The 441,071-nt window shown below is 66.4% G+C and carries 431 protein-coding genes, 2 tRNA genes and 3 pseudogenes (2 of these 436 only partly in view); 195 read left to right on the top strand and 241 right to left on the bottom strand.

Annotated elements, in window-relative coordinates; all coding sequences use genetic code 11:
* Positions 1-1,242 carry the 5' portion of a methyl-accepting chemotaxis protein gene (locus tag QFZ42_RS27985; RefSeq protein ID WP_307704083.1) on the bottom strand. 33 nt of this gene lie to the left of the window's left edge, so only the first 1,242 of its 1,275 coding nucleotides appear in the window; it begins with the start codon at positions 1,240-1,242; its stop codon lies off the left edge, out of view.
* Positions 1,243-1,385: 143 nt separating this feature from the next.
* Entirely contained in the window at positions 1,386-1,973 is a 588-nt protein-coding gene (locus tag QFZ42_RS27980; RefSeq protein ID WP_307704082.1) for a hypothetical protein, read from the bottom strand.
* Positions 1,974-2,280: 307 nt separating this feature from the next.
* Between QFZ42_RS27980 and QFZ42_RS27975 the strand changes: the two genes are divergently transcribed.
* The 5 genes from QFZ42_RS27975 to QFZ42_RS27955 all read left to right on the top strand — a co-directional run bounded on the left by QFZ42_RS27975 (position 2,281) and on the right by QFZ42_RS27955 (position 7,928).
* Positions 2,281-2,523, top strand: a complete 243-nt coding sequence (locus QFZ42_RS27975) for a helix-turn-helix domain-containing protein (RefSeq protein WP_307704081.1) — start codon at positions 2,281-2,283, stop codon at positions 2,521-2,523.
* 372 nt (positions 2,524-2,895) lie between these two features.
* Positions 2,896-3,744, top strand: coding sequence for a DNA adenine methylase (locus QFZ42_RS27970; protein ID WP_307704080.1), 849 nt, complete (start codon positions 2,896-2,898; stop codon positions 3,742-3,744).
* A 34-nt stretch (positions 3,745-3,778) separates the two neighbouring features.
* A complete protein-coding gene (locus tag QFZ42_RS27965) occupies positions 3,779-5,038 on the top strand; it encodes a metallophosphoesterase family protein (protein WP_307704079.1) in 1,260 nt (419 codons plus the stop codon).
* A complete protein-coding gene (locus tag QFZ42_RS27960; RefSeq protein ID WP_307704078.1) occupies positions 5,035-6,948 on the top strand; it encodes an ORC-CDC6 family AAA ATPase in 1,914 nt (637 codons plus the stop codon). Before QFZ42_RS27965 ends, QFZ42_RS27960 begins: the two co-directional genes overlap by 4 nt.
* Positions 6,936-7,928: a hypothetical protein gene (locus tag QFZ42_RS27955; protein WP_307704077.1), complete on the top strand. Its 993-nt coding sequence runs from the start codon at positions 6,936-6,938 to the stop codon at positions 7,926-7,928. The genes QFZ42_RS27960 and QFZ42_RS27955 overlap by 13 nt, the downstream gene beginning before the upstream one ends.
* Before the next feature lie 504 nt (positions 7,929-8,432).
* On the opposite strand, the gene QFZ42_RS27950 is transcribed toward QFZ42_RS27955, so the two are convergent.
* A tRNA-Arg gene (locus QFZ42_RS27950) sits at positions 8,433-8,507 on the bottom strand.
* 43 nt (positions 8,508-8,550) lie between these two features.
* Positions 8,551-9,219 carry a TetR family transcriptional regulator gene (locus QFZ42_RS27945; RefSeq protein WP_307704076.1) on the bottom strand — a complete coding sequence of 223 codons (669 nt, stop codon included), beginning with the start codon at positions 9,217-9,219 and terminating at the stop codon, positions 8,551-8,553.
* A 176-nt stretch (positions 9,220-9,395) separates the two neighbouring features.
* On the opposite strand from QFZ42_RS27945, the gene QFZ42_RS27940 reads away from it, so the two are divergent.
* From QFZ42_RS27940 to QFZ42_RS27925, 4 genes are all read left to right on the top strand, one after another.
* On the top strand, positions 9,396-10,691 hold the full coding sequence (locus tag QFZ42_RS27940; protein WP_307704075.1) for an efflux RND transporter periplasmic adaptor subunit: 1,296 nt from the start codon (positions 9,396-9,398) through the stop codon (positions 10,689-10,691).
* A gap of 16 nt (positions 10,692-10,707) precedes the next feature.
* A complete protein-coding gene (locus tag QFZ42_RS27935; RefSeq protein WP_307704074.1) occupies positions 10,708-13,872 on the top strand; it encodes an efflux RND transporter permease subunit in 3,165 nt (1,054 codons plus the stop codon).
* Entirely contained in the window at positions 13,865-15,280 is a 1,416-nt protein-coding gene (locus QFZ42_RS27930) for an efflux transporter outer membrane subunit (RefSeq protein ID WP_307704073.1), read from the top strand. Before QFZ42_RS27935 ends, QFZ42_RS27930 begins: the two co-directional genes overlap by 8 nt.
* A gap of 206 nt (positions 15,281-15,486) precedes the next feature.
* Positions 15,487-16,101 (top strand): c-type cytochrome, encoded by a 615-nt coding sequence (locus QFZ42_RS27925; protein ID WP_307704072.1) that lies wholly within the window; start codon positions 15,487-15,489, stop codon positions 16,099-16,101.
* A gap of 68 nt (positions 16,102-16,169) precedes the next feature.
* Here QFZ42_RS27925 and QFZ42_RS27920 read toward each other — a convergent pair whose 3' ends face one another.
* Genes QFZ42_RS27920 through QFZ42_RS27910 form a run of 3 tightly spaced genes read right to left on the bottom strand, consistent with a single transcriptional unit; the run spans position 16,170 to position 18,223 of the window.
* Positions 16,170-16,718, bottom strand: coding sequence for a DUF2946 family protein (locus QFZ42_RS27920; protein WP_307704071.1), 549 nt, complete (start codon positions 16,716-16,718; stop codon positions 16,170-16,172).
* 35 nt (positions 16,719-16,753) lie between these two features.
* Positions 16,754-17,734 (bottom strand): YheT family hydrolase, encoded by a 981-nt coding sequence (locus QFZ42_RS27915; protein WP_307704326.1) that lies wholly within the window; start codon positions 17,732-17,734, stop codon positions 16,754-16,756.
* Between the two features lie 36 nt (positions 17,735-17,770).
* Positions 17,771-18,223: a YybH family protein gene (locus tag QFZ42_RS27910; RefSeq protein ID WP_307704070.1), complete on the bottom strand. Its 453-nt coding sequence runs from the start codon at positions 18,221-18,223 to the stop codon at positions 17,771-17,773.
* A 217-nt stretch (positions 18,224-18,440) separates the two neighbouring features.
* Here QFZ42_RS27910 and rutA point away from each other — a divergent pair, with 217 nt between their 5' ends.
* The 6 genes from rutA to rutF are packed head-to-tail and all read left to right on the top strand — an operon-like array spanning position 18,441 to position 22,738.
* Positions 18,441-19,553: a pyrimidine utilization protein A gene (rutA, locus tag QFZ42_RS27905; RefSeq protein WP_307704069.1), complete on the top strand. Its 1,113-nt coding sequence runs from the start codon at positions 18,441-18,443 to the stop codon at positions 19,551-19,553.
* Between the two features lie 12 nt (positions 19,554-19,565).
* Positions 19,566-20,363, top strand: coding sequence for a pyrimidine utilization protein B (gene rutB / locus QFZ42_RS27900; RefSeq protein WP_307704068.1), 798 nt, complete (start codon positions 19,566-19,568; stop codon positions 20,361-20,363).
* A 24-nt stretch (positions 20,364-20,387) separates the two neighbouring features.
* Positions 20,388-20,780, top strand: coding sequence for a pyrimidine utilization protein C (gene rutC, locus QFZ42_RS27895; protein WP_307704067.1), 393 nt, complete (start codon positions 20,388-20,390; stop codon positions 20,778-20,780).
* A 5-nt stretch (positions 20,781-20,785) separates the two neighbouring features.
* A complete protein-coding gene (gene rutD, locus QFZ42_RS27890) occupies positions 20,786-21,586 on the top strand; it encodes a pyrimidine utilization protein D (protein WP_307704325.1) in 801 nt (266 codons plus the stop codon).
* Positions 21,583-22,182, top strand: a complete 600-nt coding sequence (locus QFZ42_RS27885; RefSeq protein ID WP_307704066.1) for a malonic semialdehyde reductase — start codon at positions 21,583-21,585, stop codon at positions 22,180-22,182. Before rutD ends, QFZ42_RS27885 begins: the two co-directional genes overlap by 4 nt.
* Before the next feature lie 22 nt (positions 22,183-22,204).
* On the top strand, positions 22,205-22,738 hold the full coding sequence (rutF, locus tag QFZ42_RS27880; RefSeq protein ID WP_307704065.1) for an NADH-dependent FMN reductase RutF: 534 nt from the start codon (positions 22,205-22,207) through the stop codon (positions 22,736-22,738).
* A gap of 170 nt (positions 22,739-22,908) precedes the next feature.
* Here rutF and rutR read toward each other — a convergent pair whose 3' ends face one another.
* Positions 22,909-23,640 (bottom strand): HTH-type transcriptional regulator RutR, encoded by a 732-nt coding sequence (gene rutR / locus QFZ42_RS27875; protein WP_307704064.1) that lies wholly within the window; start codon positions 23,638-23,640, stop codon positions 22,909-22,911.
* Positions 23,641-23,838: 198 nt separating this feature from the next.
* On the opposite strand from rutR, the gene QFZ42_RS27870 reads away from it, so the two are divergent.
* The 7 genes from QFZ42_RS27870 to QFZ42_RS27840 all read left to right on the top strand — a co-directional run bounded on the left by QFZ42_RS27870 (position 23,839) and on the right by QFZ42_RS27840 (position 30,712).
* Positions 23,839-24,843, top strand: a complete 1,005-nt coding sequence (locus QFZ42_RS27870) for an isopenicillin N synthase family dioxygenase (RefSeq protein ID WP_307704063.1) — start codon at positions 23,839-23,841, stop codon at positions 24,841-24,843.
* Positions 24,844-24,845: 2 nt separating this feature from the next.
* On the top strand, positions 24,846-25,232 hold the full coding sequence (locus QFZ42_RS27865) for a VOC family protein (RefSeq protein WP_307704062.1): 387 nt from the start codon (positions 24,846-24,848) through the stop codon (positions 25,230-25,232).
* Positions 25,233-25,296: 64 nt separating this feature from the next.
* Positions 25,297-26,400, top strand: coding sequence for a BMP family ABC transporter substrate-binding protein (locus QFZ42_RS27860; RefSeq protein WP_307704061.1), 1,104 nt, complete (start codon positions 25,297-25,299; stop codon positions 26,398-26,400).
* A gap of 23 nt (positions 26,401-26,423) precedes the next feature.
* Positions 26,424-27,956 carry an ABC transporter ATP-binding protein gene (locus tag QFZ42_RS27855; protein WP_307704060.1) on the top strand — a complete coding sequence of 511 codons (1,533 nt, stop codon included), beginning with the start codon at positions 26,424-26,426 and terminating at the stop codon, positions 27,954-27,956.
* Positions 27,949-29,100, top strand: coding sequence for an ABC transporter permease (locus QFZ42_RS27850; protein ID WP_307704059.1), 1,152 nt, complete (start codon positions 27,949-27,951; stop codon positions 29,098-29,100). Before QFZ42_RS27855 ends, QFZ42_RS27850 begins: the two co-directional genes overlap by 8 nt.
* Positions 29,097-30,029, top strand: coding sequence for an ABC transporter permease (locus tag QFZ42_RS27845; RefSeq protein ID WP_307704058.1), 933 nt, complete (start codon positions 29,097-29,099; stop codon positions 30,027-30,029). Before QFZ42_RS27850 ends, QFZ42_RS27845 begins: the two co-directional genes overlap by 4 nt.
* The gene (locus QFZ42_RS27840) at positions 30,026-30,712 is read left to right on the top strand and encodes a cysteine hydrolase family protein (protein ID WP_307704057.1); all 687 of its coding nucleotides are present in this window, start codon (positions 30,026-30,028) and stop codon (positions 30,710-30,712) included. Before QFZ42_RS27845 ends, QFZ42_RS27840 begins: the two co-directional genes overlap by 4 nt.
* Here the strand turns inward: QFZ42_RS27840 and QFZ42_RS27835 are convergent.
* A complete protein-coding gene (locus tag QFZ42_RS27835) occupies positions 30,709-31,467 on the bottom strand; it encodes a hypothetical protein (RefSeq protein ID WP_307704056.1) in 759 nt (252 codons plus the stop codon). The two genes, QFZ42_RS27840 and QFZ42_RS27835, sit on opposite strands and share 4 nt — an antisense overlap.
* Before the next feature lie 46 nt (positions 31,468-31,513).
* Between QFZ42_RS27835 and QFZ42_RS27830 the strand changes: the two genes are divergently transcribed.
* From QFZ42_RS27830 to QFZ42_RS27820, 3 genes are read left to right on the top strand one after another with little or no spacing between them, the layout of a single operon-like run.
* A complete protein-coding gene (locus tag QFZ42_RS27830; protein ID WP_373423372.1) occupies positions 31,514-32,113 on the top strand; it encodes a LemA family protein in 600 nt (199 codons plus the stop codon).
* Between the two features lie 12 nt (positions 32,114-32,125).
* The gene (locus tag QFZ42_RS27825) at positions 32,126-33,055 is read left to right on the top strand and encodes a TPM domain-containing protein (protein ID WP_307704055.1); all 930 of its coding nucleotides are present in this window, start codon (positions 32,126-32,128) and stop codon (positions 33,053-33,055) included.
* A gap of 2 nt (positions 33,056-33,057) precedes the next feature.
* Positions 33,058-33,582, top strand: coding sequence for a TPM domain-containing protein (locus QFZ42_RS27820; protein WP_307704054.1), 525 nt, complete (start codon positions 33,058-33,060; stop codon positions 33,580-33,582).
* A 122-nt stretch (positions 33,583-33,704) separates the two neighbouring features.
* Here QFZ42_RS27820 and pdeM read toward each other — a convergent pair whose 3' ends face one another.
* Positions 33,705-34,388 carry a ligase-associated DNA damage response endonuclease PdeM gene (pdeM, locus tag QFZ42_RS27815; RefSeq protein WP_307704053.1) on the bottom strand — a complete coding sequence of 228 codons (684 nt, stop codon included), beginning with the start codon at positions 34,386-34,388 and terminating at the stop codon, positions 33,705-33,707.
* Positions 34,389-34,467: 79 nt separating this feature from the next.
* On the opposite strand from pdeM, the gene trxC reads away from it, so the two are divergent.
* Positions 34,468-34,917, top strand: a complete 450-nt coding sequence (trxC, locus tag QFZ42_RS27810) for a thioredoxin TrxC (protein ID WP_307704052.1) — start codon at positions 34,468-34,470, stop codon at positions 34,915-34,917.
* Between the two features lie 10 nt (positions 34,918-34,927).
* On the opposite strand, the gene QFZ42_RS27805 is transcribed toward trxC, so the two are convergent.
* The 20 genes from QFZ42_RS27805 to QFZ42_RS27710 form a co-directional block, all read right to left on the bottom strand.
* A complete protein-coding gene (locus QFZ42_RS27805) occupies positions 34,928-37,705 on the bottom strand; it encodes a ligase-associated DNA damage response DEXH box helicase (RefSeq protein WP_307704051.1) in 2,778 nt (925 codons plus the stop codon).
* The gene (locus tag QFZ42_RS27800; RefSeq protein WP_307704050.1) at positions 37,702-39,357 is read right to left on the bottom strand and encodes an ATP-dependent DNA ligase; all 1,656 of its coding nucleotides are present in this window, start codon (positions 39,355-39,357) and stop codon (positions 37,702-37,704) included. The genes QFZ42_RS27805 and QFZ42_RS27800 overlap by 4 nt, the downstream gene beginning before the upstream one ends.
* Positions 39,354-40,478 (bottom strand): ligase-associated DNA damage response exonuclease, encoded by a 1,125-nt coding sequence (locus QFZ42_RS27795; RefSeq protein WP_307704049.1) that lies wholly within the window; start codon positions 40,476-40,478, stop codon positions 39,354-39,356. The genes QFZ42_RS27800 and QFZ42_RS27795 overlap by 4 nt, the downstream gene beginning before the upstream one ends.
* Positions 40,479-40,549: 71 nt before the next feature.
* Complete coding sequence (locus QFZ42_RS27790; protein ID WP_307704048.1) at positions 40,550-41,074, bottom strand: DUF3617 domain-containing protein; 525 nt, start codon at positions 41,072-41,074, stop codon at positions 40,550-40,552.
* A gap of 89 nt (positions 41,075-41,163) precedes the next feature.
* On the bottom strand, positions 41,164-41,856 hold the full coding sequence (locus QFZ42_RS27785) for a phosphatase PAP2 family protein (RefSeq protein WP_307704047.1): 693 nt from the start codon (positions 41,854-41,856) through the stop codon (positions 41,164-41,166).
* Positions 41,857-41,908: 52 nt separating this feature from the next.
* Entirely contained in the window at positions 41,909-43,075 is a 1,167-nt protein-coding gene (locus QFZ42_RS27780; RefSeq protein WP_307704046.1) for a Gfo/Idh/MocA family protein, read from the bottom strand.
* Positions 43,076-43,224: 149 nt separating this feature from the next.
* The gene (locus QFZ42_RS27775; protein ID WP_307704045.1) at positions 43,225-44,187 is read right to left on the bottom strand and encodes a substrate-binding domain-containing protein; all 963 of its coding nucleotides are present in this window, start codon (positions 44,185-44,187) and stop codon (positions 43,225-43,227) included.
* Between the two features lie 47 nt (positions 44,188-44,234).
* Positions 44,235-45,260: an ABC transporter permease gene (locus QFZ42_RS27770; RefSeq protein WP_307704044.1), complete on the bottom strand. Its 1,026-nt coding sequence runs from the start codon at positions 45,258-45,260 to the stop codon at positions 44,235-44,237.
* Positions 45,223-46,839 (bottom strand): sugar ABC transporter ATP-binding protein, encoded by a 1,617-nt coding sequence (locus QFZ42_RS27765; protein WP_307704043.1) that lies wholly within the window; start codon positions 46,837-46,839, stop codon positions 45,223-45,225. Before QFZ42_RS27765 ends, QFZ42_RS27770 begins: the two co-directional genes overlap by 38 nt.
* On the bottom strand, positions 46,836-48,005 hold the full coding sequence (locus tag QFZ42_RS27760; RefSeq protein WP_307704323.1) for an ROK family protein: 1,170 nt from the start codon (positions 48,003-48,005) through the stop codon (positions 46,836-46,838). Before QFZ42_RS27760 ends, QFZ42_RS27765 begins: the two co-directional genes overlap by 4 nt.
* 256 nt (positions 48,006-48,261) lie before the next feature.
* Positions 48,262-48,681: a F0F1 ATP synthase subunit epsilon gene (locus tag QFZ42_RS27755; protein WP_307704042.1), complete on the bottom strand. Its 420-nt coding sequence runs from the start codon at positions 48,679-48,681 to the stop codon at positions 48,262-48,264.
* A gap of 18 nt (positions 48,682-48,699) precedes the next feature.
* Complete coding sequence (atpD, locus tag QFZ42_RS27750; protein ID WP_307704041.1) at positions 48,700-50,100, bottom strand: F0F1 ATP synthase subunit beta; 1,401 nt, start codon at positions 50,098-50,100, stop codon at positions 48,700-48,702.
* A 127-nt stretch (positions 50,101-50,227) separates the two neighbouring features.
* The gene (locus QFZ42_RS27745; RefSeq protein WP_307704040.1) at positions 50,228-50,602 is read right to left on the bottom strand and encodes a hypothetical protein; all 375 of its coding nucleotides are present in this window, start codon (positions 50,600-50,602) and stop codon (positions 50,228-50,230) included.
* 86 nt (positions 50,603-50,688) lie between these two features.
* Complete coding sequence (atpG, locus tag QFZ42_RS27740; RefSeq protein ID WP_307704039.1) at positions 50,689-51,564, bottom strand: F0F1 ATP synthase subunit gamma; 876 nt, start codon at positions 51,562-51,564, stop codon at positions 50,689-50,691.
* 115 nt (positions 51,565-51,679) lie between these two features.
* Positions 51,680-53,233 carry a F0F1 ATP synthase subunit alpha gene (gene atpA, locus QFZ42_RS27735; RefSeq protein WP_307704038.1) on the bottom strand — a complete coding sequence of 518 codons (1,554 nt, stop codon included), beginning with the start codon at positions 53,231-53,233 and terminating at the stop codon, positions 51,680-51,682.
* Positions 53,234-53,282: 49 nt separating this feature from the next.
* Positions 53,283-53,813, bottom strand: coding sequence for a F0F1 ATP synthase subunit delta (locus QFZ42_RS27730; RefSeq protein WP_307704037.1), 531 nt, complete (start codon positions 53,811-53,813; stop codon positions 53,283-53,285).
* Between the two features lie 7 nt (positions 53,814-53,820).
* Complete coding sequence (locus QFZ42_RS27725; RefSeq protein WP_307704036.1) at positions 53,821-54,291, bottom strand: F0F1 ATP synthase subunit B; 471 nt, start codon at positions 54,289-54,291, stop codon at positions 53,821-53,823.
* Between the two features lie 34 nt (positions 54,292-54,325).
* On the bottom strand, positions 54,326-54,583 hold the full coding sequence (gene atpE / locus QFZ42_RS27720) for a F0F1 ATP synthase subunit C (protein ID WP_124958928.1): 258 nt from the start codon (positions 54,581-54,583) through the stop codon (positions 54,326-54,328).
* A gap of 49 nt (positions 54,584-54,632) precedes the next feature.
* On the bottom strand, positions 54,633-55,511 hold the full coding sequence (atpB, locus tag QFZ42_RS27715) for a F0F1 ATP synthase subunit A (protein WP_307704035.1): 879 nt from the start codon (positions 55,509-55,511) through the stop codon (positions 54,633-54,635).
* Between the two features lie 25 nt (positions 55,512-55,536).
* Positions 55,537-56,100, bottom strand: coding sequence for an ATP synthase subunit I (locus QFZ42_RS27710; protein WP_307704034.1), 564 nt, complete (start codon positions 56,098-56,100; stop codon positions 55,537-55,539).
* A 66-nt stretch (positions 56,101-56,166) separates the two neighbouring features.
* Here QFZ42_RS27710 and QFZ42_RS27705 point away from each other — a divergent pair, with 66 nt between their 5' ends.
* From QFZ42_RS27705 to QFZ42_RS27645, 13 genes are all read left to right on the top strand, one after another.
* Positions 56,167-57,081: a D-amino acid aminotransferase gene (locus tag QFZ42_RS27705; RefSeq protein ID WP_307704033.1), complete on the top strand. Its 915-nt coding sequence runs from the start codon at positions 56,167-56,169 to the stop codon at positions 57,079-57,081.
* Entirely contained in the window at positions 57,078-57,386 is a 309-nt protein-coding gene (locus QFZ42_RS27700) for a YbeD family protein (protein WP_307704032.1), read from the top strand. The genes QFZ42_RS27705 and QFZ42_RS27700 overlap by 4 nt, the downstream gene beginning before the upstream one ends.
* A gap of 11 nt (positions 57,387-57,397) precedes the next feature.
* Entirely contained in the window at positions 57,398-58,099 is a 702-nt protein-coding gene (gene lipB, locus QFZ42_RS27695; RefSeq protein ID WP_307704031.1) for a lipoyl(octanoyl) transferase LipB, read from the top strand.
* A gap of 7 nt (positions 58,100-58,106) precedes the next feature.
* Positions 58,107-59,126 (top strand): lipoyl synthase, encoded by a 1,020-nt coding sequence (gene lipA, locus QFZ42_RS27690; protein WP_307704030.1) that lies wholly within the window; start codon positions 58,107-58,109, stop codon positions 59,124-59,126.
* Positions 59,127-59,161: 35 nt separating this feature from the next.
* Positions 59,162-60,586: a glycosyltransferase family 4 protein gene (locus QFZ42_RS27685; RefSeq protein ID WP_307704029.1), complete on the top strand. Its 1,425-nt coding sequence runs from the start codon at positions 59,162-59,164 to the stop codon at positions 60,584-60,586.
* On the top strand, positions 60,583-61,359 hold the full coding sequence (locus QFZ42_RS27680; RefSeq protein WP_307704028.1) for a hypothetical protein: 777 nt from the start codon (positions 60,583-60,585) through the stop codon (positions 61,357-61,359). The genes QFZ42_RS27685 and QFZ42_RS27680 overlap by 4 nt, the downstream gene beginning before the upstream one ends.
* Positions 61,360-61,416: 57 nt before the next feature.
* The gene (locus tag QFZ42_RS27675) at positions 61,417-62,373 is read left to right on the top strand and encodes a Gfo/Idh/MocA family oxidoreductase (protein WP_307704027.1); all 957 of its coding nucleotides are present in this window, start codon (positions 61,417-61,419) and stop codon (positions 62,371-62,373) included.
* A 38-nt stretch (positions 62,374-62,411) separates the two neighbouring features.
* Entirely contained in the window at positions 62,412-63,524 is a 1,113-nt protein-coding gene (locus QFZ42_RS27670) for a DegT/DnrJ/EryC1/StrS family aminotransferase (RefSeq protein ID WP_307704026.1), read from the top strand.
* A complete protein-coding gene (locus QFZ42_RS27665; protein ID WP_307704025.1) occupies positions 63,521-65,059 on the top strand; it encodes a class I adenylate-forming enzyme family protein in 1,539 nt (512 codons plus the stop codon). The genes QFZ42_RS27670 and QFZ42_RS27665 overlap by 4 nt, the downstream gene beginning before the upstream one ends.
* A complete protein-coding gene (locus QFZ42_RS27660; protein WP_307704024.1) occupies positions 65,040-66,173 on the top strand; it encodes an SLC13 family permease in 1,134 nt (377 codons plus the stop codon). Before QFZ42_RS27665 ends, QFZ42_RS27660 begins: the two co-directional genes overlap by 20 nt.
* Positions 66,174-66,210: 37 nt before the next feature.
* The gene (locus tag QFZ42_RS27655) at positions 66,211-66,927 is read left to right on the top strand and encodes an AraC family transcriptional regulator (RefSeq protein ID WP_307704023.1); all 717 of its coding nucleotides are present in this window, start codon (positions 66,211-66,213) and stop codon (positions 66,925-66,927) included.
* A gap of 75 nt (positions 66,928-67,002) precedes the next feature.
* Positions 67,003-67,854, top strand: a complete 852-nt coding sequence (locus QFZ42_RS27650) for a DMT family transporter (RefSeq protein ID WP_307704022.1) — start codon at positions 67,003-67,005, stop codon at positions 67,852-67,854.
* Positions 67,855-67,928: 74 nt separating this feature from the next.
* Positions 67,929-68,252, top strand: a complete 324-nt coding sequence (locus QFZ42_RS27645) for a hypothetical protein (protein WP_307704021.1) — start codon at positions 67,929-67,931, stop codon at positions 68,250-68,252.
* A 7-nt stretch (positions 68,253-68,259) separates the two neighbouring features.
* On the opposite strand, the gene QFZ42_RS27640 is transcribed toward QFZ42_RS27645, so the two are convergent.
* The 11 genes from QFZ42_RS27640 to QFZ42_RS27590 all read right to left on the bottom strand — a co-directional run bounded on the left by QFZ42_RS27640 (position 68,260) and on the right by QFZ42_RS27590 (position 77,447).
* On the bottom strand, positions 68,260-69,303 hold the full coding sequence (locus QFZ42_RS27640; protein WP_307704020.1) for an NADP-dependent oxidoreductase: 1,044 nt from the start codon (positions 69,301-69,303) through the stop codon (positions 68,260-68,262).
* Positions 69,304-69,404: 101 nt separating this feature from the next.
* Complete coding sequence (locus tag QFZ42_RS27635; RefSeq protein ID WP_307704019.1) at positions 69,405-70,799, bottom strand: HAMP domain-containing sensor histidine kinase; 1,395 nt, start codon at positions 70,797-70,799, stop codon at positions 69,405-69,407.
* Positions 70,796-71,500: a response regulator transcription factor gene (locus QFZ42_RS27630; RefSeq protein ID WP_307704322.1), complete on the bottom strand. Its 705-nt coding sequence runs from the start codon at positions 71,498-71,500 to the stop codon at positions 70,796-70,798. Before QFZ42_RS27630 ends, QFZ42_RS27635 begins: the two co-directional genes overlap by 4 nt.
* 115 nt (positions 71,501-71,615) lie before the next feature.
* Positions 71,616-72,008 (bottom strand): DUF4260 domain-containing protein, encoded by a 393-nt coding sequence (locus QFZ42_RS27625; RefSeq protein WP_307704018.1) that lies wholly within the window; start codon positions 72,006-72,008, stop codon positions 71,616-71,618.
* Positions 72,009-72,102: 94 nt separating this feature from the next.
* A complete protein-coding gene (locus QFZ42_RS27620) occupies positions 72,103-72,570 on the bottom strand; it encodes a Spy/CpxP family protein refolding chaperone (protein ID WP_307704017.1) in 468 nt (155 codons plus the stop codon).
* A gap of 42 nt (positions 72,571-72,612) precedes the next feature.
* Entirely contained in the window at positions 72,613-72,984 is a 372-nt protein-coding gene (locus QFZ42_RS27615; RefSeq protein ID WP_307704016.1) for a DUF4148 domain-containing protein, read from the bottom strand.
* Positions 72,985-73,120: 136 nt separating this feature from the next.
* A complete protein-coding gene (ptsP, locus tag QFZ42_RS27610) occupies positions 73,121-74,917 on the bottom strand; it encodes a phosphoenolpyruvate--protein phosphotransferase (protein WP_307704015.1) in 1,797 nt (598 codons plus the stop codon).
* A complete protein-coding gene (locus tag QFZ42_RS27605) occupies positions 74,914-75,183 on the bottom strand; it encodes an HPr family phosphocarrier protein (RefSeq protein WP_307704014.1) in 270 nt (89 codons plus the stop codon). Before QFZ42_RS27605 ends, ptsP begins: the two co-directional genes overlap by 4 nt.
* Positions 75,152-75,607, bottom strand: coding sequence for a PTS sugar transporter subunit IIA (locus QFZ42_RS27600; protein ID WP_307704013.1), 456 nt, complete (start codon positions 75,605-75,607; stop codon positions 75,152-75,154). The genes QFZ42_RS27605 and QFZ42_RS27600 overlap by 32 nt, the downstream gene beginning before the upstream one ends.
* Complete coding sequence (locus QFZ42_RS27595; protein ID WP_307704321.1) at positions 75,604-76,887, bottom strand: MFS transporter; 1,284 nt, start codon at positions 76,885-76,887, stop codon at positions 75,604-75,606. Before QFZ42_RS27595 ends, QFZ42_RS27600 begins: the two co-directional genes overlap by 4 nt.
* 14 nt (positions 76,888-76,901) lie before the next feature.
* Positions 76,902-77,447, bottom strand: coding sequence for a hypothetical protein (locus tag QFZ42_RS27590; protein WP_307704012.1), 546 nt, complete (start codon positions 77,445-77,447; stop codon positions 76,902-76,904).
* 89 nt (positions 77,448-77,536) lie between these two features.
* Between QFZ42_RS27590 and QFZ42_RS27585 the strand changes: the two genes are divergently transcribed.
* Positions 77,537-78,034, top strand: a complete 498-nt coding sequence (locus QFZ42_RS27585; protein WP_307704011.1) for a TlpA disulfide reductase family protein — start codon at positions 77,537-77,539, stop codon at positions 78,032-78,034.
* Between the two features lie 176 nt (positions 78,035-78,210).
* On the opposite strand, the gene QFZ42_RS27580 is transcribed toward QFZ42_RS27585, so the two are convergent.
* Positions 78,211-78,657 (bottom strand): c-type cytochrome, encoded by a 447-nt coding sequence (locus tag QFZ42_RS27580; protein ID WP_307704010.1) that lies wholly within the window; start codon positions 78,655-78,657, stop codon positions 78,211-78,213.
* A gap of 157 nt (positions 78,658-78,814) precedes the next feature.
* Between QFZ42_RS27580 and QFZ42_RS27575 the strand changes: the two genes are divergently transcribed.
* Both QFZ42_RS27575 and QFZ42_RS27570 read left to right on the top strand, forming a co-directional pair.
* Positions 78,815-79,528 carry a cytochrome b/b6 domain-containing protein gene (locus QFZ42_RS27575; RefSeq protein ID WP_307704009.1) on the top strand — a complete coding sequence of 238 codons (714 nt, stop codon included), beginning with the start codon at positions 78,815-78,817 and terminating at the stop codon, positions 79,526-79,528.
* Positions 79,525-80,112, top strand: coding sequence for a GNAT family N-acetyltransferase (locus QFZ42_RS27570; RefSeq protein ID WP_307704008.1), 588 nt, complete (start codon positions 79,525-79,527; stop codon positions 80,110-80,112). The genes QFZ42_RS27575 and QFZ42_RS27570 overlap by 4 nt, the downstream gene beginning before the upstream one ends.
* A gap of 6 nt (positions 80,113-80,118) precedes the next feature.
* Here QFZ42_RS27570 and QFZ42_RS27565 read toward each other — a convergent pair whose 3' ends face one another.
* The 23 genes from QFZ42_RS27565 to QFZ42_RS27455 form a co-directional block, all read right to left on the bottom strand.
* The gene (locus tag QFZ42_RS27565) at positions 80,119-80,625 is read right to left on the bottom strand and encodes a peroxiredoxin (protein WP_307704007.1); all 507 of its coding nucleotides are present in this window, start codon (positions 80,623-80,625) and stop codon (positions 80,119-80,121) included.
* Between the two features lie 80 nt (positions 80,626-80,705).
* Entirely contained in the window at positions 80,706-80,975 is a 270-nt protein-coding gene (rpsQ, locus tag QFZ42_RS27560) for a 30S ribosomal protein S17 (RefSeq protein WP_307704006.1), read from the bottom strand.
* A 9-nt stretch (positions 80,976-80,984) separates the two neighbouring features.
* On the bottom strand, positions 80,985-81,194 hold the full coding sequence (gene rpmC, locus QFZ42_RS27555; protein WP_041946241.1) for a 50S ribosomal protein L29: 210 nt from the start codon (positions 81,192-81,194) through the stop codon (positions 80,985-80,987).
* A 55-nt stretch (positions 81,195-81,249) separates the two neighbouring features.
* Positions 81,250-81,666, bottom strand: coding sequence for a 50S ribosomal protein L16 (gene rplP, locus QFZ42_RS27550; RefSeq protein WP_021012789.1), 417 nt, complete (start codon positions 81,664-81,666; stop codon positions 81,250-81,252).
* A gap of 28 nt (positions 81,667-81,694) precedes the next feature.
* Complete coding sequence (gene rpsC, locus QFZ42_RS27545; RefSeq protein WP_307704005.1) at positions 81,695-82,618, bottom strand: 30S ribosomal protein S3; 924 nt, start codon at positions 82,616-82,618, stop codon at positions 81,695-81,697.
* A gap of 17 nt (positions 82,619-82,635) precedes the next feature.
* The gene (rplV, locus tag QFZ42_RS27540; RefSeq protein ID WP_007838134.1) at positions 82,636-82,968 is read right to left on the bottom strand and encodes a 50S ribosomal protein L22; all 333 of its coding nucleotides are present in this window, start codon (positions 82,966-82,968) and stop codon (positions 82,636-82,638) included.
* 9 nt (positions 82,969-82,977) lie between these two features.
* Positions 82,978-83,256 (bottom strand): 30S ribosomal protein S19, encoded by a 279-nt coding sequence (rpsS, locus tag QFZ42_RS27535; protein ID WP_007838132.1) that lies wholly within the window; start codon positions 83,254-83,256, stop codon positions 82,978-82,980.
* 10 nt (positions 83,257-83,266) lie between these two features.
* Positions 83,267-84,091: a 50S ribosomal protein L2 gene (rplB, locus tag QFZ42_RS27530; protein ID WP_307704004.1), complete on the bottom strand. Its 825-nt coding sequence runs from the start codon at positions 84,089-84,091 to the stop codon at positions 83,267-83,269.
* 2 nt (positions 84,092-84,093) lie between these two features.
* Positions 84,094-84,429 (bottom strand): 50S ribosomal protein L23, encoded by a 336-nt coding sequence (gene rplW, locus QFZ42_RS27525; RefSeq protein ID WP_007838129.1) that lies wholly within the window; start codon positions 84,427-84,429, stop codon positions 84,094-84,096.
* Entirely contained in the window at positions 84,426-85,046 is a 621-nt protein-coding gene (gene rplD / locus QFZ42_RS27520; protein ID WP_013543942.1) for a 50S ribosomal protein L4, read from the bottom strand. Before rplD ends, rplW begins: the two co-directional genes overlap by 4 nt.
* Positions 85,046-85,726: a 50S ribosomal protein L3 gene (gene rplC / locus QFZ42_RS27515; RefSeq protein ID WP_307704003.1), complete on the bottom strand. Its 681-nt coding sequence runs from the start codon at positions 85,724-85,726 to the stop codon at positions 85,046-85,048. Before rplC ends, rplD begins: the two co-directional genes overlap by 1 nt.
* A 255-nt stretch (positions 85,727-85,981) precedes the next feature.
* Positions 85,982-86,518: a hypothetical protein gene (locus tag QFZ42_RS27510; protein WP_307704002.1), complete on the bottom strand. Its 537-nt coding sequence runs from the start codon at positions 86,516-86,518 to the stop codon at positions 85,982-85,984.
* 14 nt (positions 86,519-86,532) lie between these two features.
* Complete coding sequence (locus tag QFZ42_RS27505) at positions 86,533-87,984, bottom strand: hypothetical protein (protein WP_307704001.1); 1,452 nt, start codon at positions 87,982-87,984, stop codon at positions 86,533-86,535.
* Between the two features lie 307 nt (positions 87,985-88,291).
* The gene (gene rpsJ / locus QFZ42_RS27500) at positions 88,292-88,606 is read right to left on the bottom strand and encodes a 30S ribosomal protein S10 (protein WP_007838118.1); all 315 of its coding nucleotides are present in this window, start codon (positions 88,604-88,606) and stop codon (positions 88,292-88,294) included.
* Positions 88,607-88,627: 21 nt separating this feature from the next.
* On the bottom strand, positions 88,628-89,821 hold the full coding sequence (gene tuf / locus QFZ42_RS27495; RefSeq protein ID WP_013539103.1) for an elongation factor Tu: 1,194 nt from the start codon (positions 89,819-89,821) through the stop codon (positions 88,628-88,630).
* A gap of 141 nt (positions 89,822-89,962) precedes the next feature.
* Positions 89,963-92,062, bottom strand: coding sequence for an elongation factor G (gene fusA / locus QFZ42_RS27490; protein WP_307704000.1), 2,100 nt, complete (start codon positions 92,060-92,062; stop codon positions 89,963-89,965).
* Positions 92,063-92,158: 96 nt separating this feature from the next.
* Entirely contained in the window at positions 92,159-92,632 is a 474-nt protein-coding gene (gene rpsG, locus QFZ42_RS27485; protein ID WP_007829591.1) for a 30S ribosomal protein S7, read from the bottom strand.
* 149 nt (positions 92,633-92,781) lie between these two features.
* Positions 92,782-93,159, bottom strand: coding sequence for a 30S ribosomal protein S12 (gene rpsL / locus QFZ42_RS27480; RefSeq protein WP_013543948.1), 378 nt, complete (start codon positions 93,157-93,159; stop codon positions 92,782-92,784).
* A 173-nt stretch (positions 93,160-93,332) separates the two neighbouring features.
* Positions 93,333-94,502, bottom strand: coding sequence for a D-alanyl-D-alanine carboxypeptidase family protein (locus tag QFZ42_RS27475; protein WP_307703999.1), 1,170 nt, complete (start codon positions 94,500-94,502; stop codon positions 93,333-93,335).
* 42 nt (positions 94,503-94,544) lie between these two features.
* Positions 94,545-95,177: an alpha/beta hydrolase gene (locus tag QFZ42_RS27470; RefSeq protein WP_307703998.1), complete on the bottom strand. Its 633-nt coding sequence runs from the start codon at positions 95,175-95,177 to the stop codon at positions 94,545-94,547.
* A gap of 72 nt (positions 95,178-95,249) precedes the next feature.
* Positions 95,250-95,603: a (2Fe-2S) ferredoxin domain-containing protein gene (locus QFZ42_RS27465; RefSeq protein ID WP_307703997.1), complete on the bottom strand. Its 354-nt coding sequence runs from the start codon at positions 95,601-95,603 to the stop codon at positions 95,250-95,252.
* Positions 95,604-95,634: 31 nt separating this feature from the next.
* A complete protein-coding gene (locus QFZ42_RS27460; RefSeq protein ID WP_307703996.1) occupies positions 95,635-96,753 on the bottom strand; it encodes a VanZ family protein in 1,119 nt (372 codons plus the stop codon).
* A gap of 15 nt (positions 96,754-96,768) precedes the next feature.
* A complete protein-coding gene (locus tag QFZ42_RS27455; RefSeq protein ID WP_307703995.1) occupies positions 96,769-97,197 on the bottom strand; it encodes a CopD family protein in 429 nt (142 codons plus the stop codon).
* Positions 97,198-97,566: 369 nt separating this feature from the next.
* Here QFZ42_RS27455 and hemB point away from each other — a divergent pair, with 369 nt between their 5' ends.
* Both hemB and QFZ42_RS27445 read left to right on the top strand, forming a co-directional pair.
* A complete protein-coding gene (gene hemB / locus QFZ42_RS27450) occupies positions 97,567-98,556 on the top strand; it encodes a porphobilinogen synthase (RefSeq protein WP_307704320.1) in 990 nt (329 codons plus the stop codon).
* A 65-nt stretch (positions 98,557-98,621) separates the two neighbouring features.
* Positions 98,622-99,782: a magnesium transporter CorA family protein gene (locus QFZ42_RS27445; RefSeq protein WP_307703994.1), complete on the top strand. Its 1,161-nt coding sequence runs from the start codon at positions 98,622-98,624 to the stop codon at positions 99,780-99,782.
* An 86-nt stretch (positions 99,783-99,868) separates the two neighbouring features.
* Here QFZ42_RS27445 and QFZ42_RS27440 read toward each other — a convergent pair whose 3' ends face one another.
* Positions 99,869-100,237, bottom strand: a complete 369-nt coding sequence (locus QFZ42_RS27440; protein ID WP_307703993.1) for a DUF4148 domain-containing protein — start codon at positions 100,235-100,237, stop codon at positions 99,869-99,871.
* Positions 100,238-100,459: 222 nt separating this feature from the next.
* On the opposite strand from QFZ42_RS27440, the gene QFZ42_RS27435 reads away from it, so the two are divergent.
* Positions 100,460-101,365, top strand: a complete 906-nt coding sequence (locus tag QFZ42_RS27435) for a LysR family transcriptional regulator (protein WP_307703992.1) — start codon at positions 100,460-100,462, stop codon at positions 101,363-101,365.
* A 67-nt stretch (positions 101,366-101,432) separates the two neighbouring features.
* Here QFZ42_RS27435 and QFZ42_RS27430 read toward each other — a convergent pair whose 3' ends face one another.
* On the bottom strand, positions 101,433-102,116 hold the full coding sequence (locus QFZ42_RS27430; protein WP_307703991.1) for a dienelactone hydrolase family protein: 684 nt from the start codon (positions 102,114-102,116) through the stop codon (positions 101,433-101,435).
* A 100-nt stretch (positions 102,117-102,216) separates the two neighbouring features.
* A complete protein-coding gene (locus tag QFZ42_RS27425; RefSeq protein ID WP_307704319.1) occupies positions 102,217-102,828 on the bottom strand; it encodes a 2-hydroxychromene-2-carboxylate isomerase in 612 nt (203 codons plus the stop codon).
* Positions 102,829-102,901: 73 nt separating this feature from the next.
* Between QFZ42_RS27425 and QFZ42_RS27420 the strand changes: the two genes are divergently transcribed.
* Positions 102,902-103,648 (top strand): SDR family oxidoreductase, encoded by a 747-nt coding sequence (locus QFZ42_RS27420; protein WP_307703990.1) that lies wholly within the window; start codon positions 102,902-102,904, stop codon positions 103,646-103,648.
* A gap of 2 nt (positions 103,649-103,650) precedes the next feature.
* Positions 103,651-104,304 carry a MarC family protein gene (locus tag QFZ42_RS27415; RefSeq protein WP_307703989.1) on the top strand — a complete coding sequence of 218 codons (654 nt, stop codon included), beginning with the start codon at positions 103,651-103,653 and terminating at the stop codon, positions 104,302-104,304.
* A gap of 10 nt (positions 104,305-104,314) precedes the next feature.
* Here the strand turns inward: QFZ42_RS27415 and QFZ42_RS27410 are convergent, their stop codons facing one another.
* The 10 genes from QFZ42_RS27410 to purT form a co-directional block, all read right to left on the bottom strand.
* On the bottom strand, positions 104,315-104,776 hold the full coding sequence (locus QFZ42_RS27410) for an EVE domain-containing protein (protein WP_307704318.1): 462 nt from the start codon (positions 104,774-104,776) through the stop codon (positions 104,315-104,317).
* An 8-nt stretch (positions 104,777-104,784) separates the two neighbouring features.
* On the bottom strand, positions 104,785-105,954 hold the full coding sequence (locus QFZ42_RS27405) for an ABC transporter substrate-binding protein (RefSeq protein ID WP_307703988.1): 1,170 nt from the start codon (positions 105,952-105,954) through the stop codon (positions 104,785-104,787).
* Between the two features lie 44 nt (positions 105,955-105,998).
* Positions 105,999-107,879, bottom strand: a complete 1,881-nt coding sequence (locus QFZ42_RS27400; RefSeq protein WP_307703987.1) for an AMP-dependent synthetase/ligase — start codon at positions 107,877-107,879, stop codon at positions 105,999-106,001.
* Between the two features lie 80 nt (positions 107,880-107,959).
* Positions 107,960-108,733: an ABC transporter ATP-binding protein gene (locus QFZ42_RS27395; protein WP_307703986.1), complete on the bottom strand. Its 774-nt coding sequence runs from the start codon at positions 108,731-108,733 to the stop codon at positions 107,960-107,962.
* Between the two features lie 310 nt (positions 108,734-109,043).
* A complete protein-coding gene (locus QFZ42_RS27390; protein WP_307703985.1) occupies positions 109,044-109,862 on the bottom strand; it encodes an ABC transporter ATP-binding protein in 819 nt (272 codons plus the stop codon).
* The gene (locus tag QFZ42_RS27385) at positions 109,859-110,935 is read right to left on the bottom strand and encodes a branched-chain amino acid ABC transporter permease (RefSeq protein WP_307703984.1); all 1,077 of its coding nucleotides are present in this window, start codon (positions 110,933-110,935) and stop codon (positions 109,859-109,861) included. The genes QFZ42_RS27390 and QFZ42_RS27385 overlap by 4 nt, the downstream gene beginning before the upstream one ends.
* 6 nt (positions 110,936-110,941) lie before the next feature.
* A complete protein-coding gene (locus tag QFZ42_RS27380) occupies positions 110,942-111,817 on the bottom strand; it encodes a branched-chain amino acid ABC transporter permease (RefSeq protein ID WP_307703983.1) in 876 nt (291 codons plus the stop codon).
* 14 nt (positions 111,818-111,831) lie between these two features.
* The gene (locus tag QFZ42_RS27375) at positions 111,832-112,659 is read right to left on the bottom strand and encodes a helix-turn-helix transcriptional regulator (RefSeq protein WP_307703982.1); all 828 of its coding nucleotides are present in this window, start codon (positions 112,657-112,659) and stop codon (positions 111,832-111,834) included.
* A gap of 110 nt (positions 112,660-112,769) precedes the next feature.
* Positions 112,770-113,714, bottom strand: coding sequence for an alpha/beta hydrolase (locus QFZ42_RS27370; RefSeq protein WP_307703981.1), 945 nt, complete (start codon positions 113,712-113,714; stop codon positions 112,770-112,772).
* A gap of 108 nt (positions 113,715-113,822) precedes the next feature.
* A complete protein-coding gene (purT, locus tag QFZ42_RS27365) occupies positions 113,823-115,025 on the bottom strand; it encodes a formate-dependent phosphoribosylglycinamide formyltransferase (RefSeq protein WP_307703980.1) in 1,203 nt (400 codons plus the stop codon).
* A gap of 183 nt (positions 115,026-115,208) precedes the next feature.
* Between purT and QFZ42_RS27360 the strand changes: the two genes are divergently transcribed.
* Genes QFZ42_RS27360 through QFZ42_RS27350 form a run of 3 tightly spaced genes read left to right on the top strand, consistent with a single transcriptional unit; the run spans position 115,209 to position 118,277 of the window.
* Positions 115,209-116,057 (top strand): 3-hydroxybutyryl-CoA dehydrogenase, encoded by an 849-nt coding sequence (locus QFZ42_RS27360; protein ID WP_307703979.1) that lies wholly within the window; start codon positions 115,209-115,211, stop codon positions 116,055-116,057.
* A 36-nt stretch (positions 116,058-116,093) separates the two neighbouring features.
* Positions 116,094-116,918, top strand: coding sequence for a crotonase/enoyl-CoA hydratase family protein (locus QFZ42_RS27355; RefSeq protein WP_307703978.1), 825 nt, complete (start codon positions 116,094-116,096; stop codon positions 116,916-116,918).
* A 30-nt stretch (positions 116,919-116,948) separates the two neighbouring features.
* Positions 116,949-118,277 (top strand): serine hydrolase domain-containing protein, encoded by a 1,329-nt coding sequence (locus QFZ42_RS27350; RefSeq protein ID WP_307703977.1) that lies wholly within the window; start codon positions 116,949-116,951, stop codon positions 118,275-118,277.
* A gap of 15 nt (positions 118,278-118,292) precedes the next feature.
* Here QFZ42_RS27350 and QFZ42_RS27345 read toward each other — a convergent pair whose 3' ends face one another.
* Entirely contained in the window at positions 118,293-119,063 is a 771-nt protein-coding gene (locus QFZ42_RS27345) for a type III pantothenate kinase (RefSeq protein WP_307703976.1), read from the bottom strand.
* A 126-nt stretch (positions 119,064-119,189) separates the two neighbouring features.
* On the opposite strand from QFZ42_RS27345, the gene lysM reads away from it, so the two are divergent.
* A complete protein-coding gene (gene lysM, locus QFZ42_RS27340; RefSeq protein ID WP_307703975.1) occupies positions 119,190-119,651 on the top strand; it encodes a peptidoglycan-binding protein LysM in 462 nt (153 codons plus the stop codon).
* Between the two features lie 194 nt (positions 119,652-119,845).
* On the opposite strand, the gene QFZ42_RS27335 is transcribed toward lysM, so the two are convergent.
* Entirely contained in the window at positions 119,846-120,259 is a 414-nt protein-coding gene (locus tag QFZ42_RS27335) for a rhodanese-like domain-containing protein (protein WP_307703974.1), read from the bottom strand.
* 217 nt (positions 120,260-120,476) lie between these two features.
* On the opposite strand from QFZ42_RS27335, the gene QFZ42_RS27330 reads away from it, so the two are divergent.
* From QFZ42_RS27330 to QFZ42_RS27320, 3 genes are all read left to right on the top strand, one after another.
* Positions 120,477-121,586: a TRAP transporter substrate-binding protein gene (locus QFZ42_RS27330; protein ID WP_307703973.1), complete on the top strand. Its 1,110-nt coding sequence runs from the start codon at positions 120,477-120,479 to the stop codon at positions 121,584-121,586.
* Positions 121,587-121,660: 74 nt separating this feature from the next.
* Positions 121,661-122,329, top strand: a complete 669-nt coding sequence (locus QFZ42_RS27325; protein ID WP_307703972.1) for a TRAP transporter small permease subunit — start codon at positions 121,661-121,663, stop codon at positions 122,327-122,329.
* A 61-nt stretch (positions 122,330-122,390) separates the two neighbouring features.
* Complete coding sequence (locus tag QFZ42_RS27320; RefSeq protein ID WP_307703971.1) at positions 122,391-124,325, top strand: TRAP transporter large permease; 1,935 nt, start codon at positions 122,391-122,393, stop codon at positions 124,323-124,325.
* Between the two features lie 16 nt (positions 124,326-124,341).
* Here QFZ42_RS27320 and QFZ42_RS27315 read toward each other — a convergent pair whose 3' ends face one another.
* Positions 124,342-126,405: a PEP/pyruvate-binding domain-containing protein gene (locus QFZ42_RS27315; protein WP_307703970.1), complete on the bottom strand. Its 2,064-nt coding sequence runs from the start codon at positions 126,403-126,405 to the stop codon at positions 124,342-124,344.
* Positions 126,406-126,543: 138 nt separating this feature from the next.
* On the opposite strand from QFZ42_RS27315, the gene QFZ42_RS27310 reads away from it, so the two are divergent.
* A complete protein-coding gene (locus tag QFZ42_RS27310; protein ID WP_307703969.1) occupies positions 126,544-128,559 on the top strand; it encodes a DUF6600 domain-containing protein in 2,016 nt (671 codons plus the stop codon).
* A 97-nt stretch (positions 128,560-128,656) separates the two neighbouring features.
* Complete coding sequence (gene gorA, locus QFZ42_RS27305) at positions 128,657-130,015, top strand: glutathione-disulfide reductase (RefSeq protein WP_307703968.1); 1,359 nt, start codon at positions 128,657-128,659, stop codon at positions 130,013-130,015.
* Here gorA and QFZ42_RS27300 read toward each other — a convergent pair.
* Positions 130,012-130,923, bottom strand: a complete 912-nt coding sequence (locus QFZ42_RS27300; protein ID WP_307703967.1) for a ketopantoate reductase family protein — start codon at positions 130,921-130,923, stop codon at positions 130,012-130,014. The genes gorA and QFZ42_RS27300 overlap by 4 nt on opposite strands.
* Before the next feature lie 107 nt (positions 130,924-131,030).
* Here QFZ42_RS27300 and QFZ42_RS27295 point away from each other — a divergent pair, with 107 nt between their 5' ends.
* From QFZ42_RS27295 to QFZ42_RS27280, 4 genes are all read left to right on the top strand, one after another.
* Positions 131,031-132,062, top strand: a complete 1,032-nt coding sequence (locus tag QFZ42_RS27295) for a hypothetical protein (RefSeq protein ID WP_307703966.1) — start codon at positions 131,031-131,033, stop codon at positions 132,060-132,062.
* A gap of 14 nt (positions 132,063-132,076) precedes the next feature.
* Positions 132,077-132,964 (top strand): hypothetical protein, encoded by an 888-nt coding sequence (locus QFZ42_RS27290; protein ID WP_307703965.1) that lies wholly within the window; start codon positions 132,077-132,079, stop codon positions 132,962-132,964.
* A gap of 31 nt (positions 132,965-132,995) precedes the next feature.
* On the top strand, positions 132,996-134,513 hold the full coding sequence (locus tag QFZ42_RS27285; protein ID WP_307703964.1) for an AMP nucleosidase: 1,518 nt from the start codon (positions 132,996-132,998) through the stop codon (positions 134,511-134,513).
* Positions 134,514-134,612: 99 nt separating this feature from the next.
* Positions 134,613-135,623 (top strand): Bug family tripartite tricarboxylate transporter substrate binding protein, encoded by a 1,011-nt coding sequence (locus QFZ42_RS27280; RefSeq protein ID WP_307703963.1) that lies wholly within the window; start codon positions 134,613-134,615, stop codon positions 135,621-135,623.
* A gap of 9 nt (positions 135,624-135,632) precedes the next feature.
* Here the strand turns inward: QFZ42_RS27280 and QFZ42_RS27275 are convergent, their stop codons facing one another.
* Positions 135,633-136,343: an ArsR/SmtB family transcription factor gene (locus QFZ42_RS27275; RefSeq protein ID WP_307703962.1), complete on the bottom strand. Its 711-nt coding sequence runs from the start codon at positions 136,341-136,343 to the stop codon at positions 135,633-135,635.
* A gap of 112 nt (positions 136,344-136,455) precedes the next feature.
* On the opposite strand from QFZ42_RS27275, the gene QFZ42_RS27270 reads away from it, so the two are divergent.
* Positions 136,456-137,598 (top strand): cytochrome P450, encoded by a 1,143-nt coding sequence (locus QFZ42_RS27270; RefSeq protein WP_373423416.1) that lies wholly within the window; start codon positions 136,456-136,458, stop codon positions 137,596-137,598.
* A gap of 19 nt (positions 137,599-137,617) precedes the next feature.
* Here the strand turns inward: QFZ42_RS27270 and QFZ42_RS27265 are convergent, their stop codons facing one another.
* Both QFZ42_RS27265 and QFZ42_RS27260 read right to left on the bottom strand, forming a co-directional pair.
* A complete protein-coding gene (locus QFZ42_RS27265) occupies positions 137,618-138,607 on the bottom strand; it encodes a pyridoxamine 5'-phosphate oxidase family protein (protein WP_307703960.1) in 990 nt (329 codons plus the stop codon).
* Positions 138,604-139,269: a glutathione S-transferase family protein gene (locus tag QFZ42_RS27260; protein WP_307703959.1), complete on the bottom strand. Its 666-nt coding sequence runs from the start codon at positions 139,267-139,269 to the stop codon at positions 138,604-138,606. The genes QFZ42_RS27265 and QFZ42_RS27260 overlap by 4 nt, the downstream gene beginning before the upstream one ends.
* Before the next feature lie 111 nt (positions 139,270-139,380).
* Between QFZ42_RS27260 and QFZ42_RS27255 the strand changes: the two genes are divergently transcribed.
* From QFZ42_RS27255 to QFZ42_RS27225, 7 genes are all read left to right on the top strand, one after another.
* The gene (locus QFZ42_RS27255; RefSeq protein ID WP_307703958.1) at positions 139,381-140,271 is read left to right on the top strand and encodes a LysR family transcriptional regulator; all 891 of its coding nucleotides are present in this window, start codon (positions 139,381-139,383) and stop codon (positions 140,269-140,271) included.
* Positions 140,272-140,323: 52 nt separating this feature from the next.
* Positions 140,324-141,271, top strand: coding sequence for an ATP-binding cassette domain-containing protein (locus QFZ42_RS27250; RefSeq protein ID WP_307703957.1), 948 nt, complete (start codon positions 140,324-140,326; stop codon positions 141,269-141,271).
* A 2-nt stretch (positions 141,272-141,273) separates the two neighbouring features.
* The gene (locus QFZ42_RS27245; RefSeq protein ID WP_307703956.1) at positions 141,274-142,128 is read left to right on the top strand and encodes an ABC transporter permease; all 855 of its coding nucleotides are present in this window, start codon (positions 141,274-141,276) and stop codon (positions 142,126-142,128) included.
* Between the two features lie 674 nt (positions 142,129-142,802).
* Positions 142,803-143,258 (top strand): MarR family winged helix-turn-helix transcriptional regulator, encoded by a 456-nt coding sequence (locus tag QFZ42_RS27240; protein WP_307703955.1) that lies wholly within the window; start codon positions 142,803-142,805, stop codon positions 143,256-143,258.
* 85 nt (positions 143,259-143,343) lie between these two features.
* The gene (locus QFZ42_RS27235; protein WP_126750043.1) at positions 143,344-143,769 is read left to right on the top strand and encodes an organic hydroperoxide resistance protein; all 426 of its coding nucleotides are present in this window, start codon (positions 143,344-143,346) and stop codon (positions 143,767-143,769) included.
* 173 nt (positions 143,770-143,942) lie between these two features.
* On the top strand, positions 143,943-145,058 hold the full coding sequence (locus QFZ42_RS27230; protein ID WP_307703954.1) for a DUF2855 family protein: 1,116 nt from the start codon (positions 143,943-143,945) through the stop codon (positions 145,056-145,058).
* A 34-nt stretch (positions 145,059-145,092) separates the two neighbouring features.
* On the top strand, positions 145,093-146,127 hold the full coding sequence (locus tag QFZ42_RS27225; RefSeq protein ID WP_307703953.1) for a serine/threonine protein kinase: 1,035 nt from the start codon (positions 145,093-145,095) through the stop codon (positions 146,125-146,127).
* Positions 146,128-146,173: 46 nt separating this feature from the next.
* Here the strand turns inward: QFZ42_RS27225 and QFZ42_RS27220 are convergent, their stop codons facing one another.
* Positions 146,174-147,511 (bottom strand): UDP-glucose dehydrogenase family protein, encoded by a 1,338-nt coding sequence (locus tag QFZ42_RS27220; protein ID WP_307703952.1) that lies wholly within the window; start codon positions 147,509-147,511, stop codon positions 146,174-146,176.
* Positions 147,512-147,607: 96 nt separating this feature from the next.
* On the opposite strand from QFZ42_RS27220, the gene QFZ42_RS27215 reads away from it, so the two are divergent.
* From QFZ42_RS27215 to QFZ42_RS27200, 4 genes are read left to right on the top strand one after another with little or no spacing between them, the layout of a single operon-like run.
* On the top strand, positions 147,608-148,633 hold the full coding sequence (locus QFZ42_RS27215) for a glycosyltransferase (RefSeq protein ID WP_307703951.1): 1,026 nt from the start codon (positions 147,608-147,610) through the stop codon (positions 148,631-148,633).
* A gap of 35 nt (positions 148,634-148,668) precedes the next feature.
* Positions 148,669-149,691 carry a hypothetical protein gene (locus QFZ42_RS27210; RefSeq protein WP_307703950.1) on the top strand — a complete coding sequence of 341 codons (1,023 nt, stop codon included), beginning with the start codon at positions 148,669-148,671 and terminating at the stop codon, positions 149,689-149,691.
* A complete protein-coding gene (locus QFZ42_RS27205) occupies positions 149,681-150,454 on the top strand; it encodes a hypothetical protein (RefSeq protein WP_307703949.1) in 774 nt (257 codons plus the stop codon). Before QFZ42_RS27210 ends, QFZ42_RS27205 begins: the two co-directional genes overlap by 11 nt.
* An 8-nt stretch (positions 150,455-150,462) precedes the next feature.
* Positions 150,463-151,578, top strand: a complete 1,116-nt coding sequence (locus tag QFZ42_RS27200; RefSeq protein WP_307703948.1) for a hypothetical protein — start codon at positions 150,463-150,465, stop codon at positions 151,576-151,578.
* Positions 151,579-151,609: 31 nt separating this feature from the next.
* On the opposite strand, the gene QFZ42_RS27195 is transcribed toward QFZ42_RS27200, so the two are convergent.
* The 4 genes from QFZ42_RS27195 to QFZ42_RS27180 all read right to left on the bottom strand — a co-directional run bounded on the left by QFZ42_RS27195 (position 151,610) and on the right by QFZ42_RS27180 (position 156,342).
* Positions 151,610-152,146, bottom strand: a complete 537-nt coding sequence (locus QFZ42_RS27195) for a hypothetical protein (protein ID WP_307703947.1) — start codon at positions 152,144-152,146, stop codon at positions 151,610-151,612.
* Positions 152,143-154,179 carry a molecular chaperone HtpG gene (gene htpG / locus QFZ42_RS27190; protein WP_307703946.1) on the bottom strand — a complete coding sequence of 679 codons (2,037 nt, stop codon included), beginning with the start codon at positions 154,177-154,179 and terminating at the stop codon, positions 152,143-152,145. The genes QFZ42_RS27195 and htpG overlap by 4 nt, the downstream gene beginning before the upstream one ends.
* A gap of 143 nt (positions 154,180-154,322) precedes the next feature.
* Positions 154,323-155,363, bottom strand: a complete 1,041-nt coding sequence (locus tag QFZ42_RS27185) for an ABC transporter substrate-binding protein (protein ID WP_307703945.1) — start codon at positions 155,361-155,363, stop codon at positions 154,323-154,325.
* Between the two features lie 61 nt (positions 155,364-155,424).
* Positions 155,425-156,342, bottom strand: coding sequence for a LysR substrate-binding domain-containing protein (locus QFZ42_RS27180; protein WP_307703944.1), 918 nt, complete (start codon positions 156,340-156,342; stop codon positions 155,425-155,427).
* A gap of 99 nt (positions 156,343-156,441) precedes the next feature.
* Between QFZ42_RS27180 and QFZ42_RS27175 the strand changes: the two genes are divergently transcribed.
* Positions 156,442-157,452 carry a zinc-dependent alcohol dehydrogenase family protein gene (locus tag QFZ42_RS27175; protein WP_307703943.1) on the top strand — a complete coding sequence of 337 codons (1,011 nt, stop codon included), beginning with the start codon at positions 156,442-156,444 and terminating at the stop codon, positions 157,450-157,452.
* Positions 157,453-157,626: 174 nt separating this feature from the next.
* The gene (gene aqpZ, locus QFZ42_RS27170; protein WP_307703942.1) at positions 157,627-158,331 is read left to right on the top strand and encodes an aquaporin Z; all 705 of its coding nucleotides are present in this window, start codon (positions 157,627-157,629) and stop codon (positions 158,329-158,331) included.
* 6 nt (positions 158,332-158,337) lie between these two features.
* Here aqpZ and QFZ42_RS27165 read toward each other — a convergent pair whose 3' ends face one another.
* The 5 genes from QFZ42_RS27165 to QFZ42_RS27145 all read right to left on the bottom strand — a co-directional run bounded on the left by QFZ42_RS27165 (position 158,338) and on the right by QFZ42_RS27145 (position 162,918).
* Positions 158,338-158,676, bottom strand: coding sequence for a hypothetical protein (locus QFZ42_RS27165; protein ID WP_307703941.1), 339 nt, complete (start codon positions 158,674-158,676; stop codon positions 158,338-158,340).
* 122 nt (positions 158,677-158,798) lie between these two features.
* Positions 158,799-160,202: a sensor histidine kinase gene (locus tag QFZ42_RS27160; protein ID WP_307703940.1), complete on the bottom strand. Its 1,404-nt coding sequence runs from the start codon at positions 160,200-160,202 to the stop codon at positions 158,799-158,801.
* Positions 160,199-160,855, bottom strand: a complete 657-nt coding sequence (locus QFZ42_RS27155; protein ID WP_307703939.1) for a response regulator transcription factor — start codon at positions 160,853-160,855, stop codon at positions 160,199-160,201. The genes QFZ42_RS27160 and QFZ42_RS27155 overlap by 4 nt, the downstream gene beginning before the upstream one ends.
* A gap of 121 nt (positions 160,856-160,976) precedes the next feature.
* A complete protein-coding gene (locus QFZ42_RS27150) occupies positions 160,977-162,080 on the bottom strand; it encodes a winged helix DNA-binding domain-containing protein (RefSeq protein ID WP_307703938.1) in 1,104 nt (367 codons plus the stop codon).
* A gap of 13 nt (positions 162,081-162,093) precedes the next feature.
* Entirely contained in the window at positions 162,094-162,918 is an 825-nt protein-coding gene (locus QFZ42_RS27145) for a pseudouridine synthase (protein WP_307704317.1), read from the bottom strand.
* A gap of 145 nt (positions 162,919-163,063) precedes the next feature.
* On the opposite strand from QFZ42_RS27145, the gene QFZ42_RS27140 reads away from it, so the two are divergent.
* From QFZ42_RS27140 to QFZ42_RS27125, 4 genes are all read left to right on the top strand, one after another.
* Positions 163,064-164,203: an MGDG synthase family glycosyltransferase gene (locus tag QFZ42_RS27140; RefSeq protein WP_307703937.1), complete on the top strand. Its 1,140-nt coding sequence runs from the start codon at positions 163,064-163,066 to the stop codon at positions 164,201-164,203.
* A complete protein-coding gene (locus QFZ42_RS27135) occupies positions 164,200-164,691 on the top strand; it encodes a hypothetical protein (RefSeq protein WP_307703936.1) in 492 nt (163 codons plus the stop codon). Before QFZ42_RS27140 ends, QFZ42_RS27135 begins: the two co-directional genes overlap by 4 nt.
* Positions 164,688-165,251 carry a dual specificity protein phosphatase family protein gene (locus QFZ42_RS27130; RefSeq protein WP_307703935.1) on the top strand — a complete coding sequence of 188 codons (564 nt, stop codon included), beginning with the start codon at positions 164,688-164,690 and terminating at the stop codon, positions 165,249-165,251. Before QFZ42_RS27135 ends, QFZ42_RS27130 begins: the two co-directional genes overlap by 4 nt.
* Positions 165,252-165,349: 98 nt before the next feature.
* On the top strand, positions 165,350-166,480 hold the full coding sequence (locus QFZ42_RS27125; protein ID WP_307703934.1) for a zinc-binding dehydrogenase: 1,131 nt from the start codon (positions 165,350-165,352) through the stop codon (positions 166,478-166,480).
* A 181-nt stretch (positions 166,481-166,661) separates the two neighbouring features.
* On the opposite strand, the gene kdpE is transcribed toward QFZ42_RS27125, so the two are convergent.
* Genes kdpE through QFZ42_RS27090 form a run of 7 tightly spaced genes read right to left on the bottom strand, consistent with a single transcriptional unit; the run spans position 166,662 to position 174,886 of the window.
* On the bottom strand, positions 166,662-167,354 hold the full coding sequence (gene kdpE, locus QFZ42_RS27120; protein ID WP_307703933.1) for a two-component system response regulator KdpE: 693 nt from the start codon (positions 167,352-167,354) through the stop codon (positions 166,662-166,664).
* A 4-nt stretch (positions 167,355-167,358) separates the two neighbouring features.
* Positions 167,359-170,112, bottom strand: coding sequence for a DUF4118 domain-containing protein (locus tag QFZ42_RS27115; RefSeq protein ID WP_307703932.1), 2,754 nt, complete (start codon positions 170,110-170,112; stop codon positions 167,359-167,361).
* Between the two features lie 16 nt (positions 170,113-170,128).
* Positions 170,129-170,710 (bottom strand): potassium-transporting ATPase subunit KdpC, encoded by a 582-nt coding sequence (gene kdpC / locus QFZ42_RS27110; RefSeq protein ID WP_307703931.1) that lies wholly within the window; start codon positions 170,708-170,710, stop codon positions 170,129-170,131.
* Positions 170,711-170,723: 13 nt separating this feature from the next.
* A complete protein-coding gene (kdpB, locus tag QFZ42_RS27105; RefSeq protein ID WP_307703930.1) occupies positions 170,724-172,907 on the bottom strand; it encodes a potassium-transporting ATPase subunit KdpB in 2,184 nt (727 codons plus the stop codon).
* A gap of 11 nt (positions 172,908-172,918) precedes the next feature.
* Positions 172,919-174,649: a potassium-transporting ATPase subunit KdpA gene (gene kdpA / locus QFZ42_RS27100; protein WP_307703929.1), complete on the bottom strand. Its 1,731-nt coding sequence runs from the start codon at positions 174,647-174,649 to the stop codon at positions 172,919-172,921.
* A 1-nt stretch (position 174,650) separates the two neighbouring features.
* Complete coding sequence (locus QFZ42_RS27095; protein ID WP_307703928.1) at positions 174,651-174,749, bottom strand: potassium-transporting ATPase subunit F; 99 nt, start codon at positions 174,747-174,749, stop codon at positions 174,651-174,653.
* Positions 174,746-174,886 (bottom strand): hypothetical protein, encoded by a 141-nt coding sequence (locus QFZ42_RS27090; RefSeq protein WP_307703927.1) that lies wholly within the window; start codon positions 174,884-174,886, stop codon positions 174,746-174,748. Before QFZ42_RS27090 ends, QFZ42_RS27095 begins: the two co-directional genes overlap by 4 nt.
* Before the next feature lie 177 nt (positions 174,887-175,063).
* On the opposite strand from QFZ42_RS27090, the gene QFZ42_RS27085 reads away from it, so the two are divergent.
* Positions 175,064-175,732 (top strand): helix-turn-helix transcriptional regulator, encoded by a 669-nt coding sequence (locus QFZ42_RS27085; RefSeq protein WP_307703926.1) that lies wholly within the window; start codon positions 175,064-175,066, stop codon positions 175,730-175,732.
* Between the two features lie 47 nt (positions 175,733-175,779).
* On the top strand, positions 175,780-176,361 hold the full coding sequence (locus tag QFZ42_RS27080; protein WP_307703925.1) for a superoxide dismutase: 582 nt from the start codon (positions 175,780-175,782) through the stop codon (positions 176,359-176,361).
* A 27-nt stretch (positions 176,362-176,388) separates the two neighbouring features.
* Here the strand turns inward: QFZ42_RS27080 and QFZ42_RS27075 are convergent, their stop codons facing one another.
* Positions 176,389-176,766, bottom strand: a complete 378-nt coding sequence (locus QFZ42_RS27075) for a VOC family protein (RefSeq protein ID WP_307703924.1) — start codon at positions 176,764-176,766, stop codon at positions 176,389-176,391.
* A gap of 251 nt (positions 176,767-177,017) precedes the next feature.
* Here QFZ42_RS27075 and QFZ42_RS27070 point away from each other — a divergent pair, with 251 nt between their 5' ends.
* Together QFZ42_RS27070 and QFZ42_RS27065 are read left to right on the top strand one after the other, a co-directional pair.
* Complete coding sequence (locus QFZ42_RS27070) at positions 177,018-178,007, top strand: tripartite tricarboxylate transporter substrate binding protein (protein ID WP_307703923.1); 990 nt, start codon at positions 177,018-177,020, stop codon at positions 178,005-178,007.
* 60 nt (positions 178,008-178,067) lie between these two features.
* The gene (locus tag QFZ42_RS27065) at positions 178,068-179,108 is read left to right on the top strand and encodes an MBL fold metallo-hydrolase (protein WP_307703922.1); all 1,041 of its coding nucleotides are present in this window, start codon (positions 178,068-178,070) and stop codon (positions 179,106-179,108) included.
* A 130-nt stretch (positions 179,109-179,238) separates the two neighbouring features.
* Here QFZ42_RS27065 and QFZ42_RS27060 read toward each other — a convergent pair whose 3' ends face one another.
* Together QFZ42_RS27060 and QFZ42_RS27055 are read right to left on the bottom strand one after the other, a co-directional pair.
* Positions 179,239-179,496, bottom strand: coding sequence for a hypothetical protein (locus tag QFZ42_RS27060; RefSeq protein ID WP_307703921.1), 258 nt, complete (start codon positions 179,494-179,496; stop codon positions 179,239-179,241).
* Between the two features lie 23 nt (positions 179,497-179,519).
* On the bottom strand, positions 179,520-180,284 hold the full coding sequence (locus tag QFZ42_RS27055) for an SDR family NAD(P)-dependent oxidoreductase (protein ID WP_307703920.1): 765 nt from the start codon (positions 180,282-180,284) through the stop codon (positions 179,520-179,522).
* A 205-nt stretch (positions 180,285-180,489) separates the two neighbouring features.
* Between QFZ42_RS27055 and QFZ42_RS27050 the strand changes: the two genes are divergently transcribed.
* On the top strand, positions 180,490-181,089 hold the full coding sequence (locus QFZ42_RS27050) for a nucleotidyltransferase domain-containing protein (RefSeq protein ID WP_307703919.1): 600 nt from the start codon (positions 180,490-180,492) through the stop codon (positions 181,087-181,089).
* A complete protein-coding gene (locus tag QFZ42_RS27045) occupies positions 181,058-181,525 on the top strand; it encodes a hypothetical protein (RefSeq protein ID WP_307704335.1) in 468 nt (155 codons plus the stop codon). Before QFZ42_RS27050 ends, QFZ42_RS27045 begins: the two co-directional genes overlap by 32 nt.
* Before the next feature lie 18 nt (positions 181,526-181,543).
* Here QFZ42_RS27045 and QFZ42_RS27040 read toward each other — a convergent pair whose 3' ends face one another.
* Both QFZ42_RS27040 and QFZ42_RS27035 read right to left on the bottom strand, forming a co-directional pair.
* Positions 181,544-182,014, bottom strand: coding sequence for a hypothetical protein (locus QFZ42_RS27040; RefSeq protein WP_307703918.1), 471 nt, complete (start codon positions 182,012-182,014; stop codon positions 181,544-181,546).
* The gene (locus QFZ42_RS27035; RefSeq protein ID WP_307703917.1) at positions 182,011-182,781 is read right to left on the bottom strand and encodes a Crp/Fnr family transcriptional regulator; all 771 of its coding nucleotides are present in this window, start codon (positions 182,779-182,781) and stop codon (positions 182,011-182,013) included. Before QFZ42_RS27035 ends, QFZ42_RS27040 begins: the two co-directional genes overlap by 4 nt.
* An 84-nt stretch (positions 182,782-182,865) precedes the next feature.
* Between QFZ42_RS27035 and QFZ42_RS27030 the strand changes: the two genes are divergently transcribed.
* The 7 genes from QFZ42_RS27030 to QFZ42_RS27000 all read left to right on the top strand — a co-directional run bounded on the left by QFZ42_RS27030 (position 182,866) and on the right by QFZ42_RS27000 (position 191,733).
* On the top strand, positions 182,866-184,821 hold the full coding sequence (locus QFZ42_RS27030) for an AMP-dependent synthetase/ligase (RefSeq protein ID WP_307703916.1): 1,956 nt from the start codon (positions 182,866-182,868) through the stop codon (positions 184,819-184,821).
* Positions 184,818-185,603, top strand: a complete 786-nt coding sequence (locus QFZ42_RS27025; protein WP_307703915.1) for an ABC transporter ATP-binding protein — start codon at positions 184,818-184,820, stop codon at positions 185,601-185,603. The genes QFZ42_RS27030 and QFZ42_RS27025 overlap by 4 nt, the downstream gene beginning before the upstream one ends.
* Before the next feature lie 165 nt (positions 185,604-185,768).
* Positions 185,769-186,698, top strand: a complete 930-nt coding sequence (locus tag QFZ42_RS27020) for a branched-chain amino acid ABC transporter permease (protein ID WP_307703914.1) — start codon at positions 185,769-185,771, stop codon at positions 186,696-186,698.
* Positions 186,699-186,787: 89 nt separating this feature from the next.
* The gene (locus QFZ42_RS27015) at positions 186,788-187,852 is read left to right on the top strand and encodes a branched-chain amino acid ABC transporter permease (RefSeq protein ID WP_307703913.1); all 1,065 of its coding nucleotides are present in this window, start codon (positions 186,788-186,790) and stop codon (positions 187,850-187,852) included.
* 51 nt (positions 187,853-187,903) lie between these two features.
* Positions 187,904-189,235, top strand: a complete 1,332-nt coding sequence (locus QFZ42_RS27010; protein WP_307703912.1) for an ABC transporter substrate-binding protein — start codon at positions 187,904-187,906, stop codon at positions 189,233-189,235.
* 90 nt (positions 189,236-189,325) lie between these two features.
* Positions 189,326-190,141 carry an ABC transporter ATP-binding protein gene (locus tag QFZ42_RS27005; RefSeq protein WP_307703911.1) on the top strand — a complete coding sequence of 272 codons (816 nt, stop codon included), beginning with the start codon at positions 189,326-189,328 and terminating at the stop codon, positions 190,139-190,141.
* A 344-nt stretch (positions 190,142-190,485) separates the two neighbouring features.
* Positions 190,486-191,733, top strand: a complete 1,248-nt coding sequence (locus tag QFZ42_RS27000; RefSeq protein ID WP_307703910.1) for a phenylacetate--CoA ligase family protein — start codon at positions 190,486-190,488, stop codon at positions 191,731-191,733.
* Here QFZ42_RS27000 and QFZ42_RS26995 read toward each other — a convergent pair.
* The 3 genes from QFZ42_RS26995 to QFZ42_RS26985 form a co-directional block, all read right to left on the bottom strand.
* Positions 191,724-192,761, bottom strand: a complete 1,038-nt coding sequence (locus QFZ42_RS26995; RefSeq protein WP_307703909.1) for a hypothetical protein — start codon at positions 192,759-192,761, stop codon at positions 191,724-191,726. The two genes, QFZ42_RS27000 and QFZ42_RS26995, sit on opposite strands and share 10 nt — an antisense overlap.
* A gap of 181 nt (positions 192,762-192,942) precedes the next feature.
* Positions 192,943-193,512, bottom strand: coding sequence for a type 1 glutamine amidotransferase domain-containing protein (locus tag QFZ42_RS26990; protein ID WP_307703908.1), 570 nt, complete (start codon positions 193,510-193,512; stop codon positions 192,943-192,945).
* Positions 193,513-193,705: 193 nt separating this feature from the next.
* On the bottom strand, positions 193,706-194,896 hold the full coding sequence (locus tag QFZ42_RS26985) for a M48 family metalloprotease (protein WP_307703907.1): 1,191 nt from the start codon (positions 194,894-194,896) through the stop codon (positions 193,706-193,708).
* A gap of 203 nt (positions 194,897-195,099) precedes the next feature.
* On the opposite strand from QFZ42_RS26985, the gene QFZ42_RS26980 reads away from it, so the two are divergent.
* The gene (locus QFZ42_RS26980) at positions 195,100-196,074 is read left to right on the top strand and encodes a tripartite tricarboxylate transporter substrate-binding protein (protein ID WP_307703906.1); all 975 of its coding nucleotides are present in this window, start codon (positions 195,100-195,102) and stop codon (positions 196,072-196,074) included.
* A 79-nt stretch (positions 196,075-196,153) separates the two neighbouring features.
* Here QFZ42_RS26980 and QFZ42_RS26975 read toward each other — a convergent pair whose 3' ends face one another.
* On the bottom strand, positions 196,154-198,271 hold the full coding sequence (locus tag QFZ42_RS26975; protein ID WP_307703905.1) for a PQQ-dependent dehydrogenase, methanol/ethanol family: 2,118 nt from the start codon (positions 198,269-198,271) through the stop codon (positions 196,154-196,156).
* Between the two features lie 152 nt (positions 198,272-198,423).
* Between QFZ42_RS26975 and QFZ42_RS26970 the strand changes: the two genes are divergently transcribed.
* Positions 198,424-199,704: a helix-turn-helix domain-containing protein gene (locus tag QFZ42_RS26970; RefSeq protein ID WP_307703904.1), complete on the top strand. Its 1,281-nt coding sequence runs from the start codon at positions 198,424-198,426 to the stop codon at positions 199,702-199,704.
* A 38-nt stretch (positions 199,705-199,742) separates the two neighbouring features.
* On the opposite strand, the gene QFZ42_RS26965 is transcribed toward QFZ42_RS26970, so the two are convergent.
* The 5 genes from QFZ42_RS26965 to xylF all read right to left on the bottom strand — a co-directional run bounded on the left by QFZ42_RS26965 (position 199,743) and on the right by xylF (position 207,016).
* A complete protein-coding gene (locus QFZ42_RS26965) occupies positions 199,743-202,205 on the bottom strand; it encodes a membrane-bound PQQ-dependent dehydrogenase, glucose/quinate/shikimate family (protein ID WP_307703903.1) in 2,463 nt (820 codons plus the stop codon).
* Positions 202,206-202,344: 139 nt separating this feature from the next.
* Positions 202,345-203,505, bottom strand: a complete 1,161-nt coding sequence (locus QFZ42_RS26960) for an ROK family transcriptional regulator (protein ID WP_307703902.1) — start codon at positions 203,503-203,505, stop codon at positions 202,345-202,347.
* A gap of 46 nt (positions 203,506-203,551) precedes the next feature.
* A complete protein-coding gene (locus QFZ42_RS26955; RefSeq protein ID WP_307703901.1) occupies positions 203,552-204,328 on the bottom strand; it encodes an ATP-binding cassette domain-containing protein in 777 nt (258 codons plus the stop codon).
* Positions 204,329-204,691: 363 nt separating this feature from the next.
* Positions 204,692-205,882: a sugar ABC transporter permease gene (locus QFZ42_RS26950; RefSeq protein ID WP_307703900.1), complete on the bottom strand. Its 1,191-nt coding sequence runs from the start codon at positions 205,880-205,882 to the stop codon at positions 204,692-204,694.
* A 111-nt stretch (positions 205,883-205,993) separates the two neighbouring features.
* A complete protein-coding gene (gene xylF / locus QFZ42_RS26945) occupies positions 205,994-207,016 on the bottom strand; it encodes a D-xylose ABC transporter substrate-binding protein (RefSeq protein WP_307703899.1) in 1,023 nt (340 codons plus the stop codon).
* 240 nt (positions 207,017-207,256) lie between these two features.
* Between xylF and QFZ42_RS26940 the strand changes: the two genes are divergently transcribed.
* The 3 genes from QFZ42_RS26940 to QFZ42_RS26930 all read left to right on the top strand — a co-directional run bounded on the left by QFZ42_RS26940 (position 207,257) and on the right by QFZ42_RS26930 (position 209,549).
* Positions 207,257-207,688: a VOC family protein gene (locus tag QFZ42_RS26940; RefSeq protein WP_307703898.1), complete on the top strand. Its 432-nt coding sequence runs from the start codon at positions 207,257-207,259 to the stop codon at positions 207,686-207,688.
* Positions 207,689-207,699: 11 nt separating this feature from the next.
* On the top strand, positions 207,700-208,611 hold the full coding sequence (locus QFZ42_RS26935) for an amino acid ABC transporter substrate-binding protein (RefSeq protein WP_307703897.1): 912 nt from the start codon (positions 207,700-207,702) through the stop codon (positions 208,609-208,611).
* Positions 208,612-208,682: 71 nt separating this feature from the next.
* A complete protein-coding gene (locus QFZ42_RS26930) occupies positions 208,683-209,549 on the top strand; it encodes a LysR family transcriptional regulator (RefSeq protein ID WP_307703896.1) in 867 nt (288 codons plus the stop codon).
* Here QFZ42_RS26930 and QFZ42_RS26925 read toward each other — a convergent pair.
* The 5 genes and pseudogenes from QFZ42_RS26925 to QFZ42_RS26905 form a co-directional block, all read right to left on the bottom strand.
* Entirely contained in the window at positions 209,543-212,119 is a 2,577-nt protein-coding gene (locus tag QFZ42_RS26925; protein WP_307703895.1) for a sulfite reductase flavoprotein subunit alpha, read from the bottom strand. The two genes, QFZ42_RS26930 and QFZ42_RS26925, sit on opposite strands and share 7 nt — an antisense overlap.
* A gap of 46 nt (positions 212,120-212,165) precedes the next feature.
* Positions 212,166-214,302: pseudogene (locus tag QFZ42_RS26920) on the bottom strand (TonB-dependent siderophore receptor).
* A 138-nt stretch (positions 214,303-214,440) separates the two neighbouring features.
* Positions 214,441-214,779, bottom strand: coding sequence for a hypothetical protein (locus QFZ42_RS26915; RefSeq protein ID WP_307703893.1), 339 nt, complete (start codon positions 214,777-214,779; stop codon positions 214,441-214,443).
* Positions 214,780-214,822: 43 nt separating this feature from the next.
* Positions 214,823-215,731 (bottom strand): NAD(P)-dependent oxidoreductase, encoded by a 909-nt coding sequence (locus QFZ42_RS26910; RefSeq protein ID WP_307703892.1) that lies wholly within the window; start codon positions 215,729-215,731, stop codon positions 214,823-214,825.
* A gap of 3 nt (positions 215,732-215,734) precedes the next feature.
* Positions 215,735-216,496 carry an SDR family oxidoreductase gene (locus QFZ42_RS26905; protein WP_307703891.1) on the bottom strand — a complete coding sequence of 254 codons (762 nt, stop codon included), beginning with the start codon at positions 216,494-216,496 and terminating at the stop codon, positions 215,735-215,737.
* A gap of 174 nt (positions 216,497-216,670) precedes the next feature.
* Between QFZ42_RS26905 and QFZ42_RS26900 the strand changes: the two genes are divergently transcribed.
* Together QFZ42_RS26900 and QFZ42_RS26895 are read left to right on the top strand one after the other, a co-directional pair.
* On the top strand, positions 216,671-217,624 hold the full coding sequence (locus QFZ42_RS26900) for a 2-hydroxyacid dehydrogenase (RefSeq protein ID WP_307703890.1): 954 nt from the start codon (positions 216,671-216,673) through the stop codon (positions 217,622-217,624).
* A 19-nt stretch (positions 217,625-217,643) separates the two neighbouring features.
* Positions 217,644-218,720 (top strand): L-idonate 5-dehydrogenase, encoded by a 1,077-nt coding sequence (locus QFZ42_RS26895; protein ID WP_307703889.1) that lies wholly within the window; start codon positions 217,644-217,646, stop codon positions 218,718-218,720.
* A 10-nt stretch (positions 218,721-218,730) separates the two neighbouring features.
* On the opposite strand, the gene QFZ42_RS26890 is transcribed toward QFZ42_RS26895, so the two are convergent.
* Positions 218,731-219,741, bottom strand: a complete 1,011-nt coding sequence (locus QFZ42_RS26890) for a LacI family DNA-binding transcriptional regulator (RefSeq protein WP_307704316.1) — start codon at positions 219,739-219,741, stop codon at positions 218,731-218,733.
* Between the two features lie 222 nt (positions 219,742-219,963).
* On the opposite strand from QFZ42_RS26890, the gene QFZ42_RS26885 reads away from it, so the two are divergent.
* The 3 genes from QFZ42_RS26885 to QFZ42_RS26875 all read left to right on the top strand — a co-directional run bounded on the left by QFZ42_RS26885 (position 219,964) and on the right by QFZ42_RS26875 (position 222,458).
* A complete protein-coding gene (locus QFZ42_RS26885) occupies positions 219,964-220,986 on the top strand; it encodes a thiamine pyrophosphate-dependent dehydrogenase E1 component subunit alpha (RefSeq protein ID WP_307703888.1) in 1,023 nt (340 codons plus the stop codon).
* 89 nt (positions 220,987-221,075) lie between these two features.
* Positions 221,076-222,023 (top strand): alpha-ketoacid dehydrogenase subunit beta, encoded by a 948-nt coding sequence (locus QFZ42_RS26880; RefSeq protein ID WP_307704315.1) that lies wholly within the window; start codon positions 221,076-221,078, stop codon positions 222,021-222,023.
* A gap of 12 nt (positions 222,024-222,035) precedes the next feature.
* Entirely contained in the window at positions 222,036-222,458 is a 423-nt protein-coding gene (locus tag QFZ42_RS26875) for a MarR family winged helix-turn-helix transcriptional regulator (protein ID WP_307703887.1), read from the top strand.
* Between the two features lie 3 nt (positions 222,459-222,461).
* On the opposite strand, the gene QFZ42_RS26870 is transcribed toward QFZ42_RS26875, so the two are convergent.
* Positions 222,462-223,226: an SDR family oxidoreductase gene (locus QFZ42_RS26870; RefSeq protein ID WP_307703886.1), complete on the bottom strand. Its 765-nt coding sequence runs from the start codon at positions 223,224-223,226 to the stop codon at positions 222,462-222,464.
* 113 nt (positions 223,227-223,339) lie between these two features.
* Between QFZ42_RS26870 and QFZ42_RS26865 the strand changes: the two genes are divergently transcribed.
* Both QFZ42_RS26865 and QFZ42_RS26860 read left to right on the top strand, forming a co-directional pair.
* Positions 223,340-224,266: a LysR family transcriptional regulator gene (locus tag QFZ42_RS26865; RefSeq protein WP_307703885.1), complete on the top strand. Its 927-nt coding sequence runs from the start codon at positions 223,340-223,342 to the stop codon at positions 224,264-224,266.
* A 63-nt stretch (positions 224,267-224,329) separates the two neighbouring features.
* A complete protein-coding gene (locus QFZ42_RS26860; protein WP_307703884.1) occupies positions 224,330-225,355 on the top strand; it encodes a Bug family tripartite tricarboxylate transporter substrate binding protein in 1,026 nt (341 codons plus the stop codon).
* A 59-nt stretch (positions 225,356-225,414) separates the two neighbouring features.
* Here QFZ42_RS26860 and QFZ42_RS26855 read toward each other — a convergent pair whose 3' ends face one another.
* Entirely contained in the window at positions 225,415-225,738 is a 324-nt protein-coding gene (locus QFZ42_RS26855; protein ID WP_307703883.1) for a DUF1840 domain-containing protein, read from the bottom strand.
* 12 nt (positions 225,739-225,750) lie between these two features.
* Positions 225,751-227,019 (bottom strand): SAM-dependent methyltransferase, encoded by a 1,269-nt coding sequence (locus tag QFZ42_RS26850; protein ID WP_307703882.1) that lies wholly within the window; start codon positions 227,017-227,019, stop codon positions 225,751-225,753.
* Positions 227,020-227,176: 157 nt separating this feature from the next.
* On the opposite strand from QFZ42_RS26850, the gene QFZ42_RS26845 reads away from it, so the two are divergent.
* From QFZ42_RS26845 to QFZ42_RS26820, 6 genes are all read left to right on the top strand, one after another.
* Positions 227,177-229,525, top strand: coding sequence for a bifunctional salicylyl-CoA 5-hydroxylase/oxidoreductase (locus QFZ42_RS26845; protein WP_373423415.1), 2,349 nt, complete (start codon positions 227,177-227,179; stop codon positions 229,523-229,525).
* Positions 229,526-229,611: 86 nt separating this feature from the next.
* A complete protein-coding gene (locus QFZ42_RS26840) occupies positions 229,612-230,088 on the top strand; it encodes a MarR family winged helix-turn-helix transcriptional regulator (protein WP_215248450.1) in 477 nt (158 codons plus the stop codon).
* Positions 230,085-230,939 carry an enoyl-CoA hydratase family protein gene (locus QFZ42_RS26835; RefSeq protein ID WP_307703880.1) on the top strand — a complete coding sequence of 285 codons (855 nt, stop codon included), beginning with the start codon at positions 230,085-230,087 and terminating at the stop codon, positions 230,937-230,939. Before QFZ42_RS26840 ends, QFZ42_RS26835 begins: the two co-directional genes overlap by 4 nt.
* A gap of 4 nt (positions 230,940-230,943) precedes the next feature.
* Positions 230,944-232,137, top strand: coding sequence for an acyl-CoA dehydrogenase family protein (locus QFZ42_RS26830; RefSeq protein ID WP_307703879.1), 1,194 nt, complete (start codon positions 230,944-230,946; stop codon positions 232,135-232,137).
* 5 nt (positions 232,138-232,142) lie between these two features.
* The gene (locus QFZ42_RS26825; RefSeq protein WP_307703878.1) at positions 232,143-233,774 is read left to right on the top strand and encodes an AMP-binding protein; all 1,632 of its coding nucleotides are present in this window, start codon (positions 232,143-232,145) and stop codon (positions 233,772-233,774) included.
* Complete coding sequence (locus QFZ42_RS26820) at positions 233,771-234,169, top strand: RidA family protein (RefSeq protein WP_307703877.1); 399 nt, start codon at positions 233,771-233,773, stop codon at positions 234,167-234,169. Before QFZ42_RS26825 ends, QFZ42_RS26820 begins: the two co-directional genes overlap by 4 nt.
* 106 nt (positions 234,170-234,275) lie before the next feature.
* On the opposite strand, the gene QFZ42_RS26815 is transcribed toward QFZ42_RS26820, so the two are convergent.
* The 18 genes from QFZ42_RS26815 to rplN all read right to left on the bottom strand — a co-directional run bounded on the left by QFZ42_RS26815 (position 234,276) and on the right by rplN (position 243,192).
* Positions 234,276-234,352 (bottom strand) — tRNA-Met (locus QFZ42_RS26815).
* An 18-nt stretch (positions 234,353-234,370) separates the two neighbouring features.
* Positions 234,371-234,769 carry a 50S ribosomal protein L17 gene (gene rplQ, locus QFZ42_RS26810; protein ID WP_307703876.1) on the bottom strand — a complete coding sequence of 133 codons (399 nt, stop codon included), beginning with the start codon at positions 234,767-234,769 and terminating at the stop codon, positions 234,371-234,373.
* A gap of 85 nt (positions 234,770-234,854) precedes the next feature.
* Positions 234,855-235,844 carry a DNA-directed RNA polymerase subunit alpha gene (locus QFZ42_RS26805; RefSeq protein ID WP_093059385.1) on the bottom strand — a complete coding sequence of 330 codons (990 nt, stop codon included), beginning with the start codon at positions 235,842-235,844 and terminating at the stop codon, positions 234,855-234,857.
* 128 nt (positions 235,845-235,972) lie between these two features.
* Complete coding sequence (gene rpsD / locus QFZ42_RS26800; RefSeq protein WP_013544104.1) at positions 235,973-236,596, bottom strand: 30S ribosomal protein S4; 624 nt, start codon at positions 236,594-236,596, stop codon at positions 235,973-235,975.
* Between the two features lie 129 nt (positions 236,597-236,725).
* Entirely contained in the window at positions 236,726-237,130 is a 405-nt protein-coding gene (rpsK, locus tag QFZ42_RS26795) for a 30S ribosomal protein S11 (RefSeq protein ID WP_009124825.1), read from the bottom strand.
* Between the two features lie 12 nt (positions 237,131-237,142).
* Positions 237,143-237,508: a 30S ribosomal protein S13 gene (gene rpsM, locus QFZ42_RS26790; RefSeq protein WP_013544105.1), complete on the bottom strand. Its 366-nt coding sequence runs from the start codon at positions 237,506-237,508 to the stop codon at positions 237,143-237,145.
* A gap of 23 nt (positions 237,509-237,531) precedes the next feature.
* Positions 237,532-237,645: a 50S ribosomal protein L36 gene (gene rpmJ, locus QFZ42_RS26785; RefSeq protein WP_013544106.1), complete on the bottom strand. Its 114-nt coding sequence runs from the start codon at positions 237,643-237,645 to the stop codon at positions 237,532-237,534.
* 72 nt (positions 237,646-237,717) lie between these two features.
* The gene (gene secY / locus QFZ42_RS26780) at positions 237,718-239,031 is read right to left on the bottom strand and encodes a preprotein translocase subunit SecY (protein WP_307703875.1); all 1,314 of its coding nucleotides are present in this window, start codon (positions 239,029-239,031) and stop codon (positions 237,718-237,720) included.
* A 26-nt stretch (positions 239,032-239,057) separates the two neighbouring features.
* Positions 239,058-239,489: a 50S ribosomal protein L15 gene (gene rplO, locus QFZ42_RS26775; protein WP_013544108.1), complete on the bottom strand. Its 432-nt coding sequence runs from the start codon at positions 239,487-239,489 to the stop codon at positions 239,058-239,060.
* A gap of 11 nt (positions 239,490-239,500) precedes the next feature.
* Positions 239,501-239,686 (bottom strand): 50S ribosomal protein L30, encoded by a 186-nt coding sequence (gene rpmD / locus QFZ42_RS26770; protein WP_009124818.1) that lies wholly within the window; start codon positions 239,684-239,686, stop codon positions 239,501-239,503.
* A 35-nt stretch (positions 239,687-239,721) separates the two neighbouring features.
* Complete coding sequence (rpsE, locus tag QFZ42_RS26765; RefSeq protein WP_028258414.1) at positions 239,722-240,240, bottom strand: 30S ribosomal protein S5; 519 nt, start codon at positions 240,238-240,240, stop codon at positions 239,722-239,724.
* Positions 240,241-240,258: 18 nt separating this feature from the next.
* Complete coding sequence (gene rplR / locus QFZ42_RS26760) at positions 240,259-240,624, bottom strand: 50S ribosomal protein L18 (protein WP_307704314.1); 366 nt, start codon at positions 240,622-240,624, stop codon at positions 240,259-240,261.
* A gap of 14 nt (positions 240,625-240,638) precedes the next feature.
* A complete protein-coding gene (gene rplF / locus QFZ42_RS26755) occupies positions 240,639-241,172 on the bottom strand; it encodes a 50S ribosomal protein L6 (RefSeq protein WP_009124809.1) in 534 nt (177 codons plus the stop codon).
* 24 nt (positions 241,173-241,196) lie between these two features.
* Positions 241,197-241,592, bottom strand: coding sequence for a 30S ribosomal protein S8 (gene rpsH / locus QFZ42_RS26750; protein WP_307703874.1), 396 nt, complete (start codon positions 241,590-241,592; stop codon positions 241,197-241,199).
* Between the two features lie 20 nt (positions 241,593-241,612).
* The gene (gene rpsN, locus QFZ42_RS26745; protein WP_015867798.1) at positions 241,613-241,918 is read right to left on the bottom strand and encodes a 30S ribosomal protein S14; all 306 of its coding nucleotides are present in this window, start codon (positions 241,916-241,918) and stop codon (positions 241,613-241,615) included.
* Positions 241,919-241,926: 8 nt separating this feature from the next.
* Positions 241,927-242,466 carry a 50S ribosomal protein L5 gene (gene rplE / locus QFZ42_RS26740; RefSeq protein WP_013544114.1) on the bottom strand — a complete coding sequence of 180 codons (540 nt, stop codon included), beginning with the start codon at positions 242,464-242,466 and terminating at the stop codon, positions 241,927-241,929.
* An 11-nt stretch (positions 242,467-242,477) separates the two neighbouring features.
* Positions 242,478-242,810, bottom strand: a complete 333-nt coding sequence (rplX, locus tag QFZ42_RS26735; protein WP_307703873.1) for a 50S ribosomal protein L24 — start codon at positions 242,808-242,810, stop codon at positions 242,478-242,480.
* Between the two features lie 13 nt (positions 242,811-242,823).
* Positions 242,824-243,192 carry a 50S ribosomal protein L14 gene (gene rplN, locus QFZ42_RS26730; RefSeq protein ID WP_009124801.1) on the bottom strand — a complete coding sequence of 123 codons (369 nt, stop codon included), beginning with the start codon at positions 243,190-243,192 and terminating at the stop codon, positions 242,824-242,826.
* Between the two features lie 293 nt (positions 243,193-243,485).
* Between rplN and QFZ42_RS26725 the strand changes: the two genes are divergently transcribed.
* Positions 243,486-244,604, top strand: coding sequence for an esterase-like activity of phytase family protein (locus tag QFZ42_RS26725; RefSeq protein ID WP_307704313.1), 1,119 nt, complete (start codon positions 243,486-243,488; stop codon positions 244,602-244,604).
* Positions 244,601-245,458: a pyrroline-5-carboxylate reductase gene (proC, locus tag QFZ42_RS26720; protein WP_307703872.1), complete on the top strand. Its 858-nt coding sequence runs from the start codon at positions 244,601-244,603 to the stop codon at positions 245,456-245,458. The genes QFZ42_RS26725 and proC overlap by 4 nt, the downstream gene beginning before the upstream one ends.
* Before the next feature lie 22 nt (positions 245,459-245,480).
* Here proC and ubiA read toward each other — a convergent pair whose 3' ends face one another.
* The 4 genes from ubiA to recG all read right to left on the bottom strand — a co-directional run bounded on the left by ubiA (position 245,481) and on the right by recG (position 250,377).
* A complete protein-coding gene (gene ubiA, locus QFZ42_RS26715; protein WP_307703871.1) occupies positions 245,481-246,341 on the bottom strand; it encodes a 4-hydroxybenzoate octaprenyltransferase in 861 nt (286 codons plus the stop codon).
* Between the two features lie 61 nt (positions 246,342-246,402).
* On the bottom strand, positions 246,403-246,981 hold the full coding sequence (locus tag QFZ42_RS26710; protein ID WP_307703870.1) for a Dps family protein: 579 nt from the start codon (positions 246,979-246,981) through the stop codon (positions 246,403-246,405).
* 136 nt (positions 246,982-247,117) lie between these two features.
* On the bottom strand, positions 247,118-248,083 hold the full coding sequence (locus tag QFZ42_RS26705; protein ID WP_307703869.1) for a LysR substrate-binding domain-containing protein: 966 nt from the start codon (positions 248,081-248,083) through the stop codon (positions 247,118-247,120).
* A gap of 101 nt (positions 248,084-248,184) precedes the next feature.
* On the bottom strand, positions 248,185-250,377 hold the full coding sequence (gene recG / locus QFZ42_RS26700; RefSeq protein WP_307703868.1) for an ATP-dependent DNA helicase RecG: 2,193 nt from the start codon (positions 250,375-250,377) through the stop codon (positions 248,185-248,187).
* A gap of 83 nt (positions 250,378-250,460) precedes the next feature.
* Here recG and queA point away from each other — a divergent pair, with 83 nt between their 5' ends.
* Both queA and tgt read left to right on the top strand, forming a co-directional pair.
* A complete protein-coding gene (queA, locus tag QFZ42_RS26695; RefSeq protein WP_307703867.1) occupies positions 250,461-251,507 on the top strand; it encodes a tRNA preQ1(34) S-adenosylmethionine ribosyltransferase-isomerase QueA in 1,047 nt (348 codons plus the stop codon).
* A gap of 11 nt (positions 251,508-251,518) precedes the next feature.
* A complete protein-coding gene (tgt, locus tag QFZ42_RS26690; protein ID WP_307704312.1) occupies positions 251,519-252,691 on the top strand; it encodes a tRNA guanosine(34) transglycosylase Tgt in 1,173 nt (390 codons plus the stop codon).
* A 24-nt stretch (positions 252,692-252,715) separates the two neighbouring features.
* Here tgt and QFZ42_RS26685 read toward each other — a convergent pair whose 3' ends face one another.
* The gene (locus QFZ42_RS26685; RefSeq protein WP_307703866.1) at positions 252,716-253,099 is read right to left on the bottom strand and encodes a hypothetical protein; all 384 of its coding nucleotides are present in this window, start codon (positions 253,097-253,099) and stop codon (positions 252,716-252,718) included.
* 126 nt (positions 253,100-253,225) lie between these two features.
* On the opposite strand from QFZ42_RS26685, the gene QFZ42_RS26680 reads away from it, so the two are divergent.
* Positions 253,226-254,014 (top strand): SDR family NAD(P)-dependent oxidoreductase, encoded by a 789-nt coding sequence (locus QFZ42_RS26680; protein ID WP_307703865.1) that lies wholly within the window; start codon positions 253,226-253,228, stop codon positions 254,012-254,014.
* Between the two features lie 68 nt (positions 254,015-254,082).
* On the opposite strand, the gene QFZ42_RS26675 is transcribed toward QFZ42_RS26680, so the two are convergent.
* From QFZ42_RS26675 to QFZ42_RS26650, 6 genes are all read right to left on the bottom strand, one after another.
* The gene (locus tag QFZ42_RS26675) at positions 254,083-254,463 is read right to left on the bottom strand and encodes a DUF3597 domain-containing protein (RefSeq protein ID WP_307703864.1); all 381 of its coding nucleotides are present in this window, start codon (positions 254,461-254,463) and stop codon (positions 254,083-254,085) included.
* 91 nt (positions 254,464-254,554) lie between these two features.
* The gene (locus QFZ42_RS26670; RefSeq protein ID WP_307703863.1) at positions 254,555-255,664 is read right to left on the bottom strand and encodes a serine endopeptidase; all 1,110 of its coding nucleotides are present in this window, start codon (positions 255,662-255,664) and stop codon (positions 254,555-254,557) included.
* A gap of 51 nt (positions 255,665-255,715) precedes the next feature.
* Positions 255,716-256,507: a DUF2145 domain-containing protein gene (locus QFZ42_RS26665; RefSeq protein WP_307703862.1), complete on the bottom strand. Its 792-nt coding sequence runs from the start codon at positions 256,505-256,507 to the stop codon at positions 255,716-255,718.
* Positions 256,504-256,971 (bottom strand): hypothetical protein, encoded by a 468-nt coding sequence (locus tag QFZ42_RS26660; protein WP_307704311.1) that lies wholly within the window; start codon positions 256,969-256,971, stop codon positions 256,504-256,506. The genes QFZ42_RS26665 and QFZ42_RS26660 overlap by 4 nt, the downstream gene beginning before the upstream one ends.
* A gap of 232 nt (positions 256,972-257,203) precedes the next feature.
* Positions 257,204-259,162, bottom strand: a complete 1,959-nt coding sequence (locus QFZ42_RS26655) for an MFS transporter (protein ID WP_307703861.1) — start codon at positions 259,160-259,162, stop codon at positions 257,204-257,206.
* A 152-nt stretch (positions 259,163-259,314) separates the two neighbouring features.
* A complete protein-coding gene (locus tag QFZ42_RS26650; RefSeq protein WP_307703860.1) occupies positions 259,315-260,169 on the bottom strand; it encodes a hypothetical protein in 855 nt (284 codons plus the stop codon).
* A gap of 141 nt (positions 260,170-260,310) precedes the next feature.
* On the opposite strand from QFZ42_RS26650, the gene QFZ42_RS26645 reads away from it, so the two are divergent.
* Positions 260,311-261,045: a helix-turn-helix domain-containing protein gene (locus QFZ42_RS26645; RefSeq protein ID WP_145739284.1), complete on the top strand. Its 735-nt coding sequence runs from the start codon at positions 260,311-260,313 to the stop codon at positions 261,043-261,045.
* A 12-nt stretch (positions 261,046-261,057) separates the two neighbouring features.
* Here the strand turns inward: QFZ42_RS26645 and pyrF are convergent, their stop codons facing one another.
* The 6 genes from pyrF to QFZ42_RS26615 form a co-directional block, all read right to left on the bottom strand.
* Positions 261,058-261,882 (bottom strand): orotidine-5'-phosphate decarboxylase, encoded by an 825-nt coding sequence (pyrF, locus tag QFZ42_RS26640; protein WP_307703859.1) that lies wholly within the window; start codon positions 261,880-261,882, stop codon positions 261,058-261,060.
* 34 nt (positions 261,883-261,916) lie between these two features.
* A complete protein-coding gene (locus QFZ42_RS26635) occupies positions 261,917-262,717 on the bottom strand; it encodes a uracil-DNA glycosylase family protein (protein WP_307703858.1) in 801 nt (266 codons plus the stop codon).
* A gap of 61 nt (positions 262,718-262,778) precedes the next feature.
* Positions 262,779-263,321 (bottom strand): ribosomal protein S18-alanine N-acetyltransferase, encoded by a 543-nt coding sequence (gene rimI / locus QFZ42_RS26630; protein ID WP_307703857.1) that lies wholly within the window; start codon positions 263,319-263,321, stop codon positions 262,779-262,781.
* Complete coding sequence (tsaB, locus tag QFZ42_RS26625; RefSeq protein ID WP_307703856.1) at positions 263,318-264,034, bottom strand: tRNA (adenosine(37)-N6)-threonylcarbamoyltransferase complex dimerization subunit type 1 TsaB; 717 nt, start codon at positions 264,032-264,034, stop codon at positions 263,318-263,320. The genes rimI and tsaB overlap by 4 nt, the downstream gene beginning before the upstream one ends.
* Complete coding sequence (locus QFZ42_RS26620) at positions 264,027-265,046, bottom strand: DMT family transporter (protein WP_307703855.1); 1,020 nt, start codon at positions 265,044-265,046, stop codon at positions 264,027-264,029. Before QFZ42_RS26620 ends, tsaB begins: the two co-directional genes overlap by 8 nt.
* 75 nt (positions 265,047-265,121) lie before the next feature.
* Positions 265,122-265,886, bottom strand: a complete 765-nt coding sequence (locus QFZ42_RS26615) for a DeoR/GlpR family DNA-binding transcription regulator (protein ID WP_307703854.1) — start codon at positions 265,884-265,886, stop codon at positions 265,122-265,124.
* Positions 265,887-265,966: 80 nt separating this feature from the next.
* Here QFZ42_RS26615 and QFZ42_RS26610 point away from each other — a divergent pair, with 80 nt between their 5' ends.
* The 3 genes from QFZ42_RS26610 (at position 265,967) to QFZ42_RS26600 (ending at position 269,733) form a co-directional block, all read left to right on the top strand.
* Positions 265,967-266,554: a GDP-mannose pyrophosphatase gene (locus QFZ42_RS26610; protein WP_307703853.1), complete on the top strand. Its 588-nt coding sequence runs from the start codon at positions 265,967-265,969 to the stop codon at positions 266,552-266,554.
* A 7-nt stretch (positions 266,555-266,561) separates the two neighbouring features.
* Positions 266,562-267,992, top strand: a complete 1,431-nt coding sequence (dacB, locus tag QFZ42_RS26605) for a D-alanyl-D-alanine carboxypeptidase/D-alanyl-D-alanine endopeptidase (protein WP_307703852.1) — start codon at positions 266,562-266,564, stop codon at positions 267,990-267,992.
* Positions 267,993-268,164: 172 nt separating this feature from the next.
* The gene (locus QFZ42_RS26600; protein WP_373423414.1) at positions 268,165-269,733 is read left to right on the top strand and encodes an alpha/beta hydrolase family protein; all 1,569 of its coding nucleotides are present in this window, start codon (positions 268,165-268,167) and stop codon (positions 269,731-269,733) included.
* A 21-nt stretch (positions 269,734-269,754) separates the two neighbouring features.
* Here QFZ42_RS26600 and QFZ42_RS26595 read toward each other — a convergent pair whose 3' ends face one another.
* From QFZ42_RS26595 to purE, 3 genes are read right to left on the bottom strand one after another with little or no spacing between them, the layout of a single operon-like run.
* Positions 269,755-270,756 carry an L-threonylcarbamoyladenylate synthase gene (locus tag QFZ42_RS26595; protein WP_307703850.1) on the bottom strand — a complete coding sequence of 334 codons (1,002 nt, stop codon included), beginning with the start codon at positions 270,754-270,756 and terminating at the stop codon, positions 269,755-269,757.
* Complete coding sequence (locus QFZ42_RS26590) at positions 270,753-271,946, bottom strand: 5-(carboxyamino)imidazole ribonucleotide synthase (protein ID WP_307703849.1); 1,194 nt, start codon at positions 271,944-271,946, stop codon at positions 270,753-270,755. The genes QFZ42_RS26595 and QFZ42_RS26590 overlap by 4 nt, the downstream gene beginning before the upstream one ends.
* Complete coding sequence (gene purE / locus QFZ42_RS26585) at positions 271,943-272,506, bottom strand: 5-(carboxyamino)imidazole ribonucleotide mutase (protein WP_307703848.1); 564 nt, start codon at positions 272,504-272,506, stop codon at positions 271,943-271,945. Before purE ends, QFZ42_RS26590 begins: the two co-directional genes overlap by 4 nt.
* A 36-nt stretch (positions 272,507-272,542) precedes the next feature.
* On the opposite strand from purE, the gene QFZ42_RS26580 reads away from it, so the two are divergent.
* From QFZ42_RS26580 to QFZ42_RS26565, 4 genes are all read left to right on the top strand, one after another.
* Positions 272,543-273,463 carry a tetratricopeptide repeat protein gene (locus tag QFZ42_RS26580; protein ID WP_307703847.1) on the top strand — a complete coding sequence of 307 codons (921 nt, stop codon included), beginning with the start codon at positions 272,543-272,545 and terminating at the stop codon, positions 273,461-273,463.
* A 125-nt stretch (positions 273,464-273,588) separates the two neighbouring features.
* A complete protein-coding gene (locus QFZ42_RS26575; protein WP_157616350.1) occupies positions 273,589-273,897 on the top strand; it encodes a helix-turn-helix domain-containing protein in 309 nt (102 codons plus the stop codon).
* Between the two features lie 41 nt (positions 273,898-273,938).
* The gene (locus QFZ42_RS26570; RefSeq protein WP_307704310.1) at positions 273,939-275,294 is read left to right on the top strand and encodes a type II toxin-antitoxin system HipA family toxin; all 1,356 of its coding nucleotides are present in this window, start codon (positions 273,939-273,941) and stop codon (positions 275,292-275,294) included.
* Between the two features lie 64 nt (positions 275,295-275,358).
* Complete coding sequence (locus tag QFZ42_RS26565) at positions 275,359-275,811, top strand: META domain-containing protein (protein WP_307703846.1); 453 nt, start codon at positions 275,359-275,361, stop codon at positions 275,809-275,811.
* Positions 275,812-275,848: 37 nt separating this feature from the next.
* On the opposite strand, the gene QFZ42_RS26560 is transcribed toward QFZ42_RS26565, so the two are convergent.
* The 3 genes from QFZ42_RS26560 to QFZ42_RS26550 form a co-directional block, all read right to left on the bottom strand.
* Positions 275,849-276,754: a phosphoribosylaminoimidazolesuccinocarboxamide synthase gene (locus tag QFZ42_RS26560; protein ID WP_307703845.1), complete on the bottom strand. Its 906-nt coding sequence runs from the start codon at positions 276,752-276,754 to the stop codon at positions 275,849-275,851.
* A 97-nt stretch (positions 276,755-276,851) separates the two neighbouring features.
* Positions 276,852-277,916 carry a class II fructose-bisphosphate aldolase gene (gene fba / locus QFZ42_RS26555; RefSeq protein WP_307703844.1) on the bottom strand — a complete coding sequence of 355 codons (1,065 nt, stop codon included), beginning with the start codon at positions 277,914-277,916 and terminating at the stop codon, positions 276,852-276,854.
* A gap of 135 nt (positions 277,917-278,051) precedes the next feature.
* Positions 278,052-278,579 carry an Lrp/AsnC family transcriptional regulator gene (locus QFZ42_RS26550; protein ID WP_307703843.1) on the bottom strand — a complete coding sequence of 176 codons (528 nt, stop codon included), beginning with the start codon at positions 278,577-278,579 and terminating at the stop codon, positions 278,052-278,054.
* Between the two features lie 149 nt (positions 278,580-278,728).
* On the opposite strand from QFZ42_RS26550, the gene QFZ42_RS26545 reads away from it, so the two are divergent.
* Positions 278,729-279,745 (top strand): 1-aminocyclopropane-1-carboxylate deaminase, encoded by a 1,017-nt coding sequence (locus tag QFZ42_RS26545; RefSeq protein ID WP_307703842.1) that lies wholly within the window; start codon positions 278,729-278,731, stop codon positions 279,743-279,745.
* Between the two features lie 105 nt (positions 279,746-279,850).
* Here the strand turns inward: QFZ42_RS26545 and pyk are convergent, their stop codons facing one another.
* The 3 genes from pyk to QFZ42_RS26530 form a co-directional block, all read right to left on the bottom strand.
* Positions 279,851-281,299: a pyruvate kinase gene (gene pyk / locus QFZ42_RS26540; protein ID WP_307703841.1), complete on the bottom strand. Its 1,449-nt coding sequence runs from the start codon at positions 281,297-281,299 to the stop codon at positions 279,851-279,853.
* Positions 281,300-281,383: 84 nt separating this feature from the next.
* A complete protein-coding gene (locus tag QFZ42_RS26535) occupies positions 281,384-282,577 on the bottom strand; it encodes a phosphoglycerate kinase (protein ID WP_307703840.1) in 1,194 nt (397 codons plus the stop codon).
* 90 nt (positions 282,578-282,667) lie between these two features.
* The gene (locus QFZ42_RS26530; RefSeq protein WP_307703839.1) at positions 282,668-283,573 is read right to left on the bottom strand and encodes a LysR family transcriptional regulator; all 906 of its coding nucleotides are present in this window, start codon (positions 283,571-283,573) and stop codon (positions 282,668-282,670) included.
* A gap of 88 nt (positions 283,574-283,661) precedes the next feature.
* Between QFZ42_RS26530 and QFZ42_RS26525 the strand changes: the two genes are divergently transcribed.
* The 6 genes from QFZ42_RS26525 (at position 283,662) to QFZ42_RS26500 (ending at position 289,198) form a co-directional block, all read left to right on the top strand.
* Positions 283,662-284,222 (top strand): VOC family protein, encoded by a 561-nt coding sequence (locus tag QFZ42_RS26525; RefSeq protein ID WP_307703838.1) that lies wholly within the window; start codon positions 283,662-283,664, stop codon positions 284,220-284,222.
* On the top strand, positions 284,215-285,336 hold the full coding sequence (locus QFZ42_RS26520) for an alpha/beta hydrolase family protein (protein WP_307703837.1): 1,122 nt from the start codon (positions 284,215-284,217) through the stop codon (positions 285,334-285,336). Before QFZ42_RS26525 ends, QFZ42_RS26520 begins: the two co-directional genes overlap by 8 nt.
* Positions 285,337-285,343: 7 nt before the next feature.
* The gene (locus tag QFZ42_RS26515; protein ID WP_307703836.1) at positions 285,344-286,993 is read left to right on the top strand and encodes an FAD-dependent monooxygenase; all 1,650 of its coding nucleotides are present in this window, start codon (positions 285,344-285,346) and stop codon (positions 286,991-286,993) included.
* Positions 286,990-287,196: a DUF2783 domain-containing protein gene (locus QFZ42_RS26510; protein WP_307703835.1), complete on the top strand. Its 207-nt coding sequence runs from the start codon at positions 286,990-286,992 to the stop codon at positions 287,194-287,196. Before QFZ42_RS26515 ends, QFZ42_RS26510 begins: the two co-directional genes overlap by 4 nt.
* Positions 287,193-288,152 carry an MBL fold metallo-hydrolase gene (locus tag QFZ42_RS26505; RefSeq protein WP_307703834.1) on the top strand — a complete coding sequence of 320 codons (960 nt, stop codon included), beginning with the start codon at positions 287,193-287,195 and terminating at the stop codon, positions 288,150-288,152. The genes QFZ42_RS26510 and QFZ42_RS26505 overlap by 4 nt, the downstream gene beginning before the upstream one ends.
* Before the next feature lie 74 nt (positions 288,153-288,226).
* The gene (locus tag QFZ42_RS26500; RefSeq protein WP_307703833.1) at positions 288,227-289,198 is read left to right on the top strand and encodes a Bug family tripartite tricarboxylate transporter substrate binding protein; all 972 of its coding nucleotides are present in this window, start codon (positions 288,227-288,229) and stop codon (positions 289,196-289,198) included.
* Positions 289,199-289,214: 16 nt separating this feature from the next.
* Here the strand turns inward: QFZ42_RS26500 and QFZ42_RS26495 are convergent, their stop codons facing one another.
* Genes QFZ42_RS26495 through def form a run of 5 tightly spaced genes read right to left on the bottom strand, consistent with a single transcriptional unit; the run spans position 289,215 to position 292,267 of the window.
* Positions 289,215-289,553, bottom strand: a complete 339-nt coding sequence (locus QFZ42_RS26495; protein ID WP_307703832.1) for an AzlD domain-containing protein — start codon at positions 289,551-289,553, stop codon at positions 289,215-289,217.
* Positions 289,550-290,290 carry an AzlC family ABC transporter permease gene (locus QFZ42_RS26490; protein ID WP_307703831.1) on the bottom strand — a complete coding sequence of 247 codons (741 nt, stop codon included), beginning with the start codon at positions 290,288-290,290 and terminating at the stop codon, positions 289,550-289,552. The genes QFZ42_RS26495 and QFZ42_RS26490 overlap by 4 nt, the downstream gene beginning before the upstream one ends.
* Entirely contained in the window at positions 290,290-291,246 is a 957-nt protein-coding gene (fmt, locus tag QFZ42_RS26485) for a methionyl-tRNA formyltransferase (protein WP_307703830.1), read from the bottom strand. The genes QFZ42_RS26490 and fmt overlap by 1 nt, the downstream gene beginning before the upstream one ends.
* Positions 291,243-291,743 (bottom strand): hypothetical protein, encoded by a 501-nt coding sequence (locus QFZ42_RS26480; RefSeq protein WP_307704309.1) that lies wholly within the window; start codon positions 291,741-291,743, stop codon positions 291,243-291,245. Before QFZ42_RS26480 ends, fmt begins: the two co-directional genes overlap by 4 nt.
* 2 nt (positions 291,744-291,745) lie before the next feature.
* A complete protein-coding gene (def, locus tag QFZ42_RS26475) occupies positions 291,746-292,267 on the bottom strand; it encodes a peptide deformylase (protein ID WP_307703829.1) in 522 nt (173 codons plus the stop codon).
* 160 nt (positions 292,268-292,427) lie between these two features.
* On the opposite strand from def, the gene QFZ42_RS26470 reads away from it, so the two are divergent.
* From QFZ42_RS26470 to QFZ42_RS26460, 3 genes are all read left to right on the top strand, one after another.
* Entirely contained in the window at positions 292,428-293,642 is a 1,215-nt protein-coding gene (locus QFZ42_RS26470) for a LysM peptidoglycan-binding domain-containing protein (RefSeq protein WP_307703828.1), read from the top strand.
* 30 nt (positions 293,643-293,672) lie between these two features.
* Positions 293,673-294,836, top strand: coding sequence for a DNA-processing protein DprA (gene dprA / locus QFZ42_RS26465; protein WP_307703827.1), 1,164 nt, complete (start codon positions 293,673-293,675; stop codon positions 294,834-294,836).
* 80 nt (positions 294,837-294,916) lie between these two features.
* A complete protein-coding gene (locus QFZ42_RS26460; RefSeq protein ID WP_307703826.1) occupies positions 294,917-295,435 on the top strand; it encodes a DUF494 family protein in 519 nt (172 codons plus the stop codon).
* A 7-nt stretch (positions 295,436-295,442) separates the two neighbouring features.
* Here the strand turns inward: QFZ42_RS26460 and QFZ42_RS26455 are convergent, their stop codons facing one another.
* The 5 genes and pseudogenes from QFZ42_RS26455 to QFZ42_RS26435 form a co-directional block, all read right to left on the bottom strand.
* Positions 295,443-297,845, bottom strand: a complete 2,403-nt coding sequence (locus QFZ42_RS26455; protein WP_307703825.1) for a DUF1631 family protein — start codon at positions 297,843-297,845, stop codon at positions 295,443-295,445.
* A 138-nt stretch (positions 297,846-297,983) separates the two neighbouring features.
* The gene (gene secF, locus QFZ42_RS26450) at positions 297,984-298,943 is read right to left on the bottom strand and encodes a protein translocase subunit SecF (RefSeq protein WP_307703824.1); all 960 of its coding nucleotides are present in this window, start codon (positions 298,941-298,943) and stop codon (positions 297,984-297,986) included.
* Positions 298,944-298,961: 18 nt separating this feature from the next.
* Entirely contained in the window at positions 298,962-300,845 is a 1,884-nt protein-coding gene (secD, locus tag QFZ42_RS26445; protein WP_307703823.1) for a protein translocase subunit SecD, read from the bottom strand.
* Positions 300,846-300,926: 81 nt separating this feature from the next.
* A complete protein-coding gene (gene yajC, locus QFZ42_RS26440; RefSeq protein ID WP_307703822.1) occupies positions 300,927-301,259 on the bottom strand; it encodes a preprotein translocase subunit YajC in 333 nt (110 codons plus the stop codon).
* Between the two features lie 257 nt (positions 301,260-301,516).
* A pseudogene (locus QFZ42_RS26435) lies at positions 301,517-305,126 on the bottom strand (indolepyruvate ferredoxin oxidoreductase family protein).
* Between the two features lie 187 nt (positions 305,127-305,313).
* Here QFZ42_RS26435 and QFZ42_RS26430 point away from each other — a divergent pair.
* The 12 genes from QFZ42_RS26430 (at position 305,314) to QFZ42_RS26375 (ending at position 316,562) form a co-directional block, all read left to right on the top strand.
* Positions 305,314-305,790, top strand: coding sequence for an Lrp/AsnC family transcriptional regulator (locus QFZ42_RS26430; protein WP_307703821.1), 477 nt, complete (start codon positions 305,314-305,316; stop codon positions 305,788-305,790).
* A 72-nt stretch (positions 305,791-305,862) separates the two neighbouring features.
* Positions 305,863-306,621 (top strand): basic amino acid ABC transporter substrate-binding protein, encoded by a 759-nt coding sequence (locus QFZ42_RS26425; protein ID WP_307703820.1) that lies wholly within the window; start codon positions 305,863-305,865, stop codon positions 306,619-306,621.
* A gap of 35 nt (positions 306,622-306,656) precedes the next feature.
* Complete coding sequence (locus QFZ42_RS26420) at positions 306,657-307,427, top strand: amino acid ABC transporter permease (protein WP_307703819.1); 771 nt, start codon at positions 306,657-306,659, stop codon at positions 307,425-307,427.
* 32 nt (positions 307,428-307,459) lie between these two features.
* Complete coding sequence (locus QFZ42_RS26415; protein WP_307703818.1) at positions 307,460-309,088, top strand: MFS transporter; 1,629 nt, start codon at positions 307,460-307,462, stop codon at positions 309,086-309,088.
* Between the two features lie 147 nt (positions 309,089-309,235).
* Positions 309,236-310,057: a creatininase family protein gene (locus QFZ42_RS26410; protein ID WP_307703817.1), complete on the top strand. Its 822-nt coding sequence runs from the start codon at positions 309,236-309,238 to the stop codon at positions 310,055-310,057.
* Positions 310,054-310,842, top strand: a complete 789-nt coding sequence (locus QFZ42_RS26405) for an ABC transporter ATP-binding protein (protein ID WP_373423371.1) — start codon at positions 310,054-310,056, stop codon at positions 310,840-310,842. Before QFZ42_RS26410 ends, QFZ42_RS26405 begins: the two co-directional genes overlap by 4 nt.
* Positions 310,826-311,716, top strand: coding sequence for an ABC transporter permease (locus tag QFZ42_RS26400; RefSeq protein ID WP_307703816.1), 891 nt, complete (start codon positions 310,826-310,828; stop codon positions 311,714-311,716). Before QFZ42_RS26405 ends, QFZ42_RS26400 begins: the two co-directional genes overlap by 17 nt.
* Before the next feature lie 4 nt (positions 311,717-311,720).
* Complete coding sequence (locus tag QFZ42_RS26395; protein ID WP_373423413.1) at positions 311,721-313,085, top strand: FAD-binding oxidoreductase; 1,365 nt, start codon at positions 311,721-311,723, stop codon at positions 313,083-313,085.
* Between the two features lie 56 nt (positions 313,086-313,141).
* Positions 313,142-314,185 carry an ABC transporter substrate-binding protein gene (locus tag QFZ42_RS26390; RefSeq protein WP_307703814.1) on the top strand — a complete coding sequence of 348 codons (1,044 nt, stop codon included), beginning with the start codon at positions 313,142-313,144 and terminating at the stop codon, positions 314,183-314,185.
* 156 nt (positions 314,186-314,341) lie between these two features.
* Positions 314,342-314,932 (top strand): NAD(P)H-dependent oxidoreductase, encoded by a 591-nt coding sequence (locus tag QFZ42_RS26385; RefSeq protein ID WP_307703813.1) that lies wholly within the window; start codon positions 314,342-314,344, stop codon positions 314,930-314,932.
* 17 nt (positions 314,933-314,949) lie between these two features.
* Positions 314,950-315,912 (top strand): PDR/VanB family oxidoreductase, encoded by a 963-nt coding sequence (locus QFZ42_RS26380; protein ID WP_307703812.1) that lies wholly within the window; start codon positions 314,950-314,952, stop codon positions 315,910-315,912.
* Complete coding sequence (locus tag QFZ42_RS26375; protein WP_307703811.1) at positions 315,909-316,562, top strand: TetR family transcriptional regulator C-terminal domain-containing protein; 654 nt, start codon at positions 315,909-315,911, stop codon at positions 316,560-316,562. Before QFZ42_RS26380 ends, QFZ42_RS26375 begins: the two co-directional genes overlap by 4 nt.
* Here QFZ42_RS26375 and QFZ42_RS26370 read toward each other — a convergent pair.
* The 9 genes from QFZ42_RS26370 to QFZ42_RS26330 form a co-directional block, all read right to left on the bottom strand.
* Positions 316,555-317,034, bottom strand: a complete 480-nt coding sequence (locus tag QFZ42_RS26370) for a RidA family protein (protein ID WP_307703810.1) — start codon at positions 317,032-317,034, stop codon at positions 316,555-316,557. The two genes, QFZ42_RS26375 and QFZ42_RS26370, sit on opposite strands and share 8 nt — an antisense overlap.
* Positions 317,031-318,227: an amidohydrolase family protein gene (locus QFZ42_RS26365; RefSeq protein ID WP_307703809.1), complete on the bottom strand. Its 1,197-nt coding sequence runs from the start codon at positions 318,225-318,227 to the stop codon at positions 317,031-317,033. Before QFZ42_RS26365 ends, QFZ42_RS26370 begins: the two co-directional genes overlap by 4 nt.
* Positions 318,224-319,042: a 2-oxo-tetronate isomerase gene (otnI, locus tag QFZ42_RS26360; RefSeq protein WP_307703808.1), complete on the bottom strand. Its 819-nt coding sequence runs from the start codon at positions 319,040-319,042 to the stop codon at positions 318,224-318,226. Before otnI ends, QFZ42_RS26365 begins: the two co-directional genes overlap by 4 nt.
* 19 nt (positions 319,043-319,061) lie before the next feature.
* Complete coding sequence (locus QFZ42_RS26355; protein ID WP_307703807.1) at positions 319,062-319,727, bottom strand: class II aldolase/adducin family protein; 666 nt, start codon at positions 319,725-319,727, stop codon at positions 319,062-319,064.
* 352 nt (positions 319,728-320,079) lie between these two features.
* On the bottom strand, positions 320,080-321,351 hold the full coding sequence (otnK, locus tag QFZ42_RS26350) for a 3-oxo-tetronate kinase (RefSeq protein ID WP_307703806.1): 1,272 nt from the start codon (positions 321,349-321,351) through the stop codon (positions 320,080-320,082).
* 3 nt (positions 321,352-321,354) lie between these two features.
* Entirely contained in the window at positions 321,355-322,374 is a 1,020-nt protein-coding gene (gene denD / locus QFZ42_RS26345; RefSeq protein WP_307703805.1) for a D-erythronate dehydrogenase, read from the bottom strand.
* A 19-nt stretch (positions 322,375-322,393) separates the two neighbouring features.
* Positions 322,394-323,320, bottom strand: a complete 927-nt coding sequence (ltnD, locus tag QFZ42_RS26340) for an L-threonate dehydrogenase (protein WP_307703804.1) — start codon at positions 323,318-323,320, stop codon at positions 322,394-322,396.
* A 15-nt stretch (positions 323,321-323,335) separates the two neighbouring features.
* A complete protein-coding gene (locus QFZ42_RS26335) occupies positions 323,336-324,658 on the bottom strand; it encodes an MFS transporter (RefSeq protein ID WP_307703803.1) in 1,323 nt (440 codons plus the stop codon).
* 167 nt (positions 324,659-324,825) lie between these two features.
* Entirely contained in the window at positions 324,826-325,602 is a 777-nt protein-coding gene (locus QFZ42_RS26330) for a FadR/GntR family transcriptional regulator (protein ID WP_307703802.1), read from the bottom strand.
* Positions 325,603-325,886: 284 nt separating this feature from the next.
* On the opposite strand from QFZ42_RS26330, the gene QFZ42_RS26325 reads away from it, so the two are divergent.
* The 5 genes from QFZ42_RS26325 to QFZ42_RS26305 all read left to right on the top strand — a co-directional run bounded on the left by QFZ42_RS26325 (position 325,887) and on the right by QFZ42_RS26305 (position 339,218).
* Positions 325,887-335,474 (top strand): two-partner secretion domain-containing protein, encoded by a 9,588-nt coding sequence (locus tag QFZ42_RS26325; RefSeq protein WP_307703801.1) that lies wholly within the window; start codon positions 325,887-325,889, stop codon positions 335,472-335,474.
* 3 nt (positions 335,475-335,477) lie between these two features.
* Positions 335,478-335,909 (top strand): hypothetical protein, encoded by a 432-nt coding sequence (locus tag QFZ42_RS26320; RefSeq protein ID WP_307703800.1) that lies wholly within the window; start codon positions 335,478-335,480, stop codon positions 335,907-335,909.
* 121 nt (positions 335,910-336,030) lie between these two features.
* Positions 336,031-336,450, top strand: a complete 420-nt coding sequence (locus QFZ42_RS26315) for a barstar family protein (RefSeq protein WP_307703799.1) — start codon at positions 336,031-336,033, stop codon at positions 336,448-336,450.
* A gap of 256 nt (positions 336,451-336,706) precedes the next feature.
* Entirely contained in the window at positions 336,707-338,401 is a 1,695-nt protein-coding gene (locus QFZ42_RS26310) for a ShlB/FhaC/HecB family hemolysin secretion/activation protein (RefSeq protein ID WP_307704307.1), read from the top strand.
* A 91-nt stretch (positions 338,402-338,492) separates the two neighbouring features.
* Complete coding sequence (locus tag QFZ42_RS26305; RefSeq protein ID WP_307703798.1) at positions 338,493-339,218, top strand: hypothetical protein; 726 nt, start codon at positions 338,493-338,495, stop codon at positions 339,216-339,218.
* 15 nt (positions 339,219-339,233) lie between these two features.
* On the opposite strand, the gene mdeB is transcribed toward QFZ42_RS26305, so the two are convergent.
* A complete protein-coding gene (gene mdeB, locus QFZ42_RS26300) occupies positions 339,234-341,894 on the bottom strand; it encodes an alpha-ketoglutarate dehydrogenase (protein WP_307703797.1) in 2,661 nt (886 codons plus the stop codon).
* A gap of 105 nt (positions 341,895-341,999) precedes the next feature.
* Here mdeB and QFZ42_RS26295 point away from each other — a divergent pair, with 105 nt between their 5' ends.
* Positions 342,000-342,464, top strand: coding sequence for an Lrp/AsnC family transcriptional regulator (locus QFZ42_RS26295; RefSeq protein ID WP_307703796.1), 465 nt, complete (start codon positions 342,000-342,002; stop codon positions 342,462-342,464).
* Positions 342,465-342,519: 55 nt separating this feature from the next.
* Here the strand turns inward: QFZ42_RS26295 and QFZ42_RS26290 are convergent, their stop codons facing one another.
* Together QFZ42_RS26290 and mltA are read right to left on the bottom strand one after the other, a co-directional pair.
* Complete coding sequence (locus tag QFZ42_RS26290) at positions 342,520-344,787, bottom strand: PhoX family protein (protein ID WP_307703795.1); 2,268 nt, start codon at positions 344,785-344,787, stop codon at positions 342,520-342,522.
* A gap of 88 nt (positions 344,788-344,875) precedes the next feature.
* Positions 344,876-346,027, bottom strand: a complete 1,152-nt coding sequence (gene mltA, locus QFZ42_RS26285) for a murein transglycosylase A (RefSeq protein ID WP_307703794.1) — start codon at positions 346,025-346,027, stop codon at positions 344,876-344,878.
* On the opposite strand from mltA, the gene QFZ42_RS26280 reads away from it, so the two are divergent.
* From QFZ42_RS26280 to QFZ42_RS26270, 3 genes are all read left to right on the top strand, one after another.
* Entirely contained in the window at positions 346,026-346,187 is a 162-nt protein-coding gene (locus tag QFZ42_RS26280) for a hypothetical protein (protein WP_307703793.1), read from the top strand. The genes mltA and QFZ42_RS26280 overlap by 2 nt on opposite strands.
* A 197-nt stretch (positions 346,188-346,384) precedes the next feature.
* Entirely contained in the window at positions 346,385-347,044 is a 660-nt protein-coding gene (locus tag QFZ42_RS26275; protein WP_307703792.1) for an OmpA family protein, read from the top strand.
* Positions 347,045-347,152: 108 nt separating this feature from the next.
* Positions 347,153-347,716 carry an OmpA family protein gene (locus tag QFZ42_RS26270; protein ID WP_307703791.1) on the top strand — a complete coding sequence of 188 codons (564 nt, stop codon included), beginning with the start codon at positions 347,153-347,155 and terminating at the stop codon, positions 347,714-347,716.
* A gap of 15 nt (positions 347,717-347,731) precedes the next feature.
* On the opposite strand, the gene QFZ42_RS26265 is transcribed toward QFZ42_RS26270, so the two are convergent.
* From QFZ42_RS26265 to QFZ42_RS26250, 4 genes are read right to left on the bottom strand one after another with little or no spacing between them, the layout of a single operon-like run.
* Complete coding sequence (locus tag QFZ42_RS26265) at positions 347,732-348,358, bottom strand: response regulator transcription factor (protein WP_307703790.1); 627 nt, start codon at positions 348,356-348,358, stop codon at positions 347,732-347,734.
* A 40-nt stretch (positions 348,359-348,398) separates the two neighbouring features.
* Positions 348,399-350,447, bottom strand: a complete 2,049-nt coding sequence (locus tag QFZ42_RS26260; protein WP_307703789.1) for a two-component system sensor histidine kinase NtrB — start codon at positions 350,445-350,447, stop codon at positions 348,399-348,401.
* Positions 350,448-351,263, bottom strand: coding sequence for a carbon-nitrogen hydrolase family protein (locus QFZ42_RS26255; RefSeq protein ID WP_307703788.1), 816 nt, complete (start codon positions 351,261-351,263; stop codon positions 350,448-350,450).
* The gene (locus QFZ42_RS26250; protein WP_307703787.1) at positions 351,260-355,456 is read right to left on the bottom strand and encodes a YhdP family protein; all 4,197 of its coding nucleotides are present in this window, start codon (positions 355,454-355,456) and stop codon (positions 351,260-351,262) included. The genes QFZ42_RS26255 and QFZ42_RS26250 overlap by 4 nt, the downstream gene beginning before the upstream one ends.
* A gap of 25 nt (positions 355,457-355,481) precedes the next feature.
* Here QFZ42_RS26250 and glnE point away from each other — a divergent pair, with 25 nt between their 5' ends.
* Together glnE and QFZ42_RS26240 are read left to right on the top strand one after the other, a co-directional pair.
* A complete protein-coding gene (gene glnE, locus QFZ42_RS26245; RefSeq protein ID WP_307703786.1) occupies positions 355,482-358,274 on the top strand; it encodes a bifunctional [glutamate--ammonia ligase]-adenylyl-L-tyrosine phosphorylase/[glutamate--ammonia-ligase] adenylyltransferase in 2,793 nt (930 codons plus the stop codon).
* Complete coding sequence (locus tag QFZ42_RS26240; RefSeq protein WP_307703785.1) at positions 358,267-359,445, top strand: septal ring lytic transglycosylase RlpA family protein; 1,179 nt, start codon at positions 358,267-358,269, stop codon at positions 359,443-359,445. Before glnE ends, QFZ42_RS26240 begins: the two co-directional genes overlap by 8 nt.
* 22 nt (positions 359,446-359,467) lie before the next feature.
* On the opposite strand, the gene QFZ42_RS26235 is transcribed toward QFZ42_RS26240, so the two are convergent.
* The 3 genes from QFZ42_RS26235 to QFZ42_RS26225 all read right to left on the bottom strand — a co-directional run bounded on the left by QFZ42_RS26235 (position 359,468) and on the right by QFZ42_RS26225 (position 361,840).
* Positions 359,468-359,935, bottom strand: a complete 468-nt coding sequence (locus QFZ42_RS26235; protein WP_307703784.1) for a carboxymuconolactone decarboxylase family protein — start codon at positions 359,933-359,935, stop codon at positions 359,468-359,470.
* 89 nt (positions 359,936-360,024) lie between these two features.
* On the bottom strand, positions 360,025-360,906 hold the full coding sequence (locus QFZ42_RS26230; RefSeq protein ID WP_307703783.1) for an RNA polymerase sigma-70 factor: 882 nt from the start codon (positions 360,904-360,906) through the stop codon (positions 360,025-360,027).
* Between the two features lie 76 nt (positions 360,907-360,982).
* Entirely contained in the window at positions 360,983-361,840 is an 858-nt protein-coding gene (locus tag QFZ42_RS26225) for a ferritin-like domain-containing protein (protein WP_307703782.1), read from the bottom strand.
* Between the two features lie 128 nt (positions 361,841-361,968).
* On the opposite strand from QFZ42_RS26225, the gene QFZ42_RS26220 reads away from it, so the two are divergent.
* Positions 361,969-362,619 carry a glutathione peroxidase gene (locus tag QFZ42_RS26220; RefSeq protein WP_307703781.1) on the top strand — a complete coding sequence of 217 codons (651 nt, stop codon included), beginning with the start codon at positions 361,969-361,971 and terminating at the stop codon, positions 362,617-362,619.
* 334 nt (positions 362,620-362,953) lie between these two features.
* Here QFZ42_RS26220 and QFZ42_RS26215 read toward each other — a convergent pair whose 3' ends face one another.
* Positions 362,954-363,565, bottom strand: a complete 612-nt coding sequence (locus QFZ42_RS26215) for a glutathione S-transferase N-terminal domain-containing protein (RefSeq protein WP_307703780.1) — start codon at positions 363,563-363,565, stop codon at positions 362,954-362,956.
* Between the two features lie 119 nt (positions 363,566-363,684).
* Here QFZ42_RS26215 and purB point away from each other — a divergent pair, with 119 nt between their 5' ends.
* Positions 363,685-365,064: an adenylosuccinate lyase gene (gene purB / locus QFZ42_RS26210; RefSeq protein ID WP_307703779.1), complete on the top strand. Its 1,380-nt coding sequence runs from the start codon at positions 363,685-363,687 to the stop codon at positions 365,062-365,064.
* A gap of 32 nt (positions 365,065-365,096) precedes the next feature.
* Positions 365,097-365,657, top strand: a complete 561-nt coding sequence (locus QFZ42_RS26205; RefSeq protein ID WP_307703778.1) for a YaeQ family protein — start codon at positions 365,097-365,099, stop codon at positions 365,655-365,657.
* A gap of 1 nt (position 365,658) precedes the next feature.
* On the opposite strand, the gene QFZ42_RS26200 is transcribed toward QFZ42_RS26205, so the two are convergent.
* Both QFZ42_RS26200 and QFZ42_RS26195 read right to left on the bottom strand, forming a co-directional pair.
* Positions 365,659-365,964, bottom strand: a complete 306-nt coding sequence (locus QFZ42_RS26200; RefSeq protein ID WP_307703777.1) for a putative signal transducing protein — start codon at positions 365,962-365,964, stop codon at positions 365,659-365,661.
* A gap of 15 nt (positions 365,965-365,979) precedes the next feature.
* Complete coding sequence (locus tag QFZ42_RS26195) at positions 365,980-366,444, bottom strand: DUF3717 domain-containing protein (protein WP_307703776.1); 465 nt, start codon at positions 366,442-366,444, stop codon at positions 365,980-365,982.
* Between the two features lie 483 nt (positions 366,445-366,927).
* On the opposite strand from QFZ42_RS26195, the gene QFZ42_RS26190 reads away from it, so the two are divergent.
* The 3 genes from QFZ42_RS26190 to QFZ42_RS26180 all read left to right on the top strand — a co-directional run bounded on the left by QFZ42_RS26190 (position 366,928) and on the right by QFZ42_RS26180 (position 368,668).
* Positions 366,928-367,674: a TerC family protein gene (locus QFZ42_RS26190; protein WP_307703775.1), complete on the top strand. Its 747-nt coding sequence runs from the start codon at positions 366,928-366,930 to the stop codon at positions 367,672-367,674.
* A gap of 77 nt (positions 367,675-367,751) precedes the next feature.
* Positions 367,752-368,216 (top strand): hypothetical protein, encoded by a 465-nt coding sequence (locus QFZ42_RS26185; RefSeq protein WP_281148807.1) that lies wholly within the window; start codon positions 367,752-367,754, stop codon positions 368,214-368,216.
* 98 nt (positions 368,217-368,314) lie between these two features.
* Positions 368,315-368,668 carry a phage holin family protein gene (locus QFZ42_RS26180; protein ID WP_307703774.1) on the top strand — a complete coding sequence of 118 codons (354 nt, stop codon included), beginning with the start codon at positions 368,315-368,317 and terminating at the stop codon, positions 368,666-368,668.
* A gap of 12 nt (positions 368,669-368,680) precedes the next feature.
* Here QFZ42_RS26180 and QFZ42_RS26175 read toward each other — a convergent pair whose 3' ends face one another.
* On the bottom strand, positions 368,681-370,153 hold the full coding sequence (locus tag QFZ42_RS26175; RefSeq protein ID WP_307703773.1) for a M48 family metalloprotease: 1,473 nt from the start codon (positions 370,151-370,153) through the stop codon (positions 368,681-368,683).
* 158 nt (positions 370,154-370,311) lie between these two features.
* On the opposite strand from QFZ42_RS26175, the gene moaC reads away from it, so the two are divergent.
* Complete coding sequence (gene moaC / locus QFZ42_RS26170) at positions 370,312-370,794, top strand: cyclic pyranopterin monophosphate synthase MoaC (RefSeq protein ID WP_307703772.1); 483 nt, start codon at positions 370,312-370,314, stop codon at positions 370,792-370,794.
* On the opposite strand, the gene QFZ42_RS26165 is transcribed toward moaC, so the two are convergent.
* Positions 370,795-372,519, bottom strand: a complete 1,725-nt coding sequence (locus QFZ42_RS26165; RefSeq protein WP_307703771.1) for a PglL family O-oligosaccharyltransferase — start codon at positions 372,517-372,519, stop codon at positions 370,795-370,797.
* A gap of 156 nt (positions 372,520-372,675) precedes the next feature.
* Between QFZ42_RS26165 and QFZ42_RS26160 the strand changes: the two genes are divergently transcribed.
* Genes QFZ42_RS26160 through QFZ42_RS26135 form a run of 6 tightly spaced genes read left to right on the top strand, consistent with a single transcriptional unit; the run spans position 372,676 to position 380,260 of the window.
* Positions 372,676-373,143 carry a type IV pilin protein gene (locus tag QFZ42_RS26160; protein WP_307703770.1) on the top strand — a complete coding sequence of 156 codons (468 nt, stop codon included), beginning with the start codon at positions 372,676-372,678 and terminating at the stop codon, positions 373,141-373,143.
* On the top strand, positions 373,143-373,742 hold the full coding sequence (locus tag QFZ42_RS26155) for a GspH/FimT family pseudopilin (protein ID WP_307703769.1): 600 nt from the start codon (positions 373,143-373,145) through the stop codon (positions 373,740-373,742). The genes QFZ42_RS26160 and QFZ42_RS26155 overlap by 1 nt, the downstream gene beginning before the upstream one ends.
* Positions 373,742-374,173 (top strand): type IV pilus modification protein PilV, encoded by a 432-nt coding sequence (gene pilV / locus QFZ42_RS26150; protein ID WP_307703768.1) that lies wholly within the window; start codon positions 373,742-373,744, stop codon positions 374,171-374,173. Before QFZ42_RS26155 ends, pilV begins: the two co-directional genes overlap by 1 nt.
* Positions 374,170-375,408 carry a PilW family protein gene (locus tag QFZ42_RS26145; protein ID WP_307703767.1) on the top strand — a complete coding sequence of 413 codons (1,239 nt, stop codon included), beginning with the start codon at positions 374,170-374,172 and terminating at the stop codon, positions 375,406-375,408. The genes pilV and QFZ42_RS26145 overlap by 4 nt, the downstream gene beginning before the upstream one ends.
* Positions 375,405-376,049: a pilus assembly PilX family protein gene (locus QFZ42_RS26140; RefSeq protein ID WP_307703766.1), complete on the top strand. Its 645-nt coding sequence runs from the start codon at positions 375,405-375,407 to the stop codon at positions 376,047-376,049. The genes QFZ42_RS26145 and QFZ42_RS26140 overlap by 4 nt, the downstream gene beginning before the upstream one ends.
* 14 nt (positions 376,050-376,063) lie before the next feature.
* Positions 376,064-380,260, top strand: coding sequence for a PilC/PilY family type IV pilus protein (locus QFZ42_RS26135; RefSeq protein WP_307703765.1), 4,197 nt, complete (start codon positions 376,064-376,066; stop codon positions 380,258-380,260).
* Positions 380,261-380,624: 364 nt separating this feature from the next.
* Here QFZ42_RS26135 and QFZ42_RS26130 read toward each other — a convergent pair.
* From QFZ42_RS26130 to sucC, 10 genes are all read right to left on the bottom strand, one after another.
* A protein-coding gene (locus tag QFZ42_RS26130) for an IS3 family transposase (protein WP_307703764.1) occupies positions 380,625-381,868 on the bottom strand; the annotation gives its coding sequence in 2 pieces (ribosomal slippage) (positions 380,625-381,571 and positions 381,571-381,868; 1,245 coding nt in all).
* 495 nt (positions 381,869-382,363) lie between these two features.
* Positions 382,364-383,128, bottom strand: a complete 765-nt coding sequence (gene tfpZ, locus QFZ42_RS26125) for a TfpX/TfpZ family type IV pilin accessory protein (protein WP_307703763.1) — start codon at positions 383,126-383,128, stop codon at positions 382,364-382,366.
* Positions 383,129-383,220: 92 nt separating this feature from the next.
* Positions 383,221-383,733 (bottom strand): pilin, encoded by a 513-nt coding sequence (locus tag QFZ42_RS26120; protein WP_307703762.1) that lies wholly within the window; start codon positions 383,731-383,733, stop codon positions 383,221-383,223.
* 201 nt (positions 383,734-383,934) lie between these two features.
* Complete coding sequence (locus tag QFZ42_RS26115; RefSeq protein ID WP_307704306.1) at positions 383,935-384,738, bottom strand: 3',5'-cyclic-nucleotide phosphodiesterase; 804 nt, start codon at positions 384,736-384,738, stop codon at positions 383,935-383,937.
* Positions 384,739-384,767: 29 nt separating this feature from the next.
* The gene (locus QFZ42_RS26110) at positions 384,768-387,029 is read right to left on the bottom strand and encodes a CHASE2 domain-containing protein (protein ID WP_307703761.1); all 2,262 of its coding nucleotides are present in this window, start codon (positions 387,027-387,029) and stop codon (positions 384,768-384,770) included.
* Between the two features lie 27 nt (positions 387,030-387,056).
* Complete coding sequence (locus tag QFZ42_RS26105) at positions 387,057-387,707, bottom strand: FHA domain-containing protein (protein WP_307703760.1); 651 nt, start codon at positions 387,705-387,707, stop codon at positions 387,057-387,059.
* 72 nt (positions 387,708-387,779) lie between these two features.
* On the bottom strand, positions 387,780-388,586 hold the full coding sequence (locus QFZ42_RS26100) for a Stp1/IreP family PP2C-type Ser/Thr phosphatase (RefSeq protein WP_307703759.1): 807 nt from the start codon (positions 388,584-388,586) through the stop codon (positions 387,780-387,782).
* A gap of 28 nt (positions 388,587-388,614) precedes the next feature.
* The gene (locus QFZ42_RS26095; protein ID WP_307703758.1) at positions 388,615-389,301 is read right to left on the bottom strand and encodes a TerC family protein; all 687 of its coding nucleotides are present in this window, start codon (positions 389,299-389,301) and stop codon (positions 388,615-388,617) included.
* 99 nt (positions 389,302-389,400) lie between these two features.
* Complete coding sequence (gene sucD / locus QFZ42_RS26090) at positions 389,401-390,294, bottom strand: succinate--CoA ligase subunit alpha (RefSeq protein ID WP_307703757.1); 894 nt, start codon at positions 390,292-390,294, stop codon at positions 389,401-389,403.
* 10 nt (positions 390,295-390,304) lie between these two features.
* A complete protein-coding gene (sucC, locus tag QFZ42_RS26085; protein ID WP_307703756.1) occupies positions 390,305-391,471 on the bottom strand; it encodes an ADP-forming succinate--CoA ligase subunit beta in 1,167 nt (388 codons plus the stop codon).
* 206 nt (positions 391,472-391,677) lie between these two features.
* Here sucC and argC point away from each other — a divergent pair, with 206 nt between their 5' ends.
* Positions 391,678-392,601, top strand: a complete 924-nt coding sequence (gene argC / locus QFZ42_RS26080) for an N-acetyl-gamma-glutamyl-phosphate reductase (protein WP_307703755.1) — start codon at positions 391,678-391,680, stop codon at positions 392,599-392,601.
* A gap of 27 nt (positions 392,602-392,628) precedes the next feature.
* On the opposite strand, the gene QFZ42_RS26075 is transcribed toward argC, so the two are convergent.
* Positions 392,629-393,357, bottom strand: a complete 729-nt coding sequence (locus QFZ42_RS26075; protein WP_307703754.1) for a hypothetical protein — start codon at positions 393,355-393,357, stop codon at positions 392,629-392,631.
* 116 nt (positions 393,358-393,473) lie between these two features.
* Here QFZ42_RS26075 and yiaA point away from each other — a divergent pair, with 116 nt between their 5' ends.
* Entirely contained in the window at positions 393,474-393,911 is a 438-nt protein-coding gene (yiaA, locus tag QFZ42_RS26070) for an inner membrane protein YiaA (protein ID WP_307703753.1), read from the top strand.
* A gap of 10 nt (positions 393,912-393,921) precedes the next feature.
* Here the strand turns inward: yiaA and QFZ42_RS26065 are convergent, their stop codons facing one another.
* From QFZ42_RS26065 to recA, 3 genes are read right to left on the bottom strand one after another with little or no spacing between them, the layout of a single operon-like run.
* Entirely contained in the window at positions 393,922-394,362 is a 441-nt protein-coding gene (locus QFZ42_RS26065; protein ID WP_307703752.1) for an SRPBCC family protein, read from the bottom strand.
* The gene (gene recX / locus QFZ42_RS26060; RefSeq protein ID WP_307703751.1) at positions 394,334-394,804 is read right to left on the bottom strand and encodes a recombination regulator RecX; all 471 of its coding nucleotides are present in this window, start codon (positions 394,802-394,804) and stop codon (positions 394,334-394,336) included. The genes QFZ42_RS26065 and recX overlap by 29 nt, the downstream gene beginning before the upstream one ends.
* 54 nt (positions 394,805-394,858) lie before the next feature.
* Positions 394,859-395,974: a recombinase RecA gene (recA, locus tag QFZ42_RS26055; protein ID WP_307703750.1), complete on the bottom strand. Its 1,116-nt coding sequence runs from the start codon at positions 395,972-395,974 to the stop codon at positions 394,859-394,861.
* Positions 395,975-396,120: 146 nt separating this feature from the next.
* On the opposite strand from recA, the gene QFZ42_RS26050 reads away from it, so the two are divergent.
* The 3 genes from QFZ42_RS26050 to QFZ42_RS26040 all read left to right on the top strand — a co-directional run bounded on the left by QFZ42_RS26050 (position 396,121) and on the right by QFZ42_RS26040 (position 398,826).
* Entirely contained in the window at positions 396,121-396,606 is a 486-nt protein-coding gene (locus tag QFZ42_RS26050; protein WP_307703749.1) for a MarR family winged helix-turn-helix transcriptional regulator, read from the top strand.
* Between the two features lie 64 nt (positions 396,607-396,670).
* On the top strand, positions 396,671-397,345 hold the full coding sequence (locus tag QFZ42_RS26045) for a response regulator (protein ID WP_157616436.1): 675 nt from the start codon (positions 396,671-396,673) through the stop codon (positions 397,343-397,345).
* A gap of 38 nt (positions 397,346-397,383) precedes the next feature.
* Positions 397,384-398,826 (top strand): sensor histidine kinase, encoded by a 1,443-nt coding sequence (locus QFZ42_RS26040; protein ID WP_307703748.1) that lies wholly within the window; start codon positions 397,384-397,386, stop codon positions 398,824-398,826.
* 23 nt (positions 398,827-398,849) lie between these two features.
* Here the strand turns inward: QFZ42_RS26040 and QFZ42_RS26035 are convergent, their stop codons facing one another.
* From QFZ42_RS26035 to QFZ42_RS26025, 3 genes are read right to left on the bottom strand one after another with little or no spacing between them, the layout of a single operon-like run.
* Entirely contained in the window at positions 398,850-399,047 is a 198-nt protein-coding gene (locus tag QFZ42_RS26035; protein WP_307703747.1) for a sporulation protein, read from the bottom strand.
* 8 nt (positions 399,048-399,055) lie between these two features.
* Positions 399,056-399,880, bottom strand: coding sequence for a biotin--[acetyl-CoA-carboxylase] ligase (locus QFZ42_RS26030; protein WP_307703746.1), 825 nt, complete (start codon positions 399,878-399,880; stop codon positions 399,056-399,058).
* A gap of 2 nt (positions 399,881-399,882) precedes the next feature.
* A complete protein-coding gene (locus tag QFZ42_RS26025) occupies positions 399,883-400,515 on the bottom strand; it encodes an SET domain-containing protein (RefSeq protein ID WP_307703745.1) in 633 nt (210 codons plus the stop codon).
* An 85-nt stretch (positions 400,516-400,600) separates the two neighbouring features.
* Between QFZ42_RS26025 and QFZ42_RS26020 the strand changes: the two genes are divergently transcribed.
* On the top strand, positions 400,601-403,555 hold the full coding sequence (locus tag QFZ42_RS26020; RefSeq protein WP_307703744.1) for a DNA topoisomerase III: 2,955 nt from the start codon (positions 400,601-400,603) through the stop codon (positions 403,553-403,555).
* 157 nt (positions 403,556-403,712) lie between these two features.
* Entirely contained in the window at positions 403,713-403,895 is a 183-nt protein-coding gene (locus QFZ42_RS26015; RefSeq protein WP_307703743.1) for a hypothetical protein, read from the top strand.
* A gap of 20 nt (positions 403,896-403,915) precedes the next feature.
* Here QFZ42_RS26015 and QFZ42_RS26010 read toward each other — a convergent pair whose 3' ends face one another.
* A complete protein-coding gene (locus QFZ42_RS26010; protein ID WP_307703742.1) occupies positions 403,916-404,803 on the bottom strand; it encodes a gamma-glutamyl-gamma-aminobutyrate hydrolase family protein in 888 nt (295 codons plus the stop codon).
* 127 nt (positions 404,804-404,930) lie between these two features.
* Between QFZ42_RS26010 and QFZ42_RS26005 the strand changes: the two genes are divergently transcribed.
* From QFZ42_RS26005 to QFZ42_RS25970, 8 genes and pseudogenes are all read left to right on the top strand, one after another.
* The gene (locus QFZ42_RS26005; protein ID WP_307703741.1) at positions 404,931-405,986 is read left to right on the top strand and encodes a sugar phosphate isomerase/epimerase family protein; all 1,056 of its coding nucleotides are present in this window, start codon (positions 404,931-404,933) and stop codon (positions 405,984-405,986) included.
* Between the two features lie 420 nt (positions 405,987-406,406).
* Positions 406,407-406,673: a hypothetical protein gene (locus QFZ42_RS26000; RefSeq protein ID WP_307704305.1), complete on the top strand. Its 267-nt coding sequence runs from the start codon at positions 406,407-406,409 to the stop codon at positions 406,671-406,673.
* Between the two features lie 60 nt (positions 406,674-406,733).
* Positions 406,734-407,003, top strand: a complete 270-nt coding sequence (infA, locus tag QFZ42_RS25995; protein WP_013544282.1) for a translation initiation factor IF-1 — start codon at positions 406,734-406,736, stop codon at positions 407,001-407,003.
* Positions 407,004-407,106: 103 nt separating this feature from the next.
* On the top strand, positions 407,107-408,564 hold the full coding sequence (gene dbpA / locus QFZ42_RS25990; protein WP_307703740.1) for an ATP-dependent RNA helicase DbpA: 1,458 nt from the start codon (positions 407,107-407,109) through the stop codon (positions 408,562-408,564).
* Between the two features lie 96 nt (positions 408,565-408,660).
* Positions 408,661-408,831, top strand: coding sequence for a hypothetical protein (locus tag QFZ42_RS25985; RefSeq protein WP_175543319.1), 171 nt, complete (start codon positions 408,661-408,663; stop codon positions 408,829-408,831).
* Between the two features lie 87 nt (positions 408,832-408,918).
* Entirely contained in the window at positions 408,919-409,239 is a 321-nt protein-coding gene (locus QFZ42_RS25980; RefSeq protein WP_307703739.1) for a hypothetical protein, read from the top strand.
* A gap of 16 nt (positions 409,240-409,255) precedes the next feature.
* On the top strand, positions 409,256-410,290 hold the full coding sequence (locus tag QFZ42_RS25975; protein WP_307703738.1) for a MerR family transcriptional regulator: 1,035 nt from the start codon (positions 409,256-409,258) through the stop codon (positions 410,288-410,290).
* Between the two features lie 33 nt (positions 410,291-410,323).
* Positions 410,324-411,394: pseudogene (locus tag QFZ42_RS25970) on the top strand (acyltransferase family protein); the annotation flags it as partial.
* Positions 411,395-411,497: 103 nt separating this feature from the next.
* Here QFZ42_RS25970 and QFZ42_RS25965 read toward each other — a convergent pair.
* The 14 genes from QFZ42_RS25965 to QFZ42_RS25900 form a co-directional block, all read right to left on the bottom strand.
* Positions 411,498-412,430, bottom strand: coding sequence for a fatty acid desaturase family protein (locus tag QFZ42_RS25965; protein WP_307703737.1), 933 nt, complete (start codon positions 412,428-412,430; stop codon positions 411,498-411,500).
* 72 nt (positions 412,431-412,502) lie between these two features.
* On the bottom strand, positions 412,503-413,171 hold the full coding sequence (locus tag QFZ42_RS25960) for a GntR family transcriptional regulator (RefSeq protein ID WP_307703736.1): 669 nt from the start codon (positions 413,169-413,171) through the stop codon (positions 412,503-412,505).
* A gap of 29 nt (positions 413,172-413,200) precedes the next feature.
* On the bottom strand, positions 413,201-414,496 hold the full coding sequence (locus QFZ42_RS25955; RefSeq protein WP_307703735.1) for an NAD(P)/FAD-dependent oxidoreductase: 1,296 nt from the start codon (positions 414,494-414,496) through the stop codon (positions 413,201-413,203).
* Positions 414,493-414,741: a (2Fe-2S)-binding protein gene (locus QFZ42_RS25950; RefSeq protein ID WP_307703734.1), complete on the bottom strand. Its 249-nt coding sequence runs from the start codon at positions 414,739-414,741 to the stop codon at positions 414,493-414,495. The genes QFZ42_RS25955 and QFZ42_RS25950 overlap by 4 nt, the downstream gene beginning before the upstream one ends.
* Positions 414,738-415,841, bottom strand: a complete 1,104-nt coding sequence (locus tag QFZ42_RS25945; RefSeq protein ID WP_307703733.1) for an NAD(P)/FAD-dependent oxidoreductase — start codon at positions 415,839-415,841, stop codon at positions 414,738-414,740. The genes QFZ42_RS25950 and QFZ42_RS25945 overlap by 4 nt, the downstream gene beginning before the upstream one ends.
* Positions 415,842-415,852: 11 nt before the next feature.
* Positions 415,853-416,788 (bottom strand): 4-hydroxyproline epimerase, encoded by a 936-nt coding sequence (locus QFZ42_RS25940; protein WP_307703732.1) that lies wholly within the window; start codon positions 416,786-416,788, stop codon positions 415,853-415,855.
* 10 nt (positions 416,789-416,798) lie between these two features.
* Complete coding sequence (locus QFZ42_RS25935) at positions 416,799-417,941, bottom strand: branched-chain amino acid ABC transporter substrate-binding protein (protein ID WP_307703731.1); 1,143 nt, start codon at positions 417,939-417,941, stop codon at positions 416,799-416,801.
* A gap of 35 nt (positions 417,942-417,976) precedes the next feature.
* Complete coding sequence (locus QFZ42_RS25930) at positions 417,977-418,894, bottom strand: dihydrodipicolinate synthase family protein (protein ID WP_307703730.1); 918 nt, start codon at positions 418,892-418,894, stop codon at positions 417,977-417,979.
* A 133-nt stretch (positions 418,895-419,027) separates the two neighbouring features.
* Entirely contained in the window at positions 419,028-420,371 is a 1,344-nt protein-coding gene (locus QFZ42_RS25925) for a type II toxin-antitoxin system HipA family toxin (protein WP_307703729.1), read from the bottom strand.
* Entirely contained in the window at positions 420,371-420,895 is a 525-nt protein-coding gene (locus QFZ42_RS25920) for a helix-turn-helix domain-containing protein (protein WP_307703728.1), read from the bottom strand. Before QFZ42_RS25920 ends, QFZ42_RS25925 begins: the two co-directional genes overlap by 1 nt.
* Positions 420,896-421,012: 117 nt before the next feature.
* Positions 421,013-421,987 (bottom strand): tripartite tricarboxylate transporter substrate-binding protein, encoded by a 975-nt coding sequence (locus QFZ42_RS25915; RefSeq protein ID WP_373423369.1) that lies wholly within the window; start codon positions 421,985-421,987, stop codon positions 421,013-421,015.
* A gap of 38 nt (positions 421,988-422,025) precedes the next feature.
* Positions 422,026-423,231: a M20 aminoacylase family protein gene (locus QFZ42_RS25910; RefSeq protein WP_307703726.1), complete on the bottom strand. Its 1,206-nt coding sequence runs from the start codon at positions 423,229-423,231 to the stop codon at positions 422,026-422,028.
* A gap of 106 nt (positions 423,232-423,337) precedes the next feature.
* On the bottom strand, positions 423,338-424,201 hold the full coding sequence (locus QFZ42_RS25905; protein ID WP_307703725.1) for a pirin family protein: 864 nt from the start codon (positions 424,199-424,201) through the stop codon (positions 423,338-423,340).
* Between the two features lie 48 nt (positions 424,202-424,249).
* Positions 424,250-424,651: a DoxX family protein gene (locus QFZ42_RS25900; protein WP_307703724.1), complete on the bottom strand. Its 402-nt coding sequence runs from the start codon at positions 424,649-424,651 to the stop codon at positions 424,250-424,252.
* Positions 424,652-424,736: 85 nt separating this feature from the next.
* Between QFZ42_RS25900 and QFZ42_RS25895 the strand changes: the two genes are divergently transcribed.
* Both QFZ42_RS25895 and QFZ42_RS25890 read left to right on the top strand, forming a co-directional pair.
* The gene (locus QFZ42_RS25895; RefSeq protein WP_307703723.1) at positions 424,737-425,675 is read left to right on the top strand and encodes a LysR family transcriptional regulator; all 939 of its coding nucleotides are present in this window, start codon (positions 424,737-424,739) and stop codon (positions 425,673-425,675) included.
* A gap of 28 nt (positions 425,676-425,703) precedes the next feature.
* On the top strand, positions 425,704-426,180 hold the full coding sequence (locus QFZ42_RS25890) for an FKBP-type peptidyl-prolyl cis-trans isomerase (protein ID WP_307703722.1): 477 nt from the start codon (positions 425,704-425,706) through the stop codon (positions 426,178-426,180).
* A gap of 40 nt (positions 426,181-426,220) precedes the next feature.
* Here QFZ42_RS25890 and QFZ42_RS25885 read toward each other — a convergent pair whose 3' ends face one another.
* The gene (locus tag QFZ42_RS25885; protein WP_307703721.1) at positions 426,221-427,804 is read right to left on the bottom strand and encodes a CYTH and CHAD domain-containing protein; all 1,584 of its coding nucleotides are present in this window, start codon (positions 427,802-427,804) and stop codon (positions 426,221-426,223) included.
* Between the two features lie 177 nt (positions 427,805-427,981).
* On the opposite strand from QFZ42_RS25885, the gene QFZ42_RS25880 reads away from it, so the two are divergent.
* Together QFZ42_RS25880 and QFZ42_RS25875 are read left to right on the top strand one after the other, a co-directional pair.
* On the top strand, positions 427,982-428,404 hold the full coding sequence (locus tag QFZ42_RS25880; protein ID WP_307703720.1) for a VOC family protein: 423 nt from the start codon (positions 427,982-427,984) through the stop codon (positions 428,402-428,404).
* Positions 428,405-428,430: 26 nt separating this feature from the next.
* The gene (locus QFZ42_RS25875) at positions 428,431-429,645 is read left to right on the top strand and encodes a pirin family protein (protein ID WP_373423368.1); all 1,215 of its coding nucleotides are present in this window, start codon (positions 428,431-428,433) and stop codon (positions 429,643-429,645) included.
* Positions 429,646-429,683: 38 nt separating this feature from the next.
* Here QFZ42_RS25875 and QFZ42_RS25870 read toward each other — a convergent pair whose 3' ends face one another.
* On the bottom strand, positions 429,684-429,974 hold the full coding sequence (locus tag QFZ42_RS25870; protein WP_307703718.1) for a YciI family protein: 291 nt from the start codon (positions 429,972-429,974) through the stop codon (positions 429,684-429,686).
* 147 nt (positions 429,975-430,121) lie between these two features.
* Between QFZ42_RS25870 and QFZ42_RS25865 the strand changes: the two genes are divergently transcribed.
* Positions 430,122-431,201, top strand: coding sequence for a M4 family metallopeptidase (locus tag QFZ42_RS25865; protein ID WP_307703717.1), 1,080 nt, complete (start codon positions 430,122-430,124; stop codon positions 431,199-431,201).
* Positions 431,198-431,536, top strand: a complete 339-nt coding sequence (locus QFZ42_RS25860; protein ID WP_307703716.1) for a protealysin inhibitor emfourin — start codon at positions 431,198-431,200, stop codon at positions 431,534-431,536. Before QFZ42_RS25865 ends, QFZ42_RS25860 begins: the two co-directional genes overlap by 4 nt.
* A gap of 21 nt (positions 431,537-431,557) precedes the next feature.
* On the opposite strand, the gene QFZ42_RS25855 is transcribed toward QFZ42_RS25860, so the two are convergent.
* Entirely contained in the window at positions 431,558-432,886 is a 1,329-nt protein-coding gene (locus QFZ42_RS25855) for an Nramp family divalent metal transporter (protein WP_307703715.1), read from the bottom strand.
* A gap of 103 nt (positions 432,887-432,989) precedes the next feature.
* Here QFZ42_RS25855 and QFZ42_RS25850 point away from each other — a divergent pair, with 103 nt between their 5' ends.
* The 3 genes from QFZ42_RS25850 to QFZ42_RS25840 all read left to right on the top strand — a co-directional run bounded on the left by QFZ42_RS25850 (position 432,990) and on the right by QFZ42_RS25840 (position 434,587).
* Entirely contained in the window at positions 432,990-433,298 is a 309-nt protein-coding gene (locus tag QFZ42_RS25850) for a putative quinol monooxygenase (RefSeq protein ID WP_307703714.1), read from the top strand.
* Positions 433,299-433,374: 76 nt separating this feature from the next.
* Positions 433,375-433,971 carry a hypothetical protein gene (locus QFZ42_RS25845; protein ID WP_307703713.1) on the top strand — a complete coding sequence of 199 codons (597 nt, stop codon included), beginning with the start codon at positions 433,375-433,377 and terminating at the stop codon, positions 433,969-433,971.
* A gap of 19 nt (positions 433,972-433,990) precedes the next feature.
* The gene (locus QFZ42_RS25840; RefSeq protein WP_307703712.1) at positions 433,991-434,587 is read left to right on the top strand and encodes a hypothetical protein; all 597 of its coding nucleotides are present in this window, start codon (positions 433,991-433,993) and stop codon (positions 434,585-434,587) included.
* Positions 434,588-434,657: 70 nt separating this feature from the next.
* Here the strand turns inward: QFZ42_RS25840 and gap are convergent, their stop codons facing one another.
* Complete coding sequence (gene gap / locus QFZ42_RS25835; RefSeq protein WP_307703711.1) at positions 434,658-435,659, bottom strand: type I glyceraldehyde-3-phosphate dehydrogenase; 1,002 nt, start codon at positions 435,657-435,659, stop codon at positions 434,658-434,660.
* 68 nt (positions 435,660-435,727) lie between these two features.
* Positions 435,728-437,836, bottom strand: a complete 2,109-nt coding sequence (locus tag QFZ42_RS25830; protein ID WP_307703710.1) for a transketolase family protein — start codon at positions 437,834-437,836, stop codon at positions 435,728-435,730.
* A 135-nt stretch (positions 437,837-437,971) separates the two neighbouring features.
* Here QFZ42_RS25830 and speD point away from each other — a divergent pair, with 135 nt between their 5' ends.
* From speD to QFZ42_RS25815, 3 genes are read left to right on the top strand one after another with little or no spacing between them, the layout of a single operon-like run.
* Positions 437,972-438,352: an adenosylmethionine decarboxylase gene (gene speD / locus QFZ42_RS25825; RefSeq protein ID WP_307703709.1), complete on the top strand. Its 381-nt coding sequence runs from the start codon at positions 437,972-437,974 to the stop codon at positions 438,350-438,352.
* 26 nt (positions 438,353-438,378) lie between these two features.
* Entirely contained in the window at positions 438,379-439,089 is a 711-nt protein-coding gene (locus QFZ42_RS25820) for a nucleotidyltransferase family protein (protein WP_307704304.1), read from the top strand.
* Positions 439,086-440,483, top strand: a complete 1,398-nt coding sequence (locus QFZ42_RS25815) for an aminopeptidase P N-terminal domain-containing protein (RefSeq protein WP_307703708.1) — start codon at positions 439,086-439,088, stop codon at positions 440,481-440,483. The genes QFZ42_RS25820 and QFZ42_RS25815 overlap by 4 nt, the downstream gene beginning before the upstream one ends.
* Here QFZ42_RS25815 and QFZ42_RS25810 read toward each other — a convergent pair.
* Positions 440,425-441,071, bottom strand: the 3' portion of a protein-coding gene (locus QFZ42_RS25810) for a LysR family transcriptional regulator (protein WP_307703707.1). 328 nt of this gene lie beyond the right edge of the window; the window shows 647 of its 975 coding nt (coding positions 329-975); its start codon lies beyond the right edge, outside the window; its stop codon occupies positions 440,425-440,427. The genes QFZ42_RS25815 and QFZ42_RS25810 overlap by 59 nt on opposite strands.

Here is a 441,071-nt window from a genome sequence, read left to right as displayed (position 1 = left end):
CGTCCCCGTGAAGGCCACCGCCGGCTTGCGCTGCGGGACGGCCATGGCAGGCCGCGCCCGGACGGGCACCGGCACGGGCGCCGCCACGGCGGGGTTTTCGCCCTCGTCATCGAGCTTGAAGGTTGCCACGACCTGCGACAGGCTGCCGGCCTGCTCCTGCAGCGATTGGACGGCCGCCGCCGCTTCTTCGACCAAGGCCGCGTTCTGCTGCGTCACCTGGTCCATCTGCGCAATCGCCTGGTTCACCTGCTCGATCCCCTGAGCCTGCTCGTGACTCGCCGCGGTGATCTCCCCGATGATGTCGGTCACCCGCCGTACGCTGCCCACGATTTCTTTCATGGTCTTGCCGGCTTCGCCCACGAGCGCGCTGCCCACGTCGACCTTGCCCACGGAGTCGTCGATCAGACCCTTGATTTCTTTCGCCGCCGCGCCCGAGCGCTGCGCCAGGCTTCGCACTTCGGAAGCCACCACCGCGAAGCCGCGGCCCTGTTCGCCCGCCCGAGCGGCTTCGACGGCTGCGTTCAATGCCAGGATGTTGGTCTGGAACGCAATACCGTCGATCACGCCGATGATGTCGACAATCTTTTTCGAGGAAGCGTTGATCGAGGCCATGGTGTCGACCACCTGGCCCACGACATTGCCGCCCTTGACGGCTACTTCGGAGGCGGACAGGGCCAGCTGGTTGGCCTGGCGTGCGTTGTCGGCGTTCTGCTTCACCGTGCTCGTGAGTTCTTCCATCGAAGCCGCGGTCTGCTCCAGCGAACTCGCCTGTTCTTCGGTGCGCGAAGACAGGTCCTGGTTGCCGGCGGCGATTTGTCCGGAGGCCACCACGATCGAATCGGTCGATGCCTTGATGCGCGTCACCACGTCCGTCAGGGTGTCTTCCATCTCGCCCATGCCACGCAGCAGGCGTCCGAAATCGCCGCCGCGCTCGGTTTCGAATTCCTTGCTGAGGTCGCCCGCGGCCACGGTCTCCGCGATGAAGATGGCTTCGCCGAGCGGTTGCATGATGCCGCGCGCGAGCCAGACGATGCAGGCGGCGCCGGCCAGCAGCGCGGCGAGCCCAAGGCTTCCCATGAGGTTCTGTGCCGAATCGGCACGCCGTGCGAGTTCCGGGGCGATGCCGCCGCCGGCCGCGATGTCATGGAGGCATGCGATACCGACCGCGAGCCCCGCGGCCATCAACAGCCACACGATCCCGAACGCCACCCCCAGTTGGGCACTGATCTTCCAATTGCGCATGTGCTTTCCTTGACGGCCCGGCCACCGATGCGGAGACCAGGCTGTTAGGCATATCGGCAGCCATGCGCTGAAACTTGAGGGTCCGCATCTAGGCATAAACCCGGAGAAATGAGCAAACGCACTGATGCCGCGCCGCGGAAAAGCTACCGACTCGGGTTTCGATCATCCTGCGTACGAATCCGCTGGCCGCGGTCAATGCCTACATGGTGGATGCTGTCCAACTCGCAGCGCCGCCACAAACCCACACCCTCCAACGCATTGGTGATGTCAATCTTTGCCAGTCTGTAGAACCCCAGGACCAGCCCTTGCGCGAAGGCGGAGATCAGCGGCTCCGCGCGCCCGGCACTCCTCGTGCTGCCGCGGATCAGTTTGCCGCCAAGCTCCATGAGCTTCAGTGTGTGGGTAGATGCGGTAACGGTACTTTCCTTCGGCACCCGCAGACACCAAAGCCTGGAGCCGAGCGTCCACACCGAGTGATGCGGAACCTCGTCGAGCCGAGCCCCTTCGATCGCGACCTGCCTTGCGCGGATTGCATCGAAGTCGCGATGGTCTCGGCCATAGAAGAACTCAGCGAATTCATCGGCTTTCTTCTCCGCCCCGCGTTCGCCACGTGTCATGTTCTCCATCGCCCTGAGACCGGAGACATGCTCGACGAGAAAACCCAGCTCATCGCCCGACATCCGGCGACCGGACGCCATGCAGCGGTCATACCAGTCCGCCAACTGCGCCAAGGTCTTCCATTCCACGTAAGCCCTGTCGAAAGGTGTATCTGGAGAGAAGCAAGGGAGCCGCTTGAGCCAGCATTCCGGCCGCTTCACGGCAGCGGCCTTCCGATCTCCTCCCCTGAACCATCGACTCCGCCGCTTGCACTGCAGGCTGCCTGCACAAAGGCTGCGCCCACGAGAAACATCCCGTTTTTCATTTCGATCCAATCCCTGACTGATTTTTTTGCATCGCTCGGTCTTCGCCGTTGCGTGCTGGATCGTATCTCGAATAGTCGTGTTACGACTATTCCGTAACGGACTAGACGATGAACGCATGTCCGTTTCTCTTTATCACGCCGAATACGAGGCGCTGCGCAACCTGATGCGCGACGTTCGGGCGAAGGCTGGACTAACGCAGGTGCAGATGGCCGAAGCCCTGGGTGTCGGCCAGTCCTACGTATCCAAGCTTGAACGTGGCGAGAACTTCGTCGACGTGCTGCTGTTTGCTCGGTGGTGTTCGGCTTGTGGAGTCAAGCCGGGCAAAACCTTGGACAAGTTAGTAGGGACGCAGGTCTAGGGACCAACGATTCGATCGTGCGAGCACTACGGCGGTTATCTGGAAGAAGTTCCGGTACTTCGTTCTGCTGAGGCTACGGTGGGGCAGTGACCCGTATGCAGCGGTTGAAGTCATTCATACGAACACCCTGAGCGTCAGGTTTCGTGAGAAGCCGACGTCGAAGGAGTCGCTCCTCCGACTAAATCCTCGTCCTGCGAACGAGGTCAGCGAACTGCCTCCGCTCGCCGAACAAGGACTCTTATAGTCCTGCAGAAGCACCACCCTACGGCTCCAGCTTCTTCGCCTCAATGCATTGATCGACCTCAGGCAGCCTCTTCGCTAACTCGCGGGCAGCCAGGGTGGACTGTGATGCAAGACCCATAATGCGGGCTTATGCAACCAACGGCTATCTTTGAAGGTTCGGACGCCGCCTGCAAGGTGGAGCCGCTGCTTCGCTGGGCCGGCAGCAAGAAGAAGCTGCTTCCGGTGCTTCTCGCGGCTACCCCGAACGACTCTCAGCGCTACATCGAGCCTTTTGCGGGCTCAGCAGTCCTGTTCCTGCGCCTGGATGCAGGCAACGCGATTCTTGGTGACCTCAACCAGTCGTTGATTGAGACCTACCGCATCGTGCAGCGTTGTCCGCGTGCCGTCTGGGAGCGGGCTTCCATGCTTGGCAACAGCCACGACGATTACTACACGATTCGGGCGATCCCACGCGATCACTTAGATGCCTATGAACGAGCGGCGCAATTCGTGTACCTCAACCGGTACTGCTTCAACGGGGTGTATCGCACCAACCGCGCGGGCCAGTTCAACGTGGCGCGCGGCAAAGGTCATCTTTTCATGCCCGACCTTGAAACATTTCAAGCGTTCGCCAAAAGGCTCAGGGCGGCCGAGCTCCGGTGCAGCGACTTTGAAGAGATCCTGTCTGAGGCTGGGCGAGGAGACTTTGTGTACCTCGACCCGCCATATGCCCTGGGCAACAAGCGAGACCGTGGTGAGTACGGCTGCGATGCCTTTCGTGAGAAGGACGAGCGCCGTCTTATCGCATCGCTACGGGCCGCTGATCGCCGCGGCGCCAGGATCTTACTGTCGTACTCCCCAGCACCGACCGTGCTGCAAGGACTCAAAAAGTGGCGACGCCACGACTTGACCGTAGCGCGGAACGTTGCAGGATTCACGTCAGCGCGCAGGTTTGCCGACGAAGTCCTGCTCTCCAACTACGATTGGCAAAGCAGTTAGCATTTAGCAAGACCAATAACAAAGGGAGAGTGCCGTGGAGGACGCTATCGCGCACGAAGAAGGCACCATTGAGGCTGTTTTCGCGATCCTTGGTGATCCGCACTTCACCGAGGAGCACGGATCACATCTCAAGATCAAGCAGGGCGGCGAATTGGCCAGCACGAACCCGAGGGTCAATCCTTGGGCGGGACTCAATGAACTCGTCGCATCACAAATGCTGACGGCTGACGCGATTCTCTGCCCCGGCGACATTGCGTTTCAAAACAGCGCCATCACGTTGTCCGCCGGATGGAAGCACTTGGTCGACCTCGGCGCGCGGCTGAGCAGCGAGCACGTGATCTGCGCGACTGGTAATCACGACGTGACGTCCCGCAGCATGGCCGACACTCTGAAGAAGGCTGTGATCCGGAACCTCAAGGCCGGCAACGGCCCATTCGAGCAGCTCAAGGTCTTGCACCCGCCCTATCCTTCGGTAACACGCGGAGACACAGGCCACCTGCAGGGGCAAGACCACCGCGTGCGCTACTTCGGCGCCGGACTAGTCTTGGTGTCTTCCCAGAAGTATCAGGTGCTGATCGTGAACAGTTGCAGCGAGCACGGTCACGACGAATTCGAGCATGAGCGCGGTACCTTCCCGCCCTCGGCAGTCGAGGAGCTCAAGACCGCGTTGCAACAGTGCGATCTGAAGAAGATCAGCGTCGCCATCATGCATCACCCGCCGGAGTCACATACCCAAGACGGCAGTGGCGCGCACGACTTCGTGGACAACGGCCAGCAACTGCTAAAGCTGCTGGCCGACCAGGGCGACTGGCTGGTCGTCCACGGTCACAAACACGAGGCGCGGTTGGGCCAAGCGTCCGGCAGCGGACTACAGCCCATCGTCTTCGGAGCGGCGAGTCTGGCTATTCATATCGAGGCGATCAAGGGCACTGTCAGGAACCAGTTCTACCTGCTCAAGGTCCGCTTGCAGCCCCGCGGCCTCACAGGCAGGTTCCAGACTTGGGATTGGTCCACTGGCCGAGGTTGGGAGCCTGCCAAGCCGGAAGGGGATGGCATCTACGACGGCGCCGCCTTTGGCGCTCGCGAGCCTCAACGGGTGATCATGGACATCGTAGCGCTGACTGCTCTTCCCATGGACTGGAGCGACGTCATTCGCCTAGTGCCCGACGCCGATCTGCTACCGCCTGAAGCACGCAATCAGGTGCGTCAACGCCTTCGCGAGCGGCATGGCCTGCACATCCACGTCGACAGCAAGGACGGGCAGTGGACCAAGCTTGAAAAGGCCGCACCATGAGCCGTCAGACCTTCCTCGAGCCCTTCAACGCCAAGACGATGTCGTACGCCGAGGTGGCGAGGACATTCGTTCCCTCCACGAAATTCACCCAACTGGCAGGCGCCTGGAATTCGGTGCTTGTAGGCCCGCGGGGCGGCGGCAAGACGACGTTGCTCAAGATGCTTAGCGTTGAGGGGCAGGAAGCCTGGGCGGGCCCCGTGTCTGAACCGTACAAAAAGACGCTCGGCTACACCGGCATCTATGTTCCGTCGGACATCGCTTGGGGGACGATGCTTGAGTCGCTTCAGGAGGCGGGTCAGGACGAGCGGGTGGTCACTCTCTTTTCCCAAGCCGCCTTCGTCACCCACGTCCTATTGGCCGTTGCTGCCGGCATTGAGCGACACGTCTCGCGCCATCCCCCGCTCAGGCCCCAGCATGTTGCCCTCCCGGAGGGCGCGAGCAACCTGCCGACACAGGCAGAGCTGGAAAGGGTGATTGCATCGATCGCGGTAATGTGGCGGGTCAAGCCTGTGTCGCTTTCCTCGGCTAGCCTGGTCGACGCCTTGAGGTTGCGGCTACTCGACATCAAGCAGGACGCCCACCTGCTGGCGCAACTCGGCGGCACGGTTGGTCCGAGCCAAGACTATCTGGGTATGGACATGCTCGAATCTGCGTCACAAGCGCTGCAGGCTTTCGATGCGACGTATCAGCGGCCGGATCACCGCTGGTGCCTGCTGCTTGACGAATTCGAGGTGGCGCCCATGCACCTTCAGAAGACAGTGCTGGCTGCCATGCGCGCGAGCGGAGCACACAAGATCCTGCTAAAGGTCGCACTTGCCCCTTGCGGTCCTGATTTGCTTTATGAGCAGCAGTCAAACGCGCCACCAAGCCAGATCAACGATGTGCAGCAAGTCGAGCTTTGGTATGCAGACAAGGCCGAGGCCAGCGACTTTTGCCAGCAGGTGTTTCTATCACGCAGCAGTTCCTACCCCGCACTCCGCGACAAGACCCCGACCGAAGTCTTTGGCACATCGGCGTTTGCCGTGGTCGATGACAGCGGCGAGACCGAGCAGATTGGCCTGTTTGTTCCGGCCAGTAGCAAAGACAAGAAACAGATTTCAGATCAGTTCCAGTCACTGGCAGGCAAGGACACGTCTTTCGTTGAGTTTCTTCAGCGAAAGCAGATCGACCTGTCCCAGGAGTTGGGATTGCAGCCCCATGATCCCCACGGCAATACCCTGCGCAAGATCGCACCCCTCGTGGCGTTCCGCAACGCCTACCGAGGAAAAGGGGTCGGGCGCAAGCGCGGCGTGAAGCCGTTCAACACAGCCTATTCCGGCTGGGAATCCATATCGGCGATCAGCGAGGGCAACCCGCGCTGGTTGATTGGCCTAGTCACTCGCATCATGTCGCAAAGTGACCTGCGTCAGTTCCCAGTGCCGACACCGCAGCAGACTTCGGCTGTCCAGTGGAACTGCCAGCGCTACGCCGAGATGCTTCAGGCAGTCGCCAATGAGCAGTTCGGCTCGATCAAGACTTCGACGCCCATATACGAAGTGCTGTCCAAGATTGGCAAGTACTTCCACGACCGCCTGGTCACCACGAACTTCGTTGAAGACCCACCCATGTCTTTCGTTGTTGACGACCGCGTGAGCGACGACGTGGAGCACGCCCTGCGGATCGCCGTGAATCACGGGGCCATTGTGTGCTTTGAGGCTGCGGCGGACGTCGGCGGGTTTCGCACTCTGCGCGGCAAACGCTTCAGACTTACCTACTTGCTTGCACCGGTCTTCAAGCTGCCGATGCGCAAATCGAAGTCGGTGTCGTTGTCCACAATTCTTGAAGCCAAGCCGGAAGCGCCTGCGGAACAGGTGGTGCTGGTACCCGATCAGGGTGGCAAATGGACGCAGGAAGGTCTATGGGCCAATTAGCCATCCGCAACCTGACGCAGACGCGGATTGAGGGCAAGACGCTCTCTACGAGCGTGGGCAAGATTCCCTCGCTGGTAATCGTCGCGGCGGGTACCGGCTCGCGCCGCGGGCACCTCCTTAATCTGCTGAAGGAAGAGGCCTCCTTCAACTCGCGCGTCATCGCGGTTTGCAGCGACGCCGAGAGAGCGGATAGCAAGCCACTTCGACGCCTGCAGGTGGAACAGCTTGCCTGTCCCGCAGCATGCGAGGCAGTCCGGACCCTCCCTCGCGGCGATGATGGCGCCGCATCGATCCTTATCGACCTTTCCTGCCTGGCCCGGCAACACATCGGTGCACTCTTTTCCGCGATCAAGCACTTGGCAAAGCAAGGCCCAGTTGATCTCCAGATCGCCTACAGGCTGGCGCGCTTCGTGAAGCCGCCGCTACATTGGTCAACGGCCATCCGACGGATCGCACCGGTGAACAATGACTTCGCCGGATGGACCGCCGCGCCCGACATGCCGATCGAGCTGGTTATCGCACTGGGATACGAGAAGGGCAAGGCTATTGGGGCGGCCGAGTACCTGGAGCCCGGCGATACCTGGCTCTTCGTGCCGACGTCACCAGAGGGTAAGTACCTCAGAGAGGTTCAAATCCAGAACAAGGAGCTGCTTCAGGAGCGACAGACCAAGCTGTTGGAGTACGAGGTGCTTTCACCAGTCGATGCCTATCACTCGTTGCTGTCGCTGGTGCGGGGCATGAGGAGCGTGGCGCGTCCGATCTTGCTGCCGTTCGGCCCCAAGGTCTTCTTCGGGTTGTCGCTTCTCGTTGCGTTGGTGATTGAGGAGGCCGCCGTATGGTTCGTGGACGGAGAGAACACCAGCGGCACAGATATGGGCCAACCATCTCCTCACGCAGTCATCATGAGCTGTCGCGTCGAACCCATCAGTGCATCGGCAGCTACAACAGCGCAATCGGTTCATCTGTCCGGCAGCGTCTAGTCGCGAGCCCTACCGCACCGGGCCGGCGTCGATTCGCGACGCACCTGCCTCCCCCCGTTCTGGATGCGAAAAGTAACGGCACACTCGCGAAGAAAATAGGATTGCGAACAGTAGTCGGCGGTTTTTCCTATGAACGACCGGTTTCGGACCACGTCGCCGACGTTCGCCCGGAAGTATCGGATGTCCGGGTCAGTCTGAAGCCGACTTTGCGGCGGAATTAATGAGCTTTACTCAGACCGCTCGTCGAGATTCCTCTGCCGTCGTTGCGCCTCAAAGTCTCGAACTCGATGCGCCCTGGTGCTCGCCAGCGGGCACCGCGCCAGAAATGTAGAGGAGCTAGCCGTGTTTCCTGCACCCCAAATCGCCGAACTCGCACCCCTATCGGCACACCTAACTACCATAAGATTCAGAAAAATTTCCTCGGACCAATCGGACGACTGAACCGACTCCCCAGACAAGAAAACAAAAAAGCCGGACACTTTTGAAAGTGTCCGGCTTCATATCTGGTCCCGCCGCCAGGAATCGAACCTGGATCTCAGCCTTCGGAGGGCCGAATTCTATCCGTTGAAATACAGCGAGGAATCTGGGCTCCGGCAGAACCGGAGCCTCGCATTATCGCCCATCAGACGGCGATTTCTTCTGCTTCGTTCCTGATGCCCGCGGTCGAGTTCCGTCCAAAGCCCAGGCCGGCCAGGTAAACGCGGAATGTGCGCCGGCCGCTGAGCACCAGGTCGAAGGCCGTCGGGTCGAGCAGCCAGTTCTGAATGAGCCCACTGATGAGCGCGTGCAAGCCCTGCGCAGCCACATGTCCGGGCACCGGCAGCTTGATGTTGCCGCGGCGCGCGGCCAGGCGCAGGGCTTTTTCAAAATCGGTCACGCAGGCGTTGCGCGCATCCAGGTGCCGCTGCTGCACCGACGCCATGTCGTGCGTGTACTCGACCTTGTGGGTCGCCACGTCGAAAACGCGGCGCACCTGCGGGTCGGTGGCCATGAGGGTCAGCGCATGCACCATGCCCGCCTCGATCTCGGCCAGGGGGTCGTCGTTGCCCGCCGCCGCGGCGGCCCGGGGACCGGCCTCCAGCGGCAGGATGACGCGCTCCATCATGGCGTTGAAGATGTCCGCCTTGTCCTTGAAGTGCCAATAGATGGCGCCGCGCGTCGCGCCGGCCTGCTGTGCAATCTGTTGCAGCGAAGTCTGCGAAACACCTTGCGCCTGAAACAGCAACTCCGCAGCATCGAGCAACCGATGCCGCGTGGCCAATGCTTCTTCCTTCGTACGACGTGCCACCAAGTCTCCTGATTTGTAAAGCCAAGCCCTTTCCGCATCGTGGGGCCATTCAATGCTGTCACTATACATCCATGAATGTATGTAAACTACCGGGCTTCCCCGATGGCCCGGCTGTCTGTGCTGGTTTCCGGTTCGCTTCGCGAACAGGCCATCTCCCGTCTTTGCTTCAAAGGATTCGCATGCCTCTCCTGCATGTTTCGCGTCAATCGTCGTTCTCGCCGCGCCTCGCGATCGTGGCCGCTGCTGTGGTGTTGGTGCTCGCGGCCTGTTCCAAGGGCGATGCGCCCGCCGGACAGGGCGGCGCAGGCGGCGGCGCCCGGCCGGCGCCCGAAGTCGGCGTTGTGGTGGCCGCGCCAACCGACGTGGGCCTGGTCACCGAACTGCCGGGTCGGCTCGAGGCCTCGCGCGTGGCCCAGGTGCGGGCCCGCGCCTCGGGCATCCTGCTGAAGCGCGAATTCCGCGAAGGCAGCGACGTGAAGGCCGGCCAGTTGCTGTTCCGCATCGACCCGGCTCCGCTGGTCGCCGCCTCGCAGAATGCGCAGGCCACGCTGGCGCGCGCCGAGGCCAACGCCGTGCAGGCCAAGGCCCTGGCCGACCGCTACAAGCCGCTGGTCGAGGCCAATGCGGTCAGCAAGCAGGAATACGCGAATGCGGTGGCTGCGCAAAAGACGGCCGAGGCCGACGTGGCCGCTGGCCGCGCCGCCGTGCAAACCGCCAAGATCAATCTCGGCTACGCCGACGTGACCTCGCCCATTGCAGGCCGCATCGGCCGCGCACTGGTCACCGAGGGCGCGCTGGTGGGCCAGGGCGACGCCACCGAACTGGCTGTGGTGCAGCAGATCAACCCGATGTACGTGAACTTCACGCAGTCGGCGTCCGATGTGCTGAAGCTGCGCCGCGCACTGGCGGCCGGCCAGTACAAGCGGGCCAACGGCGAAGAGGCGGCGAGCGTGACCGTCGTGCTGGAAGACGGCACCGACTACGCGCTGCCCGGCAAGCTGCTGTTCTCCGACCTGACGGTGGATTCGACCACCGGCCAGGTGACGCTGCGCGCCGAAGTGCCCAACCCCAAGGGCGAGCTGCTGCCCGGCCTGTATGTGCGCGTGAAGCTCGAGCAGGCCCAGGCCACCAACGCGATCACGATTCCCCAGCAAGCCGTCACGCGCACCCAGCAGGGCGACACGGTGTCGGTGGTGAGCGCCGACGGCAAGATCAGCCAGCGCACGGTGAAGATCAGCGCCGCCAAGGACAACCAGTGGGTGGTGCTCGACGGCTTGAAGGCGGGCGAGCAGGTGATGGTCGACGGCTTCCAGAAGCTGCAGATGATGCCGCCCGGCACGCCCGTGAAGGCGGTGCCCTGGAAGAAGCCGGCGCCGAACGGCGCGGGGCAATCGGCACAACCGGCAGCGCCGGCGGCGTCTGCCGCGGCGGCGCCAGCCAGCGGTCCGGCGCCTGCCACGGCCGAGAAGAAGTAATCAGGAGCGCGCCCGCATGGCCAAATTCTTTATTGACCGCCCGATCTTCGCCTGGGTGATCGCACTGTTCGTCCTGGTGATGGGCGGTGTGGCAATTACCCAGCTGCCGATCTCGCAATATCCGCCGGTGGCACCGCCGGCCATCGTGATCAACGTCGCCTACCCCGGCGCCTCGGCCCAGACGCTCGAGGACAGCGTGCTGTCCGTCATCGAGCGCGAAATGAACGGTTCGCCCGGCCTGATCTACATGGAATCGGTGGCCCAGGCCGACGGCACCGGCACTATCACCGTCAGCTTCCAGGCCGGCACCAACCCCGACCTCGCGCAGGTGGATGTGCAGAACCGGCTCTCTCGTGCCACGCCGCGGCTGCCTGCCGCCGTGACGCAGCAGGGTGTGCGCGTGGACAAGTCGCGCAACAACTTCCTGATGTTCGTGATGCTGTCCTCGGACAACCCCCAGTTCGACCCGGTGGCGCTGGGCGACTACGCCGCGCGCAATGTGGTGCCCGAACTGCAGCGCGTGGTCGGCGTGGGCCAGGCCCAGCTGTTCGGCTCCGAAAACGCCATGCGCATCTGGATCGAACCGGCCAAGCTGCAGGGCTTCAACCTGTCGGCGACCGACGTCAACAACGCCATTCGCGCACAGAACGCCCAGGTGTCGTCCGGCACGCTCGGCGACCTGCCGAACATTCCGGGCCAGGCCATTGCGGCCACCGTGGTGGTGAACGGCCAACTCGCCAACGTCGACCAGTTCAAGAACATCGTGCTGCGCGCCAACCCCGACGGCTCGACCGTGCGGCTGAAGGACGTGGCACGGGTCGAACTCGGCGGCCAGTCGTATGCCACCTCGGCGCGCCTGAACGGCGTGCCGGCGGTCGGCATCGGCGTGCAGCCCTCGCCCAACGGCAACGCGCTGCAGTCGGCCAAGGCGATCCGCGCCAAGATGGCGGAGCTCCAGCGCTTCTTCCCGCAAGGCGTGAAATGGGACATTCCGTACGACAGCTCGCGCTTCGTGCAGATCTCCATCACCGAAGTGGTCAAGACGCTGCTCGAAGCCATTGCGCTGGTGTTCATCGTGATGTTCCTGTTCCTGCAGAACTGGCGCTACACGATCATCCCGACCATCGTGGTGCCGATTGCGCTGCTGGGCACGTTCGCGTCGCTGCTCGCACTGGGCTTCTCGATCAACGTGCTGACCATGTTCGGCATGGTGCTGGTGATCGGTATCGTGGTGGACGACGCCATTGTGGTGGTGGAGAACGTCGAGCGCATCATGAGCGAAGAGGGGCTGTCGCCGCTCGAAGCCACGCGCAAGGCCATGAAGCAGATCTCGGGCGCCATCATCGGCGTGACCGTGGTGCTGATCTCGGTGTTCGTGCCGCTGGCGTTCTTCGCGGGCTCCACCGGCAACATCTACCGCCAGTTCTCGGCGGTGATGGTGACCTCGATCGCCTTCTCGGCCTTCATGGCGCTGTCGCTCACGCCGGCGCTGTGCGCCACGCTGCTCAAGCCCGTGGAAGCGGGGCACCACCACGAGAAGCGCGGCTTCTTCGGCTGGTTCAACCGCGGCTTCACGCGCACGGCCAAGGGCTACGAGAGCGTCGTCGCGCGCATTCTGCGGCGTGCCGCGCGCTACCTGATCATCTACCTCGTGATCATCGGCGCGGTGGTGTTCACCTACATGCGCCTGCCGAGCTCGTTCCTGCCGGCGGAAGACCAGGGCAACATCATCGTGAACGTGCAGCTGCCGCCGGGCGCCACGCAAGAGCGTGCGCTGTCGGTCATGCAGCAGGTCGAAGGCTTCATCCTGAAGCAACCCGAAGTGCAGAGCATGGTGGGCGTGATGGGCTTCAGCTTCTCGGGCCAGGGCCAGAACGCAGGCCTCGCCTTCGTGACGCTCAAGGATTGGGACGAACGCAAGGACCCGGCCCATTCGGCCAGCGCCCTCGCGGGCCGCGCCTTCGGTGCGCTTTCGGGCATTCGCGACGCGTTCATCTATCCGCTGAGCCCGCCGCCCATTCCTGAACTGGGCAATGCCAGCGGTTTCAGCTTCCGCTTGCAAGACCGTTCGGGTGCCGGCCACGACGCGCTCATCAACGCACGCAACCAGCTCCTGGGCATGGCCGGGCAGAGCAAGATCCTGGCGCAGGTTCGCCCTGACGGCCTGGAAGACGCGCCGCAGCTGCAGATCGACATCGACCGCGACAAGGCCAGTGCGCTGGGCGTGACGTTCGACGCGATCAACGCCACGCTGTCGACGGGCCTGGGCTCGAGCTACATCAACGACTTTCCGAACCGCGGCCGCCTGCAGCGGGTGGTGGTGCAAGCCGATGCGCCGGCCCGGATGCAGCCCGACGACCTGCTGAAGCTGAACGCCAGCAACACGCAGGGCCAGCCGGTGCCGCTGTCGGCCTTCGCGACCACCAAGTGGGTCACGGGCGCCACGCAGACGGTGCGCTACAACGGCTATCCGGCGATCCGCATCAGCGGCGACGCCGCCCCGGGCTACAGCACGGGTGCCGCCATGGCCGAGATGGAAAAGCTCGCGGCGCAACTGCCGCAAGGCTTCGGCTTCGAGTGGACGGGCCAGTCGCGCGAAGAAAAGCTCGCGGGTTCGCAGGCGATCATCCTGTACGGCTTCGCGATCCTGGCGGTGTTCCTATGCCTGGCCGCGCTGTACGAGAGCTGGTCGATCCCGCTGTCGGTCATTCTGGTGGTGCCGCTCGGCGTGCTGGGCGTGCTGCTGGCAACGATGCTGCGCGCCTATTCGAACGACGTGTACTTCCAGGTGGGCCTGATCACCATCATCGGCCTCTCGGCGAAGAATGCGATTCTGATCATCGAGTTTGCGAAAGACCTGCAGGCGCAGGGCAAGGGCATCATCGAATCGGCACTGGCGGCCGCCCACCTGCGGTTCCGCCCGATCATCATGACCTCGCTGGCTTTCGGCCTGGGCGTGGTGCCGCTGGCCATCGCCTCGGGCGCGGGCTCGGCGAGCCAGCGCGCCATCGGCACCGGCGTGCTCGGCGGCATGGTCACGGGCACGATCCTGGCCGTGATCTTCGTGCCGGTGTTCTTCGTGGTGGTGCGCACGCTGTTCAAGGGCAGCGCGCGCCAGCATGAGGCCGACAAGCGGCATGCGGAGGCCGCCGGCATCACGGAGGAAAAGACACATGACTAAGAAACTGATTCCCACGGCCTTGGCCGCGGCCATGCTGCTGGCCGGCTGCTCGCTGATTCCGACCTACGAGCGCCCCGCGGCGCCGGTGCCCACCACCTTTCCGGGCGATCCGGCGCAGCCGGGCGGCCAGGCCGCGGCCGCCCTGCCCTGGCAGGACTTCTTCACCGACCCGCGGCTGGCCGGCCTGATCGAAACCGCGCTTGCCAACAACCGCGACCTGCGGGTGTCGGTGCTCAACATCGAGCAGGCGCGTGCGCAATTCCAGATCGAGCGCTCGGCCTTGTTCCCGGCGCTGGGCCTCAGCGGCAGCGGTTCGCGCTCGAGCCCCAACCCGTACCAGGCCTTCGACAGCAGCGCGGGCAGCGTGTCGTCGCAATACAGCGTGAACCTGGGCATCACGGCCTGGGAACTCGACTTCTTCGGACGCATCCGCAGCCTGAAGGACCAGGCGCTGGCGCAATACCTCGCCACCGACGAAACGCGCAAGGCCGCGCAGATCAGCCTGATCGCGGCCGTGGCCACCGGCTGGCTCACGCTGATTGCCGACGACGAACTGCTCGAGCTCACGCGCCAGACGATGGTCACGCGCGAAGAATCGGTACGCCTGACCAAGCTGCGCTTCGACAACGGCGTGTCGTCGGAGCTCGACTTTCAAGCGGCGAACTCGCTCGCCGAAACCGCGCGCGCTTCGTACGCGCAGCAGCTGCGCACGCGCCAGCAGGACGAGAACGCACTCGCCCTGCTGCTGGGTGCACCGGTACCGGTGCAAGCCACCGCCGGCGGCGCCAAGGGCTTGGACGGCATCAAGCCGATGCCGGACGTGCCCGCCGGCCTGCCCTCCGACCTGCTGGCCGAACGGCCCGACATCCGCTCGGCGGAGCAGCAGCTGATTGCCGCCAACGCCAACATCGGCGCGGCGCGGGCGAACTTCTTTCCGCGCGTCTCGCTGACCACCTCGCTCGGCACCGCGAGCAGCGAGTTCTCGGGCCTGTTCGACCGCGGCTCCAGGGCCTGGTCGTTCGCGCCGACAGTCACGCTGCCCATCTTCGATGCGGGCCGCAACAGGGCCACGCTCGATTCAGCCAACGCCGGGCGCGAGATTGCCGTGGCCCAGTACGAAAAGTCGATCCAGACCGCGTTCCGCGAAGTGGCCGACGCGCTGGCCGGCCGCGCCACGCTGGGCGAGCAGGTGCGTGCGCAGCGCGCGCAGGCCGAGGCCGAGGCGGTGCGCTTCAGGCTCTCCGACATGCGCTACCGCAACGGCATTGCCAGCGCGCTCGATCTGCTGGACGCACAACGCTCGTTGTACACGGCGCAGCAATCGGCCGTGACCACGCGGCTGTTGCAGCTGCAAAACCAGGTCACGCTCTACAAGACGCTGGGCGGCGGCTGGGCGAAGGCTGGTTGACGCCCCCCGAAGCGCCTTCGGCGCCTCCCCCCACTGGGGGGCGCACCCGGCGGCCCGGCAAAGCCGGTTCCGCGGGTGCGCTGGGCTGAGCTCGTTGCATTGAAGCATCGCGGAGCGGCCTTCCGTCCTTTGGGCGGAGGGCCTCTCTATAATCGCCGGTTGATTCGAAAAAGCCCCCCGACGAGCCCCCGTTATTGAGGACGCCAATGAGCGCAGACCCGCACTACCAGGCCACAGAAGACGCCCACACCGGCCCGATCAAGAACCCGAAGCAACTGCTGCTCGCGGTATTTTTCTCCTTCCTTGCCCCCATCCTGATCATCGTGGGCCTTGTGGCCTATGTGGTTTCGGGCAACAAGCCCGCCGGCACCGCCGAGGGCGACAACATGGCGCTCTACGGCGTGTCGCAGGATGCGCGCAACCGCGAAGTGGCCGAACGGCTCAAGAAGGTCGGCGCCATCGAGATTCGCGACGCCAACCGTCCGCTCGCAGCCGGCGACGCCGTTTTCAAGGCCCAGTGCGCCGCCTGCCACGGCGCTCCCGGCATTCCCGGCGCGCCTCATCTGAACGACGCCGCAGCCTGGGGCCCGCGCATCGGCCAGGGCTACGAAACGCTGCTCGACCATGCGCTGCATGGCAAGGGCGCGATGCCGCCCCAGGGTGGCGGCGACTTCGAAGACCTCGAAATCGGCCGCGCCGTGGTCTACATGGCCAATGCCGGCGGCGCCAAGTTCCCGGTGCCCGACCGTCCGGCCGCGGCAGCGGCCCCCGCGGATGGCGCCGCTTCGGCTGCCGCGCCGGCTGCGAGCGCAAGCAAGTAGACCGGGGCTCCGCCCCAACGACAAAGCCGGCCTCGCGCCGGCTTTTTCATGCGCCGCGTGGTGGCCGGTTACGGTTTGGATGGCGCCGCAGGCTGGCGCGCCGCCGGGCTCAGCACATGGCCGAAGCGCTGGGGCAGATCGCTGGAGCGCACCGGTTCGGGCGTCCACAGGCCTTGCTCGATGGCCTCAGCCGCCAGGCCCACGTCCTGCGTATGAACCAGCCCGAGCCCGATGGGAGCGACCAGGTAGAGGCGACCCTCCTCGTCGAGCAGGCACCCCGACACATCGGCCGCCTGCCCCGAATGGGCGGTGACGGCAAACCCCTTCTCATCGGCAATGCGCCAAACGAAAGGCGCAAGCTCGAGTTCGACATAAACGCGCTGCGGTCCGTTCTGGAAGAACCACTGGCCTTCGCCGTCGTGGTCGTAGTTGCGGTGGATGAAGTCGATCAGCTTGTCGTGCCGCAGCATCGAGCCCTTCGCGGCCGGGAACGGACCTTCGGCCTGCGTGCGGTCGTCGCGCATGTACCAGTTGCCGCGGGCGTCGAGGCCGAGCCAGCCGTAGCAGTGCGGCACGTTGGGCCACTTGGCGAGCGCCTGTTTAACGATGTCGTCCATGAAAGCTATTCTGCGCGCCCGGGCGGCCGTCAAGGCTAGGCGAATTGCCTGAGCCAGCTACCGACGCTCTCCGGCATGCCGCGCACATGGCCCGGCGGCGGGCCGAGCGGAAAACCCACATGGCCGCCGTGCGCGGGCTGCCACAGCGTGACGTGCGGGCCGACCTCGCCCGGCCCGGGCAGGCTGCGGGCCGGAATGAAGGGGTCGTTGAGCGCATTCACCACCAGCGTGGGCACACGGATCGCGCTCAGGTGCGGCTTGGACGAGCCCCGCGCCCAGTAGTCGTCGGTATTGCGAAAGCCGTGCAGCGGCGCGGTGAACACGTCGTCGAAGGTGTAGAGATCCCGCGCCGCCAGCAGCCGCTCGCGGTCGAACAGGCCTGGAAACTGCGCCAGCTTGGCCAGCGCCTTGGGCTTCATGGTGGCTAGGAACATGCGCGTATAGACCAGCCGGTTGAAGCCGCGGCCGATCGCCTCGCCGCCGGCCGCGAGATCCAGCGGCGCAGACACCGAAGCCACCGCACTCACCGAATCGAGGGCCGTATGGCCGGCTTCGCAGGCCCAGCGCAGCAGCGCATTGCCGCCCAGCGAAACGCCGGCAGCCAGCACCGGGCCGCCACCCCGTAGTGCCTGCTGTTCGCGCATGCGCCGCAGGATCCAGTCGATTTCTTCGTAGTCGCCCGAGTGGTAGGCGCGCGGCGCCAGGTTCAGTTCGCCGCTGCAGCCCCGGAAGTGCGGCACGGCAAAGGCCATGCCCTGCGCGGCTGCAAAGGCCGCGAACGCTTCCGCATAGTGGCTGCGCGACGAGCCCTCCAGCCCGTGGAACAGCACCAGCAGCGGCCGCGGGCCCGGCAAGGCGGCGTCGACGAAATCGACATCGATGAAGTCGCCGTCGGGCGTGTTCCAGCGTTCGCGGCGATACACCGGTGCCGTCCCGTCGAAGCGGCGCGCATACAGCGCCGCCCAGATGGTCTGCAGGTTGCCGCCGGGCAGCCAGGGCGGCGCCGCATAGCCCATCGCTGAAAGTGGGGAGGGGACGTCGGCGGGCATCGGTCAGTGCAGGGTCTGGGGCGGGTCGTTCGCCTCGGCGGGCTCCCGCGCGCTGCCGGGGCTCGCATGGTGCGCCACCATGCGCCAGCCTTCGGCGGTCTTGTGATAGACGTTGGTGGCCAGCACGAAGGCATGCTTCGGCCCCTCGGCCGTGAGCACCTCGATGCGCTCCAGCACGTTGTGCACCGCACTTGCGAGCGACTCGATCTTGCGCACCCGCGCCGGCATCGCGTGAATGGCGCCGTTGGAGAACATCTGCTCGAACGCCGCCCGGATCGCCGTGGCGCCGACCAGGCGGGGGCCGCCGGGATGCACGCAGAACACCTCGTCCTCGTCGGCCCAGCACGCCATCAGGGCATCGATGTCGCCGCGCTGCAGCGCTTCATAGAAGGCCGTTTCGATGTCGTCGGCAGTGCCGCCGATGGCCACGGCGGCACGGAGTGGGGTCTTGGGCATGGCGTGATTTTGCCGCGCGATCGGTGACGCGGGCGCTGCACCGCTTTGGCCTTGCCGCGCACCGCGCGGCGGCAATCCGGGCGTTCGCTTGCTCCGTTTTGGACCAAATGGTCAAAACAAAAGCTCTGCAAACAGCCAAGTCGTTGATTTGGAACGACTTCCTGACTTGGCACGCGCCATGCATAGGACCTTGCGACCCCGCAACAGGAGCTTCTGCATGAACGTTGGCATCTTCATTCCCATCGGCAACAACGGCTGGCTGCTGTCCGAGAACGCGCCGCAGTACAAGCCCAGTTTCGAGCTCAACAAAGAGATCACGCTGGCGGCCGAGCGCTACGGCGTGGACTTCGTGCTGTCCATGATCAAGCTGCGCGGCTTCGGCGGCAAGACCGAGTTCTGGGACCACAACCTCGAGTCGTTCACGCTCATGGCCGGGCTCGCGGCCGTCACCACGAAGATCAAGCTCTTTGCCACCGCGGCCTCGCTGGTGATGCCGCCGGCCATCGTCGCGCGCATGGCATCGACCATCGACTCGATCTCCAACGGCCGCTTTGGCCTCAACCTTGTCACCGGCTGGCAGCGGCCCGAGTATTCGCAGATGGGCATGTGGCCCGGCGACCAGTTCTTCGGCACGCGCTACCAGTACCTGTCCGAATACATCCAGGTGCTGCGCGACCTCTGGGGCACCGGTCAGTCGGATTTCAAGGGTGCGCACTTCCAGATGGAAGACTGCCGCCTGAGCCCGCGCCCGCAGGCCGACATGAAAGTGATCTGCGCGGGCCAGAGCGATGCGGGCATGGATTTTTCCGCGAAGTACGCCGACTACAACTTCTGCTTCGGCAAGGGCGTGAACACGCCCAAGGCCTTCGCTCCCGCGGCCGAGAAGCTCATCGAGGCCACGCAGAAGACCGGCCGCCGTGTCACCACTTACGTGCTGATGATGGTGATTGCCGGCGAAACCGACGAAGCCGCGCGCGCCAAGTGGGAGCACTACAAGGCCGGCGCCGACCACGACGCCATTGCCTGGCTGGGCCAGCAGGGCGCGGCCGACACCAGGTCGGGCGCCGACACCAACGTGCGCCAGATGAGCGATCCGACCTCGGCCGTCAACATCAACATGGGCACGCTGGTCGGCTCCTACGCCACCGTTGCGCGCCTCCTTGACGAAATGGCCGAGGTGCCGGGCACCGAAGGCGTGCTGCTGACCTTCGACGACTTCGTGCAGGGCATCGAAGCCTTCGGCGAACGCATCCAGCCGCTGATGAAGAGCCGCGCGCACGTGCAGAGCCCCGTGCCGTCGCAAGCCGAACCCGAGCGCCTCGTGGCCTGAAAGGAAACCCGCATGGCCACGCCCGCACGCAACACCACGCTCACCTCGACCACGCCCGTCGGCGCGCCGCGACCGCCCGGTGCACCCGCACCGAGGGTGCTGCCCGCCCGGCCGGAGCCGCTGGCGCTGCATGCCACCGATTCAGCGCTGATCGTGGTCGACATGCAGAACGCCTATGCATCCATCGGCGGCTATGTCGACTCGGCCGGCTTCGACATTTCCGGCGCGCAGGGGACCATTGCCAACATCGTGCGCACCATTGCGGCGGCGCGCGCGGCGGGCATGCTCGTGGTGTTTCTGCAGAACGGCTGGGACTCTGCCTACGTCGAAGCCGGCGGGCCGGGCTCGCCCAACTGGCACAAGTCGAACGCACTCAAGACCATGCGCGCCAAGCCCGAGCTCGCGGGCAAGTTCCTCGCCAAAGGCGGATGGGACTACGAGCTCATCGCCGAGATGAAGCCGCAGCCCGGCGACATCGTGGTGCCCAAGACGCGCTACAGCGGCTTCTTCAACAGCGCGCTCGACAGCACGCTGCGCGCGCGCGGCATCCGCCACCTGGTGTTCACCGGCATTGCGACCAACGTATGCGTCGAGTCCACGCTGCGCGATGCCTTTCACCTCGAGTACTTTGCGGTGATGCTCGAAGACGCGACGCACGAACTGGGCGGTGCGGCCATACAGAAAGCCTCGGTCTACAACGTCGAGACCTTCTTCGGCTGGGTTTCCACGGTGGACCAGTTCTGCGCAACGTTTGCACCGGAGCTCGCCGCCGCCCCATCCGTTCCGGCCGAAGCGGCCGCCATTGCCTGATCTTTATCAAAGGAGCCCGTCCTCATGCCCAAGCAAGCCATCATCCCGGCCGGAACCACCACGCCGATCGCGCCCTTCGTGCCCGGCACCATGGCCGACGGCATCGTCTACGTGTCGGGCACGCTGCCCTTCGACAAGGACAACAACGTGGTGCACGTGGGCGATGCCTCGGCGCAGACGCGCCATGTGCTCGAGACGATTCAGCGTGTGATCGCGACCGCCGGGGGCACCATGGACGACGTGACCTTCAACATGATCATGATCAAGGACTGGGCCGACTACGCGAAAGTCAACGCTGTGTACGCCGAGTTCTTTCCGGGCACCAAACCCGCGCGCTACTGCATCCAGTGCGGTTTGGTAAAGCCCGACGCGCTGGTCGAGATCGCCTCGATCGCCCACGTCGGCAACAAGGCCTGATGAGCATGCCGCTGCACTACGAAGTGCACGGGCCGGCCGACGGCGAGGCGGTGCTGCTGTCGTCGGGCCTCGGCGGTTCGGCCGCCTTCTGGCAGCCGCAGATCGGCGCGCTCGTCGCAGCGGGCCATCGCGTGATTGCATACGACCAGCGCGGAACAGGCCGCAGCCCCGCCGCGCTGAATGCGGGCTACGCCATTGCCGACATGGCGCGCGACGTGGTGCAGATTCTCGACGCCACGTCGACACCGCGCTGCCACCTGGTGGGCCACGCGCTCGGCGGGCTGGTCGGCCTCCAGCTTGCGCTCGACGAGCCCTCGCGCGTGGCCAGCCTGGTGCTTGTCAATGCGTGGTCGAAACCCAACCCGCATTCGGCGCGCTGCTTCGATGCGCGGCTTGCGCTGCTCGGCGCCTGCGGCCCGCGCGCGTATGTGGAAGCGCAGCCGATCTTCCTGTACCCCGCGGCCTGGTGCGCGGAACATGCGCAGCGCGTGGCCGACGAGGTCGATCATGCATTTGCGCACTTCCCCGGAGAAGCCAACATGCGCGCACGCATCGGCGCGCTGCGCACCTTCGACATCGACGCGCAGCTTGGCGACATCACCGCACCCACGCTGGTGGCCGCCGCCATGGACGACGCACTGGTGCCGTGGACCTGCTCCCAGCATCTGGCCGACGGCCTGCGCGACGTGACGCTCCACTTCATGCCGCACGGCGGCCACGCGCACAGCGTGACCGAAGCCGACGCCTTCAACCGCAGCCTGCTCGACTTCCTTTCCCGGATCAGCGCACCCGGCGTTCTCGCATGACCACCACCACTTCAGCACTCGACGACACCGCACTGGCACTTCTTTTCACCGAAGCGCGCAGCCACAACGGCTGGACCGCCGAGCCCGTGACCGACGCGCAGATCCGGCAGATCTATGCGCTCGCCCGCATGGGCCCGACCTCGGCCAACTGTTCGCCCGCACGCTTCGTGTTCGTTCGCACTCCGGAGGGCAAGCAGCGCCTGGCGCCTGCGCTTTCCAAGGGCAACCTGGACAAGACCATGGCGGCACCGGTCACGGTGATCGCGGCGTGGGACCGCAAGTTCTACGACAAACTGCCCGTGCTGTTTCCGCATACCGATGCGCGCAGCTGGTTCACCGGCAGCCCCGAGGCCGCGCATGAGACCGCCTTTCGCAACGCCAGCCTGCAGGCGGGCTACCTGCTGCTGGCCGCCCGCGCGGTGGGTCTCGATGCAGGCCCGATGTCGGGCTTCGACAAGGCGAAGGTGGATGCCGCGTTCTTCGAGTGCACCGACTGGAGCACCAACTTCCTGATCAACCTCGGCCATGGCGATCCGGGCAAGGTATTCGGCCGCCTGCCGCGGCTGGACTTCGAAGAAGCCTGCATCCTGGCCTGAAACCATTCCGGAAATCTCTCCCATGCTGCTGAACGCAATGGCTTCCAACCACGCCGCGCCGAGCGGCGCACTGCCCAAGGCGGACTACCGCAACGCGATGGCCCGGCTGGGCGCGGCGGTCAACATCATCACCACCGACGGAGCCGCGGGCCGCGCCGGCTTCACCGCTTCGGCCGTGTGCAGCGTGACCGACGAGCCGCCCATGCTGCTGGTGTGCCTGAACCGTTCGGCCTCGGTGTATCCCGCGTTCACGGCGAACGGCGTGCTCTGCGTGAATGTGCTGGCTGCGGGCCATCAGGCGCTTTCGGGCCTGTTTGGCGGCAAGACGCCGATGGACGAGCGCTTTGCCGCGGGCCGCTGGAGCCGCAAGGCCACGGGGTCGCCGGTGCTCGACGACGCGGCCGCATCTTTCGACTGCCGCGTGGTGCGGGCCACGAGTGCGGGTACACATGACGTGCTGTTCTGCGAGGCGTTGGCCATTGCCATGGGCGGGGCGGCGCAGAGCCTGATCTATTTCGATCGGCGCTATCACGAGATCGCGGCGGCGCCGCATTGACCTGGTCTTGTCCCCTCTCCCCGTCTTGTCCCCTCTCCCTCCGGGAGAGGGCTAGGGTGAGGGCAGCGGCGCTTGCAAACGCAGCGCATTTTCGAACGCCGCCGGCCCTCACCCCCGCCCTCTCCCGGAGGGAGAGGGAGCAAATCCGATCACCCCGGCTTGATAGCTCGCTAACGCGGCGCAATCCCCTGTAGCACGATGCGCTGCACGTTCTCCACCGTCTGCTCGAAGAACGCCGCATCTTCGAGCGTATGCCCCGTCAGCGCCTGCACCTGCACGCCGAAATCCGCATAGTGCTGCGTGACGGCCCAGAGCGCGAAGATCAGGTGATGCGGATCGATCGGCGCGAGCTTGCCGGACGCGATCCACGAACGGATGACTTCCGACTTTCGCTCCACCAGCGTGCGCAGTTCGCGGTCGAGCTCGTCGCGCAACAGCGGCGCACCCTGGATCATCTCGAGGCAGAAGAGGCGCGATGCATCCGGCCGGTCGCGCGAGACCACGAGCTTGCGGCGGATGTAGTCGCCGATGGCTTCGCCCGGGTCCTGCTCGGCGCTGAAGCCGCGCAGCGGTTCGAGCCACAGCGCGAGCAGGTCGCGCAGCACGTTGACGTACAGCTCCTCCTTGTTCGCAAAGTAATAGAGCAGGTTGCTCTTCGACACATCGGCGCGCGCCGCCACCTGGTCGATGGAAGTGCCGTGCAGCCCGAAGCGCGAGAACAGGCCCAGCGCGGCGCCGAGGATGGCGCTGCGCTTGTCCTCTATCTGTCGCAGCCTGCGGCTCACCGCCGAGGCGCTGCGCACCGTGGGTTTCGCGCGCTTGCGCACCGGGCTCTTCACAGCGCTCTTGGCCGGGGTCTTCTTTGTGCTGCTGGCTACGGCCAGCGCCTTGGTCTTCGGCATCTTCCCTCGCTTCTCGATTGACAGGCTCTTCTTTCAACGCGCACCACTGTAAGGCCGCGGTGCATCGCGTTGCACCGGGCGGGCCTTCCCGCACGCGAGGCGCGCACCATGCTGACGCGACAAAAGCGTTTTGTCCATTTGGTCCAACTGGCACAGACGTTGCATGGCGAAAGGCATGCCAAGCACGAGGACCGACACATGACCACACTGCTGTCCGTACCCATCATCGATCTCGCGCCTTACTTCGCCGGCACGGCTGAAGGCAAGGCTGAGGTCGCAAAGAAGGTCGACGAGGCCTGCCGCAGCATCGGCTTTCTCGTCGTCACCCACCACGGCATTCCCGCCGAACTGATCGCGCGCGTGTCGCAGCTCTCGCGCCGGTTCTTCGACATGCCGCTGGCCGAGAAGCGCAAGGTCGACCGGCCGCGCGAAGACGCGGTGCGCGGCTACAGCGCGGTCGGCGAGGAAGGGCTTTCGTACAGCCTGGAAGAGGCCGCGCCCGGCGACCTGAAGGAATCGTTTTCCATCGGCCCTTCGAACGTGCCGCAGGACGACTACCACCGCGGCCCCGCCGCCGGCCCGCACTTCGAGCCCAACAGCTGGCCGCCGATCGACGGCTTCCGCGAAGCGTATGAAAGCTACTTCGAGGCTATGAGCGATCTTTCGCGTTCGCTGATGCGCATCTTCGCGCTCGGGCTTGCGCTGCCCGAGACCTTCTTCGACGACAAGATCGACAAGCACATCAGCATGTTCCGCGTGCTGAGCTATCCGCCGCAGCGCGAGCAGCCGCTGCCGGGCCAACTGCGCGCGGGTGCGCACAGCGACTACGGCAGCCTCACCATCGTGCTGCCCGACGACAAGGGCCTGCAGGTGTTCAACAAGGCGGGCCAGTGGATCGACGTGCCGCAGGTGGAAGGCGGCCTGGTGGTCAACATTGCCGACCTGATGATGCAGTGGACCAACGACCAGTGGGTGTCGACCTTGCACCGCGTCGTCAACCCTCCGTTCGAAGTGGCAAGCACCAACCGCCGCCAGTCGCTGGTGTTCTTTCACCAGCCCAATTACGACGCGATGGTCGAGTGCCTGCCGAGTTGCCTCGCGCCGGGCGAGCAACCGAAGTACGCGCCCATTTCGTCGGGCGACCATTTGACCTCCAAGTTTGTGAAGCAGACGACCTTCGGCGGCACCAAGGCTGTGGCTTGAGCATGCCCCATCTCTCCTACGTCAACGTCTTCGCCAAAGACGTGGTCGCGCTCAGCGGCTTCTACCAGCGCGTGTTCGGCTTTGCCGAGATCGAGGCCATCCGCTCACCGATCTTCCGCGGACTCGACACCGGCAAGTCGAGCCTCGGCTTCAACGCGCTCGATGCCTACGAGCTGCTGCAGTTGTCCGAGTTCTCCGACACGCGCGGCGTGAAGTTCCTGCTGAACATCGATGTCGACAGCAAGGGCGATGTCGACCGCATGGTGCCCATCGCGCTCGGGGCCGGCGCCACGCTGGTGAAGCCGCCGTACGTCACCTACTACAACTGGTACCAGTCGGTGCTGCTCGATCCCGAGGGCAATGTGTTTCGCATCAACTTCATGATGTGACGCGCGCGGCACCTCTCCCCTTTTCCTTCTGCCACCTCCCATGCTTCCCACGAAAGGTCGCTCCATGCTGCGCACACCCTCTACCGGCTTCCTCGGCCTTGCACTGACGCTCGCGGCCGGCGGCGCGTTCTTCACGCTGCCCGCCGCGGCCGCCGACGGCTTCACGCTCAAGGACAAGCCGAAGATCGCAATGCTCTACTTCGGCCCGAAGAACGACGGTGGCTGGACGCAGGCCTTCGACGAAGCGCGCGTGAAGATCGAGAAGGAAATCGGCCAGAAGATCCAGTTCGTCGAGAACGTGCCCGAGGACGCATCGGCCATCAAGCCCGCGGCCGAGAAGTTCATCCAGCGCGGCGCCAACATCGTGATCGGCACGGCCTTCGGCTACTCGGACAGCTTCAAGGACCTGGCCGCCAAGTACCCTGACGTGGCCTTTCTCAACGGCTCGGGCACCACCAACGGCAGCAACCTCGAATCGTTCTACGGCCGCACCTACGAGAGCCAGTACCTCTGCGGGATGGCCGCGGGCGCGGCCTCCAAGACCGGCAAGCTCGGCTTCGTCGCGGCCAACCCCTTCGGCGTGGTGAACTGGACCATCAACGCCTTCGCGCTCGGTGCGCAGAAGATGAACCCCAATGCGACCGTCAACGTGATCTACACCGGCGCCTGGAACGACCCCGTGAAGGAGCGCGCCGCCGCGGCCGCGCTGATCGACCAGGGCGCCGACGTGATCGGCCAGCACGTCGACTCGCCCACGCCGCAGATCGTGGCGCAGGAGCGCGGCGTGTACGGCACCGGCCATCACCGCGACCTGCGCCAGTTCGCACCCAGGGCCACGCTGTGCTCGTCGGTGTGGGTGTGGGACCGTTTCCTTTCGCCCGAACTCAAGAAGATCATGGCCGGCAAATGGAAGCCCGGCCAGTACGGCGCCTTCATCGAGATGAAGGACGGCGGCACCGATATTGCGGGCTTCGGCCCTGCGGTGCCCAAGGACAAGGCCGCGCAGATCACCGCCGAGCGCGACGCGATCATCAAGGGCAAGCAGGTCTACGCCGGCCCGCTCGCCGACCGCGACGGCAAGGAGCGCGTGGCCAAGGGCGCGGTGCTGTCGGATGCGGACCTCTGGAAGATGGACTGGTTCGTCAAGGGCGTGGTCACGCAGAAGTAAAAAGAGAAGCAAGGCGATCCGACGTGCCCAACGCGCTCGAACTCACCGGCATCCGCAAGACCTTCGACGGTTTTGCGGCGCTGACCGACGCGCATTTTTCGGCGCGCTGGGGCGAGGTGCATGCGCTCCTGGGCGAAAACGGCGCGGGCAAGTCGTCGCTGATGAACATCGCGGCCGGGCTCTATGCGCCCGAAGCCGGCCAGCTGCTGGTCGACGACAACGTGGTGCGCTTTGCCGGACCGCGCGATGCGGCCAGGCACCGCATCGGCATGGTTCACCAGCATTTCAAGCTGGTGCGGCCGTTCACGGTGGCAGAGAACATCCTGCTCACCGCGCCGCCGCCGGCCGGATTTCAAAGCCACGGGGAACGCCTGCGCGAGATCTCGCGCGACATCCGCAACAAGGCATCGGAGCTGGGCTTCGAGATCGATCCCGCCAAGCGCATCGACACGCTCTCGATTGCCGAGCAGCAGCGCGTTGAAATTCTCAAGGTGCTGCTTGCGGGCGCGCGCATCCTGATTCTCGACGAACCCACCGCGGTGCTCACCGACCAGGAAGCGGCGCGCCTGCTGCAGACGGTGCGGGGCCTCGCACGCGCCGGTGCCGCCGTGGTGCTGGTCACGCACAAGATGGCCGACGTGAAGACCTATGCCGACCGAGTGACGGTGATGCGCGGCGGCCGCACCGTGGCGACGCTGTCGCCGGACACCGCCTCGGTGGCCGAACTCGTGAAGCTCACGGTGGGCGAATCGATTGCGACGCAAGGCTTTCAGTCGGCGAAGTCGCTGCGCGGCCCGGTACGGCTGTCGGTGCGCGGCCTGCGCTTGGCGGCATCGCCGCAGGGCCGCCGCGTCCTGGACGGCGTCGACCTCGAATTGCATGCGGGCGAAATCTACGGCCTGGCCGGTGTCGGCGGCAACGGACAGGGCGAACTGGCCGGCGCGATCATGGGCCTGCCCGATGCCGGCGGGCCGCTCGAAGGCGAGATGCGTCTCGAAGGCCACGGCGACCTCAAGGCCATGAGTGCACCAGCGCGCCGCAACATCGGCATTGCCGCAATACCGGCCGACCGCTACGGGCTGGCGCTCGCCGGCAGCCTCTCGGTGGCCGAGAACTACGCCATCGGCCGCGTACACACGGGCCGCTATGGCCCGGCATGGCACCTGCGGCGCGGCCGCATCGAGGAAGACACGCGGGAAGCGGTGCGCGCCTTCGATGTGCTGGGGGTGCGCTCGGTGGCGCAGAAGGCCGCGCTGCTCTCCGGCGGCAACGCGCAGAAGCTGGTGCTCGCACGAGAGTTCGGCAAGTCGCCCTCGCTGGTGCTCGCGCACAGCCCGAGCCGCGGGCTCGACGTGCGCGCGAGCGCCGAGGTGCACGCGCGCCTGCGCGCCGCGCGCGACGGCGGCGCCGCGGTGCTGCTGATCAGCGAAGACCTCGACGAAGTGCTGCAGCTGGCCGACCGCGTGGGCGTGATGACGCGCGGACGCATTGCCGGCGAGTTCGCGCAGCCGGCCGACCGGCAGGCGATTGGACAGGCGATGGTGGACCATGGTTGATGCGACGCTTGCCGCCATCGCGCAGCCGGCGCATACCGATGCGGATGCCGCTCACCGGGCGCTGCGCCAGCCGCTGGCGCAGCGGCGCTACGCGCTCGAGATCCGCCAGCACATGGGATGGCGCCTGCAGGCGCTGATCCTTGCGGCGGCACTGCTGGTGGGCCTGGCGATTTCCGCCGCCATTCTGGTGGCGGCCGGTGTTCCCGCGGACGAACTTGCCAACGAGTTCGTGATGCAGACTTTTTTCGACGGCCAGAACTTTCGCGCCGTGCTGTTCCAGGCCGCGCCGATGATCCTTGTCGGCCTGGCCGGCTCGCTGGCGTTTCGCGCGCGCTTCTGGAACCTGGGGCTCGAGGGCCAGATGGTCTGGGGCGCCATCGGCGCAACCGCCGTTTCGATGTGGCAGATCGGCCCCGAGCCGCTGCGCCTGCCGCTGATGTTCGCGGCCGCCATCGGCTGCGGACTGCTCTGGGTGCTGGGGCCGGCGTGGCTGAAGATCAGGCTCGGCGTGAACGAAATCATCTCCACGCTGATGCTCAACTACATGGCCGCCAACTTTCTGCTGCACCTGGTCTATGGCAGCTGGAAGGACCCGAAGGACAACTTTCCCTATTCGCCGCAGTTCCGCACCTTCGAACGGCTGCCCGAAATCGGCGCCGGCGTGAGCAGCGCGATCGTTCTGGCAGCCGTGGTCGCGCTCTTTGCATGGTGGCTGGTGGGCGTGAGCCGCGCCGGGCTGTACCTGCGCTTCGTCGATGCCAATCCGCGCGTGGCGCATGCCAACGGCGTGCCAGTGCGCCGCACCATCTACGGCGCGGTGCTGCTGTCGGGTGCGATGGCCGGGCTGGCAGGCTTTGCGGTGGCTTCCGGGCAGGAGGGGCGGCTCACGCAGGCCTTCTACCAAGGGTATGGCTTCTCGGGCATCCTCATTGCCTTTCTGGCGCGCAACAACCCGCTCGCCGCCGCCATGGTGGCGCTGCTGGTGGCGGCGCTGTTCGTCACCGGCCGCAGCCTGCAGGTGTTCTACCAGGTGCCGTTCTCGATGGTGCAGCTGATCCAGGCCATCATCGTGGTGTGCGTGGCGGCCAGCGACTTCTTCATTCGCCACCGGCTGCGGCGCGTGGGCGGGGAACAAGCGCAATGAGCGGAAGCATCGTTCTCAACTGGCTCGCAAGCACGCCCGACTTTGCGGTGCCCTATGCGCTTGCGGCGCTGGGCCTGATCATCAGCGAGCGCGCGGGCGTACTCTCGCTGGGCGCCGAAGGGCTGATGCTCGTGGGCGCGCTCGCGGGCATCGGCGCGCAGATCGCGCTGGGACAGCCGGCCGTGTCGCTGGTGCTTGCGATGCTCGCGGCCAGCGCGGTGTCGCTGCTGTTCGCGGTGATGGTGATCTGGCTGCGCGTGAACCAGGTGATTGCGGGGCTCGCGCTGGTGTTCTTCTGCCAGGGCCTCACGTCGCTGGTCGGCTCGCTGGCCGAATGGACCAACCATGCCACCGACGGCATCGGCTCGATGGCGCTCTGGCCGCTGTCGCTCTTGCCGGGCGCCGGCCGCCTGTTCGAGCAGAACGCGATGGTGTGGCTCACCTTGCCCATCTTCCTTGCGGTGGCCTGGTTTCTCTCGCGCACCTCGGCCGGGCTGCGGCTGCGCGCGGTGGGCGAGAACCCGCAGGCGGCCGATGCCGCCGGCATCCGCGTCACCTTGTGGCGGCTGGGCGCGGTGCTCGCGGGTTCGGCGCTGGTGGGCTTGGCCGGCGCGTACATCTCTGTGGTCAGCACCAAGCTCTGGATCGCGGGCATGACCGGCGGGCGCGGCTGGATCGCCGTCGGGCTGGTGATCTTCGCGCGCTGGTCGCCATGGAAGGCGCTGGTGGGCGCGTTGCTGTTCGGCTGCATCGAGGCGCTCATTCCGCAACTGGCCGCGGCCGGCGTGCAGTTGCCGCAGTACTTCGTGATGATGACGCCCTATGCGGTCACGCTGGGCGTGATGATCTGGGTCGCGCTGGCCCGCCGCGGCGGAGACGACGAGCCGGGCGCGCTCGGCCAGCCCTATGTTCGGGAGGAGCGGCGATGAAGGCCTGGGTCTACGGCGAAGCGCGCGAACTCGGCGCCGCGCAGTTTGCGGACTACCTCGATCCCGCCACCACGGCGGTGGTGTCCATCGACATGCACCGCGGACATCTCGACGACAGCCCCGACTGCCCTTGCCCCGCGCCGCGTGCGCGCGACGTGGTGGCGCCCATCGACAGTTTTCACGACGACGCCCGCGCGCTGGGCGTGCGCATCGTGCACATCAAGTCGGTGCTGCGGCCCGATGGCGTAGATGACATCCGCGGCATTCCGTCCGCGTGGCGGCGTACCTTTCCGCTGCACGTAGGCGCCATACCGAATGCCGACGCGCATGCCGTCGAAGGCTCGCGCTGGACCGAGTGGGTCACGCGCGTCGAGCCCGGCGACATGCGCGTGGAGAACAAGCGCCGGCTGTCGGCCTTCTACCCGACCGACCTCGACTTTCTGCTGCGCAACCAGCGCATCGAAACGGTGGTGCTCAACGGCGGCTTCACCGATTGCTGTGTGCTCAACACCGCGTTCGACGCCAACAACCACAACTACCGCGTGATCGTTCTGCGCGACCTGGTGCGCGGCACCGATGCGCATCTGGAGAGCGCCGCGCTCAGCATGGTGTCGCTGCACCTGGGGCTGGTGCTCGACTCGGCCGAACTGCTGCGTCAGTGGCGCGGCACGGCCGAAGCTTAGGCGGCAAGGCCGAGCCAGCGCCGCACCACGGGCAGCATCTCGCCCTGGGCCGCCTGCCACACCAGCTCCGGCGCGGCCACGTGCACGCCGGGCGGCGCAATGCGCAGGGCCATGTCGACCAGCTCGGCCACCTTGGAGGGGCGCACCGGCTGCTCGCTGCTCGGCACCATGAAGCGCATGATCGACAGCATCCAGGCGGCGAGCCTCTCGGCGAGATTGGCGAAGCTGGCATTCAGCGGCTTGCGCGCCGAGCGCACGAGAATCACGCGCTCGAAACCGCTGGCGACCACGGCGTGCTCGTCGAGGCTCGCGAGGCCGCGCTTGAGCGCCTCGGGCAGGCGGCCCTGGTCGTGCGGCTGCACGATGGCGAGCGTCCGCACGCCGGAGGCGCGCAGCCAGCGCGAGAGCTCGGGCAGGTCGAAAGGTTGCGGCACCCACAGCGCACGTTCGCGGCCGTGGTAGAGCCGGGGCGGGTCGAAGGCGATGACTGCGGTATCGGCCGCGGTCAGCGCCCATTGCGCAATCGGCAGCTCCGGACAGAGGCAGGTTTCGACGCCGCGCATTCCGTCGCGAATCGGTTCGCGCGACAGCACCCGGACCAGGGAAAAACGGTGGTTGCCCGCGAACCGGCGCAGCAGCTCCTGCCCCAGGGCACCCGTCGCGCCCGCGATCAGCAGCGTGCCGGCGGCTGCGGCCGTGGCGGGCAATGCCGCGCGGTTTGCGGCCTGCAGGGCGTGGAGAGGATCGAGGGCCATGGAGCCATCTATGCTAACTTCCGGCAATTCTGCGGAGGTAATGCAAATGATGATGAAACGCTGGCTCTTGATTCTTGCTGCGGTCCTGTCGCTGAGCGGCTGCGGCTACAACCAGTTCCAGTCGCTCGACGAGACGAGCAAATCGGCCTGGAGCGAGGTGCTCAACCAGTACCAGCGGCGCGCCGACCTCGTGCCCAACATCGTGGCCACCGTGAAGGGCGAAGCCAGCTTCGAGCAGGACACGCTCACCAAGGTGATCGAGGCGCGGGCCAAGGCCACGTCGATCCAGGTGACGCCCGAGACGCTGAACAACCCCGAGGCCTTCAACAAGTTCCAGCAGGCGCAGGGCGAGCTCTCGTCGGCGCTGTCGCGGCTCATGGTGGTGTCGGAGCGCTACCCGGAGCTGAAGGCCAACCAGGCCTTCCGCGACCTGCGCGTGACGCTGGAAGGCACCGAGAACCGCATCACCGTGGCGCGCAACCGCTACATCCAGACCGTGCAGGAGTACAACGTGCTGGCGCGCAGCTTCCCGACCAACATCACGGCCAAGATCTTCAGCTACGACCCGAAGCCGAACTTCTCGGTGCAGAACGAAGCTCAGATCTCGACGCCGCCGACGGTCGACTTCAACGCTCCCAAGAAGTAAGACAACCGCCCGATGGCCCTTGCCCTGATCCGCCGTGCGCTGGTTGCCCTCCTGCTGGCAGCGACCGCATGGGCCGGTCTTGCGGCAACGGCGATGGCGCAGGGCCTGCTGCCGGTTCCCGCGCTCACGGCGCGGGTGATCGACGAAACCGGTACGCTGGACGCCGCGCAACGCGCCGACCTCGAAGCCAAGCTGGCCGCTTTCGAGCAGCGCAAGGGCTCGCAGATGGTGGTGCTGATGGTGCCCACCACCCAGCCCGAAGACATTGCAAGCTACGCCAACCGCGTCGGCAATACCTGGAAGATCGGGCGCAAGGACGTCGGTGACGGCATCCTGGTGATCGTGGCCAAGAACGACCGCAAGATGCGCATCGAAGTGGCCAAGACGCTCGAAGGCGCGGTGCCCGACCTGGCGGCCATCCGCATCATCGACGAAGAGATGAAGCCGCGCTTTCGCAACAACGACTTTGCGGGCGGGCTGAACGCGGCCGTGGCCCGGCTCATCGGGCTGGTCGACGGCGAGGCGCTGCCCGCGCCCTCCAGCGGCAGCGACGAAGGCTCCAGTGGCATCGACTGGGAAAACCTTGCGATCTTCCTGTTCATCGGCGTCTTCGTCGGAGCGCCCATCGTGCGATCGATCGTCGGCAAGAAGCTCGGCTCGGTCGTGATGGGCGGCGGCATCGGTGTGATTGCATTCTTCATCACCACCAGCATCGTCATCGCGGTGCTGGCGGGGCTCGCGGCACTGATGGTGTCGCTGTTCTCGGCCGTGGCTGCGTCGGCTCCGGGGCGCCGGGGCGGTGGTGGCGGAGGCGGCGGTTTCGGAGGCTGGGGTGGCGGTGGCGGTGGCTGGAGCAGCGGCGGCGGGAGCAGCGGAGGTGGAGGCTTCAGCTCCGGCGGCGGCGGCGATTTCGGGGGCGGCGGCGCCTCGGGAGATTGGTAGGCATGGCATCGGCAACGCTTTTCTCCCGGCTCGGCCGCATCTGGCGCCACCAATGGATGGACGAGGCGGATGTGCGCCGCGTGCTGCCCGATGCCGCCATGGAACGCCTCGCCGCGCGGGTGGCCGCGAGCGAGCGGCGCCACAGCGGCGAGATCCGCATCTGCGTGGAGGCGGGCCTGCCCTTGTCCTATCTGCGACGGAATGCTTCGGCGCGCGCGCGTGCGGTCACGATGTTCGGCAAGCTGCGCGTGTGGGACACCGAGCACAACAACGGCGTGCTCATCTATCTGCTGTTGGCCGAGCATGCGATCGAGATCGTGGCCGACCGCGGCATCGATGCGCATGTCGACGATGCCGAGTGGGCCGCGATGGCGCAGCGCATGGGCGCGGCGTTCCGCGAAGGCCGCTTCGAGGACGGGCTCACGCAGGCGCTGGAAGAAATGTCGGCCTTGCTGGTCGAGCACTTTCCGCTGGCGGAGAACGAACCCGACACGAACGAGCTGCCCGACGCACCGGTCGTTCTCTGAGGTTTGCCTTTCTCCCTCCCCTTCCGGGGGAGGGCCGGGGTGGGGGCAAGCGGCGTTGGCATTGGGCACGCTCTGCCTGCCCCCATCCCAACCTTCCCCCAGCGGGGGAAGGAGCCGAACCCTCAATCCGATGCCGGCAACGCCCACACGGTCTCGCCGCCTAACGCGTAGAAACGCCTCCCCGCCGCCCGCTCCATCAACCAACCGCCAGTGAACTCGCCGAAGGCCGGCAGCACGGCCTGCTGGCCATCGCTCACGAAACACGGCAGCCGCACACTGTCGCGTCCCGGTCCATAGAGCCTGCACACCGGATGCAGGTGCCCGGCGAGCACGAAATGCGTGGCATGCGTCTGCGGATGGTGGCAGCAGGCGAAAGGGCCGAGCAGGTACGGCTCGTCGACCACATCAATGCCGAGAGCCACAGGTGGGTCACCCGCGCGGCTGTCGTGATTGCCGCGCACCAGCGTCATGCCGACGGCTTCGTGCGCGGCGCGCCAGTCGGCGAGCGCGGCCAGCACCTGCGGCGTGCGCGCCTGCGCCGCATGCAGGAAGTCACCAAGAAACACGATGCGTTGCGGTGCATGTGCCGCAATCAGCACATCGACCCGCGCCAGGTTCTGCTGCGTGGTGCCGCCCGGCACCGGCTGCCCCAGCGCGCGGTAGGTCGCGGCTTTGCCGATATGCAGATCGGCAATGAACAGCACACCGCCCGCCGGCCACCAGATGGCGCGTTCGGGCAGCAAATGCAGCAACTCGCCGGCCCATTGGACCGGCAGGGCCGATGCGGAAAGATGCGGAGAAGTCACGGGTAACAAGTGTCGCAAAAGCCGGTGAGCACCGGCGGCCGTCACTTGCAATTCACCCCGCGAACCCCAGTTCTTCGGAATGACCGAAACGCCTTCGCTGCACATCGTCTGTCCGCACTGCCACACGACCAACCGCGTGCGCGCGGCACAGCTGGGCAGTGCGCCCGACTGCGGCAGTTGCCATCGCCCGCTCTTCGCCGGCCATTCGACCGCGCTGCCGGACGAAAAAACCTTCGACCGCCACATCGCACGCAACGAAATTCCGGTGCTGGTGGACTTCTGGGCGCCCTGGTGCGGCCCGTGCCGCCAGATGGCTCCCGGCTACGAACAGGCCGCGGCCCAGCTCGAACCGCGGGTGCGGCTGGCAAAAGTCGACACCGAGGTAGTGTCGACGCTGGGCGCGCGCTTCAACATCCGCAGCATTCCGACACTGGCGCTGTTTCGCGGCGGCCGCGAGGTGGCGCGGCAAGCGGGTGCCATGGGCGCGGCGGACATCGTGCGCTGGGTCAAGGCGAACGGCGCGGGTTGAACTGAACGGCTCACAGCGGCGGCAAGGGTCTGGAGCGCCGCGACGGCGGCCTGCGCTGACGCTGTGGCGCGGGCGGCTTGCCCGGCCCTTCCTGCCCGAACGCCAGCGTGCCCTTCACGCGCTCGACGCCTCCGGCCGTGACCACGCCGCCCGCCGCTTTTTCAAGCTGCTCGACCATGCGCGCGATGCGATCGGCCACGTTCTCGTTCGACAACTTCTCGCGGAACAGTTCGACCATGAGCGGAAATGCGAACGGCGTCGGCCGCTCGAGCGGCTTCAGCACCAGCTGCTGGGTCGCCATGCGCCCGAGGCTGGCGCGCAGGCGGCCGATCTCGAGCTCCTGCGCGAGCAGCTCCTGCTCGGCCTGCAGCAGCAGCTTGTTGGCCGGGTCGTACTTGCGGAACACCTCCCAGAACAGCGACGACGAAGCCTGAAGCTGCCTGCTGCTGCGCTTCTCGCCGGGGTAGCCCTGGAAGATCAGGCCCGAGACGCGCGCAATTTCCCGAAAGCGGCGCTGCGCGAGTTCGCCCGCATTGAGCGAAGCCAGCACCTCGTGCAGCAGCTCGGCATGCGCATCGTCGCCTTGCGGCAGGCGCAGCACCTGCGGCAGCAGCGCTGACCAATCGACCGGCAGGGCACTCAGCAGTTCGAAACCGTAGTCGTTCACGGCAATGGAGAAGGTGCGCGCATCGTGCTGCGCCACGCGCCAAGCCAAGAGGCTGGCAAGCCCCATGTGCACATGCCGCCCCGCGAAGGGATAGAGAAACAGGTGCGAGCCTTCGCGCGTGGTGAGCGTTTCGGCCAGCAGGGTCTGCGGCGTAGGCAGGGCCGACCATTGCTGCTGGATTTCGAGCAGCGGCCGCACGCACTGCAGTTCGGGTGATTCATAGCGCCCCTCCCCAGCGAGCGCAAGCTGCTGCACCACGGCATCGGCCAGCGTGGTCGACAGCGGCATGCGCCCACCGTTCCAGCGCGGCACCGCGGCGCGCTTGCCGGTGGCGCGCCGCACCCAGGCCGTCATGTCGTGGATGCGCACGAGCTCAAGCAGCCGGCCGCCGAACAGAAAGCAGTCGCCGGGCTTCATGCGCGCGACGAAGCCTTCTTCCACGCTGCCGATCTTTGCGCCGCCCATGTACTGCACCGCCATGCTGGCGTCGCTCACGATGGTGCCGATGTTCATGCGGTGTCGCCGCGCGAGCCGCGCGTCCAGCACGCGCCAGACGCCTTGTGCATCGGGCACCGCGCGGCGGTAGTCCGGGTACGCGGCCAGCGAAGGGCCGCCCTGTGACACGAAGGACAGGCACCATTCCCAGCTCTCCCGCGACAGCTGCGCATAAGCAGCAGTGCCGCGCACTTCCGCATACAGGTCGTCGGGCACGAAGCCGCCGCCGAGCGCTACCGTGACGAGATGCTGCACCAGCACATCGAGCGGCTGCACCGGCGTGTGGCGCGCCTCGATGTGGCCGGCCGCGATGGCCGCGCGCGCGGCAGCGCCCTCGACCATCTCGATGCTGTGCGTGGGCACGAGCGTGATGCGCGACGGCCGGCCCGGCGCATGGCCCGAGCGACCCGCGCGCTGCAGCAGCCGCGCCACGCCCTTGGGCGAGCCGATCTGCAGCACGCGCTCGACCGGCAGGAAGTCAACGCCAAGATCGAGGCTGGATGTGCAGACCACCGCCTTGAGCTCCCCGCTCTTCAAGCCGAGCTCGACCCATTCGCGCACCGCGCGGTCGAGCGAGCCGTGATGCAGCGCGATGACGCCCGCCCATTCGGGCCGCGCCTCGAGCATCGCCTGGTACCAGATCTCGGCCTGCGAGCGCGTGTTGGTGAATACCAGCGTGGTGCTGCTGGCGGCGATCTCCTCGAGCACCTGCGGCAGCATCGTGAGGCCCAGGTGGCCGCCCCACGGAAAGCGCTCGGCGCGGCCGGGCAGCAACGAATCGACGACCAGTTTCTTGGGCACCGCGCCCTGCACCAGCACGCCTTCTTCCTGGCCGGCATGTCCGAGCAATGCACGCATGGCCTCCTGCAGGTTCCCCAGCGTGGCCGACATGCCCCACACTGCGAGCCCCGCATTCCAGCGCCTGAGCCGCGCGAGCGCCAGCTGCACCTGCACGCCGCGCTTGTTGCCGAGCAGTTCGTGCCATTCATCGACCACGACCATCTTGACGCGGCCCAGCACCTCGCTCGCATCGGCGCGCGCGAGCAGCAGCGACAGGCTCTCGGGCGTGGTGACGAGCACGGTGGGCAGCCGCTCGTTCTGTGCGCTGCGTTCGGCCGATGTGGTGTCGCCGCTGCGCGCGCCGGCGCTCCAGCGGTGCACGCCGGCGCCCTGAGTTTCCAGCGCATCGAGTGCCTGCTGCAGGGCGCGCAAGGTGTCGGCGGCCAACGCGCGCATGGGCGTGATCCACAGCACCGTGAGCGGCGGCGGCGTGGTCTTTCCGGTGCGTGAAGGCGGCGGTGCCGCAGTAGAGAACGCCTGCAGCGCGCCAAGCCACACCGCGTAGGTCTTGCCCGCGCCGGTGGTCGCATGCAGCAGGCCGGACTTTCCTTCGGCAATGGCCTTCCACATGTCGCGCTGGAATTTGAAAGGCTTCCAGCCGCGTGCGGCGAACCACGCGTCGAGCGCCGCCTTGACGGCGGCCTTGCTCCTTCCCCTTCCGGGGGAAGGCTGGGATGGGGGCTCGCGGCCTTCGAGAGGCGGCTGATCCTTGATGCGCCGCTTGCCCCCACCCCGGCCCTCCCCCGGGAGGGGAGGGAGAAATTCGGGGTCCGCCGGTTCGGTCATGGGGGTAACAACGCAGCGAGCGTCTGCAAGGTGTCGGCCTCCGCCACCGGCTTGTCCTCGCGCCAGCGCAGCATGCGCGGAAAGCGCACCGCGATACCGCTCTTGTGGCGCGTGCTGCGCGCGATGCCCTCGAAGCCGAGTTCGAACACCAGCGTCGGCTCCACGCTGCGCACCGGGCCGAAGCTCTCGACCGTGGTCTTGCGGACGATGGCGTCCACGCGCGCCATCTCCGCATCGGTCAGGCCCGAATAGGCCTTGGCAAAGGGCACGAGCTTGCGGCCGTCCTGTTCGGGCGGGCCGTCCCACACGGCGAAGGTGTAGTCGCTGTAGAGGCTCGCGCGCCGGCCGTGGCCGCGCTGCGCATAGATGAGCACGGCGTCGATGCTGAGCGGGTCGATCTTCCACTTCCACCACACGCCCACGTCCTTGGTACGGCCCACGCCGTACTGCGCGTCGCGGCGCTTGAGCATCATGCCCTCCACGCCCATGCTGCGCGCCGCTTCGCGCTGGCGCGCCAGGTCGCTCCACGCGATGCCGGTGAGCATCGGGCTCGGCAGCAGCGAGGGATGCTGCATGCGCGTGACGAGCTCGTCGAGCAGCGCGCGGCGTTCCCACTGCGGCAGCGCACGCAGGTCGCGCCCTTCCCATTCGAGGATGTCGTAGGCCAGCAGCACCACGGGAATGTCGCGCAGCAGCTTGGCGCCCAGGGTCTTGCGGCCGATGCGCTTCTGCAGTTCCGCAAAGGGCTGCACCCGGTCTTCGCGCCAGACGGCAATCTCGCCGTCGAGCACCGTGCCGTCGGGCAGCGCCTCGCCGAGCACGGCAAGTTCGGGGAAGCGCTCGGTCACCAGCTCTTCGCCGCGCGACCACAGCCAGACCGCACCCGCGCGCTTCACCAGCTGCGCGCGGATGCCGTCCCACTTCCATTCGACGATCCAGTCGGCCGGCGGGCCCAGGGCGGCATCGAATTGCTCGAGCGGCAGGTTGAACGCATGCGCGAGAAAGAACGGATACGGCTGTCCGCTGGTCTTCTGGACCTGTTCCGCGCCCGACTCCGGTGCGATCAGCGCGCGATAGTCTTCCGCGCGCGGGCGGCCGCCGATGTGGGTGTAGCCCATGAGCCGCTGCGCCACGCGCTTGGGGTCGATGCCGCCCACTGCCGCGAGCGCCTGCGTGACCTGCAGCTTCGACACGCCCACGCGAAACGCGCCGGTAATGAGCTTGAAGTACACCAGCCGCTCTTCGGCCGCGAGTTGGCGCCACTGTGCGCGCAGCCGCGCGGGCAGCTCATCGGGCGCCGTCTTGCCGGCTTCGCGCAGCGGCAGCAGATGTTCTTCGACCCAGCGCGCCAAGCCGAGGTCGTGCGCCTCGGTGGGCGGCGGCAACAGCAGCGCGATGGTCTCCGCGAGATCGCCGACCGCCTCGTAGCTTTCGTCGAACAGCCATTCGGGAAGGCCCGCCGCCTCCTGCGCGAGCAGGCGCAGCAGCTTGGTGGGCACCAGCTGGCGCGGCTTGCCGCCGGCCAGGAAGTACACGGCCCACGCCGCATCGGCAGGGTCGGCCTCGCGCAGGTAGCGCTGCAGCGCGGCCTGCTTGGCGAGACTCGAGGTGCTGGCGTCGAGCTCGCGGTAGAGCGCCGCAAAGTCCTTCATCGCGTTGTTGCTCCTTCCCCTTCCGGGGGAAGGCCGGGATGGGGGCCGACAGCGTCCGCATCGAGCGCCGCTTGCTCCCTCCCCAACTCTCCCCCGGAAGGGGAGGGAGTTTGCTCGTCATCTTCATCGCCGTATTCGGTCTTGAAGCCCTGCGCCTCCAGCCCGCTCTCGGTCAGCCAGCGCACCATCACCGCCACGCTGCCGTGGGTGACGAACACCCGGCTGGCGCCCGTGCCCGCAATCGCCTGCTGCAAGCCCGGCCAATCGGCGTGGTCCGACATGACGAAGCCGCGGTCCACGCCGCGGCGCCGGCGCGTGCCGCGCAACTGCATCCAACCGCTCGCGAAGGCATCGGCATAGTTGCCGAAGCGGCGCATCCATGGCGTGCCCTGCGCGGACGGCGGCGCAAGCACCAGCGCGCGCTTCAGCAGCGCCGCATCGACGCCCGGGTCGGTAACGCGCAGCGTCTCCGGCAGCGCCACGCCCGCGGCACGGTAGACGGCGTTGAGCGGCTCGACCGCGCCATGCACGACGATCGGGCCGATCGATGCATCCACGCCATGCAGGATGCGCTGCGCCTTGCCGAAGGCGTAGCAGAACAGCACCGACGCGCGGCCGGCCTCCGCGTTGGCGCGCCACCACGCATCGATCTCCCTGAACAGCACGGTCTGCGTAGGCCAGCGGTAGATCGGCAGGCCGAAGGTCGACTCGGTGATGAAGGTGTCGCACGGCACGGGCTCGAAGGGCGTGCAGGTGCCATCGGGCTCGGTCTTGTAGTCGCCAGACGCAACCCACACGCGCCCGCCGTGTTCAAGGCGAACCTGGGCCGAGCCCAGCACATGGCCGGCCGGATGCAGCGAGACGCGTACGCCGTGATGGTCGATGGCTTCGCCGTAGCCGAGCGTCTGCAGCGCGATGTCGCTGCCGAGGCGGGTGCGCAGCGTGCCGGCGCTGTCGGCATGCGCCAGGTAGTGCGCATGGCCCGCGCGCGCGTGGTCCGAATGGGCGTGCGTGATGACGGCGCGCGCCACCAGCCGCCAGGGGTCGATGTAGAAATCGCCCGGCGGGCAATACAGCCCCTCGGGGCGAGCGACGACGAGATCTTCTTCCTTCGCGGCCATGGCCCGCATCGTAGGCGCTGGCGCGCCGCCGCGTCGCCGAACGCGGGCCGCGAAGCGCTGTGGGCCGGCGCCTACTTCTTGCTCTTGTGCCCGCCCATCACGTCGAGCACGTTCATCTTCATGCCGTTGGACATGATCATGTCGCCCGGTTTCTGCCCGGCCTTGCAGGGGCCGACCCATCTGGCCTCGATGACGGCCGAGCCTTCGGTTCGGCCCATCAGTGGCGGGCTGTAGGTCGACTTGCTTTCCATGCGGTAGGCCGAGCTGAAGTCGCCGCTCATCACGGCATGCGAAGTGGCGGTGGTAGGGCCGATCCCGCAGACCGAATCGACGACCAGCTTGCCGCCTTCATTGCGCAGCTCCTGTTTCGTGCAGGTGTCCTTGCCCATGCCCTGGCCCATGTCGCGCAGCGCCTTGTCGCTGGCCGCGTCGATGCACTGCTGGATGGTTTGGCTCGCGCCCTTGGCGGCGGTGCCGTCGCCGGTGTGGATTTCCCACAGGCCGGGCTTGCGCGCGGGATAGTCGATGGCCAGGGCGGGCATGGCGGCCGCGCCGGCCCACATGAAGACGGCAATGGCGGATGGGCGAATCTTCATGGCGGGCTCCGCGTCGGATCGAAGGACGATAAAGGAACGATGCCCGGGTTGTACCGCATGCGCCGCGCGGACGGAATAGCGCAATCGGCCTACGCGGGCCGAGCCTGCGCGGCCCCCGCCGTGCCGCGTTCGCGCGACGTGAAGCCGAGCGCCAGGCCCAGCGCCAGTCCGCCGAGCACGTCGATCAGCACATGCTGCCGCACGGCCATCGTCGAATACACGATGGCCACGGCCCATGCCACGTTGAAAAGGCGCAGCCACGCCGGTGCGCCGACCTCGCGCAGCTGACGCGCGAGCACGATGCAGGTGAAGACCGAGAACGACACATGCAGCGACGGAAAAGCGTTGCCGGCCGAGTCGACCGCCTTCAGGAAGTGGAGGGAGCTGCCCGGGACGGCCTCGATGGTGAAGTTGGGTATTGCCGTGGGCATGAACCAGAACACCACGAGTGCAATCGCCGTCATCACCGCGCAGCCGAAAGAAAAGCTCCAGAGTTCGCGCCTGTCCTTCGCCAAGAGTATCGGCAGCGCGATGTAGCCCCACAGCGACAGGTAGACCGGCAGCAGCACCGGCCAGAATGCAATCAGCCGGTCGAAGGCGGTGAGCGGCAGCACCCAGGCCTCGCCGGCGTTCTTCATGATCCAGAAGTACAGCGGAAAGAACCCAAGCGTGGCGACCGTGTTGCCGACCAGCTTCACCGGCCACAGCGTCGTGCAGCGCAGCCACAGGGCGCGCAGCCATCGCGTCGACGAAAGTTTTTCGGAAGAAGAGAAGAAGGTCATGGGGGCCGGTGGCAATACGCCACGGCCTCGCGGATGCGAGGCCGGCACGCTACTACCAGGGCATCCACTTTAATTCGCTTTTCGCCGAAGCCACCGTGCGCTCGATGAAGCGAACGCCGCGCGCCCCGTCTTCCACGCGCGGATAGTCGGCTGCGATAGCGTCGGCCTGCCGGCCCGCAATGCGCGCGCGGATGTCCGCTGCAACGCCGCCGTAGATGTTGGCAAAGGCTTCGATGAAACCTTCTGGATGGCCCGCAGGCAGCCGGCTCGCGCGCTGCGCCGATTCGCAGAGCCACGGCGAGCCGCGCGTGAGGATGCGTTTGGGTCCGTCATGCGGCAAGTGCAGCAGCTCGCTCGGCCGTTCCTGGCGCCATTCGAGCGTGCCGAGCGCGCCGGAGATGCGCAGGCGCAGGTCGTTCTCCAGCCCGGTGTTGATCTGCGAGGCGATCAGCACGCCGCGCGCGCCGCCCTTGAAGCGCAGCAGCAGGCTGCCGTCGTCGTCGAGCATGCGGCCCGGCACCAAGGCGCTCAGGTCGGCGCACAGGCTTTCGATCTCCAGTCCGGTCACGCTGGCAACGAGGTTCTCCGCATGCGAGCCGATGTCGCCGATGGCGCCGGCCGCGCCGCTGCGCGCGGGGTCGGTGCGCCAGTCGGCCTGCTTGTTGCTGCCGCTGCCTTCGACATGGCTGGCGAGCCAGCCCTGGTTGTATTCGACCACCACCTTGCGCAGTTCGCCGAGCTGGCCCGAGCGGACCATCTCGCGCGCCTGCCGCACCATCGGGTAGCCGGTGTAGTTGTAGGTCACGCCGAACACCGTGCCCTGCCTGGCCACGGTGGCCACCAGCGCGTCGGCCTGCTCGCGCGTGTGCACCAGCGGCTTGTCGCACACCACGTGGAAGCCCGCCTCGGCAAACGCCTGTGCGACCGGAAAGTGCACGTGGTTGGGCGTGACGATCGAGACGAAGTCGATGCGCTCTTCCGGCGGGCGCTTGAGCTCGTCGGCCAGCAGCGATTGCCAGTCGCCGTGGTTGCGGTCTTCCGCCAGGCCGAGGTCGCGGCCGGAAGCGCGCGCCTTCTCGGGGCTCGACGACAGCGCGCCAGCCACGAGCTCGATCTGCCCGTCGAGCGCCATGGCCTTGCGGTGCACGGCGCCGATGAAGGCGTCGCGGCCGCCGCCGACCATGGCGCAGCGGAGCTTGCGAAGAGGTGTATCGGTCATCAATCTCCTCGATGTTCACGGGTAACTGTTCCCTCTCCCTCTGGGAGAGGGCCAGGGTGAGGGCATCGTCGTTCGCGAGCACATGGCTCCGGCCATCGCCGCTGACCCTCACCCCAACCCTCTCCCGAGGGGAGAGGGCGGAAGGCAGCTCAGAACGGCGAGTTGGGGTGGTAGAAATCTTTCGCGTTCTCCTTCGTGATCAGCACCGAAGGAATGATCGTCGTCGCCGGCAGCTTCTCGCCCTTCAGCCGTGCTTCGGCCGTGAGCTTGATCGCGTCGTAGATGAACTTGGGCGAGTAGCTCACGTCGGCGCCGATGCGCTTGTCCTTGCCGTCCATGACGGTCTTGACCATGCCCTTGGCACCCGCGCCGCCGAAGATGATCTTGATGTCGTCGCGCTTGGCCTGCTCGATGGCCTTGAGCACGCCCACGGCCATGTCGTCGTCGGCCGCCCAGATGGCGTCGATCTGCTTGAAGCGCGTGAGGTAGTCCTGCGTGACCTTGAAGGCGTCGTCGCGGTTCCAGTTGGCGTACTTGGCATCGAGCAGCTTGATGTCGGGGTGGTTCTTGAGCACCGCGTTGAAGGCATCCATGCGCTCGTTGTCCAGCGTGGTGGCAATACCGCGCAGCGCAACCACGTTGCCCTTGCCGCCGAGCTGCTTGGCGATGTATTCAGCCGGAATGCGGCCGAAGGCGGTGTTGTCGCCGGCCACATAGGCATCTTGCGCACTGGTGTCGGTCAGGCCGCGGTCGACCACGGTCACGTAGGCGCCCTTGGCCTTGACCTGCGCCACCGGCTTGGTGAGCGCGGCCGATTCGAACGGGAACACCACGAGCGCGTTGATCTTGGTCACCGTCGAAAGGTCTTGCAGCTGGTTTGCCTGCTCGGGCGCGTTGGCCGCGGTCTTGATCGTGATCTTCAGGTCCTTGTGTTCCTTCTCCAGATCCTTCTTCGCCTGGTTGGCCCAGTAGTTGATGCCGCCCATGAAGCTGTGCGTGGCCGCGGGAATCGAAACGCCGAGGTTGACCTGTTCCGCGGCGAGCGCGGGCAGGCTGGCGAACGCCGCGGCGGCAACGGCCGTGAGTGCGATGCGTCGTGTGAAGCTTGTCATGCTGGATGTCTCCTTGTGGTTGATGGAACGGAACACGAAAGATCTGGCTAGCGCCGGCCGCGCTGGAGGAACGCAACGATGATGATCACGAAACCCTGCACCGCGGCATTCAGGTACACGCTGATGATGCTGGTGAGGTTCAGGATGTTGCTGATGACCGAGAGCAGGATCGCGCCCACCACGGTGCCGGTGATGCTGCCCGCACCGCCCTTGAGCGCGGTGCCGCCGACGATCACCGCGGCAATCGCCTCGAGCTCCCACAACAGGCCGGTGGTGGGCGAAGCGGAACCGAGGCGCGGCACGTACAGCAGCGTGGCGATGCCCACGCACACGCCGAGCAGCACGTAGGTGAGGATCTTCACGCGGTCGACATCCACTGCCGCGTAGCGCGCCACCTGTTCGTTCGAGCCGATGGCCTGCACGTAGCGCCCGTAGGCTGTGCGGTTCAGGATGACGCCGCCGATGATGGCGACGACGACGAACACCCACACCGGCACCGGGATGCCCGCGAGGCTTGCGTAATACACCGGCGCATAAAGGTCCGACAGGTCGTTGTCGAGCGTGAGCGCGCCGCCGTCGGCGAAGTAGGTGAGATAGGCGCGAAAGATGCCGAGCGTGCCCAGCGTGACGATGAAGGGTTCGATGCGCCCCTTGGTGATGAGGAGGCCGTGCGCCAGGCCGAACAGCGCGCCGAGCACCACGGCGAGCACGGCGCCCATCACCACCGCCATCAGCGGGGAGCCTGACGCAGGCCCGGCCCAGTTGATGAACATGATCACGCTGCCCGCGATGAGCGCCGCCATCGAGCCCACCGACAGGTCGATGCCGCCCGAGATGATCACGAAGCACATGCCCACCGCAATGATGCCGATGAAGGCCGTGCGCGTGAGCACGTTCATGGCGTTGTCGACGGTGGCGAAGTCGCTGTTGAGCAGCGTGCCGGCGATGCACAGCAGCACAAGGCCGATCACCGGGCCGAGTCCGTGCAGGTGCTCGGTCCAGCGCGGCTTGCTCTCGCTGCGGTGGGGCGCGGCGTCAGGCTGCGGCGTGGGTGTCTGCTGTTCCGGTGGCATGAGCGATGAGCTCCTCTTCAGTCAAATGGTCGGCGTTGAGCGTGGCGACGAGCCGGCCCGCGCGCATCACCGCCACGCGGTGGCACAGGCCGATGAGTTCCATCAGCTCGGACGAAACGACGATCACCGCGAGCCCTTCGCGGGCGAGTCGCTGGATCAGGAAATAGATGTCGCGCTTGGCACCGATGTCGACACCGCGCGTGGGCTCGTCGAGCACCACCACTTTCGGCTTCGGCTGCAGCACCTTGGCGAGCGCGAGCTTCTGCTGGTTGCCGCCCGAGAGCGACGAGGCTTTTACGTCGAGCGAGCCGGTGCGGATGCCGTAGTCCTTCACGGCCTCGGCCAGCGCACCGCGTTCGGCGTCCGGCTGGAGCCAAGGCTGGGCATAGCGTTCGAGGGCCATCAGCGTGAGGTTCTGGCGCAGGCCGAAGTCCACGTGCAGGCCCTTGCCCTTGCGGTCTTCGCTGAGATACGTGAGTCCGTGTTTTGCGGCATCGCGCGGATTGCGCCAGCCCTTCCGGTCGGGCACCGGCCTGCCGAGCATCTCGACCTGGCCGCTCCCGGGCCTGAGGCCGAGCAAACCCTCGAACAATTCGGTGCGCCCCGCGCCGACCAGGCCCGCGAAGCCGAGGATCTCGCCGGGGCGCACCTCGAAACCGACGTCGTTTGCCCAGCCGGGCACGCTGAAGTTGCGCACGCGCATGGCCGGCGCATCGGCGGCCACCACCACGTCGCGCGGCGGGTACAGGTCGGCCAGTTCGCGGCCCACCATGAGGTTGGCCATCTGCTGGCGCGTGACCTCGGGCGTCGGCGCGCGTGCGACGAAGCGGCCGTCGCGCATCACGATCACTTCGTCGGTCACCTGCTCCACCTCGTCGAGCTTGTGCGAGATGTAGACGATGGTCACGCCATCGGCACGCAGCTGCGCAATGAGCTTGAAGAGCCGCTCGGTCTCGCCGGGCGTGAGCGTGGCGGTCGGCTCGTCCATGATGAGCAGGCGCGCGCGCCGCGCGATGGCCTTGGCAATCTCGACGAGCTGCTTCTCGGCCACGATGAGTCGTCGCACCTTGGTGCGCGGATCGACCTGCAGGCCGACGGCGGCGAGTGCTGCTGCGGCGTCACGCTCCATCGACGTGTCGTCGAGCAGCCAGCCCTTCAAGGAAGCGCCGGGCCGCCCCAAGCTTCCTTGCTCCCCTCGGGGGACGGACGCCGTGAAACGGCGGCCAAGGGGCGACATTTTCTTTTCATGACCGAGGAAGATGTTCTGCGCCACGCTCAGGTCTTCGGCGAGATTGAACTCCTGGTGGATCAGCACGATGCCCAGCGCCTCCGCGTCGCGCGAGCTCGCGAACCGCTGCGGCTGGCCGTTGATGCGCAGCGTGCCGCCGCTCAACTGCTCATACCCCGCAAGAATTTTCATCAGCGTGGACTTGCCCGCACCGTTCTCGCCGAGCAATCCGTACACATGGCCGGGCGCCAGCGAAAAGCTCACCCCGTGCAGCACCTGCACCGGACCGAAGGCCTTCACCACGCCGTCGAATTCGACCGCGACACTTCCCTTGGTTTGCTCAGCGGTCATGGCGCCACTCCGCGAACTTTCAATGTTTCGTGCATCGCGAGCACGCCGGCACCGACGAGGCCGCCCTGCGTGCCGAGCGGCGTGTACTGGATCTCGAGATGACGCGTGGAAAGCGCGAGCGAGCGCTGGTAGACGCTCTGCCGCACCGCCGCGAGAAACAGCGGTCCGATGCGCGTGATGCCGCCGCCGATGAACACATGCGACGGATTGAAGAAATTCACGACCGAGGCGAGCATCTGGCCGATGAGGTTGCCGGCGCGCTGGATGATGCCGTTGGCCGCCGTGTCGCCGGCGCGGCTTGCCTGGCCCACGTCGACCGCGTCGATGCGCCCGTGCACGCGCAGGCATTCGGCGAGCATGGCGCTTTCGCCGGCTTCGGCCGCCTGCATCGCCATGCGCGTGATGGCCGGGCCCGCGGCCATGGCTTCGACGCAGCCGACGTTGCCGCAATGGCAGCGCGGGCCCTCCTGGTCGACGCAGATGTGGCCCACGTCGCCAGCCGAACCGGCGGCGCCGCGATAGACCTCGCCGTGGCAGACGATGCCGCAGCCGATGCCGGTGCCGATCTTGATCACGAGAAAGTTGTTCAGCGAGCGCTTCAGCCGCCAGAGCTCGCCGAGCGCCATCAGGTTCACGTCGTTGTCGACGAAGACGGGTGCCGCATAGTCCTCGCGCAGGTAGTCCCGGATCGAGAAGCTGTCCCACGCGGGCATCAACGGCGGGTTCACGAGCTGGCCGATCTCGAAGTTGACCGGGCCGGGCACGCCGATGCCGATACCGAGCACGTCCTTTGCCCCGCTGTTGCAACGCGCGAGTAATTCGCGCATCAGCACGCGCACCCGCGCCAGCACGACCGCCGGGCCTTCGCGCACATCGGCGGGTTCATCGTGCTGCGCCAGCACGGTGAGATCGGGGCGCAGCACCGCAACGTCAAGACTGGTCGCGCCGATGTCGATGCCGATGAGCACGCCAAGGCCGGCATGCAGTTGGAGGTTCTCGGCGCGCCGCCCGCCCGAAGAGCGCTGGAGGCCGGCTTCGGCCAGCAGCCCTTGTTCGACCAGACCCGCAATCAGCGAATTCGCCTTGCTCTTGGAAAAGCCGAGCTGTTCGGCCATGGCATGGCGCGAGCCGCCGGCCGACCAGAACGTGGTCTCCAGCAAGCGCATTTCGTCCGCAGTGATGCCGCTCCAGCGTGTCACGCGTTGTTGTCTCCGTCTTGTTTGCCTACGGCCCCGGGGAGGTGCCGCCGAGCGAGTGAACGCGAATACTAGAGGCAGGTCTTCAGCCGGACAAGGCTGAACTTCGACCAATTTCAGATCAAAGAGGGATGCAAGGGCGCTGCTCCGGACGCAAAAAAGCCGCCCGGAGGCGGCTTCTTCTGGCGCGAGCCCGTCAGGCGGGCCGCTGCTTCTTCTTGTCGAATTACTTCTTCTGGCGGTACTTGCGCAGTGCCGCGATCTGGGCGGCCATGACAGCCAACTCGGATTGCGCCATGGCAATGTCGATGTCGCTCTTGGCGTTCTTGAGCGCTTCTTCGGCGGCCGCCTTGGCCTGGTTGGCCTTTTCGTCGTCGAGGTCCTTGCCGCGGATGGCGGTGTCGGACAGCACGGTGACGGTGTCGGGCTGCACTTCGAGAATGCCGCCCGCCACGAAGACGAACTCTTCGCCGCCGTCGGCCGTTTCGATGCGCACCGCACCCGGACGGATGCGCGTGATCAGCGGGGTGTGGCGCGGATAGATGCCGAGCTCGCCGGCTTCACCGGGCAGCGCGACGAACGTAGCCTCGCCCGAGAAGATCGACTCTTCCGCGCTGACCACGTCGACGTGAATGGTGTTTGCCATGTGAGTTCCTCAGCCGCTTTACGCGACCTTCTTGGCTTTCTCGAAAGCCTCGTCGATGGTGCCGACCATGTAGAACGACTGTTCCGGCAGGTGGTCGCACTCGCCGTTCACGATCATCTTGAAGCCGCGGATGGTTTCCGACAGCGGCACGTACTTGCCCGGCGAGCCCGTGAACACTTCGGCCACGTGGAACGGCTGCGACAGGAAACGCTGGATCTTGCGGGCGCGGGCCACGGCGAGCTTGTCGTCGGGAGCCAGTTCGTCCATGCCCAGAATCGCGATGATGTCGCGCAGTTCCTTGTAGCGCTGCAGCGTGCCTTGCACGGCGCGGGCCACGTTGTAGTGCTCTTCACCGACCACGTTCGGGTCGAGCTGGCGCGAGGTCGAGTCCAGCGGGTCCACGGCGGGGTAGATGCCGAGCGAAGCGATGTCGCGCGACAGCACCACGGTCGAGTCCAGGTGGGCGAAGGTGGTGGCGGGCGACGGGTCGGTCAAGTCGTCGGCCGGCACGTACACGGCCTGGATCGAGGTGATCGAGCCGACCTTGGTCGACGTGATGCGCTCTTGCAGGCGGCCCATTTCCTCGGCCAGCGTCGGCTGGTAGCCCACGGCGGAAGGCATGCGGCCCAGGAGAGCCGACACTTCGGTACCGGCCAGCGTGTAGCGGTAGATGTTGTCCACGAAGAACAGCACGTCGCGGCCTTCGTCGCGGAACGACTCGGCGATGGTCAGGCCGGTCAGCGCCACGCGCAGACGGTTGCCCGGGGGTTCATTCATCTGGCCGTAGACCATGGCGACCTTCGAGTCCTCGAGCTTCTCGAGGTTCACGACGCCGGAGTCGGCCATCTCGTGATAGAAGTCGTTGCCTTCGCGGGTACGTTCACCCACGCCGGCGAACACCGACAGACCCGAGTGAGCCTTGGCGATGTTGTTGATGAGTTCCATCATGTTCACGGTCTTGCCCACGCCGGCGCCGCCGAACAGGCCCACCTTGCCGCCCTTGGCGAACGGGCACACCAGGTCGATCACCTTGATGCCGGTTTCCAGCAGGTCTTGCGAAGGCGACAGTTCGTCGTATGCGGGGGCCTTGCGGTGGATGGATGCGGTGAGATCCTGGCTCACTTCGCCGCGCTCGTCGATCGGACGGCCGAGCACGTCCATGATACGGCCGAGCGTGGCCTTGCCGACGGGCACCGTGATGGGCGCGCCGGTGTTGGTGACGATCAGACCGCGGCGCAGGCCGTCGGACGAGCCGAGCGCAATGGTGCGCACCACGCCGTCGCCGAGCTGCTGCTGGACTTCGAGGGTCAGCCCGCCGCCTTCGAATTTCAAGGCGTCATACACCTTGGGCATCTGGTCACGCGGGAACTCCACGTCGACCACGGCGCCGATACATTGGACAATTTTTCCTTCAGCCATGGCGTTTCCTTCTGGATCTCAATAATGTTGCGACAGGTTCTTGCAGAAGCGTCCTTGTGCCATCGCGGGCCGCTTTTGCAAGAATGCCGGACGGGCCGGCACCCTTGAACTCAGATACTTCTTCCGATCAGCACTTCATGGCCGTCGCTTGTGCAGCGAAGGCGTCCGATGCGGCCTTGCAGGCTTGGCCCAGCGCAGCCTTGTCGGTGCCCATCGAAGCCCAGGTGGCCCTGGTCTGATCGAGGCCCGACTTCATCGCATCGGCGGCGGCGCCGCTTTGCGAAGCCGCGCAGGCCTGAACCTTGGCCAGGTAGTCGTTGCACTCTTTCGGCAGGTCCGCGGCCGATGCCGTTGGAGCGGCTGCGGCTGGTGCGGCAGGAGCAGGCGCTGCGGGAGCGGGCGCCGGCGCAGCGGCAGGTGCCGGTGCGGCAGGCGCCTCTTCCTTCTTGGAACAGGCAGTCAGCGCGGCGGCCATGGCCACCAGAACGAGAAGTTTTTTCATTGTTCAGAATCCCCTAGTAAAGGCCTTCGGTTATCGGGCCGCGTTGCGTGCCCCGAACGGCAATGTGGCCCGATACATCGCCTCGATCAAACACCGGCGGCCGCAGCGGCGCCGGACACGATTTCCGAAAGTTCTTTGGTGATGCCTGCCTGGCGGGTCTTGTTGTAGACGAGCTTGAGCTCGCTGATCACGTTGCCGGCGTTGTCCGTCGCAGCCTTCATCGCGACCATGCGGGCCGAGTGCTCGGACGCCATGTTCTCGGCCACGGCCTGATAGACCAGCGACTCCACATAGCGCACCAGCAGCTCGTCGATCACGCTTTCGGGATCGGGCTCGTAGATGTAGTCCCACGAATGCTGCCCCTCTTCGACCTTCAGCGACTCCGCCGCCAGCGGAAGCAGCTGTTCGACCAGCGGCTCCTGCTTGATGGTGTTGATGAACTTCGTGTAGCACAGGTACACCGCGGACAGCTTGCCTTCGGCATAGGCGTCGAGCAGCGTCTTGACCGGACCGATGAGCTTGTCCAGGTGGGGCGTGTCACCCAGGTGGGTGACGTGCGCGACCACGCGGGCGCCGATGCGGTTCAGAAAGCCCAGGCCCTTGCTGCCGATGGCCACCGTCTCGATGGCCGTGCCGGCCGCCTGCGCTTCGCGCAGCTTGATGGTGACGGCGCGCAGCAGATTGGTGTTCAAGCCGCCGCACAAACCCTTGTCGCTCGTCACGATGATGAAGCCGATGGCCTTGGCCTCGTTCGTCTTCATGAAGGTGTGAACGTACTCCGGGTTCGCCCGGCCCAGGTTGGCCGCGATGTTGCGAATCTTCTCGCTGTAGGGGCGAGCGGCGCGCATGCGCTCCTGCGCCTTGCGCATCTTGGAGACCGAGACCATTTCCATGGCCTTGGTGATCTTCTTGGTGTTTTCCACCGATTTGATCTTGCCGCGAATCTCTTTTCCTGCAGCCATTGTCAGCTCCTGCGCATCTTCGCGGGGCCGCCGTGGAACCGGCTTTGCCGGGCCACTGGCGGTGCCCCCGTGAGGGGGAGGCGGCCAAAGGCCGCTTCGGGGGTGGACCGATTCATCAGGCGAACGACTTCTTGAACGCGGTGATCGCGCCCGTCAGTTCGGCCTCGGCGTCCTTGTCGAGCGCCTTGGCTTGTTCGATCTTGTCGAGCAGGGGACCATGGCTGGTCTTCAGGAACTGGTGCAGGCCATGCTCGAAGGGCAGAACCTTCTTGATGTCCAGGTCGTCCATGAAACCCTTGTTCACGGCGAACAGCGTCGCGCCCATCAGCGAGATCGGCAGCGGGCTGTACTGGGCCTGCTTCAGCAGTTCGGTCACGCGGGCACCGCGGTCGAGCTGCTTGCGGGTGGCTTCGTCCAGGTCGGAGGCGAACTGCGCGAACGCAGCCAGCTCGCGGTACTGCGCGAGGTCGGTACGGATACCGCCCGACAGGCCCTTGATGATCTTGGTCTGGGCCGCCGAACCCACGCGCGACACCGAGATACCGGCGTTGATGGCGGGGCGGATACCTGCGTTGAACAGGTTGGTTTCCAGGAAGATCTGGCCGTCGGTGATCGAGATCACGTTGGTCGGCACGAAAGCGGACACGTCGCCGGCCTGCGTTTCGATGATCGGCAGTGCCGTGAGCGAGCCGGTCTTGCCCTTGACTTCACCCTTGGTGAAAGCTTCCACGTAGTCGGCGTTGACGCGCGCGGCGCGCTCGAGCAGACGGCTGTGGAGATAGAACACGTCGCCGGGGTAGGCTTCGCGGCCCGGCGGGCGGCGCAGCAGCAGCGACACCTGGCGGTACGCAACAGCCTGCTTGGAGAGGTCGTCATAGACGATCAGCGCGTCCTGGCCGCGATCGCGGAAGTACTCGCCCATCGTGCAGCCCGAATAAGCCGACACGTACTGCATGGCGGCCGATTCGGAGGCCGATGCGGCCACCACGATGGTGTAGTCCATGGCGCCCACTTGCTCGAGCGCGCGCACCACGTTCTTGATCGACGAAGCCTTCTGGCCGATCGCGACGTAGATACAGGTCACGCCCTGGCCCTTCTGGGCAATGATCGCGTCGATGGCCACGGCCGTCTTGCCGGTCTGGCGGTCGCCGATGATCAGCTCGCGCTGGCCACGGCCGATCGGCACCATCGAGTCGATGGACTTGAGGCCGGTTTGCAGCGGCTGGTCGACCGATTTACGGGCGATCACGCCCGGGGCGACCTTTTCGATCACGTCGGTCATCTTGGCGTTGATCGGACCCTTGCCGTCGATCGGCTGGCCCAGCGCGTTCACCACGCGGCCGATGAGCTCGGGGCCGACCGGCACTTCCAGAATGCGGCCGGTGCACTTGACCGTGTCGCCTTCTGAGATGTGCTCGTACTCGCCCAGAATCACGGCGCCGACCGAGTCGCGCTCGAGGTTCAGCGCCAAGCCGAACGACGGCGTGCCGTCGGCGCTCGGCGGGAATTCCAGCATTTCGCCTTGCATCGCGTCGGACAGGCCGTGCACACGCACGATGCCGTCGGTCACCGAAACCACGGTGCCTTCATTGCGGATGTTGGCACTGACGCCGAGACCCTCGATGCGGCTCTTGATCAGTTCGGAAATTTCTGCGGGATTGAGTTGCATGACTCTTTCCTTCTTTCTGTAAATGGGGCCAACTGGCTGCCGGCCGCCGTCAGGCGGTCAGCGCCGCTTTCATTTGTTCGAGGCGCGCCTTGACCGAGGTGTCGAGCACTTCGTCGCCGACCACGGCGCGGATGCCGCCGATCAGCGAGGGGTCGAGTTCGACCCGCGTCGTGAGCTTGCGCGCAAAGCGCCGCTCCAGCGCCGCGCCAACTTCCTGCAGCGCCGCGTCGTCGATCGGAAAAGCGCTGTAGATCACGGCATCGGCAGACCCGCTGCGCGCATTGCACAAGGCACGGAACTGGATTGCCACTTCGGGCAATGCCGCCAGCCGGCCGTTGTCGATCACGGCGCGCAGAAAGTTCTTGCCCGCATCGGGCAAGGGCTGCTTCGAAAGCCCGGTGATGAGCTCGAACACCTGCTCGGGCTGCACCTTCGGGTTGGCCGCAAACTCCAGGAGCTGCGGGTTGCCGGCGAGGGACGCCAGCTGGTCGAGCCAGCCGGCCGTGCCCTCGAGGTCGCCCGGGCATGCCTTGAACAGCGCTTCGGCGTAGGGACGGGCAATGGTCGCGAGTTCGGCCATGTCGTCCTCAGAGCTCGGTCTTCAGGCGGCTGAGCAAGTCGGCATGAACGCCGGCATTGACTTCCTTGCGGAGAATCTGCTCGGCACCCTTGACGGCCAGTGCGGCCACCTGCTCGCGCAGCGCTTCACGCGCACGCACGGACTGCTGGTCGGCCTCGTCGCGCGCGGCGGCCACGATCTTGTTGGCCTCCTCGGTGGCGCGGCTCTTGGCCTCTTCGATGATCTGCTGGGCACGGCGCTCGGCATCGGCCAGGCGGCTGGTGGTCTCGTTGCGAGACGCCACCAGTTCCTGCTCGACGCGCTGGTTGGCGGAAGCCAGTTCGGCCTTGGCCTTCTCGGCGGCCGCCAGGCCCGCAGCGATCTTTTGTGCTCGTTCGTCCAATGCCTTCGCGATCGGCGGCCACACGAATTTCATCGTGAACAGCACGAGCAGCAGGAAGACGATGGCCTGAACAAACAGGGTCGCGTTGATACTCACGGCAACACCTTTCTGGAGTGGCGTTGAACGGAAATTACTTCGGCAGAGCGGCGATGAACGGGTTGGCGAAGGCGAACAGCAGGGCAATTGCCACGCCGATCAGGAACGCAGCGTCGATCAGACCGGCCAAGATGAACATCTTGGTTTGCAGTTCGTTCATGAGTTCAGGCTGACGGGCCGACGACTCGAGGAACTTGCCACCCATCAGTGCGATACCGATGGAAGCACCGATCGCGCCGAGACCGACGATCAAACCACAAGCCAGAGCGACGAGACCGAGAACGTTTTCCATGATGACTCCTTAATACAGATTGAAAGCAAACGAAAAGAAAAAAGAAAACTCAATGCGCTTCATGAGCCTGGCCGAGATAGATCAGGGTCAGCATCATGAAAATGAATGCCTGAAGCGTGATCACCAGGATGTGGAAGATCGCCCAGACGGTACCGGCAATGATGTGCCCGATGGGCAGCAGCACTCCCGAGAACGAGGCCGCCATCGCGCCGCCCATGAGCGCGATCAGCATGAAAACGAGTTCGCCCGCATACATGTTGCCGAACAACCGCATGCCGTGCGAGACGGTCTTGGCCAGGTATTCGATGACCTGCATCAGCAGGTTGATCGGCCAGAGCACCGGGTGCGCGCCGAACGGCGCCGTGATGAGTTCGTGGCCCCAGCCGCCGAGACCCTTGATCTTGATGCTGTAGAACAGGCACAGCAGCAGCACCGAGGTCGACAGGCCGAGCGTGGTGGACAGGTCCGCCGTGGGGACGACGCGCATGTAGGCGTGGTGCGGATCGTGTCCGGCGGTCTCGAAGACCTTGGCCCAGATCGACGGCAGCAGGTCGACCGGCAGCATGTCCATGGCGTTCAAGAGGAAGATCCAGACGAACACGGTGAGCGCCAGCGGCGCAATGAACTTGCGGCTCTTGGCGTTGTGGATGTTCGACTTGGCCTGGTTGTCGACCATTTCGACCAGCATTTCGACAGCCGCCTGGAAGCGGCCCGGCACGCCGGGGGTCGCCTTGCGCGCGGCCAGCCACAGCACGAAACAGCCCAGGGCACCCACGACCAGCGCATAGAGCACGGAGTCGAGGTTGATGACATTGAAATCGACGATGGCCTTCTGGACCACGGGATTGAGGCTCCAGTCAACTTGCCAGTGCTGGAGGTGGTGAACGATGTATTCACTCGCGGTCGGGGCGTGTCCTTCGGCGGCCATCTTTCAGCGTCTCTTTTTTAAACAGTCAAATCCGGTTCAACAATCCGGGCCGCACCAGCAGGGCCACCCAGTACATCTTCATGGCGACCACCACGCCGGCCAGCAAGGCCAGCCAACTGATGCCCTCGATCAGCCACGGTGCCGCCGCCAGCAAGGCAACGGTCAGTCCGATCTTGATCAACTCCCACACAAAAAATCGCAGCATGACAGCAGATTGCGACACGGCACCCCGTGCCCGCCGCACACCCCGCACGAACAACGCCGCCGGGATCGCCACCGCCATCGCTCCGTAAAACGCCGACGCCGCGGCACCAAGCCGCTGCGTCCACATCCATGCCGCTCCGGCCACAAGAACTCCCATGGCCACCTGGGCCCCAATCACCCACCAGGGCGACATTTCGGGATTTTTCTCGCGAAGCCGCTGAGCCTCTTCGGCCGTCAGTGGCTTGAAGTCGGAGACTTCAGCATCGATCTCGGAGACAGGAGCGCTGGTTGTCATTGGAATGCCGCTCGCGTTGTCAGCCGTGAATTTAACAAAGCCATTGATTATAAGTAGAAACCCAGCCTGCCCGGCCACCCGAACTGTCACGTTCGCAAAACGAGGCTTCGCTGGCTGACCGGAACCCGACCGGGCGCGCCCAACCATAATTCCCGCATGCACCCTCTCACTGCCGCACTCCCCACCACGCTCTGCTATCTCGACGGCGAGTACACCGCCCTCCGCGACGCGAAGATCAGCGTGCTCGACCGAGGCTTCATTTTCGGCGACGGCATCTACGAAGTCGTCCCCGTCTACGGCGGCCAACCCTTCTGCTTCGAAGAGCACATGGCGCGGCTCGATCGTTCCCTGGCCGAGTTGCAGATTGCCAACCCGCTCACGCTCGCCCAGTGGCGCGACATCGTGTTGCGGCTGACCGAACCGGGCGGCGATGCCCCGCAAGCCGTGTACTTTCAGATTACCCGCGGTGTGGCGCCGCGCGATCATGCCATGACCCAGGGCGTGCGCCCGACGGTCTTCGTGATGGTGAATCCGCTGCCGCCGGTGCCGGATGCCGTGCGCGCCAAGGGCGTGGCCTGCGTGACCGCGGCCGACTTCCGCTGGGAGAAGGCGCACATCAAGAGCACCAGCCTTTTGGGCGCGGTGCTGGCGCGCCAGATCAGCGTCGAGGCCGGTGCGGCCGAGACCGTCATGTTCAGGGGCGAATGGCTCAGCGAGGCCTCCTCCAGCAACGTGTGGATCGCGAAGGATGGCCAACTCATCGGCCCGCCCAAGGACAACCTGGTGCTGACCGGCATCCGCTACGGACTGCTCGAACGCCTCTGCGCCGAACACGGCATTCCATTTGCACTGCGCCGCATTTCGAAGGGCGAGGTGTTCGGCGCGGACGAACTGCTGCTCTCTTCGGCCAGCAAGGAAGTGCTGCCCGTCGTGACGCTCGACGGCCACGCCATTGGGAACGGCCGCCCCGGCCCCATCTACCAAGCCTTGTACGCGGCTTACCAAGAGGCCAAGCAGCGCAACGCACAGACGCCACACAAGCCACAGACGCAAGGAGTGACCCCCGCATGACCAGCAGCACCGACACCGACACGAGCACTCCGATTCCCGATCCGCGCAAGGAATCGCTGATCGAGTACCCCTCGCAGTTTCCGATCAAGGTCATGGGCGCCAAGACCGACGGCCTCGTGCACGCGATCACGCAGATCGCCGAGCGCTTCGACCCGGCCTTCGACGCCACCACGGTCGAGCTGCGCGACAGCAAGGCCGGCAACTACCTGGGCGTGACGATCACCGTGACCGCCACCAGCCGCGAACAACTCGACGATCTGTATCGCGCGCTGTCGTCGCATCCCTCGGTCAAGGTCGTCCTTTAACCAAGGCTTCGATGACGGTCGCAGAGCAACCGACGATCACCGCCATCGCGCCGCGGTGGCTCGGCCGCGCCGACTATGCCGAGACCTTCGCGGCAATGAAGCAGTTCACGCTCGAGCGCGGGCCGGAAACGCCCGATGCGCTATGGATGTGCGAGCACGCACCCGTGTTCACGCAAGGCATCGCCGGCAAGCAGGACCACGTCCTGAACCCCGGCGGCATTCCCGTGGTGCAGACCGATCGCGGCGGCCAGGTCACCTTCCACGGCCCGGGCCAGGTGGTGGGCTATCCGCTGGTCGACCTGCGCCGTGCCGGCTACTACGTGAAGGAATATGTGTACCGCATCGAGGAATCGGTGCTGCGCACGCTGGCCCACTTCGGCGTCACCGGCCATCGCGTGGCGGGCGCGCCGGGCATCTACGTCCGGCTGGACGACCCGTTCTCCCATGCGGCGCTGACCGGCCCGCTGCCCGCCAGCGACCCGTTCCGAGGCCTCGGAAAGATCGCCGCGCTGGGCATCAAGGTGAGCCGCCACGCCACCTACCACGGCGTGGCGCTCAACGTGGAAATGGACCTCGAACCCTTCTCCCGGATCAACCCTTGCGGCTATGCCGGGCTGCAAACGGTCGATCTTTCTACAATCGGGGTCCAAACCACATGGGAAGACGCCGCCCGGGTCCTGAGCCAAAAGCTCACCACCTACCTGGCGCCCTAGCAATCCAATGAGCACCACCACCGAAGTCGTCCCTGCACCCGTCGTCAGGGAGGCACAAAGCGCCGAAAACTACAACCCGCTGGCCAAGCAGAAGGCCGCGGCCAAGCTCTCGCGCATTCCCGTCAAGGTGGTGCAGAGCGGCGAGGTGCTCAAGAAGCCCGAGTGGATCCGCGTGAAGGCCGGCAGCCCCACCACCCGCTTCTACGAAATCAAGCAGATCCTGCGCGAAAGCAACCTGCACACCGTCTGCGAAGAAGCCTCGTGCCCGAACATCGGCGAATGCTTCGGCAACGGCACCGCCACCTTCATGATCATGGGCGACAAGTGCACGCGCCGCTGCCCGTTCTGCGACGTGGGCCATGGCCGCCCCGATCCGCTCGATAAGGACGAGCCGCTCAACCTCGCCAAGACCATCGCCAAGCTGCGCCTGAAGTACGTGGTGATCACCAGCGTCGACCGCGACGACCTGCGCGACGGCGGCAGCCAGCATTTCGTCGATTGCATCAAGAACATCCGCGAGCTCTCGCCGATGACGCAGATCGAAATTCTCGTGCCCGACTTCCGCGGCCGCGACGACCGCGCCTTGGAAATTCTCAAGGCCGCGCCGCCGGACGTGATGAACCACAACCTCGAGACCGCGCCGCGCCTTTATAAAGAAGCGCGCCCGGGCAGCGACTACCAGTTCAGCCTCAACCTGCTCAAGAAGTTCAAGGCGCTGCACCCCAGCGTGCCGACCAAGAGCGGCATCATGGTGGGCCTGGGCGAAACCGACGAAGAGATCCTTCAGGTGATGCGCGACATGCGCGCCCACGGCATCGACATGCTGACCATCGGCCAGTACCTGTCGCCGTCGGGTTCGCACCTGCCGGTGCGCCGCTACGTGCACCCCGACACCTTCAAGATGTTCGAGGAAGAAGCCTACAAGATGGGCTTCAGCCATGCGGCGGTGGGCGCGATGGTGCGTTCGAGCTACCACGCGGATCAGCAGGCCGGACACGTTCTGGCGGGCACGCCAGCCAACGATTGAACACGTCCGCGCCCGCAGCGGAGGCAGACGCCCCCATGACCGGGCCCCCGCTGCGCATCCTGCTCGCGATGTGCTACCTCGTGCACCGCACGGGCGCCGAAATGTTCACCCGCGATCTCGCGCTGTGGCTGCGGCGGCGCGGCCATGCCGTGACCATTTTTGCAACGGCCTTCGGCGACATGGCCGACGAGTTGCGCCATGCGTCGATCGCGTGCATCACCGATGTGGCCGACATGGCCGCCCGGCCCGATGTGATCATCGGCAACACCCACCACGAGACGGTGCGTGCCCTGCTTCATTTTCATGACGTGCCCGTTCTCACGATCTGCCACGACCGCAGTGCGGAGCATGGCCGCCCTGCGCAGTTCTCGCAGGTCGTGCGCCATATCGCCGTCGACGAGAACTGCGCCGAGCGGTTGGTGCACGAGTTCGGCATCGAACGCGAGCGCATCGAACTCATCCAGAACGGGGTCGATCTTTCACGCTTCGTGCCGCGCGCGCCCCTGCCGGCCGCGGCTCGCTCGGCGCTGCTCTTCAGCAACTATGCCTCGCACGATGCGCAACTCGAAGAGGTTCGCGCCGCGTGCGCGGAGCGAGGCCTCACGCTCGACGTGATCGGCAGCGGCACCGGCAATCACCTGCCCGATCCTGCCGCCGCGCTGGGCCGCTACGACATCGTGTTCGGCAAGGGGCGCTGCGCCACGGAGGCGCTGGTCACCGGCAACGCCGTGGTGGTGCTCGATCCAAGTTCGGGCATGGGCGAGATGGTGACGGCCGGCACGGTCGCGCACGCGCGGCGCTGGAATTTCGGCCGGGCACTCATGACGCGGCCGATCACGCGGCAGAACGTAGTGGCCGAGCTCGACAAGTTCGATGCGGAGGATGCACGCGAGGCCGCAGCCTGGATGCGCGCGAACGGCGGCCTGGATACGACACTGGGCGCGCTCGAGGACTGCGCGAAGCGCATGAGGGATGCCCACCCGATTGTCGCGGTGCCCGCCGAGCAGCGTGCGCGCGAAATCGCGCACTACATGGACGACTGGATTCGGCGCGGAAGCGCCACGACGGCGCATCTTGGCCTGGCTTCACTGCATCAGCACATTGCGGGGCTGCAGCAGGCCTTCAACGATCAGCAGCGCGCGCATCAGGCTCAGATCGGGACCTGGCGTGCCGAAGTGCAGCGGCAGTCGGAACATGCCGCCGCACTGGCCGCGCAATTGCAGGCGGCCGAAGCCGCGCAGGCCGCGCAGTTTCAGTCGGCCAAAGCCGCATTGGCGGCGGCATCGACTGCGCATGCCGCACTCGGCGCGCGCCTGGCGGACGCCGAGCGGCAAGCGCTCGACGATGCCGCCGGCATGGACGCTCGGTTGCGCGAGGTTTATGCTAGCCGCTCCTGGCGCATCACCGCGCCGCTGCGGCAAATATCGACCTTCCTCCGGGCCAGAATCCATCGCACATGAAGCACCTGCTGATCGCCGCTCATCCGGGCCACGAGCTGCTGCTGTGGAAGTGGCTTCGGAATGAACGGCCCGATGTGGTGGTGCTCACCAACGGCGCAGGATCGAACGACGCGCAGCGGCTGGCCCCCACGATCGACAACCTTGCGCGGGCGGGCGCGAACTGGGCTTCTCACGTGGTGGAGCCCGTAGCCGATGCCGAGATCTACCAAGCCCTATTGGATGGCAACGCGCACATGTTCGCGCAATGGCTCGACCGACTGACGGCGCACGTGGTGTCGCAGGGCATCGAGTGCATCGTCGCCGACGAAGCGGAGGACTACAACCCCTCCCACGACCTGTGCCGCCTTCTGGCCAATCAGATTGCCGCCCACGCCACGGCGCGCGGCCATCCGGTTCTGTCTTTCAGCTACCCGACCGTCGGCCATCCCAGCCCGCCGGCGCGCCTCGCGGTCGAGAACCATCTCGTGGTCGAGCTCGATGCGCAGGAGCTGCAGGCCAAGCTGGCCGACATGCACGGCTACGCCCAGCGCTTCGGCGGACAACTGCAGCGGGAACTCGATGGGTTCATCGCGGAATTCGGCGCGCAAGCCTATGGCAGGGAATGCCTGTTCGCCGCCGGGCCTACGCGCTACGAGCAGGCCGAAGCCCCCGTGGCCAAGCCCTTCTTCGAGATCGCCGGCGAAGAGCGCGTCGCGGCCGGCGTCTACAAGCACGTCATTCGCGGTGCCCACCTGCAAGCCGTGGCCGACCGGCTTCGCGGCCAGCATCGCTGAAGCATCGATGCGTGCCGATTTGGCGTTTGCACGCTCGCGGCACCCGGCACGCCGTCGATGAGCTTCACAACGTCCGCAATCGACAAGCTTCCGGCAGCCCCTTGCGGCGATGACGCCGAGCCAGAGTCCGTTCTCGCCGCCGCCGATCTGGCTCATGCCCTCGTGGGCCTGGGTCGTTTCGGCAGCACCCACGCGCGCAAGCTCGGCAGCCTGCCGGGCTTCCGCCTGTGCGGCATGGTGGACAGTTCTCCGTCAGCCAAGCCCGTCGCCGATCTCGCCGCGCTGCCGCTGTTGTCCGGGATCGACGCGCTGCCGCCAGGCATCGAGTCGGCCACGGTCGCGACCAGCGACGGAACGCACGCCGAAGTCGCGATGGCGCTCATGCGACGCGGCTGCCACGTCCTGGTCGAAAAGCCGCTCTGTACCGACCGTCGAGACGGCATGCTGATGATCCGAACGGCGCAGCAATGCGGCGTCGTCCTGAGCACGGGCCACATCGAGCGCTTCAATCCGGCGTTCGATGCGGCCACGCTGGCATGGATACGCCGCGCAGCCCTGCGGCATCGGGGCAGCGCCCATCCGTTTCTGCGATTCCGCCGCTTCTCCTGCCGCGAAGCGAATGCGCTGGACAGCGTGCTGGATCTGATGGTGCACGATCTCGATCTGCTCGCCTGGCTCTGCGCCATTCCGGCGGACGCGCCGTTGCAGGTGGTCAGCCGGCAGATCGACGTGCGCAGTGCCCGTGTCCGGGTGCGCCTGGGCGGCCTTGCCGCGGAACTCGAGAGCGGCTATGACAGCATGGCGTCCTCCGCGCGGCTGCAGGTGTGCAATGGCGGGCGCCAACACGTGCTGGACTTGCGCGATCCCCGCAGGACGACGCCGGACAGCGACGACGCGCTGGCACGCCAGTACCAGGACTTTCGCCGCGCCGTGCAGGGCAACGGCAGGCGCATTGCCTCCGGCGCCGACGGCCTCGCCGCGGTAACCCGCGCGTCCCAGGTACAGCACGCGTGAAGATCCCGTTGTTCCGTTCGGCCGGATGTGCCGAGTCCATGGCCGAACGCCAGATCCAGGCGTGTGCCACGGTGTTGCGCAGCGGCGTCTACGTACTCGGTCCGCAGGTTCGCGCGTTGGAAGCCCGGCTGTCGGACCAGCTGCAACAGCGCGAGACGGTGGCCGTGAAATCAGGCTCCGACGCGCTGCTGCTGGCCTTCAAGAGCCTGGGTGTCGGCGGTGCGGCCGGAGGGCACCCGGAAGACGAAGTGCTGCTTCCCTCCTATACCTTCGCCGCCTGCGCCGAGGCGGTGATCGCTGCCGGTGCGCGGCCGGTGTTCGTCGACAGTGCCGACGACGACTTTCTCGCGCCGCTCGCGCACTTCCGGAATGCGAGAACGCCGCGCACCCGCGCCATTCTCGCGGTCGGACTCTTCGGCGATCCCACCGGTTTGCCCGAACTGGCCGCCTATTGCCGCGACGAGCAGTTGCACCTTGTCGAAGACGTGGCCCAGTGCCTGGGTGCCGGTGCTTGCGGCGCGGACGGACACACGCGGCCCGCCGGCAGCTGGGGCGACGTAGCGGCGATGAGCTTCTACCCAACCAAGACGCTGGGCGCCGCCGGGGACGCGGGAGCCTTGGCCTTCAGGAATCCGCGCCACGCCGAGAAGGCGCGACTGCTGCGCAACCACGGGTACCAGGACGGCTTGCACATTTGTCTGGGCCAGAACAGCCGCATGGACGAATTGCAGGCGTGCCTCCTTCAGGTGGCGTTGGACGATTTTCCTGCCGCCATCGCCCGGCGTCGCGCCATCGCTGCGCGCTATCTGGAGGCGTGGGCGGATTGCCCGATGCAGTTGCCGCGCAACGCGGCCGGCCACGCCTGGAACTATTTCGTCGTCGTCCTGCGCGGCCCGCGCGAGCGGAATGCACTGGCGGTCCAACTGGCGACAAAGGGAATCGACACGCGCGTTTACTATGAACAACCGTTGCATCTGCACGAGGCGCTGCGCCACTGGCAAGGCACGGGCTCGCTGCCGAGCAGCGAGCGGCTGGCCCGCTGTTCGCTGGCCCTGCCGCTTTACCCGATGCTCGGCGACGAGGAAATCGAATACATCATTCACGCCGTACGGCAAGCCGTCGGCGACGTCAACAGGCACAGCCAGACATGAACACGATGCAGGAGTTCGGCACTATCGCCCAGCGGGTTCGCGAGCACGCAGCACAGGCGCCCCGGCGCATTGCGCTGATCGACAACGAGCGAGTCCTGGACTACGGCGCACTCGATGCGCTGATGGACCGCATCGCCGCCAGCCTTCAGCAGGGCGGCCTCAAGCCCGGCGACGCCATCGCGGTCTGCGCGGCGTCTTCGGTGAACTATGCGGCAGTCTTCCTCGGTGCATTGCGCGCGGGTATCGCGGTCGCGCCGCTGGCGCCCGGGTCCACGCCGGCCAGCCTCGCGCGGATGATCGACGATGCCGAGGCGCGCGTTCTCTTCGTCGATACCGGCGCGGCCGAGGTCATCGGAGCGCCGGTAGAAGGATCCATCCCGCGCATTGCATTGGACGGCTCCAAGGCGGGCCGCAGCCTCGACGAATGGCTGGCACCCGTCGGCGCGCAGCCCGAAGCGGTCGAGGTGCAGCCTTCATCGCCCTTCAACATCATCTATTCCTCGGGTACTACCGGCGAGCCCAAGGGCATCGTGCAGGGCCACGGCATGCGCTGGGCCCATGTGCAGCGCGGCGCCAAGTACGGGTACGGCCCCGGCACCGTCACGCTGCTGTCGACACCGCTGTATTCGAACACCACGCTGGTGGTGTTCTTCCCCACCCTCGCCTTCGGCGGCTGCGTGGTGCTGATGCCGAAGTTCGACGCGCTCGGCTACCTGCAGCTGGCCGAGCAGCACCGCGTGACGCACACCATGCTGGTGCCGGTGCAATACCAGCGCCTGATGGCGCACCCGCGCTTCGACGCGCACGACCTCTCATCCTTCCGCTTCAAGTTCAGTACCAGCGCACCCTTCAACGCCGCGCTCAAGGCCGATGTGCTCGAGCGCTGGCCGGGCGGGCTGATCGAGTTCTACGGCATGACCGAAGGCGGCGGCACCTGCATTCTCGAAGCCCACCTGCACCCCGGCAAGCTGCATACGGTGGGCTGCCCGGCCGAGGGCAGCGACATCCGGCTGATCGACGAAGAAGCCCGGGAGATCCCTCGCGCCAACATCGAACAGGCCGGCGAGGTCGTGGGGCATTCGGCCGGCATGATGACCGGCTACCACCGCCAGCCCGCCAAGACGCGCGAGGCGGAATGGTTCGACGCGACGGGCAAGCGCTTCATCCGCACCGGCGACGTGGGGCGCTTCGATGCCGACGGCTTTCTGACGCTGTTCGACCGCAAGAAGGACATGATCATCAGCGGCGGCTTCAATATCTACCCGAGCGATCTGGAAGCGGTGCTGCGCGGCCATGCCGCGGTGGCCGACACGGCGGTGGTCGGCGTGCCTTCGGAGCAATGGGGCGAAACGCCCGTGGCCTTCGTGGTGCGCCGCGAGGGCGACGGCACCACCGAAGACGCTCTGCTGCAATGGGTCAACGCCCAGCTCGGCAAGACGCAGCGCCTGGCACACCTCCACTTCATCGACGAACTGCCGCGCAGCGCGATCGGCAAAGTACTCAAGCGCGAGTTGCGTGAGCTTGTCGGCCGCTGAAAACAAAGCGGCGGCGCCGGCCGAACATGGCGGCGGCGGCAACGGCCTGCTGTGGCTGCTGGCCGCCGTTGCGGTGCTGTTTGCCTTTGTGCGCCCGCGCGCGCCGATGGATTGGCTCAAGCTGGTCGACTGGCAGACCGTGGGCGCGTTGGCGGGCCTGCTCGCCATCACGCAAGGCGTGGAAAAAAGCGGCATGCTGCAGGCCGCCGCGCAGCGCCTGCTCGCGCGCACGCACAACCAGCGCAGCCTCGCGCTGCTGCTGACCGCGAGCGCGGCCTTTCTCTCGGCCCTCGTGACCAACGACGTGAGTCTGTTCCTGCTGGTGCCGCTCACGCGCGTGCTCGCCAACCAGGCGCATCTGCCGCTTGCGCGGCTCGTGGTGCTCGAGGCGCTGGCCGTGAATGCGGGCTCCGCGCTCACGCCCATCGGCAATCCGCAGAACCTCTATCTGTGGCACCGCTCGGGCGAAAGTTTCTTCGCCTTCATGGCAATGATGGGGCCGACCGTCGCGGTGATGCTGTTCTGGCTCTTCACGGCGGCCTGGCTGCTGGTGCCGCGCACGCCCATCGCTCTGAAGCCCGAGGCCGAGGCCACTCCAGTGCAGCCCCGGCTGCTGGCCTTGGCGGGTGTGCTGTTCGTCGGCTTCGTCATCGCGCTCGACCGGCATTGGCTGCTCGCGGGCCTGGGCGTGGTGTTCGGCGTATTCCTGGTGACGTATCCGCGCGTGCTGCGAGGCATCGACTGGGCCTTGCTTGCGATCATCGCGCTGATGTTCGTGGACCTGCGGCAACTGGCCGAGCTGCCTGCCGTCGTATCGCTGCTGAACCATTGGCCGATCACCGAGGGATGGCGCGCCTACCTCGCCGCCATCGTGGCCTCGCAATTCATCAGCAACGTGCCGGCCGCGATCCTGCTCGACGGCCATATGCGCGACCTGCCCGCGCTCGCGGCCGGCGTGAGCGTCGGCGGCTTCGGCTGCGTGCTGGGCTCGCTGGCCAACCTGATCGCGTTGCGGCTCGCCAGGCTGCCGAACGGGCTGCGCGAATTCCACCGCATCAGCATTCCGTTCCTGCTGGTGTGCGCGCTCTCCGCGCTGCTGCTGCGGCTCGCGTGACAGCCGCGGAACGCGAGAGGACAATTCGCTCCTGCCCATGCGAACGCCAGCAACGCCTCCCCACGATCAGCCGCTCGGGCTTTCGCTGCGCGACTACGGCGCCTCGCGCGGCAGCCATGCGCACGACCACTTCCAGGTGCTGATCGGCCTGGCCGGCGTGCTCGAACTCGAAGTGGAAGGCCGCGGCGCGCGTGTCGGCGCCGGCGATGCCCGGGTGGTGGCACCCGGCGACCGGCACGACTTCGAATCGCGCAGCGGCAGCCTATGCCTCGTGCTCGATACCCGCCAAGCCACCTGGGCGCGTTGCGCCGAGCGCCCGCCCGCAGATGCTTTGCGGCTGCAGGCACTGGCGCAGTACCTGGCGACCTGCACGCAGCATCCGCAAGCCTCCGTCATGGCACTGCAACACGGCCCCGCCCTGTTGCTCGAAACGTGGGGCGCGGCCGCACCGGCCAACGCGAGAAGCCGCCGCGTCATCGACTGGACCGCACTCGCCGCCTGGGCGGGTTCGCGCTGGCACGAAGCGCTGAGCGTTGCCGATCTCGCCAGCGTGGCGTGCTTGAGCCCCGGCCAGTTCGCAGAGCGCTGCCGCGACGAGCAGGGCGTGAGCGCGATGCAGTGGCTGCGCACGATGCGGCTCGCGCATGCGCGCGAACTGCGCCTGGCCGGCGTGGGCGTGGCGGAAACGGCGCGCCGCACGGGCTACCGTTCGCCCTCGGCGCTCACTGCGGCATTGCGCAGGCTGGGCCGTTGAGCTTGCCGCAAGGACCGTCGCCGCGCGACGATGCGCCGGTGTTGCGCGACGACCGCGCCGCTTAAGCTCGAAGCGATGTCGCCCACGCTTCTTGCCCTTGCCGCCATCGCCCTGTGGGCCACGCTCGCCTCGCTGGGCACCGCGCTCTCGCACCTGCCGCCCTTCCTGCTGACCGGCCTCGCGCTGATCATCGGCAGCATCCCGAGCTGGCCGCTCGTGCTGCGCGACCGCAGCGCCTGGAAAGTACCGCCGCGCACGCTGGGGCTGGGCATCTATGGCCTGTTCGGTTTTCACTTCCTGCTGTTCATCGCGCTGCGGCATGCCCCCCCGGTCGAGGCCAACCTGGTCAACTACCTGTGGCCGCTCTTCATGGTGGTGCTGGCGCCGGCGCTGCTGCCGGGCATGTCGCTGCGGCCGCTGCATGTGGTCGCGGCCTTGCTGGGCTTCGCGGGGGCCGCGATCGCGATTCTCGGCGCGCGCGACGGCTCCGCTGCCACGCCCGGTGCCTCGGCCGAGTACTGGGGCTTTCTGCCGGCGCTCGGCTCGGCGTTCATCTGGGCCAGCTACTCGCTCTGGACGAAGCGCGTGGCGGCGTTTCCGACCTCGGCCATCGGCTTGTTCGGCCTGGTCTCGGGCGTGCTGTCGCTGGCTTGCCATGCGCTGCTCGAGCCCTCGGCGGTGCTCTCCGCCAAAGACTGGCTGCTGGTCGCGCTGTGCGGCCTGGGCCCGCTCGGCGCGGCATTCTTCGTCTGGGACATGGCGCTCAAGCGCGGGGATGCGCGGCAGATCGGCATCCTGAGCTACCTCACGCCGCTGGGTTCCACCGCGCTGCTGCTGGCCGTGACCGGCCGGCCGCTCACCTGGAGCATCGCGCTCGCCGCGGGGCTGATCATCTCGGCCGCCGTCATGGGCACACGCGCGCGCTGAATACGTTCGCGTCCGACGGATCGGCGCCCGTTTTCTGGCTAGAGTGGAAGCTCCGGAATAAAAGGAGCCGACCCATGGACAACAAGAACAAGAATGAGGATTTCGAGATCACCCCCAAGCTGGTGTTCGACCTGAACCTGGCGCTGTACCTCGACCTGGTGGCCGCGCTCGAAGGCGCCGGCGCCATCACCTACCGCCAGATGGCCGCGCGGGTGCTCAACATCAGCATGGACGCCGGTGCCGACGGCGAAACGGATCTGTCGACGGTGCTGGAGAGCGTCGCCAAGGGCTTCGCGGGCCACGGCGACGGCCTCTCGATCGAAACCCTGAAGGCCGCCCGCGGCCTGCGCGAAGACGAGGCGATGGGCGACATCCCGATGCGCCCGAGCGAGCCCTGAGCCGGCGTCAGTCTTCGGCCACCTGCAGGATCAGCTTGCCGAAGTTCTCCCCGGCAAAGAGCTTGTTGAGCGATTCGGGAAAAGTGTCGAGACCCTTCACGACGTCTTCCTTGCTCTTCATGCGCCCGTCCTTCAGGTAGCCGGCCATCTCGGCGATGGCGATGTGGTACCGGTCGGCGTAGTCGAACACCACGATGCCTTCCATGCGGGCCCGGTTCACCAGCAGGCTCAGGTAGTTCCTGGGACCCGCGCCCGGCATGCTGTTGGCGTTGTTGTACTGGCTGATGGCGCCGCAGATGATGACCCGCGCCTTGCGCGCGAGCCGCGCCAGCACCGCGTCGAGGATCTCGCCGCCGACGTTGTCGAAGTAGATGTCCACGCCCTTCGGGCAATGCGCCTTGAGGCCTTCCCGCACCGCGCCGGCGCCAGCCTTGTAGTCGATGCAGGCGTCGAATCCCAGCTCCTTCACCACCCAGTCGCACTTGGCGGCGCCGCCCGCGATGCCGACGACGCGGCAGCCTTTGATCTTCGCCAATTGGCCCACCGTCTGCCCCACGGCGCCGGCCGCGCCGGAGACGACCACCGTTTCGCCGGGCTGGGGCTGGCCCACGTCCATCAGGCCGAAGTAGCCGGTCATGCCCGGCATACCGAGCACGTTGAGCCACTGGTTGATGGAGCCCACGCGCAGGTCGATCTTGACCAGCCCGTTGCGCTTGATCTGGGCTTCGGGGATCAGGATGTATTCCTGCACGCCCAGCGTGCCGTAGACGGTATCGCCCACGGCGAACTGCGGGTTCTTCGAGGCGATGACGCGGCCGACGCCGCCAGCGCGCATCACTTCGTCGATGGCCACGGGCGCGATGTAGCTCTTGGCATCGTTGAGCCAGCCGCGCATCGCGGGGTCGAGCGACAGCGACAGCGTCTTGACCAGCACACCGCCCTCGGCCGGCTCGCCGACGGGTTCGGTGGTGAACTTCCAGTTCTCGCGGGTGGCCGTGCCCTCGGGGCGTTGGGCGAGGCGGACCTGGTGGTTGGCGAGGGGGCTGCTCATGGTGTCTCCTTGTATGGCGGGCGCTGGCACGGAGGCGCATCGTAGCCTCGCACGGCGCCCCTGCTGGTAGCGCAGGCGACAGCGAAAACGCCGCGGCGAGCCTAGACCCGGACGACGATCTGCAGGCCTGGTTGCGCGTTGCGCACCGTCAATGTGCCGCCATGCGCCTCGGCAATCAGCCGGCACAGGTACATGCCGAGCCCAACGCCGCCCGTGGCACGCGCCCGCGCACCGTCGGTGCGATAGAAGGGCTCGGTCAGCCGATCGACCTGGGCTTCGTCGACACCGGGCCCATAGTCCCGCACCTCGAGTTCGACGCCCTGTGTCTTGCCGTCCACTGCGGCCCGCAGCGACACGCTCGGCGGCCGGGGCGCGCCGGTGCTGTAGCGCAAGGCGTTGTCCAGCAGGTTGCGCACCAGCAGGCGAATGCGCATGCGATCGACGGCATGCGGCGGCAGGCCTTCCGCCAAGTCGAGATGCACGTTCTGCGTGCCCGCCATCTCGGCCACGATTTCGCGCACCAGCACGGCCAAATCGACCGGCTCGCGCTGCAGCGCCACGTGCGGGCTTGCAAGGCGCTCGCTTTCGAGCAGGTCGCTGATCAGGTCGCGCATCTCGTTCAGATCACGCAGCAGCGCCTCGCGCTCGGCAGCGCCCTCGGGCGTGGCGGGCAGCAGCTCGGCATTGAGCCGGGCGCGCGTGAGCGGCGATCGCAGTTCATGGCTCAGAGCAAGCAGCAGGCCGCGCTTGGCGTCGAGCATGGCCTGGATGTCGTCGGCCATGGTGTTGATGCGCTCCGCGAGGTCGCCAAGGTCGTCGTTGCGGCGCACGGGAATGGGCTGCGTGAACTCGCCGCGGCCAAAGCGCTGCGCGCCCTCGCGGATGTCGATCAGCGGCCGCAGCAGCCGGCTCACATAGGCATAGCCCAGCACCACGAGCAGCAGCAGCGCGCCGAGCGTGGCCCAGGCCACGGCGCGCGGCGCGAGCTTCCAGAGCTTGGGCGCCCAGCCGAAGATCACGCGGTGGCCGTCGGCCGTGGGGCGGATGAACCATTTGTCGTTCCACGGCTCTTCGTCGCGGTCGTGCATCCAGCCACCGCGGCCGTTGCCGCCGCCGGGGTTGGAATCCCAGTTGACCGTGGGGCCCACGATGCGGATGGTGATGGGCAGCCGGGCCACCAGCGCCTGCGCGCGTGCAATATCGGGCGGTGTGCCGATCTCGGCGACGAGCCGGTCGGCATAGTCCACCAGCATTGGCTTGGCGGCTTCGGCCCATCCGGTGGAGAAGGATCTCTTCATGCCCCCCATGAACACCACGGCCATGACCAACGCCAGCAACACGAACATCATCACGAGCCGAATGCGCAGCGAGCGGCGCCAGCGGCGCTTGCCCTGAACCTTCTCGTGCCATTGCTCGTGCCATTGCCTGTGCAACTCCTCGCGGCGGCAGGCCATCTCGCGCCATGCCTTGCGCCAGCCTCCGCGACGAGATCTCATGCGGGCTCGCTGCGCGCGACGGCCAGCGCATAGCCGGCGTTTCGCAGCGTCTTGATGCAGTCCAGCGGCTCGAGCTTCTTGCGCAAGCGGCTCACCACGATGTCGACCGCCCGGGTGTAAAGCTCGGCTTCGTGGCCGCGCAGGCGATTCAGGATGTCGTCGCGGCTGAAGACTTTGCCGGGCTCGGCCGCCAGCAACGCGAGCAGTTCGAACTCGGTGCCGGTGAGCTCGATGCGCTCGCCATGGCGCAGCACCTGGCGCCGGTCGAGATCGATCGACAGGCCGTCGAACACGCGGTGCTGCGTGCCGTTGCCATTGCCGTTTGCCGGAGCCGGCGTGCTGCGCTGGCGCCGCAGGATGGTCTGCACGCGTGCGACTAACTCTCGCGGCTCGAAGGGCTTGGGCACGTAGTCGTCGGCCCCGAGCTCGAGGCCGACCACGCGGTCCATCACCTCGCCGCGCGCGGTGAGCATCACGATGGGAATGTCGCTCTCCTTGCGGATCTCGCGGCACAGCGCAAAGCCATCCATCTCGGGCAGCATCACGTCGAGGATCGCCGCGTCGTAGTGGCCGGCACGCAGCTTGGTGAGCCCCTCGCTCGGCCGCACGGCGCTTTCGAGCGTGCAGCCGAAGCGTGCGAAGTAGGTGGTCAGCGGCGCGGCGAGGTGTTCGTCGTCGTCGATCAGCAGGATGCGCGGCATGGCGGGATTGTGCCTCCTGGCGAACAATTGGCTGACGATCAGGCCCGCGGGCATCGCACCGCCGCTGTCATGGCCGTTCCGATCGGCGAGCGCGGTGTGCGCCATCGCCCGGTCCTCACCACGGATCGGCCCGCCCGATGCGGCCCAGGTGCGTGGCGCCAAATTCGGCGCCGTACTTGAGCCCGTAGCCGAGCGCCCGATCGAGGCCGATGTGCGCGCACCAGATCAAGCCGCCGGCCACCGCCCATGGCATTGCGGCAAGAGCGCCGAGTGCCAGCAGCGAAACCGCGCCAGTGTACGAATGCGCTGCGTTGTAGAGCGCCGCGCCCACGCGCGGCCCCGCGAGGTAACCCAGCATCGCGAGATCGGGCACGAGCAGCCAGAGCGCGAATACGCCCCAGCCCGCGCCGAACTGTGCATAGGCCGCCAGCGCCGCGCCCAGCACGACCACGCCTTCGAGCCGCAGCAGCGTGCGCACGCCGCCCGAGACCGCCTGTTCGCGGGACACCGCGGAACCGGTCTCTCCGGCCCACAGGCGCCGCGCCCTGGAAGGGGATTGGCGAAGCGACACGAAGTGCGCGAAGACCCGGGGTGAGTCCAACTCAGCCACGATGGCCCCAGCGGCGGCCGCCGCGGTCCATGAAGTCCCGCACCTTCTGTTGCTGCGCGGCATTCAGGCTGTCGTAGAAGTCGGCGGCAGCCGCGATGATTTCGGGGCTGCCGTTGCGCACGGCGGTGGTCTTCTCGTCGACGAGCCGCGTGGCGCCGGCCTGGTCGAGCTTGTTGCCCGCGAACAGCGCCTTGAATTGCGACCGTGGATCGCCCGAACCGCCCGCGCCGCGCATCGCTTCGCGCTGTGCCTGGAGTTTCTCCGCCAGCACGGTGAGCTTCTGCTTTTGCGAAGCATCGAGTTCCAGCTTGCTGCCGACACGCTCGACCATCTTGGTGCGGAATTCGGCGCTGTCACCGCCGCCCCAGCCGTGCCGATGGCCGGCGCAGCCCGCAATGCTGCCCGCCGCCACCGCGAGGCCGGCGAAACCGAAGAGAGTGCGTTTGATCCAGTATTTCATGATGTTCCTTGCGGCCCCAGGGATGCCCTGCAGGCGTGGGTCTTAGAGCTTGTTGCTGTTACCGGCCGCTGCGGCACGCGCGTCGAGCGGGTTCTGCAGCGTCGAGATGACCTTGCTGTTCACGCGCGAGCCCGAGGTCACGTTCTGGTCGGGTGCGGCGGCGGTGCGCATGGCTTCGAAGACAACGCCTGCGCGATCACGCGACACAGCCATGGTCTCCGCGCCGCGCGAACCGCGCACGACGTTCTGGTCCGGCGCGGAAGCGGTGCGCACGGCTTCGGCGCTTACTTCAGCGCGGCTCTTCGCCGAGGCGAGCGGCTGGACGCCTTCGTAGGATTCAGCCTTGGCGCCGGCTGCGGCGAGCAGGGCGAAGGAGCCGACGGCGACGATTTGGGTGAGGGAGAGAGCTTTCATGGTCAGGCCTTTCTGTTGTGGAAGAGGAGACCTGATGGTGCTTGCCGGGGTGCGGCAAGTCCTTTCGCCGCGGTTTCGGCGTGTTTCGTTATGTTTCGCCTCGCCCTTGCATTTGAGCGAATGGAAGCCGGAAGAGTTAACTTCCGGCGAGGACCGACGCCGGATCGTCCGACTCGAGCACGCTCTTCGCCCAGGCTTCGAGCTTGCCGGTGTCGGCGCGCAGCACTTCCTGCTTGACGGCGAGGATGCGCGAGGGATGCATCGAAAAGCTGCGCAGTCCGAGGCCGAGCAACAGGCGCGTGAAGGCCACGTCGCCGGCCATTTCGCCGCACACGGCCACGCCCTTGCCCTGGCGGCGGCATTCGGCAATGGTGTCGGCCACGAGCCTGAGCACCGCCGGATGGGCAGGGTCGTAGAGATGGGCGACCGCCTCGTCGGCGCGGTCGATGGCCAGCGTGTACTGGATCAGGTCGTTGGTGCCGATCGACAGGAAGTCGAAATACTTCAGGAAGATCTTGAGCGTGAGCGCCGCGGCGGGAATCTCGATCATTGCGCCGAGCTTGACCGCCCCGTACACGGCGCCGCGGTTGTCGAGTTCCGTGCGTGCGAAGTCGATCAGCGACAGCGTCTGCCGAATCTCGCTGGCGTGCGCGAGCATGGGGATCAGCAGGTGGATTTCACCGTGCGCGGCCGCTCGCAGGATGGCGCGCAATTGCGTGAGGAACATCGCCGGATCGGCCAGGCTCCACCGGATGGCGCGCAAGCCGAGCGCGGGGTTCAGGTGCTCCTGCTTGACGCCCGCCTTGCCGTCGAGCGGCTTGTCGGCGCCCACGTCGATGGTGCGGATGGTGACCGGCATGCCCTGCATGCCCTCCACCGCGCGCTTGTAGGCCTGGTACTGCTCTTCTTCGTCGGGCAGGCGGGTCTGGCGCTGCGACTCGCGGCCCATGAAAAGAAACTCGCTGCGGAACAGCCCCACGCCGACCGCCCCGGCCTTCATGGCGCCCACGGTGTCCTCGGGCATCTCGATGTTGGCGAGCAGCTCGACGCGTTGGCCATCGAGCGTCACCGCGGGCTTGTGGCGCAGGCGCGCCAGCCGGCCGCGCTCGAGATCGCCCTGGCGCTGCTTGAAGCCGTACTCGGCCAGGATGATCGGCGACGGATCGACGATCACCACGCCGGCGTCGCCGTCGATGATCACCCAGTCGTCCTGGCGCACCAGCTGGCTCGCGGTGCGCGCGCCCACCACGGCCGGAATGTCCATGCTGCGCGCGACAATGGCGGTGTGCGAAGTGCGCCCGCCCACGTCGGTCACGAAGCCGGCGAACACGCTCTTCTTGAACTGGAGCATGTCGGCCGGCGAAAGGTCGTGCGCAATCAGCACCAGCGGCGCGTCGATGCCGTCGCCCGCGGTGGGGTCGTCGTCATCTTCGGCCGCAGGGCGCTTGCGGCGCGGGGGGCTCGGCGCGAGCACCGCGGCCGTGCCCTTCATGCGGTGCAGCAGCCGCTCGACCACCTGCTCGAGGTCGGCCTTGCGCTCGCGCAGGTACTCGTCTTCCATCTCGTCGAACTGGCGCGCGATGATTTCGAGCTGCGTGGTCAGCGCCCACTCGGCGTTGTAGAGACGATCGGTGATCCAGTGCTTCACGCCGCCGGTGAGGGCTTCGTCCTGCAGCAGCATCTGGTGCACTTCGAGCAGGGCCGCAAGCTCGTGCGGCGCGTCGTTGGGCCCCATCTGCGCGACGTTGGTCTGCAGCTTGGCGAGTTCGTCGGCCACCGCGTTGCGCGCTGTGCGGACGCGATCGATCTCGGTGTCGATCTCTTCGGGCTTGATGAAGTAGTGCGCCACGTCGATGCGGCTCGACACCACCAGCACCGCGCGGCCGATGGCGATGCCACGGGCGACGGGGAGGCCGTGGACTGCGAAGGTCATTCGCCTTCGCCGAACTTGTCGTTCATCAGCTGGACGATGGCGTCCATGGCCTCTTCCTCCTGCGCGCCATCGGTCTCGAGCTCGACGGTGGAGCCGAGTCCGGCGGCGAGCATCATGACGCCCATGATGCTCTTGGCATTGATGCGGCGGTCGCCGCGCGAAAGCCACACCTCGCAAGGAAAGCTGCCTGCGAGTTTGGTGAGCTTGGCCGATGCGCGCGCATGCAAGCCCAGCTTATTGCTGATGGTCACGGATTTCTTGATCACTGTGCTTTCTCTTCGCCTGATTCTGGGGTGCGGCCACCGCCACCTGCATGACACCTGCCGTGCCGCCCGCGATGGCGCGCTGCACCAGCGTTTCGAGGGGCTCGTGGCGGTAGGTCACCGCACGCAGCAGCATCGGCAGGTTGACACCCGCCACCAGCCGCGAGCGGACACCGTCCACCAGCTTCTGGGCCACGTTGCAGGGCGTGGCGCCGAACACGTCGGCCAGCACCAGCACCTGCGAGCGCGGCGCAATGAGCTGCTGCTCGAGCGTGATGCGGGCCGCGGCCAGCGTTTCTTCGGGCGACACGTTGGGCAGCACGTCGAGCGCGACCACGGCCTGCTCGCAGTCGGGGAATACATGCAGCGCGCACCGCCGCAGCGCCTGCGCGAACGGTGAGTGGGCGATGATGAGAATGCTGTTCATGCGGGTCGGGGGACTACGCGCCGATTATGCGGGGGCGCCCAAAGGAAGTAGGTATACGACATAACGCAGCAGGCCAGGAAAACGGCCAACGCGGCACGGAACGACGCCACAGCATCGAGCCCGGCGCGGGCGAACAGGTCGATCAGCAAGCCGATGCCCCACTGGACGACGAATACACCCGCGAAGACCACCAGGTTGTAGGCCGACAGCGCGCGACCCGCGAGGGCGGTCGGCAAAGCCAGCGCCACGGCGGGCTGGGCCAGCGTGACGACCGTGGAAGCACACAGAAAACAGATCCACGCGATGGTTCCCGCCGCCGGACCAGCTATCAAAATAAGAGCGAGCACGAGCATCCCGAGCGGCATGCCCCAGCTCAGGAGCCTGGCAGCCCGGATGCCGCGCTGCGCGAGCCTTGGATTGGCCACGCCCCAGAGCCAGTAAGTCGCAAGCAGCGCGATGCTGATCCAGAACAGCGCGCCGGCCGCTTCTTGCGGTGTGTAGCCCGCCACGCGCGTGAGCCACGGCACGACCCAGAGCGTCTGCATCGCGACGAAGCCGCCATAGTTGAAAAAGCCGACGGGCGCGAGCTTGCGGAAGAAGGGGTCACGCCATACGGCCGCGTAGCCGCGCTCTTCGCGAGCACGCTCTTCTCGATCGCTCGCTTTGTGCATCTCTTCCTTGGCATCGGCCGCGCCGCCGTCGCGCCATGCAGGTGCCGCCCAGGCGATCAGCGCCATCGACACCAGCACTCCCGCGGCCAACAGCCAGAACAACGGTCGCCAGCCGAGGAGCGGCATCAGCCATTGCACCGGCAGGGTGGCGCCGACGAGGCCGAAGGAGCCCACCATCAGCATCCACGAGTTGCTGCGCAGCTGCATCGGCGGCGTCAACCAGCGCCGGTAGCCGGTGAGCGGCGCCATCAGGCAGGCGCTCACGCCGACACCGGTCAGCACGCGCGCGGCCAGCAGCACCGGAAAATTCGTCGCCACGGAAAACAGCAGGCAGCCGATGACTGCGACGGACAGGAAACAGACGATCACGCGCTTCGGACCATGCCGGTCGAGCCAGGTGCCCATGGGCAGCTGCGTGAACGCGAAACCCAGGAAGTAGCCGCCCGCCAGCAGGCCGAGATCGCGCGACTCGAGTTCGAACTCGGCCGTGAGCGTTGGCGAGAGCGTGGCCGTGATGGCGCGCACCAGCGTGGAGAAAAAGTAGGCGACGGCAAAGGCCAGGAAAACCGTGGCAACTCGCCGCCTTCCGGCGAGCAGGCTGCCGTTCATCGGGCGCGTCGCGCTCACGGGAGGCGCAGGCCGTCGAAGAAGGTTTTCGCCGCCTCGGGGGCCGAGGGCCGGCCGAGCACCGTGGCCTGGTAGAGCGCGACGCGGCCGTCCTTTTGCGATTGGGCGAACCAGAGGACCTGGATGGGCGCGGCGCCCTGTTGCGGCGGCTGCGCATCGAGCCGCACCGGCGCGGGCGCCGCAGTGGCGCGCTTCAGCGTGGCAGGGGCTTCCGTCACTTGCGCATTGCCCAGCTGGCCGCGCGTGGCAGCACGCCACGCGTTGAGCCAGGTCTCTGCCTGTTCGGGGCCGCTGGCGGAGGCATGGGCGATGGCGAAGGTCGCGCCACCGGTCTCGCAACCCGCCATGTCGACCTGCACCGACTCGGCGCCGAGCGGCAGGGCGCGGTTGGCGCGATCGGGCTTGCAGGGCAGCAACGCGACCAGGCCGGCATCGGCAATCGGCACCTCGCGCCAGTTGAAGGTGGGACTGCAGGCGGCAAGCGCGAGGGCGGCGGCAACTGCGAACAGCGCAGGCCAGGAGCGGAAAACGGTCGACGGCATCGGAGGCCGATTATCGAGCCGGCGGGCCACGCCCGAGCGCGATCCGCCCGGCGGAACTAAAATCGCGCAGCCCCTCTCTTCCTGTTGCCATGAAAAAATACATCGTCGCCGCCGCAGTCGTCCTTGCCTCGGCCGCCGGCGTGGGCGTGTACTTCGGCTCCGGCGCCACGGCGGCGCCTGCCTCGACCTTCGTGCTGCTCGACGGCAGCAAGAAAAGCACCGACGACCTGAGGGGCAAGGTCACCCTGGTCAACTTCTGGGCCACGAGCTGCGTGACCTGCGTGGCCGAAATGCCGAAGGTCATCGCGACCTATGACAAGTACAAGTCGAAGGGCTACGACACGCTGGCGGTGGCCATGAGCTACGACCCGCCCAGCTACGTCGTCAACTTTGCCGAAACCCGCAAGCTGCCGTTCAAGGTGGCGATCGATAACACCGGCAGCGTGGCACAGGCCTGGGGGGACGTGAAGCTCACGCCCACCACCTACCTGGTCAACAAGAAAGGCGAGATCGTGAAGCGCTATGTGGGCGAGCCCGATTTCGCGGAACTCCACAAGCTGATCGAGAAATTGCTCGCCGAAGCGTAGCCTTGGCTCGCCCCCAGGCTCCGCGCACTTCGTGTCGCTTCTCCCACCCCTACCGGGGGCAACACCAGAGACCCGGCAAAGCCGGTTCCTCGGTGTTTCTGGAAGGGGCAGGCGCGGCCGGCCTGGGCTGTTGGAAACCGGGCTCTAAGAAACGCCTTTTGTCTTTTTGCGGCGGCTTACTGGTTGCGGAAGCTGTCGTGGCAAGTCTTGCAGCTGCCGGCGGTGGTGCCGAACTGGGCCTTGAGTGCGTCGATGTTGCCCGCCTTGGCGGCGACCGCCAGCTTGCCGGTCTCGGCGATCATCTTGTCCTGGTGCTCCTTGAACTTGGCGGCTTCCTTCCAGACCTCGGGCTTGCTCTTGCCGCCCTCGGCACCGGCGGCGAAACCGGTCCAAGGCAGTTTGGCCATTTCGGCCACGATGTCTGCATTGGCAGTAGCGGCGGCTGCGTCGTAGGGGACGCGGCCATTGGCCATGGCGCCGACGCGGCTGAAATGCTGGCCCATCACGAACAACGCGCTCTGGCGGTACTTGATGGCGTCCTCGGGCTTGGCAAACTGGGCCGCGGCCGGCAGGGAAATCGCGGCGCAGGCAGCGGCCAGGGCGAACGAAGCAAGTCGAATCATCGGGGGTCCTTGTTGTGGGTTCGGCACCGCCGGAAGCGGCGCCGCGCCGAGTGTAGGGGCAGCATTGCCGCCGGCATAGCAACAACCCGATGCATGCGGCGGGCCGGACTTTGCTAATCTGCGCCTTCCGCAATTTTTTGCGCACTTTGCCTCTTCGATGACCGACTCTTCCGTGGCCGCCATGCGTGCCGCTGCGCCCGACACACCCGTGCGGGCGCGCATCTGGGATTTGCCGACGCGTGTTTTCCATTGGGCATTGAGCGTCGCCGTCATCGGCCTGATCGCCACAGGGCTGGGCGGCGTCATGGAATGGCACTTCCGCCTGGGCTACGCGGTGCTTGCCCTGCTGCTGTTCCGGCTGCTGTGGGGCTTCGTGGGCGGGCGCTGGTCGCGCTTCGCCTCGTTCTTCTATGGCCCGGGCTCCATCGTCGCGTACCTGCGCGGGCGGGCTCATCCCGATCATGTGATCGGCCACACACCGCTGGGTGCCCTGTCGGTATTCGCCGTGCTCACGGTACTCGCGGTGCAGGTGGCAACGGGCTTGGTGGCGGACGACGAAATTTCCGCTGCGGGGCCGCTCACGCGCTTTGTTTCCGGCGAAGTGGTGAGTCTGGCCACGGGTTGGCACAAGGCGCAGGGAAAAACGATCGTCATCGCCCTGGTGAGCCTGCACGTGCTGGCGGTGCTCTTCTATGTGCTGGTCAAGCGGCATCGCCTGGTGCGGCCCATGGTGTCGGGCGACAAGCTGATCGGGGCCGCCGGCCATCGCGTGGCGCCGAGCCGCGACGACGCCGCTTCGCGCGGTCTCGCGCTGGTCCTGTTTGCGGTGTGCGCCGGAGCGGCGTACTGGATTGCGTCGTTGCGCCTATGAGCTTTTCCGTTTCACGCCCCCTGCCGCTGGCCGACACGCCGGCCGTCGTGCTTCTGACGCCGGACGAAGCCCATGAACTCGATGCGGCGCGCGCGATCTTTCGCGACTACGCCTCGTCGCTGGGCATCGACCTGTGCTTCCAGAACTTCGAAGAGGAGGTGGCTGGGCTGCCGGGCGACTACGCCGAGCCGCGCGGTGCGCTGCTGCTTGCGCTGGTCGATCCGGCCCATATCAAGGAAGCCGCCGGGCAGCAGGCGCCGACCCTCGTGCGCCCCGACGGAACGCTGGCGCACGTGGCTGGCTGCTGCGCATTGCGCCCGCTCGACAATGCCGACTACGCGAACGCCGCCGAGATGAAGCGCCTGTATGTGCGGCCCGGCTTTCGCGGGTTGGGCGTCGGCCGGCAACTCGCCGAAGCCATTCTCGACGCCGCGCGCGGCGCGGGCTATGCCTGCGTGCTGCTCGACACGCTGGACGACATGGAGTCGGCCCGCGCGCTCTATGAAGACCTGGGCTTCGAGGAAGTGCCGCCCTACTATCACAACCCGATTCCGGGCGCGCACTACCTCAAGGCGGAGCTTTAGCCGGCCTCAGCCGCGCGCTTGCGCCAACAGCGTCTCGGCGTTGCTGACCTCGAACTTGCCTGGCGCCTCGACGTTGAGCGTCACCACCTTGCCGTCTTTCACGAGCATCGAATAGCGGTTGCTGCGCAGGCCCATGCCGCGGCCGGTCAGGTCGAGCGTGAGGCCGGTGGCCTTGGCGAAATCGGCGCTGCCGTCGGCCAGCATGCGCACCTTGGTGCCGGTCTTCTGGTCGCGCGCCCAGGCGCCCATCACGAAGGCGTCGTTCACGCTCACGCACCAGATCTCGTCCACGCCGGCGGCCTTGAAGTCGTCGAAGTGCTGCACATAGCCGGGCACATGCTTGGCCGAACAGGTCGGCGTGAAGGCACCCGGCAGCGCGAACAGCGCAATGGTCTTGCCAGCCGTGGCCTTGCTCACATCCACGGCGTTCGGACCGATGCTGCAACCCTCGCCCTCGACCTCTGAATATTCCTGCAGGGTGGCCGAAGGAAGGGTGTCGCCGACTTTGATCATGTCAATGCTCCTGAAAAAGAAAAACGGCCCACATTGTGGGCCGTTTTCGGTTGAGTCGCAGGCGACTCGGCTCGGGACGATCAGACCAGCGCGGCCTTTTCGACCAGACGGGTCACGACCCAGTTCTTGGTCTTCGAGATCGGACGGCTTTCCGTGATCTCGATGGTGTCGCCCAGCTTGTACTGGCCGTTTTCGTCATGCGCGTGGTACTTGCTCGTCTTGGCCACGATCTTGCCGTAGAGCTCGTGCTTCACACGGCGCTCGACCAGCACGGTCACGGTCTTGGCACGCTTGTCGCTGACCACCTTGCCGATCAAGGTGCGCTTGAGGGATTTTTTAGCTTCCGTCATGTTCACTCCTTACTTGGCGGCTTGGGTTTCTTGCTGCTTCTGCGCAAGAATGGTCTTGGCGCGCGCGATGTCGCGACGCGTCACGCGCAGCGTCGAAGTGTTCGACAGCTGTTGCGTGGCTTTCTGCATGCGAAGGCCGAAATGGGCCTTTTGCAGTTCCTTGACTTCGGTCTGCAGCGCTGCAACGTCTTTCGTGCGCAGGGTTGCAGCCTTGGTCACCTTGGCCGGAGCCACGGTTTCTTTTTTCTTACGTGTTGCCATGGATGTTCTCCTCTCAGGCGCCGAGCTGGCGAGCGACGAACGTCGTACGCAGCGGAAGCTTGGCGGCGGCCAGGCGGAACGCTTCGCGGGCGAGTTCTTCGGGCACGCCGACGATCTCGAACACGATCTTGCCAGGCTGGATTTCAGCGACGTAGTACTCGGGGTTGCCCTTGCCGTTACCCATCCGAACTTCGGCGGGCTTGGTCGAGATGGGCTTGTCCGGGAACACGCGGATCCAGATACGGCCACCGCGCTTCACGTGACGCGAAATCGCGCGGCGAGCGGCTTCGATCTGGCGCGCCGTGAGGCGACCGCGGTCGGTGCATTTGAGACCGAAGTCACCGAAGGCAACCGAGTTACCCCGGGTTGCGATGCCGGTGTTGCGGCCCTTTTGTTCCTTGCGGAACTTTCTGCGTGCAGGTTGCAGCATTTTTGTTACTCCGTAGTTCTAAGACCGATCACTCGGTCTTGGCACCGTCAGCTGCTGCAGCTGGCGCGGCTTTGCGGACGCGCTTAACGGCGGGTTTCGAGTCTGCACCCGGTGCTGCGGGAGCGGCACCGGTGGCTTCTGCGGGCTTGTCGCTGCCGTCGGCCGGGGCGGTGTTGCCACCGATCGGACCACGGGCACCGGCACGCGGGCCGGGACCACGACGGTCGCCACCCGGACGGTCGCCAGGGCGACCATCACGGCGGGGACCACGCGGGCGGCGCTCTTCGTCGGGACGCGGCGTTTCGACGGCCGGCAGGTCGTTGCGACCCAGCGTGTCGCCCTTGTAGACCCAGACCTTGACGCCGATGACGCCGTACGTGGTCTTGGCTTCCGAGGTGCCGTAGTCGATGTCGGCGCGCAGCGTGTGAAGCGGCACGCGACCTTCGCGGTACCACTCGCAACGAGCGATTTCGATGCCGTTCAGGCGGCCCGACGACATGATCTTGATGCCCAGGGCACCCAGGCGCATGGCGTTTTGCATGGCACGCTTCATGGCGCGGCGGAACATGATCCGCTTTTCGAGCTGCTGCGTGATGCTGTCGGCGATCAGCTGGGCATCGATTTCGGGCTTGCGCACTTCTTCGATGTTCACTGCCACCGGCACGCCGAGCTGCTTGCCCAGTTCGCGCTTGAGGTTCTCGATGTCTTCGCCCTTCTTGCCGATCACGACGCCCGGACGAGCCGAGTAGATCGTGATGCGTGCGTTCTTGGCGGGACGCTCGATCATGACGCGCGACACCGAAGCGTTCTTCAGCTTCTTCTTCAGGTATTCGCGCACCTTGATGTCTTCGGCCAGCATGCCCGCGAAATCGCGGTCGCTTGCGTACCAGCGGCTGGACCAGTTACGGGTAACCGCAAGGCGGAAGCCGGTCGGATGGATTTTCTGTCCCATATTTCTTCCAGGCGTTCTTAGTTGCCAACCGTCACGTACACATGGCACGTGGGCTTGCTGATGCGATTACCGCGACCCTTGGCTCGCGCGGTGAAGCGCTTGAGCGTTGCGCCCTGTTCGACGTAGATGGTCTTGACCTTCAGCTCGTCGATATCGGCGCCATCGTTGTGCTCGGCGTTGGCAATTGCCGACTCGAGCACCTTCTTGATGATCACAGCGGCTTTTTTCTGCGTGAATTGCAGAACATTGAGCGCTTGATCAACCTTCTTGCCGCGGATCAGGTCAGCGACCAGACGGCCCTTGTCGACCGAGAGGCGGACACCGCGGAGGACTGCACGTGTTTCAGACATGGTCGTTCCTTACTTCTTCTGGACTTTCTTGTCCGCGGGGTGCCCCTTGAACGTGCGGGTGAGCGCAAATTCGCCGAGCTTGTGGCCGACCATCTGGTCGGTGATGTAGACAGGCACGTGCTGCTTGCCGTTGTGCACGGCAATGGTCAGGCCGATGAACTCGGGCAGGACCATCGAGCGGCGCGACCAGGTCTTGATCGGCTTCTTGTCCTTCGTCGTCACAGCCTTGTCGGCCTTGGCCACGAGGTGATGGTCGACGAAAGGACCCTTTTTGAGAGAGCGAGTCATTGGCTATCCCTTACTTCTTGCGACGCGACACGATGAAGACCTGCGTGCGCTTGTTGTTACGGGTACGGTAGCCCTTGGTCAGATTGCCCCATGGGTCGACAGGATGGCGGCCTTCGCCAGTCTTGCCTTCGCCGCCACCGTGCGGGTGGTCGACCGGGTTCATCACGACGCCGCGAACGGTCGGGCGAATGCCCTTCCAGCGCTTGGCGCCTGCCTTGCCGAGTTGGCGCAGGCTGTGCTCTTCGTTGGCCACTTCGCCGATGGTTGCGCGGCATTCGATGTGAACGCGACGCACCTCACCCGAACGCATGCGGACCTGGGCGTAGACGCCTTCGCGAGCCAGCAGCGTGGCCGACGTGCCGGCCGAACGCGCGATCTGCGCGCCCTTGCCGGGTTGCAGTTCGATGCAGTGGATCGTCGAGCCGACCGGGATATTGCGGATCGGCAGGGTATTGCCGGCGCGGATCGGGGCTTCGGCGCCCGACAGCAGCGTTGCGCCCGCTTCAAGACCGCGCGGGGCGATGATGTAGCGGCGCTCGCCGTCGGCGTAGCAGACCAGAGCGATGTGGGCGGTACGGTTCGGGTCGTATTCGATGCGTTCGACCTTGGCCGGGATGCCGTCCTTGTTGCGCACGAAGTCGACAACGCGGTAGTGGTGCTTGGAACCACCGCCGCGGTGACGGATCGTGATGTGACCGTTGTTGTTACGGCCGGCCTTCTGGAACTGGGGTTCCAGCAGGGCTGCGTGAGGAGCACCCTTGTACAGGTGGTCACGCGAGATCTTCACCGCGCCGCGTTGGCCCGGCGAAGTGGGTTTCATCTTGATGACGGCCATGATTAAGCGCCTTCCCCGACGAGGTTGAGCTCTTGACCCGGCTTCAGCGTCACATAGGCCTTGCGAACGTTGTCGCGGCGGCCGATGGACTTGCCAAAGCGCTTGGTCTTGCCCTTGGTGTTGAGCACCGACACGCCCTGGACTTCGACCTTGAACATCAGTTCGACAGCGGCCTTGATCTCGGGCTTGGTGGCGTCTTGCAGCACCTTGAAAGTGACAGCGTTCGACTTCTCGCCGACCATCGTGGCCTTTTCGGACACGATCGGGGCGACCAGCACCGCCATCAGGCGGCCTTCTTCGAACGTACGTTCAGCGGCGGTAGGGTTCACGCGGCTCATGCGAACATCTCCTTGAGCTTGTCGACGGCACCCTTGGTGACCAGCACCTTCTTGTAGTGAACCAGCGACACCGGATCGGCGTAACGAGGTTCGACCACGAGGATGTTGACCAGATTGCGCGAGGCAAGATACAGGTTTTCGTCGACTTCTTCGGCAATCACGAGCACGGACTCGAGATTCATTGCCTTGAAACGGGCTGCCAGCGGCTTCGTCTTGGGCGAATCCACGGTCAGCGAATCCACCACGGCCAGACGGCCTTCGCGAGCGAGCTGCGAGAAGATGGCGGCCATGCCGGCGCGGTACATCTTCTTGTTGATCTTCTGCGAGAAGTTTTCGTCAGGCATGTTCGGGAAAATCCGGCCACCCCCGCGCCACAGCGGCGAGGACGTCATACCGGCACGGGCGCGGCCCGTTCCCTTTTGCTTGAAAGGCTTCTTGGTCGAGTGCTTGACCTGTTCGCGGTCCTTCTGGGCGCGCGTACCTTGGCGGGCGTTGGCCTGGAATGCAACGACGATCTGGTGAACCAGGTCTTCGTTGTAGTCGCGGCCGAACACGGTCTCGGGAGCGTCGTACTTCGACGCGGCCTGGCCTTGTTCGTTCAGGAGTTCGAGTTGCATTACTTCGCTCCTTCAGCCGCTTGCGGCTTGGCCTTGATGGCGGGACGCACGGTGACGAAGCCACCCTTCGAACCCGGGATCGCGCCCTTGATGAGCAACAGTTGACGCGCTTCGTCGATGCGGAAGACATCGAGGTTCTGCGTGGTCTTGGTGACGTCGCCCAGATGGCCCGTCATGCGCTTGCCGGGGAACACGCGACCGGGGTCTTGTGCCATGCCGATCGAGCCGGGAACGTTGTGCGAACGGCTGTTACCGTGCGACGCGCGTTGCGAGCTCATGTTGTGGCGCTTGATCGTGCCGGCGAAGCCCTTGCCGATCGAGGTGCCTTGCACGTCGACCTTCTGACCCACCGAGAACACGCTGCTCGCGGCAATGACGCCGCCAGCCTTGTGCTGACCTGCGGTATCGGCGGTCACGCGGAATTCGCGGATGATTTCGCCAGCTTCGACACCCGCCTTGGCGAGGTGGCCGGCTTGCGGCTTGGTCACGCGCGATGCTTTGCGCGAACCGAACGTCACTTGCAATGCGACGTAGCCGTCGGTCTCTTGCGACTTGATCTGGGTCACACGGTTGTTGGACACATCCACCACCGTGACAGGAACTGCGTCCCCGTCATCGGTGAAGAGACGCATCATCCCCACCTTGCGGCCCAGCAACCCGAGGGAGTTGCTCAGACTCATTTGTTTTCTCCAAAAAATGGAAGCTCCCTTCGCCGCTGCCACTTCAATTGGCGACAGCGTTTGGCCGATTTCCTGAGGTTTCCCAGAGGATGCCCGGCCTGCGAAAGAAGGTTGATAAATCTCCGCACTCACGGCATCCAGATAGACGCAACAAGGGCAGAGCCAGCGATTATAGCCCGCTATGCGGGCGCTGTGCAAGCAGCGTTATGGGCGCACTGCCAGGGACTTTCAGCTTCGTTTTTGGCCGCTTTTTGCCTATTTGACAGGCATCGTGATGATGCTGTCGCCGTCCGGCGTGGACTTCATCTCGCCGGAGGACTTCAGGGCCGGCGCCGCCGTGCCGGTCTGGACGGGGATGGAAACCGCACTCGAGGCGCCCCCCTGGTTGATGAACACATTGAGGTAGGCCAGGCCCTCGGCCTCGCTGACCACGACCACGGTGGCCGTGGTTCGCTTGCCCGCCGGCAGCGTCAGCGTGCTGTTTCCCTGGAGGGTCAAGCCGCTGTCGGCGCTCAAGCGGACCGTGGCGCCGTCGGTCTCGGTCACGCCGTCAAATTGCAGCACGACGGGCGTGGCCCGGCCCAGCTGCGGCGTGGCGTCCATGCGGTATCGCAGTTTGACGCCGGCGCCATTGGGCTTCTGGGGTGCCGTCGTCAGGGGAGCGGCATGGCGCTGCGATGCCTGATGCTTGGCAACATGTGGCGCAGGCTCGCCGCCCGCCCCAGCCGGCACCGACAAGGTCGCCAACGCGAGGCACACGATTGCCATCATCGAATTCGAGCGGATGTTCATGGCGGCCTTTCTTCCTACAGGATCGAGACGTTGAAGCATGTCTGCGCTCCGGAATTATTGAGGTCGGTCACCGCCAGAACGTGTTCGCCGGCCGGCAGGCTGACCGTGTTGCTGCTTCGGGCTATCAACCCGCCCCTATAGATATCGAAGTCCGGGCTGGACCCTGCCGGACCGCCGTCCACGACGATCTGGTAGCTGCGGCTGGCGGGCGCGGTGAAGCGGACATAAGAGAAGCTGCCGTGCTTGTTGTCGTCGCCCGCGGCATTGGAGACGCAAGCTTGTGTTGTGGCGCCTCCCACGGTCGCGGACCGGTACATCGGAAGTGTGATCGGAATTCCGCCGTCGTTCGTTTCCGCTCCCCCGAACGGATCGTTGCCGGCGCCATTGATGCTTTGCCCGGCCATCAGGCCGGCCAGTACAGAAGCGCTGCCCGGCGCCACCGCGTTGAAAGCGGCCGAGAAAGGATGGATCGAGGTAACCGCCACGCCGTTCCTGAACTGGCTCCCGGTCAGCGCATCGTGGATCGGCTTGAAACCGACCTGCTGATTGAGGTTCCAGAAAATCGATTGGATCGACGGCTCGCGGTACCAGCCCGGCGTGGTCGCCGGGCCCACGGAAAGATCGATATTGCTGCTGAACTGCGCCGAGGCCTGCCGGGCACCACCCGAATCGACATAATTGCGCCGTCCCAGCGCAATGCCCGACCAGGCGTTGCCCCAGCCTTCGGAGAAGGCGAGCCGGCGATCGAGAAGCTGGCCTTGGCTGTGCTCGCCGCCGGTCGAATCGTCGCGGCTGAAGGCAGACTGGTAGTAGTGCCCCCATTCGTGCGCGATGACCGGGGCGTCGTACTCGTCGGTGTCCACGTCTTCCTTGCCCAGCACGTAGATTTCACGGCCGCTGGCTCTGCTGATGAAGAACGTGGTGCCGATTTGCCCCGCCGCGATACTGCCGGATGAGGGCGCGTTGTTGGCGCTCCAGAACACCCGCAGCGCCGGAAATGCCGTTGCCGGCGCCACCGACACCACCTTCTGGATGGCGGTGTAGACCGTATCGAGGATGGCGAAAGGCGCCGCCACCCGATCCCCGGTGTAGCTCGAACCGCCCCAGCCCGAAGGCGCATGGACGTCGCGCACCAACGCCACCGTCCCCGACGAGAAAGCCTCGGTCTGCATGGCATACAGCGCACTGGAACGGGTGTTGTCGCGCACCGTCACATCCCAGCTCGCGCCCGGCGCGCTTCGCGCCAGTTGGGCCTTCACGCGCACCGCAACCGCCGTGTTGGCCGGAACGGGCACGGAGTAGGCGCCGTTGTCGTCGGTGGTTGCCGTGGCCAGCTGCGCGGAAGTGGCTCCATCGAGTACCTCCACCACGGCACCACGCACGGGCTTGGCAGCGGAACTGGCATAGACCAAGGTGCCGTTCGGATTCGGGACGGACTCATAAGTGGCCTTACCGCTCAGCGTCACTGAACCCGCCGGTGGGGTTGTCGGCGGAGTCGTTGTAGGCAAGAAGGGAAGGCCGCCTCCGCCTCCTCCTCCGCCCCCACCACCACAGCCGACCAGCAAGGCCGCCGCTGCGATACATGCCATCACGCCCGATGCAAAAGAGTTGCCGTGTCTCATGCTGTGCTGCCTTCGTTTCAGCTGACCAACGCCTCGGCCCATCGAGGCCGCCGCTTCGGCGAGGATGCCACATCCGCGCGGCAAAAAACAAAGCCCGCCTGCATTTCTGCAGCCGGGCTTCATCAGGAACGCGGCGCGAAGCCGCAGTTGCTTATTGCAGCTTGATTTCGACGTCCACGCCGGCCGGCAGGTCGAGCTTCATCAGCGCGTCCACGGTCTTGTCGGTCGGGTCGACGATGTCCATCAGGCGCTGGTGCGTGCGGATTTCGAGCTGGTCGCGCGAGGTCTTGTTGACGTGCGGCGAACGCAGGATGTCGAAACGCTTCATGCGGGTCGGCAGGGGCACGGGGCCCTTGACGATCGCGCCGGTGCGCTTGGCGGTATCAACGATTTCGGCTGCCGACTGGTCGATCAGCTTGTAGTCGAACGCCTTCAGGCGGATGCGGATTTTTTGCTTGGTAGCCATGATGATTCCTTTGCGTCCGGCTTAGATGTCGAGGATCTTTGCCACGACGCCCGAACCCACGGTGCGGCCGCCTTCGCGGATGGCGAAGCGCAGGCCTTCTTCCATCGCGATCGGGTTGATCAGCTTCACGGTGATGCTGACGTTGTCGCCAGGCATGACCATTTCCTTGTCCTTGGGCAGCTCGATCGCGCCGGTCACGTCCGTCGTGCGGAAGTAGAACTGCGGACGGTAGTTGTTGAAGAACGGCGTGTGACGGCCACCTTCGTCCTTGGACAGCACGTACACCTCGGCGGTGAAGTGCACGTGCGGCTTGATGGAGCCGGGCTTGCACAGCACTTGGCCGCGCTCGACTTCTTCGCGCTTGGTGCCGCGCAGCAGCACGCCGACGTTGTCGCCAGCTTGACCCTGGTCCAGCAGCTTGCGGAACATTTCCACGCCGGTGCAGGTGGTCTTGACGGTCGGGCGGATACCCACGATCTCGATTTCCTCGCCGACCTTGATGACGCCGCGCTCGACGGCGCCGGTCACGACGGTGCCGCGGCCGGAGATCGAGAACACGTCTTCGACAGGCATCAGGAAGGTGCCGTCCACGGCGCGCTCGGGCGTCGGGATGTAGGTGTCGAGGGCTTCGGCCAGCTTCATGATGGCTTCTTCACCGAGCTTGCCCTTGTCGCCTTCGAGGGCGAGCTTGGCCGAGCCGTGGATGATGGGGGTGTCGTCGCCAGGGAACTCGTACTTGTCGAGGAGCTCGCGCACTTCCATTTCGACGAGCTCGAGCAGTTCGGCGTCGTCGACCATGTCGCACTTGTTCAGGAAGACGATGATGTAGCCCACACCGACCTGGCGAGCCAGCAGGATGTGTTCACGGGTCTGGGGCATCGGGCCGTCGGCGGCCGAGCACACGAGAATGGCGCCGTCCATCTGGGCGGCACCGGTGATCATGTTCTTGACGTAGTCGGCGTGGCCGGGGCAGTCGACGTGTGCGTAGTGGCGGTTGGCCGTTTCGTACTCGACGTGGGCGGTGTTGATGGTGATGCCGCGGGCCTTTTCTTCGGGCGCCGCGTCGATCTGGTCGTAGGCCTTGGCTTCGCCGCCGAACTTGGCCGACAGCACCGTGGCGATCGCAGCCGTCAGCGTGGTCTTGCCGTGGTCGACGTGACCGATCGTGCCCACGTTCACGTGCGGCTTGGTGCGGGTGAATTTACCTTTTGCCATTTTTCAATCCTTGAAAGAGCATTCCCGTGCATTGGTTTTATGTCTGCACCCGATTGCTGGTTCGCCTCGCACGGGAACGCGGCGGCACCGGATCGCAGACAAAGAGAGCCACGCACTGCGTGGCCCTGCATTCTTCAAAACTTACTTGGCGCGAGCAGCCACGATGGCTTCCGCAACGTTACGGGGAGCTTCGGCGTAGTGCTTGAACTCCATCGTGTACGTGGCACGGCCTTGCGACATCGAGCGCAGCGTGGTCGAGTAGCCGAACATTTCCGACAGCGGCACTTCGGCCTTGATGGACTTGCCGCCACCGATCATGTCGTCCATGCCCTGCACCATGCCGCGGCGTGAGGACAGGTCGCCCATCACGTTGCCGGCGTAGTCTTCAGGCGTTTCGACTTCCACGGCCATCATCGGCTCGAGAATCACGGGGTTGGCCTTGCGGGCGCCTTCCTTGAAACCGAAGATCGCGGCCATCTTGAACGCCATTTCGTTCGAGTCCACGTCGTGGTACGAGCCGAAGTGCAGCGTGACCTTGACGTCCACGACGGGGTAGCCCGCCAGCACGCCCTGCGTCAGCGCTTCCACAACGCCCTTTTCCACCGCGGGGATGTATTCGCGAGGAACCACACCGCCCTTGATGGCGTCGACGAACTCGAAGCCCTTGCCGGCTTCCTGCGGCTCGAGCTTCAGGATGACGTGACCGTACTGGCCCTTGCCGCCCGACTGGCGAACGAACTTGCCTTCGGCATCTTCGACGGTCTTGCGGATCGTTTCGCGGTAAGCCACTTGCGGCTTGCCCACGTTGGCTTCCACGCCGAATTCGCGCTTCATGCGGTCCACGATGATTTCAAGGTGGAGCTCGCCCATGCCGGCGATGATGGTCTGGCCCGATTCTTCGTCGGTCTTGACGCGGAACGACGGATCTTCCTGAGCGAGGCGCTGCAGGGCGATGCCCATCTTTTCCTGGTCGGCCTTGGTCTTGGGCTCGACGGCCTGCGAGATCACCGATTCCGGGAACACCATGCGCTCGAGCGTCACGACGGCTGCCGGGTCGCACAGGGTTTCGCCCGTGGTGACTTCCTTCAGGCCCACGCAGGCGGCGATGTCACCGGCGCGGATTTCGTTGACTTCTTCGCGGTTGTTCGCGTGCATCTGCACGATACGGCCGATACGTTCCTTCTTGCCGCGCACCGGGTTGTAGACGCTGTCGCCCTTGGTCAGCACGCCTGAGTAGACGCGCACGAAGGTCAACTGGCCCACGAACGGGTCGGTCATCAGCTTGAATGCCAGCGCCGAGAACTTCTCGCTGTCGTCAGCCTTGCGGGTGACGGGGGCTTCGTCTTCGTCGGTGCCGTTGACCGGGGGAATGTCGGTCGGCGCGGGCATGTATTCGATGACGGCGTCGAGCATGGCCTGCACGCCCTTGTTCTTGAAGGCCGAACCGCACAGCATCGGCTGGATTTCGCCGGCGATGGTGCGCTGACGGATGGCCGCCTTGATTTCTTCCTCGGACAGCTCGCCGCCTTCGAGGTACTTGTTCATCAGCTCTTCGCTCGCTTCGGCAGCGGCTTCGACGAGCTTTTCGCGGTATTCGTTGCAGACGTCGGTCAGGTTCGCGGGGATTTCACCGTAGGTGAAGGTCACGCCCTTGTCTTCGTCCCAGATGATCGCCTTCATCTTCACGAGGTCGACGATGCCCTGGAAGTGCTCTTCGGCACCGATTGGGATCTGGATCACGACGGGGTTGGCCTTCAGGCGGTCCACCATCATCTGGCGCACGCGCAGGAAGTCGGCGCCGGTGCGGTCCATCTTGTTGACGAACGCGAGACGCGGAACCTTGTACTTGTTGGCCTGGCGCCAGACGGTTTCCGACTGGGGCTGCACGCCGCCGACCGCGTCGTACACCATGACGGCGCCGTCCAGCACGCGCATCGAGCGCTCGACTTCAATGGTGAAGTCCACGTGGCCGGGGGTGTCGATGATGTTGATGCGGTGTTCTTCGAACTTGCCGGCCATGCCCTTCCAGAAGCAGGTGGTGGCAGCCGAGGTGATCGTGATGCCGCGCTCTTGCTCTTGCTCCATCCAGTCCATCGTGGCGGCGCCATCGTGCACTTCACCGATCTTGTGGTTCACGCCGGTGTAGAACAGGATGCGCTCGGTCGTCGTGGTCTTGCCGGCGTCGATGTGCGCGGAGATACCGATGTTGCGGTAGCGCTCGATGGGGGTCTTGCGGGACATGATTTACTTTCGGGTTAAATGCGTTGAGCGCTGGGCCTTGAGTCCGGGCGACACCGCCCGACACTCAACACCCAACGCCCAAGCGAAGTTTGATTTTTAGAAGCGGAAGTGGCTGAAGGCGCGGTTGGCTTCTGCCATGCGGTGCACTTCATCGCGCTTCTTCATGGCGCCGCCACGGCCTTCCGTGGCTTCCATGAGTTCGTTGGCCAGACGCAGGGCCATCGACTTTTCGCCACGCTTGCGGGCGGCTTCCTTGATCCAGCGCATCGACAGCGCCAGACGGCGCACCGGGCGCACTTCGACCGGCACCTGGTAGTTCGCACCACCGACACGGCGCGACTTGACTTCGACCATCGGCTTCACGTTGTTGATGGCAACGGTGAACGCTTCGAGCGGGTCCTTGTCAGGGTTCTTCTTTTCGATGAAGTCGAGTGCACCGTAAATGATGCGCTCGGCAACAGCCTTCTTGCCGCCTTCCATGATCACGTTCATGAATTTCGACAGCTCGACATTGCCGTACTTGGGATCCGGCAGGATTTCACGTTTGGGGACTTCGCGACGACGTGGCATTTTTTAACCTCTTTGCTTCAGTTGGCACCGTTTCCGGCACCGCGAGAGCCAGTTCGGACTCTCACTTACTCGACCCGGGATTGGGTCACTTCGTTCGATGTGCCCGCCAAGGCAACCGAACACCGTTTGTTTTTCGACAAGAAGAAGGCTTAAGCCTTCTTGGGACGCTTCGCGCCGTACTTGGAACGCGACTGCTTGCGGTCTTTCACGCCTTGCAAGTCGAGCGAACCGCGCACGATGTGGTAGCGAACACCGGGCAAGTCCTTGACACGACCGCCGCGAACCAGCACGACGCTGTGTTCCTGCAGGTTGTGGCCTTCGCCGCCGATGTAGGAAATGACTTCGAAGCCATTGGTCAGACGGACCTTGGCAACTTTACGAAGCGCCGAGTTGGGCTTCTTTGGCGTCGTGGTGTAGACGCGGGTGCAGACACCGCGGCGTTGCGGCGAGTTCTGCATGGCAGGGCTCTTCGAATTGATCTTTTCGACCGTTCGACCCTGACGCACCAGTTGATTGATGGTTGGCATGAATGAATTAGTCCCAAAACAACCCGGCCTTGGCTGTGAAAACCGCCCTTGTCTTGACGTGACGCAAGGCAAGGAAGCCGGGAATAACGAAAACGTGAAACCCTTCGGAAAATTCCGAAAAGCCCACGAGTATAGCAGTCGGCCCCGCCGTCAGCAATTCCGGCGTGCCGACATCACTTGATCCAGAGCCGCACGGCGTCCCAGGCGCGGCCAAAAATGCCTGCCTGCTCGACGCCTTCCAGCGCCACCAGCGGCACGTCGGCCAAAGGCTGGTCGTCCAGGGTCACCTTGAGCGAACCCACGGGCTGGTATTTGGCGAACGGCGCCACCAGCGGCTCGGGGCGCGCCACCTGGGTCTTGATCTTGCTGGCGGTTCCTGCCGGTACCGCGACCACGATGGCCTCGGGCCGGCCCAGCTTGAGCGTATTGGCCTTGCCCTTCCAGACCGCAGGCGTGGCGGCCGGCTGGCCGGCGTCGAACAGGCGAACGGCGTCGTAGGCGGTGTAGCCCCAGTTCAAGAGCTTTTGCGACTCGTTGGCGCGCACCGTTTCGCCCGAAGTGCCCAGAACGATCGACAGCAGACGGCGGCCGCCGGTCAGGTTCGGGAAATCGCGCTTGGCGGTGGCGATCATGCAGTAGCCGGCGGCCTCGGTATGGCCGGTCTTCAGGCCGTCGACGGTCGGGTCGCGAAACAGCAACAGGTTGCGGTTGGTGTCATTGGTCGACGGCGTACCGGGGTAGCGGTACTTCTTGATGGCGTAGTACTTGGCTTCTTCCGGGAAGTCGCGCACCAGGCGCGTCGCCAGAATGCTCAGGTCGCGCGCCGTGGTGGTGTGACCGGGCGCCGTGAGTCCTTCGGGGTTCTTGTAGCTCGTGTTCTTCATGCCCAGCGCCTTGGCCTGGGCGTTCATGAGCTCGACGAAATGCTCCACGGTGCCGCCCACGCCTTCGGCCAGCGCCACGGTGGCGTCGTTGCCCGACTGGACGATCAAGCCCTTGATCAGGTCTTCGACCGGCACCTGCATCTTGGGGTCGATGAACATGCGCGAGCCGGGCATCTTCCAGGCGCGCTGGCTGACCGGCAGCGTCTGCGCCAGCGTGATCTTCTTGGCGCGCAGCGCGTCGAACACGATGTAGGCCGACATCAGCTTGGTGAGCGAGGCCGGCTCGACGGGGCTGTCGATGTCCTTCTGCGCGAGGATCTGGTTGGCCGTGACGTCGAGCAGCAGGTAGCTGCGCGCGGCAATTTCGGGCGGTGCCGGCACCTGGGCCGCGGCGATCACGCCAACCGAAGCGGCGGCGGTCAGCACCAGCGCGCGAAACGCGTCAAGAAAACGATTCATGGGAAAGATGGGGAGAAAACGAAAACAAAGCCCGCGGGGCTTTCATGCAGCGTCCGCGCGAAGATGGCGGACAACCAAGCTTTTGAGCAGCGGCAATTGTCCGTGAAAGAAATGGCCGCCCCCGGGGACAACCGTGACAGGAAGTGACTGCGACCGCGCCCAGTTCATGACGGCGGCCAGCGGCACGGTGTCATCGGCTTCGCCATGGACCACGAGCGTGCGCTCGTGCACCTCGGTCGGCAGCGTGGCCACGGAGAAACGAGAGGCCGCGGTTCCCACGAGCACGAGCTGCCGCACGTCGCGCGAAGCCCAGAGCTTTTCGGCCGCGCGGCTCGCGACAAAGGCGCCGAACGAAAAGCCGGCGATGGCCAGCGGGCCTTCGGGTGCGAGCTGGCGCACCACATCCAGCATGTCCTCGCACTCGCCGCGCCCTTCGTCATGCACGCCTTCGCTCGCGCCCACGCCGCGGAAGTTGAAACGCACCGCGGTCCAGCCGCAGGAGACGAAGGCACGCGCCAAGGTCTGCACCACCTTGTTGTCCATGGTGCCACCGAACAGCGGATGCGGATGGGCGATGACCGCAATGCCGCGCGAGGCCTCGGCCGGTAGATCGCGCTGGACCTCGATGACGCCGGCGGCGCCTTGGAGACGGATCTTTTCGGTCTGGGAATTCATGGTGCAAGAAATGGAACTGAGCGGATGCGATGCGCCGAGCGCACAGTACGAGCGCGGCAACCCCGATAAAGTTCAGCGGCCGACATCCGGAGGCAGCAACAGCCGCTCGACGACTTCGCCGTTCTTCAGATGCGACTCGACGATTTCGTCGATGTCGTCGGCATCCACAAAGGTGTACCAGACCGCTTCCGGGTAGACCACCGCCACGGGGCCTCCCGCGCAACGGTCGAGGCAGCCCGCCTTGTTGACCCGCACCTTGCCCGGCCCGGCCAGCCCGGCTTCCTTGACCTTTGCCTTGCAGCGGTCGAAGCCTTGCTGGGCGTTGTGCAGGGCGCAGCTGTCTTCTCCGTTCTTGCGCTCGTTGAGGCAAAAGAAGATGTGGCGGCCGTAGTAGCCGCGCGGCGCGGCAGGATTGGAACTGGGCATCAGGCGATTTTAGTGACGCCGGCCGCGCGCTTCAGGCCGCTGCCGGTTGGCCCCGGCGCGACAGCGCGGCCACCACGTAGGCAAGCACCGCGAACGGCCAGACCCATCCCAGCCACTGCGCCAAGCCATGGAAGCGGATGAAGCGCCCCTGCTCCCAGGTGGCCAGGGTCTGTGCGAAATACGCGCTCTCGGGCGCCTGGTTCAACAGGCTCAGCTGGATCACGAGCCCCACCAGCAGCAAGGCTGCGCACAGCCGGCGCGGCGCCCCCAGCAACAGCATGCCGGCAACAAGAGCCGTCGCAATGCCGACCTGTGCCGGCAAGCCCAGCCAGGCCCATGCGTGCTCGGGCCCATAGCTCAGCGCCGCCGACAGCGCCGAGGCGCCGATGCCCGCCAGCAGCGTGAGCGGCAGCAGCACGGCACGCCGGGCCACCGTGCGCGTCACCAGGAAGGCCAGCAGGCACGGCACCAGGGCTCCGAGCATCACGCACAGCAGTTCGACGGCAGGCACCAGCGGCTCGAGTTCGAACTGCCGCAGCGGCATCCAGTCGATGAAGGGCGTGTCGAGCAACCACTCCGACACGGCGACCTCCAGCCGCTCGAACACCTGGCCGAGCCCGAAGGTCACGGCCGCCGGAAACAGCAGTGCGAAAGGCCACAGTGCCAGCAGCACCAGCGCGCCGCGGGAATCTTCGACAAACCACTGCGAACGCGTGCGGCTCCAGCGGGCCACCGCCCCGAGGCGCTCCAGCCCCGCTGCCAGCATGGCCCCCAGAAGGGCGCCGGAGGTGTTCAGGCCCAGGTCCACGTTCGACGGAATACGGGCTGGAAGATAGCTCTGCAGCGTCTCCATGGCGAAAGCCAACAACGCGCCCGCGACGGTGGCTTGCAGCATGGCACGCCAGCCGCGGGCGCCCGGCCGCGCGCGCAGCACGGCCAGCGCACACAGGAAGCCGAAGGGAACATAGCCGGCGACATTGACCGCGAAATCGAAACCCGTCCAGTATTTGGGCCAGGACGCCGACAAGTAGGCCCAGGGCGCGATGCCCTGGTCCCGCCAGTCGGCGAACGGATACAGGCTGGCGTAGACGATCAGCGCCGCATAGGCGAGCGCAAGGGGCAGCGCGGCGGACTTATGCTGGGTCTCCACCGTCCGGTACCCGGCTCAGAACGGCTTGACGACCACCAGCACCACGATGCCGAGCAGCAGCAGAACCGGGAGTTCGTTGTACCAGCGGTACCAGCGGTGGCTGCGCTGCTGGCCCCCGGCCACGAAGCGGCGCAACAGCACGCCGCAGCCATGGTGATAACCGATGGCCGCCAGCACCAGGGCGAGCTTGGCGTGCATCCAGCCGTTGCCGGGGCCTCGCCCGATGCCGTAGCCCAGCCAAAGCCACAGGCCGAAGCCCAGCGCCGGAACGGCCAGGAAGGAGGTGAAACGCAACAGCTTGCGCGCCATGAGCAGCAGGCGCTCGCGCTCCGCGACGGACTCGGGCGGAACCATCGCCAAGTTGACGAAGATCCGGGGAAGATAGAACAACCCGGCGAACCAGCTGGCAATGAAGACGATGTGAAGCGATTTGACCCAGAGCATGGAGGCAGTTTAGTGGTCGACTGCGCCATCTCCCGGCCTTTGGCGAGCCACCCGGCCGGTCAGCAGGCAAAAAAAAAGCCCGACGTCTTCACGCCGGGCTGGGAAGCCCTTTTGCTGTCACACATCAAGGCACCCGCTCAGGGAGGAAAAGCGGGGAGCGGCAAGCCGCCCGCTTCAGAATTTAACAAAGACGAAACAAGGTTTCAAGCGACTTGACCACTTTCTTTGACATTTTTGTTGAAAAAAAGAGAACCTTCGAGCTACTAATTTGAATGGTTGTCGGACAACTTCCCGTGCAAGCCCCGTACCGCGAATTGTCACTTCAGGCACAATTTTCCGCTTATGACGCCCCCTCTCTCTCCCTTTGCCATGTATCCGGCCGGCCGGCCACGCCGTTTGCGGCGCGACACTTTCACCCGCAATCTGGTCAGGGAACACGCGTTGACGGCGCACGACCTGATCTACCCGGTGTTCGTGCAGGAGGGAGAGAAAAAGCGCGATGCCGTGTCTTCGATGCCCGGCGTGGACCGCCTGAGCCTCGACCTGCTGCTGCCGGTGGCCGAGCAGTGCGTGCAAGCCGGCATCCCGGTGATGGCGCTCTTTCCGGTGATCGACGCCAGCCTCAAGACGCCAGCGGGCGACGAGGCCTTCAACCCCGATGGACTGATTCCCCGCGTGGTCGCAGCCCTCAAGTCGCGCTTCCCGGAACTCGGCGTGATGACCGATGTGGCGCTCGACCCCTACACCAGCCATGGGCAGGACGGGCTGCTCGACAACACCGGCTACATCCTCAATGACGCCACGGTTGAAGTTCTTTCGAAGCAAGCGCTCACACAGTCACAAGCCGGCGTGGACATTGTGGCGCCCAGCGACATGATGGATGGGCGGATCGGCGCCATCCGCACCGCGCTGGAGGCGCGCGGCGACATTCACACGCGCATCATGGCCTACAGCGCCAAGTACGCCAGCGCCTTCTACGGCCCGTTCCGCGACGCGGTCGGTTCGGCCGCGACGCTCGGCAAGAGCAACAAGAAGGTGTACCAGATGGACCCGGGCAACAGCGACGAAGCGCTGCGCGAGGTGGCGCTCGACATCGCCGAGGGCGCCGACATGGTGATGGTCAAGCCCGGCATGCCGTACCTCGACATCGTCCGACGCGTGAAAGACGAGTTTCACGTGCCCACTTTCGCCTATCAGGTGAGCGGTGAATACGCGATGCTCAAGGCGGCCGCCCAGAACGGCTGGCTCGACCATGACGCGGTGGTGCTCGAAAGCCTGCTCGCTTTCAAGCGCGCCGGTGCCGATGGGGTGCTCACCTACTTTGCGCTCGACGCCGCCCGTTTGCTACAAAAACAATAGCGCAGTGCTTCGGACCTGCAGCGCGGGCCGAGCGACATCCCAACAAAGAGAGCGACAGGCCGGCCATGCGCATTTTCGAAATCAACCGCTCGCAAGTGAGCGAGCATCCGGCGCTGGCGCCGCTCACGGTGCCGGGCGCCTGCGGCGCGCAAGGCTACGTCTGGATTTCGCTCACGCGGGACGAGTTTCGCGCATCACTGGCGGAGGTTCAGCAGATCCTGCAGTCCCTCTGCCTGACCCAGCTGGTCGACCTGCACGTGGCCGACCTGCTCAACGACCAGTTGCCTTCGCACTACGACTTCACCTCGCAGTACGACGTGCTGGTGTTCCGGCGCCTCTCCGCGGGCCCCGGCCAAGCCGCCCTGGGCAATGGCAAGGGGACCACGGCTGGCGAACCGCCCCTTCCCACACCGTCGCGCCGCGGCCCTCCGGTGCTGCGCCGGGTCGACACCCGTCCGGTGGGTTTTGCACTGTTCGACCGCGTGCTGCTGTCGGTGCACCCCGAAGACGGCGCGGTGCGCGACGCCTTTGCCGCCCGCCTGCTCGCCGCCGGATCGCCGGACGACAAGGGCGCCCCGGCGCTCGACGTGCGCGCCACCTCGGCCCGCGTGCCCACCGGCACCGCCGACCTGATGCTGCGCGTCGTCAACCAGATCGTCGACGGCTACCTGGACATGCGCCGAGAGCTCACGCGCCAACTCGACCACTGGCAGACCGAGCTGATCGATCCGCGCAGCCGCTTCACCAACTGGGGCGCGCTGATGGAAGCGCGGCAGTCGCTGCATCACCTGGACGAAATCTGCGAAGACCAGCGCGCCGCCATCCAGGACTGGATCGATTCGCAGGAAACGCTGCCTTCTCCAAAGGGCGAAGTGGAACAACGCGAGCGGGAACTGATCATGGTGCGCAGCCGCGACGTGCTCGAGCACATCGAACGCGTGGTGCACCATGTGCATCGGCTCGAGCAGAACGCGGAAACCGCGGTGCAGATGCATTTCAGCGTGCAGGGGCACCGCGCCAACGACATCATGCGGGTGCTCACCGTGCTGACCGCCATCTTCCTGCCGCTCAATCTCATCGCCGGCATCTTCGGCATGAACTTCGAGTTCATTCCGCTCGTGCACAAGGCGGACGGCTTCTGGATCGCGATGACCGCAATGCTGGTCATTGCGCTGGTGCTGGTGCTGGTGTTCTGGCGCAAGCGCTACCTGGCCCGCACGCGCTGATCTCGGCCCATCCGCACCACAACGAAAAAGGGCCACGCTTTCGCGTGGCCCTTTTGCATCTCGGCAGCCCCGAAGGGCGGCTTCAATTACTTGGCGACGGCGCCCGAGCCTTGCTGGGCTTGAACGCGTGCGTCCATCGGGTGGGCCATCGTCGAGATGACCTTGCTGTTGACGCGCGAGCCGCCGGTCACGTTCTGGTCGGGAGCGTAGGCAGTGCGAACGGCTTCGGCTTCGACGAGCGCGCGGTCCTTCGACACGGCGACCGTTTCCGGGCCGCGCGAACCGCGGGTCACGTTCTGGTTCGGAGCCGATGCGGTGCGCACGGCTTCGGCGTTGACTTCGTCGCGGCTCTTGGTCGAGACGGCGGTGTTCACGCCATCGTAGGATTCGGCTTGGGCGCCGGTGGCGGCCAAAAGGGTCAGGGCAGCGGCGGCGAGGATGTGCGAGGTCTTCATTTTCAGTTCCTTGTTCGTTGGATGGTTCGTCCACCAGGCTCGCTGGTTGCTCACCTGTGCGGCGAGTTTCCAACTGAATGACCTCGGGAAAACACGTGGAACAGAGACACCGTGTTTCCTCTATTGAAACAATGACAGCCCAAAGGCAAGCAGCTGATTGAACGTGCTCGCTGGAAAATCGGCGCTTGCCGTTCCCGGAACAGAAACAATAGGCGCTTTGACATGGACAGTCTCGATCTGATCAGAACCTTCCGGGAGGTTGCTTCGCACGGCAGCTTCTCGCATGCGGCCAAGAAGCTCGACATGTCGAAAGCCACCGTCAGCAAGTATGTGGCCGAACTCGAAACGCGCTTCGGCGTGCGTCTTCTCAACCGTTCCACGCGTTCGGTGAGCCTGACGGACGCAGGGCAATTGCTGCTCGAGCGCAGCACCCCGGTGCTCGAGATGGTGGAACTCACCCAAGCCGAACTGCAGGAACGCGCCAGGCAGCCCGGCGGCCGCCTCCGCATTTCGGCGCCGCACGGCATGGGCAACGGCGAATTCCCCGGCCTGCTGGCCGACTTCATGCGCTACTACCCGGACGTGAGCATCAGCCTGCAGCTGACCAATCGCACGGTCGATCTTGCGGAAGAAGGCATCGACGTCGACATTCGCAGCGGACCGGTCGCGGATGCCAACCTGATCGTGCGCAAGCTCATGCTGATGGAGATGGTGGTCTGCGCCTCGCCGGTCTACTGGAAAAAGCACGGTGAACCCGCGCATCCACGCGACCTTGCCGGCCACGACGCGCTCACCCATTCCCTGCTGGGCGCCCAGCCCGTGTGGCGCTTCGACGAAGGCGGCCAGCCGCTCGATGTGCCGGTGAAAAGCCGCATGGACTGCACCGAGGGCGCGCCGTTGATCCGGGTCGCGATGCGCGGCTTCGGCGTGATCTACCTGCCCTCCATCCTCGTGCAGTCGCACATCGACAGCGGCGAACTGGTGCCGGTGCTGCAGGGCTATGCGCGCAAGGACATGTGGCTCTCGGCCGCCTATCTGCAGCGGCGCCACAACAGCGCCGCTCTGCGTGCGCTGCTCGACTTTCTCCAGACCCGCATCGGCACCGGGCCGCAATCTCGCAAGAAATAGAAAAACCCGGCCGGGGCCGGGTCTCGGGTGGCCGAGGCGCTTGCCTCGGCTGCGGCCGGCCGGCTATTCAGCCGACATGCCTGGCAAAGAACTCGAGCGTGCGTGCACGCGCCAGCTGGGCAGCCTCGGCGTTGTACGAGCCGCGCTGATCGCAGTTGAAGCCGTGACCCGACTCATAGACATGCACTTCCACCTCGGGGTGCGCCTTCTTGAAGGCTTCGATGGTGTCCAACGGAATCCAGTGATCCTGGTTACCGAAATGCGCCAGAACCGGCACCTTGGGCTGGCGCGCGGTTTCTTCCGGCGTGGTCATGCCGCCGCCGTAGTACGGCGCCGCGGCGGCAAGCCCGGGAAGCAGGCTCGCGGCGCGCCAGACCAAGAGGCCGCCCCAGCAAAAACCGACGATGCCCACCTTGCCGGCCTTGGCCGCATAGGCGATGGCGGCTTCGATGTCCTGCAGCACGCCGGGCGCGGGCAGCGCCTCGACCGCGGTCTTGAGCGCGAAGCCGGCCTTCATGTCCTCGTCGCTGTAGCCCATCTCGACGCCGGGCTTCACGCGATGAAAGGTCGAGGGCGATACCGCGAGATAGCCGTCCGCCGCATAGCCGTCGGCCACCGAACGGATGTGCGAGTTGACGCCGAAGATCTCCGGCACCACGACCACCGCGCCGCGCGGCTTGCCGGCCGGTTCGGCCACGTAGGCCGGAAAAACGAAGCCGTCCTTGGCGGTGAGATCGATGAATTGGCCCATGTTGCTTGCTCCTTGAATTGCGAATGCGTGACTGATGGATGAATGGATGAATGGATGAATGGATGAATGGATGAATGAATGAATGAACGAGCGAGTTGCGCTACCGCGGTTGCTGCAGTGCGCGCTCGACGAAGTCGAGCCGGTCCTGGCCCCAGAAAATCTCGCCGTCGATGACATAGCTCGGCGCGCCGAACACCTGGATGTCGATGGCTTCCTGCGTGTACGCCTCGTAGCGCTCCTGCACCGCTTGGCTCTGCGACTGCTCCGAGCGCTTGGCAGGCAGTCCGCATTCAGCGACCAGCGCTTCGAGCACGTTCGGGTCGCCAATGTTGCGCTCCTGCACCCACACTGCGGCAAACACCGCAGCGCACATGCGCATGGCGGCCTTGGCGCCGTCGTTGATGTCGACCGCGATGATGAGACGCGCCGCGTCGTCGCTCGCGACCGGAAAGAACTTGGGCTTGGGATTCAGCGGCAGGCCCAGATGCCGGGAGCAGCGTGTCAGGTCGACCAGCCGGTAGGCCTGCCGCTGCGGCGCGCGCTTGCCCAGCGGCAGTCCGCCGGAAACGGGAAACACGCTCCCCAGGTCGATCGGCCGCACCCGCACCGTGGCGTCGGCCGCTGCTGCAATCGCCTCGAACCGGGTATGACCCAGATAAGTCCATGGGCTCTGGGGCGCAAAGTAGTAGTCAATCGTCTTGCCGTTGCTCATGCGCTCGCCCTCGATGATGTAATCCAAGCCAACCGTTTTAACTGACACGCAGTTTTCCTGCAGGAGGTCGGATTTGGACCAGGTACTCTTGATCACGGGCGGCGGCCGCGGCATTGGCGCCGCCACCGCCTTGCTCGCGGCGCAGCGCGGCTACGCGGTGGCCGTCAACTATGCGAGCAACTCGCTCGCGGCGGACGAGGTGGTCCGCAGCATTCGCGCGAACGGCGGAACCGCCATGGCCGTGCAGGCCGACGTGGGCGACGAAGCCCAGGTCATCGCCATGTTCGAGAAGGTCGACGCCAAGCTCGGGCGCCTCACCGCGCTGGTCAACAACGCCGGCGTCGTCGACGTGCAGGCCCGTGTCGACGAAATGAGCGTGGCGCGCCTCGAGCGCATGTTCCGCATCAACGTGATCGGCAGTTTCATTTGCGCGCGCGAAGCGGTGCGGCGCATGAGCACGCGGCACGGCGGATCGGGCGGCGCCATCGTCAATGTTTCCAGCGGCGCCTCGCGGCTCGGCTCGCCCGGCCAGTACGTCGACTACGCGGCCAGCAAGGGCGCCATCGACACCTTCACCATCGGCCTGGCCAAGGAAGTGGGCGACGAAGGCATTCGTGTCAATGCCGTGCGTCCGGGCCTCATCGACACCGAAATCCACGCCTCCGGCGGCATGCCCGACCGCGCCTTCGAACTCGCGCCCACCGTGCCGATGAAGCGCACCGGCAGCCCGGAGGAAATCGCTGGCGCCATCCTGTGGCTGCTGTCGCCCGAGGCCAGCTACACCACCATGGCCCTGCTCGACGTGACCGGAGGACGGTGAGCATGAGCACCTCGATGGACCTGATCAAGCCGCTGGTCACGCTGGTGGCCATCGTCAACCCGCTGGCCATCGTGCCGTTCTTCATCCACTACACGCAGGGGTATTCCGATGCGCAGCGGCGGCACACGGTGCGCATGTCGGCCTTCAGCGCGTTCGTGGTGATTGCAGTCAGCGCGCTGATCGGGCTGCAGCTGCTGGCGTTCTTCGGCATCTCGATTGCCAGCTTTCAGGTGGGCGGAGGCCTGCTGCTGCTCATGAGCTCGCTGTCGATGCTCAATGCCAAGCCGGCGGAGAGCAAGACCAACGTCGAGGAGCTGCGCGCCACCGAAGTGAAGGCCTCCATGGGCGCGTCCATCGCGGTGGTGCCGCTCACCATTCCGCTGCTCACCGGGCCGGCCACCATTTCCACCGTGGTGATCTATGCCGACAAGACGCAGCACCTGTGGGAGCTTGGCCTGCTGGTCGGCTACGGCGTGGTGGTGGCGCTGGCGACCGCGCTGGCTTTTTCGCTCGCACAGCCGATTGCGCGCGTGCTCGGCAAGACCGGCATCAACATCATGACGCGGCTCATGGGCCTGATCCTTGCGGCGCTCGCGGTCGAGGTCATGGCCGACGGGCTCGGCAAGCTGTTCCCCATTCTTCAGCGCGTGGCCTGAAGGGTTCAGGTCAGGCCAGCATCTTCTCGATGATTTTCCAGTGTGCAGGCTCGACCGGCGTGATCGACAGACGGTTGCCCTTGCGCAGCACGACCAGCTCGGCCAGTTCGGGTTTGGCGCGCAGCTCGGGCAGCGCGAGCAGCCGGGTCTTGCGCACGGCCTGCACGTCGACCAGCAGCCAGCGCGGTTCCTCTTTCTTCGAGGCTGCGTCGTAGTACGGCGACTTCGCGTCGAACTGCGTCGGATCGGGCTTGATGCCCGAGGCCACGCGTGCGAGGCCCGCGATACCGGGCTCAGGGCAGCTCGAGTGGTAGAACAGCACGCCGTCTCCGACCTTCATGCCGTCCCGCATGAAATTGCGTGCCTGATAGTTGCGCACGCCGGTCCACGCCACGGTAGCGTTGGGCGCGGCGAGCGCATCGTCGATCGAGACCTCGTCGGGCTCGGATTTCATCAACCAGTAATTGGGCATCGTGCCCGTCATGGTGTCACATAGTCAGACACGACGACCCATTTCCCGTCCTTGATCTGGGACAAACGGGACTGGTCGTTGCCCAGGCGCTTGGTCGCGGTGTAGCTGCTCTTCGGGCTGCCGAACATGTCGGGCTCGAAGGTCATGCTGTCCATGGCCTTGATGAAGCTGTCGGTCGAGAGGCCGGGGCCGGCCTTTTGCGCCGCCTTGATGAACGAGTCGATGATCACGTAGCCGTACACCGAGAACACCGTCGGGTCTTCGTTGAACTTGGTCTTGTACTTGTTGGCCCAGAAGCGCAGCGGCTGCGACTGCTCGTCGGTGTAGGGGTTCTGCACCGTCATGGTGGCGTAGACGCCGTCCATCGCCTTGCCGCCGAGCTTGTGGATCAGGTCGGTATACGACGCGCTCGAACCCAGGAAAGTGGGGTTGAAGCCGGTCTTGCGCGCCTCGCCCACCGTGCCGATGGTTTCGCGGATGATGGTGCCGAGCACCACGAGGTCGCAGTTGGCGGCCTTCATCTTTGCGAGCTGCGAGCTGAAGTCGGTGGCGCCGCGCTTGAACGATGTCTTCTCGGCCAGCTCCATGCCCGCCGTCTTGAGGCCCGCCTCGGCGCCGCGCTGCACTTCGAGCCCGAACTCGTCGTCCTGGTAGATGGTGCAGACCTTCTTGGCGCCCTTGTCCTTGATCATCTTGGGCAGCGCCAGGCGGATCTGGTCGTAGTAGGTGGCCGCGAACGAGTACTTGAGCCGGTTCAGCGGCTCGTACATTTCGCGCGCCGCGGTAATGGGCATGAAGTTGACGATGTTCTTCTCGAACTGCACCGGCATCGCCGCCATGTTCTGCGCCGTGCCGATGTGGCCGGCCATGATGAAGATCTTTTCCTGGTTGACCAGTTTCTGCGCCGCGAGCACGGCCTTCTTCGGGTCGTAGCCCGAATCCTCGACGAAGAGCTTGAGCTTGCGGCCGTTGATGCTGCCCTGCTCGTTGAGTTCGTCCACGCGCAGCTGCATGCCGTTGCGCGACTGCTTGCCGAAGCCCGCGAGCGGCCCCGAAAGGTCCTGGATCGTGCCGATGCGGATCTCGTCCTTGCTCACGCCCTGTTGCTGCTGCGCGGACGCGAACGTTGCGGCAAGGCCCAGCACGGCCAGAGTCGTCACTGTCTTGAGCTTCGTCATTGCGTTGTCTCCTCGGGTTTGACAAAAACGGTTCGGCGCGGCCGTCAGCGGTACATCGCCTCGATGCGCCCGGCGTACTTGGCCTGTACCAATTTCCGCTTGAGCTTCATCGTCGGCGTGAGCTCTTCGTCTTCGGCGCTCAACTGCGTTTCGAGCAGGAAGAACTTCTTGATCTGCTCGACCCGCGCAAACTTGGCATTGACGCGGTCGACCTCGCCCTGGATCAGGTCCAGCACCTCTTGCGCACGCGTCAGGCTTTCGTAGTTGCTGAAAGGCACATCGTGGTCCTGCGCAAACTTCTCGACGTTCTCCTGGTCGATCATCACGATCACCGTCAGGTAGGGCTTCTTGTCGCCGATCACCACCGCATCGGTGATGTAGGGGCTGAACTTGAGTTCGTTCTCCAGCTCGCTCGGCGTGATGTTCTTTCCACCTGCCGTGATGATGATGTCCTTCATGCGGTCGGTGATGCGGAAATACCCTCCCGCGTCGACCGTTCCGACGTCGCCGGTGTGCAGCCAGCCGTCCGCGTCGATGGTTTCGGCCGTTTTCTCGGGCAGGTTGAGGTAGCCCATGAAGACATTGGGCCCGCGCACCAGGATTTCGCCGGTCTGCGGGTCGAGCCGCACCTCGTTGTAGCTGGTGGCCGGCCCGATCGAGCCCGGCATGATCCGCGACGGCGGCACGCCGGTGGAGGCGCCGCACGATTCGGTCATGCCCCACACCTCCAGCATGGGCACGCCCAGCGCGAGGTACCAGCGCACGAGGTCGGGCGAGATCGGCGCCGCGCCGGTCACGAGAAACCGCGCGCGGTGGATGCCGATGAGCTTGCGCACGTTGTCCAGCGCGAGCCAACGCGCCATGCGGAATTTGAGCCGCAGACCCGCGCCTATCGGCTGGCCCTGGAGCACGCGTTCGGCAATCTGCTGGCCGACGCCGATGCTCCAGCCGTAGGCGGCCTGCTGCAGCCGGCTCGCCTCCTTCAGCGCGATCATCACGCCGGAATAGAACTTCTCCCACACGCGCGGCACGGCCGTGAACACCGTGGGCGAAATCTCGCGCACGTTCTCGGGCACCGTCTCGGGGTTCTCGACGAAGTTGAGGATCGAGCCGGTGTACATCGCGAAGTACTCGCCGCCCATGCGCTCGGCGATGTGGCACAGCGGCAGGAAGCACATGCGCTCGTCGCCTTCGCCTTGCGCCAGCAGGGAGTTGTAGCCGCGCATGGTGTACACCAGTCCGCGGTGGCTGTGCATGGCACCCTTGGGCTTGCCGGTGGTGCCCGAGGTGTAGACGAGGATGGCCAGGTCTTCCGCTCGACATGCAGCAATGCGCTGCTCCATCACCTGAGGATGGGCCTGCAGGTACTCCCGGCCCAGCGCACGCAATGCGTCGAGGCTGATGACGCCCGGGTCGTCGAGCTCGCGCAGGCCTTCCATGTCGAACACGACGATCTTGCGCAACAGCGGCAGGCGCGCGCGCACTTCGAGCGCCTTGTCCAGCTGCTCGTCGTCCTCGACGAAGAGCACGGTGGTGCGCGAATCCTCGCAAAGGTAGTGAACCTGCGAGGCCGCGTCGGTGGGGTAGATGCCGTTCGACACACCGCCGCAGCTGAGCACGGCAATGTCGCAGAGCACCCATTCGATGACCGTGTTGGCGAGGATCGACGCGCACTCGCCCGGCCCGAAGCCGAGTGCCAGCAGGCCTCCGGCGATTTCGCGCACGGCGCCGGCGGTCTGCTTCCAGGTCCAGCTGCGCCAGATGCCGAATTCCTTCTGCCGCATCCAGACCTTGTCGCCGCGCAGTTCCACGGCCTTCCAGAACACGGCGGGAATGGTGTCGCCGGGCACGACGATGCCGGGCTTCGGCTGCAGGTGCGCCAAGTCCCAGAGGCCGGCGGGAGCGCGCAAGGCAGTTGTGGTCATTGATGCACCCTTGGCGCTACGCGCCTTCCCGCCAGGCGGGAGCGAGCTTGCTTGGGGCGGCCCGGCGCGGCGCTCATCGCTCATCTCCAGGTCTTCTTCTTTTTCCAGCGCCGCTCGCCGCGCACCCCGTCGTCCTTGACGCCGAGGTAGAACTCCTTGATGTCTTCTTTCTCGCGCAGGCGTTCGCAGGTGTCTTCCATCACGATGCGGCCGTTCTCGAGCACGTAGCCGTGGTCGGAGGCGTTGAGCGCCATGTTGGCGTTCTGCTCGACCAGCAAAATGGTGGTGCCGCGCTCGCGGTTGATGCGCACGACGATCTCGAAGATCTCTTTCGTCAGCTTGGGACTGAGGCCGAGGCTGGGCTCGTCGAGCAGGATGAGATGCGGCGCGGCCATGATGGCGCGCGATATGGCGAGCATCTGTTGCTGGCCGCCCGAGAGCAGACCGGCGTCCTGGATGGCACGCTCGCGCAGGATCGGAAAGTAGCTGTAGACGCTCTCCATGTCCCGCATCACCCCATCGCGGTCCTTGCGCGTGTAAGCGCCCATCAGCAGGTTGTCTTTTACCGACAGCAGCGGGAACACCTCGCGCCCCTCGGGCACGTGGCTCAGGCCCTGCTGCACGATATAGGCCGGATCTTTGGCGGTGATGTCCTTGCCCTGGAATTCGATGCTGCCTTTTCTAGGGTCGATGATTCCCGAGATGGTCTTGAGGATGGTTGTCTTGCCCGCGCCGTTGGAGCCCAGCACCGTCACGATCTCGCCTTGCCTGACCGTCAGGCTGACGCCTCGGATGGCCTTGATGGGGCCATAGGCGCTTTCCACGTTGAGCAGCTGGAGGACGACGTCGGTCACGTGCGGGCTCCTTCGCTGGGGGAGCGGCGTTGGGGCCCCTGCCCCGGGCGGGCCCCGACGCCGTGGACACGCTTGGGGTGTTTCCTCCACTCCCAAGCCCGGTGTGCGGTGCGGGGCGGGCGCCCCCTCTGTGCCGCCGAGGAGCGCAGTGTTTCGCGGATCAGGGCTCGCAGCTGTTTGAGCGAAGCGAGTTCTGCGAGACCCCGCGAAGCGCGAGCACCGCAGGGGAGCCGCGAAGCGGCCGGCATAGTGGGGGCGACCGCGCCGTGCCGCATACCGGGCGTTTCGAACGAAGCAGCGGACAAAGCGTTCACGCCGCCACCCTCCTCAAACTGCTCACATCGTCGACGGTCCCAAGATAGGCTTCGATGACCCGCGCATCCGCCTGCACCTCGCGCGGCGTGCCGGTGGCCAGCACCTCGCCCATGTTCATCGCGAGCACCCGGTCCGACACCTTCGACACCAGCGACATGTCGTGCTCGACCATCAGCACCGACACGCCCAGTTCATGCTGGATGTCCTGGATCCAGAACGCCATGTCGGCCGTCTCTTCGACATTGAGCCCCGACGAGGGCTCATCAAGCAGCAGCAGCTTGGGCTCGGTGCACAGCGCACGCGCGAGCTCCACCACCTTGCGCACGCCGTAGGGCAAACCGGCCACCATCGAATCGCGATGGTGCTGCAAGTCCAGCAGTTCGATCACCTGCTCCGCCTTCTCACGCGCCTGGATCTCGGCACGCCGCGTGGCCGGCGTGAAGAACACCTCGCTCCAGAACCCCGTCTGCCGGTGCGTGTGGCGGCCGATCAGCAGGTTGTGCAAGACCGTCGCGTGCTCGAAGAGCTCGATGTTCTGGAAGGTGCGTGCAATGCCCAGCGCGGCGATGGTGTGCGGTGCCTGCTGCGTCAAGGCCACAGGCCCGACTGCTTCGCCGTGCCACGTGATCTCGCCCATGGTCGGCGTGTAGATGCGGCTGATCAGGTTGAACACCGTCGTCTTGCCCGCGCCGTTCGGCCCGATCAGCGTGAACACTTCGCCGCGCCGCACATCGAAGCTCACCTTGTTGACCGCGAGCACACCACCGAAGCGCACGCTCAGGTCCTTCGCTGAAAGAAGGATGTCGCCACTCATCTCAACCGGTCCGACTTGGTGAACGACTTCTGCCGCTTGAACAAGCCCCGGCGGTAGAACGGAAAGAGCTGCAGCCAGGTTCGAATCTTGAGCCACCGGCCGTAAAGGCCCAGCGGCTCGAACAGCACGAAGGCGATCAGCACCATGCCGTACACCAGCCCCTGCAGCCCCGGCGCCTGGCCGACCACCGCCGGCAGCCAGTCCTTGCCCATCGAGATCAGCTGCGGCATCGCAATCAGGAAAATTGCGCCCAGGAACGCGCCATGCACCGAGCCCAGCCCGCCGATCACCACCATCAGCAGCAAGTCGATCGACTGCAGGATGTTGAACTGGTCCGGCGAGATGAAACTGAGCTTGTGCGCGTACAGCGCGCCGCCCAGACCCGCGAGCGCGGCCGAGATCGCAAACGACATCGTCTTGTAACGCGCCAGGTGAATGCCCATGCTCTGCGCCGATATTTCCGAATCGCGAATGGCGACGAAGGCACGGCCCGTCGGCGAGCGCAGCAGGTTCAGGATGCCGAGCGTGCTCAGCACCGCCACCACCAGGCACAGAAAGTAGAAGCCGTTGCCCGACCCCAGCGACCAGCCGAAGAGCTGGGGCGACTTGACATGCAGACCCGCATTGCCGCCGGTGACGCTCTCCCAGCGTGCGAATACTTCCTCGACGATGAAGCCGAACGACAGCGTGGCGATGCCGAGATAGATGCCCTTCACGCGCAAGGCCGGCAAGGCCACCACCACGCCCACCCCCGCCGACAGCGCTGCAGCCGCGAGCAGCGCCAGCGGAAACGGCACGCCCAGGTTGGTCAGCACGCCTTGCGTATAGGCGCCCGCGCCGAGAAACGCCGCATGGCCGATGGAAAACTGCCCGGTAAAGCCCGCCAGCAGCATCAGCCCGAGGCCGACGATGCCGTAGATCAGCACGAAGGTCAGCTGCGCGAGCCAGTACTCATCGATTACCCATGGCGCGACGAGGAGGAACGCGGCCAGCAAGCCGTACCAGAACACATGGCCGCCATGCCGCGCAAGGCGGATGTCCTGGTCGTAGCTGGTCTTGAAGATGAAGCGCATGAACGTTCAGACTTTCTTGCGCAGCTTCTCGCCGAACAGGCCGTTGGGCTTGATCATCAGCATCAGCAGCACCACGATGTACGGCGCCGTGTCCTTGAAGCCGTCCGGCAGATAGAAGCCCGCGAACGATTCGACGATGCCGATCACCAGCCCGCCGACGATGGCACCCGGCAGGCTGCCGAAGCCGCCCACCACCGCGGCCGGAAAGGCCTTGAGCCCGATGAAGCCCATGTTCGCGTGCACGAAGGTGATGGGCGCGAGCAGCATGCCCGCAATGGCGGCGACCGCAGCCGCGAGGCCCCACACCAGCCCGTTGAGCCGCTTCACCGGAATGCCCATGTAGTAGGCCGCAAGCTGGTTCTGCGACGAGGCCTGCATCGCGATGCCGAGCTTGCTGTAGCGGAACATCGCGAACAGCAGGGCACAGAGGATGGCGGTGGCGACGATGATCGCCAGCTGCTCGAGGTTGACCACCAGGCCGCCCAGCTTCCATATCTGGTCCTTGTAGGGCACCGGCAGCGTGTGAGTGTCGGTGCCGATGCCCGGCACCATGGTGATGAGTCCGCGCGCCACGTAGGCAATGCCGATGGTCAGCATCACGATCGAGAACTGCGGCTGGCCGAGGATCGGGCGGATCACCACCAGCTCGAGCAGCACGCCGAAGGCCGCCATCGCCACCACCGCGAGAACGGCCGCGAGCCAGAACGGCAGGCCGATCAGCGACATGCCGGCGAACGCGCCGAAGGCGCCGAGCATCATCAGGTCGCCCTGCGCGAAGCTCACGGTCTCGGTGGCCTTGTAGATCAGCACGAAGCCCAGCGCGATCAGCCCATAGATGCAACCTTGCGCAATGCCCGACAGCAGGAGTTGAAGAATCTGCATGGGCCTCCTTGCGCCTACTGCCTGAAGCCGCCGGCCACGTCGTGCAGCGCCAGGCGGCGCGAGCCGGCCAGGATGTCGCTCGGCTTCAGGCCATAGACCTGCCGGATCGAATGGCTGAAGTGCGTCGAATCGGGATAGCCGGTGTCCAGCGCGATGTCGGTCAGCGTGCCGGTCTGGCGCACGTAGCGCAGCAGGCTGCGCGCGCGCTTCCAGGCCCGGAAAGCGCGAAACGCCATGCCGGTTTCCTGCTTGAACAGGTGCAGGAAGCGCGAAAAGGACAGGTGCACCGAAGCCGCGCAGTCTTCGGCCGAGGCGGGCGCAGCCGGGTCGGCGTTGATGGCGTCGATGACCTTGCGAATGCGCGCGTCGAGCACACGCGGCACCAGTGCCTCGCCGAAGAACAGCCGGTCGAAATCGAAACCGTCGAAACTTTGGCGGCCCGAAATCGCCAGCAGGTGCGCGTGCGTATCGCGCATGCGCCGGACGAACTCCGGTGCATCGACAGGCCCGCAGTGCTGCAGAAAACCCGGCATGCGCGCGGGATCGACAGACTCCGATTCGATCAGCAGGTTGAGGATGAGCGAGTGCGCGCTTTCCACCCGGTGCGGCACCTGCGGCGGCACCACCAGCAGTTCGCCCGTCTGCCAGGCACCGCCGCCGACGCGCAAGCGGTTCGGCGGCGCCCCGGCCGGCGACACGTACACGCCGTGTCCGCCCAGCGTGCGTTCGGACGCGGCGCCGAGCAGCCCTGCGTAGAACACGCGCTGGCGCGTGAGCCACATCAGGCGTTCTCCGCGCGTCCCGGCGCCGCTGCCTGGCCGCGTCGTGTTCGATCGCTGCATGGTGTCTGTCTCCTGCATCGGACCGCCGCCAGCCGGGAAGCGGCCTTGCGTTCGCTGGATCGTAGCGGCGAGGGCCGGCTGCGCGGCGTCCATTTGCGCGGGGACTTTCCCTAGGCCGCTGCGAGCGCGCGGCGAAGCTCGGCGGTGCACAGCGCGATGGCCGTCGCGGCCTCGTCGAGCACCTTGCCCATGGTGATGAAGCCATGGATCTGGCGCTCGAAGCAGACGTGGGCGGCGCGGTTGCCGGCGGCGGTCAGGGCCTCGGCGTAAGCCAGGCCTTCGTCGCGCAACGGGTCGTAGCCGGCCGTCAGCACCAGCGCGGGCGGCAGGCCCGAAAGATCGGCGTGCAGCAGCGGCGACGCGCGCCAGTCGAGGTCGTGCCGCGCGTCGTCGATGTAGTGATCGTGGAAGTACGCCATCGTGTCGCGGGTCAGCAGGTAGCCCTGCCCATTGGCTTGGTGCGAGGGGTGGCCGCGGCGCATGTCCGTGGCGGGATAGATCAGCAGCTGAAAGGCGATGGGCAGGTCGCCGGCATCGCGCGCCGCAATGGCTGCCACCGCGGCGAGGTTGCCGCCCGCACTGTCGCCGCCTACCGCGAGGCGGCCCGCATCGAGCCCCAGCGCGGCAGCCCCGCGACGCACCCAACGGGTAGAGGCCAGCACGTCGTCGACGGCGGCGGGAAAACGGTGCTCCGGGCCCATGCGGTAGTCGACCGATGCGACTGCGCAGCCGGCGCCGTTGGCGAGCTCCCGGCACAGCACGTCGTGCGTGTCGAGGTCGCCGACGACCCAGCCGCCGCCGTGAAAGTAGACCAGCACCGGCAGCAGCGCATCGGCCGTGGACCCCAGCGAGCGGTAGAGGCGCACCGGGATGGTGCCGTGCGGCCCTTCGGCCCTCAGCTCGCGGACCTGGGCAACCGGCGGGGCGTCGGGTTGGGTGGCGGCGCGCCGGTCGCGATAGAACGCACGTGCGTCGGCCGGCGAAAGCGTGTGGGTCGGCGGAATGCCGCGCGCCTCGATGAAATCGAGCAAGGCGCGCGCCTGGGGGTGCAGCATGGTGTCTCCGGTGGGTCGGGCGGACGTTCTCCCGATCTCATCCGCACGATGCCCGCAGGCGTCCGGCGCCGCTTGCGAAAACTGGCTGTGCTTGGGCGGCGCCGTTCCTCAGGTCCTGCGCGGCTTCACGCGCGCGGCGGCTTCCTTGGCGAGCTTGCGGGCGGTGTCGGTGTCGGCCGCATGCACCAGCGCCACGCCCATGCGGCGCTTGGCGAAACTCTCGGGCTTTCCGAACAGACGAATGTCGCTGCCGGGCACCTGCAGCGCCTCGGCCACGCCGTCGAACGCGATGCCCGTCGCGTCCACGCCGCCATAGATCACCGCGCTGGCGCCCGGGCTCTTGAGCGACGTGTCGACCGGCAGGCCGAGGATGGCGCGCGCATGCAGTTCGAACTCGTTCTGCCATTGCGTGGCCATGGTCACCATGCCGGTGTCGTGCGGACGCGGGCTGACTTCGCTGAACCACACCTCGTCGCCCTTCACGAACAGCTCGACGCCGAAGAGACCCTGGCCGCCGAGGTCGGCCGTGACGGCCTGTGCGATCTGCTGCGCCTTCTGCAGCGCGGCCGGCGCCATGGGATGCGGCTGCCAGCTCTCCACGTAGTCGCCGCTCACCTGCACATGGCCGATCGGGTCGCAGAACTGCGTCTGCACGGCGCCGGCCTCATCCTTCGCACGCACGGTGAGCAGCGTGATCTCGTAGTCGAAGTCGATGAAGCCCTCGACGATCACGCGGCCGTGGCTCACGCGGCCGCCGGCCATGGCGTAGTCCCAGGCCTTCTGCACGTCGGCCGGGCCGTCGATCTTGCTTTGGCCCTTGCCGGAGCTGCTCATCACGGGCTTGACGATGCAGGGGTAGCCAATGCCTTCGTCGATGGCAGCCTGCAGTTCGGCCAGCGAGTCGCAGAATTTGTAGGGGCTGGTCGGCACGCCCAGCGTTTCGGCGGCCAGGCGGCGGATGCCTTCGCGGTCCATCGTGAGGCGGGCGGCGCGAGCCGTGGGAATCACACGCACCACGCCGGCGTCTTCGAGCTGCTGCAGCATCGGCGTGGCGATGGCCTCGATCTCGGGCACCACGAGCATGGGCTTCTCGGCCTCGATCAGCGCCTTGAGCTGCTCGGGGTCGCTCATGGTGATGGTGCGCGCGTGGTGCGCCACCTGCTGGCCGGGCGCGTTCTCGTAGCGGTCGACCGCGATGGTTTCGACGCCGAGGCGCTGCAGGGCGATCAGCACCTCCTTGCCGAGTTCGCCGGAGCCGAGCAGCATCACGCGGGTGGCGGAAGGGGAAAGAGGGGTGCCGAGGGTGGTCATGGTCGGAGTCGAAAAGAGAGAAGAAAAAGCAATCGCCGCACTGTAAGCCACCCGGCGGCGCCCGTGTCGCTCGCGGCAACAGCGGCTTGGCGGGGCTGCTTCACAATCGATCTCCTGCCGCGGCGGCGGCCCTCGCGCCACCCGCCCCTTCCCCAGTTTTCCTTTTATTCAAGGAGTTTTCTCATGACGATCCAGACCGTCGGCATCATCGGCGCCGGAACAATGGGCAATGGCATTGCGCAGGCCTGCGCGGTGTCCGGCGTGAACGTGGTGATGATCGACGTCGCCCAGGCGGCCGTCGACAAGGGCCTGGCCACCGTGTCGGGCAGCCTCGACCGGCTGATCAAGAAAGAAAAGCTCACGGCCGAGCAGAAGGCCGCGGCGCTCGCGCTGATCAAGGGCTCGACGAACTACGAGGACCTGAAGGGTGCGCAACTGGTGATCGAAGCCGCCACCGAGAACCACGCGCTCAAGCTCAAGATCCTCAAGCAGGTCGACGAGCTGGTGGCGCCCGAAGTCATCATCGCGTCGAACACCTCGTCGATCTCGATCACGCAGCTCGCGGCCGCCACCTCGCGCCCCGACCGCTTCATCGGCATGCACTTCTTCAACCCGGTGCCGATGATGGCGCTGGTGGAGCTGATCCGCGGCTATCTCACGAGCGACGCCACGCACGACGCCGTCAAGGCGCTGGCCGAGAAGCTCGGCAAGTCGCCGATCACCGTGAAGAACGCGCCCGGCTTCGTGGTCAACCGCATCCTGGTGCCGATGATCAACGAGGCCTTCTTCGTGCTGTCCGAAGGCATCGCCACCGCCGAAGACATCGACGCCGGCATGAAGCAGGGCTGCAACCAGCCCATCGGCCCGCTGGCACTGGCCGACATGATCGGCCTGGATGTGTGCCTGGCCGTGATGGAGGTGTACCTCGAGCAGTTCGGCGATTCCAAGTACCGCCCCTGCCCGCTCTTGAAGGAAATGGTCGCGGCCGGCCAGCTCGGACGCAAGACCGGACGCGGCGTGTACGCCTACTGAGCACGGCAAGAACAAAAAAACAAGGAGACAACCACCATGACCGCCGCCCCCATCACTCCGGCCGCTCCACCGGCCGAAGGCTGCATCGACACGCAGGTCATCGGCCACGTGCTGCTGATCGGCATCAACCGCCCCGCCAAGCGCAACGGCTGGACGCCGCCGATGTTCAAGCAGCTGGCCGAGGCCTACACCCGGCTCGACGACGACCCGGACCTGCGCGTGGGCGTGCTGCATGCCTTCGGCGACCACTTCACGGCGGGCCTGGACCTGCCCGCGGTCACCGAGTACATGAAGCGCGGCGAGAAGGCGATTCCGGCCGGGCTGGTGGAGCCGCACGACTTCGGCCTGCCCGGCTACCGCCGCCGCAGCAAGCCGATGGTGGCGGCGGTGAAAGGCATCTGCTTCACGGTCGGCATCGAACTGATGCTGGGCGCGGACATCGTGGTGGCGGCCGACAACTGCCGCTTCTCGCAGATGGAAGTACAGCGCGGCATCATGGCCACGGGCGGCGCCACGCTGCGCATGGCCGAACGCGCGGGCGTGGGCAATGCGATGCTGCACCTGCTCACGGCCGACGAGTTCGACAGTGCCGAGGCGTACCGCCTGAACTTCGTTCAGAAGGTGGTGCCGGCCGGGCAGGAGCTCGACGCAGCGCTGGCCATTGCGCAGCGCATTGCGGCGCAGGCGCCGCAGGCGGTGGTGGCCACCCGGCTCAACGTGATCAAGGCTGTGGAACACGGGCCGCTCGCGGCGGTGTCGGAATTCATCGAGACGCAGAAGCGCCTGGCGAACAGCGAAGACGCGGCCGAAGGCGTGCGCTCTTTTGTCGAACGCCGCCCCGCGCGTTTCAGCGGTCGTTGATGATCGATTCCAACGGAGCCTTGTAAACCCATGCCCCTCTTCAAACGCACGGCGCTTGCCGCCGCCTTCGCACTCCTTGCCGTGAACACCTCCAACGCACAGACGCCCGCGCCCGCCGCGCCACCCGACCCCGCGGCCACTTCGGTCGAGGCCATGGGCTGGATGAAGGGCTTTCCGCCGCCGCCCGATAAGCTGATCACCTTCGACAACCCGGCCGGCGGCGTGTTTCCGCGCACGCGCTGGAGCTTCTCGCACGCGCGCGAAACGGTGCCCACCGCCAACGTGTGGCGCGGCAGCGGCACGGCCAGCCCGTTGCCGGCGGCGCCGCGCAACGACATCGAGGCCGTCACGTTCAAGCCTCTGGGGAGTACGGGCGAGACCGTGACCTTCGCGCAAATGATCCCGCGCACCTACACCGACGGCATCCTGGTGATGCACCGCGGCCGTGTGGTCTACGAAAAATACTTCGGCGCGCTCACGCCCGAGCGGCCGCACATCGCGATGTCGGTCACCAAGTCCTTCGTCGGCACGCTCGCGGCCATCCTCGCTGACGAGGGCAAGCTCGATCCGTCCGCGCCGGTCACCAAATACCTCCCCGAGCTCAAGGACACGGCCTACGGCGACGCCACGGTGCGCCAGGTCATGGACATGACCATCGGCGTGCGCTATTCCGAAAACTACGCCGATCCGAAGGCCGAGGTCTGGGACTATGCGCGCGCCGGCGGCATGCTGGCCCAAGGCCCGAACTACGCCGGCCCGAAGTCGTTCTACGAATTCCTTGCCACGCTGCAGAAGGAAGGCGCGCATGACGCCGGCTTTGCCTACAAGACGGTGAATGCCGAGGTGCTCGCCTGGATCCTGCGCCGCGCCAGCAACCAGCCGCTCGCCGACCTGCTGAGCGAAAAGATCTGGCGCCGCATCGGCGCCGAACAGGACGCCTACTTCATGGTCGACCGCATCGGCACCGAATCGGGCGGCGGCGGGCTCAACACCGTGCTGCGCGACATCGCGCGCTTCGGCGAGACCATGCGCAACGGCGGCCGGGCACCGAACGGGCAGCAGGCCATTCCCAAGGCGGTGGTCGAAGACATTGCGCGCGGCGGCGATCCCGCCAAGTTCGCCAAGGCCGGCTACGCGCTGCTGCCGGGCTGGTCGTACCGCAACATGTGGTGGGTCACGAACAACCCGCACCGCGCCTACATGGCACGCGGCATCCACGGCCAGAGCATCTATGTCGATCCGAAGGCCGAGATGGTGATCGTGCGCTATGCCGCGCATCCGGTGGCGGGCAATGCGGGGAACGACCCGCTCACGCTGCCGGCGTTCCAGGCGGTGGCCGACGCGCTCATGCGCCCTTGAGCTCTCAGGCTGGCGTCAGCCTCGTGCTTGGGCAATCACAAGAAGCCCGTCCATGATCAGGCTCTCGACGAGCTCGAAGTCCCCGTTCATGACGGGCGCCATCTTCCAGCCCGCGCCACCGGTCATGTAGCAGGCCGGCTCGGCGCCGCAGTGCGAGCGCACGTGCTGCACCATGCGCTCCACGGCACCCGCAATGGCGTAGGTGCCGCCGCTGGTGAGCGCGTCGCTGGTGTTGGTGGGAAATTCGCGCACCTCGCCGGTGGGCACGTGCAGCCCGGCGGTGCCCGACTCCAGCGCGCGCAGCATGATGCCGTGGCCCGGCAGGATCAACCCGCCGAGGAACTTGCCGCTGGCGTCGATCGCTTCCACCGTGACGGCGGTGCCGATCAGCACCACCACCATCGGCCGCGCCGGCCCCGTGCCCAGCATGCGGTGCCGCGCGCCGATCATCGCCACCCAGCGGTCGGCCCCGAGGCGCGTCGGATGGTCGTAGCCGTTGACGATGCCCGCTTCGGCCACGCTCGACACCACCCAGCGCGGCGCGCATTCGAAGCGCTCTTCGATCTGCTCCTCGGCACGGCGGCGCACCGCATCGCCGGCCACCACGCAGCCGAGCATGGAACCGGGCGCGGGCAGGTTGGCCCACGGGCCGTCGGCCAGCCGTTCGATGTGGTCGAGAAACTCCGCCCCGTGCGCCACGAGAGCGGCCCCCGGATGCGCCGCATCGTAGAGAGCCCATTTGAGGCGGGTGTTGCCGATGTCGATCGCAAGGAAGGGGGATGCCATGGGCGGGATTATTGCGACTTTATGCCGCTTACCGCCGCTTGCACTTGCGGCGCGGGACTACGCGCCGCGGTCACGCGCCGCCGTTACAGTCGCGATTCCCCACAACCAAGGCAGAAGGAGTACCCCATGGGCTTGCTGAGTTTCATCAAGGAAGCAGGAGAAAAGCTGTTCGGCGGTTCATCGGCCCAGGCCGCCGAGCCGGACGCCAACACCAAGGCCGCGGCTGCCATCAAGACCTACATCGAGACGCAGAACCTCGGCCTCACAGGGCTGGAAGTGACCTATGCAGCCGCAACGGGCGTGGTCACGCTGGCCGGCCAGGCACCGTCGCAGGAAGCGAGCGAAAAGGCCGGGCTCGCCGCGGGCAACGTGGCCAATGTGACGAGCGTCGACAACAAGCTGGTCGCACCGGCGGCCCCGCCCGCCCAGTACCACGACGTGGTGAAGGGCGATACGCTCTCCGCCATTTCGAAGAAGTACTACGGCGATGCCAACAAGTACAACGCGATCTTCGAAGCCAACAAGCCGATGCTGAGCCACCCGGACAAGATCTACCCGGGGCAGAAGCTGCGCATTCCGGCGCTTTGAGCTGATTCACTCGCCGCTGAAAGGGCCCACTGGAGACGGTGGGCCTTTTGTCTTTTGGCGCTGCTGTTCAGGGCTTGTGCACAGGCCACCGGGTACTCCCCTCCGCGAATGTCCCCCGCCCTTCGGGCTCCTCCTTTATTTCGCTGCACGGAGCACCCGATGCCCTGGGCACCTGGGCACGCTGATGGTGAACCCTAGTTCTGCTTCCAAGGCAACCCGCGCTTGCGCCAGCCGCCGAGCACGCCCCGGTGCCCGTTGTCGTCCGGATTGCCTTCGAACCCCTCCAGAATGTTGTAGGCCTCCAGCCCCAGTTCGGTGGCGCGCCTCGCGGCAGCGATGGAGCGCACGCCGCTGCGGCACAGCAGCACCAGTTTCTTCTTGCCGTCCTCCCCCGCGGCACGGATGCCGCCGTCGAAGGCCGGATTGAGCGCCATGCCCGGCCACTGCTTCCAGGCCAGCGGCACGGCGCCGGGTACGTAGCCGACCCACTCGCGCTCGGCGTCGCTGCGCACGTCGACCAGCACCGCCTCGCCGCTCGCCATCCATTGCGCTGCCTGTTCGGGCGTCACGTCGCCCGCATAGCCCTTTTCCCCAACGGGTTCAGTCATGTCTTTGAATCCTTTCGATAGACAGGGCTGCTTCAGGGAAGCAGCCCTCTGTGGGTTGTCCCGGAGCCCCGCCGGATGGTGGAATTTTTCACCAGTTCGTGAAAACCCTGTTTGTCGCATATTCCAGCGCGCCAAAGATGCGGATGGGCCTGCCGAACATAACGCCAAGAAGGCGGGCAGGGTTTCTTCAGTCAGAACTTGTATGGAGAGAGACAACATGACAGAGAGCAAATCACCCCGCCGCCGCAGCCTTCTCAAGGGCGCGGCCGTGGCTGCGGGCGCCATGTCGGCGCCCATGGTCAGCATGGCCCAGACCACTTCGCTGCGCTTCCAGAGCACCTGGCCGGCCAAGGACATCTTCCACGAGTACGCCAGCGACTTCGCCAAAAAAGTCAACGACATGGCCGGCGGCCGCCTCAAGATCGAAGTGCTGCCCTCCGGCGCCGTGGTCCCCGCGTTCCAGCTGCTGGAGGCGGTGAACAAGGGCACGCTCGACGGCGGCCACGGCGTGGTGGCCTACCACTACGGCAAGAACTCGGCGCTCGCGCTGTGGGGGTCGGGCCCTGGCTTCGGCATGGACGCCAACACCGTGCTGGCCTGGCACAACTACGGTGGCGGCAAGGTGCTGCTCGATGAAATCTACAAGAGCCTGAACATGGAGGTGGTGTCGTACCTCTACGGCCCGATGCCGACGCAGCCGCTCGGCTGGTTCAAGAAGCCGATCGCCAAGGTCGAGGACATGAAGGGGCTCAAGTTCCGCACCGTGGGGCTGGCCGTGGACATGTTCACCGAGATGGGCACGGCCGTGAACCCGCTGCCCGGCGGCGAGATCGTGCCCGCGCTCGACCGCGGGCTGATCGATGCAGCCGAGTTCAACAACGCATCGAGCGACCGCACGCTCGGCTTCCCCGACGTGGTGAAGAACTGCATGCTGCAGAGCTTTCACCAGTCGGGCGAGCAGTTCGAGGTGCTGTTCAACAAGGGCAAGTACAGCGCGCTGTCGCAAGAGCTGCGCTCGATCATCGACTACGCCGTGCAGGCCGCGAGCGCCGACATGAGTTGGAAGGCGGTGCAGCGCAACTCGCAGGACTATGCCGACATGAAGAAAGCCGGCATCAAGTTCTACAAGACGCCCGATGCGGTGCTGCGCGCGCAGCTCGCTGCATGGGACAAGACGGTGGAGAAGAAGGCCGGAGAGAACCCGCTGTTCAAGAAGGTGCTCGACTCGCAGCGCGTGTTCGCCGAGCGTGCGCTGCAGTGGCAGAACGACTACGGCGTCGATTTCAAGATGGCCTACAACCACTACTTCGGCAAGAAGAAGAGCTGACCCTTCAGGGGGCAACACCGTGGCCCGGCAAAGCCGGTCCGCGGCGTTCCACGAACGGGCCCACCTAGAACGTCATGACCATTCAACGCTTCCTCCACGCCGTCGACCGGTTCAGCATGGTCGTGGGCAAGACCTTCTCTTGGCTCATCGTGGCACTGATGCTGCTGGTGTGCGGCGAGGTCTTCAAGCGCTATGCGCTCAATGCGCCCACCGCCTGGATCTTCGATGCCAACAACATGCTCTACGGCACGCTCTTCATGATGGGCGGCGCCTACACACTGTCGCAGGCCGGCCATGTGCGCGGCGACTTCTTCTACGGCAGCATGAAGCCGCGCACGCAGGCCGCGCTCGACCTCGTGCTGTTCGCCATCTTCTTTCTGCCGGGCGTGGTGGCGCTCACCTGGTCGGGCTGGACCTACTTCGGTGAATCGCTCGCGATGCGCGAGCAGACCTTCAATGCCGACCCGATCCCGGTGTACCCCTTCAAGTTCGTGATCCCAGTGGCCGGCGCCGTGCTGCTGGTGCAGGGCATCGCGGAGATGGTGCGCTGCGCGCTGTGCCTGAAAACCGGTGCATGGACGCCGCGCCTGAAGGACGCGGAAGAAATGGACGTGGTCGGAGACCAGCTCGCCGGCAGCAGCTATGTCGACGAAGCCGACAAGCGCGAGGTGATCGACAAGGCCAAGTCCATCGAGCAGGCCGCGCAGCAGCGCAAGAGCGACACGACCGGGGGTGCCGCATGAGCGCCGCGCCGGGCCGCCCCAAGCAAGCTCGCATCGCAGTGCGAAGCACGGAGGTTTCGGAATGAGCGAACCGGCACTCGGCATGCTGATGCTCGGCCTGATCGTGGTCGTGATCATGCTCGGCTTTCCCACCGCCTTCACGCTGATGGGCCTGGGCATGTTCTTCGGCTTCATCGCCTTCTACGATCCCGCCTCGCCCTGGCTCGACAACAAGGTCTTCGACCTGATGGTGCAGCGCGCCTTCGGGGCCATGACCAACGAGACGCTGCTGTCCATCCCGCTTTTCGTGTTGATGGGCTACGTGATGGAGCGCGGCGCACTGGTCGACAAGATGTTCCACAGCGTGCAGCTCGCGTTCCGCCGCGTGCCGGGATCGCTCGCGGTCACCACGCTGATCGTCTGCACTTTCTGGGGCATCGCGAGCGGCCTGGTCGGCGCGGTGGTGGTGCTGATGGGCGTCATTGCGATGCGGCCGATGCTCAATGCCGGCTACGACACGCGCCTTGCGGCCGGCGTCATCACCGCCGGCGGTACGCTCGGCATCCTGATTCCGCCGTCGGTGATGATCATCGTCTACGCGGCCGTGGCCGGGCAGTCGGTCGTCAAGCTCTATGCGGCGGCGATGTTCCCCGGCTTCTTCCTCGCTTTTCTGTACTTGGTCTACGTGATCGGCTGGGCCATGCTGCAGCCGAAGGTGGCTCCCAAGCTGCCACCCGACCAGCAGCGCGCGCCGGTCTCGGCCTGGGTTGCGCACCTCGCGGCCAGCTATTCGCCGCGCCTGCTGCCGGCACTCGCCGCGGCCGTGGCGTCGCCGGCGCGCGCGCTGCGCGGCACGGCCGAGGGCGTGCGCATCACGTGGTGGATGCTGCTGCGCGGGCTGCTGAGCGCGCTGGTGCCGGTGGCGCTCGCGGCCGCGACGCTGGGCTCTGTCTGGTGGTACGTGACGATCTATTCCCAGAAGGACAACAACGCACCGGCCGTGCAGCAGCAGTCGGCGCAAAAAGCCGAAGGCACCGCAGCGGCCGCGGCATTGCCCGAAGCCTCCGGCACCGGACTGGCCGAGCCGCCGACATCGGAACCGCCGGCGGAACCCGCATCGGAAGGCGGCCTGCAGGAGCCGGCCGGCGGCGTCGAAGAGCCGCCCGGCAGCGAAACCGCTGCGGCCCCATCGAACGCCGAGGGCGGCTTGCAACAGCTCGGCGAAGCCGTAGATGCGCCGAAGACCGCGGCAGTGCCCGAAGCCTTTTACACGGGCTTCCTGCTTGCCAGCCTCTTCACGCTCGCGCTGCTCGCCTGGTACTACTGGCGCATGGATGCGGAGCAGTTCGAGATCCTGCGCATGCTCGTGTCGTCGGTGATGCCGCTCGCCACGCTCACGCTGGTGGTGCTGGGCGTGATTCTGTTCGGCATCACGACCGCCACCGAGTCGGCCGCGGTCGGCGCGGCGGGGGCTTTTCTCATGGCCTGGCAGGCCGGCACGCTCAATTTCAAGAAGACCAAGGAGGCCGTGTTCCTCACGCTCAAGACCACCTCGATGGTCTGCTGGCTGTTCGTGGGTTCGGCGCTCTTTTCGGCGGTGTTCGCGCTGCTCGGCGGCCAACGCATCGTCGAGGAGTGGGTGCTCGGCATGAACCTCAGCCCGCTGCAATTTCTGCTGCTGTCGCAGGCGATCATCTTCGTGCTGGGCTGGCCGCTGGAGTGGACCGAGATCATCGTCATCTTCGTGCCCATCTTCCTGCCGCTGCTCGCGCACTTCCAGATCGATCCGCTGCTGTTCGGCGTGCTGGTGTTCGTCAACCTGCAGGCGGCGTTCCTCTCGCCGCCGGTGGCGATGTCGGCCTTCTATCTGAAAGGCGTATCGCCGCCGCACGTGACGATCAACCAGATCTTCGCGGGGATGATGCCGTACATGCTGATCGTGATCCTGTGCATGGTGTTCATGTACATCTGGCCGGGGTTGACGCTGTGGCTGCCGCAGTATCTTTACGGAGGTTGAGCTCCTTCTCCTCCGCTCAGCGGCGCCGCTCCACGTAGGGACGCGCCTGCAGCAGCACGATGCGGTCGCCCACGGTGGCCCATTCGATGTCCTGGTCGATGCCGCCGAAGGCCCGCTTCACGGCGGCGCCCACGCTTGCAAGACGCAGCACCAGTTCGTCTGTGAGCACGTTGCGGCCCACTTCGACCGGCACTTCCTTCACGCCGCCGTCCTTGTCGAGTTGCAGGGCGGTTTCTTCGGCCGACCGGCTCAGCACCTGGATGGCCTTCGACCAGCTCGAATACATCACCTGCTCCGCCACGCGCTGGCCCTCCACCACGCGGATGCCGATGCCGCGCTTGGCCGAGATGTAGGTCACGTACGGATGGCCGGCATCGAACGGGTCGCGCGTGATCATCACGCCGGCATTGGTCGAATCGATGGCGGTCTGAACGAACACGCCCATCAGCACCGACTCGGCGCCGAAGCCTGCGGCGCTGCGCGCCTCCCAGGCCTCGGGGTTGAAGACCGAGGCCCAGACCTTCTTCACCGCCAACTCGAGCGCGTCGCCCGTCTTGACGTTGGGCACCGTGGTGTAGAGCCCCGCGCCGCTGAAGCCGGGCAGGTCTTCCGAATTGGACGAGCTGCGCACGAACACGCCGCCGCCGCCCAGTTGCGACTGCCATGCGGCGCGCCATGCCGCCGCGGTGGCAGGCTCGACCGGCCATTGGACGATTTCGTCGCGCAGCTGCGCGAGCGCCTTCTGCCGCTGCTGCGGATCGCTCGCGAAACCGGGCTGCCGCTGCATGCGCGCAATGCGGTCCGCCAGGCCGTTCGCGCGCATGAAGCGGTCGTAGTGCGCAAAGGGAATGCAGAAGCCGTCGGGCACCGTGGTGGACGGAACGCGCGCAGCCAGCACGGCGCCGAGGTTGGCAGCCTTGGAACCGCACTGCGCGCTGTGGCGCGCGCGAAGAGACGCAAGTGGCAGCAAGCGGGTTTCGCGCAGGTCGGGCGGAGCGGCTTTCGCACCGCCAGGAATCGCGCCGATGCCCGCGGTGCGCACATTGCGCGGCGGCAGCGCCGCGATCTCGTCGGACGTGAGGCGGCGCACCTGATACCCCGAAGCCGCGACCTTGAGCGCCACCCACTGGCCCGCATGCTCGCGCAGCACGGACGCGGCATCGCGCACGTAGGCATTGGGAATGCCCCAGCCCTTGGCCAGCAGGTTGACGTGCGAAAGCGCGGTCGAGGGCCGCTCGGTCAGCACGCCGGCCACCGGCGGCAGGCTGATCGGCACCTGGCGCAGCACAGCAATGTCGTCGGGCAGCAGCGCGTTCAACCCGTTCGCGCCCGAAGCCTCGTCCACGATGCGCACCCGGCCCGTGGCCGTGCCGAGGTTCATCGGCATGTAGGGCTGCTCGCGGATCAGTGCTTCCTGGCTGACGAAGTCGATGCCTGTTTCCTTTGCGACCCGCTCGTGCAGCGTGGAATTGGTCTTGAACTTGACCGGCGCAAAGAAGCTGGCCTTCACCTGCGCATCGGCCTGCCGCAGCAGCGCAGGGGTGAGCCGGTCGCCCTCCCAGAATTCGTAGGTGAAGCTGCCGATGTTCTGCTGCCAGCTCAGCGTACCGAAAAGAAAGCGGCGGTCCGGCACGAGGTAGTTGCGGTCGATCTCGCGCTTGCCCGCGTGGGGCGCGAGCCCGATGTCGCGCACGAAGCGCACGTGGAGCTGGAAGCGCGGCGTGTCGATGTAATAGGTGCGCAAGGGCTTGGCCCGGCGGTCGACGGCGAACAGCACGTGGGCCAGTTGCATCGGCGTGCCGGCGTCGTACACCCGCGCCAGGGTGTCGAAATCGTCCCGGCTGCGCAGCGCCGGCAGGGATGCGGGCGCCGCCGGATGCGCGGCGGGTGGCATGGCCGCACCCTCGGGCACAGCCTTGTTCTGCTGCTGGTAATAGGAGGGCTTGCGCGCCAGCTGGGCGTCGGCAGGGTTGGCGATGAAACCCGCCACGCCGAACGCGAGCGCTGCGAACCAGCACGATTTGCTATTGTTTCGGTAGCGCACTTCGTTCAATACACCAGTGTTGTTGTCGTTTTTCATGCAGAGTCCCTCATTACAAGCGGTTGCCGAATGTGCGTGCACTTCACCAAGCAGAGGGCATGCGCTGACAGCGGCAGCGGATTCTCGCGCGTTACATGTGCATCGCCTTCGTCCGGCCCCGCGAACCAGAGACAAACCATGAACCGCACCGCCTTTTCCCTTCTTCACCGGCCTCTGCACCGATGGCTGCTCGGCCTCGCGCTGCTGTGCCTCGGCGCGGCGGCCGGCGCACAGCAGCAAGACCCCCCGGGCCGCGTGGCGCGCCTCAACCTCCAGCAAGGCACGGTGAGCTTCGCGCCGGCCGGCGAAGACAGCTGGTACGACGCGCAACCCAACCGACCCATCACCACCGGGGACCGGCTCTGGACCGATCGCAACGCGCGCGCCGAAGTCCACATCGGCTCGGCGGCACTGCGAATGGACGGGCAGACACATGTCGAGTTCTCCGAGCTCGACGACGACACCGTGCGCATCACCGCGAACCAGGGCCACCTGCAATTGCGCGTGCGCGACGATCTTTCGGGCCAACGCGTCGAGGTCGACACCGGCAACCTCGCGGTGGTGATCGACGCACCGGGCGAATACCGCATTGCGGCCGACCCGTCCGCCGGCACCACCTGGGTCGCGGTGGCCTCCGGCCGCGCCACGCTTCATGGCGAAAACGGCCAATCGCAAACACTGGACGCGCGGCAGCAACTCACCGTGTCCGGCCGCGACCTTGCCGCGTTGGGCGGTGCCCCCGCACAGAACGGCAGCTTCGACGCCTGGGTGGCCGAGCGCAACCGCATCGAGGATCAATCCGTTTCGGCGCGCTACGTCTCGCGCGAGGTGGTCGGCTACCAGCAGCTCGACACCTACGGCGACTGGCGGAGCGACCCCAGCTACGGCGACGTCTGGTACCCGCGCAACGTGGACGCCGACTGGGCGCCCTACCGCGACGGCCAGTGGGTGAACATCGCGCCCTGGGGCCTGACCTGGGTCGATGCCGCGCCTTGGGGCTTTGCGCCGTTCCACTACGGCCGCTGGGCCCGCGTGGGCCCGCGCTGGGCCTGGGTGCCGGGGCAGCCCACCGCACGGCCTGTGTATTCGCCCGCGCTGGTCGGCTTTGTGGGCGGCGGCAGTGGCGTGAATGCCACCTTGCAGATCGGCGATGGCCGCAGCGGCGTGGGCTGGTTTCCGCTCGCGCCCGGCGAACAATGGCGGCCCGGCTATAGCGCGAGCCCCCGCTACATCGATCGGGTCAACCGCATGGCCGCCTACCGGAACCGCCAGGCCGAGATGCGCAACGACTTCTACGCCAACCAGCGGATGCCGGGTGCCGTGACCGTGGTGCCGGCCGACCGCTTTGGCCGTGGCCCTTTCGGCCGGCGCGACCTGGTGCGCTTGCCCGATGACCGCTTCGCGCGCGTGCCGGTTGCGCCGGCTCCCGGCATTCCGATGCATGGCTTTGGCGGCGGCTTCGGCCGGCCCGCGGCGATGCAGCCGCCGCCGCAGCTGCGCGCCCGCCAGCAGCAGGAGTTCCAGTACGAGCAGGCGCGGCAAGTCCAGCAGATGCAGCAGGCGCAGAACATCCAGGCGATGCAGCAGCGCGCGGCGCAACAGCAGGCGGCACAGCAACAACAGCAGCAGCAAATGGAATGGCAGCGGCAGCAGGGGCAGCGCCAGCAACAGCAGGAGTGGCAACAACGCGGCGGCCAGGATCAGTGGCAGCAACAACGTCAACTTCAGCAGCAACAGCAACAACAGATGCAGCTTCAGCAGCAACAGGCACTGCGGCAACAGCAGGAGATGCAACAGCGCGCCGCCCAGGCACAAGCCCAGCAGCAACAGCAGCAAGCGCAGATTCAGCAGCAACAGCGCGCGGCACAACAGCAGGCCTTGGCACAGCAGCAGATGCTTCGCCAGCAACAGGAAATGCAGCAACGCGCCGTACAGGCGCAGCAGCAGGCCCAGGCGCAACAGCAAGCCCAGCAGAACGCCATGCGCCAAGCCCAGGAGGCCCAGGTGCGCGCGATGCAGCAGCAACGCGGCTTCGCGCCGCCACCGCCACCGCAGCAGCCCCAGCCCCAAGCCCAACCCCAACCTCAGCCGGGCCAGCGCGGCGGCGACGACCGGCGCAGGCTGATGACCTCGCCGGACTCGCAGCAGCGCTGAACGCCGAGAGCGCGGCAGCACGGCGCAGCCCGCAAGACCCGCGGCAAACGGTGCTCCCCGCCGACGGCTAAAGTCGCCGGCAAGGAGCACCGTTCACATGCGCACATTCGACTTCGACCTTTTCGTCATCGGCGGCGGCAGCGGCGGCGTACGGGCAGCGCGCATGGCGGCGCAGCACGGCGCGCGCGTAGGCCTGGCCGAAGCGGCGGACCTTGGCGGCACCTGCGTCAACGTGGGTTGCATTCCGAAAAAGCTCTACAGCTACGCCGCCGGCTATGCCGAATCGTTCGAGGAAGCCGCAGGCTACGGATGGAAGCTGCCGGAGGCACCGCAGTTCGACTGGGGCCGCCTCAAGACGCAGCGCGCCAAGGAGATCGAGCGGCTCAACGGCGTGTATGCCTCGCTGCTGAAGAATTCGGGCGTCAGGCTGATCACCGGCTGGGCGCAGCTGGTCGACGCCCACACGGTGGAAGTCGACGGCCAGCGCCACACGGCGCGCCACCTGCTCGTTGCCACCGGAGGCACGCCTTTCGTGCCGGAGATTCCGGGGCGCGAGCACATTGCCACCTCGGACGCGATGTTCGACCTGGATCCGTTTCCGAAGCGGCTGCTGGTGGTGGGCGGCGGCTATATCGCCTGCGAGTTCGCATCGATCTTCAACGGCCTGGGGTCCCAGGTGACGCAGCTGCATCGCCGCGCACACCTGCTCACCGGCTTCGACGACGACGTGCGGCAGTTCGTGGCAAACGAAATGGGCAAGGCCGGCATCGACGTGCGGCTCAACGTCGAAGCCGCGTCGATTGCGCGCGGCCCCGGCGGGCTGGTCGTCACCCTGGCTCGCGGCCAGCAGGTCGAGGCCGACACGGTGCTCTTTGCCACCGGCCGGGTGCCGAACACGCAGGGGCTCGGCCTGGAGGCGGCGGGCGTTGCTCTCGACAAGCGCGGCGCGATTGCGGTCGATGCGAACTACCGCAGCTCGGTACCGTCGATCTACGCGGTGGGCGACGTTTCCACCCGCGTGCACCTCACGCCGGTCGCGCTGGCCGAGGCCATGGTGGTGGTCGATGCGTTGTTCGGACAGGGCAAGCGCAAGCTCGACTACGAATACATTCCAACCGCCGTTTTCACCCACCCGAACATCGGCACCTGCGGCTACACCGAGATCGATGCGCGCACCAGATTCGGCAACGTGACGGTGTTCTCGAGCGAGTTCAAGTCGCTGCGCCACACGCTCTCCGGCCGCAGCGAGCGCACCTTCATGAAACTCGTCGTGGAGAAGTCCACCGATCGCGTGGTCGGCCTGCACATGGTGGGCGCCGATGCGGGCGAAATCGTGCAGGGCTTCGCGGTGGCGATGCGCGCGGGCGCGACCAAGGCGCTGTTCGACGGCACCGTGGGCATCCATCCCACGGCGGCCGAAGAATTCGTGACGATGCGCGAACCGATGCCGGGCTAGACAATCGACTTCTGCTGCCGCTTGCCTTCGAGCAGTTTCACCAGCACGAGCAGCACCCGGTTGGCGGGCGTGGGTACGCCAAGCACCTCGCCGCGCCGCACGACGAGCCCGTTGAGATGGTCGATTTCGCTCGGCTTGCCGCGTGCCAGGTCCTGCGCCGTCGATGAATATTGCGAGGGCATCGACTGCGCAATGCCACGCACGGCGGCGTCGGTGTCGCCGGGAATGACGACGCCTTCGGCTTTCGCGACGGCGAGGCATTCGGCGACCACGTCGCGGATGACATCGACCACGCCCTGACCCTTCACCAGCTCGCCATAGGGCAGTTGCGTGATGGCCGACAGCGCGTTGTAGGCGCAGTTCAGAACCAGCTTGGCCCAGAGCGAGCCGCGCACGTTGCCGGAAATTTGCGTGGGCACGCCGGCGGCGGCGAGATGCTGCGCCACCTGTTCGCTGGTACGCGAAGGCGCGATCACCAGTTCGCCTCGGCCGTGGTGCCTCACATGGCCCGGCCCCGCCATCTCGGTGGCCACGTAGACCACGGCAGCGGCCACCTCGTGGCGCGGCAGCACCGAGCGCACGCGCTCGTCGTTGTCGACGCCGTTCTGCAGCGTCAGCACCAGCGCATCGGCCGCAAGATGCGGCTCGATCTCGGCCGCAGCCAGTTCGGTGTCGGTGGACTTCACGCAGAACAGCACCAGGCCGGCGCCCCGCACCGCGCTCGCCTCGGTGCTTGCATCGAGCCTCACATGCGCATCGAAAGCCTGGGTCTCCAGCCGCAGCCCGTTCGCTCGGACGGCCTCCACATGCGACGGCCGGCCGATCAGCACCACCTCGTGGCCGGCGCGCGCCAGCATGGCGCCGTAGTAGCAGCCGACTGCGCCGGCGCCCATCACTGCGACCTTCATTGCTTCACCTTTCGCGGTTGTTCGGAGGAGGCCGTCGAGGTTAATCGGTTCGAGGCCGGGCACAATGCGCGACCCGCAGTTCTCCCAACCCCTCCTGGATTCCTGTCATGAGCGTTTCCGCCCTTCGCCTGCGCGAAAACCTGTCGGTCGCACTCCAGCGCAGCAAGGCGAGCGAGCACCGCACCGAGCAGCTCGGTGCGCCGGCCATCGACGGCGACGACCCGCCGGCGGTCTACGACTACCTGGGCGACATGCAACTGCGCTTCATGTTCATCGCGCCCGACCGCACCCTTGCGGTCGCCAAGCAGTCCGACCTGGAACGACTGAACCTGACGCCCGAGCTCGCCATGACGCAGGTCACCGTGAACACGCGCCGGGCGCGCGGCGCGCCCAAGCAGGGGCTGTTCGGCCTGGGGGTCTACCAGTTCACCGGCAGGGGCGACGCGGACACCGACGCGAGCTACCTGCTGGATCGCGGTTTCTGGCGCACCCAGTTGCAGGCTTTTCCCAAGGGCGTGGTCGTGGCCATACCCCGGCGCGGCAGCCTGTTCTTCGCGGATGCCGGCGACAGCGCCGCAATGGAAGAACTAACGCGCATGGCCGCCCGCCTGCACGATGCGGCCGGCGAACACCGGGTGTCGAGCTTTCTGTACCTCTTCAATACGGGCGGTTGGGACGTGTTGAGTGCGCTGCCGGCGGCGGCGCCGGCCACCGCGTCCGCGACGGGGCTTCAGGACAGGTCCTCCGACAGATCGACCCACCGCCAGTCCTCCCGCGAAGCCGAGAACAACCTCTACGACGAGCGGGAGGAGTCCCTCTCACTCGTCGCCGGCGGCCAGAAGATGCTCATCTACTGCCTCATCGCGAACTTCGTCCTGTCGGCTGCGGCGCGGGAAGGATCGATTCCGCCGCTGATCGCGTCGGCGCTGTACATCGCGGTGGCGGTGGTGAGCCTGTTCGGCATCGTGCGCATCTGCTCGGGGCTGGGCCAGGGCACCTCGGGGAAGATCCTGTTCATGGTGCTGGCCTTCGTGCCTCTGGTGAACCTGGTCGCCCTGCTCTACCTGAGCGCCAGGACCAACCGGTTGCTGCGCGACGCCGGCTGGCGCGTGGGCCTGCTCGGCGCCAAGGCCTCGTGATGAACGGCAACAGCATGTTCGCCATCCCTCCCGGCCAGCAGGCGGGCCTGTGGCTCAGCTATACCGTCGTGCTGCTGCTGTTGCCCGTGTGCGCGGTAATAGCCGGCGTGATCGTGGGTGTGTCCAACCGAGACCAATCGCCCGAGGACGGCAGCCTGGTGCGGCAATTCCTCCTGTTTCTCGCCATCTTCGCGGCCGCGACCTGGGGCATCACCCGCCTGCCGTCGATCCAGTCGCGCATCAACCCCGAGGTCAGGCTCCAGGAACAGCTGCACGCCAACCTCGCATACGAAGCAATCGAAAAGTATTCGCCGAGCGACACGGTCAAGGTGCAGGCGGCGCTGGCCAAGGATGTCGGCAACGGGGTGCGCGTCGCGGACGCCTTCGTGCGCATCCGGCCTTTGTTCGCCACGCTGGTTCGCGAGCGGCTGGGCTTCGCCGACCAGGCCACGGCCGTGATGTGGGCCCACGTCATGGGCGACGTGCTGCAGCAGATGAAGGCGGCCGATCCGCAGAAGTGCCTTCGCACCCTGAACCCGCGCGAGGGCGCGCCGCAACCGCTGTCGGAGCCGGTGCTGAGCGAGGCGAGCAACGCCGCCTTCATGAAGGCGGTGGCGGAGGTCTACGCTTCCGCCTCGGCAGGCATGCGCAACGACGGTACCCGCAAGGATCCGCGCATCGAACTGCAGGCGCTCCAGATGGAATACCGGCTCGTGATGGAGCAGATGAAAGGCGAGTTCGGCGACGACGCTGGCCGTAGCAAGGACCTCCAGTGGCGCGAAGCGCATCCGGCCATGTATTGCGACATGGTGCTGCGCAAGATGCAGCTGATATTGCAGCGCGAGCCGGCCATGGCGGGCACGTTGCTGCGCGAATACCTGCGCGGCGGCGACATCGGCTGATCGGGCGGCACCGGCATTGCACAATGCCGGCATGCCCCACATGCCCACTTTCGTTGCTCCCGCCCGCTTCACCGACGCCACCGCGGCCTTGGAGCAGGTCAAGTCCATCTACCAGGGCGGCCTTTCGCACCTGAGGGAATCGATGCTGCGCTTCGTCGCCGGCGAGGCATTGCCCGGGCGGGTGCGGGCCTGCTACCCCTTCGTGCGGGTGCACACGCACACAGTGTCGCGCCACACGCCGCCGGCCAATGCCGGCCTGAGCTACGGCTTTGTCGCCGGGCCGGGCCGCTACGAGACCACGCTGACGCGGCCCGACCTTTTCTCGCGCTACTACCTCGACCAGTTCCGGCTGCTGCTCGAAAACCACCAGGTCGAGATCGAAGTCGGCACCAGCACGCAGCCGATTCCGATCCATTTCTCGTTTGCCGAAAACGACCACATCGAAGGCACGATGAGCGACGAGCGGCGCGCCCTGATGCGTGACGTGTTCGACCTGCCCGACCTGGGCGTGATGGACGACGGCATTGCCAACGGCACCTACGAAGCACAGGCCGGCGAGGCGCAGCCGCTGTCGCTCTTCACGGCGGCGCGCGTGGACTACTCGCTGCACCGCCTGCGGCACTACACCGGCACCGCGCCCGAGTGGTTCCAGAACTTCGTGCTGTTCACCAACTACCAGTTCTACATCGACGAGTTCGTGCGGCTGGGCCACGAGGCCATGGCCGACGAGAAGAGCGAGTACATCGCCTTCATCGAGCCCGGCAACGTGATCACGCGCCGGCGCGGCCTGCCTGCGGGCGCAAGCACCAACTTTGCCAGCCTGCTCGACGGCAGCCAGGGCACCGCCCCGCCGCGCCTGCCGCAGATGCCGGGCTACCACCTGGTGCGCGAAGACTGCAGCGGCATCAGCATGGTGAATATCGGTGTGGGGCCCGCCAATGCCAAGACCATCACCGACCACATCGCGGTGCTGCGCCCCCATGCCTGGATGATGCTGGGCCACTGCGCGGGCCTGCGCAATGCGCAACAGCTCGGCGACTACGTGCTGGCCCACGCCTATGTGCGCGAGGACCACGTGCTGGACGAGGAGCTGCCGTTGTGGGTGCCGATTCCGGCCCTGTCGGAAATCCAGCTCGCACTGGAAAAAGCGGTGGCCGACGTTACGCGCTATACCGGCCCCGACCTGAAGAAGATCATGCGAACCGGCACCGTGGCGAGCACCGACAACCGCAACTGGGAGCTGCTGCCCGGCAACCAGCCGCAGCGCCGCTTCAGCCAGAGCCGCGCGGTGGCGCTCGACATGGAAAGCGCCACCATCGCCGCCAATGGCTTCCGTTTTCGGGTGCCCTACGGCACGCTGTTGTGCGTGAGCGACAAGCCGCTGCACGGCGAGATCAAGCTGCCGGGCATGGCCAACCACTTCTATCGCGAGCGGGTGGAGCAGCACCTTCGCATCGGCATGCGGGCGATCGACATCCTTCGCGAGCAAGGGTCGACCCGGCTGCACAGCCGCAAGCTCCGAAGCTTCGCGGAGGTCGCTTTTCAGTAATATTTAACACTCATTAGGGTTTTTACCTACGCCGACAGGTAGTTGACAGACTCATTTCGCAGACATCATTGGTTACTTCTGTAAACAAGTGGAAACGAAATGCCCAGTTCGTCGCCTGCGAGCCTGTCTCGCCGCAACTTCAATGCATGGATGGCGAGCGCAGCCGCCATCGCAGGCGCCGGTCAGGCCGCGCTGTGGCCCCGCTCGGCGGGTGCCGCCGAGCCGCAGCTCATTTCGAAGCTGCGCATCGTCATTCCCGCCAACGAAGGCGGCGGCTGGGACCAGACCGGCCGCGCACTCGGCGCGGCGCTGGTCGCCTCGGGTGCGGCGGGCGAGGTGGTCTACGAAAACATCGGCGGCAAGGGCGGCACCATCGGCCTCGCCAAGTACGTCGAGAAATACGATGCCGACCCCGACACGCTGCTGATGAGCGGCATGGTCATGGTGGGCGCGGTGGCACTGCAGAAGCCGCCCGTCACCATGGCGCAGGTCGCGCCCGTGGCGCGCCTCACCAGCGACTACGAAGTGGTGGCGGTCAAGGCCGATTCGCCCATCAAGACGCCCAAGGACCTGATCGCCCAACTGCGCGCCGATGCAGCCAAGACGGTCATCGCCGGCGGTTCGGCGGGCGGCGTCGACCACATGTACGCCGGCATGCTGGCGCGCGTGGCCGGCAATACCGCGGGCCTGGTCTACCAGCCCTACCCGGGCGGCGCGCAAGTGGTCGAGGCACTCGTCACGGGCAAGGCGGTGGCGGGCATCTCGGGCTTCAGCGAATTCAGCGAGAGCCTCGCCAGCGGCAAGCTGCGCGCGATTGGCGTGTCGTCGAAGCGGCCGTTCCTCGGCATTCCGTCGGTGCGCGAGCAGGGTGTGGATGCCGACCTCGCCAACTGGCGCGGCGTGCTCACCGGCAAGAAAGTGCCGGCCGAGCGCAAGGCCGTGCTGCTCGAGGCCGTGCACCGTGCCACCACCGCCGACGTCTGGAACAAGACCATCAAGCGCAACAACTGGGACTCGTTCTGGATGGCCGGCAAGGACTTCGAGAGCTTCCTCGAGCTCGACCTGGCCATGGCCGGGCCGATGATCTATTTGCTGAAGCTCAAGGCCTGACGCCGCGCTTCAGGCGAAGAGCTCCGGCATCTCGCGCAACGCCTTGGGCGTGAGCGCCAGTTCGCGGCTGTCTAGCGCCTGGCGCACCCATCCGCGGCGCAGCGACAGCTGAAGCCACGCCGCGCCGAGCGCACCGCCCAGATGCGGCCGGCGTTCGCTCCAGTCGAGGCATGCGCAGGCAAAGCGCCGCCGCGATCGGCGCACCGCATCGACCTCGACGCCCAGGCTCTCCAACGCCACCGCGCCATCGGGCGTGAGTTCGTACGAGCCACTCTGCAAGCCGCTGAGCCAGCCTTGCGCATGCAAACGGTCGTGCAGCGCAACGCCGGCGGTGCCGGCCATGTGGTCGTAACAGGTGCGTGCGGTGCGCAGCCGGCTCGGCGTGCTCGGCGCGAACGCCGCCGCGCACGGTGCGCCCGCCACCACCATCAGGCTTTCGAGCGCCGCGGCCACGTTGTCGCCGGCCAGGCGGAAGTAGCGGTGCTTGCCCTGCACCAGAAGTTCGACCAGCCGTTCATCCTTCAGCCGCGCCAAGTGCGCGCTCGCGGTGGATGCGGCGACCTCGGCCACCGCGGCCAGTTCGGTCGCCGTGCGCGCGTGCCCGTCCATCAGGCAGCTGAGCATGCGTGCACGTGCCGGCTCGGCAATGGCACCGGCCAGGCGGGCCAGCTGGAAATCCGCGCTCGTCGCGGATGCGGTGGAGGAAGACGTCGTGCGCATGCTGCCATCCTAAGGCGCCGCTGCAACCCACACTTCGCTGACCGACGAAGTGTGCCGGCGGTGGCAATTGCACACTGCGGCCATGAACCCAAGCCTCTCCTCCTCTTCAGACATGCCCGCCGATGCGGTCGCGGCCGTCACGCATGCCAATCCCTATCCTTTCTACGAAAAGCTTCGCGCTGGGGCGCCGCTCGCCTGGGACGAAAAGCTGCGCCTGTGGGTTGCCAGCCGCGCCGACGTCATCGAATCGCTGTTGTTGGCGCATGGCGCGCTGCGGGTACGGCCCGTCGCCGAGCCGGTGCCGCGCGCCATTGCGGGCAGTCCGGCTGGAGAGGTGTTCGGCCATCTGGTGCGAATGAACGACGGCGCGGCGCACACCGCGAACAAACCGGCATTGCAGCGCGCGTTGGCGGGGCTGGATCTTGCCGCAGCGCATTCGGCTGCGCTGCAGGTCGCGCGACGGGTGCCGGAGCAGCCGCTGTCGGACACCTTGTTCGCCATGCCCCTTCGGGCCGTGGCCCACCTGCTCGGCTTCGCGCCCGAGGCGCTGCCCCAAGTCGAAGGGTGGATGCGCGACTTCGTCGCCTGCCTCTCGCCGCTGTCGACCGAGGCGCAATTGCAGCGCGCCAGCAGCGCGGCCGGCGCATTGATGACGCGCTTCGAAGCGCTGGCCGCAAGCGCACCGCCCCCGCATGGAACACTGCTCGCGGCCGTGCTTGCAGAAAACACGTCGGACGCATCGCGTTCGCGCGCCTTGCTCGCCAACCTGGCCGGCCTGCTGTCGCAGACCTGCGATGCGACGGCCGGCCTGTTGGGCAACAGTCTTGCCGCCCTGGCGCGCGAGCCCGGGTTGCGCGAGGCTGCGCGTACACGCGATGGGCTGCACGCCCTCATCGAGGAAACGGCGCGGCACGACCCTTCGGTGCAGAACACCCGACGCTTCGTGGCAGCGCCCGTGACCGTTGCGGGCGTGCCGCTGAAAGCGGGCGATGCGGTGCTGCTGGTGCTGGCTTCGGCCAACCGCGATCCGGCGTTCAACCCCGATCCGAACCGGTTCATGCTGGTTCGCGCACGGCGGCGCATGCTCGGCTTCGGCCATGGGCTGCACGCCTGCCCGGGCCAGGCGCTGGCTTCCACGCTCGCCGCCGCCGGGCTCGAGGCGCTGCTCTCGCGCGGCCTCGGCTTCGATGCGTTGGGCGAGCGCGGCTGGCACTACCGGCCATCGGCCAACGCGCGCATTCCGGTTTTCGATTGAAGCGGGCGGCCTTCGATCTTCAAGACACGGCGCTGCCGGCTCGCTGAGCATTCGCCCAGCAGCCCGTCCGCGCCAAGTGCGGCGACAGCTCCGCGCCGCCCCATCGCAAAGGCAGCGCGCCCGGACGGCGCAGCACCTGTTCGACGCGCAGGCGCAGCAGGCGTTCGGCGCCTTCAAAGGCGGCCACCTCCGGGCCGTCCCAGATGATTTCGGCGCTGGCCGTCAGGTGCAGCAGTTCGCCGTTTTCGAAATCGATGAACAGCAGCCCCGCGCGCGGATGAACCGACAGGTTGCCCAGCGTGTTGAAGAAGCGGTTGCCGACGAAGTCGGGCACGGTGAGCACGCCGTCCTCGCCGACCCGAACGAAACCCGGCAGTCCGCCGCGGTGCGAGACGTCGACCCCCTGCGCGGCCGGATCGGCTTCGTCGCCGGCCGCCGCATGCTGCGGAAACGCCGAGGCGATGAAGAAGGTGTCGACGCGCCCGATGAGCGTGCGCGCCGCATCATCGAGGCCGCCGAGCCGCTGTGCCGCCGCGGCGGCGGTATTGTGCGGCGCAAACAACGGCTCGCGTGCCTGGATGTACTTGGGGCAATTGCCGAAGCTCTGCTGCACCTCGACTGTGAAGCCCTGGGCATCGAGCGACTCGACCCTCCCGTTCATGCGGTTGCGCCGCCGCGTGTGCGGCTCGATGCCGAGCAGGCCGAACGAGGCACCCTGCACCAGTTGCCCTGCCAGCGGATCGTCCGGCATCGGCAACGCATCGATGCGCAGGTGCAGCGGGTCCGGCGAGTGCGCGAAGCCGGGCGGCGCGGCCAGCACGCTGGCCCAGGGTTGCAGCTGCGCATCCAGGCTGCCGACGACGAGGAACGGCAGTTGCGCGAAGAAGTCGCGGTGCTGGTCCGGCATGAAGTCGCGAATCACGCGCGAGCCGGCCGCAGCCATCACTTCGCGCGAGCCCGCGAGGGCTTGCAATGCGCGTTCGCCGGCGTGGAACGGCGCGGCGATCATGCGGCCGCCGCAAGCCCGATGGGCGTGCGCACCATGGGCACAAAACCGGGCAGCGCCTCGATGCGCTCGAGCCAGCCGCGCAGCTGCGGATAGGGTTCAAGCGACACGCTGCCTTCGGGCGCGTGCGCCACGTAGGCGTAGTTCGCAAGGTCCGCCAGCGTGGCCGACGAGTCCGCAAGAAAGGCCCCGCGCTGCAGATGCGTCTCCATGACCGACAGGAGCAAATGGGAGCGCGACACTGTTTCCGCCGGGTCCACTGGCAGGCCGAACAGCGCCATCACTCGGGCCGCAGCCGGCCCGTAGGCCAGCGGCCCCGCCGCTATCGAGAACCACCGCTGTACGCGCGCCGCGCCGAGCGCATCGCGCGGCATCCATCGGGCCGGATCGGCCGCATAGCGCTCGTTGAGATACACCAGGATCGCGTTCGAATCGACCAGCGTGACCTCGCCGTCTTCGATCACGGGCACCTGGCCGAAGGGATTGCGCGCCAGGAACTCCGGCGTGCGCGTGGCCTTCTTGCGAAGGTCGAGGTCGACGAATTCGAAAGGCAGCTCGAGCATCGAGAGAAACAGCCGCACGCGGTGCACATGGCCCGAGATCGGCGTGCCATAGAGCTTGATGGGCTGCGCGGGACGCCGGGCGGCGGAGGTGCTTGCGTTCATTGGAATTCCTCTCGAATGGCTGTGGGATGCCTGCATTCTTTTCTATTCCGATAAATGAATGAATAGCCTTCAATGGATTTCACTGCTGCGTTTTCCGGTTTAATAGCCTTCATGGATCGCTTCAAAGCCATGCAGACCTTCGTGCAGATTGCCGAGCAGGGCAGCCTGACCCGTGCCGCCGAATCGCTGGGCAGTTCGTTGCCCGCGGTGGTGCGCTCGCTCGCCGCGCTGGAGGCGCACCTGGGCGTGCGCCTTTTTCATCGCACCACGCGCCGCCTCTCGCTCACCGAGGAAGGCCGCCACTACTTGCCCAGCGCGCGCGAAGTGCTGCTCGCGGCCGATGCCGCGGACCTCGCGCTCAGGGCCGAAGCACACGAGCCCGCGGGCCTGCTCACCGTCACCGCGCCCGTGCTCTTCGGCCACATGTATGTGGCGCCCGCCATCACGCGCTTCATGAAGCGCTACGAGAAGGTGCGCTGCAGCGTGCTGCTGTACGACCGCACGGTGAACCTGCTGGAGGAGAACATCGATGTCGGCATCCGCATCAGTCCGCTGGAAGATTCTTCGCTCGTGGCGCAGGCGCTCGGCACCATCCGCCGGGTGGTGGCGGCGAGTCCCGGCTACCTCGCGCAGCACGGCACGCCGCGGCATCCACGCGACCTCGCCGGCGCGCCCTGCGTGCGCGGCCGTATCGACGCGCCGCCGCAGTGGCAGTTCCATGAAGGCGGCAAGACCCTGAGCGTGACGCCGAGCAACCGTCTCGAATTCAACCACCTCGCACCCGCGATCGAAGCTTGCGCCGCGGGCATGGGCTTTGGCACCTTCTTCTCTTACCAGGTGCTGCCCCACGTGGCGCAAGGGCGATTGAAACTGGTGCTCGAAGATTACGAACCGCCGCCGAGGCCGGTCAGCGTGATCTACCCGAGCGCGCGCCTGCTGCCGGCGCGCACCCAGGCGTTCATCGACTGGATGAAGGCCGAGTTCACCGGGCTGCGGCTCTAGCGCCGCCGGCCTGCCCGAAGACAGCACGGCGCGGCTGGGCCAAAATGTTCGGGTGCCGACTTCTTCTTCACTTTCTTCGCCTCCCCTTTTTCGAGCCAGCCACCTGCGAAAGCGCTACGGTGACACCACGGTGGTCGACGATCTCTCGTTCGAGATCGCGCCGGGTGAATGCCTCGGCGTGATCGGCCCCAACGGCGCCGGCAAGACCACCACCATCCGCATGTGCCTGGGCCTCACCGCACCCGACGGCGGGGCGATCGACGCCCTCGGATTGCAGATGCCGCGCGATGCCCTGGCCATCAAGGCGCAGCTCGGCGTGGTGACGCAGTTCGACACGCTCGACCCCGACTTCAGCTGCGCGGAGAACCTCGTGGTCTATGGCCGCTACTTCGGCTTCAGCAAGGCGCAGGTGCGAGAGCGCGTGCCGCAGCTGCTGGAATTCGCGGCGCTGTCGCACAAGGCCGATGCCAAGCCCGGCGAGTTGTCGGGCGGCATGCGCCGGCGCCTTTCGCTCGCGCGTGCGTTGGTCAACGACCCTCGGCTGCTGCTGCTCGACGAGCCCACCACCGGGCTCGATCCGCAGGCCCGCCACCTGATGTGGGAGCGCCTGCAGTTGCTGCTGCAGCAAGGCAAGTCGATCCTCTTGACCACGCACTTCATGGACGAGGCCGAGCGCCTGTGCTCGCGCCTGCTGGTGCTCGACCACGGGCGCAAGATCGCCGAAGGCCGGCCGCGCGACCTGATCGAGGAGCACCTGGAGCCCGACGTGGTCGAGGTGTATGGCAACGGCGCGTTGTCCCTGGCCGAATCGCCCGAACTCAGGGCCATGGCCGCGCGCGTCGAGGTGAGCGGGGAGACGGTCTTCTTCTACACGCAGGATGCGCGGCGGCTTCTCGATGCGTTGACGCGGCACGGCGGCCTGCGAACCTTTCATCGGCCCGCGAACCTGGAGGACCTGTTCCTCAAGCTCACGGGCCGGCAAATTCGAGAGGATGGCTAGCCATGAACACCCCGTCGACGACAACAACAACGACGACAACTGGAGCCGGCACTCCGACGCCATCGCCTTCCGCATGGCGCGCCCCCGAACTCTCGCTGCGCTGGTGGCCGGTTTTCCTGCGCAACCTGCTCGTCTGGCGAAAGCTCGCGATCCCGAGCCTCATCGGCAACATCGCCGAGCCGCTGATCTGGCTCGTGGCTTTCGGCTACGGCATGGGAGCGCTGGTAGGGCAGGTATCGGTGGATGGCGTGAAGGTGCCTTACATCCTGTTCCTCGCGAGCGGGTCGATCTGCATGAGCGCGATGAACGCCGCGAGCTTCGAGGCGCTGTACTCGGCGTTCTCGCGCATGCATGTGCAGAAGACCTGGGACGGCATCATGAACGCGCCGGTCGGGCTCGACGATATCGTGTTGGCCGAGATGCTGTGGGCGGCGTTCAAGTCGATCTTCACCGTGACCGCGATCCTGTTCGTGATGCTCGGGCTGGGCATCAGCCACAGCCCGAAGCTCGTGGTGGCATGGATGGTGCTGATCGGCGCGGGAATCACTTTCTCTTCCATTGCGCTGATCTTCAATGCGCTGGCGAAGGGGTACGACTTCTTCACGTACTACTTCACGCTGTTCATGACGCCGATGATGTTCTTGAGCGGCGTGTTCTTTCCGCTGGAGCAGTTGCCTTCTGCTGTGCGGGCTGTGGCGGCTTGGCTGCCGTTGACCAATGCGGTGGCTTTGGTGCGGCCGCTGTTCATGGATCAGTGGCCGGCCGGTTGGTGGCTGCACGCGGCGGTGCTTGCTGTGTATGCGGTCGCGGCGTTCTGGATTGCGTTGGCGCTGACGCGTAAGCGGTTCAGGGGGTAGTTTTTTTCCGGGGCCGGGTCTCGCCCCGGCGGGCGACTCACTTTCTTTGCTTCGCCAAAGAAAGTAAGCAAAGAAAGGCGACCCCTACTGTCTGCGTCCCTTCGCTTCGCTACGGGAAACCTGCGGTGCTCGACTCCGGCGGGGGTCCGCAGAACTCGCTTCGCTCAAACAGCTGCGGCCCTGATCCCGCCTCCATCTGCGCTCCTCGGCGCATACAGAAGGGGTGGGGAGAAGGCAGGCCATCGCTGCGCTCGGCCGGGTGCAAGCTCAACAGCCCAACTCAATACAGACAGCTCAATACCAACCACCGCGGGCGCTACGCGCCTGCGGTGGCTTGGTGGCCGAGCGAAGCAAAGGCACGTGCGGTTCCCAAGCCCCTCTGTATGCGCCGAGGAGCGCAGGGTTTCGCGGATCAGGGCTCGCAGCTGTTTGAGCGAAGCGAGTTCTGCGAGACCCCGCGAAACCCGAGCACCGCAGGTTGCCCCGTAGCGAAGCGCAGGGGTCGCAGACAGTGGGGTCGCCTTTCTTTTGCCTACGTTTCTTTGGCGAAGCAAAGAAAAGTAGGTCGCCCGCCGGGGCGAGTCCCGGCCTCGGAACGCAAAAGAACCCTCCGCAAAAAACAAACAAAAATACTTATATTGCACACAATTCAATTGCTCGCTACAATTCACCCCATGCGCTCCAACACCGCCCCCGCCGACGAAATGCTCAAGCTGGACAACCAGCTCTGCTTCGCCGTCTATTCCGCCTCGTTGGCCATGACCCGCCTCTACAAGCCGGTCCTGGAAAAGCTGCAGCTCACCTATCCCCAATACCTGGTCATGCTCGCCCTCTGGGAGCAAGACGGCCCCACCGTCTCCGAGCTCGGCGAACGCCTCTCGCTCGACTCCGGCACGCTCACGCCGCTGCTCAAGCGGCTCGAAGCCAACGGCTACGTGGCCAGGGTGCGCGACACGGCCGACGAGCGCCGCGTGCACATCACACTCACTGCCACCGGCCGCAAGCTCAAGTCCCGCGCCGCCAACGTCCCCGAATGCCTGATGGCGGCCGCCCAGTGCTCGGTGCCCGAGCTGATTTCGCTCACCCAGCAGATCCAATCGCTGCGCGACCGCATCAAGAAGGCAGCCTGACGGACATCCCGGTTTTCTCCCGCTTCGATCCAAAAAGAGAGAGCGAAGCTTTTTTCACCCTCCCTCCATCATCAAAGGAATCACCATGACCACCAAGCTCGACAAGGTTCTCTACACCGCTGAAGCCCACACCGTCGGCGGCCGCGACGGCGCAGGCAAGTCCAGCGACGGCGCCATCGATGTCAAGTTGAGCTCGCCCGGTTCGGGCAAGCCCGGCACCAACCCCGAGCAGCTGTTCGCGGTCGGTTACGCCGCTTGCTTCATCGGCGCAATGAAGGCGGTCGGCCCGAAGATCGGCGTGAAGGTGCCTGAAGACGTGGCCATCGACTCGAAGGTTTCCCTCGGCCCGACGAACGGCGGCGCGGCCTACGGCATCTCGGTACAACTCGCCATCACGCTGCCCGGCCTCGACGCGGAACAGAAGCAGAAGCTGGTGGACACCGCCCACCAGGTGTGCCCGTACTCGAACGCCACCCGCGGCAACATCGACGTCGAACTGACGATCGCCTGATTCCGCGCTGAGTGACAAAAAAGGAGCGCTCCGGCCACAAGCCGGGGCGCTTTTTTCATGGCCGCGGTTGTCTCACGGGCGACGCTGCAAAGGGAAACGCGATAGCGCCTTTCATCAAGCTTCGCTAACGTGGCCGCACGCCCTGCAACTCACACCACCGTGGAGACCGCCCCATGAGCACCACCAGCCTCCTGGTCCGCAAGGACCAGCTCCCCACCACGCGCCTGCACACGGCCACCGACCAGCCGCTGGCCGACGGCCAGGTGCGCGTGCGCATCGATTCCTTTGCGCTCACCTCCAACAACATCACCTACGCCGCCTTCGGCGACGCGATGAGCTACTGGCAGTTCTTTCCCTCCGAGGAAGAAGGCTGGGGCAGCATTCCGGTGTGGGGCTTCGCGAGCGTCGTGCAGTCGCTGCACCCGGGCGTGGCGGTGGGCGAGCGGCTGTATGGCTACTGGCCGATGTCGTCGAGCGCGGTGCTCCGCCCCGACCGGCTCTCGGCCGGGCGCCTTACCGACGCGGCCCCGCACCGCGCCGACCTGCCCGCCGTCTACAACCAGTACTTCCGCTGCAACGCCGACCCGCTCTACACCACCGACACCGAAGACCTGCAGGCGCTGCTGCGGCCGCTGTTCATCACCTCGTGGCTGATCGACGACTTCATGGCCGACAACGATTTCTTCGGCGCCAACACCATGCTGCTGTCGAGCGCATCGAGCAAGACGGCCTACGGCACGGCCTTCCAGCTGCACCAGCGCAAAGGCATCGAGGTGATCGGCCTGACCTCTCCCGCCAACGTGGCCTTCTGCCAGAGCCTGGGCTGCTACGACCGCGTGGTGAGCTACGACGCGCTCGACGGCATCGCGGCCGATACACCCTGCGTGTACATCGACTTCGCCGGCAACGGCGGGCTGCGCAACGCCATCCACACGCGCTTCGCGAACCTCAAGTACAGCAGTTCGATCGGCGGTACGCACGTCGAGCAGCTCGCGTCCAAGGGCGCGGGCAAGGACCTGCCCGGCCCGCGCGCCACGCTGTTCTTCGCGCCCGCGCAGATCAAGAAGCGCACCAGCGAATGGGGCGCCGACGAATTCGGCCGCCGAATGGTGGCCGCGTGGCACCACTTCCTGGCGACCGTGACCGACCGGAGCAACCCCTGGCTGCATGCCGAACACCACCACGGCGGCGAGGCGGTGCAGGCCGCCTACGCGCAGGTGCTGGCCGGCAAGGGCGACCCGCGCATCGGCCATATCCTTTCGCTTTACAAACAACCGGGCGGCCTGTGACGGCGAACAGGGCGGGGGTAGCGACAATCGCTGCATGACCCCTTCCCCCGCAGCGCCCGCCAACACACATCCCTACGAGAGCCTCACGCCCGACGTGGTGCTCGACGCGCTCGCAACGCTCGGCCTGCACGGCGACGGCCGGCTCACCGGCCTGAACTCCTATGAAAACCGGGTCTACCAGGTGTACCTGGAAGACCGCAGTGCGGTCGTCGTCAAGTTCTACCGCCCCGAACGCTGGACCGAGGCCGAGATCCTCGAAGAGCACGGCTTCTCGCTCGAACTGGCCGCAGGCGAAGTGCCCGCCGTGCCGCCGCTGGCTTTCGATGGCGCCACGCTGCACCACCACGCCGGCTTCGCCTTCAGCGTGAGCCCCTACCGCGGCGGCCGCGCGCCCGAGCTCGACGACTTCGAGGTGCTCGAATGGGTCGGCCGGTTTCTCGCGCGCATCCACACGGTGGGCAGCGCCAAGCCTTTCGAAGCGCGGCCGGCGCTCGACCTGCAGACTTTCGGCGTCGCCTCGCGCGATTGGCTGCTGGCCAACAACAAGGTGCCGCTCGACGTGCAGCGCGAATGGGAGGCGGCCTGCACCCAGGCGCTGGACATGATTGCAGCCACGCCGCTGGCGGTGAATGCCCCCGCCTCCGGCTTTCAGCCGCGCAAGCTGCGGCTGCACGGCGACGTGCATCCCGGCAACATCCTCTGGACGCCGACCGACCGGCCTGGCGGCGGCCCGCATTTCGTCGACCTGGACGACGCGCGCACCGGCTTCGCGGTGCAAGACCTGTGGATGCTGCTGTCGGGCGACCGTGCACAGCGCACCTCGCAGCTGTCGGGCCTGCTCGACGGCTACGAGCAGTTCCGCGAGTTCGACCGGCGCGAACTCGCGTTGATCGAGCCGCTGCGCACGCTGCGGCTCATCCACTACAGCGCCTGGCTCGCCCGCCGCTGGGAGGACCCGATCTTCCCGATCAACTTTCCGTGGTTCGGCTCGAGCGACTACTGGAAGGGCCAGATCCTCGTGCTGCAGGACCAGTGCGAGCAGATGGCGGAAGAACCGCTCTACGCCTGAGCCACGCGCTGCAGCCATCGCGCGACCCGCACGCCGGGCCGGCGATTCAGCGCAGCACCGAACGGCCGCGGCCGATGCCATAGTAGGCAATGCCGGCGGCTTCGACCTCGGCGGCCTCGTAGAGGTTGCGGCCGTCGAAGATCGCGGGCGTCCGAAGCACGCTCGCGATGCGCACGAAATCGGGGCTGCGAAACGCGGGCCATTCGGTCACGAGGGCCAGCACGTCGGCGCCCTGCAGCGCCTCTTCGGCCGTATCGCACCATTGCACGCCAGGGCGTTCGCCCATGATCGCGCGCGCGTTCGGCATCGCCGCCGGATCGTGCACCCGCACACGCGCGCCGGCCGCACGCAGGCGCTCCAGCAACACCAGGCTGGGCGCTTCTCGCATGTCGTCGGTGTCGGGCTTGAAGGCCAGGCCCCAGAGCGCGATCGTCTTGTGCGCGATGCGGCCCTCGAAGTGGTGCGTCATCAGGTCGAACAGCCGGCTCTTCTGATCGTGGTTCGCAGCCTCCACGGCCGAGAGGATGCGCAGCACGTGCCCATCGCGATCGGCCGCGTGCCGCAGCGCCCGCACGTCCTTCGCGAGGCACGACCCGCCATAGCCCGCACCCGCCTGCAGAAAATCGGGGCCGATGCGCCGGTCCGAGCCGATGCCGCGGCGCACCATCTCGATGTCGGCGCCCGCATGCTCGGCCACGCGCGCCATCTCGTTCATGAAGCTGATGCGGGTCGCGAGCATGGCGTTGGCCGCGTACTTGGTGAGCTCGGCGGAGCGGCGGTCCATCACCAGCAATTGCCTCAGGTCGCGTACGAAGGGCTGGTAGATCCGGGTCAGCAGGTCGATGGCCGCGGCGTCGGCCGCACCGATCACGACGCGGTCCGGTTGCCGGCAATCGCGCACGGCCGAGCCTTCGCGCAGGAACTCGGGGTTCACGGCCACGGCGATGCGATGCGGCGCACCCCGCTGCGAAAGCTCCGCGTGCAGCACGGCTTCGACCTGCTCCGCGGTGCCGACCGGCGCGGTGGACTTGCAGACGACGACGGCGTCGCGGTCGCGGTGCTGTCCGATGCTGCGCGCCACGGCCATCACGTGCTGCAGATCGACATTGCCTTCGGCATCGGCCGGCGTGTTGACCACGATGAAGAGAACGTCTCCATGCAGGCTCGCGACGCGCGCGTCGGCCGTGAACTGCAACCTCCCGGCGCGGGTGCCGGCAGCCACCAGCGCCTCGAGCCCCGGCTCGTGCAGCGGCATCCGGCCCTGCTGCAGCCCTTCGACGCGAGTGGTATCCGCGTCCGCGCACAGCACGTCGTGCCCGGCTTCGGCCAGGCACGCGGCGAAGGCAAGGCCCACATAGCCGGCGCCGAAGATGCTCAGCCTCATGCGCGCGCGCCGGCCCCACGGCACTGGCCCCCGCGGCGGTTGTGAGATAAAAGCAGGATGCAAGTCTTCAAAACAATGTCCGGACGGGAAAATTCGATGATGCACGATCAAGTGGCCGCGCGCACCGCGCTGGTCCTGGAGACCAACAATCTGCGCGGCGGTGCGGGTGCCGAGGCCGCCGCCAGCAGCAGCCTGCAGCGCCTGGTCGCCCTGCTGGCGAAGCAGCAGCTGCCGCTCGCAGCGCTGGCGCAAGTGGTCATCACGCACGACGGCCTGAGCGCCGCATCGTGCGAGGCCGTCACGGCGCTGGCCGGCCGCCCGGTCGACTTCGTGCGCATCGACGCCGCCACCGGCTACTACGACGCCAAGAACGTCGGCTTCGCGGCCACCGATCCCGAGCGCTGCGACCACGTGGTGTTCGCCGATGCCGACTGCCTGCCCGCCGACGACTGGCTGCTGCAGATGCTCGCGCCGTTCACGCGCGCCGATGCGCCCGCCGCGGTGGCCGGCCGCACGAGCTACGCGGCCAACGTCGTCGGCACCGCGCTGACAACCATCGATTTCATGTACTTCCCCAACGCGGACCACGCAGGCGCCACGAGCAACTTCTACGCGAACAACGTGGCATTCCGTCGCGATGTGTTCGAGCAGCACAGCTACCAGGCACTCGACGGCGTGTACCGCGCGCACTGCCAGGTGCTGGGCATGCGGCTCAAGGCGGCGGGCATTCCCGTTCACTACGCGGCCGGTGCGCACACCGAGCATCGCCTGCCCGACACGCGCGCCGAGGCGCTGAAGCTCCGGTGGATGCGCGGGCAGGACACGTATTCGCTCACGCCGCATTTACTGCGCAGCTACGTTTCGGCGCGCTGGCAATGGCTGGCGAAGAGCGGGCCGATCGGGCCGCTGTGCGTGCTGTTCACGCGGCTGGGCTTCAGCGTGCGCGCGCTCAATCATCAGGATCTTCCACCGCTCTCCGGCATGCGCTGGGTGGCGGGCGTGGCGCTGATCGTGGGCTTCTCGGCCATCGACATGCTGGGCGCGTTCGCACGCGGCATCGGCCTGCACACGACCGGCCGTGAGAACGCCGACGCGCAGGCGCTTTCGTATCATCGGCCCTGACAACCATCGACAAGAACTACAACTACAACTACACCATGCGCACCCATTCACCGTTCTCCCTTCGCAGCATGGTCTCGGGCCTTGTGCTCGCCGGCCTCTGCGCCGCGGCCCACGCCACCGATTTCACCGGCCGCGGCGTCTTCAACTTCAAGTCCGACAGCGGTTGCCCGTTCACCGCGCTGGCAGGCCCCGCGAACGAATGCAACCGCCTGGCCCTGGACGATGCCGACACGCGTGCCGCGCTCGACAGCACCACGCACACGATCCGCTTTGCGAACCCGCGAACCTACGGCGAGAAGACCATCGTGGGCGACGTGCTGCTGCAGGGCTCGGGCCAGCCGCGCAATTCGCAAGGCAATGGCCCGCGCGTGCCGCTGACCTTTCATGCGCTGGTGAGCCGCTCGGGCAACGAATGGTCGGTGAGCAGCCACGCGCATTCGCCGATCGGCGGCGAGTTCGGCGACACCCGCATCGACCCGTACCAGGTCGTGGTGATCGAGGGAAGCACCGAGCGCGTGGTGCTCACGCCGGTGCAGATCAGCGAGACGCTCTCCAAGCCTTCGATCGCCGCGCGGCTTGCCAACGAATTCGTGCAGGTGCAGGACAACCGCGCGGGCGGCGCGAAGGATGCCGACATCACCATCGGGCTCGGCCTCCGCAAGGCCTCGAAATCGGTGGCGCGCGCACACTTCCGCGCGCCGTCGGCCAAGGGCAGCGAACTCTCCGAGGCCATGCGGCAAGGCAACTGGTCGCTCGAGCTCCAGGCCCTGAGCGGTCAGATTCCGCGCCAGGTGGTGCAGCGCGATCTGTTCCTCTACGGCCTCGGATCGCAGCCACTGCTGCAGCCGCTCATGCGGCGCGGCTTCCAGAAGAACGAGAAGCTCGTGCTCGGCGCCACGGGCGGCAAGGGCTATGTGCGCTATGACGGCCAGCAGCGCGAGTTTGCCGGCGCCGATGCGTCGGCACGCGCGTTCCTGCAGGACAGCTTCATCGGCCTCGTGCTGGGTTGGCAGCACCAGCAGCCGCAGCCCTCGGTGGCCAAGGCCGATGGACGCTGACGTTTCCCCGCCGGGCGCGGGGTTCGATTGCCTCGCGCCGCCACGGTGGCGGGGCTGGCCGGCGCTGCAGGCATGGCTGGTGCACCACATCAAGCGCGCCGCATTGCGGCAAATGCATGCGAGCCGCGCCGGCGAAATGCTGTTGCTGCGCCTGTACCTCGTCGGCGAGGAATCGTCCGAGCAGGCCTTGCAGCGCGAGCTGCGCACCTGCGCGCCCGACTGGCTCGCGCGCCAGCTCGACCAGCACTTGGCCGACGAGCAGCTGCACGCGCGGCTCTTCGCGGAAGCCATCGTCGAACGCGGCGGCGCCGCACAAGCGGCCACGCCCCTCGACGAAGCCTCCGAGGAAGCACCACGGCCCGACTGGCTGAGCCGGCGCAAGCTCGCGCGCTGGCAGCGTCTCATCCAGCGCCATGCACCGCACTTTTCGCACGGTGGCCTCGTACCGGCCTATGCGATCGGCCTCTCGGCCGAACAGATGGCCTCGCGCATCCTGCAGCGCCATTGCGCGCTGATCGGCCCGCGGCATGCGCTGCACCCGCTGCTCACGCGCGTGCTCGCAGACGAAGACCGCCACATCCGCCTGTGCAGCCACACGCTGCAGCGCTGCGTGGCGCCGCACGAAGAGGCGCGGCTCGCGCAGCTGATGCACGAGGTGCGCGACACCGAGCGCGGCTTCGGCGTCACCGGGGCGCTGGGCATGTACGCCGCCGGCTTGGCCTTGCGCCTGCGCCCCGGCAGCGCACGGCCGCTGGCTGCCTGAGCCGACCGATGCCGCCGCGCATCGTCTATCTCGCGACCGCGGACGCGCGCGGCCACCTGATGCGTGCGCAGCTGCTTGCGCATTCGCTGCGTGCCGCGGGCGCCAGCGTGCAGGTGCTCACCACCTCCGACGAAGGCGCGCGCTTCCTCGCCGGCTTCGGCATCGAGGCGCCCGTGCTCTCGCGCCACTACGCGGTGCAGTTCGACCGCGAGCAGAACATGCTGCGCCGCGAGACCGACCGCAATGTGGCGCACTACATGTTCCGGCCCGGCCGCATGCTGCGCGACATCTTCCGCTTGCGCGCATGGTTCCGCGAGGCCGACCTCGTGGTGAACGACTCTTTTCATCCCGCGCTGCTTTTCATGGGCTGGATGCCGGGTTGGCGAAACAAGGTGGTCCACGTCTACGGCGACAGCCTGCGACATGCGCTCGAAAGCAATTTCAGCGGCCGGATGCCGGGCTGGACGGCGAAGATGTTCGGCCGCATCGTGGCATGGCAGATCGACCGCAGCCGCGCGCGCATCGCACATGATTTTGCCTACGGGGCGCCGGAGCACGACGGCCGCGGCGGACATCGGCTCGCCACGCCGGTGGCTGTGGTGGGAGCCGACACGGAGCCGCACGACGACCTTGCGCCGCAAGCCGCGGTGTATCTCAATCCGCACTTCGAGGAGACTGCGCTGGCCGATGGCCTGGAGCGCGGACTGGCCGATGCCGGCGTGCCGGCGCACCTCGTCGGCGAAGGCTACGCGCACCGCACGGGCTGGCATGCGCAGGACGAGCACTGGATCGAGATGGCCGCACGCAGCGCCTTCATCGTCTCGGCACCGGGCATGGCGGCGCTGTCGATCACGGCGGTCTACCGCAAGCCGATCCTGCTGCTGCTGACCGACCAGCCCGAGCAGGCCATCAACGCGGAACGCGCCGCACAGCTGGGGCTGCAGCACCGCACCGTGGTGTGGCGCGGCCGCACCGAAGACTTCGCCCGTGAAGTAGCCACCGCCGCGGGCGAGTTGCTCGCCCTCGCCGACGGCGGCACGCATGCGATGGAAGGCCGCGAGGCCGCCGTCGCGCGCCTGCAGCACTGGACCGCGCTGCTCTCCCGCCTGGCAGCACGTCGCTGAAGGCGCTAGCGCCGCGCTTCGGCAACCGCCATCAAGGCGCGATGGGATTGGCGGGCGTGCCGAGTTCGCCGGCCTGCGCCACGGCGGCCGGCCGATAAGAAACCCGCGCCGCAGCGGGAGGCTGAAGCGGCACCGGGGCAAGCATGGGTCTTGTCGCCCCATCCTTGGTCACGACGACCGGCGCGGCGGATGCAACAGCCGCCGAGGTCACCGGCGCAGCGCCGCCCGCGGGTGCGTAGGCCGTCTTCGCCGCATTCGGGTCGTGCAGCACCACGCTCTTGCTGACGCCCACGCCGGTGCCGATCGGCCCCACGCCAGCGCCGACACCCACGCCGGCCGATCCGGCCACCACGCCCGAGTTGTTGACCGCGACGCCCGCCCCGAGCGGACCCCAGCCGGTATTGAGCCCGACCGAGAAATTGCCGTCCTTCGTGGCACCCAGCCCGATCGAGAGCCCGGGCACCAGCGGAATGCCGATGTGATAGTGCGAACAGCCGCCCATCAAAAGCAACAACAGCGCCGCCGAGGCGGCACCCGCTGCACGAGCGATGCGCGGCCGGGCACTCACACCAGCAGCGCGTTCACGCGCCTCACGTAGGCCGCGGGGTCGGCCGGCAGGCCGCCTTCGGCCAGGAGGGCCTGGTCGAAAAGAATGTTCGCAAGATCGTCGAAGTGCTCGGAGCCCTCGAGCTTCTTCACCAGCGCGTGCTCGGCGTTGACTTCGAGCACGGGCTTCAGGTCGGGCGCGGGCTGGCCGGCCTGCTTGAGCATGCGCGCGAGCTGCGTGCTCATGCCGCCGTCCTGCACCACCAGGCAGGCGGGCGAGTCGACCAGGCGCGTGGTCACGCGCACGTCCTCGGCCTTGTCCTTGAGCGCTTCCTTGAGCTTCTCGAGCAGCGGCTTGAAGGATTCGGCGGCTTCCTCGGCGGCCTTCTTCTCGGCCTCGTCCTGCAGCTTGCCCAGATCGACCGCGCCCTTGGCCACGCTCTGCAGCGGCGTGCCGTCGAACTCGGTGAGGTAGTTGAGCGCCCACTCGTCGACGCGGTCGGTCATGAGCAGCACCTCGATGCCCTTCTTCTTGAAGACCTCGAGTTGCGGGCTGTTCCTGGCGGCAGCCACGTTGTCGGCCGTGATGTAGTAAATCGCGTCCTGGCCTTCCTTCATGCGTGCCTTGTAGTCGGCGAAGCTCACGCTCACGGTGTCGCTGGTGGTCGAGGCGAAGCGCAGCAGCTTGGCAATGCGGTCGCGGTTGCCGAAGTCTTCGCCCAGGCCTTCCTTGAGCACCGCGCCGAACTCGGCGTAGAACTTGGCGTACTTGCCCGAGTCGTCGGCGGCCGCGGCGGCGGTTTCGGCGGCGGTGGGTGCGTTCTTGTCGACCACGTCCGTCACGGCTTCGGTCGGCTCGGGAGCCGGCACCGATTCGCCCGAACCCACGTCGATCTTGCCCTCGCCGCTTTCGGGACCGGTCTTCTGCTTCTTGGCCAGGTCTTCGAGCATGCCGAGCACGCGCTTGGTGCTGCCCTCGCGGATGGCCTTGACGTCGCGGCTTTCCTGCAGCAGCTCGCGGCTCACGTTGAGCGGCAGATCGGACGAGTCGATCACGCCCTTCACGAAGCGCAGGTAGCTCGGCAGCAGCGCCTCGGCGTCGTCCATGATGAAGACGCGCTTGACATACAGCTTGACGCCCGCGCTCTTGTCGCGGTTCCACAGGTCGAACGGCGCCTTCGACGGAATGTAGAGCAGCTGCGTGTACTCGGTGCTGCCCTCGACGCGGTTGTGGCTCCAGGCGAGCGGGGCCTCGTAGTCGTGGCTGATGCTCTTGTAGAACTCTTCGTACTGCTCGGCCGTGATGTCCTTCTTGGGGCGGCTCCAGAGGGCATTGGCCTTGTTGACCGTTTCCCACTCGCCGGTCTTGACCATGTCGCCGGGCTGGTCGTTCTCGCCTTCCTTCCACTCCTCCTTTTCCATGAGGATCGGGAGCGAGATGCGGTCGGAATACTTGCCGACGATCTGCTTGAGCTTCCAGGCGTTGAGGTATTCGTCGGCGTCGTCTCGCAGGTGCAGCGTGATGCGCGTGCCGCGTTCGGGGCGCGTGATGTCGGCGACCTCGAAGTCACCCGCGCCGCCGCTCGTCCAGCGCACGCCCTGGTCGGCCGGCAGGCCGGCGCGGCGCGATTCGACCGAGATCTTGTCGGCGACGATGAAGCCCGAATAGAAGCCCACGCCGAACTGCCCGATGAGCTGGGCGTCGGCCTTCTGGTCGCCGCTGAGCTTGCTCATGAAGTCCTTGGTACCACTCTTGGCGATGGTGCCGAGGTTGTCGATGGCTTCCTGGCGCGACAGGCCGATGCCCTTGTCGGTGATGGTGAGGGTGCGCGCGGCCTTGTCGAAACTCAGGCGCACGTCCAGCTCGGGCTGGTCCTCGTACAGCTCGGGACGGTCGATGGCTTCGAAACGCAGCTTGTCGCAGGCGTCCGACGCATTCGAAATCAGCTCGCGCAGGAAGATTTCCTTGTTGGAGTACAGCGCATGCGTGACGAGGTGCAGCAGTTGCGCGACTTCAGCCTGGAACGGGAGTTTCGTATTGGAAGAATCAGCCATGGGAAAAAGGAAATATCGAAACCAAAAAATTCTAAGCCGGGCGGCCTTGACCGCACGCCCGACCCGCCAACTCTGCGAGTTGGGGCTGGCGCCCCGAAAAACAATAGCCCCGTTCTTGCGGTGGCGTGAAGCCCCGGACGGGCTTACCTGGCCTGGGATTCCACTTCCCGGGTCCAGCGGTCGATCAGCCGCTTTCGCTCGGCGGCCTTGCCGTATTTCTCGAAGTCGTACTTGATGAGCTTGACGTCGCTCATCGACGGAATGCGCGCGTCGGGCTTGAAGGTCTTGTTGGCCGGAGACTGCAGGCTGCCGACCTGCCCGCCGATCGCCTGGCCGGCCGGGCTCATGAGCCAATCGTAGTAGCGCTTGGCATTCTCCTTGTTGCGGGCCCCCTTGACCAGCGCGATGCCGCCCACCTCGTAGCCCGTGCCCTCGCAGGGCGCGGCGGTCTTCACCGGAAATTTGTCGTACCGCCAGCGCTCGAAACCGAAGATGAAGCTCACGCCGATGGCCACCTCGCCCTTGGCGACATTGGGCGCCTGCGCCTGGCCGCTGCGGGTGTAGCTGGTGACGTTGCGGTGCAGCTTCTTGAGGTAGTCGAAGGCCGCGTCTTCTCCCAACTGCTGCACCAGGCCCGCGATGATGGTGTAGGCCGTGCCGCTCGAGGCCGGGTGCGAAATTTCGATCTCGCCCCTGTACTCGGGCTTGACGAGATCGGCCCAGCACTTGGGCTCATGCAGCTTCTTTTTCTTGAGCAGCTCGGTGTTGAAGCCGAAGCCGATGGCGCTGGTGTAGAAACCGCCGACCATGTTCTGCGACATGGCGTACTGGCGCACCGCCCAGTCGTGCAGGTCGTTGATGTAGGCCGGCCGATAGGCCTCGAGCAAGCCCTGCTCCGCGGCCTGCAGGAACGGGTCGCCGGTGCCGCCCCACCAGATGTCGGTCTTGGGGTTGGCCGCCTCGGCGCGCAGCTGGGCGCCGATTTCTCCGGTGCCCTTGTGCGCTTGCTGCACCTTGATGCCGGTCTCGCGCGTGAAGGCCGCGGCGGCCGCCTCGCACCAGCCCGCATCGGTGCTGCAGAGCGCGTTCACCGTGCCCTGCGCCGCGGCGCCCGCCGAGAAGAAAGCCAACGCACCCGCGCATGCGGCAAGGGCCGTGATGTTCCTGATGGCAGTGGGGCGCATGCGTTCTCCGGCAAATGAATGAATAAATGGCAACAAAGCGCAGGATAAGGGGCAAAGCCCCTCAGCGGGCCGCCAGCAGCGGCGGCAGATGCTCCGTCAACCAGTCGATCACCACCCGCGTCTTGTGCGGCAGGTAGCGGCTTTGGGAACGGATGACGTTGAGCTCGAAGCCGAAGGGCCGCGGCTCCTCGAACACCCGCACCAGCGTGCCGGCCGCGAGCGCATCCGCCGCGAGCCAGGCCGGCAACCGCGCAAGGCCCATGCCGCCTATCGCGCCTTCGAGCAGCACTTCGGCACTGTCGCAGCGCAGCCGCGAAGGCAAGAGCATTTCGACCAGGCGGCCCTCGGCATCGTGAAAGCGCCACGGAAAGGTCTGCCCGTCGCGTACATAGAGCACCGCCTCGTGCGGCGACGGCACAACAAGCTCGGCCACGCTCGCGGGCCGCCCGCGCTCGGCCAGGTACACAGGCGCAGCGCACAGCACCATCCACTGCATGCCGACCGGCCGTGCGATCAGGTCGGCGCTGTCGGCCAACTCGCCGCTGCGGACGGCCAGGTCCAGCCCCTCTTCGACCAGGTCCACACGCCGGTCATTGAAGGAGAGCTCGAGCGAAAGCCCCGCGTGCCGGCGCGCGAGCGCGAGCAGCAGCGGCCCGATCTTGAGGCGCCCGAGCATCGCCGGCACGCTGAGGCGCACCAGTCCGGCGGCGGTGCTGCGGGCGGCGTCGGTCATCGCCTCGGCGGCATCGAGTTCGGCCAGCACGCGCCGGCAGCGCTCGTAATAGCCATGGCCTTCTTCGGTGAGGCTCTGGCTGCGCGTGGTGCGCAGAAAGAGCCGCGTGCCCAGCCGCGCCTCGAGGCGGGCAATGCTCTTGGCCACCGCAGAGCGGGTGACATGCAGCCGCTCTGCCGCACGCGCGAAGCTGCCGGCTTCCACCGCGGCGACGAACTCTTCGATGCCTTGAAGACGTGGGCTCATTGGATATTTTCAGACGCCATGAAGTTGAAAATTATCCACCACTGGATAGCTCTACTCGCCAATAGCATGAAGGCTTCCTTGTTTTTGTGGAGTCTTTTCATGCACGAACCCCAAACGTTGCGCCGCTGGCAGCTATCGACCTTCGGCGCCGAGCACCTCGAACAGGTCGAGCAGCCGCTTCCCACGCCTGGGCCGGGCCAGATCCTCGTGCGGGTGGGCGCGGTGTCGCTCAACTACCGCGACCTTCTGATGATTCGCGACGGCATGGGCATGACGTTCGACATGCCTTTCACGCCCGCCTCCGACATGGCGGGCACCGTGGTCGCTGCGGGCGCGGGCGTGCGCCGGTTCTCCGTGGGCGACAGGGTCGTCAACACCTTCTGGGGCGGCTGGATGGACGGCCGGTGGCACGCCGACGCCGTGCTGGCCGGCGGACCCGGGCCGGGCGTGCTGGCCTCGCATGTCGTTCTCGATGCGGCCTGGGCCGTGGCCGCGCCCGCCACGCTGGACTTCGCCGAGGCCAGCACGCTGCCCTGCGCCGGCCTCACGGCCTGGTTCGCCCTGGCCGAGACCGGCGCGCTGCGGCCCGGCCAGACCGTGCTGATCCACGGCACCGGCGGCGTCGCGCTGTTCGGCTTGCAGATTGCGCGGCTGCATGGCGCGCGCACTATCGTGATCTCGGGCAGCGAGGACAAGGGCGTGCAGGCGCTGGCACTCGGCGCCACCCATGTGCTGATGCGGGACAGCGACTGGCCCGCCGAAGTGCGCCGGCTCACCGAGGGCCGCGGCGCCGACCACGTGCTCGAACTCGCGAGCGGACCGAATCTGGATCGATCGCTGCAGGCCGTCGCGCAAGGCGGGCGCGTGTCGATCATCGGCATGCTCGGCGGCGAGACGCTGAGCGCCTCGTTCTACGCCATGGTGCGCGGCCGCGCCACGGTGCAAGGCATCGGCGTGGGCCATCGAAGCGCGCTCGAAGACCTGGTGCGTGCCGTCGACGTGAACGCACTCAAGCCCGTGATTGCGGCGCGCTACGCGTTCGATGCATTGCCTGATGCGCTCGGGCATCTCGCGCGAGGCGCCTTCGGCAAGGTGGTTGTCACGCTCTGACGAGCTCCATTAGCTTCTTGCGCAACGCCTGTCAGAAACAAAAGATCGCTGATTTGTGAACAGGTTCCGTTAGATGCAACAACCTGCGTGACGCACGCATGTTCCGTTCCTAGAATCCGCCCGCGCATGGCCCCGGCCTGCGCATTTTTTCAACTTCAGGATGGATGGAACAGCATGGAACATAGCACTTACAAAAAGTGGTCAGCGGAGTTCATTGGTACTTTCTGGCTCACGCTGGGCGGCTGTGGAAGCGCTGTTCTCGCCGCGGCCTTTCCCGGCCTCGGCATCGGTTTTCTGGGTGTCTCGCTGGCGTTCGGCTTGACGGTGGTGACCGGGGCTTATGCGCTCGGCCCCATCTCGGGCGGCCACTTCAACCCGGCCGTGTCGATCGGCCTCGCCGCCGCAGGCCGCTTCAAGGCCTCGCAGCTCGCGGGCTACATCGTTGCGCAGGTGCTGGGCGCCATCGCAGCGGCCGGCGTGCTCTACCTGATTGCCACCGGCAAGCCCGGCGCCGACATCGGCGGCTTCGCCACCAACGGCTTCGGCGAGCATTCGCCCGGCAAGTACGGCATGACCGCCGCGCTGATCTGCGAAGTGGTGATGACCGCCGTGTTCCTGATCGTGATCCTCGGCTCCACCGCCAAGCGCGCCGCCGGCGGCTTCGCAGGCCTGTCCATCGGCCTGTGCCTCACGCTGATTCACCTGATCTCCATTCCGGTGACCAACACCTCGGTCAATCCGGCGCGCAGCACGGGCCCGGCGCTGTTCGGCCCGTCCTACGCGGTGTCGGAACTGTGGCTGTTCTGGCTCGCCCCCATCGCGGGCGCGATCATCGGCGCGGTGATTTACCGCGCGCTGCTCAGCAGCAACGACGACTGAAGCCGATCAACTGCCGCTGGCCGACTGCACCAGCGGCAGCGAGGTCGATTGACCGATCGATTCGGTTCCGGTCGCATGCGAGGCCGCGTACGCGCCGGCCTCGACATCGGACACCGGGATCGTCGAGTTCATGGCCGGCGCGCTGGTCGACTGGCCGATGGACTCGGTGCCGCCGGGTCGGGCGGCCGCCATCGCGCCCGCCTGCACGTCGGGGTTCTCGGACGAATTCATCTGCAACGGATGGTAGTCCGAGCCATCGGTGGTTTCGGCCGATGCATGGACGGTACCGAGCGCCGCAAATACGGCAAAGGAACCAAGGGCAAGAAGCTTGAAGGAAGTGCGCATGGTGTGCTCCTGATGGCGAGTTGTCTGTCTGTCGTCTCCGGCCGCGTGCCGCCCGCGAACTGCGTGTGGCAGGGCCTGGATGCACTCTAGGCAGCCGGACTGAGCAGGCCGTGAGCAACGAGTTAGCTCGGCGTGAGCGGCACCGACCCCGAAGGCAGGTGCACCCGCGCCAGCAGCCCCGGACCGCCCCCTTCCGCTTCAGCGCGGTTCCACAGCTCGATACGCAAGCCATGCCGTTCAGCGGCCGTGCGCGCGATGGCGAGGCCGAGTCCGCTGCCGCCGGCCGGTGCGCCCGGCACGCGAAAGAAGCGATCGAACACGCGGCCGATCGACGAGTCGGGAATGCCCGGCCCGTTGTCCAGCACGTCGACGACCGCGTGGCCGCCAACTTCGTGCAGCCGCACATCGACCACGCCGCCTTCGGGCGCATAGCGCAGCGCGTTGTCGATCAGGTTGTCGAACACGCTGCGCAGCTCGGCGGCCGGCGCCGACACCACGGGCGCGATCGATCCCTCGAAACCGATGTCGACGCGCCGCGCGTCGGCCAGCACCATCAATTGGCTCACGCTGTCGCGCAGCAAGGTCTCGATGTCGACCGGCTCGCCCGGCACGGGCCGGGCCGGCGCATCGTGCCGCGAGAGGCTCAGCAACTGCTCGATCAGGTGCTGCGCGCGCGTGACGCCGGCTTCGAGCTGGTTGAAACGCTCGGTGGCCTCGCCTGAGGGCACGTGCGCGCGCAGGTTCTCGATCTGCAGGCCGATCGCGGCCATGGGCGTGCGCAGCTCGTGCGCCGCGTCCTGCACGAAGCGGCGCTGCGTGGCGAAGGCATTGCGCACGCGCGACAGCAGCTGGTTGAACGCCTGGACCAGCGGCGCAATCTCGTCGGGCACGCGCGCCAGCGACAGATCGGTGAGGCTGCGCTCGTCCTGCGAGGCCACATCGCGCGCCACCGCGCGCAGCGAGCGCGAGGCTGCGGAGACGATGAGCCACAGGATCAGCAAGGCCAGCGGCAGCAGCAGCGCGATGGGCAGGCCTTCGAGCAGCGCGCGGCGCAGCGCCCGGTGCCGCCGGTAGTCTTCGTTCTGCAAGACCTGCACGCGCGGCTGGTCGGCACGCGGTCCGGGTTCGGCGGTGAACACGCGCCAGCGCGAAAGCGTGTGCGCGCCGGTGCTCGCATCGCTGAAACCCGGTCGCGGCTGCAAGGGCACCGCGGCCAGCGGCGGCCAGGAACTCGCAAGCAGCGTGCGGCCGTCGGCGCTCCATATCTGCACCACGAAGGCGCCGCGTGCGAAGGCGGCTTCGCCGTCGAGCGGGCGCGGAGCGCGGGGCGGATCGGTGCCCGCGTGGGAATCGGCCACGAGCCGCATCTGCTCGTCGAGCGCGTTGTGCACCAGGTCGCCATACGCCACGAAGGTGAACCACGCCGTGAGCGCCGCCGCCACCAGGTGCAGCGTGACGAGCCAGAACAGAAGTTGGGTGCGCAGCGAGCGCGGGCGCCATCGACGGCCGCCACGCGCAACCGTCATGCTGCCACGCGCCAGCCGAGCCCGCGCACGTTGCGGATCGATTCGGCGCCGAGCTTGCGGCGCATGCCGTGGATCAGCACGTCGATGGCGTTGCTGGTCACTTCCTCGCCCCAGCCGTAGATGCGGTTCTCGAGCTGCTCGCGCGAGAGGATGGCGCCGGGCCGCTCGAGCAGTGCGTGCAGCAGCGCAAACTCGCGCGCCGTGAGTGCCTCGCGCTCGCCGTTGGCCACCACCTCGCGCGTGGTGAGGTCGAGCTGCAATGTGCTGCCGCCGATCAGCGAATGCGCGGCGCCGTCGCGCCGGCGCACCACGGCCCGCATGCGCGCGAGCAGTTCGCGGAATTCGAAAGGCTTCCGCAGGTAGTCGTCCGCGCCCAGGTCGAGGCTGTGGATGCGGTCGTCGAGCCCGTCGCGTGCCGTGAGCACCAGCACGGGCGTGGCATCGCCGCGTTCGCGCGCGCGCCGCAGCACCTCGGTGCCGTCCTGGCGGGGCAGGCCCAGGTCGAGCAGCACGCAGGTGTAGCCGCCGTCGCCGAGCGCGCTTTGCGCCAGCTCGCCGTCGCGCACCCAGTCGGCCGACCAGCCCGCGCCCTCGAGCGCCTGCTTCAGGCTGCGCCCGATCATTTCGTCGTCTTCCACCAGCAGCACACGCATTGCGGCGACTCCTTGGGCAGCAAGGTAGCACGTGATCGGGATGATCGATAGTGGCCTGCGCCGCGGCGCAGCGTAGAGGCGAAGTCTTAGGCGGGGCTTAGATGCCGTGCAGGCACAAGGGTCACAGCACGCGAATGTCGTGCCGCTCGCCCTCGCCGTCCGCTGCAAAGGCCAGCAGCCGCATGGCCTCTTCCTGCACGCCAAACCGGTCGGCCTTCGGCCAGCGGGTGAAGGGCTCCAGCACCACCGTGGCGGTGTTCTTCGCGCGCTCGATCTTCCAGACGCCCGCGACGAACCCGTCGAGCAGCACCGTGCCGCGCACGATGCCGTTGACGGTGAACACGCGGGCGCGGTGTTCATCGCTCATCACGCGGCTTCGGTCGGCGTGCGAGAGCAGCAGGTTGTCCCACTCGGCGACGAGGCGCGGTGGCGCGGGCGTGTCGGGGCCGGGACGCGGCGCGCGCGGCAGGTCGAACAGTTCCTGGCCCTGATCGCCGATGAACACGCGCAGCTGCGGCCGCAGGCGCTCGGCCACGGCCTTCCAGCCCGTGAGGCCCGACCACGCGCCGGCATCGGCGAGCGTGGCGGGGCCGAAGGCCGCCAGGTAGCGCAGCAGCAGGTCGTCCTGGGTGGCGGCTACGGCATCGGAGGCCGATTCGCCAAGCCAATGTTCGAGGGGCTGGAGCTGTGCGCTCTGGTGCGAGTTCCAGCTGCCCGCGGGCGGCAGGTGCACCAGCGGCACGTTGTTGCGGATGAGTGCGGTGAGCGAGGCGGGTTTGCGGTCTTTCCAGCGCAATGCGAGAGCCTGCCCCAGTTCCGAACTGTTGAGCGGAGCTTCGTCCAGCAGCGCGCGCCCCGCCTTCACCACGGCCGCACGGTCGATGCCTTCGAGGGCCCGCCCGTGGCCGCTCGACAGTCCGCGCTGATGCACGGATTCGAGCAACGGCCGCCAGGCCAGCGCATCCGAGGCGGCCATCAGGTGCAGGGTCGCGCGCATCGTCGACATGCGCACGACGCGCCGCTTCTTCAGGGCCTCGGTCAGCTGTTCGCGGCGAAAGCCTTCGAGCCGGCTCCACAGGCCGATGTAGGGCGGGTTCGGTGCCTGCGCCTGCAGGCCCGCCAGTTTTTCGATCGCCTGCGTGACCGTCGCCTTGCGCCGCTCCAGCAGCATCTGCCGCGCCAGCGTGGCCCGGTTCAGTGCGCGCCGGCTCAGCACCACGGCCATCAGCGAAGACTCCTCAGAACTTCTCGTGCGGACCGAGGTAGCGCCACTGCCCGACGGGCAGGTTGCCGAGCATCACCTTGCCGATGCGCACGCGCTTCAACCCCACCACCTTGAGCCCGACCAGCTCGCACATGCGGCGGATCTGGCGCTTCTTGCCTTCGGTGAGCACGAAGCGCAGCTGCTCGGGGTTCTGCCATTCGACACGCGCCGGCTTGAGCGGCTGGCCATCGAGGCTCAAGCCGTGGCGCAGTTTGGCGAGCATCGCCGGCGGAAAGACCGCCTGCACATTGGTCGTGACGGGATCGTCGTCGTCCATGCGCACCAGCTGACCGGTGGGCGCGGGCTGGCCGAGGCCGTGATACGCCACGCGCACCAGGTATTCTTTCTCCATCACCGAGTCTTCGCCGATCAGCTGGCGCGCGATGCGGCCGTCCTGGGTCATCACCAGGAGGCCGATGGAATCGATGTCGAGCCGGCCGCACGGCGCCAGGCCGCGCAGCTGGCTCGGGTTGAAGAAGAAGCGCGCGTTGTCTTCGGCCCAGCGGTTCTGCGGCGTGAACAGCGAGACGGCCGGTTCGTGTCCGTCTTCCGCCTGCGCACTCACATAGCCGATGGGCTTGTTGATCAGGATGGTGACCTGGTTCGCCTGTTGGCCCTTGGCGGCCTTGTCGACCTCGACGCGGTCGGACGGCGTGACCTTCACGCCCATTTCGGCCGGCTTGCCGTTCACCTTCACCCAGCCGTTGGCGATCCACTCGTCGGCCTCGCGGCGCGAGCAGATGCCGAGCTCGGCCATGCGTTTGTTGAGGCGGATCGGTGCGGAAGAAGCGTCGGTCATGCGGTGGGCGCGGTCGGTTTGGGGGCGGGTCACGCCCGGAGGTCGGTGCGCAGCGGCATTTTCCCCCATGGGCGCCGTCCGCGGAATGTGTCGCGTGGCATGGGGATAATGCGCGCCAATGGCCAGCCGACGGCCCCGGACCCGCATGACAAAAATCCTGATCCTCAGTGTGAGCGCCGGCAACGGCCACGTGCGCGCAGCGCAAGCCCTCGAAGCCGCCGTTCAGTCGGCCCCGCCGCACACGGCCGTCCACATCGATGCCATGGCCCACGTGGCCGGCGGCTTCCGGAAGGTGTACACCGACTGGTACATCCAGCTCGTGAACCGCGCACCCGAACTGTGGTCGTACCTGCACCAGCGCGCCGACGCCACGCCGCACCATGCGCCCTCGCAGCGGCTGCGCCGCGGCATCGAGCGGCTGAGCACCGGCGCCCTGGTGCGCGAGATCGGCCGCGAGAAGCCCGACGCCGTGATCTGCACCCACTTCCTGCCGGCCGAACTGCTGATGCGCGAGCGCAACCGCGGCCGCATCGACTTTCCGGTGTGGCTGCAGATCACCGACTACGACCTGCACAACATGTGGCTGGTGCCGGGCATGGCGGGCTACCTGGCCGCGACCGAAGAAGTGGCCTTCAGGCTGCGGGCGCGCGGCATTCCGGCGGAGCGCATCCACGTGACGGGCATTCCGGTGATGCCGGCTTTCTCCGAGCCCGACGCACCGGCGCTCGCCCGCGATGCGTGCGCAGCGGCGCTCGGCCTCGACCCCGCACGGCCCGTGCTGCTGATGGCCTCGGGCGGCGCGGGCGTCGGGGACCTGCCGAGCATGGTCGAGCGCGTGCTTTCGCTGGGCGGCGACAGCGGCTTCCAGGTCATTGCCGTGGCGGGCCGCAATGCCGAGGCGCACGCCAGGCTCCAGGCGGTGGCCGCGCGCCACCCCGGCCGCGTGGTGGCCATCGGCTTCACGAACGAGATGCACAAGCTCATGGCCGCGGCCGACCTGGTGGTGACCAAGCCCGGCGGGCTCACGGTGTCGGAATGCCTGGCGCTCGGCAAGCCGATGCTGCTGATCTCGCCGATTCCGGGGCAGGAAGAGCACAACGCCGGCTTCCTCATGGAAGAAGGCGCGGCCTGGCTCGCCTACGACGCCATCGGCCTCGATTACAAGGTGGCGCGCCTGATGACCGATCCCGCCAAGCTGGCCGACATGGCCCGCCGCAGCCGAGCGCTCGGCAAGCCGCGTGCGGCGGCCGCGGTGCTGCAGCGCGTATTGAGCGAAGCGGCATGACCGGCGCCACGGAGAAAACCGGCGTGGCCCGCACCATCGGCTACCTGGCCTGGGTGGTCGTGATGGCTTTCTTTTTTGCCAATGCCGAGATCCAGATCGAAGGCGGCGCGGGCTGGGCCACCTCGCTGCCCACGTGGCGCATCGAGAACAACATCTGGCTCGACATCTTCTGGGGCGGACGCGCGATGACCGGCTATCACGCCTGGGTCTTCAGCTTCATGGCGCTGGTGTTCTTTGCGCCGCTGGCTTTCAACGGCCGCTGGACCTGGCGCGACGTCGGCCTGGCCGTTGCGGGGTTGATCGTGTTCTGGGTCTGCGAAGACTTCCTATGGTTCATCATCAACCCGGCCTTCGGCTGGGCACGCTTCAATCCGGTCGATGCGTTCTGGCACAAGCACTGGGTCTGGGGCGCGCCGGTCGACTATTGGGGCGGCCTGGCGGTGGCACTGCTGATCCTGGTGACGCGGCACTGGCGGCGGAAGACATGACGAGGAAGAAACACAAGGCAGCGGTCGAGGGCATCGCCGACCCGCGCCCCGGCCACTGGGCCGATCCTCTGGACACGCTGAAGGTCGAGAACCTGCACCGCCTCACGCCCACGCTGTATCGCAGCGCGCAGCCGCGCATCCCCGACGTGGCGGCGCTGAAGACGCTCGGCATCCGCACCATCGTGAGCCTGCGCTCGTTCAACGACGACAGGAAAGTGTTCGCGGGCAGCGGCATCCGCCTGGTGCGCGTGCCGATCAACACCTGGTCGATCGACGACGCCAAGGTGCTGCGCGCGCTGGTGGCCATTCGCGACGCCGAAAAGCAGGGCCCGGTGCTGATCCACTGCATGCACGGCGCCGACCGCACCGGCGTGGTCGCAGCGGCCTACCGCATGGCGGTGCAAGGCTGGGACAAGGAGAGCGCGCGGCTCGAGATGCTGCGCGGCGGCTACGGCTACCACACGCTGTGGCGCAACATTCCGCGCTATCTCGACCGCTTCGATCCGCAGAAGATGAGCCACGCGCTGGCCCACGCGCCGGTGATTCCCGTGGTGTCCTGAAGGCGCCTGCAGCTTTCGCAGGCCGCTCCTATACTGGCCGCCCCGTGGCCTTGGGCCACCTTCCAACGGGCCTTTTTCAAGGTCGCAAGGGGCTCTTCATGGCACTGCAACTGCGCTCTCTCATCCGCGCGAACGGCGAACTCGAACTCTCGCTGCACGACGAACCGGTGCCCGAGCCGCAGGCGCACGAAGTCGTGATCCGCGTCGAAGCCTCGCCGATGAACCCGTCGGACCTGGGCCTGCTGTTCGGCGCCGCGGACATGAGCACCGCCAAGGTCTCGGGCACGCCCGAACGGCCCATCGTCACGGCCACCGTGCCCGAGCGCGGCATGCCCATGATGGCCGGGCGGCTGGACCAGTCGATGCCGGTCGGCAACGAAGGCGCCGGCGTGGTGGTGAAAGCCGGCTCGTCTGCGGCCGCGCAGGCGCTGCTCGGCAAGACGGTGGCCGCGATCGGCGGCGCCATGTATTCGCAGTACCGCGCCGTGGCAGCCGCCCAGTGCCTCGAACTGCCAGCGGGCACCGCGCCGGCCGAGGGCGCATCGTGCTTCGTGAACCCGCTCACGTCGCTCGGCATGGTCGAGACGATGCGGCGCGAAGGCCACAAGGCGCTGGTGCACACAGCCGCCGCATCCAACCTGGGGCAGATGCTCAACAAGATCTGCCAGAAGGACGGCATCGACCTGGTCAACATCGTGCGCAAGCCCGAACAGGAAGCGCTGCTGCGCGGCATCGGTGCGAAGTACGTGTGCAGCACGAGCTCGCCCACCTTCCTCGAAGACCTGACGCAGGCCCTGGTCGAAACGGGCGCCACGCTGGCGTTCGACGCCACGGGCGGCGGCAAGCTCGCGGGGCAGATCCTCGGCTGCATGGAAGCGGCGCTGAACCGCACCGCGAAGGAATACAGCCGCTACGGCTCGACCACGCACAAGCAGGTGTACATCTACGGCGGCCTCGACCGCTCGCCGACGGAGTTCGTGCGCAACTTCGGCATGGCCTGGCGCATGGGCGGGTGGCTGCTGTTCCCGTTCCTGCAGAAGCTCGGGGATGAAGGTGTGCAGCGTTTGAAGGCGCGGGTCGTTGCTGAATTGAAGACGACGTTTGCGAGCCACTACACGCGGGAGGTTTCTTTGCTCGAGGCGCTGCAGCTCGATGCGATCGGCGTGTACGGGAAGCAGGCGACGGGAGAGAAGTTCTTGCTGAATCCGAACAAGGGCATGGCGACCTGATCTCTTCTTGTTCGGGATTCGGTGGTGAGGTGGATGCCGCTGCCCTCACCCCAACCCTCTCCCGGAGGGAGAGGGAGAAAACACACAGCCCGACGCCGGCATTCGGTCTTTTCCCCTCTCCCTCTGGGAGAGGGCTAGGGTGAGGGCTCTGTGCCCCCGACGAAAGCGCGGCGCCCACCCGCTAAACCACCAACCGATACCCCACCGCAGTCTCCGTCAACAGATGCCGCGGCTGCGCCGGATCCGCTTCCAATTTCTGCCGCAAATGCCCCATGTAGATGCGCAGGTAATGGCTCTGATCCGTGTGCGACGGGCCCCACACTTCGCGCAGCAGCTGGCGTTGCGTGAGCACGCGGCCGGCGTTGGCCACCAGCACGGAGAGCAGCCGGTACTCGGTCGGCGTCAGGTGCACCTCGGTACCGGCGCGGCGCACGATGCGGGCGGCGCGGTCCAGCTCGACCTCGCCGAAACGGAACACCGCTTCTGCCGTTTCGTCGCCGCCCGCCGCGCGCGGACGGCGCAGGTTGGCGCGCACGCGCGCCAGCAGCTCGCCGGTGCCGAAAGGCTTGGTCAGGTAATCGTCGGCGCCCGCATCGAGCGCGGCGATCTTGTCGGCCTCGTCGCTGCGCGCGGACAGCACGATGATCGGTACGGCCGACCAGCCGCGCACGTCGCGAATCAGCGAAACACCGTCACCGTCCGGCAGGCCGAGGTCGAGCACCAGCAGGTCGGGCTGGCGCGTGCCGGCCGCCGCAAGGCCGTCCCGCAGCGTGCCGGCTTCGTGCACCACCCAGCCCTCGGCCTCGAGTGCGCCACGCACGAAGCGGCGGATCTGAGGCTCGTCTTCAATGACGATGGCGGTGGGAGACGGCATGGGTTCAGAGTTGGGCTTCGGCAGGTTCGGGAGGTTCGCGGCGCGGCAGCTTCACTGTGAATTCTGCACCGCCACCTTCTGCATTGGCCGCGGCAATTTCGCCGCCGTGCGCACTCACCACCGCGCGGCAGATCGCGAGGCCCAGCCCCACGCCCGGCGTGGCCGACTCGGTTTCGCCGCGCGTGAACTTGTCGAACAGCTTCTGCTCGCGGCCCAGCAGTGCGGCGGGCAGGCCGGGACCGTGATCGCGCACAGTGAGCACCAGCACGCCGGGTTCGGCACGCGCGCCGACGACGATGGGCGGCGCGCCGTATTTGGTCGCGTTCTCCAGCAGATTGACAAGCACGCGCTCGATCAGCACCGCATCGAATTCGACCAGCGGCAGGTCCGCAGCGAGCGCGGTCTGCACGACGGTGCCGCCCAACGACGTGCGAGCCGCACGAATGGACGATCCCACCACTTCCTCGACCGATTGCCAGTCGCGCCGCAGGTTTACCGCGCCGCCCGCAATGCCGCTTTCGAGGCGCGCCATGTCGAGCAGGTTGTTGACCAGCGCATGCAGTTCGTGCGCCTGCGCGACGATGGCTCGCGCCGCTTCGGCGTGCGCTTCGGGCGGCTGCGTCTGCAACGATTCCGCCAACGCGATCAATGCGGTGAGCGGCGTGCGCACATCGTGCGAAATCGCGCCGAGCAGGGCGTTGCGCAGGCGCTCCGATTCCATTTCGACCACGGCCTGCTGCGCCACCTCGACATAGTGCACGCGCTCCAGCGCGATGGCGATCTGCCGCGCCAGCGTGTCGAGCTGCTGCGCCTGCTCGGGAATCAGCAGCCAGCGCGGCTGCGCCGGTGAGAGCGCGAGCACACCGCGCACGCGCATCGGCGCCTGCAACGGCACGTAGTGCCAACTCTGTGCCGCGAGCGTGGCGGTGGCCAGGCCGGCCGGCTGGCCATGGCGGAAGGCCCAGTCGGCCACGTGCGCATCGAAGCCTTCGGGCGGCGTCTTGGGAATCACGAGTTGGTCGTTCGCATCGGTCACCAGCACCAGCGCATGGCCGCCGAAGTGGCCCTGCACCGCGGCAGCGCCCAGCGAGACGACCTGCGTGCTTTCCAGTGCCGCCGAGAGTTCGCGCGTGAGCTCGAACAGCGAGCGCGCACGCCGTTCGCGGCTGGTCGATACCCCGGCCGCAAAACGCAGCCCCGCGGTGAGCTGCCCCACCAGCAGGCCGACGCCCAGCATGATCGCGAAGGTCAGCACGTACTGCACGTCGCTCACCGCAAACGAAAGCTGCGGCGGCACGAAGAAATAGTCGAAGGCCGCGACATTGAGCAGGGCCGCCAGCGCCGAGGGCCCGCGGCCGAAGCGCATCGCCACGCCGACCACGCCGAGCAGGAACAGCATCACGATGTTCGCGAGTTCGAGCACGCCGGCCAGCGGCGTACAGGCCAGCGTGAGCGCCACGCTGGTGGCCGTGGCCCAGGCATAGCCGGGCCAGTGGATGGGTGCCTTCTCATGATCGTCGTCGGCGCGCGGCGTGTTGAGCGGCGTGCGCCCCAGGCGGCGCGCGCTGTCGGCGCGGCCGACTTCCAGGATGTCGAGCGCGGGCGCGCGCTGCGCCAACGCGCGCGGCAGCGGCAGCGGCGCGGCGGGCCACCAGCGGCGCCAGCCGCTTCCCGGCTCCGAACGTCCCATCACCAGCGTCGCGCAGTTGAGCCTTCGGGCCTGCTCGGAGAGTTGCTCGGCCACGTCGGAGCCCGTGAGCACCGCGGTGGCCGCGCCCAGTTCCTCGGCCAGCTTGAGCACCGCGAGGATGCGGTCGCGCTCTCCGGCGGCCAGGCGCTGCAGCCGCGGCGTCTCCACGTAGGCCGCGTGCCAGCGCACGTTCAACTGGCCCGCGAGCCGCGCTGCGGTGCGCACCGTCTGCGCCGCGCCTTCGTGCGGACCGACGCACGCGAGGATCGCGCCCGAGGTGTTCCAGGCCTGCAGCGCGCCGCCGTTCCCATCTTTTCCATTGCGGCCGGCCACGCCAGATTGCTCGACCCGCCAGCCGCGCACATCGTCTTCCACATGCTCGGCGGTGCGGCGCAGCGCAATCTCGCGCAGCGCAATCAGGTTGCCCTTGCGAAAGAAATTCTGTGCCGCGCGTTCGGCCTGTTGCGGCAGGTACACCTTGCCGGCCGCGAGCCGCGCCGTGAGCTCGTCGGGCGTGACGTCGACCAGCACCACCTCGTCGGCCTCGTCGAGCACGGTGTCGGGTACCGTCTCATGCACGCGCACGCCGGTGATCGCCCCGACGGTGCCGTTGAGGCTCTCCAGGTGCTGCACGTTGAGGGCCGACCACACCTCGATGCCCGCGGCCAGCAGCTCCTGCACGTCCTGCCAGCGCTTGGCGTGGCGCGATCCGGGGGCGTTGGTGTGGGCCAGTTCGTCGACCAGCAGCACGGCGGGCTTGCGCGCCAGTGCCGCGTCGAGGTCGAACTCGGCCAGCGTACGGCCGCGGTAGTCCAGTTCGCGCAGCGGCAGCTTGTCGAGCCCCGCGAGCAGCGCGGCGGTTTCGCTGCGGCCATGGGTTTCGACCACGCCGATGAGCACGTCGCGCCCCGCGGTGCGCTCGCGCTGGGCGGCGCTCAACATCGCCCAGGTCTTGCCCACGCCCGCGCCGGCACCGAAGTAGATGCGCAGCTTGCCGCGAAGCGCACGCGCCTCGTCACTGCGCAGTTGCGCAAGCAGGGCGTCGGGGTCGGGGCGGGTGTCGAACATGGGAAGGCAGCGCAGGTTAGCGCATTGCGCCGCGCTCATCGAGCGAGAGATTCAGTGCCAACACGTTGACGCGCGGTTCGCCCACAAGACCCCAGAGCGGCGCCTGCGTATGGCTGGCGATCAGCGCGTTCACGTCTTCGACCGGGAGCCCGCGCACGCGTGCGACACGCGCGGCCTGGTAGCGGGCTGCAGCGGGGCTGATGTCGGGGTCGAGCCCGCTGGCCGAGGCGGTGACCAGGTCGACCGGCACCGGCCCGATGTTGCCCGGGTCGGCAGCGCGCAAGGCGGCCATGCGCGCCTGGACCGCGTCGACCAGCACCGGATTGAGCGGGCCGAGGTTCGAGCCACCCGAAGCACTCGCGTTGTAGGGCTGCGGCGCGGTGGCGGACGGCCGGCCCCAGAAGTGCCTCGGGTCGCTGAAGTTCTGGCCGATGAGCGTCGAGCCCACGGTGGCGCCGTTGCGTACGACGAGACTGCCCGCGGCCTGCGACGGAAACAGCGCCTTGGCGGCGCCGGTCACGGCCAATGGGTAGACCAAGCCGGTGAGCGCGCCCAGCAGCGCGAAGAGCACGAGCGCGGGACGAACGATGTTGTTCATGATGAAGAACTCCTCAGACGAGATGGACGGCCACCAGCAGCCAGTCGATCAACTTGATGCCGATGAAGGGCACCAGCAGGCCGCCCAGCCCATAGATGGCCAGGTTGCGTCGCAGCAGCGCGGCGGCGCCCACCGGCCGGTAGCGCACGCCCTTGAGTGCCAGCGGAATCAGGAACACGATGACCAGCGCATTGAAGACCACCGCCGACAGGATGGCCGACGACGGGCTTGCAAGCCGCATCACGTTGAGCGCGCCGAGCTGCGGATAGGTCGAGACAAAAATCGCCGGAATGATCGCGAAGTACTTCGCCACGTCGTTGGCAATCGAGAAGGTCGTGAGCGAGCCGCGCGTCATGAGCAGCGCCTTGCCGGTCTCCACCACCTCGAGCAGCTTGGTCGGGTTCGAATCCAGGTCGACCATGTTGCCGGCCTCCTTTGCCGCCTGCGTGCCGCTGCCCATGGCCACGGCCACGTCGGCCTGGGCGAGCGCGGGGGCGTCGTTGGTGCCGTCGCCGGTCATCGCGACCAAGCGGCCTTCGGACTGGTATTTGCGGATCAGCGCCAGCTTGTCCTCCGGCGTGGCCTCGGCCAGGAAGTCGTCCACGCCCGCCTCGGCCGCAATGGCCGCGGCGGTGAGCTTGTTGTCGCCGGTGATCATCACCGTCTTGATGCCCATGCGGCGCAGCTCGGCGAAGCGATCCTTGATGCCGGTCTTGACGATGTCCTTGAGTTCGACCACGCCAAGCACGCGGTTGCCTTCGGCCACGGCCAGCGGCGTGCTGCCGCGCCGCGCAGTTTCTTCGGCGGCGCGCAACACCTCCGCGGGCACGCTGCCGCCGAGCGACTCGACATGCCGGCGGATCGCATCGACGGCGCCCTTGCGCAGCAGCACGACGTCCGTACCCAGGCTGTTCGCCGCGGCCGGCAGGTCGACACCGCTCATGCGGGTCTGGGCGGTGAACTGAACGAAGCGTGCACCTTCTACCGCCGTGGCTTCGAGACCGTCTCGGCGCGCGAGTTCGACGATGCTGCGGCCCTCGGGCGTTTCATCGGCCAGCGATGCGAGCATGGCGGCGCGCGCCAGGCGGCCCTGGGGCACGCCCGGCGCGGGCAGGAAGGCACTGGCTTGGCGGTTGCCATGCGTGATGGTGCCGGTCTTGTCGAGCAGCAGCACATCGACGTCGCCGGCGGCTTCCACCGCGCGGCCCGAGGTGGCGATGACGTTGGCCTGCATCATGCGGCTCATGCCGGCCACGCCCACGGCCGAGAGCAGGCCGCCGATGGTGGTCGGAATCAGGCACACCAAGAGCGCCACCAGCGCGGTGAGCGACACCACGGTGCCCGCACCCGCGGCCTCCACGCTGAATACCGAGAACGGCAGCAGCGTGACGGTGACCATCAGGAATACCAGCGTGAGCGCCACCAGCAGGATGGTGAGCGCGATTTCGTTGGGCGTCTTGTGGCGCTTGGCCGCCTCGACCATGCCGATCATGCGGTCCAGGAACGATTCGCCCGGGTTCACCGAGATGCGCACCACCAGCCAGTCGGACAGCACGCGCGTGCCGCCTGTCACGGCGGAAAAGTCGCCGCCCGATTCGCGCACCACGGGCGCCGATTCGCCGGTGATGGCGCTCTCGTCCACCGAGGCCACGCCTTCGATCACCTCGCCGTCGAGCGGGATCACGTCGCCCGTTTCCACCAGCACCACATCGCCCTTGCGAAGGTTGGGCGCCTGCTCCGGAACCCACATGCGAGCCCCCACGCTTGCCACTGCGTGTGCTGCGCTGCCCCCCGAGGGGGCTGCTTCGCCTTGGGGCGGCCCGGCGGCGAAGCGGCCACCATGGTGCGGCTCCTGCAGCTTCTTGGCCCAGGTGTCCTTGCGAAGACCGCGCAGCGAGGCGGCTTGCGCCTTGCTGCGGCCCTCGGCCAGGGCTTCGGCAAAATTGGCGAACAGCACGGTGAACCACAGCCAGACGGTGATGGCCAGCACGAACGCGGGCTTCATGCCGGTGTCGCCCGGAAAGCTCAGCGAATGCACCCAGAGCAGCGTCGTGAGAACGCTGCCGATGTAGACGATGAACATCACCGGGTTGCGCCACTGCGTGCGCGGATCGAGCTTGGAAAAGGCGCCCCACAGCGCGGGCTTGACCAGCGCCGCGTCGAGCAGCGAGAGAGAAGTTTTCGTATTGGCAGTCATGGTGCGCTCCTTCATTTCCAGAGCACGAGGTGTTCGACCACGGGCCCGAGAGCCAATGACGGCACATAGTTGAGCAGACCGACCAGCAGCACGGTGCCGATCAGCAGCGAGACGAACAGGGGCCCATGCGTGGGCAGCGTGCCGCCGGTGACCGGCAGGCGCTTTTTTGCGGCCAGCGAGCCGGCAATGGCCAGCACCGGAACGACCATCGCGAAGCGGCCCAGCCACATGGCCAGCCCGAGCAGGCCGTTGTAGAACGGCGTATTGGCCGACAGCCCCGCGAAGGCGCTGCCGTTGTTGTTGGCGGCCGAACTCAGCGCGTAGAGAATTTCAGAGAACCCATGCGCACCGGGGTTCGCGATGCCGGCCTTGCCGGCGCCCGCGATCACCGCCACCGCGGTGCCGGCCAGCACCACGATGGGCGTGACCAGGATCGCGATGGAGATCAGCTTCATCTCGCGCACCTCGATCTTCTTGCCGAGATACTCGGGCGTGCGGCCGATCATCAGGCCCGCGATGAACACCGCGAGCATCGCGAAGATCAGCATGCCGTAGAGGCCGCTGCCGACGCCGCCGAACACCACCTCGCCCAGCTGCATCAGCACCAGCGGCACCATGCCGCCGAGCGGCGTGAAGGAGTCGTGCATGGCATTCACCGCGCCGCAGGATGCCGCGGTGGTCACGGCCGCAAAGAGCGCCGAGGCGTCGATGCCGAAGCGCACCTCCTTGCCTTCCATGTTGCCGCCGCTTTGCAGCGCGCTCGCCGCCTGGTCGACACCCAGGGACGCGAGCAGCGGATTGCCGGCGTGTTCGGCAGGAATGACGGCCACCACGGCAACGACGAACATCACCGTCATTGCCGCGAGCACGGCCCACCCTTGCCGCATGTCGCCGACCACGCGGCCGAATGCGAAGCACAGCGCCGCCGGAATCAGGAAGATCGCGATCATCTGCAGCAGGTTGCTGAGGGCGGTCGGGTTCTCGTAGGGATGCGCCGAGTTGGCGTTGAAGAAGCCGCCGCCGTTGGTGCCGATCATCTTGATGGCCTCCTGCGACGCGACAGGGCCCATGGCGAGCGTCTGTGTCTGCGGGCTCGCTGCGGCCTCGACCGTTTGCACGGTCTTGTAGGCGTCGAGATTCTGGATCACGCCCTCGCCCGCGAAGACCACCGCAAGCACGAACGACAACGGCACCAGCAGCCACAACGTGATGCGCGTGATGTCGGCCCAGAAGTTGCCGACCAGGCCACGGCTCTTGCCGTCGCCCCGGCGCGCAAAGCCGCGCACAAGCGCGAAGGCCACGGCAATGCCCGTGGCGGCCGAGAAGAAGTTCTGCACCGTGAGCCCGAGCATCTGCGTGAGGTAGCTCATGGTCGACTCACCGCCGTAGCCTTGCCAATTGGTATTGGAGACGAAGCTCACTGCGGTGTTGAAGGCCGAGTCGGCCGATACGGCGCCCATGCCGACGGGGTTGAGCGGCAGCCAGCCCTGCAGGCGCTGCAGCGCGTAGAGAAAGATAGCGCCAATGGCATTGAAGGCCAGCAGCGCGAGCGCATAGCGCAGCCAGTGCATCGATTGCCCGGGCGTCGTGCCCGCGAGCCTGTAGAGCGGCGCCTCGATGCGCTGCATCCAGCGCGGCAGGCGCCCATCGCACAACGCGGCAAGAAACTTGCCGACCGGCCATGCCAGCAGCAGCAGTGCCACGAGAAAGAGGGCCAGCAAGGACCAGGCGGAGGCGGTCATGTCAGAACTCCTCCGCGCAGATCAGCGCGAACACCAGGTAGGCGAACAGGACGAGGGCGATCAGCGCGCCGAAGCCGTAGAGCGCTTCGAGGCTGATCATGGCCGCTCTCCTTCGCCTGTGTTCAGCTCATTCGGCGCATTCATTGCGTCGGGCCCTTCGAGCCGGTTCAGCCCGAAGGCCATGGCGGCCAATGCGGCCCACAGCGCCAGCAAGGCGCCCATCCAGACGAAATCCATTCATTGCTCCTGCAGCGAAACCAAGGCATCGAGTCTCGGCAGGCGCCCGTAAAAACAGGGAACAGAGTCGGCGGGGCCGCATAAAGAAACCGTAAAGACGCCCCGTCTTTCGCACGGCCCTCGACAACGGAGGCGTTGCCATTCAATAATCAAAGCCAAGCCTGTGAAATAAAAAGGATGACCGCCCACCCCCTCGACCTGAAGCCCGCCTGGACGCCGCACCAGCCGGCGGACCGCATCCTGTCCACGCTCAAGACCCGCGGCGCGCTCGGCATTCCCGACATTGCCAAGGTGCTCGACGTGACGGTGGAGGCCGTGCGCCAGCAGATGGTCAAGCTGCAGTCCGACGGGCTGGTCGACGCCGAGAGCCGGCCCGCGGGCCGCGGCCGGCCGACGCAGATATGGCGGCTGACCGGTGCCGGGCACGCACGCTTTCCCGACACGCATGCCGAGATGACGGTGCAGATGATCAGCGCCGTGATCACCGTGTTCGGCGAGAAGGGCATGGACCAGCTCATCGGTGCGCGCGAGGAAGCCATGCGCGCCAACTACCGCGAGGCGATGCTGGGCGCGCGCAGCCTGAAGACGAAGCTCGAACGGCTCGCCGAGATCCGCAGCCGCGAAGGCTACATGGCCGAGTTCCGGCCCGAGGGCGATGGCTTTCTCTTCATCGAGAACCACTGCCCCATCTGCACCGCGGCGCGGGCCTGCACGGGCTTTTGCCGCAGCGAACTGCAGCTCTTCGAAGAAATGCTGGGAACCGACGCGAGCGTGAGCCGCGTCGAGCACGTGCTTGCGGGCGCGCGGCGCTGCGCCTACCAGGTGAGCCCGAAGAACGCGCCTTGAGGCACCCTGATTTCACCGTTTTCAAACCCGAAAGGAAAAACCCCACCATGGAACACACCCTCCCACCCCTGCCGTACGCCCTCGACGCGCTGGCACCCGAGTACTCGAAGGAAACCCTCGAGTACCACTACGGCAAGCACCACAACGCCTACGTGGTGAACCTGAACAACCTGCAAAAAGGCACCGAGTTCGAGTCGATGCCCCTCGAGGACATCGTCAAGAAGTCCAGCGGCGGCATCTACAACAACGCCGCCCAGATCTGGAATCACACCTTCTTCTGGAACTGCATGAAGCCCCAGGGCGGCGGCGCTCCCACCGGCGCGCTGGCCAAGGCCATCGATGCCAAGTGGGGCAGCTACGACGCCTTCAAGGAAGCGTTCGTGAAGTCGGCCGTGGGCAACTTCGGTTCGGGTTGGACCTGGCTCGTGAAAAAGGCCGACGGCTCGGTGGACATCGTGAACATGGGCGCCGCCGGTACGCCGCTGACCACCGGCGACACGCCGGTGCTGACGGTGGACGTGTGGGAGCACGCCTATTACATCGACTACCGCAACCTGCGCCCGAAGTTCGTCGAGACCTTCCTGGCCAAGCTGGTGAACTGGGACTTCGCGGCCAAGAACTTCGGCTGAACGCCGCTGTTCCCGCGGGCGGCATCCTCAGCCGTTGATGAGGTTGAGGATGTTGCCGTCCGGGTCCTTGAACCAGGCGACCTTCATGTCGCCCATGACGTGGATGTCGCCTTCGAGCCTTGCGCCGGGCATGTCGTAGTGCTCGAAGCGCACGCCCTTCGCCTTGAGCGCCGCCACGATGCGCTCGATGTCGCCATCGACCGGCCAGGTCACGGCCGTGGCCTGGTTGGTGCCCGCATAGGCCGAACGGTACACGTTGATGCGCGAGTTGCCGCTGCGGTAGACGATCACCTCGTCCCCTTCCGCATCGACCTCGGCCAGGCCCAGCGTGTCTTCGTAGAAGCGGCGGGCCGCGGCGAGGTCTTTCACCGCGAGGTTGGCCACCGCGTTGATGTTTCCGAGCATGCGAGTCTCCTGTGAAGCCCATCGTGCGGTGGACGCACGGCGGGCGAGCCAAAAATACTCAACCATTTGGTGAAGTATTCGGTGTCCGCGGGCCGCTGTCAATCCGTCGGAAAATACCCCGCGAGCCGATAAGGGCCTCATCGCGAATGAAGAATCCGCACGGCCCCGCTTCCGGCACACTGCACCCCCGGTGCAGTGGCTGCCATCCACGGCTGCAACCCCGAATCGTTCACACAAGAGACAAGCAACCCATGATCCGCAGACAACTCGGCACGCTGGCCCTCGCGCTCGCATTTCCCCTGGCTTTCACGGCGGCCACCGCGCACGCGCAAACCGCGGCCTACCCCGCCGCCAAGCCCATTCGCATGATCGTGCCCTTCCCGCCCGGCGGCGGCACGGACATCCTGGCGCGCCTGGTGGCCCAGAAGCTCACCGAAGCCAACCACTGGACCGTGGTGCCCGACAACCGCGGCGGTGCCGGCGGCACCATCGGCATTGCCGAGGCCGCGCGCGCCGCGCCCACGGGCTACGACATCGTGATGGGCCAGAAGGACAACATGGTCGTTGCGCCCTGGCTCTACAAGAACCTGAGCTACAACCCGGTGAAGGACCTCACCGCCGTGGCGCACGTGGCCTACACCCCGGTGGTGATCGTCACGCAGGCCAACTCGAAGTTCAAGTCGCTCGACGATGTAGTGAAAACCGCGCGCGCCGCGCCCGACACCGTCACCTACGGCTCGCCCGGCAATGGCACCACCATCCACCTGGCCGGCGAGATCTTCAACGGTGCCGCGCAAATCAAGATGCGCCACGTGCCCTACAAGGGCTCCAACGCCGCCATGATGGACGTGCTCGCGGGCAACGTCGACCTGATGGTGTCGTCGGTGCCTTCGGCGCTGGCGCAGATCAAGGCAGGCAAGCTGCGCCCGCTGGCCGTGACCTCGGCCAAGCGCAGCACCTCGCTGCCCGAAACGCCCACCGTGGCCGAGCTCGGCTACAAGGGCTTCGACGTGTCCACCTGGTACGGCCTCTTCGTGCCGGCCAAGACGCCGAAGGACGTGATCGCCACGTTGAATACGGAAGTGAACAAGCTTCTGGCCACGCCCGAAATGAAGGCCGCCATCATTGCCCAGGGCGCCGAGCCGCAGGCCATGACGCCCGAACAGTTCGAGACACTGCTGAAGACCGACTACGAAAAGTGGAAGGGCATCGTGCAAGCCTCGGGCGCGACCATCGAATAAGCGCCCTCGTCGCAGAATGGCGTCTCCACCACAGGCCGCACCGACGGCACGGAGACACCGATGGCACAGCGCACGAATTCCAAGACCGGCTTTCTGCTGAAGACAACCGCCCTGGCAGCGGTTGTCGCCCTGGCGCAGGGTTGCGCGCAGACCGCGGCACAGCGGCAAGCGCCGTCGAATGCCACCGTGGCCACGCATGTCGCGGTCGCCACGCGCGCCGCCGGCCCCGATCTGACGGCACTGCTGACCCTCTGCCAACCCGCGCCCGCCGCGCGGCCGCCGCAGGCCGAACTGGACAAGGGCCTGGCCGCGTTCATCGCCAGGCCCGCACCGCCGCCCGGCCAGGCTTTCGACAACCTGTATTTCGTGGGCGCCGACTGGGTCAGCGCCTGGGCCATCAAGACCTCGGACGGCATCATCCTGATCGATGCGCTCAACACGCAGGCCGAAGCCGCGGCGCTCATCGAGGGCGGCATGCGAAAGCTGGGTCTCGACCCGGCGCAGATCAAGTACGTGATCGTCACGCACGGCCACGGCGACCACTACGGCGGCGCGCCCTACCTGGCACAGAAGTACCGTGCGCGCGTGGTGATGAGCGAAGCCGACTGGACCATGACGGAGACAAGGCTCGAGTTCGCGACGCCGATCTGGGGCGCGCCGCCTAAACGCGGCGCAGGCGATGTTTCGGCAAAGGACGGCGACCGCATCACGCTAGGCGACACCAGCGTCACGCTCTACCTCACGCCCGGCCATACGATGGGCACCCTCTCTCCGGTGTTCGAGGTGACCTCGAACGGCCAGAAACACCGCGCCATGCTCTGGGGGGGCACGGGCTTCAACTTCGGCAAGGACGTGCCGCGGCTCGACGCCTACATCGGCGCCACGCAACGCATGGGCGCGATCGTGCAGACCCAGCGCATCGACGTGCTGTTGTCGAACCACTCGAACATCGACGGTTCGCAAGCCAAGCTGGCCGCGCTGCGGCAACAGCCCGCACCGGCGGCGAACCCCTTCGTGCTCGGCACGCCGACGGTCGAGCGGGCGCTCGCGGTCATGGGCGAATGCGCGCAGGCGCAGCGCGACAGGTTCTTGCTGCAGTAAGCGGGACTTGCTCCTTCCCCCTCCGAAGGCTGGGATGGGGGCGGCCCCGCATTCAGCGCTGCGCGGCAGTTGATGCCGCCGTGCCCCCACCCCGGCCCTCCCCCGGAAGGGGAGGGGAAATACCGCCGGCTCAGTCGGGCGTGAACTTCTTGTTGAAGATGTCCACGTCCGATGCCAGCTCGAACGTTGCCACCTGCCCCATCTTTCCATCGCTGAGGCGGCAGGCGGAGAACAGGCTGTAGCGGCCCTTGAAGTAGAACTCGTCCATCACGATCAGCGCGTACGGGTACGGCACGAACACCTGATGCTCGAAGATGACGCGGTGCACGTTCCTCGGCGAAGGAAAGAGCTTGTAGTCGTTGGTGTCGATCGACTTTGCAGTGGCCATGGTGTGCTCTCTTTTGTTCGGGCTCAGGCCGGGTCGCGCACGTCGGCCACGGGGTTGTGGCCGAAATCCGCGCGCGCCAGGTACTTGAGCACCTTGGCCGCCGCGGTCTCGGCGCTGTCGAGCACGCCTTCGTTCTTCAGCTTCTCGAAGCGGGCTCGGTCCGGAAACTTCTCGGCCGATGCGCCACGCAATTGCACCTGCATGTCGGTGTCGATCACGCCCGGTGCGAGCGAGACGATGCGCGCGCCGTTTGGCGCCTTGGCTTCCTCGAGCGCCACGGCGCGCGAGAAGTGGTCCATGCCCGCCTTGGCGGCGCAATATGGCGCCTGGCTGCCCATGGCGTTGCGGCCCAGGCCCGACGAAATGTTCAGCACCTTGCGTGCGCCGCGCCATTCGCGCGTGGCGCCAAGGAAGGCGGCCGTGAGCAGCATCGGCGCTTCAAGCCCGATGCGCAGGGCCTGCGACAGCTCGGCGCCAACGGCGCTCGCCAGCGGCGCCGGGTTGCCGACGGTGCCGGCGTTGTTGATCAAGGTCACGCTGTCGAAGCGCTGCGGGTCGATGGCCCCGAGCCAGGCCGAGACGCGCGCCGACGCCGCGAGCGGGTCGGACAGGTCTTGCTCCCATTGCGTGAGCTCGGCGCCGGCCGCTTTGGCCAGTTCGGCCAGCTGCGGGTCTTGCCGGCGCGAGATGCCGAGCACGATGTGGCCGGCTTGCAGCAGCTGTTCGGCCATGGCACGGCCCAGGCCGCGCGAAGCGCCGGTAATGAGGGTGAGATGAGATATGGGCATCGTGCGATGAAAGTGAAAAGGAAACTTGGCTGCCGTTGATCCGGGCAGAACCATTCGAGGATTGCGGCAAATATAGAAGATGCTCGTTATTCGCATCCTCGGACAAAAGGCGCGACCCACCTCGATGTAGATTCGACGTCGCCGTAGACTATTTGACGCCACCGTAGCCCAATCGACTACACTGACGTCAAACTACACCCTTCCGATGAACGAGTCCATCCTCGCAGAACTGTTCGGCGGCGTCGCGCGCTTTCGTGCGCTGCGTTCACTGTTCGCCGAACCCGGCCGCGGCTTCGGCCAGCGTGAGCTGGCTGCCGAAGCCGGCATCGACCCCGGCAACGTGGCACGGCTTCTCAAGCGCTGGGTAGCCGTGGGCCTGGTGCAGCGGCATCAGCAAGACGGCTTGCCACGCTACTACGCCAGTGCCGATCCGAGCCTGGCCGCTCTCGCCACGCTGATGCAACAAGACAGCCGGCTGATCCGCACGCTGCGCGACGCCCTGTCCCCCGTGGCCGGAGTCGAGGTGGCCGTGGTATTCGGTTCGGTCGCGGGCGAACGGACTCATGCCGGCAGCGACATCGATGTGCTTGTGCTCGGCACCGCATCCGAACTCAAGCTGAATGCTGCGCTCAAGCCTGCGGGGCGGAAGCTGGGACGACCGGTGCACGCCACAGCCTTTGCCATCGATTCATTCAGAAAACAGTTGCGCGCTGGTGAGAGCTTCGCACAGGCCGTCGCTCAAGGACCGCGCATGTCACTCATCGGAGACTTTGATGTTGAGATCCTTCAAGCAACTGGCCGCTGAGCCTGGGGCGCCGCTGATGTCCCAACCGGCGAACGCCCGCGACGTGGTGGCTTGGCTGCAGCAAGCCCAAGTGAAACTGCAGGACGCGCGCCAAACCGCGGTGTCTCCCGGCACGCGCATGGATGCAGCCTGGGATGCCGTGCTGCTGAGCAGCCTGGCGGTGGCCTGCGCCGAGGGCTGGCGCGTCACCAGTGATCGCGGCCACCACGTGGTGGCCTTTGAAGGCGCTGCGTGCGCTGTCGGCCTGGGTCAGGCGCGCTTCGATGCCCTGGATGCATTGCGCGACTGGCGCAATCGCAAATACCGCGCTGGATTCGTGAGCACTGTCGACGAGGCGAACGAAGCCGTGGCGTTGGCGGAACCTTATCTCACCGACGCAGCGGCCTGGTTCGCAGCCACCCACGCCGCATTGATGAAGCGGGGACTGGCCCCTTGAGTCCCGGGGTGATGGGCATCAGCCCACCCTGAACTGCTTCCTCAAGAACGCCCGGTGCCGCGCGATGTGCTGCAGCTGCGCGGGCGCGACGGTGCCGCCGAGGTCGACCTCGTCCGCACCGTTGAGCACCGCATTGGCATGCGTCATCGCGCGTGCGACGACTTCTTCTTCGCTGACGCCGAGCTGCGCCGCGAGGTCCAGCGCCACGCGCCGCATGGCGCGCTGCGAGAGCATCCACATCGCGCCGAAGCGGTCCCACGCCAGAGCCGCCTCTTCGGACTTCTCGCGGTCCGCAAGGATCTCGCTGAGCGGCTTGGCCAGTATCGCGTCGAGCGCGTCGATCTTCTCGGTCAGCGCCTCGTTGCGCGCGATGGCTTCCTGCAGCGTCGGCCCGTTGTCTTCGGTCTTCGCCTTAGGGACGTCGGGCGGTGGAATGAAGGCAGCTTCCGCATTCGCGGGCACCACCTGGAGCTGGTCTTTGAGGGTCATGAGGTTTCCGTTTCCGCCGAGGCGTTCTTCTTGTTCGACATTGCGGTCGCGCGCAGGCCCGGCAGGTCGAGCACGCGCAGGCCACCGTACTCCACCCGGATCAACCCCTGCGCCGAGAGGCCGTTGAGCGCCTCGTTCACACGCTGGCGCGAAAGGCCCACGAGGTAGGCCAGCTCCTGCTGCGTGATGCGCAGGACTTCGCCCACGCCCGGGTACAGCACCGGGTTGAACAGCGACACCAGGTTGCGCGCCACGCGTGCGTCGGGGTTGTTGAGCCGGTCGATCTCCAGCGCCGCGATGAACTGGCCGAGCCGCTCGTTGAGCTGGTTCATCACGAAGCGGTTGAAGCCGATGGAATGGTCCAGCAGCCAGTGAAAGCTGTCGATAGGCAAGCCCGCCACCACGCTGCGCCGCAGCGCCTGGATGTTGTAGCGGTAGGGTTCGCGCTTCATCACCGTGCCTTCGCCGAACCATCCGCCCGGCGGTATGCCGGCGTAAGTGACGGAGCCGCCGTCGGCATTGTCGTTGCTCATCTTGAGCAGGCCCTCGACCACGCCGAACCAGTACGTGGGCGAGCGGCCGACGCGGCAGACCAGGTCGCCGACCTCGGCCTCGCCGACCACCAGCGCGGCCTCGGCGCGGCGGCGCTCGGTGGGCGTGAGCGCGAGCAGCCACGGAATGCCTTCGAGCTCCACGGCATTGGGGGAACGCGCACGGTCCTTGATCGAAACGCCATGCAGGCTGTGGTTTGAATGGCCGTGAAGCATCGGGAAACTCCGGGGAGTAGTGTCCCTAGGATTGTCGTTGGAACGACAACCCAGCGTCAAAGTGGGGCCTACGATCCGCCCACTGTGCAAACCACCGCCCCCACCTTTCCCCGTCTGCTGCTCGCGCACGCCCAGGCTCGGCCCGAGTCGCCCGCCGTCCGCGAGAAAGACCTCGGCATCTGGCAAACCTGGAACTGGAGCGCCGTCGCCCAAGAGGTGCGCGAGATGGCCTCTGGCCTCGCGAGCCTGGGCTTCAAGCCCTTCGACAACCTGGCCATCGTGGGCGCCAACCGCCCGCACCTGTACATGGCGGTGCTCGCGGCGCAGAGCCTGCGCGGCGTGCCGGTGCCGCTCTACCAGGACGCGGTGGCCAGCGAAATGGTCTTCATGCTGCAGGACGCGGCGATCGATTTCGTGATCGTCGAAGACCAGGAGCAGGTCGACAAGCTGCTCGAATGCCGCGAGCTCCAGAAAGAGCAGCAGCACGGTATCCGCCACATCATCTACGACGATCCCAAGGGCCTGCGCCACTACGAGCAGCCCGGGCTCATGAGCTACGAGCAGCTGCGCGAACTGGGCCGCGCCTTCGACAAGGCCAATGCCGGCTACTACGACCGCGCGGTGGCGAGCGGCGAAGCCACCGATGTCGGCGTCATTCTGTATACCTCGGGCACCACCGGACGTCCGAAGGGCGTGTGCCAGACGCACGCGAGCTTCATCGCGGCGGGCCGCGGCGGCGTGGAGACCGACAAGCTCGGCCCCGGCGACAACATCATGAGCTACCTGCCGATGGCGTGGGTGGGCGACCACCTGTTCTCGGTGGCGCAATGGCTGGTGGGCGGCTTCACGCTCAACTGCCCCGAGTCGTCCGAGACGGTGATGAACGACATGCGCGAGATCGGCCCGAGCTACTACTTCGGCCCGCCGCGCACCTTCGAAGGCTTGCTCACCGCCGTGTCGATCCGCATGGAAGACGCGGCGGCGCCGAAGCGCTGGCTCTATGCGAAGTTCATGGCGCTCGCACAGCGCGTGGGTGCCGACATCCTCAACGGCGCCTCGGTGGGCACGGGCGACCGGCTGATGTACGGCCTCGGCAACCTGCTGATCTACGGGCCGCTGCGCAATGTGCTGGGCATGAGCCGCATCCGCGTGGCGTACACCGCGGGCGCGGCCATCGGGCCCGACCTGTTCCGCTTCTATCGCTCCATCGGCGTCAACCTCAAGCAGTTCTACGGCCAGACCGAGACCTGCGCCTACGTGTGCCTGCAGCAGGACGGCAAGGTCAAGCTGCAGACGGTGGGCACCGCCGCGCCGGGCATCGAACTGAAGATCGCGGACGACGGCGAAGTGCTGGTGCGCGGCGTGTCGGTGCTCAAGGAGTACTACAAGCGCCCCGACGCCACGGCCGAGGTGCTCGATGCCAACGGCTACTTCCACACCGGCGACGCGGGCGTACTCGACAGCGAAGGCCACCTGCGCATCATCGACCGCGCGAAGGACGTGGGCCGGCTCGTGAGCGGCGCGATCTTTGCGCCCAACTACATCGAGAACAAGCTCAAGTTCTTCCCGCAGATCAAGGAAGCCGTGTGCTTCGGCAACGGCCGGAGCGAGGTCTGCGCAGCCATCAACATCGACTTCGAAGCCGTGGGCAATTGGGCCGAGCGGCGCGGCCTCGCCTACGGCGGCTACGTCGACCTGGCCGGCAAGCCCGAGGTGCTGGCGCTGATTGCCGAATGCATCGGCAAGGTCAACGCCGACCTCGCGAGCGAAGACGGCATGGGCGAAACGCAGATTGCGCGCTTCCTCGTGCTGCACAAGGAGCTCGACCCCGACGACGACGAGCTCACACGCACACGCAAGGTGCGCCGCGGCTTCATCGCCGAGAAATACGCGGTGCTGCTCGATGCGCTCTACGGCGGCAAGAAAGAGCAGTACATCGAGACCCAGGTCAAGTTCGAGGACGGACGCACCGGCATGGTGAGCGCCACGCTGAAGATCGTCGAGGCCAAGACCTTCCCCATCGTGAAGGCGGCGGCATGAGCAGTAGAAAAGTCGGCGAGGTCATCCTCGACGTACAGAACATATCCTTGAGCTTCGGCGGCGTGAAGGCGCTGACGGACATCAGCTTCAACGTGCGCGAGCATGAAGTGCGGGCCATCATCGGTCCGAACGGCGCGGGCAAGAGCTCGATGCTCAACTGCATCAACGGCGTGTACTGGCCGCAGCAGGGCTCCATTACCTTCCGCGGCCAGACCTTCAAGCACATGAACTCGCGCCAGGTGGCCGAGATGGGCGTGGCGCGCACCTTCCAGAACCTCGCGCTCTTCAAGGGCATGAGCGTACTGGACAACATCATGACCGGGCGCAACCTCAAGATGAAGAGCGGCCTGCTCGCGCAGGCGCTGCGCTGGGGCCCGGCCGAGCGCGAAGAGCTGCGGCACCGCGAATTCGTCGAGCACATCATCGACTTTCTCGAGATCCAGGCGCACCGCAAGACGCCGGTGGGCCGCCTGCCCTACGGCCTGCAAAAGCGCGTCGACCTCGGCCGCGCGCTCGCGATGGAGCCGCAGGTGCTGCTGCTCGACGAGCCGATGGCCGGCATGAACGTGGAAGAGAAGCAGGACATGAGCCGCTTCATCCTCGACGTGAACGACGAGTTCGGCGCCACGATCGTGTTGATCGAGCACGACATGGGCGTGGTGATGGACATCTCCGACCGCGTGGTGGTGCTCGACTACGGCAAGAAGATCGGGGACGGCACGCCGGATGAAGTGCGCAACAACGAAGACGTGATCCGGGCTTATCTGGGCGTGGAGCACTGATCACCATGCATAAACCGACCCGGATGCATTGCTCCTTCCCCTCCCGGGGGAAGGCTGGGATGGGGGCACGACAGCCCTCGCTACACAACCGCGCCTCATCGAGCGCCGCGTGCCCCCACCCCAACCCTCCCCCGGAAGGGGAGGGAGAAAGACAAAGAAACTGACATGGGCTTTTTCCTCGAAACCCTCTTCGGCGGCCTGATGGTCGGCATGCTCTATTCGCTGATCGCCATCGGCTTCGTGCTGATCTACAAGGCCTCGGGCGTCTTCAACTTCGCGCAGGGCGCAATGGTGCTGTTCGCGGCACTGGCCATGGCGCGATTCTCCGAATGGTTCCCGCTGTGGTTCGGCTTCCAGAGCCTCATCCTCGCGAACATCCTGGCCTTCATCGCGGCCATGGCGGTGATGGTGGTGGTGGCCTGGCTGATCGAGCGGCTCGCGCTCAGCAAGCTGGTGAACCAGGAGGGCATCACGCTCCTGATGGCCACGCTGGGCATCGCCTACTTCCTCGACGGCGTGGGCCAGACGATTTTCGGCAACGACATCTACAAGATCGACGTCGGCATGCCCAAGGAGCCGCTGATGGTGCTCCAGGGCACCTTCCAGGGCGGACTGCTGCTGAGCCAGGAAGACCTGGTGGCCGCAGCGGTGTCGGCAGCGCTCGTGGTGGTGCTGGCCATCTTCTTCCAGAAGACCGCCACCGGCCGCGCGCTGCGGGCCGTGGCCGACGACCACCAGGCTGCGCAGTCCATCGGCATTCCGCTCAAGCGCATCTGGGTGATCGTGTGGTCGGTGGCCGGCTTCTCGGCGCTGGTGGCCGGGGTCATCTGGGGATCCAAGCTCGGCGTGCAGTTCTCGCTGTCGCTGGTGGCGCTGAAGGCGCTGCCGGTGGTGATCCTCGGCGGTCTCACCTCGATTCCGGGCGCCATCATCGGCGGCCTCTTGATCGGGGTGGGCGAGAAGCTTTCTGAAATCTATCTCGGCCCCATGCTCGGTGGCGGCATCGAGATCTGGTTCGCCTACGTTCTTGCCTTGGTCTTCTTGCTGGTTCGCCCGCAAGGGCTGTTCGGCGAGAAGATCATCGATCGGGTCTGAGATGAAAAGCCCCCACGCTCATCACTTCGTGTATCGCTGCCCCCCGAGGGGGAGCTCAATGCCCTTCGGGCGGCCGGACGGCCATTGATATGTTTTACAGAGAAAACGGCCAATTCAAGTCGAGCTACCGGGCCGACCAGCAGATCCTTCCGATCACGCAGGACCGCATCGCGATGCTGGTACTGCTGCTCGCGGCCTTCGTGGTGGTGCCGCTGGGCGTGTCCGACTACTGGATGCGCGCCATCCTCACGCCCTTCCTGATTCTTTCGCTCGCGGCCTTGGGCCTCAACATCCTGGTCGGCTACTGCGGGCAGATCTCATTGGGCACCGGCGCCTTCATGGCTGTGGGCGCGTACGCGGCCTACAACTTCCAGGTACGTATCGACGGCATGCCGCTCATTGCCTCGCTGCTGCTGGGCGGCCTGTGCGCCACGGTGATCGGCGTGCTGTTCGGCATTCCGAGCTTGCGCATCAAGGGCCTGTACCTTGCGGTGGCCACGCTGGCGGCGCAGTTCTTTACCGACTGGGCGTTTCTGCGCATTCAGTGGTTCACCAACAACTCGTCCTCGGGCTCGGTGAGCGTGGCGGGACTCAACGTGTTCGGCGTGCCAATCGAATCACCGGTGCAGAAGTATTTGTTCTGCCTCATCTTCGTGGTGGTGTTCGCGCTGCTGGCAAAGAACCTGGTGCGCAGCGCCATCGGCCGGGAGTGGATGGCCATGCGCGACATGGACGTGGCGGCGGCGGTGATCGGCATCCGCCCGGTGTACGCCAAGCTCACGGCCTTTGCGGTGAGCAGCTTCATCGTCGGCGTGGCCGGCGCGCTGTGGGGCTTCATTCACCTGGGTGCGTGGGAGCCGGCGGCGTTCAGCATCGACCGCTCGTTCCAGCTGCTGTTCATGGTGATCATCGGCGGGCTCGGTTCGATCATGGGCAGCTTCTTCGGCGCCGCCTTCATCGTGCTGCTGCCGCTCTTCCTGAACCAGCTGCCGGGGTGGCTGGGCTTCTCGATCTCCACGGCGCTGGCGTCGCACCTGGAAACCATGATCTTCGGCGCGCTGATCGTGTTCTTCCTGATCGTCGAGCCGCATGGCCTGGCGCGGCTGTGGTCCACGGCCAAGGAGAAATTGCGGCTCTGGCCCTTCCCACATTGATTTTTTGCGTTCGTAGAACCGGCACAGAGGTGCCCACATAAGGAGACAGGCATGAAACTGAAATCGCTCGCTCTGACCGCCGCCCTGGTGGCAAGCACCCTCGGCGCCCTGCTGGCGCCTTCGCTCGCGCAAGCGCAGGCCAAGGAACAGTTCTTCCCGCTGCTGGTGTACCGCACCGGGCCCTACGCGCCCAACGGCACGCCCTGGGCCAACGGCAAGCAGGACTACATCAAGTACGTCAACGCCACCGGCGGCATCAACGGCGTGAAGATCGCCTTCGAAGAGTGCGAGACCGGCTACGCCACCGACAAGGGCGTGGAATGCTACGAGCGCCTGAAGGGCCGTCCGGGCGTCGCGCTGTTCGACCCGCAGGCCACCGGCATCACCTTTGCGCTGACCGACAAGGTGCCGACCGACAAGATCCCGCTCATCACGCTGGGCTACGGCCTCTCCGCCTCGCAGGACGGCAGCGTGTTCAAGTGGAACTTCCCGCTGATGGGCAGCTACTGGACGGCGGCCGACATCCTCATCCAGCACATCGGCAAGAAGGAAGGCGGCATGGACAAACTCAAGGGCAAGAAGATCGCCCTTGTCTACCACGACTCGCCGTTCGGCAAGGAGCCGATCCCGCTCCTGCAGGAGCGCGCCAAGCAGAACGGCTTCGAGCTCTCGCTGATCCCGGTCACGGCGCCCGGCGTGGAGCAGAAGTCCGCCTGGCTGCAGGTGCGCCAGTCGCGTCCCGACTACGTGCTGCTGTGGGGCTGGGGCGTGATGAACTCCACCGCGCTGAAGGAGGCGGTGGCCACCGGCTACCCGCGCGAGAAGATGTACGGCGTGTGGTGGGCCGGCGCCGAACCTGATGTGAAGGACGTGGGCGCCAACGCCAAGGGCTACAACGCGCTGGCGCTCAACACCTCGGGCACGCAGCCCAAGGTGATCCAGGACATCCTGAAGCAGGTGCACGACAAGGGCCAGGGCACGGGGCCGAAGGACGAAGTGGGCTCGGTGCTCTACACGCGCGGCGTGATCATCCAGATGCTGGGTGTCGAAGCCGTGAAGCGCGCGCAGGAACGCTTCGGCAAGGGCAAGGTCATGACCGGCGAGCAAGTGCGCTGGGGCATGGAGAACCTCGCGCTCGACCAGAAGAAGCTCGACGCATTGGGTTTCTCGGGCGTGCTGCGTCCGCTGAGCACTTCATGCCAGGACCACATGGGTTCGAGCTGGGCGCGCGTGCATACCTGGGACGGCGCCAAGTGGGGCGACATGTCCGACTGGTACCAGGCCGACGAGCAGATCATCAAGCCAATGGTCAAGACCTCCGCAGAAAAGTACGCGGGCGAGAAGAAGCTGACGCGCCGCGATGCGGCGGACTGCAGTTCCTGATGACTTGACGGGCCGTGGCGGCTCGCGAGAGCCGCCATTCGAAAGCACAGCGTCTGTTCTGTTGTTCTTTCGAATGCTTCGGACCACACCATGAGCGAATCCAACAACATCCTTCTCAACGTCAACGGCATCGAGGTGATCTACAACCACGTGATCCTCGTGCTCAAGGGCGTGTCGCTCACCGTGCCCGAAGGCGGCATCGTGGCGCTGCTCGGCGGCAACGGCGCGGGCAAGACGACCACGCTGCGCGCCGTGAGCAACCTGCTCGCGGGCGAGCGCGGCGCGGTGACCAAGGGCACCATCGAGCTGCGCGGCGACCGCATCGAGGCGCTGTCGCCGGCCGAGCTGGTGAAGCGCGGCCTCATTCAGGTGATGGAGGGCCGACACTGCTTCGCGCACCTGACCATCGAAGAAAACCTGATGACCGGCGCCTACACGCGAACCGACGGCAAGGCCGCGGTGCAGCAGACGCTGGAGAAGGTGTACGCGTACTTCCCGCGCCTGAAGACACGGCGCACTTCGCAGGCGGCCTACACGTCGGGCGGCGAACAGCAGATGTGCGCCATCGGCCGCGCGCTGATGGCCAACCCGACGATGGTGCTGCTCGACGAGCCCTCGATGGGCCTCGCGCCGCAGATCGTCGAGGAGGTGTTCGAGATCGTGAAAGACCTCAACACCAAGGAACACGTCACCTTTCTGCTGGCCGAGCAGAACACCAACATGGCGCTGCGCTACGCCGACTACGGCTACATCCTGGAGAACGGCCGCATCGTGATGGATGGCGAGGCCAAGAGCCTGCGCGAGAACGAGGACGTGAAGGAGTTCTACCTCGGCGTCGGCGGTGCGGACCGCAAGAGTTTCCGCGACGTGAAGAGCTACAAGCGCCGCAAGAGGTGGCTGGCTTGAAACGTGGCTGCGTCGTTGTTCGGGGCGCGATCCCGCCGACGGGGTACCTTGCTCCGCGAATGTCCCCCGCCTTCGGCTCCTCCTTTATTTCGCTGCGCAAGGCACCCCATCAGCGGGACCGTTGGGCAGAGCGGTGGTTGATCCGCCGCACACCAGCAGCGTGCCCTGGTGCACAGGGCATCGGGGGCTCCCCGCAGCGAAATCAAGGAGGAGGCCGCAGGCCGGGGGACATTCGCGGAGGGGAGTACCCGGTGGCCTGGGCATACGCCCTGAAGGCTCCCGCATTGCATTGCGTCCACAGCCGGCGTGGTGAAAAACAGAACTGAAAGATAAAGGGTACGGACATGACCGACCACTACGACAAGCTAGAAATCCGTGACCCCGCCGAACGCGAGCGCGACCTGCTGGCCGCGCTGCCCAAGCAGGTTACGCAGGCGCAGACCGCTGCGCCCGCATTCGCAAAGATTCTCGACGGCGTGAAGCCAACGGACGTCACCACGCGCGAAGCACTTGCCAGGCTGCCCGTCACGCGCAAATCCGAACTGCTCGAGTTGCAGAAGCAGCACCGCGCCGACGATCCGTTCGGCGGCTTCTCCGCCATCGGCCGCGGCACCCGCATGCCGCGCGTGTTCGCCAGCCCCGGCACCATCTACGAACCCGAAGGCGAAGCGCGTGACTACTGGCGCACCGCGCGCGCGCTGCATGCAGCCGGCTTTCGCACCGGCGAGCTCATTCACAACAGCTTCAGCTACCACATGACACCGGCCGGCTCCATCATGGAGAGCGGCGCACGGGCACTGGGTTGCACTGTGTTCGCGGGCGGCACCGGCCAGACCGAGCAGCAGCTCGAAGCCATGGTCGACCTGAAGCCCGAAGGCTATGCGGGCACGCCGAGCTTCTTGAAGATACTGATCGAGAAGGCCGAGGAAAAAGGCCTGAAGCTCCCCACGCTCACCAAGGCGCTGGTTTCCGGCGAAGCCTTTCCACCCAGCCTGCACGACTGGATCGCCGCGCACGGCGTGAAGGGCACGCAGTGCTACGCCACTGCCGACCTCGGCCTCATCGCGTACGAAACCAGCGCGCGCGAAGGCCTGGTGATCGACGAAGGCGTGCTGGTCGAGATCGTGCGCCCCGGCACGGGCGACCCGGTGCCCGACGGCGAAGTGGGCGAGATCGTCGTGACCACCTTCAACCCCGACTATCCGCTGGTGCGCTTCGGCACCGGCGACCTCTCGGCCATGCTCGCGGGCACCTGCCCCACGGGCCGCACCAACAAGCGCATCAAGGGCTGGCTCGGCCGCGCCGACCAGACCACCAAGGTGCGCGGCATGTTCGTGCACCCTTCGCAGGTGGCGGATATCGTGCGCCGCTTTCCGGAGATCCTGCGCGCCCGCCTCGTGGTGTCGGGCGAGATGGGCGACGACCAGATGACCTTCAGGCTCGAATGCGCCGGGGCGCCCGCCGGGCTCGATGCGCGCATTGCCGATGCGGTGCGCGAAGTGACCAAGCTGCGCGGCACCATCGAGCTGGTGGCGCCGGGCACCTTGCCGAACGACGGCAAGGTGATCGAGGACGCGCGCAGCTACAAGTAGCGGCGGTAGAACCGGCGCGTGATGGCGCGCACCAACACCACCAGCACCGCCAGCAGTACCGGCACCACGAGGTAGACCGCTGCCATTGCAATGGCGAAATTCACGAGGTTGCCGCTGCTGCTGCGGCCCGAATAGCCCACGCTCGCCATCCATAGAAGCCCGCCGATCGCGAGAGCGATGCAGACAGCCTGCAGCAGAGCGACAGCCGAGACCGCCGCCGCCACGGCGCGGAAGGGATGCGCTTGCGCGGGCGCCGGTGCGGCACCGAGCCACGCGCCCCAGTACGCCAGCGCGTAGACCGCGAGCGGGACCCCGAACCAGCCGAGAAGAAGAAGCATCAGGTCCGAGTCCCTCGAGGTGTCGAACCAGCCGCTCGCGACGTGGCCGATCCACATCTGCAGCGAGACGAACATGGCGGCGATCACGAGTGCCACTGCGCGGCGCGTCGATTCGGCACCAGCGCCCGCCACTCCGGACGATTCTTCCTCGACGGCCGCGCCGCGCTCGCGCAGCGCCCACCAGGCGGCAAGCCACACGCTCGCAATGAGGACGAGCATCTGGATGACCGACTGGCCCAGCCTCGACATGGCCATGATCGAACGCAAGCCGTACACGTCGACATGCCCGTGCAGCGGGCCTCCCGGCATGAAGAGCACCTGCGCCCGGTAGAAAAGCGGCGTCAGCGCAAGGGCGTTGACGAGCGTCGCGGCAAGGAACACGGCGGCAAAGCGGCTGGCGGGGCTGCGAAGCCGCGCGATGCGGGCCGCGCCGCGCTCGTCGAGCGCCTTGCGCGCATGGCACCACGCCAGCGTGGCGGCCAGCAGCCACACCGCGGCGACACGGGACAACAGCGGAATCCATACGCCGGGCTGCGCGTACACGCTGCGCATCTGCTCGCTGTGCGGCGAGGTGGGCAGCAGCAGCACGGTCATGTTCACGATGAACTGGGCCGCAGCAATCGCCGCCGTGATCCATGCGAAATCTCGGGGCAGGCGCTGCGCGCGGTCGAACGATGGGGAGGCCGCCATAGGGAAAAATGCTTTCGCTTGCAGTGAGGCATCGCCCGGCACGGGCTGTGCGGGCGATGCGACGAAATGCGGCAAGCGTACCGGATCGCGGCGGCGATGCGGCGTGCGCTCAGTGTGCGAGCGCGGTTTCCGCTTCTTCGGACACGGGCGCGGAGAGAACTCGCCTCAAGCGATCCACCGATCAATGAATGGCGTCTTCGTAGACGAGTTCGAACAGCTTCGTCATCTCGCGATTGAATGCGGGCAGGTCATCGGGCTTGCGGCTCGTCACCAGGTTCTGGTCGACCACCACGTCCCTGTCGGCCCATTTCGCACCGGCGTTCTGCAGGTCGGCACGCAGCGAAGGCCACGACGTCATCTTCCGGTCCTTGACGCCACCGGCGTTGATGAGCGTCCACGGACCATGGCAGATCGCGGCAATGGGCTTGTCCGACTCGACGAAGGCGCGCACGAAGGCCACGGCCTTCTCGTCGATGCGCAGCGCATCGGGGTTGACGACGCCGCCGGGCAACAGCAGCGCATCGAAGTCAGCGGCGTTGGCGTCCTTCAGCGGCACGTCCACTTCGAAGGTGTCGGCGGGATCGAGGTGTTTCCAGCCGCGCACGCTGCCGTCGAGCGGCGAGACGATCTGCGTCTCTGCACCGGCGCTGTCGAGCGCCTTGCGCGGCTCGGTCATCTCGACCTGCTCGAAGCCGTCCGACACGAGAATGGCAACCTTCATTCCGTCGAGTGAAGATGAAGTGATGGGCATGGGTGAAGCACTCCTTGTTGGTGGGTTTGGGGTTTGCAACGGCAACAAGACTTCACCCTAAGACCCACACCCGGGGCGTGCATCGGCACCGACCGGGTCCGCCTGTCGGACAGTTCGACGGGCGGCAACCTTCTTTTACGACGCCGTGCCGAGCCCCGCGAGCCCGCGCAGCGGGCCCCGGGTTGGACTGCCGCTATTTGCGGCAGGTGGCCGGCAGGGCCTTGTCGGCCAAGTCGTCGCCGGCCGTGCATTTCCAGGTCACGCCGTCATCGGTGGCCGAGGGCTCCATGCGCAGCGTGCCCTTCGACTTCGGAAGTTCGACATCGACCACCATGGTGTCCGAATCGAGCGTCAAGGCCGAGCCGCCGGGCAAGGTTTCGGGAGCGCCGGCCGCCGAGAGGGAATCGGGAATCTCCTGCTTCTCCTTGTAGTAGCTGCCGAGCGCTTCGCGCACCGGCGCGGCTTCCGACCAGGCCTGCGAAACGGCCGCGCGCGACTCGTACTCCTTGTAGGCCGGAAGAGCCACCGCAGCCAGCACGCCGATGACGGCCACCACCACCAGCGCGCCCAAGGCGCCGCCGCCGGCACGGCCGGTGTAGGGCACGAAGATCGCGAGCAGATAGGCCACCGGATTGCGGCTCGGCAATTTCGCGGCCGGGTCGATCGCGCGTGCCACGCGCTTGGTGAGCCAGGGGTAGCCGGCGATCAGCTCATGGAACGAGGCCCAGAAGCCGCTGTTGCCGGCCGATTGGTTGGCGTAGCGCTGCAGATCGACGTTGCGCCATTGCTGCGCGCCGGCGGCCAATGCCACGAGCGCGCGGGGCGCGGAGTCGGCCTGCTCGCAGCAGGCGGCGCCGTGCAGGTCGCAGGTGTATTCCTGCGCCCGCGAATAGGCGGCGCCGAGCAGCGGGATCCAGAGCACCGGCGCGCGCCAGATGTGGCCCGTCAGGTGGCCGCGCCGGATATGTCCGAGCTCGTGGCCGATATAGAAGTTGATGCCGTCGGGCTGCGCTTCCATGGCGTCGACCACGTCGGACAGCAGCACGACGAAGTTGCGGCCGAAGAAACGGGTGGCAAAGGCATTGAACATGCCGTCGCCGTGCAGCAGGTAGGCATCGGGCTGGTCCTGGATGCCGAGATAGCCGCAGCAGGCCTGGAAGCGCGCATGCAGTTCGGGCAGCTGGGTGGGCGACAGCTTCACCGCCGTGCCCTTGATCCAGGCAATGACGGCCGATTGTGCGAACACGTAGCCGATGAAACCGAGCAGCACATAGACGAGCGCAATGCCGAAAGTGCCGAGCACCAGCGCCACCCAGACCAGGAGGCCGAGCACGAGCGTGATGTTGCCGAGCCAGCGCTCGCGCGGATAAACCCATGGATCCATTGAAAATTTCCTCCTCGATGCAGCATGAGGGCTGCGATGTTGTGGTTTTTTTCGCGCCTCCCCAGGCGCGAGATGCGAGCGCGAATCATGCCCGAGGAAAGGGCGGATTTCGGCACCGGCCTAAGGGCTATTCGCTATGGGTCAGGTCGTGGTCAGCCTATATGATCGCGGCCATTTTCAATTCACCCGTCTCCGGAGACATCATGAAGAAATTGCTCGCCCTTACGGCATTTGCCGCTGCCGCCGTCGGCGTTCACGCCCAGGATTTCCCCGCGGGCAAGACCGTCACCCTGGTGGTGCCGTTCTCGGCCGGCGGCCCGACCGACCGCGTGGCGCGCGACCTGGCCGAAGCCCTGCAGAAGACCCTCGGCACGACGATCGTGGTGGACAACACCGCGGGCGCCGGCAGCTCCATCGGCACCGCCAAGGTGGCCCGCGCGGCACCGGACGGCTACACGCTGCTGCTCAACCACATCGGCATGTCGACCATGCCGGCGCTCTACCGCAAGCTGCCGTTCAATGTCGAAAACGACTTCGAATACCTCGGCATGGTCAATGAAGTGCCGATGACGCTCATCGGCAAGCCGGGCCTGCCCGCCAACAACTACAAGGAACTGACGACCTGGATCGCTGCCAACAAGGGCAAGATCAACCTCGGCAATGCCGGCCTGGGCGCCGCGTCGCACCTGTGCGGCCTGCTGTTCCAGAGCGCGCTCAAGGTCGAGATGACGCCGGTTCCCTACAAGGGCACCGCGCCGGCCATCGCCGACCTGCTGGGCGGCCAGATCGACTTGCTGTGCGACCAGACCACCAACACCACGTCGCAGATCGAGGCCAAGAAGGTCAAGGCCTATGCCGTGACCACGACCAAGCGCCTGACCACCCCCGCCCTGAAAGACCTGCCGACGCTCGCCGAGTCGGGCCTGAAGGACTTCGAGGTCACGATCTGGCACGGCGTGTACGCGCCCAAGGGCACGCCCGCACCGGTGCTGAAGAAGCTCAACGACGCCATCAAGGCCGCCATGAAGGACCCGGGCTTCATCAAGCGCGAAGAAGCGCTGGGCGCCGTGATCACCACCGACAAGCGCGTCGAACCGGCCGAACACAAGAAGTTCGTTTCGGCTGAAATCGCCAAGTGGGGCCCGATCATCAAGGCCGCCGGCGTGTACGCCGACTGATCGTTTCGATTCTTCGGACAAGAAGAAAGCCGCCGGACCCTCGGGCCCGGCGGCTTTTTTCATGGTGCGGCTCCTTGCCTTACTTCGGCCGGATCGCGTCCGCCGTGCCCTGGATGAAGGCCTTGATGCTCTCGATGTCGTCGCTTGAGAGCTTGCCCGTGAAGTCGGGCATGCCGCGCGCCATGGCCGGCCCCTTGAGCACGAACTTGTCGAGGTTGTCGATGTACGCCGCGTCCATGTAGCCGAGGTTCGGAATGTTGCCGCCGCGGTCCACGCCCGGCACGCCGTGGCAGAACACGCAGTTGCTCACGTAGAGCATGGTGCCGGCCTGGACCTTGGCGGGGTCGTACTTCACGCCCTGCACCAGCGCGTCCATGCGGTACTGCACGAACTCGGGCATCTTGGCGGTGCCGCCGACCACGAAGGTGTAGACCGTGCCCGGGCCTTGCCTTTCGGTGGCGCGCTGCGCGAGGCCGTACACGCCGCCCCATCCCACCGCGACCGACACGTACTGCTTGCCGTCGACCATGTAGGTGGTGGGCGCGGCCACCACGCCGGTGCCGGTGGCCGTTTCCCACAGCTTCTCGCCGGTCTTCGCGTCGTAGGCGACCAGGCGGCCGTCGGCCGTGCCCTGGAACACGAGATTGCCCGCCGTGGTGAGCGTGCCGCCGTTCCACGGCGAGGCGTAGTCGACACGCCAGGCCTCCTTCTGCGCCACCGGGTCCCAGGCGACGAGGCGGCCGAAGGGCTTGCTCTTGGGGGGCTCGGCGTTGGCGAACATGCCGGTGTTCCAGCCCAGCGCGGCGTGCGGGCGGCCGGGGGCGTTCTGGTCGAACTTCCAGTCCTTGTCGTCCATCAGGTTGAGCGGCACGTTCTGCGCGGGCAGGTAGGCCAGGCCGGTCTGCGGGTTGAACGACATCGGGTGCCAGTTGTGCGCGCCGAAGGGGCCGGGAATGCTGTCGCCGGGCTTTTCGTTCTGGCGCGCGGCGGCGATCTCGATGGGCCGGCCGTTCTTGTCATAGCCGGTGGCCCAGTTCACGTCGACGAAATTCTTCGCCGAGATGAACTTGCCGTTGGTGCGGTCGATGACGAAGAAAAAGCCGTTCTTCGGCGCGTGCAGCAGCACCTTGCGCGCCTTGCCGCCCAGCGTGATGTTGGCCAGGATCATCGACTGCGTGGAGGTGTAGTCCCAGTTGTCGCCGGGCGTCTCCTGGTAGTGCCACACGTACTTGCCGGTGTCGGGGTTGAGCGCCACCACCGAGCCCAGGTACAGGTTGTCGCCGCCCTTGGGGCTGCGCGCCTTGTGCGCCCAGGGCGAGCCGTTGCCGGTGCCCACGTACATCAGGTTGAGCTCGGGGTCGAAGGCAAAACTGTCCCACGCGGTGCCGCCGCCGCCGGCCTCCCAGTATTTGCCGCTCGGGTCCCAGGTCTTGGCGGCGCGCGCCATCGACTCGTCCTCGAAGGGCTTGGCGGGGTCGCCGGGCACGACGAACCAGCGCCATTTCTGGTCGCCGCTCTTCGCGTCGTAGGCGGTGACGTAGCCGCGCACGCCGTACTCGGCGCCGCCATTGCCGATGATGACCTTGCCCTTGAAGACGCGCGGCGCGCCGGTGATGGTGTAGCTGCCCTTCTGCCCGTCGATGGTGTTCTTTTCCCAGACCTTCTTGCCCGTGCCGGCATCGAGCGCGATGAGGCGGCCGTCGTAGGCGGCCACGTAGACGCGGCCTTCGTACAGCGCCACGCCGCGGTTCACCACGTCGCAGCAGCCCCTGAAGCCCTTGGACTTGTCGACCTGCGGATCGAAGGTCCAGAGCCGCTGCCCGGTGCGCGTGTCGATGGCGTGCACCACGCTCCACGACGCGGTGACGTACATGACGCCGTCCACCACCAGCGGCGTGGCCTCGACGCCCCGTGTGGACTCGAGGTTGTAGGACCAGGCCAGGCCGAGCTGCTTCACGTTGCCGGCGTTCACCTGGTCGAGCTTGCTGAACCGCGACTCGGCGTAGTCGAGCCCGTAGCTCGGCCAGTCGGGCGTCTTCTGCGCCGCGTTGGCACGGATGAAGTCGCCGTTCACCCGCTTGGCGCCCGTGGGAACACGGTCTTGCGCAGTGCCGGGCGCTTGGGCCGAGGCTGTCGGTGCGCCCATGCACAGCAAGGCACCGGCGAGCACGAACAGCCCGGAGCAGATCTTTGTCATCGTGAGTCTCCTTTGTGCCGCAAGGATCGTTGGCAGCGCGCTCGCGTTCATCTTCGGGATTTCCCCAGTCCGGCGCTGTTCCATTGCGGAACACATTCGCAGGGGTCAGCGATTCCCCTCCGATTTCCCGACTTCGAGGAGCAGCGAACAGCATGGCTTTCGAAAGGCTGGGCACGGCCACCACGCCGCGCCAACTCTTTTCCAGCACGCCGGCGCAGCGCGTGGCGCTCGCGCGGCAGCAGTTTTTCGAAGAGGGCGTGCGGCCTTCGGGCCTCGTCGGCGAAGCGGTGATCCAGTCGTGGCTGCGCTGCACCCGCAACCACAGCGACCGGCAGCGCATCGTGCCGTTCGACGCGGTCACACCCAGCCGCCTGCATGCCACGCTGGGGCGCAACCGCGAGCTGCTCGAAGTGGCGCGGCAAGAACTCGCGAGCATGGAAGGCGCGCTCGCGGGCACCGATTGCCGCGTGATCCTGACCGACGGCGAAGGCGTGGTGGTGCACGTCACGCACCAGCCGGCCGCGGCGCACCAGCCGGTGCTGCGCAAGACGGCGCGCGTGGGGGTGAACATTTCCGAGCGCATGGTCGGCACCACGGCGCCGGGCATCGTGGCCACCACCGGGCAGGCCTGCACGGTGGACGGCGCGGAGCACTACTTCGACGTGCTGTCGCAGATGCAATGCGCCGCGGCACCCATTCGCGACGTGGCGGGCCGGCTCGCGGGCGTGCTCGACATCACGATGGAAGCGCGGCGTTTCGGTTTCGACGCCGCATCGATGGTGGCGCTCTACGCCACGACCATCGAGAACCGCCTGCTGCAGGCGCAGTCGCGCGACCACCTGATCCTGCGCTTCCAGGCCAGCCCCACCTTGCTGGGCACGCCCATGGAAGCACTGGCCGGGGTGGCGCCCGACGGCACCATCGCCTGGCTCAACGGCGCCGGCGCGCGGCTGATCGGCCGCCTGCCCGAGGAGGCCTGCGAGCGCGACGTCGAGTCGATGTTGGGCCACGATCTTGCGAGCCTGCTGCGCCTGCAACGGCGAGAGGCCGCGCAGCCGCTGCGCCTGGCGAGCGGCCTCGGCGTCTGGGTGCAGGCGCGGCTCAAGGCCGCGGACGGCGCGGACTTCAGGCACGCGGTGGCAATGGCCGGCGAAACCGGGGCGGCGCTCTCCATCGAGCCTGCAACCGCTCTTGGCGCGTCCGCGGCGGCTGGTGGCGCGGAACCGCTCGTGTCCGACCCCATGCAAGCGGAAGCGCCGCACGGTGAAACCCTGCGCGAGCACAGCCGCAAGCTGATCGAGGACGCACTCGCCGCGCAAGGCGGCAACGTGTCGCAGGCGGCCCGCCAACTGGGCGTGTCGCGCGGCACGCTGTACCGGCGGCTGCGCGGCTGGCGCGAAGAAGACAAGGGCAGGCCGCACGAGGTGGGTTGAGGCTTTCCCCTCTCGTCGGCGCTTGGTCGGTTGCTTCGTCAGCGCTTGGGCAGCGCGTAGGCGATCACGTGGTCGCCCGTGCGCGTGCCGAGCGACCCATGGCCGCCCGCGGCCACCAGCACGTACTGGCGCCCGTCGCCGCCGCTGTAGGTCATCGGCGTGGCCTGCCCGCCGGCCGGCAGCCGGCTGCGCCAAAGCTCCTTGCCGTTGGCGACGTCATAGGCGCGCACGTACTGGTCGAGCGTGCCCGAAAGAAAGGCCACGCCGCCGGCCGTCATGACCGGCCCGCCGAGATTGGGCACGCCCATGGCGAAGGGCAGCGGCAGGGGCGAGCTGTCGCGCACCGTGCCATTCTTGTGCTTCCACACCACCCGGCCGGTGCGCAGGTCGGCCCCGGCCACATGGCCCCAGGGCGGCGCCTGGCATGGCAGGCCGAACACCGACGTGAAGGCGCTGAGCTGCACCGCGAACGGCGCGCCGAAGTTCTCGTTGAGCGCGGGCAGGCTGTCGTTGGGGCGGTTCTTGCCCTGCACGTAGAGCGAGGTGTCGTCCTTGCGTGGAATGAGCTTCGACACGAACGCCAGCGAGGCCGGCGTGGTGAAGGCCAGCTGCCGCTGCGGATCGACTGCGATGCTGCCCCAGTTGAAGACACCGAAGTTGCCCGGGTAGATCAGCGAACCCTCGGTCGATGGCGGGGTGTAGCGGCCTTCGTACCGCAGCCGGTGGAACGCGATGCGGCAGGCCAGCTGGTCGAACACGGTGCCGCCCCACATGTCGGCCGGCGTGAGCGCGGGGGGATCGAACGACAGGTCCGACACCGGCTGCGTCAGCGAGGTGTGGTCGCCTTCGGCCGCGCCCTGCGGGGCGGGCCGTTCGTGAACCTTCACGACCGGTTTGCCGTCGCGGCGGTCGAGCACGAACAGCTCGCCCTGCTTGGTGGGCTGCACCAGCGCGGGCACCGTGTCGCTGCCGACGCGCAGGTCGACCAGACTGGGCTGCGAGGGCACGTCGTAGTCCCACAGGTCGTGGTGCACGGTCTGGAAACTCCAGCGCACGCGGCCGGTGGCAAGGTCGAGCGCCACCACCGACGACGAATAGCGCTCGGCCCCTTCGGTGCGCTTTCCGCCCCACTGGTCGGGCGGCTGGTTGCCGGTGGGCACGTAGACCATTCCCAGCGCTTCGTCGACGCTGGAAATGGACCAGCTGTTCGGCGAGTTCGCCGTGTACGTGCGGTCGGCCGCGATGGGCGCGGTGTCGTCGGGGTTGCCCGAGTCCCAGTTCCACACCAGCGCGCCGGTGTCGATGTCGAAGGCGCGGATCACGCCCGAGGTCTCTTTGGTCGACGCGTTGTCCAGCACCGTGCCGCCGACGATGACGAGCGAACGCGTCACGACCACCGGCGAGGTCGAGTAGTAGGCGCCGGGCCTCACGTTGGGCATGTTCTTCCAGAGGTCGATCTGGCCGCTGCCGCCGCCGAAGCGCATGCAGGGCTTGCCGCCTTCGGGGTTGAGCGCGATGACGCGGCCGTCGGCCGTGGGCATGAAGAGCTTGGCATCGCAGTCGCCGCCTCCGGCAGGTGCCGGCGCAGCGGGAGCTGCGGGTGAAGCAGTGGAAGCAATCGCGGGGCGGACCGCGCTGCCCGGGTCATACGAAAGGCCGCGGCAGGTCAGGTGCTGCAATGCCAGCGGGCGGCGGATCTCGGGCGTGTAGCGCCAGATCTGTTCGCCCGTGGTCGCATTGAGCGCCACCACCGACTGGTGCGGCGTGCAAAGAAAAAGCTTGTCGCCGATCTTCAAAGGCGTGACCTCGAAGGTGGTTTCCTCTGGGTCTCCGCTTTGGCCGCGCACGTCGCCGGTGCGAAAGTGCCACGCTTCCTGAAGCTGGCCCACATTGGCCGGCGTGATCTGGCCGAGTGCCGAGTAGCGCTGGCCCATGCCGTTGCCGCCATAGGCGGTCCAGTCTTCCTTCGGAGGCGCCGGGCCGGCCGGTGCCGCACTGGCAGGGGCTGCGGCCGCTGCCGTGGGCGCCGGCACGGTGCCTTCCACGCGCGTCGGATCGCGGGTCCACGAGACCGCCGCGGCGAGCAGGAAGGCCAGCAGCACCACGCCGAGGAAACCGCGCGCGGGCGCCACGCCGGCGGCGTTGCGGCGCGCGAGTGCGCGCGCCACCCAGGGCGTGAGCAGGAACACGCCGATCACGAAGAACACATCGCCGCGCGCCGCCAGCGGCCACCAGTCGAACCCGACTTCCCACAAGGCCCATGCCAGTGTGAGGGCCACCACCAGCGCATAGACCCACAGGCCCGCGCCGCTGCCGCGCGGCAGCAGCACCGCGGCAATGATGAGTCCGAGCCCCGCCGCCAGGTAGTACCACGAGCCCCCGAGCACGACGAGCCACGCGCCGGCAGCACCCAAGGCAAGCCCCGCCAGGCCGATGACGACGGCGGTGACGGTCAGCAGCGTGGAAGAAGGCGCACGAAGGCGCGCGGCGGCGTCAGGCATGGCTTGAAGCTCCTGGTTGTTGCTGGGTTCTTGGAGACTGCGAAGTCAGAACCTAGGCCAAGGCCACCGCGATGCGCGTAGGCGGTTTGCGCATGTCGCCGTGCAATGCCGGTGGCGTTGCCGCTTCGGAGCGAGTCTTTTAGTTCGAAGGTATTCGATCTTCGCGCGCGGCGCGGGCACGGCGCGTGCGCGCATCGGGCTGAAGCGGCCGCAGGTATTCATGCAGCGCCAGCGCCGCCGCGCCGACCGCGGCCGCAAGCTCGCCGTAGCGCGCAAGGCGCAGTTCGGGCGCAGGCATGCCGGCCGCGTCGGCCTGCCGCTTGACCACCTTGAAGGCCGCTTGCAACAGGCCGGGATGGTTGGTGCACGATTTGCCGCCGAGCACGATGGCGCGCGGATCGAAGGTGACCCACAGGTTCTGCAGCAGCACACCCAGGAAAGCCGCCGCATGCGCCATGCCGGGCCCTTCGCGCTCCAGCGCGCGCGAGCCGAAGAAGGCCTCGGCGCAGCCCCGGCGTCCACACGAGCACAGCGGCCCGTCGACCTGCAGGATGGTGTGGCCGATCTCTCCGGCCATGCCTTGCGCGCCGGTGAAGAGGCGGTCGTTCAGCACCACGCCGGCGCCCACGCCCACGTCGCAGCTGACGAAGATCAGCGGGTCCCCGCCCTCGCTGCCGAAGAATTCGTATTCGCCGAGCGCGCCGGCATCGGCATCGTTCTGCAGCTGCACGGTAACGCCCGGCAGGCCCGCCGCGGCAAAGGCTTTCTCGAGCGCGGGCAGCAGGGCCACATTGCGCCACCCGAGGTTGGGCGCGAAGCGGACCACGCCGGTGCAATCGTCCACTGCACCCGGCACGCCGACGCCGATGCTCGACAGGCGCAGCCCCAGGCCGTTCAGCTGCGATTGCGCCGCCGCGGCCATGCGCGCAACCTGCGCGCACACGCCGGCCGGCGTGCTGTCGGCGAGCGCATGCGTGTCGGCGTGGAGCACCTCGCCCTGCAGGGAGACGCAGACGAGGCGCACTGTCTCGACGGCGATTTCGACACCCATCAATGCGCGCATGCCGACGTTGATCTGCAGCGGCGTGGAGGGGCGCCCCAGCCCTTCGGCAACGGTGGCTCCCGCTTCGCTGAGCCAGCCCTCGTCGAGCAGCTCGCGCACCAGCAGGCTCACGGTCGATTTGGTGAGGCCGCTTTCGGTGGCGAGCCGTGCGCGCGACAGGCCCGGCCGCGCACGCAGCAATCGCAGCAGCACGCTGCGGTTCATGCGCTTGAGCAGCTGCTGGTCGCCGATGGTCATGAGCTGGCCTGCCATCCACGAAGCACGACCGCGCCTGCGCCTGTCTTCACCTGTGCGCCTGCTCTTTTCCCTCGGGGCGCTTGCCGGCGATGATCATGCCGAGCACTTCGTCTTCGGTGACGTCCGCGGTGCGGTAGGTGCCCACGAGCTTGCCGTTCTTCATGACGGCGACACGGTCGCTGAGCGAGAACACGTCGGGCATGTCGTGCGTGATCAGGAAGATGCCGACGCCGTCGGACTTGAGCTGCTTCACGAGCCCGCCGACCATCGCGGTTTCTTCGGGACCGAGCGCGGCGCAGGGCTCATCCATGATGAGGATGCGCGCGTTGAAGTACAGCGCGCGCGAAATCGCCACCACCTGCCGCTGGCCGCCCGAAAGCCGGCGCACCGGAATGCGGATGTTGGTGAAGTTCTTGTTCAAGCGCTGGAACACCTTGCGCGCCTGCACTTCCATGAAATGATCGTCGAGCGTGTTCCAGCGCGTCATCTTTTCGCGGCCGAGAAAGAGGTTGGACACCGAGTCGAGGTTGTCGGCCAGCGCGAGCGTCTGGTAGATGGTCTCGATGCCTTGCGCCTGGGCCTCGGCGGGTGTGCGGATGTGAACCTTCTCGCCCGCGATCAGCGTGTCGCCGGAGTCGATCGGGTAGGCGCCCGCCAGCATCTTCATGAGCGTGGACTTGCCCGCGCCGTTGTGGCCTAGCACCGCGACCACTTCGCCGGAGTAGAGGTTCACGCTGACGCCGTCCACGGCCTTCACGCCGCCGAAGGCTTTGCGGATGTCCTTCAGTTCGACCAGCGGTTTTGAAGTGTCGGCCGTGGTCATTTGAATTCCTTTTGCGGTTCGGCAAGGCGCGGTTTTTTTGCACTCGGGCCGCGCTTATTCAGAGCGCGTGCACAGGCCACCGGGTACTCCCCTCCGCGAATGTCCCCCGGGCTTCGCCCTCCTCCTTGATTTCGCTGCGGGGAGCACCCGATGCCCTGTGCACTGGGGCACGCTCTGGGTGAACCGCCGATCAACGACTGCTCTGAATAACGCTCACGTCGATGGGGTGCCTTGCGCAGCGAAATCAAGGAGGAGGCCGCAGGCCGGGGGACATTCGCGGAGCAAGGTACCCCGTCGGCGGGAGCGTGCCCTGAAGCAGACCCTGAACAACGCGCCACACGAATCGAGGAGCAGGAATTCATCCTAGTTCTCCCCGAACTTGCGGCGATACAGCACGTCGAACACGACAGCCACGATCAGCACCTGCCCGATGATGACCATGCGCTTGCCGATGGGCACGTCGAGCAGCAGCATGCCGCTGTCGAGCGACTGCATGATGAGCGCGCCCAGCACCGAGCCGAAGATCGAGCCGCTGCCGCCCGCGAGCGCCGTGCCGCCGATGACGGCGGCCGCAATCACGTACAGCTCCATGCCCGAGCCGAGCGAATTGGTGCCGGCGTTGAGCCGCGCGATCGACACGATGGCCGCCACCGTCACCAGCACCGCGAGCAGCGCGAACAGCATCAGCGTGACGCGCTTCACCGGAATGCCCACGAGCGCCGCGGCGTCGGGGTTGCCGCCCATCGCGAACACATAGCGGCCGAAGCGCGTGCGGTGCACGATGAACGACAGCACGATCGCGACCACGGCCCAGATCAGCACCGGGATCGGCAGGCCCTGCGGCGCGTCCTTCGAGGCGATCTGGTAGTTGTTCATGACCGCCGCGAAGACGAACACCACGGCCACCGGTACCGCCGTCAGCAGCACCTCGATCCACAGCGGCTCGTTGGGCATCTCGTGATGGGCGCGCGCGCGGCGCTTCTGCAGCATGCGGCCGAACAGCACCACCGCGACGAACGCTGCAATGGCCCAGGTCGCTGCCGTGCCGATGCCGCCGTCGTAGCCGCCGCCCAGGCGCTGGAAAAACTCGTCGTTCACGGGCTGCGTCTTGCCGTCGGCCACGAGGAAGGCGGCGCCGCGGAACGACATCAGTCCCCCCAGCGTGACGACGAACGACGGCACGCCGAGCATCGCCGTGAGCCAGCCCTGGTAGATGGACACCAGCAGCGCCACCGCGAGCCCCGCCAGGCAGGCCGTGGGCCACGACCAGCCGGAGGTGTATTGCAGGTAGGCGATCAGCACGCCGACGAAGCCCATGACCGAGCCGACCGACAGGTCGATGTGGCGCGCCACGATGACCAGCACCATCACCGTCGAGACGATGCCCACCACGGCCGTCTGCTGCGCCACGTTATAGAGGTTCTCGGGCGAAAGAAACACGCCGCCGGACATCACGTTGAAGACGATGCCCATCGCGATCAGCAGCACGCTCATCAACAGCAGCCGCAGGTCGACGCCGGTGCGCCGCCACCAGCCTGGTGTTTGGTTGCTCATTTCCATTGCCCTCTCGAAGGTACAGGTGCGCGCCGCCTCCGGCCGGGCCCGCAGGCCGGCCGGCGCAGTGCTGCGCGAATCATGGGCGAGCGCTTGTGCTCGCCGCTGTTGCTACTTGCACGCCGCAGGCGCGCTGGCGGCCTGCACGCCCTTGCAGAGCTCGTCCTTCTTGATCCAGCCGGCTTTCACCACCACGTCGAGGTTGTCGCGCGTGACCGGCACCGGTGTCAGCAGGCGCGACGACAGCGAGATCTTCTTCGGCCCGGAGTTCCAGGGCGCGGCCTTCTCGACCGGCTTGCCCTGCGACAGCGCAATGGCGGCGCTGGCAGCTTCGCGGCCAAGTTCGCGCGAGTCCTTGAAGATGGTCGCGGTCTGCGTGCCCAGCGCAATGCGGTTGAGCGCCGCGAAGTCGGCGTCCTGGCCCGACACCGGAATGCCGCGCAGGCCCTTGGCCGTGAGCGCGGCCACCGCGCCGCCGGCCGTGCCGTCGTTGGCCGCCACCACCGCGTCGACCTTGTTGCCGTTCTTGGTGAGGATCTGCTCCATGTTCTTCTGCGCGACCTCGGGCTTCCAGCCTTCGGTGTATTCGTCGCCGACGATCTTGATGTCGCCCTTCTTCACGGCCGCGTCCAGCACCTCTTGCTGGCCCGCGCGCAGGAAGTCGGCGTTCGGGTCGCTCGGCGAGCCCTTGATGATCACGTAGTTGCCCTTGGGCTTGACCTTGAAGACCTCGCGCGCTTCCATGCGGCCGACCTCGACGTTGTCGAAGGTGATGTAGAAAACACCGGGCGCTTCGATCAACCGGTCATACGCCACCACGGGCACCTTCTGGCGCGTGGCCTTGGTGACGGCGGGAAGAATCGCGTCCTTGTCCATCGCAAGCACGATGAGCGCCTTGGCGCCCTTGGACATCAGCCCCTCGATGTCGCCCAGCTGCTTTTCGGGCGAGCCGCCCGCGTCGGCGCTGATGTACTTGGCGCCGAGCTTCTCGAGCTGCGCCTTGATGGCCGCCTCGTCGGTCTTCCAGCGCTCTTCCTGGAAGTTGGACCAGCTCACGCCGACGACGGTCTGGGCCAGTGCGCTCACTGCCGTGAGGCCGAAGGCCATGGCGGCCAGGGTGTGCTTGAGTTGCATCGGTGTCTCCTGTGATGGTGGTGCCCAGCGGTGTAAGAAATTAGTTAGTTTGAAGGGCGAACTAACTATCCCATCGGGGCAAGGGGCTGAGTACCCGGGAATTCCCGAGGAATGCAGGCTTCCTCGGGGCGCGCGAATCATCGGAAAAAATCGTGCTCAGCGAGAAAATATATCGTTTTCGGTTATGAGATCCGCTGCTTAAAGTTCGGGCCATCTGAACTCACCGATGCGATTTCCACCATGACTGCACCCACCGAAAGAATTCCGTTCCACCTGGCTTTCCCCGTTCGCGACATCGCCGAAGCCCGCGCCTTCTACGGCGAGCTGCTCGGATGCCCCGAGGGCCGCAGCGCGCCCGAGTGGGTCGACTTCGACTTCCACGGCCACCAGATCGTGGCGCACCTGGCCCCCGACGAATGCGGCCACAAGGCCAGCAGCGCGGTAGACGGCCACGACGTGCCGGTGCGCCATTTCGGCGCCATCCTTCCGATGGACACATGGCAGGCACTGGCCGACAAGCTCGTCGCGCGGCAAACCAAATTCGTGATCGAGCCGTACATCCGGTTCAAGGGCGAGCCCGGCGAACAGGCGACGATGTTCTTTCTCGACCCGTCGGGCAATGCCATCGAGATGAAGTCGTTCGCGAATCTCGATTCGCTGTTCGCGGTCTGAAGGGGGCCTGCGTGAAAACACACTTTCTTGTTGCCGGCGCCACTGCCGCGGCACTTCTGCTGTCCTTCGGGAGCGCCTTTGCGCAAACCGATACCTTGAAGAAGATCAAGGAGTCCGGCGCCATCACCATGGGCGTGCGCGACGCCTCGGGCGCCATGTCCTTCACGCTCGGGCCGGGCAGCTACACGGGCTTTCATGTCGAGGTCTGCGAGCGTGTCGTCGCAGACATCAGGAAGGCACTGCAGCTCGAGAAGATCAGCGTGAAGTACCAGCTGGTCACGCCGCAGAACCGCATTCCCCTGGTGCAGAACGGAACGGTCGACATCGAGTGCGGCACCACGACGAACAACGCGGCGCGCCAGAAAGACGTGGCGTTCGCGCCGACCCTTTATGTGGAAGGTGTTCGCATCGCCGTCAAGGCGTCCTCCGGCATCGTGTCTTCGGCGCAGTTTGCCGGCAAGGCGGTGGCCGCGACCACGGGTACCACGTCTGTCCAACTCCTGAGAAAACTCAAGCGCGAGGGTGCAGGCGACATTTCGGAAGTGCTCGCCAAGGACAACAGCGAAGGCTTCCTGCTGCTCGAGTCGGGTCGCGTGGACGGCTTCGCGGCCGACGGCCAGATCCTCGCCACGCTGATTTCCAAGAGCAGGGAGCCGGCGCAGTACAAGCTGCTCGACCAGGTCCTGAGCGTCGAGCCGATCGCGATCATGCTTCCCAAGGGAGACGACGCGTTCAAGAAGCTGGTCGACCAGAGCGTGATGTCGCTGGCCAGGAGCGGAGAGGCCGCGCGCATTTACGACAAGTGGTTCATGCAACCCATTCCGCCTCACAACTCGAAGGTCGGTCTGCCGGCCAGTGCCTTGACGAAGGCGGCCTGGGCCAATCCCACCGACAAGCCGATGGAAGCGTACGAAGCGCGGTAGCGCGGCCACGCACGCATGATCGGCCGTGATGAGTCATTGATCCGGGCATCGATTCTTGAGATGCTCGGGTCATGATCAACGAGCTCAGAACCTTCATCACCGTCTGCCGCCACGGAACGTTCGCTGCCGCGGGCGATCGCATCGGCCTGACCCAGTCGGCGGTCAGCAGCCAGATCAAGCGGCTCGAGGAGGCCCTGGGCTTCGCACTCTTCGACCGGACCGGGCGGTCCGCCACCTTGAATGCGGCGGGCGAGACCACGCTGGTGCGCGCCGAAGAGATCTGCGCTCTGTACGCCAAGCTCGGCGAGCTTCCGGACGATGCCGCCAACGGCGGGCTGCTGCGCATCGGCGCCATTGCCTCGACGCAGTCGACGCTGGTCGCTCGGGCGCTTGCAAAGCTGCGCAACACACTTCCCCTGCTGCGCGTTCATGTGTCGCCCGGGGTGTCCATGCGGCTGATGGACGACCTGGACGCCGGCAAGATCGACGCGGCAGTGATCATCCGGCCTCCGTTCGGCATCCTTCCGGACCTCACGTGGCAATCGCTGGTGCACGAACCGTATGTGCTCATCGCGCCGAAGAAGGTCGCCGGAAAAGATTGGCGCGCGCTCATCCAGGAACAGCCGTTCCTGCGCTATGACCGTGCATCCTTCGGCGGACGCATGGTGGAGCGGTTTCTCCGCCGCGAAGGCATCGCGGTCAAGGACTCCATCGAAGTCGACGAGATACCCGGCCTCATCCACATGGCCTCCAAGGGGCTGGGCGTGGCGCTCGTCCCGCTGGTGGAGGCGCACCTTCCGCTGCCTGCCAGCGTTCGCGCGCTACCCCTTGGCGAGCTCACGTTCTATCGCGAAGTGGGCCTTCTGCAACGCAAGCCGCGAGCCAGTCCGCCGGTCGTCGCGCAGTTTGCGCAGTGCCTGCGGGAAGCGGCTCAGTAGACATCGCGCCGGTAGCGCCCTTGCGCGACCAGGTTGTCGTAGACGGACACACCCAGCACGTCGCGCAGAGCCTCGTCGACGCCCGGCGCCATGCCCTCGAGGCTGCCGCAGACGTAGATCACGGCGTGGCCGGCGACCCATCGGCGCAGCACCTCGGCGGCCTCGCGCAGGCGGTCCTGCACGTACAGGCGTTGCGCCTGGTCGCGCGAGAACACCAGGTCGACGCGCTCCAGCACCCCGGCCGCTTGCCATTGCGCAACTTCAGCGGCGCAGAAGGCGTCGTGCGCGGCCTGCCGCTCGCCGAACACCAGCCAGTTGCGCCCCTGCCCTCGCCGCGCCCGCTCGCGAAGGTGCGCGCGCAGGCCGGCGAAACCCGAGCCGTTGCCGATGAAGATGCATGGCGCTTCATCGTCGACCGGCGCAAAGCCGGGATTGGACAGCAGGCGAAGCTCGACCGATGCATCGAGGGGCGCCCACGCGGTCAGCCAGCCTGATGCGACACCCATTCCGCTTCCGTGGCGGGCCTGGCGCACCAGCAATTGCACGCAGCCGTCGGCCGTGATCGATGCGACCGAATAGCGTCGCGGCGCCAGCGGCTGCAACGCGTCCGCCAACGCCTGCGCAGTTGCAACCGGAGGCGGCGCGGCGGGAAGCATGCTGCGAGCCAAGGCACCTTCGAGCGTGCACTCATGCGCGCCCCAACGGACGAGCGTGCGTCCGTCGAGCCCGGTGCGGCGCAGGAAATCTTCGACGGCATGGACGGGATGGCGCGGCAGCAATTCAACGAGCGCGCCGGGCATCCAGTCCGCCGAACCTGGGTTCGTCAACTCGAGTTCGAACAGAGGATCGCCCTGGCTGCCTGCGTTGAGCAAGGTCCGGCGCACGAGGCGCCAGGGCTCGAAAGGAGCCGCCTGGGGTTCGTGCGCCTGCCAGGCGCCGGACTGCACCTCGAAGGCTTCGGCCAGCGACTGCTGCCAGCGCGCGATGGCGCCGGCATCGCCGTTGCTCACCTCGATCATCGGAAACAGCGCCTGCGCGCCATGGCCGCGCAGATCGTGGTCCAGGGCCCGGCCGAAGCCGCAGAAGTTGGCGTATTGCCTGTCGCCCAAAGCGAGCAAGCCGTAGTGCACATGCTGCAAGCCGGCGCCGGTCTGCCGCGCGAACTGGCGCGCAAAGGCACGCAGGCTGTCCGGCGGATCGCCGTCGCCGAAGGTGCTGGCCACCAGCAGCACCTTGCGGTAGTGCCGCAGTGCGTCCACGCTCAACCGGACCAGCGGCTGCAGCACCACGGCAATGCCGGCCGATTGCAGCACCGCCGCCGTCTGCAGCGCGATGCGCTCGGCCTGGCCGGTCTGGCTTGCAAAGGTGAGCAGCACTGGTTCGGCGCCCGGCCCGGCCGGTTGCGGATGTAGTACAGGGTTCAGCCGCGCGCGCTCGTCGCGCACGGCGCGTTTCGTGCGCCGGCGTCCGAGGTAGAGCATCCACCCCGTGATCGCGAACAGCGCCAGGCCCAGGCTGCTGAGCAGCATCACGATGCGGCCCGGCAGCCCCCAATAGGTGCCCATGTGCATCGGATAGATGCTGTTGACCAGCCGGCCCGCGAGCGGCTTGTCGGCATAGCGCTCATGCCGGGCGGTTTCGCCCGTGGCGGCGTCGAGATACAGGCGGTTGCGTGCGCGCTCGTGCTCGGGGTGCGTGCGCAGGTAGGTTGCTTCGAGCTGCGATGCATTGCGGGTCGGCAGGCGCAGCGTGACAAGGCTCCAGTCGCCGTTGGTTTCTTCGAGGAAGGATCGCCACACCCGCTGCAGGTCGGGCTTGGGCACTGCCGCGGCTTGGGCCGGCGGCGCGGCGCCGCTCTGCATGCGTTGCGTGCGAACCATGCGGCCCTCGCCGGCGGCGTTGTCGACGGTCGAGCGCACGGCATCGAAGGCCCAGTACATGCCCGTGAGGCTCGAGACCAGGTACACGAGCAACGCGACGGTGCCGAACACGGCATGCAGGTTCCAGAGAAACGCGCGGCCGGTGAGCGCGAAGTCCAGCTTCAGCCAGGCCTGCCAGGCGAGGGGCCGGCGCGGCCATCGCAGGTAGAGGCCCGACAGCGCAAGAATCAGCAGCCCCACGGCCAGGGTGCCGGTGACAGGCTTGCCCGCATCGCGAGGCAGCAGCAGCCAGCGGTGCAGGTGCTCGACGAACTCGAAGAAGGCATCGCCCTTCGGTACAGGCAGCAGCTCGGCGGTCCAGGGATCGGCCAGCCGCACCTCGCCCTGCCGCTGGCCTTCCGGCGGCGCGAAATTGACGCGCGCCGGCCGTCCGGGCTCGGCGAACACGGTGAGCGCAGCGATCCGGCGTGCCGGATGCGACGCCTGCAGGTGTTCCACCAGCGCCGCGGGCAGCAGCGCCGCCGCGCCGTTCGGATTGGCCATGTGGCGCAGTTCGGGATTGATCGCATCGACGATCTCGGCGCGAAATGACAGCACGGCACCGGTCAGCCCGATGAGCACGAGCACACTGCCGGCCGTGATGCCGATGAACCAGTGGGTCTGGAACCAGAACCGTCTCAGAAAAGCCATGGAGAAAAAGAAGGATGTGAAGGGCCGCCGTTGCCTTGCGGGCTGATCAAAGATCGACCTTGAGCGTCGCCTTGATGCTGCGCGGCGCGCCGACCGCCAGCCGCGTTCCGGCCGCCGCCCAGTACCGCTTGTCGGCGACGTTGTCGACATTGACCTGCCACAGCGTGCGCCTGCCGAACAGCTGCGTCACGTAGCGCGCGCCCAAACCGAAGAGGGTGTTGCCGCCGATGAAGGCCTGGTTCAAGTCGTCCACCGGACGGCGCCCCGTGTAATACGCGCCGGCGTTGACCGACAGGCCCGGCACCGCGGCGATGTCGTACGAGAGAAATGCGCTGGCTGTTTGCTTCGCCGTGTTCTCGGGCATCTTGCCGTTGTATTGCGCGTTGATGCCGCGAAACTCGGCGTCGAGCGACTGGGCCGACAGCTGCCAGGCGAGCTCGCGCGTCAGGCGACCCTGTGCAGAGACTTCAAGGCCGCGGTAACGCTGGCGCCCGTCGGCCACGAAGGTGTTGGCGCTGTTGGTGTAGGCGCCGGGCCGTTCGATGTCGAACAGGGCGCCCGACAGCAGCAGGCCGCCGTCGGTGAGCCAGCGCAGGCCGATTTCCTTCTGCTTGCTCACGCCGGGCGGCATGTGGGCGTTCTGGTTGGCGGTGCCGGCGGGTGCGATCTCGCCTTCCTCGACACCCTCTGCATAGGAGACATAGCCCATCAGTGCGGGCGTGAATTTGTAGCTCAGCGCGGCAAGCGGCGTGGTCTTGCGCACGTCGTAGGCGATGGACGGAATCGTGGCGCTTGCGCCCTGCGTGCTCTCGTAATGGGTGCGGCGTGCGCCGAGCACCAGTTGCCATTGCGGCGAGAAGGTGATGCGGTCGAGCGCATAGAGGCCCAGTTCTTCGCTCTCCTGGGCGCCGGTGGTGGGCCGGGTCGGGAGCGCCGTCAGCGGCAAGTAGCCGATGGAGACCGGGTTGTACAGGTTCTGCACCGTGCTTGCGCCGCCGTAGTTGCGCTGGAAGATCGGGTCCTGGGTTTTCTTGCTGCGCGCGGCGCCGAGCGTGAGTTCATGCTGCACGCTGCCGGTCGAGAAGGTGCCGAACAGTTCGGTGCGAAACAGGTCCGAGGTCTGCTTCAGGCTCTGGTCGTTGCCGGTGATGCGGCCGGTGCCGGTGCGCACGTTGTAGTTGCTGAAACTCGCAAGCCGGCGGTCGCGCTCGGCTTCGGAGTGGCCGGCTTCCACGGTCAGCGCCCAGTTGTCGCTGAGCGAGTAGTCGGCGCGCAGCTGGGTGTTGGTGACCTCGGCATCGAACACGGCCCATGGCGGCCCGAGCAGTTTGTCGGGGTTCGGGAGGGCGGGCAGCGCGATCACGCCGTTGACGGCCGCGAGCCTGGTGATGCCCGCCTGCTCCGTGATGCGCTTGCGGTAGTTCTCGACGTCGGCCTTGAGGGTGAGCCGGCTGTTGACGCGCCAGTCGAACGCCGCCGACACGAACCGGCGGTGGCCGTCCACGTCGTCGATGTTGGAGCCGATGCGCCCACCGGCTGCGTTGATGCGCACGCCGTGCTGCTTCTGGTCGCCGAACTGGCGCCCGAGGTCGACCAGCGCCTGCGCCGAGCCGCGGTCGTCGACCGTGAGGCCCACGGTGCTCACGGGCGTGCTGCCGGCGCGCTTGGTCACGAGGTTGACGATGCCGGCCGGTGTGGTGAAGCCGTAGTAGAGCGCCGATGCGCCCTTCAGCACCTCGACGCGCTCCTTGTTCTCCATGGGAATTTCGGAGATGTTGGGAATTGCAAGCGAGCCGTTGAGCCTGTAGTTCGTCCGGTTTTCGACCGCGATGCCGCGGATCACGAGCTGGTCGAAGGTGTCGCCGCCGTTCTGCTGGCGCGTCACTCCGGCCGTGTTGCGCAGCGCCTCGTAGATGCTGGCCGCGCCCTGCAGCTCCAGCACGTCGCGCGTGACGGTGTTGACCGTCGCGGGCACGTCCAAAAATGCTGGCGCCGCGGAAAGTGCCGGCTTCCACGGTATTGGCGACGAACCCGCGGGTCGAGCTGGACTCGACCGTGACGGTGTCGAGTTGCCCGCGCACGCCGGCGGTGTTGGAGGCTGCGGTGTCGGCGGTACCGGCGATTTGCGCGTGAGCAAGGGTCCCCGCGAGTGCGAGAGGCGTTGCCAGAAAAAACTTGTGCATCGGAAAGGCAAGGGCGAGCGCTGCGCCGGTCGACGCGCGCTGCAGCCGGGAAAGAATCGTTCGGACGGGTCCGCCATTCTACCGATGCATTTGAGAATCATTCGCAGGCTTGGAATCAAACCCCGCGAAAGATCCGCGTCAACTCGCGGCCAGCGGAAATTCCTCGGCGCTGAACACCGTGTGAAAAACCGTGCCGTCGAACATCTCGAACAGATGCTTCGACACCTCGCGGCTTTCATAGCGCACGGGTGAATCGAGCGCGCGCGCGATGTCTTCGCGGCTCGCATAGCGGGTCGACAGCACCATCGCCAATTCGGGATCGCTCACGTCGCTTTCGATCTGGCGCAGCACGCGCACTTCGAGCACGCCGGGAAAGCGGGTCCAGAGCGGCACCAGCTTGTCGTGCACGTGCCGGTCGAAAGCCTCTTCCATGCCTGCCTTGACCCGGCCCCGGAAAAACGCGCAGCGGATGAACATGATGTCTTCTTTCCTGGATTGAACTGTGGAGCCGATGCGCGCTTCAGTCGCGCGCGTAGCCGTTGAACTGCCGCATCATGGCCGCCGTGTCCTCGGCCCCGAGCCCGGCCGCCACGAAGGCGCGATGCAGCTCGGAGACGGCGCCCGCCAGCGGCAGCGGCAGCGGCAGGCGCTCGCCCTGTGCAAAGGCCTGCACCGCCTCGAGGTCCTTGAGCATGTTGTCGATGCGGCCGGTGGGCGTGAAGTCGCGCGCCGCCATCTTGGGGCCGAACTCGCGCAGGATCTGGCTGTCGGCCCGGCCGCCGGCCAGCGCGGCGTGCAGCTTCGACGCGTCGACGCCGCCCGCCTCCGCCAGGCGCACCGCCTCGGCCACGGCCTGGAAGCCAATGGCGCAGAGCAGCTGGTTGACCAGCTTGGTGGTCTGCCCCGCGCCGCTCTCGCCCATGCGGGTGTAGTTGGCGCACAGGCTGTCCATCACGGCGCGCGCGCGTGCCACGTCGTCCTCGCTGCCGCCGGCCATGACCGTCAGCTGGCCGAGCAGGGCCTTGGGCGCCCCGCCCGAGAGCGGCGCATCGACGAAGCCCATGCCCGTGCGCTCGCGCAGCGACTGCGCGAGCCGCCGCGTGGAGACCGGGTCGATGGACGACATGTCGATCAGCAGCCGGCGCGAGTCCGCGGGCTCGGCGGCGGCCACGCCGGTTTCGCCGAAGAGCGCGCGCTCCACCACGGCGGCCGAATTGAGGCTGGTGATGACGAAGTCGCTCGCCGCCGCGGCTGCGGCCGCGCTGCCGGCAGCCCGTGCGCCGTGCCGCGCCATCTCGGCGACGCGGGCGGAATCGAGATCGAACACGCACACCGCGTGCCCGCATTCGAGCAGGCGGCGCGCAATGGCCGAGCCCATGATGCCGACGCCGATCACGGCCACGCGCTGGCGTGCTGGCTGCGAAGTCATGGATCAGAGGCTGGCGGTGATGCCGCCGTCCACGTAGAGAATGTGGCCGTTGACGAAGCTCGACGCGTCCGACGCCAGGAAGATCGCCGCGCCGCCCAGCTCCTCGACGTCGCCCCAGCGCCCGGCGGGCGTGCGGCCGGAAAGCCACGCGGTAAAAGCTTCGTCGGCCACCAGCGTCTGCGTCAGCTCGGTCTTGAAATAGCCCGGCCCCAGGCCATTGACCTGGATGCCGTATTTGCCGAGGTCGATCGCCATGCCCTTGGTGAGCATCTTCACCGCGCCCTTGGTGGCGGCGTAGGGCGCAATGCCCGGACGGCCCAGCTCGCTTTGCACCGAGCAGACATTGATGATCTTGCCGCGCTTGCGCTCGATCATGCGCTGCGCGACGAAGCGGCCGACGAAGAACACGCTGTCGATGTTGGTGGTGGTGATCTTGTGCCAGGCATCGATCGGGAACTCCGCAAAGGCGCCGCGATGCTGCATGCCGGCGTTGTTGACCAGGATGTCGACGGGGCCGATATCGGCCTCGATGCGGGCCACGCCCGCCTCCACCGCGGCGGCATCGGTCACGTCGAAAGCCACGGCCTCGGCCGCCACGCCCCGGGCGCGCAAGGCGTCGCGCGCGGCTTCCAGCGCGCCGGCATCGCGTGCGTTGAGCACGATGCGCGCGCCGGCCGAACCCAGCGCCGCGGCCAGCGCAAAGCCGATGCCCTTGCTGGAGCCGGTGATGAGGGCGATGCGCCCGGACAGGTCGAACAGTTTCAAGCGGAGCTCCTTGAATGGATGGGCGCGGTGGCGCAAGGCGGCACTCAAATACGTTACCGGTATCTCATTGTTCCGTCAACCGGTGAAACCTTGCTTGCGGCTTCACCTGCGCAGCGGGTAAAGTTACCGGTATCAATCATGCGCGCAGCCGCGCCATCCCGCAGGAGCACCCGCTTGACCACCACCCCTACCGCCCCGCATGTGCTGATGCCCGGCCCCTATCCGGAATGGGACATGACGCCCATGGCGGCGAGCTACACGCTGCTTCGCTGGTGGGAGGCGCCGGACCGCCAAGCCTTCATCGCCGAGCATGCCCCGCACATCCGCGCCGTGGCCACGCGCGGCGAGTTGGGTGCCAGCACCGAACTCATCGCCTCGCTGCCCAAGTTGGAGCTGGTCGCCTGCTACGGCGTGGGCACCGACGGCATCGACCTCGCGGCCTGCCGCGCGCGCGGCATCCGCGTGACCAACACGCCCGACGTGCTCAACGGCGACGTGGCCGACCTGGCCGTGGGGCTCACGCTCGCGCTGCAGCGGCGCATTCCGGCCGGCGACCGCTTCGTGCGCAGCGGCGAGTGGGCCAAGGGCCCGATGCCGCTGGCCACGCGCGTCTTCGGCCAGCGCGTGGGCATTGCCGGCTTCGGGCGCATCGGCAGCACCATCGCGCGGCGGCTCTCGGGTTTCGATCTGGAGCTGGGCTACTTCAGCCGCACGGCGCGCGAAGACAGCCCGCTCCGCCATTTCGGCAGCCTCGCGGCCATGGCCGAGTGGTGCGATGTGCTCATCGTCATCCTGCCCGGCGGCGAAGCCACGCGCGGCATCGTCAATGCCGAGGTGCTGCGAGCGCTGGGCCCCAAGGGCTGGCTCGTGAATGTGTCGCGCGGCACCACGGTGGACGAAGGCGCTCTGCTGCAGGCGCTCGAGCAGCGCACCATCGCGGGTGCGGGGCTCGACGTGTTCCTGAACGAGCCGCGCATCGACGCGCGCTTTGCGGCGCTCGACAATGTGGTGCTGCATCCGCACCACGGCAGCGGCACCGAGCAGACGCGCCGCGCCATGGGCGAACTGGTTCGCCGCAACCTCGAGGCCCACTTCGGTGGCCAGCCCCTCGTCACCCCGGTCGCCTGACGGCCTGAAGGAGAACCCCATGCGTATGCGCTGTATGTGCCTCGTGATCCATGCCCCCGACGACCTGCGCCTGGAGGAACAGGACGCCGGAGACATCGGCCCGGGCCAGGTGCTGGTGAAGGTCGGCATGGGCGGGATCTGCGGCTCCGACCTGCACTACTTTCACAACGGCGGCTTCGGCACCGTTCGCATCAAGGAGCCGATGGTGCTGGGCCACGAAGTGGCCGGCACCGTGGTGGCCACGGCGCCCGGCGTCGACAGCGTGCGCATCGGCGACAAGGTGGCAATCAACCCGAGCCGCCCGTGCGGCGCCTGCAAGTTCTGTCTCGAAGGCCTGCCCAACCAGTGCCTGGACATGCGCTTCTACGGCAGTGCGATGCGCATGCCGCACGTGCAGGGCGCGTTCCGCAACATGCTGCTGTGCGAGGCCACGCAGTGCGTGAAGGTGGCCGACCATGTGCCGCTGCGCCTCGCGGCGCTGGCCGAGCCGTTCTCGGTCGGGCTGCATGGCGTGTCGCGCGCCGGCCCGCTGCTGGGCAAGCGCGTGCTGGTGTCGGGCTGCGGGCCCATCGGCGTGCTGGCCATCGCCGCCGCGCGTGCGCATGGCGCGGCCGAGATCGTCGCCACCGACGTGGTCGACGAACCGCTGGCCATTGCGCGCGCCATGGGCGCCGACCACACCCTCAACGTGGCGCAGGACAAGGCCTGGGTTTCGCGCTATTCGGCCGACAAGGGCACGTTCGACGTGATGCTCGAATGCTCCGGCAACGAGCGCGCGCTGCGCGACGGGCTCGAAGTGATGCGCCCGCGCGGCGTGGTGGTGCAGCTGGGGCTGGGCGGCGACGTGAGCATTCCGCAGAACATGGTGGTGGCGAAGGAGCTCAGCATCTGCGGCTCGTTCCGCTTCCATGCGGAGTTTGCGCTGGCGGTGCGGCTCATTAACGAAGGGCGGGTCGACCTGTCGCCGGTCGTGTCGCACACCTTTCCGATGCTGCAGGCGCGCGAGGCCTTCGAACTGGCGAGCGACCGGAAGCAGGCGATGAAGGTGCTGATCGACTTCGCCGACACCGGCGCGGAAACCGCCGCCGCGGCCTGAGCGCCCTTCCTCAGCTGCTTTCCCGCTGCTCGATGCGGAACGGGATCAGCACCGTTTCGGCGGGCGGCCGGACGCCTTCGCGGGTGCCGTCGATCACCCGCAGCAGCAGTTCGCCGGCGGCCCTGCCGATGCCCACGCAGTCCACGGCCACGGTCGTGAGGCGCGGGTGGCAGGCGCGGGCCACCTCGAAGTCGCCGAAGCCCGCGATCGCGATGCGGCCCGGCACGTCCCAGCCGCGTCGCCGGCATTCCATCAGCGCGCCGAAGGCCGAGAGGTCGGACACGCACATCACCGCGTCCACGTCTGGCCACTGCCGGATCAGCTGCACCACGGCCTCGCCGCCTTCCGCCATGGAGATGGGCGGCTGCCCGAAGCTGATGACGCGCCCGCCGGGCAAGCCCAGTTCGCGGATCGCCTCGGCGTAGCCGCGTTGCCGGTCGGCGCCGCGGGTGTCGCGGTTGGACGTGCCGCCGATGAAGGCGATGCGCCGGTAGCCCTGGCCGTGCAGGTGCCGCACCATTGCGGCGGCGGCCTGGGCGTTCGAGAAGCCGACCGTGTGCTCGATGGGGGTGGCGGGCAGGTCCCAGGTCTCGATCACCGGGATGCCGGCCGCTTGCAGCATGGCGCGCGCGGTCGGCGTGTGGGCGCCGCCCGTGAGGACCACGCCTTCGGGCCGGCGCGCGAGCATGGCGCGCAGCAGGCGCTCCTCGGTTTCCACGCGGTAGTCGGTGTAGCCCAGCAGCAGTTGGAGCCCGCGTGCTTCCAGCGCGGCGGCGATGCCTTGCGCCGTCTCGGAAAAATTGGAGTTGTTCAGCGACGGGATGAGCACCGCGACGAAGCCCGAGCGCTTGCTGGAGAAGGTGCGCGCGGTCTGGTCGATCACGTAGCCCATTTCTTCGCAGGCCTGGAGGATGCGCTGGCGCAGCGCCTCCGAGGTCGCTCGGTCGCTGCCGGTGCGGCGGTTGAGCGCACGCGACACCGTCATCTTCGAGACGCCGACACGTGCGGCCACGTCGGCCATCGTCGCCGGACGGGACAGGGGGACGGAGGCTTTGGTCGACGGCAAGGGGCTGGGTCTCTCTGGAGTGCGGGTCCGAGGATATGCGACGGCAGGGTGGAAAAGACGAGCTTAAGTTACCGATACCGCCATGGCGTCTCTCGGCGGGTAAGTCCGGTGTAGAAATTTCCTCTCGTTTGATACGATTTTTGCCAGATCGCTTGCTTCAAAAGCGTTGGAAACAAGATGGGCTCGAGCATTTCAACGGGCGCCGGAGAGGCGCTGTACCGCACCATGGTGCGCATCCGTGCGTTCGAAAACGCGGCCGAAGCGGCCAGCCAGGGTGGCGTGAGCGCCTACGGCCAAGAGGCGGCCGGTGCCGCCAAGGTGCGCGGGCCGCTGCATCTCTCGACCGGGCAGGAGGCGGTTCCCGCGGGCGTGTGCGCCCACTTGCGGACCACCGACTATCTCACCTCCACGCACCGCGGCCACGGCCACACGCTGGCCAAGGGCGCGGACCTCGCCCGCATGATGTGCGAGCTGTTCGGCAAGGCCACGGGCTTCAACGGTGGCAAGGGCGGCTCGATGCACATCGCGGACTTTTCGGTCGGCATGCTGGGCGCGAACGGCGTGGTGGCGGCGGGCCTGCCGATTGCTGTGGGCGCGGCGCATGCGCAGAAGCTGCTCAAGACGAAGGACGACATCACGGTCTGCTTCTTTGGCGACGGCGCGATCAACCGCGGCCCGTTTCTCGAGGCGCTGAACTGGGCGCGCGTGTACGAACTGCCTGTGCTCTTCGTCTGCGAGGACAACCGCTGGAGCGCCACCACCGCGAGCGGGCCGATGACGGCCGGCGACGGCGCGTCGGCGCGCGCCGCCTCGATGGACATCGCGGCCACGCAGGTCGACGGCAACGACGTGTTCGCGGTGCACGAAGCCGCCGCACGGTTGGTGCGCGAAGTACGCAGCGGCGGCGGGCCGCGCCTGCTGCATGCGCTGACGTACCGCGTGAAGGGCCATGTGTCGGTGGACGTCGCGGCCTACCGCGATGCGGCCGAACTCGCGGCCGCGCTCGAAACCGATCCGATCGCGCGGACGCGTGGGCACCTGCTCTCGGCCGGCGTCAGCGCGGCCACGCTCGATGCCATCGAGAACGCGGCGCGCGACGAGGTGGACACCGCGCTGGCCATTGCCGATGCGGCGCCGTGGCCCGATGCCGAGGCGGCCTTCACCGATGTGCAGACCACCGGAGCCGGCCAATGGCACTGAACAAGGCCCCCACGCTCGGCACTGGCGTGTCCTCGCTGCCCCCCGAGGGGGCGCAGCCCGCCTTGGGGCGGCCCGGCGGCGGCCTCGACATGAGCTATTCCGAAGCCGCCGTGCGCGCGATCCAGCGCGAGATGGAAGCCGATGCGCGCGTGGTGGTGCTCGGCGAAGACGTGGGCCGCGGCGGCATCTTCGGCCAGTACAAGGGCCTGCAGCAGGCCTTCGGCGCCGAGCGCGTGATCGACACGCCGATCAGCGAGGCCGCGATCATGGGCGCCGGCGTCGGCATGGCGCTCGCGGGCCTCCGGCCGGTGGTCGAGATGCGTGTGGTCGACTTCGCACTGTGCGGCATGGACGAACTGGTGAACCAGGCCGCCAAGAACCGCTTCATGTTCGGCGGACAGGGCCGCGTCCCGCTGGTGGCGCGCATGCCGGGCGGCATCTGGGATGCCTCGGCGGCGCAGCATTCGCAGTCGCTCGAGGCCTGGTTCGCGCACCTGCCGGGCGTGGTGGTGGTGAACCCCTCGACGCCGCAGGACAACTACAGCCTGCTGCGCGCCGCGCTGCAATGCGGCGATCCGGTGGTCTACATCGAGCACAAGACACTCTGGGGCCTGCGCGGCGAAGTGAACGAAGACATGGCCGTGCCGCTAGGCAAGGCGCGGCGCGTGCGCGACGGCAATGCGCTCACGCTGGTGAGCTGGAGCAAGCAGATGCAGGCGTGCGCCGCAGCTTGCGAGGCACTGGCGGCCGAAGGCATCACGGTCGACCTGATCGACCTGCGCACGCTCTGGCCCTGGGACCGCGAGACGGTGCTGGCCTCATGCGCACGCACCCAGCGGCTGCTGGTGGTGCACGAGGCGGTGCAGGTGGCCGGCTTCGGCGCCGAGATCGCGGCCAGTGCCGCCGAGGCCACAGGATGCCGCGTGGCGCGGCTCGGCGCGCCGCGCATTCCGGTCGGCTACGCGCCGGTGCTGGAGGCGCAGTCGCGCGTGGGCCCCGAAGCCATCGCGGCCGCGGCGAGAAAACTGCTGGGCTGAACCGCCGGCGCCATGGACCCGCTGTTCTTCAAGCTGGTGCGGGTGGTCAATCTCACGGCGCGGCCTTTTCATGAAAGGGTCGGCCGCGAGCACCACCTCACGCTCAATGAATGGCGGGCGATGGCCGTGCTTGGCGTGCAACCGGGGCTCACGGCCACGCAGATCGCCGAGCTCACCGGCCTGGACAAGATGGCGGTGAGCCGCGCCCTGGCGGGTCTGAAGCGGCACAAGCGCATGCAGCGCCATGACGACCCCACGGACAGGCGCCGCAGCCGGCTCTATCTCACGGCGGCAGGCAAGGCGCTGCACGAAACCGTCGGCGCGCTGGGCCGCCAGCGCGAGGCCGCGCTGTTCGAGGGCATCGAGCCCGGCGAACTCGCCCGCCTCGACGCGACCCTGGACAAGCTCATTGCCGCGGTGCAGCGCGCCGGCTAGCCATCAAGCCGCGAAGCCGCCGTCGATGTTGAGGCTGGCGCCCGTCACAAAGGCGGCTTCGGGGCTGGCAAGGTACGCGACCATGCCGGCGATTTCTTCGGGGCGCGCATGGCGGGCCACTGCCATCAGGCCGTGCATCGCAGCGGCGTTCGGGCCGTCGACCGGGTTCATGTCGGTGTTGACCGGGCCCGGCTGCACGTTGTTGACCGTGATGCCGCGCGGGCCGAGATCGCGCGCGAGGCCCTGCACGAGTCCCTTGAGCGCCGACTTGCTCATGGCATAGGCGCTGCCGCCGGGCCAGGGCATGCGCTCGGCGTTGGTGCTGCCGATGTTGATGATGCGGCCGCCTTCGCCCATGTGGCGCGAGGCCGCCTTGGCGGCGACGAACACAGCGCGCACGTTCACGTCGAGCGTCTTGTCGAAGTCCTCGAGCGAGAAGTCGTCGAGGCTGCCGCCGAGGAACACGCCGGCGTTGTTCACGAGGATGTCGATCTTGCCGAGCGTGCGGGCCGCTTCATCGACGCCCGCGGTGAGCGCGGCGGCATCGGCGCTGTCGATCTTCAGCGCCAGCGCGCGGCCGCCTTCGGCTTCGATGCTGCGCACGAGTTCGTCGGCCGGGGCGCTGGAACTGGCATAGCTGAACGCGACGGCCGCGCCGTCCTGCACCAGGCGGCGCACGATGGCGGCGCCGATGCCGCGGGAGCCGCCGGTGACGAAAGCAGCCTTGCCTGCGAGGACGGGAGAAGAATTCGATTTGCTGGGAGCCATGATGTTTCCTTTTGCTTGTGAGGGTGGAAGGTCTTCAGTGTGAAGATTCCATTACCTTTGCGGTAGTCATCAATTGGTGCAATCAAATTCAACCGATAGTTGAAAATGCGCCCATGGAACCGCTCAACCACCTGGACTCGTTCGTTCAAAGCGCGGAAAGCGGCAGCTTCTCGGCCGCCGCGCGGCGGCTCGGGCTCACGCCCGCGGCGGTCAGCAAGAACGTCGCCCGCCTGGAAACCCGGCTGGGTGTCCGGCTGTTTCAGCGCAGCACGCGCCGCCTGACGCTGACGGAGGCCGGCGAGCGCTTCCTGGGGCAGATCGGCGGTGCGCTCGCCACCTTGCAGGACGCGGTCGCCGGCATCTCGGAGGACGACGGCCAGCCCACCGGCACGCTCAAGGTCAGCATGGGACAAGCCTTCGGCCGCGAGCACGTGCTGCCGATGATGGGCGACTTTCTCGCCCGTCACCCGTCGATCCTGCCCGACTGGCACTTCGACAACCAGCAGGTGGACCTCGTGGGCGAAGGCTTCGACGCGGCCATCGGCGGCGGCATCGAGTTGTCGCCCGGCATGGTGGCGCGAGAGTTGGCGCGCATCCATGTGGTGGCGGTGGCCGCGCCCGGCTACCTCGCGGGCCGCGCGCTGCCGGCGCACCCGGCGGAACTGCCGCGATTCGATGCCCTGATGCGCCGTTCCTCACCCACGGGGCGGCTGCGCAGCTGGACGCTGCAGCATTCGGGCGGCGACCAGACCACGGTGGAGCTTCCGCGGCCGCGCGCGATCTTCAACGACCCCGAAGCCATTGCGCATGCCGCGCTGATGGGGCTGGGCGTGGCGATGCTGCCGATGCCGTTTGTCGAACGCGGCCTTCGCAGCGGCGAGCTGGTGCGCCTGCTGCCCGAGTGGCATTTCGATGCGGGCGCGGTCTGGCTCTACTACCCGAGCAAGAAGCTGCTGCCCGCGAAGACGCGCGTGTTCATCGACTTCGTGCTGGAGCGTTTTCGCCGCGAGCGCTTCGCACAGCGGATGCAGGTGGCATAACCGGCGCGCCACCGGGGTTTTTACCCGCGACGCGAGCGGCCGTTCACCTGTACAAACGCGCGCATGAACTCTTCTTCTTCAACTTTCAAGTCGAATCGCCGAACCGCGCTGGCGGCTTCCGCCGCCGCGGCCATCGTCCTCGCGGCAAGCCCTGCGTGGGCTCAGAACACCTGGCCGAACAAGCCGGTTCGCATCGTCGTGCCCTTTGCGGCCGGCGGCACCACCGACATCCTGGCGCGCGCCGTGGCGCCCGAACTCTCCAAGGCCTTCGGCCAGCAGTTCATTGTCGACAACCGCGCGGGCGCAGGCGGGAACGTGGGGGCGGAAATCGTGGCGCGCGCGCCGAACGATGGCTACACGCTGCTGATGGGCACCGTCGGCACGCATGGCATCAACCGCGCGCTCTACCCCAAGCTGCCGTTCGACCCGATCAAGGATTTCGAGCCGGTCACGCTGGTGGCGGCCGTGCCGAACGTCATGGAGATGAATGCCGACAAGGCCAAGGCGCTGAACATCCGCAACGTGCAGGACTTCATCAAGTACGCCAAGGCCAACCCGGGCAAGCTCAACATGGCGTCGAGCGGCAACGGCACGTCCATCCACCTGGCGGGCGAGCTCTTCAAGAGCATGACGGGCACCTTCATGGCGCACATTCCGTACAAGGGCTCGGGGCCGGCGCTGCTGGACATGGTGGGCGGCAACGCCGACGTGATGTTCGACAACCTGCCCTCGTCGATGGCGCAGATCAAGGGCGGCAAGCTCACGGCCCTGGCCGTGACCAGTTCGCAGCGCTCGCCGGCGCTGCCCGACATTCCGACCGTGGCGGAAGCGGGTGGTCCGGCGCTCAAGGGCTTCGAGGCAAGTTCGTGGTTCGGCCTGCTGGCGCCGGCCGGCACCTCGCCCGAGATCGTGAACCGCATTCAGCAGGAAGTGGCCAAGTCGCTCGGCACGCCCGCCATCAAGGAAAAGATGCTCGCCCAGGGAGCGATCCCGAGCGGCAACTCACCGGCCGATTTCACCAAGCTGATTGCCAGCGAGCACGTGAAATGGGCCAAGGTGGTGAAGGACTCCGGCGCGAAGGTGGACTGACGGGGGCGACACCGGCGGCCCGGCAAAGCCGGCGGATCCGCGATGTTTCCCGGGTCTGATCAGGTGCTCCAGGTCACGTCTTTTTCTTCGGCCAGCGAATCCCTGAGCATGTGAAGCAGCGGGGCTGCGCGCTGGTGCAGTCCCACATGCTGTTTCTCGGCGTCGTTGCCGTGGCCTTCGACGACATGGTCGTCGTGGTTGTGGGGATTGCTGGCTTCGCGTTTCAGCGCCGACTCGATCGCCGCAATGGCAGCGGGAATCTGCTCGACGGTGACGATGCCCTGAGGCGCAGCCGGCTTGCCGACGATGTCGAGCAGCTGGCGCGCATGCACCTCGAGCATCACGAAGTCAGGGGAAGCCCGCGACTGGAATTTGTACAGCATGTTTGTTTTTACTCACTTGTAGATGTAGTCACGGGCAAAAGGGTACACCGATTGCGAACCGCGCAACACACCATGCTCCACCCTGCCGTCCGGCTTGGTGGAGAGCATCTGGTGCAGTGAGATCCAGCCCTGCTCGAAGCTCATGGCGGAGCCCGCCAGATAAAGCCGGTAGGCCCGCAGAATGCGCTCGGCGTTGCCGCTTTGCCGGCCGCCGCTGCGCTCGAGCACCTCGCGCGCCGTGTCGAGCTGCGCCTCGAGCGCGTCGGACCAGGCCCAGAGCGTGCGCGCGTAGTGCGGGCGCAGGCTTTCGGTGTCGACCATCTCCAGGCCCGCAGCCGCCGTTTCGCGCAGCACATGGGTCACGTGCAGCAGTTCGCCGCCGGGGAAGATGTACTTCTCGATGAAATCGCCCATGCCGGCGCCGAGCTGGCGGTAGTCGAGCTGACCCGAAGTGATGCCGTGGTTCAGCACCAGGCCGCCGGGCTTCAGCAGCGAATGAATCTTGCGGAAGTAGGTCGGCATGTTGGCCGCGCCCACGTGCTCGAACATGCCGACCGATGCGATCTTGTCGAAAGGCGCATCGACGGAGAGTTCGCGGTAGTCGCGCAACTCGACGCGCACCCGGCCTTGCAGGCCTTTTTCCTCGATGAGTCCCTGCACATGCGCAAGCTGGTTCTTCGACAGGGTGATGCCGGTGGCGTCGACGCCGTAGTGCTCCGCCGCCCACATCAGCAGCCCGCCCCAGCCGGAGCCGATGTCCAGGAAACGCTCGCCGGGCTGCAGCAGCAGCTTGCGGCAGATGTGGTCGAGCTTGGCTTCCTGCGCCTGCGGCAGTGTCAGTTCGGGGGTTCGGAAGTAGGCGCACGAATAGACCCGGCGCGGATCGAGCCACAGCGCGTAGAAATCGTCGGAAACGTCGTAGTGGAACTGGATCTGCTCCGCATCCTTGTTCAATGAATGGGAGCCGCGGGACTTGGCCAGCCGCAGCAGGCGGGTCCACCAGGCGGTGTCGGTTTCGGCAGGGTTGCCGGGCAACATGCCGACCGTTGCGTCGATCAGGTCGCGCATTGCGCCTTCGATCTGGACCTTGCCTTCCACGTAGGCCTCGCCGATGGCGCCCACCTGCCGGGCCGCGAGCTTGGCCAGCGCCGACCACTCGCTGAACGCCAGGGTCACTCGGGACCCGGGCTTGGCAACTCTTCGTCCATCGGGCAATTCCAGCGCGATGGGCACGGGCAGCGACGCAAGCTGCGACTCGATCTTGGGTATCAAGCTTTGCATGGTGGAGCCATGGTATTGATTTTTTGAAGTTTTTGCATGACACCGCGCACGGCTGGCGCCCGGGCGGGTGGTAGTGAACCCGTTGACATCAGATTGTTTATGCTTAAACTATTCAATCATGAACAGCCTCACTGCCGGCGTTTCGGCCGCCCCCGCCATGGACCTCCAACGCATCCTGTGCATCGGCGGCGGCCCCGCGGGTTTGTATTTCGCGCTGCTGATGAAGGCGCGCAACCCGGCGCTCGAGATCACCGTGGTGGAGCGCAACCGCCCCTTCGACACCTTCGGCTGGGGCGTGGTGCTCAGCGACCAGACGCTCGCCAACCTGGCGGCGGCGGACAGCGGAACCGCGGCGCTCATCGGCCATGAGTTTCACCACTGGGACGACATCCAGGTGTTCTTCAAGGGCCGGCAGGTGCGCTCGGGAGGCCACGGCTTCTGCGGCATCGGCCGCAAGCGGCTCTTGAACATCCTGCAGGAGCGCTGCCTCGCGCTCGGCGTGAAGCTGGTGTTCGAGACCGACGCCACCGACGACCAGGCCATTGCCGCCCAGTACAACGCCGACCTGGTGATTGCCAGCGACGGCCTCAACAGCCGCATCCGCCAGCGCTATGCCGACGTGTTCAAGCCCGACGTCGACCTGCGCAACTGCCGCTTCGTGTGGCTGGGCACGCACCAGACCTTCGACGCCTTCACCTTTGCCTTCGAGCAGACCGAGCACGGCTGGTTCCAGGCGCATGCCTACCAGTTCGACGACAAGACCTCGACCTTCATTGTCGAGACGCCCGAGGCGGTGTGGAAGGCCCACGGCCTCGACCAGATGGAGCAGCCTGAGGCCATCGCCTTCTGCGAGAAGCTGTTCGCCAAGTACCTGGGCGGCCATCCGCTCATCAGCAACGCCACGCACCTGCGCGGTTCGGCCAACTGGATCCGCTTTCCGCGCGTGGTGTGCGAGCGCTGGACGCACCGCATCGATGTCGAGGGCCGCTCGGTGCCCGTGGTTCTGATGGGCGATGCGGCGCACACGGCGCACTTCTCGATCGGCTCGGGCACCAAGCTCGCGCTGGAAGATGCCATCGACTTAGCCGATGAATTCGCGCAGGGCGGCACCGTCGACCATGTGCTCGAAGGCTACGAGGCACGCCGCAGCGTCGAGGTGCTCAAGATCCAGAACGCCGCGCGCAACTCGACGGAATGGTTCGAGAACGTGCCGCGCTACACCGGCATGCAGATCGAGCAGTTCGCCTACTCGCTGCTCACGCGCTCGCAGCGCATCAGCCACGAGAACCTGCGCGTGCGCGACACCGAATGGCTCGGCGGCTACGAGCGATGGCTCGCCGGTGGCAAGGCCGTGGCGCCCATGTTGATGCCGTACAAGGTGCGCGGCCTCACGCTGAAGAACCGCATCCTGGTGTCGCCGATGGCCACCTACAGCGCGGTCGACGGCGTGCCGCAGGATTTCTTGCTGGTGCATCTGGGCGCGCGTGCGCTCGGCGGCGCCGCGATGGTGTTCGTCGAAATGACGAGCCCGACGCCCGAGGGCCGCATCACCCCTGCTTGCACCGGCCTGTACAACGACACGCAGCAGGCAGCGTTCAAGCGCATCGTCGACTTCGTGCACACGCAGTCGAGCGCGAAAATCGCCATGCAGCTCGGCCACAGCGGCCCCAAGGGCTCGACGCGTGTGGGCTGGGAAGGCACCGACGAGCCTCTGGAGAGCGGCAACTGGCCGCTGCTGTCCGCCAGCGAGGTCGCCTACGGCGAGCAGAATCAGATGCCGGCCGCAATGACGCGCGAGCAGATGGACGACATGCGCGACCGGTTCGTGGATTCCACGCGCCGCGCGGCCGAGTGCGGCTTCGACTGGCTCGAGCTGCACTGCGCACACGGCTACCTGCTGTCATCCTTCATCAGCCCGCTGACCAACCTGCGCACCGACGAGTTCGGCGGCGGCATCGAGGCGCGCTGCCGCTACCCGCTCGAAGTGTTCCGCGCGATGCGCGCCGCGTGGCCTGAGGACAAGCCGATGAGCGTGCGCATCTCGGCGCACGACTGGGCGCCCGGCGGCAACACCGACGCCGACGCAGTGGTTGTCGCTCGCCTCTTCAAGGAAGCCGGCGCCGATTTCATCGACGTGTCCTCCGGCCAGACCACACGCGCCGCCAAGCCGGTGTACGGCCGCATGTACCAGACGCCGTTCGCGGACCGCATCCGCAACGAGGTCGGCATTTCGACCATTGCAGTGGGCGCCATCACCGATGCGGACCAGGCGAACAGCATCATCGCGGCCGGACGCGCAGACCTCTGCGCCATCGCCCGTCCGCACCTTGCGGACCCCGCCTGGACACTGCACGAAGCCGCCAAGCTGCAAAGCCGCGATGTCGACTGGCCCAAGCAGTACCTGAGCGGGCGCGACCAGATGTACCGCGAGATCGCCAAGCAGCAGCAGATCGCTGCGGCCAACGCGGCACTCGCTGCTGCATCCAACGCCGAGGAGACGCACTGAAATGAAACCCCCACGCTCATCGCTTCGCGTATCGCTGCCCCCCGAGGGGGCGCGTCAGTGCCTTCGGGCGGCCGGGCGCCACTGACATGGACCTCGAAGCACGCGCGCACAGCGAACACCCCGAGGCCCTGCGCCTCTGGCTGCGGTTGCTCACCTGCACCCAGCTCATCGAGAAGCAGGTGCGCAACGAACTGCGATCGCAGTTCTCGACCACGCTGCCGCGCTTCGACCTGATGTCGCAGCTCGAACGCTCGCCCGACGGCCTCAAGATGAACGAGCTTTCGCGCCGCATGATGGTGACGGGCGGCAACGTCACCGGCATCACCGACCAGCTCGTGACGGAAGGCCTGGTGGAGCGCATCAACGTGGAAGGCGACCGCCGGGCGTGGCGCGTGCGGCTCACGGCCCGCGGCCGCAAGCTATTCAACGAGATGGCGCAGCAGCACGAAGACTGGATCGTCGACGCTTTCGCGGGCCTCAGTGCCAAGGAGATCGCGCAGCTTCACAAGCTGCTCGGCAAGGTCAAGCAACACTCACACAGCCAGATGGCGGAGGCCGAATGAAGCACTACATCGGCGCGGGCAATCCCATGCGCGCGCAATTCGAGGCCAAGGCTTCTTACGAGGCCAGGCACTTCGCATGGCGCTACGAGGCCGGTGTCGGCACCGTCACGCTGAACCGCCCCGAGCGCAAGAACCCGCTGACCTTCGACTCGTACGCCGAGCTGCGCGACCTGTTCCGGGCGCTGAACTACGCCACCGATGTGAAGGCCATCGTCGTGACCGGCGAAGGCGGCAACTTCTGCTCGGGCGGCGATGTGCACGAGATCATCGGTCCGCTCACGACCATGCGCATGCCCGAGTTGCTCGAGTTCACGCGCATGACGGGCGACCTGGTGAAGGCCATCCGGCATTGCCCGCAACCGATCGTCGGCGCGATCGACGGCGTGTGCGCCGGCGCGGGCGCGATGATCGCGCTGGCCTGCGACCTGCGCTATGGGTCTCCTTCGACACGCACGGCGTTCCTGTTCACCCGCGTGGGCCTTGCCGGCGCTGACATGGGTGCCTGTGCGCTGCTGCCGCGCGTGATCGGCCAGGGTCGCGCCTCGGAGCTGCTGTTCACCGGCCGCGCGATGACGGCGCAGGAAGGCCACGCCTGGGGCTTCTTCAATGCGCTGCACGAAAGCGATACGCTGCTCGAGGCAGCCACCCAGGTGGCGCGTGAACTGGCCGAAGGCCCGAGCTTCGCGCATGGCATGACCAAGACAATGCTCTCGCAGGAATGGTCGATGACCATCGACCAGGCCATCGAGGCCGAAGCGCAGGCACAGGCGATCTGCATGCAGACCGAAGACTTCAAGCGCGCCTACGAGGCTTTCGCCGCCAAGCGCAAGCCCGTGTTCGGCGGGGACTGATGCCGTGATGACGAAGATTCCCGCACCGCCATCGACGGCGCATCTCGCGCTGCCGTTCTTCGATGAGGCCCATCGCTCGCTAGCGCACGACCTGCTGCCCTGGTGCGCGGCACAAGAGATCGATGAGCACGACGATCGCGCGGCCTGCCGCGAATGGGTGCGCCGCCTCGGCGACGGCGGCTGGCTGCGCTATGCCGTGCCCGGCAGCGCGGGTGGTGCGCTCGATCGTCTCGATTCGCGCGCGCTCGTGCTGCTGCGCGAAACGCTCGGCTATCACTCGCCGCTGGCCGACTTCGCGTTTGCGATGCAGGGACTGGGCAGCGGCGCGATCACGCTCGCGGGCACGCCCGAGCAGCAGTCGCAATACCTCACGGCGGTCGGCAAGGGCGAGAAGATTGCCGCGTTTGCGCTGAGCGAACCCGATGCGGGCTCCGACGTGGCTGCGATGGCCATGCGGGCCGAACCCACGGCCGAGGGCTGGCGCCTGAACGGCGCGAAGACCTGGATCAGCAACGGCGGCATCGCCGACTTCTATTGCGTGTTCGCGAAGACCGATCCTACGGGCGGTACGCGCGGCATCACGGCGTTCATCGTCGATGCGAAGACACCGGGACTCGACACCTCCGAGCACATCGACGTGATGGCGCCGCACCCGCTGGCCACCCTGCGCTTCGAGAACTGCCTCGTGCCGCGCACCGCGCAACTCGGCGAACTCAACGGCGGCTTCAAGCTCGCGATGCGCACGCTCGACATCTTTCGCGCCTCGGTGGCAGCCGCCGCGCTCGGCATGGGACGCCGCGCACTCGCAGAGGCCATTGCCCATGCGAAGGGCCGGCGCATGTTCGGACAGACGCTCGCCGACTTCCAGCTTACCCAGGCCAAGCTGGGCGAGATGGCCGCATTGATCGACAGCGCGGCATTGCTCACCTACCGCGCCGCATGGATGCGCGACGACGCCGAGCAACGTGGCGCAGCCGCAGTGGGCGATGTGTCCGCTGCCGCGGCCATGGCCAAGATGTGCGCGACGGAGAACGCGAGCCGCGTGATCGACATGGCACTGCAGATGCACGGCGGCCTCGGCGTGAAGGTTGGCACGAAGATTGAAAGCCTCTACCGCGACATCCGCTCGCTGCGCATCTACGAAGGCGCGACGGAGGTCCAACAACTGATCATTGGCAAATCCGTTCTGCGGGGATAAATACCGTGTCTGCCCAAGTCGACCGCTTCGTTCACGACCGCCTGCCGCCCGCCGAGCAGTTGCCTGTCTTCCGCTACGACCTTCCGGAACTGCAGCTGCCCGATCAGCTGAACCTGGTCGAAGAGCTTCTGGACAAGGCGCCCGCCAAGGGCTTCGGCGACAAGCCGATGCTGCGCTCTCCCGGCGGCACGCTGACGTATTCGCAGGCGGCCGTCGAGGTCAACCGCATCGCGCAAGTGCTGACCGAAGATCTCGGGCTTGTGCCGGGCAACCGCGTGCTGCTGCGCGGCGGCAACTCGGTGGCCATGGCGTTGGCGTGGCTCGCCGTGGTCAAGGCCGGCTTGATCGCGGTGGCCACCATGCCGCTGCTGCGCGCCAAGGAACTCGGCGACATCATCGAGAAGGCGCGCCCGGTGGCGGCGCTGTGCGATGGCCGGCTGCTCGACGAGCTCGTGCTGGCGCAACGGGAACATCCGGTGCTCGCCACGGTGGTCGCTTTCAACAAGCCCGATGCGCCCGATTCGCTGTCGGCGCGCGCCGCAGGCAAGAACGGTGTGTTCGCCGCGTGCCCCACGGCATCGGACGACATTGCATTGCTCGCATTCACCTCGGGCACCACGGGCAAACCCAAGGCACCGGTCACCACGCACCGCGACGTGCTCGCGATGTGCGAAACCTGGCCGCGCCATGTGCTCCAGGCGCGCACCGACGACATCGTGATCGGCTCGCCGCCGCTGGCCTTCACCTTCGGGCTTGGCGGGCTGCTGGTGTTCCCGATGTGGGCCGGCGCTTCGGTGTACTTTGCCGATGCGCCGTTCACGCCCGAAGGGCTCGTGAAGCTCATCAACGAAGTCGGCGCGACCATCTGCTACACCGCGCCCACCTTCTATCGCCAGATGGCGCCTTTCGTTCGCCAGCACGGCGCTCCGAGCCTGCGCGTCTGCGTGAGCGCCGGCGAGGCGCTGCCCGATGCCACGCGGCAGCTGTGGAAGGAAGCCACCGGCATCGAGATGCTCGACGGCATCGGCGGCACCGAGGTGTTCCATATCTACATTTCCGCCGCGGGCGAGCAGGTGCGCCGCGGCGCCGTCGGCAAGGCGGTGCCCGGCTTCACCGCGAAGGTGGTGGACGACCAAGGCAACGAAGTGCCGCGCGGCACCGTCGGCAAGCTGGCGCTGCAAGGGCCGGTGGGCTGCCGCTATCTCGACGATCCGCGCCAGGCCGACTACGTGAAGAACGGCTGGAACTACCCCGGCGACTCGTTCGTGCAAGACGACGACGGCTACTTCTTCTACCAAGCGCGTGCCGACGACATGATCATCACGGCCGGCTACAACGTGGGCGGGCCCGAGGTGGAAGATGCGCTGCTCAAGCACCCGGCCGTGGCCGAGTGCGGCGTCATCGGTAAGCCTGATGCGGACCGCGGCATGATCGTGAAAGCCTTCTGCGTACTGAAGCCTGGCCACGAAGGCGACGACGCACTCGTCAAGGCGCTGCAGGACCACGTGAAGGCCACCATCGCGCCCTTCAAATACCCGCGGGAGATCGAGTTCGTGGCGGTGCTGCCGCGCACCGAAACCGGCAAGCTCCAGCGATTCAAACTGAGACAACTCGACGATCACACCACCACATCATGATGAACAAACTCTTGCAGCCAGCAGGCTGGCTACCTCCCAAAGGCTACGCGAACGGCGTGGCCGCGCGCGGCACCATGGTGTTCGTCGGCGGACAGATCGGCTGGAACGCGCAGCAGCAGTTCGAGTCGGACGATTTCATCGACCAGTGCGGCCTGGCACTGCGCAACATTGCCGAAGTGCTGCGCGAAGCCGGCGCTGGTCCCGAGCACATGGTGCGGATGACCTGGTACGTGACGGACCGCGACGAATACAGCCGCCGGCTGGCCGAGCTCGGGCCCGTGTACCGCGATGCCATGGGGCGCAATTTTCCGGCCATGACCTGCGTGCAGGTGGCGGCGCTGGTCGAGCACCGCGCGAAAGTGGAGATCGAGGTCACGGCGGTCATTCCGGACTGACGAGAACCGCCGATCCATGAAAAAGCCCTCTTCGCGAGGGCTTTTTTATTTGAATTCTTCGAGCCAAGAAAAAAGGCCCTTTGATTTCTCAAAGGGCCTTTTAAATTGGTTGCGCGAGCAAGATTTGAACTTGCGACCTTTGGGTTATGAGCCCAACGAGCTACCAGGCTGCTCCATCGCGCGGCAAGATGGAATTATACCTTATTCAGCAGCGCCTTGGTCGGCATCTGCTTCTTTAATTTCGGGACGGTCGACCAGTTCGACCAAGGCCATGGGTGCATTGTCGCCAACGCGGAAACCCATCTTCAGGATGCGGGTGTAGCCGCCCGGACGCGCTGCGAAGCGCGGGCCCAGATCGGCGAAGAGCTTGACGACGCTGTCGCGGCTGCGCAGGCGGTCGAAGGCCAGGCGCTTGTTGGCCAGCGTGGGCTTCTTGGCAAGCGTGATCATCGGTTCGATGACGCGGCGCAGTTCCTTGGCCTTGGGGACCGTGGTCTTGATGACTTCGTGCTCGATGAGCGAATTCATCATGTTCTGCAGCATCGCAAGGCGGTGCGAGCTGGTGCGGTTGAGTTTGCGGAGTCCGTGTCCGTGACGCATGGTGCTTTCCTTTACTTTATTAAACAGGCAGCCGTATCAGGTACTGCCCGGGCACGAGCCCTCATGGGCTCAATTCAAAACAAAATCAACGCTTGTCGAGACCGGCCGGTGGCCAGCTTTCGAGCTTCATACCCAAGGTCAGGCCGCGCGAGGCAAGCACTTCCTTGATTTCGTTGAGCGACTTGCGACCCAGGTTCGGGGTCTTGAGCAACTCGTTCTCGGTGCGCTGGATCAGGTCACCGATGTAGTAGATGTTTTCGGCCTTCAGGCAGTTGGCCGAACGCACCGTCAGTTCGAGCTCGTCGACAGGGCGCAGCAGGATCGGATCGAATTGCTGAGCACTGCGCGGTGCCGGTGCATCGAATGCAGCCAGTTCGCCGCCTTCGAGCTGCGCAAACACTGCGAGCTGTTCGACCAGGATTTTAGCCGAAGCGCGCACTGCGTCTTCAGCCGTGATCGCGCCGTTGGTTTCGATTTCGACCAGCAGCTTGTCCAGGTCGGTACGCTGTTCGACACGGGCGCTTTCGACCGTGTAGCTCACGCGCTTGACGGGCGAGAACGATGCATCAAGAACGATGCGGCCAATCGACTTGGTCGGCTCGTCGGCGTAACGGCGCATCGTGCCGGGCACGTAGCCGCGACCCTTTTCAACCTTGATCTGCATGTCGAGCTTGCCGCCTTGCGACAGGTGCGCGATCACGTGGTCGGGGTTGATGATCTCGACGTCGTGCGGGGTCTGGATGTCCGACGCCAGGACCGGGCCTTCGCCGTCCTTGCGCAGGCTCAGCGTGACTTCGTCGCGGTTGTGGAGCTTGAACACCACGCCCTTGAGATTCAGCAGGATGTTGACGACATCTTCCTGCACGCCGTCGATCGACGAGTACTCGTGCAGAACGCCGGCGATCGTGACTTCAGTGGCCGAATAACCGACCATCGACGACAGCAGAACGCGGCGCAGCGCGTTGCCGAGCGTGTGGCCGTAGCCGCGCTCGAAAGGCTCGAGCGTGACCTTGGCCTTGTTGGGCGCAAGTTGCTCGACCTGAATGGTCTTGGGTTTCAGCAGGGTGGTTTGCATGCAGACTTCCTCTCAATACCCCCGGCTCGTTACACCGGTAAGGCTGGTGAAGCACCCATCGGAAGTGCCTCCCGATGGGAACAAAAAAATCAAATTCGGGCCGCGAAGGGCGGCCCGTTATCGTCTGTTTAGCGCGAGTACAGTTCGACGATCAGCGATTCGTTGATGTCGGCTGCGAATTCGTCGCGATCGGGCACCTTCTTGAAGGTACCTTCGGCCTTGTCGGCGTTCACTTCGACCCAGGCCGGGATACCGACTTGTTGGGCGAGCTGGAGCGCTTCGGCAATGCGGGTCTGCTTCTTCGACTTGTCGCGCACGGCGATCACGTCGCCGGTCTTCACCAGGTACGACGGGATGTTGACCGACTGGCCATTCACCGTGATCGCCTTGTGCGACACGAGCTGGCGAGCTTCGGCGCGCGTCGAGCCGAACCCCATGCGGTAAACGACGTTGTCCAGGCGCGATTCGAGGATGAACAGCAGGTTGGCGCCGGTGTTGCCACGGCGACGATCGGCTTCCTCGAAGTAGCGGCGGAATTGCTTCTCGAGCACGCCGTACATGCGCTTGACCTTCTGCTTTTCACGCAGTTGCAGGCCGTAGTCGGACGTACGCTGACCCGAAGTGCGGCCGTGCTGGCCGGGCTTGGAGTCGAACTTGGCCTTGTCCTGGATCGAGCGGCGGGCGCTCTTCAGGAACAGGTCGGTGCCTTCGCGGCGGGAAAGTTTGGCCTTGGGGCCGAGGTAGCGTGCCACGTGGTTTCCTTTGTGTCATCTGCCGCAGTTGCCTGCGGGAGCCATCGGCGGAACGCGGATGGCGGTGGGCTTAGTTAAAAAACAAATGCGCAGCCGCTCAAGAGCCGGCTGCGCCTTGCGGACTGACGGTCAGATGCGGCGACGCTTCTGGGGACGGCAGCCGTTGTGCGGAACGGGCGTCACGTCGGCAATGGAATTGATCCGGATGCCGAGCGCAGCCAGTGCGCGCACCGACGATTCGCGACCGGGGCCGGGGCCCTTGATCTCGACGTCGAGGTTCTTGATGCCTTGTTCGACAGCAGCACGGCCGGCCACTTCGGAAGCGACCTGCGCAGCGAACGGGGTCGACTTGCGCGAGCCCTTGAAGCCCTGGCCACCCGACGAAGCCCACGACAGGGCGTTGCCCTGGCGATCGGTGATCGTGATGATGGTGTTGTTGAACGAGGCATGCACGTGGGCGATACCGTCCGCAACGTTCTTGCGAACCTTCTTGCGAACGCGCTGTGCGGCGTTGTTTGCAGGTGCTTTAGCCATGCTGGTCTATCCTTATTTCTTCAGGGACTGCGCAGCCTTGCGCGGACCCTTGCGGGTGCGGGCATTGGTGCGCGTGCGCTGGCCGCGCATCGGCAGGCCGCGACGGTGACGGAAGCCGCGATAGCAGCCGATGTCCATCAAACGCTTGATGTTCATCGTCGTCTCGCGACGCAGATCGCCTTCGATGGTGAACAAGGCGATCTGGTCGCGGATCTTTTCGAGATCGGCGTCAGTCAGGTCCTTGATCTTCTTCGAATATTCGATGCCGCTCGCTTCGCAGATTTGACGGGCGCGGGTGCGACCGATGCCGAAGATGGCGGTCAGGCCGATTTCAGCGTGCTTGTGCGGCGGAATGTTGATGCCAGCAATACGTGCCATGTGCGTCCTCTAATACTCTTCAATCAACCCTGGCGCTGCTTGTGGCGCGGGTCGGTGCAAATCACACGCACCACACCTTTACGGCGGATGACCTTGCAATTACGGCAGATGGTTTTGACCGAAGCCGAAACTCTCATTTCATTCTCCTAAAACTGTTTAACGTGGCGGTACACCGCCCTACCAAATTCTCAATACTGAAACTCACAGCCCTACGATGTCTTGAAGTTAGCCTTCTTCAGCAGCGATTCGTACTGCTGGGACATCATGTAGTTTTGCACCTGGGCCATGAAGTCCATCGTGACGACCACGATGATCAGCAGGGAGGTACCACCGAAGTAGAACGGTACGTTGTACTTCAGGATCAGGAACTCGGGCAGCAGGCAGACGAAGGTGATGTACACCGCGCCGGCCAACGTCAGGCGAACCAGAATCTTGTCGATATAGCGAGCGGTCTGGTCACCCGGACGAATGCCCGGAATGAATGCACCACTCTTCTTCAGGTTGTCGGCCGTTTCCTTGCTGTTGAACACGAGTGCCGTGTAGAAGAAGCAGAAGAAAACGATCGCGGCAGCGTACAGCAGCACATAGATCGGCTCGCCCGGACGCAGCGCGCCGGCAATGTCCTTGATCCAGCGGAAACCGCCTTCACCGGTGCTGAACCAGCCGACCACCGTTGCCGGCAGCAGGATGATCGACGAAGCGAAGATCGGCGGAATCACACCGGCCATGTTCAGCTTCAAGGGCAGGTGCGACGACTGGCCGCCATAGACCTTGTTGCCGACCTGGCGCCGCGCATAGTTCACGAGGATCTTGCGCTGACCGCGTTCGACGAACACCACGAAGTAGGTGACCAGCACCACGACCGCGATGATGAAGAGCGCAATGATCGGGTTCATCGCACCGGTCGTCACCAGCGAAGCCAGGCCGCCGATGGCGTTGGGCAGACCGGCGGCGATACCTGCAAAGATCAGGATCGAGATGCCGTTGCCCAGGCCGCGTTCGGTGATCTGCTCGCCGAGCCACATCAGGAACATCGAACCCGCCGTCAGGCTCACCATCGCGGTCAGGCGGAAGCCGAAACCGGGGGCGATCACCAGGCCGGCCGACGATTCGAGGGCCACCGCGATGCTGAACGACTGGAACAGTGCCAGGCCGAGCGCGCCATAGCGCGTGTACTGCGTGATCTTGCGGCGGCCAGCCTCGCCTTCCTTCTTCAATTGCTCGAAGGTCGGAATCACGTAGGTCATCAACTGCATGATGATCGACGCCGAGATGTACGGCATGATCCCCAACGCGAACACGGTGAAGCGCGACAGCGCCCCGCCCGAGAACATGTTGAACAGGCTCAGAATGCCGCCCTGCTGGCCCTGGAACAACGCCGCCAGCTGGTCCGGGTTGATGCCCGGCACAGGAATGTGCGCGCCGATCCGATAGACCACGAGCGCGAGCAGCAAAAAGACCAGCCGACGACGGAGGTCGCCGAACTTGCCCGTTTTTGCGATCGTTGCCGCGTTAGTTGCCACGAAGAACTTCTTTCAGTCCAGTGTGATCAGGCGATGCTGCCGCCGGCTGCTTCGATAGCGGCCTTGGCACCAGCGGTTGCGCCCACGCCCGTCAGCTTGACGGCCTTGGTGAGTTCACCGGTCTTGATGATCTTGACGACCTTGGCGAGCTGGCCCACGAGGCCGGCTTGCTTGAGCGCCAGAACATCTACTTCGGCCAGGCCGAGCTGCTCGAGGGCAGTCAGCGTGACTTCGGCGTTGAACTTCAGCAGGTGCGACTTGAAGCCACGCTTCGGCAGGCGACGCTGCAGCGGCATTTGACCGCCTTCGAAGCCGACCTTGTGGAAACCGCCTGCGCGCGACTTCTGGCCCTTGTGACCGCGACCTGCGGTCTTGCCGATACCGGAGCCGATACCGCGGCCGACACGGCGCTTGGCGTGCTTGGCGCCGGCTGCCGGCTTGATGCCATTGAGTTCCATATCAGTCTCTCTTACAGAACTTTGACCAGATAACTGATCTTGTTGATCATGCCGCGCACCGCCGGGGTGTCTTGCAGCTCGCTCACGCTATTGAGCTTGCGCAGGCCGAGGCCACGCACGGTCGCGCGATGCGATTCCTTGGTGCCAATCGGGCTCTTGACCAATTGCACCTTGAGGGTTTGTTGTTGCGTCGTCATTTGAATGCTTCCTTCAGCCTTGCGAGAGCTTGCGCTCAGGCGAAGATTTCTTCGACGGTCAGGCCGCGCTTGGCAGCCACTTCGGACGCGGTCGTCGAGTTCTTCAACCCGTCGAGCGTGGCGCGAACCATGTTGTAGGGGTTCGACGAACCATGGCTCTTGGCCACGATGTCGGTGATGCCCATGACTTCGAACACGGCGCGCATCGGGCCGCCGGCGATGATGCCGGTACCCTTCGGGGCCGGGATCATGACCACCGAGGCAGCGCCCCAATGGCCCGTCACGCGGTGATGCAGCGTGCCGTTCTTGATCGAGATCTTGGCCAGGTTGCGGCGGGCTTCTTCCATCGCCTTTTGCACGGCAGCAGGCACTTCCTTCGACTTGCCCTTGCCCATGCCGACGCGGCCTTCGCCGTCGCCCACGACCGTGAGTGCTGCGAAACCGAGGATACGACCACCCTTCACCACCTTGGTGACGCGGTTGATCGCGATCATCTTCTCGCGCAAACCGTCTTCAGGGCCTTCGTTCTGCGTTCTTGCTTGAATCTTTGCCATTTTGAATCTCGTGTCCGGTTAGAACTGCAGACCGGCTTCGCGAGCCGCCTCGGCCAGCGCCTTGACGCGGCCGTGGTACGCAAAACCTGCGCGGTCGAAGGCGACCTTCTCGACGCCGGCAGCCTTCGCCTTTTCAGCGATGCGCTTGCCGATGGCCGTTGCAGCGGCGGCATTGCCACCCTTGCCCGAGCCGCCGAGAGCCGAGCGCACTTCGGCTTCGGCCGTCGATGCGGTGGCAATCACCTTGGTGCCGTCGTCGGAGATGACGGTGGCATAGATGTGCAGATTGGTGCGGTTCACCGTCAGACGGGCCACGCCCTGCGTCGCGATGCGAATGCGGGTCTGGCGCGAGCGGCGAAGACGCTGTGCTTTTTTGGTCAACATCATTTTGCTGCCCCTTACTTCTTCTTGGTCTCTTTGATCACGATCTTCTCGTCCGAATAACGGATGCCCTTGCCCTTGTACGGCTCAGGCGGACGAACAGCGCGGATCTCAGCGGCGATTTGACCAACGCGCTGACGGTCAGCACCCTTGATCACGATTTCGGTCGGGGTCGCAGTGGCCACCGTGATGCCTTGCGGCATGTCGATGTTGACCGGGTGCGAATAACCGACTTGCAGGTTCAACTTGTTGTTGGACGCTGCGGCCTTGTAGCCGACGCCGACCAGGTTGAGCTTCTTCTCGAAGCCCTTGGTCACGCCCACCACCATGTTGTTCACCAGCTGACGGATCGTGCCGCTCATCGCGTTCGCTTCACGCGACTCGTTGGCGGGTTCGAAATTCAGCTTGCCGTCATTGCTGACGATCTTGACCAGTGCATTGCGTGCGAGGTTGAGCGTGCCGCCCGTACCCTTGACGCTGATCTGGTCTTCCTTGATCGACACATCCACGCCTGCGGGGATGGTGATCGGCATTTTTCCTACTCGGGACATTTCAGTTACTCCTCGATGTCTCGGTTAGGCGACGTAGCACAGCACTTCGCCACCGACACCGGTAGCGCGCGCCTTGCGGTCGGTCATCACGCCCTGGGGGGTCGTGACGATCGCGACGCCGAGGCCGTTCTGGACTTGCGGAATGGAAGCACTGCCCTTGTACACGCGCAGGCCGGGACGGCTCACGCGCTCGATGCGCTCGATGACCGGGCGGCCAGCGTAGTACTTCAGGGTAATGACGAGTTCGGACTTGCCGCCTTCGGTCTTGACCTCGAAACCGTCGATATAGCCCTCGTCCTTCAGGACTTGCGAGATCGCGATCTTCACCTTGGAAGACGGGATCGACACAGTGGGCTTCGCCACCATCTGCGCGTTACGGATACGCGTCAGCAGGTCGGCAATGGGATCACTCATGCTCATGTTGTTTGCTCCTGCCTGGCTTACCAGCTGGCCTTGGTGACACCGGGGATGTCGCCATTGAAAGCCAGTTCGCGGATCTTGGCGCGGGCCAGACCGAATTGACGGAAGGTGCCACGGGGGCGACCGGTGATTTCGCAACGGTTGCGCTGACGCGTGGGGTTCGCGTTGCGCGGGAGCTTTTGCAGGCCCAGGCGGGCAGCAGCGCGCTCTTCGTCGCTCTTCTTCAGGTCGTTGGAAATTGCCTTCAGTTCCGCGTGCTTCGCAGCGTACTTGGCGACCAGCTTGTCGCGCTTGAGTTCGCGTTGGATCAAAGATTGTTTAGCCACGGTTCGCCTCAGTTCTTGAACGGGAAACGGAAACCAGCGAGAAGCGCCTTGGCTTCTTCGTCGGTCTTAGCCGTCGTCGTGATGCTGATGTTGAGACCGCGCAGGGCATCGACCTTGTCGTATTCGATCTCAGGGAAAATGATCTGTTCCTTGACGCCGATGTTGTAGTTGCCACGGCCGTCGAACGCACGGCCGGAGATGCCGCGGAAGTCGCGAACACGCGGCAGCGCGATGGTCACGAAACGGTCCAGGAACTCATACATCTGCACGCCACGCAGCGTGACCATGCAGCCGATGGGCTGGTTTTCGCGGATCTTGAAACCGGCGATGGCCTTCTTCGACTTGGTGACCACGGGCTTCTGGCCGGCAATCTTGGTCAGGTCGGCGACAGCGTTGTCGAGAACCTTCTTGTCGGCGACAGCTTCACCCACGCCCATGTTGAGCGTGATCTTGGTGAGGCGGGGGACCTGCATCGGCGACTTGTAGCCGAACTTTTCCGTCAGGTCTTTCGCGATCTTTTCGCGATAGTGTTGTTGGAGACGTGCCATGTGAGTACCTCTTAGGCGAACTTGATTTCGTCGCCGCTGGACTTGAAGACGCGAACAGCCACGCGCTTGCCGTCAGCACCCTGGGTGATCTTGATGCCCACGCGATCGGCCTTGCCGGTCGCGGCATTGAAGATCGCCACGTTGGATTGGTGAATGGGCATGGTCTTCTCGACGATGCCGCCGGTCGTACCCTTGAGGGGGTTCGGCTTGGCGTGCTTCTTGACGATGTTCACACCGTCGACGACGAGGTGCGAATCGTCCTTGCGCAGCGAGACGACGCCGCGCTTGCCTTTGTCGCGCCCGGCCAACACGATGACCTGGTCGCCTTTGCGAATCTTGTTCATGGCGTTGTTGTCCTTACAGAACTTCGGGGGCCAGCGACACGATCTTCATGAACTTTTCGGTGCGCAGCTCGCGCGTCACCGGTCCGAAGATGCGGGTGCCGATGGGCTCCAGCTTGGCGTTGAGCAACACGGCTGCGTTGCCATCGAATTTAACGAGCGAACCGTCGGCGCGACGGATGCCCTTGGCGGTGCGGACCACCACTGCGCTGTAGATCTCGCCCTTCTTGACGCGACCACGCGGAGCGGCTTCCTTGATGCTGACCTTGATGACGTCGCCCACGCTGGCATAACGCCGCTTGGAGCCACCGAGCACCTTGATACACAGGACGGACTTCGCGCCTGTGTTGTCGGCCACTTCGAGCCGGGATTCAGTTTGGATCATTGCTAATAGTTCCCAACTTGTACCGATGCGCCTCCAGGAGGGAAACGCTGCGGTCAGTCTTGGGCCCGTCGTCCGCACCTCGAACCACTCGAGGCACTTCCGCTTTGGGCTGAAAGCTTCGCCTTTTTGAAGCGAAGCCTGCGATTGTGGCACGAAGGCGAAGGCACGTCAACTGCCTTCTGACTCCGAAATACACTGGAATTAGACTAGGCGGCGTGCGCACCCTTGTTTCAGGCTCCCGGGAGTCCACGCCGCCCGTGCCCCTACGGCGCCGCCAGTTGCTGCTGGCCGGCGTGGGCGCCGCCTTTGCAGGGCTGGGGGCCCTGGCTTTGGGTGGCTGCCAAAGTCCGGCGGTCCCGTCGCCGGGACCAGGACGGCTGCGCCGCTTGGCCGAGGCGCACTGGCCGCACCGGCTGAATATACAGGGCACGACGGCAGGCGGCCTCTCCGGCATCGACTACGACGCCCAAAGAAGCGAGTACTTGCTACTCAGCGACGACCGATCAGATCTGGCTCCGGCGCGTTTCTACGCCGCGCGCTGGCCCTCGCCATGGGCGCAGCCGCCGGAACCCATGGATGTGGTGCAGCTGCAACGCGCCGAAGGTGGCCCGTGGCCCGAGCGGCGCGGCGCAGAACCCGGAACCCCGGTTCCAGACCCCGAATCGCTGCGTCTGCGGCCAGGCACCGGAACCCTGCTCTGGGTGAGCGAAGGCGACGTGGGGCGCGGTTTCGGACCCGCACTCTACGAATCGGCACGCGATGGCCGCTTGCTGCGCGAATTCACCCTGCCGCCCATGTTCAACCCCGATCCGGCGCATCGCCGCGGTCCGCGCGACAACCTGGGCTTCGAGGGCCTGGCGCCGACGCCCGATGGCCGCCACGCCTGGCTCGCGATGGAAAACGCGTTGCTTCAGGACGGCCCGGTTCCCACCATGGGCGAGGTGGGCGGCCCCTGCCGGCTGACCCGGGTCGATCTGGAGACCGGCCGGGCCACGCGCCAGATTGCCTATGTTCCCGATGCGATTCCGCTGCGGCCGTTGATTCCCGGCAGCCATGCCGACAACGGGATCAGCGAGATCCTGATGCTCGACACCGACCGCATGCTGGTGCTCGAGCGCGCTTATGCGACCGGCGCCGGAAACTCGCTGCGCCTTTATGAAATCGATACCCGTGACGCCACCGATGTGCTGAATATCGACATGCTCGCCGCAAGCAACCATCGTCCCGCCCAGAAGACGCTGGTCGCCGACTTCGCCTCCCTCGGCCTTTCGCGCCTCGACAACACCGAAGGCATGTGCTGGGGGCCGACGCTGCCCGGCGGCCAGCGCCTGCTGGTGGTCGTGAGCGACGACAATTTCAACCCGCTGCAGACAACCCAGTTCGCGGCATTCGAATACACCGACCGACCATGACCATCGCAGTCACCTTCCTGCCCCGCACCGCGCCGGCGCCGCTCCCTCCGATCGCCTTCATCGGCGGCGGCAACATGGCCAGCGCCATCATCGGCGGCCTCATCAAGCAGGGCACGCCTGCCGACACTTTCGAGGTGGTCGAGCCCTTCGAGGAAGCCCGCAAGAAGCTGGCACAGTCTTTCGGCATCACGGCGCATGCGGAGGCCGGCGAAGCCCTTTCCCGCTGCGCGGTGGTGGTGTGGGCCGTCAAGCCGCAGACTTTCGCGGAGGCTGCCCGCCCGGTGCGGGCGCTGGCCGAAAACGCATTGCACCTGAGCGTTGCGGCAGGCATTCCCTCGACCAGCATTGCCCGCTGGCTGGGCAGCGACCGCGTGGTGCGCGCCATGCCCAACACGCCGGCGCTGGTCGGCCAGGGCATGACAGGCCTCTACGCGCGAGCCGCGGCCGATGCCGCCGACCGCGCACTGGTCGGACAGCTGCTGGCGCCGACCGGCGAACTGCTCTGGGTCGACGACGAAGCCGCGCTCGACGCGGTCACGGCCATGTCCGGCTCGGGCCCCGCCTATGTGTTCTATTTCATCGAGGCGATGACCGAAGCCGGCGTCGAGATGGGCCTGTCGCCCGACCAGGCCCTGCGGCTGGCGATCGGTACCTTTACCGGCGCCTCGGCGCTGGCGCACAGTGCCACCGAGCCGCCCTCGGTGCTGCGCGAACGCGTGACGTCGAAGGGCGGAACGACGTATGCGGCCCTCACATCGCTCGAAGGCGCCGACGTGAAGGCGAAGTTCAAGACCGCCATTCGCGCCGCGCAGCAACGCGCCGCCGAGTTGGGCGAGGAGTTCGGCAAGGCCTGAGCGGCATCGCCGGCCGCATCCGTTATCTCAGCGCGTACCCGGCCGCGACGCCGGCGAACACGGCAAAACCCAGCCAGTGGTTCAGCCGAAAGGCCTTGAAGCAGCCGTCGCGGCCGCGGCCGCGAATCAGCCGCCAATGCCAGACCGCCTGCGCCACGGCGACGCCGATGGCCGCAAAAAATGAGATGCCCAGCCCTCGGCTGGCGCCGGCCCAGGTCCAGACGGCCAGAAACACACCGTAGCTCGCCATCACCACCGCCACGTCGAAGCGGCCAAAGGTAATGGCCGAGGTCTTCATGCCGATCTTGAGATCGTCGTCGCGGTCGACCATCGCGTATTCGGTGTCGTAGGCCAGCACCCAGAACAGGTTGCCGGCCAGCAGCCAGCCGGCGAATGCCGGCACCTCGGATTGCACCGCGGCAAACGCCATCGGAATGCCGAAGCTGAAGGCAATGCCGAGCACCGCCTGCGGAACCGACACGAAGCGCTTGGCGAATGGATAGATCAGCGTGATGGCCAGCGCCGCGAATGAGCACAGGATAGTCAACCGATTGGTCGTGAGCACCAGCCCGAAAGCCAGCAGCGCCAGCACCGCGCCCAGCACCAGCGCCTCCTTCACCGACACCGCGCCGCTGGTCACCGGCCTCTGCGCGGTTCGTTTCACGTGGCGGTCGAAGTCGCGGTCGGCCACGTCGTTGACACAGCAGCCCGCGCTGCGCATCAGGATGGTGCCCAGCATGAACACGGTCAGCAGATGCCAGCCCGGCCAGCCCTCGGCGGCAAACCAGAGCGCGCCCAGTGTGGGCCAGAGCAGCAGTAGCCAGCCCGCGGGGCGGTTCCAGCGAATCAGGTCGAGATAGAGCGCAAAACGGCGGGCGAGCATGCGGCGGGCAAAAAAAGAGCGGCCATTGTGCCGCTCCCGGGTTCCGGATCCGCGCGTTCGTTCAGTCTTCGAGCAGCGAACGCAGCATCCAGGCGGTCTGGTCGTGCACCGTGCAGCGCGCGGTCAGCATGTCGGCCGTCGGGTCGTCCCCGGCTTCCTCGGCCACCGGGATGAATTCGCGCGCAATGCGCGACACGGTTTCGTGGCCCTTCACCAGGATGCGAACCATCTCCATCGCCTTCGGCGGGGTTGGGGGCACATCCGGCACGGTGGCGATCTTGCTGAACTCGGCGTAAGAGCCAGGGGCATAGTGGCCCAACGCGCGAATGCGCTCGGCAATGACGTCGGTCGAGCCCCACAGCTCGGTGTACTGCGTCATGAACATCGCATGCAGTGAATTGAAGTGCGGCCCCGTCACGTTCCAGTGAAAGTTGTGGGTCGTGAGGTAGAGCGTGTACGTGTCGGCCAACACGCGGCTCAGGCCTTCTGCGATGGCCGCGCGATCCTGGCGCTCGATGCCGATGTTGATGATCGGCGCATTGCGGCTGCCGGACTCGTGCGCCACCTTGGTTTCGCCCTTCTTGGGCACCTTGCCCGACGAAGAGGACGATGCCGACGTTTTCTTCGAAGCTTTTGCCATGGCGAGAAACTCTTTCTTCAAGTCTGAGGGATAGCGCGATTCTGAAAGCCGCCGGGCGGCTTCGCAACAGCGTCACTCTATCTCAGCGATGAACGAATTCGAATGGCCGCCACGTAGGCCGAATTCGCAAATTTCTCTATGACAGCCGCTTGACGCCCGGCAGCTCGCACGCATAGATCGCGTTGCGCAATGCGGCGATCGCCTCGTAGCGCGTGAAGGTGCGGCGCCAGGCCAGCACCACGCGCCGCGTGGGCGGGTCGCGGTCGTGCGCATCACGCACCGGCAGGTAGCGCACCATCTGCTCGGGCTCCTTGCGTCCCTTCACCTTGGGCTTGAGCGCTTCGGCTGGCACCGACAGGCGCGGCACCAGCGTCACACCCATGCCCGAAGCCACCATGTGCTTGATGGTCTCGAGCGACGAGCCCTCGAAGCTCTTGCGGATGCCTTCGGCATTGCTCGAGAAGCGCGCGAACTCGGGGCACACCTCGAGCACATGGTCGCGAAAGCAGTGGCCGGTGCCGAGCAGCAGCATGGTTTCGTTCTGCAGTTCGTCGGAAGTGATCGATTCGCGATCGGCGAACTTGTGCTTCGCCGGCAAGGCCGCCATGAAAGGCTCGTCGTACAGCGGTGCCACCGCAAGGCCCGTATCGGGAAACGGCTCGGCCATGACCGCGCAATCGATCTCGCCGGCGCGCAGCATCTCGAGCAGCTTGGCGGTGAAGTTCTCTTGAAGCACCAGCGGCATCTGCGGCGTGCGTGCAATCACCTGGCGCACGAGGTCGGGCAGCAGGTACGGCCCGATGGTGTAGATCACGCCCAGGTTCAGCGGGCCCGCCAACGGGTCCTTTCCGCGCTTGGCAATTTCCTTGATGCTGGCGGCTTGGTCGAGCACGCTTTGCGCCTGCTGCACGATCTGCTCGCCCAGCGGCGTGACCGTGACTTCGCCCGCGCTGCGCTCGAAGAGCTTGACCTCGAGTTCGTCCTCGAGCTTCTTGATGGCCACCGAAAGGGTCGGTTGGGAGACGTAGCAGGCCTCGGCCGCCTTGCCGAAGTGCCGTTCGCGGGCTACTGCGACGATGTATTTGAGTTCTGTGAGAGTCATAGCTTGCGTCAATTATGCGCAAGGGTTCGTGGCCCGGTATTGTCTGGGGTCGCCTTTCGCGCACCTGTGCCCCATCGGGGCCGCCGGAGCAGCAAACCGGTCTACGCCTTCAGGTACTCGGCCTTGGTGCCCAGCCACCGGTCGATGTGGCGCTGGGCCAGCTCGGGGTGCTTCTCGAGCATGACGGGCGCCAGTTCGCGCGCCCAGTCGAGCAGCATCACATCGGTGCTCAGGTCGGCAAAGCGCAGCAGCGGCGCACCCGATTGGCGCGCCCCCAGGAATTCGCCCGGCCCGCGGATCTCGAGGTCACGCCGGGCTATTTCGAAGCCGTCGCCGGTTTCGGCCATCGCCTTGAGCCGCGCGCGCGCGGCCTCGCCGACCCGGCCGCTGTCGCCCGGCGCATAGAGCAGCACGCAGGCCGAGGCCGCGGCGCCGCGGCCCACCCGGCCGCGCAGCTGGTGCAATTGCGAGAGGCCGAAGCGCTCGGCATGCTCGATCACCATCAGCGAGGCGTTCGGCACGTCCACGCCCACCTCGATCACCGTGGTGCTCACCAAGACCTGGATTTCGTTCGCGGTGAAGGCCGCCATCACGGCCTGCTTCTCGGCCGTCGGCATGCGCGAATGCAGCAGGCCGACGCGGATGGCATCGCCGAGCGTTTCGGCCAGTTCGTCGCGCGTCTCGGTGGCATTGCGCAGGTCGACGGCCTCGCTTTCCTCGATCAGCGGACACACCCAGTAGACCTGCCGGCCCGCGGCGATCTGTGCCTGGATGCGGTCGATCACCTCGTCGCGCCGGTGGTCGGCCACCAGCTTGGTGACGATGGGCGTGCGGCCCGGCGGCAACTCGTCGAGCGTGGAGACGTCGAGGTCGGCGTAGTAGCTCATCGCCAGCGTGCGCGGGATCGGCGTCGCGCTCATCATCAGCAAATGCGGCTCCAATCCGGCGCCGGGCCGCCCCAACCCGGATTGCCCCCCCTCGGGGGGGTGAGGCGAAGCCTCAGGAGGGCTGAAAGTACCGCCGCCGGCCTTGCCGCGCAGCGCGAGCCGCTGCGCCACGCCGAAGCGGTGCTGCTCGTCGATGATCGCGAGCGCGAGGTTCTTGAAACGCACCTTCTCGGAGATGACGGCATGCGTGCCGATGACCAGGGCCGCCTCGCCGCTCTCGACCGCGGCCGACATCGCGTCGCGCTCCTTCTTCTTCTGGCTGCCCGTGAGCCAGGCCACGCGCAGGCCGCGTTCGGCCAGCAGCGGATCGAGCCAGCCGACCAGCTTCCCGAAATGCTGGGCCGCGAGGATTTCGGTCGGCGCCATCAACGCGCATTGAAAGCCCGCGTCGATGCAACGCGCCGCCGCAAGCGCCGCCACCACGGTCTTGCCCGAGCCCACGTCGCCCTGCAACAGCCGGTGCATCGGAATCTCGCGGCCCAGGTCGCGCGTGATTTCCTCGCCCACGCGCTGCTGCGCACCGGTCAGGCCGAAGGGCAGCACCGCGAGCAATTGCGCGTGCAGCGAAGTCGGCTCCGGCTCGATCGAAGAAGGCAGCGCCGGTGCGCGCTGCGCCGCGCGTTCGAGCCGCGCCTGCAGCTGCGAAAGCTGCTGCGCCAGCAGTTCCTCGGCCTTGATGCGCTGCCAGGCCGGATGGCTGTGGTCTTCGAGCGTCGCCATCGCCACGTCGGGCGTGGGATAGTGCAAAAAGGTCAGCGAACTGCGCAGGTCCCAAGCGCCGCGCAGGCCGATCTGCACCGGAATCGTCTCGTCGAGCACCGCGCGCGCCAGGCCCGATCGCACTTCGCGCCGCAGCACCGGCTGTGCGAGGCCGGCCACGGTCGAGTACACGGGCGTGAGCGCCTCCGGCAGCGAGGTGCCCGCGGCCTTGACCGTGGGATGCATGATCTGCCGCCCCACGAAGCCGCCGCGCACCTCGCCTCGCACGCGGACCCTTGCACCGACCGCGAGCTGCTTCTGCTGCGACGGATAGAAGTTGAAGAAGCGCAGCTGGCAGGTGTCGCTGCCGTCGTCGATGGTCGCAATCAATTGGCGGCGCGGGCGGTACACCACCTCGCATTCAGTGACCACGCCCTCGACCTGCGCCATGTCGCCGTCGCGCGTGTCGGCGAGCTTCACGATGCGGGTCTCGTCCTCGTAGCGCATCGGGAGGTAGAGCGCAAAGTCGATATCGCGCACGAGCCCGAGCTTGCGCAAGGCGCGCTGCACGAGGCTCGGGCCCGCGCCCGGCGCAGCGGGAACGGCTGCGGTCTTTTCGGGCGGTGCGGACGGGGACTTGGCGGGCATGGGACAATTCTGCCCGGCTCCGGCCTCGTCTTTTTTTCTTTCCCATGCCTCCTTGGCACGGGCCCGTCCGGCCCTCAAGCACCATGCGCGCCTTCACGCTCTCCGATTTCGATTTCGACTTGCCACCCGAACTGGTGGCGCAGCACCCAGCCGCCGAACGCACCTCGTCCCGCCTGCTCGACGGAACAGGAGACGCACCGGTCGACCGCATCTTCAAGAGCCTGCCCTCGCTGCTGAGCGCAGGCGACCTCCTGGTCTTCAACGACACGCGCGTGGTCAAGGCGCGCCTGTTCGGCGAGAAGCCGACCGGCGGCAAGCTCGAACTGCTGGTCGAGCGCGTGTTGCAGGGCCACGAGGTGGTCGCGCACATGAAGGTCAGCAAGAAGCCGCCGGTCGGCACCACGCTGCAGATGGTGGGCGGCTTCCGCGCCACGTTGCTGGGCCGCTGGCCCGAGGAAGACGGCGCGCTGTTCCGCTTCGGCTTCGAGAGCGACTCCGGCGAAGACCCCTACGCGCTGATGGCCCGCTGCGGCCATGTGCCGCTGCCGCCCTACATCACGCACACCGACTCGGCCGACGACGAGAGCCGCTACCAGACCGTGTTCGCGCGCGTGCCCGGCGCGGTGGCCGCTCCCACGGCCGCGCTGCATTTCGACGAAGGCCTGCTGGCCGAGCTCGAAGCACGCGGCGTGCAGCGCGCCAACGTCACGCTGCACGTGGGCGCCGGCACCTTCCAGCCGGTGAAGACCGAGAACATCGCCGAGCACACGATGCACGCCGAGCGCTATGAAGTGCCCGAGACCACGCAGCGCGCCATTGCCGACTGCAAGGCGCGCGGCGGCCGGATCGTCGCGGTCGGCACGACCACCGTGCGCACGCTCGAATCGTGGGCCAAGAGCGGCGAGGCCACAGGCGACACGCGCATCTTCATCACGCCGGGTTTCGCGTTCGAGCATGTCGAGCTGCTGGTCACCAACTTCCATCTGCCGAAGAGCACGCTGATGATGCTGGTCTCGGCCTTTGCGGGCTACGAGCGCGTGATGGCGCTGTATGCCCACGCCATTGCCCATCGCTACCGCTTCTTCAGCTACGGTGACGCCATGCTGCTGGCACGACAACAACACGATTGAAGACGACGACCATGCTGAACTTCGAACTCCTGAAAGTCGACCCCGACAGCCACGCGCGCCGCGGCACGCTCACGCTCAACCACGGCGTCGTGCAAACGCCGATCTTCATGCCCGTGGGCACCTACGGCACCGTCAAGGGCGTGATGCCGCGCAGCCTCGAGGAGATGGGCGCGCAGATCATCCTGGGCAACACCTTCCACCTGTGGATGCGCCCCGGCCTCGACGTGATGGCCAGCTTCGGCGGGCTGCACCACTTCGAGAAGTGGAACAAGCCCATCCTCACCGACTCGGGCGGCTTCCAGGTGTGGTCGCTGGGCGCGATGCGCAAGATCAGCGAAGAGGGCGTCAAGTTCGCATCGCCCGTCAACGGCGACAAGCTGTTCCTCACGCCCGAGGTCTCGATGCAGATCCAGACCATCCTGAACAGCGACATCGTGATGCAGTTCGACGAGTGCACGCCCTACGACACCAAGGGCCACATCACGACCGAGGCCGAGGCGCGCATCTCGATGGAACTGAGCCTGCGCTGGGCCAAGCGCTGCCAGCACGAATTCGCGCGGCTAGAGAACCCGAACGCGCTGTTCGGCATCGTGCAGGGCGGCATGTTCGAGAACCTGCGCGAAGAGTCGCTCGCCGCGCTGGTCGACATGGACTTTCCCGGCTACGCCATCGGCGGCGTGAGCGTGGGCGAGCCCAAGGAAGAGATGCTGCACATCATGGGCCACACGCCGCACCGGCTGCCGGCCGAAAAGCCGCGCTACCTGATGGGCGTGGGCACGCCCGAAGACCTGGTGCAGGGCGTGGCCGACGGCGTTGACATGTTCGACTGCGTGATGCCCACGCGCAATGCGCGCAACGGCACGCTGTTCACCCGCTTCGGCGACCTGAAGATGCGCAACGCGCGCCACAAGAGCGACCCTCAGCCCATCGATCCGAGCTGCACCTGCCATGCGTGCGCGGGCATGTCGGGTGTGAGCTGGAACGACGGTGGGCGCGAAGGCTTCAGCCGCGCCTACCTGCATCACCTCGATCGCTGCGCCGAGATGCTCGGCCCGATGCTCGCCACCATCCACAACCTGCACTACTACCTGAACCTGATGCGCGAAATTCGCGAAGCCCTCGAGGCGGACAGCTTCACGGCTTTCAGGGCACGCTTCAAGGCCGACCGCGCGCGCGGCGTGTAGTGGCGCCTGGTCCGGCAGCGCCGTTTATTTCGCGGCCGCTGGCGCCTTGATGGCGAGCGGCGTGGTGTACGGCTCGATGCGCAGCAGTTCGTTCTTGAAGACCGCCACCTGCCGCAGCGGAGCCTGTACCAGCGCGCCGCCCGCGTCCTTCTGCGAGGCGTATTGCCAGAGCGTGAGCTGGCCCTTGGCCACCAGCAACTCGGCCAGGCGCTGCACGCCGGGCCCCTGGCCCGCGCCGAGTTGCGCCGCCTCGATTCCGACGACGATCTCGTCTTTGGGCGAGATCAGCTTGAAGAGCTGAACGGGCGCCTGCGCTTGCGCGCGGGCAGGCCGCACGATGGCCGCCAGGGGAAGAAGCACGAGGGCGGCCAGGCCGGCCGATGCGCGGCGTCGGTAAGAAATGTTCATGGGCGAGAAGCCTACCCACCGAGGCGTCCGTTGCCCACATGCCGGAAGCCATACGCCGGGTACACCGTAGGTATGCAGGAGTAAACCGGGTTCGCTTCGAGATATACATCCGCTACGCTCAACGCCATGACCACCGCTTCTTCTACACCCCCTGCCGCATACACCGCCCGCTATCCCTCGCTGGCCGGCCGCACCGTGTTCATCTCGGGCGGCGCCACCGGCATCGGCGAGGCGCTGGTGCGGGCATTCCACGCCCAAGGCGCGAAGGTCGGCTTCTGCGATCTCGACGCCGCCGCCGGCCGTACACTCGCGGCCCAGCTCCAGGGCGGCAACCCGGCGCTGTTCTGCGAATGCGACGTGACCGACACCGCGGCGCTCACCGCCGCGATTGCCGCGGTGCGCGCGCAATTCGGCCCGATCGGTGTGCTGCTGAACAACGCCGCCAACGACCGCCGCCATGAAATGGCGGAGGTGACCAGCGAAGATTTCGATCGCCTGGTGGCCGTCAACTTCAAGCATCAGTTCTTCGCCGCGCAGGCCGTGGCCGACGACATGCGCGCGCTGGGCGGCGGATCGATCATCAACTTCGGCTCGATCAGCTGGATGATCAAGGGCCGGGGCTATCCCGTCTACCAGGCCTGCAAGGCCGCCGCGCGCGGCCTCACGCGTTCACTGGCGCGCGACCTGGGCAAGGAGAACATCCGCGTCAATTCGATCGTGCCGGGCTGGGTCATGACCGAGCGGCAGATCAAGCTGTGGGTCAAGCCCGAGTCCGGCGCGGAGATCGATGCGGCGCAGTGCCTGCCGGGGCGCGTGATGGCCGAGGACATCGCCGCCATGGCGCTTTTCCTGGCCGCCGACGACTCGAGGATGTGTTCCGCACAAGATTTCGTGGTCGACGCAGGCTGGACCTGAAGCCCTGTCGCTGACGAGCCCAAGAAAAAGCCCGGCGTGCCGGGCTTTTTGCTTTGAGGGCGAACCGATCAGTCGCGCAGTTCAGCAGGAACCTTGCCGCCGTTGGCAGCCAGCTTGGTCATCACCTGGCGGTGCAGCCAGATGTTCATCTTGGCGCTGTCGCTGGTGTCGGCGCCGTAGCTGAGCTCCCCGGCGAGCTGCTTGCGCGCGTCGAGGCTGCTGTCCAGGCCGAGCAGCTTCATCAGGTCGACGATGGACGTGCGCCAGTTCAGGCTGCTCGCGCCGGGCATGCCGTCGAGCAGGGCCTCGACGTCCACCACGGTGATGGCGGGCGGCGGCGCCGCGGCGGCGGGTGCGCCCGCGGGCACCGGTGCCGCGGGAGCAGCAGGGGCGGTGGCGGCGTTCGCGGACGGGAAAATCTTGGAAAGAATGCTGCCGAAAATGCTCATGCGTGTGCTCCGTCAAATGTTGATAACTGAAAACCTGCGGCAACAGTTGTGTCGCCGCCGGACGTTGTAGCACGGCCCTGCGGCGCTCCCGCTACACGGCAGGCCGAAGCGGCGCGCCAGGTGTGAACGAATCCGCAGAGTCCGCGGCCGATGCGAGCGGCACCCGCGGCGCTGCGGAGGTACCGCAGGCATGGCAGAACTTCGAGAACGCGCTCTTGCGGGTTTCGCATTGGCCGCAGTGGTCGAACAGGCCGATGCCGCAATGCGGGCAGAAGTCGATCTCGTTGTTCTTCAGGTCCACCGGCCGCTCGCAGCCGGGGCACACGTTCTTGCCGAGCCGCGTGAGCGCGGTGTCGTAGCTGAGCTCCTCGCGCCGCACTTGGTCGGGTTGCTGCTCGGCCAGCTTCTGGCGCGCAAGGTAGCGATTCAGCGCGACGATGGCGTAGCGCCCCACGAGCACCGTGACCACGATGCCCACCACGTAGCGCACATAGCCGCCATAGCTCGGCATGTAGGGCACCAGCTCGACGAAGAAAGCGAACAGCGCAAAGAAGATGAAGCCCCAGACAAAAGGCCAGTAAGTGCCCTTGCGCTTCTTCACGAACAACCAGCCCGCCACCACCAGCAGGGGCAGCGTGAGCGCGAGCCTGTAGCCGAACACGCGCAGCTCGACACGGCGGTACTCGGTGTCCAGCTTCTCCTGGGCGGCGCGTTCCAGCACCGCCAGCGATTCGCGGGCGCGCTGCTCGCCCTGCCGCGCATCGAGCACGATCTGGCGCTGCGCATCGACCTTGCGCTGGACTTCGTCTTCCTTCTGCTTGAGCGCATCGAGCGCCTTGCTGCGCGAGATCAGCTCCGTGTCCTGGTCGGGTTGCGCGGTGGCGCGCCGCGTGGCAATCCAGTTGCCGAAGGTCTCGCGCGCATTGGCACTGGCCTGCTGCGCGGCGTTGAGCTGCAGGCGAATCTGCTCGAGCTCGCGCGTCGCGGCCAGTTCGGCCTCTTCCGACGCCTTGATCGTGCTGCGCAGCGGCTCGGCCGCGGGACGGTCGATGAAGTCGTCGAGCTGAAGCGCCCGCTCGACCTGCGGCAGGTCGTCCACCATGGCGCCGCCGAGCCCGACCAGAAAACTCGCGAACACCAGGGCCACCAGCCACAGGCCGCGGCGGAACCACTTTTCGGACAGACGCAATGACTTGCTCATTTCTTTTTCCTCTTTTTTTCTCTTTGCGAAGCGCGAACGCCCCGGTTGCACCTACAGCTTGAATGCCACCGGCGGCGCCCCCAGCCCCGCGCGCGGCAGCCATGAAAACACCGAATCGACCGTGACCGTTTCGATGCGGTCCGAAAAGCGCTTGTCGTTCGGGTGGTCGTCGAAAGCCACGTTGGCCGAACCCACGCGGCCGCCGAGGCGGGTGAGCGGACCGAGCCGCAATGTCGTCGGCTCGTAGCCCTTGAACTGCATCCAGGCCTGCGCCTGTCCGCGGTTCCCGATGGTGCCGGGTTCCATGGCCGCGGCCAGCGTCTCGACGGCCCACTGGTTCGACTGCTGGTACTTCTGGCCCCAGACGTAGCTCACGATGCTGTACGGCGCGACGTTCAGCCGCACGATGCGCGAAGGCGATTCGCGGAGAGCGGCCAGCAGCTGCGCCTGCACCTGAGGGGTCGGCACGGCCCAGGCCGCCTCGTAGCGCCACAGGTCGTCCAGGAAGAACTCGCCGAGTCCCTGCCGGTACACCGCGGCTTCCGCCGTGCCGCACTGGTTGAGCTTGTGCACCACGCGCCAGGGCCCCTCGTCGGTCTTGTAGGCGATGCCGAGGTGCGAATAGCGCAGCCCGTACTTGCTCAGGTCTTGCCCCGCCCGCGCCAGCAGCACGACGCGGGCGCCGCTCGCATCCAGCTGCTGCGACGTGCGCTCGGCCAGTTGCATGCCCTTGACGATCAGCGCGGCGGTCGGTTTGGCCTGCTCGCACGAGCGGCCTGCCTGTGCCTGCAGCGGCAATGCCAGCGCCACCACCAGCAGTGCCGGGACGAAGGCGCGCTTCATGACAGCCTCTCGTTGTGCAACAGCGCGCGGCCGACGGCGTTGGGCACGAAAGCCAGCACCTCGCCCGCGGCCGACAGCACGATGCCGGTGCCGATCACGCTGACCAGCACGCCTGTGCCGACCGACGCGGAGACGCCGTTGGCGGTGCGTCCCATCACCTTGACACTGGCGCGGGCGCCGTCCGAGGCGCGCTCCAGCAGGTAGACCGTGCCATCCACAGAGGCTTCGACCGCCACCACGGTGAGCACCGAGCCGCCCACCGAAAGCGCGGCGGGCATCGCGACCGCCGCCGTGGCCGAAGCTCCCACGACCGATGCAGCGCCGACCACCGAGGCCACCGGCAGCAGCGAGAGTGCGGCCGAAGCCTCGGACGCGTGGCCCTGGGCCTGCGCAGGAAAGGGGAGCGCGGCACCTGCGAATGCGGTGCAGGCAGCGACCAGAAGAGCAGCTACAGATTTTTTCATCATCGCGAACGATGAGGGGGCCTGGAACTGCCCGGCCCGCGTGGTGCGCTGAATCGAAACGGTGGTGGATGAGAAGGTCTGCATGAATGCCTCGCGATGTAGTGAAGGTGAGCGAATGATGGTTCGCTCCCGCACCAAGAGGCTCGAATGCCTCAACCAGTTCTGGTTTGAGGCGCTCCGGGTAGCACGAGAAGATACTTTTCTGACGTCTCGCGCGCCGGAGAGCCGCCTCTCAGGCGGCCAGCAATCCGCTCACGCGCTGCTGCAGCGCCTCGGGCTGCACCTCGACCGGCGGCACCGCATGGCCGACGTTGAGCCCCACGCGGCTGAAGAAACCGCGGCGGAAGGGCTTGGCCATGGCCACGTTCTGGCCGCCGCGCAATTCGATGCGGCTGAAGTACGAGCCCCAGAGGTTGGTCAGCGCCATCGGGATCACCGGCGGCTCGATGCCTTCGGCGCGCGCGCTTTCGATGATCTTCATCACGCCGCCCTTGAACGGCTGCAGGGTGCCGTCGCGCGTGATGGCCCCCTCGGGGAAGATCGCCAGCAGGTCGCCCTCGCGCAGCACGGCCAGCGCCTTGGCAAAGGCCGCCTCGTAGGCCGCCGGGTCTTCCTTCTGCGGCGCGATCGGAATCGCCTTGGCCAGCTTGAACAGCCAGCCGAGCACCGGTACCTTGAAGATCCGGTGGTCCATGATGAAGCGGATCGGGCGCGGGCTCGCGGCCATCAGCAATATCGCGTCGATGAAGCTCACGTGGTTGCACACCAGAACCGCCGCGCCTTCGGTGGGAATGTGCTCGTCGCCCTTGATCTCGAAACGGTAGACGAAGTGCGACAGCATCCATGCGATGAAGCGCAGCAGGTACTCGGGCACCAGCATGAAGATGTAGAACGCCACCACCGCATTGGCAATGCCCGTGAACAGGAAGATCTGCGGGATCGTGAAGCCGGCGCCGAGCAGTGCCCCCGCGAGCACTGAGCTGCCGATCATGAACAGCGCATTGAGAATGTTGTTGGCCGCGATGATGCGCGCGCGGTGCGTGGGCTGGCTGCGCAGCTGGATCAGCGCGTACATCGGTACGCTGTACAGGCCCGCGAACAGCGACAGCAGCCCGAGGTCGGCCATCACGCGCCAGTGCGCGGCCTGGCGCACGAAGGCGCCGAGGCCCATGACCGCAACCGGCGGCAGCGCGCGCGAGGCGAAGTACAGGTCGATGGCAAACACGCTCATGCCGATGGCGCCCAGCGGCACCAGGCCGATTTCCACCTGCCGGCGGCTCAGCGTCTCGCACAGCAGCGAACCGATGCCGATGCCCACCGAAAACACCACCAGCAGCAGCGACGCCACCTGCTCGTCGCCATGCAGCACTTCCTTCGCGAAGCTCGGAAACTGGCTCAGAAACACCGCACCGAAGAACCACATCCACGAAATGCCCAACAGCGAGCGGAACACCACGATGTTGCCGTGGGCGAGCTTGAGGTTGCGCCAGGTTTCGCTGAACGGGTTCCAGTTGATCACCAGCCCCGGGTCGGTGGCGGGCGCTTGCGGAATGGCCTGCGCCACGCCGCGCCCGACCAGTGCCAGCAGCACGCAGGCCACCGCCACCGTCGCGTGGCCGACCTGCGGCAACGCGACCAGCAGCCCACCCGCCACCTGCCCCAGCAGGATGGCGACGAAGGTGCCCATCTCGACCATGCCGTTGCCGCCCGTGAGCTCGCGCGCGTCGAGCACCTGCGGCAGGTAGGCGAACTTGACGGGGCCGAACAGCGTGGAGTGCAGCCCCATGAGGAACACGCAGCCCAGCAGCACCACCGCATCGGCGCGCACGAAGCCCCAGGCCGCGAGCAGCATGATCGCGATCTCGAGGTTCTTCACGAAGCGGATGATCTTCGTCTTGTCGAATTTGTCCGTGAGCTGCCCCGCAGTGGCGGAAAACAGCAGAAACGGCAGGATGAACAGCGCGCCGATGGCCAGGCCCGCCATGGCCGGCGGCATCCAGCTCAACTGCAGCTGGTAGGTCACCATGACCGTGAAGGCGAACTTGAAGAGGTTGTCGTTCGCCGCGCCCGCGAACTGCGTCCAGAAGAAGGGCGCGAAGCGCCGCTGCTTGAGAAGGGCGAACTGGTTGGCGTGCGCCTTCGCTTCGTGAGGCGCGATGGCGGCAGTCGCAGCAGCGGCGGGGGTTGTCATTCGGAACATCTCCTCTTGTTATCTACACACTGTCCCACGCTTCTTCGTGGAACACCGCGGAACCGGCTTTGCCGGACCGCTGGTGTTGCCCCCCGGTGGAGTTGGCGCAGCGACACGAAGTGCGCGAAGACCGGGGGCGAGCCTAGGTCATCTCAAGCCGCGGCGGCTGCGTCGGGATTGTGCCGCAGCAACGTCGCCCGCCAGCCCCTGTCGAGCTTCCTGAGCGCCGCCAGGACTGGCAGGCCGGCCAGCGATGCGGTCAGGTGCTTGAGGCTGTGGCCGGAAATCAGGTGACCGGAAGCCTCGTAGATCGGGCGGTCCGCCAGTTCGAAGGCCTTGGCCAGTGCATAGAAGAAGATCACCCAGCCGAGCTTGAGCCCGACGGCGCCGCGCATCGGCGTGGCCAGCGCGAGCGTGAGCACCAGCGCCATGCCGCCGAACTGCACGATCGCCCAGGGCAGGACGTTGCCGCTTTCCTGCACCACCTCGGCCGAAAGCAGTCCCGCGGCCAGCACGAACCAGGCGGCCGGCCAGCCGGCGCGCTGGCTCACGCGCTCGCAGACCGCGATGCCGATCAGCCCCGCAAAAGCCACGGCCATGCCGGCGCGGTCGGCGGCGAGCCGGGGGGCGTCGGGCATCAGGTGATAGAAGGCCGAACCGGCGGCGGTGGCGATCAGCCCGGCGAAGAAAAGCCAGGCGCAGTCGAGCGTGTTGTCCGGTGGATCGTTCGCCGGAGGTGCGAGGGGAAACTGGGCCAGCGCCTGTTGATGGGCCCGGTCGATCCGGTTGAGCCGGTACAGGCCCCAGAAGCCGATCAGCATGAACGGCAGGTTGCTGAGCACGTCCATCGCATTGGGCAGGCCGTGCCAGTGGCGGTCGTCGGCGAACACCGAAGCAATCGCCACGTCGGCCGCGGGCAGCGCGGGTCCGAAGAGGGCCACCAACGCGAGCAGCGCAAAAGTGAAGAACAGTCCGCGTTCGCGGCGGCTGAGGGTGGGCAGGAGCATGGCGGTCCTCGTTGGATGGGTGGTACGAGCCGCGGAATTTAGTTGCCAGCGCCTCTACAGGCATCGAGAATCGATACGAGGTATTAATTCACACCTTTCGGTATCCTTTTTCGATACCCCTCTCCGCATAAGCCACCTTTCATGAGCACCACCGTCGACCTTGTCCAAGCCCTCAAGAACGAACTCAAGAGCGCCCGCATGACCTACGCCGACCTGGCGCGCTCGCTCGACATGGCCGAATCCAGCGTCAAGCGCATGCTGGCCAAGAGCGACATGCCGCTGTCGCGGGTCGACGCGATCTGCCGTGCACTCAAGATCGACTTCGCCGAACTGGCCCGCCGCGTGGCCGACGCCCAGCCGCTGCTGAAGGAGCTCACGCAGGAACAGGAAAAGGCGGTGGTCAAGGACAAGAAGCTGCTGCTGGTGGCCATCAGCGTGCTGAGCCAGTGGACGCTGGAGCAGATCGTGGCTTCGTACCGCATCAGCGAAGCCGAGTGCATCGGCTGCCTGGCGCAGCTGGACCGCATCGGCATCATCGAACTGCGGCCGCTGAACCGCTACCGGCTGAAGCTGGCCAAGACCTTCCGCTGGCGGCCGCACGGCCCGGTGATGGAGTTCTTTCGCGAGAACGTGGTGCTCGACTACTACCGCGGCGGCTTCGACGGTCCGGCCGAGGGGCTGCTGCTGGTGCACGGCTCGATCAGCCGCTCGCTGGCCCCGGCATTCCTGGAGCGCCTGCAGCGCGTCGCGCAGGACTTCGCGCAGCAGCACCAGACGGACCAGAAGCTCTCGGCGAAGGACCGCGAGGGCTACACGCTGCTGCTGGGCATGCGGAACTGGGAGTTCGAAGCGTTCACCAGGCTCCGCCGCGCCTGACGGTCAGGGCTCTCAGGGCTTCGCTGCCTCGAGCGCGTCGCGTGTGATGCGCGCGGCGTTCTTCGCCGCGGCGGCAAAGTCGTCGCCCGATGAGGCGTAGATGATTGCGCGGGACGAGTTCACGATGATCGGCGCATCGGGGCGCCAGCCGGCGCGCACCGTGGCCACCGCATCGCCACCCTGTGCGCCGACGCCCGGAATCAGCAGCGGCACCGTCGGCGCGAGTTCGCGCACGCGCTCGATCTCCGCCGGGTAGGTGGCGCCCACCACGAGGCCGAGCTGGCCGTTGAGGTTCCATGGGCCCTGCGCGAGCTTGGCCACATGCTCGTAGAGGAAGGGCTGGCCGTCGATGTCCGCCAGCCGCTGGCCCTGCAGGTCGGAGCCGCCCGGGTTGCTGGTACGGCACAGCAAAAAGGCGCCCTTGCCTTCGTGCTTGAGGTACGGCGCCACCGAATCGAAGCCCATGAAGGGCGACAGCGTCACCGCATCGGCGCCATAGCGCTCGAAGGCCTCGATCGCGTACTGCTCGGCCGTGGAGCCGATGTCGCCGCGCTTGGCGTCCAGGATCACCGGCACATGGGGCGCGTTGCGGCGCATGTGCTCCATCAATTGTTCGAGCTGGGCTTCGGCGCGGTGGGCCGCGAAGTAGGCGATCTGCGGCTTGAAGGCGATGACCAGGTCGGCCGTCGCATCGACGATGCGCGCGCAGAAGTCATAGATGCGGCCCGCGTCGCCCTTGAGCTGCCCCGGGAACTTGGCTGGCTCCGGATCGAGCCCCACGCAGAGCAGCGAACCGTTTTTTTGCTGTGCGGTGGCCAGCTTGTCGAGGAAAGTCATGGGGCCCGATTTTACGGAACCCGCCCGCCGCCCATTAATTCGACGGCGTTTGCTGTTCAGCGGCCAGGCACAGGTCGGCCCAGGCGCGCGCCTTGTCGGCGGGGTTTCGCAGCAGGTACGCCGGGTGATAGGTCGCCACCACTGGCACGCCGCCGACCGAGGGCAGCGGCACGGCCCGGCCGCGCAGCTTGCCGAGCGGGTCGGCACTTTGCATCAGGCTTTGCGCGGCCAAGGGACCCATGGCGAGCACCAGGGTCGGCGCCAGCGCGGCGGCATGTTCCTCGAAAGCCTCGGCCATGGGACGCGGGCTGCCGGGCTGGCCGGCGGCCACGCCGCGGTGCGTGCGCATCAGGTGCACCGGCGTCTTGCCGTCGTGCAGCTTGAGCGCGCGCAGCATGTTGTCGAGCAGCTTGCCGGCGTCGCCCGCAAAGGGCTCGCCATGGCCGTCGGCTTCGGGTGGCATGTCGGCGACGACCAGCCAGCCGCCTTGCCCCGGCCCGGCTCCGGCCTCGGCGTAGAGGCGGCGGGGCGCTTCGACCAGCACGGCGGCGCCGTGGGCGAGCGGTGCGGCCGCGGGGCGTGCCATAGGAGGCTGCGCCGCAGTGGGCCGCGCGGCCGGCGCATGGGCGGGCGGCGCAACAGGCACCACGGGCGCCTCGGCAACGTACGGTTCGCGCTCGTCCACGGGCAGCGGCTCCGCAACAACCGCTTTTGCCTCTGCGGCAACGGGCGCCGCCTCGACCGCTTCGGGCATCGGCCACCAGACCTTCACACCCATCTCGTCGAGCATCGCGCGCCGGCGTGCGTCGAGCTTCAATGTCTGTACCGCGCTCATAAGAAAACCTCCGCGCGACGCGCTGCGTTGCGAGCTTGGTTGGGGCGACCCGGCGCGGCGCTCATCGCAAGGCTCCCCAGGCCGAGCCTGTTTCGTTCAATCTCAGGCTCATGACCACGGCGTCTTCGCGCTTGCCATCGTGCGCCGGGTAGTAGCCCTTGCGCACGCCCACGCTGCGGAAACCCTGGCGCACATAAATGTCGAGCGCGCGCTGGTTGCTTTGGCGCACCTCCAGCCAGAGCCACAGCGCGCCTTCGCCGCGCGACCAGCCGGTCAGCGCTTCAAGCATGAGCGGCGCCCAGCCCTGGCGCTGGAAAGCCGGTGCCACGGTGATATTGAGCAGGTGCACTTCGTCGACGCCCTTCATGGCGACGTAATAGCCGATCAGCGTTTCGCCAAGGCTGGTGACCGGCGTCGCCAGGTGCGGCAGCGAGGCCGGCGCGAGCAGGCATTGGCACTGGTAGCCGACGGCCATCGAGTCGATGAAGTTCGCCCGTGTCCAGGGATGGCTGTAGGCCGTCTGTTCCACCGCGCAGACAGCCTCGAGCCGCTCGATGGTGAGCGGTTCGAGTCGGGCTTCGACGGGCTGAAGAACGGCACTCATCGGTGGGACACCGGTGAAATCGCAACCGCGGCCGCCTTGATGGCGGCACGCTCTTCCGTGGTTTGCGCCACTTTATCGCGAACATACAGCGGCCAGGCATGTGCCGCATCGACAGTGCGTCCGGCGGCCAGCAGCGCAGGCGCCAGCCGGAGCATCGCGGTGGCGGTCGGCAGCGCCTCATGGCGCGCCGCGGCGGGCGCGAGGCGCGGGCCGTAGGCGGCAAAGGCGTTGCCTGCAAGCGACCAGCCGGCGGGCACTTCGAGTGCTTCGGGCGCGAGCAGCAGCGGCTCGTCGTCCGTGCCGCCCAGCGCGCCGCCGCCATCGAAGTCGTAGCGCGCGGCATAGAGCTGGTCCATGCGCGCATCGAGCACAGCGACCACTTGGCGGGCGCCGAAGGCATGGCGCGCTTCCTCGGCCACGGCCAGCAGCGTGTCGACGGGCAGCAGCCGCACGCCGGCGCCGAAAGCCAGGCCCTGCGCCACGGAACAGGCGGTGCGCAGGCCGGTGAAGGAACCCGGACCGCGGCCGAAGGCGATGGCGTCGAGCGCGGCCAGTTCGAGCCCGGCCTCGGCCAGCAACTGCAGGATGAGCGGGATCAGCGTGCTCGAGGCCTGGGCGCCGCCCGCTCCGTTGTGCGTGAACAGGCGCTCGCCGTGGCGCACCGCGAGCGACAGGTGCTCGGTGCTGGTGTCGAAAGCCAGGAGCTTATGCATCGCGGCGTCCCATGGCTGCGGCGACCGGAACCGCGGGCCTTGCGGCCGGGCGGCCCGCGGCGGCCTTCTGCACGCCGAACAGGATGCCGGCGGTGACCAGCAGCAGGCCGGCAATCAGGTTCCAGTAGAGCGGTTCGTCGAGCCAGATCACCGCGCCAAAGGCCGAGAGACCGGGCACCAATGCCGTGATCATGGTGCTGCGCACCGGCCCGAAGTACTGAATCATCTTCGTGAAGGTAATGCCCGAGATCACCACCGAGCCGACGCCCTGGAACAGCATCTGAAACGCTACCTCGCCCCAGGGCGCGGTACCGATGTGGCTCACGACCGCATCGCCCGCCACCAGCAGGCTGTAGACGGGCACATAGGTGAGCAGTGCAAAGACGGTGATGGCGATGGTGGCGCGCACCGCATCGAGCCCGTGGCGGCGCGCCACGACGCTGTAGCAGGCCCAGCAGAAGGCCGCGCCCATGAAGAGCAGATCGCCCTTCCAGACCTCGCCGCCCTCGAAGGCGTGCAGCAGGCTGCGCCCACCGACCACGAGATCGCCGGCAACGATCAGCGCAAGGCCGAACGCGCGGCCCGGCGTGATGCGATCGCGCAGCACCAGCGCGGCCAGCAGCGTGGTCCACAGCGGCAGGCTGCCCGGCATCAGCACCGCGGCATGGCCGGCGGGTGCGAAAAAGAAGCCGCTGTAGGCCAGCATGGCGTACGCCAGGCCGCCGAAGACGCCGGCGGTGGCGGTCACCTGCAGCGACAGCGGCGAAAGACCGAACAACGACGAGACGGTGCCGCCCTGTGGCTCGCGACGGCTCTTCATGACCAGCCAGGCGCCCCATGGAACCAGCACCAGGCTGGCGCCGCAAATGCGCGCCAGGGCCAGGTCGAAGGGCGTGAGCGAGCGTCCGGCCGAGGCTCGGGCGATCACGATGAAGGCGGTCCAGACCAGCACGGTGACCACGGCCGCACCGATGCCGAGCGTGCGGGGCGAGAAACGGATCGTGGCAGGCATCCCCCGATTATCGAGGGGCCGCCGCCGCTCCGCCGGCCAAGGGCGAATCGGGCAAATCTGGTGTGACGGCGCCCGTCAGCCGGCGTCGCTGCGCAAGATGGCCAACCCCGCCTTGCGCAGGGCCGCGAGCGCCGGGGCGGGCGCTTCCGGCGACACCAGGAGGCTCGTGGCGGCCGAAACAGGGTTGATTACCCAGGCTGAAGCGGCGCCGATTTTTTCCGACGAGGCCAGCACCACTGTCTCCGCGGCAGCCGCCATCAGCGCGCGCTTGATCGCGGCTTCCTCCACATCGCCGGTGGTCAGCCCCGCTTCGGCGTGCACGCCGGTCACGCCCAGAAAGCAGACGTCGGCATGGATGCGCGAGATGGCGTCCATGGCCGCGGCGCCCACCGCGACCATCGAATGCCTGAAAAGGCGCCCGCCGATCAGCACCATTTCCACATCGGCGTGGCCGACCAGCTCGACCGCCACCGACGGGCTGTGCGTCACCACCGTGGCGCGCAGGTTCTTCGGCAGGTGCCGCGCCATCTGGACGGCCGTGGTGCCGCCGTCGATGAACACCACTTGGCTTGGCCGCACCAGCCGTGCCGCGGCGCGGCCGATGGCGACTTTCTCCTCGGTCGCGAGCTGCAGGCGGCCCGCGAAATCAGCTTCGGCCCTGGCGAGCGGCAGCGCGCCGCCGTGCACGCGCTGCAGCAGCCCCTCGGCGGCCAGCTCCCGCAGGTCGCGGCGAATGGTGTCTTCCGACAGCGCCAGCGCCTCGCTGAGCGACTTGGCGACGACATTGCCGTCGCGCTGCAGGACCGAGAGGATGTGTTGCTTGCGCTGGCGGGTGAGCATCGCCCGATCGTATCCGGCCAAGCTGCGAGTTGCACGAATTTTCTTGTTTCTGCACGAATTTACGCATAAGCTTTGGCACCATGACCCTTCAAGACCGCGTCCGGGTGCACGAAGCCACCCTGCTTTCCGACAACTGGTACACGCTGAAGACCACCGCCTTCGACTGGCGCCGCAACGACGGCCAATGGCAGCGCATGCACCGTGAAACCTACGACCGCGGCAACGGCGCCACGCTGCTTCCGTACAACCTGGCTCAGCGCACGGTGCTGCTGACGCGGCAGTTCCGCTATCCGGCCTTCGTCAACGGCCACGACGACCTGCTGATCGAGGCGGCGGCCGGCCTGCTCGACAACGCGGCGCCCGAGGAGCGCATTCGCGCCGAAGTGGAAGAAGAGCTGGGCTACCGGCTCGGCGCGGTGCAGAAGATCTTCGAAGCCTTCATGAGCCCGGGCTCGGTGACCGAGAAGCTGCACTTCTTCATCGCCGAGTACGAGCCTTCGATGCGCGTGGGCGACGGCGGTGGTCTGGCCGACGAGGGCGAGGACATCGAGGTGCTCGAACTCGGCATCGACGAGGCGCTGGGGATGGTGGCCGACGGGCGCATCGCCGACGCCAAGACGGTGATGCTGCTGTATCACGCGCAGCTGCATGTTTTCCGGCCGGGATAATCGGCCGATGGTTCTTGCTCGTCTCTCCTTCCTTCGGCCCGTTTGCGCGCTGTCCCTTGCCACGCTGCTTGTCTCGGGTGCTTATGCGCAGCAAGCCTTTCCGGCCGACGTAGAGACGGCCCTCGCGCGCGCCAAGGTGCCGCGCGACTCGGTCACGATGCTGGTGGCCGACGCCGAGGGCCTGCGCCCCCCGCGCCTGGCTTGGCGCACGCAGGTGCCGGTGAACCCGGCGTCGATCATGAAGGTGGTCACCACCTATGCCGCGCTCGAACTGCTCGGTGCGGCCTACAGCTGGAACACGCCGGTCTACGTCGAAGGCACGGTGAGCAACGGCGTGCTCAACGGCAACCTCTACATCAAGGGCCAGGGCGACCCCAAGCTGGTGCTGGAAAGGGCCTGGCTGCTGCTGCGCCGCGTGCAGGGCCTGGGCATTACCACCGTGAGCGGCGACATCGTGCTCGACCGCAGCGCCTTCGAGAACACGGCCGAGAACGACCCGGCCGCCTTCGACGGCGAGCCGCTGCGGCCCTACAACGCCTCGCCCGATGCCTTGCTCGTCAACTTCAAGTCGGTCGGCATGACCTTCACGCCCGAGCGCGGCGGGCAGCTGGCGCGCATCAACTACGAGCCCCCGCTCGCCAGCGTGTCCATGCAATCCACCATTGCGCTGGCGCCCGGCGAATGCGGCGACTGGCGCACGGCGATCAGGCCCGACTTCAGCGACCCGAACCGCATCCGGTTCAATGGCGCGCTTCCGGCCGCGTGTGGCGAGAAGAGCTGGGCCGTGGCTTATGCCGACCCGCGAACCTATGGCCTGCGCGCCATCGGCGGCATGTGGGCCGAAATGGGCGGCCGCGTCGGCGGGCAGATGCGCGACGGCCGGGTGCCGGCGGGCCTCAAGCCGGCCTTCGAGTTCGGCTCGCCGCCGCTTTCGGAGGTGGTACGCGACATCAACAAGTACAGCAACAACGTGATGGCGCAGCAGGTGTTCCTCACACTGGGCCTCACGCAGAAGAACCGCGGCACCTTCGAGGCTTCGCGCAATGTGCTGGGCCAGTGGTGGCGCGACCGCATCGGCACGGGCGAAGCGCCGCCGGTGTTCGACAACGGCTCGGGCCTGTCGCGCGACGAACGCATCAGCGCCGCGGCGCTCGGCAAGATGCTGCAGGTGGCCTGGCGCTCGCCGGTCATGCCGGAACTGGTGTCCTCGCTGCCGGCCTCGGGCGTGGACGGCACGCTCAAGCGCCGCGCGCTGCGCTCGGGCGGCGCGGCGCACCTGAAGACCGGCTCGTTGCGCGACTCATCCGGCGTCGCCGGCTACGTGCACGGTGCGAGCGGCCGGCGCTACGTGCTGGTGGCCATTGCCAACGGCGAAAACGCGGGCGCGACGCGGGCCGCGTTCGACGCACTGGTCGACTGGGCTTCCCAGGACAACTAAGGCCTCTCCTCCTCTCGCTGCTCACCGGCGCGTTGTACTGAAAACTTCTGTAGGTGAAGGCCGCTTGCGCGCGGCTGGGGTGCTGCACAGAATCGGACGCCCGTTCGATTCGACATCCGTGCCACACAGGAGAGACGTCTTGAAGAAACCGCAACAACCTTTCCGCTCCTCGATGCATAAAAGGGCAGCGGCGTCAGCGGCACTCGCCGGCGCCGCGCTGCTGTTGGCGGCCTGCGGGGGAGGAGGCGGTGGGGGCGGAAGCGGCATCGGGGTGGGCTTTCCGCCGCCCACGGCGGACACGGGCCGGGGCTCGGTCGTGACGAACCCGCCCGAGCAGGCGTCGAAGCTGACGGTCGACCAGTTCAAGTCACTGCTCGAGGCCGATGGTTCGGGCCGGGCGCTGCTCCAGGTTGCAGGCACGCCCAAGTGCGGCATCGAGACGCGCTATCTCGAATACCGCACCATCGGCGCGAAGAACGAAGCCACCAACGCCACGGCCGCGGTCATGGTGCCGTCGGGCGCGGACGTGGCCTGCAACGGGGCGCGGCCCGTGGTTCTTTATGCCCACGGCACTACCGCCGCGCGCAACTACAACATCGCCAGGTGGACCGAGGCCGGTCAGCCCGCGGCCGGCGAAGGCCTCACCGTCGCCGCCATGTTCGCGGCGCAGGGCTACATCGTGGTGGCGCCCAACTACGCGGGCTACGACAAGTCGACGCTGCCCTATCACCCGTACCTCAACGGCGACCAGCAAGGCAAGGACATGGTCGATGCGCTCACCGCGGCGCGCAAGACGTTCGCTGGCATCAGCGCGACCGACGCAGGCTCGTTGCTGATCACCGGCTATTCGCAGGGCGGCTACGTGGCAATGGCGGCGCACCGCGAGATGCAGGCCACGGGCAAGGCGGTGACGGCCTCGGCACCGCTCTCGGCGCCTTCGGCCATCGGCCTGCTGGCGGACTACACCTTCCAGGGGTGGCCGGCGCTCGGCAGCACGCTCTTCGTACCGCTGCTCTCGGCCAGCTGGCAGCAGCAGTTCGGCGACGTGTACGGCAGCACCGGCGACATCTACGAATCGCAGTACGCCGCCGGCATCGACACCCTGCTGCCGAGCCTGACGCCCATCACCACGCTGTTCGCCAATGGCAAGCTGCCACAGCTCGCGCTGTTCCCCGCCGGTGCCACGCCGGGGCCGGTGAGCCCGGACCTGTCGATCTTCTATGGCGCGAACAACCTCATTCGCCAAAGCTACCTGACGCAGGCGGCGAGCGACATCCGGGCGAATCCCTGCTCAGGCAATGCGCTGCCCGCCACGGCCGCCTCGCTGAGCACGACCTCGCCGCTCGATTGCAGGCCGGCCGTCGGCTTTCGCAAGGCCGCACGCGCCAACGATCTGCGCAACTGGCTGCCGACCCGCCCCGTGCTCATGTGCGGCGGCGCCAACGACCCCACCGTGAACTTCCTGAGCACCCGCGCCACGGCCGGCTACTTCCGCGCCCGCGGCATGCCCGCCGCCGCGCTGACGGTGGTCGACCTGGAAGACACCGCCGCCACCGACGCCTATTCCGCCGCGCGCGCCGGCTTTGCGCAGGCCAAGAGCACTCTGGCGCAGAACAGCCCCGGCAGCGACGCCGACAAGGCGCGGGCGGTCACCCTGGCCTACCACGGTACGCTGGCGCCCCCGTTCTGCCTGGCTTCCGCCCGCGGTTTCTTCCAGGGCGTATTGGCCGCCGGCGGCTAACCGGCCGCCAACCCCTGGGGGTTAGCCCATTGCTGCGCGCTGGAGGCGGTCGCGCACGCCTTCCCACTCGGGCGTGTCCGGCGGCGTCTCGACCCAGATCAGCTTGACGCCCTGCGCATCGAACTCGCGCAGCACCGCGAACAACTGGTGCGCGCTCGCGAGCGCGTCGTCAGGCATGCGCCGCTGCAGCACGCGATGCGAGGGGCTGCGCACCTCGGCGCGCGACCACACTGCGATGTTCGCGGCCCCCGCGCCGAGCACGTCGAGGCCGGTCTGGATGCCCTTGGCGTCCATCAACCGCAGCTTGGCATTCGGCGCGTAGTGCGCCTCCAGCGTGCCTGGAGCGCGCGGGTCGGGCGTTTCGAGCACCTCGCGGCCGCTCAGGCGCTCGCCCAGCGCGGCCTCGATCTGCGCACGCGTGATCACGCCCGGGCGCAGCAGCACGGGCGCGCCACGGCTGCAATCGATGATGGTCGATTCGATGCCCACCTCGCAGGCGCCGCCGTCGATCACCGGCAGCGAATCGCCGAATTCGTCGAACACATGCTGGGCGGTGGTCGGGCTGACGCGGCCGAACCGGTTGGCACTGGGCCCCGCGAGGCCCGGTACGCCCTGCTCGGCGCAGGCTTCGAGCAGCGCCTGCGCCACCGGATGCGAAGGGCAGCGCAAACCGATGGTGTCCTGCCCGCCCGCCGCCGCGGCCGCCACGCCGGGCTGGCGCGTGACGATCAGCGTCAGCGGGCCGGGCCAGAAGGCCTGCACCAGCTTTTGCGCGAACGGCGGAAGCGGTTGCGCAAAACGCGACAGCGCCTCGGTTCCCTTGATGCCTGCCGCCACGTGAACGATCAGCGGATGGTCCGAAGGCCTCCCCTTGGCCTTGAAGATCCCGCCCACCGCCATGTCGCTGGTCGCATCGGCGCCCAGCCCGTAGACGGTTTCGGTCGGAAAAGCGACCAGCCCACCCGCGCGCAGCAGGCGCACGGCCTCGGCAATGGCCTGGGGAGATTGGCCGTCGAGAATCATGCGAAATCGGCCGCCGAAAGCGCCGGCAGGCCGAGCAGCGTGGCGGCCTGGGAGGCCGCGGCGCGCACGCTTTCGAGCGTGGCGCCGGTGAAAGTCAGGTGGCCCATCTTGCGGCCGCGGCGCGGGTCGACCTTGCCGTACAGGTGCAGGTGCGCGCCGGCTAACGCGAGCACATCGCTCCAGCGCGGCGTCACTGGCTTGTCGCCCCCCTCGGCGGTGAACCACAGGTCGCCCAGCAGGTTCAGCATGATCGCCGGACTGTGCTGGCGCGGCGGAGCGAGCGGCAGGCCGGCGAGGGTGCGCACCTGCAGTTCGAACTGCGACACGTCGCAGGCTTCCATCGTGTAGTGGCCGCTGTTGTGCGGCCGCGGCGCCATTTCGTTCACCACCAGCGAGCCGTCGGTCAACACGAAGAACTCGACGCACAGCACGCCCACGTAGTTCAGGCCGGTGGCAATGCTCTTTGCCGAGTTGATGGCGGCCTGCGCCACGGTCTTGGGCATGTTCTGGCCGTGCACCTCGGTCAGGGCGAGGATGCCGCCCCGGTGCAGGTTGCGCTGCGGCGGAAAGTGCACCAGCTGCCCGTCGCGGCCGCGCGCCACGATCACGGAGCATTCGAATTCGAGCGGCAGCAACTTTTCGAGCACGCACGGCACGCAGCCCGAGGCTTGCCAGGCATCGATCAGTTCGGCCCGCGTGGACACGCGCTGCTGGCCCTTGCCGTCGTAGCCGAGGCGGGCGGTCTTGAGAATGCCGGGCAGAAGCCCGTCATCACCGGCGGCGAGCTGCGCGGCGGTCTCGATGACGGCGTAGGGCGCGCAAGGCACGCCGCAGCGCGTGAAATGGGCCTTTTCGGCGATCCGGTCCTGCGCGATGGCGATGGCCGCCGCATCCGGCGCCACGGGCCGGGCGACCGACAGCTTGTCGAGCGACGGCGCGGGCACGTTCTCGAACTCCGTCGTCACCGCATCGGCGAGGCCCGCGAGACGCGCCAGGCCGTCGACATCGGCGTAGTCGGTATGGATGTGGTGATGGCTCACGCGGCCGGCCGGGCTGTCGGCGTCGGGGTCGAGCACGGCCGTGAAATAGCCCATGCGCTGGGCGGCGTGCGCGAACATGCGGCCCAGTTGGCCGCCGCCGAGCACGCCCAGCGTGGCGCCCGGAAGAATGGGAAGGTCGTTCTTGCTCACAGGGCACCCCCGCCTTGCGGCGAAAAAGGCGATACGACACCGGCACTAGCGCCGGCATCCGCCACTGGCGGCGGCGGCAATGTCATGGCTTCGGCCGCGGCGGTTTGGGCCGTGCGGAAGGCGTCGAGCCGGGCGCGCAGCGCCGGATCGTTCACCGCCAGCATCGCCACCGCGAACAGCGCCGCGTTGGCCGCTCCCGCATTGCCGATGGCAAAGGTCGCCACCGGAACGCCCTTGGGCATCTGCACGATGCTGTAGAGCGAATCGACCCCTTGCAGGTGGCGGCTGGCGACCGGCACGCCCAGCACCGGCACGGTGGTCTTGGAGGCCAGCATGCCCGGCAAGTGGGCCGCGCCGCCCGCCCCCGCGATGATCGCGGTGAGCCCGCGCCCGGCGGCGCTTTCGGCGTACGCGAACAGCGCATCGGGCATCCGGTGGGCCGAGACCACCTTCGCTTCGTGCAAGATTTCGAATTGCTGGAGAATCTCGACCGCGTGGCGCATCGTCTCCCAATCGGAGCTCGAGCCCATCACTACACCGACCTGAATGGTTTCGTTCATGGTTTCAATTTTACGTTTCACCCCCAGCTGGTTCCGATGATCGACATCACTCTCGAAAATTTTCAGGCCGAACTGGTCGAAGGCTCGGTCGCCACGCCGGTGCTGCTGGACATCTGGGCCGAATGGTGCGGACCGTGCAAGCAGCTCGGCCCGGTGCTCGAAAAGCTCGAAACCGAGTACGCCGGCCGCTTCACGCTGGCCAAGCTCGACGCCGACAAGGTGCCGCAGATTTCGTCGCAGTTGTCCGAAATGTTCGGCGTACGCAGCATTCCTTTCTGCGTAATGTTCAAGGACGGCCAGCCGGTCGACGGCTTCGTCGGTGCCATTCCGGCCGACAAGATCCGCGAATTCCTCGACAAGCACGTGCCTGGCGCCGAAGAAGTCGAGGCGGCCTCCGAGGAAGCCGCGGCCCAGGAAGCGCTGGCCGAAGGCGACACCGAAGGCGCGCTCGAGCGGCTGCAGCATGCGGTGGCCACCGATCCGGCCAACGACGACGCGCGCTTCGACTACATCAAGCTGCTGCTGCAACAAGGCCGCATCGACGACGCCAAGGTGGCGTTCGCACCGGTGATCGCCAAGACCACGCTGGTGCGCCGCTTCGATTCGCTGCAGCGCTGGATGGATGCCATCGATTTTGCAGCCCCGGCCTCGGGTGCCGCGCCCACGCTGGCCGAGTTCGATGCCAGGATTGCCGCCGGCAAGCGCGACTTCGACGCCCGCTTCGGCCGCGCCCGCCTGCTGATGGCCGAGCAGCGCTGGACCGATGCCATGGACGAGCTGCTCGACATATTGATGCGCGACAAGAGCTGGAACGAAGAACTCGCGCGCAAGACCTACATCGCGATCCTCGACCTGATCGAGCCGCCCAAGGTGAAAGTGGCCGACGGGCAGATTCCGCCGGACGATCCGGTGGTGGCCACCTACCGTCGCCGACTCAGCAGCGTTGTGTTGAGTTAAGTGAGTGGTTGCGCTCTTGGATGCGCAATTCGACCAAAAAGCGATCTAAGGGTCGCTTTTTTGTTGTTCAGCCCACCCTCAAAAAGATATCATTACTACTCAATCTCCGGTAAAAGCGTACGTTAATGATCCAACTTACTGAAGAACTCGAAAAAGCCCGCAAGGCGGCCGGCCTGAGCCAGGAAGCGTTGGCCACCCAAGCCGGCCTTTCGCGAATGACGGTGCAGCGCATCGAAAGCGGCCAGATCGACCCGCGGCTTTCGACCCTGCTCGAAATGGCGCGCGTGCTGGGGCTCGAACTCATGACGGTGCCCGCCGCGCTGCGCCCGCAACTCGAAGACTTCGTGCGGTCGGGCGGCCGGCTGCTCGGCCAGCCGGCGGGCGCCGGCGCGCCACCCTCCATCGCGCAGAGCCTGGCTGACGAGGGCCGGTGAGCATCCGCGCCGCGTTCAACACCGGCATTCGCTATTTGCGGATGTACCTGCACGCTCCCGGCGGCGGGCGGCGCGCCATCGGCTACCTCTCGCAGTACGGCGACATTCTTCGCGTGTCGTTCGACGAGGCCTACATCGCCGACCCGGCCCGACCCACGCTTTCGCTCGCTTACCGCGGTGCCGACGAGGCCGCGACCCGGGCCATCCTGGCTTCGGCCCGCGATGCCCGCGTGTCGCGCAGCGACGGCCACTGGCCGAGCTACTTCCAGAACCTGCTGCCCGAAGGCCACAACCGGGAGCGCCTGGCCTTGCAGCGCGGCTGCAGCGCGGACGACGAGTTCGAGCTGCTGGCCGCCGCCGGTCACGACCTGATGGGCGCGCTCGAGGTCGAGCCCGTACCCACGGCCGAAGGCATTCCCGATACGGTCAGGCACTGGCACACCGCGCTCGGGCTCGACGTGCTCGAGCCGGGGTTTGTCGAGCTGCCCGTGGAAGACGCAGCCGCCATTCCGGGCGTGGTGACCAAGTTCTCGGCCGTGCAAGACGGCCGGCGCTATGTGGTGCGGCGCCATGGCCTGCATAGCCCCGAAGCTCGGCTGCGCCTCGCGGGCCCCCAAGGGGGCGCACCCGCCTTGGGGCGGCCCGGCGGCGAGCTGGGCTCCTTCATTCTCAAGCTCCCGACCACTCGCCACCCCGACCTGGTCGCCAACGAATACACCGGCTACCGCTTGTGCGGGGCACTGGGCCTCGATTGCGCCGAAGCCAGCGTGATAGAGCGCACCGACGCCGACCTGCCCGAGCAAGTGCCGTTCGGACAGGTCCTGGCCGTGCGCCGCTTCGACCGCACGGCCGACGGCGGACGAATCCACATGGAAGAATTCGCCCAGGTACTCCAGTACGAACCGCGCCAGAAGTACGGCCGCGGCCTCAACGTCGACTGGCCCGCCATGCTGCGCGTGCTGGACCGGCTCTCGCCCAACCCCGTGGCCGACGTGCGCGAATGCGTGCGGCGCATCGTCGCCTTCATCCTGCTTGGCAACAGCGACGCCCATTTGAAGAACTGGGCGCTGCGCTATCTCGACGGCGTGGCGCCGGTGCTGGCACCGCTTTACGACCCGGTGTGCGTGGCGGCCTTTTTCGAAGGCGTGCCGGCCGCCGACTACGCGGTCAATCGCGCCATCGATGCCCGCCTTCGCGCGTTCGACTGGGCCGCGCTCGATGCGCTGCTGCGCGCGGCGGGTCTGCTGCGCCCCTCCCGGCTCATGGCCATCGCCCGCGACACCGTGCGCCAGGCAAAGGCCGAATGGCCCGTGCTGCTCGACGACGAGGCCACGCCAGCCAGCGTGCGGACCTGCGTTCGCGCACGTCTGGCAGGCGGCACGGCATTGGCGAGCTAGGCCGGCGTCGAATACGATGGCGGCGATTCAACTTGTTGCAATTGAGAAGAAGGAAAAACCGGCCATGCGTTTTCTCGCCCGCCACAGCGCCCGTCTCGCGCTTCCCGTTCTAGCGACCGTCATTCTGGGCGCAGCGCTGTCCGGTTGCGGCAGCGGCATCAGCCTCGACGAGCCGATCGAGGGGCCGGTGTGGCGCCTCGTGCAGCTGGGCAACGAGCCCGTGGCGCCCGGCAGCGATGCGCAAATCCAGTTCGACCGCAACAGCGGCCGCGTCAGCGGATCGGGCGGTTGCAACCGCGTGTCGGGTTCGTTCACGCGCAGCGGCATCACGCTGCGCATCGGCCAGTTGGCTTCAACCCGCATGGCCTGCACGGACCCGGTGCGCGGCGCCAACGAAGCGCAGTTCATTTCGGCGCTGCAGACCACCGCGAGCTATCGGCTCGCCGGGCCGGGACAACTCGCGCTGCTCGACGCGAGCGGGCGGACCGTGGCGACCTTGAACTCGGCGAGCCGCTGAGGTCGGCGGCCGGCGGGAGGGCCGCTTTTGCTTTTCCTCAGCCGGTGAGGCGTTCCAGCGCTTCGCGGTACTTGGCCGCGGTCTTCTCGATCACCTCGGCCGGCAGCCGCGGCGCCGGCGGCGTCTTGTCCCACGGCTTGCCGTTGATCTTGGTGGCTTCGAGCCAGTCGCGCACGAACTGCTTGTCGTAGCTCGGCGGATTGGCGCCGGCGGCCAGCGCGGCCTGGTAGCCCTCGACCGGCCAGTAGCGCGAACTGTCGGGCGTCAGCACTTCGTCCATCAGCACCAGCGTGCCGGCTTCGTCCAGGCCGAACTCGAACTTGGTGTCGGCAATGATCATTCCCTTGGTCAGCGCAATCTGCGCGGCCGTTTCGTAGATCTCCAGGCTGGTTTCGCGGATCTGCTGCGCCAGCTTGGGGCCGACGATCTCGACCACGCGGTCATAGCTGATGTTCTCGTCGTGCTCGCCGGCCGCGGCCTTGGCGGCGGGCGTGAAGATCGGGCGCGGCAGCTTGCTGGCGTTGGTGAGCCCTTCGGGCAGCGGCACGCCGCAGACAGAGCGGCTTTCCTGGTATTCCTTCCAGCCGCTGCCGGCCAGGTAGCCGCGCACTACCGCCTCGACCGGAATCGGCGTCAGGCGCTTGACCAGCATCGAGCGGCCCGTGACCTGCGGCACCTCGTCGGCCGTGACCACGCTTTCAGGAGCGTCGCCGGTCAGGTGGTTGGGGCACAGCTGGCCGAGCCGGTCGAACCACCACAGCGCCATTTGCGTCAGGATCTCGCCCTTGCCCGGAATCGGTTCGCCCATGATCACGTCGAAGGCGCTGAGCCGGTCGCTCGCGACCATCAGGATGCGGTCTTCGCCCACGGCGTAGTTGTCGCGCACCTTGCCGCGCGCAAGCAGGGGCAGGCTCTGGATGGAAGAGGTGTGGACGGTGGTCATGAGGCAGATGCGATGAGAAACGGATGACGTGGGAAACGGATTGTGCGCGCAGAAAAAAGCCACCGCGAACGGTGGCCTTCGAATCGCAAGGAAAGTTTCAGACCACTTCCTGGGCCAACTCGCCCTTGGCGTACTTGGCGGCAACGACCTGCAGCGTGTCGCCCTTGATCTTGGCGCCCTGGCCTTCGCAGCCGAACTCGATGTAGCGCTGCTTGCAGATCAGCTTGGCGGCTTCGCGCGCGGGCTTGAGCCATTCGCGGGCGTCGAACTTCTCGGGGTTCTCGGCCAGGAACTTGCGCACCGCGCCGGTCATGGCCAGGCGGATGTCGGTGTCGATGTTGATCTTGCGCACGCCGTGCTTGATGGCTTCCTGGATTTCCTTGACGGGAACGCCGTAGGTTTCCTTCATGTTGCCGCCGTACTGGCGAATGATCGCCAGCAGTTCCTGCGGCACGCTCGACGAGCCGTGCATCACCAGGTGGGTGTTGGGAATGCGGCGGTGGATTTCCTTGATGCGGTCGATCGCCAGGATGTCGCCGGTGGGCTCGCGCGTGAACTTGTAGGCGCCGTGGCTGGTGCCGATGGCAATGGCCAGCGCGTCGATCTGGGTGCGCTTGACGAAGTCGGCGGCCTGCTCGGGGTCGGTCAGCAGCTGCTCGCGCGTCATGGTGTCGTCGGTGCCGTGGCCGTCTTCCTTGTCGCCCTTCATGGTTTCGAGCGAGCCGAGGCAGCCGAGCTCGCCTTCGACCGTCACGCCCAGGCGGTGGGCCATGTCCGACACCTTCTTGGTGACGTCGACGTTGTAGTCGTAGCTGGCGATGGTCTTGCCGTCGGCCTCGAGCGAGCCGTCCATCATCACCGAGCTGAAGCCCAGGTCGATGGCGCCCTTGCAGACGTCCGGGTTCTGGCCGTGGTCCTGGTGCATCACGAGCGGAATGTTCGGGTACTGCTCGATCGCGGCCTGGATCAGGTGCTTGATGAAGGCTTCGCCGGCGTATTTGCGGGCACCGGCGCTGGCCTGCAGGATGACGGGCGCGCCGGCTTCCTTGGCGGCCTCCATGACGGCCTGGACCTGTTCGAGGTTGTTGACGTTGAAGGCCGGAATGCCGTAGCCGTTGGCGGCTGCGTGGTCCAGCAGTTCGCGCATCGAGACGAGTGCCATGGGAAATACCTCGCGGAAATAAGGGAAAAAGAAGGCGGAAAGACGAGAGAAAACTGCCGCAATTCTATCGAGCCCCCTTGTGGGACGGCACTGACAGGTACCCCAAGGGAATGACGCAAGCAGCGGCGGTCGCCCCTAGATCGGCAGCTGCGTGGTCGACAGCACCTGCTTGAGCACCACGAAAGTCCGGATCTGCCGCACGCCGGGCAAGTACAGCAGCTGCTCCGCATGCAGCCGGTTGAAGCTGTCGTTGTCACGCGTGCGCACGAGCATGAAGTAGTCGAACTCGCCCGTGACCACGTGGCATTCGAGGCAGCCGGACACCTTCTGCGCCGCCTTTTCGAAGTCGGCGAAGGAGTCGGGCGTGGAGCGGTCGAGCACCACGCCGATCATCACCAGCATGCCGAGTTCGAGTGCATCGGCATCGAGCAGCGCCACGATGCCCTTGATGAGCCCCGCGGCCTTGAGCCGCTCCACACGGCGCAGGCAGGCGGGCGCGCTGAGATTGACCTTGGCCGCCAAGGCCACGTTCGACACCGAGGCGTCGCGCTGCAGCGCGCGCAGGATGGCGCGGTCGGTGCGGTCGAGTTCCAGCGGCGCTTCGGCCACTTGCACGCCTCTCGCCCCTCGCGCCGGCGTCGTACGCAACTTTGTTGTGCTCATCTCTTCCTTTGCAAACCAAAACCCTTCGATCCGGCGATCTTGTCTTTTTTTCGCTCGCATTTCCACCAAAGTTTGCAACCACGTTTCGGCGCCTTCTTTCTACGATCGATGTCACTCCTCCTTCCAATTTCCTTCTCTGGAGCGCATCGATGAACCTGAAGAAATTTCCCCGCCACGCACTCACCTTCGGCCCCACGCCGATCCATCCGCTCAAGCGCTTGAGCGCCCACCTGGGCGGCGAGGTCGAGCTGTACGCCAAGCGCGAGGACTGCAACAGCGGCCTCGCCTTCGGCGGCAACAAGACGCGCAAGCTCGAATACCTGATTCCCGAGGCGCTCGAGGGCGGCTACGACACGCTGGTGTCGATCGGCGGCATCCAGTCGAACCAGACGCGGCAGGTGGCGGCCGTGGCCGCACACCTGGGCCTGAAGTGCGTGCTGGTGCAGGAGAACTGGGTCAACTATTCCGACGCGGTGTACGACCGCGTCGGTAACATCGAGATGTCCCGCATCCTGGGCGCCGACGTGCGGCTCGACGCGGCGGGCTTCGACATCGGCATCCGCAAGAGCTGGGAACAGGCGATGGCCGACGTGCGCAAGGCCGGCGGCAAGCCCTTTCCGATTCCGGCCGGCTGCTCGGAGCATCCGCGCGGCGGTCTGGGCTTCGTGGGCTTTGCCGAAGAAGTGCGGCAGCAGGAAGCCGAGCTGGGCTTCAAGTTCGACTACATCGTGACCTGCTCGGTCACGGGCAGCACGCAGGCCGGCATGGTGGTGGGCTTCGCGGCCGACGGCCGGGCCGACCGCGTGATCGGCATCGACGCCTCGGCCAAGCCGCAGCAGACCTTCGAGCAGATCGTGCGCATTGCCAAGGGCACGGCCGAACTGGTCGAACTGGGCCGCGACATCACCGAGAAAGACGTGGTGCTCGACCGCCGCTTCGGCGGCCCCGAATACGGCCTGCCGAACGAAGGCACGCTGGAAGCAATTCGCCTCTGCGCGCGGCTCGAAGGCATGCTGACGGACCCCGTGTACGAGGGCAAGTCGATGCACGGCATGATCGAGAAGGTGCGGCTGGGTGAATTCCCGCCGGGCTCGAAGGTGCTGTACGCGCACCTGGGCGGAGTGCCCGCCCTGAATGCCTACAGCTTCTTATTCCGTAACGGCTAGCTCCAGGAACACCGCGGAACCGCCTTTGCCGGGCCGCTGGTGTTGCCCCCGGCGAGGGGGGGGGTGGGCGTAGCGACACGAAGTGCGCGAAGACTGGGAGTGTGCCTAGCTGACTCGGCAGATCTTCAGCATGTTGGTGCCGCCCGGCGCGCCCATCGGCTCGCCGCAGGTGATGGCGTAGACGTCGCCGGTCTGCACGATGCCGCGCTTCTTCAGGTGGTCTTCGGCCTGCTGGAGCGCGGTGTCGCGGTCGCTCTCGGAGTCCATCAGCAGGGGGCGCACGTTGCGGTAGAGCGCCATCTTGCGCTGCGTGGCCAGGCGCGAGGTCAGCGCGTACATCGGAATGTGCGCGCGGTGGCGGCTCATCCACAGCGGGGTGGAGCCCGACTCGGTGAGCGCCACGATGGCCTTGGCGCCCAGATGGTGGGCGGTAAACAGTGCGCCCATCGCAATCGACTGGTCGATGCGGCTGTAGGTCTTGCCGCTGAAGTCGGCGTCGAGCGTCTTGTCTTCCGCGATTTCGGCGGCTTCGCAGATGCGGCTCATCTCCTGCACGGTTTCGAGCGGGTAGCGGCCCGAGGCGGTTTCGGCCGAGAGCATCACGGCATCGGTGCCGTCGAGCACGGCGTTGGCCACGTCGCTCACCTCGGCGCGGGTGGGCACGGGGTTGGTGATCATCGACTCCATCATCTGGGTCGCGGTGATCACCACCTTGTCCATGTCGCGCGCCATGCGGATCATTTTCTTCTGCAGCGCCGGCACGGCGGCGTTGCCCACCTCGACGGCCAGGTCGCCGCGGGCCACCATGATGCCGTCGCTCGCGCGCAGGATTTCCTCCAGCTTGGGAATGGCCTCGGCACGCTCGATCTTCGCGATGAGGCCCGGCTTGTGGCCGTATTCGGCCGCAGCCACGTTGCACAGCTGGCGCGCCATTTCCATGTCGGTGGCGTTCTTCGGAAAGCTCACCGCCACGTAGTCGGCCTGGAAGCTCATCGCGGTCTTGATGTCTTCCATGTCCTTGGCGGTGAGCGCCGGCGCCGTGAGGCCGCCGCCCTGCTTGTTGATGCCCTTGTTGTTGGAGAGCTCGCCGCCCAGCTTCACGGTGGTGTGCACCGCTTCGCCGCGCACCGCGTCGACCGTGAGCACGATGAGGCCGTCGTTCAGCAGCAGCCTGTCGCCGGGGCGCACGTCGCGCGGCAGGTCCTTGTAGTCGAGGCCGACCGCATCGGTATCGCCGGGCTCGGTGCGCGAAGCGTCGAGCACGAACTTGGCGCCGGGCTCGAGCCAGACCTTGCCCTGCGCGAACTTGCCGACACGGATCTTCGGGCCCTGCAGGTCGGCCATGATCGCCACTTCGCGGCCGATCTTGCGCGCCGCCTCCCGCACCATGGCGGCGCGGTCGATGTGGTCCTGCGCCGTGCCGTGGCTGAAGTTGAGCCGCACCACGCTGACCTTGTTCAGGATCATCTGCTCCAGCAGCTCGGGCGTATTGGACGCCGGGCCGAGCGTGGCGACGATCTTGGTGGCGTGGCGGGGAAGGCGGTCCGTGATCATTGAGCTTGTCTCCATTTTTGTATTCGCTACTGTATACACTTTACGCGTCCACAGGAAGTAGACGCGGCGGGCAGGCGCTGAAAATCAGCCCGCGGCACGCTTGGCGAGAATCTCGAACGCCGGAAGCGTCTTGCCTTCGAGCACCTCGAGGAAGGCGCCGCCGCCGGTCGAGATGTAGCCGACTTGCTTCTCGATACCGTACTTCGCGATGGCCGCGAGCGTGTCGCCGCCGCCGGCAATCGAGAACGCGCTGCTTTCGGCGATGGCCTGGGCGATGGCCTTGGTGCCGCCCGCGAAGGCGTCGAACTCGAACACGCCCACCGGGCCGTTCCAGACGATGGTGCCGGCTTCGCGCAGTTGCGCGGAAAGGATCGCGGCCGTCCGGGGGCCGATGTCGAGAATGAGGTCGTCGTCGGCCACGTCGCTCGCGCCCTTGACCGTGGCGGGTGCGTCGGCCGCGAAGGTCTTGGCCGTGACCACGTCCACCGGAATCGGCACATCGGCGCCGCGCGCGCGCATGGATTCGATCACCGCCTTGGCCTGGTCGATCAGGTCGGGCTCGGCCAGCGACTTGCCGATCTTGAGGCCGGCCGCGAGCATGAAGGTATTCGCGATGCCGCCGCCGACGATCAGCTGGTCGACGTTGGCCGACAGGCTCTTGAGGATGGTGAGCTTGGTGCTCACCTTGGAACCCGCGACGATGGCCACCAGCGGCCGCTTGGGCAGGGCCAGCGCCTTGGAGATGGCGTCGAGCTCGGCTGCGAGCAGCGGGCCGGCCGCGGCGATCTTGGCGAACTGCGCAATGCCGTAGGTGGTGGCTTCGGCGCGGTGGGCGGTGCCGAAGGCGTCGTTCACGTAGATGTCGGTGAGCGCGGCGAGCTTGCGCGCCAGCGCTTCGTCGTTCTTCTTCTCGCCCTTGTTGACGCGGCAGTTCTCGAGCAGCACGAGCTGGCCGGGCTTCACGTCGACGCCGTCGACCCAATTGGCCACCACCGGAACCTCGCGGCCCAGCAGCTCGCCCAGGCGCTTGGCCACGGGGGCGAGCGAGTCTTCGGGCTTGAACTCGCCCTCGGTCGGGCGGCCCAGGTGCGAGGTGACCATCACGGCGGCGCCGGCGTCGAGCGCCAGCTGGATGCAGGGCACCGAGGCGCGGATGCGCGTGTCTTCGGTGATGTTGCCTGCGTCGTCCTGCGGCACGTTGAGGTCGGCACGGATGAAGACGCGCTGGCCGGCGGCCTTGCCCTGCGCGCAGAGGTCGGTGAATCGAATGACGTTCATGGTCTGGATGTGGTGGTGGACAGGTCGCCTTGCATTGTAGGTTTCGGCCCGCGGCCGCTCTGCGCGCCTCTTGCGGCCTCCCGATGCTTTTCAGCCCTTTTGCTGCGCCTTGGCAAATCGCTCGAGGATCTCGACAAAGCTCGCGGCGGCAGGCGAAAGCGTGCGCCGCGCCGCGCTGTAGATGCACACCTCGCGATGGAAATCCGGTGACTCCAGCCGCACCATCTGCAGTCCGTGGGCACGCACCAGCGGCGCGGAATAGGTCGGGCAGACGGTGAGCCCCAGCCCCGAGGCGACCATGCCGAGCGCCGTGGTCATGTACGACACCTCCTGCGTGCCGGGGCGCAGCATGTAGTCGCGCTCCGTCGGGGCCAGTTCGGGCAGCACGCGCTGGCGGAAGTCGCGCGTGGGCGCGATGAAGGTGTACGGCTCGAGCTCATGCCAGCGCACCTTGCGGCGCTTCGCGAAGGCGTGGCCGGGCGGGCAGATCAGCCAGTGGCGGTCGCGAAACAGCGTGCGGCGTTCGATGGCGGCATCGACCGCCACGTCCTGCCCCACCGCGAGTTCCACGTCTCCGCTCATCACGCCCGCCAGCAGGTGCTCGGGAAGCGTGTCGGCCAGGCGCACCTCGACCTCGGGGTAGGCCTCGCGGTAGAGCGCGATCACGCGCGGCATCAGCGTGCAGGCCATGAGTTGCGGCGCTGCAAGACGCAACAGTCCTTTCTTCTTGTCACGCAAATCCGTGACGCCGGCGACCGCGCTCGTCAGATCGCCGAGCAGGCGGTGCACGGAAGGCAGGAACTCGCGCCCGGCTTCCGAGACCTGCACGCGCCGCGTGTGGCGGTCGAGCAGTTGCACGCCCATTTCGCGTTCGAGCTCGCGCACCAGCACGCTGAGCGCCGACTGCGTGAGATGCAGCTGCTGCGCCGCGGCGGTGAAGCTGCCCGTTTCGGCCACGGCAGCGAAGGCACGCAATTGGCGCAGTGTCAGATTCATATGAGTATTTCATCAATCGATGAATTAATTTCGATTGCATCATAAGACGCGGCATCGCCCAATCGCGGCTTACCGGAGACAAGAAGCCATGCCGACGAATGCCCATACGGCACCCCCACCCGCCCCGCCTGTACGGGGACTGCACCACTTCGCCTGGCGCTGCCGCGACAGCGAGGAGACCCGCCGCTTCTACGAAGACCTGCTGGGCCTGCCGCTCGCGCACGTGATCAAGAGCGACCACGTGCCGAGCACCGGCGAGTACTGCCCTTACGTGCACATCTTTTTCCAGATGCGCGACGGCTCGTACATCGCCTTCTTCGACCTGGGCGACGACGTCGCGGCACTGCCTTCGCCGAACACGCCCGCATGGGTGAACCACATCGCGCTGCGGGTCGACTCCGTGGATGACCTGCTCGCCGCGAAGGCGCGGCTCGAGAACGCAGGGGTCGAAGTGCTCGGCGTGACCGACCACCACATCATCGAATCGATCTACTTCTTCGACCCCAACGGCATTCGCGTGGAGCTGACCACGCCGACCGTGCCGCAGGCCGAGATGGCAGCGCATGCGTTGCAGGCCCGTTCGGACCTCGATGCATGGACCGTGCGCAAGGCCGAACTGCGCGCGGCGAAGGGAGCGGCCCATGGCTGATCTGCAACTCGCCGCCATCGACGTGAAGCCCGGCGCCGCGATGGAAAGCCAGTCCGGCCTGCAGATGCTGCGGCCGCGTATCTACGGCGCGTTCCGTGCGCCGCAGGGCCCGAAGAAGATCGCCGCCATCGTGATGCATCCGACCAGCAACTTCATGGGCCACTACCTGATCGGTCCGCTGGCCGAGCGCGGCATCTGCTGCATGGGCCTGAACTCGCGCTACGTGGGCAACGACACGGTGCTGCTGATGGAGCGCGCCATCCAGGACCTGGGGGCCGGCGTGCAGTACCTGCGCGCGGCCGGCTACGAGAAGGTGTTTCTCGTCGGAAATTCGGGCGGCGCGGCGCTCGCAAGCTTCTACCAGGCGCAGGCCGAGAAGCTCACCGCCACGCATTTTCCAGACGGCGAAGCGACACATCTGCATCCGAGCGACCTGCCGACGGTAGACGGCATTGCACTGTGCGCCGCGCACCTGGGCCGCAGGCGGCTGATGCGCGACTGGATCGATCCTTCGGTCACCGATGAACATGATCCGCTCTCGGTGGACCCCGAGCTCGACATGTACGACCCGCGCCACCCGGTGCCCTACGGCCCCGAATTTCTCGCCCGCTTCAGTGCGGCGCAGAAGGCGCGGCTGGACCGCATCGAGCAGTGGTGCATCGACCGGCTCGCAGTGCTTCGGAACACACCGGGCGCACCGCGCGACCAAGCCTTCGTCGTCTACCGCACGCATGCCGATCCGCGCTGCGTGGACTTGTCGATCGATGCCAACGATCGGCTGCCCGGCAGCGTGTGGGGAGATGCACGGCAGGTGAACTATTCGGCCAATGCGATGGGGCGCACCACCTCCCTGACGGCATTCCTCTCGCAATGGTCTTCGCGCTCGCAGGCCGACGGGCCCACCAACCTCGCGCGCACCACGGTGCCCAAGCTGCTGCTGACCTACACGGGCGATCAATCGACCTTCCCGAGCACGCGCGATGCGTGGATGGCCGCCGGAGGATCGCGCATCCGCAATGTCGACATCGTGGGTGGCAACCACTATCTCGCGGGGCAGCCCGAACTGGTTCCGAAGGCGGCCGATGCAATCGCCGAGTTCGCCCACGCGCTGTAGGCCGGACATGGAAAGCTTTGCATTTGCACCGGCCTATGAACTGCCAAGCTGGCCGTTCACGCCGCCGCCTGAACTGGGCAGCACGAAGATCGTGCGCCACCCCCTCGTGATCGTGGGCGCAGGCCCTTCCGGCCTCACGCTGGCCTGCGACCTGGCGCAACGCGGCGTGCGCGCCGTGCTGCTCGACGAGGATGACACCGTGGGCGTGCGCGGTGCCTCGTCGCGCGGCATCTGCTACGCGCAGAAGAGCCTCGAAATCTTCGAGCGCCTGGGCATTTACGAGCGCATTGCGGCGAAGGGCATCACCTGGTCGTTCGGGCGCACCTTCTCGGGCGAGCAGGAGGTCTACAACTTCAACCTGCAGGCGAACAGTGTCTCGAAGCAGCCGCCGTTCATCAACCTGCAGCAGTTCTATGTCGAATGGTTCCTCGTTGAGCGCATTCTCGAATTGGGCCTGACCGATGTGCGATGGAAGAACCGTGTGGCCGGCGTCGAGCAGCTGAGCGACGGCGTGCGCATTGACATCGAGACGCCCGCAGGCCGCTACACCATCGAGGCCGACCGGCTGATCGACGCCACCGGCGCCAACAGCCCCATTCGCACGCAGCTCGGCATCGATGCGCATTCGTCGCGCAGCACCGACCGCTGGTGCATCAGCGACGTGCGTTTCAAGCAGCCGCTGCCCACCGAGCGCTGGACCTGGGTCGACGCGCCGTTCAACGAAGGCCGCGGCGTGTGGCAGCACCTGATGGCCGACGGCGTGTGGCGCATCGACTATCAGATGCCGGAAGACTGCGACACAACCTACATCAGCCAGCCCGAGGTGGCGGGCGCGCGGCTGCGCGAGCAGCTCGGCCCCGGCGTGGAGTTCGAGTTCGTGTGGATCGGCCCGTACGGCTACCGCGACCACCTGCTCGACAGCTTCCGCCACGGCAACGTGTTCTTCATCGGCGATGCCGCGCATGTGGTGAGCCCGTTCGGTGCGCGCGGCGGCAACAGCGGCATCCAGGATGCGGCCAATCTCGGCTGGAAGCTGGCGCTGGTTGCGCAAGGCCAGGCGGGCGAAGCGCTGCTCGACAGCTACGACGCCGAACGGCAACCCGCCGCGCAGGAGAACCTGCGCGTGACGAGCCGCTCGGCGCGCTTTCTCGCGCCGCGCTCGCCGGCCGAACACACGCTGCGGCGCGCGGTGGTGGCGTTGGCGGCGCGCCATCCGTTTGCGCGGGCGCTGGTGAACACCGGCCGCATGTCGGTTGCGAACGACTATCCGCCCGCGCCGCAATTGCCCGACGGCGCGCGCACGGTGCAGAACCTGCCGCTGCGCTGGGCTGACGGACGCGAGACAACGCTGATGCAATTGCTCGCCGACGGCACGCAGTGCATCGGGCTGTGGCTCTCGCCGACGAGTCCCGAAGCCGAGGCAGCGATGAACGCCTGCGCCTCGCTGCCGCTGCGCCTGCTGGCTATCGGTGGCGACAGCGGCCTGCCGACGCTGCAAGCCGACGACCGGCTCACGAACCACCTGGGCATCGGCGAGGCGGGCAGCTTCGTGCTCCTGCGTCCGGATGCCTACCGCGCCGCGGCGCTGCCGCATGCCACGCCCAGGGCCATCGCCGCCGCATTGCGCACCGCCCTCGCCCTGGACGAAGCCCCATGAACACAGAGCCTCGCATCCCCGACCCCGACGGCTTCTATGCCGCCCTGCTCGCCGCGCACGAAGGCCTCCGCGAGGGGCAGAGCGCCGACTTCAACGCCCGCCTCGTGCTGCTGCTGGCCAACCAGTGCGGCGACCAGGCCGTGCTGCTGGCCTGCATCCGCGCCGCGGCCGAAGACCTCACGACAACGACTGAAGCCCGATGAACACCAGCTCCTTCGCCTCCGCTTCCGACACGCGTGAGCAGAAACCGACATTGCGCGAACTCGCGCCCAACGTGTACGGCTACATCAGCGATTTCGATCCGAACTGCGGCTTCGTCGTCGGCGACGAGCAGGTGGTGCTGATCGACACGCGCCCGACGCCGCGCATGGCGCGCGACTTTCTCGCGGCCATTCGCACGGTGACCGACAAGCCCATCAAGACCATCGTGCTCACGCACTACCACGCGGTGCGCGTGATGGGCGCGAGCGCATTCGACGAGGTGCAGGCCATCATCGCGAGCGACGGCACGCTCGACTGGATCCGCACGCGCGGGCAAGCCGATTTCGATTCGGAGGTCGGCCGCTTCCCGCGCCTGTTTGCGGGCGTGGAAGAAATCCCCGGGCTCACGTTGCCGACGATGAGCTTCGAGCGCGAGATGAGCCTGTGGCTTGGCGGCAGCCGTGAACTGCGCCTGATGGCGCTGGGCCGCGGCCACTCGAGCGGCGACACGGTCGCGTGGCTGCCCGGCTGCGGCGTGCTGTTCTCGGGCGACGTGGTGGAGAACCACTGCGGCGTGTATGCGGGCGACGCCTACATCGGCGACTGGGCCGGCACGCTCGACGCGGTGCGGACGTTGAAGCCGCGCGTGCTGGTGCCGGGCCGCGGGGCCGTGCTGCAGGACGAAGCCGCCTGCGCCGAAGCCATCGCGCAGACCCAGGCGTTTCTCGGCGCATTGCTCGACAGCGTGAGAGCCGGCATTGCCGCGGGCGAAACGCTCAAGGGCTGCTTCGCGCGAGCGGAGGCGGCGATGACGCCGCGCTTCGGTACATGGCCCGTGTTCCAGCACGTGCTTCCCTTCGACGTATCGCGCGCCTATGACGAACTGCGCGGCATCGAACACCCCGTGGTGTGGACGGCAGAGCGCGACCGCGAGCTCTGGCAGACGCTGCGGGGATGAACCAGCGGGCCTTCCTCCCTCCGCAGGCTTCGCCCCCCGGACTGATTCCTTCAACAAGCCACCGAGACAAAACGATGAAACGACTTCTTCCCTTGCTGGCCGCGGCCCTTGCGCTGACGGCCACCTTCGCCTCGGCACAGCCGGCCGCATACCCGAGCCAGCCCGTCAGATGGATCGTGCCCTACGTGGCCGGCGGCGGCACCGACAACCTCGCGCGCGCACTGGCCGATGCCATGCAGCCTTCTCTCGGGCAGCCGCTGATCATCGACAACCGGCCGGGCGCGTCCACCAACATCGGCGTCTCGGTGCTGATGCAGGCCAAGCCCGACGGCTACACGATCATGCAGGCCGAGAATGCCGCGCTGCTCTTCAACGAGCACATGTTCGCCAAGCTGCCCTACAAGCCCGCGAGCGACTTCACCTACATCGGCACCATCGGCCGATTTCCCGTGGCACTGGTGGTGCACCCCGACTTTCCCGCGAAGAACGTGGCCGAGTTCGTGCGCTACGTGAAGGCCAACCCCGAGGGGGTGAGCTACGCCTCGCCCGGCAACGGATCGCCGCACCACATGGCGATGGAACTCTTCAAGCAGAAGGCCGGTATCAGCATCATGCACGTGCCGTACAAGGGCGCCGCGCCTGCAATGACCGACCTGATGGGCGGCCAGGTGCCGACGATGATGCTCGACCTCGCCTCCGGCCTGCCGATCATCAAGGCGGGCAAGGTGCGCGTGCTCGCGATTGCGTTGCCGCAGCGTGCGGGTGCCTTGCCCGAGGTGCCGACCTTCGTCGAAGCAGGGTTCAGCGACGTCAATGCCTATGCCTTTCACGGCCTGATCGGCCCGGCGGGCATGCCGCCCGAGGCGGTCGCGCGCATCAACAGCGAGCTTCAAAAGGCGATGAGGGCACCGAAGGTCGTGAAGCTGTTTTCGGAGTTCGGCTTCGAGGCGCTGCCAGGCACGCCGCAGGAGTTCTACAAGCTCTCGCGCGCGGAGAGCGAGCGCTGGGGCAAGATCATCGCAGCCGCCGGCGTGAAGCTGGACTGAGAAGAAGGGTCAGTGGCTACCAGCCCAGCCCGAGATGCAGGGGCAGGTACACCGCCATGCCCGCCAGCATCGTGCCGAGCACGCCGCGCCGCCAGTAGTAGTAAGCGGCACCGACCACCGCGGCATACAGGCGCGCATCGTGCAGCGTGGTGATCAGGTGGCCCTGTGTCATCACGATCTCCGGTGCGATCACGCCTGCGAGCGCGGCAGCCGGCGCGTAGTGCAGCGCGCGGTGCGCCCACTCGGGCAAGCCCCAAGGCCGGTCGAGAATGAAGAAGAAGCAGCGCGTGAGTACGGTGACGCAAGCCAGCCCGGCGATGACCGCGAGCGTCCAGAAGTCGGTGGTGCCGCTCACTTGTTGTCCTCCGCATCGGGGTCGAGCCCGAACTGCTTCTCAAGCCAGAAACACAGCAGCACCGCGGCACCGATGGCCACGACGATGTTGAGCTTGAGCGGCAAGGCATAGGCGGCCACGGCGGTGACGCTGGCGATCAGCGCGGCCAGCACGCGCAGCGGCGTGGTCGCCATCGAGCAGACGATCGCCACCAGGCTCAGCACGCCGGCGAAGCCAAGGCCCCAGTTCTGCGGAATGAAGTTGGCCAGCGCGATGCCCAGGAGACTCATGCCCATCCAGGAGCACCAGGTCACGAAGTAGTTGCCGGTGAGGTAGGCCTCCTGGGCCTTCTGCTCATCGGCGCCGACCGGCGGCGAGGCATAGCGCCGCGTGAAGAGCGCGTAGCTGAGGTCGGCCGTGAGATAGCCGTGCGTCATGCGGCGCCAGCGCGGCATGTGCATGAGATACGGCCGCAGGTGCAGGCTGAAGACCACGAAGCGAAGGTTGACGCAAAAACCCGTGGCCAGGATCACCCAGGCCGGCGCGCCCGCGAACAGCAGCGGAATGGCCGCCAACTGCGAACTGCCGGCGTAGACCAGCAGCGTCATCGCCACCGACTCCAGCACGCTCATGTTCGACTTGACCATGGCCACGCCGGTCATCAGGCCCCAGGCGCCGATGCCCAGCGCGGCCGAGGACATGTCGCGGATGCCCGCGCGGAACTCGGGGCGGCGGCGAATGGCGGCGGAGAAGAACATCAGCCGAACAGCTGCCCGGGCTTCAGGTCGAAGCCGCGCAGGAAATCGGCCACGGCCAGGCGCTTGCCGCCGGGACGCTGGAGTTCGGTGACGCTGACGATCGAGCCAGCCGCGGCCACCGCAACGCCGGTATCGGTCACGGCGAGGATGGTGCCCGGCTCGGCCGAAACCTCGACGGCAGGCATCGCATGCGCGGTCCAGAGCTTGATGGTCTCGCCGTCCAACGGGCTGTTGGCGCCCGGAAAGGGATCGAAGGCGCGGATGCGCCGCACGACGGCCTCGGCGGGCTGGTTCCAATCGATCTGGGCTTCGTGCTTCTCGACCTTGTTGGCGTAGGTCACGCCTTCGGCAGGCTGCGGGGTGCGGGTCAGGGTGCCAATGTTGGCGAGCGCCTGGACGATCATGCAGCCGCCGAGTTCGGCCAGGCGGTCGTGCAGGCGGGCGGTGTTGTCATTGCCGATATCCACCGCTTCGCGCAGCAGCATGTCGCCCGTATCCAGCCCGGCGTCCATCTGCATGATGGTGATGCCGGTCTGCGCATCGCCGGCCTCGATGGCGCGGTGGATCGGTGCGGCGCCGCGCCAGCGCGGCAGCAGGCTGGCGTGGATGTTGAGGCAGCCGAACTGCGGCAGGTCGAGCACCCACTGCGGCAGGATGAGCCCGTAGGCCGCGACCACCATCACATCGGGCCTGGCGGCCAGAAGGGTCTCGCACGCGGCCGAAGCATCTTCCGGGTACTTGCCATCGAGCCGCAGGCTTCGCGGCTGCGCCACGGGCCAGTGGTTGGCAACGGCGAATTGCTTGACGGGGGAGGCCTGCAGCTTCATGCCGCGGCCGGCGGGGCGGTCGGGCTGGCTCAGCACCCCGACGATTTCATGGCCCGCGGCGGAAATGGCTTCGAGCGCGACGCGCGCAAACTCGGGCGTGCCCGCGAAAACGACCTTGAGCGGGGTCAATCCCGGATCCGATCGAGGTCGAGGTCATCCCCCGTGTGATAGCGGCGAACCACGCCGGTGGGGTCGATGTAGATATAGAGCATGCGGCGCTCGTTCACCGCCTTGTAGCGCCAGGTCCAGACCGCGCCGTCGAACGAGCTGACACGACTGATTTCAAAAGGCCGGCCATAGAAGGCGAGCACGTCGTTCTGACGCCACTGGTCGACCTTGATGTCATGGCCGAAGCGGGCTTCATTGAGCACCTGCGTCACGGAGACCACCTTGCCCGAGGCATCGACATCGATATCGGTCACCTCGAAGCCCGCCGGCATGCGCGAATATTGCAGGCGCTCGCCGCCACCGGTGAGGGGATAGCGGCCCGTGGGCGCGCCGAGGCGCTGCAGGGTTTCGGCGGCCGTGGTACCCGGAACGATGCGGGTCGGCTCGCTGGCGCAACCGGCCAGCAGCAGCAGCAGCCCGGCGGCAACGACGACAACGCTCGACCCGCGGGAGAACATTTTCAAGCCCGGCCTTCCTTGGCCTCTTCGCGCTGTTGCTTGAGCAGCTTGCTCTTGATGCGGTTGCGCTTGAGCGGCGACAGGTATTCGACGAACACCTTGCCCAGCAGGTGGTCCAGCTCGTGCTGGATGCATACCGCCAGCAAGCCGTCGGCCTCGATGGTGCGCAGTTCGCCGTTCTCGTCCAGCGCCTGCGCCTTCACCGACGTGGAGCGCATGACCCCGTCGTAGATGCCCGGCACCGACAGGCAGCCTTCTTCATTCAGCACCTTTTCGTCGCTGGCCCAGATGATTTCGGGGTTGATGAGCACCAGCGGTTCGTTGCGCTCCTCGGAAACGTCGATGACGACCAGGCGCTCGTGCACGTCGACCTGGGTGGCGGCCAGCCCGATGCCGTTGGCGTCGTACATGGTCTCCAGCATGTCGGCCACCAAGGCCTTGATGCGTGCGTCGACGCCCTGCACCGGCTTGGCGACCGTGTGGAGGCGCTTGTCGGGGTAACTCAGAATGATTCGTTTGGCCATGAAAAACGGGAAAAGTTGTGGCTATTTTCGCCAATTCCGCGACGCGATGAGCTCGGATCGCCTGAAAACGTTGCCCTTTAAAGGGCTTCGGGCGCAGAATTCGTAGCAAATTGTGAGATTCGTATGCGCATCGGTATCCCGAGCGCTCACCCATCCAGACATGAAAAAGCTCCGAATCCCTGTCCGCCAGCGCCCGCATCTTTTCGCCACGTTGGCAGCCCTTGCAGTGATCAGCAGCGGCACGACGGCTTGGGCGCAGAACTATCCCGTCACGCCGCAGCAACGCGCCACGGCACAGCAAACGGCCCAGAACGGCGTTCCGCTGAGCGAGCTGGCGCCCAGTGCGCCGGACGAATACACGGTCAAACCCGGCGACACGCTGTGGGCCATTTCCCGCCTCTACCTGCTGCGCCCCTGGCGCTGGCCGGAGCTGTGGGGCATGAACATCAGCGAAATCGCGAATCCACACCGCATCTATCCAGGCCAGGTGTTGTACCTGGACAAGACGGGCGGCCGCGCTCGGCTGACCCTGCGCCGCGGCGCGGGCGGCAGCGGCGACGGCGGCACCATCAAGCTCTCGCCGCGCACGCGCTTCGATTCGCTGGCCGGCATGGCGCTGCCCACGCTCAATCCGAGCGTGATCGAGCCCTTCCTCAGCGAGCCGATCGTGGTGGATGCCGATACGCTGCAGAATGCGCCGCGCATCGTTGCGGGCAACGACAGCCGGGTTCTGCTGTCGCGCGGCGACCGCGCCTATGCGCGCGGCAACGCCGATACGCCGCTGCTCGAAGCCCCGGGCCCGCTGCAGAACTTCCGCGTTTTCCGCAACGCCACCCCGCTCAAGGACCCTGGGACCGGTGAAATCCTCGGCTACGAGGCGCAGTACCTGGGCAAGGCCCAGCTCAAGCGTGGTGAATCGACAACAGTCGAGACCGAGAAGGACAAGGACGTCATCACCGTGGTGCCGGCCAGCGTCGACATCATCGCGTCGCGCGAAGAAATCCGCGCCGGCGACCGTCTGCTGCCGGAACCCCCGCGCCAGCTGCTGAGCTACGTGCCGCGCGCGCCTTCCGCGCAAGTCGAAGGCCGCATCATCTCGGTCTACGGCAATGCGGTGCAATTCGCGGCCCAGAACCAGGTGGTGGCCATCAACAAGGGCACGCGCGACGGCATCGACAGCGGCCACGTGCTGGCCATCCTGAAGAACGGCGAAACCATTCTCGACCGCACCGGCGAGCGCAAGGAAACGATCAAGCTTCCGAACGAACGCATCGGTCTGCTGATGGTGTTCCGTCCTTTTGAAAAGGTCTCGTACGCGCTGGTGCTCGAAATCACCGACACCCCGCGCGCGGGCGACTTCCTCGTCAATCCCTGACGCCTTCCCGCTTTCCTTTCCCGCTCTCGTTTGGAACGCGCAGAACTTGCAGGCTGGCTGCGGCTGTCACTGACGGCGGGGGTCGGCGATGGCGCTGCGCGTCGGCTTCTGGCGGCCTTCGGACTGCCCGAGGCCATTTTTGCCCAGCCGGGCGCGGCGCTCCGGCAGGTGGTGTCGCCCGCCCAGGCCGATGCCTTGCAGCAGCCGCCCAACGGCCTGCAGGCCCAGATCGACCTGACCTGGCAATGGCTGCAATCCGGCTCCGATGACGGCACCGCACGCCGCATCGTGACGCTGGGCGATGCGAGCTACCCCGCGTCGCTGCTCGAAATGGTCGACCCGCCGTTGATGCTCTACGTGCTCGGCGCGGCGGCCTTCGATCTGACGCAACTCGCGAACAGCATCGCCGTGGTGGGCAGCCGCAACCCCACGCCGCAGGGCGCCGCGAGCGCGCGCGCCTTTGCGCGGGCTTTGGGCGAGGCAGGCTTGCCCGTGGTGTCGGGGCTGGCGCTCGGCGTCGACGGCGCGGCACACCAAGGCGCGCTCGACGCGGCCGGCGATTCGCCGCGGCTTGCCACGGTGGCCGTGGTGGGAACCGGCCTCGACCGCGTCTACCCAGCCCGGCACCGCGACCTCGCGCACCGCATCACGCTGCAGGGATTGATCGTGAGCGAGTTGCCGCTCGGTACACCCCCGCTCACGCAAAACTTTCCGAAGCGCAACCGGCTCATCGCCGGCCTGGCGCGCGGCACGCTCGTGGTCGAGGCCGCGCTTGCATCCGGCTCACTGATCACCGCGCGGCTCACCTCGGAGCAAGGCAAGGAAGTGTTCGCCATTCCGGGTTCGATCCATTCGCCGCAATCGCGGGGCTGCCATGCGCTGATCCGCCAAGGCGCGAAGCTGGTCGAGTCGGTGAACGACATCCTCGAGGAGTTGCCCGGCCTGCGCGCGTCAAGTGCGAACGCGGGTCTTTTCGGCGATAGCGGTGCCGACAGCTCGTCGCCCTCATCATCGTCGGGCTCGGAAGATCCGCTGCTCGAGGCTCTGGGCTTCGATCCGGTGAACCTCGACGCCCTGGGCGCGCGCACCGGCTGGAGTGCGGCGGCACTGCAGGCCAGGATGCTGGAACTCGAACTCGACGGCCATGTGGCACGCCTGCCCGGCGGCCTCTTTCAAAGAACGGCCGCGGCCTAGTATTTTCCTCCCCTCAAAAAGGGACGAAGAAGTGACATGAAGCCCGGGAGCTCGCGACAAGCTTCGGCTATATTGGGCTCATGTTCGAAGTGCTCGTTTTTGTCTACGAAAACTATTGGCGCGGCGATGCCTGCCCCGAAGCCGGACAACTGGGCCGCAAGCTCAGCGCACACGGTTTCGAGGCAGAAGAAATCCGCGATGCGCTGCACTGGCTCGACGGCCTGAGCCTTGCCACGCAGGGCATGCAGCTCGAACAAAATGCCGACGACGATGCCGTTGCCACGGTCACGCTGCGAAGCGCGCCCGAACCGGCGCTGCCGCAATCGGCCGACTCGATGCGGGTCTATTCCATGGCCGAGCAGGAGCACCTGGGCGCCGATTGCCTCGGCTTCATCCGTTTTCTCGAATCGTCGGACGTGCTGTCTTGCGGGCTGCGGGAAATCATCATCGAGCGCGCCATGGCGGCGCCAGGCGATCCGGTCGCGCTCGACGAACTCAAGATCATCGTGCTGATGGTGCACTGGAGCACCGGCATCGAGCCGGACGCATTGGTGCTCGACGAACTCTGCGAAAGCCGCGACGGCCGCACAGCGCACTAGCTGTCGGCTAGTTCAGCAGGCGCTCAGGGTTCGCGTCGAGCTTGGCCAGCGCCTCGCGCGTGGCGCGCACCGTGAGCGTTTCTTCCTCGGCCGGCACGAGCAGTCCGGCTTGCAGGTAGCTGGCCAGCCGGCCGACCTGGATGAGAAAGCTGCGGCCGTCGGCCGAGGCGAACAGGTGGAGTTGCTTGCGGTCGCTGCGCCAGACGAATTGCACCTGGCTCACGCGGTCGTTGTGGTCGAGCATGAACCAGTTGCCCACCTGCAGCTCATGCGCCCACTCCAGCATGTCTTCGGCCGGAACGGCGCCGGCCGTGTCGGCCACCACCTCGATGGAGGCCGCATCCACGCCCAGCAGCAGTTCGATGCTGTTCGCATCGAGCGGCAGGCTGGACGCACTGCCGTCGTCGCTCACGAAATCCTCCAGATGCGCCAGGCGCTCTGCCATGGCTTCGATCTTGGCCGCGGGAATGGCTTCGGTCTTCGACAGGAAGGCATCGGACAGGGTCGCGCCGATGGTCTTGATCTGGTCTTCCTGCGGCTCGTCGATGATGCCGAGCAGGTTCATGCCCAGGCGCAGGCGCTGGAGCAGCTGAGGCAGGTCCTGGATCACGCGTGCGCGGTCGGCGCGGTTGGGCTTGGCGCTTGCGGCCCACACCAGTTCGGAGGCCACGCGCTTGAGCATGACTGTCTGCTCGCCCTGGGCGCCATAGCGCAGCGCGGCAATGGCCAGCACTTCGGCCCAGATCTTGAAGAGGAACTCGCGGATCTCGTCGCGCACCGGCATGTCATTGAGCATCTTGCGCAACTCGATGGTGTACTGGATCGCCATCGTTTCTTTTTGCTCGACCTGCTGCGCCACGCTCATGACACGCTGGGTGCTGTCGCTTTGCGTGAGATAGCGGCTCAGAAAGGCGACGAACTCGTCGAACACCAGCTTGAACACGCGCTGCCCGGTTTCGGGATACTGCTCGATCACCTGAACCACGCGCCGGATTTCGCCTTCGAGCGCACTGCCCGAAATGGCGGCCGCGTCGAAGCCCATGACGCAGGAGCCCATGCGGTCGATCAGCATGCGCGCCGGGTGCTGCAGCGTGCCGAAGAATTCGGGCTCGGCGATGGCCACGCGCAGCACGGGCATCTGCAGCCGCGCAAACCATACGCGCGCCGAGAAGGGAATGCGCTCCTCCGCGAGGATGGCCTGGAACATGAGCGCCACGATTTCGACCGTGGCCTTGTCGGCGGTGGTGGGTGCCCGTTTCTTGATCTCGGCGCTGCGCCGCCGCAGGTCGACCGAGGCCTGCTGGATCACGGTGGCCTCGTCGCCGGGGTTCTGCATGTACTGCGTGGCGGCCATCCGGTAGGCGGCTTCGGCGTCGGCGATCACGGCCGCAAAGGTATTTGAAGCGGCCCGCGAGGTGCCGCCACCACCGGCAGCACCACCACCGCCGCTGCCAGAGCCGGCGCCTGGCGCACGGCCGTCCATCCCCGTCGTCGATTGCGAAGACAGGGTCGACGACATGTCGGCCGCGCCGATGCGGGCGGCGACAAAGCGCTTGAGGCTGAGCAGCGCCGTCTGCGCGCGCTGGCGAGCGAGCAGCAACGGCGAGCCGCCGGTCGTTGCAAGCGGGGCCGACGGAGCGAATGCTCTCGTCTGGTGCGAGGCGGCGTCGAAGCCCTGGCGCTGCGCGGGGCCCGGGGCCTGGTGGGCCGCGCCACCGGCATGGGGAGACCCGGGCACCGTTGCCGGTCCGCTGGAAGCACCCGTGCGCCGCACGAAACTCTTGAGATCGATTTCCGGCATCACGCCCCGGGAAACCAGGAACGCGTTGGCATCTTCGTACGCCTTGACGACCACGCCGACCAGCTGCTGCTGCACGGTGTCCTGCACGCTGGCCCAGAGCGCGCGGCTCAAGCCGGCCGCGAGCCATTGGTCCACCAGCAGCTTGGCCAGTGTTTCGGGCCTGAGCACGTCGTTGGCGTCCAGTTCGCTGGTGCCCTCGAGGTGCTGGATGCGCAGCCGCAGGTCGCTGAGTTCGAAACTGGCCTTGTCGTGGATCACCTGCGCGAGGCGCGACGAAAGAATGTTGCTTTCCATCACGTCGTCGCCGATCAGTTCGAGCCGCAGCCCCCCGGTGGACGCCGTTCCGGCCGTCGCACCCGAGGCACTCACCGACTTGCGCCAGTTCGCCTGGGCGAGCGACACCCATTGCGAGGCCTGGCCCTGAAACGCCACGAAGTCGTCGCGGCTCTCCTGCATGGCGCGTGCGCTGCCGATTTCCGAAGCCTGCCTGGTCAGGCGGTCCCGGATGGCCTGCGCCAGGGGAACGATGATGCTCCCGGTCGCCAGCACGAAACGCTCGCGCGTCTCGCGTGCGAGCTGCAAGGAAGAGGCGGACCGCGCAATACTCATTGAAAGATCGGAAAGGCCGGTGAGGCTCTATTCGGCAACAGCCGAGAGCTTGCATCGGGAAAAGCAACTGCACAAGTGTGCATCAGCTTCCTTGCAGTTGCTGACTTCCCGCGGCACTTTCCTTCGATTTCGCTGCCGTCAGACCACGGCGCCGGCGTTCGGGTCGTCCTCGGAATCGCCGTCGCGTTTCGCCGGGGTGCCCTTGATCAGGTCTTCGCGCTTGATGCCGAGCCACATCGCGATAGCCGCCGCCACGAAGCATGACGAGTAGATGCCGAAGCAGATGCCGATGGTCAGCGCCAAGGCAAAGTAGTGCAGCGTCGGGCCGCCGAAGAAGAACATCGAGAGCACCACCAGCTGGGTCGAGCCGTGCGTGATGATGGTGCGGCTGATGGTCGAGGTGATCGCGTTGTCGATGATGCCGACCGTGCTCATCTTGCGGTAGCGCCGGAAGTTCTCGCGCACCCGGTCGAAGATCACGACGGACTCGTTGACCGAGTAGCCCAGCACCGCGAGCACCGCCGCCAGCACCGCCAGCGAGAACTCCCACTGGAAGAAGGCGAAGAATCCCAGGATGATGACCACGTCGTGCAGGTTGGCCAGCACGGTGGCCACCGCGAACTTCCATTCGAAGCGCACCGCCAGGTAGATCATGATGCCGACCACCACCATGCCGAGCGCCTTGAGCCCGTTGGTGGTGAGCTCGTCGCCCACCTGCGGCCCGACGACCTCGATGCCGCGCTGCGTGGCCGACGGGTCGACCGTCTTGAGCGCCTGCATGACCTGCGCACTTTGCTGGTCGGAGTTCATGCCCTTCTGCGCCGGCAGGCGGATCTGCACGTCGCGCGACGTGCCGTAGCTCTGCACCTGGACTTCAGGGTAGCCGAGCTTGCTGACGGCCTCTCGCACCTTGCCGATGTCGGCGGACTGCTGGTAGGCCACCTCCATCACGGTGCCGCCCGTGAACTCCACCGACAGGTGCAGCCCGCGGTGCAGCAGGAAGAACACCGCCAGTGCGAAGGTGGCGAAGGAAATGATGTTCAGCACCAGTGCATGGCGCATGAACGGGATGGTCTTGTGGATGCGGAAGAATTCCATGGCGCTTGTCCTTGACCTTTACTTGCCTTCAGCCACGGCGGTGCCGTCGGTCTTGGGCCGCCACACGGTGCCGATCGACACCGACTTGAGCTTCTTCTTGTTGCCGTACCAGAAGTTCACGAGGCCGCGCGAGAAGAACACGGCGGAGAACATCGAAGTCACGATGCCGATGCAGTGCACCACCGCGAAGCCGCGAACCGGGCCCGAACCGAAAGCCAGCAACGCGATGCCCGCGATCAGCGTGGTCACGTTGGAGTCGAGAATCGTGCCCCAGGCGCGGTCGTAGCCCGCATGGATGGCGGCTTGCGCCGACGCCCCATTGCGCAGCTCTTCGCGCACGCGCTCGTTGATCAGCACGTTCGAGTCGATGGCCACGCCGATGGCCAGCGCCATGGCCGCAATGCCGGGCAGCGTGAGCGTGGCCTGCAGCATCGAGAGAATGGCCACCAGCAGCATCAGGTTGACGGCCAGCGCGATCGACGAGAACAGGCCGAACAGCGCGTAGTAGGCGCACATGAACACCATGATGGCCAGGAAGCCATACATCACGCTCTTGAAGCCCTTTTCGATGTTGTCGGCGCCAAGAGTCGGACCGATGGTCCGTTCCTGGATGATTTCCATCGGCGCGGCCAGCGAACCGGCGCGCAGCAGCAGCGCGAGGTCGGCGGCTTCGGCCACCGTCATCGAACCCGAAATCTGGAAGCGGTTGCCGAGCTCGCCGTTGATCGACGGGGCCGTGAGCACTTCGCCCTTGCCCTTTTCGAAGATCAGCATCGCCATGCGCTTCTTGTAGTTCTCGCGGCTCACGTCGCGCATGATCCGGCCGCCCTTGGCGTCCATGGTCAGGTCGACCTTGGGCTGGTTGCTCTGCTGGTCGAAGCCGGGCTGCGCGTCGGTGAGGCTTTCGCCGGTGACCAGCACCTGCTTCTTCACGATCACCGGGCGGCCGTTGCGCTCGAGGAATTTCTCGGAGCCGAAGGGCACCGGTCCACCGCTCAGCTCGGCCGCGCGGCCTTCGGCGCTTTCATCGACCAGGCGCATTTCGAGCGTGGCGGTGCGGCCCAGGATGTCCTTGGCCTTGGCCGTGTCCTGCACGCCGGGCAGCTGCACCACGATGCGGTCGAGGCCCTGCTGCTGGATCACCGGCTCGGCCACGCCGAGTTCGTTGATCCGGTTGTGCAGGGTGGTGATGTTCTGCTTGAGCGCCGCGTCCTGGAGCCGGCGCGCGGCTTCGGGCTTGATGGTGGCCGTCAGGCGCCAGTTGCTGCCGTCTTGCGTCTCGGTCGTCGTGAGATCGGGGAACTGGTCCTGGATCAGTTGCTTGGCGGTTTGCAGCGCGGCCGCGTCGCGGAACGAAACCTCGACGGTCTGGCCGTTGCGGCTCACCGAGGTGCCGCGAATGCCCTTGTCGCGGAAGGTGGTGCGCAGGTCGCTCGCGAAGGACTCGGCCTTCTTGTCGATGGCGCCCTTCATGTCGACCTGGAGCAGGAAGTCGACGCCGCCGCGCAGGTCGAGGCCGAGGTACATCGGGAACGCATGCAGCGAGGTGAGCCAGGCCGGCGAGCGCGAAACCAGGTTCAGCGCCACCACATAGGGCGGATCCGACGGGTCGGGCACCAGCGCGCGCTGCAACGTATCGCGCGCCTTGAGCTGCTCGTCGGGCGTGGCGAAGCGCGCGCGCAGCGAGCCGCCCTCGAGCGTGAGCAGGTCGGGCGTGAGCCCGGCTGTTTTCAGCGCCTCCTCGACCCGGCCCTGGGTGGCTGAGTCGACCTTGACGGTCGACTTGGCCGCGGACACCTGCACTGCGGGCGCCTCGCCGAAGAAATTGGGCAGGGAATAGATCAACCCCACAAGCAGCACGATCACGATGATCGCGTACTTCCAGACCGGATAACGGTTCATGAGAAAGCGCTTTTAGAAACGGAGACGGCGTGACTTGAGGCCTGGCGCCACAAAGCGCAAGGGGCAGCCTCGCGTTGATTGCTACTTGACGGCGCCCTTGGGCAAGACCTGGACCACAGCGCTGCGCTGGATCTTGATCTCGATGCCGTTGGCGATCTCGAGGCCGAGGTACTGGTCGCCGATCGAGGTGATCTTGCCGAGCACGCCGCCGGCCGTGGCCACTTCGTCGCCCTTGGCCAGCGCTTCGATCATGGCGCGGGCTTCTTTCTGGCGCTTCATTTGCGGGCGGATCATCACGAAATACAGCACCACGAACATCAGCACCAGGGGCAGCATGCTGCCGAGCGAAGACAACATGTCGCCACCGCCGGAAGCAGCGGGCGCGGTTTGGGCGAAAGCAGAGGAAATGAACAAGAGAGTCTCCAGCAGAGAGAAGAGGAATGTCAGAAGCGCGGAACGGGCCCGCGGTTCCGCGGCCCCGTGGAAAAGGCCGCGAGTCAGCGCTTGAAGCGGCATCGGCCGCGCACAGCAGCGGGCATTGTATTCGTGGCAATGCCCCGCCCCGCGCGCTTATCCGGCGCGCCGGGCAGGGCTTTCCAGGGCTTGGGGCGCGCCTCTGGCGCTATGTTTTCGGGAGCACGGCGCAGCCGGAGGGCGGCTGCGCCCGAAAATCAGGCGGCCGCGCGCTGTGCCGATTGCGGGTTGCGCCACTTGGCGAGCAATTCGCTCCAGCGGGTGCGGGCCGCGGCCAGGTTTGCGCTCCTTCACATGGCCGTAGCCGCGAATCTGTTCGGGCAGGGCAGCGATCTCCAGCGCCAGCGCGTGGTTCTCGGCGCGCAGGCCGGAAATCACCTCTTCGATGCTCGCGCGGTATTCACCGATGAGCGCGCGTTCGGTCTTGCGCTCTTCGGTGCGCCCGAAGATGTCCAAAGCCGTGCCGCGCAGGCCCTTGAGCCGCGCCAGCAGCCTGAAGCCGGAGAGCATCCACGGGCCGAATTGCTGCTTCTGCAGCTCGCCCTTGGCGTTCTTCCTGGCGATGATGGGCGGCGCAAGGTGGTAGTTGAGCTTGAAGTCCTTGCCCATCTGGCCCTCGAACATGCCTTCGACCCGGTCCAGGAAGCTGCGGTCGGTATGCAGGCGCGCCACCTCGTACTCGTCCTTGTAGGCCATGAGCTTGAACAGGTAGCGGGCCACCGTTTCGGTCAGCGCGGTCTTGCCCAGCACCGACTCGGCCTGCCCCACCTTGCCCACGAACTGCCGGTATTCGTCGGCATAGGCCGCGTTCTGGTAGCCCGTGAGGAATTCGACCCGGCGCGCCACCAGGCTTTCGACGGTTTCTCGCTTCTTGAACTCCACTACTTGGCCCGGACGCAGGCGCTTTTGCAGTTCGGCCGGATTGGCGGCCGCCTGGCGGCCCCAGGCGAAAGCGGTCTTGTTGTTCTCGATTGCCACGGCGTTGAGTTCGATGGCGCGCATCAGCGACTCCAGCGCCAGCGGGATCCAGCCCTTTTGCCAGGCAAAGCCCAGCAGCATCGGATTGGCATAGAGGCTGTCGCCCATGAGCGCGACGGCGGCTGCGTCCGCGTCGAAGGTGCCGAGCGCGTCGGTGCCCACGGCGCGCGCAATCTGGGTCGCGCAGTCGTCCTGCGGATTGACCCAGTTGGCGTTGCGCACAAAGGCGGCCGTCGGCGTGCTGTGCGTGTTGAGCGCGACGTGCGTGCGCCCTTCGCGCATGCGCGCCAGCGTTTCGGCATTGACCGCCACCAGCGGATCGGCCGCCAGGATCAGGTCGGCCGCGGCGGTGCCGACGCGCGTGGTGCGAATCGCGTCCTGCGATTCGCCGATCAGCGCATGGCTCCAGGTGGCGCCGCCCTTTTGCGCGAGGCCGGCCGCGTCCTGCGTGACGATGCCCTTGCCCTCGATGTGCGCCGCCATGCCCAGCAGCTGGCCGATCGTGATGACACCCGTGCCGCCGACACCGGCGACCACGATGCCCCAGACCTGACCCTCTGCCAGCGCCGGCACCGCCGGTTCGGGCAACGGACCGAGCTCGAGCGGCGTGTCGGCCTTGTTCTTGGTTTTCTTCTTGAGCTGGCCGCCTTCGACCGTGACGAAGCTGGGGCAGAAGCCCTTCAAGCAGCTCATGTCCTTGTTGCAGCTGCTCTGGTTGATGGTGCGCTTGCGGCCGAATTCGGTTTCGAGCGGCTCGACCGACAGGCAGTTGCTCTTCACGCTGCAGTCGCCGCAGCCTTCGCAGACCAGGTCGTTGATGACCACGCGCTTGGCCGGATCGACGGCCGTGCCCCGCTTGCGGCGGCGGCGCTTCTCGGTGGCGCAGGTCTGGTCGTAAATGATGGCGGTGGTGCCGGCGATCCTGCGGAATTCGAGCTGGACCTCGTCGAGCAGATCGCGGTGCTTCACCGCCACATGGTCGCCGGGGATGTTCACGCCTTCGTATTTCTCGGGCTCGTCGGTCACGATGACGACCTTCTTGGCGCCCTCGGCGTGCAGGCTCTCGGCAATCTGCAGCACCGAGTGGCCCTCGGGCCGCTCGCCGACCTGCTGGCCGCCGGTCATGGCAACCGCGTCGTTGTAGAGGATCTTGTAGGTGATGTTCACACCGGCCGCGATGCTCTGGCGGATGGCGAGCAGGCCGCTGTGGAAATACGTGCCGTCGCCCAGGTTCGCGAAGATGTGCGGGTCGGTGGTGAAAGGCTGCTGGCCCACCCACGGCACCCCCTCGCCGCCCATCTGCGTGAAGCCGATGGTGGAGCGGTCCATCCAGGTCGCCATGAAGTGGCAGCCGATGCCGCCCATGGCGCGCGAGCCTTCGGGCACCACGGTGCTGGTGTTGTGCGGGCAGCCCGAGCAGAACCACGGCTGGCGGTCGGCGCCCTGCACGCCGCCCACCTTGAACACTTCCATCGAGCGCTCCTTGGCTTCGAGGATGGCCATCTGCGCATCGATGCGCGCGCGCATGTCGGCGCCGGCCTGCTCCAGGATGCCGAGCTTGCGCAGGCGCTGCGCAATGGCCTTGGCGATGAGCGCCGGATTCAGGTCGGCGTTGGCGCGCAGCAGCGTGTTGGCGGTGGGGTTGGGCATGGCCCATTCGCCGCCGGAGAAATCGCCGTCGAGCTCGTTGAACTTGCCGAGCACGTTGGGCCGCACGTCGGCGCGCCAGTTGTAGAGCTCTTCCTTCAGCTGGTATTCGATGACCTGGCGCTTCTCCTCGACCACGAGGATTTCCTGCAGGCCGGTGGCGAAGTCGCGCGTGAGCTGCGCTTCCAGCGGCCACACCACGCCCACCTTGTGCAGCCGGATGCCCAGCTGGCGGCAGGTGGCGTCGTCCAGGCCCAGGTCGATCAGTGCCTGGCGGGTGTCGTTGTAGGCCTTGCCGCTGGCCATGATGCCGAAGCGGTCGTTCGGGCCCTCGATCACGTTGTGGTTCAGCCGGTTGGCGCGGATGTAGGCCAGCGCGGCATACCACTTGTAGTGCATGAGGCGCGCTTCCTGCTCCAGCGCATGGTCGGGCCAGCGGATGTGCAGGCCACCGGGCGGCATCTGGAAATCGGTGGGAATGACGATTTCGACCCGGTCCGGATCGATCATGGCCGTGGAACTCGACTCGACGATTTCCTGGATCGTCTTCATGCCCGACCAGATGCCCGAGAACCGGCTCATCGCAAAGGCGTGAATGCCCAGGTCCAGGATTTCCTGCACGTTGGTCGGAAAGAACACCGGCGTGCCGCAGGCCTTGAAGATGTGGTCGCTCTGGTGCGCGGCCGTGCTGCTCTTGGAAATATGGTCGTCGCCGGCCACCGCGATCACGCCGCCCCATTCGGTGGTGCCGGCCATGTTGGCGTGCTTGAAGACGTCGGAGCAGCGGTCCACGCCCGGCCCCTTGCCGTACCAGATGCCGAAGACGCCGTCGAACTTGTTGGTGCTCGCGGGCGAGAAGCCGAGTTGCTGCGTGCCCCAGAGCGCGGTGGCGGCGAGCTCTTCGTTCACGCCCGGCTGGAAGACGATGTTCTGTTCCTTCAGGAACTTGGCGGCCTTCCACAGCGCTTGGTCGTAGCCGCCGAGCGGGGAGCCGCGGTAGCCGCTGATGAAGCCCGCGGTGTTCTTGCCCGCCTGCTTGTCGCGCAGGCGCTGCAGCATCGGCAGCTTGACCAGCGCCTGCACCCCGCTCATGAAGGCCCGGCCGTAGTCGAGGCTGTATTTGTCGTCGAGCGTGACGGTTTCGAGGGCCTTGCGGATGTGCTCGGGCAGCGGTGCGTTCATGTCTGTCTGTCTCCTGTTGGCAGGGCCTTGTGGGCCTGGCTGTCTGGCTTGTGCCTGTGGGTCTGTGCCCGGGTAGGGCGCGAGCCCATGATCACGCAAAGTGTATGCCGGGGTCCGCGACAGGTGTTTGCGTTCTATGCCCCCAAAAACCGCGTTCCAGAAAGAATCTTGCTTAAGATCGCCCACTATGGAAAGCATTGACAAGTTCGACCTTGCAATTCTGCAAGAACTGCAGGGCGACGGCCGCCTCACCAATGCCGAGCTCGCGCAGCGCGTGGGGCTCTCGGCGGCGCCCTGCTGGCGCCGGGTGCGCGCGCTGGAAGAAGCCGGCTTCATCAAGGGCTATCACGCCGAGATCGACCGCCACAAGATAGGGCTCGGCGTGCTCGCTTTCGTGCGCGTGGACACCGAACGCGTCACCAACGATGCCACCCAGAAACTGGAGGACGCGATCCGCACGCTGCCCGAAGTGGTGGCCTGCCACTACATCAGCGGCACCGGCACCTTCGAATTGCAGGTGGTGGCGCGAGACCTCGACAGTTTCTCGGCCTTCGCGCGCCAGCACCTCATGAACCTGCCGAACGTGAAAGACCTCCACACCAGCTTCTCGCTGGGCGAGGTGAAGGCCAGCAGTGCGTTGCCGCTCGGGCACCTGGCACGCTAGCTGCAACCTAGAATTCCCGCCCACCACAGACACAACCATGCCGCCCATCGGCGGACAAGAGGAAGAAGCTCCATGAACTCCATCCGCCGCGCCCTGGCGCTCGGCCTTGCTGCCGCCACGCTCGCCTTCGGCGCCCAGGCCCAGAACCGCGAACTCACCGTGGCGTCGAGCGCCACCTACGCCCCCTTCGCCTTCGAGAACAAGGACAAGCAGATCGTCGGCTTCGACATCGACATCATCAACGCCATCGCCAAACAGCAGGGCCTGAAGATCAAGGTGGTCAACACGCCGTTCACCGGCATCTTCGGCGCGCTGAACAACGGCGACGTCGACCTGGTGATCTCGGGCGTCACCATCAACGAGAAGCGCAAGCAGAGCTACGACTTCACGCCGCCCTACTTCGCGGCGCGCCAGCTCATCGCGCTGCCGAAGAGCAGCACGGTCGCCTCGCTGAAGGACCTGGCCGGCAAGAAGATTGCCGTGGTGAGCGCCTCCACGGCCGACGACATCGCTTCGCGCGAATTCGGCAAGACCAGCCCCAACATCCGCCGCTTCGAAAGCACGCCGCTCATCATTTCCGAGCTGGCCGGCGGCGGCGTCGATGCCGCCATGGGCGACAACGGCGTGATCGCCTACCGCGTGGCGCAGAACCCCGAGCTCAAGACGATCGACGACAAGTCGTTCCCCGAAGAGGGCTTCGGCATCGTCGTGAAGAAGGGCGACAAGGCGCTGCTCGACAAGCTCACGGCCGGCCTGGACGCGGTTCGCGCCGACGGCAGCTACGCCGCGATCTACAAGAAGTGGTTCAACAAGGACCCGAACGCCCGATGAGCGGCGCGTCCGGTTCGAGCGTAAGGGAGCCCTAGATGGAACAGCCGATCTTGTTGTTCGGATGGTTCCGCTGGGACATCCTGGTCGAATACAAGGACCTGTTCTGGCAGGGCGCCTGGATGACCTTGCGCATGACGGTGGTCTGCGTGCTGCTGGGTTCGAGCTGGGGCCTGTGCCTGGCGCTCGCGCGGCTGGCGCAGCCGCGCCATGCGCCGTGGACCTGGGTCGCGCGCTTCTTCCTGCGCTGGCCGGCCACGGTGTACGTGAGCTTCTTCCGCGGCACGCCGCTGTTCGTGCAGATCCTCTTGATCCACTTCGCGGTCATGCCGGTGTTCATCCATCCGTCGAGCGGCCTCCTGATCAGCGGCGACCTGGCGCGCGAACTCAAGCAGGAGCACGGCGCGCTCATATCCGGCGTGGTCGCGCTCACGCTCAATTCCGCGGCCTACATCTCGGAGGTGTTCCGCGCCGGTATCCAGTCGATCTCGCGCGGGCAATTCGACGCCGGCCGGTCGATCGGCTTCACACCCGCGCAGGTGATGCGCTACGTGGTGCTGCCGCAGGCCTTCCGCCGCATGCTGCCGCCGCTGGGCAACAACGCCATCGCGCTGTTGAAAGACACCTCGCTGGTCTCGGCCATCGGGCTGGCCGAGCTGGCCTACGCCGCGCGCACCGTGGCGGGCGCCTACGCGCGCTACTGGGAGCCGTACCTTGCGATTTCGGTCGTGTACTGGGTGATGACGCTCGTGCTCACCACGATGCTGCGGCGCCTCGAACACCGCCTGGCACGCAGCGACAGGGGATGAGCCGCAGCGGCGGCGCGCCACAATAGCGCCACATGCCACCGATATCCCCCGAAGAGACACCCATCCCCCCCGCCCGGCCGCAGCCGCCGAAGTTCGCTGCGCTGGAGCCGCTCAAGCTGCCCGTGTTCCGCATGCTGTGGAGCACCTGGCTCATCGCCAACATCTGCATGTGGATGAGCGACGTGGCGGCGGCGTGGATGATGACCTCGCTGACCACCTCGCCCATCTGGGTGGCGCTGGTGCAGTCGGCCTCCACCTTGCCGGTGTTCCTGCTGGGCCTGCCCAGCGGTGCGCTGGCCGACATTCTCGACCGCCGGCGCTGGCTGGTGGCCACGCAGTTCTGGCTGGCGGGCACGGCCATCGTGCTGTGCGGCGCCATTGCGCTCGAGCTGATGACCGCGCCGCTGCTGCTGGCACTGACCTTCGCCAATGGCATCGGCCTGGCGCTGCGCTGGCCGGTGTTCTCGGCCATCGTGCCCGAGCTGGTGCCCCGGCCGCAATTGCCGGCGGCGCTGGGCCTCAATGGCATCGCAATGAACGCCTCGCGCATCATCGGTCCGCTCACGGCCGGCATGTTGATTGCCAGCGCAGGCAGCGTCTGGGTGTTTGCGCTCAACGCGGTGCTGTCGGTGGCCTCGGGCTTCGTGGTGCTGCGCTGGCGGCGCGAGCACACGCCCAATCCGCTGGGCCGCGAGAAGCTCATCAGCGCGATGCGCGTGGGCGTGCAGTTCGTGTGGCAGTCGCAGCGCATGCGCGCCGTGCTCTCGCGCATCACGATCTTCTTCTTTCACTCCACGGCCCTGCTCGCATTGCTGCCGCTCCTGGCACGCAACCTCGAGGGCGGCGGCGCCGGCACCTTCACGCTGCTGCTGGCCGCCATGGGCTCGGGCGCGATCATCGCGGTGCTGTTCCTGCCGCGGCTGCGCCAGGCGCTCGGCCGCGACCAGTTGGTGCTGCGCGGCACGGTGCTGCAGTCGCTCGCCACCGCGGTGATGGCCTTCGCGCCCAACGCCTGGGTGGCGGTGCCCGCGATGTTCTTCGGCGGCATGGCGTGGATCACCGTGGCCAATTCGCTCTCGGTGTCGGCGCAGCTGGCGCTGCCCGACTGGGTGCGCGCGCGCGGCATGTCGACCTATCAGATGGCCATCATGGGCGCGAGCGCGATTGGCGCGGCGCTCTGGGGCCAGGTGGCCACCGTTACCAACCTGCGCTCCAGCCTCGAGATCGCCGCGGTGAGCGGTACGCTGCTGATGCTGGTGGCGCTGCGCTGGGTCACCGACGTCTCCGGCGAAGAGGCCGACATGAGCCCCGCGCGCGCCGGTTGGGCAGCAGGCCCACCGGCGGAAACGCCGGAAGAAAACGGCCGCGTGGTCATCACCATCGAATACATCATCGACCCCGCGCGCGCGGCCGCCTTTCACCTCGTGATGCACCAGACCCGCCGCGCGCGCCTCGGCCAGGGCGCCATCGGCTGGGAGCTGCTGCACGACATCTCCGAACCTGGCCGCTACGTGGAGGAGATCGTGGACGAAAGCTGGACCGATCACCTGCGCCGCTTCAACCGCGCCACCGCCGCCGACATGGCCTTGCGCGAGCGGCGGCTGGCGTTTCACATCGGCGAATCGCCGCCCGTGGTGACGCGGTACGTGGTCAAGCGCTGAATCGAACCCGCGCTTCGATTTGCATCGGCTCCTTTCCCCGAAGCGATCGACTTGCCTGGGTATCTACCGATCCATGTTTTTTTGACCGATTGGATAATTTAGCTCATCATCCCGCTCCTACTGCCCGTCACCACGAGGTATGCCACGATGAACCCGGTCCCCCTGCGCAGCCGCTTCTGGTCCGACCTGACCAGCGAAGAGTTCTCCCGCCTCGACCGTGAACGGCTGATCGCCGTGCTGCCGGTGGGCGCCACCGAACAGCACGGCCCCCACCTGCCGATGTCGACCGACACGGCCACCATCGACGGCATGGTGCGCGCCACCCTCCCGCACCTGCCCGACGACCTGCCAGTGCTGTTCTTGCCCACGGTGCCTTACGGCAAGAGCAACGAACACTCGCGCTATCCGGGCACGCTCACCGTGTCCGCGAACACGCTGATCTCGCTGTGGAAGGACATCGGCGCCTGCGTTGCCAAAGCCGGGGTGCGCAAGCTGGTGCTCTACAACAGCCATGGCGGCCAGATGAGCGTGATGGACATCGTGGCGCGAGACCTGCGAGAGGAGCACGACATGATGGTCGTCGCCGCCAACTGGTACACGCTGGGCCTGCCCGAAGGCCTGTTCACTGCGCACGAGGGCAGGCACGGCATTCATGCGGGCGACCTCGAAAGCTCGGTGATGCTGCACCTCACGCCCGACCATGTGCGCCGCGACCAGTTCCAGAACTTCAGCTCGATGACCGAGCAGCTGGCCGCCGAGAACAAGTTTCTCTCGATCACCCCCAGCGGAAAGCTCGGCTGGCAGATGCACGACATCAACCCTTCGGGCGCGGCCGGCGACGCCACGCGCGCCACCGCCGCGAAAGGCGCGGCGGTGCTCGACCACGTGGGCCGGCGCTTCGTCGAACTGCTGCACGAGGTCGACCGCTTTCCGCTCTCGCGCCTGGCCAACGAGCCTGCCTGGAAATGAGCTCCACCGCCACCCCACCGCTGGTCAGCCTGCGCCACGTCAGCAAGCGCTTTGCGAACGGCACGCTCGCATTGCAGGGCATGACGCTCGACGTCGGCGAGCACGACTTCATCAGCTTCCTCGGCCCCTCGGGTTGCGGCAAGAGCACCGCGCTGCGGCTGATTGCCGGGCTCACCCGGCTCAGCTCGGGCGACATGCACTGGTCCCGCGCCAACACCGGCAAGACGCAAAGCGACCGCGACCTGGGCTTCGTGTTCCAGGAGCCTACGCTCATGCCCTGGGCCAAGGTGTTCGACAACGTGTGGCTGCCGCTCAAGCTCGCGGGCATGGGCCGCGACGCGGCCGCGCCGGTGGTTCAGCAGGTGCTGGAAATGGTCGGCCTCTCGCGCTTCGCCGACGTGTACCCGCGCGAACTCTCGGGCGGCATGAAGATGCGCGTGTCGATTGCGCGCGCGCTGGTCACGCACCCGCGCCTCCTGCTGATGGACGAGCCCTTTGCCGCGCTCGACGAAATGACGCGCATCAAGCTCAACAACGACCTGCTCGCGATCTGGCGCGAGCACCGTTTTTCGGTGGTGTTCGTCACGCACAGCGTGTACGAGTCGGTGTATCTCTCGAACCGCATCGTGGTGATGGCGGCGCGCCCAGGCCGGGTGATCGACGAGATCCGCATCGACGAGCCGTACCCGCGCGGCGAGGAGTTCCGCACCTCGAGCCGCTACAACGCGCATTGCACGGCGGTGTCGCAATCCCTGCACGGAGCGCTGCATGACATCGATCACTGAGCTCGCCGCGGCGGCCGAGGTGCCGGTGAGCGAGGCGGACGCCGCGCCCTCCGAGGCGATGCTGCGCGCCCATGAAGACAGGCTGCGCCGACGCGAGTCGATGCTGCGCATCGTCGTGCCGGCGGCCATCGTCACCGTGCTGCTGCTCGCATGGGAGTGGATGGTTCGCGCCAACAACATTCCGCATTACATATTGCCCGCACCGTCGCTCATCCTGCGCACGCTGTTCGACAACTGGGCCTCGCTCTCCAGTGCCCTGTGGTTCACGGTGAAGCTCACGCTGCTCGCGCTCGGCGCGGCCATCGTGGGCGGTGTGCTGCTGGCGATTGCGTTCGCGCTCTTCAAGTGGGTGGAGATCGGCCTGTTTCCGATTGCCGTGATCCTGCAGGTGACGCCGATCATCGCGATTGCACCGCTGATATTGATCTACGTGTCGAGCACCACCGCGGCGCTGCTGCTGTGCGCGTGGATCGTGGCTTTCTTCCCGATTTTGTCGAACACCGTCGTCGGCTTGAAGAGCGCCGACAGCAATCTGCGCGACCTGTTCCAGCTCTACAAGGCCTCGCCTTGGCAGACCTTCCGCTACCTGCTCGCGCCCAGTGCGCTGCCGTACTTCATGGCGGGCCTGAAGATCGCGGGCGGTTTGAGCCTGATCGGCGCGGTGGTGGCGGAGTTCACGGCCGGCACGGCGGGCAAGGAAACGGGGCTGGCTTCGCGCATTCTCGAATCGAGCTTCCGCACCGAGATCCCGATGATGTTCGCCGCGCTGCTGCTGGTGTCGCTGCTGGGTATCGTGATCTTCATCGTGTTCGCTGCGTTGTCCCGGTTGGTTCTGGGTCACTGGCACGAAAGCGAGATGCGCCGTGAACGCTGAGGCCTTGCATGCCGCTGTTGATTGGAACGCCGTGCATGCGGACCTGCGCGGGCTCAATGTCATCACCGCGCCGAGCCAGCGCAAGCAGCTGTCGAAGGACTTCTACTGGTACAGCCCCATCCTCACCGCGCAGCTCGCGGGCTGCGTGGCCGACCTCGTGGTCAAGGTCAGCACCGAAGACGACGTGCGCCAGGCCGCGTCGGTGGCCGCGAAGTGGAAGCTGCCGATCACCGTGCGCGCGGGCGGCACCGGCAACTACGGCCAATGCGTGCCGCTCGAAGGCGGCATCGTGCTCGACGTGACGCAGATGTGCCGCGTGCTCGAGATCCAGCAGGGCCGCATCCGCGTGGAGGCCGGCGCGCGCATGCACGACATCGACCTCGCCGCGCGCGAGACCGGCCAGGCGCTGCGCATGTGGCCCTCGACCTGGCATGTTGCCAGCATCGGCGGCTTCATTGCCGGCGGCTTCGGCGGCATCGGCTCGTTCCGCCACGGCATCCTGCGCGACCCCGGCAACCTGCTGCGGGCGCGCGTGATGACGGTGGAACGCGAGCCGCGCATCATCGAGCTCGTCGGCGACGAGATCCAGCAGGTGCACCATGCCTACGGTACCAACGGCGTGATCCTCGACGTGGAAGTGGCCCTGAGCCCGGCCGTCGAATGGGTGCACTGCACGGTGCTGTTCGAAACCTACCGCGGCGCCCTGGCCTTCGCAGTCGCGGCCCAGGCACCGACGCTCGACATCTTCCTGCTGTCCACGGTCGAGGCGCGCTTCTCGCCCTACTACACGGCAATGCGCGACCGCTTCCCGATCGACCGCCATGCGGCGTTCGCCATGGCCTCGCCCAAGTCGATGGCCGAGTTCCGCGCGCTCGCTACCGCACATGGCGGCGCGATCTCCGTCGCGGGTACCGAGGCCGAGCTGCTCGCTGACGGCCTGCCGCCCGCCTACGAATGCGCGTTCAACCACACGACCTTGCAGGCGCTGAAGGCCGATCGCGGCTGGACCTATCTGCAAGTCGCCTACGCCCAGCCCTTCGACCCCGCCGTGGTGGAGCGCCATCTCGAAATCTTCGGCGACGACGTGCTGCAGCACCAGGACTTCGCACGCGCCGGCGGCGAATGCGGCACCTTCGGCATCCTGCTCGTGCGCTGGAAGGGCGAGGCCCACCAGTACGAGGTGATCCGCGAGATCGAATCGCAGGGCGGCTGCAAGATCTTCAACCCGCACGTCTTCACCATCGAGGATGGCGGCATGAAGACCATCGACACGCAGCAGATCGAGTTCAAGAAACGCAGCGACCCGATGGGCCTCATGAACCCCGGCAAGACGCGCGGCTGGTCGCCAGAGATGGCCATCGAGCGCTGAAAAGATTTAGTCTCCGCATCCCGTACTTTCAAAACCCCCCACAGGAGCACGTCCCCATGCGCATCCCCGCTTTCCGCATCCGCCCGCTGGGCGCCCTCGGTCTGGCCCTGGCGCTCACCGCCGCCGCCTTCGCCGCGCAGGCGCAGGCGCAGGAGAAAGTGGTTTTCGCCACCAACTGGAAAGCGCAGGCCGGGCACGGCGGCTTCTACCAGGCGCTGGTGGACGGCACCTACAAGAAGTACGGTCTCGATGTCGACATCCAGCAGGGCGGACCGATGGTCAACAACCGGCCCATGCTGCCTGCCGGCAAGGTCGACTTCCTGATGACCGGCAACCTGCTGCAGTCCTTCGACAACGTGAAGAACGGCGTGCCCACCGTGGTGGTTGCGGCTTTCTTCCAGAAAGATCCGCAGGCCATGTTCGCCCACCCGGGCCAGGGCTTCGACACCTTCAAGGACATGGCGAAGGCGCCCGTGGCCTTCATCGGCAAGGACGGCCAGTTCAGCTTCTGGCAGTGGATGAAGTCGGAGCACGGCTTCAAGGATTCGCAGCTCAAGCCCTACACCTTCAACGTCGGCCCGTTCCTCGCCGACAAGAAATCGATCCAGCAGGGCTACGCGATTTCCGAGCCGCTGTCGATCAAGGCGCAGGCCGGCTTCGACCCCGTGGTGCAGCTCCTGGCCGACAACGGCTTCTCGACCTACTCGACCACCATCGAGACGCGCGCCGACCTCGTCAAGACCAAGCCCGAAACCGTGCGCAAGTTCGTCGAGGCCTCGATCATCGGCTGGAACAACTATCTCTACGGCGACAACAAGGCCGCCAACGAAATGATCGCCAAGATCAATCCCGACTCGCCCGTGGCCGCATCGCAGGGCTCCATCGAACTGATGAAGAAGATGGGCATCGTCGACAGCGGCGAGTCGCTCACCAAGGGCATCGGCGCCATGGACGAAGCCCGCGTGAAGGACTTCTACGACAAGATGGTGAAGGCCGGCCTGTACAAGTCCGGCGAAATCGACCTCTCGAAAGTCGTGACCACGCAGTTCGTCAACAAGGGCGTCGGTGTCGACATCCGCAAGAAGCTCGCCGGCAAGTAAGCCGGCCGCTTCATCGAGAGTTTTTCCCGTGGGTCGCGCGGGGCTTGCGCCGGGGTCAGATGCCGGCGCCTGGGTTGCCATAAGGCACTGCGCGGCCTTTGTTCCCTTGGGCTCTGACCCCGTCTCGCCGACAGGCGAACCGGCCCTTCTTCTTTCATGAAAACGCTCGTCGTCCACTGCCATCCGAACCCCGACAGCTTCAACCACGCGCTCTACCGGACGGCCCTCGAAGCGCTCGAACCGCGGCACCCCGTCAAGGCCATCGACCTCTATGCCGAGGGTTTCGACCCCACGCTGACCCGCGAAGAGCGCATTGCCTATCTCGACAACCCCGAACTCATTCGCGAACGTGTGAAACCGCATGTCGAAGCGCTGCTGTGGGCCGAGCACCTGGTGTTCGTCTATCCCACCTGGTTCCACGGCCCTCCGTCGATGCTCAAGGGGTGGCTCGAAAGGGTGTGGCTGCCGGGCGTGGCCTTTCTGCCCGCGGAGCGCAAGGGGCAGATCGCAAGATCGGGCATGCGGCACATCCGGCGGCTGACGGTCGTGACCACCGGCGGTTCGCCGCGCTGGTTCGTGATGCTCATCGGCGACCCGGGCCGGCGTCTCTTCACGCGCGCGCTGCGGGCGCTGTTTGCCTGGCGCTGCAAGGTGACCTGGCTGCAGCTGCACGACATGAACGCCGTTACCGAGCGCGACCGCACCCACTTCATCGAGCGCGTTGCGCGCAAGCTGCAGAGCATCTAGCAGGGAAGCCACACACCATGAGCCTCGAACGCACGCTGACTGTACGCGTCGCACGCATCTCGCGGCAGACGCCGGAAATCCTGGCCTTCGAGCTGGTCCATCCTTGGGGCCGCGCCTTGCCGGGCTACGAGGCCGGTGCGCACATCGACGTGCACATGCCTGGCGGCTTCTCGCGCCAGTACTCGCTGGCGCGGGCGCCTTCCTCGAACGCAGCGCGCTATGTGATCGGCGTGAAGCGCGAAGCCCCGAGCCGCGGCGGCTCGGCTTCGATGCACGAGCGCGTGCACGAGGGCGACCTGCTCGCGATCAGCGCGCCGCGCAACACCTTTCCACTGCGCGAAGAAGCGAAACACCATCTGCTGCTGGCCGGCGGCATCGGCATGACGCCGCTGCTGGCGATGGCAGAGACACTTGCAGCACGCGGCGCGCCGTTCACGCTGTGTGTGTTCGCGCGCAGCGAAGAGCACCTGGCGTTTGCCGACGCGCTGCGCGACCCCGCGCTCGCACCGCACTTGCGCCTTCATCTCGACCAGGGCGATGCATCGGAACGCATCGACCTGCGCGCGCTGCTGGCCGAACCCGCGCCCAACACGCATCTCTACGTCTGCGGCCCCGGCGGTTTCATGAAGGCGGTGCGCGACGCGGCCGCGCACTGGCGCGAAGACACGCTGCATGCGGAGTACTTCGCCGCGCCAACCGATGCCAACACCAGCACCGGCCTGCCCTTCACGCTCAAGCTCGCGCAGCGCGGCATCAGCGTGCCGGTGGCGGCCGACCAGACCGCCGTCGATGCGCTGCACGAAGTCGGCATCGACATTCCCGTGTCGTGCCAGCAGGGCCTGTGCGGCACCTGCGTGGTCGAAGGTAATGGCGAAGGCGCGGAACACCGCGACTTCTGTCTCACGGGCTCCGAGCGGCGCACGAAAGTGGCCTTGTGCTGCTCGCGCGCCAAAGGCCAGGAACTGGTGCTGCAGCTGTGAGCAGCATCGAAGACAGCGACGGCGAAGCCCCCGCCACGCGCGGCCGCTCGCGCAAGTACACCCAGGTGCTCGGCCTCATCAACCAGGCGGCCATCGAGGTGTTCGCGAGCGAAGGGCTGGCCGGTGCATCGACGCAGGCGATTGCCGACAAGGCCGGGCTTTCGAAGGCGCAGCTGCACTACTACATCGACAGCAAGGAAGCCCTCTACCGGCAGATCCTGCAGGACATCCTGAACGACTGGATCGTGGTGTTCGGTTTCGACGACGAAGCCTTCGGCCCGCGCAAGGTGCTGGGCGACCTGATCCACCGCAAGATGGTGTTCTCGTTCGAACACCCGCTGCGCTCACGCATCTTCACGGCCGAGATGATGCGCGGCGCACCCGTGCTCAACACCCTGATGGACACGAGCAAGCAGCGCACCGATCAGGCCGCCGCCGTGATCCGGAATTGGATGACCCAGGGCCTGATGGACAAGGCCGATCCGATGCTGGTGCTGTTCCACATCTGGGCCGTGACGCAGTTCTACGCCGACCACGCCACGCAGGCCGCCTACTTCCGCAACGTGGCGCAAGACGGCGACGACAAGGACCGGCGCTACCTGATCGAGCAGGTGACCGAGTTTTTGCTGAAGGGCGCGGGAGTCAAATAGCGCGGTGCTGCGGCAGGTACATGGTGGCCTCGACCTCGACCAGCACCTCGTCGCCCGGCAGAAAGCGCGACACCTCGACCACCGTGCTGACCGGCGGCTCGCCCGGGTAGAACAGCCCGCGCACGCGGTTGTAGAACGCGTAGTGCGGCAGGTGGCGAAAGTACTGCACCAGCTTCACCACGTCTTCCATGGTGCCGCCGTGCTCGGCCGCAATCTGGCGGATGCGCTCGAGCACGAACCAGCTCTGCGCCACGATGGGCGCCTCGAAGATGTCGACCGACATCTGGCCGGTGGCATAGCCCACGCCCTGCAAGGCCGTGCGGGCTTCTTCGGGAATGGCGTCGTAGCCCGCCACGGCGCGGCGCGTGGCCGGATCGACCGCGACCACGCCGCTCATGAAGACGAAGTCGCCCACGCGCTTGGCGGCAGCGTAGTTGGCCATCGGCTTGCCCATATCCGTCGTGCTTTTCATTGTGTTTGCTCCAGAACTTGACCGGCACGGATCACGGTGCGTTGGCGTCCGCGCGCGCCGATGAGCTCGTTTTCATCGGTTGCAGCGAGCAGCACCAGGTCGGCGGGGCAGCCCGGCGCAATGCGCCCGTCCCACGCGAGCCCCAGCGCCCTCGCGGGGCTGACGGTGATCGCATCGAGCCATTCGCCCGCGGGCGCGAGGTGCGCCATCTGCACGCCGAGCCCGAAGGTCTCCAGGAGGTCATAGCTGCCATAGGGATAGAAGGCGTCCTGCACGTTGTCCGTTGCCAGGCTCGCACGCAAGCCCCGTGCCGCGGCTTCGTGAATGCGCGTGATGCCGCGCGGCACGGGCGTGCGGTCCCAGGCGCCCTGGAGGTAGAGGTTGGTGGTCGGCAGCGCGACGATGTGGATTCCGGCACCGGCGCAGAGCGCCAGCGTCTCGTTGGCGACGGCATCGTCCTGCACCGAAAGCGAACAGCAGTGGCCGCAGACCACGCGGCGCCGGAAGTCGCGCGCACGCATCAGCTGTGCGATGCTGCGCAGGCCGCTTGCATCCGCATCGAGACCTTCATCGACATGGAAATCGAGGTCCAGGCCATGGTCCTGCGCCAGGTCGAACACGCGGCCCAGCTTGTGCACCAGTCCCTCGTTGCGATACACGAACGCGCCCAGCACGCCGCCCGCGCGCTTGACTTCGCGCGCGATGCGCTCGCCGGCGTTGAAGTCCGCAAACAGGTCCAACGGCGTGAGCGAGACGAACTGCAGCTCGACGCGGCCGCGCCATTCATGGCGCAAGGCTTCGAACACGGCCAGCGCGGCCGGCGGGTCGCCCTGCACCCAGTCGATGTGGGTGCGCAGCGCGCGCGTGCCCGACTGCCACGCCTCCTGCAACGCACGCTCCATGCGCGGGCGCAGCGTTTCGCCGGTCCAGCCCGCGCGGTGCTTGTCCATGCGTTCGATGGCCGCGAAGAGGTTGCCCTCGGCCGCGCCGACTTCCTGCACGATGTAGTTCTTGTCGATGTGCGCATGCGCCTCGACCAGCGCGCTCAGCAAGGTGCCGCGGGCATGCGCCTGCGACGCGCTCGGCACGACGGCCTGGACGCGGTCGCCCACCAGCGTGACGTCGAAGACCTGCGCATCCCCGGCGGCGAAAGCGCGCAGCCGCGGTGGAATGCGCAGCGACTCCAGCTTCATGCGCGCTGTTGCAGGGCCCGCAGCCAACCCAGGCCGGCCGACGTGCCGCCGGGTTCCGAGCCGCGGCGCGGCCGGTACTCGCAGCCGACCCAGCCTTGCCAGCCGCATTGCGCAGAGACCTCGTCGATCAGGTCGAACAGATAGGGATAGTTCTGCTCGCCGATGTCGGGCTCGTGGCGCTCGGGCACACCGGCAATCTGGATGTGGCCCACGCGGCCGGTGGGCAGGTACTTGCGGATCTTCATGGCCACGTCGCCCTCGACGATCTGGCAGTGGTACAGGTCCATCTGCACCTTGAGGTTGGATGCGCCCACCATCTCGACGATTTCGTGCGCATGGTCCTGGCGGTTCAGGAAGAAGCGCGGAATGTCGCGCGTGTTGATCGGCTCGATCAGCACGTCGCGGCCGGCCTTGGCCGCCTCTGCGGCGGCCCAGCGCAGGTTGTCCACGTACACCGGCTGCACGGCTTCGCGTTCCAGGCCTTCGGGCACCAGGCCCGCCATGACGTGGATGCGCGGGCAGTCGAGCGCCTCCGCGTAGTCGATGGCGGTGGCAATGCCTTCGCGAAATTCGGCGTCGCGCCCCGGCAGACAGGCCAGGCCGCGCTCCCCGCCGTCCCAGTCGCCCGGAGGGGCGTTGAAGAGCACCTGCTGCAGGCCGTTGTGCTTCAGGCGGGCTGCAATCTCGTTGCGCTCGTAGGCATAGGGGAAAAGATACTCGACGGCCTTGAAGCCGTCTTTCGCGGCGGCTTCGAAGCGATCGAGAAAGTCGAACTCCGGATAGAGCATCGAGAGGTTGGCTGCGAATTGAGGCATGGCGTGTTTTTACTACTTGCTACCAGCGCGCACCGAAGGTGCGGCGCAGTTCGTCGATCTGTTCGTTGCGGAGCGGCTCGGGCCTGGCGGCGCCGGCGAGCAGCTGAAGTTTTGCGGTTTCTTCGAGTTCCTCGAGCACGGCCATGGCAGCGGCCGGGGTCTCGTGCCACACGTTGGGGCCGAGGCGTTCGAGCATCACGGCGCGGATCGGGGTGCCGGCCGCGCCGAAGCGCTCGATGGTCTGTGCCACCAGTTCGGCCGCATCTGGCGCGCCCGGTCGATGGTACGGAATGAGCGGCACGTGGCCGACCTTCATCACGAAGTACGGCGTAAGCGCGGGCAGCAGTTCATCGCTCGGTGCATTGAGCGTGAGCGCAACGCAGTGCGTGCTGTGCGTATGGATCACGCAGGCGGTGCCCGCATCGAACCTGCGCGCGGCTGCGTAGATGCGGGTGTGCAGGGCGATGGTCTTGCTCGCACGGTCGCCGCCGGTCTGCTGGCCTTGCGCATCGAGCCGGGCCAAACGCGTGGGGTCGAGAAAGCCGAGGCAGGCGTCGGTCGGCGTGATGAGAAAGCCGTCGTCGAGCCGCACGCTGATGTTGCCGGCGGTGGCATGCACGTAGCCGCGTTCGAACAGGCTGCGGCCGACACGGCAGATTTCCTCTCGGGCTTCGGTTTCTTTCATGTCATTTCTTTTTGTCCGCAGCGGATTGGTTTGCATTCGCGGCGCTGTTGTCCGGGGCGCGTGCACAGGCCACCGGGTACTCCCCTCCGCGAATGTCCCCCGGCTTCGCCTCCTCCTTTATTTCGCTGCGGGGAGCACCCGGTGCCCTGAGCACACCGGGCGCTGCGCTTGTTCCGCTCGATCAACGGCCGCTCTTTACAACGCTCACGTCGATGGGGTGCCTTGCGCAGCGAAATCAAGGAGGAGCCCGCAGGGCGGGGGACATTCGCGGAGCAAGGTACCCCGTCGACGGGAGCGCGCCCCGAATGTGCGAGAGTGCGTCCCGAACGTACGCGAACGCTGCTGTTGGATGTCATGCCAGCACTGTAAATGCCTTGGTGAAGAAATCGTCGCCACCGAAGTTGCCGGACTTGAGCGCGATATGTACAGGCGTACCTTGACCAACATCGGTGCGCGCATGGCACCACGGCACGCCCGGGTCGATCTGCGGGCCGATCTGCATCTGCGCGATGCCCAGCGCCTGCACGCACGCACCCGAGGTTTCACCGCCCGCCACCACAAGCTGGTGAACGCCGCGTTCGACCAGGCCGCGCGCAATGGCGGCGATGGTGCGCTCGACCATCGCGCCCGCTTCTTCGACCCCGAGCCGCCCTTGCACCGACTTCACGGCGCCGGCCTCGGCGGTCGAGTAGACGAGCACCGGGCCTTTGTCGAGCAACGGGCCGGCCCACGCCAGCGCCTCGGCCGTGACATCGACGCCCGCGGCGATGCGCAGCGGATCGACAGCGAGCGCCGCGCCGCCGCGCTGGATGAAATCGAGCACTTGACGGTTGGTAGCGAGCGAGCAGCTGCCCGACACCACGGCCGTGCGTCCGCCAGCCTTGGGCAGCGCACTGGCTTGCGAGGAAGGCGCAAGACCGAAGTTGGCGGGCAGGCCAATGGCCACGCCTGAACCGGCCGTGAGCAGCGGCAACTTCGCAAGCGCCGGGCCCATGCGCAGCAGGTCGTCGTTGGACACCGCATCGACGATGGCAATCGACACGCCCTCGCCTTTCAATTGGCCGATGCGCTCCGCGATGGCCGCCGCGCCGCGCGCCACTACCGCGTGGTCGATCAGCCCGACCTTGCGATGGCACTGCGCCTGCAGCACCCGCACGAGGTTCGGATCGGTCATCGGCGTGAGCGGATGGTTCTGCATGCCGCTCTCGTTGAGCAGCACGTCGCCCGCGAACAGGTAGCCCTTGAAAACGGTGCGGTTGTTGTCGGGAAAGGCCGGCGTGGCGATGGTGAAGTCGCACTTCAGCGCGTCCATCAGCGCCTCGGTCACGGGGCCGATGTTGCCCTGCGGCGTGCTGTCGAAGGTGGAGCAGTATTTGAAGTAGATCTGCTGTGCACCTTGCGCCTGCAGCCAGCGCAGCGCGTCGAGCGATTGCGCAATGGCTTCGGCCGGCGCGATGGTGCGCGACTTGAGTGCGACGACCACCGCATCGACATCGGCGGCGAGCGGCGCAGTGGGAACACCAATGGCCTGCACCACGCGCATGCCGGCGCGCACGAGGTTGTTGGCAAGGTCGGTGGCGCCGGTGAAGTCGTCGGCAATGCAGCCGAGCGCGAACTTGGCCATGGGTCAGTCTTTCACAGCGACAGGCAGCTTCACCGCCTGCGGGTTCTCGCGCACATAGTCGCGCAGGATGGCGTCGAAGCTCGCGTCGGCCTTCAGGCCCAGCGCCTCGGCGCGCGCCGCATGAATGCGGCTGGGCCAGCTGGTCACGATCTTTGCGATGGCCGCATCGGGTTCCCAGTCGATCAACGACGTGGCTTCCTTGCCGGCGATGCGTTCGAGCGCCTCCGCCATTTCGCGCACGGTGGTCGTCAACGCGGGCAGGTTGACTGCCGTGCGTGCGCCCCATTCGGCCGCGCTCGCGGTAGCCGCGCGGAGGATGCCCGCGACAGTGTTGCCGGGCGATGCAAGGGCAACCGCCGTCTCGGGCGCCACCGGGCAGCGCGCGCGTTCGCCGGCCAGCGGCTCGCGCAGCATGCCGCTCAAAAAGCTGGAGGCCGCGCCGTTGGGCCGGCCCGGCCGCACCGACACCGTCATGAGCCGCACGTTGCGGCCCTGCACGAAGCCCTTGCGCGTGAAGTCGGCCACCAGCTGTTCGCCGATGAACTTCTGGATGCCGTAGCTGTTCTGCGGCGTGGGCAGCGTGGTGTCTTCGATCACCGCGGGCAGCCGCTGCTCGGGCGAATCGCCGAACACCGCGACCGAGCTGGAGAACACGAAGACCGGCGCATGGCCTGTACGGCGGCAGGCTTCGAGCAGGGCGCGCGTGGTGTCGAGATTGCTGCGCATGCCAAGGTCGAAGTCGGCCTCGCATTCGCCGCTCACGGCCGCGGCGAGGTGGAACACGGCGTGCGTATCGGCCAGCGGCAGCGCGTCGTTGGCGGCCTGCTCGTACAGGTCGCCCTGCACGAACTGCACGCGCGCATCGGCTTGCAGGTCCGCAGGCGGCGGCACGCGGTCGGCCAGTGTGATGCGCGAAATTGCCTTGGCCTGGCCGCCAGCCAGTGTCAGCGGGCCACCTGCGAGCAGCGTGCGTGCGAGCCGCGCACCGACGAAACCGCAACCTCCGGTAATGAGAATGTTCATGATGCTGTGTCTTCTTTCTTCAGGCCTTCTTGCCCGCAGCCGGCAGTTCGATGCCGGGAAAAATCTTGATGACCGCGCTGTCGTCTTCGCGGGCAAAGCCCGCGGTAGACGCCTGCATGAACATCTGGTGCGCGGTGGACGAAAGCGGCAGCGGAAACTTGCTCGCGCGCGCCACGTCGAGCACCAAGCCCAGGTCCTTCACGAAGATGTCGACGGCGGAAAGCGGCGTGTAGTCGCCCGCCAGCACGTGCGCCATGCGGTTCTCGAACATCCAGCTGTTGCCCGCGCTGTGCGTGATCACCTCGTACAGCGCCGCCGGATCCACGCCTTCGCGCAGGCCCAGCGCCATGGCCTCGGCCGCCACGGCAATGTGCACGCCAGCCAGCAACTGGTTGATGACCTTGACCTTGCTGCCCGCGCCCGCGCGGTCTCCGAGACGATAAACCTTGGCCGCCATGGCGTCGAGCACGGCACCGGCTTTTTCATAAGCCGCGGGCGTGCCGGCGGTCATCATCGTCATCTGACCGCTCGCCGCCTTGGCGGCGCCGCCGGAAATCGGCGCGTCGAGGTACAGAATGCCTTGCGCGGCCAGGCGCGCCTCGAGCGCGACCGACCAGTTCGGGTCGACCGTGGAGCACATCACGAACAGGCTGCCGGGCTTCATCGACGCCGCGCAGCCGGCCGTGGTGCCGTCGCCGAACAGCACCGACTCGGTCTGCGCCGCATTGACGACCACGGAAACCACGATGTCGCACTGCCCGCCGAGCGCTGCCAGCGTGTCGCAAGCCACGCCGCCGTCGCGCGCAAAGGCGTGGGCCACGTCGAGGCGCACGTCGAACACGTGCGGTTCGTAGCCCGCGCGGCGCAGCGATTGCGCCATGCCGCTGCCCATCGCGCCGAGTCCCACGACGCCGACGATGGGGGTCTTGGTGTTGTTGTTGGTCATGTTGCCGTTCTCCGATCAGCGGTTGACGAGTTGCTTGGGCGTGAGCCACACGCCGATGGCTCCGAGCACCAGCGCCGCGGCCAGCACATACATGCCGATCTGCGTGCTGCCGGTGAGATCCTTCAGGTAGCCGATGAGGTACGGGCTCACGAAGCCCGCAAGGTTGCCTACCGAATTGATGACCGCAATGCCGGCCGCCGCGGCCGTGCCCGAAAGGAACGCCGTCGGCAGCGACCAGAACAGCGGCGCGCAGGTGAGCACGCCGGCCGCGGCGAGCGAAAGAAACGCGAGCGACACGACAGTGTTCTGCGTGTAGGAGGCTGCGACAGTGAACCCGACGGCGCCCATCAGCGCGGGCACGATCAGGTGCCAGCGGCGTTCCTGCCGGCGGTCTGCGCTGCGGCCGAAGAGGTTCATCGCGACGATGGCGCAGATGAACGGAATGGCGCTCAAGAGACCGATGTGCAGGTTGCCTTTCACGCCCGTGGCCTTGACCAGCGTGGGCAGCCAGAAGGTCAGCGCGTACTGGCCCATCACGAAGGCGAAGTAGATCAGCGCCATCCACCACACGCGCGCATCGCGGAACATGGCGGCCACCGAGTGCGGTCCCTTGGCGCCGTGCGCCTGGTCGCGTTCGACTTCGCGCTGGAGGAGGCTTTTCTCCTCGGGCGAGAGCCAGCGCGCATGCTGAATGCCGTTGTCCAGATAGAGCAGCACCATCACGCCAACGAGCACGGCCGGAACGGCTTCGATGATGAACATCCACTGCCAGCCTTGCATCGATGAAACGCCGTGAAAAGCATCCATGATCCATCCCGAGAGCGGGTTGCCGAAGATGCCCGCCACCGGAATGGCCGACATGAAGACCGCAATGATGCGCGCGCGCCGGTGCGCCGGGTACCAGTGGGTGAGGTACAGGATCACGCCCGGGTAGAAACCGGCCTCGGCCACGCCGAGCAGAAAGCGCAGGATGTAGAAGCTGGCGGGCGTTTCCACGAACACGAAGCAGGCCGAGAGCAGGCCCCAGGTGATCATGATGCGCGCGATCCAGATGCGCGCGCCCACGCGGTTGAGCAGCAGGTTGCTCGGCACCTCGAACAGGAAGTAGCCGAGAAAGAAGATGCCGGCACCCAGGCCGAACACGGTTTCGCTGAAGCCCAGGTCCTGCCCCATCTGAAGCTTGGCGAAGCCGACGTTCACGCGGTCGAGGTACGCGACCACGTAGCACAGCATCAAAAAGGGAACCAGGCGCCAGAACACCTTGGCGTAGGCGCGCTTCTCGAGCGCGACGTCGGCGGCCGCAGGCAATGCACCAGCCGGGAGGATCGAAGAGGTCATGAGGAGTTGTCCCGCTTTGGATGAAGAGGCCTTGGCGACATCGCTTGCGTCCGTCGCCTTATTTGTCAGGTCATCATACAAATTTGTTTTTGGCGCTTCGCTGCGGGTAAACCCGGAAACGGCGCCGCGCGCAGCGCCTTTTTGGTTTCCTTTTGTGTGCCGGCCGGTCAGCTGCCGACCGGCCAGCCTTCGACCAGCGGCCGCGCGAGCTGCGCGCCTTCCTGTTGCCAGAAGGCAGGGTCGGCCTGCTCGATGCGGCGGATGGCGTTGTCCATGTGCGACTTGGCCGCCTCGCGCGCGCGCAGCGGCTCGCCGGCCTCGATGGCTTCCACGATCTGCGCGTGCTCCTGCGCCACCTCGCGTGCAAAGTCCGCACGGCGCGCTTCGTTGGCGCGCGTGACCCGCGTGGCGCCATGCAGGAACTGCCGCAGGTACTGCAGCGTGCCGATCAGGAAAGGATTGCGCGCCGCCTCGGCGATGGCGCGGTGAAAGCGCACGTCTTCGTCCGCGCCGTTGCCGCCGGCCGCCACCGCGGCATGCAGCGCGTCAATGGCCTCGCGGATGCGCTGCACGTCTTCAGGTGTGCGCCGCTCGGCGGCCAGCGCGGCCACTTCGGCCTCGAGCGCGCGGCGCAGCTCGACCATCTGGATCACCGCTTCGCGCGAAGCCACGTGCGGCATTTCGAAGCGCAGCGGCTCGACACCCGCGGCGCGCACATACACGCCGCTACCTTGGCGCGAATCGACCAGCCCCAGCGACTTGAGCCGCGAGACCGCCTCGCGCACCACAGTGCGGCTCACGCCGAATTGCTCGGCCAGCGCCGCTTCAGTCGGCAGACGGTCGCCTGCCGACAAGCGCCCGCTGCGCACCTCGGCCGCCAACGCATCGGCCACCTGGTCGGCAAGGCGGACGATGGGGGCGACAGATTGAAAACGTGCGGTCATGGACGCGTGTGGCGGTGGGCTGCGACTCTAACGCAGGCCCTTGCGTGGAGCCCCTAAAACTTAAGGGTTACACCCCGTTGACGGGTGTTGTTCTGACGCTCCTTGGGCGCGTGAAAAATCTGACGCTTCCTCTCTGAATCTGCGTGCTTCGATTGATTTTGACACTTGTTAACTCTTTGTAACGAGAAAATCACCCCTCGTTGGCGCCAGTGCCGACGGATCAGCACGCCTTCCGAAGCGGCGTGCATGGCTGTCACGCAGAGAGATCAGGGAAGAAGAACGACATGAATAAAAATTTGCACCGCATTGTGTTCAATGCGAAGCGCGGCCTGCGCATGGTCGTTCAGGAAACCGCCAAGAGCACCGGCAAGGGTTCGTCGAAGGCGACCACCGTTGCAAGCGGAGCGCTCGCTGGTGCGGCGGCCATTGCGCCGATGCTCGTCGGTGCCGCGCTCGCGGGTCTTTTGTCGGCTTCACCGGTTCAAGCCCAGATCGTCGGCGCACCCAGCGTTCCCGCCAATCTGCGCCCCACGGTGCTGGTCGCGCCCAACGGCGTGCCGCTCGTCAACATCCAGACCCCGAGTGCGGCCGGCGTCTCGCGCAATGTGTTCAACCAGTTCAACGTGGCCCCCAACGGCGCCATCCTGAACAACAGCAGAAACACGACGCAATCCCAACTCGGCGGATTCATACAGGGCAATCCTTACCTGGCCACCGGCCCCGCACGCATCATCGTGAACGAGGTGAACGGCGGCAGCGCGAGCCAGTTGCGCGGCTACATCGAAGTGGCAGGGCAGCGCGCCGAAGTGATCATCGCCAATCCGGCCGGTATCAACGTCGATGGCGGCGGCTTCATCAATGCATCGCGCGCCACACTGACGACCGGCGTGCCGCAGATGAATGCGTTCGGGGGCCTCGACAGCTTCCTCGTGCGCGGCGGCACCATCACGATCAACGGCGCCGGCCTGGACGCCAGCAAGACGGACTACGCAGCGATCCTCGCGCGCGCCGTGGAAGCCAATGCCGGCATCTGGGCCAGCGAACTGAGGGTGGTGACCGGCGCCAACACCGTATCGGCCGACCATTCGCAGATCACGCCCACGACGGGCACTGGCGCAGCACCCACCTTTGCCCTGGACGTGGCGGCGCTCGGCGGCATGTATGCCGGAAAAATTGTCTTGATCGGGACCGAGGCCGGCCTCGGCGTGCGCAACGCCGGCACGATCCAGGCCGCGCCGGGAGCCACCGCGCTGATGGGCGCGGGCCAACTGGTCGTCACCAGCGCCGGGCGCCTGGAGAACGTCGGCACGCTCCAAGCCACGGCCGATACGAACCTCTCCGCCTCGGGCCTGGCCAACAGCGGCCGCATCGGCAGCGGTGGCAACCTCAAGATCACGGCGCAGGGCGCCCTGGCCAATGCACTGAACGGCACGGGCGGCACGCTCGAAGGCGCGCGGCTGGAACTGGCCAGCGCGGCGGGCGACATCGACAACCGCGGCGGCACGATCCGCCAGACCAGCGGCACCGGCCTGGCGCTGAGCGCACCGGCGTTGAGCAACACCAGCGGCGGCGTCATCGGGCTGGAACCTGTTCCGGAAACGCCGCCCACGCCCGCCACTGGCACCGGGGGTGGCACGGACACCGGCACAGGAACCGGCGGCACGACCACCAGCCCGACCACGCCCACGGCAGGCACCGGCACGGGCACCGAAGGCGGCGGCACCCTCACGCCCGCACCGTACGTCCCCCCATCGCCCGGCACCGTCACTGCCGCAGGCACGCTGCGCAACGACGGCGGCAAGATCTATGCGGGCGGGCCCATCAGCCTGCAAAGCGCGAACGTCAACAACAACGGCGGCACGCTGAGCGTCGCCAGCATGGCCGTGAGCCAGCCGACCTTCGACAACCACGGCGGCACGCTGAATGTCAGCAACAGCTTCAGCGCCAATGTCGATCGATTCGACAACACCGGCGGCACGCTCAACGCCGGCAGCCTGAACATCACCACGACCGGCGACCTGGTCAATGTCGACGGCAAGCTGACCAGTGCGGCCGACGCCGCGCTGACCATGGGCGGACAGGCCGACAACACGCGCGGAACGATTTCGGCAACGGGCGCGCTGACGGCCAACGTGGCGGGCGCGGTGAACAACACCGGGGGCACGCTGGTGGCGAACCAAGGCGTCAAGCTCAGCGCCGGCAGCCTGGACAACACCCAGGGCAGCATCCAGTCGGCGCAGGCCGGCGTGCAGCTCGCAGTAGCCGACCAATTGCAGAACGGCAGCGCTGGCACCATCAACGCGGCCACGGACCTCGGCATCCAGGCCGGTTCGCTCGCCAACGGCGGCAGCCTGCGCGGCGCGAACGATGTCAGTGTCGCGGTCGGCGGCGCAATGACCAACGACGGCAGCATCACCGCGGGCCGCAACACGACTATCACAGCCGGCAGCCTGCAGAGCGGCACCACAGGCGTGCTCGGCGCGGGCATCCAGAACGATGGCAAGCTCGGCGCGGCGGGCGACCTGGTCGTCAGCACGAGCGGTGCGCTGGTCGCGAACGGCACCACCCTTGCGGCCGGCAACGCAACGCTGCAGGGCGCGAGTGTCGATCTGTCGGCCAGCCAGACCAGCGCGGCCAACATCGCGGTCACTGCGACCGAAGGCAATGTGGTCACTGGCAGCAAGGCCACGATTGCCACACCGGGCACCCTGCGCATCACGGCCAACGCCCAACCTGGCCAGACCCTGGTCAACGATGCGGGCACGCTCAATGCGGGCCAACTGGACCTGAACGTCTCGAACATCGCCAACACCAATGGCGGCGAGATCGTGCAGACCGGCACCGGGGCGACGACCATCGCCACCAGCGGCACCTTGAACAACGACGGCGGCCGCATCGCGAGCAACGGGCAGCACCTGACACTGCAAGCCACGAGCATCGGCAACGCCAGCGGCAAGATCGAGCATGCCGGCACCGGCACGCTAGCCGTCGCGGGCGGCAGCTTCAATGGCACCAACGGCCAGATCACCGCCAACGGCGCACTGACGGTCGCCATGTCGGGCGCCTTCACCCAGGACGGCGGCACGACCAGCGCCAAGCAGATCACCGTCGACGCGGGCTCCTTGAGCAATCGCGGCGGCCAGATCGTGCAGACCAGCACCGATGTCACGCGCATCACGGTCGTTGGTGCCATGGACAACAGCGAGGGCACGCTGGCCAGCAACGGCAACACAAACATCGCCGCCGGCAGCCTGGCCAACCAGGGTGGCACCATTCGTGCGGCCGAGATCTCCAGCCTCGGTCTGACCGTCGGCGGCCTGCTCGACAACAGCAACAAAGGCGTCATCGGTGCGGGCGGCAACACCACCGTCACCGCTGGGAGCCTGAACAACAACGTGGGCAGCGTGAGCTCGGTCGGCGATCTGAACGCCACCATCGGCGGCGCCGCAACGAATGTGGGCGGTACGCTGGCCGCCAACGGCAACACCACACTCGTGGCTGGCACGCTGGACAACAGCAGCGGCACGGCCGCTGCGGTCAACGGCAACCTGAGCGTCACCACCTCGGGCGCAACGACGAACAACGGCGGCACCTTGCAGGCCGGCGCCGCGACCACGCTCGTCAACAGCGGGCTGAGCAATGTCGGGGGCAAGGTCTTCGGCAACAGCCTGTCGGTGAACACGCGCAAGGACGGACAGAACAACGCGCTGAACAACACGCAAGGCACGCTGGCCGCGACGACGACCGTGGCGCTGAGTTCGGGCGCACTCGCCAACGATGCGGGCCTGATCCAGGCCGGCGGCGCGACGACTATCAACACAAACGGCCAAAGCCTGAGTAACACCAATGCGGCAGGTTATGCCTCAGGCCAGGGCGGCATCACGAGCGGCGATACGCTGAACGTGACGGCTGGCGCACTCAACAACACCGCCGGCTTCATCGGCGCGAAGAATGCGCTGACCGCCAACACCCAGACGTTCACCAACACGAGCCAGGGCATGGTGCTCGGCCAGTCCGGCGTTGCAATCAACACCAATGGTGCCGACTACAACAACAGCGGTGGCAAAACGTTGGCCACGGGTGACCTGGGCATCAACGCCGGCAGCATCACGAATGCAAGTGGCTTGATCCGCTCGACGGCTAGGACGACCCTGAACGCCGGCAGCATCTCGAACATCAATACCCAAGGTGCGGATCAAGGCATCGAGGGCCAGAACGTCGTCATCGGTACCGGCAGTCTCGACAACACCGCGGGCGCCATCCGCGCCGACCTCAACGCCACCATCACCAGCGGCGGCACCATCAACAATAGGAATGGATTGATCTCGGCCGGCGACACGCTGGCCATCGTCGATCCCAATGCGACGAACCCCGGTGCCAAGACGCTGAACCTCGTCAACACCGGCGGCACGCTCGTTGCCGACAAGAGCCTGACGATCGACGCCGCCACCTTCAGCGGCGACGGCCGGGCTCTCTCTGGCCAGGACCTGGGCATCGCGCTCACGCAGAACATCGTGAACAACGGCGAGGTGGCCGCCAATGGCAACCTCAGCTACACCACCACCGGCAACTTCACGAACAACGGCAAGCTGCTCGCGGGGCAGACGCTCACGGTGGGCGGCAACAACGTCGACAACACCGCCAGCGCGGAGATGTCGGGGACAGATGCGGTCGTCAACGCCAGCGGCACGCTGACCAACCGCGGACTGATCGACAGCACGGGCAAGACCCAGATCAATGCGGGCACACTGACCAACATCGGTACGGGCCGTATTTACGGCGATGCGATTTCCATCGCCGCAGGCACGCTCAACAACGACGCCGAGACGGTCAATGGCGTGATCAAGGCCGGCACCATCGCGGCGCGCGACACCCTGGACATCGGTGCGGGCACCATCAACAACCGCGAGCACGCGCTGCTCTTCAGCGCGGGCGACATGTTCATCGGCGGTGCGCTCGATGCCAACCGCTATGTCACCGGCAAGGGCCGCACGATCAATAACGAGAGCGCCAGCATCGAAGCCCTGGGCAATATGTCCATTGCGATGGGCAACATCAACAACATCGACACGCATCTGAAGGTTGCGACCACCAGTACCTCGGAGATGATTCCCAGCATCATCACGATGGACGGGAAATCGTGGGACCCCTACGATGCCCAGGGCAATCTCATCACGTGGGGCGATCCCAGTACGCGGTTGGTCTACCACAAGGCCGCTGACGGCACCGTCAGCATCATCGGCAAAGGCTGGACCAACGCCGTCACCAGCATCACGGTCACGGAAGACTCGGCGGTTCCCGGGACCGCCGATCCGGCGCGCATCGTCGCCGGTGGCAACATGACCCTCGACGGTCACGTCTACAACCGCGACAGTCAGATCATGGCCGGTGGCGAACTGGATGCGCCGGACGTGGACAATCAGGCGACGTCGGGCAAGCGCGACACCACGGTGAGCGCCATCTGGATTGGGTACAACCCCAATCGCCCCGGCGAAGCTCCGGAAGCTCCGATCTACATCCTTCCGACGACGACGACCGCCACCTACAAGCTCACGGACTACCAACCGCAAGCGCATCTCAATGCCACCCAAGGCTACAACGCAGGTGTCGCTCCGGTTGGCGGCGCCGCGGGGAGTGCAGGTGGCACCGGCGGGGTGAGCGGCGGCAACCGCCCCGGCGCTATCGTGGAAGTGCCAGCCAACGTGGGCGGCGTTGCACAGGCCTCGGGCAACGGCGCCGACGCGGCCGGTGCGGCCAGCGGAGCCGGTGGCGCGGGCGCCAGCCAAGCCGTGTCCATGGTCGTGCGCACGAGCATGCCGAACACGAGCGTTCCCAGTGCCAGCCTGTTCAACATCCATGCCGGCCCCGGCGGCTATCTGATCGAAACCGATCCGCGCTTTGCCAACTATCGCAAGTGGCTCAGCAGCGATTACCTGCTGAACAGCCTCGGACTCGATCCGAACAACATCCTCAAGCGCTTGGGCGACGGTTTCTACGAGCAAAAGCTTATCCGTGAACAGGTGGCGCAGCTCACGGGCTACCGCTATCTGGAAGGGTTCAACAACGACGAAGACCAGTACACCGCGCTGATGAACGCCGGCGCCACCTTCGCCAAGGAATACGGCCTGCGCCCCGGTATTGCGCTGAGTGCCGCGCAGATGGCGCAGCTGACCAGCGACATCGTGTGGCTGGTGGAGCAGACGGTGACCTTGCCGGACGGCAGTACCCAGAAGGTTCTGGTCCCGCAGGTCTATGTTCGCGTGCGGCCTGGCGATATTGACGGCAACGGCGCTGTGCTCAGCGCCGACAGTGTGAAGATCAAGGGCAGCGGCGATCTCGTCAATACCGGCACCATCGCCGGGCGCAGCCTGGTGAAGATCGATGCCGACAACATCCAAAACCTGGGCGGCCGCATCAGCGGCGGCAGTGTGGGCCTGAAGGCCATCACCGACGTGAACAACATCGGCGGCACCATCGATGCCCGCGACAGCCTGACGATCGAAGCCGGGCGCGACATCAATGTGCGCACCACCACGCAGACGAACGGGTTCAACACGAATGTCGACCGCGTCGCGGGTCTCTATGTGACGAACCCGGGCGGCACGCTGGTGGCCAGCGCTGGGCGCGACGTGAATCTCATCGGCGGGATCATCTCCAACCAGGGCGCGGGCGGCTACACCTCCATCTCGGCGAAGAACGACATCAATCTGGGGACGGTCACCGAGCGGCGCGGCTCTATCGGCGTCGGGGCCAGTACATCGCTGGCGATCGCGAGTTCCACGGAGCTGGGGAGCACGATCGCCACCAACGGCGCCACGCTGCTTTCGGCGGGCCGCGACGTCAACGCACGCCAAGCCACGGTGAACGCGGGCGACGGCCTTCTCACTGTGCGAGCCGATCGCGACATCAACATCGCATCGGGTCAGACCACCGTGGCCGGCAGCTACGCCGCGCAATGGACCGACAGCGGCACCTTCAGCCGCACCGACAACAAGTTCTCGGGAAGCTTCGACAGCAGCACGAGCGTGGGCAGCAGCTTTTCGGGCGGAACCGTGCTCATGGGCGCCGGGAGAGACATCACCATCGAGGGCTCGAAAATCAGCGGCACCCAGGGGGTTGCGATCAGTGCGGGCAGGGACCTGATCGTGGTCGAGGGGCGCAACACCTCGAACGCCAGCGCCGAACTGGATCAAGACAAGAGAGGGATCAGCGCACTCGGTGCCGCCGCGGGGTTCGTCATGCCCTCGGGAAAGGCGAACACCACCGGCGTCGAAATCAACTCTGACGTCGCTGCGCCGAGCACCATCACCAGCAGCCATGGCGGCATCCTGCTGCAGGGCAATGGCAACGTCTTCTTGCAGGGCGTCCAGGTGAATGCGGCAAAGGATGTTTCGATCCGGGGCGACAGCGTCGTCATTCAAGCCGCTACCAACAAGCAGTCGGTGACCGGAACGACCAGCAGCAAGAGCGCCTGGTACGACTTCGGCCACATGGCGGTTCTCCAGGACGTTGGCAAGGGAATCAAAGCCCGGGAGACCACGGCCACCGAGGTCGACACCACGACGTTGACCCGCACCAACATCAATGGTGCGAACGTCAGCATCACTGCTGCCGATACCTTGGCGTTGGCGGGTACGACCATCAACGCGCCGGGAACGGTGAGTCTTACCGCCGACACCTTGTTGATGGGGACGCAGACAACCGAAGAAACGACGCGAACGACGAGTCAGGGACGCGACGTGGTGTACCAGGTCTCACGGGACGGAGGAAGCACCAACCAGACCACCAACTACAGCCAGATCAACGCGGGAAACCTGACTGTCACAGCGAACCACATACAGGCCGGGCTGGGCGCTCAGGACAGCATCGAGCAACTTTCCAAGCAACCGGGCATGGGTTGGGTGGAGCAGATTACCAACGATCCGAACCTCAGCGGCAAGATCGATTGGCAGCGGGTCGAAGAGGCACACAAGAACTGGGATCACGACCAGCAGGGATTAACACCCGAGGGGGCGGCCATCGTGACAATCGTCGTGGCGTACTTCACCGCAGGTGCGGCTTCTGAGCTCGGTGCTGCGGCCGGAGAGGCGGCGGGCACGGCGGCGACTGGCGGCGTAGCCGCCCTGGGTGAGGGCGGATTCATAGCAGCCGGAGGCATGACCGTTTCCGGCGTTGTCGGCGGGGCCGTGACAGCGGGCATCACTGCACTTGCAAGCCAAGCCGCCGTAGCCTTGATCAACAACCAAGGTGACATCGGCGGCGCGCTGCATGACCTCGGCAGCAGCGCGAGCGTGCACAGCTTACTGACGGCCATCATCACAGGAGGTGTGCTGGGCGGGCTCAATATGAATCCGACGGGCCAACCGACCTTAAGCGGTGGCGCACAACCCTTCATGGCCCAACTGCAGCAAAACCTCACCGCAGGTGTCGCACGCGCGGTCATAGGTACGGCGATCAACGGCGGCAGCTTGGAAGATGCATTGAGAGATGGGATCAAGGGTGCGATCCTGGACACGGTGGCGGCACAAACGGCGAACGCAATTGGTGACCTCACAGGGCCGGACAAGCTGAACACCTTTACGAATGCGCTTGCACATGCGATCGCGGGATGTGCGGTGGGCGCGGCGCGAACCGACAACTCGGGCGGATGTGCCGCAGGAGCCTTGGGCGCTGCGGTTGGCGAGTTGGCTGCCACGGCTTATGGCGGACAGGCCGACACGGTTCAGTTCGCAGCCATGATCAGTGGACTTGCAGTGGCAATTGCGGGTGGGGATGCGAATCAGATCAATCTGGGCAGTCAAGCCGGTGCCAATGCGGCTGCAAACAATTACTTGAACCATACCGATGCGACACGCAGGAATGCATTGAGCGCCAAATGCAGTTCCGCTAGTGGATGCAGCGAAGCCGAAAACCGGGAACTCTTGGGTCTGGTCAATAGGGACATCAACAGCGATCAAGCATTCGATACCGCATGCCAGAAAGTCACAAGCCCAGCCTGCGGCGCAGCCATTGTGGCGCGACAAGCGGCTTACGCGACCTATCAAGGAGTCAATGTAGCCGCCGATGGCACGCGCGCTGATGCGCTTAAAGCTGGAGGACTAGATGCCTTCGGTGCGCCCGTCGGGGCAGTCGATATCAACGCCAACGTGGGGCCGGGCGATACTTTTCTTTGTAATTCAAGTACGGCACGCTGCGTGGTCACAAGTGAAAAAACTCCCGAAGGCACGGCCTACTTGTATCGCCCCGCGACCGTGCTGGAAGCAGCCAGCGATGTGGCTTCCCTAACGCAGATTGCCAGCGACGCTTTCAGAATTGGGGCCATTCAGACTGTGCTGGATTTGGCGGCTGTTGGAGGGGTGGCGGCCGGGGCTTTGGGCGATGCTGGAACTCGTGCTGTGTACATCGACGCCACAACGGGCGCATCAACCATCCACCCCCCGATCATTGCGACAGAGGCTCAAGTCAGCCGACTGGCATTAAGTTCTTCCACCGCCACGGCCAGTGAGATAAAAGCGGTTGCGCAGTTAGAGGCCGCTACAGGGAGCAAAATCAGAATGAGCAACTTGCCGGATGTTCTTCCAGATGGCACAAGACCTAAAAGCCCGGATTTTGTATTTCAGACGGGACCTAATGCAGGCAAGACAGGTGACTTGATGTTTTCCGTTAGCCCGGAAGCCGTGCCGTTCATGAATCAAAATTTCGTCAGAAATTGGGAAACAAAGACGCTGGATAGTCTTAATTCTCACTTGAGCAAGGCCAATATAGTTGCGCTCGATTATCGAAATTTAACTTCAGTGAATCAGCAAATCGTTAATAATTGGATTGCTACGCTGTCCCCTGTGCAGCGAGCGCAGCTACTTATCGTGAGGTAAAGCATGGGTAAGCATTTTTTTGTTAACGGCGATAGAACTGTTGATTCAAATGATAGATTGTGGGTAACCAGTTCAAATATTTTTCACACCATTTTTGATCGAGTTGAGAAACATTTCAGGCCACATGAGCAGACGTGCAGAGAAAAATGCTTCGAAGATACCGGCATAGACGGAATTGATCTCGACTTCATTAGCAAAGACTGTTTCAATATTTTTTATCTTCGCTGCAAAGAAGCATTGGAGCATTATCCTGATGCAGAAATGCTTGTATGGCTCGATAAATTTTCGGATGAGCCGGAGAAGCGTGATGACTACGTAAGTGGCATCACTTGGTATTGGTCGCAAGAAGTGCTCAAGCGCCTCACGCTAGATAAACGATATGACCCAGCGTGGATTGAGGGTTATCGACATAGCAGGGTGCGCGCCACAGAATAAATTGCGCTCAAAGATTTGCAGTCACCTTAAAAACATCGAGCAAGTTCGCCTAGTGCTCAATGGGCTATTGGCGAAATAATTGCACGCAAAGTTACCGCCGCGACGCAATCAAAGACACCTCTTGCAAGCGAATAAAATGAATATGTCCGAGGGTGTTCTGATTGCGAGAAAGGATGATATTCAAGAGGTTTGCGAAGAGAAGGCAAAGCGGGGATGGAAAGTATTTGATATGCCATCCGGCATAAGCAATAAGCTCGAGTTTTTTGATGCAGTGCGAGCAGTGTTGCCACTTGATCCCCCCTTGCATACCGATGGCGAAAATTGGGATGCATTGAACGATTCGCTATGGGCCGGCCTTCACTCTTTACGCATTCCAGGCAGCATAATTGTGTGGAGGGAATCTGATTCATTGAAAAACGATTTCAGTTCGGATTTTGAAAATGCTTTGGGAGTTTTTAACTCTATCGCAAACACAATTTCGGACCCAAAATATGGCGGTGGATTTTCGAGCCATTTGATCGTTTTTTTGGTGGAAAATTAAATTCTTTATGGCACGCCAGGTGCTTTATGGCACTTCACGCGTTGCGCAGAAAAATTCATCGATAACTATTAGATTGAAAGTCTTCCGAGACATCGATCGTGAAGACTTGGTGTTTTCCGGCCGTCACCATTTGTCTGTCGATCTTCTGAAGTCAAACGTCAAGCAATGGACATCTTCGGGATGACCAAGAGCACTACAAGAAAACAGGGAGTGGTATTTCGTGAAACTTAATTGGTCGGTCGCCGCGTTGACGGCGATTCCCTTGGCAGTAATCGCACAGCAGACCCCGACGACCCCTCAACCCTTCGTCGAACAGCAACGCCAACAGGAACGCGAACGTGCCCTGCGCGAGCAGAACGAACGCACGGTCGACCAGCGACTGAAGGCGGCACCGCCCGCGCCGGTGGCACGCATCCCCGAAACCGAAGCCCCGTGCTTTCGCATCGATCGCGTGTTGCTGGTCGGCGAGCAGGCCGAAGACTTCCGGTGGGCTGTTTCTGATCTGTCTGGGCCTGAAGGCAACGACTCCCCGCTCGGCCGCTGCCTGGGCACCGCAGGCGTGAACGTGGTCCTCGCCCGCGCTCAGCAGGCGGCCATCGCGCGTGGGTTTGTCACCACCCGCGTGCTGGCCGCGCCGCAGGACTTGTCCACCGGCACCCTGACCCTCTCGCTGGTGCCCGGGCGCATCGCGACCATCCGCCTGACGCCTGACTCTTCCTCTACGCTGCTCGGCAGCTCCGCCTTGTTGGCCACCGCGATCCCCGCGCGGGTCGGCGAGCTGCTGAACCTGCGCGACATCGAGCAGGGCCTGGAGAACCTCAAGCGCGCCCCCACGGCCGAGGCCGACATCCAGATCGAGCCCTCGACCGCACCTGATGCCAAGCCCGGCGACAGCGACTTGGTAGTCAAGTACGTGCAGCCGCGCAAGGTGCGCCTCTCGCTGAGCCTGGACGACAGCGGCACCCAGGCCACGGGCCGCTACCAGGCCGGCGCCACGGTGTCGGTGGACAACCCCTTCGGGCTGAACGACCTGTTCTATGTCAGCGCGAACCACAGCATCAACAGCCACTTCCTCTCGGAGCCGAGCTACGGCACCGAAGGCCAGACGGTGCACTACTCGCTGCCTTACGGCTACTGGATGCTGGGCTTCACGGCTTCCAACAGCCAGTACCACCAAAGCGTGGCGGGGCTGAACCAGGACTATGTGTATGCCGGCAAGACCAACAACGCCGAGGTCAAGCTCTCGCGCCTGATCTATCGGAACCAGAGCCGCAAGACCACGCTGGCGCTCAAGGGCTTCCGGCGCGAGTCGCGCAACTTCGTGGACGACACCGAGGTCGACGTGCAGCACCGGGTGGTGGGCGGCTGGGAACTCGGGCTGAACCACAAGGAGTTCATCGGCGAGGCCACGCTGGAGGGCACGCTGGCGTACAAGCACGGCACGGGCGGCTTCGGTTCCATTGCGGCGCCGGAAGAAGAATTTGGCGAGGGCACGTCGCGCATGAAGCTGTACACGGCCGAGGTGAGCCTGAATGCGCCATTCAAGCTGGGCGAGCAGAAGCTGCGCTATTCGGGCTTGATCCGCGCGCAGTGGAACCGCACGCCGCTGACGCCGCAGGACCGGTTTTCGATTGGTGGGCGCTACACGGTGCGTGGCTTCGACGGCGAGACGAGCCTGATGGGCGAGCGCGGCTGGCTGGTTCGCAATGACGTCGGCTGGGCCATGGGGGCGAGCGGGGCGGAGCTGTATGTCGGCGCCGACTACGGGCACGTGGGCGGGCGCTCGACCGCGGACCTGCTGGGCCGCAGCCTGGCGGGTGCAGTCATTGGCGTGCGGGGGCAGTGGAGCAAGTTGAGCTATGACTTCTTCATGGGCGCACCGATCAGCAAGCCGGAGGGGTATCGCACGGCCAGGACGACCTTCGGATTCAATCTCAACGCGAGCTTTTGATTGGCGCTTGACGCCGCGCAACTGGCTCAGCCTGAGATCACCTTGGTCCGCCAAAAACATATTTCAAAGTATCCGAATGAGAGGGAGCACCATGAAACGCATCATCACCGTCTGCACCATTGCAGTCATGCTCGTTGCTTGCGCCGGGCGGTCCAAGCAAGCGAGCAATGAAGAGCCAGAGCCGCTGTCACATCCCCGGGTCGAGATCGTCTACAACGCCAAGTCCGAACTAACAGTTCTGGATACCGGTGCGACCCCGACAGCCGGGTTCGGCGGGTTGCTCGGGCCTGTGGGGGTGCTGGTGGCGATTGGCGCTGACGTTGCCAGTCGCAGCAACTCGATGGACCAAGTCGCGAGCCGCAGCAAACGCTTTCAGCAGGCGATAGAAGAAAGCCAGGGCGAGCTGACGCTTCATCGGGAATACGCCGAACGCCTGGCCGAAGCCCTGCGCGCGACAGGTCGCGAGGTCAAGCTCACGCCAAGTGATCGCGTCACGGGCGCCGCACGAAAAATGGAACTCGCCGGCTTGAGGGCTACGCCGGGGTACGAGGTGATGCTGCTGCGCATCACCGCCGGTTACGGAGCACCCAGCTTGACCGCGGACTTCCGGCCGATCATTACGGTGGAGTACGCCCTGCGCGACGACAAGCTGCAGCCCATCACGTGGAACTCCGTCATGTCAAACCGGGGCGGTCCCACCTACTTTGCCTATGACACCTTGCTCAAAGAAAACAAGGCGGCCTATGAGGGCGTGCGCCAGGAACTGTTCGCCACCGTGGGCCGGGTGATGAACAACGACTTTCCGAAACAGGAATAGCAGCAATCGCTCCGTTCACCCCAACGCATACCGCGCAGCCCGCGCAATGCTCCCCGCATCCACCCCGAAGAACTCCCGCAGCGCCGCGCGCGTGTCGCTGCGGCCGAATCCATCCGTTCCCAGCGTGAGATAGCGGCGGCCTTCGGGCAAGAAGGCGCGCACGCTCTCTGGCACAGCGCGCACGTAGTCGGTGGCGGCAATGATCGGCCCCTTGCCGCTCGCACCGAGCTGCTGCGCGATGAACGGCACACCGGCGTCCTTCTCACCTGCGATCGCGCGTTGCTCGCAAGCCAAGCCATCACGCGCAAGTTCGCTCCAGCTCGTCACGCTGAACACCTCGGCCTCGATGCCTTCCTCGGCCAGCAACTGCGCGGCCTTGACGACTTCGGTGAGGATCGCGCCCGAGCCCAGCAGCGTGACCTTCGTCTTTTTCGCCTGGCCTGAAGCCGGCGCATACACGCCGAAGCGATAACAGCCGCGCAGGATGTCCGCCTCCGCACCCTCGGGCACATCGGGCTGCGCGTAGTTCTCGTTCATGAGCGTGACGTAATAGAAAACGTCCTTCTGCTCGACCATCATTTCGCGGATGCCCGCGTCGACGATGACGGCCATCTCGCCCGCATAGGCCGGGTCGTAGGCCTTGCAGTTCGGGATGGTCGCGGCCACGAGGTGGCTGCTGCCGTCCTGGTGCTGCAGGCCTTCGCCGCCGAGCGTGGTGCGGCCTGAGGTGGCACCCAGCAAAAAGCCGCGTGCGCGCTGGTCGGCCGCGGCCCAGATGGCGTCGCCCACGCGCTGGAAGCCGAACATCGAGTAGTAGATGTAGAAGGGCAGCATGGCCAGGCCGTGCACGCTGTAGCTGGTGGCCGCGGCCGTCCAGCTGGCAATGGCGCCGGCTTCGCTGATGCCTTCTTCGAGGATCTGGCCGTCGGTGGCTTCGCGGTAGCTGAGCACGGAGCCGATGTCTTCGGGCGCATAGCGCTGGCCCACGCTCGAGTAGATGCCCACCTGCTTGAACAGGTTGGCCATGCCGAAGGTCCGCGCCTCGTCGGCCACGATGGGCACGATGCGCGGGCCCAGGGCCTTGTCTTTCATGAGGTTGCCGAGCATGCGCACGAAGGCCATGGTGGTGCTCATTTCCTTGCCGGCCGCCGCTGTCGCGAACTGCGCGTAGCTCGCTATGTCGGGCTTGGGCACCGCGTCGCATGCGGTTTCGCGGCGGGGCATGGCGCCTCCGAGTGCGGCACGGTGGCTGCGCAGGTACTGCATCTCGGCGCTGTCTTTGGGCGGGCGGTAGAAGTCCATCGCAATGGCCTGCGCGTCGGTGAGCGGCAGGCTGAAGCGGTCGCGAAATTCGAGCAAATCGACGTCGCCCATCTTCTTGTGCGAGTGCGTCGTCATCTTGCCCTGCGCGGCGCTGCCCATGCCGTAGCCCTTCTTGGTGTGGGCGAGGATGACGGTGGGCTGGCCCTTGTGGGCGGCAGCGGCTGCATAAGCGGCGTAAATCTTCACAAGGTCGTGGCCGCCGCGCTTCAGGCGGTCGATCTGCTCGTCGGTCATGCCTTCGGCCAGGCGCGCGAGTTCGGGGTTCTGCCCGAAAAAGTTGTCGCGGTTGAAGCGGCCGTCCTTCGCCGCGAAGGTCTGCATCTGGCCGTCGACGGTGTGGGCGAACACGCGTGCGAGTGCACCGCTCACGTCCTGCGCGAAGAGGCCGTCCCAGTCGCTGCCCCACACGAGCTTGATGACGTTCCAGCCCGCACCCGCGAAGAGCTTTTCGAGCTCGTCGATGATGCGGCCGTTGCCGCGCACCGGGCCGTCCAGGCGCTGCAGGTTGCAGTTGACGACCCACACGAGGTTGTCGAGCCTCTCGCGCGCGGCGAGCGTCAATGCGCTCATCGATTCGGGCTCGTCCATTTCGCCGTCGCCGAACACGCCCCACACTTTGCGGCCTTCGCAGTCGAGCAGGTTGCGGTGCGTGAGGTAGCGCATGAAGCGCGCGTGGTAGATCGAGCTGATGGGGCCGATGCCCATCGAACCGGTGGGGAACTGCCAGAAGTCCGGCATCAGGTACGGATGCGGATAGCTGCTGAGGCCGCGCGCGCCGCTGCCCTGAGTGAAGGCGGGCGCCGTCAGTTCCTGCCGGTAGTGCTTCAGGTCTTCTTCGCCGAGGCGGCCTTCGAGGTACGCGCGCGCGTAGACGCCGGGCGCGCTATGCGGCTGGAAGAACACCAAGTCGCCTCGATGATTTTCATCGCGCGCATGGAAGAAGTGATTGAAGCCGGTCTCGAACAGATCGGCCGCGCTCGCATAGCTTGCAATGTGCCCGCCGAGTTCGCCATACGCCTGGTTGGCCTTGGCCACCATCGCGAGCGCGTTCCAGCGCATCAGCGAAGCCAGGCGCTCCTCGATGGCCAGATCGCCCGGAAACGGCGGCTGGTCTTCCACCGCAATGGTGTTGACATACGGCGTCGCGAGCTCGGGCTGCCAGCCGATGCGTTGCTGGCTCGCAAGCCGGGCGAGCTCCACCAGCATCTGCCGTGCGCGTTGGGCGCCGTGGGTTTGCGCCACCGCCAGGAAGGCGTCGCGCCATTCGGCGGTCTCTGCAGGATCGGGGTCGTGCGAGAGCGGCGTGTCGAGCAGCAATGCGCGCATCTGGTCGGTGGAAATCGGGGCGTTCATGACGGCACTTTAGGCCGCACCGACAAGAATTAGCTACCGGTTCAGGGATATCCATGGCAGCAGCTCAGCATAAAATTCCGCCAATCCAATCTGAAGCCGCATTTCGTGCAACTCGACACCATTGACCTGCGCATCCTCGACGAGCTGCAACGCGACGGCGGGCTGTCGAACGTGGAGCTGGCGCGCCGCGTTCAGCTGTCGCCCTCGCCGTGCCTTGCGCGTGTGAAGGCGCTCGAGACCGGCGGCGTGATCGACCGCTACGTGGCGCTCGCGAATGCGAAGGCGCTGGGCCTCGGGCTCAACGTGTTCATCTCGATCAGCCTCACGACGCAAAGCAAGCAGTCGCTCGCCGACTTCGAGCAGCGCATCGCCGAGCACGACGAGGTGATGGAGTGCTACCTGATGACGGGCGACAGCGACTACCTGATCCGCATCGCGGTGGCGGACATGGCGGCGCTGGAGAAGTTCATCCTGGAACAGCTCACGCCGATTCCAGGCATCGAAAAAATCCGCTCGAGCTTTGCGCTCAAGCAGGTGCGCTACAAGACGGCGCTGCCGTTGCCTCGCTAGCTCGCTCGGCTACCCCAGGCTGCACGCAACCGGGGGTAGCGACCAGCGCAACCGATCAGAGGCCGATCAGGCCGCCGTCGTCCTTGGTGATGACGACCGTGGCCGAACGCGGGCGGGCAGTGCCGCCTTCGGGCCAGTGGCTGCCGAACTTCGTCGGGTCGGTGATGCTTGCGGCAGCGGTTGTCTCACCCGGGTGCTGGATGTTGACGAACAGCGCGCGGCCGTCGCCCGATTCGGCGATGCCGGTGATCTCGCAGTCCTTCGGGCCGACCAGGAAGCGGCGCAGGCCGTCGGTGCCGGGCGCCTTGCCGATGAAGGTGGCCTGTGTCGCCGTGTTGGCACCGTCGACATTGGTGATGGTCCTCGCGGCGCCATCGCCCACCTGGCCGGGCAGTGCGGCAAGCAACATGCAGTTGGTCACGTCGGTGTACTTGCCGTCGTCGGTCTCCAGCCACAGCAGGCCGGTGGTCGCATGGCTGAACCACATGCCGTCGGGGCTGGAGAAGTCGTTGTCGGCCACCAGGTTGGACAGGTTCACGTCGGCCGATGCGGTGGAGCGGGCGCCGAACAGGTAGACGTCCCACTTGAAGCTGACCGCCGCGGGATCGCCGCCGGCGTCGGCAAAGCGAATGACGTGGCCGTTCGGGTTGCCCTTTTGCGCCGTCTGCGCCACGCCCTTGGGGTCGTTGTAGTAGCGCGGATTGGCGGCGTCGGTCGTGCCGAGGGTGCGCGCGGCGTTGTTGGTGAGGGTGAGGTACACCTCGCCGTTCTTCGGGTTGACGGCGGTCCACTCGGGGCGGTCCATCCGGGTCGCGCCGGCAATGTCGGCCGCGAGGCGCGCGTTGACGACGACATCGGCCGCATCGGCGAAGGCGTAGGCCGCGTTGCCGGAAGTGATGCCGTTCACGCCGAGCGAAAGCTCCAGCCAGTTGCCGGTGCCGTCGGCGTTGAAGCGCGCGACATACAGCTTGCCGTCGTCCATGTACTTGTCGCCGGCCGCCATGCCGCCGCCGATGTCGGCCGCATCCCAGGCCTTGGTGGAGACGAACTTGTAGAGGTATTCGTTCTGCGAGTCGTCACCCATGTACCAGACCAGCGGCTTGCCGACCACGACCAGGCCGAGGCAGGCGCCTTCATGGCCGAAGCGGCCGAGCGCGGTGCGCTTCTTGGGCGTGCTGGCCGGGTTGAACGGATCGATCTCGACCACCCAGCCGTAGGTGTTGGCGCCGTTGCGGAAATCGTCGGTGGCGGTGGCGCCGGTCACCTGGGTGTTCCAGCGGCCGTAGATGTTGTCGGCCGTGTCGGGCGTGACGGTGGCCCACAGTTCGCGGCCGGTGCTCGAAACACCGTAGCGGCTGAACGAGGTGATTTCCTTGGCGGTGCGACTGGCGTTGTCGGTGGCTGCAATGCGGCGGAAGTAGCCGGCCCAGTTCTCTTCGCAGGTGAGGTAGGTGCCCCACGGCGTGGTGCCGTTGGCGCAGTTGTTGAGCGTGCCGCGGGTCTTGCTGCCGTCGGTCGAATACTTGGTCTTCAGGTAGTCGGTCTTGGCGGCCGGGCCCGAGAACGTCATTTCGGTGAGCGTGTGCACGCGGCGGTTGAAGCTCGAGTCCTGCTTGTAGCTCCAGCTGTTGCCGTTCTTGTGGACCTCGACCACGCTCACGCCGTGCAGGTAGAACTCGCGCAGCACTTCGTCTGCGACGGTGCGGACCGCGGCATTGCCGGTGCCGGTGATGGTCTGGCCTGTGGGGTGCAGAAACAGCGGCGTGATGGCTTCGTGGTTCATCACGAGCAGGCCGCGAGAGGCGTTGGCCGCGTCCCACTTGTTCGAGGCATTCATGCCGAAGAAGGTCATGCCGTCATGGTGGTCGCCCGCGCGCCGGTCGTAGGTGGCGGGATCGTCGGTGCCGTCGTTCTTGTAGGCAGCCACGCCCGCGGCAATCGGGTCACCGAGGCGATACAGCACGCTGGCGGTGTAGCCGGCAGGCACGCTCACCACGTCGTCGAGGCTCTTGGCCACGGCATTGAAGTTGAGCTTGAGGGGTGCCGGCGCCGGCGGAGCGGGCGCGGGCGCGGGCGGCGGCGGTGCAGGCGGAGCGGGAGCCGGTGCAGGGGGCAGCACGGGGAAGCCGACGCCCCCGCCGCCGCTACCGCCGCCGCATGCCTGCAGCAACGCGGTGCCGGCCGTGCCGACACCCAGGCCGAACAGATGGCGGCGGCTCAGGCGCGACGCGATCAGATCGGTGAAAGAAGGGTTCGAGCTGGGGTTGGTGCCGATGTCGTCAAGATCGATCGAAGGATCGTCGCTGCGGGAGTTTGCGGTCATGCGCAATATCTTTCGTGGGTTGAACAAGAAATCAACCCGCGAAGGTAGTCAGTTCGCATGACACCCGCGTGAAACGTTCAGCCTCGAGTCAGGGCGGCGCTGGTATTTGCCTCGGCCAAAGCGCCCACAGGCGCAGCGGCTGGTTCATGCTCGCGGCGAGGCGGCCGGCATCGGCGCCGGTGCCGGCGAAGTAGTCGGCGCGCACCGCGCCGAGGATGGCGCTGCCGGTGTCCTGCGCCACCACGAGCTTCTGCAGCTGCGCCGCGGGGCCGCTCGAAGCGAGCCAGACAGGCGTGCCATAGGGAATGCTCTCGCGGTCGACCGCGATGGAGCGCCCCGCCGTGAGCGGCACGCCTTGCGCCCCGCGCGGGCCGAACGCCGCATCGAGTTCGCTCATCGTTTCTTCGCGGAAGAACACATAGCGCGGATTGCTCCACAGCAACTGCGACACGCGCTGCGGGTTCTGCGCGGCCCATGCCTTGGTGTCGTCAGGCCACTTGCCGACCTTGGTCACGCCTTGCGAAATCAGCCATTGCTGCACGCTCTTGTAAGGCTGCTCGTTGGTGGCCGAGAACGCCACGCGCACAGTGCGCTGCACGCCGTTGGCTTCGGTGATGCGAAGGCGCCCCGAGCCCTGGATGTGCAGCATGAGCGCGTCGATGGGATCGGCCATCCATGCGATCTCGCGGCCGCGCAGGGCGGCCTGGGCCTCGGGCAGCGTGTCGATTTCCTGGCGGGTGTACCAGGGGCGGCGCGGCACCAGGCCCTCGGGTGCCTGGTAGATCGGCACGTTGAAAGCGGCGGTGGGCACGCGCGAGGCTTCGTACACCGGCTCGTAGTAGCTCGTGAGCTTGCCTTCGCTCGAGCCTGCGAGCGACTCGACCCGGTAGGGCTGCAGCCTCTCGGTCATCCACTGACGTTGTTCCTCCGGCGTGGCGATGGCCAGCTGGCGCACGTCGCGGCACAGCGGCGCAAAGGCCGCGTTGGGACGCGCGCAGTTGGCGAGCAGCGCAATCCAGGCTTCGTGCAATGGGTCGTCGCCGAAGCCCGGCAGCTCTGACCAGCCGACCGGCACCCATCGGCTCTTGGGGTGCGCCAGCGAGCCGGTCAAAGGTCCGAGGTCGCGCGGGGGCGTGGCAGCGGGCCGCGCCGGTGTGTCGGGCACGCGCGGCCCGACCGAGCAGCCGGCCAGCGTTGCTACGATCGCGAGGCCAACCAGCCACTGGAGTCCATTTCTCATGGGTTTGATTTTGCTTGAAGCCCTCGGGGCCGGGCTCGTGTTCGTATTGATCGTCTGGTGGACCATGTTTTCCGGTCGAAAGAAGGGTGAACTGCACGACGAGGACGAGGCCGTCGATGACAACGGCCCCGTCGACAAGGATCCCCCGCCGAATCCGTGAACTCATTGCGTAGCCCGAAGCCGCCTGGGAATGTCGGAGAACAGGCTGTCAGCTATTACTTTAGTAGCAATCATCGCAGTATGCGTGCGGCTTTGCGAGAGTTTTCCACTTTCCTGCAAGGTAGGAAGGCCGTACCATCGCAGGCTCGTCGAAGCTAAGCTGTGGCCCGCCTGATTCAACCTTGAAAAGGATTTGCCATGAAAAAATTCGTACTCGCCACCACTGCCGCCGCCCTCGTCCTGTCCGGATGTGCCGGCGGCATGACCGACACCCAGCGCAACACCGGCATCGGTGCCGGCATCGGCGCCTTGGGGGGTGCAGCCATCGGTTCGGCCACCGGCGGCAACCGCGGCGCCATCGGCACCGGTGCCGTGGTCGGTGCCGCAGCCGGCGCGCTCGGCGGCTACCTGTGGTCGCAGCGCATGGAAAACCAGAAGCGCCAGATGGAAGCCGCCACGCAAGGCACCGGCGTGGCCGTGACGCAAACCCAGAACAACGAGCTCAAGCTTCAGATTCCGAGCGACGTGTCCTTCGACGTGGGCCGCTCGAACATCAAGTCGAACTTCGCGCCGGTGCTCGACCAGTTCGCAAGCGGCCTGCGCAACAACCCGAACGCCGAGGTGCGCATCATCGGCCACACCGACAGCAGCGGCTCCGACGCCATCAACAACCCGCTGTCGGTCGACCGTGCCGCGAGCACGCGCGACTACCTGGTGGCACATGGCGTGAGCGCTGCCGCCTTCCGCATCGAAGGCCACGGCTCGCGTGAGCCCATTGCCGACAACAACAGCGACGGCGGCCGGGCGCAGAACCGCCGCGTCGAAATCTACGTGGGCGAGCGCGCGCCGCGAGGTTGATCGAACCGACAGATAAAAAGATAGAGCATCCATAAAAAGAACGCCGGCCGGGCGGGAGCGGCTGGCACCCATCGCCATCGTTTCAATGTCAATTCAGAGGGAAAACTCATGAGGAAGTTTGTTGTTTCGGGTGCGGCTGCGGCCGCATTGTTCGTTGCGGGCTGCGCCTCGCAATCGCCTGCGCCGGGGTCTGCGAATGCACCGGCTGCCCAGTCGGCCGCGCCTTCCAACAGCTGGACTGCGCGCTTGGCATCGCTCAAGACCGAGTTGGAAAATTCCACCAAGGGCACGGGCGTGGTGATCGAGCAAACCGCGGACAACCAGCTGCACCTCGTGGTTCCCAACGAACTCTCGTTCGACGTGGGCCGCGCCAATGTGAAGCGCAATCTCGCCCAGGTGCTCGACAAGGTCGCCGAAGGCCTGCGCAGCGCCACCACGGCCAGCGTGCGCGTGGTGGGCCACACCGACAACACCGGCAGCGAAGAAGGCAACGAGCGTCTCTCGGTGAGCCGCGCCGACAGCGTGCGCAACCATCTGGTGGCGCGCGGTGTTTCGACCACGGCCATCACCACCGACGGCCGCGGCTCGCGCGAGCCCGTGGCCGACAACGCTACGCCCCCCGGCCGTGCGCAGAATCGCCGCGTCGAAATCTTCGTGGCCGAAAAGGCCTGAGACGCCAGCAGGGCGCTAGAGCTCTCTCAAGCGGTTGGCGAGCTCGACCGCTGATTTCACATCCATCTTCTCGAACACGCGCGCGCGGTGGACCTCCACCGTGCGCACGCTGATGGCCAGCTGGTCGGCAATCAGCTTGTTCGGCAATCCTTCGACCACGAGCCGCATCACATCGCGCTCGCGGTCGGTCAGTTCGGCGATGCGGCCGGCCAGGCTGCGCCGCACGCGCAGCACTTCGAGCGCCCGAAGCGAAGCGCCCAGCGCCTGCTCGATGCGGTCGACCAGTGCGTTGTCCGAAAACGGCTTCTCGCAAAAATCGAAAGCACCCCGTTTCACCGCATCGACAGCGGTGGGCACATCGGCGTGGCCGGTGAGAAAGATCACCGGCATGGCCTCCAGCAGGCCACGCTCCGCGAGCCGGTCGAACAGCACCAGGCCGCTGGTGCCGGGCATCCGCACATCCAGCAAGAGGCACAGCGGCTGCTCCGGCAGCGGCCCCTCGGCCAGCCGCTGCTCGAAAGCCTCGGCGCTTGCAAAGTGCTCGCTTTCGAGGCGGCGCGAGCGCAGCAGCCAGGCCAATGCCTCGCGCACGCTGGCGTCGTCGTCCACGATGAAGATGAGCCCATCGATCAACGGTTGCATATCAGTCGTTTCAAGTGTCGCCGCGGCAGCCCACAAAGGGTCATGCCGCCGGCAAGGTAAAGCGGAACACCGTGCCCCGAGGCCGGTTGGGCTCGAACATCAACACGCCGCCGTGCTGCTCCACCACGGTGCGGCACAGGCTGAGGCCAAGCCCCATGCCATCGGCGCGCGTGGTGAAGAAGGGCGTGAAGAGGCGGCTCGCCACCTCTTCGCTGATGCCGCTGCCGAGGTCGGCCACCGAAAACTCGAGCCAGCGCCGCGCGTCCTCCGCGCCGGTGCCGCCCACCGCGACGGCGCGCGCCACGCGCAGCCGCAGCACCCGTTCTCCGGCATTGTCCGGCATGTCCATGGCCTGCATGGCATTGCGTGCCAGATTGAGCAGCACCTGCTCGACGAGCGTGCGGTCGCACATGGCCAGCGGCAGGCTGTCTTCGAGCACCACTTCGATGCTCACGCCGAGCTTGCGCGCTTGCAGCCGCACCAGCGGCAGCACCGCGTCGATCAGCGCCTGCGGCGCCACCGCCTCGCGCGTGCGGTCGCGCCGGCGCACGAAGTCATGCACGCTGCGAATCACCTGGCCGGCGCGGTCGGCCTGCTCGGCAATGCGCCGCACCGCCATGGCCACTTCGGCCTGCTCGCCCTTCGCATTCGGGCCGAGCATGTTGAGCGAACCGGTGGCATAGCTGGCAATGGCGGCCAGCGGCTGCGTGAGTTCGTGGCTCAGCAGCGAAGCCATTTCGCCCACCGTGGCAAGCCGCGCGCTGGCCTGCAGGCGCTCCTGGCTGGCGCGCGAGAGCTCTTCGATGCGGCGCTGCTCGCTGACGTCGATGAAGGCGCTCATCCAGCCGGTCTGCACGCGCTGCGCGTTGATCAGCGGGGCTTCGAAAATGAGCACCGGAAAACGCGTGCCGTCCTTGCGCATGAAGACCGACTCGAAGCCCTCGCGCGGCGGCATGCCGCCGGCCAGGCGCCGCACCTGCCGCTGCTGGTATTCGTGCGCCAGTTCGGTGGGCCAGTAGGGCACCTCGGGCGATTCGCCGCTGTCGGCCATGAGCTCTTCGGGGCTGAAGCCGACCATTTCGCAGAACGCCGGATTGACGTAGGTGATGCGGCCCTGCAGGTCGCGCGCGCGCAGGCCTGTGATGACCGAGTCTTCCATCGCCTTGCGGAAGGCGAGCGCATCGGCCAGGTCGCGCTCGGCGCGCAGCCGGCGGCGCGTGTCGCGCGCCAGCAGTACCAGCACCGACACCAGCGCGATCGAGATGGCGGTGACCAGCGCCGTGAGCACGTTCGGAAAAAGATCGGGCGCGGCGCGCCAGCCGTCCACGCGCAGCATCAGCGCGGCACCGGGCAGGTCGATGAGCTGCTGCGAGGTGAAGACGCGCGTTCCCGTGCGGCGCGAGGTGCCGAGCGCCACCAGCCGCGTGCCGTCGGTTTCGGTGAATGCCACCTCCTGGCCGCGCGTGAGCGTGGGGCCGACCAGTTCGATGAGCGTGTCGCGCAGCGAGTAGCTCGCCACGAGGAAGCCACCCGCGTCGATGGGCACGCAGAGCTCCATCACTTCGACGCCGCCTCCGCCGAGCACCGGCACGAAGTGGCTCGGCGAATACGCGGGCGCGCCGAGCTTGCGCGCCGCGGTGCAGGCCAGCGCCACGTCGGTCTGGTCGGCGCCGCGGCTCTCGTCGTCGATCAAGCGCATGCGGAAGGGCGTGTTCGCCGCTTCGAGCGGACGCAGCGCGGTGTCGCGCCACTCGAGTCGCAGCCACTCGCGATGCTCGCGCAGCAGCGTCGCCGCGGCTTCGGGCCAGTGCGTGCGGTCGAGCCCCGAAGCCTGCGTGGCACGCAGGCTCTGGGCATTGCGCTGCAAGCCGATGCGAAGGTCGGACACCGCGTCGGCCGTGTCGCGGTCGAGTGTCGCCTGGACCTGCTCGATCTCGTGCCGCCCGGCGAGCCAGACCACGGTGACCAGCAACGCGGACACCAGCACGGCCAGCAGCAGCCACAGGAACCAGCGCTGCCACAGCGAGCGCAGGCGTGCGAACGCGGACAGCGCCCACCGTGGCGATGCGGCGGTCAGCACATCCTGCATCTAGAGAACGCAGTGCGAGAGAACGGGTAGCTGGGCGCGCATGCGACCCGTCTGACCTGCGTCGATGTCGAACAGCACCACGCCTTCCTCGCTGGCCTGCTGCGCCACCACCGTGCCCCAGGGGTCGACCACCATCGACTGGCCCCAGGTCTGGCGGCCGTTCTCGTGCGTGCCGCCTTGCGCGGGCGCCACCACCCAGGCCAGGTTCTCGATGGCACGCGCGCGCAGCAGCACCTCCCAGTGCGCGGCGCCCGTGGTGCGGGTGAAGGCGCTGGGCACCAGCAGCAGGTCGGCGCCTTGTTTGGCGAGTGCCCGGTAGAGCTCGGGAAAGCGCAGGTCGTAGCAAACGCTCATGCCCACGCGCCAGCGGTGGCCGTCGCGCGAGGGCAGGTCGAACACCACGGGCGCGGAGCCCGGTGCGATCACGCGGCGCTCGTCGTAGCGCTCGGTGCCGTTGTCGAAATAGAACAGGTGGATCTTGTCGTAGCGGGCGACGCATTGGCCGTCCGGCGAATAGCACAGCGAGCTGTTGAACACGTGCTCGGCATCGGTGCTCTCGATGGGCAGCGTGCCGCCGACGATCCACAGCCCGAACTCGCGCGCCGCATCGGCAAGAAAGCCCTGCACGGTGCCGGCGCCGGCGGTTTCGCGCAGGCCGAGCTTGTCGGTGTCGCGCGCGCCCATCATGCAGAAATACTCGGGCAGCACCGCCAGCTCGGCGCCGGCCGCGGCGGCTTGCGCGAGCAGGCCGTGGGCGCGTGCAAGATTGGCTTCGCGGGCGATGGCCGACACCATCTGGATGGCTGCGACTTTCATTGCGTGGTCTCCGTTTTCTTGCCTTCCGCCGCAGCCGGCGCTGCGGGAAAGCTCGAGCTGTTCGGCAGGATGGATCGTGGCACCTTGGCTATCTTGGGGTCGGCCCAGGTGCCTTCGATGTGGAACTCCTGCGTGGCGGCGGCGGCGAGCGGCTTGCTCAGCACCCACTGCGCGAGGAAGGTGCCCAGGCCGATGGCGGGGTTGATGGCGGTGGCCACCAGCGCGGCCGTACCGGCATTGATTTCGGGCACCACCACCACGCGCAGGTCTTGCGTTTCGCGCACGATGTCGGCCGAGCCGTCCATCAGCGCGGCGGCGTTGACGCCCTTCATCTGCAGGTTGTTGGTGCTCGCCACGCCGTTGGTGATTCTCGCGTCGCCGCGAATGAAGTCGAAAGCGAAACCCTGGCTGAATACGTCGCGGAAGTCGAGTGTGAGCCGGCGCGGCAGCGCCTGCAGGCTCAACACGCCGAGCAGCTTGGCGAGTCCGGGATCGGCCTTGAGGAACTGGCCCGATCCGACATTGACTTGCAGCTGTCCGCCCAGGCTCGGGTAGTCGAGCGAGAACGGCGAGCCGCGCCAGTTGACATCGCCCTCGAGCCGTCCGCTGCCGCGCCGCAGGACGCCGGGCATGCCGAAGCGCGCAAGCAGATCGCCGGCGTCGGCGATGTCGAGCCTGAAGCTCATGGCGGTGCGGCGCCGCTCGGAGCGTCCGGGCGTGGCGCCGGAACTCGCGGCCCAGGTGCCCTTGGCCGCGAAGCTCGCCTCGGGCATGGTGAAGCTCAGCTTGTTGAGAAGCCACTCGCGCCCCGCGCCGCCGCGGTTGACGGCATCGATTTCGGCGCGGCCGAGCCGCTTGCCCAGCAGCTCGAAGTCGTCGATGACGATATCGAGCGCGGGCAGCGTGCCGGGTTGCTCGTCGAGCAGCGTTTCGACCTGCGTGGCCTCGGTCGGCGCGATCTTGAGCCGCGCGAGCCGCGCATAGAGGCGACCGGCCTGCGAGTGGCTGTACTCGGCATAGCCACTGAGTTCGGTGGCGTCGATGTTGGCGCGCCAGAGCGAACCGTCGCGCGTGCCGCCGAGCACCACGTTGTGCAGCGTGCGGCCTTCAATGGCCAACTCCTGTGCGCGCACCGCGATGCGTGTGGGCAGGTAGCCCATGGCCGCGTCCTCGGGCCGCTCGCCACCGCCCGCTCCCTCGGTTGCCCCAGCCGCGGCGGCGCCGACCAGGGCTTTCCATGCGGGCATGTCGAACTTGGCGATGTTGACATTGGCCAGCACGCCCCTCTCGGGCACGCTGGCGGTTTCGCCTGAGGCCAGGCCGATGCCGATGCCGCCGCGCAGCACGCGCGCTTCAACGCCGGAGATGTCGCGCACATACTGCGCCGCGCCGACGCGGCCGAGTTCGAGCGAAAGTTCGTCCTGCACCGCCACCGAAACGCCTGCGCGAGTTTCGCGCTGCAGCACTTTCTTTTCGATGCGCAGCGGCATCTGCTCGTCGGCCGTCTTCACGAGCGGCGAGGGCATTTGCAAGGCCAGGCCTTGCAGCGTGCTGGTGAAAGAGAACTCGGGTGCACCGTCGCGCATCGAGAAGGTGGCCGCATAGGGCGTGCTGCCGGTGGCCTTGGCCGCGAGCCGGCCCAACCACTCGGCCTCGCGCGCACCGCGCAGCCCCTCGGCCGTGGCCGTGCCTTGCGCCTTCAAGGCCACCTCGCGGTTGGCGCCGGCGAAGCGGCCTCGGCCTTCGAGACGGATGTCGCCACCGAGCAGCCGGGCCTGGACGCCGGCCAGCGCAAAGCCCGTTTCGGTAAAACTGACCGTGCCCTTGGCCTGCGTGAAAGACGGGGCTTCTGGCACGAACTGCAGTTCGTTGCCGCCGGAGAGTTCGATGCTGGCTTGCACCTTGGCGGCATCCATCGCCTCGAGCGGCAGTTCCAGATGCAGCCGGTAGTCGGCCGAGCCGGTGGCGCGCGCCCGCGACAGCGCCTCGCCGGTTTCGCCGGCCAGCGGCGCACCCACGTGCAGCAGCTCGCCGAGCGGCCCCTTGGCCTGGGCATCGACGCGCAGCAGCGCGGCATGGTGCGACATGTCGGCAATCTGCGCCTCGGCCTTGGTCACCTCGATGCCGGCCGCGCCGGCCAGCCGGCCGCGCGCATTGCGCACCAGCATGCCGGCGCGCTCGAACACCAGCTCGCCCGAAACGCCGGTGAGGGCGGGCCAGACCGGCGCGGGCGTGCCGGGCCGAGCGGTGGCGGCGGCTTTGGAGGCGGTGGACGCTGTGGAAGCCGTGGATGCCGCAAGGGCCGAGGCCGGCGGCACGTAGGCATAGTTGACGTCCGCCACCTTGGCGACGATGCGGAACTCGCCCTGCTTCGGATCCATGAACGGCATGTCGTGCAGGTCGCCGCGCACGCGGAAGTCCACGCTGCTGGCCGTGCCCTTGGTGACCGCCTGGCGCACGTAGTCGCGCGTGTGCTGCGGAATTTCGAGCGGCAGGTAGCGGAACACGCGCGTGCCGTCGGCGCGGGTCAGCCGGCCCTGCAGGTCGAGCACGCCCGGGTAGAGCGCCTGGCCGGCGGACACGGCGGGATCGCTGGTGCGCCAGCTGGCTTCGGCCTCGCCTTCGGCATCGGCATTGGCGAACCGCAGCTTGGACACCTGCAACTGGGCATGGCCCTTGTCGAGCTTCCACTGGAGCTGTGCCGCCAGCCGGTCGATGGGAATGGTGGGCTCCTCGAACACGCCCGGGAATTCGAGCGTGCCCTGCGCCAGCGCCAATGCTGCGGTGCCGCCGGTGTGCGTGGCGTCGAACTCGATAGTGGCGCCGCTCAGGCCGGGCGAGCCGGCGTGGGGTCGGGGGGTGGCCGAGGCGCCGGCTTTGGGAGCGGCGGCCACCGCGGGCGGAGCGGGTTGCGACGCGACCCGCAGGCCGCTGACCCGCCCCTTGGCCTGATAACGCTCGGGCGCGCCCAGCGAACCCTGCCAGTTCAGGTCGATGCGCTCGACCAGCCCCCGCGGGGCATAGGCATCGAGCACGCGGTGCGTGGCCTCCCCCAGCGGCAGGCGGTCGGCAATCAGGGCCAGTGCGGCCAGGTCGAGCCGGTCGGCACGCAAGGCGCCATGCTCCGGCGTGCGGCCGCGCGCAGGCGAGTGCTGCAGCCACAGGTTGCCGCCGGGCCAGCGCATGCCGTCCACGGTGTCGAACTGCAAGGCGGTGGTCGAGAACTCGAGGTTCTCTTCGTTCAGCTGGCCCGCGAGACGGCCGGTGACCGAGCGCAGCACCAGGGGCTGCAGCCCGCGGCCCAGCGACGCATCGACGCGGTTGAGCCCGAGGTCGGCCGCGCCGCCGACGATCTGGCCGTCCTTCACGTCGGCCCAGAGGCGCAGTGCGCCGCTGCCTTCGCGGATGCGTGCATCGATGGAGACATAGCGGCCCAGGCGCGTGACGTCCATGTAGGGCAGGTCGGCGTAGAGCTGGCCGTCCCAGGCTTGCCAGCGGCCGGAGCGCACCGACAGCAGGGGCTGGCGGAACTGGCCGCGCAGGGTGAAGCGCTCGCCCCAGCCGGCCGGCGGCGTGGCATCGAGCCGCAGGCCGTGGCGCCGGCCGGCGTTGCGCGCCGCGAAGCGCACGTCGGTCAGCAACAGCGGCTCGGCCTGGCGCTGCTCGTCGGTCCAGCGCACGGTGCCGCCTTCGACCACGAGTTCGCGCTGAGCGAAAAACCAGTCGGCGGCGCGGGTCTCTCCGGTGGTGTCGTTGGACATGTGCAGGCCGGCCACGTGCAGCTTGCCCAGCGCATCGCGCCGCACGTCGACCTGCGGCCCCTCGATATAGAGCTGCTCGAAGTTGAGGCGCCACAGCGAGCGCGGCGACACGCTCGCCACCACGCGCACGAGGCGCAGGGCCTCGCGCTTCTGCGCGTCCTGCAGCACCACGTCGCGCAGTTCGAAGGCCGGGAATAGCCCCTCGGAACGGGCGGTGATCGAGCCGATGCGCACCGGCACGCCGATGGCCTTGCTAGCCTGTGCTTCCAGGGCGCCGCGGTAATCGCCGATTCGCGGCACAATCCATGCGTGTAGGACAACCACTGACAGTGCCAGCAGAAGCCATGCAGCGATCAGCAAACCCAACAGCCAGCGCGCCGTCGCAGCGGTGATCTTGAGCAGACGTGAAGGGGGAGACGCCGTGTCGTTCATTGAGGATCGCGCTGTGTCGGGAATTATGACCGCCAGCATTCAGAGGGGTTCCACGGAAACCGATATCAGTGTGAACCAGTTGCCAGCCACGCCACCGATCGCGATCGAGGTCGCGTTTTCTTCCTATTCGCGCTTCGTCCAGCGCCTGCGCCGCAGGTATGCGGCCGAGCTTGCATTGCTTTCTCCCGGTGCGCCGCGGCGCGAGTCGATGTCGAAGGCTTACGGCGCATTGCGAGAACGCGGCGACAGCGTTGGCGACGCGCTGCGCATTGTGCGGCAGCTCGTGATGGAGCGGCTCGTCACGCTCGATTGCGATGCCCAGGCGCCGCTCGCCGTCGTCACCACCGCCGTGACCGAGCTCGCGGAGTTCGCGCTCGACATCGCCTGCCGCGAGGTCTGCCAGGAACTCGACGCGGTGCATGGCGCGCCGCTTGGCCCCGAAGGCCAGCGCGCGCAGCTCTGGGTGGTGGGCATGGGCAAGCTCGGCGCGCGCGAGCTCAACGTGTCGAGCGACATCGACCTGATCTACCTGTACGACCTGGACGGCGAAACCCGCGGCGATGCCGACGGCCGCGGCCGCCTCTCGAACCAGGAGTATTTCTCGCGCGCCGTGAAGCGCATCTACGCGCTGGTGGGCGACACCACCGAACACGGCTTCGTGTTCCGCGTCGACCTGGCATTGCGGCCGAACGGCAACTCCGGGCCGAGCGTGGTGTCGCTCGACGCGCTGGAAGAATATTTTCAGGTGCAAGGCCGCGAGTGGGAGCGCTTTGCCTGGATGAAGAGCCGGGTGGTGGCGCCGCGCGACATCGTGTCGCAAGGCCTTGCGCAGAGCCTGCGCGCCACGGTGCTGCCCTTCGTGTTCCGCCGCTACCTCGACTACAGCGTTTTCGATTCGCTGCGCACGCTGCACCGGCAGATTCGCGAGCAGTCGGCCCGGCGCAGCGCGGGTCGGCCCGAGCGCGCCAACGACGTCAAGCTCTCGCGCGGGGGCATTCGCGAAATCGAATTCACCGTGCAGCTGCTGCAGGTGGTGCGCGGCGGGCAGTTCCCCGAGCTGCGGACCCGGCCCACGCTCGACGCGCTGCAGCGCCTCGCGCGTGCCGGCCTGATGCCGCAGGAAACCGCCGACGCGCTGGCCGCGGCCTACGAATTCCTGCGCCGCGTGGAGCACCGCATCCAGTACCTGGACGACCAGCAGACCCATGTGCTGCCGGTGGCCGACGACGACCTGCGCTGGATCGCGCAGACCATGGGCTATGCCAACTGCTGCCCCTTTCTCGAACAGCTCGATACGCACCGGGAACTGGTCGCGCAAGAGTTCGACAAGCTGCTCGGCGGCGAGAAGCCCTGCAGTGGCAAGTGCAACGGCAAGAAGGCCGCGGCACCGGCCGACTTGGCCGATCTGCTCGACGACTTGCCTCCCGTGTTTGCCGAGCGCATTCGCAACTGGTGCGAGCAACCGCGCGTGCTGGCCTTGCGCGAGGAAACGCGGGCGCGGCTGCGCCAGCTCGTCCAGCGCACCGGGCAATGGCTCAAAGAGCCCGACGGCGACGGCCCCGGACAGACGCCGCGCCATGTGGATGCGGCGTTGCGCTGGGTCGACTGGATCGAGCCGCTGCTGCGGCGCGAGAGCTACCTGGCACTGCTCGTCGAACGGCCGGCGGTGCAGGAACGGCTGCTGCGGCTCCTGGGCGCCGCAAAATGGCCAGCGCGCTATCTGATGCAGCACCCGGGCGTGATCGACGAGCTCGCGAGCGGCGAAATGCTCTCGGGCCGCTTCGTGGCGGCCGAGTTCGAACGCGAGCTCGAAGCGCGCCACGCCTCGCTCAGCCGCACCGGCGAAGCCGACGAAGAGCGCCTGCTGAACCTGCTGCGCCACGCCCACCATGCCGAAGTGTTCCGCACGCTGGCGCGCGACGTGGACGGCCGCATCACGGTGGAGCAGGTGGCCGACGACCTGAGCGCGCTGGCCGACACCACGCTGCGGGTGACCGCCCGCTGGTGCTGGCCGCACGTGCGCAACCGCCATCGTGAGGTGCCTCAGTTCGCCATCATCGGCTACGGCAAGCTGGGCGGAAAAGAACTGGGCTACGGCAGCGACCTCGACATCGTGTTCGTCTACGACGATGACGACGAGCGTGCGGGCGAGGTGTATGCGGCCTATGTGCGCAAGCTGATCAACTGGCTGACCGTGAAGACGCGCGAGGGCGATCTGTTCGAGATCGACACCGCGCTGCGGCCGAACGGCAATTCGGGCCTGCTCACCACCAGCTTCGAAGCCTACGAGAAGTACCAGCTGGGACGCGGCAGCAACACGGCGTGGACCTGGGAGCACCAAGCCATGACGCGCGCGCGATTCGTGCTGGGGAGCGCCGAACTGGGTGCGCGCTTCGATGAGGTGCGCCAAGCCGTGATCGTGTCGCCGCGCAACCGCGAAGCGCTGAAGGCCGAAATCATCGCCATGCGCGACAAGGTACGCGGCGCCAGGCCGGTGAAGGCCGACCGCTTCGACGTCAAGCACAGCCCGGGCGGCATGGTGGATGCCGAGTTCGCGGTGCAATTCCTGGTGCTGTCGTCGTCGGGCGAGCACCCGGATCTCATTCCCAACGTCGGCAACATCGCATTGCTGGTGCGCGCGGAGGACGCCGGGCTGCTGCCCGCCGGGGTCGGCCGCCATGCCGCCGCGGCCTACCGCGAGTTGCGCCGCGTGCAGCACCGCGCGCGCCTCAATGAAGAGCCGACCCAGGTCACGCCGCCGGCCTTGGCTGCTGAGCGCGACGCCATGCTGGCCTTGTGGAAGGCCGTGTTTGGCTGAGCGGGCCGGCACCCCCGCCACCGCCGCGCTGGCTGCCTGCGCGGTGGCCGTTACTGTCCTTCTGGCCGGTTGCGCGAGCGGCACGCGCAGCGGCGGCGGCGCGCTGAGCGGCCGTGACGGCCCCGGCACGAACATTCCGTCGGACCTCGACCGCGTGCCCGATGCCGAGCCCCGGATCGAAGCCATTCGCGGCAACGGCGGCACCAGCAAGCCCTATACCGTGCTGGGCCGGGCCTACCAGCCGATCACCGACGACCGGCCGTTCCGCGAATCGGGCATTGCCTCGTGGTACGGCCGCAAGTTCCACAGCGCATCGACCGCGAGCGGCGAGCCCTACGACATGTACGCCATGACCGCCGCGCACAAGACGCTGCCGCTGCCGAGCTACGTGCGGGTGCGCAATCCGGCCAACGGGCGCGAGGTGATCGTGCGGGTGAACGACCGCGGCCCGTTTGTCGATGGCCGCGTCATCGACCTGAGCTACACGGCCGCACTGAAACTCGACCTGCTGCGCGGCGTGGCGCCGGTGGAGATCGAACGCATCACGAACGAAGACATCCGTACCGGCGCGTGGCGGCGCGATCCAGGAACCGCGTATGCCTCGGCGTCGCCGGTGCCGGCGCCATCGCGCCGCGCTGCGGCCGCATCGGTGGGCGTGCCTTCGGCCTGGGTGGCACCCGTGGCGATGAATGCGCCGGAGGCCTCGACGATGCCGGTGGTTCCGCAAACACCGATGGCGCCGGCAGCTTCGATGAAGCCGACGCCGCCGATGGAACCGGTCGCGCAGGCGGCGGCGCCGATCCCTCCGCCGGACGACGCCATGCCGCCGCCGCGCCAGCCCATGGTGGTGACCGACCTTGCGCCGATGGCGCCCTTGTCGGCGCCGGTAGCGCCGGCCGCCGCACCGTCGGCGGCCACACCGTCTTCCGCCGCGGCGGCCGGCTACTGGGTGCAGCTCGGCGCCTTCCGCGAGCGCGATGGCGCGGAGAGCCTGCGCAGCCAGGCGGCGCGCGGCCTGCCTTCGCTGGCGCCGCAGTTGCGCGTGTTCAGCGAGGCCGGCACGCACCGTCTGCAGGCCGGGCCCTTTGCATCGCGCAATGAAGCCGGCGAAGCCGTCACGCAGCTGCGCGAGAGCCTGCGCATTGCGCCGATGGTCGTCGAGCGCCGCTGACCGCGGATTCAGTGCCGCGGGTTCAAGGCATTTCCTTGGCCGCCACTTGCGAGCGCATGCCGACACCCATGCGGTTCCATGCATTGATCTGCGCAATGGCGATCGAGAGCTCGACAATTTCGAGCTCGCTGAAATGCGCCTTGAGCGCCTCGAACTCGGCGTCGCGGTCCGCATGATGGTCGGCCAGGCGCGTCAGCGTTTCGGCCCAGTCGAGTGCCGCGCGTTCGCGCTCGTTGAAAAAGCTCACTTCACGCCACGTGGCCAGGCTGTTGATGCGCTGCCAGTCTTCGCCCTGCTGGCGCAGGTCGCGCACATGCATGTCGAGACAGTAGGCGCAGCCGTTGATCTGCGAGACGCGGGCAAAGACGAGGTCGATCAGCACCTTGCCGAGCGTGCTCGATTCGAAGGCGCCGTTGACGGCGATCATGGCCTGAAAGGCCTTGGGGGCGGTCTTGTACCAGGTGAGGCGGGGGGCAATGGTGGTGCTCATGGCGTGTACTCCAGGTGGTTGAGACAAGAAATCTGCTTGCTACCCACTGAAGACGGGCCAGACCCCGGCCCTGTGACACGCCGCGCGAACTATTTCGAAGAAAAAAGCTGCGCGATGCGTGCCAGCTTGTCCGGGTTGCGCTGCGCGCGGATGCGAACGATGCGCTCGCCCTCGATCTCGAAGGTCTGGGCCGACTCGAGCTGGCCGTCGACGAAGCGCAGCAGCCCCGGCTCGCCGTTGATGTCCACCAGCTCCATGCGCACCGCCGCGCCCATGCGGCGCCAGAGCGCGAAATAAAGCTGTGCCAGGCGCTGGCTGCCGCGCAGCATCTTGCTGAAGGTCTGCACTTTGCCGCCGCCGTCGCCGATGAGTTCGACATCCTCGGCCATCAGCGCCTTCAGCTCCTGCAGGCTGCCGCGCGCGGCGGCATCGGCAAAGGCGCGCAGCAGGCGCAAGTGGGTTTCACGCGACACCTGGAAGCGCGGGCGTGCCTCCTGCACCTGGGCCTTGGCGCGGTGCACCAGCTGGCGGCAGGCGGCCTCGCTCTTGCCGAGCGTGCGGGCCACTTCTTCGTAGTCGGCGTCGAACACCTCGCGCAGCAGGAAAGCCGCGCGCGCCTCCGGTGCCAGGCGCTCGAGCACGGCGAGGAAGGCAACGGAGATGTTGTCGGCGCGCTCGAGCAGCTGTTCCGGGGTGTGCGGCGCCTCGGTCAGCGTCGGCTCGGGCATCCAGGGGCCGATGTAGTGCTCGCGCTGGACCTTGGCGGCGCGCAGCCGGTCGATCGAAAGCCGCGTGACGACAGTGACCAGCCAGGCTTCGGCGCTGTCCAGACCAGCCTTGTCGGCCTCGTGCCAGCGCAGCCAGGCGTCCTGCACCACCTCTTCGGCCTCCGCGACGGAGCCGAGCATGCGGTAGGCAATGCCTTGCAGGCGGCGGCGGTGGCTGTCGAAGGTAAGGGTTGGGTCGTCCATGCCCGGTTAGACGTTTGGCACCCTGCGGGTGTGACACCGTGCGCAAAAAAAAGCCCCGACATGCGGGGCGAGGTTCTCAGGCGCCCTGGTACTCGGCCTTGGGCCCGAGGCTGGCGGAAACTTCCTTGCGGTAGCGGTTGAGCTCCTGCACGGTCTTGAAGCTGCGGTTCATCAGCAGGCTCAGGTTGTGCAGGATGCGCTCGCCGACCTTGGTTTCCCAGACGGCGTCGAACTTGATCTGCTTGTCGAGCCAGTGCTCGAGCCAGTCCGGGTCGGGCATGCGGCTCTGGATGGTGTCGTTCGGGAACAGCGCCTTGTTGACGTGCAGGTTGGTCGGATGCAGCGCCTGCGCGGTGCGGCGCGCGCTGGCCATCAGCACGCCGACCTTGGTGAACGCGGCACGGGCCTCGTCGCCGAACTTTTCCAATGCACGCTTCATGTAGCGCAGGTAGGCGCCGCCGTGGCGGGCTTCGTCCTGGCTCAGCGTGGTGTAGATGTGCTTGATGACCGGCTCGGTGTGCCACTGGGCGGCGCGGCGGTACCAGTGGTTGAGGCGGATCTCGCCGCAGAAATGCAGCATCAGGGTTTCGAGCGGCGGCGCCGGGTCGAAGTCGAAGCGCACCTCGTGCAGTTCCTGCTCGGTGGGCGCGTGCTGGGGGCTGAAGCGCTTCAGGTACTCCATGAGCACCAGCGAGTGCTTCTGCTCCTCGAAGAACCAGATCGACATGAAAGCCGAAAAGTCGCTATCGTGGCGGTTGTCGCGCAGGAACATTTCGGTGGCCGGCAGCGCCGCCCACTCGGTAATGGCGTTCATCTTGATGGTTTGCGCCTGTTCTTCGGACAGCAGCGAAGCATCGAACGACTGCCAGGGAATGTCCTTGTCCATGTCCCAGCGGACAGATTCGAGTTGTCTGAAGAGTTCCGGATAAAGCATCAAAATCTTTCTAAGGCCGCCGATTTTAGTCGGCCTGTTCGGCGCATCCGTGACAGACGCGCGATGATGCGGGCATGCGAGCCCCGCCGACACGCAATCACACACCTCTTTTTGTACCAGGAGCCCCTATGCGAACCCCCACCCGATTGTCGGCGCCCAGGCGCTGCGCACCGGCCGCCGCACTGGCAGCATGCCTGTTTGCCGCTGGCACGGCGGGTGCCCAGGCCCCCGCCAACCCCTCTGCCCCCCCCTCTCCCGCGATGGCCGCCGCCCCTTCCGACGGCACCGCCGCGGCTTGCCCGGCCACCCTGCAACACACCTTCCCAAGGTTGCAGGATGAAAAACCCCAATCTCTGTGCCAGTACTCCGGCAAGGTGGTGCTGGTCGTGAACACCGCGAGCTTCTGCGGCTTTACGCCGCAATACAAGGGCCTGGAAGCGCTGGACAACAAATATCGCTCGCGCGGACTGGTGGTGCTGGGCTTTCCTTCGAACGATTTTTCGCAGGAATCGGGTTCCAACAAGGAAATTGCCGATTTTTGCGAAAGCACCTTCGGCGTGAAGTTTCCGATGTTCGCGAAATCGTCGGTGCGCGGCGCCAACGCGAATCCGCTGTTCAAGCAGCTGGCGCTGGCCTCCGGCACCACGCCGAAGTGGAATTTCTACAAATACCTGATCGGCCGGGACGGCAAGGTGGTTCAGGCGTGGTCGAGCATGACGGCACCCGACGAGGCCGCGTTCGTGAAGGTCATCGAGAGCCAGCTCGCGGCGTCGAACTGACCGGCGGCTGGGTTCGGGCAGATGTTTTTATCGATCGCTTCGTAGTACCTGCGAACTGATCGTCACAAACGTTTACCACCGGACCGGGAACCGGGCTGGCACACTGTCCTCATACAGAGCGTGGGCAGCAAATGCCCTCCGGTTTTCATGTTGCGAGGTCTTCCGGGCGTCTCTCGTCTGGTCGAAATCCCGAGGTGATTCTTCTCCTCCTCCCTCCCTCCCTCCTTCGCGTCGGGGCGCCTCGCAGCATTTTTATATTTCCCGTACGGGCGGTGGCGCGGCACGAAGCGCCCTCGAAAAACCAAAAAGGCGCCAGAGGCGCCTTTTTTTCGTTTCAGGGTTGCGTGTCGATGAAGCTGGGCCGCAGCATCAGCTTGTCGTACAACTTCGCGAGATTGGAGTGCTCGCCGCGCCAGTCGATTTCGGGGAAGCGAAAGCCGACCCAGCCCAACGCACAGCCCACCGCGATGTCCGACAGGCTCAGGTGAATGCCGCTGCAGAAGGGCTTGTCGCTCAAGCCCTTGGCCATGGCGGCAATGCCGCCCTCGACCTTGGCGCGCTGGCGCTCGATCCAGGTGGCGCTGCGCTCGCCGTCGCCGCGGCCGCTCCAGGTGGCTTCCAGGCGCCAGAGCACGCCGGCGTCCATGACGCCGTCGGCCAGCGCTTCCCAGGTCTTGACCTCGGCGCGCTCGCGGCCCTGCTGGGGAATGAGCTTGCCGACCGGCGACAGCGTGTCGAGGTATTCGACGATCACGCGCGAGTCGAACATCGCCTCGCCGCCTTCCATGATGAGGCAGGGCACTTTTCCGAGCGGGTTGGAGTGCGCGATGGTGGTGTCGGCGGACCAGACATCTTCGATCACGAACTGGTAGTCGAGCCGCTTCTCGGCCAGCACCACGCGCACCTTGCGCACATAAGGGCTGGCGGCCGATCCGATCAGTTTCATGAAGGCTCTCTCCCTTTGCTTTGATAACGTTTGTTCGTGCCTATTTTAGGGGAACGCTGAAAAAGGCCGGTTCGAACTGTCGCGAACGGGCGTCGGCGCATGCCGCCTAAAATTCGGGCATGAGCTTTTCCACCGTTTCCGCCCTCTCCCCACTGGACGGCCGCTATGCGGCCAAACTCGCGGCATTGCGCCCGCTGATGAGCGAACAGGGCTATATGCACCGGCGCGTGCAGGTCGAGGTGGCGTGGTTCATTGCGCTGTCCGACTGCGGCTTCGCTGAATTCAAGCCCCTGACGGGCGGCGCCCGCAAGTACCTGCTGGGGCTGGTTGCCCACTTCTCGGAGGCCGATGCACTGGCGATCAAGGACATCGAGAAGACCACCAACCACGACGTGAAGGCGGTCGAATATTGGATCAAATCCAAGTTCGAAGCGCGGCCGGAATTGCTGGCCGCAGCCGAGTTCGTGCACTTCGCCTGCACCAGCGAAGACATCAACAACACCAGCCATGCGCTGCAGATCCAGGCCGCGCGCGAGAAAGTGGTGCTGCCGGCCATCGACGGGCTGATTGCCAAGCTGCGCGAAATGGCGCACCAGTTCGCCGGCGTGTCGATGCTGTCGCGCACGCACGGCCAGACCGCGAGCCCGACCACGGTCGGCAAGGAAATCGCGAACGTCGCGGTGCGCCTCTCGAAGGCTCGGGCTCAGATTGCCGCGGTGCAATTGCTCGGCAAGATGAACGGCGCGGTGGGCAACTACAACGCCCACCTCGCGGCCTGGCCCGATTTCGACTGGGAGGCGTTCAGCCGCAAGGTCATCGAAACGCCGGCGCCGCTCGGCCTGGGCCTGAGCTTCCAGCCGTACAGCATCCAGATCGAGCCGCACGACTACATGGCCGAGCTGTTCGACGCCGTGGCGCGCGCCAACACCATCCTGATCGACTTCTCGCGCGACATCTGGGGCTATGTGAGCCTGGGCTACTTCAAGCAGCGGCTCAAGAAGGGCGAAATCGGCTCTTCGACCATGCCGCACAAGGTCAACCCGATCGATTTCGAGAACGCCGAAGGCAACCTGGGCCTCGCCAACGCGGTGCTGCGCCACCTGAGCGAGAAGCTGCCGATCAGCCGCTGGCAGCGCGACCTGACCGACAGCACGGTGCTGCGCAACATCGGCGTGGCCTTCGGCTACGCCACGCTGGCCTATGCGAGCCTGGCCACGGGCCTCGGCAAGCTGGAGCTCAACGAAGAAGCGCTGGCCGAAGACCTCGACGCCTCGTGGGAAGTGCTGGCCGAGCCGATCCAGACGGTGATGCGCCGCTTCGGCGTGCAGGGCGCCTACGAGCAGCTCAAGGAAGTGACGCGCGGCAAGACGGTCACGGCCGAAGCGCTGCACGGCCTGATCCGCTCGCTCGATATTCCCGAAGCGGAAAAGGAACGGCTCCTGGCCATGACACCGGCAAGCTACGTGGGCAAGGCTGCGGAGCTCGCCAGCCGAATCTGAGAGATTGAGCGCGCGCATACACTCGCGCACCCATGGCCCTCAAATCCACCATCTTCAAGGCCGCCCTCGCGGTGGCCGATATCGACCACGGCTACTACGCCGACCATGCGCTGACCCTGGCGCGCCACCCGAGCGAGACCGACGAGCGGATGATGATCCGGCTCGTCGCGCTCGCGCTCAACGCCTACAAGCTGCAGGACGTGTGCCAGGGCGACGGCACGCTGGCTTTCGGCGCGGGCTTGTCGAACGTGGACGAGCCCGATGTGTGGCTGCGCGATTTCACGGGCGAGACGAAGCTGTGGATCGAGGTCGGCCAGCCCGAGGACAAGCCCATCATCAAGGCCTGCGGCAAGTCGGACGAGGTGATCGTCTATTGCTTCAACCACGCGGCCGAGATCTGGTGGCGCGGCATCGAGAACAAGCTCACGCGGCCGCAGAACCTGTCCGTTTACCGGGTGCCGACGGAAGCCTCCCAGGCACTGGCCGCGCTGGCGCAGCGCAGCATGCAGCTGCAGGCGACCATTCAGGAAAACACGCTGACACTGGGCGACGGCACGCACAGCATCGACGTCGAACTGCTGCGCTGGAAGTAGCCTAGAGCGCCGGCATCATCTCGCCGCAGTGCCAGCACTGCTCGAAGCCGCCTTCGATCCGCTCGCCGCACACGCATTGCCAGTTGCGCTGCGGCCGATGCTGCGCTGCATGCAGCACCTGCTGCGCGCGCTCGAACTGCGCTTCGTCGTCGATCCAGATTTCAGGCAGGCACTGGTCGGGCGGCAGCTGGCCCATCACGGCGCCGAGAAACTCGCGCTGAACCGTCGCCTCGAGGCCCTCCTCGCGCAGCGCATGCACCCACAGGGCCGCAATCGCGAGGTTCGGAGCTTGGGCGAGGCGGCGCATGCGGTGGCCTCTTTCTCAGGGCGTGTCGTCGGGGCCGAGCGGTTCGGCCGGGTCGTCGGGCCATTTCGGCGGCTCGGCCTCGCGCGCCCGTTCGGCGTACCTGTTGAAGCGCCAGGCCGAATCTTCCATGGTGATGCGGCGCCAGGTCACGCGTTTTTCGGCCGGCGACATCGCGGGCCAGTGCTGCACCTCGTCGAAGCTGCGGCCGCAGCCCTTGCACTGGTCGTCGCCCTGGCTGGTGGAGCAGATGGCAATGCACGGGGTGTCGGGCGTGCTGTGATACCAGTCGAGCCAGGCGGCCCATGCCTTTGCGGGGAAGCCGGTTTCGTCGACTTCGTCTTCATGGTGGAACACCATGAGCGCATACACCTCGGCGAGCGCGCGCAACTCGGGCGCCAGCGTGACGCCGTCGGGCGAGGGACTCTTCTCGCGCCAATGGTTGATGGCGGCCTCGATGTCGGTGATGTGAATGGCGGCCATGAAGAGAGAAAAAACAGCGAGCGGCGATCATAGTCCGGCAATGTCCCACGCCGCCCGAAGGTTATAGGGGCTACGAAACACATAGCGCCCAAGCCAATGTTCATGGGGCTTTCGGGAGCATTCCTTTTGAAGCCTTGAAATTTTCGGGTTGCCAGAACGGGGGCCTCGATGCTCTAATCCCCCCACGAAGGGGAGTAGCTCCCGACCGCCGTGCACAACGGCGGAATTCGCCAGGTCGTCAATACGAAGCACAACACTTCCGGCCTGGCGGGCAACGCGTGCCCTTGGGTGCGCGTTGTCGAGCAAGACCTTCGATTTGAACCTGCGCAGGTTTGGTCGAAGCGTTCCTGAATCCCCGGTCATCGCCCGGTCTTCGCCATCGCTTCGACGTTCCTGTACGGGATGGATCGAAATGCAACGCATGCGGCGGACTGTCGCCATCCAGCCTGGGATGGACGGACCGCGCGAAGACAAGAGGAACCTATGGAACAGTTCATGACCCCGGAATTCTGGGTCGCGGTCGGTCAGATCATCATGATCGACATCCTGCTCGGCGGCGACAACGCCGTCGTCATTGCCCTGGCTTGCCGCAAGCTGCCGCCGGCGCAGCGCACCAAGGGCATTCTGTGGGGCACCGCCGGTGCCATCGTGCTGCGCGTGGTGTTGATCTTCTTCGCGCTCACGCTCCTGGCCATTCCGTTCCTGAAGCTCGCGGGCGCCGTGCTGCTGCTGTGGATCGGTGTGAAGCTGCTGGCCCCCGAGCATGACGATGCACACGGCAACATTGCCGCCAGCGACAAGCTGTGGGGCGCGGTCAAGACCGTGATCGTGGCCGACCTGGTGATGAGCGTGGACAACGTGATCGCCATTGCAGGCGCCGCTCAGGGCGCCGGCCAGGCCCACCAGATGCCGCTGGTGGTCTTCGGCCTGCTGGTGAGCATTCCGATCATCGTCTGGGGCAGCCAGCTGGTCATCAAGCTGATGGACCGCTTCCCGATCATCATCACGGCCGGCGGCATGCTGCTGGGCTGGATCGCCGGCACGATGGCCGTGTCCGACCCCGCGCTGGCGAACACCGCGGCCTGGACCTGGGTGCCGAAGGTGCCGCAGAGCGACGTGATCAGGTACGCAGCCGGTGTGGCCGGTGCGCTGCTGGTGCTGGTCATCGGCAAATGGGTGGCGATGCGCCAGGCGCGCCAAAAGCCCGCCGAAGCAATCACGAGCAGCTGAGCGCTCGCCGCTCTCAGCAAAAATGCCCTTCCCCTATAGCCCGGACTCTGCCACCCTAACGACCTAAGGAGCGCCTCATGGAAAAGATCATTCTCTATGTCGACGACGCCGGCTATGCCGCCGAGCAGTTCGCCGAACTCGCTCCGGACGCCGGCAGCGTCGTGGCGCGCCACTGGGTGCTGGTGGCTTGCGCACCGCGCATGACGCACCGCATCAGCAAATGGGTGAGCCACAGCGCACGCGAGAACTGGCGCGCCAAGTGGTTCAGCAAGGTGCAGGCGCAGCTGCTGCCCATGCTCGAACGCAACGGCGGGCAGGTGACCGCGGTGCTGGCCAAGGGCCCGCTGGCAGAGCTGACACAGCAACTGAAGCGCGAGCATTCGGCCACCCACGTGGTCGATGCGCGCCGCCCGAAGATCGGCGTCGACCTGGAGCCGGTCACGCCCGAACAGACGCCGCCGCGCCAATCGGGCTGGGCCTTTCCGGGTGCCGTGATGGGCATGGGCGCCTTGCTGGTGCTGGCGAACGAGCTCGCCGAATAATTCGCCCGCCTGAGGCCACAACGCCTTCCCTGACGAGCCCCGGTGCGGCAACGCGCCGGGGCTCGTTGTTTTGGAACTGCTGGGGTATCCTGCGGCGCATGCGCATCATCATCAAATGGCTGCTCAGCGCCGTCGCGCTGCTGGCGGTGGCCTATCTCTACAGCGGTGTCCAGGTCAACAGCTTCGGCTCCGCGCTGATTGCCGCGGCGGTCATCGGCTTGCTCAACATGATCGTCCGGCCAGTGCTGGTGGTGCTGACGCTGCCGGTCACCATCGTCACGCTCGGGCTGTTCCTGTTCGTGATCAACGCCTTGTTGTTCTGGGCCGCATCCGGCCTGCTCGCGGGGTTTCAGGTCAGCGGTTTCGTGGCAGCGCTGATCGGCTCGCTGATCTACTCGCTGCTGGGCCTGGTCATCGAAGCTGCGCTGGGCGGGCTTCTTTCGAAGCGCTGAGCCCCGCGCCCATCACTTCAGCGGCGGCTCTTCGGCTTGCCGCTTCACCATCACCTCCACGGCCCGCGCGCGGGTGTCGATGATCGACGCCTCGTAGTGGTCGATGGGCGCGCCCGGCTTGCGCATCAGTTCTTGCGCGGCCTTGAAGCGGTCGCGGGCCGCGGGGTAGTCGAGGATGGCGACATTGGCTTCCGCATCGGCGCGCACCGCGCGCAAGGTGTCGTTCTGCGCGCCATACAGATTGGCCAAGGCGCGCCAGGCAGTGGCGTCGCGCGGATTGGTTGCCACCCAGTCGCGCAACACCGGCACCATCGGCGCGGGCTGGCGGGTGGCCACGGCGGCATCGGCCGCGAGCAGCATCTCGGGCCGTTCTTTGGATTTAGCGTCGAGCAGGCTGGCGGCCTTGGGGGCGCCGCCGCCGGCTAGTTCGATCTCGGCGTTGAGCCAACGTGCCAGCTTGGCGGCGGAGGCGTCGTCGGCGGTGCGCGCCGTCAGCCGCTCGGCCAAGGCGCGTGCCGACTTCAAATCGCGCAGCTCCTTGGCTGACAAGGCCGCCGCGTAAAGCGCGCCGGCCTGCTGGGCTTGGCTGCTCCTGGCGAACTCACCGCTGGCGGCGGCGTCGACCCAGAGCCGCAGCACATCGACACCCGGCCGCGTGAGCACGCGCGCGCGTGCGGCGATCATCGCGTGGTCCATGGCCAACGGCATCGCCGGGGCCGTGTCGATGCGGAACTGGAAGCGCCCCTGCATGTCGGAGATGCGCTCGGACGTGAGCGGGTGGCTGCGCAGATAGGGGTACGAGCCGTTGTCGTTGAGGCGCGAGGCGTACTGCAGTTTTTCGAACATGGCCGCCGCGCCCTGCGGCGCAAAACCCGCCTGCGTCATCACGCCGAAACCGACGCGGTCGGCTTCGCGCTCCATGTCGCGCGAGAAGCTCAGCTGGTTCTGCATGAAGAGCGCCTGGCTGCCCATGATCACGGCCTGGCCCGCGTCGGGACTTCGGCTCTTGGTGGCCGCGATCATGCCGAGGATCAGGCCGGCCAGCATGAGCGGCATCTGCTTGCCCTGCTTGCTCATGATGCGCGAGATGTGGCGCTGCGTGACGTGCGACAGCTCATGCCCGAGCACCGTCGCCAGTTCGTCGCGGCTGCCGACCGTGGCGATCAGGCCCATGTTCAGGCCCAGGTAGCCGCCCGGCAGCGCGAAGGCGTTGATGTTGCGGTCGCGGCCCAGCAGGACGACCCAGGCAAAGCGCTCGTCGAGCTCGGGCGTGAGTTCGCCGCGCTGGCGTGCGGCGGCCAAGAGGCGCTGCCAGATCTCCTGCACGTAGGCTGCGACCACCGGATCGTCGATGTAGTCGGTGTCGCGGTAGAGCTCGCGCGCAATCTGGTCGCCCAGCTGGCGCTCGGCGCTGGCCGTCATTTCGCCGCCGTCGCCCAGGCCCGGCAGCACTTGCAGTTGGGCACGGGCGGGCACCGGCAGCATCACCTGGCACGCTATTAAAACGGAAGCGCACAACGACCGCAATGCGGGCGTGAATGCGGGTGTGAGACGGCTTTTTTTATCGGCAGAAGGAGTCAAGCGCGCATTCCTCGTCCATGGCTCGGGCTCGTATGATGCACCTTCACACCGAACGTTCACACATGAGCTCCCTCACCCATTTCGACGCTCAGGGCCAGGCCCACATGGTCGACGTCGCGGCCAAGCCCGCTACCCACCGCGTGGCCGTGGCCACCGGCCGTATCGAGATGCTGCCCGCCACGCTGGCGCTGATCGAATCGGGCACCGCAAAAAAGGGCGACGTGCTTGGCATCGCCCGTATCGCCGGCATCCAGGCTGCCAAGAAGACCAGCGACCTCATTCCGCTGTGCCACCCGCTCGCGCTCACGCGCGTGGCGCTCGCGTTCGCATTGGCCGAAGCGGGCCAGGCGCCGCAGGTGGTCTGCACCGCCACGGTCGAAACCGTGGGCCCGACCGGTGTCGAAATGGAAGCGCTCACTGCCGTGCAAGTGGCGCTGCTCACCATTTACGACATGTGCAAGGCGGTGGACCGGGGGATGCGGATCACCGATGTGCATGTGCTGGAGAAGCACGGCGGAAAATCCGGGAGCTACGTCGCTGGCTAGCTAGGGCGTTCGCTCGTCGACCGGCTGCCCCTTCAGCCAGCGCTCGTATTCCACCGGAAAGGCAATGCGGAAGCGCTCCGCCTGCGCCCAGGCTTCCTGGTCCCGCCCCGTCAACTCGGCGCTTTCGATCAGCTTGACGATCACGCGCGGCTCGGGCGAAAAATGCAGCGTACGCTCGGCCAGCGAATGCATCTCGGCGGCGTTGGCGGGCGTGACCTTGGTGAGCGTCAGCTCGGCAAAACCCACCTGCCTTGCAAAGAGCCAAGAGGCCTTTGCCTTGGCCAGCGTATCGTCTTCATAGGCCGGCAGCCGCTCGTCGCGCGGCAGGTAGATCTGGCTGATGCGGATGTAGTCCCAGGTGGCATAGCCGACCACCGCCGTCAACACGGCAGCCGCCACCGCCGACAGCATGGGCGCTTCGAGCCATCCGGCTTTGAGGCGTTGCCGCAATGAGGCAAGCTGGGCATCCCCGCCTCGGCTCGGCCACAGCATTCCCAGGCACAGCCCGAACACCAGCTGGAACGGCCCGTACCAGAGCGGGTATTCGAGCAGGCTGTGCAGCACGATGGCGCCCAGCATGCCCCACGCCATGAGCCGCGCCGGATCGCGTTCGCGCCAGGGCCGTGCCGCCAGCACCATCCAGATGAAGCCGCCGCAGATCAGCACCGAGGCCGGAATGCCCAGTTCCACGGCCAAGTGCAGCGGCAGGTTGTGCGCGTTGTCCAGAATTTCGGGGAACCGCGGCCCCACGTACAGCGTGCTGTAGTGCGCAAAGCTCAGTTCGCCCCAGCCCCACCCCGTCCACGGGTGCTCGGCGATCAGCGTGAGCACGTTGCGCCACAGAATCACTCGCGTGTGGTCGCCCGGCGCGCCCTCCTGCAGGCGGCGCATCATTCCTTCCACCTCGCTGGCCGTGAGCTGCGGCAGCACCCAGGCGATAGCGAAGTAGATCGGAACCATGGCCAGCAGCACGAGCGGCGGCGGCAAACTGAAGCGAATGCCTGTCTTGCCGGCCACACCGCGCCGCTCCCGCCGCGCGATGAAGGCGGCAACGCCCACGATCGACAGCAGTTGAAGCAGGCCCGTGCGCGAGGTGGACGCCGCCGCAGCCACCAACAGCAGCAACGCAGCCGCCGCGAGCCAGCGCCTGGTGCGCACTGACGGCTGCGTGGCATGAATCCACAGCGCCGCCACCAGCGCCATGCTGATCAGCGTGGCGAACTGGTTGCGCTGGCGCAGGTTGCCGTACGCCTGACCCAGCGCGGGTGTGGTGGTCCAGGGCACCAGAGGTTCGGCCAGGCCGTAGTACTGGAGCAGGCCGAGCACGGCGCTGACCAGGCCGGCTGCGAGGATGCCGGTCGCCAGGAACCCGGAAGCGGGCGGACCGCCGCGCGCCATGCCCGCTCCCACGCAAGCGGCGGCCGCCATCGCCGCCAATACCACCGCAACTGGCAACCACAGGGCTGCCGTGCCGTGCGAGGAAAGCACGACTGCCGCCATTCCGGTCGCCAGGCAGGCCCAGACACCGCGCGCCGGCGCGCCGGCTGGAACGGCAAGAAGCAGCGCCGCCACACAGATCCAGGTGGCCAGCAACTGCCAAGCCTGCACAGATGGACCGGCGACCAGCGGGCACAGAAAAGGGAACGCCACCAAGCCGGCGCGCACGGTGCCGATGGCTTTCGATGGGAGGGCGGTCGCCTCGAGCGGCGCTGCGCGGGAAGTCATTGCGCTGATTGTGCCGACCGGCCGAGCCGACGAATGGCTGCGAACGGGAGACGAGCGGTTTTGCAAAAAAACACAATTGGAGACATTCTTTGACAACTGTCTGTAACTGTTGCTCGCCCTCTGGCGAGAGGCCGAAAACCGGTCGAAAGGTGTCTCTTGAAGAAACAAGCAAGCTTTCTGCGTCGCGCTCCCCAGGCCCGGCGCGGCTCATCCGGCTTCACGCTGATTGAAGTGATGATCACCGTCGCGATCATCGGGATCCTGGCGGCCATCGCGATTCCCAGCTATCGCGATTACGTGTTGCGCGGCCAGCTCGTAGACGCGCAGAACGCGCTCTCGACGCTGCGCGCCAACATGGAGCGGTACTTCCAGGACAACCGGGACTACCGCTCTATTAACACCACCTTCATCTCGCCGTGCGCCGCGCCGGCTGCGGCAGGCAGTTTCGCCATCTCTTGTCCGACGCTGACAGCCACGGCTTTCACAGCGCAAGCCGTGGGCAGCGGCCCCACCAATGGCTTCACGTTCACCGTGGACCAGCAGAACACGCGCGTCACCGTTCGCGCGGGTTCGGGCTGGACACAGTGCACCACCGGCTGGACAACGAGGAAGTCGGGTTGCTGATGAAGACGCGAATCCATCGGCCGCGTGCCGCGCGCGGCTTCACGCTGATCGAGATGATGGTGACCGTGGTGCTGCTGAGCATTCTGATGGCGCTGGCGTTCCCGGCAATGAGTGGATGGGTACGCAACAGCCGCATACGCACGGTTGCTGACGCGCTGCAGAACGGCCTTCGTCTTGCGCAGACCGAAGCCCTGCGGCGCAGCCGCCAGACCGTCTTCTCGCTGACAGCCGACACGAACCCGGCGGACGGGCTCACCGCCGCGGCGAATGGCGCCAACTGGTCGGTCAACTTCGTGCCGCTCCTCACGGGCGAGGCAACCGATCCCACGTTCATCGAGGGCGGCGGCCTGACCGGGCTGGCCCCCGACGTCCAGATCACTGGCCCTGCGACGATCTGCTTCAACTCCCTGGGCCGCGTCGTCGACAACCCCACGCCTGGCACCGGCGTGGCGTGCAGCGCCGCGGCTGCGGCCTACAACATCACGATTCCGAATGCCGATCGCCCGATGCGCGTGCTGGTCGCCCTGGGCGGGCAGGTGCGCCTGTGCGATCCGGCCAAGGCACTTTCCAACACCAATCCCGACGGATGCCCCGCGTGATGAAAAACCAGCGCTCTACGCCCTCCCCCGCCCGCGCTTCGCAATCCGGTGTCGCGCTGATCGAAGTCCTGGTCTCGGTCCTTCTGTTCTCGTTGGGCATCCTGGGCCTCATCGGCCTGCAGACGCGCGCGATCAGCCTCTCGATCGATGCGGAAGACCGCAACCGCGCCGCCCTGATTGCCAACGACATCGCAGCCACCATGTGGACCACTCGCACTGTGTCCATCGACCCCGACGTCGGAGTACCTTCGTGGAACGACCGCGCCAGCAACCCGGAAGCCGGTGGCCTGCCCAGTGGCCGCGTTCGGATCACCTCGGACGTCGCGGCCAACACCGCCGACATCCTCATCACCTGGAGTCCCCCCCAGCGCGCCACCGGCGAACAGGCCAGCCGCCTCACCACGCGCGTCGCGCTGCCGCCCGCGCCATGAACATCCGCTCCAAACCCATTGCCCGCGCCGCGCAGCGCGGCCTGACGCTGATCGAACTGCTGGTGGCCATGGTCATCGGCCTGATCGTGGTGCTTGCCGTGACCAGCGCCGTCACCCTCGGCGAGGCGCACAAGCGCAGCACCACCTCCACCAACGACATGAACCAGAGCGGCTCCTATGCCGCCTACGCGATTGACCGCCTGCTGCGAAGCGCCGGCTCCGGCTTCGCGCAGACCGGCATGCGTGGGGTGTTCGGCTGCCGGCTGAGCGCGGCGCGCAGGATCGGTTCCGCCGCCACCACCATCCTGCCGCGAACCGCATCCGCGTTTCCGGCGCCGTTCAACACGCTGCTCGGCGGTGCCGGAGCGGCCGCGGCGGGCAATCTGCGGCTGGCGCCGTTCCTGATCGCCAAGGGGGCCGACGGTGCTTCGGACACCCTCGTGGTCATGGGCGGCAATGCGGCGGCGGGCGACGTGCCACGCCGTATCCGCTCCGGCTTCCCGGGCAACGACAACCTGCGGCTGGACAACACCATCGGCCTTGCGAACGGTGACATCGGGCTGGTGAGCTTAGACAACGGCACGTTCGATTCCGACTGCCTGATCGAGCAGGTGAACGTCACGGACGCGACGGCATTCGCCGCAGCGGGCAACGAAGTCCTGCCCATCGGAGGGCGCTACTTCACCTCGACGGGTGCCACCACCTCGCTTGCCACGCTTGCGGCAGGTGGCACGGCGCTCTTCACGCCGCTCGGCAATGTGGGCGCCAACAACCTGCAGTTCCAACTGGTCGGCGTGAACGCCGATCGCACGCTGGTCGCCTACGACCTGCTGCGGGCAGCTGGCACTGGCAGCGACGAAGGCACCGACGCCTCGGCCATGCAGGCGCTGGCCGACGGCGTCGTTGCAATGTACGCGGTGTACGGCGTCGACACCGACAGCAACGGCGTTGTCGACACATGGATCGATCCCGCCGCTGCGGGTTATGCGATTGGCACCCTCATGCTTGCACCTGACACCATGCGCCACATCGTGGCGGCGCGCGTGGCGCTGGTCATGCGCGGCAGCCTGTTCGAGAAGGAACCCGTCACGAGGGAAAGCCTGACCATCTTCAGCGACCTCCCGGCCGATCGCCGGCGCACGCTGACCATCGCGGCCGAGGACCGGAACTTCCGCTATCGCGTCATCGACACAACCATCCCGCTTCGCAACATGCTGTTGCTGCCTTTCCCATGAAGACACTTTCCAAGATGCACGGTCCGGCGCGCCAGCGCGGCGTGGTTCTGCTGTTCTGCCTGATCATCCTGGTTGTGCTGCTCGCCGGGGGCGTGGCGGTCATGCGGTCGATGGACACCTCGCTCTTCGGCGCAGGCAATCTCGCCTTCAAGCGCGATCTGGTCAATCAGGGCGAACTCGCGATCGCGAAGGCCATGCGGGAGTTCCAGACCAGCGGCGCACTCGTCACGGCGGACGGCACCGCAAGCCACCAGCCAGCGGCAAACTACAGCGCGGTCCAGCTCGCCACCAATGCCAAGGGCATTCCGGAGGTGCTGCTGAAGAAGACCGACCTGACCGGACCCGACGTGGCGGGCAACGCCTTCACGCCAACCGGCACGCCCATCGCGGGCAATGGCGGCGTCACCGTGCGCTACGTGATCGATCGCATGTGCAACGTCACGGGTACGTTCTCAGTCATCGGCAAAAGCGGCTGCGTCTACACCCCGTCGACCACCGACACGTCGAGTGGCGATCAGAGCCAACTGGCCACGCCCGGCCCTTCCATCCCCAGCCCGCCCATCTACCGCGTCTCAGTTCGCGTCGACGGTCCCCGCGATACGCAGGTGTTCCTGCAAGCCTCCTTCACCAAGCCCGAATAGGGCACAGGCGAATCATGAAAACAAGAATTCGTTCGTTCGTTCGCGGGCTGCGCCGCGTGACTATTGTCACCGGCGTTGGCTTGGCGCTCGGCAGTGCCATGATCGCATCCGCGATTCCGCTCGCCAATCAGCCCGTGTTCTCAACCTCGGAGGTCCCAGGCAACCTGGCACTGGCTCTGTCGGTGGAATGGCCCACGGCATCGCGCACGGCCCACGTCGGCGACTACGCCAGCACTACCAACTACCTGGGCTACTTCGATCCGGCCAAGTGCTACCTGTACCAAGTCGACACCACCGCTAACGGCGTCAGCACCGTCGACAAGGGCGACTCCAGCTACTTCTACCCGGCCGGCGCCGCCACCAACCGCACCTGCACGGGTGCCAATGACGACAAGTGGAGCGGCAACTTCCTGAACTGGGCTTCCACCGCCACCATCGACCCCTTTCGCTGGGCCATGACGGGCGGACGGCGCGTGGTCGACACGGCCAGCTCCACCATCCTCGAGAAAGCGTGGCACGGCAACCGCAGCCTCTTTCCGGACCGCAACCTCACGCCATCCGCCATCGCCGGCGCCACACCCTTCAACGATGCCACTGCATTGGGCGTGAGCATTACCAACCGCGGCTTCAAGATGCGCATGACCGCCACGGGCGGCAGTGGCAATCGCACGATGTCGGCGCAGTACTTCAACAACATCACTCTCAACAACCCGGTGATCGCCACTGTCACCACGGACACTGCCAACCACGACTGGGGAAACGGAAGTCCGGTGACCGGCATCAATGCCGACAACTTCTCGGCGCGCTTCAGCGGAACCTATACGGCGCCCGAGGCAGGCAATTACACCTTCCGCACCATCAGCGACGACGGCGTGCGGCTCTGGGTGAAGACCGGCAACGGCAACAATTTCGGCAACAACGATCTCCGCATCGACAACTGGACCGATCACGGCTCGACCACCAACGACTCGGCCACCATCGCCCTGACCGCTGGCCAGCAGTTCCGCGTGCAGATCGAGTACTACGAGAAGGGCGGCGGCGCGGTAATGCAGTTCCATTGGCGCACTCCTTCGTCGACCACCTTCAGGCCGTTTTCCGAGTCCGGTCCGGTCGATGGCGACTTCACGATGCGCGTGAAAGTGTGCGACCCTTCGGCCGCAGCCGGTGGACTCGAAGCCAACTGCAAGGCCTACGGCGCCAACTACAAGCCTGAAGGGCTGATCCAGAAGTACGCCGACAAGATGCGTTTCAGCGCCTTCGGCTACCTGAACGACAGCAGCGACCAGCGGGACGGCGGCGTGCTGCGCGCCAAGCAGAAATTCGTCGGCCCGACCGCGCCGTCGCCCGGGGAGGCACCCGCGGCCAACACGAACAAGGAGTGGAGCGAAACCGACGGCACTTTCGTCCGCAATCCCGACGCCGCCGATGCGACCGCGACCTCGGATACAACCGGAGTGGCCATCGCGGACAGCGGCGTGATGAACTACCTGAACAAGTTCGGCCAGATCCTTCCGGGCGACTACAAGAACTACGACCCAGTCAGCGAGCTGTACTACGCGGTCATGCGGTATTACCGGAACCTCGGCAATGTCTCGGCGTGGAGCTCGATGGGCACTGCCGACGCGCCGACGAAGACCAGTTGGGTTGACGGCTTCCCCGTGATCACCAACTGGAACGACCCGATCCAATACTCGTGCCAGCGCAACTTTGTGCTGGGCATTGGCGACATTTATACCCACGTCGACAAGAATGTGGCCGGCAACACCACCTACCGCACTCGCGAGCCAGCCATGCCGACCGAGGTGGCGAACGACAACACCGTCAATGCGGTCACGGCCACCAACCGGGTGGGCGCGCTGCAGGGCCTGGGCAACCTGGGCAACACAAACAGCTACAGCGGCCGTGATAACTCCGCCTACATCGCAGGCCTCGCCTTCGACGCCAATACCAAGGACATCCGACCCGACGTGGCGGGACGGGCCAACACCATCGGCAAGCAGACGGTCAGCACCTACTGGGTGGACGTGCTGGAGCAACCCTTCCAATACAACAACCAGTTCTACCTCGCTGCCAAGTTCGGGGGCCTGGACCAGAAGAAGCTGCCGGCCGACTTCGACCCCTACACCTTCGCCGGCACCATTCCGCTGGACTGGTGGTCGACCAGCGGCGAGACGCTGACCGACACACGTGCCGCGAACCTGACGCAGCCGCGTCCCGACAACTACTTTGCCGCAGGTCAACCCGACACGCTGGTGAGGGGCCTGACGCAAGCCTTCGAGCGCATCGTGAACGCCATCCAGGCGTACACCACCTCTTTCTCGCTCTCTGCCCTGCAGGTCTCGGCCACCGGTTCGGCTTCGTATGCCTCGCAATACGACGCACAAGATTGGACCGGCGTGGTAAGTGCGAGCAGCATCAGCTTTGCCACCGATGGCACACCCTCGCTCACGGCGGCATGGAACAGCACCGACAAGCTCGCGACGCAATTCGCGGGCACGGGCTGGAACACCGACCGGCGCATCGCCACCTGGAACGGTACGGCAGGCGTGCCCTTCCGTATCGGTAACCTCACCACCGGAACGGGCAGCCAGGCGACCGCGCTCGACACGCTCTACGTCACCGGCGACGACAGCAGCAACTACTTGAACTACCTGCGCGGCGATCGCAGCCAGGAAAAGACTGCAAGCGATGGGACCAAGCCCTATCGGCTCCGCAGCAAGCTGCTGGGCGACATCGTCAACTCGAAGGTGAAGCCGGTCGGCCCGCCTGCATCGGCCTACTCCGACGCGGTGAACCGCGGCTATGCTGCCTTCAAGACGGCCAAGGCCACGCGCCCGACGATGGTCTATGCCGCCGCGAACGACGGCATGCTGCATGCATTCCGCGGCGAACTCACCGGCACCGATGCTGGCCGCGAACAGTTTGCCTACGTGCCGAGCGCCCTCTTCAACGGCCCGAACAACCCGGCCACGCCGGCCGCGGACGGCCTGGCCCAATTGGGCAACCCGAACTACCTGCACAAGTACTACGTCGATGCCACACCCGAGGTGGTCGATGTCGACTTCGACCGCGCCGGCGGCACCTTCGCGGCCACTGGGTCGAACTGGCGTTCGCTGCTGGTCGGCGGCCTTGGCAAGGGCGGCAAGAGCTTCTACGCCATCGACGTGACCGACCCTGGCACGATCACCGATGAAACCATCCTCGCAAGCAAGGTGCTGTGGGAGTTCACCGATCCGGACATGGGCTTCAGCTACGGCGCGCCCCTGGTCCTGAAGACCAAGCGCTATGGTTGGGTGGTGGTGCTGACCTCGGGCTATCACAACGACACCAGCAACCACAACGGCTACCTCTACTTCGTGCATCCGAGAACCGGCGCGTTGCTGCAGAAGATCAGCACCGGTGCGACGGCCAATGGCATGACCCATGCCACGGCCTTCATCACCGACCTGACCGACGGCACGGCCGACGCGATCTACGTGGGCGATCTCAACGGCCAGCTCTGGCGCTTCGATGTGACAGCGCCCGCGGGCACGACCACGGACTACCCCGCACCGACCAAGATCGCTCTCTTCACCGATGGCGCCACGACCCCGGTGGCCCAGCCGATTACCTCGCGCCCCCTGGTGCAGATCCAGCCCACGACGCGCAAGCGCTACGTGATGGTCGGCACCGGCCAGTTGCTCGATTCGAGCGACATCAACTCCGCCGCGACGCAAAGCTTCTATGCCGTCATCGATGGAACCGCCACGGCCTTCAAGCCGGCCGACAGCACCATGCCCGCGACACGGAGCACGCTCACCGCCGTCACCAATCTCGTGAGCGGCACCGTCGTGCCTGCCGAATCGCGCGGCTGGTACCTCGACCTCGGCACGCAAGGCGGCATAGGCCTTCGCATGGTGGCCAGCCCGATCGCCTTCAACGGCATCGTGGCGTTCTCGTCGCTGCTTACCAGCGGCGACGCCTGCAGCCCCTCGGGCCAGAGCCGGATCTATGCCATCGACTTCAACACCGGCCGCACCGCGCTGACCGACGGTGCCGCGTTCGTGCAATCCACCACCGCGGTTACCGACCTCAAGTTCGTGGGCGTCGACGGCACAGTGCGCCTGGTCTCCGGCGACGTGCGCGGCAATCTGGACAAGATCCGCTTCACGCCGCCAGGTGGTCCCTCGCTGCGACTGCTGAACTGGCGGGAAGTGCCGACGGCGGATTGAGCGCCGCAGTCGAATCGCTTCGGCTGACCGGCTTGCTGCAGCTGTACCAGCGACCTGGCTTGGCGCTTGCCAGCGTCTCTCCAGAAGAGCCGGGGCTGCTCGGTGCTCATCGCCTCGGTCTTCGCTTCGGACTTCCAGGCCTGATCCGCGCGAACTGCAAGGTGCTCTTCTGGGTCTTAGCGTCCTTGAACTGAATCTCGCCTGTCCGGCTGGCACAGGCGCGGAAGCATCTGCTGAGCGAGGGGGCGATGGCCTGCCTGGGGGTCTTCGTCCACGACGAACATGCAAGCCCCGCATTTGTGAGTCATGCGGACCCCTGCTACTCGCCGTCGCTTGATCTTGCCCCCGTATTTCAGGACACGGGCTATTTGCAATGTAGCGTCTGCTCGATCTGAGCAAGGCGCTGGTGGGCAGCGCGATGCTGCCTGAACTCCCTGGGTGATTTCATCTTCAATGCCGAGTGCGGATGCACCTCATTGAAGTGCTCGAAGGCTGCGGCCATCTGCGCCATCACCGTTCTCGCGTCGACAAGGTCCATGCGGCTGACGTAATCGCGCTTGAACGTGTTCACGAAGCTCTCAGCCATGCCGTTGCTCTGCGGGCTGCACACGGGCGTGTTGACCGGCTTCAAGCCCAGTTGTCGAGCGATCTGCCGGGTCTCGGCCGCGATGTACGCGCCTCCGTTGTCCGAGAGGAACTCCAAGGCGTGAGTCTCGGGGACGCCCTCGATGTCGCCGAAGCGCTTCTCCACGGCCTCGATGAGCATCTCGCGCACCGGCTCGCCCGGCAGCCCCTTACCTTCCCACGCCCGGTAAGCCAGGATCTCGCGGTCGCAGCAGTCCTTGGTGAAGGTCGCGGTCACGGTCTGCCCCGAATCACACTTGATCTCGAAGCCGTCCGAGCACCAGCGCATGTCGCTGTGCGCGACGGCCACCTTGCCCTCATGGGGCCGGCTGGACTGGCGCCGTCTCGGCGCCTTCGGTAGCAGCAATGCATGAGCCGCCATCACGCGGTAGATGCGCTTGGCGTTCACTCGCGGCGCACCGATGGTGGCTCGATGCCGGTTCACCAACGCGCAGGCACGCCGGTAGCCATAGGTCGGCAACTCGGTGATCTGGGCCTTGATCTCGTCGAGCAAGGCCACGTCGCTTGCAGGCGCCGTGCGTCGTGTCCGGGCGTCGATCCAGGACTCGGGGCGAGCTTGCAAGCGATGAATGTTCGAGCGCGCCAACCCAAGGACTTGGCAGACGGCCTTCACTGGCCGTCCCCGTCCAGCAAGGGCGAGCGCGCAATCCACTTTTTTTCGGCGGCGTACTCCACAGCTTCCTTGAGGATCTCGTTCTCCAGCGTCTTCTTGCCAAGCACGCGCTGTAGCTTGGCGATCTCGGCACGAGCGGCTGCCAGTTCCGAAGCCGGCACCACAGCCTCGCCCGCCGATACAGCCGTCAGCGCCCCTTGCCGCTCCAGCTTGCGCCACTGGAACAGCAGGCTGGCGGCAACGCCTTCCTGACGTGCGACGAGCGACACGCTCATGCCAGGTTCGTAGCTTCGACGAACCAGTGCGGCCTTCTCTGCAAGGGACCAGCGCCTGCGGCGCTGGTCCCTCATGATCACTTCGACGGTATCCGTATTCCTAGTCGTACTCACAGTCCTACTCCTATCTTTAAAGATAAGCGATAGACCGTGTCCTGTCATTCAAGGGGCCAGCTCACTACTCGCCGTCGCTGTCGGATGCGATGTGAAAGCACATCCGCAATCCTCTCTCCTGAAGCTGGGTACTCGCGCTCAGCTTGGGCAGACGTTACCAGGGCCGCACGACCACGAGTGCGTCGAACGATGCTCGCGTTAGCGCGATCGGCGTCGTACCGATCGTGCAAGGATGTCCAGCTAACTAGATTGACAGCACGCGTCTCTGAAGCCGATCTGAAGGTGATTTCAATCTATCGCTTGCTCTGAACATCCGGATAGTGAGTTCTACCGGACAAGATGAGCACGCGTCCAATCCGAGACAAGCAAAAGACGTTGCATTTCTAATAGCCGACGACCAATAGAACCTCTGCGATTCGCAGCATTCACCTTCTCGACGAAAGCGAAATCGAAAAATCAATTCCAAGGCCGAAGATCTACTACAGCGATGAAAGAACCATCTTTCTTGTTGAGCAGAACAGTCATGGGCCTAGTCTTTGCCATAAGAGGCAGCCATGCGTCAGCTTTAGGCCATTTTTGCAGCAAGCGGTTCACAACCTCTGGTCGGTTGAAACGACTTAACTCTTGCAAGGGATGCGCCATCCGTCTGATGTTCTCAGTCTCCTGCTTTATAGCCACATATAAATCGGGACGCTGAGGCAGATCCCCCCCCCCGACGGCGGACTCCAGAATTAGTTGATTACGTTTTTGCAAGTCCAAAGGTGTCTGCGACGCAACCCAACGAGGACCGGTCCATGACGGATTGCGGAACGCTTCGTCGGTGTCTAACAAAAATCGCCTATCGAGCTCGTGCGCTTGCACAAGATCAAAGCGATCGACGTTGAACACGATCCATGCCGGTCGTGCGACGGCTATTGCATGCAGTCCGTAGGCGAATGCAGCCCCTTGCAAGATCGCGATAACTGTTAAGTCGAAAAATAGGCTCTTCTTCCCTTTTTTATAAACCACGAAGGTCAGCAACGGGCCAATAACTATGTCAACTGCAAGAAGTATTAGAAAAATATGCCCTACACCAATTGCCGCAGCTAGCGGAACAGGGTACCAAACCAGATAGACAACACCCAATGCGGCAAGCGCCAGCAGCATCGAACATAGGAAATGAATGCCAGATGCACGGAAACGACTATTCATTACTGAAAAAGAAACGAGAGCGTTGAACACTCTTCGAATTCTCAATGAACCTGACGTTGAATCCATAGTTTTTCGATAAAAAAAAGAGCGCCAAGGCGCTCTTTTTTTAACTAGCTAAGTTATTAGCGGCAGGCAGCAGGAGCAAAGCGCACCGGCAGGGTCGCAGCTGTAGTTGGCGCTGGCGAGATAACCGTTGCCACAGTCGCGGAATGGCATTGCCATTGGATGGCATCTGCAGGCGGCGTAAACGCGGCGGTTGCATCGGGCAGTGCACCAGCGCCTGTGTAGGGCACAAGGACGAGCGTACCGGCACCTGCACGAGCAGTGTACGTAATAGTGGTTTGACCGGTTACAGCCGCGATCCCCACGGACGTAACGTTCTGGCTTGCGGTCGGAGCGTTGAAGTTCGCGCCGTATCCGCCGGTACTATTTTGGCCAGTGGAAAGAATGTCGGCAACATGCACCTTGGCAGCACCGGCTCCGACAAGGCCTTCAGACACGCGTGCACGCACGGTGTAGTCCTGATAAGCCGGCAGAGCCACAGCAGCCAAAATACCAATGATCGCCACAACGATCATCAATTCGATAAGGGTGAAACCCTTTTGCACGTTGCGTGCGATGGAACGACGGTTCATTCAAAAACTCCAGGTTGGTTGTACAGCCCGGGAACCAAGCCCGGAGCGCAGTACCTTCCGCAGCATCTGTGCCACCCCGTTTGAAGGCCCTGCGCCGACCAAACTGGTCACTTCACCCGTACACAAGTTACATCGAGTGACACAAACTGCGTCGAGGCGCCGCAGGCGATGACAAATTTGTCATGCCAGCCGCCGCGCTCCTCAAAAAGTCAGCACCCCATCCGCCTTCAACCACCGGATATCCCGCTGCGCCAACCCCGCCACCTGACGCCCAGCCAGCAGCTGGATCTGGCTCATGATTTCCTCAGTTTCAGCCGGCTTGGTATGCGTGATGTAGATCGGGTACTGCTTGCCCGGCCCGATGTTCGCCAACTCGTCGGCCAGCACGCGGGGCGACAGGTGCAGGCTGCGTTCGGCCAGGGCCTGTTCGCGGTTGCTGAAGGCGGTTTCGATGACGAGCATGGCCACATCGAGGGCGTTGACGCGGTCCCAGAAGGGGGGGTTGCGTTCGGTGTCGCCGGTAAAGACCCAGTTCGCGCCGCCCTCGGCGCGGCACACGGCAAAGCCGCAGGCGGGCACGGTGTGAACGGCGGGCAGCACCTCGATGTGCTTGGGGGTGGCGGTACCCAGTTGCAGGGTCTGGCCGACGGTGATGTCGTGAAAGCTCACAAAAGGCGCTTCGGGGCTGGGAATGCTTTCGAAGTCGGGCCAGATGACGTTGTTGAACACATGGGCGCGCAGCGCCTCGATGGTGGGGCGCAGGGCGTGCACGCGCACGGGGCGGGTGCGGCGGGCGCCGACGGCGTCGAGCATGAGGGGGAGCGCGGCGATGTGGTCGAGGTGGCAGTGGGTAAGCACCACGTCGTCGATGCCGGCCATTTCGTCGAGCGTGAGGTCGCCCACGCCGGTGCCCGCATCGACGAGCAGGTCGGTATCGACCAGGAACGAAGTGGTACGGCAGTCTTTGGCGATGGCGCCCGAGCAGCCCAGCACGCGAACCTGCATTGTGAAAGACCCTTTGCCTGTGTCTGTCGTCATTTGGTTTCGAACCGGGTTGCGCCGTCCCATTCGGGGTCTTGGGGCCGCAATGCCATGGAGGCTAATCGCTGGGCGTAGAGCTGGTAAAGGACTTTTTTGGCATCCGCGGCAAGCAGCGGGTCCAGCAGGTTCCGGCCGGCGGCCCAGTCCTGGCGGCGGTAGGCGGCAAGCACCTCGGCCCAGCGCTGCAATTGCGCGCGTTGCTGCTGTGCGGCGGCGGTCTGGGCGCCGGTGTCGGCGGCCCACGGGGTGAACACGGCCACGGCCTGCGCCTTGCCCTTGACGAGCACGCTGTCCAGCTCCTGCCAGAGGAAGCCGGGCGCAAGGTCGCGCGTGGCGCCGCTTGCGACGATTTCGACGCCGTAGTGCGCGCTCAGGCCCTCGAGGCGGGACGCGAGGTTGACCGCGTCGCCGACCACGGTGTAGCTGCGCCGCGCGGCGGAGCCCATGTCGCCCACGCTCATGACGCCGCTGTTGATGCCGATGCCGACGCTGATCTGGGGGCGCCCGTCGGTGCCGTGGGCCTTGTTGACGTCGCGCACGGCCTCGGCCATTTCGAGCGCGGCGCGCACGGCAAGCGTGGCGTGGTCGGGGGTGTCGATGGGCGCGCCCCAGAAGGCCATGACGCAGTCGCCCATGTATTTGTCGACGGTGCCGCGGTGGGCGCTGATCACGTCGGTGAGCCGGCTGAACAGGGTGTTCAGAAAGCTCTGCAGTTCGGCCGGCGTCATCTGCTCGGAAAGCCGGGTGAACTCGCGCATGTCGCAGAACATCACGGTCATGTTCTTGCTCTCGGCGCGCATGCTGTAGCGGCCGGGGGTCACGAGCATTTCGTCGACCAGCTGCGGCGGCACGTAGGTGCCGAAAAGCCGCACCAAGCCGCGCCGCACGCGCGACTCGATGAAGTAGCCCCAGCCCATGTTGAAGACGAAGGCGAGCGTCACCATGGCCAGCACCGACGCCATCGGCAGCACGAGGCTGTGGTTCTTGTAGAGCCAGGCGTTCACGCCGACCAGCACCGCGACGGTGACGATGCCCAGCACCACGGCGCGCGGCGCTGGCAGCAGCGTGAGGCCGAGCGCCAGCACGAGCCCGGCGGCCAGCACGTTCAGCACTTCGTAGCCAGGCGCGTAGTCGGGCACCGCGAGCAGGCGGTGGTCGAGCATGGCCGAGACGACGTTGGCATGCACTTCGACGCCGGGAAACGCGGCGCCGACGGGCGTGGCGCGCAGGTCTTGCAGGCCCGGCGCGGTGGCGCCCACGAGCACGATGCGGTCCTTCAGCTCGCCCGGCGCGAGCCGGCCTTCGAGCACGTCGCCGGCCGGCACATAGCGGAACGAGCCGCCGTCCGCGCCGCCAGGGCCGCGAAACGGCACCTGCATGCTGGCGGTCTCGTCGACCGGCAGGCGCAGGCCGCCCACGATCAGCGACTGCAGCCGGGGCGCGCCGCCACCGGGGGCAAAGGCCGGCAACACGGGCGGCGCGCCGTTGGCGAGTCTGTAGACGGCGAGCCCCAGCGATTCGTAGTAGCCGGGCCGGCCCCGGTCGCCTTCATAGCGGGCGATGAGCGGCACGGTGCGGATCACGCCGTCGTCGCCGGACCCGACCAGCGTGTTGAGAAACCCCGAAGCGGGCGCGGCGGCGGCCAGCACCGGGAGGTTGGCGCCGAAACCGTTCCACTCCGTGGCATACCGGTGCCCTGGCGGAAAGGCTTCGGGCGTCAACAACGGCGCCGCCGGCAACTGCCCCTTGGCGCCGCCCTTTTCGGTTCGCGTGAAGTAGTAGCCGAGCGCCACGCGCTGGCCTTCCATCGCCTTGGCAAAGGTGGCGTCGTTGTCGAGCGTGGGCGCGAGCCGTTCGATTTCCCCGGCCAGGCCCGGCATGTCGCGCAGCGGTCCGCGCGCAATCTGGCGAAGCTTGTCGAGGCCCGAGCTTCGGTCCGGCTCGACGAACATCACGTCGAAGCCCAGCACCGCCACCTGCTGGCGCCCGGTGAGTTCCTCGGTCAGCCGGGCGAGCTTGTCGCGCGCCCAGGGCCACTGCCCTTGTCTGGCGAGGCTGGCGTCGTCGACGTCCACGATCACGATGCGGGGGTCGAGCGTGCCCGGCATGGTGGCGCGCAGGCGGGTGTCGTAGATCAGGTGGTCAAGCCGGTCGAGGGCACCCAGGCGCCAGGCGCCGGTGGCATGCGCCAGCGCCAGCAAAACCGGCAGCAGCGTGATGACGATCCGCGGCCAGTGCCGCCTGAGCGCATTCATGGCGTCAGCCCCGCGCGGGCGTCGAGCTCAGACCCGAACGAACTGCATGCGCGTGGCGCCGCCGAGTTCCAGCACGTCGCTTTCCTGCAGCCCGACGGCGTCGGCGCCGAGCGGGGCGCCATTGAGCGTGACCTCGCCCATGACGCTGGCCGCCACGTAGCCTTGCCGGCGGCGCGTGACAACCGCCACGGCCACGCCGGGCTTGCCGATGGTGGTGACGACCTTCTGCAGTGGCACGTCTTGCCCGCCGTGGGTGTCCGAGAGAACGCGCAGCATCGGCACCCCGAGTTCGACCAGCGCGCCGGCTTCGGTGGGCGCGGACGAGAGCGGAATGGAAGAAGGAAAGTCGCCCGATCCGTTGCGCGCCGAACCCGTGTCGAGTTCCACGTTGCTGCGGGCGCGGAAGTGAATGCGGCAACCGCCGAGCTCGATGACGTCGTTGTCCTTGAGCACCTGCTTCTGGACGACGAGCGCATTGACGTAGGTGCCGTTGGTGCTGTTGAGATCTTCAAGTTCGACTTCGCCGCCGCGCATGTGCAGCACGGCATGCTCGCCGCTGACCGCCAGATTGTCGATGACGATGTCGTTGTAGGCGCGCCGCCCCAGCGTGGTCCGGTCTTTGGCGAGCGCCACTTGCCCGATGACAACGCCATCGATCGAAATGATCATTTTCGGCATTGCCGACTCTCCAGGTGCAGAAATTGATTGATGGCAAGCGGACGAACGACAAGCGGTCGTCCGGGCTTGGAGCTAGGCGGCACCAGGCGCGTCACCGACGTGCGCTTTTGCCAGAACAACCGAAATGTTATCCCGGCCGCCATTGTCGTTTGCAATTGCAACCAAAAGTGATGCTTTCTGCTGAAGTCCGACATCGTGATTCAAAAGCGTGAAAAGCTGCGCATCCGAGATCATTTCACTGAGCCCGTCGGAGCAAAGCAGGTAGAGATCATCCGGCCTTGCGGTGTGTTCATGCATCTCCAGCAAGACCTGGGCCTCCACGCCGACCGCCCGCGTCACCAGGTTGCGGTGGGGCGAATGCAGGGCCTCCTCGGCGGTGATTGCGCCCGCGTCGAGTTGCTGCTGGCGCAGTGAATGGTCGCGCGTGAGCTGCTCGAGCTTGTTGTTGCGAAGCCGGTAGCAGCGCGAATCGCCGATGTGGCCGACCAGCACACGCTGGGGCCTGAAGGCCGCCAGCACCAGGGTCGTGCCCATGCCCTGCAGCTCGTCGTTGGCAATGCCGGCTTCGAGAATGGCCGAATTCGCCTCGTCGGTGGCGGCCTGCAGGGCGCGCCGGATCACGCGCGCCGGCGCCTGCGGCCCGGCCTGCGCATACCAGCGGCCGAAGCTGGTGTGCACCAGCGACACGGCCATGGCGCTGGCCACCTCGCCACCCTTGTAGCCCCCCATGCCGTCGGCCAGCACGGCGAGGCCGAGCGCCGGGTCCACATGAAGGTCGTCCTCGTTGTGGGCACGCGCGCGGCCGACATCGGTCAGCGCGGCGAACTCCCAGGACAGCGGAGGCCGGTTGGAAAAGAGGGACGCGCCGACACTCGCCATGTTTTACAGAAGTGGACGCGCGGTGATGTCAGTGCCCCGCAGCGGCGCGCGCGCGCCGTTGCAGCAAGCGGCCCGCGGCCACGACGAACAGCGCACCGGCGGCCGCGGCCGCATAGTGCAGCCAGGGGTTGGCCGCAAGAACGCCGTGCAGCGACACGTCGCTCACGATCGTTTCGCCGCCGACCCAGCCGATGAGTGCGGCGCCCAGCATGACGATGATCGGAAAACGTTCCATCAGCTTGATCATGAGCGTGCTGCCGAAAATCACCAGCGGAATGCTGATGGCCAGGCCGAGCACCAGCAGCACCATGCTGCCCTGCGCGGCGGCCGCCACGGCAATCACGTTGTCCAGGCTCATGACCAGGTCCGCCAGCAGGATGGTGCGCACGGCCGCGATCATGCTGCCGTATTCCTTGCTTTCGCCGTCGCCTTCATCTTCCTCGCTCAGCAGCTGCAGGCCGATCCACAGCAGCAGCAGGCCGCCGACGATCTGCAGATAGGGCAGCGCCAGCAGCTTGGCCGCGACGATGGTCAGCACGATGCGCAGCACCACGGCTGCGCCCGAGCCGAACAGCACGGCCTTTTGCTGCTGCGCGGGCGGCAGCGAACGGGCCGCCATGGCAATCACCACGGCGTTGTCACCCGAAAGAATGATGTTGATCCAGACAATCTTGACCAGGCCGATCCAGAAATCGGTGCTTTGAAGGAGTTCCATGTCTCTGTTCCACTGTGTTGTAGTGAAAAAAGCGCCCGCAGGGTTTGCGGGCGCTTTTTTCTTTTTACGTGGTGCGCAGGAGAGGATACCTGCTGCGGCTTAGAGCTGTGCCTTGAGCAGCTTGGCCAGTTCCGAGAAGTTGCGCGTCACGGTGAAGCCGCACTCTTCCATGATGGCGAGCTTGGCATCGGCCGTGTCGGCACCGCCCGAGATCAGCGCACCGGCGTGGCCCATGCGCTTGCCGGGAGGGGCGGTGACACCGGCGATGAAACCGACCACCGGCTTCTTCATGTGTTCCTTGCACCAGCGGGCCGCGTCGGCTTCGTCGGGGCCGCCGATTTCGCCGATCATGATGACCGCGTCGGTGTCCGGATCGTCGTTGAAAGCCTTCATCACATCGATGTGCTTCAGGCCGTTGATCGGGTCGCCGCCGATGCCGACTGCCGACGACTGGCCGAGGCCGATTTCGGTGAGCTGTGCCACGGCTTCATACGTGAGCGTGCCCGAGCGCGAAACCACGCCGATGCGGCCCTTGCGGTGGATGTGGCCGGGCATGATGCCGATCTTGATTTCGTCGGGCGTGATGAGACCCGGGCAGTTGGGGCCCAGCAGCAAGGTCTTCTTGCCGCCGGCCGCTTCCTTGGCCTTCATGCGGTTGCGCACTTCGAGCATGTCGCGAACCGGAATGCCTTCGGTGATGCAGATCGCCAGGTCCAGGTCGGCCTCGACGGCTTCCCAGATGGCGGCCGCAGCGCCTGCCGGCGGCACGTAGATCACCGACACGGTGGCGCCGGTCTGCGAAGCGGCTTCCTTCACCGAGCCGAAGATGGGGATGTTGAAGATCGACTCGCCGGCCTTCTTCGGGTTCACGCCTGCCACGAAGGCGTTCTTGCCGTTCGCGTATTCCTGGCACTTTTCCGTGTGAAACTGACCGGTCTTGCCGGTAATGCCTTGCGTGATGACTTTGGTGTCTTTGTTGATGTAGATCGACATGACTTGTTCCTTAGGCCTTCTTGACCGCTGCAACGACCTTCTGGGCCGCGTCCGCCATGGTGTCGGCGCTGATGATCGGCAGGCCCGACTCGGCCAGCAGCTTCTTGCCTTCGACTTCGTTGGTGCCCTTCATGCGCACGACCAGCGGCACTTGCAGGTTCACAGCCTTGCAGGCTGCGATCACGCCGGTGGCAATGGTGTCGCACTTCATGATGCCGCCGAAGATGTTGACCAGGATCGCTTCCACGTTCTTGTTCTTCAGCATGATCTTGAAGGCTTCGGTGACCTTCTCGGGGGTGGCGCCGCCGCCCACGTCCAGGAAGTTGGCCGGCTCGCCGCCGAACAGCTTGATGGTGTCCATGGTGGCCATGGCCAGGCCGGCACCGTTCACGAGGCAGCCGATGTTGCCGTCGAGCGAGATGTAGGCGAGGTCGAACTTCGAGGCTTCGACTTCGGCCGCGTCTTCTTCGTCGAGGTCCCGCAGGGCCACGATTTCGGGGTGGCGGAACAGCGCGTTGCTGTCGAAGTTGAACTTGGCGTCCAGCGCCATGACCTTGCCCTTGCTGTCACGGTTGAGCGGGTTGATCTCGACCAGCGAGGCGTCCGTCTCCATGTAGCAGGTGTAGAGCTTCTTGAGGATGTCGACCGTTTGCGCGGTCGAATCGGCCGGCATGCCGATGCCGTCGGCGATTTCCTTGGCTTGCGCGTCGGTCAGGCCTTCTTTCGGGTCGGCGAACACCGTGATGATCTTCTCGGGCGTGGAGTGGGCCACTTCCTCGATGTCCATGCCGCCTTCGCTCGATGCGATGAACGCGATCTTCTGCGTGGCGCGGTCGGTCACCGCCGAAATGTAGTATTCCTTGTTGATGTCGGCGCCATCTTCGATGTAGAGGCGGCGCACCTTCTGGCCTTCGGGGCCGGTCTGGTGGGTCTTGAGCTGCATGCCGAGGATTTCGCCGGCGAGCTTCTTGACGTCTTCGATGGACTTGGCGACCTTGACGCCCCCGCCCTTGCCGCGGCCACCCGCGTGAATCTGGGCCTTGACGACCCAGACCGGGCCTCCAAGTTTCTGGGCGGCCTCGACCGCCTCCTGAACCGTATAGGCCGGAATGCCGCGCGGCACCGGCACGCCGAACTTGGCAAGAATTTCCTTGCCTTGGTACTCGTGAATCTTCATGAGGGTTGTCTCTCGGAAGGAGGAAGTTGAGAACGGGAGATCTGGGGTCTGAGGCGTCTTTGGCTCTGTTGCTCGCGGGCGACGGCAGCCTGACGGCTGGGGGCGGCGAACAACCGCGGACTGTATCATGGTGCGGCGCACCAATACTCGACGTGACCTTGCGGTCAATACGTACTTTCTTCTAGCGACCCCACGGATACTCCGATATGGCCAAGGTTTTCATCGACGGCGAAGCCGGCACCACCGGTTTGCAAATTCGCGAGCGGCTCCAGACGATGCCGCAGATCGAACTCGTGAGCATCGCGCCCGAGCTGCGAAAAGACGCGAACGCCAAGCGCGAGCTGATGGCCGGCGTCGACCTGGTGGTGCTGTGCCTGCACGACGACGCGGCGCGCGAGTCGGTCGCGCTGATCGACCAGCTGCCCGGCAAGAAGCCCAAGATCATCGACGCCTCCACCGCGCACCGCGTGGCGCCCGGCTGGGTGTTCGGCTTCCCTGAACTGGCGGAAGGCCACTGGCAGGCCGTGGCCGCGGCCGACCGCGTCGGCAACCCGGGCTGCTATGCCACCGGCGCCATCGCCATCGTGCGTCCGCTGGTCGATGCAGGGCTGCTGCCCGCCGATTTCCCGATTTCGCTGCCCTCGGTGAGCGGCTATTCGGGCGGCGGACGGGCCATGATCGAAGACTACGAAAAGGGCGCGGCGCCGCTGTTCGAGACCTACGCACTCGGCCTCAAGCACAAGCACATTCCCGAAATCATGAAGTACACCGGCCTGACCCGCCGGCCGGTCTTCATTCCCTCGGTAGGCAACTTCAAGCAGGGCATGCTCGTGCAACTGCCGCTGCACCTCGACCTGCTGCCCGGCCAGCCGAAGGCCGGCGACCTGCACGACGCCATCGCCGCGCACTACGCCAGGAGCAACACGCCCGAACAGTTCGTGAAAGTGCTGCCGCCCACCAGCGACGGCAAGCTCGACGCGCTGGCGCTCAACGACACCAACCAGCTCGAGATCCGCGTGTTCCCGAACGAAGACCACCGCCATGCCGTGGTGATTGCGCGCCTCGACAACCTGGGCAAGGGCGCCAGCGGCGCCGCGGTGCAGAACCTGAAGCTGATGCTGGCGCTCTGAGCGAGCGCCGCGCATCTCTTCCTTTTTTCAGCTGACGAGCCAGAGCCCCACGCCCAGCAGGGCTGCGTGCACGCCCAGCGCGATATAGAGCGGCTTGCGCGAAGGCGTCGACATTTCCTGCAGCGTTTCGTTGATGCGGCGCGTGAGCAGGGCGCGCAGCGCCGGGTCTTGGGCCGCACCCTCCCCCGCCACCGGCTCGCCATGCTCGGCGCGGCCTTGCTGCCACTCGGCCAGCATCTCGCTGAGCGGCAGCCGGTTCAGCACGAAGGCCACCACCGATCGAACCGCCTTGCCCTCACCCAGCACGGGCGCGAGCTGCTTGCTCAGCGCGTCCACCGACAGCCAGTCGGCCGCGCGCTGCAGCGTGCCGTGGGTGCGCGGCATCGCCTCGATGCGGCCTGCAACGGCACCGGCCAGCCGCTGCGACACGGCTTCGCCGCGCGCGGCGACCAGATGCTGCATCGCCTTGGCGCGGCCTTGCCGCACGCCCAGCATCGCGTAGACGGCAACGAACAGGAGCAGCAGCATCGCGACCAGCAGCGGCGGCGACGTGATCAGCGCCAGGAACGCGCCGGCACCACCGGCCCGCGCCGCCGTGTTGCCCGGTCCGTGCAGCTGGCCCAGGTAGAAGAAGAAGACGCCGCCGCCAAGCACGAGGCCGAGCAGCCCGCCCTTGATGGCCGAGCCGGCAAAGGCGAACCCGGCCTTGGCGCCGGTGCGGACCAGGGACGGCTGGCTGACAGGTTCTGACGGCATGAAAAGAACTCCTCCGGTTGTTTTTGGAAGCCGCCTCGTGCGAGGGCGGTCGGCGCCGATCATGCCATCGGCATCCGACACCATAATCGCGCCACACCACAACGAGGAGGATCGCCATGGCAGTCAAGTTCCAAAAACCGACCGGCGCGTTCGTCGCCGCATCCTGGGCCGCGCTGATCATCGGCGCCATCGTCTACCTGGTCGGGCTGTGGAACGCCTCGATGCAGCTCAACGAGAAGGGCTACTACTTCACCATCCTCATGTACGGCCTGTTCTCCGCGGTGTCACTGCAGAAGACCGTGCGCGACCGGATCGAGGGCATGACGGTGACCGGCATCTACTACGGCCTGTGCTGGGTCTCGCTGTTGCTGTCGGTGGCCCTGCTCGCCGTCGGTCTCTTCAACGCCACGCTGGCCGCCAGCGAAAAGGGCTTCTACGCCATGGCCTTCCTGCTGAGCCTGTTCGGCGCCGTGGCCGTGCAGAAGAACGTGCGCGACATCGCTGCGCACAAGGGCGAGACGACGCCGCTCGACGACGTTCCCGAAGCGGGCTGAAATTGCCGGCTCAGCCTTCTTCGAGCAAGCGCTGCAGCGCCTGCAGGTCGCGCGCGATCCACTGCGCGTCGCGCTCGAAAGCCGCATCGTCCATGTGCGGCTGGCGCAGCAGGGTGAACTGCAGCTCGCACGCGTCCGGCGCCACGCCGATCACGCGAAACGGCAGGTAGACCTCGGGCACGCCTTCGGGCGCGACCCAGTGGTCGAGCACGCCGAACTCGTTGGGCGGTGCAAAGCGCATGCGGACGTTGCCGCTCTCGGGCGTGGTCGCGGTCCAGTGGTCGCCATGCGGCACCAGCGCGCTTTTGGCCAGGCCGCTGGCCCAATCGGGCAGCCGCGCGGGGTCGGCGGCGAGCTTGTAGGCGCGGCGCCATTCGCAAGCCACGCGCTGCGTGACGACGCGGGACTGCGCGCCGGGACTTTCATTCGTCTGCTGCTTGATCATCGTCATCGAAGTCGCTCCTGAGGACCTTGGCCACGACAGCGCCCGAAAAGCCGCGCGCCATCAGGAATCGCATCTGCTTCGCCCTCTCCTTCGCATCGGCGGGCGCCGCGTCGAAGCGGCGGCGCCACAGGGCCGTGGCGCGTGCCACTTCGGTGTCCTGCAGGCTGGCGACGGCTTCCGCGATGGCTTCGGGCGCAATGCCCTTGGCCTGCAGTTCCTGCCGCACCCGCAAGGCGCCCGAGCGGGCAGCGCGCTGGTTCAGCACAGAAGCCACCACGCGCGGCTCGCTGATGAAGTCCTTGGCGGCCAGTTCGTCGAGCGCGCGGGCCAGCGTGCCAGGTTCTTCCTCGTGCCTGGCCAGCTTGCGCTCCAACTCCGCGCGCGAATGCTCGCGCTGGCTCAGGAGCCGCAATGCGCGGCCTTTGAGGGAGGGGGCACCGAAAGCCATGCCTGGTTTCTCGCGCGGCCTCGTGGGAGGCGACGCTGTCTTGCTTGCTAGCCTTTACTCGCCCTTGTCGGCCTTCTCTGCCTTGGCCGCCTTCGCAGGCTTCTCGGCCTTTTCGGGCGTGGCACCGGCATCGGCTGCCAGCAGCGGAATGCCCAGCGATTCGCGCACCTTGTTCTCGATTTCGCGCGACAGCTCGGGGTTCTCGCGCAGGAACTCGCGGGCGTTGTCGCGGCCCTGGCCGATTTTTTCGCCGTTGTAGGCGTACCAGGCACCCGACTTGTCGAGGATCTTGGCGGTCACACCCATGTCGATGACTTCGCCTTCGCGGCTGATGCCTTCGCCGAACAGGATGTCGAATTCGGCCGTCTTGAACGGAGGGCTGACCTTGTTCTTCACCACCTTGACCTTGGTTTCGTTGCCGATGGCTTCGTCGCCCTTCTTGATGGTGCCGATGCGGCGGATGTCCAGGCGCACCGAGGCGTAGAACTTCAGCGCGTTGCCGCCGGTGGTGGTTTCGGGCGAGCCGAACATCACGCCGATCTTCATGCGGATCTGGTTGATGAAGATGACCATGCAGTTGGTCTTCTTGATGGTGGCGGTGAGCTTGCGCAACGCCTGGCTCATCAGGCGGGCCTGCAGGCCGGGCAGCGAGTCGCCCATTTCGCCTTCGATTTCGGCCTTGGGCGTGAGCGCGGCGACCGAGTCGATGACGATCAGGTCGACGGCGCCCGAGCGCACCAGCGAATCGACGATTTCAAGTGCCTGCTCGCCGGTGTCGGGCTGGCTGATCAGCAGGTCCGACAGGTTCACGCCGAGCTTCTGGGCGTACTGCACGTCGAGCGCATGCTCGGCGTCGACGAAAGCGCAGGTGCCGGCCTGCTTCTGCATGGCGGCGATGACCTGCAGGGTGAGCGTGGTCTTGCCCGACGATTCAGGGCCGTAGATTTCGATGACGCGGCCGCGCGGCAGGCCGCCGACGCCCAGCGCGATGTCCAGGCCCAGCGAGCCGGTGGAGACCACCTGGATGTCTTCGAGCGCCTCGCCCTCGCCGAGCCGCATGATCGTGCCCTTGCCGAACTGCTTTTCGATCTGGGCCAGTGCGGCCTGCAGGGCCTTGGCCTTTTCACTGTTGGCGACCGAGATGCTTGCGCCCTTGACGACTGCGTCCATGTGGAAATCTCCTTGAAAATCAACGGTTTGTCTGTGACTGCCATCCATCTGCTTTTAACCACAGGCTGGATGCTTGAACAGTAGTGTAGAGGCTCATTGGTTTGAGTAAACCCATTTTTTGGTCAGTTTGCTTTACTATTTAGCCGATGGCCGAAACTGCTTTTCCGACCGATCCCGACGCTTGGCGGCAAACCCACCTGGGCCGTTTGCTGGGGCACGCGATGCGCCGCTTCGACGAGCGCGTGCTCGAACTCATGGCGCACGACATCGACGTGCCGCTGGCGCTGTCGAACCTGGCCGCCCGCGCCCAGGTGAGCGCCGCGCACATCCACATCACGCGGCACCTGGCGCGCGAGGGTTCGCGCCTGACCGAGCTGGCCGAGCGCGCCGGCATGACCAAGCAGGCCATGGGCGCGCTGGTGGACCAATGCGAAGCCTGGGGACTGGTCACGCGCGGCCCCGATCCGCTCGACGCACGAGCGCGGCGCGTGCTTTTCACCGCCGACGGGCTGGCGTGGCTCGACGCCTTTCGCGGCGCGGTCACGCAGGCCGAGCGCGAGTTCCGCGCCAGTGTCGGCAACGACGTCGCCACCGTGGTAACCATCGGTCTGGAAGCGTACACAGCGGGCTAGACTCGGCTGGGAGAGACAACTGTGAATGGCGCCGGCGCGCGCCTGAACCGGCCGGAGGTGGCTCATGCGGATTCTGATTGCCGAAGACGACCAGGTGCTGGCCGATGCCCTGCTGCGCAGCCTGCGCACCTCGGGCGCGGCGGTCGACCACGTGGCGAACGGATCGCAGGCCGACACCGCGCTCATGACGCACAGCGAGTTCGACCTGCTGATTCTCGATCTCGGGCTGCCCAACCTGCACGGCATCGAGATCCTCAAGCGCCTGCGTGCGCGCGGCTCGCAGCTGCCGGTGCTCGTGCTCACCGCGGCCGACAGCGTGGAAGAACGCGTCAAGGGCCTGGACCACGGCGCCGACGACTACATGGCCAAGCCCTTCAGCCTGCAGGAGCTCGAAGCCCGCGTGCGGGCGCTCACGCGGCGCGGCATGGGCGCCACCAGCAACACCATCCGGCACGGCCCGCTGGTGTACGACCAGGCCGGCCGGGTGGCCACCATCGACGGCAAGATGGTCGAGCTCTCGGCGCGCGAACTCGGCCTGCTCGAGGTGCTGCTGCAGCGCGCCGGCCGCCTCGTCAGCAAGGACCAGTTGGTGGAGCGGCTGTGCGAATGGGGCGAGGAAGTGAGCCTGAACGCGATCGAGGTGTACATCCACCGGCTGCGCAAGAAGATCGAGAAGGGGCCGGTGCGCATCGCGACGGTTCGCGGCCTCGGCTACTGCCTCGAAAAAATCCAGCAATGACGGCAGGGTTCGCCCGGCGGCTCGGGAGGCCGTAAGCCTTGAAACTGTTCCAGCGCGCGCAGCGCTCGTTGTTCGGGGAAATCCTCGACTGGATGCTCACGCCGCTGCTGCTGCTGGTGCCGGTGAGCATCGGCGTCACGTGGCTGGTGGCACAGGGCATTGCCAACGCGCCCTTCGACCGCGCGCTCGAATACAACGTGCAGACGCTGGCGCGGCTGGTCACCGTGCAACAGGGCCGGACGGAGTTCGTGCTGCCGCAGCCCGCGCGCGAGATCTTGCGCGCCGATGACGCTGACCGCGTCTATTACCAGGTGCTCGACGGCCACGGCAAGCTCCTGAGCGGCGAGGCCGACGTGCCGCATCCCAACACCGACGAGCCCCCGGTCATGGGCGTGGTCCTGCTTCGCAATGGCGAGATGCGCGGCAAGCCGGTGCGCGTGGCCTCGCTCTGGCTGGACGACGGCGGCGACGACACGGCCCCGGCGCTGCTGCAGGTGGCCGAGACGCGCGAAAAACAGTCGGTGCTGGCCATCGAAATCATCAAGGGCGTGCTGCTGCCGCAATTCGCGATCCTGCCGCTCGCGGTGCTGCTGATCTGGCTGGCGCTGGTGCGCGGCATCAAGCCGCTGTCGGTGGTGGAAGCGCGCATCCGCGAGCGCCGCCCCGGCGACCTGAGCCCGCTCGACGAATCGTCGGTGCCGCTCGAGGTGGTGCCGCTGGTCTCCTCGGTCAACGAACTGCTCGACAAGCTCAACGATTCGATCCACACGCAAAAGCGTTTTCTCGCCGATGCGGCGCACCAGCTCAAGACGCCGCTCGCGGGCCTGCGCATGCAGGCCGACCTGGCGCAGCGCGAAGGCGCCAATGCCGACGAGCTCAAGCAGTCGCTCAAGCAGATCGGCCGCGCCAGCGTGCGCGCCACCCACACGGTGAACCAGCTGCTCTCGCTCGCGCGCGCCGAAAGCACCGGTGCCGGCACCGGCCGTCAGCCCTGCGACCTGGCGCGGCTCACCATCGAGGTGGTGCGCGAAGCGGTGCCACGGGCGATCGAGAAGCGCATCGACCTCGGCTACGACGGCGCCGAGGCGGGCGCGCCCGGCGTGGTGCTCGAAGGCAACGCGACCTTGCTGAAGGAACTGGTGCGCAACCTGGTCGACAACGCCATCAACTACACGCCGTCCAGCCCCGAGCGGCCGGGCGTGATCACCGCGCGCGTGCTGGCCGACCCGTTCGGCCAGGTGGTGCTTCTGCAGGTGGAAGACAACGGCCCGGGCATTGCGGAATCGGATCGCGAGTTGGTGTTCGAACCCTTCTACCGCGTGCTCGGCAACGAGGCCGATGGGTCGGGGCTGGGTTTGCCGATCGTGCGGGAGATTGCCAACCAGCACCATGCGCAGGTGAAGCTCGAAGATGCGCACCCAGGCCGGCAGCCGCCGGGCGCGCGCTTCACGGTGCGCTTCGAGGGCGAAGCGGCGCCGTGAGCCGCGGCGCGATCAAGGCGCAGTCAAGGCGCGCCGGTGCCGCTCTTGCCATCCTTGCGGATCTGCAGCCACTCGGGATGAACCTGGCGCGAGAGGCGCTGAGGCTCGCGCTCGGTGATGCCGGCCGGCATCAATCCGAAGCCGGCCAGGTCGCCGCGAGACCACAGCCAATAGCCTGCATTGGCCAGAACGAGAACGATCAGTACAAGGTGCAACTTCATGGTGAATCTCAAAAAGCCATGCCGCGCGGGCGCACGCTGACCTCGTCGCTCGAAATCATCTGCAAGCCGCCGGCCGTGCGCACCTGCAGTTCGCCGCCCCAGGCCACGCCTTCGCACTGGCCGAAGCTGCCGTCGCTGAGCTGGACCTCGCGCCCGCGCAGTGCGTCGCGCGCGGCAAAACGCTCGGCAAAGGGCGCGAAGCCCTGTGCCTCGAAAACCTGCACGCTGCGCACCAGCGGCGCGGCAAGCTCGGCAAGCACTTCGGGCGCGGTGGCGTCAGGGCGCCATTGGCGCAGCCAGGCGGGGGGCGTGCGCAAGCCATCGGCCTCGCGCGGACCGAGGTTGATGCCGATGCCGATCACCAGGTAGCGCGGCGGCGCCGTCGCATCGGCGCGGCCCGCATGCGGCATGGCGGTTTCGATCAGGATGCCGGCCAGCTTGCGGTCGTTCACCCACAGGTCGTTGGGCCACTTGAGCGCGACCTTCGCCTCGCCTGACGGGTCGAGGCTTTCCGCCACGCTGACGCCGACGGCCAGCGAGAGACCCGACCAGTCGCGCGGCGCGAGCGGCAGGCCCAGCGAGAAGGTGAGCGAGGCGGCGTTTTCTTGCTCGCCCTGCTGCGCGCTTTGCCACGGCCGGCCGAGGCGGCCGCGCCCGGCGGTCTGGCGCTCGGCCACAAGGAGCACGGGCTCGGCACGGCCGGCGCGGGCGCGGCGCATGAGTTCGGTGTTGGTCGAATCGATCTCGGCCACGGCCTCGACCGCAAACCCGGGCAGCAGCGGCGCCACCGCCGCGGCGATCCGGTCTTCGAACCAGTCGGCCGTGGCGCTCATGCTCAGCCCTTGTCGGCCTCGTCCTTCCTGGACTTCTTTTTTTCCGATTTCTTTTTTTCGGCCTTCTTTTCGGCTTTCTTGTCCGCCTTCTTGGCTTCTTTTTTCTCGGCTTTTTTCTTTTCGGCCTTCTTCTTGGCCTTTTTCTTCTTTTTCTTTTCTTCGTCTTCGTCCTTGGGCGTCAGCAGCGTGCCGCGGCAATTCTCGGAGCCGCACCAGCACGGAAACTCGGCCAGCAGCTTCGGCGTGTAGGGCTCGTCGATGATCAGGCCGTAGTCGTAGTTGAGCTCTTCTCCTGCAGCGATGTTGCGCAGCGCCTTGATATAAACGCGCCCGTCGACCTCGTCGGCCTCGCAGTTCGGCTCGCACGAATGGTTGATCCAGCGCGCGGCGTTGCCGTTCACGTTGCCGTCGATCACGCGGCCGTCGTCGATGTGGAAGTAGAAGGTATGGTTCGGCTGGGCCGGGTCGTGCGGATGGCGGCGCAGCGCCTCTTTCCAGCTGATGACTTCGCCCTTGTATTCGATCAGCGTCTCGCCTTCGGCCAAGTCGTCCACGGCGAACACGCCGTTGCCGTGGACATCCGAACGCCGCATCTGAATGCGGCGGCCGGCGAATTGTGGGGATTTGGAAGGCATCGCCGAAGTCTGTTAGGTTGAATATGCACACATGCGCGTGTGCGCGTGCGCACGCGGGAAGCCGCAGAGTATAGAGAGCCCTTAGATGACAAAGACTTTGGTAATTGCAGAAAAGCCGTCGGTGGCACAGGACATCGTCCGCGCCCTCACGCCGGTGGCCGGCAAGTTCGACAAACATGACGAGCATTTCGAGAACGAAAGCTATGTCGTGACCAGCGCTGTCGGTCACCTGGTCGAAATCCAGGCGCCCGAGGAGTTCGACGTCAAGCGGGGCAAATGGAGCTTCGCGAACCTGCCGGTGATTCCGCCCCACTTCGACCTGAAGCCGGTCGACAAGACAAAGACGCGCCTGAACGCCGTGGTCAAGCAGGCCAAGCGCAAGGACGTGACGCAACTCATCAACGCCTGCGACGCGGGCCGCGAGGGTGAGCTGATCTTTCGCCTCATCGAGCAGTACGCGGGCGGCAAGACCGGCCTGAACAAGCCGGTGAAGCGCCTGTGGCTGCAGTCGATGACGCCGCAAGCCATTCGCGATGGCTTCGACGCGCTGCGCACCGAAAAGCAGATGCAGGGCCTGGCCGACGCGGCGCGCTCGCGCTCCGAGGCCGACTGGCTGGTGGGCATCAACGGCACGCGCGCGATGACGGCTTTCAATTCGCGCGACGGCGGCTTCTTCCTGACGACCGTGGGCCGCGTGCAGACGCCCACGCTGTCGGTGGTGGTCGAGCGCGAGGAAAAAATCCGCAAGTTCGTGAGCCGCGACTACTGGGAAATCCACGGCGTGTTCCAGGCCGAGGCCGGCCAGTACCCCGGCAAGTGGTTCGACGCCAACTTCAAGAAGCCGCCGCCCGGCCCCGACGGCACGGCCGACGCGGAGATTCGCGCCGACCGCGTGTGGAGCGAGCGCGAAGCCCGCGAAATTGCCGACGCCGCGCGCGGCAAGCCCGCCACGGTCACGGAAGAAAGCAAGCCCACCACCCAGGCTTCGCCGATGCTGTTCGACCTGACCTCGCTGCAGCGCGAGGCCAACGGCCGCTTCGGCTTCTCGGCCAAGACCACGCTGGCCCTGGCGCAGAGCCTGTACGAACGCCACAAGGCGCTGACCTACCCGCGGACCGACTCGCGCGCGCTGCCCGAGGACTATCTGCCGGTGGTGAAGGACACGATGAAGATGCTCGCCACCAGCAGCATGAAGCATCTCGCGCCGTTTGCGCAGCAGGCGGTCGACGGCAGCTATGTGAAGCCCAACAAGCGCATCTTCGACAACGCCAAGGTGTCGGACCACTTCGCCATCATCCCCACGCTGCAGGCGCCGAGCGGCCTTTCCGACGCCGAACAGAAGCTCTACGACTTCGTGGTGCGCCGCTTCATGTCGGTGTTCTTCCCGAGCGCCGAGTTCCAGGTGACCACCCGCATCAGCACGGTGGAAGCCGGCGGCAAGAAGTACCCCTTCCGCAGCGACGGCAAGGTGCTGGTCAAGCCGGGCTGGCTCGCCATCTGGGGCAAGGAAGCCATCAACGACGACGATGAGAAGGACGGCAAGAACCTGGTGGTGGTGAAGCCGGGCGAAACGGTGAAGACTGATTCGGCCGACTTGAAGGCGCTGAAGACCCGGCCGCCGGCACGCTACTCGGAAGCCACGCTGCTGGGCGCCATGGAAGGCGCCGGCAAGACCATCGACGACGACGAGCTGCGGGAAGCCATGCAGGAAAAGGGCCTCGGCACGCCAGCCACGCGCGCAGCCACCATCGAAGGCCTGATCACCGAGAAATACATGCTGCGTGAAGGCCGCGAGCTCATTCCGACGGCCAAGGCCTTCCAGCTCATGACGCTGTTGCGCGGCCTCGGCGTGGAAGAACTCTCAAAGGCCGAGCTCACGGGCGAGTGGGAATACAAGCTTGCGCAGATGGAAAAGGGCGCGCTGAGCCGCGACGCCTTCATGCGCGAAATCGCCAAGATGACGGAGCACATCGTCAAGAAGGCGAAGGAGTACGACCGCGACACCGTGCCGGGCGACTACGCCACGCTTTCCACGCCCTGCCCCAACTGCGGCGGCGTGGTGAAAGAGAACTACCGCCGCTACGGCTGCGTCGGCAAGAGCGGCACGGGCGAAGACGCCTGCGGCTTCTCGTTCGGCAAGTCACCGGCCGGGCGCACCTTCGAGGTGGCCGAGGCCGAGGCGCTGCTGCGGGACAAGCACATCGGCCCGCTGGAAGGCTTCCGCTCCAAGGCGGGCTGGCCCTTCACCGCCGAGATCATCCTCAAATACGACGAGGAAGAATCGAAGAACTGGAAGCTGGAGTTCGACTTCGGCGACGACAAGAACGGCGACACCGGCGAGATCGTCGACTTCAGCGAGCAGGACACGGTGGGCCCATGCCCCATCTGCGGCGCTCCCGTGTTCGAGCACGGCAGCAACTACGTCTGCGAGAAGTCGGTGCCCACCACTGCGCAACCGACGCCAAGCTGCACTTTCAAGACCGGCAAGATCATCCTGCAGCAGCCGGTGGAGCGCGCGCAGATGGAAAAGCTGCTCGCCACCGGCAAGACCGACCTGCTCGACAAGTTCGTGAGCATGCGCACGCGCCGCGCCTTCAAGGCCTTCCTGACCTGGAACGCCGAGGAGGGCAAGGTGACCTTCGAATTCGCGCCGCGCGAAGGCGGCAGCAAGTTCCCGCCGCGCAAGACCTTCGGCAAGGCCGCGCCGGCGGGCAAGACGGCGGCAGCCAAGAAGGTGGCGGCGAAGAAGACGCCCGCCGCCAAGAAGGTGCCGGCCGCGAAGAAAGCCGCTGCGCCGCGCAAACCCGGCGCAGGCCTGAAGCCCAGCGACTCGCTGGCCGCGGTGATCGGCGCCGAACCGGTGGCGCGCACCGAGGTCATCAAGAAGCTCTGGGACTACATCAAGGCCAATGGCCTGCAGGATGCGACCAACAAGCGCGCAATCAATGCCGACGCCAAGCTCAAGCCCGTGTTCGGCAAGGACCAGGTGACGATGTTCGAACTCGCGGGCATCGTGGGCAAGCACCTCTCGGCGCCATGACGGCGCGATGAAAGCTTCGGCGCGAAGCCGGACCAGATGGTGCTGGCCACCGAACCGCGCCGATCAACAACCCTGCCGACGGCAGGTGTGTTGCCGCGGGGCCGGAAAAGCTCCGGCCTATAGTGGCCGCAAGTCTCACCCTTGCCTGGAGTTTTCCGTGAAGCCATTCATTGCAGCTGTTTTCGCCATCGCAATCGGCGCCTTGGCGGCGGGCTGCGCCGGCACCGGGTCGGCAAGCAACAGCGACCGCGCCGCTTCGTCATCCGGCAGCGGCGTCACGGTGTTCGGCACGATCGATGCCGGCGTCAGCGGCAGCACCAACCGTTCCGAGCGGCGCTAGCCAGCGGCCGTCCGGCCAAGTCAGCGCCGCAGCAGCGCCTGGCGCAGCACCCGCGCCGCACGGTCGCGGATTCGACCGCCCCCCGCGTCGGGCATGGTGCGGGGCGCAACCTTCGCGGTGGCGCAGGCCCACAGAAAGTCGTGCAGGATGGGCGTGTCGTCGACCGTTTCAGTACTGCCGTATTTGTGGAACTCGGGGTGCCACTGCGTCGCGGCGATGTAGCTGCGGCCCCTGTCGGGGCGGCGCCTGATGGCCTCGGGCACGCGATCGGGCAGGCTCCAGGCCTCGATCTCGAAACCGGGGGCGAGGTCTTTCACGCCCTGGTGGTGAATGCTGTTGACTCGCGCCGTCCTCACCTCGGGGTAAAGCTTCGACATGCGCGTGCCATCCACGATTTCGATCTCGTGAAAATTCTGGTCGTAAGTCACGGGGTCGCGGTGCCGAATGGCTTCGGGGTGATGGTGCTGCGCCTCGATGTCCTGGTACAGCGTGCCGCCGAAGGCGACGTTGATCAGCTGCAGCCCGCGGCACACCCCGAAGATCGGCTTGCCGGCCTGTTCGAAAGCTTCGACCAGCGCCAGGTCGTACAGGTCGCGAATGCGGTCGCCCACCCACGCATCCTGGAGCGGCACCTCGCCATAGCTGCCGGGCCAGACGTCGGCGCCGCCGTGCATCACCACGCCATCGAGCCACTCGGCGTAGTGCGAGAGCTTGGTGTCGCCGCGCGCGGTTTCGCCCGTGGGGCAGGGCACCATCACCACCATGGCGCCGGCCGACATGAGCCAGTGCGCGATGGATTGCTCGACGTACTGCAGCGTCTTGTTGGTGAACAGCGAACGCGCCGGATCTGCATGGGAAAAGCAGGCAGACAAACCGATCTTCAGCCGGGCGGAAACAGGTTGCGGCATCGCGGGACGAGCAGGACGTGCTGTGCGGAAAGGAAAGTCCATTGTGGCGTTTTGGCCTCTCGCACGGGGTCGGACGACACGCCAAGTATGCTTTCAACGCCGCCACGACACATAAGGAAGACAAGCCATGAAAACGATCAAGGGTCCGGCCATTTTTCTGGCCCAGTTCGCCGGGGACGAGGCCCCCTTCAACTCGCTCGATGCCAGCGCCGGCTGGGCCGCGGGCCTGGGCTACAAGGGCGTACAGATTCCGAGCTGGGACGCCCGCCTGTTCGATTTGAAGAAAGCCGCCGAGAGCAAGACCTATTGCGAAGAGGTGAAGGGCACGCTCGCTGCGCACGGCATCGAGATCACCGAGCTGTCGACCCACCTGCAGGGCCAGCTGGTCGCGGTGCACCCGGCCTATGACGCGGGCTTCGACGGCTTCGCGGCGCCCGAGGTGCGCGGCGACCCGGTGCGGCGCCAGCAGTGGGCCGTGGAGCAACTGCACTTCGCGGCCAAGGCCTCGGCCAACCTCGGGCTCACGGCGCATGCCACCTTCTCGGGTGCGCTGGCCTGGCCGTACCTCTACTCGTGGCCGCCGCGCCCGCCGGGGCTTATCGAGGAGGCCTTCGATGAGCTCGCGCGTCGGTGGCGGCCGATCCTCGATGCCTTCGACGCGGCAGGCGTGGACGTGGGCTATGAAATTCACCCGGGCGAAGACCTGCACGACGGGGTGAGCTACGAGATGTTCCTCGAGCGCGTGAACAACCATCCGCGCGCCTGCCTGCTGTACGACCCGAGCCACTTCATGTTGCAGCAGCTCGACTACCTCGCCTACATCGACCACTATCACGAGCGCATCAAGATCTTTCACGTGAAGGACGCCGAGTTCAACCCGACTGGCAAGCAGGGCGTGTACGGCGGCTTCCAGAGCTGGATCAACCGCGCGGGGCGCTTCCGCTCGCTGGGCGACGGGCAGGTCGATTTCAGCGCCATCTTTTCGAAGATGGCGCAGTACGACTTTCCGGGCTGGGCGGTGCTCGAATGGGAATGCTGCATCAAGCACCCCGAAGACGGCGCCCGCGAGGGCGCGGCCTTCATTGCCGAGCACATCATCCGCGTGGCCGAGCGGGCTTTCGACGACTTCGCGGCCGGCGGCGTGGACGTGGCTGCCAACAAGCGGATGCTCGGCATTCGCTGAAAAGGGGCGCCCTGCGGCGGCATCAGCCGCAGCAGCCCACCCGGGCAGCTATGTTTTCAGTAGCATCAAGCCCAACACGATGGCCGCTTCCGGCCGATTCACCTGGGCGTTGTTTTTAAGATAAGCAACTGTCATGCCCCGCGCGCTATAATGTCGGGTTCGTTTCGATACCACGACGAAGCCCTTCGTCACTCCGCCGGCTGACCTGCACCGTCCCTTGGATGTTTCAGGCCTCTTTCTTTCAAGCCGGCTACACAGTGTGTTGGAGCGCCAGACCGGGCGCCCATGATTGCCACCACTGCCTTCGTTCTTGTTGAAGCGAATAGCGCGTCCGCCGCGCCGTTCCGGCCGGCCCACGCCCGTTTTCAATTATTTTTCAGCATTCTGCGCACACCTTTTCGCGCAGGGTGCCAAGGCTTCATGGACATCATTCAACACAGTATCGCGGTGGGCAAGTATCTTGTTTCTCCGCTCATTCGCCACCAGGATGACGGCAACTATGCCGCTTCCGTCTCGATCCGCTCCGGCCAGGGCAGCGGCATGCACGACCGCGTGATGCGTTTCACGCCGCGTTTTGCCAGCCACGCCGCCGCAGCGCGCTACGCCATCGACCAGGGCCTTTGCTGGGTGCGCGAGCGCAGCAGCCCCCTCGGTGTTGCCCCGCTCGCGCTTTCGTGCGCAGGCTGAAACAATTACGCCCATCTTCATATCCAACACACATCGAACGAGATTCAGAGGTAATCACACATGCCCAAGGAAGAACTGATCGAAATGAACGGCGCAGTGACCGAAGTCCTGCCCGACTCGCGCTATCGCGTGACGCTCGACAACGGCCATCAGCTGATCGCCTACAGCGGCGGCAAGATGCGCAAGCACCACATCCGCATCCTGGCGGGTGACAAGGTGTCGCTCGAACTCTCGCCTTACGACCTGACCAAGGGCCGTATCACCTTCCGTCACCTGGAGCGTCGCGGCCCGCCGCCGACCTCCGGCGGCAACAACTCACCCCGCCGCTGATCCGCGACTGACGAAAAGCCTTGCGGCGCCTCACAAAGGGCGCCGGCAAGGCTTTTGTTTTTGTTGCGCATCCCGGTCTGTCGGCCCTCACGGCTGCTGAACGATGACCACACCCAATCCCACAGCCGGCGGCCACCCCGTCCAAGCACAGGCACAGGCCGACAACGGCTTTGCCACGCTGGCGCTCTCGCCCCAGATGCTGGCCAACCTCACCCAGCTCGGCTACACGCAGATGACGCCGATCCAGGCGGCCAGCCTGCCGCCGGCGTTGCTCGGCAAGGACCTGATCGCCCAGGCCAAGACCGGCAGCGGCAAGACCGCCGCCTTTGCGCTCGCGCTGCTCGCCAACCTCAACCCGCGCCGCTTCGCCATCCAGGCGATGGTGCTGTGCCCGACGCGCGAACTGGCCGACCAGGTCACGACCGAAATCCGCCGCCTGGCGCGTGCCGAAGAAAACATCAAGGTGGTCACGCTTTGCGGCGGCGTTGCGCTGCGCGGGCAGATTGCGAGCCTGGAGCACGGCGCGCACATCGTGGTGGGTACGCCGGGCCGCATCATGGACCATCTGGAGCGCGAGAACCTGAACCTCGAGGCGCTCAACACGCTGGTGCTCGACGAGGCCGACCGCATGCTCGACATGGGCTTCTTCGACGACATCGCGAAGGTGGCCCGCCAGTGCCCGAAGGAACGCCAGACGCTGCTGTTCTCGGCCACCTACCCTGAAGGCATCCCCAAGCTGGCGCAGCAGTTCATGAAGAGCCCGCAGCAGATCACCGTGCAGGCACAGCATGAAGGCAGCAAGATCCGCCAGCGCTGGTACCAGGTGAAGGACAGCGAACGACTGCATGCCGTGAGCCTCTTGCTCGACCATTTCCGCCCCGTGAGCACGCTGGCTTTCTGCAACACCAAGCAGCAGTGCCGTGACCTCGTCGAGGTGCTGCAGGCCCAGGGCTTCAGCGCGCTGGCGCTGTTCGGAGAGCTCGAGCAGCGCGAGCGCGACCAGGTACTGGTGCAGTTCGCCAACCGCAGCTGCTCGGTGCTGGTCGCCACCGACGTGGCCGCGCGGGGGCTGGACATTGCGCAGCTCGAAGCCGTGATCAACGTCGACGTGACGCCCGACTCCGAGATTCACATCCACCGCATCGGCCGCACCGGCCGCGTGGGCCAGCAAGGCGACGCCGAAGGCCTGGCGCTGAACCTGGCCAGCATGAACGAGATGGGCAGCGTCGGCAAGATCGAGCAGTTGCAGGGCCGTGAGTCCGAATGGCACGACCTGGCCGAGCTCACGCCCGCCCAGGGCGCGCCGCTCACACCGCCCATGGCCACGCTGCAGATCGTCGGCGGCCGCAAGGAAAAAATCCGCGCCGGCGACGTGCTGGGCGCGCTGACCGGCGACTGCGGCTATGCCAAGGAGCAGGTCGGCAAGATCAACGTCAACGAGTACTCGACCTATGTTGCGGTGGACCGCAGCATTGCCGAAGAAGCCGCACGCAAGCTCGACAACGGCCGCGTGAAAGGCAAGAGCGTCAGGGTGCGCCTGCTGACACCGCAGTCCACCTGACATCCCTCCCATGGCCCCTCGTTTCGGCGCTTGGCAGATGAAATCTGCCGATGTGGCCTAATCGGGGGTCGAACATCCTTTTTATCCGAGCTTTCCATGCCCAAGAAAATCCGTACCGAAGCCGACCGTCTTGCTAGCCCGAAGCCGACCCCCATGCCCGGCTACACCGCGCCTCGCACCGGTGGCGGCCAGAAGATCAGCCTCGAGCGCGGCACCGCGACGCGCAGCAAGAAGAACCCGGGCAAGCGCCCGACCAAGGGCGGCTGATCCAGCCCCCGCGGCTCTTTCTTCGAGCCACGACGAACGCGCCCCCGGGCGCGTTTTGTCATTGGGCCCGCTACAAACAAGGCCGCCATGTCCGACGACAACCAGATCTACATCCCGCCCTCGTTCTTCGCGGTGTACAGCGATGCGCGCCAGCGCCTCTCGGAGCCGATCGGCGTGGTGCGGGAACGCTACGAGATCTGCGAAGACCTGGCCAACCACCTCGTGGGCCACGCGCAGATCCAGCAGCACACCGAGGTGCCGGTCGAGAGCGAGATCCTCCGGCGCATCCATGCGGGGCTCGCCACGCCTGAGGCCGGCGTGTCCGCCGCCGAGGCCGGGTGGATCGTGCAGCGCCTGGCCGAGTTGCTTGGCTGGCCGGGCCCGGAACCGGTACAGGCCGAGGAATAGAACCCGGAGGCGCGCCGTGTTGCTCAAAGTCGGCGAACTGGCCAGGCACACCGGCCTCACGGTGCGCACGCTGCACCACTACGACGCGATCGGCCTGCTGGTGCCCTCGTTACGCTCGGAGGCCGGCTACCGGCTCTACAACGCCGCCGACGCGGGCCGGCTGCACGCCATTCAGGCGCTGCGGCTGCTGGGGCTCCCGCTGGGGGAGATCGGCGGGCTGCTCGGTGCCGACAGCGGCTCGCTGCCCGGCATCGTCCAGCGCCAGATCGCATCGCTCGACCGGCAGATCGCGCAAGCCACGGCCTTGCGCGAACAGCTCGGCCTGCTCGAACAGCGGCTTGCGGAAGGCGTTCAGCCCGACATGAAGGACTGGCTCGCCACGCTGGAGCAGATGGCCGCCTATGGCCGCTATTTCAGTCCCGCCGAGATCAAGTCGCTGATGGCCAACTGGAACACCGTGGCCGACCAATGGCCGCCGCTCGTCGCCGAAGTGGCGGCGTTGATGGCGCACGGCCTGCCGGCCGATGCACTCGAAGTGCAGCCGCTCGCCGCCCGCTGGATGAACCTCATGGGCCAGTGGATGGACGGCAGCTTCGACCTGATCGAGAGATGGGGCGAAATGTACCGGCGCGAGCCGGTGGCACGGCGGGGCGACGGACCCTCGGCGGAACTGATCGCCTATATCGACAAAGCCATCGGCCTGCGCCTGGCCGCGCTGCTGCGCCACCTGAGCACCGGCGACCTCGCGCGCCTGGGCCGGCCGCCTGACGAGGAGTGGCGCCGCCTCGCCGGGGAACTGGCCGGCTTGCAAGCCCGGGGCGTCTCGCCCCGGGACGAAGCGGTACAGGCCATCGCGCTCGCCTGGGTGCGGCTCTTCGACGCTTTCACCGGCCACGACCCGGCTCTTGCCGCCCGGCTGATGAAGGCCATGGCTGCGGAGCCGGTGCTGCAGGCCGCCGCGGCGACCGCCCCCGCAGTGCGCGACTACCTGCTGCGCGCCATCGCCCTCCTTCAGCCGAAAGGTTCGGATCACGCCTCCGCCGCCCCTTGACCCTGACGTAGCGTGAGGCCCGACAGTGGCGCCATGAACAACGTCGACACCTCTCCACCGCTCGCTGAGCGGTTCTACGCGCTCGACAACCTGCGCGCCCTCATGATGTGGCTCGGCATCGTGCTGCATGTGGCGGTCAACCACATCACCACCGAGTCGCCGCTGCCGTGGCGCGATCCGAAGACATCGCCGGCCGCCGATCTGTTGCTGCTTTTCATCCACAGCTTCCGGATGCCGGTGTTCTTCGTGCTGGCCGGCTTTTTCGTGGCGCTGCTGGCCGAGCGGCGTGGCGCGGGCGGCATGCTGAAAAACCGCGGCCTGCGGCTCGCGCTGCCCTTCGCCGTGTTCTGGCCGCCGCTCTTCGCCCTGATGGCCGTGCTCTCCATGGTCTACATCCACCTGACCGTGCACGGCGTGCCGGGCTTCGACACCGCGTTGACACCCGCACGGCAACCTGGCGGCTCGCCCTTCAACACCATGCACCTGTGGTTCCTCTACCAGCTGTTCTGGTTCAGCGTACTGGCGTGGGCGGGTGCGCGCCTGCGGCATTTCGTGCCGGCGCGGCTGCGCGATGCGGTCGCCCTCGGCTTCACGCGGCTTGCGCAACGCCGCTGGGGCTTCCTGGTGCTCGCGCTGCCGCTGGCGCTGGTGGGCTCGTTCTACCCCTCGGGCATCGTCGCGGTAAGCGGCTCTTTCCTGCCGCCATTTGCCGAATGGGTGCAGAGCGGGCTTTTCTTCGTGTTCGGCTGGTACCTGTACCGCGCGCAAGAACATCTGCTCGCGCTCTTCGCGGCACGCTGCAAGAGCAACGCGCTGGCCGCGCTGGTTTTCTTCATCGCAACGGTGGTGTTGCTGGGCGCCGTGCGCAGCAGCAGCCACCGGTTCGATCTGCCGCATCCGGCGTTCTGGATCGCCTTTGCCTACAACTCGGCTTCGTGGCTCTGGAGCCTGGCGCTGATCGGTGGCTTCGTGCGCTACATGCCTGGCCGGAACGCGGTGCTGACCTATCTCTCGCAGAGTTCGTACTGGGTGTACCTGGTGCACATGCTCGGCACCATCGGCTTCGGCATCCTGCTGTTCAACGCGCCGTTCGGCGCGCTGACGAAGATGGGGCTCAACATCGCGGCCACTTCGCTCACAGCGCTAGCAAGCTACCAATTGCTGGTGCGCTACACGCCTGTCGGCACGTTCTTGAACGGGCAAAAACTCATGCGCGCGCGACGGTGGTCGCCTGCCTCAGCAGGCTCAGGTAGCCGGGCTGCACTTCCATGCGCGCCGTCGCACCCCGGCGCTGCAGCAGCCGATGCGCCTTCGGCAGGCTCCAGCAGGGCAGGCTCGTGAACATGTGATGTTCGCAGTGGTAATTGACCCAATAGGGCGCCACCAGAACTCGTTCAAGCCAGCCGGCATGCGTGGTCCGCGCCTGGCGCAGCGGATCGGCCTCGTTCTGCGCCACCAATGCATGCTCCGCGATGTTGCGCACGCGGCTCACGAGCGGCAGCCAGGTGGCCATGGGCAGCAGCCACATCAGGAGCCAGGCCCACCCATAGCCGGCCAGCGCGAAGGTCAGCAAGCCGAGCCCGTTGCCGATCAGGAAGCGCCGGTCTTTCGACAATTCGCGCCCGAAGGCCTTCAGCGCCGATTCGCCCGGCGCGCGATTTCGGATGCCTTCGGCGATATGACCAAAACGCTGCTTGTAGAAAGTCTGGCCGCTCAGGTCCCGCACGACCTTGCGCCGCATCGATTCATGCGTGATCGGAAACGGCGCCGACAGCACAAGGTCCGGGTCTTCGGTCTGCTGCACGAAGCGGTGGTGCTGCAGGTGATAGGGCCGGTAGTCGCGCAGCGTGTACGAGCACAGCCAGTACGCCACCCAGTCGTTGACCTTGCGGTTGCTGTGCAGGCCCGCGTGCGCCGCGTCGTGCATGAGGATGAAGAGCCCCAGTTGCCGCGCGCCGACGATCGGCACCATGAGCGGGATGGTCCACGGCCAGACGATGCCTACGAGCATCGCGGCGCCGATGACGCCCCAGCAATGCGCCACCAACCACAGGCCCTTCCACGGCGAACGGCGGGTGAGCGACTGCCACTCTTCGGCGGTGAAGAAGTCTTCGGGTTGGGCGCGGGGTGCGACGGCCATCGGGCCAGTATGCGCCGAAGGCCGCGCCGGATCACGCGGAGTTCCCCGATGCGAGGAACGAGGCCCTTCGGCCTATTTGTCGATGATTTTTCGGGCGAAAAGCTCGAGATAGTCCATCAAGCGGTTGGCGCCCGCGATGGCCGCCGCCTCGTCGCCGGTCGCGATGCCCTGCGCGAGTTCGAGGTGCGCATTGGCACCCTCGACGATTTCGCCTTCATGCTGGTAGGCGTACCAGAAGCGCCGGCACTGCACGATGAGCGGGATCACCGCCTTCACCGCCGAATCGTTGTGGCTCGCCTGGTGGTTGACGAAGTCGAGCGCACGGTCGGTCTGCATGTAGTCGTTCAGGTCGCCGCGATGGGCCGCCTCGACCATCATCTCGGCGCAGCGCACGATCTCCTTGCGCTGCAGCGCGGTGGCGCGGCGCGCCGAGCAGGCTGCAATCAGCAACTCGAGCACACGCCGGGTCTGGATCACGTCGAGGTGATCGGCCAGGTCGATGGTCGACACCAGCAGCCCGCGGCGCGGCTGCTGCACGATGAGGCCGATCGACACCATGCGCATCAGCGCCTCGCGCACGGGCGTGCGGCCAAGGCCGGTGCGCTCGGCCAGGTCGGCTTCGACCACCTGGCTGCCGGGCTCCAGCTGCATGGTGGAAAGCAGCGTCTCGATCGCGTCGTAGGCGAGGTCGGCGGCCCGTCGCTTGGGTTGGGGGCGGGACACGGTCTTCGGAGTGGCCATGGTTTTTTTCTGCTGCTGCTGCTTCGGCTTCATTGTCGGTCCACATCGTTTAGGGGAGCCGCGAGCCCGGCCAGGGTTGCAATGCGCGCCGGGGAGAGCGGCGGCCGGGGTGCGGGCGGCGCCCAACCGAAGAGGAACTGCGCTGCATCGCCGCACACACGGCCCTGGCAGGCGCCCATGCCGCAACGGCGATGCAGCTTGGCATCGGTCCAGCCGCTGCAACCGGCGAGCGCGGAAAGCGGCACGTCTTCGCAGCGGCACACGAGCGTGTCGGGCTTCGGCATCTGCCGAAGGCCGGGGGCCAGCGTAAAGCTGCGGTGCAACTGTGCCGCAAAGGCATTCCAGTGGGCACGCTCGCGTTCGTGCTGCCTTGCGCCGCGTTCGTTGCCGACGGCTGCGTGGCCGGCGATGGTGCCCTGCGCGAGGGCGCGTTCGCTGCCTCCGAAGCCGGTGCATTCGCCGGCCGCATAGATGCCAGGCAGGCTGGTGCGCTGCCAAGCGTCGACCGCCAACGCCTGCGCGCCCGTGTCTGCAGACGCAAGGGCGCAGCAGAGCATCTGGCCGAGTTGCGTGTTGGGCGTGAGGCCGAAGCCGCACGCCACGCGATCGCATCTGATTTCCATATCGCGGCCGCCTTGCCGGAGCCGGACTGATTCGACCCGGCCATCGCCCTGAACCGAGACGATGCGCGACGAGGTGCGGTACTGCGCATCGGCCAGCGTCAAGGCTTGAACTGCCTTGCCCGGCCAGCGCACCAGGCTGGCGGCAAAGCCCGCGACCGCCGCGAGCGAAGCCTGCTCGGCGATGCGCACGACCTTCGCGCCCGCGGCGCGCGCGGTGGCTGCGGCTGCCAGCAGCAAAGGCCCACTGCCCGCAACGACGATGCGTTCGCCCCGGACGGGCAAGCCCGCCTTGATGAGCGCCTGCAAGCCGCCCGCACCCGTGACGCCGGGCAGTGTCCAACCCGGAAAAGGCAGCAGCAGCTCGCGCGCTCCTGTGCAGAGAATCAGCTTCTTCCACTGCATGCGCCAGCCGCGCACGGCATCTTCGAGCAGCAGTTCGTCGTGCGAGGGCGCAGCGACGACGCGCGTGCCGCTGCACACGCGGATGTTGGCATGATGCGCGAGTGCCTCGCGCCACTTGCGCGCGGCGGGCGGCAGTGCGGCCCCGGGACCGTCGCGCCAGATCTGGCCACCGGGCGCGGGGTTGTCGTCGATTACGACGATCGATGCGCCGCTGGGCGCGGCCGCCACCGCCGCGGCCATGCCCGCGCGGCCCGCGCCGACGATCAACACGTCGCAATGCGCCAGCGGCATGGCGGTCATGCCGAGGTCTCCACCTGCATGCCTTCGGCGCATACCGTCTGGCACGCGAGCATGCGGCGTCCGTCGACTCGTACACGGCATTCCTGGCACACGCCCATGCCGCAGAACGGGGCGCGCGGCTCGCCCGTGACGGAGGTGCGCGCCACGCCCATGCCGCCGTTCACGTGCAGTGCCGCGGCGACCGAACTGCCCGCCTTCACGCGGACCGGACGGCCGTCGATGTGCAGCAGGGTAGTGACGCTCATGCTGTCTCCAGCAGGCCGCGCGGCGCATAGGGCGCCTCATCGAATTCGGGATCAATGCCGTTCATCAACGCCGCGAGCAAATGCGCGCTGCCCGGCGCGGTGGTCACGCCCAGGCCTTCGTGGCCCACGGCGAGCCAGAGCTTCTCGCGCCACGGATGCTTGCCCAGCAGCGGCAGCCCATTGGGCGTCGCAGCGCGCATGCCGGTCCAGGATCGGACCGCAGTGAGGTCCGCGAGGCCCGGCAGGTAGTCGAGCGCGCGCTGCAGCATGCGCGCGAGGATCGGTGCTTCGACCGCCGGGTCGGTGGTGTCGAACTGGCGCGACGAGCCGATCAGCAGCTGCCCTGTCGGCCGCGGCTGCACGTTGAACGCGACCGAGTCGCCGTCGCTGTGATGCGCGCTGGTGACGTAGCCGAGCTCGACGAGTTGGTGATGCACGGTGTCGGGGTAACGGTCGGTGATCAGCAGATGGCCCTTCTTGGGGCGGATCGGCAGCTCGGGACAGAGCGCGGTCGCCTCGATGCCGTTGGCGAGCACGATCTGCGAAGCGGTGCGGCGGCTGCCGTCCGCCAGCCGCAGCGTGCCGTCGTCCGCGATCGCATCGACCTTCGCGTGCTCGATGCGGACCGAATCTCCGCCCTGTGCGAGAAGCCAGCGCGCTGCGTTAGGTGCGTAGAGAATGCCGTCGCCGGGCACTTCCAGCGCACCTGCGAGGCCGTTGCGCAGCGCGGGCTCGGCGCGCGCCAGTGCGGCTCCATCGAGCAGGCGGCTTTCGATGCCGTGCGCCCGCAGACGCTGCTGCTTGCGTTCGGCCTCAGCCATTTCTTCCTCGTTCGCGGCAATCCACAGGGTGCCGCAGGCGCTGTATGCGCAGTCTTTGCTCATGCGCGGTGCCAGGGCGCGCCATTGCGCGGTCGAATGGCTGCTCAGTGCGAGTTCGGCCGGGTTGTCGTCCATCACCACGAGATGGCCCATGCCCGCGCCGGTGGCCCCGCCGATGCGGGCATCGAGCACCAACACCCGGCGGCCGGCCTGCGCCAGCGCATGCGCGCAGGCGGCACCGACGATGCCGGCGCCGATGACGATGACGTCCGCGTCCATGCAGCCCGGCGCTAGAGCCGTATTCCCCACCCGAAAGGATCGTTGTCGTCGATCAGGAGAGTGGCCTCGGCGCTGATGTGTGCACGGCCGCGCAGCGTGGGAATGACCTTGCCGTCTTCCATCGCGTAGCTGGCTTCGAAACGGCTGCCGATCACGCTGGCCTGCGTCCACACGGCCCCCGGCGCGAGCTTGCCGTCGGCCGCGAGGCAGGCGATCTTGGCGCTGGTGCCGGTGCCGCAGGGCGAGCGGTCGTAGGCGTTGCCGGGGCAGAGCACGAAGTTGCGGCTGTCGGCGCCGCCATCGTCGTTGGCGAAGAGCTCGATGTGGTCGATCTCCGCGCCGTCGGCACCCGTGATGCCTTGCGCCGCCAACGCCTTGCGCAGCGCGGCGGTGTAGCCCGTCAGCGCCGCGAGATTGTCGCTCGCCACGCGCTGGCCGTGTTCGCTCACGAGGAAGAACCAGTTGCCGCCCCAGGCCACGTCGCCGCGCACGGTGCCATGGCCCGGCAGATCGACCGCCACCTGGTGCAGGTGGCGATACGCCGGCACGTTGCGCACACTCACCGAGCCATCGGCATGCAGCGTGGTCGTGACGGTGCCCACGGGCGTCTCGATACGGTGCTCGCCCACGCCGATGCGCCCCATGTGCGCGAGGCTCGCGACCAGCCCGATGGTGCCGTGGCCGCACATGCCGAGATAGCCGGTGTTGTTGAAGAAGATCACGCCGGCCGCGGCGTCTTTCGACACCGGCTCGCACAGCAGCGCGCCGACGATCACGTCGCTGCCGCGCGGCTCGAGCACCGTGGCGGCACGCCATTGGTCGTGCCCCTCGGCCAGCAGCGCGCGGCGCTCGGCCATGCTGCCGCCACCCAGGTCGGGAAAGCCGCCGATCACCAGGCGCGTGGGCTCGCCGCCCGTGTGCGAATCGACGATCTGGATGCGTTGCATGTCTTCGGGTTCAGTAGCTGGCGAGGGGAACGGGCGCGGCATTCTTGAAGGTGTACACCGTGATCGGTGCCTGCTTCATGTTGCCCTGCTCGTCGTATGCGTAGGTTGCGGCCACGCCCTTGTAGGTCGTCTTGTAGAGCTCGACGCCCACTTTGTCGGGGTCGATGGAGTTGGCCTTCTGCATCGATTCGCCGATGAACATCACCTGGTCGTAGTACGAGGCCGCGTAGGCGTCCGCGTCGACGTTGAAGCGCTTCTTGAACTTGGCCTTGAACGCCGGGCCGCTCTGCGCCTTTTCGAGAATGGAGCCGCCCTGCGCGCAGAACACCAGGTCGTTGACCGCGTCGCCACCGAGCTTGCCGGTCGCCGGGCTGCAGACGGTGTCGCCGCCGAGCAGCTTGCCGGGGACGGCAAGCTGCTTCATCTGGCGCGCCATGGGTGCGGCCTGCGGCGCGTAGCCGCCGAAGAAGATGGCCTCGGGCGCCTTGGCCTTCATGTTGGTGAGGATGGCGGTGAAGTCCACGGCCTTGTCGGTGGTGAACTCCTGGCCGACGATGGCGAGGCCCTGCTTCTTCGCTTCCTTGGTGAACTCTTCGGCAAGGCCCTGGCCGAAGGCGGTGCGGTCGTCGATCACGCCGACCTTCGTCACCTTCAGCACCTTGGCCGCGTACACGGCCATGCTGGAGCCGATCTGGTTGTCGCTCGCGATGATGCGGTACAGGTTCTTGTAGCCGCCCTGCGTCACCTTCGGGTTGGTGCCCACGGTGGAGACCATGGTGCCGCCGCTGGCGTAGATGCGCGAAGCTGGAATCGCCACGCCCGAGCAGTACGGGCCCATGACGTACTTGACGCCATCGTCCACGAACTTCTGCGCCACGCTCACGCCGGACTTGGCGTCGCACTGGTCGTCTTCGGAGACCAGCTCGAACTTCAGCGTCTTGCCGCCGGCGGTGATCTTCTTGGCATTGAGCTCCTCGATGGCAAGACGCACGCCGTTCTCGTTGTCCTTGCCCGCGAATGCATTGGGGCCCGAAAGCGGTCCGCTGTGGCCGATCTTCACCACCTGCTCTTGCGCGCCGGCGTGGCCTGCGGTAATGAGGGCAGCGAGGCCCACGAGGCCGATGAACGGAACCATACCTGCTTTTGTCTTCATGCTTCTTCCTAGGTTGGGAACAACGAAAAGAGCGGTTATGACATAACCGACTGGTACTGCACAGGCCGCGTAGCGAGCGCCTTCTTCACGATGGCCTCGATGGCCGCGCGCTCCTCGCCGATGAGCGGTAGCCGCGGACGGCGCATGTGCTCGCTGCCCACGCCCACCAGCATGTCGATCAGCTTCAGGTTCTGCACCAGCTTGGTCGACACATCCAGGTGCAGCATCGGCGTCATCCACTGGTAGAGCTTCAGCGCCTCGGCAAACTTGCCGGCCTTCATCAGGTCGTACAGCGCCACCGTCTCGCGCGGGAACGCGCAGCCGACGCCGGCCAGCAGGCCGTCGCAGCCCAGCGCCAGCCCTTCGTACGCCAGGTCGTCCACTCCCAGGAAGAGCTGGTAGCGGTCGCCCACCGTGTTGCGCAGGTCCGTGATGCGGCGGATGTTGTCCGTGCTCTCCTTGATGGCCGCGATCCACTCGCAATCCGCCAGTTCCACCATGTGCTCGGGCTTCAGGTCCACGCGGTAGGCCACCGGGTTGTTGTAGACCATGATCGGTTTTTGCGCCGCATTGGCGATGGTGCGCACATTGAGCATCGCCTCGCGCGCATCGGCCACGTAGATCACCGAGGGCATCACCATGAAGCCGGCCACGCCCAGCTTGTTGGCGCCGTCCACATAGCGCAGCGCTTCGCGCGTGCTGGTTTCAGACACATTCGCCAGCACGGGAATGCGGCCGTCTGCAGCTTCGAGCGCAATCTTTGCGACCTGCAGCTTCTCTTCCAAGGTCAGCGTGCTGGCCTCGCCCAATGAGCCGCAGGTCACGAGACCGTGGATGCCGTTGCGGATCTGGAAGTCGATGTGGCGGGCGGTGCCTTCGGCATCGATGCTCTCGTCGGCGTGGAACTTGGTGGTGATGGCGGGGAAGATGCCTTGCCAGCGGGGATTGGTCACGGATGGTGCTCCTGAGGTGTGCGGTAGAAATCAGGCGCACTTTAAATATATTAACAATATATCGTCAAGACATTTCTACTTTGCCGCAGCGGCGGGCACAAGGCCGGCTCGCCCGCGTCTTGCGTGTTGGGGCTTATCTTGCGTGCGGCGCACCGGCATTGCCAATGTCGGCAAGGCCCGCACGGAAGCGCTCGGCTTCGCTTCGCATGCCTTGCGAAATGGCTTCCCAGGTCCGTGCGGGGAAATCGCCCGGCAACAGGGCCTCGACTTCACCCAGTGCTTCGTCCAGCGATTCCACCATCTCCCGCATGGCGTTCCACACGCCGATGCCGCCGTTCTTCATTGCGAGCTGGTGCCAATGGCGAGCCTGGATGGTGTGGAAAACGTAGTGCTTGCTTTTGGAACGAACCGCCATGGCCAGGCCCGCCTTGCGCGGCTGGAACTGGTTGGGTCCGTTGCCGAAGTAGGGCCACATCGAAATGATGTCGTAGAGCGGCGTCATGTCGTAGATGTCGCCTTGGTACAGGCGGACCGAGAAGTTCTTGGCATGGCCGTCTGTGGCGGCGAGAAGGAAGAAGGCCAGCTGGGTCAGGAGGAACCGGGTGCGGTCGTCGGCGCTCCGGCTTCCTTGCAGGAGTTGCAGGCAGTTGGGCATGCCGGGGCCTTCGTCGTGTTCGTACTTCCTGGTCGACGGCAGCCCCATGGCTTGGCAAAAGTCTTCTTGCGGCAGGCGCGCGATCCATGTGCCTCCGTCCATCCACTCGCGATCGAAACGCTCCACCACCAGGACGGTCTGGCCCTCGAAGGTCGCGATGGATGTAGGCGCCACAGGCAGGCCGAGCGCTTCGACGATCTGCGCGCAAACCCATTCGTTCTGCACCGAGTCGGATGCGTCCACGCGCCTGGAGCCGCCGATGAGTCCGAGCGGCAGCTTGATGATGTGCGTGGTGGGCGTGGCGCCGTGCGGGCGGCACCACGCGCCGTTCCAGCGGGTCAGGGCGGTCTTCTCCTGGGCGCCGGCAAGAGAGATGCGAAACAGATCCTCGTCGCGCATGCTTTCGGGGGTCGCGTCGGATGGCACGGCCCGCAGCAGCTCGGCGACTTCCTTGTGGCCAAGAGGCTCGCAGTTCATGGCCCTCCAGCCTTCGGGCTCGGCACCTTCGGGCAACAGCTGCACGGCACCGACACAGTCGCGCCCGATGGCTTCGAGCAGGTCGAAGGTATTGATGTCCTTGAGCTTGAAACGATGGCCCAGACGCACCCGGATCCCGATGTTGTCGGGCAGCAGGTTGTCGAAGTAGTTCCTGACCACGTCGCCCCGGACTTCGAGCGTGCTGTTGATCGGAATCGACAGCGACAGCGATCGCTGCCGCGGCGATTCCAGCCATCCGGGGTGATACCGGAAAGTGTGGGAGTCGCGATCGACAGACCAGGTGCCGACCAGTTCCCCGTTCATCCACGCATTCAGCGCCTGCATTACCAGGAGCCCGTCTTTGGCCGGATGACGAAGCTGCGGCGCGACGTGGGCTTGACGTCCTTGCCCGGGTTCAGGGCTTGAAGCTGCCGGAGCAATGCACCCGGCGCGGTCGATTGAGGCTGAGCCGACCCGTCCCCGGACGATTGGAGCGCTGGAGCGTCCGGCTCCCCGGGAGGCAGCGTGGCCAAGACCGAGCCATCACTCATCTTCCGGGTCATCCATGGTCCCGCCGGAATGTTCACAGCTGTGTCCTGGAGCAGCTCATATGTTGCCGCGGGCTCCATTGCGTTCTGGACGCCGCCCGATGGCGTGTCTTCCCGCAGGAAAAAGGTTGCTCCCAAAGTCGACAGGAGCTTCGTCAACTGTTCGAGGCCGACAGCCCCGGGATTCGCCTCGATCTCCGCGATTCGTGCCTGGCTGACGCCGACGAGCGCACCCGCTTGCGCCTGTGTCAGGCCGCGTTTTTTCCTTAGCGCCCTCAGGTGAGGACGCAGCTGGTCGACGAAGCGAAGGGGGTAGTCCATCTTGCAAGCAAGATATCGCCCCTAGCTTATTTTGTCAATATACAAGCTTTGACCTATATCGACCGAATAAAGGCCACAGCTTATATTCTAAAAACAAGGCGCAGCTGGTAACATGATCTAGTCGATCTTCGCGCCCGATGCTTTCACCACCGCTCCCATCGCATCCCAGTCCGCGCGCAGCAGCTTCTGGAACTCTTCTGCACTCTGCGTGCGCGGCTCCACGCCCAGGCGCTTGAGACGCTCCTGGATTGCCGGATCGGCCAGCACCTTGTTGGTCGCCGCGTTGAGGCGCTCCACCTCGGCCTTGGGCGTGCCGACGGGCGCGAGCAGGCCGAACCACGAATCGAAGGCGTAGCCGGGCAGGCCGCTCTCGGCCACGGTTGGCAAGACAGGCAGGAAGGGACTGCGAGCCTTGCCGGTGGAAGCCAGCAGTTTCATGCGGGGGTCAGATTGGAAACCCATCACGCCGACGCTCGAGGAGATGACCGCCTGCACCCGCCCCGCGAGCACTTCGTTCACCGCCTCGCCCGTGGACTTGGTTGGAATGTGCGTCATCTCCAACCCGGCCTTGGCGAGGAACGACGCCATCGCAAGATGCGTAGCGCTGCCGTTGCCAGCCGAGGCGTAGTTGTACTTTCCCGGGTTGGCCTTCACCTCCTTGATGAAATCGGCCGTGCTCGACACGTTGAGCCCGCTCGGCACCGCCAGCACATAGCCCGCGTTGCCCACGTTGGCGACGCCCACGAAATCCTTCAGTGGGTCGTATGACAGCTTGCTGTACAGGAAACCCGCGATGTTGTGGCTCGCGGCCGCGAGCACCAGCGTGTTGCCGTCGGCCGGGGCTTTGGCCACTGCGGCGGCCCCCACCGTGCCGCCCGCGCCTGCGCGGTTCTCGACGATGGCGCTGGCGTTGAGCGCCGCGCCCAGCTCAGCGTTGAAAGCTCGCGCCACCGTGTCTTGCACGGCACCGGTGCCGAAGGGCACGACGATGTGGATCACGCGCTGCTGCGCGTGCACGGGCACAAGGGCGCCGAGCGTCGCGGCAGCTGCAAGGGCAGCCAGCGAGCGTCGGGTGAACAGGGTCGGGGTCATCGGAGTGGCTACTTTCATCATCGTTGGCAGTAAAAATCTCAGGCGCCCGACGGCAGCCAGCGCTGCACCAGCTTCACGAAGTAGCTGGCGCCGATCGGAATGATCTCGTCGTTGAAGTCGAACGAGGTGTTGTGGATGATGCAAGGGCCGGGCCCGTGGCCGTCGAGGCGGTGGTCGCCGTCGCCGTTGCCCAGAAAGGCGTAGCAGCCGGGCCGCGCGAGCAGCATGTGCGCAAAGTCTTCGGCGCCCATCACGGCGGGAAAGTTGTCGGTGACCATGTCGTCGCCCACTACCTCGCGCATCACGCCCGCGGCAAAGCGCGCCTCGGCCACGTGGTTGACCACCGGCGGCGAAGAGCGGTTGAAGAAAACCTCGGCCGTGCAGCCGTGCGCCGCGGCCACCCCGGCGGCCACCTCGCGCAGGCGCGCCTCGATCTTGTCGATGGCATCGATCGAGAAGGTGCGGATGGTGCCGCCGACCGTGGCCACGTCAGGAATCACGTTGGGTGCATCCGAGCCCTGCAGCTGCGTGACTGCGAGCAGGGCGCGCTCGGTGCTGGGAATGGTGCGCGGCACGATGGTCTGCAGCTGCTGCGCGAGCGTGACCACCGCGGCCACCGGGTCGATGCCCGTGTGCGGCATCGAGGCATGCGTGCCGCGCCCGCGCAGCGTGATCTTGTAGGTGTTGCTCGACGCCATCAGCGCGCCTTCGTTGAGCGCGAAGCGGCCGACGTCGCCGACGGGAAAGTTGTGCAGCGCAAAGACCGCGTCGCACGGGAAGCGGTCGAACAGGCCGTCCTGAATCATCTTCTTCGCGCCAGCCTTGCCCATCTCTTCGGCGGGCTGGAAGATGAAATGCACCGTGCCGTCGAAGTCGCCCGGGCCCTGCTGCGACAGGTGCCACGCGGCGGCCAGCAGCATGGTGGTGTGGCCGTCGTGGCCGCAAGCATGCATGCGGCCGGCGTGCGTGGACTTGTGGGCGAACTCGTTGGCCTCGTTCAGCGGCAGCGCGTCCATGTCGGCGCGCAGGCCGATGGTGCGTGCACTGGTGCCCTTGCGCAGCACGCCGACGAGGCCGGTGCCGGCAATGCCGCGGTGCACCTCGATGCCCCATTCGGCGAGCAGGCCCGCCACCTTTTCGGAGGTGCGGTGCTCTTCGAAACCGAGTTCGGGGTGGGCGTGAATGTCGCGTCGGATATCGACGAAGCGGGAGACGTTGTTGGCGAAGGAGTCGACGATGTTCATGAGGGTGGGAGCTGCGGCGGAGTCGTTCGAAGCGAACGATTCTGGCGCAGCTGCCCACCGGGCGCACGCTGGTTTGCGTTACGCGAGCACAGAAGACGCAGGCTCCTCAGGCAAGCCGGCCTTCCTCGCGAAGCCGCGCCCCGATGCGGCGGATCTCGGCTTCGCCCTGATCCAGCGCGGCCTTGCTCGTATGTACCGAGTAATGGCCCATCACCAGTGCATGCGGATGCTTCACGGCCGAGCCCAACACAAAGGACGTGTCGCCGCGCGCCACGAAGTCGATGGCCGCGCCGGACTCTTCGAACACCGCCAGCTCGCCCGTGCCGACGGGTTCGCCGCTGGTACTCGTGCCGAGCCGGCCGGCGCTCACTGCGACCCAGCCCACCGTGTGTCCGGGAGGCGGCGTGTAGCGCCATTGCTCGCCGTCTTTCAGCTGCACCGCCAGGTAGTTCATCGGCGCCGGTGCCGGAATGGGGCTTTGCGCCGCGCCGTAGCGGCCGAGCAGCACGCGTGCCGGGCCTTCGCTCGGCACCTGCGAAGGCGCGAGATAGATGCTGTGGGCGGGTGCGTTTTCTTCCGACGCCGGCAGCGCCACCCAGAGCTGGAAGCCCTGAACGCGCTTCGTGTCCGGCACCGGCCCGCCGTTGTGCCACACCCCGTTGCCGGCGCGCATCCACTCGACGCCGCCCGCCGGCAGCACGCCCTGTTCGCCGGTCGTGTCTTCGTACCGCGTATCGCCTTCGATCAACCAGGTCAGCGTCGCAATACCCGAATGCGGATGCATGCCGAAACCCTTGCCAAAGCCCGCGGCGTCGGCGTCGACGAGGTCCAGGAACACGAACGGCTTGAGAAATTCGCCCAGATCGCCCGGGCTCATGAGCCGCGTGATCGGCCCGTGCTGCGAGCCGAGCGTGCGGTAGACGATGGCGCGGGCTTCGGTGGTGGTGGCGGTAACAACGGCGATGGTCATGGGATGCTCCTGAACCGGTGGAAGAAGAAGAAGAAGAAGAAGAAGAGATCAGGCCGCCTTGGCCGCCGGCGCGGGCCGCAGGCGCCAGGTCACGAAGGCCGAGAGCAGCGCGAGCACGACGGCCGGCGCGGGGCTGCCGCCAATCAGCACCACGTGCGTGGCCACGGCGCAGACCATGGTCGCGGTCAGCAGCAGGCCGCCAAGAAAGCCGGTGGCCGGCACCAGCAGCAGCACCGCACCGCCGACTTCGACCACGCCCGTCACATAGCGGAACCATTGCCCAAAGCCGATTGCATCGAACACTTGGACCATCTGCGGCACGCCGGCCAGCTTGGCGGCGCCCGCCGCGCTGAAGGCCAGCGCCAGAAGGATCCGAATGCCCCAGACAATGCGGCGCTGGGTGGTGGAAAGGGAGGGCGAAGAGGAGAAAAAAGAAGATGAGGAAGTCATGGCTCGAAGGTTAGGGCGGCGCCCATTGATCGACTAGACGGCAGAATCGGGTTGCACTCGTCCACCAGCAGAAGGAATTGCCGCCATGCTCGACCTCAACGACATCGCCATGTTTGTGCAGGTGGTGCGCCACGGCAGCTTTGCCGGGGCCGCGCGGCGGCTCGGTTTGCCGCCCAACACCGTGAGCCGGCGCATCCAGCAGCTCGAAGCGCAACTGGGCACGCGGCTGATGCAGCGCTCCACCCGCAAGCTCACCCTCACCAGCGCGGGCCAGGCTTTTCATGAGCGCTGCGCGGGCGCCGTCGACGGGCTGGTCGAGGCCGGGCAGGAGCTGATCACCGGCAGCCGTGAACCCAGCGGCTTGATCCGCGTGGCGGCGACCGCCGATTTCTTCGACTTCTTCCCGATGGAGTGGGTGTCCGACTTTCTGGCCGCGCATCCGCTCGTGCGCGTCGACTTCGTGCTCAGCGACGCCACGTCCGACCTGATCGCCGAGCAGATCGACATCGCTTTCCGCGGCGGCGCGCTGCCGGACTCAGGCTACGTCGCCCGCAAGCTCATGAACGCCCGGACCGACGGCATGGTGGCCAGTCCCGCGTACATCGCCGCGCGCGGCGCGCCCGCCACGCTGCGGGACCTGGCGAACCATGACTGCGTCACCTCGCCCCATCCGAGCGGCCGCACGATATGGCGCTTGGTCGGACCGGGGGGCGCCGAGGAAGAAGTGCAGGCCGCGGGCCGCTTCAGCGGCAACACCGCACAGGCGCTGCGCAGGGCCGCCGTCGCCGGCCTAGGCGTCGCGCTGCTGCCGCCTACCATGGCGAGGCCCGACCTGGAAGCCGGCCGGCTGGTTCCGGTGCTGCCGGAGTACCAGCGCACGGGACAGGGGCTGAGCGTGCTGTATCCGAGCCGGAAGCACCTGCCGCTGGCGGTGTCGGCTTTCGTTGGAATGGTGATGGAGAAGCTGAGCGCGGTGGAGGCGCTGCCGGAGATGCTGCGGGTGGCGCAGGCCCCATCGCGCTGACCGGTCGATTTCCACAGAAAATGCCCGCATGAAAATCGAAAAAGACACCGTCGTCACCCTCAAGTACAAAGTCGCCGACACCCAGGGCAAGCTCATCGAAGCCAGCCCCGAGCCGATGGCCTATCTGCATGGCGGGTACGAGAACACGCTGCCCAAGATCGAGGAAGCGCTCGATGGCAAGGAAAAGGGCTACCAGACCACGCTGAACCTCGCGCCTGAAGACGCCTTCGGCCTGCGCGACGAGGCGCTGGTGCGCACCATTCCCAAGGCGGAGTTCCCACCGGGCGTTAAGGTGGGCGGCCAGTTGCAGGGGCGGCTCGACGATGGCACCGAGCACGTCTTCACCGTAACGAAGATCAAAGGCCCGGTGGTGCTGCTCGACGGCAACCATCCGTGGGCGGGCAAGGCGCTGCGCTTCAGCCTTCAGGTGACGGACGTGCGCGCGGCGTTGCCGGTGGAGATCGAGCATAAGCACGTGCATGGGGCGCACGGGCACCACCACTGATCGAAGCTCCGATCGATCGATTTTCAGGCAGGCCCGCTGCCTACTTCTTTGCCCAGAACCGCGGCGCCTTCTCGATCTTGTCCAGCGCCTTGCGGCACGCCTTCGCGCCGGCCGCATGGCGCGCGCTGAACCAGCCGACGGCGAACCATGCACGCGCATCGTGCGCAGCGGCTTCGCGGTAGATGGCCATCGCCACGGCTTCGTCGTTGAACTCGCCCAGGGCGTCCTGCGCCGGGCGCAGCCGGTTCAGGTAGCGCTCGGCAGTTGATGTTTTCTTTTCGTCGTCCGCATCGGCGAACAGCGGCGCCACGAACTCGGCCAGATAGCGCAGGCGCTTGAGCCGCTTGCGGGTGCGATGCTGGTCTTCCGTAGGCAGGGACTCGAAGCGCTCGCCGTCGCGGACGACCTGTTGATGCAGGTGCTGCAGCCGTTTGCGCAAGAAGCGGCGGGCGTCGTCGGAATTCAGCGGTAGTGACTGTTCCTGCCGCGCCGCTTCTGCGTGCACCGAGGCGGTGAAGCCGATGAGCGAAACCAGCGCCGATTGAAATGCCGGCGCACGCACGATGTCGCTCGGTGACGGCGCACCAGCCGCTGCTTGATCGCCCGCGAGCGGATCGAACGCCGGTGCCCCCGCGCCGCGCAATTGCGGCTGCGCGAGCTTCACGATCTGCTCGCGATCGCGCAGTGCACCGAGAGCGCGAAAGGCTTCGACCAGCGGCGGCTCCCATTCGGCAGCAGCAAAAAGGCTCCCGCTCGCATCGAGCCCCGCGAGTTCGCGCAATGCGGTGCGCAGCCGGCGGATGCAGATGCGCAGCTGATGGATCTGTTCTTCGTCGATGCTGCCAGCCGCGATTTCGCTGGCGTTGGGCAGCATCTGGGCGAGACAGGACGCAACCACGGCCTGCTGGATGGCACGGCCGTCGAGCGTGTTGTCCTTTTCATCGGCGAACCGGGGCGGCTCGGCCTTGATGGCCGGCACGACGTCGAGCTTTGCCAGCAGGCGCGCGCCGCGTTCCGCCTTGGAGACCGTGCTGAACCAAAGGCCGTGCTGCTGCGACCAGCGGCGCGCCAGCGCAACGAGGCCCTGCACATCGCCGCGCTTGAGCTCGAGCTCCAGTTCGCACACCGGCGATTCGCGCTGCTCGGGCGTGCCCGCATGGGCGACGACCTTGCCGAGGTCGAGCGCCAGCTCCACCACCGCGGCGCCAGCCCCCGTGGTGCGCACGTCGCGCGTCAGCCGAACAATGTCGGTGGACTGGCGCTCGACCAGCGGCGCACCGCTTTCGGCCAGCACCTTGGCGAGCCGCTCGCCAACCGGCGTGCCCTGGTGGCGTTGCGGGTCGACCGTGGGCGATGCGCCGCCCGCCGCGGCGCCAAGGTCGACGTTGTGTTCGAGCCGGTGCAGCGCGTTGTCGCCGGCGGCCTTGACGGTCTGCACCCAGCGTCGCCCTTCCTTGCGCAGGCGCAGCACGATGCCTTGCGCGGCCAGCGCCTGGTCGTCGGTGTCGAAGTAGCGCGCCTGCAAACGGGTGCGCACCACGGTGCCGCGGCGCATGGCGGCCTCCACAGCCTTCAGGCGCTCGGCGGGAATATGAAACTTGAACTCGATTTCCATGAGGGCCATGATGCCCGCTCTTTTCCACGCCGCGCCACCCGGGAGCCCGGGCTCGGAGATCGCCGACAGGCTCAGCCACAAAAATATGTGGACGCCGTCCATTTTCTTTGGTATCTTTTGTGGACGGTGTACACAACACGCCGGCAAACCACCCGCTCCACGCTTCATCGACACAGGAAGACAACCATGGCCAACAAGCAAATCTTCGTGAACCTCGCCGTCAAGAACCTCGACAAGTCCAAGGCATTCTTCGCCGCTCTGGGCTATACCTTCAACGAGAAATTCACCGACGCCAACGCGGCTTGCATGGTGATCCAGGAAGGCAGCATTCACGCCATGCTGCTGGTCGAAGACTTCTTCAAGACCTTCACGAGCAAGAGCCTCACCGACACGAGCAAGAGCACCGAGGTGCTGCTGTGCCTTTCGTGCGAAAGCCGCGCCGAGGTCGATGCGATGGTGGCCAAGGCAGTGGCCGCGGGCGGCACGGTGCCGCGCGAGCCGCAGGACTACGGCTTCATGTACGGCCACGGCTTCCAGGACATCGACGGCCACCTGTGGGAGCTGATGTACATGGACCCGAACGCCGAAGTGACCCACCAGAATCCGTAACGCGGCGCCACTGGAGAACGAGCGCCATGCCCATCGTTCCATATGCGCTCTTCACTGTTGCACGGAAGGCACCTTCCTTAAAGCACGTTCGCCCCGATATTCCGAAGAACAATGTTGCCGCGCGTTCCGCGGCGCGATCAACGGAAAGGAATACCGAGGTGTCCAGCAACAACAACAGCAATGAAGAAGGCAGCAGCCCCGTGCTGCAGGTGAGCGCGCTCGGCTTTCCGTGGCAGACGATCGACCCGTTCCTGTTCTGCGTCTACCACGACGACGCCTATCCCAAGGCCAACGCGCAGATGGGGCCCGAGGCTGCATTGGCAGGCCGCCAGATCGGCCAGGACTTCAGCCGCAAGGACGGCTGGAGCATGTACCACGGCGACACGGTGCCGGGCTTTCCGTCGCACCCGCACCGGGGCTTCGAGACGGTGACCATCGTGCGCAAGGGGCTGGTCGACCATTCGGATTCGCTGGGCGCCACCGCGCGCTTCGGCGGCGGCGACGTGCAGTGGCTCACGGCGGGCAAGGGCATCGTGCATTCCGAAATGTTCCCGCTGCTCGACACGGGTGCGGCCAACCCGCTGGAACTGTTCCAGATCTGGCTCAACCTGCCGGCCAGGAACAAGATGGCTGAGCCGCACTTCACGATGTTCTGGTCGGAAGCGATTCCGCGCTTTGCATCCGACGATGCAAAGGGCGGTCGCACCGAGGTCGTGGTGATCGCGGGGCGGTTCGGCGATGCCGCGGGCAACGCAGGACAGGCGTCGATCACTCCGCTTGCGCCGCCGCCCGACTCCTGGGCCGCGCAGGCCGATGCCGACGTGGCGATCTGGACCCTGAATATGACGCCCGGCGCGCAGTGGACGCTGCCCGCTGCTGCGGGCGAGGGCACGCGCCGCATGCTGTATTTCTTCAAAGGCGCCGCGGCCCACATCGCAGGCCAGCGCGTGGTAGGCCCGGCCGCCATCGAGCTGCGCGCCGGCATGGCCGTCGAGCTGCAGAACGGCGATGAAGAAGCGAGCGAATTCCTGCTGCTGCAAGGCCGCCCGATCGCCGAACCGGTCGCGCAATACGGCCCTTTCGTGATGAACACGCAGGCCGAGATCAGCCAGACCATGGCCGACTACCGCCGCACGCAGTTCGGCGGCTGGCCTTGGAGCGATTCGGCACCGGTGCACGGGCGCGAGGCCGCGCGCTTTGCGCGGCACCCCGGCGGGCGCGAAGAAAAGCCGGGTGCCTGACGCATGCGGCCTCAAGGGCCGGTCGAAGGATCAGGGCATCAAAAAGTTTTAAGCAGCTCGATGGCAGGCGCGGTCATGCTGGGCACGAACTCGATCACGTGCGTGCTTGCCGCACCGCTCTGCACGAACGGATCGCGCGCCAGCACCGCATCGAGCGCGGCCCGGTCGCCCGACCGCGCGAGGATCACGCCGCCCTTGCGCGGCACCTGCCGGCCCGAGGCCACGAAGAGGCCGCTTGCGTAATGCTTTCGTAGCCAGGTCATGTGTCCATCCATCAACGCATCGAGCTCTTCAAGCGGACGGATGTAGGTGAGGGTGACGATGAACATGGACGAGGCGGCAAGTAGATCTGGAACGTGCAATCCTATGGCCTGAAGCGTGGGCATTCCGTGACACGAGAAGTAACGTAGTGATCTATGTTTTGCAGCTTCTGCTAACTTCTTTTTCATTGCTTCAACTATCAAGGGAGCCGTTCAATGCCGCTTCAGTCGCCGCGCCTTTTGCCGCCTGGCTTCGTACCGCCGTATCTGCTGGACCGGCTGGCCGAACGTGCGAGCGCCCATGCCAGCGCGCGGGCTACGCAGACACTGATGATCGATCGCGAGCACCGGGGTCTTCGCGAGGCGGTGGCCGCCCAAGGCACGCAAGGCGTCTCGTCGGGGCGGCCTCCGGCGTATGTCCGGCGCGACTCGCCCCAGCGCGCCGTTCACGACGCGGAGCACACCATGAGCCTGCCCGGCCGGCTGGTGCGCGCCGAAGGGCAGGCCGCCACCGGCGACATCGCGGCCGACGAGGCCTATGACTACCTGGGCGCCACCTACCGGCTGTACCGCGACATCTACGAGCGCGACTCCATCGACGGCGCGGGCATGCCGCTCGCGGGCAGCGTGCACTACGGCAACGACTACGACAACGCCTTCTGGAACGGCAAGCAGATGGTGTTCGGCGATGGCGACGGCGAAGTCATGAACCGCTTCACGATCGCGGTGGACATCATCGGCCACGAACTGACGCACGGCGTGATCGACCACGAGTCTGGCTTGGTGTACCAAGGGCAGTCGGGCGCGTTGAACGAATCGATCTGCGACGTGTTCGGCGTGCTGGTCAAGCAGCATCTGCTGAAGCAGACGGCGCAACAGGCCGACTGGCTCGTGGGTGCGGGGCTTTTCACCGACAAGGTGAAGGCGCGCGCCCTGCGCTCGATGGCCGAGCCGGGCACCGCCTACGACGACCCGGTGCTGGGCAAAGATCCGCAGCCTGCCCACATGAAAGACCTGGTGATCACGCGGCAGGACAATGGCGGCGTGCACATCAATTCCGGCATTCCGAACCGCGCCTTCCATCTCGCCGCCACGGCCATCCAGGGCCCGGCCTGGGAAACCGCGGGCCGCGTCTGGTACGACACGGTGTGCGACCGGCGGCTGCGCCGGGACGCCGATTTCCTGGCCTTTGCACAACTGAGCGTGGAGAATGCAGCCAAGCGCTTCGGCGCCGACAGCGCGGCACACAAGGCCATCGGCGCCGCATGGAACACCGTGGGGGTCACACCATCATGATTCAGCTTCCGCCTCTGGACCAGGCTTCGGTCGTGCGCGTCACGCGCGAGGGCGGCGTGGCCTACCTGCCGGGCCTGTCGCGCCCGCGCAGCTATCAGCTGGGCAACTGCAGCGAAGAACTGCGCCAGCAGATCGGCGAGGCATTGCAAAGCGCCGCGCCGCATGCGGGGCAGCGCGACGAACCCGGTTCGCCGGGCGGCGACCAGCGCTTCTACCGCGTCGAGGTGGTGGTGGAAAGCACCACCACCCATTCGGGTTCGGTCAGCTTCGAGGTGCCCGAGAACGAGGCGCCCGAGGCGCTGGTGCACCTCTGGAAAGATGCGGCCGACCGCTGAGGCGGCCTGCGCGGCCCAGCTTCAGGGGCCGCCGAGAACCGTCGACACCACCAGCCACACGTTGGCCGCGCTGATCGTGCCGAACAGCCCCCAGGCGAGCAGCTTGACGACGCTGCCGTTGGCAAAGCCGCCCATCAGCGCGCGGCTGCTGGTGAAACGGATCAACGGCCACATCGCGAACGGCAGCTGAAAACTCAGCACCACCTGGCTCAGCACCAGCATCTTGCCGACGCCACCGTCGCCGAACCACCAGACGCCGAGAAAGGCCGGCCCGAGCGCCAGCCCGCGCGTGATCAGGCGGCGCTGCCAGCACGGGATCTTCAGGTCGAGAAAACCTTCCATGATGATCTGGCCCGCGATGGTGCCGGTGAAGGTCGAGCTCTGGCCCGAGGCCAGCAGCGCCACGCCGAACAGCGTGGCCGCGAGCGCGCTGCCCACGATGGGTTCGATGAGCCGGTAGGCATCGTCGATCTCGGTCACCTCCACATGGCCGGTGCTGTGGAAGGCGCTGGCCGCCAGCACCATGATGGCCGCGTTGACCAGCAGCGCGAGCGAAAGCGAGAACACCGCGTCGAAGGTGCAGAAGCGCACCGCCTCGCGGCGCGCCGCGTCGCTGTCGGCCACCAGCCGGGTCTGCACGATGGACGAATGCAGGTAGAGGTTGTGCGGCATCACCGTGGCGCCGACCACGCCGATCGCAAGGTACAGCGCACCCGGCTGCTGCAACCGCTCGAAGCTGGGCGCGAAGCCCATCGCCACGCCGAACCAATTGGGCTGCGACATCGCAAGCTCCACCACAAAGCAGCCCGCGATGGTGCCCACCAGCCCGAGCACGATGGCCTCGACGCGCCGGAAGCCCGCGCCCTGCAGACCCAGCACGAGCAGCGTGTCGAACGCCGTGATGGCAATGCCGACCGGAATCGACACACCGAACAGCAGATGCAGCGCGAGCGCGCTGCCCAGCACTTCGGCCAGGTCGCAGGCCACGATGGCGAGTTCCGCACCCAGCCAGAGGAAGCGGCTCACGCGCGGCGAATAGTGTTCGCGGCAAACGCGCGCGAGGTCTTTCTGCGCCACGAGGCCGAGCCGCACGCACAGCGTCTGCAGCAGCATGGCGGCGAGGCTCGCGAGCAGCACGACGAAGAGCAGGCCGTAGCCGAAACGCGAGCCGGCCTCGATGTCGGTCGCCCAGTTGCCTGGGTCCATGTAGCCGACCGACACCAGCAGCCCAGGGCCCGCATAGCGCAGCAGCTTCTTGCCGAAGGGCAGGTCCTGCGGGACCGCCACGCTGCCCTTGACTTCGGAGGGGCAGAACGGCGCTGTGGCGGTGCGGGGCAGGGGAAAGAACATGCGGGCGATGATAGGGTCGGTCGCGCGCGAGACCAGCGCCCAGGCGGTGGATCTTTTAGATTCGACGCTCGCCATTCACTCAACCACACCGGAGCCTTTTCTCATGATTCATGTCGTTGCCGTCATCACCGCCAAGCCAGGCCAGCGCGCCAAGCTGCTCGAAGCCTTTGCCGCCAACCGCGCGGCCGTGCTGGCCGAAGAAGGCTGCATCGAATACGGCGCCACGATCGATGCGCAAGGCGTCCCCGTGTCGAAGGCCAGCTTCGGGCCGGAGACCTTCGTGGTCATCGAGAAGTGGGAGACGCTGGCTCACTTGCAGGCCCATGGCGTCGCGCCGCACATGAAAGCCCATGGCGAGAAGACCAAGGAGTTGGTCGAGCGCAAGCTGATCCACGTGCTCGAACCGGTCTGAAAATCGGGCTTCGCGCGCGGCGCAATGCCTGCTACCCTCGCGCCGGGATCAGGCATCCCGAGGAGGGACTCAAGGCATGGCGATCTTCTTCAGACCGCGGGGCTTGCGCGTGCGCGCCTTCACCGCAAGGCTCTGCGCACTGGCCGCGGTCGTGCTGGCGGCCGGCTGCGCACAGCTGAGTGCGCCGCCTTACGCCGCCGACTACGAGGCGCTCGACCGGCTTGAAGCCGCCCGTCCCGGCATGGTGGCGGTTGCGAAGGTGCAGCCGACCGACCCGAACGACGGCATCAACACGCTGAGCCTGCGCCGCGCAAGGCTGCTTTCGCCCAGCGGCACCTTCGCGCAATACCTGGAAGACGCGCTGATGCGCGACCTGGGAGAAATATCGGCCTACGACCCCAAGTCTCCGACCCGCATCGCGGCGCGCATCCTGGTCAATGAATTGGACCTCGGCGTGATCAACGGCACGGGCCGCATGGATGTGGAGGTGGTGGTGACGCGTGCGGCCGCACAGCGGTTGCGCAAGACCTACCGCGGGGAGATTGCCTTCGATTCGAGCTACGCGAACATCGTGGCCGTGCCCGCCGGACAGGCCGCCTATCCACGGCTCGTGCGTGCGCTGCTTCGGCAGGTGTATGCCGATCCGCAGTTCATCGCCGCGATTGCGCCCTAGAACCGGAGAAAGCAGCACCATGCCGTTTCATTTTTCTTCGGCCGCCCGCCTGTTTGCTGCCGCGGCCCTCGCCACCGTGCTGGCAGGTTGCTCGCATCCGATCACCATGATCACCGAGACAGCACCACCGCGATCGATGGCCCACCTGATTCCGAAGAAGGTGGCCTATGTGATGACCGATGCCCAGCGCGACCAGCAGGTGACCACCGCCGGCGGCAGCGGTGACCGCGTGAGCTACTACCCGTACCGTGATCTTGAAAAGTCGATCCGCGATGCGCTGCGCGCGGTGTACCGCGACGTGGTCGTGCTGCGCACCGCCGGCGATGCCAAGGCCAACGAAGTGGCGGGCGTGTCGCTGGTGTTCACGCCGCAGATCAAGACCGATTCGAGCTCGTCCTCATGGATCACTTGGCCGCCCACGGCGTTCACCGCCGAGGTGAGCTGCGTGGTGAGCGATGCCGCGGGCGCCGAGGTCACGCGCGTGCGCGCGACCGGCAACGGCACGGCGGAGTTTGGGGAGTTCAACGGCGACTATGGGCTGGCCGCACGACGCGCGGCCAAGCAGATGACTTCGCAGCTCAGCAGCGAGATTCGAAGGAACGAGAAGCTGCGTTGAAACAACGCGCTCGTTGGCCGGCAATAAAAAACGCGCCCGAGGGCGCGTTTTTTATTGAAGCGTCGAAGCCTTACTTCGAAACGACCTTCACCATTTCGAGGCACTTGTTCGAGTAGCCCCATTCGTTGTCGTACCAGCTCACGAGCTTGACGAAGGTGCTGTCGAGCGCAATGCCGGCTTCGGCGTCGAAGATCGAGGTGCGCGGATCGCCGCGGAAGTCGGTGGCCACCACCTTGTCTTCGGTGTAGCCCAGCACGCCCTTGAGCGCGCCTTCGCTCTGCGACTTCATTTCAGCGCAGATTTCCTTGTAGGTGGCTTCCTTCTCGAGCTCGACCGTGAGGTCGACCACCGACACGTCGGAGGTCGGCACGCGGAAGCTCATGCCGGTGAGCTTCTTGTTGAGCTCGGGGATCACCACACCGACGGCCTTGGCGGCGCCGGTGCTCGAGGGAATGATGTTTTCCAGAATGCCGCGGCCGCCGCGCCAGTCCTTGTTGCTCGGGCCGTCGACGGTCTTCTGCGTGGCGGTGGCGGCGTGCACGGTGGTCATCAGGCCGCGCTTGATGCCCCACTTGTCGTTCAGCACCTTGGCGAGCGGCGCCAGGCAGTTGGTGGTGCAGCTGGCGTTGCTGACGATGGCTTCGCCAGCGTACTTCTTGTCGTTCACGCCGTAGACGAACATGGGGGTGTCGTCCTTCGACGGGGCGGACATGATCACCTTCTTGGCGCCCGCGTCGAGGTGCTTCTGGCAGGTTTCCTTGGTGAGGAAGAGGCCAGTCGATTCGAGCACGATGTCGGCGCCGACTTCGTTCCACTTCAGCTGCGAGGGGTCACGCTCCTGCGTGAGGCGGATCTTCTTGCCGTTGACGATCAGCGTGTTGCCTTCCACCGTGACTTCGCCCTTGAAGCGGCCATGCACCGAGTCGTACTGGAGCATGTAGGCCAGGTAATCGGGCTCGAGCAAGTCGTTGATGGCGACGATCTCGATGTCGTTCTTGAAGTTCTGCACCGCAGCGCGCAACACGTTGCGGCCGATGCGGCCGAAGCCGTTGATACCGAGTTTGATAGCCATCTGATTTGCTCCTAAGGTTGAAAAACTTTTTGATCGAACGGAAAGAAGAAGAAAACGCCTTCCCGGGCTCAGTCGCGCAGTGCAGCTTCGACCGTGGCGGCCACGTTCTCCGCCGTGAAACCGAAATGCTTGAACAGCTGCGGCGCGGGAGCCGACTCGCCGTAGCTGTCGATGCCCACGACGGCGGCGCAGCCGTACTTCCACCAGCCGCCGGTGCAGCCCATTTCGACGGCGATGCGCGGCAGCTTCTTCGGCAGCACGCTCTTTTTGTAGGCCACGTCCTGGCGGTCGAAGGTGGTGGTCGAGGGCATCGACACCACGCGCACAGCAATTTTCTTCTCGGCCAGCAATTTCTGCGCGGCGAGGGCCAATTGCACTTCGGAACCGGTGGCGATGATGACCGCGGCGGTCTTCTTGCTCTTGAGGCCCACGGCTTCGGGCTCCGACAGCACATAGGCGCCGCGGCTGATGTCGCCGAGGTCGCCCTTGGGTGCGTAGGCGATGTTCTGCCGGCTCAGCAGCAGCGCGGTCGGGCGCGACTGGTTTTGCAGCGCCACAGCCCAGGCCACGGCGGTTTCGGCCGTGTCGCCCGGACGCCAGACGTCGAGGTTCGGAATCAGGCGCAGCGACGCGGCGTGCTCGATCGACTGGTGCGTGGGGCCGTCTTCACCCAGGCCGATGGAATCGTGCGTGAACACGTGCACCACGCGGCGCTTCATGAGCGCGGCCATGCGGATGGCGTTGCGGCTGTAGTCGCTGAAGGTCAGGAAGGTGCCGCCGTACGGAATGAAGCCGCCATGCAGCGCCACGCCGTTCATGATGGCCGCCATGCCGAACTCGCGCACGCCGTAGTTGATGTGGCGGCCGATCACGCCGTGGGGCGGCTCGGCCTTGTCGGCGGTGCTGTCGGGCTTGGGCTCGTCTTCGGCGCCCTGGGCCGGCTGCTGCGGCTGGCCCATGACCACGGCACCGGTCTTCGCATCGAAGCGCAGCGCGGCGGTGCTCTTGGTGTTGGTGAGGTTGGAGCCGGTGAGGTCGGCGCTGCCGCCGAGCATTTCGGGCAGCGCGGCGGTAAAGGCCTCCAGCGCGAGCTGGCTGGCCTTGCGGCTGGCCACGGTTTCGCCCTTGGTGTGGGCGGCTACCACGGTGTCGAACGCCACCTGGTGGAAGTTCTTGGGCAGCTCGCCCTTCATGCGGCGCGTGAACTCGGCGGCCAAGTCCGGGAAGGCCTCGGCATAGGCGGCAAACTTCTCGTTCCAGCCGGCTTCGGTCTTCGCGCCTTCGGTCTTGTGGTCCCAGTCGGCATACGCTTCCTGCGGCACTTCGAAGGCAGCGTACGGCCAGTTCAGTGCGGCGCGGGTGAGGGTGATTTCATCGGCGCCCAGCGGCTCGCCGTGGGCCTTGGCGGTGTTGGCGCGGTTCGGGCTGCCCTTGCCGATCTGCGTCTTGCAGATGATGAGGGTCGGCTTGGTGTCCTGCTTCTTCGCCTTGGCGATGGCCTTGGACACGTCCTTGGCGTCGTTGCCGTCGATCGGGCCGATGACGTTCCAGCCGTAGGCCTTGAAGCGTTCTTCGGTGTTGTCGATGAACCAGGGCTTCACCTGGCCGTCGATGCTGATGCCGTTGTCGTCGTACAGCGCAATCAGCTTGTTCAGGTGCCAGGCGCCGGCCAGCGCGCAGGCTTCGTGGCTGATGCCTTCCATCATGCAACCGTCGCCGAGGAAGGCGTAGGTGTGGTGGTCGACGATGTCGTGGTCCTTGCGGTTGAACTCGGCCGCGAGCAGCTTCTCGGCCAGCGCAAAGCCCACGGCATTGGTGATGCCCTGGCCCAGCGGGCCGGTGGTGGTTTCCACGCCCGGGGTCACGTCGACTTCAGGGTGGCCCGCGGTCTTGCTGTGCAGCTGGCGGAAGTTCTTGAGCTCGGCGATGGGCAGGTCGTAGCCCGTGAGATGCAACACCGAATACAGCAGCATCGAGGCATGGCCGTTCGAGAGCACGAAGCGGTCGCGGTCGAACCAGTGCGGGTTGGCCGGGTTGTAGCGCAGGTGTTCGCCCCAGAGTGCGACGGCCATGTCGGCCATGCCCATCGGTGCGCCCGGATGTCCGGAGTTTGCTTGTTGGACGGCATCCATGGCCAGCGCGCGAATCGCGTTGGCCATCAGGGCTTGGTTTGCCATGGGCGGTGGACTTTCGGGGAATGTGGATTGGGGGGAACCCGCGATTTTACCGGGCTCGCTCCGACCCGCTCCAATACGGCCTGAACACCCGACTGATGTTCTTTGGCGACAGCCGGACTGCTAGAGTTGCCACTCATGCATGGACTGCACCTCACCGCCGATCTCCACGACTGCCAATGCGCGATGCAATGGCTGACCGACAAGGAGGCGCTGGGCGCCGTCTGCATCAAGGCCGTCACGGCCGCCGGGCTGCAGCCCGTGGGCAAGCTGGTGCACGGATTTCCGGCCACGCCGGAGGGGCCGGGCGGCGTCACCGCCACGGTGCTGCTGGCCGAATCGCACCTGTGCCTTCACACCTGGCCCGAACAGCGCGGCGCCACGCTCGATGTGTATGTCTGCAATTTCGGCGGCGACCATTCGGCCAAGGCGCACGCGCTGATGGAATGCCTGGTCTCGCTGTTCCAGCCCGGCCGCAGCGAACGCAACGAGCTCGTGCGCGGTCAGGTGGCCGCGTGAACAGCACCCCGGTTTCCGCGCGGGCGATGATCCTTGCGGCAGGCCGCGGCGAGCGCATGCGGCCGCTGACCGACACCGTCCCGAAGCCGCTGCTCGAGGTCCACGGCAAGCCGCTGATGCAATGGCCCATGGAGGCGCTGGCTGCCGGCGGCTTCACCGAACTGGTGGTCAATACGGACTGGCTGGGCGAGCAGATTTCGGACCGGTTCGGTGCAAAGCCCTTGCTGGATGGCCATGGCGCGCTCTCAATTTCATACTCCGACGAGGGCCGCGACTTCGGCGGCGCGCTCGAAACGGCGGGCGGCATCGTGCGCGCGCTGCCCCGGTTGGGCGAGGTTTTCTGGGTTGCGGCCGGCGACGTGTTCGCACCCGATTTCGCCTTCACGCAGGCCTCGGTGAACCGCTTCGCGGCCAGCGGCAAGCTGGCCCACCTGTGGCTGGTGCCGAACCCGGCGCACAACCTGAAGGGCGATTTCGGCCTGTCCGCCGAGGGGCTCGCGCTGAACCAGGCCGCCGAGAAGTACACCTTCTCGACCATCGGCCTCTACCGCGCCGCTCTCTTTGCACCGCCTTACTGCGGCATTCCCGCGGGCAATTCGGCGGGCGCCAAAGCCCCGTTGGCACCCATCCTGCGTGCGGCGATGGACAATGAACTCGTGAGCGCCGAGCTCTACACCGGACCCTGGACCGATGTGGGAACCCCCGAACGGCTTGCCCAACTGAACACGCCAAGATGACCTCAGCAGACACCACCACGATCTACGCCGAGCGCCGCGCGCGCCTTGCTTCGCAACTGGGCAAGGACGGCATCGCCATCATCCCCACCGCGCCCGAGCGGCAGCGCAACCGGGACAGCGACTTCCTGTACCGGCACGACAGCTACTTCTATTACCTGACCGGCTTCACCGAGCCCAACGCCTGGCTGGTGCTCGCGGGCGACGGCCGGAGCACGCTGTTCTGCGCACCCAAGGACCTGGAGCGCGAGATCTGGGACGGCTATCGCCTGGGCCCCGACGCGGCGCCCGAGGCGCTTGGCGTGAACGAGGCCTTCTCGGTCAACGATCTCGACGCCAGGCTGCCGAAGCTGCTCGAGAACCGGTCGACCGTGTGGTTTCCGTTCGCGATTCACAAGGGCCTCGAAACCCGCATCGACGGTTGGCTGCAATCGGTGCGCGCGCGCGTGCGCTACGGCGCGCTGTGTCCCGAGGAGCAGCGCGACCTGTGCGGCCCGCTCGATGAGATGCGCCTCGTCAAGGACGCGCACGAACAGGACATCATGCGGCGCGCCGCGCAGATCAGCGCGCGCGCGCACATCCGCGCGATGCAGCTCTCGGCGCGCATGCTGCGCGAGGGCAAGGACGTGCGCGAATACCACCTCGACGCCGAGCTGCTGCACGAATTCCGCCTGAACGGCTCGCAGTACCCGGCCTACGGCTCCATCGTCGCGGCGGGTGCCAATGCCTGCGTGCTGCACTACCGCGCCGACGCGGCACCCGTGCGCAAGGGCGAGCTGGTGCTGATCGATGCGGGGTGCGAGCTCGACAGCTACGCCAGCGACATCACGCGCACCTTTCCCGCCGACGGCAAGTTCAGCGGGCCGCAGCGCGCGCTGTACGACCTGGTGCTCGCGAGCCAGGACGCGTCGGCCGCGGCCACCAAGGCCGGCAACCGTTTCACCGACCCGCACGACGCCGCGGTGAAGGTGCTGGCGCAAGGCATGCTCGACCTCGGCCTGCTCGACGCCAACAAGGTGGGCAGCGTCGGCGACGTGATCGACTCTCGTGCCTACTTCCAGTTCTACATGCATCGCACCGGCCACTGGCTCGGCATGGACGTGCACGACTGCGGCAGCTATGTCGAGCCCACGCAGGTCGGCGAGGTGAGCGAGCGCAAGGATCCGCTCTCGAACGAAGTCATCAAGAACCGGCCGAGCCGCATCCTGCATCCCGGCATGGTGCTGACGCTGGAGCCCGGCCTTTACGTGCGGCCCGCCGAGGGCGTGCCCGAGCAGTTCCACAACATCGGCATCCGCATCGAGGACGACGCCATCGTCACCGCCACGGGCTGCGAACTCATTTCGCGCGGCGTGCCGGTGAAGGCCGACGAGATCGAGGCAGTGATGCGAGCTTGACCGCCCGCTGGGACACCGGCGGCGGTGCATGCCGCGCCTGAAGGAAGTCGATGAACACCCGCAGCTTGCGCGGTATTTGCGCAGAGCTCGGGTGGTAGAGGTAGAAGCCCGGAAACGTCGGCCACCAGGGCTGGAGCAGCGGCACCAGCCGGCCGCTTTCAAGGTCGGCGCGCACCGAACCTTCGAAGGTCGTTGCAATGCCGGCCCCGTCACGTGCCGCGGCCAGCAGGACCTCGCCGTCGTTGCTGATCAGCGGTCCGGCCACTTCGATGTCGAGCACGCGGCCGTCCTGCGCGTATTCCCAGCGATAGAGGCCGCCCGTGGTCAGGCGGTAGTTCAGGCACTGGTGCTCGCGCAAGTCGTCGGGGGTTTGCGGCAGCTTGCGGCCGGCGAGGTAGCGCGGCGCCGCACAGGTGACCATGCGCAACGGTCCGCCGATCGGCACCGCGATCACGTCCTGCGCGAGGCTTTCGCCCAGGCGGATGCCGGCATCGAAGCCGCCTTCCACCAGTTCGACCAAGCGGTTGTCGCAGACGAGTTCGAGCGTGATGCCGGGGTAGGCTGCGGCGAAGTCGCCCATGTGCGGAA

This window comes from Variovorax paradoxus (assembly GCF_030815855.1).
Classification (GTDB): domain Bacteria; phylum Pseudomonadota; class Gammaproteobacteria; order Burkholderiales; family Burkholderiaceae_C; genus Variovorax; species Variovorax paradoxus_M.
This window is presented reverse-complemented; position numbering and strand designations above follow the sequence as displayed.

What these genes read in the sequence shown, in the direction of transcription:
- QFZ42_RS27975 (WP_307704081.1), top strand. Translation starts at nt 2,281, where the DNA reads ATGTCCGTTTCTCTTTATCACGCCGAATACGAGGCGCTGCGCAACCTG.
- QFZ42_RS27970 (WP_307704080.1), top strand. Translation starts at nt 2,896, where the DNA reads ATGCAACCAACGGCTATCTTTGAAGGTTCGGACGCCGCCTGCAAGGTG.
- QFZ42_RS27960 (WP_307704078.1), top strand. Translation starts at nt 5,035, where the DNA reads ATGAGCCGTCAGACCTTCCTCGAGCCCTTCAACGCCAAGACGATGTCG.
- QFZ42_RS27955 (WP_307704077.1), top strand. Translation starts at nt 6,936, where the DNA reads ATGGGCCAATTAGCCATCCGCAACCTGACGCAGACGCGGATTGAGGGC.
- QFZ42_RS27940 (WP_307704075.1), top strand. Translation starts at nt 9,396, where the DNA reads ATGCCTCTCCTGCATGTTTCGCGTCAATCGTCGTTCTCGCCGCGCCTC.
- QFZ42_RS27935 (WP_307704074.1), top strand. Translation starts at nt 10,708, where the DNA reads ATGGCCAAATTCTTTATTGACCGCCCGATCTTCGCCTGGGTGATCGCA.
- QFZ42_RS27930 (WP_307704073.1), top strand. Translation starts at nt 13,865, where the DNA reads ATGACTAAGAAACTGATTCCCACGGCCTTGGCCGCGGCCATGCTGCTG.
- QFZ42_RS27925 (WP_307704072.1), top strand. Translation starts at nt 15,487, where the DNA reads ATGAGCGCAGACCCGCACTACCAGGCCACAGAAGACGCCCACACCGGC.
- QFZ42_RS27920 (WP_307704071.1), bottom strand. Translation starts at nt 16,718, where the DNA reads ATGGACGACATCGTTAAACAGGCGCTCGCCAAGTGGCCCAACGTGCCG.
- QFZ42_RS27915 (WP_307704326.1), bottom strand. Translation starts at nt 17,734, where the DNA reads ATGGGCTATGCGGCGCCGCCCTGGCTGCCCGGCGGCAACCTGCAGACC.
- QFZ42_RS27910 (WP_307704070.1), bottom strand. Translation starts at nt 18,223, where the DNA reads ATGCCCAAGACCCCACTCCGTGCCGCCGTGGCCATCGGCGGCACTGCC.
- rutA (WP_307704069.1), top strand. Translation starts at nt 18,441, where the DNA reads ATGAACGTTGGCATCTTCATTCCCATCGGCAACAACGGCTGGCTGCTG.
- rutB (WP_307704068.1), top strand. Translation starts at nt 19,566, where the DNA reads ATGGCCACGCCCGCACGCAACACCACGCTCACCTCGACCACGCCCGTC.
- rutC (WP_307704067.1), top strand. Translation starts at nt 20,388, where the DNA reads ATGCCCAAGCAAGCCATCATCCCGGCCGGAACCACCACGCCGATCGCG.
- rutD (WP_307704325.1), top strand. Translation starts at nt 20,786, where the DNA reads ATGCCGCTGCACTACGAAGTGCACGGGCCGGCCGACGGCGAGGCGGTG.
- QFZ42_RS27885 (WP_307704066.1), top strand. Translation starts at nt 21,583, where the DNA reads ATGACCACCACCACTTCAGCACTCGACGACACCGCACTGGCACTTCTT.
- rutF (WP_307704065.1), top strand. Translation starts at nt 22,205, where the DNA reads ATGCTGCTGAACGCAATGGCTTCCAACCACGCCGCGCCGAGCGGCGCA.
- rutR (WP_307704064.1), bottom strand. Translation starts at nt 23,640, where the DNA reads ATGCCGAAGACCAAGGCGCTGGCCGTAGCCAGCAGCACAAAGAAGACC.
- QFZ42_RS27870 (WP_307704063.1), top strand. Translation starts at nt 23,839, where the DNA reads ATGACCACACTGCTGTCCGTACCCATCATCGATCTCGCGCCTTACTTC.
- QFZ42_RS27865 (WP_307704062.1), top strand. Translation starts at nt 24,846, where the DNA reads ATGCCCCATCTCTCCTACGTCAACGTCTTCGCCAAAGACGTGGTCGCG.
- QFZ42_RS27860 (WP_307704061.1), top strand. Translation starts at nt 25,297, where the DNA reads ATGCTGCGCACACCCTCTACCGGCTTCCTCGGCCTTGCACTGACGCTC.
- QFZ42_RS27850 (WP_307704059.1), top strand. Translation starts at nt 27,949, where the DNA reads ATGGTTGATGCGACGCTTGCCGCCATCGCGCAGCCGGCGCATACCGAT.
- QFZ42_RS27845 (WP_307704058.1), top strand. Translation starts at nt 29,097, where the DNA reads ATGAGCGGAAGCATCGTTCTCAACTGGCTCGCAAGCACGCCCGACTTT.
- QFZ42_RS27840 (WP_307704057.1), top strand. Translation starts at nt 30,026, where the DNA reads ATGAAGGCCTGGGTCTACGGCGAAGCGCGCGAACTCGGCGCCGCGCAG.
- QFZ42_RS27835 (WP_307704056.1), bottom strand. Translation starts at nt 31,467, where the DNA reads ATGGCCCTCGATCCTCTCCACGCCCTGCAGGCCGCAAACCGCGCGGCA.
- QFZ42_RS27830 (WP_373423372.1), top strand. Translation starts at nt 31,514, where the DNA reads ATGATGATGAAACGCTGGCTCTTGATTCTTGCTGCGGTCCTGTCGCTG.
- QFZ42_RS27825 (WP_307704055.1), top strand. Translation starts at nt 32,126, where the DNA reads ATGGCCCTTGCCCTGATCCGCCGTGCGCTGGTTGCCCTCCTGCTGGCA.
- QFZ42_RS27820 (WP_307704054.1), top strand. Translation starts at nt 33,058, where the DNA reads ATGGCATCGGCAACGCTTTTCTCCCGGCTCGGCCGCATCTGGCGCCAC.
- trxC (WP_307704052.1), top strand. Translation starts at nt 34,468, where the DNA reads ATGACCGAAACGCCTTCGCTGCACATCGTCTGTCCGCACTGCCACACG.
- QFZ42_RS27805 (WP_307704051.1), bottom strand. Translation starts at nt 37,705, where the DNA reads ATGACCGAACCGGCGGACCCCGAATTTCTCCCTCCCCTCCCGGGGGAG.
- QFZ42_RS27800 (WP_307704050.1), bottom strand. Translation starts at nt 39,357, where the DNA reads ATGAAGGACTTTGCGGCGCTCTACCGCGAGCTCGACGCCAGCACCTCG.
- QFZ42_RS27795 (WP_307704049.1), bottom strand. Translation starts at nt 40,478, where the DNA reads ATGGCCGCGAAGGAAGAAGATCTCGTCGTCGCTCGCCCCGAGGGGCTG.
- QFZ42_RS27790 (WP_307704048.1), bottom strand. Translation starts at nt 41,074, where the DNA reads ATGAAGATTCGCCCATCCGCCATTGCCGTCTTCATGTGGGCCGGCGCG.
- QFZ42_RS27785 (WP_307704047.1), bottom strand. Translation starts at nt 41,856, where the DNA reads ATGACCTTCTTCTCTTCTTCCGAAAAACTTTCGTCGACGCGATGGCTG.
- QFZ42_RS27780 (WP_307704046.1), bottom strand. Translation starts at nt 43,075, where the DNA reads ATGACCGATACACCTCTTCGCAAGCTCCGCTGCGCCATGGTCGGCGGC.
- QFZ42_RS27775 (WP_307704045.1), bottom strand. Translation starts at nt 44,187, where the DNA reads ATGACAAGCTTCACACGACGCATCGCACTCACGGCCGTTGCCGCCGCG.
- QFZ42_RS27770 (WP_307704044.1), bottom strand. Translation starts at nt 45,260, where the DNA reads ATGCCACCGGAACAGCAGACACCCACGCCGCAGCCTGACGCCGCGCCC.
- QFZ42_RS27765 (WP_307704043.1), bottom strand. Translation starts at nt 46,839, where the DNA reads ATGACCGCTGAGCAAACCAAGGGAAGTGTCGCGGTCGAATTCGACGGC.
- QFZ42_RS27760 (WP_307704323.1), bottom strand. Translation starts at nt 48,005, where the DNA reads ATGCGCTTGCTGGAGACCACGTTCTGGTCGGCCGGCGGCTCGCGCCAT.
- QFZ42_RS27755 (WP_307704042.1), bottom strand. Translation starts at nt 48,681, where the DNA reads ATGGCAAACACCATTCACGTCGACGTGGTCAGCGCGGAAGAGTCGATC.
- atpD (WP_307704041.1), bottom strand. Translation starts at nt 50,100, where the DNA reads ATGGCTGAAGGAAAAATTGTCCAATGTATCGGCGCCGTGGTCGACGTG.
- QFZ42_RS27745 (WP_307704040.1), bottom strand. Translation starts at nt 50,602, where the DNA reads ATGAAAAAACTTCTCGTTCTGGTGGCCATGGCCGCCGCGCTGACTGCC.
- atpG (WP_307704039.1), bottom strand. Translation starts at nt 51,564, where the DNA reads ATGGCTGCAGGAAAAGAGATTCGCGGCAAGATCAAATCGGTGGAAAAC.
- atpA (WP_307704038.1), bottom strand. Translation starts at nt 53,233, where the DNA reads ATGCAACTCAATCCCGCAGAAATTTCCGAACTGATCAAGAGCCGCATC.
- QFZ42_RS27730 (WP_307704037.1), bottom strand. Translation starts at nt 53,813, where the DNA reads ATGGCCGAACTCGCGACCATTGCCCGTCCCTACGCCGAAGCGCTGTTC.
- atpE (WP_124958928.1), bottom strand. Translation starts at nt 54,583, where the DNA reads ATGGAAAACGTTCTCGGTCTCGTCGCTCTGGCTTGTGGTTTGATCGTC.
- atpB (WP_307704035.1), bottom strand. Translation starts at nt 55,511, where the DNA reads ATGGCCGCCGAAGGACACGCCCCGACCGCGAGTGAATACATCGTTCAC.
- QFZ42_RS27705 (WP_307704033.1), top strand. Translation starts at nt 56,167, where the DNA reads ATGCACCCTCTCACTGCCGCACTCCCCACCACGCTCTGCTATCTCGAC.
- QFZ42_RS27700 (WP_307704032.1), top strand. Translation starts at nt 57,078, where the DNA reads ATGACCAGCAGCACCGACACCGACACGAGCACTCCGATTCCCGATCCG.
- lipB (WP_307704031.1), top strand. Translation starts at nt 57,398, where the DNA reads ATGACGGTCGCAGAGCAACCGACGATCACCGCCATCGCGCCGCGGTGG.
- lipA (WP_307704030.1), top strand. Translation starts at nt 58,107, where the DNA reads ATGAGCACCACCACCGAAGTCGTCCCTGCACCCGTCGTCAGGGAGGCA.
- QFZ42_RS27685 (WP_307704029.1), top strand. Translation starts at nt 59,162, where the DNA reads ATGACCGGGCCCCCGCTGCGCATCCTGCTCGCGATGTGCTACCTCGTG.
- QFZ42_RS27680 (WP_307704028.1), top strand. Translation starts at nt 60,583, where the DNA reads ATGAAGCACCTGCTGATCGCCGCTCATCCGGGCCACGAGCTGCTGCTG.
- QFZ42_RS27675 (WP_307704027.1), top strand. Translation starts at nt 61,417, where the DNA reads ATGAGCTTCACAACGTCCGCAATCGACAAGCTTCCGGCAGCCCCTTGC.
- QFZ42_RS27670 (WP_307704026.1), top strand. Translation starts at nt 62,412, where the DNA reads ATGGCCGAACGCCAGATCCAGGCGTGTGCCACGGTGTTGCGCAGCGGC.
- QFZ42_RS27665 (WP_307704025.1), top strand. Translation starts at nt 63,521, where the DNA reads ATGAACACGATGCAGGAGTTCGGCACTATCGCCCAGCGGGTTCGCGAG.
- QFZ42_RS27655 (WP_307704023.1), top strand. Translation starts at nt 66,211, where the DNA reads ATGCGAACGCCAGCAACGCCTCCCCACGATCAGCCGCTCGGGCTTTCG.
- QFZ42_RS27650 (WP_307704022.1), top strand. Translation starts at nt 67,003, where the DNA reads ATGTCGCCCACGCTTCTTGCCCTTGCCGCCATCGCCCTGTGGGCCACG.
- QFZ42_RS27645 (WP_307704021.1), top strand. Translation starts at nt 67,929, where the DNA reads ATGGACAACAAGAACAAGAATGAGGATTTCGAGATCACCCCCAAGCTG.
- QFZ42_RS27640 (WP_307704020.1), bottom strand. Translation starts at nt 69,303, where the DNA reads ATGAGCAGCCCCCTCGCCAACCACCAGGTCCGCCTCGCCCAACGCCCC.
- QFZ42_RS27635 (WP_307704019.1), bottom strand. Translation starts at nt 70,799, where the DNA reads ATGAGATCTCGTCGCGGAGGCTGGCGCAAGGCATGGCGCGAGATGGCC.
- QFZ42_RS27630 (WP_307704322.1), bottom strand. Translation starts at nt 71,500, where the DNA reads ATGCCGCGCATCCTGCTGATCGACGACGACGAACACCTCGCCGCGCCG.
- QFZ42_RS27620 (WP_307704017.1), bottom strand. Translation starts at nt 72,570, where the DNA reads ATGAAATACTGGATCAAACGCACTCTCTTCGGTTTCGCCGGCCTCGCG.
- QFZ42_RS27615 (WP_307704016.1), bottom strand. Translation starts at nt 72,984, where the DNA reads ATGAAAGCTCTCTCCCTCACCCAAATCGTCGCCGTCGGCTCCTTCGCC.
- ptsP (WP_307704015.1), bottom strand. Translation starts at nt 74,917, where the DNA reads ATGACCTTCGCAGTCCACGGCCTCCCCGTCGCCCGTGGCATCGCCATC.
- QFZ42_RS27600 (WP_307704013.1), bottom strand. Translation starts at nt 75,607, where the DNA reads ATGAACAGCATTCTCATCATCGCCCACTCACCGTTCGCGCAGGCGCTG.
- QFZ42_RS27595 (WP_307704321.1), bottom strand. Translation starts at nt 76,887, where the DNA reads ATGAACGGCAGCCTGCTCGCCGGAAGGCGGCGAGTTGCCACGGTTTTC.
- QFZ42_RS27590 (WP_307704012.1), bottom strand. Translation starts at nt 77,447, where the DNA reads ATGCCGTCGACCGTTTTCCGCTCCTGGCCTGCGCTGTTCGCAGTTGCC.
- QFZ42_RS27585 (WP_307704011.1), top strand. Translation starts at nt 77,537, where the DNA reads ATGAAAAAATACATCGTCGCCGCCGCAGTCGTCCTTGCCTCGGCCGCC.
- QFZ42_RS27580 (WP_307704010.1), bottom strand. Translation starts at nt 78,657, where the DNA reads ATGATTCGACTTGCTTCGTTCGCCCTGGCCGCTGCCTGCGCCGCGATT.
- QFZ42_RS27575 (WP_307704009.1), top strand. Translation starts at nt 78,815, where the DNA reads ATGACCGACTCTTCCGTGGCCGCCATGCGTGCCGCTGCGCCCGACACA.
- QFZ42_RS27570 (WP_307704008.1), top strand. Translation starts at nt 79,525, where the DNA reads ATGAGCTTTTCCGTTTCACGCCCCCTGCCGCTGGCCGACACGCCGGCC.
- QFZ42_RS27565 (WP_307704007.1), bottom strand. Translation starts at nt 80,625, where the DNA reads ATGATCAAAGTCGGCGACACCCTTCCTTCGGCCACCCTGCAGGAATAT.
- rpsQ (WP_307704006.1), bottom strand. Translation starts at nt 80,975, where the DNA reads ATGACGGAAGCTAAAAAATCCCTCAAGCGCACCTTGATCGGCAAGGTG.
- rplP (WP_021012789.1), bottom strand. Translation starts at nt 81,666, where the DNA reads ATGCTGCAACCTGCACGCAGAAAGTTCCGCAAGGAACAAAAGGGCCGC.
- rpsC (WP_307704005.1), bottom strand. Translation starts at nt 82,618, where the DNA reads ATGGGACAGAAAATCCATCCGACCGGCTTCCGCCTTGCGGTTACCCGT.
- rplV (WP_007838134.1), bottom strand. Translation starts at nt 82,968, where the DNA reads ATGTCTGAAACACGTGCAGTCCTCCGCGGTGTCCGCCTCTCGGTCGAC.
- rpsS (WP_007838132.1), bottom strand. Translation starts at nt 83,256, where the DNA reads ATGACTCGCTCTCTCAAAAAGGGTCCTTTCGTCGACCATCACCTCGTG.
- rplB (WP_307704004.1), bottom strand. Translation starts at nt 84,091, where the DNA reads ATGGCCGTCATCAAGATGAAACCCACTTCGCCGGGCCAACGCGGCGCG.
- rplW (WP_007838129.1), bottom strand. Translation starts at nt 84,429, where the DNA reads ATGAGCCGCGTGAACCCTACCGCCGCTGAACGTACGTTCGAAGAAGGC.
- rplD (WP_013543942.1), bottom strand. Translation starts at nt 85,046, where the DNA reads ATGCAACTCGAACTCCTGAACGAACAAGGCCAGGCCGCGTCGAAGTAC.
- rplC (WP_307704003.1), bottom strand. Translation starts at nt 85,726, where the DNA reads ATGAGTCTGAGCAACTCCCTCGGGTTGCTGGGCCGCAAGGTGGGGATG.
- QFZ42_RS27510 (WP_307704002.1), bottom strand. Translation starts at nt 86,518, where the DNA reads ATGAACATCCGCTCGAATTCGATGATGGCAATCGTGTGCCTCGCGTTG.
- rpsJ (WP_007838118.1), bottom strand. Translation starts at nt 88,606, where the DNA reads ATGGCTACCAAGCAAAAAATCCGCATCCGCCTGAAGGCGTTCGACTAC.
- tuf (WP_013539103.1), bottom strand. Translation starts at nt 89,821, where the DNA reads ATGGCAAAAGGTAAATTCACCCGCACCAAGCCGCACGTGAACGTGGGC.
- fusA (WP_307704000.1), bottom strand. Translation starts at nt 92,062, where the DNA reads ATGTCCCGCAAGACCCCCATCGAGCGCTACCGCAACATCGGTATCTCC.
- rpsG (WP_007829591.1), bottom strand. Translation starts at nt 92,632, where the DNA reads ATGCCACGTCGTCGCGAAGTCCCCAAACGTGAAATCCTGCCGGATCCC.
- rpsL (WP_013543948.1), bottom strand. Translation starts at nt 93,159, where the DNA reads ATGCCAACCATCAATCAACTGGTGCGTCAGGGTCGAACGGTCGAAAAG.
- QFZ42_RS27475 (WP_307703999.1), bottom strand. Translation starts at nt 94,502, where the DNA reads ATGAATCGTTTTCTTGACGCGTTTCGCGCGCTGGTGCTGACCGCCGCC.
- QFZ42_RS27470 (WP_307703998.1), bottom strand. Translation starts at nt 95,177, where the DNA reads ATGAATTCCCAGACCGAAAAGATCCGTCTCCAAGGCGCCGCCGGCGTC.
- QFZ42_RS27465 (WP_307703997.1), bottom strand. Translation starts at nt 95,603, where the DNA reads ATGCCCAGTTCCAATCCTGCCGCGCCGCGCGGCTACTACGGCCGCCAC.
- QFZ42_RS27455 (WP_307703995.1), bottom strand. Translation starts at nt 97,197, where the DNA reads ATGCTCTGGGTCAAATCGCTTCACATCGTCTTCATTGCCAGCTGGTTC.
- hemB (WP_307704320.1), top strand. Translation starts at nt 97,567, where the DNA reads ATGTATCCGGCCGGCCGGCCACGCCGTTTGCGGCGCGACACTTTCACC.
- QFZ42_RS27445 (WP_307703994.1), top strand. Translation starts at nt 98,622, where the DNA reads ATGCGCATTTTCGAAATCAACCGCTCGCAAGTGAGCGAGCATCCGGCG.
- QFZ42_RS27440 (WP_307703993.1), bottom strand. Translation starts at nt 100,237, where the DNA reads ATGAAGACCTCGCACATCCTCGCCGCCGCTGCCCTGACCCTTTTGGCC.
- QFZ42_RS27435 (WP_307703992.1), top strand. Translation starts at nt 100,460, where the DNA reads ATGGACAGTCTCGATCTGATCAGAACCTTCCGGGAGGTTGCTTCGCAC.
- QFZ42_RS27430 (WP_307703991.1), bottom strand. Translation starts at nt 102,116, where the DNA reads ATGGGCCAATTCATCGATCTCACCGCCAAGGACGGCTTCGTTTTTCCG.
- QFZ42_RS27425 (WP_307704319.1), bottom strand. Translation starts at nt 102,828, where the DNA reads ATGAGCAACGGCAAGACGATTGACTACTACTTTGCGCCCCAGAGCCCA.
- QFZ42_RS27415 (WP_307703989.1), top strand. Translation starts at nt 103,651, where the DNA reads ATGAGCACCTCGATGGACCTGATCAAGCCGCTGGTCACGCTGGTGGCC.
- QFZ42_RS27410 (WP_307704318.1), bottom strand. Translation starts at nt 104,776, where the DNA reads ATGCCCAATTACTGGTTGATGAAATCCGAGCCCGACGAGGTCTCGATC.
- QFZ42_RS27405 (WP_307703988.1), bottom strand. Translation starts at nt 105,954, where the DNA reads ATGACGAAGCTCAAGACAGTGACGACTCTGGCCGTGCTGGGCCTTGCC.
- QFZ42_RS27400 (WP_307703987.1), bottom strand. Translation starts at nt 107,879, where the DNA reads ATGACCACAACTGCCTTGCGCGCTCCCGCCGGCCTCTGGGACTTGGCG.
- QFZ42_RS27390 (WP_307703985.1), bottom strand. Translation starts at nt 109,862, where the DNA reads ATGAGTGGCGACATCCTTCTTTCAGCGAAGGACCTGAGCGTGCGCTTC.
- QFZ42_RS27385 (WP_307703984.1), bottom strand. Translation starts at nt 110,935, where the DNA reads ATGCGCTTCATCTTCAAGACCAGCTACGACCAGGACATCCGCCTTGCG.
- QFZ42_RS27380 (WP_307703983.1), bottom strand. Translation starts at nt 111,817, where the DNA reads ATGCAGATTCTTCAACTCCTGCTGTCGGGCATTGCGCAAGGTTGCATC.
- QFZ42_RS27375 (WP_307703982.1), bottom strand. Translation starts at nt 112,659, where the DNA reads ATGCAGCGATCGAACACGACGCGGCCAGGCAGCGGCGCCGGGACGCGC.
- QFZ42_RS27370 (WP_307703981.1), bottom strand. Translation starts at nt 113,714, where the DNA reads ATGCTGCACCCCCAGGCGCGCGCCTTGCTCGATTTCATCGAGGCGCGC.
- purT (WP_307703980.1), bottom strand. Translation starts at nt 115,025, where the DNA reads ATGACCACCCTCGGCACCCCTCTTTCCCCTTCCGCCACCCGCGTGATG.
- QFZ42_RS27360 (WP_307703979.1), top strand. Translation starts at nt 115,209, where the DNA reads ATGACGATCCAGACCGTCGGCATCATCGGCGCCGGAACAATGGGCAAT.
- QFZ42_RS27355 (WP_307703978.1), top strand. Translation starts at nt 116,094, where the DNA reads ATGACCGCCGCCCCCATCACTCCGGCCGCTCCACCGGCCGAAGGCTGC.
- QFZ42_RS27350 (WP_307703977.1), top strand. Translation starts at nt 116,949, where the DNA reads ATGCCCCTCTTCAAACGCACGGCGCTTGCCGCCGCCTTCGCACTCCTT.
- QFZ42_RS27345 (WP_307703976.1), bottom strand. Translation starts at nt 119,063, where the DNA reads ATGGCATCCCCCTTCCTTGCGATCGACATCGGCAACACCCGCCTCAAA.
- lysM (WP_307703975.1), top strand. Translation starts at nt 119,190, where the DNA reads ATGGGCTTGCTGAGTTTCATCAAGGAAGCAGGAGAAAAGCTGTTCGGC.
- QFZ42_RS27335 (WP_307703974.1), bottom strand. Translation starts at nt 120,259, where the DNA reads ATGACTGAACCCGTTGGGGAAAAGGGCTATGCGGGCGACGTGACGCCC.
- QFZ42_RS27330 (WP_307703973.1), top strand. Translation starts at nt 120,477, where the DNA reads ATGACAGAGAGCAAATCACCCCGCCGCCGCAGCCTTCTCAAGGGCGCG.
- QFZ42_RS27325 (WP_307703972.1), top strand. Translation starts at nt 121,661, where the DNA reads ATGACCATTCAACGCTTCCTCCACGCCGTCGACCGGTTCAGCATGGTC.
- QFZ42_RS27320 (WP_307703971.1), top strand. Translation starts at nt 122,391, where the DNA reads ATGAGCGAACCGGCACTCGGCATGCTGATGCTCGGCCTGATCGTGGTC.
- QFZ42_RS27315 (WP_307703970.1), bottom strand. Translation starts at nt 126,405, where the DNA reads ATGAAAAACGACAACAACACTGGTGTATTGAACGAAGTGCGCTACCGA.
- QFZ42_RS27310 (WP_307703969.1), top strand. Translation starts at nt 126,544, where the DNA reads ATGAACCGCACCGCCTTTTCCCTTCTTCACCGGCCTCTGCACCGATGG.
- gorA (WP_307703968.1), top strand. Translation starts at nt 128,657, where the DNA reads ATGCGCACATTCGACTTCGACCTTTTCGTCATCGGCGGCGGCAGCGGC.
- QFZ42_RS27300 (WP_307703967.1), bottom strand. Translation starts at nt 130,923, where the DNA reads ATGAAGGTCGCAGTGATGGGCGCCGGCGCAGTCGGCTGCTACTACGGC.
- QFZ42_RS27295 (WP_307703966.1), top strand. Translation starts at nt 131,031, where the DNA reads ATGAGCGTTTCCGCCCTTCGCCTGCGCGAAAACCTGTCGGTCGCACTC.
- QFZ42_RS27290 (WP_307703965.1), top strand. Translation starts at nt 132,077, where the DNA reads ATGTTCGCCATCCCTCCCGGCCAGCAGGCGGGCCTGTGGCTCAGCTAT.
- QFZ42_RS27285 (WP_307703964.1), top strand. Translation starts at nt 132,996, where the DNA reads ATGCCCCACATGCCCACTTTCGTTGCTCCCGCCCGCTTCACCGACGCC.
- QFZ42_RS27280 (WP_307703963.1), top strand. Translation starts at nt 134,613, where the DNA reads ATGCCCAGTTCGTCGCCTGCGAGCCTGTCTCGCCGCAACTTCAATGCA.
- QFZ42_RS27275 (WP_307703962.1), bottom strand. Translation starts at nt 136,343, where the DNA reads ATGCGCACGACGTCTTCCTCCACCGCATCCGCGACGAGCGCGGATTTC.
- QFZ42_RS27270 (WP_373423416.1), top strand. Translation starts at nt 136,456, where the DNA reads ATGCCCGCCGATGCGGTCGCGGCCGTCACGCATGCCAATCCCTATCCT.
- QFZ42_RS27265 (WP_307703960.1), bottom strand. Translation starts at nt 138,607, where the DNA reads ATGATCGCCGCGCCGTTCCACGCCGGCGAACGCGCATTGCAAGCCCTC.
- QFZ42_RS27260 (WP_307703959.1), bottom strand. Translation starts at nt 139,269, where the DNA reads ATGAACGCAAGCACCTCCGCCGCCCGGCGTCCCGCGCAGCCCATCAAG.
- QFZ42_RS27255 (WP_307703958.1), top strand. Translation starts at nt 139,381, where the DNA reads ATGGATCGCTTCAAAGCCATGCAGACCTTCGTGCAGATTGCCGAGCAG.
- QFZ42_RS27245 (WP_307703956.1), top strand. Translation starts at nt 141,274, where the DNA reads ATGAACACCCCGTCGACGACAACAACAACGACGACAACTGGAGCCGGC.
- QFZ42_RS27240 (WP_307703955.1), top strand. Translation starts at nt 142,803, where the DNA reads ATGCGCTCCAACACCGCCCCCGCCGACGAAATGCTCAAGCTGGACAAC.
- QFZ42_RS27235 (WP_126750043.1), top strand. Translation starts at nt 143,344, where the DNA reads ATGACCACCAAGCTCGACAAGGTTCTCTACACCGCTGAAGCCCACACC.
- QFZ42_RS27230 (WP_307703954.1), top strand. Translation starts at nt 143,943, where the DNA reads ATGAGCACCACCAGCCTCCTGGTCCGCAAGGACCAGCTCCCCACCACG.
- QFZ42_RS27225 (WP_307703953.1), top strand. Translation starts at nt 145,093, where the DNA reads ATGACCCCTTCCCCCGCAGCGCCCGCCAACACACATCCCTACGAGAGC.
- QFZ42_RS27220 (WP_307703952.1), bottom strand. Translation starts at nt 147,511, where the DNA reads ATGAGGCTGAGCATCTTCGGCGCCGGCTATGTGGGCCTTGCCTTCGCC.
- QFZ42_RS27215 (WP_307703951.1), top strand. Translation starts at nt 147,608, where the DNA reads ATGATGCACGATCAAGTGGCCGCGCGCACCGCGCTGGTCCTGGAGACC.
- QFZ42_RS27210 (WP_307703950.1), top strand. Translation starts at nt 148,669, where the DNA reads ATGCGCACCCATTCACCGTTCTCCCTTCGCAGCATGGTCTCGGGCCTT.
- QFZ42_RS27205 (WP_307703949.1), top strand. Translation starts at nt 149,681, where the DNA reads ATGGACGCTGACGTTTCCCCGCCGGGCGCGGGGTTCGATTGCCTCGCG.
- QFZ42_RS27200 (WP_307703948.1), top strand. Translation starts at nt 150,463, where the DNA reads ATGCCGCCGCGCATCGTCTATCTCGCGACCGCGGACGCGCGCGGCCAC.
- htpG (WP_307703946.1), bottom strand. Translation starts at nt 154,179, where the DNA reads ATGGCTGATTCTTCCAATACGAAACTCCCGTTCCAGGCTGAAGTCGCG.
- QFZ42_RS27185 (WP_307703945.1), bottom strand. Translation starts at nt 155,363, where the DNA reads ATGCGCCCCACTGCCATCAGGAACATCACGGCCCTTGCCGCATGCGCG.
- QFZ42_RS27180 (WP_307703944.1), bottom strand. Translation starts at nt 156,342, where the DNA reads ATGAGCCCACGTCTTCAAGGCATCGAAGAGTTCGTCGCCGCGGTGGAA.
- QFZ42_RS27175 (WP_307703943.1), top strand. Translation starts at nt 156,442, where the DNA reads ATGCACGAACCCCAAACGTTGCGCCGCTGGCAGCTATCGACCTTCGGC.
- aqpZ (WP_307703942.1), top strand. Translation starts at nt 157,627, where the DNA reads ATGGAACATAGCACTTACAAAAAGTGGTCAGCGGAGTTCATTGGTACT.
- QFZ42_RS27165 (WP_307703941.1), bottom strand. Translation starts at nt 158,676, where the DNA reads ATGCGCACTTCCTTCAAGCTTCTTGCCCTTGGTTCCTTTGCCGTATTT.
- QFZ42_RS27160 (WP_307703940.1), bottom strand. Translation starts at nt 160,202, where the DNA reads ATGACGGTTGCGCGTGGCGGCCGTCGATGGCGCCCGCGCTCGCTGCGC.
- QFZ42_RS27155 (WP_307703939.1), bottom strand. Translation starts at nt 160,855, where the DNA reads ATGCGTGTGCTGCTGGTGGAAGACGACGAAATGATCGGGCGCAGCCTG.
- QFZ42_RS27150 (WP_307703938.1), bottom strand. Translation starts at nt 162,080, where the DNA reads ATGGCCGTGGTGCTGAGCCGGCGCGCACTGAACCGGGCCACGCTGGCG.
- QFZ42_RS27145 (WP_307704317.1), bottom strand. Translation starts at nt 162,918, where the DNA reads ATGACCGACGCTTCTTCCGCACCGATCCGCCTCAACAAACGCATGGCC.
- QFZ42_RS27140 (WP_307703937.1), top strand. Translation starts at nt 163,064, where the DNA reads ATGACAAAAATCCTGATCCTCAGTGTGAGCGCCGGCAACGGCCACGTG.
- QFZ42_RS27135 (WP_307703936.1), top strand. Translation starts at nt 164,200, where the DNA reads ATGACCGGCGCCACGGAGAAAACCGGCGTGGCCCGCACCATCGGCTAC.
- QFZ42_RS27130 (WP_307703935.1), top strand. Translation starts at nt 164,688, where the DNA reads ATGACGAGGAAGAAACACAAGGCAGCGGTCGAGGGCATCGCCGACCCG.
- QFZ42_RS27125 (WP_307703934.1), top strand. Translation starts at nt 165,350, where the DNA reads ATGGCACTGCAACTGCGCTCTCTCATCCGCGCGAACGGCGAACTCGAA.
- kdpE (WP_307703933.1), bottom strand. Translation starts at nt 167,354, where the DNA reads ATGCCGTCTCCCACCGCCATCGTCATTGAAGACGAGCCTCAGATCCGC.
- QFZ42_RS27115 (WP_307703932.1), bottom strand. Translation starts at nt 170,112, where the DNA reads ATGTTCGACACCCGCCCCGACCCCGACGCCCTGCTTGCGCAACTGCGC.
- kdpC (WP_307703931.1), bottom strand. Translation starts at nt 170,710, where the DNA reads ATGAACAACATCGTTCGTCCCGCGCTCGTGCTCTTCGCGCTGCTGGGC.
- kdpB (WP_307703930.1), bottom strand. Translation starts at nt 172,907, where the DNA reads ATGACTGCCAATACGAAAACTTCTCTCTCGCTGCTCGACGCGGCGCTG.
- kdpA (WP_307703929.1), bottom strand. Translation starts at nt 174,649, where the DNA reads ATGACCGCCTCCGCCTGGTCCTTGCTGGCCCTCTTTCTCGTGGCACTG.
- QFZ42_RS27095 (WP_307703928.1), bottom strand. Translation starts at nt 174,749, where the DNA reads ATGATCAGCCTCGAAGCGCTCTACGGCTTCGGCGCGCTGATCGCCCTC.
- QFZ42_RS27090 (WP_307703927.1), bottom strand. Translation starts at nt 174,886, where the DNA reads ATGGATTTCGTCTGGATGGGCGCCTTGCTGGCGCTGTGGGCCGCATTG.
- QFZ42_RS27085 (WP_307703926.1), top strand. Translation starts at nt 175,064, where the DNA reads ATGACCGCCCACCCCCTCGACCTGAAGCCCGCCTGGACGCCGCACCAG.
- QFZ42_RS27080 (WP_307703925.1), top strand. Translation starts at nt 175,780, where the DNA reads ATGGAACACACCCTCCCACCCCTGCCGTACGCCCTCGACGCGCTGGCA.
- QFZ42_RS27075 (WP_307703924.1), bottom strand. Translation starts at nt 176,766, where the DNA reads ATGCTCGGAAACATCAACGCGGTGGCCAACCTCGCGGTGAAAGACCTC.
- QFZ42_RS27070 (WP_307703923.1), top strand. Translation starts at nt 177,018, where the DNA reads ATGATCCGCAGACAACTCGGCACGCTGGCCCTCGCGCTCGCATTTCCC.
- QFZ42_RS27065 (WP_307703922.1), top strand. Translation starts at nt 178,068, where the DNA reads ATGGCACAGCGCACGAATTCCAAGACCGGCTTTCTGCTGAAGACAACC.
- QFZ42_RS27060 (WP_307703921.1), bottom strand. Translation starts at nt 179,496, where the DNA reads ATGGCCACTGCAAAGTCGATCGACACCAACGACTACAAGCTCTTTCCT.
- QFZ42_RS27055 (WP_307703920.1), bottom strand. Translation starts at nt 180,284, where the DNA reads ATGCCCATATCTCATCTCACCCTCATTACCGGCGCTTCGCGCGGCCTG.
- QFZ42_RS27050 (WP_307703919.1), top strand. Translation starts at nt 180,490, where the DNA reads ATGAACGAGTCCATCCTCGCAGAACTGTTCGGCGGCGTCGCGCGCTTT.
- QFZ42_RS27045 (WP_307704335.1), top strand. Translation starts at nt 181,058, where the DNA reads ATGTTGAGATCCTTCAAGCAACTGGCCGCTGAGCCTGGGGCGCCGCTG.
- QFZ42_RS27040 (WP_307703918.1), bottom strand. Translation starts at nt 182,014, where the DNA reads ATGACCCTCAAAGACCAGCTCCAGGTGGTGCCCGCGAATGCGGAAGCT.
- QFZ42_RS27035 (WP_307703917.1), bottom strand. Translation starts at nt 182,781, where the DNA reads ATGCTTCACGGCCATTCAAACCACAGCCTGCATGGCGTTTCGATCAAG.
- QFZ42_RS27025 (WP_307703915.1), top strand. Translation starts at nt 184,818, where the DNA reads ATGAGCAGTAGAAAAGTCGGCGAGGTCATCCTCGACGTACAGAACATA.
- QFZ42_RS27020 (WP_307703914.1), top strand. Translation starts at nt 185,769, where the DNA reads ATGGGCTTTTTCCTCGAAACCCTCTTCGGCGGCCTGATGGTCGGCATG.
- QFZ42_RS27015 (WP_307703913.1), top strand. Translation starts at nt 186,788, where the DNA reads ATGTTTTACAGAGAAAACGGCCAATTCAAGTCGAGCTACCGGGCCGAC.
- QFZ42_RS27010 (WP_307703912.1), top strand. Translation starts at nt 187,904, where the DNA reads ATGAAACTGAAATCGCTCGCTCTGACCGCCGCCCTGGTGGCAAGCACC.
- QFZ42_RS27005 (WP_307703911.1), top strand. Translation starts at nt 189,326, where the DNA reads ATGAGCGAATCCAACAACATCCTTCTCAACGTCAACGGCATCGAGGTG.
- QFZ42_RS27000 (WP_307703910.1), top strand. Translation starts at nt 190,486, where the DNA reads ATGACCGACCACTACGACAAGCTAGAAATCCGTGACCCCGCCGAACGC.
- QFZ42_RS26995 (WP_307703909.1), bottom strand. Translation starts at nt 192,761, where the DNA reads ATGGCGGCCTCCCCATCGTTCGACCGCGCGCAGCGCCTGCCCCGAGAT.
- QFZ42_RS26990 (WP_307703908.1), bottom strand. Translation starts at nt 193,512, where the DNA reads ATGCCCATCACTTCATCTTCACTCGACGGAATGAAGGTTGCCATTCTC.
- QFZ42_RS26985 (WP_307703907.1), bottom strand. Translation starts at nt 194,896, where the DNA reads ATGGATCCATGGGTTTATCCGCGCGAGCGCTGGCTCGGCAACATCACG.
- QFZ42_RS26980 (WP_307703906.1), top strand. Translation starts at nt 195,100, where the DNA reads ATGAAGAAATTGCTCGCCCTTACGGCATTTGCCGCTGCCGCCGTCGGC.
- QFZ42_RS26975 (WP_307703905.1), bottom strand. Translation starts at nt 198,271, where the DNA reads ATGACAAAGATCTGCTCCGGGCTGTTCGTGCTCGCCGGTGCCTTGCTG.
- QFZ42_RS26970 (WP_307703904.1), top strand. Translation starts at nt 198,424, where the DNA reads ATGGCTTTCGAAAGGCTGGGCACGGCCACCACGCCGCGCCAACTCTTT.
- QFZ42_RS26965 (WP_307703903.1), bottom strand. Translation starts at nt 202,205, where the DNA reads ATGCCTGACGCCGCCGCGCGCCTTCGTGCGCCTTCTTCCACGCTGCTG.
- QFZ42_RS26960 (WP_307703902.1), bottom strand. Translation starts at nt 203,505, where the DNA reads ATGACCATCGGCGACCAGCAGCTGCTCAAGCGCATGAACCGCAGCGTG.
- QFZ42_RS26955 (WP_307703901.1), bottom strand. Translation starts at nt 204,328, where the DNA reads ATGACCACGGCCGACACTTCAAAACCGCTGGTCGAACTGAAGGACATC.
- QFZ42_RS26950 (WP_307703900.1), bottom strand. Translation starts at nt 205,882, where the DNA reads ATGAGCAACCAAACACCAGGCTGGTGGCGGCGCACCGGCGTCGACCTG.
- xylF (WP_307703899.1), bottom strand. Translation starts at nt 207,016, where the DNA reads ATGCAACTCAAGCACACCCTGGCCGCCATGGCCTTCGGCCTCACGGCA.
- QFZ42_RS26940 (WP_307703898.1), top strand. Translation starts at nt 207,257, where the DNA reads ATGACTGCACCCACCGAAAGAATTCCGTTCCACCTGGCTTTCCCCGTT.
- QFZ42_RS26930 (WP_307703896.1), top strand. Translation starts at nt 208,683, where the DNA reads ATGATCAACGAGCTCAGAACCTTCATCACCGTCTGCCGCCACGGAACG.
- QFZ42_RS26925 (WP_307703895.1), bottom strand. Translation starts at nt 212,119, where the DNA reads ATGGCTTTTCTGAGACGGTTCTGGTTCCAGACCCACTGGTTCATCGGC.
- QFZ42_RS26915 (WP_307703893.1), bottom strand. Translation starts at nt 214,779, where the DNA reads ATGTTCATCCGCTGCGCGTTTTTCCGGGGCCGGGTCAAGGCAGGCATG.
- QFZ42_RS26910 (WP_307703892.1), bottom strand. Translation starts at nt 215,731, where the DNA reads ATGACTTCGCAGCCAGCACGCCAGCGCGTGGCCGTGATCGGCGTCGGC.
- QFZ42_RS26895 (WP_307703889.1), top strand. Translation starts at nt 217,644, where the DNA reads ATGCGTATGCGCTGTATGTGCCTCGTGATCCATGCCCCCGACGACCTG.
- QFZ42_RS26890 (WP_307704316.1), bottom strand. Translation starts at nt 219,741, where the DNA reads ATGGCCGACGTGGCCGCACGTGTCGGCGTCTCGAAGATGACGGTGTCG.
- QFZ42_RS26885 (WP_307703888.1), top strand. Translation starts at nt 219,964, where the DNA reads ATGGGCTCGAGCATTTCAACGGGCGCCGGAGAGGCGCTGTACCGCACC.
- QFZ42_RS26880 (WP_307704315.1), top strand. Translation starts at nt 221,076, where the DNA reads ATGAGCTATTCCGAAGCCGCCGTGCGCGCGATCCAGCGCGAGATGGAA.
- QFZ42_RS26875 (WP_307703887.1), top strand. Translation starts at nt 222,036, where the DNA reads ATGGACCCGCTGTTCTTCAAGCTGGTGCGGGTGGTCAATCTCACGGCG.
- QFZ42_RS26870 (WP_307703886.1), bottom strand. Translation starts at nt 223,226, where the DNA reads ATGGCTCCCAGCAAATCGAATTCTTCTCCCGTCCTCGCAGGCAAGGCT.
- QFZ42_RS26865 (WP_307703885.1), top strand. Translation starts at nt 223,340, where the DNA reads ATGGAACCGCTCAACCACCTGGACTCGTTCGTTCAAAGCGCGGAAAGC.
- QFZ42_RS26860 (WP_307703884.1), top strand. Translation starts at nt 224,330, where the DNA reads ATGAACTCTTCTTCTTCAACTTTCAAGTCGAATCGCCGAACCGCGCTG.
- QFZ42_RS26855 (WP_307703883.1), bottom strand. Translation starts at nt 225,738, where the DNA reads ATGCTGTACAAATTCCAGTCGCGGGCTTCCCCTGACTTCGTGATGCTC.
- QFZ42_RS26850 (WP_307703882.1), bottom strand. Translation starts at nt 227,019, where the DNA reads ATGCAAAGCTTGATACCCAAGATCGAGTCGCAGCTTGCGTCGCTGCCC.
- QFZ42_RS26845 (WP_373423415.1), top strand. Translation starts at nt 227,177, where the DNA reads ATGGACCTCCAACGCATCCTGTGCATCGGCGGCGGCCCCGCGGGTTTG.
- QFZ42_RS26840 (WP_215248450.1), top strand. Translation starts at nt 229,612, where the DNA reads ATGGACCTCGAAGCACGCGCGCACAGCGAACACCCCGAGGCCCTGCGC.
- QFZ42_RS26835 (WP_307703880.1), top strand. Translation starts at nt 230,085, where the DNA reads ATGAAGCACTACATCGGCGCGGGCAATCCCATGCGCGCGCAATTCGAG.
- QFZ42_RS26820 (WP_307703877.1), top strand. Translation starts at nt 233,771, where the DNA reads ATGATGAACAAACTCTTGCAGCCAGCAGGCTGGCTACCTCCCAAAGGC.
- rplQ (WP_307703876.1), bottom strand. Translation starts at nt 234,769, where the DNA reads ATGCGTCACGGACACGGACTCCGCAAACTCAACCGCACCAGCTCGCAC.
- QFZ42_RS26805 (WP_093059385.1), bottom strand. Translation starts at nt 235,844, where the DNA reads ATGCAAACCACCCTGCTGAAACCCAAGACCATTCAGGTCGAGCAACTT.
- rpsK (WP_009124825.1), bottom strand. Translation starts at nt 237,130, where the DNA reads ATGGCTAAAGCACCTGCAAACAACGCCGCACAGCGCGTTCGCAAGAAG.
- rpsM (WP_013544105.1), bottom strand. Translation starts at nt 237,508, where the DNA reads ATGGCACGTATTGCTGGCATCAACATTCCGCCGCACAAGCACGCTGAA.
- rpmJ (WP_013544106.1), bottom strand. Translation starts at nt 237,645, where the DNA reads ATGAGAGTTTCGGCTTCGGTCAAAACCATCTGCCGTAATTGCAAGGTC.
- rplO (WP_013544108.1), bottom strand. Translation starts at nt 239,489, where the DNA reads ATGGAACTCAATGGCATCAAGCCGGCAGCCGGCGCCAAGCACGCCAAG.
- rpmD (WP_009124818.1), bottom strand. Translation starts at nt 239,686, where the DNA reads ATGACGACGCAACAACAAACCCTCAAGGTGCAATTGGTCAAGAGCCCG.
- rpsE (WP_028258414.1), bottom strand. Translation starts at nt 240,240, where the DNA reads ATGGCAAAGATTCAAGCAAGAACGCAGAACGAAGGCCCTGAAGACGGT.
- rplR (WP_307704314.1), bottom strand. Translation starts at nt 240,624, where the DNA reads ATGTTGACCAAAAAAGCACAGCGTCTTCGCCGCTCGCGCCAGACCCGC.
- rplF (WP_009124809.1), bottom strand. Translation starts at nt 241,172, where the DNA reads ATGTCCCGAGTAGGAAAAATGCCGATCACCATCCCCGCAGGCGTGGAT.
- rpsH (WP_307703874.1), bottom strand. Translation starts at nt 241,592, where the DNA reads ATGAGCATGAGTGATCCCATTGCCGACCTGCTGACGCGTATCCGTAAC.
- rplE (WP_013544114.1), bottom strand. Translation starts at nt 242,466, where the DNA reads ATGGCACGTCTCCAACAACACTATCGCGAAAAGATCGCGAAAGACCTG.
- rplX (WP_307703873.1), bottom strand. Translation starts at nt 242,810, where the DNA reads ATGAACAAGATTCGCAAAGGCGACCAGGTCATCGTGTTGGCCGGGCGC.
- rplN (WP_009124801.1), bottom strand. Translation starts at nt 243,192, where the DNA reads ATGATCCAAACTGAATCCCGGCTCGAAGTGGCCGACAACACAGGCGCG.
- proC (WP_307703872.1), top strand. Translation starts at nt 244,601, where the DNA reads ATGACCATCGCAGTCACCTTCCTGCCCCGCACCGCGCCGGCGCCGCTC.
- ubiA (WP_307703871.1), bottom strand. Translation starts at nt 246,341, where the DNA reads ATGCTCGCCCGCCGTTTTGCGCTCTATCTCGACCTGATTCGCTGGAAC.
- QFZ42_RS26710 (WP_307703870.1), bottom strand. Translation starts at nt 246,981, where the DNA reads ATGGCAAAAGCTTCGAAGAAAACGTCGGCATCGTCCTCTTCGTCGGGC.
- QFZ42_RS26705 (WP_307703869.1), bottom strand. Translation starts at nt 248,083, where the DNA reads ATGACTCTCACAGAACTCAAATACATCGTCGCAGTAGCCCGCGAACGG.
- recG (WP_307703868.1), bottom strand. Translation starts at nt 250,377, where the DNA reads ATGCCCGCCAAGTCCCCGTCCGCACCGCCCGAAAAGACCGCAGCCGTT.
- queA (WP_307703867.1), top strand. Translation starts at nt 250,461, where the DNA reads ATGCGCGCCTTCACGCTCTCCGATTTCGATTTCGACTTGCCACCCGAA.
- tgt (WP_307704312.1), top strand. Translation starts at nt 251,519, where the DNA reads ATGCTGAACTTCGAACTCCTGAAAGTCGACCCCGACAGCCACGCGCGC.
- QFZ42_RS26685 (WP_307703866.1), bottom strand. Translation starts at nt 253,099, where the DNA reads ATGAACATTTCTTACCGACGCCGCGCATCGGCCGGCCTGGCCGCCCTC.
- QFZ42_RS26680 (WP_307703865.1), top strand. Translation starts at nt 253,226, where the DNA reads ATGACCACCGCTTCTTCTACACCCCCTGCCGCATACACCGCCCGCTAT.
- QFZ42_RS26675 (WP_307703864.1), bottom strand. Translation starts at nt 254,463, where the DNA reads ATGAGCATTTTCGGCAGCATTCTTTCCAAGATTTTCCCGTCCGCGAAC.
- QFZ42_RS26670 (WP_307703863.1), bottom strand. Translation starts at nt 255,664, where the DNA reads ATGAGCAAGTCATTGCGTCTGTCCGAAAAGTGGTTCCGCCGCGGCCTG.
- QFZ42_RS26665 (WP_307703862.1), bottom strand. Translation starts at nt 256,507, where the DNA reads ATGAAGCGCGCCTTCGTCCCGGCACTGCTGGTGGTGGCGCTGGCATTG.
- QFZ42_RS26660 (WP_307704311.1), bottom strand. Translation starts at nt 256,971, where the DNA reads ATGAAAAAATCTGTAGCTGCTCTTCTGGTCGCTGCCTGCACCGCATTC.
- QFZ42_RS26655 (WP_307703861.1), bottom strand. Translation starts at nt 259,162, where the DNA reads ATGACAACCCCCGCCGCTGCTGCGACTGCCGCCATCGCGCCTCACGAA.
- QFZ42_RS26650 (WP_307703860.1), bottom strand. Translation starts at nt 260,169, where the DNA reads ATGCTCCTGCCCACCCTCAGCCGCCGCGAACGCGGACTGTTCTTCACT.
- QFZ42_RS26645 (WP_145739284.1), top strand. Translation starts at nt 260,311, where the DNA reads ATGAGCACCACCGTCGACCTTGTCCAAGCCCTCAAGAACGAACTCAAG.
- pyrF (WP_307703859.1), bottom strand. Translation starts at nt 261,882, where the DNA reads ATGACTTTCCTCGACAAGCTGGCCACCGCACAGCAAAAAAACGGTTCG.
- QFZ42_RS26635 (WP_307703858.1), bottom strand. Translation starts at nt 262,717, where the DNA reads ATGAGCGCGGTACAGACATTGAAGCTCGACGCACGCCGGCGCGCGATG.
- rimI (WP_307703857.1), bottom strand. Translation starts at nt 263,321, where the DNA reads ATGAGTGCCGTTCTTCAGCCCGTCGAAGCCCGACTCGAACCGCTCACC.
- tsaB (WP_307703856.1), bottom strand. Translation starts at nt 264,034, where the DNA reads ATGCATAAGCTCCTGGCTTTCGACACCAGCACCGAGCACCTGTCGCTC.
- QFZ42_RS26620 (WP_307703855.1), bottom strand. Translation starts at nt 265,046, where the DNA reads ATGCCTGCCACGATCCGTTTCTCGCCCCGCACGCTCGGCATCGGTGCG.
- QFZ42_RS26615 (WP_307703854.1), bottom strand. Translation starts at nt 265,886, where the DNA reads ATGCTCACCCGCCAGCGCAAGCAACACATCCTCTCGGTCCTGCAGCGC.
- QFZ42_RS26610 (WP_307703853.1), top strand. Translation starts at nt 265,967, where the DNA reads ATGACCCTTCAAGACCGCGTCCGGGTGCACGAAGCCACCCTGCTTTCC.
- dacB (WP_307703852.1), top strand. Translation starts at nt 266,562, where the DNA reads ATGGTTCTTGCTCGTCTCTCCTTCCTTCGGCCCGTTTGCGCGCTGTCC.
- QFZ42_RS26600 (WP_373423414.1), top strand. Translation starts at nt 268,165, where the DNA reads ATGCATAAAAGGGCAGCGGCGTCAGCGGCACTCGCCGGCGCCGCGCTG.
- QFZ42_RS26595 (WP_307703850.1), bottom strand. Translation starts at nt 270,756, where the DNA reads ATGATTCTCGACGGCCAATCTCCCCAGGCCATTGCCGAGGCCGTGCGC.
- purE (WP_307703848.1), bottom strand. Translation starts at nt 272,506, where the DNA reads ATGAACGAAACCATTCAGGTCGGTGTAGTGATGGGCTCGAGCTCCGAT.
- QFZ42_RS26580 (WP_307703847.1), top strand. Translation starts at nt 272,543, where the DNA reads ATGATCGACATCACTCTCGAAAATTTTCAGGCCGAACTGGTCGAAGGC.
- QFZ42_RS26575 (WP_157616350.1), top strand. Translation starts at nt 273,589, where the DNA reads ATGATCCAACTTACTGAAGAACTCGAAAAAGCCCGCAAGGCGGCCGGC.
- QFZ42_RS26570 (WP_307704310.1), top strand. Translation starts at nt 273,939, where the DNA reads ATGTACCTGCACGCTCCCGGCGGCGGGCGGCGCGCCATCGGCTACCTC.
- QFZ42_RS26565 (WP_307703846.1), top strand. Translation starts at nt 275,359, where the DNA reads ATGCGTTTTCTCGCCCGCCACAGCGCCCGTCTCGCGCTTCCCGTTCTA.
- QFZ42_RS26560 (WP_307703845.1), bottom strand. Translation starts at nt 276,754, where the DNA reads ATGACCACCGTCCACACCTCTTCCATCCAGAGCCTGCCCCTGCTTGCG.
- fba (WP_307703844.1), bottom strand. Translation starts at nt 277,916, where the DNA reads ATGGCACTCGTCTCGATGCGCGAACTGCTGGACCACGCAGCCGCCAAC.
- QFZ42_RS26550 (WP_307703843.1), bottom strand. Translation starts at nt 278,579, where the DNA reads ATGAGCACAACAAAGTTGCGTACGACGCCGGCGCGAGGGGCGAGAGGC.
- QFZ42_RS26545 (WP_307703842.1), top strand. Translation starts at nt 278,729, where the DNA reads ATGAACCTGAAGAAATTTCCCCGCCACGCACTCACCTTCGGCCCCACG.
- pyk (WP_307703841.1), bottom strand. Translation starts at nt 281,299, where the DNA reads ATGATCACGGACCGCCTTCCCCGCCACGCCACCAAGATCGTCGCCACG.
- QFZ42_RS26535 (WP_307703840.1), bottom strand. Translation starts at nt 282,577, where the DNA reads ATGAACGTCATTCGATTCACCGACCTCTGCGCGCAGGGCAAGGCCGCC.
- QFZ42_RS26530 (WP_307703839.1), bottom strand. Translation starts at nt 283,573, where the DNA reads ATGAATCTGACACTGCGCCAATTGCGTGCCTTCGCTGCCGTGGCCGAA.
- QFZ42_RS26525 (WP_307703838.1), top strand. Translation starts at nt 283,662, where the DNA reads ATGCCGACGAATGCCCATACGGCACCCCCACCCGCCCCGCCTGTACGG.
- QFZ42_RS26520 (WP_307703837.1), top strand. Translation starts at nt 284,215, where the DNA reads ATGGCTGATCTGCAACTCGCCGCCATCGACGTGAAGCCCGGCGCCGCG.
- QFZ42_RS26515 (WP_307703836.1), top strand. Translation starts at nt 285,344, where the DNA reads ATGGAAAGCTTTGCATTTGCACCGGCCTATGAACTGCCAAGCTGGCCG.
- QFZ42_RS26510 (WP_307703835.1), top strand. Translation starts at nt 286,990, where the DNA reads ATGAACACAGAGCCTCGCATCCCCGACCCCGACGGCTTCTATGCCGCC.
- QFZ42_RS26505 (WP_307703834.1), top strand. Translation starts at nt 287,193, where the DNA reads ATGAACACCAGCTCCTTCGCCTCCGCTTCCGACACGCGTGAGCAGAAA.
- QFZ42_RS26500 (WP_307703833.1), top strand. Translation starts at nt 288,227, where the DNA reads ATGAAACGACTTCTTCCCTTGCTGGCCGCGGCCCTTGCGCTGACGGCC.
- QFZ42_RS26490 (WP_307703831.1), bottom strand. Translation starts at nt 290,290, where the DNA reads ATGTTCTTCTCCGCCGCCATTCGCCGCCGCCCCGAGTTCCGCGCGGGC.
- QFZ42_RS26480 (WP_307704309.1), bottom strand. Translation starts at nt 291,743, where the DNA reads ATGTTCTCCCGCGGGTCGAGCGTTGTCGTCGTTGCCGCCGGGCTGCTG.
- def (WP_307703829.1), bottom strand. Translation starts at nt 292,267, where the DNA reads ATGGCCAAACGAATCATTCTGAGTTACCCCGACAAGCGCCTCCACACG.
- QFZ42_RS26470 (WP_307703828.1), top strand. Translation starts at nt 292,428, where the DNA reads ATGAAAAAGCTCCGAATCCCTGTCCGCCAGCGCCCGCATCTTTTCGCC.
- QFZ42_RS26460 (WP_307703826.1), top strand. Translation starts at nt 294,917, where the DNA reads ATGTTCGAAGTGCTCGTTTTTGTCTACGAAAACTATTGGCGCGGCGAT.
- QFZ42_RS26455 (WP_307703825.1), bottom strand. Translation starts at nt 297,845, where the DNA reads ATGAGTATTGCGCGGTCCGCCTCTTCCTTGCAGCTCGCACGCGAGACG.
- secF (WP_307703824.1), bottom strand. Translation starts at nt 298,943, where the DNA reads ATGGAATTCTTCCGCATCCACAAGACCATCCCGTTCATGCGCCATGCA.
- secD (WP_307703823.1), bottom strand. Translation starts at nt 300,845, where the DNA reads ATGAACCGTTATCCGGTCTGGAAGTACGCGATCATCGTGATCGTGCTG.
- QFZ42_RS26430 (WP_307703821.1), top strand. Translation starts at nt 305,314, where the DNA reads ATGGAAAGCATTGACAAGTTCGACCTTGCAATTCTGCAAGAACTGCAG.
- QFZ42_RS26425 (WP_307703820.1), top strand. Translation starts at nt 305,863, where the DNA reads ATGAACTCCATCCGCCGCGCCCTGGCGCTCGGCCTTGCTGCCGCCACG.
- QFZ42_RS26420 (WP_307703819.1), top strand. Translation starts at nt 306,657, where the DNA reads ATGGAACAGCCGATCTTGTTGTTCGGATGGTTCCGCTGGGACATCCTG.
- QFZ42_RS26415 (WP_307703818.1), top strand. Translation starts at nt 307,460, where the DNA reads ATGCCACCGATATCCCCCGAAGAGACACCCATCCCCCCCGCCCGGCCG.
- QFZ42_RS26410 (WP_307703817.1), top strand. Translation starts at nt 309,236, where the DNA reads ATGAACCCGGTCCCCCTGCGCAGCCGCTTCTGGTCCGACCTGACCAGC.
- QFZ42_RS26405 (WP_373423371.1), top strand. Translation starts at nt 310,054, where the DNA reads ATGAGCTCCACCGCCACCCCACCGCTGGTCAGCCTGCGCCACGTCAGC.
- QFZ42_RS26400 (WP_307703816.1), top strand. Translation starts at nt 310,826, where the DNA reads ATGACATCGATCACTGAGCTCGCCGCGGCGGCCGAGGTGCCGGTGAGC.
- QFZ42_RS26390 (WP_307703814.1), top strand. Translation starts at nt 313,142, where the DNA reads ATGCGCATCCCCGCTTTCCGCATCCGCCCGCTGGGCGCCCTCGGTCTG.
- QFZ42_RS26385 (WP_307703813.1), top strand. Translation starts at nt 314,342, where the DNA reads ATGAAAACGCTCGTCGTCCACTGCCATCCGAACCCCGACAGCTTCAAC.
- QFZ42_RS26380 (WP_307703812.1), top strand. Translation starts at nt 314,950, where the DNA reads ATGAGCCTCGAACGCACGCTGACTGTACGCGTCGCACGCATCTCGCGG.
- QFZ42_RS26370 (WP_307703810.1), bottom strand. Translation starts at nt 317,034, where the DNA reads ATGAAAAGCACGACGGATATGGGCAAGCCGATGGCCAACTACGCTGCC.
- QFZ42_RS26365 (WP_307703809.1), bottom strand. Translation starts at nt 318,227, where the DNA reads ATGAAGCTGGAGTCGCTGCGCATTCCACCGCGGCTGCGCGCTTTCGCC.
- otnI (WP_307703808.1), bottom strand. Translation starts at nt 319,042, where the DNA reads ATGCCTCAATTCGCAGCCAACCTCTCGATGCTCTATCCGGAGTTCGAC.
- QFZ42_RS26355 (WP_307703807.1), bottom strand. Translation starts at nt 319,727, where the DNA reads ATGAAAGAAACCGAAGCCCGAGAGGAAATCTGCCGTGTCGGCCGCAGC.
- otnK (WP_307703806.1), bottom strand. Translation starts at nt 321,351, where the DNA reads ATGGCCAAGTTCGCGCTCGGCTGCATTGCCGACGACTTCACCGGCGCC.
- denD (WP_307703805.1), bottom strand. Translation starts at nt 322,374, where the DNA reads ATGAACATTCTCATTACCGGAGGTTGCGGTTTCGTCGGTGCGCGGCTC.
- ltnD (WP_307703804.1), bottom strand. Translation starts at nt 323,320, where the DNA reads ATGACCAACAACAACACCAAGACCCCCATCGTCGGCGTCGTGGGACTC.
- QFZ42_RS26335 (WP_307703803.1), bottom strand. Translation starts at nt 324,658, where the DNA reads ATGACCTCTTCGATCCTCCCGGCTGGTGCATTGCCTGCGGCCGCCGAC.
- QFZ42_RS26330 (WP_307703802.1), bottom strand. Translation starts at nt 325,602, where the DNA reads ATGACCGCACGTTTTCAATCTGTCGCCCCCATCGTCCGCCTTGCCGAC.
- QFZ42_RS26325 (WP_307703801.1), top strand. Translation starts at nt 325,887, where the DNA reads ATGAATAAAAATTTGCACCGCATTGTGTTCAATGCGAAGCGCGGCCTG.
- QFZ42_RS26320 (WP_307703800.1), top strand. Translation starts at nt 335,478, where the DNA reads ATGGGTAAGCATTTTTTTGTTAACGGCGATAGAACTGTTGATTCAAAT.
- QFZ42_RS26305 (WP_307703798.1), top strand. Translation starts at nt 338,493, where the DNA reads ATGAAACGCATCATCACCGTCTGCACCATTGCAGTCATGCTCGTTGCT.
- mdeB (WP_307703797.1), bottom strand. Translation starts at nt 341,894, where the DNA reads ATGAACGCCCCGATTTCCACCGACCAGATGCGCGCATTGCTGCTCGAC.
- QFZ42_RS26290 (WP_307703795.1), bottom strand. Translation starts at nt 344,787, where the DNA reads ATGACCGCAAACTCCCGCAGCGACGATCCTTCGATCGATCTTGACGAC.
- QFZ42_RS26280 (WP_307703793.1), top strand. Translation starts at nt 346,026, where the DNA reads ATGGGTTTGATTTTGCTTGAAGCCCTCGGGGCCGGGCTCGTGTTCGTA.
- mltA (WP_307703794.1), bottom strand. Translation starts at nt 346,027, where the DNA reads ATGAGAAATGGACTCCAGTGGCTGGTTGGCCTCGCGATCGTAGCAACG.
- QFZ42_RS26275 (WP_307703792.1), top strand. Translation starts at nt 346,385, where the DNA reads ATGAAAAAATTCGTACTCGCCACCACTGCCGCCGCCCTCGTCCTGTCC.
- QFZ42_RS26270 (WP_307703791.1), top strand. Translation starts at nt 347,153, where the DNA reads ATGAGGAAGTTTGTTGTTTCGGGTGCGGCTGCGGCCGCATTGTTCGTT.
- QFZ42_RS26265 (WP_307703790.1), bottom strand. Translation starts at nt 348,358, where the DNA reads ATGCAACCGTTGATCGATGGGCTCATCTTCATCGTGGACGACGACGCC.
- QFZ42_RS26260 (WP_307703789.1), bottom strand. Translation starts at nt 350,447, where the DNA reads ATGCAGGATGTGCTGACCGCCGCATCGCCACGGTGGGCGCTGTCCGCG.
- QFZ42_RS26255 (WP_307703788.1), bottom strand. Translation starts at nt 351,263, where the DNA reads ATGAAAGTCGCAGCCATCCAGATGGTGTCGGCCATCGCCCGCGAAGCC.
- QFZ42_RS26250 (WP_307703787.1), bottom strand. Translation starts at nt 355,456, where the DNA reads ATGAACGACACGGCGTCTCCCCCTTCACGTCTGCTCAAGATCACCGCT.
- glnE (WP_307703786.1), top strand. Translation starts at nt 355,482, where the DNA reads ATGACCGCCAGCATTCAGAGGGGTTCCACGGAAACCGATATCAGTGTG.
- QFZ42_RS26235 (WP_307703784.1), bottom strand. Translation starts at nt 359,935, where the DNA reads ATGAGCACCACCATTGCCCCCCGCCTCACCTGGTACAAGACCGCCCCC.
- QFZ42_RS26230 (WP_307703783.1), bottom strand. Translation starts at nt 360,906, where the DNA reads ATGGACGACCCAACCCTTACCTTCGACAGCCACCGCCGCCGCCTGCAA.
- QFZ42_RS26225 (WP_307703782.1), bottom strand. Translation starts at nt 361,840, where the DNA reads ATGCTTTATCCGGAACTCTTCAGACAACTCGAATCTGTCCGCTGGGAC.
- QFZ42_RS26220 (WP_307703781.1), top strand. Translation starts at nt 361,969, where the DNA reads ATGCGAACCCCCACCCGATTGTCGGCGCCCAGGCGCTGCGCACCGGCC.
- QFZ42_RS26215 (WP_307703780.1), bottom strand. Translation starts at nt 363,565, where the DNA reads ATGAAACTGATCGGATCGGCCGCCAGCCCTTATGTGCGCAAGGTGCGC.
- purB (WP_307703779.1), top strand. Translation starts at nt 363,685, where the DNA reads ATGAGCTTTTCCACCGTTTCCGCCCTCTCCCCACTGGACGGCCGCTAT.
- QFZ42_RS26205 (WP_307703778.1), top strand. Translation starts at nt 365,097, where the DNA reads ATGGCCCTCAAATCCACCATCTTCAAGGCCGCCCTCGCGGTGGCCGAT.
- QFZ42_RS26200 (WP_307703777.1), bottom strand. Translation starts at nt 365,964, where the DNA reads ATGCGCCGCCTCGCCCAAGCTCCGAACCTCGCGATTGCGGCCCTGTGG.
- QFZ42_RS26195 (WP_307703776.1), bottom strand. Translation starts at nt 366,444, where the DNA reads ATGGCCGCCATTCACATCACCGACATCGAGGCCGCCATCAACCATTGG.
- QFZ42_RS26190 (WP_307703775.1), top strand. Translation starts at nt 366,928, where the DNA reads ATGGAACAGTTCATGACCCCGGAATTCTGGGTCGCGGTCGGTCAGATC.
- QFZ42_RS26185 (WP_281148807.1), top strand. Translation starts at nt 367,752, where the DNA reads ATGGAAAAGATCATTCTCTATGTCGACGACGCCGGCTATGCCGCCGAG.
- QFZ42_RS26180 (WP_307703774.1), top strand. Translation starts at nt 368,315, where the DNA reads ATGCGCATCATCATCAAATGGCTGCTCAGCGCCGTCGCGCTGCTGGCG.
- QFZ42_RS26175 (WP_307703773.1), bottom strand. Translation starts at nt 370,153, where the DNA reads ATGCTGCCGGTGCCCGCCCGTGCCCAACTGCAAGTGCTGCCGGGCCTG.
- moaC (WP_307703772.1), top strand. Translation starts at nt 370,312, where the DNA reads ATGAGCTCCCTCACCCATTTCGACGCTCAGGGCCAGGCCCACATGGTC.
- QFZ42_RS26165 (WP_307703771.1), bottom strand. Translation starts at nt 372,519, where the DNA reads ATGACTTCCCGCGCAGCGCCGCTCGAGGCGACCGCCCTCCCATCGAAA.
- QFZ42_RS26155 (WP_307703769.1), top strand. Translation starts at nt 373,143, where the DNA reads ATGAAGACGCGAATCCATCGGCCGCGTGCCGCGCGCGGCTTCACGCTG.
- pilV (WP_307703768.1), top strand. Translation starts at nt 373,742, where the DNA reads ATGAAAAACCAGCGCTCTACGCCCTCCCCCGCCCGCGCTTCGCAATCC.
- QFZ42_RS26145 (WP_307703767.1), top strand. Translation starts at nt 374,170, where the DNA reads ATGAACATCCGCTCCAAACCCATTGCCCGCGCCGCGCAGCGCGGCCTG.
- QFZ42_RS26140 (WP_307703766.1), top strand. Translation starts at nt 375,405, where the DNA reads ATGAAGACACTTTCCAAGATGCACGGTCCGGCGCGCCAGCGCGGCGTG.
- QFZ42_RS26135 (WP_307703765.1), top strand. Translation starts at nt 376,064, where the DNA reads ATGAAAACAAGAATTCGTTCGTTCGTTCGCGGGCTGCGCCGCGTGACT.
- QFZ42_RS26120 (WP_307703762.1), bottom strand. Translation starts at nt 383,733, where the DNA reads ATGAACCGTCGTTCCATCGCACGCAACGTGCAAAAGGGTTTCACCCTT.
- QFZ42_RS26115 (WP_307704306.1), bottom strand. Translation starts at nt 384,738, where the DNA reads ATGCAGGTTCGCGTGCTGGGCTGCTCGGGCGCCATCGCCAAAGACTGC.
- QFZ42_RS26110 (WP_307703761.1), bottom strand. Translation starts at nt 387,029, where the DNA reads ATGAATGCGCTCAGGCGGCACTGGCCGCGGATCGTCATCACGCTGCTG.
- QFZ42_RS26105 (WP_307703760.1), bottom strand. Translation starts at nt 387,707, where the DNA reads ATGCCGAAAATGATCATTTCGATCGATGGCGTTGTCATCGGGCAAGTG.
- QFZ42_RS26100 (WP_307703759.1), bottom strand. Translation starts at nt 388,586, where the DNA reads ATGGCGAGTGTCGGCGCGTCCCTCTTTTCCAACCGGCCTCCGCTGTCC.
- QFZ42_RS26095 (WP_307703758.1), bottom strand. Translation starts at nt 389,301, where the DNA reads ATGGAACTCCTTCAAAGCACCGATTTCTGGATCGGCCTGGTCAAGATT.
- sucD (WP_307703757.1), bottom strand. Translation starts at nt 390,294, where the DNA reads ATGTCGATCTACATCAACAAAGACACCAAAGTCATCACGCAAGGCATT.
- sucC (WP_307703756.1), bottom strand. Translation starts at nt 391,471, where the DNA reads ATGAAGATTCACGAGTACCAAGGCAAGGAAATTCTTGCCAAGTTCGGC.
- argC (WP_307703755.1), top strand. Translation starts at nt 391,678, where the DNA reads ATGGCCAAGGTTTTCATCGACGGCGAAGCCGGCACCACCGGTTTGCAA.
- QFZ42_RS26075 (WP_307703754.1), bottom strand. Translation starts at nt 393,357, where the DNA reads ATGCCGTCAGAACCTGTCAGCCAGCCGTCCCTGGTCCGCACCGGCGCC.
- yiaA (WP_307703753.1), top strand. Translation starts at nt 393,474, where the DNA reads ATGGCAGTCAAGTTCCAAAAACCGACCGGCGCGTTCGTCGCCGCATCC.
- QFZ42_RS26065 (WP_307703752.1), bottom strand. Translation starts at nt 394,362, where the DNA reads ATGACGATGATCAAGCAGCAGACGAATGAAAGTCCCGGCGCGCAGTCC.
- recX (WP_307703751.1), bottom strand. Translation starts at nt 394,804, where the DNA reads ATGGCTTTCGGTGCCCCCTCCCTCAAAGGCCGCGCATTGCGGCTCCTG.
- recA (WP_307703750.1), bottom strand. Translation starts at nt 395,974, where the DNA reads ATGGACGCAGTCGTCAAGGGCGCAAGCATCTCGGTCGCCAACAGTGAA.
- QFZ42_RS26050 (WP_307703749.1), top strand. Translation starts at nt 396,121, where the DNA reads ATGGCCGAAACTGCTTTTCCGACCGATCCCGACGCTTGGCGGCAAACC.
- QFZ42_RS26045 (WP_157616436.1), top strand. Translation starts at nt 396,671, where the DNA reads ATGCGGATTCTGATTGCCGAAGACGACCAGGTGCTGGCCGATGCCCTG.
- QFZ42_RS26035 (WP_307703747.1), bottom strand. Translation starts at nt 399,047, where the DNA reads ATGAAGTTGCACCTTGTACTGATCGTTCTCGTTCTGGCCAATGCAGGC.
- QFZ42_RS26030 (WP_307703746.1), bottom strand. Translation starts at nt 399,880, where the DNA reads ATGAGCGCCACGGCCGACTGGTTCGAAGACCGGATCGCCGCGGCGGTG.
- QFZ42_RS26025 (WP_307703745.1), bottom strand. Translation starts at nt 400,515, where the DNA reads ATGCCTTCCAAATCCCCACAATTCGCCGGCCGCCGCATTCAGATGCGG.
- QFZ42_RS26020 (WP_307703744.1), top strand. Translation starts at nt 400,601, where the DNA reads ATGACAAAGACTTTGGTAATTGCAGAAAAGCCGTCGGTGGCACAGGAC.
- QFZ42_RS26010 (WP_307703742.1), bottom strand. Translation starts at nt 404,803, where the DNA reads ATGCCGCAACCTGTTTCCGCCCGGCTGAAGATCGGTTTGTCTGCCTGC.
- QFZ42_RS26005 (WP_307703741.1), top strand. Translation starts at nt 404,931, where the DNA reads ATGAAAACGATCAAGGGTCCGGCCATTTTTCTGGCCCAGTTCGCCGGG.
- QFZ42_RS26000 (WP_307704305.1), top strand. Translation starts at nt 406,407, where the DNA reads ATGGACATCATTCAACACAGTATCGCGGTGGGCAAGTATCTTGTTTCT.
- infA (WP_013544282.1), top strand. Translation starts at nt 406,734, where the DNA reads ATGCCCAAGGAAGAACTGATCGAAATGAACGGCGCAGTGACCGAAGTC.
- dbpA (WP_307703740.1), top strand. Translation starts at nt 407,107, where the DNA reads ATGACCACACCCAATCCCACAGCCGGCGGCCACCCCGTCCAAGCACAG.
- QFZ42_RS25985 (WP_175543319.1), top strand. Translation starts at nt 408,661, where the DNA reads ATGCCCAAGAAAATCCGTACCGAAGCCGACCGTCTTGCTAGCCCGAAG.
- QFZ42_RS25980 (WP_307703739.1), top strand. Translation starts at nt 408,919, where the DNA reads ATGTCCGACGACAACCAGATCTACATCCCGCCCTCGTTCTTCGCGGTG.
- QFZ42_RS25965 (WP_307703737.1), bottom strand. Translation starts at nt 412,430, where the DNA reads ATGGCCGTCGCACCCCGCGCCCAACCCGAAGACTTCTTCACCGCCGAA.
- QFZ42_RS25960 (WP_307703736.1), bottom strand. Translation starts at nt 413,171, where the DNA reads ATGGCCACTCCGAAGACCGTGTCCCGCCCCCAACCCAAGCGACGGGCC.
- QFZ42_RS25955 (WP_307703735.1), bottom strand. Translation starts at nt 414,496, where the DNA reads ATGACCGCCATGCCGCTGGCGCATTGCGACGTGTTGATCGTCGGCGCG.
- QFZ42_RS25950 (WP_307703734.1), bottom strand. Translation starts at nt 414,741, where the DNA reads ATGAGCGTCACTACCCTGCTGCACATCGACGGCCGTCCGGTCCGCGTG.
- QFZ42_RS25945 (WP_307703733.1), bottom strand. Translation starts at nt 415,841, where the DNA reads ATGGACGCGGACGTCATCGTCATCGGCGCCGGCATCGTCGGTGCCGCC.
- QFZ42_RS25940 (WP_307703732.1), bottom strand. Translation starts at nt 416,788, where the DNA reads ATGCAACGCATCCAGATCGTCGATTCGCACACGGGCGGCGAGCCCACG.
- QFZ42_RS25935 (WP_307703731.1), bottom strand. Translation starts at nt 417,941, where the DNA reads ATGAAGACAAAAGCAGGTATGGTTCCGTTCATCGGCCTCGTGGGCCTC.
- QFZ42_RS25925 (WP_307703729.1), bottom strand. Translation starts at nt 420,371, where the DNA reads ATGCAGGCGCTGAATGCGTGGATGAACGGGGAACTGGTCGGCACCTGG.
- QFZ42_RS25920 (WP_307703728.1), bottom strand. Translation starts at nt 420,895, where the DNA reads ATGGACTACCCCCTTCGCTTCGTCGACCAGCTGCGTCCTCACCTGAGG.
- QFZ42_RS25915 (WP_373423369.1), bottom strand. Translation starts at nt 421,987, where the DNA reads ATGACCCCGACCCTGTTCACCCGACGCTCGCTGGCTGCCCTTGCAGCT.
- QFZ42_RS25910 (WP_307703726.1), bottom strand. Translation starts at nt 423,231, where the DNA reads ATGAACATCGTCGACTCCTTCGCCAACAACGTCTCCCGCTTCGTCGAT.
- QFZ42_RS25905 (WP_307703725.1), bottom strand. Translation starts at nt 424,201, where the DNA reads ATGACCATCGCCGTTGTTACCGCCACCACCACCGAAGCCCGCGCCATC.
- QFZ42_RS25900 (WP_307703724.1), bottom strand. Translation starts at nt 424,651, where the DNA reads ATGACTTCCTCATCTTCTTTTTTCTCCTCTTCGCCCTCCCTTTCCACC.
- QFZ42_RS25895 (WP_307703723.1), top strand. Translation starts at nt 424,737, where the DNA reads ATGCTCGACCTCAACGACATCGCCATGTTTGTGCAGGTGGTGCGCCAC.
- QFZ42_RS25890 (WP_307703722.1), top strand. Translation starts at nt 425,704, where the DNA reads ATGAAAATCGAAAAAGACACCGTCGTCACCCTCAAGTACAAAGTCGCC.
- QFZ42_RS25885 (WP_307703721.1), bottom strand. Translation starts at nt 427,804, where the DNA reads ATGGCCCTCATGGAAATCGAGTTCAAGTTTCATATTCCCGCCGAGCGC.
- QFZ42_RS25880 (WP_307703720.1), top strand. Translation starts at nt 427,982, where the DNA reads ATGGCCAACAAGCAAATCTTCGTGAACCTCGCCGTCAAGAACCTCGAC.
- QFZ42_RS25875 (WP_373423368.1), top strand. Translation starts at nt 428,431, where the DNA reads ATGCCCATCGTTCCATATGCGCTCTTCACTGTTGCACGGAAGGCACCT.
- QFZ42_RS25870 (WP_307703718.1), bottom strand. Translation starts at nt 429,974, where the DNA reads ATGTTCATCGTCACCCTCACCTACATCCGTCCGCTTGAAGAGCTCGAT.
- QFZ42_RS25865 (WP_307703717.1), top strand. Translation starts at nt 430,122, where the DNA reads ATGCCGCTTCAGTCGCCGCGCCTTTTGCCGCCTGGCTTCGTACCGCCG.
- QFZ42_RS25860 (WP_307703716.1), top strand. Translation starts at nt 431,198, where the DNA reads ATGATTCAGCTTCCGCCTCTGGACCAGGCTTCGGTCGTGCGCGTCACG.
- QFZ42_RS25855 (WP_307703715.1), bottom strand. Translation starts at nt 432,886, where the DNA reads ATGTTCTTTCCCCTGCCCCGCACCGCCACAGCGCCGTTCTGCCCCTCC.
- QFZ42_RS25850 (WP_307703714.1), top strand. Translation starts at nt 432,990, where the DNA reads ATGATTCATGTCGTTGCCGTCATCACCGCCAAGCCAGGCCAGCGCGCC.
- QFZ42_RS25845 (WP_307703713.1), top strand. Translation starts at nt 433,375, where the DNA reads ATGGCGATCTTCTTCAGACCGCGGGGCTTGCGCGTGCGCGCCTTCACC.
- QFZ42_RS25840 (WP_307703712.1), top strand. Translation starts at nt 433,991, where the DNA reads ATGCCGTTTCATTTTTCTTCGGCCGCCCGCCTGTTTGCTGCCGCGGCC.
- gap (WP_307703711.1), bottom strand. Translation starts at nt 435,659, where the DNA reads ATGGCTATCAAACTCGGTATCAACGGCTTCGGCCGCATCGGCCGCAAC.
- QFZ42_RS25830 (WP_307703710.1), bottom strand. Translation starts at nt 437,836, where the DNA reads ATGGCAAACCAAGCCCTGATGGCCAACGCGATTCGCGCGCTGGCCATG.
- speD (WP_307703709.1), top strand. Translation starts at nt 437,972, where the DNA reads ATGCATGGACTGCACCTCACCGCCGATCTCCACGACTGCCAATGCGCG.
- QFZ42_RS25820 (WP_307704304.1), top strand. Translation starts at nt 438,379, where the DNA reads ATGATCCTTGCGGCAGGCCGCGGCGAGCGCATGCGGCCGCTGACCGAC.
- QFZ42_RS25815 (WP_307703708.1), top strand. Translation starts at nt 439,086, where the DNA reads ATGACCTCAGCAGACACCACCACGATCTACGCCGAGCGCCGCGCGCGC.